406 protein-coding genes, 6 tRNA genes, 3 pseudogenes, 1 CRISPR repeat array and 1 riboswitch (2 of these 417 running past the window's edge) are annotated in these 453,799 nt (G+C 66.7%); of the genes and pseudogenes, 203 read left to right on the top strand and 212 right to left on the bottom strand.

What is annotated here, in order from left to right; genetic code table 11:
• From FHW97_RS15465 to FHW97_RS15455, 3 genes are all read right to left on the bottom strand, one after another.
• A protein-coding gene (locus FHW97_RS15465; RefSeq protein WP_171799268.1) for an SMI1/KNR4 family protein crosses the window boundary here: on the bottom strand, window positions 1–401 show its 5' portion. The gene continues 49 nt to the left of window position 1, outside the view; only the first 401 of its 450 coding nucleotides appear in the window; its start codon is at window positions 399–401; the stop codon falls past the left edge of the window.
• 293 nt (window positions 402–694) lie between these two features.
• Window positions 695–2,959, bottom strand: coding sequence for an NADP-dependent malic enzyme (locus FHW97_RS15460; RefSeq protein ID WP_168352066.1), 2,265 nt, complete (start codon window positions 2,957–2,959; stop codon window positions 695–697).
• Window positions 2,960–3,049: 90 nt separating this feature from the next.
• Window positions 3,050–4,678, bottom strand: coding sequence for a hypothetical protein (locus FHW97_RS15455; protein WP_171799267.1), 1,629 nt, complete (start codon window positions 4,676–4,678; stop codon window positions 3,050–3,052).
• 220 nt (window positions 4,679–4,898) lie between these two features.
• Between FHW97_RS15455 and mutS the strand changes: the two genes are divergently transcribed.
• Window positions 4,899–7,475 carry a DNA mismatch repair protein MutS gene (mutS, locus tag FHW97_RS15450; RefSeq protein WP_171799278.1) on the top strand — a complete coding sequence of 859 codons (2,577 nt, stop codon included), beginning with the start codon at window positions 4,899–4,901 and terminating at the stop codon, window positions 7,473–7,475.
• A 119-nt stretch (window positions 7,476–7,594) separates the two neighbouring features.
• On the opposite strand, the gene FHW97_RS15445 is transcribed toward mutS, so the two are convergent.
• Window positions 7,595–8,863, bottom strand: coding sequence for a NupC/NupG family nucleoside CNT transporter (locus FHW97_RS15445; RefSeq protein ID WP_168352064.1), 1,269 nt, complete (start codon window positions 8,861–8,863; stop codon window positions 7,595–7,597).
• A 101-nt stretch (window positions 8,864–8,964) separates the two neighbouring features.
• On the opposite strand from FHW97_RS15445, the gene FHW97_RS15440 reads away from it, so the two are divergent.
• From FHW97_RS15440 to FHW97_RS15410, 7 genes are all read left to right on the top strand, one after another.
• Window positions 8,965–9,645 (top strand): queuosine precursor transporter, encoded by a 681-nt coding sequence (locus tag FHW97_RS15440; protein WP_028657676.1) that lies wholly within the window; start codon window positions 8,965–8,967, stop codon window positions 9,643–9,645.
• Window positions 9,646–9,710: 65 nt separating this feature from the next.
• Window positions 9,711–10,625 (top strand): acetylglutamate kinase, encoded by a 915-nt coding sequence (gene argB / locus FHW97_RS15435; RefSeq protein WP_022675597.1) that lies wholly within the window; start codon window positions 9,711–9,713, stop codon window positions 10,623–10,625.
• Window positions 10,626–10,698: 73 nt separating this feature from the next.
• The gene (locus FHW97_RS15430) at window positions 10,699–11,304 is read left to right on the top strand and encodes a hypothetical protein (RefSeq protein ID WP_168352063.1); all 606 of its coding nucleotides are present in this window, start codon (window positions 10,699–10,701) and stop codon (window positions 11,302–11,304) included.
• A 113-nt stretch (window positions 11,305–11,417) separates the two neighbouring features.
• The gene (locus FHW97_RS15425; RefSeq protein ID WP_022675599.1) at window positions 11,418–11,711 is read left to right on the top strand and encodes a YggT family protein; all 294 of its coding nucleotides are present in this window, start codon (window positions 11,418–11,420) and stop codon (window positions 11,709–11,711) included.
• A 4-nt stretch (window positions 11,712–11,715) separates the two neighbouring features.
• Window positions 11,716–12,609: a bifunctional methylenetetrahydrofolate dehydrogenase/methenyltetrahydrofolate cyclohydrolase FolD gene (gene folD / locus FHW97_RS15420; RefSeq protein ID WP_171799266.1), complete on the top strand. Its 894-nt coding sequence runs from the start codon at window positions 11,716–11,718 to the stop codon at window positions 12,607–12,609.
• 76 nt (window positions 12,610–12,685) lie between these two features.
• On the top strand, window positions 12,686–13,450 hold the full coding sequence (locus FHW97_RS15415; protein WP_171799265.1) for a hypothetical protein: 765 nt from the start codon (window positions 12,686–12,688) through the stop codon (window positions 13,448–13,450).
• Between the two features lies 1 nt (window position 13,451).
• Entirely contained in the window at window positions 13,452–14,072 is a 621-nt protein-coding gene (locus FHW97_RS15410) for a MarC family protein (protein ID WP_062783643.1), read from the top strand.
• 109 nt (window positions 14,073–14,181) lie between these two features.
• On the opposite strand, the gene FHW97_RS15405 is transcribed toward FHW97_RS15410, so the two are convergent.
• Both FHW97_RS15405 and FHW97_RS15400 read right to left on the bottom strand, forming a co-directional pair.
• Entirely contained in the window at window positions 14,182–14,769 is a 588-nt protein-coding gene (locus tag FHW97_RS15405; RefSeq protein WP_169049404.1) for a TMEM165/GDT1 family protein, read from the bottom strand.
• A gap of 214 nt (window positions 14,770–14,983) precedes the next feature.
• On the bottom strand, window positions 14,984–15,184 hold the full coding sequence (locus FHW97_RS15400) for a DUF1289 domain-containing protein (protein ID WP_022675604.1): 201 nt from the start codon (window positions 15,182–15,184) through the stop codon (window positions 14,984–14,986).
• 299 nt (window positions 15,185–15,483) lie between these two features.
• On the opposite strand from FHW97_RS15400, the gene FHW97_RS15395 reads away from it, so the two are divergent.
• The 5 genes from FHW97_RS15395 to FHW97_RS15375 all read left to right on the top strand — a co-directional run bounded on the left by FHW97_RS15395 (window position 15,484) and on the right by FHW97_RS15375 (window position 20,811).
• Window positions 15,484–17,019: a DEAD/DEAH box helicase gene (locus FHW97_RS15395; RefSeq protein WP_168352060.1), complete on the top strand. Its 1,536-nt coding sequence runs from the start codon at window positions 15,484–15,486 to the stop codon at window positions 17,017–17,019.
• Window positions 17,020–17,237: 218 nt separating this feature from the next.
• Complete coding sequence (locus FHW97_RS15390) at window positions 17,238–18,743, top strand: ATP-binding protein (RefSeq protein WP_171799264.1); 1,506 nt, start codon at window positions 17,238–17,240, stop codon at window positions 18,741–18,743.
• Window positions 18,736–19,182 carry a response regulator gene (locus FHW97_RS15385; RefSeq protein WP_054131621.1) on the top strand — a complete coding sequence of 149 codons (447 nt, stop codon included), beginning with the start codon at window positions 18,736–18,738 and terminating at the stop codon, window positions 19,180–19,182. The genes FHW97_RS15390 and FHW97_RS15385 overlap by 8 nt, the downstream gene beginning before the upstream one ends.
• Complete coding sequence (locus tag FHW97_RS15380) at window positions 19,179–20,294, top strand: sensor histidine kinase (protein WP_054131622.1); 1,116 nt, start codon at window positions 19,179–19,181, stop codon at window positions 20,292–20,294. Before FHW97_RS15385 ends, FHW97_RS15380 begins: the two co-directional genes overlap by 4 nt.
• Window positions 20,295–20,379: 85 nt before the next feature.
• Window positions 20,380–20,811 carry a hypothetical protein gene (locus FHW97_RS15375; protein ID WP_054131623.1) on the top strand — a complete coding sequence of 144 codons (432 nt, stop codon included), beginning with the start codon at window positions 20,380–20,382 and terminating at the stop codon, window positions 20,809–20,811.
• A 7-nt stretch (window positions 20,812–20,818) separates the two neighbouring features.
• Here the strand turns inward: FHW97_RS15375 and FHW97_RS15370 are convergent, their stop codons facing one another.
• Window positions 20,819–21,319, bottom strand: coding sequence for an MmcB family DNA repair protein (locus tag FHW97_RS15370; RefSeq protein WP_062783146.1), 501 nt, complete (start codon window positions 21,317–21,319; stop codon window positions 20,819–20,821).
• Window positions 21,320–21,389: 70 nt separating this feature from the next.
• Window positions 21,390–21,908, bottom strand: a complete 519-nt coding sequence (locus tag FHW97_RS15365; RefSeq protein ID WP_082350073.1) for a hypothetical protein — start codon at window positions 21,906–21,908, stop codon at window positions 21,390–21,392.
• Window positions 21,909–22,032: 124 nt separating this feature from the next.
• Between FHW97_RS15365 and FHW97_RS15360 the strand changes: the two genes are divergently transcribed.
• From FHW97_RS15360 to lldD, 3 genes are all read left to right on the top strand, one after another.
• Window positions 22,033–22,109, top strand: a tRNA-Arg gene (locus FHW97_RS15360).
• Window positions 22,110–22,488: 379 nt separating this feature from the next.
• Window positions 22,489–30,825 carry a hypothetical protein gene (locus FHW97_RS15355; protein WP_171799246.1) on the top strand — a complete coding sequence of 2,779 codons (8,337 nt, stop codon included), beginning with the start codon at window positions 22,489–22,491 and terminating at the stop codon, window positions 30,823–30,825.
• 188 nt (window positions 30,826–31,013) lie between these two features.
• The gene (lldD, locus tag FHW97_RS15350; RefSeq protein WP_054131626.1) at window positions 31,014–32,147 is read left to right on the top strand and encodes an FMN-dependent L-lactate dehydrogenase LldD; all 1,134 of its coding nucleotides are present in this window, start codon (window positions 31,014–31,016) and stop codon (window positions 32,145–32,147) included.
• A gap of 25 nt (window positions 32,148–32,172) precedes the next feature.
• Here lldD and FHW97_RS15345 read toward each other — a convergent pair whose 3' ends face one another.
• Entirely contained in the window at window positions 32,173–33,153 is a 981-nt protein-coding gene (locus tag FHW97_RS15345) for a helix-turn-helix domain-containing protein (RefSeq protein WP_171799263.1), read from the bottom strand.
• 396 nt (window positions 33,154–33,549) lie between these two features.
• Between FHW97_RS15345 and FHW97_RS15340 the strand changes: the two genes are divergently transcribed.
• The 4 genes from FHW97_RS15340 to FHW97_RS15325 all read left to right on the top strand — a co-directional run bounded on the left by FHW97_RS15340 (window position 33,550) and on the right by FHW97_RS15325 (window position 39,284).
• Window positions 33,550–34,584: a quinone-dependent dihydroorotate dehydrogenase gene (locus FHW97_RS15340; protein ID WP_169049398.1), complete on the top strand. Its 1,035-nt coding sequence runs from the start codon at window positions 33,550–33,552 to the stop codon at window positions 34,582–34,584.
• An 11-nt stretch (window positions 34,585–34,595) separates the two neighbouring features.
• Window positions 34,596–36,377 carry a gamma-glutamyltransferase gene (gene ggt / locus FHW97_RS15335; RefSeq protein WP_171799262.1) on the top strand — a complete coding sequence of 594 codons (1,782 nt, stop codon included), beginning with the start codon at window positions 34,596–34,598 and terminating at the stop codon, window positions 36,375–36,377.
• 182 nt (window positions 36,378–36,559) lie between these two features.
• Window positions 36,560–38,341 carry a long-chain fatty acid--CoA ligase gene (locus tag FHW97_RS15330; protein ID WP_168352110.1) on the top strand — a complete coding sequence of 594 codons (1,782 nt, stop codon included), beginning with the start codon at window positions 36,560–36,562 and terminating at the stop codon, window positions 38,339–38,341.
• A gap of 37 nt (window positions 38,342–38,378) precedes the next feature.
• A complete protein-coding gene (locus FHW97_RS15325) occupies window positions 38,379–39,284 on the top strand; it encodes a DMT family transporter (RefSeq protein ID WP_168352056.1) in 906 nt (301 codons plus the stop codon).
• Here FHW97_RS15325 and FHW97_RS15320 read toward each other — a convergent pair.
• Window positions 39,248–39,778 carry a hypothetical protein gene (locus FHW97_RS15320; protein WP_168352055.1) on the bottom strand — a complete coding sequence of 177 codons (531 nt, stop codon included), beginning with the start codon at window positions 39,776–39,778 and terminating at the stop codon, window positions 39,248–39,250. The genes FHW97_RS15325 and FHW97_RS15320 overlap by 37 nt on opposite strands.
• A gap of 156 nt (window positions 39,779–39,934) precedes the next feature.
• Complete coding sequence (locus tag FHW97_RS15315; protein WP_168352054.1) at window positions 39,935–40,648, bottom strand: tRNA (guanosine(46)-N(7))-methyltransferase TrmB; 714 nt, start codon at window positions 40,646–40,648, stop codon at window positions 39,935–39,937.
• 100 nt (window positions 40,649–40,748) lie between these two features.
• Between FHW97_RS15315 and FHW97_RS15310 the strand changes: the two genes are divergently transcribed.
• Window positions 40,749–42,047 carry an FAD-binding oxidoreductase gene (locus FHW97_RS15310; RefSeq protein WP_168352053.1) on the top strand — a complete coding sequence of 433 codons (1,299 nt, stop codon included), beginning with the start codon at window positions 40,749–40,751 and terminating at the stop codon, window positions 42,045–42,047.
• A 330-nt stretch (window positions 42,048–42,377) separates the two neighbouring features.
• On the opposite strand, the gene FHW97_RS15305 is transcribed toward FHW97_RS15310, so the two are convergent.
• The 5 genes from FHW97_RS15305 to lptB all read right to left on the bottom strand — a co-directional run bounded on the left by FHW97_RS15305 (window position 42,378) and on the right by lptB (window position 48,154).
• Window positions 42,378–43,313, bottom strand: coding sequence for a hypothetical protein (locus FHW97_RS15305; protein ID WP_168352052.1), 936 nt, complete (start codon window positions 43,311–43,313; stop codon window positions 42,378–42,380).
• A gap of 190 nt (window positions 43,314–43,503) precedes the next feature.
• Entirely contained in the window at window positions 43,504–44,205 is a 702-nt protein-coding gene (gene ctrA / locus FHW97_RS15300; RefSeq protein ID WP_022675302.1) for a response regulator transcription factor CtrA, read from the bottom strand.
• 316 nt (window positions 44,206–44,521) lie between these two features.
• The gene (locus tag FHW97_RS15295; protein WP_107716507.1) at window positions 44,522–45,664 is read right to left on the bottom strand and encodes a tetratricopeptide repeat protein; all 1,143 of its coding nucleotides are present in this window, start codon (window positions 45,662–45,664) and stop codon (window positions 44,522–44,524) included.
• An 86-nt stretch (window positions 45,665–45,750) separates the two neighbouring features.
• Window positions 45,751–47,316: an RNA polymerase factor sigma-54 gene (gene rpoN, locus FHW97_RS15290; protein ID WP_168352051.1), complete on the bottom strand. Its 1,566-nt coding sequence runs from the start codon at window positions 47,314–47,316 to the stop codon at window positions 45,751–45,753.
• 52 nt (window positions 47,317–47,368) lie between these two features.
• Complete coding sequence (lptB, locus tag FHW97_RS15285; RefSeq protein ID WP_022675897.1) at window positions 47,369–48,154, bottom strand: LPS export ABC transporter ATP-binding protein; 786 nt, start codon at window positions 48,152–48,154, stop codon at window positions 47,369–47,371.
• A gap of 152 nt (window positions 48,155–48,306) precedes the next feature.
• On the opposite strand from lptB, the gene FHW97_RS15280 reads away from it, so the two are divergent.
• Window positions 48,307–48,702, top strand: a complete 396-nt coding sequence (locus FHW97_RS15280) for a hypothetical protein (protein ID WP_168352050.1) — start codon at window positions 48,307–48,309, stop codon at window positions 48,700–48,702.
• Window positions 48,703–48,813: 111 nt separating this feature from the next.
• The gene (locus tag FHW97_RS15275; protein WP_168352049.1) at window positions 48,814–50,160 is read left to right on the top strand and encodes a TldD/PmbA family protein; all 1,347 of its coding nucleotides are present in this window, start codon (window positions 48,814–48,816) and stop codon (window positions 50,158–50,160) included.
• A 97-nt stretch (window positions 50,161–50,257) separates the two neighbouring features.
• On the opposite strand, the gene FHW97_RS15270 is transcribed toward FHW97_RS15275, so the two are convergent.
• The 9 genes from FHW97_RS15270 to FHW97_RS15230 form a co-directional block, all read right to left on the bottom strand.
• Window positions 50,258–50,656 (bottom strand): group II truncated hemoglobin, encoded by a 399-nt coding sequence (locus tag FHW97_RS15270; protein WP_168352048.1) that lies wholly within the window; start codon window positions 50,654–50,656, stop codon window positions 50,258–50,260.
• A gap of 71 nt (window positions 50,657–50,727) precedes the next feature.
• Window positions 50,728–52,323: a cisplatin damage response ATP-dependent DNA ligase gene (locus FHW97_RS15265; RefSeq protein ID WP_168352047.1), complete on the bottom strand. Its 1,596-nt coding sequence runs from the start codon at window positions 52,321–52,323 to the stop codon at window positions 50,728–50,730.
• 3 nt (window positions 52,324–52,326) lie between these two features.
• Complete coding sequence (locus FHW97_RS15260) at window positions 52,327–53,334, bottom strand: ligase-associated DNA damage response exonuclease (protein ID WP_171799261.1); 1,008 nt, start codon at window positions 53,332–53,334, stop codon at window positions 52,327–52,329.
• A 268-nt stretch (window positions 53,335–53,602) separates the two neighbouring features.
• Window positions 53,603–55,555 (bottom strand): ATP-dependent zinc metalloprotease FtsH, encoded by a 1,953-nt coding sequence (gene ftsH, locus FHW97_RS15255; RefSeq protein WP_168352045.1) that lies wholly within the window; start codon window positions 55,553–55,555, stop codon window positions 53,603–53,605.
• 115 nt (window positions 55,556–55,670) lie between these two features.
• Window positions 55,671–56,558 (bottom strand): tRNA lysidine(34) synthetase TilS, encoded by an 888-nt coding sequence (tilS, locus tag FHW97_RS15250; protein ID WP_168352044.1) that lies wholly within the window; start codon window positions 56,556–56,558, stop codon window positions 55,671–55,673.
• An 85-nt stretch (window positions 56,559–56,643) separates the two neighbouring features.
• On the bottom strand, window positions 56,644–57,633 hold the full coding sequence (locus FHW97_RS15245) for a tol-pal system YbgF family protein (RefSeq protein ID WP_253941800.1): 990 nt from the start codon (window positions 57,631–57,633) through the stop codon (window positions 56,644–56,646).
• 232 nt (window positions 57,634–57,865) lie between these two features.
• Window positions 57,866–58,870, bottom strand: a complete 1,005-nt coding sequence (locus FHW97_RS15240) for a RodZ domain-containing protein (RefSeq protein ID WP_168352043.1) — start codon at window positions 58,868–58,870, stop codon at window positions 57,866–57,868.
• A gap of 137 nt (window positions 58,871–59,007) precedes the next feature.
• Window positions 59,008–61,281 carry a phosphoenolpyruvate--protein phosphotransferase gene (ptsP, locus tag FHW97_RS15235; protein WP_253941799.1) on the bottom strand — a complete coding sequence of 758 codons (2,274 nt, stop codon included), beginning with the start codon at window positions 61,279–61,281 and terminating at the stop codon, window positions 59,008–59,010.
• Between the two features lie 246 nt (window positions 61,282–61,527).
• The gene (locus FHW97_RS15230) at window positions 61,528–61,686 is read right to left on the bottom strand and encodes a YdcH family protein (RefSeq protein ID WP_022676438.1); all 159 of its coding nucleotides are present in this window, start codon (window positions 61,684–61,686) and stop codon (window positions 61,528–61,530) included.
• Window positions 61,687–62,074: 388 nt separating this feature from the next.
• Here FHW97_RS15230 and FHW97_RS15225 point away from each other — a divergent pair, with 388 nt between their 5' ends.
• The 6 genes from FHW97_RS15225 to FHW97_RS15200 all read left to right on the top strand — a co-directional run bounded on the left by FHW97_RS15225 (window position 62,075) and on the right by FHW97_RS15200 (window position 67,126).
• A complete protein-coding gene (locus FHW97_RS15225; protein ID WP_022676439.1) occupies window positions 62,075–62,272 on the top strand; it encodes a YdcH family protein in 198 nt (65 codons plus the stop codon).
• A gap of 167 nt (window positions 62,273–62,439) precedes the next feature.
• Window positions 62,440–63,012: a DUF1465 family protein gene (locus FHW97_RS15220; protein WP_245652434.1), complete on the top strand. Its 573-nt coding sequence runs from the start codon at window positions 62,440–62,442 to the stop codon at window positions 63,010–63,012.
• 57 nt (window positions 63,013–63,069) lie between these two features.
• Window positions 63,070–63,990, top strand: coding sequence for an MBL fold metallo-hydrolase (locus FHW97_RS15215; RefSeq protein WP_043609201.1), 921 nt, complete (start codon window positions 63,070–63,072; stop codon window positions 63,988–63,990).
• Entirely contained in the window at window positions 63,972–64,649 is a 678-nt protein-coding gene (locus FHW97_RS15210; protein ID WP_062783196.1) for a DUF4230 domain-containing protein, read from the top strand. The genes FHW97_RS15215 and FHW97_RS15210 overlap by 19 nt, the downstream gene beginning before the upstream one ends.
• Before the next feature lie 164 nt (window positions 64,650–64,813).
• Entirely contained in the window at window positions 64,814–65,800 is a 987-nt protein-coding gene (gene nadA, locus FHW97_RS15205) for a quinolinate synthase NadA (protein ID WP_168352041.1), read from the top strand.
• 204 nt (window positions 65,801–66,004) lie between these two features.
• Entirely contained in the window at window positions 66,005–67,126 is a 1,122-nt protein-coding gene (locus FHW97_RS15200) for an alkene reductase (protein ID WP_062783202.1), read from the top strand.
• Between the two features lie 33 nt (window positions 67,127–67,159).
• On the opposite strand, the gene FHW97_RS15195 is transcribed toward FHW97_RS15200, so the two are convergent.
• The gene (locus FHW97_RS15195; RefSeq protein ID WP_168352040.1) at window positions 67,160–67,492 is read right to left on the bottom strand and encodes a hypothetical protein; all 333 of its coding nucleotides are present in this window, start codon (window positions 67,490–67,492) and stop codon (window positions 67,160–67,162) included.
• Complete coding sequence (gene lipB, locus FHW97_RS15190; RefSeq protein WP_022676445.1) at window positions 67,489–68,163, bottom strand: lipoyl(octanoyl) transferase LipB; 675 nt, start codon at window positions 68,161–68,163, stop codon at window positions 67,489–67,491. Before lipB ends, FHW97_RS15195 begins: the two co-directional genes overlap by 4 nt.
• Window positions 68,164–68,284: 121 nt before the next feature.
• Between lipB and FHW97_RS15185 the strand changes: the two genes are divergently transcribed.
• Entirely contained in the window at window positions 68,285–69,106 is an 822-nt protein-coding gene (locus FHW97_RS15185) for a hypothetical protein (RefSeq protein WP_168352039.1), read from the top strand.
• A gap of 51 nt (window positions 69,107–69,157) precedes the next feature.
• On the opposite strand, the gene FHW97_RS15180 is transcribed toward FHW97_RS15185, so the two are convergent.
• The 3 genes from FHW97_RS15180 to FHW97_RS15170 form a co-directional block, all read right to left on the bottom strand.
• Complete coding sequence (locus FHW97_RS15180) at window positions 69,158–69,784, bottom strand: class I SAM-dependent methyltransferase (RefSeq protein ID WP_022676447.1); 627 nt, start codon at window positions 69,782–69,784, stop codon at window positions 69,158–69,160.
• Window positions 69,785–69,919: 135 nt separating this feature from the next.
• Window positions 69,920–70,870, bottom strand: coding sequence for a 2-hydroxyacid dehydrogenase (locus FHW97_RS15175; protein WP_253941798.1), 951 nt, complete (start codon window positions 70,868–70,870; stop codon window positions 69,920–69,922).
• Window positions 70,871–70,927: 57 nt separating this feature from the next.
• Window positions 70,928–71,443, bottom strand: coding sequence for a DUF2141 domain-containing protein (locus FHW97_RS15170; protein ID WP_370525427.1), 516 nt, complete (start codon window positions 71,441–71,443; stop codon window positions 70,928–70,930).
• A gap of 296 nt (window positions 71,444–71,739) precedes the next feature.
• Here FHW97_RS15170 and rpe point away from each other — a divergent pair, with 296 nt between their 5' ends.
• From rpe to purH, 3 genes are read left to right on the top strand one after another with little or no spacing between them, the layout of a single operon-like run.
• Window positions 71,740–72,405: a ribulose-phosphate 3-epimerase gene (gene rpe, locus FHW97_RS15165; RefSeq protein WP_022676450.1), complete on the top strand. Its 666-nt coding sequence runs from the start codon at window positions 71,740–71,742 to the stop codon at window positions 72,403–72,405.
• Window positions 72,406–72,409: 4 nt separating this feature from the next.
• Complete coding sequence (locus FHW97_RS15160; RefSeq protein WP_022676451.1) at window positions 72,410–74,350, top strand: heparinase II/III family protein; 1,941 nt, start codon at window positions 72,410–72,412, stop codon at window positions 74,348–74,350.
• A gap of 11 nt (window positions 74,351–74,361) precedes the next feature.
• On the top strand, window positions 74,362–75,951 hold the full coding sequence (gene purH, locus FHW97_RS15155) for a bifunctional phosphoribosylaminoimidazolecarboxamide formyltransferase/IMP cyclohydrolase (protein WP_168352036.1): 1,590 nt from the start codon (window positions 74,362–74,364) through the stop codon (window positions 75,949–75,951).
• A 180-nt stretch (window positions 75,952–76,131) separates the two neighbouring features.
• Here purH and FHW97_RS15150 read toward each other — a convergent pair whose 3' ends face one another.
• On the bottom strand, window positions 76,132–77,592 hold the full coding sequence (locus FHW97_RS15150; protein ID WP_168352035.1) for a sorbosone dehydrogenase family protein: 1,461 nt from the start codon (window positions 77,590–77,592) through the stop codon (window positions 76,132–76,134).
• 72 nt (window positions 77,593–77,664) lie between these two features.
• Here FHW97_RS15150 and FHW97_RS15145 point away from each other — a divergent pair, with 72 nt between their 5' ends.
• The gene (locus tag FHW97_RS15145) at window positions 77,665–78,144 is read left to right on the top strand and encodes a GAF domain-containing protein (protein ID WP_168352034.1); all 480 of its coding nucleotides are present in this window, start codon (window positions 77,665–77,667) and stop codon (window positions 78,142–78,144) included.
• Here the strand turns inward: FHW97_RS15145 and FHW97_RS15140 are convergent.
• The 6 genes from FHW97_RS15140 to FHW97_RS15115 form a co-directional block, all read right to left on the bottom strand.
• Window positions 78,141–79,100: a ParB/RepB/Spo0J family partition protein gene (locus tag FHW97_RS15140; RefSeq protein WP_168352033.1), complete on the bottom strand. Its 960-nt coding sequence runs from the start codon at window positions 79,098–79,100 to the stop codon at window positions 78,141–78,143. The genes FHW97_RS15145 and FHW97_RS15140 overlap by 4 nt on opposite strands.
• Window positions 79,097–79,873, bottom strand: a complete 777-nt coding sequence (locus FHW97_RS15135; protein WP_022676455.1) for a ParA family protein — start codon at window positions 79,871–79,873, stop codon at window positions 79,097–79,099. The genes FHW97_RS15140 and FHW97_RS15135 overlap by 4 nt, the downstream gene beginning before the upstream one ends.
• On the bottom strand, window positions 79,870–80,559 hold the full coding sequence (gene rsmG / locus FHW97_RS15130) for a 16S rRNA (guanine(527)-N(7))-methyltransferase RsmG (protein ID WP_171799277.1): 690 nt from the start codon (window positions 80,557–80,559) through the stop codon (window positions 79,870–79,872). Before rsmG ends, FHW97_RS15135 begins: the two co-directional genes overlap by 4 nt.
• A gap of 5 nt (window positions 80,560–80,564) precedes the next feature.
• Window positions 80,565–82,418, bottom strand: coding sequence for a tRNA uridine-5-carboxymethylaminomethyl(34) synthesis enzyme MnmG (mnmG, locus tag FHW97_RS15125; RefSeq protein ID WP_168352031.1), 1,854 nt, complete (start codon window positions 82,416–82,418; stop codon window positions 80,565–80,567).
• 99 nt (window positions 82,419–82,517) lie between these two features.
• Window positions 82,518–83,828 carry a tRNA uridine-5-carboxymethylaminomethyl(34) synthesis GTPase MnmE gene (mnmE, locus tag FHW97_RS15120; protein WP_168352030.1) on the bottom strand — a complete coding sequence of 437 codons (1,311 nt, stop codon included), beginning with the start codon at window positions 83,826–83,828 and terminating at the stop codon, window positions 82,518–82,520.
• Between the two features lie 50 nt (window positions 83,829–83,878).
• Window positions 83,879–84,148: a DUF6489 family protein gene (locus tag FHW97_RS15115; protein ID WP_022676459.1), complete on the bottom strand. Its 270-nt coding sequence runs from the start codon at window positions 84,146–84,148 to the stop codon at window positions 83,879–83,881.
• A 220-nt stretch (window positions 84,149–84,368) separates the two neighbouring features.
• Between FHW97_RS15115 and FHW97_RS15110 the strand changes: the two genes are divergently transcribed.
• A complete protein-coding gene (locus FHW97_RS15110) occupies window positions 84,369–84,755 on the top strand; it encodes a nuclear transport factor 2 family protein (RefSeq protein ID WP_022676460.1) in 387 nt (128 codons plus the stop codon).
• Between the two features lie 191 nt (window positions 84,756–84,946).
• Here FHW97_RS15110 and rho read toward each other — a convergent pair whose 3' ends face one another.
• Both rho and FHW97_RS15100 read right to left on the bottom strand, forming a co-directional pair.
• Window positions 84,947–86,203, bottom strand: a complete 1,257-nt coding sequence (gene rho / locus FHW97_RS15105) for a transcription termination factor Rho (protein ID WP_022676461.1) — start codon at window positions 86,201–86,203, stop codon at window positions 84,947–84,949.
• 215 nt (window positions 86,204–86,418) lie between these two features.
• On the bottom strand, window positions 86,419–86,862 hold the full coding sequence (locus tag FHW97_RS15100) for a CopD family protein (RefSeq protein WP_022676462.1): 444 nt from the start codon (window positions 86,860–86,862) through the stop codon (window positions 86,419–86,421).
• A 197-nt stretch (window positions 86,863–87,059) separates the two neighbouring features.
• On the opposite strand from FHW97_RS15100, the gene FHW97_RS15095 reads away from it, so the two are divergent.
• Window positions 87,060–87,464 (top strand): hypothetical protein, encoded by a 405-nt coding sequence (locus FHW97_RS15095; protein WP_168352029.1) that lies wholly within the window; start codon window positions 87,060–87,062, stop codon window positions 87,462–87,464.
• Between the two features lie 78 nt (window positions 87,465–87,542).
• Window positions 87,543–88,508 carry a hypothetical protein gene (locus FHW97_RS15090; protein ID WP_168352028.1) on the top strand — a complete coding sequence of 322 codons (966 nt, stop codon included), beginning with the start codon at window positions 87,543–87,545 and terminating at the stop codon, window positions 88,506–88,508.
• A 45-nt stretch (window positions 88,509–88,553) separates the two neighbouring features.
• On the opposite strand, the gene FHW97_RS15085 is transcribed toward FHW97_RS15090, so the two are convergent.
• The 3 genes from FHW97_RS15085 to hemE form a co-directional block, all read right to left on the bottom strand.
• Window positions 88,554–90,713, bottom strand: a complete 2,160-nt coding sequence (locus tag FHW97_RS15085; protein WP_168352027.1) for a S9 family peptidase — start codon at window positions 90,711–90,713, stop codon at window positions 88,554–88,556.
• Between the two features lie 72 nt (window positions 90,714–90,785).
• The gene (locus tag FHW97_RS15080; RefSeq protein ID WP_168352026.1) at window positions 90,786–91,283 is read right to left on the bottom strand and encodes a TlpA disulfide reductase family protein; all 498 of its coding nucleotides are present in this window, start codon (window positions 91,281–91,283) and stop codon (window positions 90,786–90,788) included.
• A complete protein-coding gene (gene hemE / locus FHW97_RS15075; protein WP_054131659.1) occupies window positions 91,280–92,308 on the bottom strand; it encodes a uroporphyrinogen decarboxylase in 1,029 nt (342 codons plus the stop codon). The genes FHW97_RS15080 and hemE overlap by 4 nt, the downstream gene beginning before the upstream one ends.
• Window positions 92,309–92,674: 366 nt before the next feature.
• Here hemE and FHW97_RS15070 point away from each other — a divergent pair, with 366 nt between their 5' ends.
• The 9 genes from FHW97_RS15070 (at window position 92,675) to FHW97_RS15030 (ending at window position 98,868) form a co-directional block, all read left to right on the top strand.
• A complete protein-coding gene (locus FHW97_RS15070) occupies window positions 92,675–93,517 on the top strand; it encodes a pyruvate, water dikinase regulatory protein (protein ID WP_054131660.1) in 843 nt (280 codons plus the stop codon).
• Window positions 93,514–94,098 carry a nucleoside triphosphate pyrophosphatase gene (locus tag FHW97_RS15065; protein ID WP_107716364.1) on the top strand — a complete coding sequence of 195 codons (585 nt, stop codon included), beginning with the start codon at window positions 93,514–93,516 and terminating at the stop codon, window positions 94,096–94,098. The genes FHW97_RS15070 and FHW97_RS15065 overlap by 4 nt, the downstream gene beginning before the upstream one ends.
• On the top strand, window positions 94,095–94,973 hold the full coding sequence (locus FHW97_RS15060) for a shikimate dehydrogenase (protein WP_168352025.1): 879 nt from the start codon (window positions 94,095–94,097) through the stop codon (window positions 94,971–94,973). The genes FHW97_RS15065 and FHW97_RS15060 overlap by 4 nt, the downstream gene beginning before the upstream one ends.
• Window positions 94,970–95,575 (top strand): dephospho-CoA kinase, encoded by a 606-nt coding sequence (coaE, locus tag FHW97_RS15055; RefSeq protein ID WP_168352024.1) that lies wholly within the window; start codon window positions 94,970–94,972, stop codon window positions 95,573–95,575. Before FHW97_RS15060 ends, coaE begins: the two co-directional genes overlap by 4 nt.
• Window positions 95,576–95,622: 47 nt before the next feature.
• Window positions 95,623–96,339, top strand: a complete 717-nt coding sequence (gene dnaQ / locus FHW97_RS15050; RefSeq protein WP_168352023.1) for a DNA polymerase III subunit epsilon — start codon at window positions 95,623–95,625, stop codon at window positions 96,337–96,339.
• 75 nt (window positions 96,340–96,414) lie between these two features.
• A complete protein-coding gene (gene hpf, locus FHW97_RS15045; RefSeq protein ID WP_107716368.1) occupies window positions 96,415–96,996 on the top strand; it encodes a ribosome hibernation-promoting factor, HPF/YfiA family in 582 nt (193 codons plus the stop codon).
• A gap of 166 nt (window positions 96,997–97,162) precedes the next feature.
• The gene (locus tag FHW97_RS15040) at window positions 97,163–97,624 is read left to right on the top strand and encodes a PTS sugar transporter subunit IIA (RefSeq protein ID WP_022676474.1); all 462 of its coding nucleotides are present in this window, start codon (window positions 97,163–97,165) and stop codon (window positions 97,622–97,624) included.
• Between the two features lie 19 nt (window positions 97,625–97,643).
• Entirely contained in the window at window positions 97,644–97,997 is a 354-nt protein-coding gene (locus FHW97_RS15035) for a DUF1491 family protein (protein ID WP_168352022.1), read from the top strand.
• A gap of 193 nt (window positions 97,998–98,190) precedes the next feature.
• A complete protein-coding gene (locus FHW97_RS15030; RefSeq protein ID WP_253941797.1) occupies window positions 98,191–98,868 on the top strand; it encodes a cell wall hydrolase in 678 nt (225 codons plus the stop codon).
• 19 nt (window positions 98,869–98,887) lie between these two features.
• Here FHW97_RS15030 and FHW97_RS15025 read toward each other — a convergent pair whose 3' ends face one another.
• A complete protein-coding gene (locus tag FHW97_RS15025) occupies window positions 98,888–99,724 on the bottom strand; it encodes a DUF815 domain-containing protein (protein WP_168352021.1) in 837 nt (278 codons plus the stop codon).
• Window positions 99,725–99,793: 69 nt separating this feature from the next.
• On the opposite strand from FHW97_RS15025, the gene FHW97_RS15020 reads away from it, so the two are divergent.
• Complete coding sequence (locus tag FHW97_RS15020) at window positions 99,794–100,756, top strand: L-threonylcarbamoyladenylate synthase (RefSeq protein ID WP_107716370.1); 963 nt, start codon at window positions 99,794–99,796, stop codon at window positions 100,754–100,756.
• Between the two features lie 5 nt (window positions 100,757–100,761).
• Here the strand turns inward: FHW97_RS15020 and FHW97_RS15015 are convergent, their stop codons facing one another.
• From FHW97_RS15015 to rpoZ, 6 genes are all read right to left on the bottom strand, one after another.
• Window positions 100,762–101,019 (bottom strand): hypothetical protein, encoded by a 258-nt coding sequence (locus FHW97_RS15015; protein WP_062783256.1) that lies wholly within the window; start codon window positions 101,017–101,019, stop codon window positions 100,762–100,764.
• A gap of 131 nt (window positions 101,020–101,150) precedes the next feature.
• Window positions 101,151–101,675 carry a CarD family transcriptional regulator gene (locus FHW97_RS15010; protein WP_022675317.1) on the bottom strand — a complete coding sequence of 175 codons (525 nt, stop codon included), beginning with the start codon at window positions 101,673–101,675 and terminating at the stop codon, window positions 101,151–101,153.
• Between the two features lie 494 nt (window positions 101,676–102,169).
• Window positions 102,170–102,508 carry a ferredoxin FdxA gene (gene fdxA / locus FHW97_RS15005; protein WP_022675318.1) on the bottom strand — a complete coding sequence of 113 codons (339 nt, stop codon included), beginning with the start codon at window positions 102,506–102,508 and terminating at the stop codon, window positions 102,170–102,172.
• Between the two features lie 15 nt (window positions 102,509–102,523).
• The gene (locus FHW97_RS15000) at window positions 102,524–102,814 is read right to left on the bottom strand and encodes an RNA-binding S4 domain-containing protein (RefSeq protein ID WP_022675319.1); all 291 of its coding nucleotides are present in this window, start codon (window positions 102,812–102,814) and stop codon (window positions 102,524–102,526) included.
• 27 nt (window positions 102,815–102,841) lie between these two features.
• Window positions 102,842–105,436, bottom strand: a complete 2,595-nt coding sequence (locus FHW97_RS14995) for a helicase-related protein (protein WP_168352020.1) — start codon at window positions 105,434–105,436, stop codon at window positions 102,842–102,844.
• A 111-nt stretch (window positions 105,437–105,547) separates the two neighbouring features.
• On the bottom strand, window positions 105,548–105,892 hold the full coding sequence (gene rpoZ, locus FHW97_RS14990) for a DNA-directed RNA polymerase subunit omega (protein WP_022677787.1): 345 nt from the start codon (window positions 105,890–105,892) through the stop codon (window positions 105,548–105,550).
• Window positions 105,893–106,149: 257 nt separating this feature from the next.
• Here rpoZ and FHW97_RS14985 point away from each other — a divergent pair, with 257 nt between their 5' ends.
• From FHW97_RS14985 to FHW97_RS14970, 4 genes are all read left to right on the top strand, one after another.
• Window positions 106,150–106,836: a PilZ domain-containing protein gene (locus FHW97_RS14985; RefSeq protein ID WP_082350102.1), complete on the top strand. Its 687-nt coding sequence runs from the start codon at window positions 106,150–106,152 to the stop codon at window positions 106,834–106,836.
• 144 nt (window positions 106,837–106,980) lie between these two features.
• Complete coding sequence (locus FHW97_RS14980) at window positions 106,981–108,579, top strand: NAD(P)/FAD-dependent oxidoreductase (RefSeq protein WP_062783259.1); 1,599 nt, start codon at window positions 106,981–106,983, stop codon at window positions 108,577–108,579.
• A gap of 53 nt (window positions 108,580–108,632) precedes the next feature.
• On the top strand, window positions 108,633–109,046 hold the full coding sequence (locus FHW97_RS14975; protein ID WP_054131670.1) for a GtrA family protein: 414 nt from the start codon (window positions 108,633–108,635) through the stop codon (window positions 109,044–109,046).
• Complete coding sequence (locus tag FHW97_RS14970) at window positions 109,046–110,917, top strand: hypothetical protein (RefSeq protein WP_168352019.1); 1,872 nt, start codon at window positions 109,046–109,048, stop codon at window positions 110,915–110,917. Before FHW97_RS14975 ends, FHW97_RS14970 begins: the two co-directional genes overlap by 1 nt.
• A gap of 29 nt (window positions 110,918–110,946) precedes the next feature.
• Here FHW97_RS14970 and purD read toward each other — a convergent pair whose 3' ends face one another.
• Entirely contained in the window at window positions 110,947–112,227 is a 1,281-nt protein-coding gene (gene purD / locus FHW97_RS14965) for a phosphoribosylamine--glycine ligase (protein ID WP_168352018.1), read from the bottom strand.
• On the opposite strand from purD, the gene xseA reads away from it, so the two are divergent.
• The 8 genes from xseA to FHW97_RS14925 all read left to right on the top strand — a co-directional run bounded on the left by xseA (window position 112,226) and on the right by FHW97_RS14925 (window position 125,385).
• Window positions 112,226–113,728: an exodeoxyribonuclease VII large subunit gene (xseA, locus tag FHW97_RS14960; RefSeq protein WP_168352016.1), complete on the top strand. Its 1,503-nt coding sequence runs from the start codon at window positions 112,226–112,228 to the stop codon at window positions 113,726–113,728. The two genes, purD and xseA, sit on opposite strands and share 2 nt — an antisense overlap.
• Before the next feature lie 37 nt (window positions 113,729–113,765).
• Window positions 113,766–113,972, top strand: coding sequence for a DUF2093 domain-containing protein (locus FHW97_RS14955; RefSeq protein WP_107716377.1), 207 nt, complete (start codon window positions 113,766–113,768; stop codon window positions 113,970–113,972).
• Window position 113,973: 1 nt separating this feature from the next.
• Window positions 113,974–114,840, top strand: a complete 867-nt coding sequence (locus tag FHW97_RS14950) for a M23 family metallopeptidase (RefSeq protein WP_168352015.1) — start codon at window positions 113,974–113,976, stop codon at window positions 114,838–114,840.
• 358 nt (window positions 114,841–115,198) lie between these two features.
• Window positions 115,199–118,051 carry a TonB-dependent receptor domain-containing protein gene (locus FHW97_RS14945; RefSeq protein WP_370525424.1) on the top strand — a complete coding sequence of 951 codons (2,853 nt, stop codon included), beginning with the start codon at window positions 115,199–115,201 and terminating at the stop codon, window positions 118,049–118,051.
• A gap of 455 nt (window positions 118,052–118,506) precedes the next feature.
• A complete protein-coding gene (locus tag FHW97_RS14940; protein WP_233250979.1) occupies window positions 118,507–121,581 on the top strand; it encodes a TonB-dependent receptor domain-containing protein in 3,075 nt (1,024 codons plus the stop codon).
• Between the two features lie 133 nt (window positions 121,582–121,714).
• Window positions 121,715–123,751 (top strand): tetratricopeptide repeat-containing sulfotransferase family protein, encoded by a 2,037-nt coding sequence (locus FHW97_RS14935; protein WP_253941796.1) that lies wholly within the window; start codon window positions 121,715–121,717, stop codon window positions 123,749–123,751.
• Window positions 123,752–123,920: 169 nt separating this feature from the next.
• Window positions 123,921–124,961, top strand: coding sequence for an aspartyl/asparaginyl beta-hydroxylase domain-containing protein (locus FHW97_RS14930; RefSeq protein ID WP_168352014.1), 1,041 nt, complete (start codon window positions 123,921–123,923; stop codon window positions 124,959–124,961).
• Window positions 124,962–125,067: 106 nt separating this feature from the next.
• Window positions 125,068–125,385: a hypothetical protein gene (locus tag FHW97_RS14925; RefSeq protein WP_022678449.1), complete on the top strand. Its 318-nt coding sequence runs from the start codon at window positions 125,068–125,070 to the stop codon at window positions 125,383–125,385.
• A 77-nt stretch (window positions 125,386–125,462) separates the two neighbouring features.
• Here the strand turns inward: FHW97_RS14925 and FHW97_RS14920 are convergent, their stop codons facing one another.
• The gene (locus tag FHW97_RS14920; RefSeq protein WP_168352013.1) at window positions 125,463–125,984 is read right to left on the bottom strand and encodes a cell wall hydrolase; all 522 of its coding nucleotides are present in this window, start codon (window positions 125,982–125,984) and stop codon (window positions 125,463–125,465) included.
• Window positions 125,985–126,372: 388 nt separating this feature from the next.
• Here FHW97_RS14920 and FHW97_RS14915 point away from each other — a divergent pair, with 388 nt between their 5' ends.
• From FHW97_RS14915 to FHW97_RS14900, 4 genes are read left to right on the top strand one after another with little or no spacing between them, the layout of a single operon-like run.
• On the top strand, window positions 126,373–126,912 hold the full coding sequence (locus FHW97_RS14915) for a TIGR02594 family protein (RefSeq protein ID WP_168352012.1): 540 nt from the start codon (window positions 126,373–126,375) through the stop codon (window positions 126,910–126,912).
• A gap of 56 nt (window positions 126,913–126,968) precedes the next feature.
• Window positions 126,969–127,964 carry a porphobilinogen synthase gene (hemB, locus tag FHW97_RS14910; RefSeq protein WP_171799259.1) on the top strand — a complete coding sequence of 332 codons (996 nt, stop codon included), beginning with the start codon at window positions 126,969–126,971 and terminating at the stop codon, window positions 127,962–127,964.
• Between the two features lie 5 nt (window positions 127,965–127,969).
• On the top strand, window positions 127,970–128,551 hold the full coding sequence (locus FHW97_RS14905) for a gamma carbonic anhydrase family protein (RefSeq protein WP_022678453.1): 582 nt from the start codon (window positions 127,970–127,972) through the stop codon (window positions 128,549–128,551).
• Window positions 128,532–128,819 (top strand): DUF167 domain-containing protein, encoded by a 288-nt coding sequence (locus FHW97_RS14900; RefSeq protein WP_054131681.1) that lies wholly within the window; start codon window positions 128,532–128,534, stop codon window positions 128,817–128,819. Before FHW97_RS14905 ends, FHW97_RS14900 begins: the two co-directional genes overlap by 20 nt.
• Here FHW97_RS14900 and FHW97_RS14895 read toward each other — a convergent pair.
• Genes FHW97_RS14895 through FHW97_RS14885 form a run of 3 tightly spaced genes read right to left on the bottom strand, consistent with a single transcriptional unit; the run spans window position 128,797 to window position 131,443 of the window.
• On the bottom strand, window positions 128,797–129,438 hold the full coding sequence (locus FHW97_RS14895; RefSeq protein ID WP_054131682.1) for a YoaK family protein: 642 nt from the start codon (window positions 129,436–129,438) through the stop codon (window positions 128,797–128,799). The two genes, FHW97_RS14900 and FHW97_RS14895, sit on opposite strands and share 23 nt — an antisense overlap.
• Before the next feature lie 13 nt (window positions 129,439–129,451).
• Window positions 129,452–130,411: a glyoxylate/hydroxypyruvate reductase A gene (locus FHW97_RS14890; RefSeq protein WP_210426868.1), complete on the bottom strand. Its 960-nt coding sequence runs from the start codon at window positions 130,409–130,411 to the stop codon at window positions 129,452–129,454.
• A 39-nt stretch (window positions 130,412–130,450) separates the two neighbouring features.
• Window positions 130,451–131,443, bottom strand: coding sequence for a DUF3667 domain-containing protein (locus FHW97_RS14885; RefSeq protein ID WP_168352011.1), 993 nt, complete (start codon window positions 131,441–131,443; stop codon window positions 130,451–130,453).
• Between the two features lie 152 nt (window positions 131,444–131,595).
• Here FHW97_RS14885 and FHW97_RS14880 point away from each other — a divergent pair, with 152 nt between their 5' ends.
• The 5 genes from FHW97_RS14880 to FHW97_RS14860 all read left to right on the top strand — a co-directional run bounded on the left by FHW97_RS14880 (window position 131,596) and on the right by FHW97_RS14860 (window position 137,601).
• Complete coding sequence (locus FHW97_RS14880) at window positions 131,596–133,230, top strand: M23 family metallopeptidase (RefSeq protein WP_370525423.1); 1,635 nt, start codon at window positions 131,596–131,598, stop codon at window positions 133,228–133,230.
• 91 nt (window positions 133,231–133,321) lie between these two features.
• Window positions 133,322–134,539, top strand: coding sequence for a GDSL-type esterase/lipase family protein (locus FHW97_RS14875; protein WP_168352010.1), 1,218 nt, complete (start codon window positions 133,322–133,324; stop codon window positions 134,537–134,539).
• The gene (locus tag FHW97_RS14870; protein ID WP_168352008.1) at window positions 134,536–135,867 is read left to right on the top strand and encodes a GDSL-type esterase/lipase family protein; all 1,332 of its coding nucleotides are present in this window, start codon (window positions 134,536–134,538) and stop codon (window positions 135,865–135,867) included. Before FHW97_RS14875 ends, FHW97_RS14870 begins: the two co-directional genes overlap by 4 nt.
• A gap of 14 nt (window positions 135,868–135,881) precedes the next feature.
• Window positions 135,882–137,258, top strand: a complete 1,377-nt coding sequence (locus FHW97_RS14865; protein ID WP_168352006.1) for an MBOAT family protein — start codon at window positions 135,882–135,884, stop codon at window positions 137,256–137,258.
• Window positions 137,259–137,268: 10 nt separating this feature from the next.
• On the top strand, window positions 137,269–137,601 hold the full coding sequence (locus FHW97_RS14860; protein WP_168352005.1) for a hypothetical protein: 333 nt from the start codon (window positions 137,269–137,271) through the stop codon (window positions 137,599–137,601).
• Between the two features lie 88 nt (window positions 137,602–137,689).
• Here FHW97_RS14860 and clpA read toward each other — a convergent pair whose 3' ends face one another.
• Window positions 137,690–140,047: an ATP-dependent Clp protease ATP-binding subunit ClpA gene (clpA, locus tag FHW97_RS14855; protein ID WP_022675243.1), complete on the bottom strand. Its 2,358-nt coding sequence runs from the start codon at window positions 140,045–140,047 to the stop codon at window positions 137,690–137,692.
• 266 nt (window positions 140,048–140,313) lie between these two features.
• On the bottom strand, window positions 140,314–140,553 hold the full coding sequence (locus FHW97_RS14850; protein WP_168352004.1) for a DUF1192 domain-containing protein: 240 nt from the start codon (window positions 140,551–140,553) through the stop codon (window positions 140,314–140,316).
• A gap of 100 nt (window positions 140,554–140,653) precedes the next feature.
• Here FHW97_RS14850 and FHW97_RS14845 point away from each other — a divergent pair, with 100 nt between their 5' ends.
• A complete protein-coding gene (locus FHW97_RS14845) occupies window positions 140,654–141,655 on the top strand; it encodes an NAD(P)H-quinone oxidoreductase (RefSeq protein WP_107716386.1) in 1,002 nt (333 codons plus the stop codon).
• 183 nt (window positions 141,656–141,838) lie between these two features.
• Window positions 141,839–142,549: a DUF1013 domain-containing protein gene (locus FHW97_RS14840; protein WP_022675246.1), complete on the top strand. Its 711-nt coding sequence runs from the start codon at window positions 141,839–141,841 to the stop codon at window positions 142,547–142,549.
• Window positions 142,550–142,678: 129 nt separating this feature from the next.
• Here the strand turns inward: FHW97_RS14840 and FHW97_RS14835 are convergent, their stop codons facing one another.
• Window positions 142,679–143,110, bottom strand: a complete 432-nt coding sequence (locus FHW97_RS14835) for a CBS domain-containing protein (protein WP_022675247.1) — start codon at window positions 143,108–143,110, stop codon at window positions 142,679–142,681.
• 113 nt (window positions 143,111–143,223) lie between these two features.
• Here FHW97_RS14835 and FHW97_RS14830 point away from each other — a divergent pair, with 113 nt between their 5' ends.
• The 4 genes from FHW97_RS14830 to FHW97_RS14815 all read left to right on the top strand — a co-directional run bounded on the left by FHW97_RS14830 (window position 143,224) and on the right by FHW97_RS14815 (window position 146,282).
• A complete protein-coding gene (locus FHW97_RS14830; protein WP_168352003.1) occupies window positions 143,224–143,523 on the top strand; it encodes a hypothetical protein in 300 nt (99 codons plus the stop codon).
• A gap of 100 nt (window positions 143,524–143,623) precedes the next feature.
• The gene (locus FHW97_RS14825) at window positions 143,624–144,715 is read left to right on the top strand and encodes a P1 family peptidase (protein WP_210426867.1); all 1,092 of its coding nucleotides are present in this window, start codon (window positions 143,624–143,626) and stop codon (window positions 144,713–144,715) included.
• Window positions 144,712–144,900 carry a hypothetical protein gene (locus FHW97_RS14820; protein WP_062783313.1) on the top strand — a complete coding sequence of 63 codons (189 nt, stop codon included), beginning with the start codon at window positions 144,712–144,714 and terminating at the stop codon, window positions 144,898–144,900. The genes FHW97_RS14825 and FHW97_RS14820 overlap by 4 nt, the downstream gene beginning before the upstream one ends.
• Window positions 144,873–146,282, top strand: coding sequence for a sodium:solute symporter (locus FHW97_RS14815; RefSeq protein WP_171799258.1), 1,410 nt, complete (start codon window positions 144,873–144,875; stop codon window positions 146,280–146,282). Before FHW97_RS14820 ends, FHW97_RS14815 begins: the two co-directional genes overlap by 28 nt.
• Window positions 146,283–146,379: 97 nt before the next feature.
• Here FHW97_RS14815 and FHW97_RS14810 read toward each other — a convergent pair whose 3' ends face one another.
• From FHW97_RS14810 to FHW97_RS14795, 4 genes are all read right to left on the bottom strand, one after another.
• Window positions 146,380–146,757, bottom strand: coding sequence for a ferredoxin (locus FHW97_RS14810; RefSeq protein ID WP_022675370.1), 378 nt, complete (start codon window positions 146,755–146,757; stop codon window positions 146,380–146,382).
• Window positions 146,757–147,347: a DUF2497 domain-containing protein gene (locus FHW97_RS14805; RefSeq protein ID WP_062783322.1), complete on the bottom strand. Its 591-nt coding sequence runs from the start codon at window positions 147,345–147,347 to the stop codon at window positions 146,757–146,759. The genes FHW97_RS14810 and FHW97_RS14805 overlap by 1 nt, the downstream gene beginning before the upstream one ends.
• A 74-nt stretch (window positions 147,348–147,421) precedes the next feature.
• Complete coding sequence (locus FHW97_RS14800; RefSeq protein WP_054131696.1) at window positions 147,422–148,888, bottom strand: TolC family outer membrane protein; 1,467 nt, start codon at window positions 148,886–148,888, stop codon at window positions 147,422–147,424.
• Window positions 148,889–148,893: 5 nt separating this feature from the next.
• A complete protein-coding gene (locus FHW97_RS14795; protein WP_054131697.1) occupies window positions 148,894–149,493 on the bottom strand; it encodes a protein-L-isoaspartate O-methyltransferase in 600 nt (199 codons plus the stop codon).
• Window positions 149,494–149,660: 167 nt separating this feature from the next.
• Here FHW97_RS14795 and FHW97_RS14790 point away from each other — a divergent pair, with 167 nt between their 5' ends.
• From FHW97_RS14790 to FHW97_RS14780, 3 genes are all read left to right on the top strand, one after another.
• Window positions 149,661–151,184, top strand: coding sequence for a fumarate hydratase (locus tag FHW97_RS14790; RefSeq protein WP_022677671.1), 1,524 nt, complete (start codon window positions 149,661–149,663; stop codon window positions 151,182–151,184).
• A gap of 208 nt (window positions 151,185–151,392) precedes the next feature.
• A complete protein-coding gene (locus FHW97_RS14785; RefSeq protein WP_028658226.1) occupies window positions 151,393–152,862 on the top strand; it encodes a sensor histidine kinase in 1,470 nt (489 codons plus the stop codon).
• 7 nt (window positions 152,863–152,869) lie between these two features.
• A complete protein-coding gene (locus FHW97_RS14780) occupies window positions 152,870–153,646 on the top strand; it encodes a LytTR family DNA-binding domain-containing protein (protein ID WP_168352000.1) in 777 nt (258 codons plus the stop codon).
• 4 nt (window positions 153,647–153,650) lie between these two features.
• Here the strand turns inward: FHW97_RS14780 and FHW97_RS14775 are convergent, their stop codons facing one another.
• Window positions 153,651–155,159 carry a YifB family Mg chelatase-like AAA ATPase gene (locus tag FHW97_RS14775; RefSeq protein ID WP_168351998.1) on the bottom strand — a complete coding sequence of 503 codons (1,509 nt, stop codon included), beginning with the start codon at window positions 155,157–155,159 and terminating at the stop codon, window positions 153,651–153,653.
• 218 nt (window positions 155,160–155,377) lie between these two features.
• Entirely contained in the window at window positions 155,378–158,218 is a 2,841-nt protein-coding gene (gene polA, locus FHW97_RS14770) for a DNA polymerase I (protein WP_168352103.1), read from the bottom strand.
• Between the two features lie 429 nt (window positions 158,219–158,647).
• Between polA and FHW97_RS14765 the strand changes: the two genes are divergently transcribed.
• Complete coding sequence (locus tag FHW97_RS14765; RefSeq protein WP_022677666.1) at window positions 158,648–158,845, top strand: hypothetical protein; 198 nt, start codon at window positions 158,648–158,650, stop codon at window positions 158,843–158,845.
• Between the two features lie 324 nt (window positions 158,846–159,169).
• Here FHW97_RS14765 and FHW97_RS14760 read toward each other — a convergent pair whose 3' ends face one another.
• Together FHW97_RS14760 and FHW97_RS14755 are read right to left on the bottom strand one after the other, a co-directional pair.
• On the bottom strand, window positions 159,170–160,132 hold the full coding sequence (locus tag FHW97_RS14760; protein WP_022677664.1) for a class A beta-lactamase: 963 nt from the start codon (window positions 160,130–160,132) through the stop codon (window positions 159,170–159,172).
• Between the two features lie 219 nt (window positions 160,133–160,351).
• Window positions 160,352–161,857: a replicative DNA helicase gene (locus FHW97_RS14755; RefSeq protein ID WP_054131702.1), complete on the bottom strand. Its 1,506-nt coding sequence runs from the start codon at window positions 161,855–161,857 to the stop codon at window positions 160,352–160,354.
• A gap of 175 nt (window positions 161,858–162,032) precedes the next feature.
• Here FHW97_RS14755 and FHW97_RS14750 point away from each other — a divergent pair, with 175 nt between their 5' ends.
• From FHW97_RS14750 to dcd, 4 genes are all read left to right on the top strand, one after another.
• Window positions 162,033–162,515 (top strand): UPF0262 family protein, encoded by a 483-nt coding sequence (locus FHW97_RS14750; RefSeq protein ID WP_022677662.1) that lies wholly within the window; start codon window positions 162,033–162,035, stop codon window positions 162,513–162,515.
• A 208-nt stretch (window positions 162,516–162,723) separates the two neighbouring features.
• Entirely contained in the window at window positions 162,724–163,419 is a 696-nt protein-coding gene (locus FHW97_RS14745) for a glycoside hydrolase family 25 protein (protein ID WP_022677661.1), read from the top strand.
• Between the two features lie 11 nt (window positions 163,420–163,430).
• Complete coding sequence (locus tag FHW97_RS14740; RefSeq protein WP_233250983.1) at window positions 163,431–163,877, top strand: cytidine deaminase; 447 nt, start codon at window positions 163,431–163,433, stop codon at window positions 163,875–163,877.
• A gap of 34 nt (window positions 163,878–163,911) precedes the next feature.
• Entirely contained in the window at window positions 163,912–164,466 is a 555-nt protein-coding gene (gene dcd, locus FHW97_RS14735) for a dCTP deaminase (RefSeq protein WP_062783342.1), read from the top strand.
• Between the two features lie 22 nt (window positions 164,467–164,488).
• Here dcd and FHW97_RS14730 read toward each other — a convergent pair whose 3' ends face one another.
• Entirely contained in the window at window positions 164,489–164,929 is a 441-nt protein-coding gene (locus FHW97_RS14730) for a globin domain-containing protein (RefSeq protein ID WP_054131704.1), read from the bottom strand.
• A gap of 82 nt (window positions 164,930–165,011) precedes the next feature.
• On the opposite strand from FHW97_RS14730, the gene FHW97_RS14725 reads away from it, so the two are divergent.
• Together FHW97_RS14725 and FHW97_RS14720 are read left to right on the top strand one after the other, a co-directional pair.
• Window positions 165,012–165,503 (top strand): Rrf2 family transcriptional regulator, encoded by a 492-nt coding sequence (locus FHW97_RS14725; RefSeq protein ID WP_168351997.1) that lies wholly within the window; start codon window positions 165,012–165,014, stop codon window positions 165,501–165,503.
• A 75-nt stretch (window positions 165,504–165,578) separates the two neighbouring features.
• Window positions 165,579–166,139 (top strand): DoxX family protein, encoded by a 561-nt coding sequence (locus tag FHW97_RS14720; protein WP_084390769.1) that lies wholly within the window; start codon window positions 165,579–165,581, stop codon window positions 166,137–166,139.
• A 57-nt stretch (window positions 166,140–166,196) separates the two neighbouring features.
• Here FHW97_RS14720 and FHW97_RS14715 read toward each other — a convergent pair whose 3' ends face one another.
• A complete protein-coding gene (locus tag FHW97_RS14715; protein ID WP_054131705.1) occupies window positions 166,197–166,613 on the bottom strand; it encodes a hypothetical protein in 417 nt (138 codons plus the stop codon).
• A gap of 197 nt (window positions 166,614–166,810) precedes the next feature.
• Between FHW97_RS14715 and FHW97_RS14710 the strand changes: the two genes are divergently transcribed.
• Window positions 166,811–167,827, top strand: a complete 1,017-nt coding sequence (locus tag FHW97_RS14710) for an adenosine kinase (RefSeq protein ID WP_022674531.1) — start codon at window positions 166,811–166,813, stop codon at window positions 167,825–167,827.
• 88 nt (window positions 167,828–167,915) lie between these two features.
• On the opposite strand, the gene FHW97_RS14705 is transcribed toward FHW97_RS14710, so the two are convergent.
• From FHW97_RS14705 to FHW97_RS14685, 5 genes are all read right to left on the bottom strand, one after another.
• On the bottom strand, window positions 167,916–169,157 hold the full coding sequence (locus tag FHW97_RS14705) for an NAD(P)/FAD-dependent oxidoreductase (RefSeq protein ID WP_168351996.1): 1,242 nt from the start codon (window positions 169,155–169,157) through the stop codon (window positions 167,916–167,918).
• Window positions 169,158–169,240: 83 nt separating this feature from the next.
• On the bottom strand, window positions 169,241–173,974 hold the full coding sequence (locus tag FHW97_RS14700; protein ID WP_168351995.1) for an NAD-glutamate dehydrogenase domain-containing protein: 4,734 nt from the start codon (window positions 173,972–173,974) through the stop codon (window positions 169,241–169,243).
• Window positions 173,975–174,146: 172 nt separating this feature from the next.
• Window positions 174,147–175,142, bottom strand: coding sequence for an LLM class flavin-dependent oxidoreductase (locus tag FHW97_RS14695; RefSeq protein WP_168351994.1), 996 nt, complete (start codon window positions 175,140–175,142; stop codon window positions 174,147–174,149).
• Complete coding sequence (locus tag FHW97_RS14690) at window positions 175,139–176,053, bottom strand: hypothetical protein (protein WP_022674527.1); 915 nt, start codon at window positions 176,051–176,053, stop codon at window positions 175,139–175,141. Before FHW97_RS14690 ends, FHW97_RS14695 begins: the two co-directional genes overlap by 4 nt.
• A gap of 14 nt (window positions 176,054–176,067) precedes the next feature.
• A complete protein-coding gene (locus FHW97_RS14685) occupies window positions 176,068–176,814 on the bottom strand; it encodes an alpha/beta fold hydrolase (RefSeq protein ID WP_168351993.1) in 747 nt (248 codons plus the stop codon).
• Between the two features lie 79 nt (window positions 176,815–176,893).
• Between FHW97_RS14685 and erpA the strand changes: the two genes are divergently transcribed.
• The 5 genes from erpA (at window position 176,894) to FHW97_RS14660 (ending at window position 179,511) form a co-directional block, all read left to right on the top strand.
• The gene (gene erpA / locus FHW97_RS14680) at window positions 176,894–177,226 is read left to right on the top strand and encodes an iron-sulfur cluster insertion protein ErpA (RefSeq protein ID WP_022674525.1); all 333 of its coding nucleotides are present in this window, start codon (window positions 176,894–176,896) and stop codon (window positions 177,224–177,226) included.
• Complete coding sequence (gene xth / locus FHW97_RS14675) at window positions 177,223–178,023, top strand: exodeoxyribonuclease III (protein ID WP_062783363.1); 801 nt, start codon at window positions 177,223–177,225, stop codon at window positions 178,021–178,023. The genes erpA and xth overlap by 4 nt, the downstream gene beginning before the upstream one ends.
• Before the next feature lie 142 nt (window positions 178,024–178,165).
• Window positions 178,166–178,318, top strand: coding sequence for a hypothetical protein (locus FHW97_RS14670; protein ID WP_022674523.1), 153 nt, complete (start codon window positions 178,166–178,168; stop codon window positions 178,316–178,318).
• The gene (gene msrA, locus FHW97_RS14665) at window positions 178,315–179,010 is read left to right on the top strand and encodes a peptide-methionine (S)-S-oxide reductase MsrA (RefSeq protein ID WP_022674522.1); all 696 of its coding nucleotides are present in this window, start codon (window positions 178,315–178,317) and stop codon (window positions 179,008–179,010) included. Before FHW97_RS14670 ends, msrA begins: the two co-directional genes overlap by 4 nt.
• Before the next feature lie 36 nt (window positions 179,011–179,046).
• Window positions 179,047–179,511, top strand: coding sequence for a Fur family transcriptional regulator (locus tag FHW97_RS14660; RefSeq protein WP_054131712.1), 465 nt, complete (start codon window positions 179,047–179,049; stop codon window positions 179,509–179,511).
• 222 nt (window positions 179,512–179,733) lie between these two features.
• On the opposite strand, the gene ppa is transcribed toward FHW97_RS14660, so the two are convergent.
• From ppa to FHW97_RS14645, 3 genes are all read right to left on the bottom strand, one after another.
• On the bottom strand, window positions 179,734–180,288 hold the full coding sequence (ppa, locus tag FHW97_RS14655; protein ID WP_062783366.1) for an inorganic diphosphatase: 555 nt from the start codon (window positions 180,286–180,288) through the stop codon (window positions 179,734–179,736).
• 122 nt (window positions 180,289–180,410) lie between these two features.
• Window positions 180,411–181,088: a DUF1345 domain-containing protein gene (locus tag FHW97_RS14650; protein ID WP_054131714.1), complete on the bottom strand. Its 678-nt coding sequence runs from the start codon at window positions 181,086–181,088 to the stop codon at window positions 180,411–180,413.
• A complete protein-coding gene (locus FHW97_RS14645) occupies window positions 181,088–183,109 on the bottom strand; it encodes a M61 family metallopeptidase (RefSeq protein ID WP_171799257.1) in 2,022 nt (673 codons plus the stop codon). The genes FHW97_RS14650 and FHW97_RS14645 overlap by 1 nt, the downstream gene beginning before the upstream one ends.
• A 114-nt stretch (window positions 183,110–183,223) precedes the next feature.
• Here FHW97_RS14645 and hisS point away from each other — a divergent pair, with 114 nt between their 5' ends.
• The 7 genes and pseudogenes from hisS to metK all read left to right on the top strand — a co-directional run bounded on the left by hisS (window position 183,224) and on the right by metK (window position 191,271).
• On the top strand, window positions 183,224–184,486 hold the full coding sequence (hisS, locus tag FHW97_RS14640; protein WP_168351991.1) for a histidine--tRNA ligase: 1,263 nt from the start codon (window positions 183,224–183,226) through the stop codon (window positions 184,484–184,486).
• Entirely contained in the window at window positions 184,486–185,556 is a 1,071-nt protein-coding gene (gene prfA / locus FHW97_RS14635) for a peptide chain release factor 1 (protein ID WP_107716406.1), read from the top strand. Before hisS ends, prfA begins: the two co-directional genes overlap by 1 nt.
• Window positions 185,549–186,019 (top strand): annotated as a pseudogene (locus tag FHW97_RS22235) (endonuclease domain-containing protein); the annotation flags it as partial. The gene prfA and the pseudogene FHW97_RS22235, both read left to right, overlap by 8 nt.
• Before the next feature lie 159 nt (window positions 186,020–186,178).
• Window positions 186,179–187,042, top strand: a complete 864-nt coding sequence (gene prmC / locus FHW97_RS14625; RefSeq protein ID WP_370525430.1) for a peptide chain release factor N(5)-glutamine methyltransferase — start codon at window positions 186,179–186,181, stop codon at window positions 187,040–187,042.
• 200 nt (window positions 187,043–187,242) lie between these two features.
• Entirely contained in the window at window positions 187,243–188,247 is a 1,005-nt protein-coding gene (locus FHW97_RS14620) for a DUF4167 domain-containing protein (protein WP_370525421.1), read from the top strand.
• A 130-nt stretch (window positions 188,248–188,377) separates the two neighbouring features.
• Complete coding sequence (gene lnt / locus FHW97_RS14615; RefSeq protein ID WP_171799256.1) at window positions 188,378–190,012, top strand: apolipoprotein N-acyltransferase; 1,635 nt, start codon at window positions 188,378–188,380, stop codon at window positions 190,010–190,012.
• 41 nt (window positions 190,013–190,053) lie between these two features.
• Window positions 190,054–191,271 carry a methionine adenosyltransferase gene (metK, locus tag FHW97_RS14610; protein ID WP_062783381.1) on the top strand — a complete coding sequence of 406 codons (1,218 nt, stop codon included), beginning with the start codon at window positions 190,054–190,056 and terminating at the stop codon, window positions 191,269–191,271.
• A 36-nt stretch (window positions 191,272–191,307) separates the two neighbouring features.
• Here the strand turns inward: metK and FHW97_RS14605 are convergent, their stop codons facing one another.
• From FHW97_RS14605 to FHW97_RS14585, 5 genes are all read right to left on the bottom strand, one after another.
• Window positions 191,308–192,876 carry a hypothetical protein gene (locus tag FHW97_RS14605; RefSeq protein ID WP_168351989.1) on the bottom strand — a complete coding sequence of 523 codons (1,569 nt, stop codon included), beginning with the start codon at window positions 192,874–192,876 and terminating at the stop codon, window positions 191,308–191,310.
• 114 nt (window positions 192,877–192,990) lie between these two features.
• On the bottom strand, window positions 192,991–193,890 hold the full coding sequence (locus FHW97_RS14600) for a CoA ester lyase (protein WP_255476516.1): 900 nt from the start codon (window positions 193,888–193,890) through the stop codon (window positions 192,991–192,993).
• On the bottom strand, window positions 193,871–195,157 hold the full coding sequence (locus FHW97_RS14595) for an MFS transporter (protein WP_168351988.1): 1,287 nt from the start codon (window positions 195,155–195,157) through the stop codon (window positions 193,871–193,873). The genes FHW97_RS14600 and FHW97_RS14595 overlap by 20 nt, the downstream gene beginning before the upstream one ends.
• Window positions 195,154–195,615, bottom strand: coding sequence for a DUF2141 domain-containing protein (locus tag FHW97_RS14590; RefSeq protein ID WP_231627652.1), 462 nt, complete (start codon window positions 195,613–195,615; stop codon window positions 195,154–195,156). Before FHW97_RS14590 ends, FHW97_RS14595 begins: the two co-directional genes overlap by 4 nt.
• The gene (locus FHW97_RS14585; RefSeq protein WP_022676216.1) at window positions 195,612–196,355 is read right to left on the bottom strand and encodes a sterol desaturase family protein; all 744 of its coding nucleotides are present in this window, start codon (window positions 196,353–196,355) and stop codon (window positions 195,612–195,614) included. The genes FHW97_RS14590 and FHW97_RS14585 overlap by 4 nt, the downstream gene beginning before the upstream one ends.
• A 215-nt stretch (window positions 196,356–196,570) precedes the next feature.
• On the opposite strand from FHW97_RS14585, the gene FHW97_RS14580 reads away from it, so the two are divergent.
• Genes FHW97_RS14580 through FHW97_RS14545 form a run of 8 tightly spaced genes read left to right on the top strand, consistent with a single transcriptional unit; the run spans window position 196,571 to window position 202,482 of the window.
• The gene (locus tag FHW97_RS14580) at window positions 196,571–197,068 is read left to right on the top strand and encodes an Rrf2 family transcriptional regulator (RefSeq protein WP_054131720.1); all 498 of its coding nucleotides are present in this window, start codon (window positions 196,571–196,573) and stop codon (window positions 197,066–197,068) included.
• Window positions 197,065–198,558, top strand: a complete 1,494-nt coding sequence (sufB, locus tag FHW97_RS14575; RefSeq protein WP_022676729.1) for a Fe-S cluster assembly protein SufB — start codon at window positions 197,065–197,067, stop codon at window positions 198,556–198,558. The genes FHW97_RS14580 and sufB overlap by 4 nt, the downstream gene beginning before the upstream one ends.
• Complete coding sequence (locus FHW97_RS14570) at window positions 198,555–198,947, top strand: hypothetical protein (protein WP_022676728.1); 393 nt, start codon at window positions 198,555–198,557, stop codon at window positions 198,945–198,947. The genes sufB and FHW97_RS14570 overlap by 4 nt, the downstream gene beginning before the upstream one ends.
• Window positions 198,931–199,671, top strand: coding sequence for a Fe-S cluster assembly ATPase SufC (gene sufC / locus FHW97_RS14565; protein WP_054131721.1), 741 nt, complete (start codon window positions 198,931–198,933; stop codon window positions 199,669–199,671). The genes FHW97_RS14570 and sufC overlap by 17 nt, the downstream gene beginning before the upstream one ends.
• Window positions 199,668–200,405 (top strand): SufD family Fe-S cluster assembly protein, encoded by a 738-nt coding sequence (locus FHW97_RS14560; protein WP_168351987.1) that lies wholly within the window; start codon window positions 199,668–199,670, stop codon window positions 200,403–200,405. Before sufC ends, FHW97_RS14560 begins: the two co-directional genes overlap by 4 nt.
• A complete protein-coding gene (locus FHW97_RS14555) occupies window positions 200,402–201,622 on the top strand; it encodes a cysteine desulfurase (protein ID WP_168351986.1) in 1,221 nt (406 codons plus the stop codon). Before FHW97_RS14560 ends, FHW97_RS14555 begins: the two co-directional genes overlap by 4 nt.
• Window positions 201,619–202,116, top strand: coding sequence for an SUF system Fe-S cluster assembly protein (locus FHW97_RS14550; protein WP_022676725.1), 498 nt, complete (start codon window positions 201,619–201,621; stop codon window positions 202,114–202,116). The genes FHW97_RS14555 and FHW97_RS14550 overlap by 4 nt, the downstream gene beginning before the upstream one ends.
• Window positions 202,117–202,119: 3 nt before the next feature.
• Entirely contained in the window at window positions 202,120–202,482 is a 363-nt protein-coding gene (locus FHW97_RS14545; RefSeq protein ID WP_168351985.1) for an iron-sulfur cluster assembly accessory protein, read from the top strand.
• A 16-nt stretch (window positions 202,483–202,498) separates the two neighbouring features.
• Here FHW97_RS14545 and queG read toward each other — a convergent pair whose 3' ends face one another.
• Window positions 202,499–203,548 carry a tRNA epoxyqueuosine(34) reductase QueG gene (queG, locus tag FHW97_RS14540; RefSeq protein ID WP_253941795.1) on the bottom strand — a complete coding sequence of 350 codons (1,050 nt, stop codon included), beginning with the start codon at window positions 203,546–203,548 and terminating at the stop codon, window positions 202,499–202,501.
• 61 nt (window positions 203,549–203,609) lie between these two features.
• Between queG and FHW97_RS14535 the strand changes: the two genes are divergently transcribed.
• The 4 genes from FHW97_RS14535 to FHW97_RS14520 all read left to right on the top strand — a co-directional run bounded on the left by FHW97_RS14535 (window position 203,610) and on the right by FHW97_RS14520 (window position 207,523).
• The gene (locus FHW97_RS14535; protein ID WP_043609486.1) at window positions 203,610–204,569 is read left to right on the top strand and encodes an ABC transporter ATP-binding protein; all 960 of its coding nucleotides are present in this window, start codon (window positions 203,610–203,612) and stop codon (window positions 204,567–204,569) included.
• Window positions 204,566–205,867: an ABC transporter permease gene (locus tag FHW97_RS14530; RefSeq protein ID WP_168351984.1), complete on the top strand. Its 1,302-nt coding sequence runs from the start codon at window positions 204,566–204,568 to the stop codon at window positions 205,865–205,867. The genes FHW97_RS14535 and FHW97_RS14530 overlap by 4 nt, the downstream gene beginning before the upstream one ends.
• Before the next feature lie 98 nt (window positions 205,868–205,965).
• Entirely contained in the window at window positions 205,966–206,487 is a 522-nt protein-coding gene (msrB, locus tag FHW97_RS14525; protein WP_370525419.1) for a peptide-methionine (R)-S-oxide reductase MsrB, read from the top strand.
• Window positions 206,488–206,536: 49 nt separating this feature from the next.
• Window positions 206,537–207,523 (top strand): esterase-like activity of phytase family protein, encoded by a 987-nt coding sequence (locus tag FHW97_RS14520; RefSeq protein ID WP_022676719.1) that lies wholly within the window; start codon window positions 206,537–206,539, stop codon window positions 207,521–207,523.
• A gap of 96 nt (window positions 207,524–207,619) precedes the next feature.
• Here the strand turns inward: FHW97_RS14520 and rpmB are convergent, their stop codons facing one another.
• Window positions 207,620–207,910, bottom strand: a complete 291-nt coding sequence (gene rpmB, locus FHW97_RS14515) for a 50S ribosomal protein L28 (protein WP_022676718.1) — start codon at window positions 207,908–207,910, stop codon at window positions 207,620–207,622.
• A gap of 132 nt (window positions 207,911–208,042) precedes the next feature.
• Between rpmB and FHW97_RS14510 the strand changes: the two genes are divergently transcribed.
• Window positions 208,043–208,501, top strand: a complete 459-nt coding sequence (locus tag FHW97_RS14510) for a nucleoside deaminase (RefSeq protein WP_022676717.1) — start codon at window positions 208,043–208,045, stop codon at window positions 208,499–208,501.
• Here the strand turns inward: FHW97_RS14510 and FHW97_RS14505 are convergent, their stop codons facing one another.
• The 11 genes from FHW97_RS14505 to FHW97_RS14455 all read right to left on the bottom strand — a co-directional run bounded on the left by FHW97_RS14505 (window position 208,502) and on the right by FHW97_RS14455 (window position 219,669).
• Window positions 208,502–209,821 (bottom strand): family 1 glycosylhydrolase, encoded by a 1,320-nt coding sequence (locus FHW97_RS14505; RefSeq protein ID WP_022676716.1) that lies wholly within the window; start codon window positions 209,819–209,821, stop codon window positions 208,502–208,504.
• Between the two features lie 28 nt (window positions 209,822–209,849).
• A complete protein-coding gene (locus FHW97_RS14500; RefSeq protein WP_022676715.1) occupies window positions 209,850–210,710 on the bottom strand; it encodes an alpha/beta hydrolase in 861 nt (286 codons plus the stop codon).
• Window positions 210,711–210,791: 81 nt separating this feature from the next.
• Window positions 210,792–213,065 (bottom strand): TonB-dependent receptor, encoded by a 2,274-nt coding sequence (locus FHW97_RS14495; protein ID WP_022676714.1) that lies wholly within the window; start codon window positions 213,063–213,065, stop codon window positions 210,792–210,794.
• An 89-nt stretch (window positions 213,066–213,154) separates the two neighbouring features.
• Window positions 213,155–213,988 (bottom strand): fumarylacetoacetate hydrolase family protein, encoded by an 834-nt coding sequence (locus FHW97_RS14490; protein WP_168351983.1) that lies wholly within the window; start codon window positions 213,986–213,988, stop codon window positions 213,155–213,157.
• A 35-nt stretch (window positions 213,989–214,023) separates the two neighbouring features.
• Entirely contained in the window at window positions 214,024–214,917 is an 894-nt protein-coding gene (locus FHW97_RS14485) for a VOC family protein (protein WP_168351982.1), read from the bottom strand.
• Window positions 214,914–215,348, bottom strand: coding sequence for a heme-binding protein (locus FHW97_RS14480; protein ID WP_168352097.1), 435 nt, complete (start codon window positions 215,346–215,348; stop codon window positions 214,914–214,916). The genes FHW97_RS14485 and FHW97_RS14480 overlap by 4 nt, the downstream gene beginning before the upstream one ends.
• On the bottom strand, window positions 215,348–216,874 hold the full coding sequence (locus tag FHW97_RS14475; protein ID WP_168351981.1) for a bifunctional 3-(3-hydroxy-phenyl)propionate/3-hydroxycinnamic acid hydroxylase: 1,527 nt from the start codon (window positions 216,872–216,874) through the stop codon (window positions 215,348–215,350). Before FHW97_RS14475 ends, FHW97_RS14480 begins: the two co-directional genes overlap by 1 nt.
• Entirely contained in the window at window positions 216,875–218,107 is a 1,233-nt protein-coding gene (locus tag FHW97_RS14470; RefSeq protein ID WP_168351980.1) for an amidohydrolase family protein, read from the bottom strand.
• A 103-nt stretch (window positions 218,108–218,210) separates the two neighbouring features.
• Entirely contained in the window at window positions 218,211–219,128 is a 918-nt protein-coding gene (locus FHW97_RS14465) for a LysR family transcriptional regulator (protein ID WP_168351979.1), read from the bottom strand.
• A 345-nt stretch (window positions 219,129–219,473) separates the two neighbouring features.
• Window positions 219,474–219,548, bottom strand: a tRNA-Gly gene (locus FHW97_RS14460).
• Window positions 219,549–219,594: 46 nt separating this feature from the next.
• A tRNA-Gly gene (locus FHW97_RS14455) sits at window positions 219,595–219,669 on the bottom strand.
• 284 nt (window positions 219,670–219,953) lie between these two features.
• On the opposite strand from FHW97_RS14455, the gene FHW97_RS14450 reads away from it, so the two are divergent.
• Together FHW97_RS14450 and FHW97_RS14445 are read left to right on the top strand one after the other, a co-directional pair.
• Window positions 219,954–220,871 carry a tetratricopeptide repeat protein gene (locus FHW97_RS14450; RefSeq protein ID WP_370525418.1) on the top strand — a complete coding sequence of 306 codons (918 nt, stop codon included), beginning with the start codon at window positions 219,954–219,956 and terminating at the stop codon, window positions 220,869–220,871.
• Window positions 220,872–220,876: 5 nt separating this feature from the next.
• Complete coding sequence (locus tag FHW97_RS14445; RefSeq protein ID WP_168352095.1) at window positions 220,877–221,503, top strand: LON peptidase substrate-binding domain-containing protein; 627 nt, start codon at window positions 220,877–220,879, stop codon at window positions 221,501–221,503.
• 84 nt (window positions 221,504–221,587) lie between these two features.
• On the opposite strand, the gene thrS is transcribed toward FHW97_RS14445, so the two are convergent.
• Together thrS and FHW97_RS14435 are read right to left on the bottom strand one after the other, a co-directional pair.
• Complete coding sequence (thrS, locus tag FHW97_RS14440; protein WP_054131736.1) at window positions 221,588–223,579, bottom strand: threonine--tRNA ligase; 1,992 nt, start codon at window positions 223,577–223,579, stop codon at window positions 221,588–221,590.
• Window positions 223,580–223,809: 230 nt separating this feature from the next.
• Window positions 223,810–225,099, bottom strand: coding sequence for a glycosyltransferase family 39 protein (locus tag FHW97_RS14435; RefSeq protein ID WP_168351978.1), 1,290 nt, complete (start codon window positions 225,097–225,099; stop codon window positions 223,810–223,812).
• Here FHW97_RS14435 and FHW97_RS14430 point away from each other — a divergent pair.
• The gene (locus tag FHW97_RS14430) at window positions 225,098–225,268 is read left to right on the top strand and encodes a hypothetical protein (RefSeq protein WP_156306531.1); all 171 of its coding nucleotides are present in this window, start codon (window positions 225,098–225,100) and stop codon (window positions 225,266–225,268) included. The genes FHW97_RS14435 and FHW97_RS14430 overlap by 2 nt on opposite strands.
• 38 nt (window positions 225,269–225,306) lie before the next feature.
• On the opposite strand, the gene FHW97_RS14425 is transcribed toward FHW97_RS14430, so the two are convergent.
• Window positions 225,307–226,323 (bottom strand): cation diffusion facilitator family transporter, encoded by a 1,017-nt coding sequence (locus FHW97_RS14425; protein ID WP_168351977.1) that lies wholly within the window; start codon window positions 226,321–226,323, stop codon window positions 225,307–225,309.
• Between the two features lie 9 nt (window positions 226,324–226,332).
• Window positions 226,333–226,983 carry a pyridoxamine 5'-phosphate oxidase gene (pdxH, locus tag FHW97_RS14420; protein ID WP_370525417.1) on the bottom strand — a complete coding sequence of 217 codons (651 nt, stop codon included), beginning with the start codon at window positions 226,981–226,983 and terminating at the stop codon, window positions 226,333–226,335.
• Window positions 226,984–227,136: 153 nt separating this feature from the next.
• On the opposite strand from pdxH, the gene FHW97_RS14415 reads away from it, so the two are divergent.
• The 3 genes from FHW97_RS14415 to fabI all read left to right on the top strand — a co-directional run bounded on the left by FHW97_RS14415 (window position 227,137) and on the right by fabI (window position 230,115).
• Complete coding sequence (locus tag FHW97_RS14415) at window positions 227,137–228,096, top strand: DnaJ C-terminal domain-containing protein (protein ID WP_062783450.1); 960 nt, start codon at window positions 227,137–227,139, stop codon at window positions 228,094–228,096.
• Window positions 228,097–228,164: 68 nt separating this feature from the next.
• Entirely contained in the window at window positions 228,165–229,220 is a 1,056-nt protein-coding gene (locus FHW97_RS14410; RefSeq protein ID WP_022676700.1) for a YihY/virulence factor BrkB family protein, read from the top strand.
• Window positions 229,221–229,311: 91 nt separating this feature from the next.
• On the top strand, window positions 229,312–230,115 hold the full coding sequence (fabI, locus tag FHW97_RS14405; protein ID WP_022676699.1) for an enoyl-ACP reductase FabI: 804 nt from the start codon (window positions 229,312–229,314) through the stop codon (window positions 230,113–230,115).
• Window positions 230,116–230,222: 107 nt separating this feature from the next.
• Here fabI and FHW97_RS14400 read toward each other — a convergent pair whose 3' ends face one another.
• The 9 genes from FHW97_RS14400 to FHW97_RS14360 form a co-directional block, all read right to left on the bottom strand.
• A complete protein-coding gene (locus FHW97_RS14400; protein ID WP_253941794.1) occupies window positions 230,223–230,861 on the bottom strand; it encodes a hypothetical protein in 639 nt (212 codons plus the stop codon).
• A 171-nt stretch (window positions 230,862–231,032) separates the two neighbouring features.
• Window positions 231,033–231,563: a demethoxyubiquinone hydroxylase family protein gene (locus tag FHW97_RS14395; RefSeq protein ID WP_054131742.1), complete on the bottom strand. Its 531-nt coding sequence runs from the start codon at window positions 231,561–231,563 to the stop codon at window positions 231,033–231,035.
• Between the two features lie 4 nt (window positions 231,564–231,567).
• Window positions 231,568–232,065 (bottom strand): disulfide bond formation protein B, encoded by a 498-nt coding sequence (locus FHW97_RS14390; RefSeq protein WP_022676694.1) that lies wholly within the window; start codon window positions 232,063–232,065, stop codon window positions 231,568–231,570.
• Window positions 232,066–232,087: 22 nt separating this feature from the next.
• Window positions 232,088–233,422 (bottom strand): S41 family peptidase, encoded by a 1,335-nt coding sequence (locus tag FHW97_RS14385; RefSeq protein ID WP_043609469.1) that lies wholly within the window; start codon window positions 233,420–233,422, stop codon window positions 232,088–232,090.
• A gap of 157 nt (window positions 233,423–233,579) precedes the next feature.
• Window positions 233,580–234,797 (bottom strand): murein hydrolase activator EnvC, encoded by a 1,218-nt coding sequence (locus tag FHW97_RS14380; RefSeq protein WP_168351975.1) that lies wholly within the window; start codon window positions 234,795–234,797, stop codon window positions 233,580–233,582.
• On the bottom strand, window positions 234,794–235,219 hold the full coding sequence (locus tag FHW97_RS14375; RefSeq protein WP_168351974.1) for a 23S rRNA (pseudouridine(1915)-N(3))-methyltransferase RlmH: 426 nt from the start codon (window positions 235,217–235,219) through the stop codon (window positions 234,794–234,796). Before FHW97_RS14375 ends, FHW97_RS14380 begins: the two co-directional genes overlap by 4 nt.
• A gap of 81 nt (window positions 235,220–235,300) precedes the next feature.
• Window positions 235,301–235,699 carry a ribosome silencing factor gene (gene rsfS / locus FHW97_RS14370; RefSeq protein ID WP_022675756.1) on the bottom strand — a complete coding sequence of 133 codons (399 nt, stop codon included), beginning with the start codon at window positions 235,697–235,699 and terminating at the stop codon, window positions 235,301–235,303.
• Window positions 235,700–235,856: 157 nt separating this feature from the next.
• Window positions 235,857–236,624 carry a nicotinate-nucleotide adenylyltransferase gene (locus tag FHW97_RS14365; RefSeq protein ID WP_082350087.1) on the bottom strand — a complete coding sequence of 256 codons (768 nt, stop codon included), beginning with the start codon at window positions 236,622–236,624 and terminating at the stop codon, window positions 235,857–235,859.
• A complete protein-coding gene (locus tag FHW97_RS14360) occupies window positions 236,588–237,868 on the bottom strand; it encodes a glutamate-5-semialdehyde dehydrogenase (RefSeq protein WP_062783707.1) in 1,281 nt (426 codons plus the stop codon). Before FHW97_RS14360 ends, FHW97_RS14365 begins: the two co-directional genes overlap by 37 nt.
• Before the next feature lie 192 nt (window positions 237,869–238,060).
• Between FHW97_RS14360 and FHW97_RS14355 the strand changes: the two genes are divergently transcribed.
• Window positions 238,061–239,263, top strand: coding sequence for a M23 family metallopeptidase (locus FHW97_RS14355; RefSeq protein WP_253941793.1), 1,203 nt, complete (start codon window positions 238,061–238,063; stop codon window positions 239,261–239,263).
• Window positions 239,253–239,648, top strand: coding sequence for a polymer-forming cytoskeletal protein (locus tag FHW97_RS14350; protein WP_233250991.1), 396 nt, complete (start codon window positions 239,253–239,255; stop codon window positions 239,646–239,648). Before FHW97_RS14355 ends, FHW97_RS14350 begins: the two co-directional genes overlap by 11 nt.
• Before the next feature lie 30 nt (window positions 239,649–239,678).
• Here the strand turns inward: FHW97_RS14350 and FHW97_RS14345 are convergent, their stop codons facing one another.
• Window positions 239,679–240,767, bottom strand: coding sequence for a serine hydrolase (locus tag FHW97_RS14345; RefSeq protein ID WP_245652444.1), 1,089 nt, complete (start codon window positions 240,765–240,767; stop codon window positions 239,679–239,681).
• A gap of 234 nt (window positions 240,768–241,001) precedes the next feature.
• Here FHW97_RS14345 and FHW97_RS14340 point away from each other — a divergent pair, with 234 nt between their 5' ends.
• Window positions 241,002–241,277: a hypothetical protein gene (locus FHW97_RS14340; protein ID WP_237741096.1), complete on the top strand. Its 276-nt coding sequence runs from the start codon at window positions 241,002–241,004 to the stop codon at window positions 241,275–241,277.
• Between the two features lie 37 nt (window positions 241,278–241,314).
• Here FHW97_RS14340 and mnmA read toward each other — a convergent pair whose 3' ends face one another.
• Window positions 241,315–242,520, bottom strand: a complete 1,206-nt coding sequence (gene mnmA, locus FHW97_RS14335) for a tRNA 2-thiouridine(34) synthase MnmA (RefSeq protein ID WP_168351973.1) — start codon at window positions 242,518–242,520, stop codon at window positions 241,315–241,317.
• Between the two features lie 139 nt (window positions 242,521–242,659).
• Between mnmA and FHW97_RS14330 the strand changes: the two genes are divergently transcribed.
• The 6 genes from FHW97_RS14330 (at window position 242,660) to dxs (ending at window position 251,552) form a co-directional block, all read left to right on the top strand.
• Complete coding sequence (locus FHW97_RS14330; protein ID WP_133726783.1) at window positions 242,660–243,010, top strand: hypothetical protein; 351 nt, start codon at window positions 242,660–242,662, stop codon at window positions 243,008–243,010.
• On the top strand, window positions 243,007–243,306 hold the full coding sequence (locus tag FHW97_RS14325) for a DUF1153 domain-containing protein (RefSeq protein WP_022677617.1): 300 nt from the start codon (window positions 243,007–243,009) through the stop codon (window positions 243,304–243,306). The genes FHW97_RS14330 and FHW97_RS14325 overlap by 4 nt, the downstream gene beginning before the upstream one ends.
• 532 nt (window positions 243,307–243,838) lie before the next feature.
• The gene (locus FHW97_RS14320; RefSeq protein WP_022677618.1) at window positions 243,839–244,990 is read left to right on the top strand and encodes an efflux RND transporter periplasmic adaptor subunit; all 1,152 of its coding nucleotides are present in this window, start codon (window positions 243,839–243,841) and stop codon (window positions 244,988–244,990) included.
• Window positions 244,991–245,023: 33 nt separating this feature from the next.
• Window positions 245,024–248,239 (top strand): efflux RND transporter permease subunit, encoded by a 3,216-nt coding sequence (locus tag FHW97_RS14315; protein WP_082350088.1) that lies wholly within the window; start codon window positions 245,024–245,026, stop codon window positions 248,237–248,239.
• Window positions 248,240–248,340: 101 nt separating this feature from the next.
• Complete coding sequence (locus FHW97_RS14310; protein WP_054131867.1) at window positions 248,341–249,531, top strand: DUF445 domain-containing protein; 1,191 nt, start codon at window positions 248,341–248,343, stop codon at window positions 249,529–249,531.
• A gap of 98 nt (window positions 249,532–249,629) precedes the next feature.
• Window positions 249,630–251,552: a 1-deoxy-D-xylulose-5-phosphate synthase gene (gene dxs, locus FHW97_RS14305; RefSeq protein ID WP_168351972.1), complete on the top strand. Its 1,923-nt coding sequence runs from the start codon at window positions 249,630–249,632 to the stop codon at window positions 251,550–251,552.
• A 43-nt stretch (window positions 251,553–251,595) separates the two neighbouring features.
• Here dxs and FHW97_RS14300 read toward each other — a convergent pair.
• From FHW97_RS14300 to FHW97_RS14290, 3 genes are all read right to left on the bottom strand, one after another.
• Window positions 251,596–251,682 (bottom strand) — tRNA-Leu (locus tag FHW97_RS14300).
• Between the two features lie 321 nt (window positions 251,683–252,003).
• On the bottom strand, window positions 252,004–252,285 hold the full coding sequence (locus FHW97_RS14295) for an integration host factor subunit beta (RefSeq protein ID WP_022677879.1): 282 nt from the start codon (window positions 252,283–252,285) through the stop codon (window positions 252,004–252,006).
• Window positions 252,286–252,391: 106 nt separating this feature from the next.
• Window positions 252,392–252,586, bottom strand: a complete 195-nt coding sequence (locus tag FHW97_RS14290; RefSeq protein ID WP_168351971.1) for a hypothetical protein — start codon at window positions 252,584–252,586, stop codon at window positions 252,392–252,394.
• A 194-nt stretch (window positions 252,587–252,780) separates the two neighbouring features.
• Here FHW97_RS14290 and FHW97_RS14285 point away from each other — a divergent pair, with 194 nt between their 5' ends.
• From FHW97_RS14285 to FHW97_RS14275, 3 genes are all read left to right on the top strand, one after another.
• A complete protein-coding gene (locus tag FHW97_RS14285; RefSeq protein WP_168351970.1) occupies window positions 252,781–254,580 on the top strand; it encodes a peptide MFS transporter in 1,800 nt (599 codons plus the stop codon).
• 168 nt (window positions 254,581–254,748) lie between these two features.
• Entirely contained in the window at window positions 254,749–255,432 is a 684-nt protein-coding gene (locus FHW97_RS14280) for an NnrU family protein (RefSeq protein WP_253941792.1), read from the top strand.
• Between the two features lie 39 nt (window positions 255,433–255,471).
• Window positions 255,472–256,059: a GNAT family N-acetyltransferase gene (locus FHW97_RS14275; RefSeq protein WP_054131751.1), complete on the top strand. Its 588-nt coding sequence runs from the start codon at window positions 255,472–255,474 to the stop codon at window positions 256,057–256,059.
• A gap of 18 nt (window positions 256,060–256,077) precedes the next feature.
• On the opposite strand, the gene FHW97_RS14270 is transcribed toward FHW97_RS14275, so the two are convergent.
• From FHW97_RS14270 to FHW97_RS14200, 15 genes are all read right to left on the bottom strand, one after another.
• A complete protein-coding gene (locus FHW97_RS14270) occupies window positions 256,078–256,791 on the bottom strand; it encodes a ribonuclease T(2) (RefSeq protein WP_168351969.1) in 714 nt (237 codons plus the stop codon).
• 16 nt (window positions 256,792–256,807) lie between these two features.
• Window positions 256,808–257,671: a carboxylating nicotinate-nucleotide diphosphorylase gene (gene nadC / locus FHW97_RS14265; protein ID WP_054131753.1), complete on the bottom strand. Its 864-nt coding sequence runs from the start codon at window positions 257,669–257,671 to the stop codon at window positions 256,808–256,810.
• 102 nt (window positions 257,672–257,773) lie between these two features.
• Window positions 257,774–258,571: a LytTR family DNA-binding domain-containing protein gene (locus FHW97_RS14260; RefSeq protein ID WP_054131754.1), complete on the bottom strand. Its 798-nt coding sequence runs from the start codon at window positions 258,569–258,571 to the stop codon at window positions 257,774–257,776.
• 103 nt (window positions 258,572–258,674) lie between these two features.
• Window positions 258,675–259,853: a sensor histidine kinase gene (locus FHW97_RS14255; protein ID WP_107716530.1), complete on the bottom strand. Its 1,179-nt coding sequence runs from the start codon at window positions 259,851–259,853 to the stop codon at window positions 258,675–258,677.
• Between the two features lie 12 nt (window positions 259,854–259,865).
• Window positions 259,866–260,900, bottom strand: a complete 1,035-nt coding sequence (locus FHW97_RS14250; RefSeq protein WP_168351968.1) for a hypothetical protein — start codon at window positions 260,898–260,900, stop codon at window positions 259,866–259,868.
• Entirely contained in the window at window positions 260,897–261,727 is an 831-nt protein-coding gene (locus tag FHW97_RS14245; RefSeq protein WP_168351967.1) for a DsbA family protein, read from the bottom strand. Before FHW97_RS14245 ends, FHW97_RS14250 begins: the two co-directional genes overlap by 4 nt.
• A 4-nt stretch (window positions 261,728–261,731) precedes the next feature.
• Window positions 261,732–263,045 carry a M48 family metalloprotease gene (locus FHW97_RS14240; protein WP_168352091.1) on the bottom strand — a complete coding sequence of 438 codons (1,314 nt, stop codon included), beginning with the start codon at window positions 263,043–263,045 and terminating at the stop codon, window positions 261,732–261,734.
• Between the two features lie 77 nt (window positions 263,046–263,122).
• Window positions 263,123–264,076 (bottom strand): alpha/beta hydrolase, encoded by a 954-nt coding sequence (locus FHW97_RS14235; protein ID WP_168351966.1) that lies wholly within the window; start codon window positions 264,074–264,076, stop codon window positions 263,123–263,125.
• Between the two features lie 134 nt (window positions 264,077–264,210).
• Window positions 264,211–265,854: a chaperonin GroEL gene (groL, locus tag FHW97_RS14230; protein ID WP_054131757.1), complete on the bottom strand. Its 1,644-nt coding sequence runs from the start codon at window positions 265,852–265,854 to the stop codon at window positions 264,211–264,213.
• A 50-nt stretch (window positions 265,855–265,904) separates the two neighbouring features.
• A complete protein-coding gene (gene groES / locus FHW97_RS14225; protein WP_022676485.1) occupies window positions 265,905–266,192 on the bottom strand; it encodes a co-chaperone GroES in 288 nt (95 codons plus the stop codon).
• A 196-nt stretch (window positions 266,193–266,388) separates the two neighbouring features.
• Window positions 266,389–267,789: an MATE family efflux transporter gene (locus FHW97_RS14220; protein ID WP_370525413.1), complete on the bottom strand. Its 1,401-nt coding sequence runs from the start codon at window positions 267,787–267,789 to the stop codon at window positions 266,389–266,391.
• A gap of 43 nt (window positions 267,790–267,832) precedes the next feature.
• Window positions 267,833–269,131 (bottom strand): chloride channel protein, encoded by a 1,299-nt coding sequence (locus FHW97_RS14215; protein ID WP_168351965.1) that lies wholly within the window; start codon window positions 269,129–269,131, stop codon window positions 267,833–267,835.
• Window positions 269,132–269,384: 253 nt separating this feature from the next.
• The gene (gene rplL / locus FHW97_RS14210; RefSeq protein WP_022676488.1) at window positions 269,385–269,759 is read right to left on the bottom strand and encodes a 50S ribosomal protein L7/L12; all 375 of its coding nucleotides are present in this window, start codon (window positions 269,757–269,759) and stop codon (window positions 269,385–269,387) included.
• 78 nt (window positions 269,760–269,837) lie between these two features.
• Window positions 269,838–270,353, bottom strand: coding sequence for a 50S ribosomal protein L10 (gene rplJ, locus FHW97_RS14205; RefSeq protein ID WP_022676489.1), 516 nt, complete (start codon window positions 270,351–270,353; stop codon window positions 269,838–269,840).
• Between the two features lie 317 nt (window positions 270,354–270,670).
• Window positions 270,671–271,894, bottom strand: coding sequence for a diguanylate cyclase (locus FHW97_RS14200; protein WP_171799255.1), 1,224 nt, complete (start codon window positions 271,892–271,894; stop codon window positions 270,671–270,673).
• Between the two features lie 511 nt (window positions 271,895–272,405).
• Between FHW97_RS14200 and rpoB the strand changes: the two genes are divergently transcribed.
• Together rpoB and rpoC are read left to right on the top strand one after the other, a co-directional pair.
• A complete protein-coding gene (gene rpoB / locus FHW97_RS14195; RefSeq protein ID WP_022676491.1) occupies window positions 272,406–276,569 on the top strand; it encodes a DNA-directed RNA polymerase subunit beta in 4,164 nt (1,387 codons plus the stop codon).
• Between the two features lie 87 nt (window positions 276,570–276,656).
• Entirely contained in the window at window positions 276,657–280,937 is a 4,281-nt protein-coding gene (gene rpoC / locus FHW97_RS14190) for a DNA-directed RNA polymerase subunit beta' (RefSeq protein WP_168351963.1), read from the top strand.
• A 378-nt stretch (window positions 280,938–281,315) separates the two neighbouring features.
• Here the strand turns inward: rpoC and FHW97_RS14185 are convergent, their stop codons facing one another.
• Both FHW97_RS14185 and FHW97_RS14180 read right to left on the bottom strand, forming a co-directional pair.
• Window positions 281,316–281,762 (bottom strand): hypothetical protein, encoded by a 447-nt coding sequence (locus tag FHW97_RS14185; protein WP_022676493.1) that lies wholly within the window; start codon window positions 281,760–281,762, stop codon window positions 281,316–281,318.
• A 146-nt stretch (window positions 281,763–281,908) separates the two neighbouring features.
• Window positions 281,909–283,576: an NAD+ synthase gene (locus tag FHW97_RS14180; RefSeq protein WP_168351962.1), complete on the bottom strand. Its 1,668-nt coding sequence runs from the start codon at window positions 283,574–283,576 to the stop codon at window positions 281,909–281,911.
• Window positions 283,577–283,746: 170 nt separating this feature from the next.
• On the opposite strand from FHW97_RS14180, the gene FHW97_RS14175 reads away from it, so the two are divergent.
• Window positions 283,747–284,682 carry a ribose-phosphate pyrophosphokinase gene (locus tag FHW97_RS14175; protein ID WP_022676495.1) on the top strand — a complete coding sequence of 312 codons (936 nt, stop codon included), beginning with the start codon at window positions 283,747–283,749 and terminating at the stop codon, window positions 284,680–284,682.
• Between the two features lie 24 nt (window positions 284,683–284,706).
• On the opposite strand, the gene FHW97_RS14170 is transcribed toward FHW97_RS14175, so the two are convergent.
• The gene (locus tag FHW97_RS14170; RefSeq protein ID WP_168351961.1) at window positions 284,707–285,651 is read right to left on the bottom strand and encodes a helix-turn-helix domain-containing protein; all 945 of its coding nucleotides are present in this window, start codon (window positions 285,649–285,651) and stop codon (window positions 284,707–284,709) included.
• 151 nt (window positions 285,652–285,802) lie between these two features.
• Here FHW97_RS14170 and FHW97_RS14165 point away from each other — a divergent pair, with 151 nt between their 5' ends.
• The 3 genes from FHW97_RS14165 to FHW97_RS14155 all read left to right on the top strand — a co-directional run bounded on the left by FHW97_RS14165 (window position 285,803) and on the right by FHW97_RS14155 (window position 288,752).
• Window positions 285,803–286,594: an inositol monophosphatase family protein gene (locus FHW97_RS14165; protein ID WP_168351960.1), complete on the top strand. Its 792-nt coding sequence runs from the start codon at window positions 285,803–285,805 to the stop codon at window positions 286,592–286,594.
• A 26-nt stretch (window positions 286,595–286,620) separates the two neighbouring features.
• A complete protein-coding gene (locus FHW97_RS14160) occupies window positions 286,621–287,391 on the top strand; it encodes an SDR family NAD(P)-dependent oxidoreductase (RefSeq protein ID WP_168351959.1) in 771 nt (256 codons plus the stop codon).
• Between the two features lie 77 nt (window positions 287,392–287,468).
• Window positions 287,469–288,752, top strand: coding sequence for an amidohydrolase family protein (locus FHW97_RS14155; protein ID WP_022676499.1), 1,284 nt, complete (start codon window positions 287,469–287,471; stop codon window positions 288,750–288,752).
• 124 nt (window positions 288,753–288,876) lie between these two features.
• Here the strand turns inward: FHW97_RS14155 and bfr are convergent, their stop codons facing one another.
• Entirely contained in the window at window positions 288,877–289,356 is a 480-nt protein-coding gene (gene bfr, locus FHW97_RS14150) for a bacterioferritin (protein WP_168351958.1), read from the bottom strand.
• Window positions 289,357–289,453: 97 nt separating this feature from the next.
• Window positions 289,454–289,633 (bottom strand): bacterioferritin-associated ferredoxin, encoded by a 180-nt coding sequence (locus FHW97_RS14145; RefSeq protein WP_022676501.1) that lies wholly within the window; start codon window positions 289,631–289,633, stop codon window positions 289,454–289,456.
• A 144-nt stretch (window positions 289,634–289,777) separates the two neighbouring features.
• A riboswitch (SAM-I-IV-variant riboswitch) is annotated at window positions 289,778–289,889 on the top strand.
• A 73-nt stretch (window positions 289,890–289,962) separates the two neighbouring features.
• Here FHW97_RS14145 and FHW97_RS14140 point away from each other — a divergent pair.
• The 14 genes from FHW97_RS14140 (at window position 289,963) to FHW97_RS14075 (ending at window position 306,329) form a co-directional block, all read left to right on the top strand.
• On the top strand, window positions 289,963–290,859 hold the full coding sequence (locus FHW97_RS14140; RefSeq protein WP_168351957.1) for a homoserine O-succinyltransferase: 897 nt from the start codon (window positions 289,963–289,965) through the stop codon (window positions 290,857–290,859).
• A gap of 263 nt (window positions 290,860–291,122) precedes the next feature.
• Window positions 291,123–291,326, top strand: coding sequence for a 50S ribosomal protein L35 (rpmI, locus tag FHW97_RS14135; protein ID WP_022676503.1), 204 nt, complete (start codon window positions 291,123–291,125; stop codon window positions 291,324–291,326).
• A 12-nt stretch (window positions 291,327–291,338) separates the two neighbouring features.
• Window positions 291,339–291,701 carry a 50S ribosomal protein L20 gene (gene rplT, locus FHW97_RS14130; RefSeq protein ID WP_022676504.1) on the top strand — a complete coding sequence of 121 codons (363 nt, stop codon included), beginning with the start codon at window positions 291,339–291,341 and terminating at the stop codon, window positions 291,699–291,701.
• Window positions 291,702–291,937: 236 nt separating this feature from the next.
• Entirely contained in the window at window positions 291,938–293,038 is a 1,101-nt protein-coding gene (gene pheS / locus FHW97_RS14125; RefSeq protein ID WP_168351956.1) for a phenylalanine--tRNA ligase subunit alpha, read from the top strand.
• Entirely contained in the window at window positions 293,035–295,425 is a 2,391-nt protein-coding gene (pheT, locus tag FHW97_RS14120) for a phenylalanine--tRNA ligase subunit beta (RefSeq protein WP_168351955.1), read from the top strand. The genes pheS and pheT overlap by 4 nt, the downstream gene beginning before the upstream one ends.
• A 152-nt stretch (window positions 295,426–295,577) precedes the next feature.
• A complete protein-coding gene (locus FHW97_RS14115; RefSeq protein WP_168351954.1) occupies window positions 295,578–296,465 on the top strand; it encodes an aldose 1-epimerase family protein in 888 nt (295 codons plus the stop codon).
• 12 nt (window positions 296,466–296,477) lie between these two features.
• A complete protein-coding gene (locus tag FHW97_RS14110) occupies window positions 296,478–298,001 on the top strand; it encodes a peptide chain release factor 3 (RefSeq protein ID WP_168351953.1) in 1,524 nt (507 codons plus the stop codon).
• Window positions 298,002–298,148: 147 nt separating this feature from the next.
• Window positions 298,149–299,018 carry an alpha/beta fold hydrolase gene (locus FHW97_RS14105; protein WP_054131772.1) on the top strand — a complete coding sequence of 290 codons (870 nt, stop codon included), beginning with the start codon at window positions 298,149–298,151 and terminating at the stop codon, window positions 299,016–299,018.
• Window positions 299,019–299,035: 17 nt separating this feature from the next.
• Window positions 299,036–299,764, top strand: a complete 729-nt coding sequence (locus tag FHW97_RS14100) for an endonuclease/exonuclease/phosphatase family protein (protein WP_168351952.1) — start codon at window positions 299,036–299,038, stop codon at window positions 299,762–299,764.
• 175 nt (window positions 299,765–299,939) lie between these two features.
• Entirely contained in the window at window positions 299,940–300,278 is a 339-nt protein-coding gene (locus tag FHW97_RS14095; RefSeq protein ID WP_022674711.1) for a P-II family nitrogen regulator, read from the top strand.
• Between the two features lie 23 nt (window positions 300,279–300,301).
• Window positions 300,302–301,714 carry an ammonium transporter gene (locus FHW97_RS14090; RefSeq protein ID WP_107716457.1) on the top strand — a complete coding sequence of 471 codons (1,413 nt, stop codon included), beginning with the start codon at window positions 300,302–300,304 and terminating at the stop codon, window positions 301,712–301,714.
• Window positions 301,715–301,939: 225 nt separating this feature from the next.
• Window positions 301,940–304,192: a bifunctional diguanylate cyclase/phosphodiesterase gene (locus FHW97_RS14085; RefSeq protein WP_231627660.1), complete on the top strand. Its 2,253-nt coding sequence runs from the start codon at window positions 301,940–301,942 to the stop codon at window positions 304,190–304,192.
• 41 nt (window positions 304,193–304,233) lie between these two features.
• Window positions 304,234–305,391, top strand: a complete 1,158-nt coding sequence (gene hisC, locus FHW97_RS14080) for a histidinol-phosphate transaminase (protein WP_168351951.1) — start codon at window positions 304,234–304,236, stop codon at window positions 305,389–305,391.
• Window positions 305,388–306,329: a prephenate/arogenate dehydrogenase family protein gene (locus FHW97_RS14075; RefSeq protein ID WP_168351950.1), complete on the top strand. Its 942-nt coding sequence runs from the start codon at window positions 305,388–305,390 to the stop codon at window positions 306,327–306,329. The genes hisC and FHW97_RS14075 overlap by 4 nt, the downstream gene beginning before the upstream one ends.
• Window positions 306,330–306,341: 12 nt before the next feature.
• Here FHW97_RS14075 and FHW97_RS14070 read toward each other — a convergent pair whose 3' ends face one another.
• Together FHW97_RS14070 and FHW97_RS14065 are read right to left on the bottom strand one after the other, a co-directional pair.
• Window positions 306,342–306,518: a hypothetical protein gene (locus tag FHW97_RS14070; protein ID WP_168351912.1), complete on the bottom strand. Its 177-nt coding sequence runs from the start codon at window positions 306,516–306,518 to the stop codon at window positions 306,342–306,344.
• 161 nt (window positions 306,519–306,679) lie between these two features.
• Window positions 306,680–309,817, bottom strand: coding sequence for an autotransporter domain-containing protein (locus FHW97_RS14065; RefSeq protein ID WP_168351949.1), 3,138 nt, complete (start codon window positions 309,815–309,817; stop codon window positions 306,680–306,682).
• Window positions 309,818–310,069: 252 nt separating this feature from the next.
• Between FHW97_RS14065 and FHW97_RS14060 the strand changes: the two genes are divergently transcribed.
• Both FHW97_RS14060 and FHW97_RS14055 read left to right on the top strand, forming a co-directional pair.
• On the top strand, window positions 310,070–310,870 hold the full coding sequence (locus FHW97_RS14060) for an RNA polymerase sigma factor (protein ID WP_253941791.1): 801 nt from the start codon (window positions 310,070–310,072) through the stop codon (window positions 310,868–310,870).
• Entirely contained in the window at window positions 310,867–311,802 is a 936-nt protein-coding gene (locus FHW97_RS14055) for a hypothetical protein (RefSeq protein WP_168351948.1), read from the top strand. Before FHW97_RS14060 ends, FHW97_RS14055 begins: the two co-directional genes overlap by 4 nt.
• A 23-nt stretch (window positions 311,803–311,825) precedes the next feature.
• Here FHW97_RS14055 and FHW97_RS14050 read toward each other — a convergent pair whose 3' ends face one another.
• Entirely contained in the window at window positions 311,826–312,578 is a 753-nt protein-coding gene (locus FHW97_RS14050; RefSeq protein WP_253941790.1) for a virulence factor, read from the bottom strand.
• Window positions 312,579–312,644: 66 nt separating this feature from the next.
• Between FHW97_RS14050 and FHW97_RS14045 the strand changes: the two genes are divergently transcribed.
• Window positions 312,645–313,331, top strand: coding sequence for a response regulator transcription factor (locus tag FHW97_RS14045; RefSeq protein ID WP_022676774.1), 687 nt, complete (start codon window positions 312,645–312,647; stop codon window positions 313,329–313,331).
• 49 nt (window positions 313,332–313,380) lie between these two features.
• Window positions 313,381–314,745 (top strand): HAMP domain-containing sensor histidine kinase, encoded by a 1,365-nt coding sequence (locus tag FHW97_RS14040; RefSeq protein WP_253941789.1) that lies wholly within the window; start codon window positions 313,381–313,383, stop codon window positions 314,743–314,745.
• A 108-nt stretch (window positions 314,746–314,853) separates the two neighbouring features.
• On the opposite strand, the gene FHW97_RS14035 is transcribed toward FHW97_RS14040, so the two are convergent.
• Window positions 314,854–318,249 carry a glycosyltransferase gene (locus tag FHW97_RS14035; protein ID WP_168351947.1) on the bottom strand — a complete coding sequence of 1,132 codons (3,396 nt, stop codon included), beginning with the start codon at window positions 318,247–318,249 and terminating at the stop codon, window positions 314,854–314,856.
• A 423-nt stretch (window positions 318,250–318,672) separates the two neighbouring features.
• On the opposite strand from FHW97_RS14035, the gene FHW97_RS14030 reads away from it, so the two are divergent.
• On the top strand, window positions 318,673–319,521 hold the full coding sequence (locus FHW97_RS14030) for a class III extradiol ring-cleavage dioxygenase (RefSeq protein ID WP_168351946.1): 849 nt from the start codon (window positions 318,673–318,675) through the stop codon (window positions 319,519–319,521).
• A 50-nt stretch (window positions 319,522–319,571) separates the two neighbouring features.
• Here the strand turns inward: FHW97_RS14030 and FHW97_RS14025 are convergent, their stop codons facing one another.
• The 11 genes from FHW97_RS14025 to FHW97_RS13975 form a co-directional block, all read right to left on the bottom strand.
• Window positions 319,572–321,635 (bottom strand): TonB-dependent receptor, encoded by a 2,064-nt coding sequence (locus tag FHW97_RS14025; RefSeq protein ID WP_168351945.1) that lies wholly within the window; start codon window positions 321,633–321,635, stop codon window positions 319,572–319,574.
• Window positions 321,636–321,957: 322 nt separating this feature from the next.
• The gene (locus FHW97_RS14020; protein ID WP_022676779.1) at window positions 321,958–322,371 is read right to left on the bottom strand and encodes a DUF3035 domain-containing protein; all 414 of its coding nucleotides are present in this window, start codon (window positions 322,369–322,371) and stop codon (window positions 321,958–321,960) included.
• A gap of 3 nt (window positions 322,372–322,374) precedes the next feature.
• Window positions 322,375–322,893, bottom strand: a complete 519-nt coding sequence (gene lspA / locus FHW97_RS14015; protein WP_022676780.1) for a signal peptidase II — start codon at window positions 322,891–322,893, stop codon at window positions 322,375–322,377.
• A complete protein-coding gene (gene ileS / locus FHW97_RS14010) occupies window positions 322,890–325,646 on the bottom strand; it encodes an isoleucine--tRNA ligase (protein ID WP_168351944.1) in 2,757 nt (918 codons plus the stop codon). The genes lspA and ileS overlap by 4 nt, the downstream gene beginning before the upstream one ends.
• Window positions 325,647–325,870: 224 nt before the next feature.
• Entirely contained in the window at window positions 325,871–326,923 is a 1,053-nt protein-coding gene (locus FHW97_RS14005; protein WP_168351943.1) for a glycerophosphodiester phosphodiesterase family protein, read from the bottom strand.
• Window positions 326,924–327,032: 109 nt separating this feature from the next.
• Entirely contained in the window at window positions 327,033–327,962 is a 930-nt protein-coding gene (locus FHW97_RS14000) for a bifunctional riboflavin kinase/FAD synthetase (protein ID WP_171799254.1), read from the bottom strand.
• Window positions 327,959–328,471 (bottom strand): dihydrofolate reductase, encoded by a 513-nt coding sequence (locus tag FHW97_RS13995; protein ID WP_168351942.1) that lies wholly within the window; start codon window positions 328,469–328,471, stop codon window positions 327,959–327,961. Before FHW97_RS13995 ends, FHW97_RS14000 begins: the two co-directional genes overlap by 4 nt.
• A gap of 3 nt (window positions 328,472–328,474) precedes the next feature.
• Window positions 328,475–329,545 carry a 5-(carboxyamino)imidazole ribonucleotide synthase gene (locus FHW97_RS13990; protein ID WP_168351941.1) on the bottom strand — a complete coding sequence of 357 codons (1,071 nt, stop codon included), beginning with the start codon at window positions 329,543–329,545 and terminating at the stop codon, window positions 328,475–328,477.
• Complete coding sequence (gene purE / locus FHW97_RS13985) at window positions 329,542–330,039, bottom strand: 5-(carboxyamino)imidazole ribonucleotide mutase (RefSeq protein ID WP_054131784.1); 498 nt, start codon at window positions 330,037–330,039, stop codon at window positions 329,542–329,544. Before purE ends, FHW97_RS13990 begins: the two co-directional genes overlap by 4 nt.
• A gap of 32 nt (window positions 330,040–330,071) precedes the next feature.
• Window positions 330,072–330,758, bottom strand: coding sequence for a 2,3-diphosphoglycerate-dependent phosphoglycerate mutase (gene gpmA / locus FHW97_RS13980; protein ID WP_028657981.1), 687 nt, complete (start codon window positions 330,756–330,758; stop codon window positions 330,072–330,074).
• A gap of 75 nt (window positions 330,759–330,833) precedes the next feature.
• Window positions 330,834–330,998, bottom strand: a complete 165-nt coding sequence (locus tag FHW97_RS13975) for a hypothetical protein (protein ID WP_168351911.1) — start codon at window positions 330,996–330,998, stop codon at window positions 330,834–330,836.
• 150 nt (window positions 330,999–331,148) lie between these two features.
• On the opposite strand from FHW97_RS13975, the gene FHW97_RS13970 reads away from it, so the two are divergent.
• Window positions 331,149–331,223: transfer RNA gene (locus tag FHW97_RS13970), tRNA-Thr, on the top strand.
• A gap of 37 nt (window positions 331,224–331,260) precedes the next feature.
• On the opposite strand, the gene FHW97_RS13965 is transcribed toward FHW97_RS13970, so the two are convergent.
• On the bottom strand, window positions 331,261–331,557 hold the full coding sequence (locus FHW97_RS13965) for a GNAT family N-acetyltransferase (protein WP_022676789.1): 297 nt from the start codon (window positions 331,555–331,557) through the stop codon (window positions 331,261–331,263).
• Window positions 331,558–331,629: 72 nt separating this feature from the next.
• Between FHW97_RS13965 and FHW97_RS13960 the strand changes: the two genes are divergently transcribed.
• Both FHW97_RS13960 and FHW97_RS13955 read left to right on the top strand, forming a co-directional pair.
• Window positions 331,630–332,646 carry a low specificity L-threonine aldolase gene (locus FHW97_RS13960; RefSeq protein ID WP_022676790.1) on the top strand — a complete coding sequence of 339 codons (1,017 nt, stop codon included), beginning with the start codon at window positions 331,630–331,632 and terminating at the stop codon, window positions 332,644–332,646.
• Window positions 332,643–333,566 carry a DMT family transporter gene (locus FHW97_RS13955; protein WP_062783556.1) on the top strand — a complete coding sequence of 308 codons (924 nt, stop codon included), beginning with the start codon at window positions 332,643–332,645 and terminating at the stop codon, window positions 333,564–333,566. The genes FHW97_RS13960 and FHW97_RS13955 overlap by 4 nt, the downstream gene beginning before the upstream one ends.
• Here FHW97_RS13955 and FHW97_RS13950 read toward each other — a convergent pair.
• Window positions 333,476–334,396, bottom strand: a complete 921-nt coding sequence (locus FHW97_RS13950) for an SDR family NAD(P)-dependent oxidoreductase (RefSeq protein WP_370525410.1) — start codon at window positions 334,394–334,396, stop codon at window positions 333,476–333,478. The genes FHW97_RS13955 and FHW97_RS13950 overlap by 91 nt on opposite strands.
• Before the next feature lie 127 nt (window positions 334,397–334,523).
• Between FHW97_RS13950 and pepN the strand changes: the two genes are divergently transcribed.
• The gene (gene pepN / locus FHW97_RS13945; RefSeq protein WP_168351940.1) at window positions 334,524–337,133 is read left to right on the top strand and encodes an aminopeptidase N; all 2,610 of its coding nucleotides are present in this window, start codon (window positions 334,524–334,526) and stop codon (window positions 337,131–337,133) included.
• Window positions 337,130–337,891, top strand: coding sequence for a peptidoglycan editing factor PgeF (gene pgeF, locus FHW97_RS13940; RefSeq protein ID WP_054131788.1), 762 nt, complete (start codon window positions 337,130–337,132; stop codon window positions 337,889–337,891). Before pepN ends, pgeF begins: the two co-directional genes overlap by 4 nt.
• Before the next feature lie 6 nt (window positions 337,892–337,897).
• Here pgeF and FHW97_RS13935 read toward each other — a convergent pair whose 3' ends face one another.
• The 6 genes from FHW97_RS13935 to FHW97_RS13910 all read right to left on the bottom strand — a co-directional run bounded on the left by FHW97_RS13935 (window position 337,898) and on the right by FHW97_RS13910 (window position 343,827).
• A complete protein-coding gene (locus FHW97_RS13935) occupies window positions 337,898–338,323 on the bottom strand; it encodes a GNAT family acetyltransferase (RefSeq protein WP_168351939.1) in 426 nt (141 codons plus the stop codon).
• A 6-nt stretch (window positions 338,324–338,329) separates the two neighbouring features.
• Window positions 338,330–339,145, bottom strand: coding sequence for a siderophore-interacting protein (locus tag FHW97_RS13930; protein WP_168351938.1), 816 nt, complete (start codon window positions 339,143–339,145; stop codon window positions 338,330–338,332).
• A gap of 115 nt (window positions 339,146–339,260) precedes the next feature.
• Complete coding sequence (locus FHW97_RS13925) at window positions 339,261–340,664, bottom strand: trehalose-6-phosphate synthase (protein WP_370525409.1); 1,404 nt, start codon at window positions 340,662–340,664, stop codon at window positions 339,261–339,263.
• Window positions 340,661–342,475, bottom strand: coding sequence for a glycoside hydrolase family 15 protein (locus FHW97_RS13920; RefSeq protein ID WP_168351936.1), 1,815 nt, complete (start codon window positions 342,473–342,475; stop codon window positions 340,661–340,663). Before FHW97_RS13920 ends, FHW97_RS13925 begins: the two co-directional genes overlap by 4 nt.
• 26 nt (window positions 342,476–342,501) lie before the next feature.
• Complete coding sequence (gene otsB, locus FHW97_RS13915; RefSeq protein ID WP_168351935.1) at window positions 342,502–343,275, bottom strand: trehalose-phosphatase; 774 nt, start codon at window positions 343,273–343,275, stop codon at window positions 342,502–342,504.
• Window positions 343,276–343,398: 123 nt separating this feature from the next.
• Entirely contained in the window at window positions 343,399–343,827 is a 429-nt protein-coding gene (locus FHW97_RS13910) for a MerR family DNA-binding protein (RefSeq protein ID WP_171799252.1), read from the bottom strand.
• An 87-nt stretch (window positions 343,828–343,914) separates the two neighbouring features.
• Here FHW97_RS13910 and FHW97_RS13905 point away from each other — a divergent pair, with 87 nt between their 5' ends.
• Window positions 343,915–344,655 carry a MauE/DoxX family redox-associated membrane protein gene (locus FHW97_RS13905; protein ID WP_168351933.1) on the top strand — a complete coding sequence of 247 codons (741 nt, stop codon included), beginning with the start codon at window positions 343,915–343,917 and terminating at the stop codon, window positions 344,653–344,655.
• A gap of 58 nt (window positions 344,656–344,713) precedes the next feature.
• Here FHW97_RS13905 and guaA read toward each other — a convergent pair whose 3' ends face one another.
• Window positions 344,714–346,285, bottom strand: a complete 1,572-nt coding sequence (gene guaA, locus FHW97_RS13900) for a glutamine-hydrolyzing GMP synthase (RefSeq protein ID WP_022676802.1) — start codon at window positions 346,283–346,285, stop codon at window positions 344,714–344,716.
• 623 nt (window positions 346,286–346,908) lie between these two features.
• Here guaA and gluQRS point away from each other — a divergent pair.
• The 5 genes from gluQRS to FHW97_RS13875 are packed head-to-tail and all read left to right on the top strand — an operon-like array spanning window position 346,909 to window position 349,878.
• Window positions 346,909–347,778, top strand: a complete 870-nt coding sequence (gluQRS, locus tag FHW97_RS13895; protein ID WP_253941788.1) for a tRNA glutamyl-Q(34) synthetase GluQRS — start codon at window positions 346,909–346,911, stop codon at window positions 347,776–347,778.
• Window positions 347,775–348,008 (top strand): HIG1 domain-containing protein, encoded by a 234-nt coding sequence (locus tag FHW97_RS13890; RefSeq protein ID WP_168351932.1) that lies wholly within the window; start codon window positions 347,775–347,777, stop codon window positions 348,006–348,008. The genes gluQRS and FHW97_RS13890 overlap by 4 nt, the downstream gene beginning before the upstream one ends.
• Before the next feature lie 18 nt (window positions 348,009–348,026).
• Entirely contained in the window at window positions 348,027–348,587 is a 561-nt protein-coding gene (locus FHW97_RS13885) for a cob(I)yrinic acid a,c-diamide adenosyltransferase (protein WP_168351931.1), read from the top strand.
• A 41-nt stretch (window positions 348,588–348,628) separates the two neighbouring features.
• Entirely contained in the window at window positions 348,629–349,498 is an 870-nt protein-coding gene (locus FHW97_RS13880; RefSeq protein ID WP_168351930.1) for a 3-hydroxyacyl-CoA dehydrogenase NAD-binding domain-containing protein, read from the top strand.
• A gap of 59 nt (window positions 349,499–349,557) precedes the next feature.
• Window positions 349,558–349,878 (top strand): hypothetical protein, encoded by a 321-nt coding sequence (locus FHW97_RS13875; RefSeq protein ID WP_022676806.1) that lies wholly within the window; start codon window positions 349,558–349,560, stop codon window positions 349,876–349,878.
• A 112-nt stretch (window positions 349,879–349,990) separates the two neighbouring features.
• Here the strand turns inward: FHW97_RS13875 and dapE are convergent, their stop codons facing one another.
• The 7 genes from dapE to rpmH all read right to left on the bottom strand — a co-directional run bounded on the left by dapE (window position 349,991) and on the right by rpmH (window position 355,422).
• Complete coding sequence (gene dapE, locus FHW97_RS13870; RefSeq protein ID WP_168351929.1) at window positions 349,991–351,142, bottom strand: succinyl-diaminopimelate desuccinylase; 1,152 nt, start codon at window positions 351,140–351,142, stop codon at window positions 349,991–349,993.
• Complete coding sequence (locus FHW97_RS13865) at window positions 351,139–351,807, bottom strand: glutathione S-transferase family protein (protein ID WP_022676808.1); 669 nt, start codon at window positions 351,805–351,807, stop codon at window positions 351,139–351,141. Before FHW97_RS13865 ends, dapE begins: the two co-directional genes overlap by 4 nt.
• Before the next feature lie 255 nt (window positions 351,808–352,062).
• A complete protein-coding gene (gene yihA, locus FHW97_RS13860; protein WP_171793292.1) occupies window positions 352,063–352,689 on the bottom strand; it encodes a ribosome biogenesis GTP-binding protein YihA/YsxC in 627 nt (208 codons plus the stop codon).
• A gap of 35 nt (window positions 352,690–352,724) precedes the next feature.
• Window positions 352,725–354,530: a membrane protein insertase YidC gene (yidC, locus tag FHW97_RS13855; protein WP_062783584.1), complete on the bottom strand. Its 1,806-nt coding sequence runs from the start codon at window positions 354,528–354,530 to the stop codon at window positions 352,725–352,727.
• A 43-nt stretch (window positions 354,531–354,573) separates the two neighbouring features.
• Complete coding sequence (gene yidD / locus FHW97_RS13850; RefSeq protein WP_082208922.1) at window positions 354,574–354,783, bottom strand: membrane protein insertion efficiency factor YidD; 210 nt, start codon at window positions 354,781–354,783, stop codon at window positions 354,574–354,576.
• A 4-nt stretch (window positions 354,784–354,787) separates the two neighbouring features.
• Window positions 354,788–355,204, bottom strand: coding sequence for a ribonuclease P protein component (rnpA, locus tag FHW97_RS13845; protein WP_043606985.1), 417 nt, complete (start codon window positions 355,202–355,204; stop codon window positions 354,788–354,790).
• Between the two features lie 83 nt (window positions 355,205–355,287).
• Entirely contained in the window at window positions 355,288–355,422 is a 135-nt protein-coding gene (gene rpmH, locus FHW97_RS13840; RefSeq protein WP_028657364.1) for a 50S ribosomal protein L34, read from the bottom strand.
• Between the two features lie 202 nt (window positions 355,423–355,624).
• Between rpmH and FHW97_RS13835 the strand changes: the two genes are divergently transcribed.
• The gene (locus tag FHW97_RS13835; protein WP_022674471.1) at window positions 355,625–356,947 is read left to right on the top strand and encodes a sensor histidine kinase; all 1,323 of its coding nucleotides are present in this window, start codon (window positions 355,625–355,627) and stop codon (window positions 356,945–356,947) included.
• A gap of 31 nt (window positions 356,948–356,978) precedes the next feature.
• Here FHW97_RS13835 and FHW97_RS13830 read toward each other — a convergent pair whose 3' ends face one another.
• From FHW97_RS13830 to FHW97_RS13815, 4 genes are all read right to left on the bottom strand, one after another.
• Entirely contained in the window at window positions 356,979–358,280 is a 1,302-nt protein-coding gene (locus FHW97_RS13830; protein ID WP_168351928.1) for a serine hydrolase, read from the bottom strand.
• A 107-nt stretch (window positions 358,281–358,387) separates the two neighbouring features.
• Entirely contained in the window at window positions 358,388–360,721 is a 2,334-nt protein-coding gene (locus FHW97_RS13825) for a TonB-dependent receptor (RefSeq protein WP_168351927.1), read from the bottom strand.
• A gap of 166 nt (window positions 360,722–360,887) precedes the next feature.
• Window positions 360,888–362,045, bottom strand: coding sequence for a LuxR family transcriptional regulator (locus FHW97_RS13820; RefSeq protein ID WP_168351926.1), 1,158 nt, complete (start codon window positions 362,043–362,045; stop codon window positions 360,888–360,890).
• A gap of 101 nt (window positions 362,046–362,146) precedes the next feature.
• Window positions 362,147–362,611, bottom strand: coding sequence for a hypothetical protein (locus FHW97_RS13815; RefSeq protein WP_168351925.1), 465 nt, complete (start codon window positions 362,609–362,611; stop codon window positions 362,147–362,149).
• Between the two features lie 171 nt (window positions 362,612–362,782).
• Here FHW97_RS13815 and FHW97_RS13810 point away from each other — a divergent pair, with 171 nt between their 5' ends.
• The gene (locus tag FHW97_RS13810; protein ID WP_168352084.1) at window positions 362,783–363,943 is read left to right on the top strand and encodes an aminotransferase class I/II-fold pyridoxal phosphate-dependent enzyme; all 1,161 of its coding nucleotides are present in this window, start codon (window positions 362,783–362,785) and stop codon (window positions 363,941–363,943) included.
• 43 nt (window positions 363,944–363,986) lie between these two features.
• Here FHW97_RS13810 and FHW97_RS13805 read toward each other — a convergent pair whose 3' ends face one another.
• The 3 genes from FHW97_RS13805 to glmM all read right to left on the bottom strand — a co-directional run bounded on the left by FHW97_RS13805 (window position 363,987) and on the right by glmM (window position 366,871).
• Window positions 363,987–365,225, bottom strand: a complete 1,239-nt coding sequence (locus FHW97_RS13805) for a DUF3422 domain-containing protein (RefSeq protein ID WP_022675442.1) — start codon at window positions 365,223–365,225, stop codon at window positions 363,987–363,989.
• Between the two features lie 66 nt (window positions 365,226–365,291).
• Window positions 365,292–365,516, bottom strand: coding sequence for a DUF1272 domain-containing protein (locus tag FHW97_RS13800; RefSeq protein ID WP_022675443.1), 225 nt, complete (start codon window positions 365,514–365,516; stop codon window positions 365,292–365,294).
• Window positions 365,517–365,530: 14 nt separating this feature from the next.
• Window positions 365,531–366,871: a phosphoglucosamine mutase gene (glmM, locus tag FHW97_RS13795; protein WP_028657638.1), complete on the bottom strand. Its 1,341-nt coding sequence runs from the start codon at window positions 366,869–366,871 to the stop codon at window positions 365,531–365,533.
• 79 nt (window positions 366,872–366,950) lie between these two features.
• On the opposite strand from glmM, the gene FHW97_RS13790 reads away from it, so the two are divergent.
• The gene (locus FHW97_RS13790) at window positions 366,951–368,240 is read left to right on the top strand and encodes a dicarboxylate/amino acid:cation symporter (RefSeq protein ID WP_171799251.1); all 1,290 of its coding nucleotides are present in this window, start codon (window positions 366,951–366,953) and stop codon (window positions 368,238–368,240) included.
• A gap of 136 nt (window positions 368,241–368,376) precedes the next feature.
• A complete protein-coding gene (locus FHW97_RS13785) occupies window positions 368,377–368,991 on the top strand; it encodes a superoxide dismutase (RefSeq protein WP_168351923.1) in 615 nt (204 codons plus the stop codon).
• A gap of 75 nt (window positions 368,992–369,066) precedes the next feature.
• Here the strand turns inward: FHW97_RS13785 and FHW97_RS13780 are convergent, their stop codons facing one another.
• The 3 genes from FHW97_RS13780 to FHW97_RS13770 all read right to left on the bottom strand — a co-directional run bounded on the left by FHW97_RS13780 (window position 369,067) and on the right by FHW97_RS13770 (window position 371,320).
• The gene (locus FHW97_RS13780) at window positions 369,067–370,338 is read right to left on the bottom strand and encodes an AI-2E family transporter (protein ID WP_253941787.1); all 1,272 of its coding nucleotides are present in this window, start codon (window positions 370,336–370,338) and stop codon (window positions 369,067–369,069) included.
• 186 nt (window positions 370,339–370,524) lie between these two features.
• Complete coding sequence (locus tag FHW97_RS13775) at window positions 370,525–371,151, bottom strand: sigma-70 family RNA polymerase sigma factor (RefSeq protein ID WP_028657704.1); 627 nt, start codon at window positions 371,149–371,151, stop codon at window positions 370,525–370,527.
• Complete coding sequence (locus FHW97_RS13770; protein ID WP_157088860.1) at window positions 371,144–371,320, bottom strand: NepR family anti-sigma factor; 177 nt, start codon at window positions 371,318–371,320, stop codon at window positions 371,144–371,146. The genes FHW97_RS13775 and FHW97_RS13770 overlap by 8 nt, the downstream gene beginning before the upstream one ends.
• Before the next feature lie 443 nt (window positions 371,321–371,763).
• Between FHW97_RS13770 and FHW97_RS13765 the strand changes: the two genes are divergently transcribed.
• A complete protein-coding gene (locus FHW97_RS13765) occupies window positions 371,764–373,398 on the top strand; it encodes a CHASE domain-containing protein (RefSeq protein WP_370525428.1) in 1,635 nt (544 codons plus the stop codon).
• A gap of 121 nt (window positions 373,399–373,519) precedes the next feature.
• On the opposite strand, the gene FHW97_RS13760 is transcribed toward FHW97_RS13765, so the two are convergent.
• Entirely contained in the window at window positions 373,520–374,320 is an 801-nt protein-coding gene (locus tag FHW97_RS13760; protein WP_022675674.1) for a response regulator, read from the bottom strand.
• Between the two features lie 122 nt (window positions 374,321–374,442).
• Window positions 374,443–374,799, bottom strand: a complete 357-nt coding sequence (locus tag FHW97_RS13755; protein WP_168351922.1) for a hypothetical protein — start codon at window positions 374,797–374,799, stop codon at window positions 374,443–374,445.
• A 285-nt stretch (window positions 374,800–375,084) separates the two neighbouring features.
• Here FHW97_RS13755 and FHW97_RS13750 point away from each other — a divergent pair, with 285 nt between their 5' ends.
• Window positions 375,085–375,777 (top strand): Crp/Fnr family transcriptional regulator, encoded by a 693-nt coding sequence (locus FHW97_RS13750; RefSeq protein WP_051146283.1) that lies wholly within the window; start codon window positions 375,085–375,087, stop codon window positions 375,775–375,777.
• 251 nt (window positions 375,778–376,028) lie between these two features.
• Here FHW97_RS13750 and FHW97_RS13745 read toward each other — a convergent pair whose 3' ends face one another.
• Together FHW97_RS13745 and FHW97_RS13740 are read right to left on the bottom strand one after the other, a co-directional pair.
• Window positions 376,029–376,478, bottom strand: coding sequence for a response regulator (locus FHW97_RS13745; protein WP_054131807.1), 450 nt, complete (start codon window positions 376,476–376,478; stop codon window positions 376,029–376,031).
• A 142-nt stretch (window positions 376,479–376,620) separates the two neighbouring features.
• Entirely contained in the window at window positions 376,621–377,778 is a 1,158-nt protein-coding gene (locus FHW97_RS13740) for an N-acetyltransferase (protein WP_054131881.1), read from the bottom strand.
• A gap of 156 nt (window positions 377,779–377,934) precedes the next feature.
• On the opposite strand from FHW97_RS13740, the gene FHW97_RS13735 reads away from it, so the two are divergent.
• A complete protein-coding gene (locus tag FHW97_RS13735; protein ID WP_253941785.1) occupies window positions 377,935–379,095 on the top strand; it encodes a fatty acid desaturase in 1,161 nt (386 codons plus the stop codon).
• A 64-nt stretch (window positions 379,096–379,159) separates the two neighbouring features.
• Here FHW97_RS13735 and lptG read toward each other — a convergent pair whose 3' ends face one another.
• Window positions 379,160–380,260, bottom strand: coding sequence for an LPS export ABC transporter permease LptG (gene lptG, locus FHW97_RS13730; protein ID WP_054131808.1), 1,101 nt, complete (start codon window positions 380,258–380,260; stop codon window positions 379,160–379,162).
• Window positions 380,250–381,491, bottom strand: a complete 1,242-nt coding sequence (gene lptF, locus FHW97_RS13725; RefSeq protein WP_022675681.1) for an LPS export ABC transporter permease LptF — start codon at window positions 381,489–381,491, stop codon at window positions 380,250–380,252. Before lptF ends, lptG begins: the two co-directional genes overlap by 11 nt.
• A 470-nt stretch (window positions 381,492–381,961) precedes the next feature.
• Between lptF and FHW97_RS13720 the strand changes: the two genes are divergently transcribed.
• Window positions 381,962–382,393: a hypothetical protein gene (locus FHW97_RS13720; RefSeq protein WP_157088861.1), complete on the top strand. Its 432-nt coding sequence runs from the start codon at window positions 381,962–381,964 to the stop codon at window positions 382,391–382,393.
• Window positions 382,394–382,423: 30 nt separating this feature from the next.
• On the opposite strand, the gene clpS is transcribed toward FHW97_RS13720, so the two are convergent.
• The 3 genes from clpS to FHW97_RS13705 all read right to left on the bottom strand — a co-directional run bounded on the left by clpS (window position 382,424) and on the right by FHW97_RS13705 (window position 386,326).
• On the bottom strand, window positions 382,424–382,750 hold the full coding sequence (gene clpS / locus FHW97_RS13715) for an ATP-dependent Clp protease adapter ClpS (protein ID WP_028657709.1): 327 nt from the start codon (window positions 382,748–382,750) through the stop codon (window positions 382,424–382,426).
• Between the two features lie 381 nt (window positions 382,751–383,131).
• Window positions 383,132–384,211, bottom strand: a complete 1,080-nt coding sequence (phaP, locus tag FHW97_RS22270) for a TIGR01841 family phasin (RefSeq protein ID WP_168351920.1) — start codon at window positions 384,209–384,211, stop codon at window positions 383,132–383,134.
• Between the two features lie 219 nt (window positions 384,212–384,430).
• Entirely contained in the window at window positions 384,431–386,326 is a 1,896-nt protein-coding gene (locus tag FHW97_RS13705) for an alpha/beta hydrolase (protein WP_171799250.1), read from the bottom strand.
• A gap of 245 nt (window positions 386,327–386,571) precedes the next feature.
• Between FHW97_RS13705 and FHW97_RS13700 the strand changes: the two genes are divergently transcribed.
• The gene (locus tag FHW97_RS13700; protein ID WP_054131884.1) at window positions 386,572–387,771 is read left to right on the top strand and encodes an LL-diaminopimelate aminotransferase; all 1,200 of its coding nucleotides are present in this window, start codon (window positions 386,572–386,574) and stop codon (window positions 387,769–387,771) included.
• Between the two features lie 30 nt (window positions 387,772–387,801).
• On the opposite strand, the gene FHW97_RS13695 is transcribed toward FHW97_RS13700, so the two are convergent.
• Window positions 387,802–389,139 carry an Nramp family divalent metal transporter gene (locus FHW97_RS13695; protein ID WP_168351918.1) on the bottom strand — a complete coding sequence of 446 codons (1,338 nt, stop codon included), beginning with the start codon at window positions 389,137–389,139 and terminating at the stop codon, window positions 387,802–387,804.
• A gap of 87 nt (window positions 389,140–389,226) precedes the next feature.
• Window positions 389,227–390,177: a cytochrome c family protein gene (locus FHW97_RS22230; RefSeq protein WP_082350095.1), complete on the bottom strand. Its 951-nt coding sequence runs from the start codon at window positions 390,175–390,177 to the stop codon at window positions 389,227–389,229.
• A 225-nt stretch (window positions 390,178–390,402) separates the two neighbouring features.
• Between FHW97_RS22230 and FHW97_RS13685 the strand changes: the two genes are divergently transcribed.
• The 7 genes from FHW97_RS13685 to FHW97_RS13655 all read left to right on the top strand — a co-directional run bounded on the left by FHW97_RS13685 (window position 390,403) and on the right by FHW97_RS13655 (window position 397,832).
• The gene (locus FHW97_RS13685) at window positions 390,403–391,311 is read left to right on the top strand and encodes a prephenate dehydratase (protein WP_168351917.1); all 909 of its coding nucleotides are present in this window, start codon (window positions 390,403–390,405) and stop codon (window positions 391,309–391,311) included.
• A 69-nt stretch (window positions 391,312–391,380) separates the two neighbouring features.
• Window positions 391,381–392,112 (top strand): hypothetical protein, encoded by a 732-nt coding sequence (locus FHW97_RS13680; RefSeq protein ID WP_370525408.1) that lies wholly within the window; start codon window positions 391,381–391,383, stop codon window positions 392,110–392,112.
• Window positions 392,109–393,458 (top strand): DUF4350 domain-containing protein, encoded by a 1,350-nt coding sequence (locus FHW97_RS13675; protein ID WP_168351916.1) that lies wholly within the window; start codon window positions 392,109–392,111, stop codon window positions 393,456–393,458. Before FHW97_RS13680 ends, FHW97_RS13675 begins: the two co-directional genes overlap by 4 nt.
• A 13-nt stretch (window positions 393,459–393,471) precedes the next feature.
• The gene (locus FHW97_RS13670; protein ID WP_054131814.1) at window positions 393,472–394,458 is read left to right on the top strand and encodes a MoxR family ATPase; all 987 of its coding nucleotides are present in this window, start codon (window positions 393,472–393,474) and stop codon (window positions 394,456–394,458) included.
• 22 nt (window positions 394,459–394,480) lie between these two features.
• The gene (locus tag FHW97_RS13665; RefSeq protein WP_054131815.1) at window positions 394,481–395,857 is read left to right on the top strand and encodes a DUF58 domain-containing protein; all 1,377 of its coding nucleotides are present in this window, start codon (window positions 394,481–394,483) and stop codon (window positions 395,855–395,857) included.
• Window positions 395,854–396,903: a stage II sporulation protein M gene (locus FHW97_RS13660; protein ID WP_022674515.1), complete on the top strand. Its 1,050-nt coding sequence runs from the start codon at window positions 395,854–395,856 to the stop codon at window positions 396,901–396,903. The genes FHW97_RS13665 and FHW97_RS13660 overlap by 4 nt, the downstream gene beginning before the upstream one ends.
• Window positions 396,903–397,832 carry an RDD family protein gene (locus FHW97_RS13655; RefSeq protein WP_022674514.1) on the top strand — a complete coding sequence of 310 codons (930 nt, stop codon included), beginning with the start codon at window positions 396,903–396,905 and terminating at the stop codon, window positions 397,830–397,832. Before FHW97_RS13660 ends, FHW97_RS13655 begins: the two co-directional genes overlap by 1 nt.
• 6 nt (window positions 397,833–397,838) lie before the next feature.
• Here the strand turns inward: FHW97_RS13655 and FHW97_RS13650 are convergent, their stop codons facing one another.
• Window positions 397,839–398,780, bottom strand: a complete 942-nt coding sequence (locus FHW97_RS13650; protein ID WP_168351915.1) for an isoaspartyl peptidase/L-asparaginase family protein — start codon at window positions 398,778–398,780, stop codon at window positions 397,839–397,841.
• Window positions 398,781–398,830: 50 nt separating this feature from the next.
• On the opposite strand from FHW97_RS13650, the gene FHW97_RS13645 reads away from it, so the two are divergent.
• Window positions 398,831–399,295, top strand: coding sequence for a GNAT family N-acetyltransferase (locus FHW97_RS13645; protein WP_168351914.1), 465 nt, complete (start codon window positions 398,831–398,833; stop codon window positions 399,293–399,295).
• Between the two features lie 123 nt (window positions 399,296–399,418).
• Here the strand turns inward: FHW97_RS13645 and FHW97_RS13640 are convergent, their stop codons facing one another.
• The 6 genes from FHW97_RS13640 to FHW97_RS13615 all read right to left on the bottom strand — a co-directional run bounded on the left by FHW97_RS13640 (window position 399,419) and on the right by FHW97_RS13615 (window position 407,432).
• Window positions 399,419–400,351 carry an electron transfer flavoprotein subunit alpha/FixB family protein gene (locus FHW97_RS13640; protein ID WP_171799249.1) on the bottom strand — a complete coding sequence of 311 codons (933 nt, stop codon included), beginning with the start codon at window positions 400,349–400,351 and terminating at the stop codon, window positions 399,419–399,421.
• Window positions 400,351–401,097 carry an electron transfer flavoprotein subunit beta/FixA family protein gene (locus FHW97_RS13635; RefSeq protein WP_169048733.1) on the bottom strand — a complete coding sequence of 249 codons (747 nt, stop codon included), beginning with the start codon at window positions 401,095–401,097 and terminating at the stop codon, window positions 400,351–400,353. The genes FHW97_RS13640 and FHW97_RS13635 overlap by 1 nt, the downstream gene beginning before the upstream one ends.
• Before the next feature lie 82 nt (window positions 401,098–401,179).
• Complete coding sequence (locus FHW97_RS13630; RefSeq protein ID WP_168353235.1) at window positions 401,180–403,201, bottom strand: acetyl/propionyl/methylcrotonyl-CoA carboxylase subunit alpha; 2,022 nt, start codon at window positions 403,199–403,201, stop codon at window positions 401,180–401,182.
• A gap of 17 nt (window positions 403,202–403,218) precedes the next feature.
• Window positions 403,219–405,465: a methylmalonyl-CoA mutase gene (scpA, locus tag FHW97_RS13625; protein ID WP_168353236.1), complete on the bottom strand. Its 2,247-nt coding sequence runs from the start codon at window positions 405,463–405,465 to the stop codon at window positions 403,219–403,221.
• Window positions 405,452–405,889 carry a methylmalonyl-CoA epimerase gene (mce, locus tag FHW97_RS13620; protein WP_168353237.1) on the bottom strand — a complete coding sequence of 146 codons (438 nt, stop codon included), beginning with the start codon at window positions 405,887–405,889 and terminating at the stop codon, window positions 405,452–405,454. The genes scpA and mce overlap by 14 nt, the downstream gene beginning before the upstream one ends.
• 16 nt (window positions 405,890–405,905) lie before the next feature.
• Window positions 405,906–407,432, bottom strand: a complete 1,527-nt coding sequence (locus tag FHW97_RS13615) for an acyl-CoA carboxylase subunit beta (protein WP_168353238.1) — start codon at window positions 407,430–407,432, stop codon at window positions 405,906–405,908.
• Window positions 407,433–407,567: 135 nt separating this feature from the next.
• Here FHW97_RS13615 and FHW97_RS13610 point away from each other — a divergent pair, with 135 nt between their 5' ends.
• From FHW97_RS13610 to FHW97_RS13575, 8 genes are all read left to right on the top strand, one after another.
• Complete coding sequence (locus FHW97_RS13610; protein ID WP_168353239.1) at window positions 407,568–408,977, top strand: short-chain fatty acyl-CoA regulator family protein; 1,410 nt, start codon at window positions 407,568–407,570, stop codon at window positions 408,975–408,977.
• Window positions 408,978–409,181: 204 nt separating this feature from the next.
• Window positions 409,182–409,655, top strand: a complete 474-nt coding sequence (locus tag FHW97_RS13605) for a hypothetical protein (protein ID WP_168353234.1) — start codon at window positions 409,182–409,184, stop codon at window positions 409,653–409,655.
• Window positions 409,655–410,419, top strand: coding sequence for a cellulose synthase operon protein YhjQ/BcsQ (locus tag FHW97_RS13600; protein ID WP_054131825.1), 765 nt, complete (start codon window positions 409,655–409,657; stop codon window positions 410,417–410,419). The genes FHW97_RS13605 and FHW97_RS13600 overlap by 1 nt, the downstream gene beginning before the upstream one ends.
• A complete protein-coding gene (gene bcsA, locus FHW97_RS13595; protein WP_168353240.1) occupies window positions 410,416–414,873 on the top strand; it encodes a UDP-forming cellulose synthase catalytic subunit in 4,458 nt (1,485 codons plus the stop codon). The genes FHW97_RS13600 and bcsA overlap by 4 nt, the downstream gene beginning before the upstream one ends.
• Window position 414,874: 1 nt before the next feature.
• Entirely contained in the window at window positions 414,875–418,507 is a 3,633-nt protein-coding gene (locus tag FHW97_RS13590; protein ID WP_168353241.1) for a cellulose biosynthesis protein BcsC, read from the top strand.
• Complete coding sequence (gene bcsD, locus FHW97_RS13585; RefSeq protein WP_022674485.1) at window positions 418,507–418,971, top strand: cellulose biosynthesis protein BcsD; 465 nt, start codon at window positions 418,507–418,509, stop codon at window positions 418,969–418,971. The genes FHW97_RS13590 and bcsD overlap by 1 nt, the downstream gene beginning before the upstream one ends.
• Window positions 418,961–420,013 carry a glycosyl hydrolase family 8 gene (locus FHW97_RS13580; RefSeq protein WP_022674484.1) on the top strand — a complete coding sequence of 351 codons (1,053 nt, stop codon included), beginning with the start codon at window positions 418,961–418,963 and terminating at the stop codon, window positions 420,011–420,013. Before bcsD ends, FHW97_RS13580 begins: the two co-directional genes overlap by 11 nt.
• Window positions 420,014–420,165: 152 nt before the next feature.
• The gene (locus tag FHW97_RS13575; RefSeq protein ID WP_022674483.1) at window positions 420,166–421,053 is read left to right on the top strand and encodes a TIGR00730 family Rossman fold protein; all 888 of its coding nucleotides are present in this window, start codon (window positions 420,166–420,168) and stop codon (window positions 421,051–421,053) included.
• A 1-nt stretch (window position 421,054) separates the two neighbouring features.
• Here the strand turns inward: FHW97_RS13575 and thiD are convergent, their stop codons facing one another.
• The 6 genes from thiD to ftsE all read right to left on the bottom strand — a co-directional run bounded on the left by thiD (window position 421,055) and on the right by ftsE (window position 426,235).
• On the bottom strand, window positions 421,055–421,810 hold the full coding sequence (thiD, locus tag FHW97_RS13570) for a bifunctional hydroxymethylpyrimidine kinase/phosphomethylpyrimidine kinase (RefSeq protein WP_168353242.1): 756 nt from the start codon (window positions 421,808–421,810) through the stop codon (window positions 421,055–421,057).
• Window positions 421,811–421,820: 10 nt separating this feature from the next.
• Window positions 421,821–423,119, bottom strand: coding sequence for an NRAMP family divalent metal transporter (locus tag FHW97_RS13565; protein ID WP_168353243.1), 1,299 nt, complete (start codon window positions 423,117–423,119; stop codon window positions 421,821–421,823).
• 12 nt (window positions 423,120–423,131) lie between these two features.
• The gene (locus tag FHW97_RS13560) at window positions 423,132–423,836 is read right to left on the bottom strand and encodes a lysophospholipid acyltransferase family protein (RefSeq protein ID WP_370525407.1); all 705 of its coding nucleotides are present in this window, start codon (window positions 423,834–423,836) and stop codon (window positions 423,132–423,134) included.
• 8 nt (window positions 423,837–423,844) lie between these two features.
• Complete coding sequence (locus tag FHW97_RS13555; protein WP_107718657.1) at window positions 423,845–424,396, bottom strand: YdcF family protein; 552 nt, start codon at window positions 424,394–424,396, stop codon at window positions 423,845–423,847.
• Window positions 424,397–424,527: 131 nt separating this feature from the next.
• A complete protein-coding gene (locus FHW97_RS13550; protein WP_054131889.1) occupies window positions 424,528–425,457 on the bottom strand; it encodes an ABC transporter permease in 930 nt (309 codons plus the stop codon).
• A gap of 13 nt (window positions 425,458–425,470) precedes the next feature.
• Complete coding sequence (ftsE, locus tag FHW97_RS13545; protein ID WP_022675169.1) at window positions 425,471–426,235, bottom strand: cell division ATP-binding protein FtsE; 765 nt, start codon at window positions 426,233–426,235, stop codon at window positions 425,471–425,473.
• Window positions 426,236–426,458: 223 nt separating this feature from the next.
• Here ftsE and FHW97_RS13540 point away from each other — a divergent pair, with 223 nt between their 5' ends.
• Together FHW97_RS13540 and FHW97_RS13535 are read left to right on the top strand one after the other, a co-directional pair.
• On the top strand, window positions 426,459–427,253 hold the full coding sequence (locus FHW97_RS13540) for an MJ0042-type zinc finger domain-containing protein (RefSeq protein ID WP_168353245.1): 795 nt from the start codon (window positions 426,459–426,461) through the stop codon (window positions 427,251–427,253).
• 148 nt (window positions 427,254–427,401) lie between these two features.
• Window positions 427,402–427,488, top strand: a tRNA-Leu gene (locus FHW97_RS13535).
• A gap of 122 nt (window positions 427,489–427,610) precedes the next feature.
• Here FHW97_RS13535 and FHW97_RS13530 read toward each other — a convergent pair.
• The gene (locus FHW97_RS13530; protein WP_168353246.1) at window positions 427,611–427,949 is read right to left on the bottom strand and encodes a GIY-YIG nuclease family protein; all 339 of its coding nucleotides are present in this window, start codon (window positions 427,947–427,949) and stop codon (window positions 427,611–427,613) included.
• A gap of 103 nt (window positions 427,950–428,052) precedes the next feature.
• On the opposite strand from FHW97_RS13530, the gene FHW97_RS13525 reads away from it, so the two are divergent.
• Entirely contained in the window at window positions 428,053–428,631 is a 579-nt protein-coding gene (locus FHW97_RS13525; protein WP_168353247.1) for a DUF2239 family protein, read from the top strand.
• On the top strand, window positions 428,628–429,080 hold the full coding sequence (locus FHW97_RS13520; RefSeq protein ID WP_168353248.1) for an ester cyclase: 453 nt from the start codon (window positions 428,628–428,630) through the stop codon (window positions 429,078–429,080). Before FHW97_RS13525 ends, FHW97_RS13520 begins: the two co-directional genes overlap by 4 nt.
• Here FHW97_RS13520 and FHW97_RS13515 read toward each other — a convergent pair.
• Window positions 429,056–429,241, bottom strand: a complete 186-nt coding sequence (locus FHW97_RS13515; RefSeq protein ID WP_082208960.1) for an AlpA family transcriptional regulator — start codon at window positions 429,239–429,241, stop codon at window positions 429,056–429,058. The two genes, FHW97_RS13520 and FHW97_RS13515, sit on opposite strands and share 25 nt — an antisense overlap.
• 448 nt (window positions 429,242–429,689) lie before the next feature.
• On the opposite strand from FHW97_RS13515, the pseudogene FHW97_RS13510 reads away from it, so the two are divergent.
• A pseudogene (locus FHW97_RS13510) lies at window positions 429,690–430,264 on the top strand (HEPN domain-containing protein); the annotation flags it as partial.
• Window positions 430,265–430,313: 49 nt separating this feature from the next.
• Here the strand turns inward: FHW97_RS13510 and FHW97_RS13505 are convergent.
• From FHW97_RS13505 to FHW97_RS13495, 3 genes are read right to left on the bottom strand one after another with little or no spacing between them, the layout of a single operon-like run.
• Window positions 430,314–431,561: a DUF4010 domain-containing protein gene (locus FHW97_RS13505; RefSeq protein WP_253941784.1), complete on the bottom strand. Its 1,248-nt coding sequence runs from the start codon at window positions 431,559–431,561 to the stop codon at window positions 430,314–430,316.
• On the bottom strand, window positions 431,554–432,087 hold the full coding sequence (locus tag FHW97_RS13500; RefSeq protein ID WP_022674806.1) for a LuxR family transcriptional regulator: 534 nt from the start codon (window positions 432,085–432,087) through the stop codon (window positions 431,554–431,556). Before FHW97_RS13500 ends, FHW97_RS13505 begins: the two co-directional genes overlap by 8 nt.
• 9 nt (window positions 432,088–432,096) lie before the next feature.
• The gene (locus FHW97_RS13495; RefSeq protein ID WP_168353249.1) at window positions 432,097–432,687 is read right to left on the bottom strand and encodes a cytochrome b/b6 domain-containing protein; all 591 of its coding nucleotides are present in this window, start codon (window positions 432,685–432,687) and stop codon (window positions 432,097–432,099) included.
• Window positions 432,688–432,791: 104 nt separating this feature from the next.
• On the opposite strand from FHW97_RS13495, the gene FHW97_RS13490 reads away from it, so the two are divergent.
• Complete coding sequence (locus FHW97_RS13490; RefSeq protein WP_168353250.1) at window positions 432,792–433,364, top strand: DUF6118 family protein; 573 nt, start codon at window positions 432,792–432,794, stop codon at window positions 433,362–433,364.
• Here the strand turns inward: FHW97_RS13490 and FHW97_RS13485 are convergent.
• A pseudogene (locus FHW97_RS13485) lies at window positions 433,348–434,369 on the bottom strand (IS3 family transposase). The gene FHW97_RS13490 and the pseudogene FHW97_RS13485 overlap by 17 nt on opposite strands.
• Window positions 434,370–434,551: 182 nt before the next feature.
• On the opposite strand from FHW97_RS13485, the gene FHW97_RS13480 reads away from it, so the two are divergent.
• The 7 genes from FHW97_RS13480 (at window position 434,552) to FHW97_RS13450 (ending at window position 444,550) form a co-directional block, all read left to right on the top strand.
• A complete protein-coding gene (locus tag FHW97_RS13480) occupies window positions 434,552–437,509 on the top strand; it encodes a TonB-dependent receptor domain-containing protein (protein WP_168353203.1) in 2,958 nt (985 codons plus the stop codon).
• Between the two features lie 80 nt (window positions 437,510–437,589).
• Window positions 437,590–438,885, top strand: coding sequence for an FAD-dependent oxidoreductase (locus FHW97_RS13475; RefSeq protein ID WP_168353202.1), 1,296 nt, complete (start codon window positions 437,590–437,592; stop codon window positions 438,883–438,885).
• Window positions 438,886–438,925: 40 nt separating this feature from the next.
• Window positions 438,926–440,311: an MFS transporter gene (locus FHW97_RS13470; protein WP_022675332.1), complete on the top strand. Its 1,386-nt coding sequence runs from the start codon at window positions 438,926–438,928 to the stop codon at window positions 440,309–440,311.
• Between the two features lie 10 nt (window positions 440,312–440,321).
• Complete coding sequence (locus tag FHW97_RS13465; protein ID WP_168353201.1) at window positions 440,322–442,028, top strand: dihydroxy-acid dehydratase; 1,707 nt, start codon at window positions 440,322–440,324, stop codon at window positions 442,026–442,028.
• A gap of 91 nt (window positions 442,029–442,119) precedes the next feature.
• Entirely contained in the window at window positions 442,120–442,749 is a 630-nt protein-coding gene (locus FHW97_RS13460; protein WP_158441935.1) for a MarR family winged helix-turn-helix transcriptional regulator, read from the top strand.
• 68 nt (window positions 442,750–442,817) lie between these two features.
• Complete coding sequence (locus FHW97_RS13455) at window positions 442,818–444,107, top strand: aconitase X catalytic domain-containing protein (RefSeq protein ID WP_168353200.1); 1,290 nt, start codon at window positions 442,818–442,820, stop codon at window positions 444,105–444,107.
• Complete coding sequence (locus FHW97_RS13450) at window positions 444,104–444,550, top strand: aconitase X swivel domain-containing protein (protein ID WP_168353199.1); 447 nt, start codon at window positions 444,104–444,106, stop codon at window positions 444,548–444,550. The genes FHW97_RS13455 and FHW97_RS13450 overlap by 4 nt, the downstream gene beginning before the upstream one ends.
• A 233-nt stretch (window positions 444,551–444,783) precedes the next feature.
• Here the strand turns inward: FHW97_RS13450 and FHW97_RS13445 are convergent, their stop codons facing one another.
• On the bottom strand, window positions 444,784–445,473 hold the full coding sequence (locus FHW97_RS13445; protein WP_253941783.1) for a YafY family protein: 690 nt from the start codon (window positions 445,471–445,473) through the stop codon (window positions 444,784–444,786).
• Between the two features lie 124 nt (window positions 445,474–445,597).
• On the opposite strand from FHW97_RS13445, the gene FHW97_RS13440 reads away from it, so the two are divergent.
• Window positions 445,598–446,209, top strand: a complete 612-nt coding sequence (locus tag FHW97_RS13440; RefSeq protein WP_168353198.1) for a glutathione S-transferase family protein — start codon at window positions 445,598–445,600, stop codon at window positions 446,207–446,209.
• A gap of 175 nt (window positions 446,210–446,384) precedes the next feature.
• Here FHW97_RS13440 and FHW97_RS13435 read toward each other — a convergent pair whose 3' ends face one another.
• From FHW97_RS13435 to cas3, 9 genes are all read right to left on the bottom strand, one after another.
• On the bottom strand, window positions 446,385–446,669 hold the full coding sequence (locus FHW97_RS13435; protein ID WP_168353197.1) for a nucleotidyltransferase substrate binding protein: 285 nt from the start codon (window positions 446,667–446,669) through the stop codon (window positions 446,385–446,387).
• Window positions 446,670–446,811: 142 nt separating this feature from the next.
• A CRISPR array of direct repeats spans window positions 446,812–447,144; the repeat unit is 29 nt; unit sequence GGGACTATCCCCGCGTGTGCGGGGGAGAC.
• A gap of 41 nt (window positions 447,145–447,185) precedes the next feature.
• Window positions 447,186–447,503, bottom strand: a complete 318-nt coding sequence (gene cas2e / locus FHW97_RS13430) for a type I-E CRISPR-associated endoribonuclease Cas2e (RefSeq protein WP_022678301.1) — start codon at window positions 447,501–447,503, stop codon at window positions 447,186–447,188.
• A complete protein-coding gene (gene cas1e, locus FHW97_RS13425; RefSeq protein ID WP_168353196.1) occupies window positions 447,503–448,372 on the bottom strand; it encodes a type I-E CRISPR-associated endonuclease Cas1e in 870 nt (289 codons plus the stop codon). Before cas1e ends, cas2e begins: the two co-directional genes overlap by 1 nt.
• A 5-nt stretch (window positions 448,373–448,377) precedes the next feature.
• A complete protein-coding gene (locus tag FHW97_RS13420; RefSeq protein ID WP_168353195.1) occupies window positions 448,378–449,148 on the bottom strand; it encodes a type I-E CRISPR-associated protein Cas6/Cse3/CasE in 771 nt (256 codons plus the stop codon).
• Window positions 449,145–449,912 (bottom strand): type I-E CRISPR-associated protein Cas5/CasD, encoded by a 768-nt coding sequence (cas5e, locus tag FHW97_RS13415; protein ID WP_054132116.1) that lies wholly within the window; start codon window positions 449,910–449,912, stop codon window positions 449,145–449,147. Before cas5e ends, FHW97_RS13420 begins: the two co-directional genes overlap by 4 nt.
• The gene (cas7e, locus tag FHW97_RS13410; RefSeq protein ID WP_168353194.1) at window positions 449,912–451,099 is read right to left on the bottom strand and encodes a type I-E CRISPR-associated protein Cas7/Cse4/CasC; all 1,188 of its coding nucleotides are present in this window, start codon (window positions 451,097–451,099) and stop codon (window positions 449,912–449,914) included. The genes cas5e and cas7e overlap by 1 nt, the downstream gene beginning before the upstream one ends.
• Entirely contained in the window at window positions 451,096–451,635 is a 540-nt protein-coding gene (gene casB, locus FHW97_RS13405) for a type I-E CRISPR-associated protein Cse2/CasB (RefSeq protein ID WP_054132021.1), read from the bottom strand. The genes cas7e and casB overlap by 4 nt, the downstream gene beginning before the upstream one ends.
• Window positions 451,625–453,130 (bottom strand): type I-E CRISPR-associated protein Cse1/CasA, encoded by a 1,506-nt coding sequence (locus FHW97_RS13400; RefSeq protein ID WP_168353193.1) that lies wholly within the window; start codon window positions 453,128–453,130, stop codon window positions 451,625–451,627. The genes casB and FHW97_RS13400 overlap by 11 nt, the downstream gene beginning before the upstream one ends.
• A 133-nt stretch (window positions 453,131–453,263) precedes the next feature.
• Window positions 453,264–453,799 carry the 3' portion of a CRISPR-associated helicase Cas3' gene (cas3, locus tag FHW97_RS13395; RefSeq protein ID WP_253941804.1) on the bottom strand. Its footprint extends 1,297 nt past the window's final position, so 536 of the gene's 1,833 nt are visible here — the last part of the coding sequence; its start codon lies off the right edge, out of view; the stop codon is at window positions 453,264–453,266.

Here is a 453,799-nt window from a genome sequence, read left to right as displayed (position 1 = left end):
GGAGCGATCACGTCCACGGTCTGGTCGTCGTGATCAAAGAAGAACACCGGTGCCGCTTCCTCACCATCGCTCGCATTGCAAAAACAGAATAGGTTTCCCATGCAGTCGGTGGCGAAAGCGACAAGATCCTCAGGCAAGCCCAAATATCGCCAATCGTCTGTAACAGATACAATCTCAGACGAATTAAGGAATCTGCTAAGGTCTCTTAAGTCAAGTTCTCGATCAACGATTGCATCAAGTAGTGCAATAGTTGGGCGTGGTAGGCCTACCTGCAGAACGGCATGGCGATATTCGTTAGGAAGGCAAAAGCCGAAGCGTTGTTCGACGATGCGGATGTCCGCCTCGGTGACTGGATCAGGAGGGTAGCTACTAGACGCCCACAGTTCGGCAAATCGCTCCAACGACATAAATTCCCCACTTCGAGGCTCGGCACTCTATCACCGGCAGCTTTCGTCGCAACGTCCGCTTTTCACCACTTTCAGTCCATTCCTTCGTCATTCCCGCGCAGGCGGGAATCCAGTGGCTACGGCGCGAGAAAAACAGCCACCCGGGTGTTGATGCTTCCCCCGAAACTGGATTCCCGCCTGCGCGGGAATGACGAAGTTTGAGGGGCAAATGCAGCTTCCTACCAATCCCGCTCGTCCCCGAACCGCTGGACTTGTCCACGCGGTCCGGGGTTGAGCGCAGCTTGGCTTCAGGCGGTGATGCCTGCCGCGGCCAGCACGGCCAGGGTCAGCAGGTCGGGTGCGGTTGCCGTCATCGGGGCGATCTGCACCGGCTTTTCCATGTTGAGCAGCATCGGGCCGATCATGGCGTTGCCGCCCAGCTCGCGCAGCAGCTTGGCCGAGATATTGGCCGATTGCAGACCGGGCATGATCAGAACGTTGGCCGGGCCCGACAGGCGGCAGAACGGATAGGTCTGCATGATGCGCGGGTTGAGCGCGGCATCGGGCGCCATTTCGCCTTCGTATTCAAAGCCCGGCTGGCGTTCATCGAGGATCGCGACCGCATCGCGCAGCGCATCGAGCCACTTGCCATAGGGATTGCCGAAGGTGGAGTAGGACAGGAACGCCACGCGCGGTTCGTGACCCATGCGGCGGGCAACGGCGGCCGTCTCGATGGCGATATCGGCCAGTTCCTCGGCATTGGGGCGCTCGTTGACCGTGGTATCGGCCAGGAACACCGTGCGGTTCTTGCCCACCATCAGGTGCACGCCGAACGGCAGGTGCCCGGGCTTGGGCCCCAGCACGCGGCGAATTTCCTTCATGGTCTGCGCAAACGGGCGGGTGGTGCCCGAAATCATCGCATCGCCATGGCCCAGCGCCAGCAGCAGTGCGGCAAAGACGTTGCGATCGTTGTTGACCATGCGGCGCACGTCGCGTTCCAGGAAGCCCCGGCGCTGCAGGCGCGGATAGAGGTAGGACACCATGTCTTCCACCAGCGGCGAGACATTGGAGTTGTGGATTTCAAAGCTGGACGGGTTGGACACGCCCAGTTCCGAAAGCTTGTCGAGCACGCCCTGGGTGCGGCCGACCAGCACCGGCGTACCATAGCCGAAATCGCGGAACTGGATCGCGGCGCGCAGCACCACTTCCTGCTCGGCCTCGGCAAAGACAACCCGCTTGGGGTTCTGCTTGACGCTGGCATAGACGTTGGTGAGCACCGAGGTCGTCGGGTTGAGCCGCGCCTTGAGGCTTTCGCGATAGGCTTCGAAATCCTCGATCGCCTTGCGTGCCACGCCGGTTTCCATCGCCGCCTTGGCCACGGCCGAGGAAACCCGCTCCATCAGGCGCGGATCGAACGGAGCGGGAATGATGTAGTCCAGGCCGAACTGGTGGTTCTTGCCATAGGCGGCGGCCACTTCCTCGGGCACCGGCTCGCGCGCCAGTTCGGCGATCGCAGAAGCCGCGGCGATCTTCATTTCCTCGTTGATCGCAGTGGCCTGCACATCCAGCGCGCCGCGGAAAATGTACGGGAAACCCAGGACGTTGTTGACCTGGTTGGGATAGTCGGAACGGCCGGTGGCGATCACGCAATCCGGGCGCACGGCCTTGGCCGCGTCGGGATTGATTTCGGGATCGGGGTTGGCCATCGCGAAGATGATCGGCTGCGGCGCCATCTTCTTGACCCAATCGGGCTTGAGCGCGTCGGCCGCCGACAGGCCCAGGAAAATGTCGGCGCCATCGAGCGCCTCTTCCAGGGTGCGGGCCGGGGTATCGACGGCGTGCGCGCTCTTCCACTGGTCCATGCTGTCGGTACGGCCGCGATAGATCGTGCCCGTGCGGTCGCACATGATCACGTTGTCGTGGCGCACGCCCATGGCCTTGATCAGTTCGGTGCAGGCAATCGCCGCCGCGCCCGCGCCGTTGACCACGACCTTGACCTCGGACATCGCGCGGCCGGTCAGGTGGCAAGCATTGAGCAGGCCGGCGGCGGTGATGATCGCGGTGCCGTGCTGGTCATCGTGCATCACCGGAATCTTCAGCCGCTCGCGCAGGGCCTGCTCGATGATGAAGCATTCCGGGGCCTTGATGTCTTCCAGGTTGATCCCGCCAAAGCTGGGCTCCATCAGGGCGACGGCCTCGATAAAGGCTTCGGGGTCTTCGGTGGCGAGTTCGATGTCGATCGAGTCGACATCGGCAAAGCGCTTGAACAGCACCGCCTTGCCTTCCATCACCGGCTTCGATGCCAGCGCGCCGAGATTGCCTAGGCCGAGGATGGCGGTGCCGTTGGAAATCACCGCCACCAGGTTGCCCTTGGCGGTATAGTCATAGGCCGTGGCGGGATTGTCCGCGATGGCCAGCACCGGCACGGCCACGCCGGGCGAATAGGCCAGGCTGAGATCGCGCTGCGTGGCCATCGGCTTGGAGGCGATGATCTCGATTTTGCCAGGCCGGATCGTGTTGTGATAGAAAAGCGCTTCGCGTTCGGTGAAACGGACGTTGCTTTCCTCGGACATTCGCGCACTCCCGGCAGACTGGAAACTCGTCTTGCCCCCTTGCACATTCGAATGCGCTAGGGAAGGCTTGAGCGCGCACGAAATGATCCCTTACAAATCGCGCGCCTGCCATTTGGGCAGGCCCAGCGGTCGCACTGCAAACAACAGGCTGCGCCCCTGTTGCCACACCAGGCGCAGGCGCGGATCGGGGTTGCGCGGCAGGCCGGTATCAATCAGCCAGACGTAATCGACCCGCTCTACCGGGGCAAAGCGCAGGGCCGAGTCGATCGAGCGCAGCCGCCCGCTGGCGCAGCGCCGCGACCACACGAATTCCGACGGATCGGCCGCGAAATTGCGCGCCGGGCGGAACCGCGGCACGACCATGTGCAGGCCGGGTACGGCCCAGTTGTCGTTCACCCAGGCCTGGCGATAGACGCTGGCCAGGCTCGCCAGGTGATCGCGCCGGGTGTTGCGCCACGCTTCCTCCAGGCAGGAATGTTCCACGAACGTGAGGATACGGGCGCCCGGCTCGATATGTTCGAGCGCGGACAGCTGCTGGCGATAGTCATCGGCATAATCGACAAAGCTGGCCGCCGTGACCACCGTGCGCAGGCCAAGCAGAACCAGCCCGGCATAGGCCACGGCGCGGGCCACGCGCGGGCGCGCGCCGCTCCAGTCCTGCAGGCCCAGCAACAGCATCATCGCCGGGGGCAGCAGGCGCACGTCGACAAAGGCGCTGCCGTTGATATCGCTCGGGATGATCACATAGAGGATCAGCACGCACAGCCCCGGCAGGCCGCGCTGCCAGTTCCACCGCCCGCCCAGCCAGAACCCGCCGAGCAACAGGATATAGGCGGCGGCCGTGGTGATCACGTCGAGCGCAAACGACTGGTCGCGCAAGGTGATGCCCAGGAACACGCCCTTCTGCTCCCAGCGCCAGGCATTGAGGCTGCGCGCCGGTTCGGGCGAGAACAGCTTCCACAAGACGATGGTGAGCACCGTGGCGAGCAGCGGCCAGCACAGCACGATGAGGCGCCCGGCGGCGGCCTTCCAATCGTGCGTGGCGATCACCGTGCGCCAGCGCGACGGGCGCCACCAACCGGCCGGCAGGTTGTCCAGTTCGCGGCCAAAGGCATTGGCGCCGACCATCACCGCCAGCAGCAGCCCGCCGATGGCATGGCACAGCATCGCCAGCGGCTGGGCCACCACGAGCAGGCCGGCACGGTCGCGCGGGCGGTGCTCCAGCGCCATCGCCGCGGCAAAGGCGCACAGCGACAGGCCGGTGCCCAGGATATAGTTGAGGAACCCGGTCAGCAGCGGAAAGCTGAACACCCACATCAGCGCCCAGGGCGCGCCGTGGCCGCCGCGGGCATTGGCCACCCGCACCGTAGCCAGGCAGCCGCCGGCAAACAGGCCCGTGGCCAGCACCGTGCTCCACCATCCGGCCGCCAGCACGCCCAACCAGCCGCCCAGCACTTTCATCAGCACGTCGCCGCCGATGTTGAGCGTGAACACCCACTTCCAGCCCAGATACTTGCCCAGCGGGCTGTCCGGCCCGGCCGCCTCGATCGCGGCGGCACCCATGTGGCCCGGCACGTCGATCAGCGGCGGCACATCGACCAGCACGAACGGAAAGCAGATCAGCAGCACGCCCAGGATGATCGCCGGCGTTGAAAGCCAGGGCAGACCCCCGCCGCGCCAATCGAGCAGAAACCGGAATCGCTGGGGGGAAACTTGCATCAGGCCTCTTTTGCGCTGCGTCGGGCTGGGGTGGAAACAGGGATGGATACTGGGCGTGGAGCGGCTGCCCTTATCACGCCGATGCCGCCATGGGGAGCCGTGACACCCGCAGGCCACCCCGCCGCTTCATCCGGCCTGTTCATAAGGCCCGCCTGCGGGTTTGAGAATGCGCGCCGCCTGGGCTAGCGATAGCGCGATGTCCTCCCCCGCCCCCACCCCGATGATGGCGCAATATCTGGCGCTCAAGGACCAGGCGCCCGATTGCCTGCTGTTCTATCGCATGGGCGATTTCTTCGAACTGTTTTTCGATGATGCCCGCCAGGCCGCGCAGATCCTCGATATCGCGCTGACCAGCCGGGGTGAGCATGGCGGCGCGCCGATCCCGATGTGCGGCGTGCCGGTCCATTCGGCGGAAAGCTATCTTGCCCGCCTGATCCGCGCCGGTTGCCGCGTGGCCATTGCCGAGCAGGTGGAGAGCCCGGAAGAGGCCAAGAAGCGCGGCGGCTCCAAGGCCTTGGTGGCGCGCGACATCGTGCGCTTCGTCACCGCCGGCACCCTGACCGAGGAAGCCCTGCTCAACCCGCGCGAATCCAACGTGCTGGCTGCCCTGTGCCCGCTGCGCGACAGCGTGGGCCTCGCCTCATGCGACATTTCCACCGGGCGGATGGAGCTGGAGGAATGCACGCCCGATCGGCTCGGCGCCGCGCTCGCCCGGCTCGGTGCGCGCGAGATCGTCGCCCCCGATGGCTGGGCCGATGCCCCGCTCGATGCCGTGCCGCGCGAAGGCCGCACGTTTGACAGCGCAGCGGGCGAAGCGCGCCTCAAAGAACTGCACGGCGTTGCCACGCTCGATGGCTTTGGCATGTTCGGCCGGGCCATGCTGGCGGCGGCGGGCGGGCTGATCGCCTATCTCGACCACGTCGGGCGCGGGCGCCTGCCGCTGCTGCTGCCGCCGGTGGCGCGCGGGGCCGATGCGCACATGGCGATGGACGAGGCGACGCGCGCCAGCCTGGAAGTGCTGGTATCAGCGAGCGGCACGCGCAAGGGCAGCCTGACCGAGGCGATCGATCGCTGCGTCACCGGTGCCGGCGCGCGCCTGCTCGCCGAAGACCTCGCCGCGCCGCTGCTCGATCTGGCGCAGATCCGCGCCCGCCTGGAAACGGTGCAGTGGCTGGTCGATGATCCGCTGCTGCGGGCCGATCTGCGCGCCACCTTGCGCACTGTGCCCGATCTCGGCCGCGCGCTGGGCCGCGTCGTCGCCGGGCGCGGTTCGCCGCGCGATCTGGGCCAGTTGCGCGATGGCCTGGCCCAGGCGCGGCACCTGCACGACAGCCTTTCGGCGCGCGCCGATCGCCCGGCCCTGATCGCCGCGCTGTTGCCGCATCTGGCCGGCCATGGCGCGCTGGTCGATCTCTATACCCGCGCCCTGGTGCCCACCCCGCCCACCGAGCGCAGCCAGGGTGGGTTCATCGCCGAAGGCTATGATGCCGGGCTAGACGAACTGCGCGCCGCAGCCGGCAATTCGCGCCGCGCCATCGCCGCGCTGGAAGCCAGGTACCGCGACGAGACCGGCGTTGCCGCGCTCAAGATCCGCCACAACGGCGTGCTGGGCTATTTCATCGAAGTGCCCGCGCGCCATGCCGACCGGCTGATGGCCCCCGATTCCGGCTTCACGCATCGCCAGACCATGGCTGGCGCAGTGCGTTTCAATGCGCTGGCCCTGCACGAGGAAGCCAGCCGCATCGCCGAGGCTGGCGGCCATGCCCTGGCCGCCGAGGAAGCCCATTTCGAAGACCTCATCGCCCAGGCCGTCGCCGCGCGCGAGGGCATTGCCGCTACCGCCGCCGCGCTGGCCCGCATCGACGTGGCCGCCAGCCATGCCGAGCGCGCCGGCGAAGGTGGCTGGTGCCTGCCGCAGGTGGTGGAAGAACCGGTGCTGGCAATCACCGGCGGCCGCCACCCGGTGGTGGAAGCCGCGCTGGCCAAGGCGGGCGAGCGGTTCGTGGCCAACGATTGCCAACTGGCCGAGGCTGACCGGCTGTGGCTGGTCGGCGGGCCGAACATGGGCGGCAAGTCCACCTTCCTGCGCCAGAACGCCTTGATCGTCCTGCTGGCCCAGGCCGGCAGCTATGTCCCCGCGCTTGATGCCACGGTAGGCCTGGTCGACCGGCTGTTCAGCCGTGTCGGCGCCAGCGACAACCTGGCGCGCGGGCGCTCCACGTTCATGGTCGAAATGGTCGAAACCGCCGCGATCCTGCAACAGGCCGGCCCGCGCAGCTTCGTCATCCTCGATGAAGTGGGGCGCGGCACGTCAACCTATGATGGCTTGGCCCTGGCCTGGGCCGTGGCCGAGGCCGTGCACGAAACCAACCGCAGCCGCTGCCTGTTCGCCACCCATTACCACGAGATGCAGCGCCTGGCGGAAACCTGCCCGGCGCTCTCGCTGCACCATGTGCGCGCGCGCGAGTGGAAAGGCGATCTGGTCCTGCTGCACGAAGTGACGCAAGGCCCGGCCGACAAGTCCTATGGCTTGGCCGTGGCGCGCCTGGCCGGCGTGCCCGAACCCGTGGTCAAGCGCGCGCGCAGTGTGCTCGACAAGCTGGAAAAGGGCCGCGCCGCCACTGGTGGCCTGGCTGCGGGCCTTGACGACCTGCCCCTGTTTGCCGCCGCGATCGAGGCCGCCGAGGACAAGGTCGATGCCCTGCGCGAAAAGCTCAACGCACTGGATATCGATGCGCTGTCACCCCGCGCCGCGCTCGATCTGCTTTATGAACTCAAGCGCGAGGCAAACGCATAGCCCCTCCACCACCGCTTGCGCGGCGGTCCCCCTCCCCGCCTTCGGCAGGGAGGATCTTCAGGTCCTCCCCATCAGCGATGGGGAGGTGGCGGCCGCAAGGCCGACGGAGGGGCTTGATGTCAAAGCGACAGAAACAGCCCCGCCAGTGCCGCGCTCATCAGGTTGGACAGCGCGCCGGCGCACAGCGCCTTGATGCCCAGCCGCGCGATCACCGGGCGCTGGTTTGGCGCCAGGCCGCCGGTCACCGCCATCTGGATGGCGATCGACGAGAAATTGGCAAAGCCGCACAGCGCAAAGGTGACGATCGCGATGGTGTGATCGGAAAGGCCCTTGGCCTCTTGCAGATCGATGAAGCCGACGAATTCGTTGAGCACGATCTTGGTGCCGAACAGGCCGCCGGCCTGCATCGCCTCGGCCCAGTTGGGCGCGCCCAAAAGCAGGAACACCGGCGCAAAGATCGGCGCGAGGATTTGCTGGAAGGTCAGCCCGGGATGGCCAAAGAAGCCGCCGGCCCAGCCCAGCATGCCATTGGCCAGCGCGATCAGCGCCACGAAGGCGAGCAGCATCGCGCCCACCGCCACGGCCAGCTTCACCCCGGTCTGCGCGCCTTGCGCGGCGGCCATGATCAGGTTGGCCGGGCGCTGCTCTTCCGGCGCCTCTTCCAGCGAAGGCTTGATGTGCGGATTGGTCAGCGCGGCGTCGGCATCAGCGTCAACGGCATCGTGCAGCGGGGGCACGTCGGGCATGATCAGTTTGCCCATGAACACCCCACCCGGTGCCGACATGAACGCCGCCGCGACCAGGTAATCCACCCGCACGCCCAGCCCGGCATAGGCGGCCAGGATCGTGCCAGCCACGCCGGCCATGCCCACGCTCATCACGGTAAAGACCTGGCTGGGGGTCAGCGCGGCGAGATAAGGGCGGATCACCAAGGGCGATTCGCTTTGCCCGACAAAGATGTTGGCCGCCGCGCACAGCGATTCCACGCGGCTGATGCCGGTCACCTTTTCCAGCGCGCCACCGATCCAGCGGATCACCAGCGGCATGATGCCCAGATAATAGAGAATGGAGATCAGCGCGGCGAAGAACACGATCGGCGGCAGCACAGCAATCGCCACGCTCTTGCCGCCCAGCTCTGCACTGGCCAGGTTGCCGAACACGAATTCCACGCCGGCGCGCGAATAGGACAGCAGCTGTTCCACCGCATGGGCCGCCCCCTGCAGCGCCGCCTTGCCCGGCGGAAAGCTCAGGACCAGCGCAGCCAGGCCCGCCTGCAGGGCAAAGGCTGGCAGCACCACCCGCCAGCGAATGGCGCGGCGGTTGGAGGAGAGCAGGAATGCGATGGCAAACAGCAGCGCCATGCCGCCAAGACTGGAAAGAATGCGCATGGCGGGATCGCCAACTCCACGTACGGGGGATTTAGACGGTTTCGTTCCTAACCATATTTGGCGCCGCGTCAAAATCAGGATAGAGGCCACCGATGGAAAAGATGCCTTCATCCGCGCCGCAGACCGTCTCCCTGCCCCGCGCACTGTTCGTATTTTCCCTGCTTTACGGCGGGTTAGTGGTTCTTGCCGGCGTGCTGGGGGCCAAGATCGCGAGCCTGGGCACTTGGCCCGTGGTCGGCAGCCTGGCGGTGGAATCGGGCATTTTCTGCTTTCTGCTGCTGGTCGTGCTGTCCAGCACCACGGCCGAACTCTATGGCCAGAAGGCCGCGACCACGCTGGTGCGGCTGGGTTTCATCCCGCTGATCGTCTCGATGGTGCTGCTGACCCTGGTGATCCACGCCGTGCCGCCCGCGCCGTTCTGGCAGGGGCAGGAAGCCTTTGCCACGGTGCTGGGCCAGGGCGCGCGGATGCAGCTGGCGGGGCTGATTTCCTATGGCGTGTCGCAAACGCTCAACGTGCATGTCTTTGCCCGCATCGGCGGCGGCCAGGGGCAGCGGCTGATGCTGCGCGCCTGGCTCGCCAGCCTGCTCAGCCAGGTGGCCGATACCGTGCTGTTCATCACGCTGTCGTTCTGGGGCGAAAAGGGCGCCGATGGGCACCCGCTGCCGATCGGCGCGCTGATGACCGGGCAGCTCGGCGCCAAGCTGCTGCTGTCCACGCTGATGGTGCCGCCGCTGATCTGGCTGGCGGTGCGGCTGGGCCGCCGGCTCGATCGCGCCTGACACAAATCTTCACGGCGCAAATATTCACTGCAAATTCGGCCGAACACGGCTAAGGCGCCGCCATCATGGCCACGAACATCGATCAGACCGACTCCTATCGCACCAGCATGCTCGCCAAGGCGGAAACGCTGACCGAGGCGCTGCCCTATCTGCAGCGTTATGCCGGCAAGACCTTTGTGGTGAAGTATGGCGGCCACGCCATGGGCGATCCCGATGCCGCGCGCGATTTTGCCGAGGACATCGTGCTGCTCAAGGCCGTGGGCGTGAATCCGGTGGTGGTGCATGGCGGCGGCCCGCAGATCGGCGCGATGCTCAAGAAGCTGGGCGTGGAATCGCACTTCATCGATGGCCTGCGCGTGACCGATGCAGCCACGGCCGAAGTGGCCGAGATGGTCTTGTCGGGCAAGATCAACAAGGAACTGGTCAGCTGGATCGCGGCGGCCGGGGGCAAGGCGCTGGGCATTTCCGGCAAGGACGCCGGGCTGGTCACCGCCACCAAGGTGGAACGCACCACCAAAGACCCGGAAAGCAATATCGAGCGCGTGGTCGATCTGGGCTTTGTCGGCGAACCGACCGAGATCGATCCCACCATCATCCACACTGCCAGCGCGGCCGGCTTCATCCCGGTGATCGCGCCGATCGGCGTGGGCAAGGACGGGCACACCTACAACATCAACGCCGATACCATGGCTGGCGCGATCGCGGCCAAGCTCGGCGCCTCGCGGTTGTTCCTGCTCACCGACGTGCCGGGTGTGCTCGACAAGGACAAGCGCCTGCTGACCGACCTGACCCCGCACGACATTGCCGGGCTGACGCGCGATGGCACGATCAGCGGCGGCATGATCCCCAAGCTGGAAACCTGCGTCCACGCGGTGGAGGCCGGGTGCGAGGCGGCGGTCGTGCTCGATGGCCGGGTGCCCCATGCCATGCTGCTGGAAATCTTCACCGCGCGCGGCGCGGGCACGCTGATCCACCGCTGACACAGCATGGGCGACGGCGGGCGCGGCTGACGGACAAATGGAACGAAAGCGAGGGCCAAGCGTGGTTAGGGGCATGATCCGTTCCTGCATGGCCACCGCCCTCGCCTCTGCCATCGTCATCAACCTTGCGGGATGTGACCGGCGGCCTGATCCCGCACCGCAAGCCTCTGCCAGTGCGCCCGACAGCGCCGAGACCACGCCACCAGCGTGGATCGTGGCGCCTTCTGACCTGCCGAGCGAAGACAGCGCGCCCGATGCCGCGTCAAAGCCTGCCGCGACTGACGCAGCCGCAGCCGATCCGGCGCCCAATCCTGCCTACGCCGCAGCGCTCAACGCGCGGCGCGATCCGGGCAAGGTGCTGGCCGCCTGGGGCACGGCGGTGGAAGCGCGCGACTGGGCCTCGGTCCGCGCGTTCTGGGGCGATCACGGCAAGGGCAGCGGGCTCGACACCAAGGCATTCACCGCCCGCTGGGGCAAGCTGGTGCAACCGCGCGTGACGATCGATCCCGGTCAGTCCGAAGGCGCGGCCGGATCAATCTATTACACCGCCCCCGTCACGATCATCGACGGCGCCCGCCGCCTGACCGGCGAAGTGGTGCTGCGCCGGGTCAACGATGTGCCGGGCGCCACCGCCGAGCAGCTGCGCTGGCACATCGACAGCACCACCTTGACGCCCTGAGCGGGCCAAGACCCAACGAAATCTTGCGCAAAAGGGCGGCGTTCACCCGATTGCCCTTGGGGCCAAGCCTGGGCTAAAGCGCAGCACCGCTGCCGCCATAAGGAACGCCGCCCGTGCTGCTCTATACCCTTGTCCAGATGATCGATTACCTGATCAGCGTTGTCAGCATGGTCGTGATCGTGCAGTTCGTGATGAGCCTGCTGATCAGCTTCAACGTGATCAACACCAGCAACAACGCGGTCGTCGCGATCTGGCGCGCGCTCAATGCCATTCTCGATCCGCTGCTGGCGCCAATCCGCCGCTTCATGCCCAACACCGGCGGTATCGATTTTTCGCCCATGGTGCTGATCGTGCTGCTGCGCCTGCTGTCGATCCTGCTCAACGGCCTGGCCGCCTCGGGGTACTGATTTCATGACTGCCAACGTAATCGACGGAAAGGCCTTTGCGGCCAACCTGCGCGCGCGCATCGCCACTCTGGCGGCCGAATTCACCCAGGCCACCGGGCGCCAGGCCGGCCTCGCCGTGGTGCTGGTGGGAGAAGACCCGGCCAGCCAGGTCTATGTCCGCTCCAAGGGCAAGAGCACGGTGGAAGCCGGCATGGCCAGCTTCGAACACAAGCTGCCCGCCGATACCGACGAAGCGACGCTGCTGGCCCTGGTCGAACAGCTCAACGCCGATCCCGCCGTCGATGGCATCCTGGTGCAGTTGCCGCTGCCCCGCCATCTTGACGAGCAGAAGGTGATCGCCACGATCAACCCCGACAAGGATGTTGACGGCTTTCACGTCACCAATGCCGGGCGGCTGGCGGTGGGCCAGGCCGGCTTCGTGCCGTGTACGCCGCTGGGCTGCCTGATGCTGCTGCAAGACCGGCTGGGCGATCTGTCCGGGCTCGATGCCGTGGTCATCGGCCGCTCCAACATCGTGGGCAAGCCGATGGCCCAGTTGCTGCTGGCGCAAAGCTGCACCGTGACCGTGGCGCACAGCCGCACCCGCAACCTGCCCGATGTGGTGCGCCGCGCCGATATCGTCGTGGCCGCCGTAGGCCGGCCGGAAATGATCCGGGGTGACTGGATCAAGCCCGGCGCCACGGTGATCGACGTGGGCATCAACCGGGTGGCCGGTGCCGTGGAAGGCAAGACCCGCCTGGTCGGAGACGTTGCCTATGACGAAGCCGCTGCGGTGGCGGGCGCGATCACGCCGGTGCCCGGCGGCGTCGGCCCGATGACCATTGCCGTGCTGCTGCGCAACACGCTGGTGGCGGCCTATCGCCATGCCGGCCTGGCCCTGGCGCCTGAGGCGATCTGATCACGGTTATTGGCGGAACGTTTCATTGCCAAGTGCTCGCTTGGCCCACGGGCCGGCATCCGATAGAACGGGGGGCATGCTGCTTCGTGCCCCCGGCATCGCCCTTGCGCTTGCCTTCTGCCTTGCCGCCCCCGCCCTGGCCCAGCCGGCCGGTGGACGCGTGCGGATGATCGCCAATCCCAGCGCGCTGATCGGCGCCGATATCGCCACGGCCCAGGCCATGCAGGCCAAGGGCGCGCGCGAGGGGCTGGCCACCAGCATGGCCGAAGGGGCCGAGCTGATCCTGCCGCCACGCCAGGCGGCCGACCCCCTGCTGCGCCGCAAGGATGCCATGCCGGGCCACCCGCATCAGCCCGATGCCGCCTGGATTGCCTGCGACGGCAGCTTTGGCATCACCCGCGGCCGCTGGAAAACCGCGCAAGGGACCGGCGGCTGGTATGCCACGGTGTGGCAACGCCACGCCAAGAAGGGCAACTACCAATGGCGCCTGTCGCTGGAAGGCACGGCCGCCAGCCTGCCCGATGCGCCCGAATTCCTGATCGGGCTGGTGGCCGATTGTCCGGCCCGGCCCATGCCCGCCGGCGCAGACGATCGCCCGGCGCCCAAGCCCGCCAAGAACGCGCCCATCGTGCAGCGCCCCCTGGCTGGCGCGATTCCCGCTGACGATGCGCCTGCCGGGTCCGACAGCCAGACCGCGCAATCCAACGATGGCACCCTGGCCTGGCGATCCACCGTGCGGCCCGATGGCAGCCGCGCCTTTCGCGCCTGGCAGTGGAAAGACGGCGTGATGGCCGACATTGTCCATCTGGACGCCGCCCCCGACCAGCGCCAAGGTGGCTGACATGCTGCAACTGTTCCTGTCCGCCTTCACCACGCTGTTTCTGGTGATCGATCCGCCCGGCTGCGCGCCGATCTATGCCGGGCTGACCACCCATGCCACCGCGCGCCAGGCCACGCAGATGGCGCTGCGCGCCTGCGTGATCGCCACCGGTATCCTGGTGGTCTTTGCCCTGTTCGGCGAAGCCCTGCTCGGCGCGCTGCATATCGAGCTGGCCAGCTTTCGCATCGCCGGCGGCATCATGCTGTTCCTGATCGCGCTCGACATGGTGTTCGAAAAGCGCACCGAACGGCGCGAGGAACGCGCGGAAAAGGTGCGCAATGCCCAGCCCCACGTGGAAGACGTCTCGGTCTTTCCCATGGCCATGCCGATGCTGGCCGGGCCGGGCTCGATCGCCTCGATCATGCTGTTGACCGCGCGCGCCCACGGCACCGAGGAAACCGCGGTGGTGCTCGCGGCGCTGGGCGTGGTCATGGTGCTCAGCTTTGTTGCGCTGGTGGCCGCCCGCCCGATCATCCGCGTGCTGGGCGAACAGGTAGAGGCGGTGGTTACCCGCCTGCTGGGCGTGCTGCTTGCGGCCCTTGCCGCGCAATTCGTGATCGACGGGCTGCGCACCCAGTTTTAACGGCTGCTCGCGACAAGGGCTTCGACAAGCTCAGCCCGAACGGTTCGGGGGGTAATGCCCCCCGTTCGCCCTGAGCCTGTCGACGGGCGCCAACGCAGCGCCCCAACCCTCAAACCAGGCCAGCCGTCTGCGCCAGCAGCCAGCTGCCGATCACGATGAACAGCGCGGCGGCCACCATGCGCACCAGGTTCATCGGCACGCGCGCGATCAGGGCATTGCCCAGGAACACCGCCGGCACATTGGCCAGCATCATGCCCAGCGTCGTGCCGGCCGTGACCGCCACGGCATCGTGGAACCGCGCGCCCAGCGCGATCGTCGCAACTTGCGTCTTGTCGCCCATTTCCACCAGGAAGAACGCCACCACCGTGGTCAGGAACGCGCCAAAGCGCGCCGGCCGCGCCGCGTCGTCCTCGTCATCGAGCTTGTCGGGCACCAGAGTCCACAGGCCCATGGCGATGAAACCGGCGGCAATGGCATAGCGGAACCACAGGCCATCGAGCAGGTCGGCCGCGACCATGCCGACCAGGGCCGCCAGGAAATGGTTGACCAGCGTGGCAGCGAGGATGCCCAGCACGATCGGCACTGGCCGCTTGAACCGCGTGGCCAGGACAATGGCGAGAAGCTGGGTCTTGTCGCCGATTTCGGCCAGCGCGACCACGGCGGCGGAGGTGCTGAAGGCTTCGAACAAGGGTGCCATGGTGATACGTTCCGGGGCCGGGCGAGACGAAGACAAACGACAGCGCGTGCTTCCGCCCGGCCGAGCGAATCACACAGCTGCCATTTGGTCTTGCCCGCAGCGGGCCGTGTCCGGCCTGCCTCTGCCCGCGCCATGATCTCTCGACCAAGCATGTTGACGCTGGGCGCCGCGCGCGACGCGCGGTGGCTACTCCCCAAGTGACGTGGCCGATCGGTTAGGGTGCCACGTGGCCGGTGGCAAGGCGTTTTTCACAACGTGCCAGGATTGCATGCTTTTCTTCCGCTCCCGCGCGGTACCATGCGGTGATTTCGGCCATGGTGCGGGCACAGCCACGGCACAGGCCGCTATCGGGCGCGATGCTGCACACCCCCGTGCAGGGGCTGGCGGGTGGGGCAGGATGGCCGGGCGAATCCATGCCACGCCCTAGGCCCGGGTGCAGCGCAGCGCAATTTCCTTGCGTATCGAGGCCATTGCCCCTAAGGGAGCGACCAGCAGGTGCGATGCGCCCGCCGCGATCCAGCGGCAGGTGACAGAGGCCCGGGCAAGCGTGAGATCGACCGTCGCTACGGAAACGATCCGCCCCGGCTGCGCGCATCGTGCCCCACCCGCCTCCCTTTATCACGCAAGGGGTCGCACGTTCGACCCTGCACCCATCGGGCCTGTCGCGCATTGTCGTGGCCGGCCATGGGAGGCATTGCAAAGCATTGGAACTCCATGTCCTATTTTTCTGACCTTGGCCTTGCCGAGCCGATTCTCCGCGCGCTTGAAACCAAGGGCTACACCGATCCCACCCCGATCCAGCGCCAGTCGATTCCCGCGCTGCTCGAAGGGCGCGATCTTCTCGGCATCGCGCAGACCGGCACCGGCAAGACCGCCGCGTTCGCGCTGCCCTCGCTGCACCGCCTGGCCGCCGATCCGCAGCCGCGCAAGCCGGCGTCGTGCCGCATGCTGGTGCTTTCGCCGACCCGCGAACTGGCCGCCCAGATCGCCGACAACATGAAGGGCTATGCCAAGAACCTGCGCCTGACAGTCGATTGCGTGTTCGGTGGCATTCCCATCGGCAAGCAGGCCCGCCGCCTGGTGCCCGGCGTCGATATCCTGGTGGCCACGCCGGGCCGCCTGCTCGACCTGATCGACAACCGCGCGCTGACCATCGGCCGCACTGAAATCTTCGTGCTCGACGAAGCCGACCAGATGATGGACCTGGGCTTCATCCATGCGCTCAAGCGCGTCGCCAACCTGCTGCCGGCCAAGCGCCAGAGCCTGTTCTTTTCCGCCACCATGCCCAAGTCGATCGAAGACCTGGGCAAGCAGTTCATCAAGAACCCGGTGCGCGTGGAAGTGGCCCCGCAATCGACCACGGCCGAACGCGTCGAACAGTTCGTCAGCTTCCTCAACCAGCCGGAAAAGCAGGCGCTGCTGTCGCTGACGATCCGCCGCCTGCTGGCGGAAAAGCAGCTCGATCGCGGCATCGTGTTCACCCGCACCAAGCATGGTGCCGATCGCGTGGCGCGCAATCTTTCCGCCGCCGGCATCGATGCCCGCGCCATCCACGGCAACAAGAGCCAGGCGCAGCGCACCGCCGCGCTCGAAGCGTTCCGCCAGGGTTCGTGCCCGGTGCTGGTGGCAACCGACATTGCCGCCCGCGGGATCGACGTTTCGGGGGTGAGCCACGTGTTCAACTTCGAACTGCCCAACGTGCCCGAGCAATATGTGCACCGCATTGGCCGCACCGCGCGCGCCGGTGCCGATGGCGTGGCGATCAGCTTCTGCGCGCCTGATGAAAAGCCCTACCTGCGCGATATCGAGCGCCTCACCAAGGTGAAGCCCGATGTCATGCCGCTGCCGGAAAACTTCCTGGCCGATGCGGCGCGCCTTCCCGCACCCGTGCGTCGCGCGGCCGAAGACACTGACATGCGCCGCGACCAGCCACGCGGCCGCGCCGGTGGTGGCCGGCGCGATGGCGGGCGCAGCGATGGTCGCCGTGATGGCGGCTCGCGCCACGACGCCCCCCGCGCCGACAATCGCGGCGAGCCCCGCCGTGACGACACGCGCCGCAGCGACGCACCCCGCAGTGACACGCCGCGCAGCGCAGACCGCACGGGCCAGGATCGCCGTCGCAGCGATGCCCCGCGCAGCGATGCCGCCCGGCACGACGCCGGTGGTGAAGCGGCTGCCAAGCGCCGGTTTCGCCCGCGCGGCCCGGCCACAACCGGCCAGCACCGCAACAAGGTGCGCCGCGTGGTCTGATTCAGCGGCAGCGCCGATGGCTTGAAAAAGGGGTGTCGGCCACGCGGCCTGCACCCTTTTTTCATGGCAAACCTGCGCGCCGCCGCTGCCATGCCGCGCTCGCCCCGGCGCAAAAATGCCATTGTTGGGGGACGCAGGTGGAACCAACCGGGCCGATCGGCATTCCTGTCGTGGGCGCGCGGCGCCATCTGCGATCGTGCCGCGCGGGAAGGGTTTCAATGCAAACGACGAATCTGACCGCGCTGGGCAGGGATACCCGGGTCAACCGCTTCATCCTGACACTGCTGACCATCGGTTTTGCCGCCCTGCTCGCCGGGCTCGGCGCGGCATTGTGGACGCAACAACGCAATACCGACAGCGAGCGCTGGGTTGCCCATACGCTGGAAGTGCAGGCGCGCATCGGCGCCTTTGCCAGCAAGGCCGAGCGCATGGAAACCGCCCGGCGCGGCCGCCTACTGAGCGATGATCCCGCGTTCAATGGCCTGTTCGACGAGGCATTGGCCAGCGCGCTCGCCGATCTCGACATGGTCCAGAGCAAGACCGCAGACAATCCCGAGCAGGCCGCCAACATCCGCAGGATGCGGCAATTGCTGAGCGATTACGTCAAGGCCGAAAGGACGGAACGCAGCAGGGGCAGAAGCGCGCAGGCTGCCTTGCGCAGCGATTTCTTCCACGATCCCGTCGTCGTCCATATTCGCGAGATCCGCCAGGTGGCGGACGCCATGGCCGACGAAGAGCGCACCCTGCTGCGCCAGCGCGAATCGCTGCAGGGGCAAAGCCTGCGCACGTTCAACATGGTGCTGGTGGCGATCGCGCTGCTGATCCTGACAGTGGCCAGTGCCACGATCCTGCTGGTGCGCCGCACCTTGCGCGATCTGCGTGCCTCGCGCCTGGAACTGAGCGCGCTCAATACCGACCTGGAACGCCTGGTCGATTCGCGCACGACCGAGCTGCAGCGCGCGAACGCCGAAATCCAGCGTTTTGCCTATATTGTCAGCCACGATCTGCGCTCTCCGCTGGTCAACGTCATGGGATTTACCGCCGAACTGGAAGCGGCGACCGACGTGATCGCCCGCTCGCTGCACGATCCGGCGCAGGCGGGCGCTGCGGTGCCCTCGCCCGCGGACGTGCTGCGCGCAGTGGAGGAAGACCTGCCCGAGGCGATCGGCTTCATCCGCAGTTCCACCCAGAAGATGGACCGGCTGATCAACGCCATCCTGCGCCTGTCGCGCGAAGGGCGCCGCACCCTGGCGCCCGAGACGCTCGATCTCACCGCGCTGGTCCGCTCGATCGCCGATACGATGCAGCACCGCCTGACCGAAACCGGCACCACGCTGACCATCGCGGCGCTGCCCACGCTCACCAGCGATCGCACCGCGCTGGAACAGATTCTGTCCAACCTCATGGAAAACGCGCTGAAGTACCTTCAGCCCGGCCGCGCCGGTGAAATCCACATCAGTGGCAAGGCCATGCGCGGCCGCGCCATCATCGAGGTGACGGACAACGGTCGCGGCATCGATCCGCGTGATCATGAACGCATTTTCGACCTTTTCCGCCGCTCTGGCGTGCAGGACCAGCCGGGCGAAGGCATCGGTCTTGCGCATGTTCGTGCGCTTGCCTATCGCCTTGGCGGTGTGATCGAAGTGGTTTCGGAATTGGGCAAAGGCGCCACGTTCCGCGTCAACCTGCCGATCGAATGGAAAGGCGCAGAAGCCAATGGTTAATCAACGTCCCGTCAACATCGTGATGATCGAGGACGACGAGGGTCATGCCCGTCTCATCGAGAAGAACATCCGCCGCGCCGGCATTTCCAACACGATCCATCACTTCGTCGATGGCACCTCGGCGCTGTCGTTCCTGCTCGATAGCGAGCACGGCCCCAGCCACAACGGGCCGGCGCTGGTCCTGCTCGATCTCAACCTGCCGGACATGAGCGGGATCGATATCCTCGCCCGGATCAAGAGCGATGATGGCCCGCTGCGCCGCACCCCGGTGGTCGTGCTGACCACCACCGATGACAAGGTGGAAATCCAGCGCTGCTATGACCTGGGCTGCAACGTCTACATCACCAAGCCCGTCAACTATGAAAGCTTTGCCGACGCGATCCGTCAGCTGGGCCTGTTCCTGTCGGTGATCCAGATCCCGAGTGCGGAGGAGGTCTGATCCGTCCCGCCGCGCGCATTCTCTATATCGACGACGACGAGGGGCTGCGGCGCCTCGTCGCACGTGTGCTGGCGCGCAAGGGATATGACGTAACCACCGCGGCCAGCGGCGATGAAGGCATCGCCATGACCGCAAGCCAGGCTTTCGACCTGGTAGCCGTGGACCATTACATGCCGGGCCGCGATGGCCTCTCCACGCTCGAAGGGCTGCGCGCCCTGCCCGATTGCCCGCCGATCGTCTATGTCACCGGCTCGGAAGAGAGCCGCATCGCCGTGGCCGCGCTGAAAGCCGGGGCGCAGGACTATGTCGTCAAGGCAGTGGGCGACGATTTCTTCGATCTTTTGGCGCAAAGCTTTGCCCAGGTGCTGGAAGCCACCGCCCTGCGCCAGGCCCGCGATCGCGCCGAACAGGATCTGCGCGCCAGCAACGCCCGGCTGGAAACCCTGCTGCGCGAGGTCAACCACCGCGTTGCCAACAACCTCCAGATGGTCATGGCGTTCGTCTCGATGCAGGCGCGCAGCGTGGACAACGAGGCCGCGCGCGATGCGCTCTATCGCGCGCACCAGCGTATTGCCACGATCGCCCAGGTCAACCGGCGGCTTTACACGACCAATGACGTCGAATTCGTGGCGATCGACGATTATCTCGCCGCTCTGGCCAGCGACATGGGCGATGCCTGGTCGGCCCAGCGGCCGCGCACGGTGACGGTCGATGCCGATCCCGCGCGGCTGAAAACCGACCTTGCCGTCACCATTGGCCTTGCCGCCAACGAACTGGTCGGCAATGCCTGCAAATATGCTTATCCGGCCGATGCCGAAGGCGAGGTGCGCGTCACCCTGCGCCTGACGCAGCAGGCTGATGCCGAGGCGCGCCTGATGCTGTGCGTGGAAGACGATGGCTGGGGCATGCCGCCCGACGGCACCGTGCATGGCACCGGCCTTGGCACGCGGCTGATCGATGCGCTCACCCGCTCGCGCGGGGCACGCTTGGCACACGAGGCGGTGCATCCCGGCGAGGCTATGCCCGGCACGCGCGCCTGCCTGACGCTTACCCTCAACGCTGATGATCTGTGCCTGGGCGACGAAAGCGTGCCGGCGGATTTCACCATCTGAACCTTGCCGTCGCGGCAGTTTGTGATATTTTTCATATCACGAATACACCATCGATCACAGCAAGCGCAGGAAACGGGGATGGGGCATGGGCAAGAAGCGCAAACGCAACGCGGAAAAGGCGGCGGCTGACCAAGGCCTGACGCGGGCCGTCATGGCACTGCTGGCCCAAGCCATGGCCGAGCCGGACGTGGCGCGCTGCACCCTGTCGATCGACAAGACCACCGGCCTTGCCCGCCTGGCGACGAGCGGCGCGGACGGCCGCACCGCCACGCGCGAGATCGTCGGCCCCGGCCTCGCGCTCGATACGCTGACCAACGCGCCAGACGAACAACCGGATCAATTGCCCAGCGCATTGCCAGCAACCAGCGGGCGCAGCGGTGCCCAGGCCCGTGCCGCCCGCGATGCGCAGATCGTGGCGCTCGCCGCACGCGGCCTTACCCAGACCGAAACCGCACGGGTGCTGTCAGTCTCCCAGGCGCTGGTATCCAAAGTGCTGCGCGCCGCCGCGGCCGGCTAAACCACGCTCAATGGTCGATGCCCCAGGTGGCGCAGGCCGGATCGGCCGCCACCACCTGCCGGCGCAAGGCCGTGCGGGCCAGGCGCTCCACCTCTACCTTGCGGCGCGCGGCGGCCAACGGCAGGCTGGGCGCCGGCCGCACGATTTCCGCATCATAGCCATCGGCCACGATGATGCCGCAGGCCTGCGGCAGAAACGCCGCATCGTTGAGCACGGCGCGATCGAGATGCGGCGCCAGCCCCCAATAGAACCGGTCGCAATGATCGAGGTATTCCGGCCACTTGCTATCGCCCAACAGATCGGCGCGGCTGACCTTGATTTCCACGATCACCACCCGCCCCTTGCCATCGATCCCCATCAGATCGGCGCGGCGGCCATTGCGCAGCGGCATTTCCGCCAGGCACCAGATATCGTTGCGGGCAAACAGCCGCGCCACGCCGCGTGCCACGGCCAAGGCATCGGGCGACAGCGAGGGGGCAGTGGGCGGAACGAGAATCGAATCGGACATGCCGTCAGATTAGGAACATAATGCGAACAGGTAAAGCCGCAGCCCGCCATGGGCTGAATCCCCACACACCCTAGCGTTGCGGCCGAAGATTGAGCGGGGGGATCAGATCGAGCAGCGCAGCGCGCGCGGCCTCGAATTCCTGCCACAGCGCCTGGGCGGCCTGGCGCAGCGCCTCGGGCGTGGCGCGGCCCTGGGCGGCGATCAGAGCGCGCAAGCCAGGTTGCAGCACGGCAGCCAGGTCTTCGATTCCGTCGCGCGCCTGGTCGGCCCGCCAGCCGCCGGTGGCCCGCATGATCGCGGGAAAGTTGCGCACGTCGGGCCGCAACGGTTCGGGAGGACGCCCCGCCAGCACCGCCACCGACCGCGCCGCCTCGTGCAGCGCCATCCACACCGTATCGAGCGGCGACATGCCCGCCAGCCGTGCCCGCGCCGCCAGCCGATCGGCCCCCAGCACATCCGATGCGCCGCCGGGCAACAGCGGCGGCGGGCCGCCCTGCACCGTTTGCCGCGCCTGCTCGCGCAAGGGATCGCGCGGCGCTGAATCAAGGCTTTGGCCAGCGCGGAAGGACTGGAATGGGGGGTGTTCCATGGCGGAAAGGCTAGGCTGGGATTGTTAACCGATTCCTAATTTTCCGCCGTGCCGATGCCATGGCCAGGGGCCGTGCAAAAACCGCTGGCATGCCCTGCCCGCCACTGCTAGGGCGCCACTTCACGCACCCGTAGCTCAGCTGGATAGAGTACTGCCCTCCGAAGGCAGGGGTCACAGGTTCGAATCCTGTCGGGTGCGCCACTTCCCTCAACATCTGATGCTTGATCGCCCTCTTGGCCCGCGCTGCGCGTGGCGCCAGCGCTGCGCCGACGCCGCTCACGGCATTACCGCGTAATTGTGCGTAAGCTGTTCCGACAATAAATTCACCGTGAACACGGCATACCGTTCCGCGCATGACGTTCAGCGGAAAAATACGCACAGTATTGGTATACATACTTAGCAATCAGCAGATTTCAGCCAATATTGTGTTGATTCAGCCTATTCTGCATAACCGCCGCCGAACCTCGTGAATATGCGCCGCCTGGCCCTGGCCGGGCGGATCAACACAGCTGGCGGCCACTTTTTGCGCAAGCGGCAGCGGTACGCCATGTTCTTTTCAACGCCTTGAGGTGTCAAGAAAATGGCGAATATCAACGTCACCGTGTCGGCCTACAACGCCAATGCGCCCTATTCCGCGGCCGATACCGTCACTCTGGCCGATACCGGCGCTGCCATCGCGGCGCTGTCGGCAAGCGATTTTGGCAACCTCGCGGCAAACGGCATCGACAAGATCAATGCCACCGACAACGTGCTGAGCCTGACCGTGGACCAGTACCAGGCATTGGGCGTGGTGACGCTGGCCGCGGGCGACGTGATCACCCTGGCTGACAGTGGCGCCAATATCGCCGCGCTTTCTGCCAGCGATATCGCTGCGCTGGCCGATGCCGGGATCGACCGGATCGACGCCACCGACAATGTGCTCAACCTCAGCGTCGCCCAGTACCAGGCGCTCGGCACCGTGGCCCTGACCAGCAGCGACACCGTGACGCTGACCGGCACGGGCACTGCGCTTTCCGCCCTCACCCCCAGCGATATCGCCGCGCTGGCCGCCGCCGGGGTGGACCAGCTTGACGCGACCAACAACGTCCTGTCGCTGACCCTGGCGCAATACCAGGCGCTGGGCAGCGTGACCGTGGCCGCCAACGACGTCCTCACGCTATCGGGCACGGGTGCCAGCATCGGCGCGCTCAGCGTGGCGCAGATTGCCGGCCTAGCCGCCTCGGGCTTTGACAAGATCAACGCCACCGACAACGTGCTCACCCTTTCGGTCGCGCAGTATCAGGCGCTGGGCACGGTGGAGCTGGTTGCGGGCGACGTGATCACCCTGGCCGACAGCGGCAGCAACCTGGCCGCGCTGTCGGCCAGTGCTTTTGCCGCGCTGGCCGACGCCGGCATCGACAAGATCGACGCGACCGACAATGCCCTCGCCCTGTCTGTGGCGCAGGTCCAGGGTCTGGGCACGGTGGAACTGGCGCGTGGCGACGTGATTACCCTGGCCGACAGCGGCGCGGCGCTGGCCGCGCTCTCTGCCGCCGACATCGCCAATCTGGGCGCCATCGGCATTGACCGCATCGACGCCACCGACAACGCGTTGAGCCTGACGGTGCAGCAGGCGCTGGCGCTGGGCAGCGTGGCGCTGACCGGCAGCGACAGCATTACCCTGGCCGATACCGGCAGCAACCTGGCCGCGCTGACCCCGGCCGAACTGGCGCAACTCGCCACGGCCGGGTTCGACGCGATCGATGCCAGCGATGGGGCGCTTACCCTTTCGCTCGCGCAGATCGGCGCCTTGGGCACCATGGCGCTGACGCCGGGCAACACCGTGATCGCCCAGGCGACGGCTGCCGAGATCGAGGCCCTGTCACCGGTTGCCATCGCCGCCCTGGCGCAGGCCGGCGTGGATTTGCTCGGCCCCAGCGATGGCGAGCCGATGCTCTCCGTGGCGCAGGCCCAGGCCGTGGTCGACGGCAACCTGTGGTTCACCGGGCACAGCGCGGTTCTGGCCGACAGTGGCGCCGCGATCGCGGCCCTGACCGGCACGAGCCTGGAAGACCTTTACCTCCATGGCGTGACGCGGACCGACGCCATCGACGATGTCCTGACGCTGCATGTGGACCAGGCGCTGGCGGTCGGCCAGGCTGGCACCGCCCTGACCGGGGCAGACGTGATCACCCTGGCCGATACCGGCGCCACGCTGGCCGCGCTGGCGGCCGGCACGATCGGCGATCTGGCGCAGCTGGGTATCGACCGCATCGATGCCACCGACAATGCCCTGGCGCTGACCGTGGCGCAGCTCGACGCGCTCGACACTATCGCCCTGACCCAGGCGGACAGTGTCACCCTGGCCGATACCGGCGCGAATCTTGCCGCGCTTTCCGCCGCGACCATCGCTGGCTTGGCGGCGCTAGGGATCGACACGATCCACCCCACCGACGGCACTCTGGCGCTGAGCGTGGCACAGGCCCAGGCGCTGGGCGCCGTGGCGCTGCAAGGCGGCGATACCATCGTGCTGACCGACAGCGGCGCGCATATCGCGGCGCTCTCTGCCGCCGACATTGCGGCCCTGGCCACTGCCGGGATCGATCGCATCGCCACGACGGGCGGCAGCCTTACGCTGTCTGTCGCGCAGGCCCAGGCCCTTGGCACCATCGCCCTGACCCCATCCGACAGCGTGACGCTGGCCGATACCGGCGCCAGCATCGCGGCGCTTTCGGCAACGGCCCTGGCCGCGCTGGTAACAACCGGCATCGATACGATCGACGCCAGCGACGATGCCCTCGCGCTCCCCGTCGCACAGGCCCAGGCGCTCGCCGGCGCGACCCTGTCGGGCAGCGACACGCTGACGCTGGCCGATACCGGCGCGCATATCGCCGCGCTGTCGCTGGCCGACCTGGCCGATCTGAGCGCGCGCGGGTTCACCGCGATCGATGCGCGCGATGACTTGCTCACCCTGTCGCTCGCCCAGGTCCAGGGACTGGGCAACCTGGCCCTTACCGGCGCGGACATGGTCACCGTGCTGGCCACCGGCGCCGAATTCGCGGCGTTGACCACACAGGATTTTACCGCCCTCGCTGCTGCCGGGGTGGATGCCCTGGCGACCACCGACCATGCCCTGGCGCTGAGCGTGGCGCAGGTCCAGGCGCTGGGCAGCCTGGCGCTGGCCGCCGATGACGCGATCACCCTGGCCGACACGGCCGCCCATATCGCGGCACTGACCCCGGCTGACCTTGCCGGTCTGGCCGCGCTTGGCATCGATACGGTCCACGCCACCGATGGCGCGCTTACCCTGTCTGCCGACCAGGCCCTGGCGCTGGGCGTGGTAACTCTGGCCGCCGCCGATACGATCACGCTGGCCGATAGCGCGGCCAACCTTGCCGCCCTCACCGCAAGCGAGATCGCCGCGCTGGCCGCCACCGGAATCGATGTGCTCGATGCCACCGACAATGCCCTGGCGCTGACCGTGGCGCAGGCGCAGGCGCTGGGCTCCATCGCGCTGACCGGCAGCGACAGCATCACCCTGGCCGATGGCGGCGCGGCGATTGCTGCGCTGTCTGCCACGGCGCTGGCCGGGCTGGCCGCCGCCGGGATCGACGCGATCGATGCCACCGACAATGCCCTGCATCTCAACGTGGCGCAGCTTGGCGCGCTGGCCAGCGTGGCCATTTCTGCCGGTGACACGCTCACCCTGGCCGACAGCGGCACCCATGTTGCCGCCCTGTCGGCCGCCGCGCTGGCCGCTTTGGTAGCGCAGGGGATCGACACGGTCGACACCACCGACAATGCCCTTACCCTGTCACTGGCCCAGGCGCAGGTGCTGCATGGCGTCACGCTCGCCGCTGCAGACCTGGTCACCGTGGTGGCCACCGGCAGCGAATTGGCCGCCCTTACGGCGCAGGACTTTGCCGATCTGGCCGCAGCCGGGGTCGATGCCCTGGCCACCACCGATCATGAGCTGACCCTGAGCGTGGCCCAGGCGCAGGCGCTGGGCGGGCTGGCGCTGGCCGCCGCCGATACCGTGACCCTGCGCGATAGCAGCGCAACGCTTGGCTGCCTTTCGCCCACGGCCCTCGCGGATCTGGTGGCGCTGGGCGTCGACCGCATCGCTGTCAGCGACGGCACGGTGCAGTTGGATGCGACGCAGGCGTTGGCTCTCGCTGGCACCTTGGTGGCGCCGGATAGCACGCTGATCGTGCACGATGCGCAAAGCACGCTGGAAGGGTTGAGCCCAACGCAATGGGCCACCCTCGCCGCGCTGGGCGCCACCACGGTCGGCAGCGTCGAAGGCCATTTCACGCTCGACGCGGCGAGCGCCGTGGCCATGGCCGGGATCGGCCTGGCCGCCAACGAAGTGCTGACCATTGAAGACAACGGCGCGGCGCTTTCCGCTCTCACTACGGCGCAGCTCGCCACGCTTGCGGCCAAGGGTGGCGTCATCGTCATGGTCAGTGACGATGCCCTGGTGCTCGACGTGGCACGGCTCGATGCTGCGGCGGGACTGGCCTTTGCCACGCAGCATGGCTTCACCCTGGCCGATGACGCCAGCGTGCTCAACGCGCTCTCGCCCACCCAGATCGCGCAGGCGGCCGGCCATGGCGTGAGTGTGGTCAGCGCCACGCAAAGCGCGCTGGAATGGACGTGGGCGCAGTTCAACGCGCTCGATGGCGGGCACATTGCCAGCGCCACCAGTGCAACGCTGGTGACCACGCAGGCCGAACTGGACGATGCCGGCCTGCCGATGCTGGCCGGCCTTGCCGGCCAGGGCATCGATACCCTGGCATCGGCCGCCGGCACGCTTACCGTCACGACCGATCAGCTGGCCGCGCTGGGCCAGGTCGTGCTGGCAGTGGGTGACAGCGTGACCCTGGCCGATAGCGGCGCCGCGCTGGCCGCGCTGGATGCCACGGCGCTCGCCGCGCTCGCCGGGCACGGCATCGATACCATCGCCGTGACCGACCACGTCCTGGCATTTTCGCCGGCCCAACTCGCCGCGCTGGGCCAGGTCACGGTCGGTCCGGCCGCCACGCTGGTCCTGGTCGATAGCGGCGTCCACCTGGCCGCGCTCGATGCCGCCGGCGTGGCCGCCCTGGTGGCGCAAGGCGTCGATGCGATCGATTCCAGCGATGATCAGATCGTGCTTGGCCTCGGCACGTTCCGCGCGCTGGCGCCGCTCGCGTTCACGCCGGGTGACCAGATCGTGCTGGAAGACAGCGCCACGGCGCTGTCCAGCCTCTCGCTGACAGACATTGCCCGGCTGCAGGATCTGGGCGTGGCCTATATCGCCGCCACCGATCCAGGCGCCGTCACCTTTTCGCTGGCGCAGTTCGATGCGCTCCATGGCGTGGACCTGGACGTGGCCAGCGTGGTCCTGGCCGATAGCGGCGCGGCGCTGGCGGCGCTCGATCCGGCCTACCTGGTCCAGGCAGGCAATGCCGGCCTGCGGCAGATCGACGCCACCGACGATGCGCTGACGCTCAGCTATGACCAGTTCCTGGCACTCGATGGCACCGTGGCGCTGACGGCCAGCGACAGCGTGACGCTGACCCTCAGCCCGGCCGTGCTGGCCTCGCTCGACGCCGCCGCCATTGCCCACCTCGCCGGCATGCATGTCGATATCCTGGCTAGCACCGGCGGCGCGCTGACACTGACCCAGGCACAGTTCGATGCCTTGGGCAGCATGGTCATGGCCCCGGCCGCTACAGTGACGCTGGCGCTTGCCGGGTCCGCGCTGGAAAGCCTTTCGCCCGCGCAGATTGCCGCCTTGGCCGACCATGGCATCGATGCGATCGACCTGGGTATGGCCATGCCCACGTTGAGCGTGGCGCAGGCGCTTGCCCTGTCCGCTTACCCCACGTCGTCCGGCGGGATCATCATTGAAGACAGCGCAGACCACCTGGCCACACTGTCGCCCACCGCGATCGCGCTGCTCGATGCCACTGGCGCAGTCGCGCTCAGCGCCAGCAGCGGCGCGCTGGTGCTCGATCTGGCGCAGACGCAGGCCCTGCATCTGGCCGAGATCGCCGTCGGTGGCAGGCAGCCGGTGACCCTGGCCGACAGCGCCACGGCACTTGCCGCGCTCAGCCCCGAAACCCTGTCGTGGCTCGCTGCCATCGGCGTTGACCAGGTCCACGCGAGCGATGGCCCGCTGACGGTGAGCGTGGCGCAGGCTCTGGCCCTCGGCAGCGTCACTTTTGCCGACGGGGATACGGTGATCCTTGCCGATACCGGCGATGCACTGGCCAACCTTTCCGCCACGGCGCTGGCTGGCCTGGCCGCCGCCGGGGTGGACCGGATCGATGCCACCAACGATGCCCTGGTGCTGAGCAAGGCGCAGTTCGATGCGCTGGGCACAGCCACCCTGACCCAGGGCGACAGCGTCACGCTGGCCATCGCGGCGGGCCAGCTTTCGACCCTGACGCCCACGCAACTGCACGACCTCGCCAGCCAGGGCATCGATATCCTGCGCACGCCCGATGCGAGTGCCGCGTTGACCGTGGCACAGGCCCTGGCGCTGGGCAGCATGGTCTTTGCCGCAGATCTGCCCGCCACCCTGGTCGATAGCGGGGCACATCTCGCCACGCTATCGGTGGGCGATATTGCCGCCCTGCGCGCCGCCGGCGTTACGGCCATTGCCGCCACTGGCCATGACTTTGCCGTCACGGTCAGCCAGGCCCAGGCCATCGCCGGCATGACGATAGACCCCGCCAGCACCGCCACGATCACCGATAGCGGCAGCGCGTTGGCGGCACTCTCGCCGCAAGCACTGGCGGCCTTGGCCGATGCCGGGTTCGACCGCATCGATGCCACCGACAACGTGCTGGCGCTGTCGCTGGCGCAGTTCCACGCCATCGGCCCGCTGGGCATCGCACCAGACGACGTGCTGACCCTGGCCGATAGCGCGGAAACGCTGGCCGCCCTGTCACGCAGCCAGATCGATGACCTGGCAGCGCGCGGTGTCACCACGATCCACGCCACCGATGGCGCGATCACCGTGGGCGTCGATAGCTGGTCGCGCCTGGTGCAGGATGGCATCGGCTTTGCCCATGGCGACGCGGTCGTGGTGCGCGACAGCAGCACGGCGATCGCCAACCTGGGCGAAGAAACGCTGGCCACGTTTGCCGATAGCGGGGTCACCCGGATCGATGCCAGCGACGATCAGATCACCCTGTCCTATGGCCAATTCCTGGCACTGGGCACTGTGGCATTGACCGGCGCAGACACCGTCAGGCTGTGGTTCAACGGCGATAGCCTGGCCACGCTGGATGACGCCGATGTCGCCGCGCTGGTTGCCGCCGGGGTCGATATGGTGGGCACGCTGGGCGAGCCGCTCTATGTCGATCTGGCCACGCTGCACCATCTGGCGCAGGGCGGCCTGGCGATCGATCCCGATGTGACCGTGCGCCTCATGGTCAGCGGCAGCGCCCTGGCGGCACACGACGCGCAGGAACTGGTCGCCCTGGCGACGCAAGGCGTGGATGTCATCCAGGTCAACGGCCCGCTGGCCCTGTCGGTGGCGCAATACGATGCGCTCGGGTCGATGGTCCTGGCGGGCTATGATGGCCGCAGCCTGGTTGATACTGGTGCGCATATCGCCGCGCTTTCGCCCGATGGCCTTGCCGCATTGGCCGCGCGCGGGGTTGGCGTGATCGATGCCACTGACGGCAGCGTGCATCTCTCGCTTGCCCAAGTGAGCGCCATGGGCGGCATGTATGTTGCGGGTGAAGACCTGGCCGTGGTCGATCTCACTGCCGAGCAGGCCTTTGCCCTCGACACCGAAACGCGCGCCATCCTGGGCCAGCATGGCATCGATGCCATCGCCGTGACCCAGGGCACGCTCACGCTCGGCCTGGCCGATCTCTATCGCTATGCCGACTACACCTTTGCCGGCGGCGACGTGGTCCTGGCCGAAAGCGGGGCGACGCTCGCCAACCTTTCGCCCTATGATCTGGCCTGGCTCGCCGGGCGGGGGATTACCGCGATCGATGCCAGCGATGATGCGCTGGTGCTGTCGCTGGCCCAGTTTACCGCGCTGGGCACGATGCACCTTGCCGCGGCCGACGACGTGACGATCACGGCCAGCGCCGCCGATCTCGCCACGCTGTCTCCGGCCGTGTTCGCGGCCATGGATGCCAACGGGGTCGACAGCGTGGAAGTCTCGGGCGGCGGCTTCAGCCTCACGGCAGCCCAGGCGGGGCAACTCGGCAATATCCAGCTGATCGGCTCTGGCCCGATCACGCTGGTCGACACCGGCGCCGCGATCGCCGCGCTCAGTGCTGATACCCTGGCCGGGCTGGCCGGTTCGGGCATCACCGCGATTGACGCCACTACCGGCATCACCATCAATGCCAGCAAGTATGAAGCCTTGGGCGGCATCGGCTTTGCCCTGGCCGACGTGGTGACCGTGGCTTCCAACCACAGCTTCACCATGGGCGCCGATGTCGACAACGTGACGCTGACCGGCACCAAGAACCTGGTGGTAACCGGCAATAGCGGCGCCAACGTGATCACCGGCAATGCCGGGCGCAACACGCTGGATGGTGGCGCGGGCAACGATCGCCTGATCGGCGGCGGCGGGCGCGATGTGCTGACCGGCGGCGCGGGGGCTGACAAGTTCATCTTCCGCGATGGCGATTTCGGCGGCAACACGGCCTCCACCGCCGATCGCATCACCGATTTTTCGCACGGCTCGAAAGACCTGATCTCGCTGATCGGGGTGGATGCCAATACCAATACGCTGGGCGATGATGCCTTTGCCTGGATCGGCAACAGCGCATTCCATCACGTGGCGGGCGAGTTGCGGTATATCCAGACCGCCGGCAACACCTATGTCCAGGGTGATACCAATGGCGATGGCCTGTCGGATTTCTGGATCCGGCTGGATGGTGTCGTCAACCTGCAAGCCACTGATTTCCAACTTTGATCGTGGCTGCAAGGGCGGTTTCGGAAAGGGGTGCCATCGGCGCCCCTTTTTGATTGCATGCAATCACAATCGATCATCGCCGCAGGTTCTCCCCCTCCCCATTGCGGCGCTGCCGTGATAGTGCCTGCCGCCAGGAACGGCCGCCGGCAACGGCCGCGCCGCACACGGCACAGCAGGAAGCAAGGCAGATGATCATTTCCGCACCCACCGATTTCCGTGGCGCGGCCGCGCGGCGCCTGCCGCCGTTTCTGTTTCATTATATCGACGGCGGATCGGGTGCGGAAACCACGCTGCGCCGGAACGAGGCCGATCTCCAGGCGCTGAGCATCCGCCAGAACGTGCTGCGCGACGTGGGCGGCCTGTCCACTGCCACCACCCTGTTTGGCGAGGACATGGCCCTGCCGGTCGTGCTCGCGCCGGTCGGATTGACCGGCATGTATGCCCGCCGCGGTGAAGTGCAGGCGGCGCGCGCCGCGGCTGCCCATGGCGTGCCGTTCACGCTTTCCACCGTGTCGGTCTGCCCGCTCGAAGAAGTACAGGCCCAGTGCCCGCGCCCGATCTGGTTCCAGCTCTATGTGCTCAAGGATCGCGGCTTCATGCGCAACGTGCTGGAACGCGCCAAGGCCGCTGGCATCAAGACCCTGGTATTCACGGTCGACATGCCGCTGCCCGGCTCGCGCTATCGCGATGCACATTCGGGCATGTCGGGCCCCTACGCCGGGCTGCGGCGCATGATCCAGGCGATGACCCACCCCGCCTGGGCCTGGGACGTGGGCCTGCGCGGCAAGCCGCACGACCTCGGCAATGTCTCGGCCTATATGGGCAAGCCCATGGCGCTGGGCGATTATATCGGCTGGCTCGGCAACAATTTCGATCCCGGCATCGGCTGGAAGGATCTCGAATGGATCCGCGCCTTCTGGGACGGGCCGATGGTGGTCAAAGGCATCCTCGAACCGGAAGACGCGCGCGATGCGGTGCGGTTTGGCGCCGATGGCCTGGTCGTGTCGAACCATGGCGGGCGCCAGCTTGATGGCACGCTGTCTTCCGTCGCGGCGCTGCCGCGCATTGCCGATGCGGTGCAGGGCGATCTGCGCATCCTGGCGGATTCGGGCGTGCGCACCGGGCTCGACGTGGTGCGCATGCTGGCCAGCGGCGCCGATGCGGTGATGCTGGGCCGCGCGTTCATCTATGCCCTGGCGGCGCGCGGCGGCGCTGGCGTGGGCCAGTTGCTCGATCTCATCGCGCGTGACATGCGCGTGACCATGGCGCTGACCGGCGCGCGCACCGTGGCCGATATCGGCGCGCACACGCTGGCCGGCTGATCCCGCCCAGCGCAATTGGCCCGGATCACGCCGGGGTGGCGGGCGGCGGCGTAGTGGGGGGTGCAGCGCCCGCCAACGCACCGATCCGCCGCACCGCCGGCGCATGCAGGCCCAGCATGGCATCCAGCAGGGGCAGCCGCTGCTCGACCAGCCGGGCCGGGGTGCGCCCGGTCACCAGGCGCACTTCGCGGATCAGGTGTGACTGGTCATAGAAATGATCGGCCACGCTGGCGGCCTGCTGCGGCGTGGTGGCGGGATCGGCCAGCAGCGCGGCGGCGCGCAGGGCGCGATGCTGCCGCGCCAGCTGTTTGGGCGGCAAGCCGAAATAGCGATCGACCAGGCGCTGCAGCTGGCGCGGGGAATAGCACGCATCGCGATAGAGATCGTCCACCACCGGTGACATCGCGCGGGCCAGCCAGGCCTGCACCTCATCCACCAGGCGCACGTGCGCGTCAGACAGGGCATGCAGCCGCGCCTGCAGTACCGGCACGCTGCGCGCCACCAGTTCGGCCAGGGTAAAGGGCCGAACGCCGTGCCCCTGGGACAGGTCTGCGGCCAGGCGGCGCACCCCGCCGCCCAGCAGTTCGCCCGCATCGCGCAGCCGGTTGCCGTGCTCCGAGGCGGAAAGGCCGCCAGTCAGCGCCGCCCAGCCCAGCGGCGACAGCAGCGCGCCGAACACGTGCCAGGGCCCGGCAATCTCGATCCGCGCTGCGGCCCGCAGCGGCGTGATAACGCTGGCCGGCGCGCTCGCATCGGCCAGGCCGCCGGGCAACCGCAGCAGCCCTTCCCCACGCAGGAATATCGCCAGCATGGCTGGGCCGGCCGGTAGCATGTCTTCCTGCAGCGGATCGGCGCCGCATATCTGGAAAAAGCTGCCGATATAAGGCGCCAGGGCAGGCGGCGCGGGCCAGTGATCAAGGGTCAGGCTATCCCCGCCAGTGTCGGTGCGTCCCCAGGAACGCAGGCCGATACCCGCAGGTTGCCGCGGCGCCGTGGCATGGTTCATCGCTGCACCCGGAACGGCTGCCGATACTGTGATCTTTCGTATTGCCCCATGGCTGCCAGCGACCATCCAAGCCACTGTCATGTCAAGCAATACAAAGCGATACTTCGATAATGGATGAAAAAACGGCGGCTGGGCCAAGGGCCAAGCCGCCGTAAAGTGGAGAACCCGATACATCACTGCACCGAGCCCTTCGGGTCGCAAAGCGGACCTAAGCGATAGGTCGATTCCCTGATTGTATGGATTCGACAAAATCGGTGGCATCCGCGCCACAGCGGAAAAGTTTTCGCCCCACCTCCCGACACTAAACCATGCCAAGCGTGTTTTGCGGCTTGGCGGCGCGCGCGCGGCCCGCAATAGGAAGCCCTTCCCCGACCGCACCCAACGCATGGCCCGTTAATGCTCTATCGTCTTGCACGTCCTTTGCTTTTTCGTTTGCCGGCAGAAACCGCACACACGCTGACGCTGCGCGCGCTGGCCATGGCGCCGGCCGGCGGCCGCGCCGCGCCGGAGCCTGCGCTGGCGCAGCGCGTGGCAGGGATCGTGTTCCCCAATCCGGTCGGCCTGGCCCCAGGGTTCGACAAGAACGCAGAAGTGGCCGACGCGCTGTTCGGGCTGGATTTCGGCTTTGTCGAAATCGGCACGGTCACCCCGCGGCCCCAGGCCGGCAACCCGCGCCCGCGCCTGTTCCGCCTGGTAGAGGACGAGGCGGTGATCAACCGCATGGGCTTCAACAACCATGGCGCCGAAGTGGTCAGCCGGCGCCTGACCCAGCGCCTGGGCAAGCCCGGCATCCTGGGCGCCAATATCGGCGCCAACAAGGATTCGGTCGATCGTGTGGCCGATTACGCGGAAATGACGCGGATCATGGCGCCACTGGCCACCTATCTCACGGTCAACATCAGCTCTCCCAACACGCCGGGCCTGCGTGCGTTGCAGGATGAAAGCGCGCTGGGCGATCTGCTCGATGCGGTGATCGCCGCACGCGCGCCGCACAAGACGCCGATCTTCCTCAAGCTGGCGCCGGATCTGCAACGGTCGGATATCGACGCGATCTGCCGCATCGCCATGGACAAGCGGCTTGATGCCCTGATCGTGAGCAACACCACGATCACTCGCCCGGCCAGCCTGCGTTCGCCCCATGCCGGCGAAACCGGCGGCCTATCCGGCAAGCCGCTGGCCCCGCTGGCGCTGGAAATGCTGCGTGCGTTCCGCAGCGCCACGGGCGGCGCCATTCCGCTGATCGGCGTGGGCGGCATCGCCAGTGCCGAAGATGCCTGGCAGCGCATCCGCGCCGGGGCCAGCCTGATCCAGATATACAGCGGCATGGTCTATCATGGCCCCCGGCTGGCGCAGCACATCATCACCGGCCTCGCCCGCCGCGTGCGCGCCGAAGGCATGACAAGCATTGCAGAGGCGGTCGGGACGCAATAGCCATCGCTGCCATGACCTTGCGCAGCCTCTCCCCGCTTGCCACCGCTTCCCTCGCGGTTATTTCCACGCTGGCCCTGGCCGCCTGCCAGACCATGCCCGGCGCCACACCGGGTACGGCAACCACGCCGGCCCCCGCGCTCGCCCTCACCCCGGGCCGCACCGATGGGGCCGATGTCGGCCGCCAGGGTCTGGTTTCTGCGGCCGATCCGCGCGCGGCCGATGCCGGGGCGCAGATGCTGCGCCAGGGCGGCTCGGCCACCGATGCCGCGCTCGCCACCATGCTCGCGCTGACCGTGGTGGAACCGCAAAGTTCCGGCATCGGCGGTGGTGGTTTCCTGATCATGGCCGATGCCGCCGGCCAGGTCGATACGGTCGACGGGCGGGAAAAGGCACCAGCCGCCGCCACGCCGCAGTGGTTCTTCAAGGATGGCCAGGCCATGGCCTTTCCCCAGGCGCGCCCCGGCGGGCGCAGCGTGGGTGTGCCCGGCTCGCTGCGCCTGGCCGCGCTGGCCCATGCCGAACATGGCAAGCTCGCCTGGCACATGCTGTTCGCGCCGGCGATCAAGCTGGCGCGCGATGGCTTTGCCATTACCCCGCGCCTCTATCATGCCCTGGCCGACAATCCCGATATCGCCGGCCTCGATCCGGCCGGGAAGGCGCTGTTCTATGGCGCCGATGGCCAGCCGCTGCCGGTGGGCACGATCGTGCGCAACCCGGCGCTGGCCGATACGCTGGAAGCGGTGGCACTCCATGGCGCCGACTGGTTCTATTCCGGCAGCAATGCCCAGGCCATCGCCACCAAGGTGGGCACTGCCCCGGTCAACCCGGCGCCAATGACCACGGCAGACCTCGCCGCGTTCAAGGCCGTGCCGCGCCCGGCGGTCTGTGGCCGCTATCGCCAGTATCGCATCTGCTCGATGGGGCCGCCCTCCTCGGGCGCCACCACGGTGCTGGCCACGCTGGGCCAGCTCGAACGCTTCGATCTTTCCGCGCTGGGGCCCGACAGCCCGTTGGCCTGGCACCTGCTGGCAGAAAGCGAGCGCCTTGCCTATGCCGACCGTGATCAGTACCTGGCCGATCCCGACTTCGTCAAAGTGCCGGTGGCCGGCCTGGTCGATCCGGCCTATCTGGCGCAGCGATCGCAGCTGATTTCGGCGCAGACCGCACTGCCCCACGTTTCCGCCGGGATTCCGGCCGGGGTTACTGCGCGGCTCGCTCCGGCCAAGCCGCAGCCCGAATTCGGCACCTCGCATTTCGTCACGGTGGATCGCTGGGGCAATGCCGCCAGCTATACCTCCACGGTGGAAAGCGCGTTTGGTTCGGGACTGATGGCCGGTGGCTATTTCCTCAACAACGAACTCACCGATTTCAACCTCGATCCGCTGCGCGACGGCCAGCCTACCGCCAACCGGGTGGAAGGCGGCAAGCGACCGCGCAGCTCGATGTCGCCCACCGTGGTGTTCGGCCCTGATGGCCAGATCCGCCTGGTGGTGGGGGCCGCTGGCGGCGCCACGATCCCCGCCCAGGTGATCCGCGCGCTGATCGGCGTGCTCGATTGGCACCTTACCGCGCAGCAGGCGCTGGCCCTGCCCGTGCTGTTTGCGCCTGGTGACCGCGTCTGCGTCGAACAGGGCACCCGGCTTGAGGCGATGATCCCCACGCTGGTGGCCATGGGCCATGCCCAGACCCAGGCATGCAAGATGCCGCTCAAGGCCAACGCCATCGAACGCGTGGGCGATCGCTGGCATGGCGCGGCCGATCCGCGCAGCGAAGGCGCCGCCATCGCCCAGTGACTCCGCGGTCATCCAGCTGCCCCGTGGCAGCCGGATGACTGCCCGCAAACCCCGCTTGCCGTAACGGAACGCGCGGCCTAGCTATCCGTTTTGGGAACTGGCGCGAATACGGGCCAGCAGGGAGAGTGTGCGTGTCCGTGGGTGAAAACCAAGCTGCCGTGCAAGTGGCACAGCTGGCTGAAATGCCGAACCTGGTCAGCCTGTTTCTGGCCCGCGCGGCGCAGCATGGCGATGCGCCGTTCCTTTCGGCCAAACGCCAGGGCACCTGGGTGGCGCAATCGTGGCGCAGCGTGGCCGATCAGGTCTGCCTGCTGGCCCAGGCCCTGCGCGGCCTTGGCCTCAATCCCGGTGACCGGGTCATGCTGGTGTCGGAAAATCGCCCCGAATGGTGCATTGCCGATATCGCGATCATGGCCGCCGGACTGGTCACCGTGCCCACCTACACCACCAATACCGCGCGCGATCACCTCCATATCCTGGAAAATTCCGGGGCGCGCGCGATCATCGTATCGAATGCCAAGCTGGCCCAGCCGCTGCTTGCCGCCGCGCTCAACGCGCCTTGCGCCGAACACGTCATCGGGATCGAACCGCTGCGCCAGCAGCAGGCCGGCACGCTGCATTTCCATGATTGGGAAACCCTGCTGCAGGGCGATGCCGCCGCCGCCCGCGCGGCCGTGAGCCAGCGGATTGCCGCGATTCGGCGCGAGGATCTGGCCTGCATCATCTACACCAGCGGAACCGGCGGCGCCCCGCGCGGCGTGCGCCAGCACCATGGCGCGATCCTCGCCAACGTGGCCGGCGCAGCCCAAGTCCTGGCCGAGGATTTCCACCTGGGCGATGACCAGTTCCTGTCGTTCCTGCCTTTGAGCCACGCCTATGAACACACCGGCGGGCAATGGCTGCCGATCGGCGTGGGCGCACGCATTGCCTATGCCGAAAGCCTGGAAAAGCTCGCAAGCAACATCGAGGAAGTGCGCCCCACGATCATGGTGGTGGTGCCCCGCCTGTTCGAAGTGCTGCGTGCCCGGATCATCAAGCAGATCGAAAAGCAGGGGCGTGTGGCCACATGGCTGATGGACCGAGCCCTGGCGATCGCCGCCCACCAGGAAGAGACCGGGCATCTGCGGCTGATCGATCGGCCGCTCAACCTGCTGATCGAGCGCACCTTGCGCCCCAAGGTGCGGGCGCGCTTTGGCGGGCGGATCAAGGCGCTGGTATCGGGCGGCGCGCCGCTCAACCCCGAAGTCGGGCTATTCTTCGAGGCCATGGGGCTGACCATGCTGCAAGGCTATGGCCAGACCGAGGCTGGCCCGGTGATCGCCTGCAACCGCCCGGCCGCCGGCATTCGCATGGATACCGTCGGCCCGCCGCTTGCTGGCGTGGAAGTGGCCATCGCGCCCGACGGTGAAATCCTGGTGCGCGGCGAACTGGTGATGCACGGCTATTGGCACAACGATGCCGAAACCGCCCGCGCCATCCAGGATGGCTGGCTGCACACCGGCGATATCGGCCACATCGATGGCCAGGGCCGCATCAAGATCACCGATCGCAAGAAAGACATGATCGTCAACGACAAGGGCGACAATGTCTCTCCGCAAAAGATCGAGGGCATGCTCACCCTTCAGCCCGAAATCGCCCAGGCCATGGTATCGGGCGACAAGCGCCCCTACGTGGTTGGCCTGATCGTGCCCGATGCCGAATGGGCGATGCAGTGGTCGGTGGAAAACGACGCCCCCCACGATCTGGCGCGGCTGGCCGATCTGCCCGCCTTCCGCAGCGCGATGCGCGAGGCGGTGGACCGGGTGAACCGTGATCTGTCCGTGATCGAAAAGGTGCGCCAGTTCACCCTGGCCGACGAACCCTTTGCCATCGCCAACGAGGAACTCACCCCCTCGCTCAAGATCCGCCGCCACAAGATTCGCGAACGCTATGGCGCGCGGATGGACGCGCTGTACAAGGGATAAGGCTGGCAGACCGGCGCGCAGGCGCTAAGGGAAGCCGATGTCTCGCACCACTTCCCGTGCCACGCTGGCCGGCGCCTGTGCCACGCTGTCCGCGCAGGTTTCGGGCAACCTTGGCGCCGGTTTTGCCAAGCAGCTGTTTCCCCTGGTCGGCGCGGGCGGCGCCACGCTGCTGCGCGTGGCGCTGGCGGCCTTGGTGCTGCTGGCCTGGCGGCGGCCCTGGCGGCGCCCGGTGCCGCGCGCGCTGTGGCCGGGCCTGGCGGCCTATGGCGCGATCCTGGGGATCATGAACCTCCTGATCTACCAGGCGTTTTCGCACATCCCGATCGGCATTGCCGTAGGGGTAGAGGTCATGGGGCCGCTCGCCATCGTGCTGGCTGCCTCGCGCCGCCCGCATGATTTCCTGTGGCTGGCCTGCGCGGTAGCTGGCCTGGCGCTGTTGCTGCCCTGGCATCCTGGCCAGACGCTGGACCCGCGCGGGCTGCTGTTGGCGGGCGGCGCGGCGGTGTGCTGGGCCAGCTATATCGTCACAGGGCGGCACGTGGCGGCGGCACTGGGCACCGATGCGGTGGCCTGGGGCATGGCCGTGGCCGCCGTGGTCGTCGTGCCGATATTGGTGCTGCTGAGCGGCAGCCCGGCGCTACTCATGCCCCACGCCCTGGCCACGGGCTTGGCCATCGCCATCTTGTCCAGCGCGCTGCCCTATGGGCTTGAGATAGAGGCGATGCGCCGCCTGCCCGCAGGTGTCTTTGGCATGCTGCTCAGCGCCGCGCCGGCCGTTGCCGCGCTAACCGGCTGGGCCTTGCTGGGCGAACGGCTCACCCCCGATCAATGGTTGGCGATCGGCTTGATCGTGCTGGCCTCGGCCGGCACCGCCGCCACCAGTGCGCAGCGCGCGCGGGCCGTGGCTCAGGCCGCTTCTTCCAGCGGCACGAAATCGGGATAGAACGTCGGCGCGCGGGTGGACCAGCCGGGTGCCGTGGCCGCAGCCTCGCTGATCGATTGCAGCAGGTCCTTGCGCCGCAACGGGCGAATCTGCGGCAGCGCCGCCGCGCCGCAAAATGCCGCCGGCAGCCAGGGCCGTACCTCTGCGCCCAGCAGCCGCTCGTAGAGAAAGCGATAGGCCGAAAACCCGTCGAGCCGGTCCTGGCCCAGATCGAAGGCGGTCAGGCGGATCAGCGCCCCCATGAACCGCTCGATACCCTCCGCCGCCGGGCCTTCGGGCAGCATCGTGCGCAGCAGCTTGAGATCCTGATAGACCACGTATTGCGTGCGGATCGCCGCGGTCTCGGCCGCCGTGCGCGCCCAGATCTGGAAAGCATCGCGCCGGCCCAGCCCGATATCCAGGCTGCGCCGGATATAGCGCTGGGTCGCCGCCGGAAAACTGGCAAATTCGCGCAGTTCGTTCAGCAGCTGGGTGGCAGTCTGGTGGTGAGACATGGCGCGCTCCGATGCGGCGGTCCGTGCCGTTCGCACCTGTCCCGCCGATAGGACAAACGCTACGCCTCGATAGTTAGCGCGCCATTAATCAGCCCATGCGCACGGGCCCCGCCCGCCAGTTATGGCAAACTGCACCACAGCCCGCAGCGCTCTGGTTCAGCTGCGGGTGTACCGGAAATACCAGATTTCATGGCCTTGGGCGCGGGCCTTGGCGGCATAGCGGGTTTCCGGCCAGCCGCCCGGGCGCTGCTGGAAATCCTGCGCGGTCTGCGCCTGCCAGCGGAACTGGTCGGTGTGGCGGCGCATCACCATCAGCGCGTGGCGCAGATAGATCGGATGGTCGGTGCCAAAGCGGAATTCGCCGCCCGGCTTGAGCTTGCGCGCGAACAGATCGACCGGGCCATCGTTCATCATGCGCCGCTTGGCGTGGCGCGCCTTGGGCCAGGGATCGGGATGCAGCAGATAGAGGAACGACAGCGTGCCATCGGGCACGCGTTCCAGCACTTCCAGCGCATCGCCGTGGTGGATGCGCACATTGCCCAGCGGCGGATGGGCGCCATTGTCGCCATCCACATGGGTCAGCGCCTGCGCCACACCGTTCAGGAACGGCTCGGCGCCGATAAAGCCATGGTCGGGCAGCAGGTCGGCGCGATAGGCCATGTGCTCGCCGCCGCCAAAGCCGATCTCGAAATGCAGCGGGCAATCGTGCCCGAACAGCGCCTGGGCCGTGACCGGGCCTTGCGCCGGCACCGCGATGCGGGGCAGCAGGGTATCGACCAGGGCCTGCTGGCCCTGGCGCAGGGGCTTGCCCTTGGCGCGGCCGTAAAGGCGGTTGAGCGTGGTCGGATCGCCGGATTTGTGTGCCGTCATGGGGCGCAGCCGATGGCAGGGGCGCGCGTTGCGGTCAATGCCCGGCGCACATACTGCACGGTTTCGCTTGATCTGTGATCGATCTTGGCAATGATCGGCCATGGCCACCGCACCGCTGATCGATCGCCCCCACACGTACTATTCCGCCAGCCTGGGCGACGATACTGCCTGGCCAGTGCTGCAAGGTGATCACAGTGCCGATGTCGTGGTGATCGGCGGCGGCTTTACCGGCGTCAACACCGCCTTGGAACTGGCCGAACGCGGGCTGTCGGTGGTCCTGGTGGAAGCCAACCGCATCGGCTGGGGCCAAAGCGGGCGCAACGGCGGCCAGGTAACCGGCAGCCTTTCGGGCGAAGGCGAACTGCGCAAGCAGTGGAAACGCCGCCTGGGCGCAGAACTCGACGATTTTCTCTGGTGGCTGCGCTGGCACGGGCAAGACGTGATCGCCGCGCGCGTTGCCCGCTATGGCATCGCGTGTGACCTCAAGCACGGCCACATCCACGCCGCGATGAAGCCCGCCCACATGGCCGAGCTGGAAGAAACCTTTGCCCAGGGCTGCGCGCGCGGCATGGGCGATGATGTCGTGCTGCTCGATGCGGCCGGCATGCGAGACCACCTCGAAAGCCCGCGCTATTGCGGCGGCCTGCTCAACAGCCGCAACATGCACCTCCATCCGCTCAAGCTGTGCCTGGGCGAGGCCAAGGCCGCCGCCCAGCTCGGCGTGCGCCTGTTCGAGGGCTCGCCGGTTGTCGACATCGTCCACGGGCCGCGCCCCCGCGTGATCACCGCCCAGGGCAGCATCAGCGCCGCGCAGGTGATGGTCGCTGGCGATGTCTATCACAAGCTGGAACGCAAGCGGCTGGGCGGGCTGATCTTTCCGGCGGTGGGCGGGATCGTCACCACCGAACCGCTGGGCGATGCGGCGCGCGCGATCAATCCACACGACCTGGCGGTCTATGATTGCCGCTTCGTGCTCGATTACTATCGCCTCACCGCCGATGGGCGCCTGCTGTTTGGGGGCGGCGCCAACTATTCCGGCCGCGAATCGCGTTCGTTCGCCGATGAATTGCGCCCGGCGATCGAGGCAACGTTTCCACGGCTGAAGGGCGTGAAGATCGAGCATGCCTGGTCCTGCGCCATGGGCATCGTCATCAACCGCGCGCCGCAGCTGGGCAAGCTGGCCAATAACGTGTGGTATGCGCAAGGCTATTCCGGCCACGGCGTCGCCACCAGCCACGTCGTCGCCGAAGTCATGGCCGAGGCCATCGCCGGCACCCTGGAACGCTTCGACATTTTCGCCGCACTCAAGCCGGTGCACGTCCCACTGGGCGACTGGCTGGGCAACCCGCTGCTGATGCTGGGCATGCGCTGGTATCTGCTGCTGGAGAAGTTCCGCTAGGGGTTTGACCGCAGACTGATTGCAGATTTTCGGAATTTAAGAAGAAGAATAGTATTTCGCGCAGAGGCGCGGAGGCGCAGAGAAAATGGAACCTCCGCGCCTCTGCGCGAATCAGATTGGGTCAAACTCAAATATTGCGATATAGTGTGCATGTCCGAAAGCGCCCACTTGTGGACATTACCACTCCGCAGAAAGATCCCGGCTGATCTTCGCATAGAGATAGTATGACAGTTCGTGGAGGTGCCTGCCCCAGTGGATTTGATAGCTGAACCTGAAATGCCAGTGGGCATCGTGGGCATTCACCACCTGCGGACCATGTCAAAAGACGCTTTAGGTCCGATAGAGTTCTAGAAAGTATGCCGGTATTCCCGCTGCTTCGGCTGCAATGCCGCTCATCGTCGGATCGGTCCAGATCTCCTCGATCAGTGCTTCAACCTTCAGGTCGCGCGCCACCTCCACGATAGCCTTGCAGTTTTCTGGTGGAAGGAAGGGGACGCCTGCGGAACCGCCATTTATGGCGTGCGACCAATCCCATCCGCCGCCCAACGGGCCAAACTCAGGGAAATCGCTAGGTTGATCGATTTCACCAGTCAGGATTGGATAGGCTCCGTTCAACCACGTCATGATCTGAAGCTGCCATAACCGGTCGGAGATACTTACAGCAGACTGAAACCAGCTCTCTACATCGCTCGCCGGCAGATACCTTGCAGAGAAAAACAGTGAGGCAGACAACAAGCTGCCGGCCCAAGACCAACCCGCTACCCCATTCGGACCGGTCCATTTGGAAAGGCAGTTGACCGCATCAAGCTTCCCTGCCGGCCAGAAGATCGGCGACATGACATACCGGCCGAGGGTGTGGAGCGCGTCGACATAGAAGTCTGGATAGGGTGGTGTGCCCCCAACAAAGGGATGCTGGATCATGAAGGCTGTGAACAGGGTCTCAGCTGGCTGGTAGAAGGTCGTTTTCCATCGACGCACAATAAGTTGTGGAAGGAGGTAGTGATACCATTCGACCCACTCAGCGAGCAGGCCGAAACTGCTCAAACCAGACGCAATCTCCTCAAGCGGCTTCGTAACCGCGTCATCCTGCAGCTTAGTTATGTCGCCAAACAACTGCGGATACATCTCCCGCTCGGGTGCCATGAACCATGCCTCACCCATCGGTTTTGTAGGCTTTGGGAAGGCTTGGGCCATGCGATCAAGCGCTGTTCGATCTGGTCCCACTCCCGGAGACCACGCAAACGAAGAAGAAGCAGCTTCATTCATTCCACAGGCCATAGCTTGAAATCGCTAACGTCCGCTTCCCACCAAAACACGACACATCCGCCCGGCAGCACGGCCGTAAATTCATCCGCTCGACGCTCGCCCGCACACCCAATGTTACACGTGAAACACCAAACGAAAACGGCCCGTCGTGGGAACGGGCCGCTTCGGGATTGTGCGCAGAAAAAGAGGATCAGGCCGCTTCGATGGCCGTCATGTCGTCGGGATCGCGCAGCACATAGCCGCGACCCCAGACGGTTTCGATGTAGTTCTCGCCGCCGCAGGCATGGGCCAGCTTCTTGCGCAGCTTGCAGATGAACACGTCGATGATCTTGAGTTCGGGCTCGTCCATCCCGCCATAGAGATGGTTGAGGAACATTTCCTTGGTCAGCGTGGTGCCCTTGCGCAGCGAGAGCAGTTCCAGCATCGCGTATTCCTTGCCGGTCAGATGCACGCGCGCGGCGTCCACTTCCACGGTCTTGGCGTCAAGATTGACCGAAAGCTTGCCGGTGCGGATGACCGATTGCGAATGGCCCTTGGACCGGCGCACCACGGCGTGGATGCGGGCGATCAGTTCTTCGCGGTGGAATGGCTTGGTCACATAGTCATCGGCACCAAAGCCGAACGAGCGGACCTTGGAATCCATTTCGGAAATGCCCGAAAGGATCAGCACCGGCGTCTGCACCTTGGCGACGCGCAGCTTTTTCAACACGTCATACCCGTGCATGTCGGGCAGGTTCAGGTCGAGCAGGATGATGTCGTAATCATACAGCTTGCCGAGATCGAGGCCTTCCTCCCCCAGGTCGGTGGAGTAGACGTTGAACCCTTCGGCCGTCAGCATCAATTCGATTGCCTTGGCCGTTGCCGGCTCGTCCTCGATCAGCAGCACGCGCATGGATCAGCCCCTTCTTGCCATTCCCCGGCACAGCCCCCTACTGAGGCGCATGCCCATCATTAACCATATGACCTATGAACATGAAAGGTTAATTTAACGTAAGCACAGGTCCGGTGTCGGCAGCCATTTGCCAGCAATCATCGCTGCAAACCCCGCCCTCGTCGCATTCCCGCAAATCCTTACCGCGCCGCTTCCCCCAAAGCGACAACGGCAAGGCTTGCGAAGACCAATCGTAAGCCCACACGGTTAACGTGCTTTTCCATGCGCCATCGGGAAGAACGGCAATGGCAGGCGAGGATTCGCGACGCGAAAACGCTCAATCGGCGGCAATGCCCAGGCGCGCGGCGGCATCACGCAGCTTTTGCGCATTGGCAGGCTGGGTCTTGAACGCCGCCAGCCCCTTGGCCAGCGCCTTGGCTGCGTCATCGCGCCGGTCCTGCTGCACACGACTGCGAATCAACAGAATCCAGCCATCGACGTTGCCGGGGTTGCGCGCCAGCCGCGCTTCCAACCCATCGACCATGCCGCGCTCCATCGCCGCACGCGTGCCGCTGTCCACGCCGCCGGTCTGCGCGCCCGACGCGGTTTTCAGCTCGGCATGGGCCGGCCCCGGCAGCGCGCCTTTGCGGCGCTCGGCATCCTTGCCCTTGCCCTTTTCCTTGGTCTTGTCCTTGTCCACCTTGGGCAGGCGGGCCTGGGCATCGGCAATCGCCAGGCGCTTTTCCACCTCGATATGGTGGCGCTTGCCCACGCTGCGGATCACGCTGCGGATATCGCTGGCATAGGGCGCGTCGGGCGCCGTTTCGCTCAGCTGCGCAAACCATGCGCGCAGGGCACGGCGGTGCTGGCCGGCCAGATCGAGCGACAGCGCCTTGAAATAGCGCGCACGCGCATTCTTGGGATCGATCGCCAAGGCCTTGTCAAAGGCGATTCGCGCCCCGCGCGGCATCTGCCCTTCGCGGCGCGAAGCCATGACCAGCGCCTCGCCCAGGAACGAAAAGCTTTCGGCATGATCGGGATCGAGCGCCGTGGCCTTGCGCAACGCGCGCGCCGCGTCCTTGTAGCGGGCGTTCTGGAAATAGGCCCAGCCCAGCATGCGCCAGCCCTGCACGTCTTCGGGCTCGTCCTTCAGGCGCTGTTCCATCCGCGTGATCGTATCATCGACCACGGGCGAGGGTTCCGGGCTCGGCTCGGCATCGGGCGCCGCGTTCGAGGCGTCGGCCGCAGGCGCACTGGCATCGGGCAGCGGCGCGGGCACTGCACTGTCGAGCACCACCGGCGTCACTTCCGGCCGCTCGGGCTGGCCGGCGGCCTCGACCAGTTCGGCCGGACGCTCCAGGCGATAGATGCCGATGCCGCCGCCGATGATCGCCGCCACCGTCAGCACGCCCACCGCCACACCGCGCCAGACCGGGGGCTTGGGCCCGCCAGCGGCAGAACTGTGGTCGGCTTCGTTCATCACATCTTCCCTCATGCCGCACCAGGGCGGCCCGATTTCGCCCGGCACCCGTGCGGCGCCGCATTATCCCGCGCCGCCCGGTGCGGTCAACGCACCCCGGCCAGCGCCTTTTGCCGGCGCCGCTGGACCGAGCTGCCCAGGCCAATCGCCTCGCGGTACTTGGCCACCGTGCGCCGCGCCAGGTCAAAGCCGCGCGCTTTGAGCAGATCGACCAGCGCATCGTCCGACAGGATCGCCTTGGGATCCTCGCCATCGATCAACTGGCGGATCGCCGCTTTCACCGCCTCGGCCGAAACCCCCTCGCCATCGGTGCCCGCCACACCCGAGGTGAAGAAATACTTCAGTTCGAACGTGCCGCGCAGGCAATGCAGGTATTTGTTCGAGGTCACGCGGCTGATCGTGCTCTCGTGCATCTTGACCGCTTCGGCCACGGTGCGCAGCGTCATCGGGCGCAGGTGCGACACGCCGTGGCGAAAGAAGCCTTCCTGCTGCTTCACGATCTCGGCCGCCACCTTGAGAATGGTTTTCTGCCGCTGGTCCAGCGCCTTGACCAGCCAGTTGGCATCGGCCAGCCGCTCGCCCAGCCAGGCCCGCGCCGTCTTGTCCACGCAAGAGCGGCGCATTTCCACGTAATAGCTGCGGTTGACCAGCACGCGCGGCAGCGTGGCAGGGTTCAGGCTGATCGCCCAGCCAGGCACCTCCGCTCCGGCATCGTCGGCCGGATCGCCCTCGCCGCGCGCTGGCTGCACCAGGATATCCGGGCTGATCGCCTCGGCCGGGCCGCTGCCGATGCGCAGGCCTGGCTTGGGATCATAGCCACGCAATTCGGCCAGCATGTCGGCAAAGTCTTCCTCGTCCACCCCGCACAGGCGGCGCAGCCGGGCCAGTTCGCCCCGGCCCAGCAGATCGAGATTGTCGAGCAGCCGCGCCATCAGCGGGTCATAGCGGTCCGCCTCACGCGCCTGGAGCGCCAGGCATTCGCCCAGCGTGCGCGCGCCCACCCCGGTGGGATCGAGCGTCTGCACCAGCGCCAGCGCCGCTTCCACCCGGCTCAGCGGCAAGCCCAGCGCCTCGGCCACCTCGGGCAGAGCCATGCGCAAGTAGCCGGTCTCGTCCAGCTGATCGATCAGCCAGCGCCCCACGAACAACAGCTGGGCATCGGATGTCGTGGCGCCGATCTGGCCATGAAGATGCTCGGCCAGCGAGGCAGCACTCGCGCCGCGCTCATCGATATCCGGCCCTTCGCCGCCGCTGCTGCCGCCACCGTCGGCGCCGATCGTCCCTTCGCGCAGGCCGCTGCTGGCCAGATCGGACAGGGCCACGGCGCCATCGCCGGTATCGCGATCAAGATCGAGCGCAGACGAATCGATATCGAGCGGGCGATCTTCGGCGGCGCGGCCCTCGCCCACCAGCTGGTCCACCGGGCTCGATTCGAGATGGGTGCGCCGCAGGTCTTCGCCCGGTGCCTCCTCTCCGGCCAATCCTGGCGCGGCATCGCCCATTTCCAGCAGGGGGTTGGCGTCCAGCGCCTCGCCAATGAAGGTTTCCACTTCAAGGTTGGACAGTGCCAGCAGCTTGATCGCCTGCTGCAGCTGCGGCGTCATCACCAGCGATTGCGACTGGCGGATATCGAGGCGTGGACCAAGAGCCATGGCGGCGGGTATCAGCCGCCCGTGGTAAACAGAACGCGAAAGCCGCGCGGCTTCACAACGTAAAGCCCTCGCCCAGATAGAGCCGTCGCACGTTGGGATCGGCCACCAGCGCCTCGGGGCTGCCGGCAAACAGCACCTGGCCGCCATAGATGATGCAGGCGCGATCGACGATATCGAGCGTTTCGCGCACGTTGTGGTCGGTGATCAGCACGCCGATGCCGCGCTTCTTGAGATCCTTGACCAGATCGCGGATGTCGCTGATCGACAGCGGATCGATCCCGGCAAACGGTTCGTCGAGCAGGACGATCGACGGGCGCGCGGCCAGGGCGCGGGCGATTTCGCAGCGCCGCCGCTCCCCGCCCGAAAGCGCCATGGCCGGGCTGGCGCGCAGCCGCGTAAGGCCAAACTCGTCGAGCAATCGGTCCAGCTCAGCCGCGCGCGTCGCCTTGTCGGGCTCCACCAGTTCCAGCACCGTGGCAATGTTCTGTTCCACCGTCATGCCGCGAAAGATCGAGGTTTCCTGCGGCAGATAGCCCAGCCCCAAGACCGAGCGGCGATACATCGGCAGCTTGGTGATATCCACGCCATCGAGCAGGATGCGACCCGAATCCGGCCGCACCAGACCCATGATCGAATAGAAGCAGGTGGTCTTGCCCGCGCCGTTCGGGCCGAGCAGGCCCAGCACTTCCCCCTTGCCCACCGAGAGCGAAATATCGGTCAGCACCGCCCGCTTGTCATAAGACTTGGCGATGGACACCACTTCCAATCCCCCTTGGGGAATCGGCACGGCGGCACCAGTGGCGGGTTCAGACGCGAGCGCGGAGGAAGAGCCAGTCATTCCCTGCTCATAGCCCGGTCCGGCGCCGCGGCAAACCCCAACGCGGCAGGATTGGCGCGATTGATGCATGGCACGGCAGTGTGGACATGCTTGCACCGCGCGCAACGCCATGGTGTTATGCTTGGGCGCGTTATGCCGGGGGAGAAGTGATCATGACAGCGAACAGGCCATTCATGGCGATGGAGCCAAGCGTGGCCGACCGCACCGCCCGGCTGGAAAGCGCGCACAAGCGGGTCAGCAATGCCGTCGCCTATGGCCTGATGGTCTATACCGCGCTGCAGATCTTCCTGACCATGCGCGCCCTGGAAGAGGCCGACAACACGCTGCTGCCGATGATCGCGCTGGTCGTGCTGGTCGGTGCGATCATCCCGCTCTATCGCCGCATGGAAAAGCACTGGGACGTGACCGCCGCCCGCCTGGCCGATGATCCGCCAGCCCTCGCCACGGCGCTCAACCGCGCGCGGCTGACGGTGTGGGCGGTGTCGATCGGGCTGCCGCTGCTGGTGACCGTGCTGATCGAAGGGCTGATCGCGCTGTTCGCCCACTGATGGCCGCCTGATTGCCGCCTGATTGCCGGCACGCGCCCCAGCGGCTAGGAGCGGCGCACGCCAGCCCGATGTGGCCGGCCCCCGGTGTTTCAGGTTTGGAGTGCGCCCCCGATGTTGACCCCCGCCCAGGCCCAGGAACGCTGCCAGGCCCTGATCGAACGCGCCCGGCGCGCCGGGGCAGAGGCGGGCGATGCGGTCTATCTCGCCAGCGGCGCGGAAAGCGTGAGCGTGCGTTTGGGCGCGCTGGAAGACGTGGAACGCTCCGAATCCGAGCATATCGGCCTGCGCGTATTCGTCGGCGGCGCATCCGCCTCGATCGGATCGACCGACCTTGCCGATGCCGCGCTTGATGAACTGGCCAGCCGCGCCGTGGCCATGGCGCGCGCCGCACCGGCCGATCGCTTTGCCGGCCTGGCCGATGAACAGCTTCTGGCGCGCGGCCCCTTCCCCGATCTCGACCTCGATGATCCGGCCGAGCCCGCCCCGCAAGAGCTGCGCCGCCTGGCCGAGGAAGCCGAGGACGCCGCGCGCGCCGTCCAAGGCGTGACCAACAGCGAGGGCGGCAGCGCCAGCACCGGGCGCGGCGTGGTGGCGCTGGCCACCAGCCACGGCTTTGCCGGTGCCTATGCCGCCAGCAGCCATTCGGTTTCGGCCAGCGTGATCGCCGGCGAAGGCGGCGCGTTGCAGCGCGACTATGCCTGGGCCAGCACCCGCTTTGCCGCCGATCTGCCCCCGGCAGGCCAGATCGGCCGCGAGGCCGGCGAACGTGCGGTGGCGCGGCTTAACCCCGGCCGGGTCAAAAGCGGGGCGATGCCGGTGGTGTTCGATCCGCGCGTGGGCGGCTCGCTGGTGGGCCATCTGCTCGGCGCCATCTCGGGTTCGGCGATCGCCCGGCGTTCCAGCTTCCTGCTCGACAAGGATGGCGCCCAGATCTTTGACAGCAGCGTGACCATCACCGACGATCCGCTGCGCCGCCGTGGCCTGCGCTCGCGCCCGTTCGATGGCGAAGGGCTGCCCACTGGCCCACGCAAGCTGGTCGATGCCGGGCGCCTGACCGGCTGGCTGATGGACAGCGCCGCCGCGCGCCAGTTGGGCGCCGTGCCCACCGGCCATGCTTCACGCGGGGGATCGGGCGCGCCGCATGTCACCGCCGGCAACGTGGTGATCGAGCCTGGCACGCTGACCCGCGCGCAGCTGATCGCCGATATTGCCGATGGCGTCTATGTCACCGAACTGATCGGCAGCGGCGTCAACGGCGTGACCGGCGATTACAGCCGCGGCGCCGCCGGCTTTCGCATCGTCAACGGCGAAATTGCCGGCCCGATCGCGGAGTTTACCGTGGCCGGCAACCTGTTGGCCATGTTTGCCGCGATGATCCCGGCCAGCGATCTCAAGATCGAGCGCGGGATCGACGTGCCCACCCTGCGCATCGACGGCATGAGCGTCGCGGGCGACTGACGCGCGGTAGCCCTTTTTGTTTTCACACGAAGCCACGAAGGCACGAAGAAGGACAGACCCGCTCTCTTCGTGCCTTCGTGGCTTCGTGTGGCCCAATTTATGCGCGCGCCATACCCAGCGCCATGCGCTCCAGCACATCGCCCATGGCCTGCGCCACTTCGGCATCGGCCGGCGCCACCTCCGCAATCGCGCGGCGCATCGCCTGGGCCCACTGACCGGCGGTTGTGGCGTCGATCGGAAACGGCTTGTGCATCGACATCATGCACTTGCCGGGATTATCGTTCCACCAGTCACGCGGGCCACCGCACCAGCCTGCCAGGAAGCTGGGCAGGGATGCGCGCATCGGTGCCAAGTCTGCCGCATGCATCGCCCGCAGCGCGGCATAGGCCGGGTCGCTGTCCATCAGGTCATAGAACCGCTCGGTGATCGCGCGCAGCGTGGCGTGGCCGCCGATGCGGGCAAATGGCGTTTCAACGGATTCGGCAGTCGCTGCCATGGCAGGCCTTTCGCGCGAGGGAGGGGATGCTTGCCCCTAACCGCCCCTGCCCCCAGCCACCTTGACCGGCATCAATCCGCCACCATCGCGCGCAAGGTGTCCAGCCGGTCCGCCTCGTGCGCGGGCTTGTCGCTGCGGATGCGGTGGATGCGCGGGAAACGCATGGCCAGGCCCGATTTGTGCCGCTTGCTGGCGTGCACCGAATCGAATGCCACCTCCAGCACCAGCTGGCGATCCACCTCGCGCACCGGGCCAAAGCGGTTGACCGTGTGCTGGCGCACATGGCGGTCGAGCCACTTCAGTTCCTCGTCGGTAAAGCCGAAATAGGCCTTGCCCACTGGCAACAGATCGGCCCCGGCATCGGGATCGCCATCCCAGCAGCCAAACGTGAAATCGGAATAGAACGAAGATCGCTTGCCGCTGCCGCGCTGGGCATACATCAGCACGCAATCGATCAGCAGCGGGTCGCGCTTCCACTTGTACCACAGCCCGGCGCGGCGCCCGGACACATAGGGCGCATCGCGCCGCTTGAGCATCACGCCCTCGATCGCGTCATCGCGCGCGCGGGCGCGAATTTCGGCCAGCTGATCGAGGTTGTCGGCCGCGATCACGGCGGAAATATCAAAGCGCTGCGAATCGAGTTGCGGCATCAATGCCTCCAGCCGGGCACGCCGCGCGGCCCAGCCCAATGGCCGCAGGTCTTCACCCTGCAACTGCAACACGTCATACAATCGCACGAACGCGGGATAATCGGCCAGCATGGCCTTGCTTACGCTCTTGCGCCCCAGCCGCTGTTGCAGCGCGTTGAAGCTGGCCGCCCCACCCGCTTCGCCGCCCTGGTGGCTGCCGCGCACCAGCAATTCGCCATCCAGCACCGCCGGGATTTGCAACGCGCCGATCAATTCGGGAAAGCTGGCGGAAATATCATCCCCACCGCGCGAATAGAGCCGGGTTTGCCCAGCCACGTGCACCAGTTGCACGCGGATGCCGTCCCATTTCCATTCGGCGACAAACGCGCCCAGGTCCACCACCGTATCTTCCAGCGGCTGGGCCAGCATGAACGGGCGGAACAGTGGCAGGCTTTCCGCATCGGGCGGCGGCGCGCCATCAGCGGCCCAGGCAAACAGATCGGCATAGGGCGGCGCCTGGCCGTGCCACAGCTCTTCCACCTGCTCCACATCGACATCAAACGCCTGGGCAAACGCCACCTTTGCCAGCCGCGTCGACAGGCCGATGCGCATCGCCCCGGTCGCCAGCTTGAGCAGGGCATAGCGGCCATTGGCATCGAGCCGGTCGAGCAATCCGGCTAGCCGCTCCGCCGCCGTGGCGCGGGTGGCGCCGGCCAGAACTTCCACCGCTTCGCTCACGCTGGGCGGGGGCAGCTGCGGTGTCTGCGGTTCGGGCCACAGCAGGCTGGCGGTTTCCGCCGTATCGCCCACATAATCGCGCGACAGGCGCCACAGCACCTCGTCCACCCGCGCATCGAGCAGCGCGCGTATTGTGCCAGCCTTCACCGCTGGAAAATTCAGCCCATCGGTCAGCGCCGCCAGGGCCCAGCCGCGATCGGGATCGGGCGTGTCGCGCAGATACTGCGCCAACAGCGCCAGCTTGCCATTGCGCGATCGGGTATAGACCAGGCCATCGACCAGGGCGGCAAAGCGTTCCATCGCTCAATCGTCCTCATCTTCATAGCCGACCATGGCCAGCGCGCGGGCCTTGCGCTGGTGCAGCGCGCACCAGCGCAGCAGCGCTTCCTCGCGGCCATGGGTGATCCAGGTTTCGGCCGGATTTACCTCAGCAATCGTCGTGGTCAGTTCGTCCCAATCGGCATGGTCGGAAATCACCAGCGGCAGTTCGACATTGCGCTGCCGCGCCCGTTGCCGCACCCGCATCCAGCCCGAGGCCATGGCGGTGATCGGATCGGGCAGGCGCCGGCTCCAGCGGTCGTTGAGCGCCGATGGCGGGCAGACCACGATGTGCCCGGCCAGTTCCGCCTTGGCCACGCCAGCGGCCGGGCGCAGTTCGCCCAGATCGATGCCCCATTCGCGATAGAGCGTGCACATCCGCTCCATCGCGCCATGCAGAAAGATCGGCGCATCGTGCCCGGCCTGGCGCAGTTCGGCGATCAGGCGCTGCGCCTTGCCCAGGGCATAGGCACCCACCAGCACGCAGCGCTGCGGATTGGCCGCCTGCGTCTCGCGCAGCCGGGCGATCTCCTCGGCGATCGGCGGGTGGCGAAACACCGGCAGGCCAAACGTCGCCTCGGTAATGAACACGTCGCACGGCACCGACTCGAACGGGGCGCAGGTGGGATCGGGGCTGCGCTTGTAATCGCCGGTCACCACCACACGCTGGCCATCACGCTCCAGCAGGATCTGCGCCGATCCCAGCACATGGCCCGCCGGCACGAACGTGGCGCGGATGCCGCCGGGCAGCGCGATGGTCTCGCCATAGTCCACCGCCTGCGCGCCTTCCGGCATCACGCCATAGCGCAGGCCCATGATCGCCAAGGTTGCCGCCGTGGCCACGGTCTGGCCATGGCCACCCCGCGCATGGTCGGAATGGCCATGCGTGACCAAGGCTCGCGGCACCGCATGGGCTGGATCGATCCAGGCATCGGCGGGGGGCAGATAGATGCCCTGCGGCTCGGGGCGAATCCAGGCAAGATCGATGGGCATGTGCCATCACAATGGCCCGCCTGCCGGTTGGGTTCCAGATGAGCGTTGGGGCGAGGTTCGGGCCCCTCCGTCAGGCCTTCGGCCTGCCACCTCCCCGCAAAGCAGGGAGGATCAAAAAATCCTCCCCATCACCGATGGGGAGGGGGACCGCCCGCGCAGCGGGTGGTGGAGGGGCCAAGAAGAAAGGAAGGGGCGAGCGCCAAGCCCGCCCCTCCGTCGGGCCTTGCGGCCCGCCACCTCCCCGCGAGGCGGGGAGGATCATACGCGTTCAGGCGCCCTGCGGCTGCAGCCCGCCATTGCTGCCACCGCCCAGGAAGCGACGGCCCGCGCGCGGCACCGTGGCACCGGGTGCGGCGATCGGCCGCGCCGGGCCACCAAAGGTTTCCGGGCGTTCCAGCTGGCCGCCATCGACCAGGATCTTGATCTCGTCACCGGTCAGCGTTTCATATTCCAGCAGCGCCTGGGCCAGCACGTGCAGCTTGTCTTCATTGGCGCGCAGGATATCGACCGCGCGAGCATAGCCCTGGTCGACCAGCGCACGGATTTCGCTGTCGATCAGCTTGTTGGTCTCTTCCGAGGCCATCATGCGGGCCGAACCGCCCATGCCGAGATAGCCTTCCTGCTGGTCTTCATACTGCAGCGGGCCAAGCTTTTCCGACATGCCCCACTTGGTCACCATCGAACGCGCCAGGCCGGTGGCATACTGGATATCGCCCGAAGCACCCGAAGAAACCTTGTCGTGCCCGAAAATGATTTCCTCGGCCACGCGCCCGCCCATCGAAACCGAGAGGTTCGCGTGCATCTTGTCGCGGTGATAGGAATAGCTGTCGCGTTCCGGCAGGCGCATGACCATGCCCAGCGCGCGGCCGCGCGGGATGATCGTGGCCTTGTGGATCGGGTCGGACGCCGGCTCGAACACCGAGACGATGGCATGGCCGGCCTCGTGATAGGCGGTCATCTTCTTTTCGTCTTCGGTCATGACCATGGAGCGGCGTTCCGCGCCCATCATCACCTTGTCCTTGGCGTCCTCGAATTCCTGCATGGCAACCAGGCGCTTGTTGCGGCGCGCGGCCAGCAGGGCCGCTTCGTTGACCAGGTTGGCGAGGTCCGCACCCGAAAAGCCGGGCGTGCCGCGCGCGATCACGCGGGGGTTCACGTCGGGCGCCAGCGGCACCTTCTTCATGTGCACGCCCAGGATCTTTTCGCGGCCCTCGATATCGGGCACCGGCACCACTACCTGGCGGTCAAACCGGCCGGGACGCAGCAGCGCGGGATCGAGCACGTCGGGACGGTTGGTGGCGGCAATGATGATGATGCCTTCGTTGGCCTCGAAACCATCCATTTCCACCAGCAGCTGGTTCAACGTCTGCTCGCGTTCGTCGTTCGAATTGCCCAGGCCATGGCCACGGTGGCGGCCGACCGCGTCGATTTCGTCGATGAAGACGATGCACGGCGCGTTCTTCTTGGCCTGCTCGAACATGTCGCGCACGCGGCTGGCGCCGACGCCAACGAACATTTCGACAAAGTCCGAACCCGAAATGGTGAAGAACGGCACGCCTGCCTCACCCGCGATGGCGCGGGCCAGCAGGGTCTTGCCGGTGCCGGGCGAGCCGACCAGCAGCGCGCCCTTGGGAATCTGCCCACCGAGCTTGGAAAAGCGGCTGGGATCGCGCAGAAACTCCACGATTTCCTGCAGTTCCTCGCGCGCTTCGTCGATGCCAGCCACGTCATCGAACGTCACCCGGCCCGAACGCTCGGTCAAAAGCTTGGCCTTGGACTTGCCAAAGCCCATCGCGCCCGATCCGCCACCCTTCTGCACCTGGCGCAGGGCGAAGAACGCCACGCCCAGGATCAGCAGGAACGGCAGCGACTGCGCCAGCACCCAGACCAGCATGTTGGGTTCTTCCTGCGCCTTGCCGGTGTAGGGCACGTTGTTGTCCTGCAACAGCTTGGGCAGCAGCTCCTTGTCACCATCCACCGGGGTGGTGGTGAAGGTCTGGTCGTTCTTCAGAGTGCCGGTGATCTTGTCCGCGCCGATCTGCACGTCGCGAACGGCGCCTTCGGCCACGCGGGCGCGGAAATCGGAATAGCCGATCTGCGTGCCCGAAGCATCGCCGCGCGCCCCGAACATCGAGACCACCAGCAATAGCGCGAGGAAGATGCCCCCCCACACCAGAAGGCTCTTCATCCAGGGATTACCCTGCGGCTGGTCATCATTCATGGGCGTCACGCAATCCTTTCAGACAGGGAAGGTAGGTGCGATCCGCTGAATGGCAAGTTGCCGAATCGTGCCCATGCTGTCCAAGGTGGCAATAACGGCACGAAAGGAGCGCTTTTCACCCCGCGCGATGGGGCGGAACGCGCAAAAAGTGCCAGGTTGCCCCCTTCCCCTCGCCGCGCAGGCCGGCCAGCGTCGCCACTTGCCCGGCCGCCAGCGCGGCATGCCAGCGCACCAGTTCGCCGCCGCGCGGCACGGGCGTGGCCCCCATGGCGTTCAGCACCAGCTCCAGCACGCGCAGGGCCAGTGCCTGGGGCAGGCCATCGGGCACGGCCAGCCGGCCATGCGCCTCGTCCCAGCCCTGGGCAAACAGGCGCTGCGCGGCCCAGTCCAGCGCGGCATCGGCCTGGGCCAGGTGCTGCGCGCTGGCTGCCCAGCCAGCCGTGTCCAGCCACGCGGCGCCGGCCAACCCAAAACGCACGCGCACCCGTTCAAATCGGGTGTCCTGGTTGGAGGGATCATCCGCCGCGACAACGCCCGCACTGGCCACCACCGCTGCCAGCTCGGCACGGCGCCAGCCGAGCAGCGGGCGCAGCAGCGGCAACGCGGGATCGCCCGGCACCCCCGCCCGCGCGCGCATGCCGGCCAGCCCGCGCACCCCCGCCCCACGGTTAAGGCGCATGGCCAGCGTTTCGGCCTGGTCATCCATATGGTGGGCAGTGGCCAGCGCGGCGAGCCCCTGCCCCCGCGCCCAGCCGGCCAGCGCGGCATAGCGCGCGGCGCGGGCACGGGCCTGGATCGCACTGCCCCCGCCCAGATCGACGCGCAGGGTGTGATGCGGTACGCCCAGGTCCGCGCATAGCGCAGCCACGGCGCGCGCCTCATCCGCTGCTTGCGCACGCAAACCATGGTCCACCGTGGCCACGGCAATCTGCCCCGGCAGATGGGCAGCAGCCAGCAGCAGCAAGGCACAGCTGTCTGGCCCGCCGGAAACCGCCAGGCCCACCCGGTCTGTCTCCGACAGGTTCAGCGCGGCCCAGTCCCCGGCGAAGCGGGTCAGCGCGGCTTCGGGGATCGGGCCGGGCGCCGGCTCAATCGCACTTCACCCCTTTGATCGCGTTTTCATATTGCCCCTTGAGGCGCCCGGCGATCTGGTCGGGATAGGCATCGCGCAGTTCGGCAAAGGCGCCGCAGGCCCGCTTGGTATCGTTGATGCGCGTCATCGCCACGCCCAGGTAGAGCAGGCTGTCGGGCGCACGTTCGCCCTTCTTGTCGCCCAGGTAGTTCTGCAGGAACCACTGCGCCGCCGTGCCGGGCTTGCCATCTTCGAGATAGGCGCGGCCCAGCAGGTTGCGCGCCAGGCTGATCTGCTTGGCCTTGGGATAGGCCGTCACGAACTTGTTCAGCTGGACCTGCGCCTCGGGATAGAACTTGGCGTCATAGAGCCGATAGCCATAGGTATATTCATCGGCCTGCTTGTCGCCGGTCGAGGGCATCTCGATCGCGGCAACGGCGGCCACCCGGTCGGCAGAGGCCTTGGCCGATGCGGACGTGGCGGCCGGTGCCTTGGCCGGCGGCTGTGCCGGGCCAGCGGCCGGGCGCGGCGCCAAGCCGCTGCCGGCAGCCGGTGCGGGCGCGATGCCCGAAGGATTGGCGCCAGCCGGATCGGTTGCCGCCGCCGGCGGGGCCGCGGCGGTTTCCAGGGCAGACACGCGGGTGTCCAGCTTGCTCAGGTGGTTCTGGTTTTCCTCGGTCGCGGCGGTCACCTGGCGCAGTTGCGCTTCCACCGCATCGAGGCGGGACAGCACATCGGTGAGCGGGGTCGTCGCCACCGTGGGCACAGCTGGCGTGGGGGCCGGCGCCGTGGGCGTGATTTCCGGGCCAAAGGCGCGGCCAGCGCCATCGGGAAACACCTTGCGCTGCAGGGCGCGGATTTCTGCCTCCAGCCGGCGCAGCCGGGCTTCGGTGGTTTCGCCAGCGGCCTGGGCATGCGCTACCTGTGGCACCACCGGCGCCACGGCCAGGGCCATGCCCAGGGCGGAAAACAACGCGGGGCTGGCCCGGCGGAACAAGGTCTTCATGGTAACTCCCGTCTCGATCATCTGCCGCCCCACGGCAACATCCGCCCCCCAGCGCATGTCCGTTCCTGAAAAGCTATATGCATCGGCCCGTTCGGCGCGTTTCGGGTCCGGTCTCAGGGCGTGTGGTGCAATGGCCGCAAAGTGCCGCACCGCGCGCGCGAAGTCGAGCCTTGTTGCAAGGACTTTGCCCCGCCCACTCCTTTGCCCGCCAAGCCTTTCGCCAATCGCGCGCTCAGTTCACCACGGCAGGCGCCGTAGCGGCCACCGTTGGCGCCGCGGCCGGCTGCACCGCAGCGTCACCGCCATCGGGCGCGCCCGCCGGGACAGAGCGCGCCGCCGTGCGCCGCACCAGGCGGTGGGCCGGGCCGGCAGCAGGCGTGGCGCTGGCCTGATCGGCTGCCTGATCACTTGGCGGCGGGGCGGCGGCATGATCGGCCCGCGCCCACAGCGCCGGACCGCTGACCGCCACGTCCTTGACGATGCCCTGCTTGTCGGCAATGCGCGGCACGGCCTGGCCGCCGATGGTGATCGTCAGCGCATCGGGCCGGCCGGTCCACAGCTTGGGATCGGTCACGCCATCGGGCACGGTATAGGTTTCGCCCTTGGCCATCAGCTTTTGCACCAGCTGCTTGCCGCTGCCGTCATAGAACTTGACCCAGATGCGGTCTTCCTGCGCGGTGAACACCACCGGGCCATTAGGCCGCGCCGCAGCCGCCGGCGAGCCGGGCTGCGCCGAAACCTTGGCCGCCACCGGCTTGGGCTGTTCGGGGCCAACCAGCGCCGGCAGTTCGGCCGAGGGCCAGTAATAGCTGCGCCAGAACACCAGCCCCAGGCCCAGCACTGCCACCACCAGCAGGCCGGCCAGCCAGCTGATCAGGCGCGAGGGGGTCTTGGCCGGATCGCCCGCTTCGAACTGGTGGATCACGCGGGTTTCGGGCGCTGGCGCGCGCGCGCTCAGCTCGCGCCGCACCGCTTCGGCGATCGGCGCCTCGTCCAGGCCCACGGCCTTGGCATAGCTGCGCGCAAATCCGAGGGCATAGGGGCGACCGGGCAGGCTGTCATAATCGCCCGCCTCCAGCGCCTCGACATGGCGGGCAGTGATGCGGGTGCGCGCGGCAATATCTTTCAGCGAAAGGCCCTGCGCCTCGCGCGCGGCGCGCAAGGTGGCTCCCACGCCCGCCGGGGCGGCGGCGTCCGGCTGGGGGGAATGAAAATCTGACCCGATCGAGTCGGCCAAGGCGCGGCTCCCGTCTTCTCTGCTTGTTTTGCAACCCGGTGGCTTGATGAAAAGCCGGTAAAAGGGGATCGTTGCAATTGCGCGAAAGTCAACCGTTTTGCGGCGCGCAACCGGCCAAAACGGTCATGCGAACCCGATCAGTCGCAATCGATGCCCTGCGCGCTGGCCCACTGCGCCACCACGCTGCGCATGTCGGCATGCGGCTCGCGCAGCCAGCCAGCCATGGCATTGCGAATTTCGCCCAGGTCGATCGTGCGGATCAGTTCCTTGATCGGCCCGACCGCAGCCGGCGTGATCGACAGGCGGGTGATGCCCAGGCCCAGCAGGGCCAGGGCTTCCAGCCGCCGGCCGCCCATTTCGCCGCACACCGTCAGGGCCGTGCCATGGGGCGCCACATCGCGCACCACCCGCGCCAGGAAGCGCAGGATCGCGGGGCTGAGCCAGTCATAGCGTTCTGCCAGCTTGGGATGGGCACGATCGGCGGCAAACAGGAACTGCGTGAGATCGTTGGTACCGATCGACAGGAACGACAGGCGCGGCGCCAGCATATCGAGGCATTCGGCCAGCGCCGGCACTTCCAGCATGGCGCCATAGCGGATCGCCTCGGGCAGCACTTTCTTCTGCTTGCGCAGGAACGCCACCTGGCTTTCGAACACGGCCTTGGCCGCATCGAATTCCCACGGTTCGGTCACCATCGGGAACATCACGTTGAGCGTGCGCCCGGCCGCCGCCTCGATCAGCGCGCGCGCCTGGACCTTGAGCAGCCCATCGCGTTCCAAGGCCACGCGCAGCGCGCGCCAGCCCATCGCCGGGTTTTCCTCGGTCTCGCCATCGTTGTGGCGCAGATAGGGCAGGACCTTATCCCCGCCGATATCCACCGTGCGGAACACCACCGGGCGATCGCCGGCGGCATCGAGCACGTCGCGATAGAGCCGCTGCTGCCGCTCGCGCTGGGGCATTGTCGCGGAAACCAGGAACTGGAACTCGGTGCGGAACAGGCCGATACCATCGGCACCGGTCAGCGGCAGCATCGGCATGTCATCGCGCAGGCCGGCGTTGATCATCACCGTGATGCGCTGCCCGTCACGCGTGATCGGCTCCACGTCGCGCATCGTGGCATAGTGGGCCTGCCGCTCGCGATTCTTGGCAAAGCGCGCCTCGAACGCCTCGATCAGGCTGGGCGCCGGACGCACGTCGATCACGCCCTGATCGCCATCGACCAGCAGGGTATCGCCGTCGCGCACCTTGCCGCGCAGCGCGCGCACGCGGCCGACCACGGGAATGCCCATGGCCCGCGCCACGATCACCACGTGCGCGGTGAGCGAGCCTTCTTCCAGGATCACCCCCTTCAAGCGGCGGCGATCGTATTCCAGCAGTTCGGCCGGGCCCAAGTTGCGCGCGATCAGGATCGCATCGCCTTTCAGCCCCAGGCTGGCGGCGGTGCCCAGTTGCCCCGATACGATCCGCAACAGGCGGTTCGACAGGTCTTCCAGATCGTGCATCCGGTCGGCCAGCAGGGGATCGTCGATCTGGCGCATGCGCATGCGGGTGCGCTGCTGCACGCGCTCGATCGCGGCTTCGGCGGTCAGGCCGGAATCGATCGCCTCGTTGATGCGGCGGCTCCAGCCTTCGTCATAGGCGAACATGCGATAGGTCTCGAGCACCTCCTCATGCTCTCCGCCCACGCCGAATTCGGCCTGGCTGGCCATGCGGTCGATCTGCTCGCGCATCTTGTCGAACGCGCGATAGACCCGCTGGCGCTCGGCCTCGGTATCTTCGGCCACGACATGCTCGATCGTCACGCGTGGCTGGTGGAACACGGCCTGGCCCACCGCCAGGCCCTTCACCAGGGTCTGGCCCTTGAGGCGATCGGGCCCGGTCAGGTGGTCGGGCACGCCGGCCACGTCTTCATCGTCGATCAGTTCGGCATTGGCGATCAGCTCGGCCAGGACCATCGCGACGGTCTGCAGCGCCTCGATCTCCACCTCTTCATAGCGGCGCGGATCGACATGCTGCACGGCCACCACGCCCACGGCGCGCTGGCGGCGCACGATCGGCACGCCGGCAAACGAGTGGAAGCGTTCTTCCCCGGTTTCCGGGCGGAAGGCAAAGTCGGGATGCGCGGCTGCCTCGGCCAGGTTGAGCGTCTCGATGTTCTGGGCGATCGTGCCGACCAGGCCCTCGCCCACGGCCAGCCGCGTGACGTGAACCGCCGCCTGTTCCAGCCCGCGCGTGGCGAACAGTTCCAGCATCCCCTCGCGCAGCAAATAGATCGAGCAGACCTCGCTGTTGAGGTTTTCGCCGATTACATCGACGATGCGGTTGAGCTTGGCCTGCGCGCCGGATCGCGAGGCCATGACCTCGTGCAGCGAGGTGAGGATCGCGCGGGCAGAGGCGACGGCAGTCAACATGACCAAAGGCCTAGCGCAGCCCATGCCGTTTGCAAACGGGGCCTGCCGCCATTGCGGAAATATTCGTATGCAACTGTGCCGCGGCCGCCAGCGGCGCTCTGGGCAAAAGGCCGGTCCCCGTGGGGGAACCGGCCGTGTTTGTCAGGCGTGGCCGCCGCAATCGGCCGCTCACGCCTGTTACAATCCAGGGGTATTGATCGTTTTCAGGTTATGTTCGCTTGGTTGGTTGGTTCCGGCGCAAAGGGATCAGTGAATCAGCGCCAGTTCTTCCTTGATGCGCAACTTGCGCCGCTTGAGCTGCATGAGCAGGGCCACGTCGGGGGCTGGCCGTGCCATTTCCTCGGAAATCCGGCGTTCCAGGCCGGCGTGCTTTGTCTGCAAGGCGTTGATGTGCGTCGTTTCCATGCGTTGACCTCCTGAGGGGCGCGGGCCGGGATAGGCCGCTGCCCGGTCAAAACCCGTGCGAGAGACATTCCCGCGCGGCTGGCTCCGGTGTCTGCGGCTCCGATGCTTCTGTTCTGCGAGTCGCTGACAGTCGGTGCGTTGTCATGCTCCCACATTCGCCGTATCTTGCAAGTGGAACCGCGCCGGGTCGCACCGGCATCGCGTTCATGTGTAGAGGGCGATGACGAAATGTGCACCATCAACGGTCAACGGGTTTTCCAGCGGCCCCGCGCGCCGTTGGCCGGTGCGTGGTCGCCAGCGTGAGTCGGCAACCTGAACAACGCCAGGTGCAGATGGGAGGCGATGTGGCAGCTTGGGGTAGCAAGGTCGGTTTCGGGGAGTGGTTGGTGTGACCGAAGAGGAAATGCGCAAGCGGCTCGAAGCGCTGCGGCTCGAGCATCGCGACCTTGACGTGGCGATCGATGCGCTGAGCGCCAATGGCGTGGCCGACCAGCTGCAGGTGGCGCGCCTGAAAAAGCGCAAATTGCTGCTGCGCGATCAGATCAGCATGCTCGAAGACTATCTTATCCCTGATATTATCGCCTGATTTCAAACGATTGCATACCGTATTTACCGATTCCGCCTGCCGTGCAAAGCGTTCCGTATCGAGACAGCGGCAAAGCGGTGGCACTTGGCCACTGCCGGGGCATTGAGCCGGCGGGGCGATCGGCCTTAAAGCCGGCTTTGATCCATGGCCGGCGCATCCGCTCGGGCATGTTCGTACCCAGCAGGCCACCCATTCCGATCGCCACCATGCCCGTCACGCCCAGCGCCAATCCGCGCATCATCGAAGCGCTCTATGCAGAGGCGCTGGCGCTGGCCGATCGCGCGCGCGATGCGTTCGAGGCCTTGCGCCGCCAGCCGGCCAACGATGCGGCACCGCCAGCCGGCGGCAGCCTCGGCGCGGACGAAGACCTGGCGCATGTCCAGGCGAGCTGCGAGGCGCTGCGCACCACCACGCGGATCATGCATTGCCTGGCCTGGCTGCTCAACCACCGCGCCTGGTTCGCCGGCGAACTGACCGAGCTGCAACTGCGCCGCCACGGCCGCCTGATCGCCCATTTCCCGGCAAGCGACCCGGCCTGCATTATCCACCTGACCCTGGCAGCACAGGCGGTAGTGCACGAGAGCGAACGGCTTTATCAGCGCATCACCCGGCTGGAACAGGCCTGGCAGCGCCAAGGCATGGCCAACGCCGCACCGCACGATCCTCTGACCGACCCACTGCCCGCAGCGCTGATCCACCTGCGCGAGCGGTTGGGCCTGGCGCTGGCCGAGGCGGGCTGAACCGACGCGCCACGTCGTGCCTTGCGCATGGGGGCGGCCGTCCCCATAGCACGGGGCATGGCCAGTTCCTCCCTTCCCGATCGTTCCACGTGGAACACCGGCATGGCCGCCCAGCTTGAACCGCTGGTGCGGCGGGTGCTGGCACCCAATCCATCGCCCTATACCTATACCGGCACGCAGACCTATATCGTCGGCGCCGGAAACGATGTGGCGGTGATCGATCCCGGCCCCGATGGCACCGGCGCGGCGGGCCATGCCGATACCAACGGCGAAGGCCATGTCGCGGCAATCGTGGCGGCGGTGGGCAGCGCCCGCATCGCCGCGATCGTGTGCACCCATACCCACCGCGACCACAGCCCTGCTTCACGCCCGCTGGCGGCATTGACTGGCGCACCGATCATCGGCTGCGCACCGCTGGCCCTGGAAGATGATGGCCCGCGCGCCGATGCGGCGTTCGACCCGGATTATCGCCCGGCCCGCGTGCTGGCCGAAGGCGAGGAACTGCGCGGCGATGGCTGGACCTTGCAGGCCGTGGCCACGCCCGGCCACACCAGCAACCACCTGTGCCTGGCCCTGGTGGAAAGCGGCGCGCTGTTCACCGGCGATCATGTCATGGGCTGGTCCACCAGCGTGGTCTCGCCGCCCGATGGCGACATGGCCGCCTACATGGCCTCGCTGCAAAAGCTGTATGACCGGCCGCAGGACCGCGTCTATTATCCCGCGCACGGTGATCCGATCGACAATCCGCACCAGTTCGTGCGTGGCATGCTGGGCCATCGCCGCCAGCGCGAGCGGCAGGTGCTGCGCGTGCTGGAAGGCGGGCTGCACAATATTCCCGCCATGGTGGCACAGATGTACAAGGGACTGGACCCGCGGCTGACCGGTGCCGCGGGCCGCTCGGTATTGGCGCATCTGCTCGATCTGGAACGCCAGGGCCGGGTTGTTCGTTCGGGGGAACAATGGACGACAGCACGCTGAATAGCCCGCCCCTGTCAGGGAACTCTCCCCAACCCGCGCCCACGGTAGTGGTGGCGCGGCGCAGCGCTCTGCCTTGGCTGCTGTTCGTGGCGGCACTGGCGCTGGCCGGGCTGTTTGCCTGGCTCCTGTGGAAACCACAGGACATCGGCGACCCGCTGGCCACCAGCCTGGTGGCGTTCGAGCGGCAGAACAGCCTGACGGTGTTTAGCGCCGAACTGGCCCCGGTGGTGTCGAGCGACGACAGCCGCCTGTTCGGCCTGGTGCAGTCAAAGCAGGTGGCGGTAATCCCGGCGCGCGTGGATTACACCATCGATCTTTCGCAGATGAACCGCGATCGCATGGCGTGGGATGCCACTAGCCAGACGCTGTCGGTGCGCCTGCCACCCCTGCGGTTGAGCCGACCCAACCTGGACGAGGCGCGCGCCCAATACCTGCGCGAAGGCGTGTGGATCACCCGCGCTGCGCAGGACAAGCTGACGCGCGACAACACCCGCCTGGCCGAACAGCTTGCCACCAACCAGGCTGCCAATCCCGTGCTGATGGGCCTGGCCCGCAGTGCCGCCAAGGATGCCGTGCGCCAGAACCTGGCCATTCCGCTCCAGGTAGCCGGCTATGGCAAAGTCACCGTCAACGTGACGATCGATGGGGACACCCGCTAAGGCCCCTCGGCAAGATCCTCCCCATCCCCGATGGGGAGGTGGCAGGCCGCAGGCCTGACGGAGGGGCATTTCCCCAATCCCGGCTTGGCAACACGCGCCCGCGCCCCTAAGTCGCAGCCCAAGGAATCCGGGCGTGCCGCATCGCCTGGAAGCAGGAGCATCCCATGACGGCCCAGCCCACCAACTTGTCAGGCCTTGACCTGCGCGCGGAAATCGATCGCCTGCGCATCGAACGCAAGGCCGTGATCCTGGCGCACTATTACCAGAAGCCGGAAATCCAGGACCTGGCCGATTTCGTGGGCGATTCGCTGGAACTGTCGCGCAAGGCGGCAGCGACCGACGCTGAAGTGATCGCCTTTTGCGGCGTCCGCTTCATGGCCGAAACCGCCAAGATCCTCAGCCCCGAAAAGATCGTGGTGCTGCCCGACATGGACGCCGGGTGCAGCCTTGAGGATTCCTGCCCGCCCGATCAGTTTGCCGCCTTCCGCGCGCAGCATCCCGATCATATCGCGCTCACCTACATCAACTGCTCGACCGAGGTGAAAGCCCTGTCGGACGTGATCGTGACGTCATCGAGCGCCGAGACGATCCTCGCCAAGATCCCGCCCGAACAGAAGATCATCTTCGGCCCCGACCGGCACCTGGGCGGCTATCTCAACCGCAAGTTCGGGCGCGACATGCTGCTGTGGCCCGGCGTGTGCATCGTGCACGAAGCCTTCAGCGAAACCGAGCTGCTCAAGCTCAAGGCGCAGCATCCCGATGCGCCGATCGCCGCGCACCCGGAATGCCCGGCGCACATCGTCGACCATGCCGATTATGTCGGGTCGACCAGCGGCATCCTGAACTATGCCAAGGCCATGACCAGCGATACGCTGATCGTGGCGACCGAGCCGCACATCATCCACCAGATGCAGTTGGCCATGCCCGGCAAGACATTCATCGGTGCGCCCGGTGCCGATGGCAACTGCAACTGCAACATCTGCCCCTACATGGCGCTCAACACGCTGGAAAAGCTCTACCTGGCGCTGCGCGATCTGACGCCACGGGTGGAAATCGAGGAAACCCTGCGACTTGATGCCAAGAAGAGCCTGGATGCCATGCTGGCGATGGCCAGCGGCACCGTGGGCCAGGGCGATCTGGGCCGGCCTTGAGCGGGGTTTGAGCCTGCCGGGCGCACGCCTGGACCTGCTGATCCGCGAAAGCCCGGGAGCCTTTATGGCCTTCCGGGCTTTTTCTTTGCCGGTTTCAAGAAAACCTGCCGCCGCCCTGCCCGTGCCCCCTTGCGCGGCGGAACGGTCGCGGCCAATATACGTTGCAAAGAAAAACCCATAATGCATTTCCAGCAAGAGGCCTGCATGACCGAGACTTCCAGCCAGCCCCACCACGCCGCGCTGTTCCAGCCGATCGATCTGGGCGCGATCCATGCGCCGAACCGCATTCTCATGGCCCCGCTCACCCGCGGCCGCGCCGGGCGCGATGGAGTGCCCACGCCGATCATGGCCACGTATTATCGCCAGCGCGCCAGCGCCGGCCTGATCATTTCCGAAGCCACCGGCATCAGCCGTGAAGGCCTGGGCTGGCCCTATGCCCCCGGCCTGTGGACTGACGCCCAGGTCGAAGCGTGGAAGCCGGTGACCGAAGCCGTGCACGAAGCCGGCGGACGCATCGTCGCGCAGCTGTGGCACATGGGCCGCGTCAGCCATCCCGATCTCAACGATGGCCAGCCGCCGGTCTCTGCCTCGGCCACGCGCGTGCCGGGCCATGTCCATACCTTCGAAGGCCGCAAGGACGCGGTCGAAGCGCGCCCGCTGCGCCTCGATGAAATGCCGCGCCTGCTCGATGACTATGCCCGCGCGGCCGAAAACGCCAGGAAGGCCGGGTTTGACGGGGTGCAGCTGCACGCCGCCAATGGCTATCTGATCGACCAGTTCCTGCGCGATTCGGCCAACCTGCGCACCGACGAATATGGCGGCAGCCCGGAAAACCGCGTGCGCCTGCTGCGCGAAGTGATGGAACGCCTGATCGGCGTGTGGGGGGCAGAACGCGTCGGCGTGCGCCTTTCGCCCAACGGCGATTCGCAAGGGGTGGATGACAGCAACCCCGAGGCCGTGTTCGGCCTGGCCGCCCAGGTTCTCGAAACGCTCAAGCCGGCCTTTGTCGAACTGCGCCAGCCCGGCCCGAACGGCACCTTTGGCGCCACCGACGTGCCGCAGCAGGATGGCCTGATCCGCAAGATCTATACCGGCCCGCTGGTGCTCAACAGCGATTACACCCCGCAGTCTGCCGCGGCCGACATTGCCTCCGGCCGCGCCGACGCGATCAGCTTTGGCCGCCCGTTCATTTCCAACCCGGACCTGCCCGCGCGCATCGCCAAGGACGCCCCGCTGGCGCCCAACCGCAACGTTCCCGAATCGTGGTACTTCCCCGTGCCCGAAGGCTATGCCGACTATCCCACGCTGGCCGAAGAAACCGTCTGACGCGCCAATCACCCAGCGGCCAGGATCGGCGCGTTATTGCGCCGATGCCTGGCTCTGGGCAGCGGGGGCATGTGCTGCGGGCGCGGCTGTGCCGCCTGCAGCCCCTGCAGCATCGGGCGTGGCGCTTTCGGCCGCATCGCTCGATGCTGCCTGTGGCGCAGCGCCGCTGGCCTTGGCCTTGGGCGCGGGTTGCAACGGCGGAGTGCCGGTAGCGCCATCAAGATCGATCATCGCATCGCTGACACTGCCGGGCAGAACCTCGCCACCGGCGGCCTTGGCCGCGCCCTTTTCCGGTTCGCTGCCCTTCTGGCACCCGCCCAGGGCAAGCAGCAGGGCGACCGCCGATAGGGAAAGCAGGGTCTTCATGGCTCCATCTCCACCGGTGGGCATGGCACGTCGAGCTTGGACAGGAACGCCGGCAGGCGCGCCAGCAACGCATCATCCCATTGCGCGCTGCTGACCGATCGGCCCAGGTCTTTCAGGCTGGTCACGCCAAACTCCTCGATCCCGCACGGCACGATCCCGCCGAAATGCGAAAGATCGGGCGACAGGTTCACCGAAAAGCCGTGCATCGTCACCCAGCGGCGAATGCGCACGCCGATCGCGCCGATCTTGGCCTCGCGCCCATCGGCCCCCGCACACCAGATGCCGATGCGCCCTTCCGCGCGCCAGGCCTCGACGCCGAAATCGCCCAGCGTATCGATCACCCAGCCTTCCACGGCATGGACGAACCCGCGCACGTCGCGCGCGCGCTTGCGCAGATCGAGCATGACATAGCCGATCCGCTGGCCCGGCCCGTGATAGGTATAGCGCCCACCGCGCCCGGCCTCGACCACTTCGAACCGGGGATCGAGCAATTCGGACCGATCGGCGCTGGTGCCAGCGGTATAGACCGGCGGATGTTCGAGCAGCCACAGCATGTCCGATGCCGTGCCATCGGCGATCGCGGCATTGCGGGCGGCCATCGCCTCCAGCGCGGGGCGATAGGGCACCGGGGCGGTTTCACGGACGATCTCGATGGTATCGGGCGCAGTCATGGTGCCTTGCGACTTGGCCCCGAACGCCGCCCGAAGCAAGGGGGCAAGACACCGGGAAGAGAGGTGCGCCGGGCCGCAGGCTTTGCTAGGAGCAAAAGATAACGAGCCCCGAGGAAAGTACGTGACCAAACCGTTGATCGCCCCATTGGACAGCATGGCCGCCTGGCAGGGCGCCACGCGCATCGTTTCGGCCAATGCCGATCTGCTGATCGCGATTGCCGGGGTGTTTTTCCTGCTGCCGCTGCTGGTGGGCGCCATATTCATCGCGCCGCCGGTCATTCCTCCGCAGGTGACGCAGCAGCAGCTCGCGCAGGTGATGCAGGATTATTACACGCGCAACCTGCCCTACCTGCTGCCGCTGTCGCTGTTCCAGATCGTGGGCTTCATCACCATGCTGGTCTGCGTGCTCGATCGCTCGCGCCCCACGGTGGGCCAGGCGCTGCGCAACTGCGCGGCGCGGGTGCCCGCCTATTTCCTGGCGCAAGTGCTGATCGGCCTCTTCGCGCTCTTGCTGATGATGGTGGTCAGCGGCGTGCTGCTGGGCCTGCGCGTGCCGGCGCCGCTGGCCGCCGGCGCCGGGCTGGCAGCCGTGGTCTATCCGCTGCTGCGCACGATCATGGTCGGCCCGGTGCTGGGCGTGGGGCGCACCCACAACCCGATCATGGCGATCCGCGCCAGCGTGGCGCTGACGCGGGGCAATACCGCGCGCATCCTGGCGTTCCTGGGCCTGGCCATGGTGGTGTTCCTGGTGGCGATGAGCGTGGTGATGATGGTGGTGGGACTGATCACCACACAGTTGCTCGGCGCCGAAAACGAAAGCGCGCGCCTGATCAACGAAGCGATCTCAGCGCTGCTCTATTCGGTAGGCTACACCTATTTCGTGGCGATGCTGGCCGGCATTCACGGGCAGCTGACCGCTGATCTGCCCCGCCCGTTTCTGTGAGCTAGAAAATGAAACGCGCCCGTTCCATTATGGAAGGGGCGCGCCAGGTGGTCAGTCTTTCCAGCCCCACGAGATCACGCAGGGCGGCACGTTGATCGGCTCGAAACCCTTGTCGATGCGGTGGAAATAGCGGCTCATCAGTGCGCGCGCGCGGGCCGTGTATTGATAGACCAGGAACGCCCCGCCCGGGCGCAGCACCCGCTGCGTGGCGGCCATGATCGCCGGCCCCACGCCTTCGGGCAGCGTGGTGAACGGCAGGCCCGACAGCACATAGTCGGCATGGTCAAAACCGTGCTGACGCACGATGCTTTCCACCTCGGCCGCAGAGCCGTGCACCGCGATGAAGCGGCTGTCACCGATCGTGCGGGCCAGGTAGTTGATGAAATCGGGGTTGGTATCGATCACGATCAGCCGCGCATCGCGGCGCAGGCGATCGAGCACCGGCTGGCAGAAGGTGCCCACACCGGGGCCATATTCCACGAACAGATCGCAGTTTTCCCAATCCACCTTGGACAGCACGCGCGCGATCGTGCGGCGCGAGGACGGCACGATCGCGCCGACCATCACCGGGTGCTTGATGAAGCCCTTGAAGAAAATGCCTGCTGGACCGAACATCCGTTCCGCCTTGCGCCGGACCCGCTGATGCAAAGGAGCGCGCGCCGCCTGGGTCGAATTCATTGTGGACAGGCATCCCTATCTTGGTGCGTGAACCGCGCAAGTTGCAAATCCGTGGCACTATTGCAAGCGTTCGCCGCAAGGCCCAGCGCGATGCGACGAACCGTTATCGGACAGACACCCTGCGCAACCAGGCGTTTACCGTTGCAAATGGCGGGTTTCGGCCACCGGCGTCAACGCCCGGCCCGTGGCAAACCATGCGGAAAGGTTGTCGATCATCAACTGCCCCATGGCCGTGCGCGTGGCGACCGAGCCCGAGCCGACATGGGGCAGCAACACCGCGTTGTCCTGCGCGACAAGGTCGGCAGGCACATGGGGTTCGCGGGCAAAGACATCGAGCCCGGCAGCCAGGATCGTGCCTTGCTGGAGCGCCGCGATCAGCGCCGCCTCGTCCACCACGCTGCCGCGCGATACGTTGATCAGCACGCCCTGCGGCCCCAGCGCGCGCAGCACGGCGGCATCGACCAGCCCCGCCGTGGCAGCGCCACCGGGCACCACCACCACCAGCACATCGACCGCCTCGGCCAGGGCGAGCGCCGTGGGATACCAGGGATAGGCCACGCCCTCCTGCCGCGTGCGCCCGTGATAGGCGATGGCCACGCCAAAGCCTTCCAGGCGGCGCGCCACCGCCTTGCCGATTGCGCCCAGCCCCAGGATGCCAATACGCCGCCCGCGCAGCGTGGGCGAAAGCGGAAAGGCGCCCTGTTCCCACAGCCCGGCGCGCAGGTGCCGCTCGGCCTGGGGCAAGCGGCGGATCGTGGATAGCAGCAGGCCGAGGGTCAGATCGGCGACTTCCTCGTCGAGCACGCCAGGTGTGTTGGTCACCATCACGCCGCGCGCGGCAGCGGCAGCCACGTCAATATTGTCATAGCCCACGCCAAAGTTGGCGATGATTTCCAGCGCTGGCAGGCGGTCCATCACCTCTGCCCCCAGGCGGCCGAACAGGGTGTTGGTCGCCAGGGCGCGGATCGATCCGGCGGCGGCATCGTCCAGCCCGTCCCACAGGCGGTGCACGGCAAAGGCCGCTTCCAGCGGCTGCATGGTGAACGGCGGAAAGGGCGCGGCGGCGAGGACGGCAGGTTTGGTCATGCCGCGCATGTTAGCGCGCGAACGGTTGAAAAGTCAGCCCTTCATCCCGGCAATCGCTCAAGGATAGCGCAGGCGAATGCGCGTCGACAGGTTGGTGCGCGGCACGGAAAGGCGCACCGCGCGGAATTCCAGCAGGCTTTCGATCGAGCCGGGATTGCCTGAAAAGCCAAAGCCTTCGGCCGGCAGGCCCATCGGCCCGATGCGGTTGAGCGAGCCGGAATTGTCCTCGTCATGATAGACGGCCAGAGCATAGATGCCCGGCTGCGGCAGGAACAGGCACATATGCGTCTTTTCCGCACGGGCCGGCACGCGCGCAACATAGAGCGAGCCACCATCGATCAGGAACTTGCGCTGGTCATCGGGATAGACGGTGAGCGCAATCACGCCGCGATCGGATCGCACCTTGTCGATCGTCACATTGAGCCAGGTATCGCTGGGTGGGCCGGCGCAGCCGAGCGGCGGCAGATGCACGCCATGCTTGGCCGCCATCGCGGTGCCCGGCAGCAGGGCCAGCGTTGCACCCAGCGCGAGGGAGCCAAGCGTGGTCTTGAGGGATTCGATCAGCGTCTTCACCCCATCTTCGATGACAAGCCCGGCCGCCGATGGCAAGGGGGCGCAAGGCCGCAGGGCGCGTTCGCGGCGCGACCGTGGCATTGCTGCATGGGTTGATCGCCGGCCTGGACAAATCCGCGCGCTTTCGCAGCAAACCCGCGCCAGACCGGCCCGAAACTGCACAACGCGTGTGGAAAATACTGCAAAGAGCGCTTGTGGCCCCGATTCGGCGCGGTTAAGCGCCGAACGGCGCCCGCTTGGCGATTTGGCCGGGCCGGGCTATTTCTTGCCCAGAATTGCGATCGGACCCGTTGTCGATGACTGCCTTGCCGATAATTTCCCCGTCGATCCTATCCGCCGATTTTTCCCGGCTGGGCGAGGAAATCCGCGCGATCGATGCCGCCGGGGCTGACTGGATCCATGTGGACGTGATGGATGGCCACTTCGTGCCCAACATCACGATCGGGCCGGCCGTGGTCAAGGCGCTGCGCCCCCACACCACCAAGCCGTTCGACGTGCACCTGATGATCAGCCCGGTCGATCTCTATCTAGAAGCCTTCGCCAACGCCGGGGCCGATATCATCACCGTCCATCCCGAAGCCGGGCCGCATATCCACCGCACCGTGCAGGCGATCAAGGCGCTGGGCAAGAAGGCCGGTATCGCGCTCAACCCCGCCACGCCAGCCAAGATGCTCGATTACCTGATCGACGATATCGACCTGGTGCTGATCATGAGCGTGAACCCCGGGTTTGGCGGGCAGAGCTTCATTTCCAGCCAGCTGCGCAAGATCGAAGCGGTGCGCAAGATGATCGACAAGACCGGCCGGCCGATCCACCTGGAAGTGGATGGCGGGGTCGATGCCAAAACCGCGCCGCTGTGCGTGGCCGCCGGCGCCGATGCCCTGGTCGCCGGCACCGCGACCTTCAAGGGTGGGCCCGATCACTATGCCGCGAATATCGCCGCGCTGAAAAGGATCGACTGACCCCGTGGGCGAACCAGGCTTCTCCATCGCACCCGGCCAGCCCGCCAAGGGCAAGGCCATTTCGGCGGACGAAGCCAGCCCCGCCCTGCCCCTGGGGCTGGAAAACGAACCCTTGCGGCGCGATGCGGCCGCCGCCGCTGCTGTGGTCCGCCCCCTGCCGCCGATGCCCGCCGACGAAGACATGCCGCTGCGCCCCGAAGTGGTGGAGCCCGGCCGCGCCCTGGCGCTGGCGGATTTTTCGCCGCCCCCGGTCAGCGCGGGTGAACGCTTCATGCGTTTTGCCTATCGCCTGGGGCTGCCGGCCGCCGCGCTGCAACCCTTTCGCAAGCGTTCTCGCCCGCGCCTGACGGCGACGGTCAGCAACCCGCTTCCGGGCGATTCCGGCGCGGGCAAGGCATTGCGCGCCGGGCATTTCCTGGTCCACGGCATGAAGACCCCGATTGCCGATACCGAATTCACCGGGCCGCGCCTGCCGCCGCCGTTCGAGCGGATGGTGCATGGCTTTGCCTGGCTGCCCGATCTGGAGGCAAGCGGGCCGCGCGCGCAATGCACCCCCGTGGCCGAGCGCGTGCTGGGCATGTGGCTCAATGCCAATCCCCAGCCCAACGCCAGCCCGGCCTGGGACGTCGGGCATACCGGCCACCGCCTGCTCACCTGGCTGATCCACGCACCGCTGCTGCTGTCGGGCAACGACAAGAAGTTTCGCAGCCGCGTGCTGCACGCCATGGCCGAAACCGCCCGCTGGCTCGATCGCCATGTCACCCGTGCGGATGACAAGCTGGGCGAAGTGGCCGGCTGGGCGGCGATCACCGCCGCCGGGCTGCTGATGGCCGATGGTGGCCCGCGCCGCCTGTTTGGCGAGGCCGGGCTGATCCGCGCGCTGGGTGACATGGTGGGCGATGATGGCGGCGTGCTGTCGCGCAGCCCGCTGGGCCAGATCGAGGCGATTACCATCCTGGTGCGGCTCAAGGCCTGCTATGCTGCGGTGCGCCGCGATCCGCCCCAGCAGATCGAAACGATCCTGTCGCTGCTGGTGCCGCCGCTGCTCGCGCTGCTGCACGGCGATGGCGCGCTGGGCAGCTGGCAGGGCGCGGGCGCCGTGCAGGCCGACCATATCGCCACGCTGATCAAGGCCAGCGGTGTGCGCACCCGGCCGCTGCGCGATGCGCGGCAGTGGGGCTACCAGCGCATCACGGCGGGCAAGTCGGTCCTGCTGCTCGATGCCGCGCCGCCGCCGATCGCCCGCCACGCCCGCGAAGGCTGTGCCTCTACCCTGGCGTTCGAATTCAGCCATGGCGCCGAGCGCCTGATCGTCAACTGCGGCGGCGCGGCCTTTGCCGGCGGGCTGATCCCGCTGCGCCTGGCGCAGGGCCTGCGCGCCACGGCGGCCCATTCCACGCTGACGATCGACGATTTCAATTCCACCGCCGTGCTGATCAACGGCAAGCTGGGCAGCGGCGTTTCCGAAGTGGAAGTGGACCGACGCACGCTGCAGGCCGATGGCAGCTATGCCGCCACGGCGCCCGGCCCTATGGGCCAGTCCGCCACGCGGATCGAGGCCAGCCACAACGGCTATGTCAGCCGCTATGGCCTGATGCACCAGCGCATCCTGATCCTGCGCGATGATGGCACCGAACTGCGCGGCGAAGACCTGCTGGTGCCGCACGGCAAGAAAGGCAAGCGCGGCATGATCGGTGTTGCCTTGCGCTTCCACCTTGGCCCGCATATCGAGCTGGCGCAGGGCCAGGACGGCCTTGGCGTTACCCTTGCCCTGCCAGATGGCGGCCTGTGGCAGTTCCGTTCGGGGCGTGAGCCGGTGACGATCGAGGAATCGCTCTGGGCCGATGGGTTGGGCCGCCCGCTGGGCACGCGCCAGCTTGTCATCACGGCCAAGATCCCGCGCAGCGGAGAGAGTTTCTCCTGGCTGCTCAAGAAGATGAGATAGGAATTTTCAACGTGAGCGATGTGACGATCCGGCGGGCGCTGCTTTCGGTGTCTGACAAGACCGGCCTGGTTGAACTGGGCCAGGCACTGGCCGCACACGGCGTGGAACTGGTTTCCACCGGCGGCACGGCCAAGGCGCTGCGCGAGGCGGGCCTTGCGGTGAAGGACATTTCGGAACTGACCGGCTTTCCCGAAATGATGGATGGCCGCGTCAAGACGCTGCACCCCAAGGTGCACGGCGGCCTCCTGGCCGTGCGCGACAATGCCGAGCATGCCGCCAGCATGGCCGAGCATGAAATCGGCGCGATCGACCTTGTCGTCGTGAACCTCTATCCGTTCGAAGCGACCGTGGCCAAGGGCGCCGACCGCGACGAAGTGATCGAGAACATCGACATCGGCGGCCCCTCGATGGTGCGTTCGGCCGCCAAGAACCACGATTACGTCACGATCCTCACCGATCCGGCCGACTATGCCACGGTGATCGCTGAACTGGCACAGACCGGCGGCAAGACCACCCTGCCCTTCCGCCGCGCGATGGCGGCCAAGGCCTATGCCACCACCGCCGCCTATGATTCGGCGATTGCCACCTGGTTTGCCACCGTGGACCAGCAGCAGCATTTCCCCGCCACGCTGGCCAGCGCGCATGGCCTGGTGACCACGCTGCGCTATGGCGAAAACCCGCACCAGTCCGCCGCGCTCTATGTACCGCGCCGCGCCACGGTTGCCGGCCTGCCCCAGGCCGAGCAGATCCAGGGCAAGGAACTGTCGTACAACAATTATAACGATGCCAATGCCGCGCTGGAACTGGTGGCCGAATTTGCAACCGACAAGCCCACGGTGGTGATCGTCAAGCATGCCAACCCCTGCGGTGTGGCCAGCGCGGATACGCTGCTCGACGCCTGGCAGGCTGCCCTGGCGTGCGACAGCGTTTCGGCCTTTGGTGGCATCGTGGCGGTCAACCAGCCGCTCGACGGCCCGACCGCCAACGCGATCTGCGAAATCTTCACCGAAGTGGTCGTGGCCCCCGGTGCCGATGCCGCCGCGCGCGAGGCGTTTGCCCGCAAGAAGAACCTGCGCCTGCTGCTGGTCAACGAACTGCCCGACGCCCACCGCGCCGGCCTCGTCACCGTGCCGATCGCCGGCGGCCTGCTGGTGCAGGACCGCGACAATGGTGCGATCAAGGCGGACGACCTCAAGGTCGTGACGCAGCGCGCGCCGACCGAACAGGAACTCAAGGACGCGCTGTTTGCCTGGACCGTGGCCAAGCACGTGAAGTCCAACGCCATCGTCTATGCCAAGGATGGCGTCACCGCCGGCATCGGCGCGGGCCAGATGAACCGCCGCGACAGCAGCCGCATTGCCGCCGCCAAGGCCCAGGAAGCCGCCCAGACCCATGGCTGGAGCGAAGCCCGCACGGTGGGCTCGGCCGTTGCCTCCGACGCGTTCTTCCCCTTTGCTGATGGCCTGATGGCTGCGGTGGAAGCGGGTGCGACGATGGTGATCCAGCCGGGCGGCTCGATCCGCGACGAAGACGTGATCAAGGCCGCCGATGAGGCCGGCCTGGCCATGGTCTTTACCGGGATGCGCCACTTCCGCCACTGATCGCGGATTTCGGAACGCAAAAAGGGGGCGGTGCCACGCGGCGCCGCCCCCTTTTCTTTGCTCCCCTCCCGCTGGCGGGAGGGGCCGGGGGAGGGAATGTTTGGCCCCTCCCGAACCGCTGGTGGAGAAAGCGACACGCCCTCCCCCACCCCCTCCCGCGTGCGGGAGGGAAGCCCATTGTTACGGCTGCGGCTTGTTGAGCACCGAATCCGGGTTTTCCTGGATGCGGATCTTGCCCATCGGCGGCTTGGGCGGCAGCGGGGTATCGGCGATCTGGGTAATCGCCGGGGCCGGCTTGGCGCCCGGCGCGGTGACGCGCCAGATCACGCCGCCCACATCGTCGCTGACCAGCAGAGCGCCGTCCTTGGCAAAGGCCACCCAGGTGGGGCGGCCATGGGCCTTGTTGTCCTTGGTGAGGAAGCCGGTGAGCACAGGCGCAGGCGGGGCCGGCAGCACATTACCGTGGCTGTCGAACCGCACGAAGACCACGTCATAGCCAGCGAGTGGGCGACGGTTCCACGAACCGTGACGGGCGATGAAGGCGCCCCCGCCAAAGCGATCGCCCATGGTATTGCCGCCGCGCGCAAAGGCCAGGCCGAGCGGCGCGACATGGGCGCCCAGACCGTATTCCGGCTTGCGCACGTATTCCATCAGGTACTCGGGCATCGGCTCGTTCACGCGCCAGTCGATGTACTTCTTCCAGTAGACCCAGGGCCAGCCATACTGCGCGCCGAGCGGCACGTTGGTGAGGTAATCGGGCACGAGATCGGGGCCGAGCATGTCGCGCTCGTTCACCACGGCCCAGAGTTCGCCGGTGTAGGGATTGAAATCCATGCCGTTGGGATTGCGCATCCCGCCGGCAAACTGGCGCACGCGGTGCTTGTCGAAATCATACTCGAAGATCGCGGCACGCTGCGCCTCGGCATCGATGCCGTTTTCAGCGATATTGCTGCCCGAACCGACCGAGATGTAGAGCCGCTGGCCATCGGGGCTGAGCGCCAGGTTGCGCGCCCAGTGCATGCCGGCCGGCGGCAGGTCCATCAGCTTTTCCGGCTTGCCCGGCAGGGTGGTCTGCCCCGGCTGGAACGGCCAGGATACCACGCCATTGTGGTTGGCGACATAGAGCCGGCCGTCGCGCCACACCATGCCGAACGGCGAATCCAGCGCCGGATTTTCCATGACAAAGCGCTGGCTCGCCTTGCCGCTGCCGTTATCGCGCAGCACCACGATCTTGTTGGGCGAGGGTTCACCCGCACCGGCCTGGCTGAACAGGAAGCCGGCCACCAGCCCGGTGAGGCCGCCACCACCATGATCACCCGCGGGCGCATTGGTTTCGGCGGTCAGCACATCGCCATTGGGCAGGACCGCCAGCGTGCGCGGGTGGTCCAGCCCATCGGCAAAGCGGGTGACGACCAGCCCCTGCGCCGCCACCGGCGCTTCGCCCGCCTGCCACCCGATCGGCTTGGCAATGCCGACGCCGGGAATGGTCTGCGGCGAAGGCTCGGCCATCTTGGGATGGGGGCCCGAGGTTTCGTCGGTGGTGTATTGGCCGGCCGGGCCACGGATGGCCCACGCCAGGAACGCGGCAACGGCGATCACCAGCAGGCCAAGGGCGATGAGGAACTTCTTGAGGGTGCTCATGCCGGGCAAACTAGGGCGGCCAGGGCTTCGCTGCAATGACAGCTTGCGGGAAATGCGCTAAGCCCCACCGCCATGTACGATTTTCAATTCGATAGCGCCAACAAGCCCACCCTCTATGCCGATCTCGTCGCCGCCGCGCGCGGGCTGATCCATGGTGAAAACGATGGCGTGGCCAACATGGCCAATGTCGCCGCGCTGCTGGCGCTGGCCCTGCCCGATTGCAACTGGACCGGCTTCTATCGCCTGATCGGCGATACCCTGGTGCTCGGCCCGTTTGCCGGCAAGCCGGCCTGCATCCGCATTCCGCTGGGCCAGGGCGTTTGCGGCACGGCTGCGGCTACCGGCGAAACGCAGCTGGTGCGCGATGTCCACGCCTTCCCCGGCCATATCGCCTGCGACGCGGCCAGCGCCTCTGAACTGGTCGTGCCGATCAAGCGCGACGGCGTGGTGATCGCGGTGATCGACCTCGACAGCCCCACCCTCGCCCGGTTCGACGAGGAAGACGCGCGCGGGATCGAGGCTTTGGCGGCCGTGCTGGCCGGCGCGCTTTAAATCGCGCCGCCGGTCAGCCGCTGGCAGATCAGGTCAAGCTGGTCGAGCGTCTTGTAGCGGATCACGACATTGCCGGTGCGTGGATCGGCATCGGCATTGATCGTCACCTTGAGGCCGAGGAATTCCTCCACATGGGCCTGCACGGCGGCGATATCGGCGCTGTCTGACGGATCGCGTTCGGCACGGGCACGGCGCGGGCCACTTTCCGGCTTGGTCGCGCGCTTGGCCATGCGCTCGGCATCGCGCACCGAAAGGCCCTTGGCGATAATTTCCTGCGCCAGCGGCAGCGGATCGGGCACGACCGCCAGAGCGCGGGCATGGCCCATCGACAGGTCATCGCGCTGGACCATGTCCAGCACTTCCTCAGGCAGCGAGAGCAGCCGCATAAGATTGGCGACATGGCTGCGCGACTTGTCGACAAAGCGGGCGATTTCCTGCTGGGTCAGCCCGTCGTTATCGGACAGGCGCTGATAGGCACGTGCCTCTTCCACGGGGTTGAGGTCTTCGCGCTGCAGGTTTTCGATCAGCGCCAGGGCAGTCACCTCGCGCTCGTCAAGCTGGCGGACGATCGCGGGGATTTCGTGCACGCGGGCACGCTGCGCCGCACGCCAGCGGCGTTCGCCCGCCACCAGCTGATAGCGGCCACCGGCCATGGGACGCACGATCACCGGCTGAATCACGCCACGCGCGGCGATCGACTGGGCCAGTTCGTCCAGCGCCTCTTCATCGAAATGGCGGCGCGGCTGATCGGGGTGCGGCTCGATCTCGGCCACCGACAGCAGTGCCACGCCGGTGGTGGCCCGCGCCGGGGCCGTGGCCGCAGGCGCGCCGCCGGTTGCGGCGGGCGCCGGGCGGACCAGCGATTCCTCGCGCCGGGTCTCGCCCAGCAAGGCGCCCAGCCCCCGGCCCAGTGCGGCGCGCTTTACCGGTGCCTTGACGCCTTCTTCGCCGCTCATGCCGCCTTCCTCCGTTCCGGCAGGCGCCCGATCAGCTCGCGCGCCAGTTTCATGTAGGCCTGCGATCCCGAGCAGGCATGGTCATAGATCAGCGCCGGCAGCCCGTGGCTGGGCGCCTCGGACAGGCGCACGTTGCGCGGAATCACCGATTCGAACACGAGATCGCGCAGGCACGATCGCACATCGTCGGCCACCTGGTCTGTCAACCGGTTGCGGCGATCGTACATGGTCAGCACGATGCCCAGGATGCCCAGATCGGGATTGAAGCGTTCCTGCACCCGCTCCACCGTCTGCAAAAGCTGGCTAAGCCCTTCCAGCGCAAAGAATTCGCACTGCAGCGGAACCATCAGGCTATCGGCTGCGGCCATGGCATTGAGGGTCAGCAGGCCCAGGCTGGGCGGGCAATCGATCAGGCAGATTTCGTGCGTCGTATCACGGTGCAGTGCAGCACGCAGACGGCCGGTGCGATCGTCGACGCTGACCAGCTCCACCTCGGCGCCTGACAGGTCCACCGTAGCGGGGATGATATCGAGGCCGGGAATGCGGGTGGGGACAGCGCATTCCGCCACCCCTGCCCCGTCGATCAACATGTCATAAGAAGACCGCTCGCGATCGGCGGCGTTGAGGCCGATCCCGGTGGAGGCATTGCCTTGCGGGTCAAGGTCAACCAGCAGCACTTTCCAGCCAGTAGCAGCAAGCGCAGTCGCGATATTGATAGCGGTGGTGGTCTTGCCCACGCCGCCCTTCTGATTCGCAATGGCGATGGTGATCATCGACGGGAGCCTCGTTGGGAAGCTGCGCCCGACTGGCGGGCAGGCTTCGGGGGATGGCCACCCAGCAAGCGACCGGCGATCACACCAGCGGCGCGATCGGTCAGCGATTGTTCCACGTGAAACACGTGGCGCCAGGTTTCAGGCAGTATAGCCACTTCTTGCGCTGCCTTCGCCCCTTTTGGCAGCAACCACATCGTTTCCGGTGTGGAAAAACGCGAAGAAATTGCCAGCAACTTGTCAAGCGGCGCAAATGCGCGCGCGGAAAGCACCGCATAGGTCTGATTGGGCAAGTCTTCGACGCGTGAAAGCACGACGTTGACCTGCGACAGCCCAAGCTCCGCCGCCGCGCGTGCCAGCCATTCGGTGCGTAGCCGGCGCGAATCGACCAGCGTCACCGGCCGCTGCGGTTGCAGGGCGGCGATCACCAGGCCGGGAAAGCCAGCGCCGGTGCCCAGATCGAGCCATGCGCCGTCAGGCAATGTTTCACGTGGAACAGTCAGCAGCTGGGCGCTATCGACGATGTGGCGCTGCCACACCATGGGGATGGTGCCGCGCGCGATCAGGTTCTGCCGCTCATTCTCCGCCACTAGCAGTTCAACCAACCGGTCCAGGCGCGCCATCGTGGCGTCATCGGTGCCCAGCGTCTGGCGCAGCCAGTCCTGGGCTTGCACCTCGCTCTCGATCATGGCGGTCATGCTGCCACCATGCGGCGACGGGCATGGACGAGCAGGCTGGCCAGCGCGGCCGGGGTGATTCCCGCCAGACGGCCGGCGGCTGCCAAGGTTTCCGGCCGGGCGGCACTCAGGCGTTCGACCATTTCGGCGGAAAGCCCGGGCACGCGGTCATAGGGAAAATCCTCGCCCAGCGGCACGGTCTCGTTGGCGCGCAGGTCACGCAGCTCTGCCTCTTGCCGCGCGAGATAGGGCGCATAGGCAGCGTCCTCTTCCACCTCTTCCACCAGGAGGGCGTCATCGGGCATGGCCTCGGCCAGCCACGGGGCAAGGCCCGCCAGCGTCACTTCGGGGAAGCGCAACCATTCCATCAGGCTACGCCGCGCGCCATCGGCGCGAACCGCCAGGCCAGCACGTGCCATCTCACTCGGGGTGGTTTCCTGGGCCAGTCCCTCTTCCAGCCGGGCGCGCGCGTCGAGCCGGCGTTCGAACCAGGCGCGACGCTCATCACCGACACAGCCCGCTGCGATCGCCAATGGCGTCAGCCGCGTAGTGGCGTTGTTGGCGCGCAGGCGCAGGCGATATTCGGCCCGCGCGGTAAGCATGCGATAGGGCTCGCTCACCCCGTGCAGCGTCAGGTCATCGATCATCACCGCCATATAGCTCGATCCACGATCGAGCGCTGCGGGCGCGGTGCCCAGCACGGCGGCAGCGGCGTGCATGCCCGCGACCAGTCCCTGCGCAGCGGCCTCTTCATAGCCGGTGGTGCCGTTGATCTGCCCGGCGCAATAGAGGCCAGGCATGGCGCGCACTTCCAGGCTGGGGCGCAGCGCGCGCGGATCGATATGATCGTACTCCACAGCATAGCCAGGCACGACGATGGCAACTTGCTCCAGGCCTTCCATCGAGCGCATCATCGCCAGTTGCACATCAGCGGGCAGCGACGTCGACAGACCATTGGGATAGACCAGGTGATCGTCCAGCCCCTCGGGTTCGAGGAAGACCTGATGGCTGTCGCGATCGGCAAAGCGGTGAATCTTGTCTTCGATCGACGGGCAATAGCGCGGACCGCGCGCGCCGATCGCGCCGGTGAACAGCGGCGAGCGATCGAGGCCGCTGCGGATGACATCGTGGGTCTGCGCATTGGTGCGGCTGATCCCGCAGAAGATTTGCGGCAGCGGCCGCGCGCGCGTGAGCGGCGACATCGTCCAGGGATCGGCATCGCTGTGCTGCTCTTCCAGCCGGGCCCAATCGATGGTGCGGCCATCCAGGCGCGGCGGTGTGCCGGTCTTGAGCCGGGCCATCGGCAGGGCGGCATCGCGCAGCTGGGCCGCCAGACGATGGGCGGCGTCTTCGCCGATGCGGCCACCTTCCATCCGCTCTTCGCCACGGAACAGGCGCGCGCCGAGGAACGTGCCGGTGCACAGCACCACGGCCGATCCCTCCAAAATGGATCCATCGGCGAGGTCGATGCCGACTACGCGGCCACCGGCCAGGCGCAGCGCGGCTGCTTCGCCCGGAACGACGGTGAGACCGGCTTGGCTGTTCACCACCGCCTGGACCGCCGCCTTGAACCGCTTGCGATCAGCCTGGACACGCGGCCCCTGCACCGCACTGCCTTTCGAGCGGTTGAGCATGCGGTAATGAATAGCGCCAGCATCGGCCGCCCGCGCGATGACGCCATCAAAGGCGTCAACCTCGCGCACGAGGTGTCCCTTGCCCAAGCCGCCGATCGCCGGGTTGCAGCTCATCGCGCCAATCTTTTCGGGATCGAAGCTGACCAGCGCGGTGCGCGCACCCATGCGCGCCGCCACGCAGGCCGCCTCGACGCCGGCATGGCCGCCGCCGACCACAATGATGTCGAAGGAATGCATGCCCTCTGCCCTATCGCTCTGCGCGGCTTGGGTCAAACTTGTGTTTCACGTGAAACATGCGGGCGCCATTTGCCGCCCCGCACGAAAAACCCGCTTGGCCTATTTGCCGATGCAGAAGCGACCGAACAGCGCATCGAGCATGTCTTCGGTGCCAGCACGGCCCGTCAACCCATCCAGCGCGCGGCGGGCCAGGCGCAAGTGCTCGGCCGCCAGCAGCGGGTCGAACTCCAGCGTCGCTGCCGCAAGGTTGTTGTGCACCTGCGAAAGAAGTGCATGCTGGCGGGCATTGAGCGCCGCCTCACCCGGCCCTGGCAAGCTAGCCCGGGCATGGCTGACGAGATCGCGACGCAAGGCATCGAGCCCTTCGCCGGTATGAACTGAGAGACGATGGCGGGGCGCAGCCTTGGCCGGGGCGGCCGGATCGTCGGCACGCGCAGCCAGTTCCCACAGCGGCACGGTAGCGTCAGCCGGCCCTTCCCCCTCAGGGCCGAGCCAGAGGATCAGGTCGGCCCGCGCAGCCTCGGCGCGTGCACGGGCAATACCGATCCGCTCGATCTCGCCGGCACCCTCGTCACGCAGCCCGGCGGTATCGGCAAAGGTGAAAGGCACACCATCGATTGCCACGCTGCGCGTCAGAACATCGCGCGTGGTGCCGGGCTCCGCCGCAGTGATGGCGGCCTCTGCCTCGACCAGCGCGTTGAACAGCGTGGACTTTCCGGCATTGGGCGGGCCGGCCAGCACCACGCGAAACCCTTCGCGCAACGGCTCTGCACGTGGGCGGTCTAGCCACGCGGCCACCTGCGCCGCCTGCGTTGCGGCCTGATCGGCAAAGCCTGGCGGCAGCAAGGCCACGCCTTCGCCAACGTCATCCTCATCGGAAAAGTCGAGCAGTGCCTCAAGCTGGGCAGAAAGCATCAAGACACCCTGGCGCCAATCCTCGACCTGACGGGACAGCGCGCCATCGGCCATCGCCAGAGCACTGCGCCGCTGCAATTCGGTTTCGGCATTGAGCAGATCGGCGAGACCTTCGGCCTCGTTGAGATCGATGCGGCCATTGAGGAACGCACGGCGGGTGAACTCCCCCGCCTCGGCCGCGCGAAGGCCAGGCAAACGAGCGAGCGCGGCAAGCACGGCCTGAACCACGGCGCGGCCACCATGAAGATGGAGTTCGGCGCTGTCTTCGCCCGTGGCGGTATGCGGACCGGGCAACCACAACACAATCGTGGCATCGAGCAAGGCGCCATCGGCAGGATCGACCAGCCGGCGAAACGTGGCGCGGCGCGGCATAGGCAAGCTGCCTGCCAAGGCTGCCAGGGCCATGCCAGCGGCCGGCCCACTGATCCGCACCACGGCAATGCCGGCCGGCGGCGCTCCGGAACTGAGGGCAAAGATCGTCGGGTTGTCGCTCATGCTGCGCCGCTTATCACGCGGCGGGCCCAGTGCCTACATCTCGGCGGTGCCTACTTCTTGTCGCCGCCCATGCCGGCCTTGAAGCCAGCCATGGCCGCCCCGGCGCCCTGCTCCATGAACTGCTGGAACAGCTTGAGGCCGATTTCGCCCATCGGCGCCAGTTGCTTGGCATAGCCCTGGAGTTGGTCCACGCTGCTTACGCCCTGCATCGCCTTGGCCACGGCATCGACATAGACGTCATTGGCTTTCGATACGTCTGGCAGGCCGAGAAAGCGGCGGGCCTCTTCCGGGCTGCATTCGATCTCGACATTCACTTTCATGGCCTGCTCCCGGGAATTTGTCGTGGCTTGCGGCACGGAAGGTGTCACAGTCGGCCAGGCACGCCAAGCCCATGATCGACCGAAACGGTATCGCGAACGATCAACCGCTGCAGGCTTGCCCATGCCGCGTTGCGCCGGATCAATGCGCCCGGCCACGCGTTGTTTCACGTGGAACATGCCGGGTGCCGGCAGTCGCGCGCCCTTGGCTGGGAGACGTATCATGCAGCTTGGATTGGCCGCCTGGCACCGCGCCATGCTTGCGGGATGCCCCGAAGACCTGCTCACCGAACTCCTGGCTGACGATGCCGTGTTTCACTCGCCGGTGCTGCACACCCCGCAGGTGGGCCGCGAGGCGGTGGCACTGCACCTGTCGGCCGCCTGCCGCATCCTGGCCTTGGGACGCTTTGCCTATGTGCGCGAACTGGCCGATGGCCCGGAAGCGGCGCTGGAGTTCGAGGCGACGCTCGATGGTGTGGCGGTGAACGGCGTGCACCTGCTGCGCTTCGATCTGGAAGGGCGGATCGTCGATGCCAAAGTGATGGTGCGTCCGTTTGCTGCGGCAGACCTGCTGTGGCGCAAGATGGCCGAGGCGCTGGAAGACGGTTGAGAATGATCGGGGCGTTTGTGCCAGCGCCCTTCGACAGGCTCAGGGCGAACGGAGCGTTGGGGACGGCGGCTGCTATTGCCGTTCGGGCTGAGCTTGTCGAAGCCCTCACCCCATCGCCAGGCGGACGCAAAAAGGGGTGGAAGGCCTGGCTGCCTCCCACCCCTTTTTTGCGCAGCAAACCCTTGGCGGGATTACTGGTTCATCGTGGCGAAGAAGTCTTCGTTGGTCTTGGAATCCTTCATCTTGTCGAGCAGGAATTCCATCGCGTCGACCGTGCCCATCTGCATGAGGATGCGGCGCAGCACCCACATCTTGCTGAGCTGGTCGCGCGGCACCAGGAGTTCTTCCTTGCGCGTGCCGCTCTTGCCCACGTCGAGCGCGGGGAAGATGCGCTTATCGGCGACCTTGCGGTCGAGCACGATTTCCGAGTTGCCGGTGCCCTTGAACTCTTCAAAGATCACTTCGTCCATGCGGCTGCCGGTGTCGATCAGCGCGGTGGCGATGATCGAGAGCGAGCCACCTTCCTCGATGTTGCGCGCCGCGCCGAAGAAGCGCTTGGGGCGCTGCAGAGCGTTGGCGTCAACACCGCCGGTCAGCACCTTGCCCGACGAGGGAACGACGGTGTTGTAGGCACGACCAAGACGCGTGATCGAGTCGAGCAGGATCACCACGTCGCGCTTGTGTTCGACCAGACGCTTGGCCTTTTCGATGACCATTTCGGCAACCTGCACGTGGCGCGTGGCCGGTTCGTCGAAGGTCGAGGAGATGACCTCGCCCTTCACCGAGCGCTGCATGTCGGTCACTTCTTCGGGGCGTTCGTCGACCAGCAGGACGAGCAGGAACACTTCCGGGTGGTTGTCGGTGATCGCCTTGGCCATGTTCTGCAGCAGCACGGTCTTGCCGGTGCGCGGCGGCGCCACGATCAGGGCGCGCTGGCCCTTGCCCTGCGGGCTGACCAGGTCGATCACGCGGGCAGACTTGTCCTTGACCGTGGGATCGAGCGTGTCGAGCTTGAGCCGCTCGTTGGGATAAAGCGGGGTGAGGTTGTCGAAGTTGACGCGGTGGCGCACGGCCTCCGGCTCGTCGAAGTTCACCTTCATCAGGCGGGTGATGGCGAAATAGCGCTCCCCATCCTTGGGCGCGCGGATTTCGCCTTCCACGGTATCACCCGTGCGCAGGCCCCATTTGCGGACCTGGTTGGGCGAGACATAGATGTCGTCCGGGCCGGCGAGATAGTTCGCTTCCGGGCTGCGCAGGAAGCCGAAGCCATCGGGCAGAACCTCGATCGTGCCGATGCCGAGGATTTCCTCGCCGTCTTCGGCCACTTCCTTGAGGATGGCGAACATCAGATCCTGGCGGCGCATCGTGCTGGCGCCTTCCACGCCCAGCTCTTCGGCCATTTCGACCAGCTCGGCGGGGGTTTTCTTCTTGAGTTCTTTCAGATGCATTGCGTGTGTTCCGTCAGCGGAAATAGGCTGGAAAAATGGCCGGCGGGCCGATGGGCTTGGAGAAAGCAGGCCGTGAGCGCGCCAGTGCGCGCCCGGGTATGTGCCGGTCGAGATGTGCGTTATGCCGGGAAAAGCCCGGCGTCAATTGAGGATTGGTGAAGGGTGCGGGGCTTGCGGCCAGCGCTGGGCCTGGCCGCCGCCATGTACGCCGTCGCTCAGAACGGCTTGATGATCACCAGGATGACGATGATCGCGCCGAGCACGCCGGGCACTTCATTGAGCAGGCGCAGCTGCTTGCCGGTGAGGCGGCGTTCGCCCCGCGCCAGGGCGCGATGATAGCGGGCGAGCCAGATGTGATAGCCGGTCAGCGCCACCACCAGCAGCAGCTTGGCATGGAGCCAACCCTGGGTGAACCAGCCGCCCGAAATCGCCATGGCCAGGCCCAGGATCCACACCACCGCCACGCTGGGCGCCATGATGATCTTCATGAGCTTGCGCTCGCGATCGGTCCACACCGCGTTTTCGGGGGAATTGACCGGCGTTTCCTGGTGATAGACGAACAGGCGGGGCAGCATGAACAGCCCGGCCATCCAGAAGATCACGAAGATGACGTGGCCAGCCTTGAGCCAGAGATAGAGCATCGAGAGCACCTGGAGCATGAGGGTCTTCTAGCGTTGCGCGAGGGGGACGGGAACGGGCCTTTCGACGGGCAACGTGCGGCACGCCGAACGGCTCCACAGCATCTCGGCCTTTAAGGCGATGATTGCAAGAACCTTGCCCGCTCGGGTAGGAGGGGGCCAAGCAGGCGAGCCAATGAGGGGGACGCCACGTGTTGCAGGCAGGCCGCCGATTGCTGATGCGCCATCCGCGCCTGGGTCTGATGATCCTGGCGCTGGTGCTGGGCCTGCGCGTGCTGATCCCGCCGGGGATGATGCCGGTGCCCAACGGCGCGCGCGGCATCGTGGTGGCGCTGTGTGATGGCAGCGGCCCACTTGGCGCTGACGTGAGCAAAGCGAGCCGGCGCACGATCACCCTGCCCACCAGCCATCCCGCCAAGACTGACGGCACGGCCAATCCCGGCCCTTGCGCATTCGGCGTGCTGGCCAATGCCATGATCGGTGGGGGAGAAGCCCCTGCCCTGCCCCTGGCGCCCCCGCTGATTGCGCCCATTACGCCGGCGCTGGTGGCGGCCCTGATGCTGGCGGCGATTGCCCGCACGCGACCACCGGCGCGTGCGCCACCGCAAGGCGCCTTCGGCTAAGCCAAGCACACCGAGCATTTTTGTTTTTCCGGCCCGCGCTGCATCGGTGGCGGGGCCGCCTGTCGGGACATCCGATCCATGCCACGCCTGTTTTCGCGCGCCCTTGCGGCTGCGCCCTTTGCCCTTGCGCTGTCGTCCACCCCAGCGCTGGCCTGTGCCAGCTGCGGCTGCACGTTCACCTCTGACTGGCTCAACCAGGGCCTGGTCACCCAGCCTGGCCAGGCCGCCACGCTGCGGGTGGACTATGTGCCGCAAAGCCAGCTGCGCACTGGCACCAGCAAGGTCGATACCAGCCAGCTGACCATTCCCAACGATCGCGAGATCGAACGCTGGACCGACAATGTCTATCTCACCGCCAGCTATGACCGGCAGTTTGCCAGCGACTGGGGCATCAACGTGGCCGTGCCGCTGATCATCCGCCCCCATGCGACGATTGCCGAAGATACCGATGCAGAAAGCCGGTCACGCACCCATGGCCTGGGCGATATCCGGGTAACGGCGCGCTGGCAGGGCCTGTCGACACCCAGCGGCGTGACCGGGCTGCAGTTCGGGCTTATCCTGCCCACCGGCGGCTTTCACCAGACGTTCCGCAGCGGCCCGGCACAGGGCGAGGAAGTGGATCGCGGCTTGCAGCCGGGCACCGGCACCACGCAGGCGGTGATCGGCGCCTATCACTATCGCCGGTTGGGCCGGGACTGGGCGCTGATGGTGCAGGCCCAGGCGCAGATCGCGCTCAATGCGCGGCAGGAGTATCGCCCCGGTACGATCGGTGAAGCCTCGCTGGCGGTGCAGTGGATGGGCCTGGGCCGCGTGGTGCCGCAGCTGCAGATCAATGCGCGGATCAACGCGCAGGACAGCGGCCTCAATGCCGACGTGGAAAACAGCGGGGGCGAACAGGTCTATCTTGCCCCTGGGCTCAGCATGCCGCTGGCAGCGCGGGTTTCCGCCTTTGCCCATGTCCAGCTACCGCTGTACCAGCGCGTGGTAGGCTGGCAGCTGGCACCGCGCGTGAACCTGGCGGCAGGGCTTACCGCGCGGTTCTGAACGGGTTTCCGGTGGCGCCTATCGGGCGCCACCGGGACACCGGGATCACTGCGCCGGCTTGAGCCAGCGGGCCATCCAGCCAAAGATGGTCTGGTGCCACTGCAGCGAGTTCTTGGCCTTGAGCACCCAATGGTTTTCATCGGGGAAGACCAGCAGTTCGGACGGGATGCCCCGCCGTTGCAGCGCGGCAAAGCTGGCCAGGCCCTGGGTATAGGGAATGCGGAAGTCGTTCTCGCTGGTGATCACCAGCATCGGCGTCTTCCACTGCGCCACGTGGTTGACCGGGTTCCACTTTTCAAAGGCTTCGGGCGCCTCGTAGTAAGGGTGCCCACCGTGTTCCCATTCGTCGAACCACAGCTCGTCGGTTTCATAGGCCATGGCGCGCGCATCAAACACGCCATCGTGCTGGATGATGCACTTGAAGCCATCGGGCCACTGCCCCTCGATCCAGTTCATCATGTAGCCGCCATAGCTGCCACCGGCCGCACAGGCATTGCCGGGATCGACCGCGCCATCCTTGGCCGCGGCCGCCACCATGCCGAGCTTGAGGTCCTGCAGCGGCTTGCCACCCCAATCCTGGTTGATGCTGTCGGTAAAGGCCTGGCCGTAACCGGTCGATCCGTGGAAATCGATGGTGATCGCGGCATAGCCCTGCGCTGCCCACAGGCGCGGGTTCCAGCGCGTGGACCAGCCATCGCTGAACGAGCCCTGCGGCCCGCCATGAACCAGCAGCACAGTCGGCAGCTTGCCCACCGCACCCGCCGGCTTGAGGATCTGGCCCCACACCGTATCGCCATTGGCCCCCGCGAACGCAAAGCGCTCCACCGCCACCGGGGCCATGCCGGCCAGCGCCGTGGTGCCCAGATCGGTCAGCCGCCTGGCCTGCTGGCCAGGCTTGCCCAGATAGAGTTCGGGCGCGGCATCGATTGCATCGCGCTTGAGCAGGAACGCCCCGCCCTTGAGCATGGCGATCTGCGAAACGTGGCCTTCGCGGCCCTTCTGGAAGGCCAGGCGCGTCGGCTTGCCGGTGGCGAGATCGACGCGGAAGGCCGGCGTATCGAGCAGGTCCTGCGCCGTTACGATAAGGGCCTTGCTGTCAGGCGTGAAGGCCAGCGAGCCGGCGGAGCGATCCCAGCCCTGGGTCAGGGCACGGCTCTGCCCGGTCTTGAGGTCCATCAGCTGGATTACCAGGCGATCGGCCTCGTACCCCGGGCGCGCCATCGCCGCCCAGGCCAGCCAGCGGCCATCGGGCGACACGGCTGGCGTGGTATCGGTGCCACGGTTGCCGGCCGTCAGGTTGCGCGGCGCGCTGCCATCGACCGGTGCCCACCACAGATCAAGATTGGTCGAGCGCGGCTCATCGCGATCGGCCTGGCGCGCGGCATAGATCACCGCGCTGGAATCCGCGCTCCAGGTCAGTTCGCCGCCATCGCCGAACGGCTTGCTGGGCGCGTCGCCGACCAGGCCGCCCTTGGCCGGATCGCCATCGAGCGCGTGGCCGGATGCTGGATCGACCTGCCCGGCCTTGAGCGCGAAGGCAAAGATGCGGCTGTGGATGCCCGGCGTTTCCCAGGTATCCCAATGGCGCACGAAGCCGGCGCCATCGCGATAGAGCCGCCCGCTGCCCGGGCCGGGCAGGCCGGTATTGCCATCGCCATGGGGCAGATCGACGCAACCGCCAAACGTGGCACAGGCGCGGGCGATATCGCCCCACACTGCCAGCCGCGTGCCATCGGGCGAAAGCTTGAACCCGGCCACCTCGGCGGCAAGATCGGTGACCTTGATCGGCCCACCGGCACTGCCATCGGCGCCGGGCAGGACCGACCAGACCTGCGCGGTCTTGCCATCCTTGTCAGACAGGAACCACAGCCGCCCATCGGGGGCAAAGGCGGGATCGCTGATGCTGCCCTGCCAGGCCAGCTTGACCGGCGTAGCGCCCTTGCCACCCAGCGGCAGCAGCCACAGCGCGGTGGTGCGCTTGTAGCTGTGCGGATCGGTGGTGGTGACGGTGTAGGCCGCCAGGCGCCCGTCGGGCGACACGGCAAAGCTGCCCAGGCGCGGCAGCGTGACAAGATCCTGCGCGGTCATCGCCGGCTGGGCGGAAGACGGCGCGGCCATGGCCGGGACAGGCGCGGCCACGAGGGCGAGAGGGGCCGCGCCAAGGGCCAGCGCGGCAAGCGAAAGCGTGTGGGTGAGCTTGTTCATGGGCCGCATGCGTACCCTGCCCCCCGCCCAGCGCAAGAGGGAACGATGCAGCAGGCGCTTCAGCTGGCCGCGCTAGCCCGCCAGCGCCTTGGCCAGCGCCTGGTCGAACCGCGCAGCATCGAGCGGCCCGAACCGCGCAACGATCGTGCCATCACGCCCATAGATGCGGGTTTCCGGCAGGGCAGTGGGCAAGTCGCGCGGCCGCACATGGGTATCGGTGGCGCGGATCAGGGGAAAGTGCACGCCCATGCCCGCCGCCAGGATGCGGCTGCGGCTGGCGGCGGTATCGAGCGCGATGCCGACCATGCGCAGGCCTTGGCCGCTGCCGCCCTGGGTGTGATACCGTTGCCACGCGGCATCGAGGATCGGCATGTCGTGCCGGCATGGCGCGCACCAGGTAGCCCAGAAATGCACCACGACCACATCATGCGCAGCCGGATTGATGGCAAAGGGCGTGCCATCGAGCGTGGTGGTGGCCAAAGGTGGCAAGCGATCGGGCGCGGCCTGTGCCGTGGCTGCGCCACCCAGCGCGGCCAACGCCAAGGCCAGGACCAGCGCCCCCCGCTTCACGGGCGCTGCCAACCCCTGACCGTGGCCAGCAGCTGTTCGACATGGGCGATCGGGGTGAACTGGCCAATGCCGTGGCCCAGGTTGAACACATGCGGGCGATCGGCAAAGGCATCGAGCACGCGCCGGGCCTGGCGGTCCAGCTCGGCCCCGCCGGCCAGCAGCAGCAGCGGATCGAGATTGCCCTGCACCGGCATGCCCGCCGGCAATTCGCGCGCGGCCCACAGCGGATCGATGGTTTCATCCACGCCCACCGCGTTGACTCCGGTTTCACGCGCATAGGCGGCCAGCTTTTCGCCCGCGCCCTTGGGAAAACCGATCACCGGCACATGGGGATAGCGCGCCTGGATCGCGGCGGCGATGCGGGCATTGGGGGCGATCACCCAGCGTTCGAACTCGGCTGGCGCCAGGCTGCCGGCCCAGCTGTCGAACAGCTGCAGGCCTTCGGCGCCGGCCTCGACCTGGCCGGCGAGGTATTCGATCGTCACCTCGACGATGGCATCGATGATCGCCTGGAACGCCTGCGGATCGCGATAGGCATAGCTGCGCGTCTCGTGATGATCGCGGCTGCCCTCGCCCGCCACCATGTAGGTCGCCACGGTCCACGGACTGCCAGCAAAGCCCAGCAGGGTGGTCTGTGGGCCCAAGGCCGCCTTGACCCTGCCCACGGTAGCATAGATCGGTGCAAGACGCTCTGGCACGGCCTGGAGGGCACTGAGCGCGGTATCCACCAGCCGGGGGGCAAGACGCGGTCCTTCGCCAGCGGTGAAAGTCAGATCCTGGCCCATGGCGTAGGGCACGATCAGGATGTCGGAAAACAGGATGGCCCCGTCAAACCCGAAGCGGCGGATCGGCTGCAGCGTGATCTCGGCGGCAGCCTCGGTATCATAGACCAGTTCCAGGAACCCGCCCTTTTCGGCCCGCAAGGCGCGATATTCCGGCAGGTAGCGCCCCGCCTGGCGCATCAGCCAGATCGGTCGGCGGGAAAGGTTCTGGCCGCTGAGCGTTTCGAGAATGGGACCGGGCATCGTTCTTGTTTTTCCAATCCAATCAAAAAAATAGAATCTTATTAAATGGGATGATGAAGTTAGTTGGCCCTGTGGAAACCGGGGATAGCCAAGCTCTGCCCGATTTGTCCCGGATGCTCCACAAAATTCGCGTGGTGCGAATCCCGATGACTCCCGATGCAAGACAAACTTGTGCCCGTTACCCACAGGCTGTGGGAAAGGCTGTCCCCATGGGGATGAAACGGCCCGTGGATGACTCGCTTCGGGGGTGAAATCGGGGGCGAAACTTGTCGCCAGTTTCATCCCGTGGTTTATCCTAGCGCTTTCCACAGGGTTACCCCGGCGGCCCTGCAACGCGGTGCGCCGGCTTGTTCACAAAGGGTTCCCATGCCGCGTCTGCACCTTCACCTGCTGTCCGACTCAACAGGTGAAACCCTTGAAATGATTGCCAAAGCGGCCCTTGCCCAGTTCGAGGATGCCGATGTTGTGCGGCATTTCTGGCCGATGGTCCGTTCGCAGCAGCATCTTGACCGCATCCTGGGTGAAATTTCCGCTAACCCTGGCCTGGTGCTGTTTACGCTGGTCAACACCGAAACGCGCGATCGGCTGGAGCAGCGCTGCGCCACGCTGGGCCTGCCCTGCGTGGCTGCGCTCGATGCCGTGACCAATGCGCTGGAACAGCAATTGGGCCAGGAAGCGCGGGGCCGGCCGGGCCGCCAGCACATGATGGACGAGGCCTATTTCCAGCGCGTCGATGCCATCCAGTTCACCATTGCCCATGACGATGGCGTCGGCTGGGAAAACTGGGAAGAGGCCGATATCCTGCTGGCCGGTGTCTCGCGCAGTTCCAAGACGCCCACCTCGATCTATCTTGCCAATCGCGGCTACAAGGTGGCGAATATCCCGATCGTGGTGGAAAGCCCGCCGCCGCCCACGCTCTATTCGGTGCGGCGGCCGCTGATCGTGGGGCTGACGACCAGCCCCGAACGCCTGATCGCGGTGCGCCGCAACCGCCTGCTCTCGCTCAACCAGGCGCCCGAAACCGCCTATGTCGACAGCGAGCACGTGGCGCGCGAGGTGCAATATGCGCGGCGGATGTTTGCCGACAATGGCTGGCCGGTGATTGACGTTTCGCGCCGATCCATCGAGGAGACGGCCGCAGCGGTGATCACGCTCTACAACGAGCGCAAGGTTGCCGGGGACGCCAATCCGGGAATGAAGGCTCTATGATCGTACTTGCTTCGCAAAGCGCCTCGCGCAAGGCCATGCTCGATGCTGCCGGCGTGCCGTTTGAAGCGCGCAGTTCGGATGTGGACGAAGGCGAGATCAAGCGCGAGCTGATCGGCGTGCCGGGTTGCCAGGTGGCGCAGATCCTGGCCGAGGCCAAGGCGATGCCGGTGTCTGCCGCCATGCCGGGCCGGCTGGTGCTGGGCGGGGATTCGCTGGTGGAGGTGTGCGGCCGCTCGTTCGACAAGCCGCAAAGCCGTGAACAGGCGGCCGAACACCTGCGGTTCTTTTCCGGGCAGACCATGCAGTTGCACAGCGCCGCCGTGCTGATGCGCGATGGCCAGGTGACCTGGCGCCATTGCGAAACGGCCAGGCTCAAGGTTCGCCGGCTTTCCGACAGCTTTATCGACAGCTATCTCCACAAGGAATGGCCGGCGGTTTCGGGCTGCGTGGGCGTGTTTCGGATCGAGGCGCTGGGCGTGCAGCTGTTCGAAAGCATCGAGGGCAGCCACTTCACCGTGCTGGGCATGCCGCTGCTGGCGCTGCTCGCCGCGCTGCGCACCGCCGGGGAACTGCCGGAATGAGCCAGGCGCCAATCCCCTATGCCGAGGTGATCGGTGATCCGATTGCCCAGTCCAAGTCTCCGGTGATCCACCGCTATTGGCTGGAACAGCTCGGCATGGCCGGCGATTACCGCCGCGCCCAGGTGCACAGCGATGGCCTGGCCGATTACCTTGCCAGCCGCCGTGCCGATCCCGCCTGGCGCGGCTGCAACGTGACCATGCCGCACAAGCAGGCGGTGATCCCGCTGCTCGACCGGCTCGATCCGCTGGCCGCCCGCATCGGCGCGGTGAACACCATAGTGCCCGAACAGGGCCTGCTGGTGGGCTACAATACCGACGCTCCCGGCTTCATGGAGCCGCTGGCACCCTGGCTGGCCGATGCCCACCTCTTGCGCATGGCGCGGGTCATGGGCACCGGCGGCGCGGCGCGGGCGATCGTCGCGGCTCTGTCCGATGCCGGGTTCCTGATCGTGCTGGCCGGGCGCGATCCGGCCAAGGCGCGGGCGCTGCTCGATGAACTGGCGCGCGGCAGCGATCATCACGCGGTCGATATCGCACATTTTGCCGATCCCACCGATTTCGCGTTCGATGATCGCCAGGGGCTGTTCGATCTCGTGGTCAATGCCTCCCTGCTGGGCATGACGGGACAGCCGGCCCTGGCCTATGACCTGTCCCACACCCCGCCCGGCGCGGTGTTCTATGACATCGTCACCAGCCCGCTGGAAACTGATCTGCTGGCGCGGGCCAGGGGCGCCGGCCATGCCACTGTCGATGGCCTGGCCATGCTGATCGGCCAGGCCGACCATGCGTTCCGCCGCTTCTTCGGCGCGGTGCCGCCGCGCGGGGATGCCGATGCGGAACTGCTCCGCCGCCTGCTGACTCCCGTTCCGGCATGAGCCGGCCTTTCGTACTTGGACTGACCGGCTCGATCGGCATGGGCAAGTCTGCCGTGGCGCAGATGATGCGCGAGGCAGGCGTGCCGGTGTTCGATGCCGATGCGCAGGTGCACCGCTTGCAGGGGCCAGGCGGTGAACTGCTGCCCGCGATCGAGGCGGCCTTTCCCGGCACCACCGGCCCCAACGGTGTTGACCGGGGCAAGCTGGGCGCGCTGGTGTTTGGCGATCCCGCCGCGCTCGCCCGGCTGGAGCGAATCGTCCATCCCGCGGTTGCCGCCGCGCGCGAGTCGTTCCTGATCGAGCATGCCGGGGAGCCGCTGGTGGTGTTCGATATCCCGCTATTGTTTGAAAAGGGCCATGGCGCCGGGCTCGATGCCGTGGCGGTGGTTTCTGCCCCGGCGGCGGTGCAGCGGGCGCGGGTGCTGGCGCGGCCGGGCATGACCGCGGAAAAATTCGCGCAAATCCTGGCACTTCAGGTGCCCGACGCGGAAAAGCGTGCGCGCGCCGATCATATCATCGATACTGGACTTCCGCTCGACGAGACCCGGGCCATGGTTAACGATCTGATCGGCCAGCTTGGGGAAAAAAACCCGTCGGCTTGATCGCCGCGCCCCTTGCCAGCCCCGGCCGGCAGGTTCACATATTGGGCATGCGTGAGATCGTCTTCGACACCGAAACGACGGGACTCGATCCGCAAGGCGGTGACCGGCTGGTTGAACTCGGCTGTGTGGAAATGGTCAATCGGGTGCCCACTGGCGCGACCTATCACGCCTATTTCAACCCCGAACGCGACATGCCGGCAGAGGCTGAGGCCGTCCACGGCCTGTCCGCCGCGTTCCTGGCTGACAAGCCGCGCTTTGCCCAGTGTGCTGCCGATTTCCTGGAGTTCATCGGTGATGCGCCACTGGTGGCGCACAATGCCGGGTTCGACTTCGGCTTCATCAACGCGGAACTTTCAGCCATCGGGATGGAGCCGGTCAGCCGCGATCGCATGGTCGATACCGTGGCGATCGCGCGGCGCAAGCATCCCGGCGCCAAGCTCAGCCTCGATGCGCTGTGCACCCGCTATGGCATCGATCGCAGCCATCGCACCAAGCACGGCGCGCTGCTCGATGCCGAGCTTCTGGCACAACTTTACGTCGAATTGATGGGTGGCCGGCAAATCGGCCTGGAACTTGCGGCAGAGGTCAGCGTCTCTTCTGCAGGTACCGGCGCTGTGGCCGCGGTTGCGGCCGTGGCGCAAGTGACTGTTGCCAAAACCACCCGGATCTTCCGCGAGCCCCGGCCGCATGCGGCCAGCGAAGCGGAATTGGCCCGCCATGCGGAGTTCATGGCGGGCATCAGCAACCCGCTCTGGTCGCGTTAGGTCTCGCTTGCGGCCCACTGTGCGGGCCGCAAGTGGCCTCGCGGTCAAAGCGGGCCCAAGAAGGAGAGAAGACCCATGGACATTCGCGTTTCGGGACACCAGGTCGAGGCCGGTGCCGCCTTTGAGGCCCACGCGGCCGATCGGCTTTCCGGCATTGTCGACAAGTACTTCTCCCGCGCGCTTTCCTCGCAGGTCACCCTGGGCAAGGCGCCGCACGGAGGTTTCCGCTGCGACATCATCACCCATGTGACGCAAGGGTTGATTCTCAAGGGCAGCGGCGTGGCCCAGGACGCGCACCAGGCGCTGGACCAGTCGGCCGAAAAGATCGACAAGCAGCTGCGCCGCTACAAGCGCCGGATCAAGGCCCATTCCGAGGGCGCGGATTTTGCCCGCCGCAGTGAAGACGCGGCCTACACCGTGTTCATGGTGGAAGAACCTGCGCACGATCAGGACGAGGCCGAAGCCGCCGATGCGCCGCTGGTGATTGCCGAAACCCGGGTCGACGTACCCACCGCGACGGTGTCTGACGCGGTGATCATGCTCGATCTGCGCAACACCAACGCGCTGCTGTTCAAGAACGCCGGCACCGGCGTGCACAACATGGTCTATCGCCGTGGCGATGGCTCGATCGGCTGGGTTGAACCGGCCGGCGCCTGATCTCTAAGCCCTGCCCGCAGGCCCATTTCGGGTTTGCGGGCAGCGCCATGACGGCATTGGCCAATTCACCCGTGATGCGATTCGGCGCTTGCATGGGGAACGAATAGAGCGCATGGCGCCGCCAACTTGACCGTGCCTTTACACAGGCTGTGGCGTTTTTCGTTTCATGACCGCACTTTTTTCCATTGATCCTCAGGCTGTCCGCGTCGTTCGCGCTGAATCCAAGGCGCAGATCCTGGATATGCTCGCCGCGTGCTTTGCCAGCGTCTATCGGCTCGACCGGGCGCAGGTGCAGGAACGCATCGAAGAGCGTGAGAGCCTGGGCAGCACCGGTTTCGGCCGTGGCGTGGCCATTCCCCACGCCCGGCTCGATGGCCTGTCGCGCCCGGTGGCGGTGTTCCTGCGGCTGGAAGAGCCGGTCGATTTCGCGTCCGCCGATGGCATGCCGGTCGATTGCGTGTTCGGTCTCCTGTCTCCTGAACAGGCCGGCGCCGTGCATCTTCAGGCACTGGCCGCGATCAGCCGCCTGATGCGCGATGATCGCATGCACCAGCGACTGACCAGCGCGCCCGATGCCGACGCGCTCTATGCCGTGCTGGTCAACGTGATCGATCGCGACGCGGCCTGAACCGCGCGCACCCCAAGCCATGACAGCGCGCCTACCCGCAGGGATCGAGGCCAAAGGCTGGATCAGGGCCGCGCAGGCGGCTGGCGGCTTTGCCATGGTGCTGCACAAGGGCGATGCCGATGCCGGCACTATCGCCTTGGTGACATTGGAAAATCACCCCGAGCACGGGCACCTGGCGCAACTGTGGGAGCGCATGCCCCGCGCCGATGGTAGCCGGCCATGGACTGCTACCAAAGCGCAAGACCCGGAAAGTAAACAAGATTTTAACGACTATATAGCGCGCAGAACTGCGGCTGATCCCGATTTGTGGCTGCTTGAACTGACCATCGCAGACGCACAACAGTTCATCGGGAACTTTGCCGGCGAAGGTTGACTCCCTTTCGCGCGTGGATAGACCCGGCGCCATCGAATTGCGCAGGCGGCGCCGCTTGGCATGGGGTCTTCAGGCGCTGGCACGCAGACGGGGGTTTACCGTTACGGCCCAAGGGGCATGGCTTTCGGCATGATTGCCGAAGCGCTGTGCTGCGCGCCGCAATCGGCCGATCACCGCCCAATGCAGATGGCTGATGACCGATCCGTTCCGCGTTGCCCGCCAGGCTCTTTCCAGCCTGCTTGCCGTGGTAATGCTGCTTGGCGCACCGCTTGCCCAGGCTCAGGAACCTGTTCACGCCCTGTCTGGTCCGCACGATCTCCAGGTCGTGGTGGCAGAAGGCCCCGCCAACGGGGCGATCACCCTTCCTTCCACCGGCCCTGCCACTACCACCCTGCCGCCGGCGCGCGGCATGCTGGCCCTGGCGCCGGCCCCCTCTGCCACCACCGGTGCGGTCAACGCCGCCAGCCTGGCTGATCTGGTGGCGGCGACGCCGGTGCCGGCCAATCTTTCAGCCGAACTCGAATGCCTGGCCGGCGCGGTCTATTTTGAATCCAAGAGCGAGAGCCTGGCGGGCCAACTGGCCGTTGCCCGCGTGATCGTGGCGCGCAGCCATTCCGGCCGCTATCCCTCATCCTATTGCGGCGTGGTGTTCCAGCCGTCGCAGTTCTCGTTCGTGCGCGGCCATGCGATGCCGGCGATCAACCACGCCAGCCGGTTCTGGGCCAATGCCGCGCGCATTGCCGTGATTGCCGATCAGGGCAGCTGGAAAAGCCCGGTCGAAGGGGCGCTGTTCTTCCACGCCGCGCGCGTTTCCCCGGCCTGGGGCAAGACCCGCCTGGCCGCCATCGGCGGGCATATCTTCTACCGCTGAACGCCGATGAACGCGGGCCTTACAGTGCCTTGCCGGCGCGACCGGCCAGTTCGTTGACATATTGCCATGCCACGCGGCCCGAACGGCTGCCGCGCCGCTTGGACCATTCCAGCGCATCGCCCGCGTCGTACGGCAGCGCCAGTTCGGTGCAATAGCCAGCGATGATTGCCAGGTAATCATCCTGGTTGCAGGCATGAAAGCCCAGCGACAGGCCAAAGCGATCAGCGAGGGCCAGGCGATCGTCCACCGCATCGCGCGGGTTGATCGGATCGTCCTGCTCGCTCATGTGGCGCTCCACGATCGCGCGGCGGTTTGACGTCACGGCCAGGCGCACATTCGCCGGTCGCGCTTCTACCCCGCCTTCCAGCCACGAACGCAGCAGGCGCGCGCCTTCGGCATCGCCGGCATCAAAGCCGAGGTCGTCGAGCAGGACCAGGAACTGGCGCGGCACCCCGCGCAGCTGCCCAAACAGCAGCGGCAGGCTGGCATCGGGCATGGCCTGGACCAGGGCAATGGCGCCGGGGTGGGCAGCGTCGGCAGCGTTGACGGCAGCGCGCAGCACCGCCGATTTGCCCATGCCGCGCGATCCCCACAGCAGCATGTCATGTGCCGCAGCGCCACGGGCGAGCCGCGCCACGTTGTCCACCACTGCAGCCTTTTGCGCATCGATGCCGCGCATCAGCGGCAGGCTTGGCGCTTCCAGCCTTTCCACCGCGCGGGCGGTCTGCCCCAGCCAGACATAGGCGGGATGGGTCAACCAGTTCACCTGGGGCGGCGCCGGCGGAGCCAGCCGCTCCAGCGCTTCGGCAATGCGGGTAAGCAGCGTTTCGGGCAAGCTCTGCGGCTGATCGATCATCACGTGGGCAACTTTGCGGCTGAGGGGATGCTTTGCAAAAGGCGCGCAGTCGCGATAGCGACGGCAGCCATGACGTCCAACCCCTTTTCCGACCCCTTGCCGCCCGAAATCCGCCCCGCAGACGATGATGGCGTCGCGGCTGCCATCGCCGTGCTGGCGGCGGGCGGAACCGTCGCCGTGCCCACCGAGACCGTCTATGGCCTGGCGGCGCGGGCCGATCGCGATGCGGCGGTGGCGGGTATCTATCGCGCCAAGGGGCGGCCCGATTTCAACCCGCTGATCGTGCATGTGCCCGATCTGGCGGCGGCAGGGCGTCTGGCGGTGCTGGATGACCGGGCCAAGGCCCTGGCGGCCGCGTTCTGGCCGGGCGCGCTGACCCTGGTCGTGCCGCGCCGGCCTGACAGTGGGCTGGCCCCGGCGGTGAGTGCCGGCCTGCCCACCGTCGCGCTGCGCTGCCCGGCGCATCCGGCGATGCAGGCGGTGCTGCGCCAGTCCGGCCTGCCCCTGGCTGCGCCATCGGCCAACCGCAGCGGTGCGATCAGCCCGACCAGCGCGGCCCATGTCGCTGCCTCGCTCGGGCGGCGAGTGGATCTGGTGCTTGATGGCGGCGAAACCCGCCAGGGGATCGAATCGACGATCGTTGGCCTGCGGCCCGAGGGCGGTTGGGCGCTGCTGCGCCCCGGCCCGATCACCGGCGCCGAAATCGCCGCCGTGCTGGGCGAGGAGGCCGAACAAGGCCCGTCGCGCGGGATCGAGGCCCCGGGCCAGCTGGCCAGCCACTATGCCCCGGGAAAGCCGGTGCGCCTGGGCGCGGAGCACGCGCAGACGGACGAGTTCATGATCGGTTTCGGCGCGGTCTCAGGCGATGTCACGCTCTCGGCCCAGGGTGACCTGGCCGAGGCGGCCGCGCGCCTCTACGCCTGCCTACACGACGGCGCAGCGGCACGTCAGCCGCGTATTGCCATTGCCCCGGTGCCGGATGAGGGCATCGGCGCGGCGATCAACGATCGCCTGCGCCGGGCCGCAGTCTGAAAACCTTATTGCGGGTTGTTGAGATCGTTGACCACGGCCTGCGCGGCCGTGGCGCGGGCGCAAGCGCGGCGGTTGCCCTTCTTGCAGGCGGCCTGCTCGTTCGCCAGGCGGGCCTGCGCCTTGGCCAGCGCCTGCGCATGGGCCTGAGCACGCTGGGCCTGGGCGGCCGGATCAGGCCGGGTTGGATCGCGCGGGGCGGCGTTCTGCGCCGCACAGGCAGCCAGGGCCAGGGGAAGGGTCAGGACGATCACCTTGCGCAACATGCATTTGCCTTTCCAATGGCGGGTCTTCCAGGCGTTTGCACCAGCCCCTGCCCCGCCGCCAAACGAAAAAGGCCGCCGGTGGTTCCGGCGGCCCGTTTCACGTGAAACATCTGTTCGGCAGGTTGCGCCGGTCAGACCGTTTCGTAGTACTTGGGAGCATGCTCGTTGAGGATCGCGAGGATCTTCTTGAGCGCGGCCGGCTCGTCGGTCTTTTCCATCGCGGCGAGTTCGCGGGCCAGGCGCGAAGACGCGGCTTCGAAGATCTGCCGTTCGGAATAGCTCTGTTCCGGCTGGTCATCGGCGCGGAACAAGTCGCGAGTCACTTCGGCGATCGAGACGAGGTCGCCGGAGTTGATCTTGGCTTCGTATTCCTGGGCGCGGCGCGACCACATGGTGCGCTTGACCTTGGGCTTGCCCTTGAGCGTATCGAGCGCTTCGCGCAGGGTCTTGTCCGAAGACAGCTTGCGCATGCCGATCGCTTCGACCTTGTTGACCGGAACGCGAAGCGTCATGCGCTCCTTTTCAAAGCGGAGCACGTAGAGCTCCAGCTTCATGCCCGCGATTTCTTCCTGCTGAAGCTCGACCACGCGGCCGACACCATGCTTCGGGTAAACGACGTAATCCCCAACATCGAAGGCAAGAGCCTTGGCTGCCATTTCTTATCCTTTCGACGCCGGCAGACGGGACGGCGGGGGCGGGATGCCCGGCTAGGAAAAACCATGACGGCGAACCGAATATGCCTGTGACACTCCACCCTGCCCGGTCTGGTTGATCCGGTGCGGGGCTGGTCCCGGGGAGCGTGAACTGGCAAAGAACCGTTTTAAGCCCGGCCAAGGCCCTGCGATCGACGAGGCGATCCGATAGCGCGATCCGTCAGCGTTTTCCGTGTGCCGCCTGTTTCTGCCTTCTCGTAACAAAAAGGGCGCCCGGCAAAGGATTTGCCCGGCGCTTGATGGCCATATAGCAGCATTGTGGCAAAATTACCAGAGCCGAGACAGCAAAAGGCATGCGCCTTTTGGCCGCGCCCGGCCAAAAAGCCGGGGCAGCCCGATTTCCGGCGCTGGATCGGGGCATGGATCAAGCCCCGTCTGGCGCAATCAGCCGCGCGACAAACGGGCGCGAATCACCCCTGGCGCGGTTGCCGGTTCGCTCAGTCCCCTTCGCCCGGCTCGGGCGAGAACTGGGTTTCGAACTTGTTTTCCACGCCCTTCCAGGCGTCGGCATCGGCCGGCGCGTCCTTCTTGGTCGTGATGTTGGGCCATTCGGCAGAATACTTGGTGTTCAGCTCCAGCCACTGCTCCAGCCCGCTTTCGGTGTCGGGCAGGATCGCTTCGGCGGGGCATTCGGGTTCGCACACGCCGCAGTCGATGCATTCGCTAGGGTTGATCACCAGCATGTTGTCGCCTTCATAGAAGCAGTCGACAGGACACACTTCCACGCAGTCCATGTACTTGCAGCGGATGCAGGCATCGGTGACGACGTAAGTCATGCTGTGGGTATTTCCTCAAGGCTCGATTTCGGGCCGTGCTAGAGGCGCGAGGGGCGCCGCGTCAAGCACCCGATAGCATCCTTGTGCCTCAAGGGCAGGCCCGCGGCGTGCCGGGAGGGTGATAATCTCGATCACGCGCACCGAATTGCGCAAGGGCAGGACCAGGACATCCCCCGATTTCACGCCCGCGCTGCAGCGTTCGACGCGGCGGCCGTTGAGGCGGATGTGCCCTTCTTCCACCCAGCCCTGGGCCAGCCCCCGGCTGCCGGCAAAGCGCAGGAACCACAGCAACTTGTCTATCCGCATTGCTCCTCCCTTGTGATCGCTTTTCCTTTATCGCAGCAACGTGGCCAGCGCGGCAAAGGCGCCGCTGGCCGGTGCCGGTTGCACCGGCGCGCGCGAGGCCTGCTGGTTGGATTTGCTGTTCCTGGAAGGTGGCGTGGCCGGCCGTGGCGGGCGCCAGTCCCACAACGGCGGTGCGGGCGGCCCGGCCTGCCCTTCGGCCAGCGGGCGCGGCATCGCGGCGCGGAAGCCGGCAGCGCGCAGCAGATTGGCATAGCCGGCGGTGGACAGGCCCATCGAGCGGGCCAGCGCCGGATCGAGCACGAAGCGGCGGCCTTTTGCACCCTGGCGCACGCCGTGTGCGGCATGGAGCAGCTTTTCCGCCATGTCGACGCGCAACGCCTGCGGGCCGGTGCGGCGGTAGCCCAGCGGAATATCCTTTTGCGCCAGCACCGGCGCCATGCCGCCCGGCGGCGGGGCGGTGGGAGCCAGGCCCCAGACCTTGGCCAGGGCCGCCCAGGCGGCCAGCGGCGCGGCGCGCAGGGCCGCGGGCACGAACACATCGAGCGCACCAACCTGGATGCCCAGGCGGCGCGCCAGGGCGCGCTGCGCCGGTGTCAGGTCTTCCAGGCGGGCATGGTCGCGCGCGATAACCCCACCGCTTTCCACCAGGTGCAGCGCCAGCGCGCGCAGCGCGGCCCCTGCCGCAGGATCGCGGGCGGCCTCGGCCAGGCGGCGCAACGGTCGCAAGGCGGTGGCGAGGTTCTGCTCGAGCCATTGCGCCAGCGCCGCCTGGACCTTGTCGCGCGCGGCCGGGCCGGCGCGTTCCAGCGCAGGTTCGAGCGCGAGGCGCGGCTCGAGCACGGTGCGGCCCTTGGCGAGACGGGCAACGGCAAGGCCGCGCCACTGCACCTGCCCGTCGGCCAGGGCGACGTCCTTGCCGGTCGTGGCGTCGCTCGCCAATTCGGCCAGGCGCGTGGCGAGCAGGCCCGGCAGGTGGCGTTCGGCCGCAGCCAGCAGCAGCTTGCGATCGGCCGCGCGGGCGAGCGGATCGACCACGAAGCGAAACCCTTCGAGATGGCCAATGGCTTCATCGTCGACCAGCACGGCGCCATCGTCGCCCAGGCGCACCGGCAGCAGCGAGGCATCGGCCCCGGCCTTGCGCATCAGCACCGTGGTGCGGCGGTTGACGAAGCGTTCGGTCAGGCGGCCATGCAGGGCATCGGACAGGCGCGTTTCCACGGCGCGGGCGCGCGCGGCCATCTCGTCGCGGGCCAGCACCCAGTCTGGCCGTTGAGCAATGTAGGACCAGCTGCGAATCGCCGCGATGCGGCCTTGCAGCGTGTCGATATCGCCCGTGGGATTGTCGAGTTGGGCTATGGCCTGGGCGACATAATCCGCGCCAAGGTAACCGCCGCGCAGATCCTGCCACAGCCGCGCCACGAACCGCGCATGGGTTTCCGCGCCCTGCTGGCGGAAATCGGGCAGCGAACAGACATGCCAGAAGCGTTCGACGCTGCGCGCGCCCCGCACCGTGGCGGCCACGTCCGGCTCTTCGGCCAGGCGGCGCAGCACGGCCAGGTCGATCGCCTCGGGCGGGATGGCGAGTTCGGGGCGCGGTGGCGGGCTTTCCAGGTCGGCGATGAGCGTGGCCAAGGTATCGAAGCGCGGCTCTGCCTCGCGCCAGAACAGGCGGGTCAGCGGGGGGAAGCGATGCTCTTCGATGGCATAGACTTCCTCGTCGGTAAATTCGGGATCGCGCCCGCCCGTGCCAGCCAGCGTGCCGAACGTGCCGTCCTTGTGATGCCGCCCGGCACGCCCGGCGATCTGGGCCATTTCCGCGGTGGTCAGCCGGCGATGGCGGTGCCCGTCGTATTTCGACAGGCCAGCAAAGGCGACATGCTCGACATCGAGATTGAGGCCCATACCCACCGCATCGGTGGCGACGAGGTAATCGACCTCTCCCGACTGGTACATCGCCACCTGGGCATTGCGGGTCTGCGGGCTAAGCGCGCCCATGACCACCGCCGCGCCACCGCGAAACCGGCGCAGCATTTCGGCCATGACATAGACCTGCTCGGCCGAGAACGCGACGATCGCGCTGCGCGGGGGAATGCGGCTGAGCTTTTTGGCGCCGACGTGGCTGAGCGTGGAAAAGCGTGGCCGCGTGACGATTTCGGCCTCGGGCACCAGGGCCTTGACCATCGGCTCCAGCGTGGCGGAGCCCAGCAGCATGGTTTCCTCGCGCCCGCGCGCGTGCAGCAGGCGATCGGTGAAGATATGGCCGCGTTCGGGATCGGCGGACAGCTGCGCCTCGTCTAGCGCGACGAAAGCGAGGTCGGGCCGGGCGGGCATGGCTTCGGCGGTGCACAGCAGCCAGCGCGCGCCCTTGGGTTCGATTCGCTCCTCGCCGGTGATCAGCGCGACTTGCGCTGGCCCCTTGATCGCGCAGACCCGGTCATAGACCTCGCGTGCGAGCAGGCGCAGCGGAAAGCCGATCGCGCCAGAAGAGTGCGCGCAGAGCCGCTCGATCGCGAGATGGGTCTTGCCGGTGTTGGTCGGGCCGAGCACGGCCTTGATCGTGCCGCCTGACGGGCGATTCGCCGACGAGGTCACTCGCGGAGAGGCGGGCACGCGGTTGGCCATGGCCCCAGATGTGGCGGGCGTGCGGCGCACATGCAAGAAGGCGCCGTGGAATTATCCCCGGCGCCCTGCTTGATCGTGCCGAAACCCAGCTGAGCCGGATTTCAGGGCCTGTTACGCGTCGTAATCGGCGCCCAGCGAGGTGTTGCGCACCGGCGCCGCAGCCGTGATGCGCAGCGCTTCAGCCGACTGGGAAAGCGAGCCGATTTCATCGACTTCGTCATCGTCGTCGGGCAGCACGCGCTGCAGCGACTGGATGAGGTTTTCCTTGAGAATGGTGGGGCGCACCGTCTCTTCGGCAATTTCACGCAGGGCCACGACCGGGTTCTTGTCGCGGTCGCGGTCGACGGTCAGTTCGGCACCGCCCGAAATCGCGCGGGCGCGTTCGGCGGCCAGCAGAACCAGATCGAAACGGTTGGAAACCTTGTCGACGCAATCTTCGACGGTAACGCGCGCCATGGGCACTCCGAAAAATGGAAATGATCGGGGAAAGGGTGCAGCTAGGTAGGCGCGGACGAAAAGTCAAGGAACTTGGCATATCTAGCGGTTTCCCACCGTCACCGGCCGCGCGCGTTGCCTTGCGAAAAGAAAGTGTTTTTGCACGAATACCGCAAATAAGGGTAACGCTCGGGCAAGACTTGGTGGATAAGATGAACAATACCGGGTTCGTGTGCGCCCGGCCAAAGGGGGAACGCACGCAATTGGAGATCAGGGCAGTGGCCCAGCGCAACGATCTGCCCGAAGAACCCGGGCAAGACATCGCCGCCCCATCGGCCGGTGCTGACGCATCGGCCGGCGCCGACATGCGCGCCGCGCCCCGTTTCACGCTGCTGATTCGCGCGGCCAAGCTGATCGTCGATGGCGGCGAGTTTCTGTGCATCCTGCGCGATGCCTCGGCCACCGGCGTCAAGATTCGCCTGTTCACCCCCATTCCCGATCACCAGACCCTGGCGATCGAACTGGGCAACGGCGATCGCCATGCGGCGCGCCTGGTGTGGACCACGGGCGATCACGCCGGCCTGCAGTTCCTGCAGGAAATCGACGTGCAGCGCCTGATCGACGAGCGCGACGGCGCCTATCCGCGCCGCCAGGTACGGCTGCGCCTGATGCTTGATGCCGTGCTGCATTCCGGCGGCGAAAGCGTGCATGTGCAGTTCCACGACATTTCGCAGCAGGGCGCCTGCATCGAATGCGAAAAGTGGTTGATGGTGCACGAACTGGTGCGCCTGGATACTGGGGTAATGCCCTCGATCTATGCCAAGGTGCGCTGGCGCAACCACCCGCGCTATGGCCTGGTGTTCGAACAGACCTTCAAGCTGGATGAACTGGCGCGCATTTCCGCGCCGTTGCAATTGGGCCAGGCCCTGTCCGATGCCGCGCGTCGCAAGGGCCAGCCCGATTGAGCCCCGGCGTGGGTCTGTCCCGCGCTGTGCCCAATCGGGGAAACCCCCGCAATATCCGGCAAGAACTGCTTAACGTTAACTGTCCCTTATCCATTTTCCTTCATCCCGAGGGCATCAGCGAATCCGCTTGGACGGGGGCATGGGATGGTTAACGTGGTGGGCACTTCGGGGGATGAAGGCCGTCAGTACGATGTCGATGTGGCGATCATCGGTGCAGGCCCAGCGGGCCTGACCGCCGGCTACCTGCTGACCAAGCAGGGGCTTTCGGTGGCGATCATCGAGAAGGACACCCGCTATGTCGGCGGGATCAGCCGCACGGTGGAACACGAAGGCTATCGCTTTGATATCGGCGGCCATCGCTTCTTTTCCAAATCGCAGGCGGTGGTCGATCTGTGGAACGAGATCCTGCCTGATGACTTCATCCAGCGCCCGCGGATGAGCCGGATCTACTACGAGGGCAAATTCTATTCCTATCCGCTGCGGGCGTTCGAGGCGCTGTTCAACCTCGGCATCATGCGCTCCACCCTGTGCATGGCCAGCTATGTGAAGGCCAAGGCCTTCCCCAAGAAGACCGTGCGCAGCTTCGAGGACTGGACCACCAACCAGTTCGGGCAGAAGCTCTATTCGATCTTCTTCAAGACCTATACCGAGAAGGTCTGGGGCATGCCCTGCAACGAGATGAGCGCCGACTGGGCGGCGCAGCGCATCAAGGGGCTCTCGCTCGGCGCGGCCGTGCTCGATGGGTTCAAGCGCAGCCTGGGCCTCAACAAAAAGCCCAACGACGGCATGGCGACCAAGACGCTCTTGGAAACCTTCCGCTATCCGCGCCTCGGGCCGGGCATGATGTGGGAAGCCGCGCGCGACAAGATCCTCGCCAAGGGCGGCCATATCCTGATGGGCCACGCGATGAAGCAGCTTGCCAGCGATGGCCAAGGCGGCTGGCGCCTGAGCGCCACGCCGGCCGAAGGCGGCGAAACCATGATCCGCGCCCGCCATGCGATTTCCTCGGCCCCGATGCGCGAGCTGGCAGCCCGGATGCATCCGCTGCCGCAGACCACGATCGAGGCCAACGACCTCAAGTACCGCGATTTCCTGACCGTGGCGCTCAAGATCCGCTCGGAAGACCTGTTCCCCGACAACTGGATCTATATCCACGACAGCAAGGTCAAGGTTGGCCGCATTCAGAACTTCCGCTCGTGGTCGCCCGAAATGGTGCCCGACGACAGCGTGGCCTGCGTGGGCCTGGAATACTTCTGCTTTGAAGGCGACGATCTGTGGGCATCGAGCGATGCTGACCTGATCGCCCTTGCCACGCGCGAGATGCAGATCCTGGGCCTGGTGCAGCCCGACCAGGTGATCGGCGGCGTGGTGGTGCGCCAGGAAAAGGCCTATCCGGTCTATGATGATAGCTATGCCGCCAATGTTGCGGCGATGCGCACCGAACTGGAAGCGGCCTATCCCACGCTGCACCTGGTGGGGCGCAACGGCATGCACCGCTACAACAACCAGGATCACGCGATGATGACCGCGATGCTGACGGTGGAAAACATCGTGGCCGAGCGCCGCCTCTATGACACCTGGTGCGTCAACGAAGACGCCGAGTATCACGAGGCCGGGGCCGAAGGCGCGGACGCGGGCCTGCCCAGCACCCGCCCGGTCACGCCCGACCAGGCTGCTGCGCTGGCATCGGTGCGCCAGGTTCCCGAACGCATCGCCGCGGCGCCGGATCGCCGCGCCGCCTGATGGTCTGACGGTTTTCCGTGCGGTAATTCTTGGCCGAAAGGCGATGGACGGCAATGACGGCGATGATCATGCCCCTGTTTCAGCGATTGGGCCAGCACACGCTGGTGCGCTATATTCTCGCCAGCGTGGGGGCGCTGGCGGTGGATATCGGCAGTTTTCTGGCGCTGCTGGCGCTGGGCGTGCCGGCCATGGCGGCCTCGGCGCTAGGCTATGCCCTGGGCATTGCCGCGCACTGGTTGCTGTCGAGCCGCGCGGTCTTTGCCGAGAACGTCGCCGCATCGGGCCCGGCGCGGCTGCGGCAGCAGGCGCTATTCGTGGGATCGGCGCTGGTCGGCCTGGCGATCACCACGCTGGTGGTGGGCGGCATGGTGCAGCTGGGGCTTGATCCGCGCACGGCCAAGATCGTGGCCATCGCGCTGAGCTTTGCCGCCACCTGGGTGCTGCGCAAGCAGGTGGTGTTTCGCTGATGACCGTGCTGGCTTCGGTGCGCGCCGATCGCGTTTCCCCTGCTCCCGATCAGACCTCGTCCCCGCCCCCACCCGGCGCCACGGCCAGCGCGCCGCTGCGCTGGTGGATGGTGCTGGGCATCTGGGCGCTGATCGTGGGGCTGCAACTCCTGATCTTTGCGCGCGATATTCCCGGCATGCGCATGGGCGATCCCGATGATGTGCTGCGTCTGGTGCAGGTGCGCGATCTGCTGGGCGGGCAGGCGTGGTTCGATCTGCACCAGTACCGCATCATGGCGCCAGAAGGCGTGCTGATGCACTGGTCGCGGCTGGTCGATCTGCCGCTGGCGGCAGTGATCCTGGCCTTGCGCCCGCTGCTGGGCACGGCCAACGCAGAAATTGCCGCGGCGGTGATCGTTCCGGCGCTGACCGTGCTGTGCACGGTGGCCTTGGCGATGCACGCGGCCAACCGCCTGTTCGGCTGCGACACTGCCGTGGCGGCCGGCATCATCGTCGGGCTTTCGGGCATCGTGCTGCACCAGATGCAGCCGCTGCGCATCGATCACCATGGCTGGCAGATCGTTTCTGCGCTGGGTGCCGTGGTCGGGCTGCATGCGCGCGATCCGCGTCGTGGCGGCTGGGTGCTCGGCCTGGCGCTGGCCGCCGGGCTCACTGTTTCGCTGGAAGGCCTACCGCTCACCGCGCTGTTCATCGGCGTGGTTGCCGTGCGTGCACTGCTCGATGGGCAGTGGCAGCGGCTGGGCCATGCGGCGGTGGCGCTGGCGCTGGGCACCGCCGGCCTGTTCCTGGCCTGCCGTGGCCTTCGCGACATGGTCGAACATTGCGATGCCGTCTCCCCGATGCACATCGCCGCGCTCGGCTGGGTGGCGCTGTGCGGCGCCGGCCTGGCGTGGTGGCGCCCTTCCCAGCGCCCGGCTTCACGTCTTGTGGCACTGGGCGTGCTGGCTATCGCCGCCGGCGGCGCGGCCGCCATCGTCGCGCTGGCCGCCCCACAATGCGCCACGGGCGCCTTCGGTGGGCTTGATCCCTATGTGAAAAGCCATTGGCTGGACAACGTGCGCGAAGGGCGCCCGATCTGGGAAACCACGCTGCACAATGCGATCGCGCTGATCGGTGCGGTGCCGCTGGGGCTGTGGGCCTGCTGGCGCCTGATCCAGAGCGCGCCATCCATGCCGGAGCGGCTGCGCTGGGTGCAGCATGGCCTGGTCCTGCTCGGCGCCGTGGCGGTGGGGGCGATGGTCAGTCGGGCGATGGCCACGGCGGTGGGCATCGCCATCCTGCCTGCGGCCTGGCAGGTGCGGCAATGGCGCCTGGTGGCCGTAGCGCAGACCAGCTCCGCGCGCCGCATGGGCATCAATGTGCTGATGCTGCTGGCGGCATTGCCAATCCTGCCGATCGCGCTGGGCGAGACGGCCTGGGCCAAGCTGGGCCATCCGCCTGCCGATCGCGACTTTGCCATGGGCAGCCTGCGCGGATGCGATTTCGATCGTGGCGTGGGCGCGCTGGCGGCAATGCCTGCCACCGACATCTTTGCCCCGGTCGATATCGGCCCGGATATCCTGCTGCGCACGCACCAGCGCGTGGTCGCCACCGGGCATCACCGCGCCGCTGCCGCGATCAGCGATGTGATGCACGGCTTCCTGGCCGATCCCGAACAGGCGCGCGCCTATGTGGCCAAGCGCCATGCCACGCTGGTGGTGGTCTGCACCGTGGCGCCCGAGATGCATCTCTATCGCCGCCAGGCGCCCCATGGCCTGGCCGCCGCGCTGCTGGCCGGCACGCCGCCATCATGGCTGCGCCCGCTGCCCTTGCCGACAACGGCCAAGACGCCCAGCAACATCGCCGCCTGGCAGGTCGTGGCGCCGCGCTGAACGATCAGCGCGGGGCAGGCAACCGGCGATCAGGCCCCTTCGCGGGCAATCTCGCGCCAGCCGATATCGCGGCGGCAGAAGCCATCGGCGAAATCCAGTGCATCGACCGCGGCATAGGCAGCGTCACGCGCGGCGCGCACGGTCTTGCCGCGCGCCGTCACGTTGAGCACGCGGCCACCGCTGGACACCAGATGGCCATCGGCGCCGAGCGCCGTGCCGGCGTGAAACACCTGGGCGCCGGTTCCTTCGGCCGCGGCGATGCCGTGGATTGCGCCGCCCTTCTTGGGCGTGCCGGGATAGCCCTGCGCAGCCATCACCACGGTCAGCGCGGGATCGCTGCTGAAGCGCGGCGGCTCGACCGACGACAGGCGGTTTTCCGCGCAGGCGAGCAGCAGTTCGACCAGATCGGTTTCCAGCCGCAGCATGAGCACCTGGCATTCCGGGTCACCAAAGCGGGCGTTGTATTCGATCAGCTGCGGACCCTTGGCCGTGAGCATCAGCCCGGCATAGAGCACGCCGGAATAGGGCGTGCCGGCATCCTGCATGGCCTTGACCGTGGGCACGATGATCTGCGCCATGGCCTGGGCTTCCAGCGCCGGGGTCAGCACGCGGGCCGGGCTATAAGCACCCATGCCGCCGGTGTTGGGGCCTGTATCGCCATCGCCGACGCGCTTGTGATCCTGGGCAGAGGCCAGCGGCAGCACGGTGGCGCCATCGGTCAGGGCAAAGAAGCTGGCTTCCTCGCCTTCGAGGAATTCCTCGATCACCACTTCGGCGCCGGCTTCGCCGAACTGGCCGTCGAACATGTCGTCAACCGCGGCGCGGGCTTCGTCCATGGTCATCGCCACGACCACGCCCTTGCCGGCGGCCAGGCCATCGGCCTTGATCACCACCGGCGCGCCGAACTGGTCGAGCGCCTGGTGCGCGGCCTGCGCGCTGGTGGCGCGGACATAGCCGGCGGTGGGAATGCCGGCCTTGGCGCACAGGTCCTTGGTAAAGCCCTTGGACCCTTCGAGCTGGGCGGCGGCCTTGCTCGGCCCGAACACGGGAATGCCTTCGCCGCGCAGCGAATCGGCCAGGCCATCGACCAGCGGCGCTTCGGGCCCGATCACCACCAGACCGATGCGCTGCTCGCTGCAAAACGCGATGACGGCGGCATGATCGGTGGCATCGAGCGCCACGAGCTGCGCGTCCTGGGCGATGCCGGGATTGCCGGGCGCCGCATAGAGCTTGCTGCACAGCGGGGATTGGGCCAGTTTCCAGGCCAGGGCATGTTCACGCCCGCCCGAACCCAACAACAGGATATGCATGGCCTTCCCTTCCGCGCCCAATGACGACGATGACTTTCGCAAGGACGGGCTCCTAGCGAGCGAACGCGCCGGCGACAACGCCCCGGCCCTGTCGATCTCCGAGATTTCTGCGCAGCTCAAGCGCACGGTGGAGGATCGGTTCGGCTTCGTGCGCGTGCGTGGCGAGCTTTCGGGCGTAAAACGCGCAGCCTCGGGCCACCTCTATATGTCGCTGAAGGATGAAGGCGCGCGGCTCGACGGGGTGATGTGGCGCGGCAATGCGCAGCGCCTGGGCTTCATGCCCGAAGACGGCGTGGAAGTGATCGCCACTGGCAAGTTGACGACCTATCCTGGCCGCTCGAACTACCAGATCGTGGTCGATCGCATGGAGATTGCCGGGGAAGGCGCGCTGCTGGCGCTGCTGGCCAAGACCAAGGCGCGGCTGGAAGCCGAAGGGCTGTTCGACCGGGCGCGCAAGCGGGCCCTGCCGTTCCTGCCGCGCGTGATCGGCGTGGTCACTTCGCCCACCGGGGCGGTGATCCGCGATATCCTGCACCGCCTGTCGGATCGCTTTCCCAGCCATGTCGTGGTCTGGCCCGTGCTGGTCCAGGGACAGGGCGCGGCCGCGCAAGTGGCAGCGGCCGTGCGCGGCTTTTCCGATCTGGCGCCCGGCGGGCCGGTGCCGCGCCCCGACGTGGTGATCGTGGCGCGCGGTGGCGGGTCGATCGAAGACCTGTGGAGCTTCAACGAGGAAGAGGTGGTGCGCGCGATTGCGGCCAGCACGATCCCCGTGATCAGCGCCGTGGGCCACGAAACCGACACCACGCTTGCCGATTTCGCGGCCGACCTGCGTGCGCCCACGCCCACGGCAGCGGCGGAAATCGCCGTGCCGGTGCGCGCCGAACTGGCTGCGCAAGTGCACGATCTCCAAGCCCGGCGGGGCCGCGCCTTGGCACGCCTGCTGGCCCATGCGCGCGAGCGGCTGGAGGTGCGCAGCCAGCGCCTGCCCACCGCCCAGGCGCTGCTGAGCCCGCAAAGCCAGCGGCTGGATGACCTGTCGGACCGGCTGCGCCGCGCGCTGGTTCATCGCACCGAGATTGCCGCCGGCGTCCTGGCCCGCCACGGCGGCGCGCTGCGCCCTGCTCTGCTCACCCAGCGCCTGGGGCGCGAGCGTGAGCGGCTGGTGGCGCAACGCCTGCGGCCCGAGGCCTTGTTGCAGCGGATCGAACACGCGCGCGGCCGGGTGGAGGCGCTCGATCGCCTGCGCCGTTCGCTCGATCCCGAAGCGCCGTTGCAGCGCGGCTATGTCCTGGTGACCGACCGCGATGGCCATGTCGTGAAGGACCGCGCCACGGCAGCGGCGCGTGCGGCGCTGACGCTCAAGTTTGCCGATGGCGCGCTTGATGTGGTGACAAGCGATGCCCCACCGGCCGTGCTTTCGCCAACCCCTGCCCCGGCTGCCACGCGCCCCGCCAGCCGCCCGCGCGGTACGGCGGAAAGCGTGCAGCCCAAGCTGCTGTGATTTGCCAAGGCGGGCGGCAGGGCGTAAAACCGCTGTCATGTTGATGACTCCCACCGGCCGCCTGGCGCGCCTGCACTATCTGCCCGGAACGTTTCGCCAGCTTTCGGCGGGCGATCATGTGATCTGCGCGGTCAGCGGCGTGCCGATCCCGCTCGATGCACTGCGCTATTGGAGTGCGGAACTGCAGGAAGCCTATGCCACCCCGGAAATCGCCACGCGGCGTTTGCTGGGCCAGGCCGGTTGAGATGACCGGGTTCACCCGCCGCGCCGTGATGGCGGGCGGGATGGCGGCTTTGGCGCTGCCGGGGCTGGCCAGCCCGCTGCGTGCCTTGGCCCAGGCCAGCGTCGCGCTTCCGCCCGATTGGACCGCGCGCCTGTCGCAGGGTGGCTGGCTGCGCGGCGTGGCCCCGGCCGGGGTAGTGGCCCTTGCGCTGGATGGCGTGCCGCTGCCGCTGGCCAGCGATCGCGGGTTCCTGGTCGGGTTTGATCGCGATGCGCCCGCCACGAGCATGCTGACAATCACCGACAGTGCCGGCGCGGTTAGCCAGTTGCCCCTCTCCGTGGCGCCGCGCGATTGGCAGATCGAACGGGTCGATGCGCCGCTGCGCCCGCCCGGCGTGCCCGATGCCGAATTCCTCGCCCGCCGCGCCAGCGAACGCGCGCAGATAGATGCAGCGCGGGCGCTGCGCACCACGGCCCAGGGCTGGCGCCAAGCCATGGTGCAGCCGGCGCCTGGGCGCTTTTCCGGCCGATTCGGCGCGCAGCGGATCTATCGCGGGCAACCCGGCGCCTATCACGGCGGGCTGGACATGGTCTCGCCCACCGGCACTCCGTTCGTGGCGCCGGCCGATGGTGTCGTCGTGCTGGCGGCAGAGGCGCCATTCACGCTGGAAGGGCGCCTGCTGATGCTGGACCACGGCATGGGCCTGGGCAGCGCGTTCCTGCATTGCAGCAGCCATCTTGTGGGCATGGGCGAGGCCGTTTCGCGCGGCCAGCCGCTCGGCACCGTCGGCATGACCGGGCGGGCCACCGGCCCGCATCTGCACTGGGCCCTGGCGTGGCAAATGGGCACGGTGATGCGCCGGCTGGACCCGCTGCTGTTCCTTGGCTGACAGTATCGCGGCGCCGGCTGCGGTGGTGCTCTCCAACAGGTAATATGGTTTCATTAGAAAATGACTGTTGCCGATATGCACGTAATATTTCGACATTAAACCATTAAATTTCATGTATTTGCGAATACTGTTGTCGCATTGTCACACAAGTGAAGCCATTTATTTTGGCTCCGCACAATCGGCTTTCAAGCCAGCCGAAATCTCACAACAAACCGCGCCATCGGTCCCGTCCTTCGTGGAACTGGGCAGCGGTTTGGAACTTTCAGACCGCTGCACTGGAATGTCGGGATTGTCGCTCTCGGCCGGTGTCTCGCGATCTCTTTTGCGGGGCGCCGGCCCCCCACAAGGGACATAGATCGTGATCAAGACCCCCTCGTCCTTGCACTATGCTGGCGTTGCCAGCCTGGCCATGGCGCTGGCCTCGCTGGCCAGCCCCGCCTTCGCCCAGGATGCTGCCCCCACGGCCCTGCCCGCCACTGCCGCCAGCACCACGCCGGACGCCCCCGGCAGCGAAATCATCGTCACCGGCTCGCGCATCGAGCGTCCTGACCTGACGGCATCGAGCCCGGTGTCGGTGATCAGCGCGGATTCGATCAAGTCGGTGAACACCGTCACGGTCGAGCAGATCCTCAGCGTCAATCCGCAGTTTTCCGCCGGCCTCAACGGCGCCAGCAACAATCCGGGCGATGGCTCGGCCACGCTCGATCTGCGCGGCCTGGGTTCGCAGCGCACGCTGGTGCTGCTCAATGGCAAGCGCCTGCCGGTCTATGACGCCACCGGCTCGGTCGACGTCAACCAGATCCCCACCGCGCTGATCAAGAACGTCCAGGTTCTGACCGGCGGTGCTTCGGCGGTCTATGGTTCCGACGCCGTTTCCGGCGTGGTCAACTTCGTGCTGGACGACAAGTTCACCGGCCTCAAGCTTGACGCCGGCAGCCAGGTCACCGGCTATGGCGATGGCGCACAGTACGATGCCAGCCTTACCGGCGGGTTCAACATCGGCGATCGCGGCCACCTGATCCTGTCGACCAACTATTCGAAGCGTGATGGCGTCAAGTTTGCCGCGCGCGACTTTTCCAGTCGCACGCTGTGCTCGGAAGACCTGTCGCAAAGCTGCGGCTCGTCCAACACCACGCCCACGCTGTTTTCGATTCCGGGCGGCGGATTGCAGCAGGTGACCGCCGCTGGCGGCCTGACCAGCAACTACGGCACCTATAACTACAACCCGATCAACTACGCGCAGACGCCGTTCGAACGCTATGGCGGCATGGCGATGTGGAACTACGACGTCAGCGACAAGGTCGAGCTGTATGGCTGGGCTTCGTACCAGCACACCAAGACGGTCCAGACCCTCGCGCCGACGGCGACGGCGGGCTATCCGTTCAACGTCTATTCCGACAACCCCTACCTCAGCGCGGCCGAGCAGGAAGCGTTCTTCGACAAGGCTGCCAATCCGCAGTTGCAGATCAATTCCGACGGTAGCTCGACCATCAGCATCCGCCGCCGCATCACCGAGGCCGGCGGCCGTATCGAAACCCACACCAACGAAACCTGGCAGGCCCTGGCCGGCCTGCGTGGCGATTTCTTCGATACCGGCCTGAAGTTCGACACCTCGGTCCAGTATGCCCAGGTGCACAAGCACACGCTGCTGGAAAACGACCTGTCGTATTCGGCGCTGACCAATGCGCTTGACGCCGTGTCTGACGGCAATGGCGGCGCTATGTGCCGCAGTGCCGATGCGCGGGCGCAGGGTTGCGTGCCGATCGATCTGTTCTCGGCCAACGGCATTACGCAGAATGCGCTGTCCTATGTGCTGCGCAACGCGACGGAAGACGATCGCACCACCCAGTTCGTGGCCGAAGGCAACGTTTCGGGCGACGTCAAATTCCTGCGCAGCCCGTTTGCCGCCAACCCGGCCGCGATCTCGCTGGGCGTGACCTATCGCCGCGAAACCGCCGATATCGAGGTCAGCGACGATTACGCCTCGGGTGACCTGATCTATTACGGCCAGGGCTTCAACATCCCGAACAAGAGCTACAACGTCAAGGAAGTCTACGCCGAGTTCAAGATGCCGCTTGTCCAGGACAAGCCCGGCATCCAGGCGCTCGATGTTGAAACCGGCTATCGCTATTCGGACTACTCGATCTCGGGCGGGGTTTCGGCCTACAAGTTCGGGGCAGACTATGCGCCGGTGCAGGGCCTCAAGTTCCGCGCCAACTTCCAGCGGTCGGTGCGTGCGCCCAACCTCTATGAACTCTACCTGCCCAAGACCCTGGGCACCGGCAACCTCGGCACCGATCCCTGCGCCGGTTCGGGCGTGACGGGCACCACGGCGGCACTGTGTCTCGCCCAGGGCGCCACCCAGGCGCAGCTGACCAACGGCTTGATTTCCGGTCCGATCTCGGGCCAGGTCAATGCCTTCTACGGCGGCAACACCAACCTCAAGCCGGAAAAGTCGAACACCATCACGGCCGGTGTGGTGATCGAACCGGCCCAGATTCCTGGCCTGTCGCTGACCGCTGACTATTACGACATCAAGATCGCCAATGCGATCGTGACCAACTCCACCTCGGTGGTCGTGGCGCAGTGCTTTGCCTCGGGTGATCCGACCAATCCCTATTGCCAGGGCATTCACCGCAGCACGGTCGATGGTTCGCTGTCGGGTGGCCTGACGGCGGGCGTCGACACGCTCTACGCCAACGTTGCCGCGCTGCGCACGCGTGGCCTGGACTTTGGCGTGAACTTCCATCGTGGTCGCCGCAGTGGCTTCCACTATGGCCTCGATTTCGCCGGCACCTACGTCATCACCAACTATCAGGTGGTGGGCGGCAGCGTGATCCAGTGCGCCGGCCGCTTTGGTGCGGATTGCGACATTCCCACGCCGAAGTGGAAGCACGTGGCAACGCTGGGCCTGGGCTGGAAGAACGTTGATCTCTCCACCCGCTGGCGCCTGATCGGCCAGGTCAGCGAGGATGCCGACACGCAGATCCAGACCAACCGCATCCCGGCCGTCAGCTACTTTGACGAAACCGCCACGATCCGCGTGAACGACAAGTACACCTTCTCGCTCGGCGTGCTCAACGTGTTCGACAAGCAGCCCCCGATCGTGGGTGACACCAGCGGCGCCACCTCGGTGGCGGGCAGCACCTTCCCGACCGTCTATGACGTGATGGGCCGCAGCTTCTTCGCGCGCGTCACGGCCAACTTCTGATAGCAGGCCCGGCGCGTCTTCCCGCGGGGAGCGCGCCGGGCCATTCTTTGCCGCAGGGTCACATCGCTGTGGCCTTGATCAGGCCGGGTCACCCAGACCCGGCCTTTTTTGCGTCTGGACAACGTGCTCCGCGAAGATGGCCTTGGGCAAATTTCCGACACAGTTGAAACGAAATGTGGCTTTGATGCCTCTGTGATTTGCATAAATTTCGCGATGTTTGCGGTTGGTGGCTACTCATGTTGCTTCGTTGCAACATGAGTGAAACGTTTTGTGGGGGGCGGTGAGAAGCTGCTTTCATTTGCGACGAAAAATCTCGCACAAGACGGCATCGGTCCCGGCTTTCGTGGAACGCTGCATCGTCCTGCCCTCGCAAAAGGGCCGGGCCTGCTTTGGAAAGCCGGGATTGTCGCTCCTGGCAGCCAAACTGGTCGGCTGCCTCCAGAAGGGACTGAACAGTGACCAAGATCAACACCACCGCCTATCGCGTCGGTGCAGCAGGCCTTGCGCTTGCCATCGCTTCGCTGGCTGCGCCTGCCTTTGCGCAAGACGCCGCCGCCCCGGCCGATGCCGCGCCCGCCGATGCGGGCCAGACCATCGTCGTCACCGGTTCGCGCATCGCTTCGCCGAACCTCACCTCGACCGCGCCGATCACCAGCCTGACGTCGGAAGACATCAAGCTGCAGGGCACGACCAAGACCGAAGACCTGCTCAATTCGCTGCCGCAGGTGTTCGCGGCGCAGTCTTCGACGCTGGCCAACGGTGCAACTGGTACCGCCACGGTCGACCTTCGCGGTCTCGGCGCCTCGCGCACCCTGGTGCTGGTCAACGGCCGCCGCCTCATGCCTGGTGACGTGACCAGCTCGGCTGCCGACTTGAACTTCGTGCCGGCTTCACTGGTCAAGCGCGTTGACGTGCTGACCGGTGGTGCTTCGGCCACCTACGGTGCCGACGCGGTCGCCGGCGTCGTCAACTTCGTGCTCGATACCGAGTTCACCGGCCTGCGCGTCGATGCGAACTACGGCTTCTACCAGCACAACAACCGCAACTCGGTCACCCCGTCCCTGCTCGACAAGCGCACCAACCAGGGCCTGTCGGGCTATGGCTATCCGCGCGGCAGCGTTGCCGACGGTGGCAACTTCGACACGACGATCTCGTTCGGTACCAAGTTTGCGGACGGCCAGGGCCATGCGATGGCCTATTTCGGCTACCGCAAGGTGAACCCGATCCTGCAGTCCAAGCGCGACTACAGCGCCTGCACCGTGCAGAACGCCAACAAGACCACGCTGCAGTGCGGCGGTTCGGCCACCTCGGCCACCGGCAACATCCTGTTCACGCCGGCGGGTTCGTCGTCGTCGACCTTTGGCGCGCTTGGCCCGGGCACTCTCACGCCCAACGCCAGCACGCGTTACAACTTCGCGCCGCTGAACTACTTCCAGCGTCCCGATGAACGCTACACCGCCGGTGCCTTCGTCGATTACGAAGTCAATTCGGCGATCCATCCGTACATGGAATTCATGTTCATGGATGACCGCACCGTGGCGCAGATCGCGCCGTCGGGCGACTTCGGCAACACGCTGACCATCAACTGCGACAACCCGATGATGTCGGCTTCGCAGAAGGCTCAGATCTGCAACCCCAGCAACCTCATCGTCGGTTACGTCGGCAACTATCCGCTGACCCCGGCTGCCTATACCAACGTTTACGGCACGCCTGCCCCCGGCGCGATCAACAAGATCGATCCGACCACCGGCGCGCCCTACAACCTGGCTTACATGCAGCTGCTGCGCCGCAACGTCGAAGGCGGTCCGCGCCAGAGCGATCTGGAGCACCAGGCATTCCGCACCCTGATCGGTTCGCGCGGCGAACTCGGCAAGGGCTGGAGCTATGACGCCTATTACCAGTACGGCCGCGTCAACTACTCGCAGATCTACACCAACGAGTTCTCGGCTGCGCGCCTGACCAATGCGCTCGACGCTGTCACCAATCCGGCCAATGGCCAGACGGTGTGCCGCTCGGTCCTCACCGGTGGCGATCCGAACTGCGTTCCCTACAACGTGTTCAGCGGCCAGGTCTCGCCTGCTGCGCTCAACTACCTCAACGCTTCGGGCTTCCAGCGTGGCCACACCACCGAGCAGGTGCTCAGCGGCCAGCTGACCGGCGACCTTGGCCAGATGGGCATCAAGAGCCCGCTCGCCTCGGACGGCATCAGCATCGCGCTGGGCGTGGAACACCGTCGTGAATCGCTTGACCTCAAGACCGACAACGAATTCCAGACCGGCGATCTCACCGGCCAGGGCGCGCCGACCCTTTCGGTCAGCGGTTCGTACAAGGTTACCGAGTTCATCAGCGAAGCCGAAGTGCCGCTGGTCCAGGATGGCTTCATCTACAACCTCAGCCTGAACCTGGGCTATCGCTACTCGCACTACAGCGTGTCGAACGGCCAGGTGTTCAACACCAACACCTGGAAGATCGGCGCCGACTTCGCTCCGGTTCGCGATCTGCGTATCCGTGGCTCGGTCAACCGTGCGGTTCGCGCTCCCAACATCCAGGAACTGTTCTCGCCCAACTACGTCGGCCTCGATGGTTCGACCGATCCGTGCGCGGACAAGGTGCTGACGGCGGCCGATCAGGGCTGCTTGCTGCAGGGCCTGAAGGTCGGCCAGAAGGTCGTTTCCAACCCGGCTGGCCAGTACAACGGCTACCTGGGCGGCAACGGCTTGCTGCGTCCTGAAGTCGCGACCACCAAGACCGTGGGTGTGATCCTGCAGCCCTCGTTCGTCCCGGGCTTCAGCTTCAGCGTCGACTACTTCGACATCAAGCTGAAGAAGGCGATCCAGGGTTACGGCGCCGACGCGATCCTCGCGGCGTGCACCACCGACCTCAACCCGACGGCTTGCGGCCTTATCCACCGCAACGCGGCTGGTTCGCTGTGGCTGACCTCGGACGGCTACGTGACCGACACCCCGGTGAACGTTGGTGGCGTGACAACCAAGGGCTTCGAGTTCAACGGCAACTACGCCCACGCGCTGGGCGGCCTGGGCCGTGGCACGATCAGCTTCGTTGCGACCTACCTCGACAAGTACCAGGTCGATAACGGTCTGACCGCTCTCTACGATTGCGCCGGCTACTATGGCGTGACCTGCGGCAGCCCGCGTCCGGTGTGGCGTCACAAGCTGCGCGTTGGCCTCGACACCAAGGCTGGCTTCAACGTCTCGGTGCAGTGGCGTTACTTCGACAGCGTCGACGTGGAATACAAGAACCCGTCGAGCACGCTGGCCGGCAACTATCGCGACTTCAACTCGCATATCCCGACCCAGAGCTACTTCGATCTGGCTGTTTCCACCCGCATCCAGGGCAAGGCTACGCTGCGCTTTGGTGTGAACAACATCTTCGATCGTGACCCGCCGCTGGTGACGTCGGGCCCGACCGGCAACGCCTGCGCTTCGGTGTATTGCAACGGCAACACCTATCCGGGCACCTACGACTCGCTGGGCCGCTATCTCTACTCGAGCATCACGCTCGACTTCTGATAGTCCTCACGTGACGTGACCGAAGTGGCGGCGCGCGAAAGTGCGTCGCCACTTTTTTTGCCTTGAGCCCGGCGCAAGCGCTGCCACACTGGCAGGCCGGGCGCGATGCGCCCGATTGCCGACCACAGGATAGATGATGCAGACCCAGCTTCCCCCGCCCTCGCTCCAGGCCATTGCCGACACCGCGCGGCGTGGCCGGCTGGACGAGGCTGCGCTGCTGGCGGCACGGGCCGTGGCCGCCGCGCCGCGCGATCCAGTGCTGGCGGCGCTGGCTGGCGCGATCGAGGCTATGCGCGGGCAGCCGCTTCGGGCCATTCCCTATCTGGAAACGGCGCATGCCCAGCGCCCCGACGATATGACCGTCAGGACCAACCTGGCCGAGTCCCTCTATCGCACGGGCGACATGGCGCGTGCCTTGGCACTGATCACGCCGGCGCTGGCGCGGGCCGACCGCAGCCTTCGCCTGGCGCGGCTGGGTGGTGCCGTCGCATTGGAACTGGGCGATGCCGCGGCTGCCATCGCCTATTACCGCATCGTCGTGGCGGCGGCCGAACAAGACTGGAGCGCCTGGAACAATCTGGGCAATGCCCTGGAAGCGGCTGGCGACCTAACCGGGGCGATCAGCGCGCTGCGCCGCGCCGTGCAGCTGGCTCCGGATTCGCCGCCGATCCGCGTCAATCTCGTCAATGTGCTGGTTGCCGCGGGCGAACTGGACGCGGCAGAGCGCGAAGTGGCGCAGGCCCGGCAACTGTGGCCCGATGATGCCAAGCTGCTGATCGCCGAACATACCATTCACCGTGTCCGCGGTGATGACGCGGCCGCCTTCGTGGCGCTGGCTGAGGCGGCGCGGTTGAGCCCGGACGATGCTGCATTGCATCACGATCTTGGCGCCGAAGGCAGCCGCACCAATCTCTTTGCCGAAGCAGAAGCGGCCTATCGCCGCGCCATTGTCCTCGATCCGGCGATGGGCAGCGCCTATGCCGGGCTCGCCGCCGTGCTGGAACGCATCAACCGCGAGGATGAAATCGCCGATTTGGCCCGGATTGCGGCGGAGGTGGGCGCTGACGACGGCTCGCGCGCCTTTATCGAGGCGCTCCATCGCAAGCGGGCCGGGGACGCCATGGGAGCCCTCGCAGCACTCGACCGCGTCGGCGATGCGATGGCTCCCGAACGCACGCTGCATTTGCGCGGCCTGCTGCTCGATCGTCTCGGTCGCCACGGTGAGGCCTTTGCCGCGTTCACCGCGATGAACGCGCATTGGCAGAACGATCCAACCGGGCCGCGCGAGCGGGCACGCGCCTATCGCGAGGCCATCTCCCAGGCCGCCGATCAACTATCACCAGCATGGCTGGCGGGCTGGACCCCGCCACCGCCGCCCTCGCCGCGCGCCAGCCCACTGTTTCTGGTGGGCTTTCCGCGATCGGGCACTACCCTGCTCGATACGCTGCTGATGGCCGATCCCGATGTGGCGGTGCTGGAGGAAGAGCCGTTCATCGTCGAGGCAGAGGCCGCGCTGGGCGGCGTGGCCGCGCTCGACCAGGCGAGCCCGGCACAGGTGGCCGCGGCCCGCGATGCCTATTTTGCCAAGGTCGATGCGCTGTGCGGTGATTGCTCGGGCCGCATCGTGGTCGACAAGCAGCCGCTGCATCTCAACAAGGTGGCGATCATCCGTCGCCTGTTTCCCGATGCGCGGTTCGTGCTGTCGTTGCGCCATCCCTGTGATGTCGTGCTCAGCTGTTACCTCACCCACTTCCGCACCAACAGCGCGATGGCCAACTTCCTCGATCTGGACGATGCCGCTGCGCTGTATGACCTGACCTTCGCCCATTGGGAAAAGGCCCGCGCGCTGTTCGATCTGCCGGTGGCAACGGTCGTCTATGAACGGCTGGTGGAGGATTCCGAGCGCGTGCTGCGTCCGTTGTTCGACTGGGCCGGGCTGGCCTATCCGGCCGACCGCATCGATCATACCCGCGCCGCGCGCGATCGCGGGCTGGTGTCGAGCGCCAGCTATTCCCAGGTGACCGAACCGCTCTATCGCCGCGCCAGTGGGCGCTGGCGCCGGTACGAACGCCACCTGGCGCCGATCATGGACGTGCTGCGTCCTTGGGCAGATCACTTTGGCTATGGAATTGAGGACGAGCGCCTGCCGGATTGGCCGGTGCCGGACTGATACGCATTGAACAGGCCCGGGGGGGCCTGGTGTTTGGACGGGGAAGATCATGCAGGGGGCATGGCAAGACAGGATAAGGCAAGACGTAGACAATCATGTAAACCGGGGGGATCTGGCCAGCGCGGCGCAAGCGCTGGAAAACATCATTGCGCAGGCGCCACCCGGACAGGTGGCGTTGGACCAGGCGTGGCTGCGCCTGGCGGGGTTGCGCCGCGCCCTGCGCCAGCCGCAGCGCGCGCTTGATGCCGTGCACCAGGCCTTGGCCCTGGCGCCGTTGGATTTCATGGCGCTGGCCTTGCGCGCCAGCCTGCTGGAGCGCCTTGCGCCCGAAGACGCTGGCCGTGCCTGGCACGAGGCGCTGGCGCAGCGTCCGTCGGGCGAACTCCCCGCCCCGCTGGCCATGGCCGTGGCTGCCGGTGAACGCTGGCACGCCGAATGGAGTGCAAAGCGCGAGGCGCGGCTCGATGCCGCGATTGGCGCGCTGTGCAATGGCGAAAACAGCGATCGCGACTGGCGTATCACCCGCATGCGCAACAATGTCTTGCGGCGCACCCGGCCATTCCGCAGCTGCCCGACGCATTTTCACTATCCCGGCCTGGTCGAGCGCGAATTTCATCCTCGCGCCCGCTTTCCCTGGCTGCCTGAGTTCGAACGCGCCACGCCCATCATCCGGGCCGAGATGGAAGCGCTGCTGGCCTCGGGCCGGGCAGAACTGCTGCCCTATCTGCAATACCAGGATCACGAAGCGCTGGCGCAGTGGCGCGATCTCAATCGCAATCCCGATTGGTCGGCCATTCACCTGCTGCGCCAGGGCAATCGCATCGATGTCAACGCGGCGGCTTGCCCGGCGACGATGGCCTTGCTGGAAACCGTGGCCCAGCCCCGCATTCCCGGCGCATCGCCCAATGCGATGTTCTCTCTCCTGGCGCCGGGCACGACTATCCCACCCCATGTCGGCGTGAACAACACGCGGTTGCTGTGTCATCTGCCGCTGGTGGTTCCGCCTGGTTGCTGGTTCCGCGTGGGGGCGGAAACCCGCCCTTGGCGCGAAGGTGAGGGTTTCGTGTTCGATGATACGATCGAGCACGAGGCCGCCAATCCCAGCGACCGGCTGCGGGTCGTGCTGATCTTCGACCTGTGGCATCCCGACCTCGACAGCGTGGAGCAGGAGGCGGTGGCACGGATCATTGCCAGTGATGGCGCGGTGTAAGTGCCGTTGGCAGGCTGGGCATCGCGCAAGGGGGCTTGCTGCGCTGCCCGGTTGGGGGCATTGTCACGCCATGCAATAAATGCCCCGTAACTGAGGGATTTGGCCCATGTTCCTGTCTATTGCCCTTGCCGCGCCGCTGTTGCTGGCCAGCGCTGCGCAGTCCAGCACGACGTCTGCTCCGCAATCGGCCCCGGCCGCCCCCGTTCCGGCTGCCGCTGCTGCGCCGGCGGTCACGCCTGCTGCTGCGGCCAAGCCGGCCAAGGACGCCGATCCGATGATCTGCGAACGCTTTGCCGAGACCGGATCGCTGCTGCGGTCCAAGAAAGTCTGCATGCGCAAGAGCGATTGGGAAGAGCAGCGCCAGCAGAACCAGCGCCTGATCGAACGCTCGCAGACGCAGATGCCGATGAATTCGGGCGGCTGACGGCGCCATTGCAGCGACGCACAAAAAAGGCCGGCGCAACCACGCCGGCCTTTTTTGCGTTTCGGCAAAGCCGCGGCTTACCGATAGAACACATGCCCTTCGATGCGGCCCACCTTGGTGCGGCCCTTCATCGGGCTGCTGGCGGTGTGAAAGAACAGCGCGCCGGGAACCGGATTGTCGCCTTCGCCGTTCAATACCTGCGTGGCGATGGCGACGGCTTCGCGCCACTGGTCGGTATCGCGCGGCGGGTTATAGGCGTCGACGTTGAAGAACTGGCCAGGCTGGCGCACCACGGCGCAAGGCTTGGTGGCAAAGCGCGGATCCTGGGTCCGCGCGCGGATCACCTGAGCGACGGCGGCACGGCCGAGACGGGGCTGGTTGCCGGCTTCGTGGATGATGACTTTGGCCATGCATTCCACCTGGGCCTGGTCCACGGTGGACGGCGCGTCGATGGCGGATTGCAGGCTTGCCGGCGCTGCGGCGGCGGCATCAGCGGGCGATTCGGCCTCGGCCGGCTGGGCGGTGTCAGGCGCCAGGGCGGGCAGCGTAATCGCGGGCTGGGAAAGAGGCTGGTTGGCCGCAACGGCGGGTGCGGACATTTGCAGGGCAGCCAGAACGGCCACTGCGGAAAAGACACAAGCTATTTTGCCGAAGGCACTTTTAGACATTCCAAGGCATCACACGGGCGCAAGGTCGCCAAGTCACACACGCAATAAAAACCCAAATCGAAAAGCGCGTGCGGGCTTCCCCACGTCTCGCCACCAGCCAAGGCCCCGGACCCGAAATGGCCCCTCCCCCCGGCTGGTCGGCTGAACGAAGGCGCCCCCGTTGGCCGCTGCGGCGCTCTGTGTCAATCATGTTGCGTTCATGTGCCGGGTGCTTGCGCCAAGGCGCAAGGCCACCCGCAACGATTCAACTGGTGCCGGGGCGGGCGCAGGAAAACGCGTGGCGGGCCAGTGGGAGCCACGCCGATGCGAGGTTTCCCCTATGCCCGTCCTGCCCCCGGCCTATCGCTGGCTTGCCACCCTGAAACCCCTGCCCCGTATGCTGCGCGAAGGCTTGGCGCTGATCGATACGGCCGAGCAGGCGGGCCCGGCCAGCAATCCTGTCATCCTGGCGTGGGCTGCCGAAATCGGCGGTGACGTGGCCCGCGCCTATCGTGCCGACAGCACGGCCTGGTGCGGCCTGTTCATGGCCCTGGTGGCGCAGCGCGCGGGCAAGCCATTGCCGGCCAATCCGCTATGGGCGCTCAACTGGGCGCGGTTTGGCGGGGCGGCGGCGCAGCCGATGCTGGGTGACGTGCTGGTGTTCCAGCGGTCGGGTGGTGGCCATGTCGGCCTGTGCGTGGCGCAGGACGAGGCCGCCTATCACGTGCTGGGCGGCAACCAGGGCGATCGGGTCAGCATTGCCCGCATCGCGCGTCATCGTCTCTATGCCGCGCGCCGGCCGGATTATCGCATTATGCCCACCACGGTGCGTGCCTATGGCGTGGCCGAATGTGGCACGCTTTCCACTAACGAAGCCTGACGGCAGGACAAACTGCCCCGTTGCCCGCGTTCGCCCTTGGGCCTAGCACAGGTGGCATGATCGCCAGCTATCCCCAAGCCCGCCTGCGCCGCACCCGTGCCACCGCCTGGAGCCGCGCCCTGCACCGCGAGGTGCTGATCACCCCGGCCGATCTGATCTGGCCGCTGTTCGTGACTGAAGGCACCGGCGTGGAACAGCCGATCGCCTCGCTGCCGGGCGTGTCGCGCTGGTCGGTCGACGGCATGGTGGCGCGGGCGCGTGAAGCGGTGGACCTGGGCATTCCCTGCCTGGCCTTGTTTCCCAATACCCAGGCCGAGCGGCGCAGCGACGACGGGCGCGAGGCGCTCAACCCCGACAACCTGATGTGCCGCGCGATCCGTGCGATCCGCGATGCCTGCGGCGATGCCATCGGCATTCTCACCGACGTGGCACTCGATCCCTATACCACCCATGGCCAGGACGGCCTGGTGAACCATGCCGGCTATGTCGAGAATGACGCCACGGTCGAAGTGCTGGTGGGGCAAAGCCTCAACCAGGCGGCGGCCGGCGCCGATATCATCGCTCCGTCCGACATGATGGACGGCCGCATCGGCGCGATCCGCGATGCACTGGAAGGCGCCGGCCACGCCAATGTGCAGATCATGTCCTATGCCGCCAAATATGCTTCGGCCTTTTACGGCCCGTTCCGCGATGCCGTGGGCTCGCGCGGGCTGCTCAAGGGGGACAAGAAGACCTACCAGATGGACCCGGGCAACGCCGAGGAAGCCCTGCGCGAGGTGGAGCTGGACCTGGCAGAAGGCGCGGACAGCGTGATGGTCAAGCCCGGGCTGCCCTATCTCGACATTGCCGTGCGCGTGAAAGAGGCGTTCGGCGTGCCGGTCTTTGCCTATCAGGTCAGCGGCGAATACGCGATGATCGAGGCAGCCGTGGCCGCCGGCGCGGGGGAACGCGATGCGCTGGTGCTCGAAACCCTGCTGGCGTTCAAGCGGGCGGGCTGTTCCGGCGTGCTGACCTATCATGCCGCGCATGCCGCGCGGCTGCTCTACCGGTGAGCGGCATGACCAGCCGCGCCGATGTCACCATCCTGCCGCTGCATGGCAAGACGCCGCAGATCCACCCCAGCGCGTTCATCGCGCCGGGATGCCGCATCGTGGGTGACGTCACCATCGCGGAAGGGGTATCGATCTGGTACAACTGCGTGATCCGGGCTGACGTCAACCGCGTGGTGATCGGCGCGCGCAGCAATGTGCAGGACGGCACGGTGATCCATTGCGACAGCCCCAAGCCGGGGCGTCCGGAAGGCTTTCCCACACTGATTGGCGAGGACGTGCTGATTGGCCACATGGCGATGGTCCACGGCTGCACGCTGCACGACCGCGCGTTCGTGGGCCTGGGCACCATCGTGATGGATGGCGCGGTGATCGAAAGCGATGCCATGCTGGCGGCGGGCGCCATGCTGACGCCGGGCAAGCGCATCCCCGCGCGCCAGCTGTGGAGCGGGCGCCCTGCTGCCTTCATGCGTGAGTTGAGCGATGAAGCGCTGGCCGACATGCAGCACGGCGTGGCGCACTATGTCGAAAACGGCCAGGCCCATGCCGCCGCCGTGGCCGAGGCGCTCAATGGCACGGCCCAAGCCTGATCTGCCGCCCGCCGCAGCCTTGCGCGCGCTGGCCGATGGCGAACACCGCCTGGCGGTGCGCGTCACGCCCGGTGCGCGGGCCGAAGGCGTGGCGATCGAAGACGGCCGCGTGCTGGTGAAAGTGCGGGCCAAGCCCGAGGATGGCAAGGCGACCGCTGCCGTGATCGGCTTGGTGGCCCAGGCGCTGGGCGTGGCGGCGAGCCACGTCGATCTGTTGCGCGGCGCAACTTCGCGCGAAAAGCTGCTCAGGATTCCGCCGGAAGCCTGAATGCCACGCCGGCCATGATCGCGGCCCAGCTGGCGCTGATCCACAGGCAGCCGAGCGGCAGGCGGTCCTGCAAAAAGGCCCCGACCACGGCCCCGGCGAGCAGCCCTGACCAGAGCAGCGCCCACGGCCGCCATTCGCCGCCCCCGCTCACGCCGGCAAGCTGGCGCGCCAGGCCCTGGCCCAGTTTGACCAGGGCGCCGGTCATGTACGTCAATCCCACGGCCACTTCGCCATCGCGCAGGAACGTGTTGTTGAGCGCGCCCATCGCCAGCACCAGCCCGGCCAGCATGGCGCCATGCTGGCCCAGCACCCGCGCCAGCGCCGCTTCGAGCAAACACAGCGTGACCAGGCCCAGCACCGCCGGCTTGCGCCTGGCCCCGGCCTTGAGCGCCACCAGTGCGCCCAGGGTTACCCCCACCACGAACCCGGTGATCAGCAGCGCCGGCACCAGCGCGCGGGGCACATCGGTGCCCAGCGCCACGCCCAGCCGGGTAGTGTTGCCCGACATGAACGAGACGAAATAACCATCGGCCGAGAGAAAGCCCACGGCATCGACAAAGCCGGCCATCGCTGCCAGGGCCACGGCAAAACGGCGGCGTGCATGATCCATCCGATCCATGGGGCGCAGCCTATTAGTATCCAGCCGCGCGGTCCACCACCCCGGCCAGCGGCTGCCCGGCGCGCCAGCGCGCGATGTTGGCGGCAATCGCGCGCGCGGCCGAATGGGGATCGGTGGGTGCGGCCACGTGGGGCGTGATGGTCACGCCGGGATGGTGCCACAGCGGATCGTGCTGCGGCAGCGGTTCTTGCGGGAACACGTCGAGCACGGCATGGCCCACCTGCCCGATGTCGAGCGCGGCGATAAGATCGGCAGTTACCACGTGGGCGCCGCGGCCGGCGTTGATCAGCCCGGCCCCGCGCGGCAGGCGGGCGAGTGCCGCGCGATCGAGCACGCCGTGGGTTTGCGCCGTCAACGGCAGCAGGTTGACCAGGATATCGGCCTGCGCCAAGGCCACGGCCAGGCCAGCATCTCCTGCCAGCATGGGGATCGTGCCATCGGCAGCGCCGCGACCGCTGCGGCTCCATCCCACCACGGGAAAGCCGGTGCGCGCCAGCAGGGCCGCGCTGGCCTGGCCCATTTCCCCCATGCCCAGGATGGTCACGCGGCGTTCTGCCAGGCGCGGCTGGGGCAGCGGTTGCCAGCGGGCGGCGGCCTGTTGCGCGCGATAAGCGGGCACCTGGCGATGCAGCATCAGCACGTGGCCGAGCACCGCCTCGGCCATGTCGGCCGCCAGCTGTGGATCGATCAGCCGGGCGAGCGTTACCGGCGGCAGGGCAGGATCGGCCAGCAGGCCATCGACGCCGGCCCAGGTGCTTTGCACCAGGCGCAGTGCCGGCAACCGCGCCAGCAGTCCCGGCGGTGGATTGGCGACCACGGCGACGCTGATATCGGCCAGGAGCGCTGATGGCGGCTGGGTGTCATCCGCGCCGGTCCAGGCCACGATAGTGTCCTCGGGCAGCGCGGCGGCAAGCGCCCGCGTCCAGGTGGCCATGGCCGAGGCTGGCAGATCGGCCCGGAACAGGATCGGCACGGGCAAGCAGTCTCCCCAGGCGTTTCACGTGGAACAGCGTTACTCTGCGCTGGTCTGCGCCAGAATAACCCCGGCAAATAGTAGCAGGGCGATCATTGCAAAGACCAGCAGCGCTGCGGTGCGCCATAGCGCCCCTGCTCGGCCGCAGCCATAGGTGCCGCGCACCTGGCGATAGATATGCAGCGGCGGCACGATCAGCGTGGCCAGCGCCACACCGGGCAGGCCGATGCGGTTGGCGATCATCAGCACCACCGAAAACAGCGTCATGAACGCCAGCGAAAAGGTGACGAACACGGTGTGGTCGTAAAGCTGGAAGCGCCGGCTGAACGGGAACAGTAGCCACAGCATCGGCACCGATATCGGGATCAGCGCCCAGCTGTATTTATAGGCGTAGGATTGCAGCTTGTAGAGCGCCAGGCCCGGATTGGTGCGAAATGCCTGCAGGACATGGGCCAGCACGGGAATGTCGCTGCTCACGTGCGGGGTGGCGCTGCCCGGTGCCGAGGGCGCCATGTTTTCCAGGATGTCGAGCGAGGTTTTCTGCGTGTCGATCTGATCGTCGATCGCCTCGGTGCTCTGGTGCTGCGCCTGCAACTGCGCGCGCTGCGCTTCCAGCTTGGCCAGCTTGCTTTGCGCCTCGGCCTTGCCCTGGGCCAGGCTCTTGCCATTGTCGGCCGCGCTGGGGTTCCAGTGCCATTCGCCGCTGATCTGGTGGAACACCGCAAACATCAGGAACACGCTGAACAGGAACAGCGCCAGGGGCGAGACGAAGCGCACCCGCTGCCCATCGATATAGCGCCGGGTCAGTTCGCCCGGGCGCCAGGCGAGCATCGGCAAGGTGTGCCAGATGCGCCCTTCGAAGTGGAAAACCCCGTGGAGAAGGTCGTGGAAAAACGCCCCTAGCGTGCGGTGGACATGCGCCGCCTGGCCGCAGGCATGGCAGTGGCTGCCCAGCAGCGGCGTGGCGCAGTTGAGGCAGGCAGTTTCATGCGTGTGGCCATCCTGGCCAACCGCAAGGGCCGGTTCCGACATTGCTCGATTTCCCCCTTCGTTGCTCCAGATTGCGGCGTTCCGCGCCTATCCGCAAGCCCCGCCCCACCACTTTACGGGCTGTTAACCCTGGTGAGGCAGGGAGAAGGCAGGGGTTTTGCCCGGATGGGCCTGGACAAGGGAATCACACGGGCGTGCACGGGCCCAGCGACAGTTTCGGCAGCTTTGGCAAAGGCATCAGCGCAGCTGGCCTGGGCGGCGGCGGCTTTGCACGCAGCACCGTGCCCGGCGGCTTTGGTACGCGGCGCGCGCCGATCGTTACCCCTGCCCTGCCGGGTACGCCCCTGCCCGGTGCGCCTGATTGGCGCCAGTCGCCCCACCCGTTTGCCCGCCGCTGGTTGGGCGCGTGCCTGCGCATTGAACGCGCCGCTGCGCGCTGGCTGCATGTGCACGATCTGGCGCAGGATATCGGCAGCCGCCGCTGGCTGCATGGTGCGGCCACTTGTGCCACGCTGGCCGCTGCCGCAATGGCGCTATGGCCCAGTTTCGCCCCGCTCCAGGCTGCGCCGCTGCAGGCGCTCGATGATGGCATGGCGCAGGAATTTGCCGCGCAAGGCATTCGTCCGCTGGCCCAGGGCGCCAGCAACGGCCGCCACTTTGCCGCCACTGCGCGGGTGATCCACCTCGCCGCTGCGCCCGAACGGGCGACCATTGCCCTTACCGCCACGCTGGGTGAAAATGACAGCCTGGCGCGCATGCTGCAACGCTCGGGCCTGGCCGGCAGCGATGCCGCGCAAGTGGCGGGCCTTATCACCCGCGCCCTGCCGCCCGAACAACTGCTGCCCGGCACGCGCTTTGCGATGACGCTGGGCGCCCACGCCAACCCGTTCGATCCGCGCCCGCTGGAAAAGCTCAGCGTACGGGCGCGGTTTGACCTGGCCATCGATATCGTGCGCCAAGGCGGCGGCCTGGCGCTGCACCAGCGCGCGATCCGGGTCGATACCACCCCGATGCGCCTGACCGGCATTGTCGGTAGCAGCCTCTATCGCTCTGCCCGCGCCGCCGGGGCCAGCCCGCAGGCGGTGCAGGACTATCTGCGCACGATCGATACCGTGCTGCCGTTCGAAGACATCGCTCCCACGGACGAATTCGACCTGGTGGTGGCCTACAAGCGCGCCGCCGATGGCCAGGGGCAGATGGGTGATCTGCTCTATGCCGGGGTGCGCCGGGGATCGCAGCAACGCGCGCAATTGCTGCGCTGGGGCAACCAGGGCGAATTCATGAGCCCCGAGGCAATGAAGGGCACGATGGCCGGCAGCACATCGGCCGGCGCGCTGGCCGCGCCGGTGGATGGACACATCACCTCGGGCTTTGGCTGGCGCCGCCATCCCATCCTGGGGTACGTGCGCCTGCACGCCGGGATCGATTTCGGGGCGGCCTGGGGCGCGCCGATCCATGCGGTCAGCGACGGTACGGTTACCTTTGCCGGGTGGCATGGCGGGCATGGCGAATATGTGCGCCTCGATCACGGGGGCGGCATCGGCACCGGCTATGGCCACATGAGCCGCATTGCCGTGGCGCCTGGCACCCATGTCGTGCGGGGGCAGGTGATCGGCTATGTCGGCTCCACCGGCCTGTCGACCGGGCCACACCTGCACTATGAGCTCTATCGCGGTGGCCAAGTGGTCGATCCCGGTTCGTTCAGCATGATCATGCGCCCGCGCAGTGTCGATCCGGCGCAACTGGCCGCCTATCGCGCCCGGCTCAATGCCTTGATGGCGCTGCGGCCGATTGCGCCCGCTGCCCTTCATTCATCCGAGGTTCGGTGATCGCAAGGCAGCAGTCTGATTACCGCGAAGCCGTTGACGCCCTTGGCTGCCCTCCATAGGGAGCGGGCGGTAGAAAGGCAGGACGGTTTTCTTGGGCAAGCGCAGATGGATCATGGTGCTGGACCGTGGGGCGGTCCTGTTCATCGGCATTGCCGTGGGCACTGTGCTGGGCCTCTCGTTCCGCACCGGGGGCAAGCCGTGGCAGGCGCTGCCGGGCTGGGATGCTGGCGCGCCGCTGGCCGATACGGCGCCGGCCGATGGCACGCCTGCCCCCCTTGCCGCCGCCGGGCCGGCCCCTGCCCCCAGCCTGGCCCCGGGTTGCAGCGGCACGTTTCCCAAGAGCGCGCGCGTGGCCGAAGCGCTGGCGGCGCACCGGCCGCTGCACATCGGCGTGTTCGGCGATTCGTTCGGTGATGGCCTGTGGGCCGCGACCGACCAGGCGTTTCGCAAGTATCCCGATGTAAAGGTTCACCAATTCAGCCACGAAGGCACCGGCTTTACCCGCTATCGCACGCGCGATCTGTTGCAGGACGCCAAGGATCGCGTGGCTGGCCAGCCGATCGACGTGGCGTTGATCAGCATTGGCGCCAACGATACCCAGGGCCTGTTCGTCAATGGCCACGCGGCCGCCTATATGACCCCGGCCTGGCAGGAAACCATCGAAGGCCGGATGACCGCGCTGGTGCGGATGCTGCAGCAGCGCGGCGTGGCGGTGGGCTGGGTGGGCCTGCCGCGCATGCGCGATGCAACATACGATCGCGATATCCAGGCGATGAACCGCTTCTATGCCAAGGTCACCTGCCGCTTGGGCGTGCCCTTTGCCAATGCCGTGCCGGTGAGCCAGGATCGCCAGGGCCATTTTGCCCTGCGCCTGATCGATCCGGCCACCGGCAAGGACTATCTCGCCCGCGCCAACGACGGCAAGCACATGACTTTTCATGGATATGAAGTGATCAGCCGGCCGGTGGTGCAGCCGATCCTGGCCCTGCTGGCGCCGCCAGCGGCCAAGCCCACAACCCAAGCCGTAAGCAATGACACAGCGCCGGCGGCGTCCGCCAGCCATGCCCCGGCGCCCAAGCGTTCAAAGCGGCCTGCTGCCAACGCAGCAGGGCCGGATGTCCCCAGCAAGCCCACAGGGTTGCCAACAGACTTGCCCACACACAAGTCCACCGCATCACCCACAGACTTGCCCACAGCCCCGGCCAAGGCGCCGGCTGATGCCAAGCCGATCACGCCTGCGCCGACACCCTCGGCCAGCCCGTCGAAATCGAGTGCCGGCACCTCACCAGCCAGCGGGAAACGTTCATGATCGCTCGCGCGTTTGCCCGCACGCAGTTGGCCCTTGCGGCCTGGGGCACGGCGGCGCTGTTGCCGGCGGCCGCTGTTGCGCAGACCGGCGCACCGGTCGATCTCACACTGCCGGGCGCCCCTGCCCCTGCCGTGCCGGCGATCACTGCGGCGGTGCCCGGGCAACTCTCCAATGCCGCCGCGCTGGCGCCGTTTCTGGCCAAGCTGGCCAATGGCGCGCCGGGCGGGGTGCTGTCCGTGGTGCAGATCGGCGATAGCCACACCGCCGGCGACATGATCAGCCAGGGCCTGCGCGCTGCGCTGCAGGCGCGGCTGGGCAATGGCGGGCGCGGCATGATGCCGGCGGGCAAGCCCTATCAGGGCTATCTCACCTGGGGCGTCACCGCGCGGCAAAGCGCCGATTGGCAGGGCAATGCCCTGTTCGGCCCGCAACGCACCGCCATGGGCGCGCTGCTCGGCTTTTCCGGTTTTACCCAGACCACCACCATGCCCGCCGCGACGATGAGCCTGACCGCCGATAGCCCGGCCACGCGGTTCACCCGCTTTACCCTGTGCGGGTTGACCGGGCCGGAAGCAGGCGCGGTGACGGTCACGTTCGATGGCGTGCCGGCCGAACCGATCAGCTTTTCTGCGCAGGCGCGGGGCGCGGTGTGCTTCGTGCGCACCTCTGCAGTGCCGGTCACCCAGGCCACCGTGGCCACGCTCGATACCCGCCCGGTCAGCCTGACGGCGTGGGAAACCCGCACCGGCACGCCCGGCGCGATCGTGGCCAACCTCGGCGTGGTCGGCGCGCGGGCGATGCATCTGGCGCGGGCAGACGATACCGTTGCCGGGGCCGAACTCGCCGCGGCCCGGCCCGATCTGGTGATCCTGGCATTCGGCACCAACGAAGGGTTCGATCCGGCGCTGGGCCTGGCCGAAACCGAAGCAGTGCTGCGCAGCGCGGTGGCGCGGGTGCGGCGCATGGCCGGGGCCGATGTGCCGATCCTGCTGGTCGGGCCGCCCGATGCCGCCAGCAGCCGGGCGATCGTGGCCCTGCCCTCCCTGCCCGAAACCCGCGATTGCGGCGCTGGCTGGGCCGTGCCCGGCCACCTGGCGCAGATGCGCACGCTGGAAAAGCGGCTGGCCACGGCGCTGGGCCTGGGCTTTTGGGATTGGCAGGGCGCCATGGGCGGCCCGTGCACGACCATGGCCTGGGTGGCGCAGGGGCTGCAGCGCGGCGATCACGTGCATTTCACGCGCGACGGCGGCCGCCTGATCGGCGGGGGCCTCGCGGCAGACCTGTTCGCTGCGGCTAGCACCCTGCCCCCGCCGCCGCGTCCACGCTGACGACTGCGGCGGCCATGCTCTTTCCCACGCTTGGATTTCATGTCTTCTTCCTGGCGGTCTTTGCGCTCAACCGCCTGATGGCCCGCGCGCGCGATTGGCGCGTGATTATGCTGCTGCTGGCGTCCTGGCTGTTCTATGGCCTGTGGGATGCGCGATTCGTGGCGCTGCTGATCGCCAGTTCGGGATGGAACTGGCTGTTTGCGCGGATCATCGCCGCCGGGCGCGGGCCACGGCTGGCGTGGCTGTGGTTGGCGATCCTGGGCAACCTGGGCGTGCTGGGCTGGTTCAAGTATGCCGGCTTCCTTGCCGATCTGGCGGGCATGCCGCTGGCGCAGGCGATCATCCTGCCGGTGGGTATCTCGTTCTTCACCTTCCAGGGGTTGAGCTATGTGATCGACGTCTACAACGGCCGCACGCGGCCGGCGCGGCTGCTCGATCTTACCTTGCTGATGAGCTTCTTTCCCCATCTGGTGGCAGGCCCGATCGTGCGGCCCAGCCATCTTTTGCCGCAGTTGCGCCACCCCCCGCGCCTGGGCCGGCAAGAGGCGATGGCCTGCCTGATCCTGATCCTGTGGGGTACGGTCAAGAAGGCGGTCATCGCCAACGATATCTCGGTGCACCTGGTCGATCCGGTCTTTGCCGATCCGGCAGGCCATTCCAGTTTGGAACTGGTGCTCGCCGCCTATGGCTATGCGGTTCAGATATATTGCGATTTTTCGGCCTATACGGATATGGCGATTGGCCTCGCCGGCTTGCTCGGCTTCCGTTTTCCGCGCAATTTCGATCAGCCCTACCGCGCCGTCTCGTTGCAGGATTTCTGGCGGCGCTGGCATATCAGCCTGTCGAGCTGGCTGCGTGACTACCTCTATATCGGCGCGTTTGGCGGCTCGCGCCAGGCGCTGTGGCGCACCTGCCTGGCGCTGTTCGGCACCATGGTGCTGGGCGGGCTGTGGCACGGGGCCAGCTGGAATTTCGTGATCTGGGGCGCGCTGCACGGCGGCGTGCTGGTGGCAGAGCGGTTGTGGCAGCGCGCGCGGCCCGCAACCTGGCCCGTGCTGCCGGCCTGGGCGGGCACGGTGATCACCTTCCACATCGTGGCGCTGGGCTGGATATTCTTTCGCTGCAGCGAGTTTTCCGGCGCCATTGCCTTTCTGCGCGGCATGGCAGCGGGCCATGGCGGCGGCGCGCCGCTCGCCAGCGGCTGGATTCTGGCGCTCATGGCGCTGGGCATGGCCTGCCATTTCGGCCCGCGCGACGGGGTGCAGCGCTCCGCCCGGGCGCTGGCGGTCATGCCGGGCTGGGCGGTGGGGCTGATCGGCACGCTGGTGCTGCTGGTCATCGAAGGCTTGCGCGGCGGGGGCATTGCCCCGTTCATCTATTTCCAGTTCTGAAGGTGGCCTGATGGACAAGAGCAGCACGGAAGATGGCCTGCCCTGGGGCGAATCCCCCATCGATCTGGCGCAGGAACACGATGCCACGCTGCAGGACGGCTGGCGCTGGGCCTGGGGCGTGCTGATCAGCAGCAGCCTGGCACTGGTCCTGTTCAATTCTCACGCCATCGCCAACTGGGCCGATCAGCTGCCGCCCAACGACATCACCGCGCCAATCGTGATGGCGGCCGATGCCTGGCACGACAAGGCCGGCCAGCTGGGCCTCAACGCCGTGGTCGATACCGTGGAGCGCTGGGCCGACGCCGCCCGGGGCGAGGCGCCGCCCGCCGCCGGGCAGGATTGAGCCAGCCAGCCAACCCCAGGCATGCATGAAAAAAGGGCGGGAAGCGCTGTGCTTCCCGCCCTTTCTGTCATTGTCGGTTTAACCCGGCTCAGGCCTCATCGGCGTTGGGCTCGCTCGCGGTGTCGCTCGCCTTGCGCTTGCTGGCCTTCTTCTTGACCAGCTTGGGCGCGGCCGGGGTCAGTTCAAAGTTCAGCGCATCATCCTTGAGGCTGACATGCACCTCCCCGCCATTGGCCAGCTTGCCGAACAGCAGCTCCTCGGCCAGCGGCTTCTTGACCTTTTCCTGGATCAGGCGGGCCATGGGCCGGGCACCATAGAGCCGGTCATAGCCGCGCTTGGCCAGCCAGGCGCGCGCGTCGCTGTCGAACTGGATGTGCACGTTCTGCTCGGCCAGCTGGAGTTCCAGCTGCAGCACGAACTTGTCGACCACGCGGCTGACAACTTCGGGCGGCAGATAGCCGAACGGCACGATGGCATCCAGGCGGTTGCGGAATTCCGGCGTGAACAGGTTCTTCACCGCTTCGTCGCCGGCGTCCTGCTTCGACACGTCACCGAACCCGATGCCCTGCTTGGCCATGTCCGATGCGCCCGCATTGGTGGTCATGATCAGGACCACGTTGCGGAAATCGACGGTCTTGCCGTGGTGATCGGTCAGGCGGCCGTTGTCCATCACCTGCAACAGGATGTTGAACAGGTCAGGATGCGCCTTTTCGATTTCGTCGAGCAGCAGCACGCAATGCGGCTGCTGGTCGATGGCATCGGTGAGCAGCCCGCCCTGGTCGAACCCGACATAGCCCGGAGGGGCACCGATCAGGCGGCTGACCGAATGGCGTTCCATGTATTCCGACATGTCGAAGCGCTGCAACGGGATGCCCATGATCTGGGCCAGGCTGCGGGCCACTTCGGTTTTGCCCACGCCGGTGGGGCCGGAGAACAGGAACGACCCGATCGGCTTGTCGGGATCGCGCAGGCCGGCGCGGCTCAGCTTCATGGCGCTCGACAGCACTTCGATCGCCTTGTCCTGGCCGAACACCAGGCGCTTGAGGTCACGCTCCAGGTGTTCCAGCACCTTCTTGTCGTCACTGCTGACCGACTTGGGCGGGATGCGCGCCATCGTCGCGATCACGGCCTCGATCTCGCGCGCGGTGATGGTCTTCTTGCGCTTGGACGGCGGCACCAGCATCTGCATCGCGCCGACTTCGTCGATCACGTCGATCGCCTTGTCGGGCAGCTTGCGGTCATTGATGTAGCGCGCCGAAAGTTCCACCGCGGTCTTGATCGCCTCGGGCGTGTACTTGACCTTGTGGTGTTCCTCGAACGCGGTGCGCAGACCCTTCAGGATCTTGATCGTGTCTTCCACGCTGGGTTCGTTCACGTCGATCTTCTGGAACCGGCGCAGCAGGGCGCGGTCCTTTTCGAAGTGGTTGCGGAACTCCTTGTAGGTGGTCGAGCCGATGCAGCGGATCGTCCCGCCCGACAGCGCGGGCTTCAACAGGTTCGATGCATCCATCGCGCCGCCGCTGGTGGCACCAGCGCCGATCACGGTGTGGATCTCGTCGATGAACAGGATCGCGTGCGGCATCTTTTCCAGTTCGGAAACGACCTGCTTGAGGCGTTCCTCGAAGTCACCGCGATAGCGCGTGCCGGCTAGCAGGCTGCCCATGTCGAGTGAATAGATCACTGCCTTGGTCAGCACTTCGGGCACTTCGCCTTCGACGATCTTGCGCGCCAGGCCTTCGGCGATGGCCGTCTTGCCCACGCCCGGATCACCCACGTAGAGCGGGTTGTTCTTGGAACGGCGGCACAGGATCTGGATCGTGCGGTCCACTTCCGGGCCACGGCCGATCAGCGGATCGACCTTGCCCAGCAGCGCCTTGTCGTTGAGGTTGACGCAGAACTGGTCGAGCGCGGAATCCTTCTTGTTGCCGCCCTTGGCCTCGGCCTTTTCTTCCTGCTTGGGGGTTTCTTCCTCGTTCGGCTTGGCCGAACCGGAATTGACCTGGCGGCCGCCCTTGCCGATGCCGTGGCTGATATAGCTGACGGCATCCAGGCGGCTCATGTCCTGCTGCTGGAGGAAATAGACGGCATAGGAATCGCGTTCGGAGAACAGCGCGACCAGCACGTTGGCGCCGGTGACGGTATCCTTGCCCGAAGACTGGACATGCAGGATGGCGCGCTGGATCACGCGCTGGAACCCGGCGGTCGGCTGGGGATCGGCCTTTTCCGCGGTCTTGAGCGACTGGTATTCCTGGTCGAGGTACTGGCGTACCACGTCGCCCAGATCGCCAAGATCCACGCCGCAGGCCTGCATCACCTGCGCCGCGTCTGCATCGTCGATCAGGGCAAGCAGGAGATGTTCGAGCGTCGCGTATTCATGGCTGCGCTCCGAGGCATTGGCCAGGGCGCTGTGCAACGTCTTTTCGAGGCTCTGGGCGAAACTGGGCATAGGCTCGCTTTCTGGGGCTCACTCTTGGCCATGACGGAAGTATTCCGCCACGGGATGGTTCCCTTGCGGGAGGAAAGCATGGGGGTGGTTAACCGCCGCCGAACCAGGTTGGGCGGTCGCCACGGATGCTTCAATCGTCGATATCGTTGCCGGGCAAGCGGCCGGGCGCCGCACGAGCGGAAGCCGGCGACCGATACCCGGGCGCGTTGGAGGGGTATGAAACCCTATATGGGGATGCCGCCCGGCAAGGTGAAGGGCGGCGGCGGTCATCGTCCGGTTTCGCCGGAATTGGGCGGTGGCGCCGGGGGCCGGGCCGCGCCGAACAGCGCCTCGGCCGCTGCCCGGGTATGGCCGGCGCGATCACGATGGCGGGTGGTGCGGACGATCTCGTCCTCCAGCAGCGCGATGCGCGCCGTCAGTTCGTCCACCGACAGCGCATCGAGCGGTTCTGCGGCCAGTTGGCTGGCCAGGTCGCCCTTGCGGCGCGGAAGGTCTTCGACGTCCATCGCAGTGCACAATGTTGGACGGCAAACGCTTGCTGTCAACCTGTCCCATGGCTAGGGGATGCGGTTGACGCAGATATGACGTCAAAACATGGGGCGGCGCATGCTGGATCTTCCGGTGACGATGACGGCAGTGGGATTTGCAGAGCACGGTGGGCCCGAGGTGCTGCGGCCTGAAACCCTGCCGGTGCCCCGTCCCGGCCCGGGCGAGGTGCTGGTCAAGGTGGCCTATGCCGGGGTCAACCGCCCCGATGTGATTCAGCGCCAGGGTCTCTATCCACCGCCACCGGGTGCTTCGCCGCTTCCCGGCCTCGAAATTTCCGGCCAGGTCGTCGCCCTGGGCGAAGGCGTGACGGCGCCGCTTCTGGGCCAGGCCGTCTGCGCGCTGGTGTCGGGCGGCGGCTATGCCCAGTATTGCCTGGCCCCGGCGGCGCAGTGCCTGCCGGTGCCCGATGGGCTGCCGCTCGATTGCGCCGCAGCCCTGCCCGAAACCCTGCTGACCGTGTGGCACAACGTGTTCGAGCGCGGCTGGGCCTGTGAGGGTGAGACGATCCTGGTCCATGGCGGCACCAGCGGCATTGGCAGCATGGCGATCATGCTCGGCAAGCTGTTCGGCCTGACGGTGATCGTGACGTGCGGCGGCGCCGACAAGTGCCGTGCCGCGCTGGAGATCGGCGCCGATCATGCAATCGACTACAAAGCCAGCGATTTTGTCGAGGCCGTGAAGGACATTACCGGCGGCAAGGGCGTCAACCTGGTGCTCGACATGGTCGCCGGCGATTATGTGGCGCGCAATCTGCAATGCCTGGCCGAGGATGGCCGCCACGTGACCATCGCCGTGCAGGGCGGGGCCAAGGCGCAGATCAACATGGCCCAGGTCATGTCCCGGCGCCTCACGCTCACCGGCTCTACCCTGCGGGCGCGTTCGGCCACGTTCAAGGCGCTGCTGACGCAGGAAATCGCCCAGACGGTGTGGCCCCTGGTCGAAGCCGGCAAGCTGCGCCCGATCATGGACCAGGCCTTTCCGATGGAGCAGGCGGCCGCCGCCCACACGCGCATGGAAGCGGGCCACCATATCGGCAAGATCGTACTCAAGATGGGGTGATTCCGGCCCCGCAACCCAGGCAAATCGGGCCTGGCGCGGATTGCTCTTGCCGTTTGGGCCGGGCTCGCTTACATCTTTGCCGGCAAGTGGCCGCTCCGTGAAGGGGCGGCCCTTATTGTTTCCGCGCCGCACAGACCTGTTATTTCACCAGCCAATCGCGCACGATAAAAAGAGGACCATGCCGTGAGCAACCAGCCCACGTATCCGCTGATGCCGCATGCCACTGCTTCGTGGCTTGTCGACAATACGGCCCTGACGTTTGAACAGATCGCCGAATTCTGCGGGCTGCATATCCTTGAAGTGCAGGCCATGGCCGACGATCTGGCCGGTGCCAAGTACACCGGGCGCAACCCGCTGCATTCGGGCGAACTGAGCCAGACCGAAATCGATCGCGGCCAGGAAAATCCCGAATACCGCCTCAAGATGCAGCGCGCGCCGCTCGCCGTCAGCCGCACCAAGGGCCCGCGCTACACCCCGGTGTCCAAGCGCCAGGACAAGCCCGACGGCATCGCCTGGATCCTGCGTCACCACCCGGAAATTTCCGACGCGCAGATTGGCAAGCTGATCGGCACCACGCGCACGACCATCGCCGCGATTCGCGATCGCAGCCACTGGAACATCGCCAACATCAATCCCAAGGACCCGGTGACCCTGGGCCTGTGCTCGCAGCGCGAGCTGGACATGCTGGTGAGCAAGGCGTCCAAGCGCGCCGGCGTTCCGGCCGAAGACGAAGGCGCGGTTACCGATCGCCTGGGTTCGGATCGCGATGCGCTGATCGAGGAACTGCGCGCACAGCGTGAAGCGCAGTCCAAGGCGGCCTCCGAAGCGGCCCAGCACGCCGAAGCCATGGCCTGGCTCGAAGCGCGCCGCGCCGAAGGCATTTCCGACAGCTAAGGTTCCTGACAACCTTCCTTCCCCCATCCCGCTTGCGGGAGGGGCCGGGGGAGGGGATGTCAGACCATGGGACCGGGCGAACACGCCCTCCCCAAACCCCTCCCGCAGGCGGGAGGGGCTTTCCGTCGATCAGACCGACTGGATATAAACGCGCATCGCGTCGGCTTCGGCCTCGATCCGGTCGAGCCGGTATTTCACCAAGTCGCCGATCGAGATGAAGCCCACCATGCGCCCGTCTTCCAGCACGGGCAGGTGGCGGAACCGGCGCCGCGTCATCAGCGCCAGGGCTTCCATCACCGATGTTTCCGGGCTGATGGTGACCACCGGTGCGGTCATCACCGCGCTGACCGGCAGACGCAGCGCATCCTCGCCATGGGCGGTGAGCGCGCGAATCACGTCTCTTTCCGAAAAGATGCCGGCCACGGCATTTTCGCCATCGTGCACCGGCAGGGCGCCGATCTTGTGGCTGGTCAGAACCTCGATGGCGTCAGCCACCGTGTCCTGTGCGTGAATGGACCAGACTTCGCCGGAACGCCCGGCAATCAACCGCGCAATCGTCATGGGTTGGCTCCTCTTCCCCTTGGGGCAGTTGGTCCCGCCTCCACGGCAATCATGACATGTTCCGGTTGCGCGGCAAGGCCCTTCCTGTAGGCAATGGCATCGGGAGAAACACGATGGCCAACCAGTCTCCACTGGATGATCCGCACAATGCGGCGCACGCCTGGGCGCGCTATCGCTGGCTGCTGCGCTGGATGGCCCTGGCCACGCTGCTGGTTATCGCGGCGGTCGATGCCTGGCTCTACATGGGCGTTGGCCTGGTTTCGATCCATCTCTACATCGCCACCTCGCTCGGCATCGGCATGACGATGATGCTGATGGCCGCGCTGATGGGGCTGGTCTTCCTGTCGAGCGGCACGGGCCACGATGAAAGTATCGAGGACCGGCTCGACACCTCGCACTGGGACGAATCCTGAAATTCATCTTGCCGCCCGCCGGCACAGGCGGCAACTGGACGCGCCTGCCCAGACCGGAGTGCCGACTATGAACCGCCGCCAAGTGCTTGCTTCTACGGGAATGGCCGCCGGTGCCGCGCTTGGTGCCGGGGCCCGGGCCAAGGTGCCCGCTGCCCCTGCCGGATCCTATCGACCCGGCCGCACCGGCCCGCGCAACCTGATCACCGACGTCGCCGGTATCACTGTGGGCTGTGCCCAGGATGCGGCGGTGCGTACCGGCACTACGGTCATCCTGGCCGAAGGGCTGGTGACCGCCGCGATCGACGTGCGGGGCGGCGGGCCGGGCACGCGGGAAAGCGATGCGCTGGAAAGCCACAACCTGGTCCACGCCGCCAATGCCGTGTTGTTGTCGGGCGGATCGTCGTGGGGCCTGGCCGCCGCCGATGGCGTGGCGGCGCACCTGGGCGCGCGCGGCATCGGCTATGGCGGCCTGGCGCAACAGGGCGTGCCGGTTTCGCCGATCGTGCCGGCCGCGATTCTCTATGACCTGGGCAACGGTGGGGCCAAAGGCTGGGGGACCGAGCCACCCTATCGTGATCTGGGCATCGCCGCGCTGGCCGCTGCTGGCGCCGATTTCGCGCTGGGCACCAGCGGCGCCGGCTATGGCGCCATGGCTGGCGCGCTCAAGGGCGGGTTGGGTTCGGCCTCCACCCTGATGCGTGATGGCACCACGGTGGGCGCGATCGTGGCGGTCAATGCGCTGGGCGCCACGGTGGTGCCGGGCACCCGCCATTTCTGGGCTGGCGCCTTTGAAATGGGTGATGAATTCGGCGGCCTCGGCCCGATCGCGGCGCGTGTCGGGCCAGAGGAATGGGGCGGTACCAAGCTGCCCGCCCCGCGCGAGAATACCACGATCGCCTGCGTCGCCACTGACCTTGATCTGACGGCTGACGAAATGAAGCGCGTGGCGATCATGGCGCAGGATGGGCTCGCCCGGGCGATTCGCCCGGTGCACACCCCGTTCGACGGCGACGTGGTCTTTGCCCTGTGCACCGCGCGCCGTCCGGTGACCGGCCCGCGCGATCTGGCGGTGCTGGGCGTGGGTGCGGTGGCGGCTGACACGCTAGCCCGCGCCATCGCGCGCGGGGTTCATGCCGCCACGGCGCCGGCCGGCTGGGCCGTGCCCACCTGGTCAGCCCTCAAGCCGGAATGACGGCCTTGGCCCGCGCGCTGATCACCCTGGCGGTTCCGGTGCTACTGGTGTTGCTGGCGGTTCTGGCGGTGCCGGCCGATGGCCCCACCTGCCTTGGCATCGGCCTGCGCATCTGGGCGCTGTTTGCCTGTGCCCCGGCGACCAGTGCCTGGCTGTGGTGGCGCCAGCGCGCGGTGCCGGCATGATTGCCGCTTTCGTGGCGGTCATGGCGCTGTCGCTGCTGATCGCGCTGTGGGCGCGGCGCGGGGCAGGGCAGGGGCCGCGCGCCTTTTTTGTGGCGGGCGGGCAACTGGGCGCGATCCTGTTCTTTTTCCTGAGCGTCGGGGAAACCTATTCGATCGCCACGATGCTGGGCTTTCCCGGCGGGGTCTATGCCGGGGGCGAAGGCTTCGTGGTGTGGTTCTTTGGCTATATCCTGCTGGCAGCGCCGGTGCTGGCGGTGCTGGGACCGTGGATCTGGCGTGCGGGCAACCTTTATGGCGCGGTGACGATTCCCGATTTCTTTGCCGCCCATTTCAACAGCCGCCTGCTGGAACGCGTGATCGCACTGGGCGCAATTGCCCTGCTGGTGCCGATCGGCACGATGCAGTTTGCCGGCATCCGCCTGGTGCTCGGCGCGCTGGCCCCGAGCCTGCCGATGCCGCTGCTGCTGGCCGGCGCGGGGCTGGTGGTGATGGCCTATGTGGCGTTGGCAGGTCTGCGCGCGGCGGCATTCGTTGCCGTGCTCAAGGATGCGCTGATGCTGGGCGCGATCCTGCTGGTGGGCGCATTGGCCCTGCGCCACTGGCCGGGCGCCGCCGCGCCAGTGGCAACCGCCACAGTGGCTGCGCAAGTGCCCGTCACCCTGCCCTTCGCGCTCAGCACCATCGCGGTGCAGGCGCTGGGCTTTGCCATGATCCCGCAGAACTGGGCGTTTCTGTTTGCCGCGCGCGGGCCGCAGGCGATCGTCCGTGCCCAGGCCGCCGCGCCGCTCTACATGGTGATGTTTCCCTTGCTGATGGCCGTGGCGGTGTTTGCCCGGCGCCTGGGCCTGCCGGTCGACAAGCCCGATTTCGTGTTCCTGGCCGCCGCACAGCATCTGCTGCCCGGCTGGGCGCTGGGCGTGGTCATGGCCGCCGTGGTGCTGGCGGGCATGGTCATCCTGTCCAGCGTGTGCCTGGCGATTGCCCCGCTGCTCACCCGCAACGTGCTGCCGGGCCTGGACGGCCGCGCGCAACAGCGCTGGGCGCAAGGCGTGACGGCGCTGTTCATCGCGCTGTCGGCCGCCGGTGCCATGGCCCAGGTGCCTTTGCTCGCCATGCTCAACACCGTGTTCTACTTCGGCATCGTCCAGACCCTGCCGGGCTTTCTCGCGGCGCTGTGGACCGGGCGCGTAAGGGCCGGGGGCGTGCTGGCCGGCATGGCCGTGGCCGCGCTGGCAATCATTGGCATGCGGCTGGCGGGGATTTCAGCGGGCGGGATCAACCCGGGGCTGGTTGGTCTGATCCTCAACAGCGTGGTGCTTACGCTGGTGACCCTGATGTTTCCCCGCCGCGACGGGCATAGCGTGATGGCCATGCTTCGATAGAAGCGCATGGGCCTCGACAAGCGCAGCCCGAACGGAAACCTTTCGCAAGGCCGTTCGCCCTGAGCCTGTCAAAGGGCAACAAGCCTGACGTTTCTGCTCAGGAAGCGGGCGGGTTGAGCCGGTAATCGGCAACCGGCACGCCGCCGATCACGTGCTCCTGGATGATCCGCTCCAGCACCGGCGGGGTGCAGGAATGATACCACACGCCATCGGGATAGACGACCGCGACCGGCCCTGCCGCACACACGCGCAAGCAGCCAACCTTGCTGCGCAGCACGCCTTGTTTGCCGCCCAGCTTCAATTCGCCCAGCCGCTTTTTCAGGAAAGACCAGGCCGCATCGCTTTCCTTGGCAGAGCAGCACTTGTCCTTGTCGGAATCGGCGCAGAGGAAAATGTGGCGCTGCGGGGCAAAGCCGCCGAGCTTGGCCAGCGTGCCTTCCGCCTCGGCAATTTCCTTGTCGGCCGATTTGCCCATCAGCCGCGCTTGCCAGCGATGCGGGCGATTTCGGCGGCCACCATCTTTTCCACCATGACCGGCAGGTTGCGTTCCAGCCATTGCGCCAGCATCGGGCGCAGCATGTCGCGCACCATGCCTTCCAGCGAGGTTTCGCCCGAACGCACGATCTGCGGCTGGGCGCCGGGCTGGGCCAGCATGGCCAGCGCCGCCAGCGAATCACGCATCGACGCCGCCGCTTCGCGGGGCACCAGGGCTTCGTCCTCGTCGTCCTCGGCGCAGGTACCGGGCGCAGTGCCGGCGTCGGCCGCCGGCTTGCCATATTCGCCCATGATCTGCGCGGCCACGTCGGTCAGGTCGAGCACGTCGGCCGGGCTGGCAGCACGAGTCATGCTGATTGCCGGGTTGCTGGCGGCGGTGCGCGGGGCAGCGGCACCCTCGCGCCCGGCCTGGGCCTGAAGCGCGGGGGCAATCGCGGCGGCAGCGGCCGCGGCAGACATCGGCGCACGCGGGGCCGGGGTGGCCGCCGCTTCGCCGCGCACATCGCGCGCGATCACCTTCTTGATCGATTCGAGAATTTCCTCGACCGAAGGTTCACCGGCCTGGCGCATTGTTGTCCCCCACGTTCCTGTTGCCCACGCTGTACAGATATTCGTGCCCGATCACCGGCGGCTGGCGTCGGCGGTCAGGGCAGTGGCTGATCGGGGATTGTCGCATCCTGGGCCGGGGTGTCAACCGTGGCGGTGGCACGGGCCACCGGCGCGGGATCGCTGTCCCAATCCCAGATGCGGTGGTGCACCCGCTCATAGTTGGCCACGGGATCATACAGCGTCCCGCCATCGAGCCCGAGATCGCGGGCCTGTGCCTTGCCCATCGCCGAAAGCAGCGCAAAGCCGGCGACATATTCGTTGCGCTTGGCGGTGACCAATTGCACCTGGGCGTTGAGCAGTTCCTGCTCGGCATCGAGGATATTGAGGATGGTGCGGTTGCCCACGGTGTTTTCCGCGCGCACGCCTTCAAGGCTGAGCGCGGCGGCATCCACCGCCGTCTGGTTGAGGCCGATAACTTCCTTGGCTGCCAGCCAGGCCGACCAGGCCGAACGCACCGTGGCGATCACCGCACGCTCGGTGCCGATTTCCTGCTCCATCGTCGCGCCCTGGGTGGCCTGCGCCTGGCGCACGCGGGCCGCTGGCGCGCCGCCCTGGAACAACGGGATCGACGCGGTCAGCCCCGCTACCATGTTGCGCGAGGCATTGGGCACGCCGGGCTGATAGCTGCTGAGATAGTTGGTATTATTGGTCGATGCGTTGGCCGCAATGGTGGGCAGGCGGCTGGCGCCGGCCACCTTCACGTCAAACCCGGCGGCCTTGCTCGCCTCGCGCGCGGCCAGCAGGTCGGGGTTGTTGTCCAGCGCATAGTCGACCGCATCCTCGACGCCACCTGGCATGCCGGCCAGCGCCGGCGGCGCTTCCAGCGTGCCCGGCGCATGGCCGATGATCCGCACATAGGTTTCGCGGCTGGCCACCAGATTGGCTTCGGCCGAACGCAGGCTGGCGCGCGCCAGGGCCAGGCGTGAGCGCGACTGCGCCACGTCGGTGCGGGTCACGTCGCCGATCTCGAAGCGGTCGCTGGTCGCCTGAAGGTTGACCTCGAGAACCTGCACGTTGTTCTTTTGCAGGCCGACGATCGCGGCATCGCGGATCACGTCCATATAGGCCGTGACAGTGCTGGTGAACACGCTCGATTCGGTGCCGCGCAGCGAAGCGCGCCCAGCCTCGACTCGCGTTTTGGCGGCGCGAATGCCGTTCTTCACCGCGCCCCCATTGTACAGCGGCACCCCGGCGTTCGCGCCCAGGTTGACCACCCGATCGGGATAGCTGGTGGAGAAATACGAGCCGCCCTTGTCGACATACTCGTTGTAGCTGGCGCTGCCCGAAAGCGAGGGCAGGGCTGCTGCCCGCGCGATCGGCACGTTCTCGTCGGTCGCGCGCAGCGAATCGCGCGCGGCCTGCAGATCGGGGTTGGTCTGGTAGGCGGCGGTCAGCGCGCTGCGCAGGTCATCCGCTTGGGCCGGGGCGCTGCTCGTGGCGATCGCGGCGACCAGCAAGGGGCCTGCCGCCACCGCCGCGCGCCACCGGCTCAGTCGCGACATGGGGTTCAGAAGCTCCAGCCCTTGGGGGCGGCAAATTCGGGCAGCACGGCAAAGTCTGCCTCGCCCAGCGCGCCCAGCGCAACCTGGCCGGCAGCCTTGCGGCCCAGGGCGAGGCGCGCCACGCGGCGCTCGATCAGGCCGGTAACCAGCCGGCCATCGTCGGCCACGGCGGCTTCCAGGGCAGGGGTCACCACTTCGATCGCGCCATCGACCAGAACCAGCGCGAACTGGCCCAGCGCGGCAAGATCGTCGGCCGGGCTGGCCAGCGTCACTACCAGGCCCAGCTCTCGCAGCAGCGCGGCAAGATAGGTGCCGGGCTTGCCCACCACCAGCGCGCGTTCGCCGGCCACCGGGGCGGCGGCGATCAGCATCTGCCCGTGGGTGAGCGCCGGAGCCAGCACGGTGCCATCGCCCAGCGGCACGGCGCGGTCCATATAGGCCAGGGCGCGGCGGTCTGCCGGCACGAAATCCTCGCGCGCAACGGCGGCAAAGGCGGCCAGCACGGCCGGATCGTTTACCCCGCTCACGCGCAGCTGGCTTTCGATCATGGCCTTGCGTTCACGCACCATTCCCGTCTCGGCTGCCTCAGCTACTGCCACGCTCATCGGTATTCCTCATCAGGTTCGGGATGCGTGGGCCGCTTTCGCAGTCGCACACGCCTTTGATCGCCAGCGTCTCTAGAATATTGCCCGCGCTGCGCCAAGCGTCTTGCATGCTGTCTGTCGGCGCGTAAGGGGCATTGGCAGAATGCTGTAGCAGGAGCGAAATTGCGATGGCGGAAATGGTGACGATCCGGGAAGCGGATCTGGTCGAAAGCGTGGCCGATGCGCTGCAATACATCAGCTACTTCCACCCGATGGATTACATCCGCGCGCTGGGCGATGCCTATGAGGCCGAACAGGGCCCGGCCGCCAAGGATGCCATCGCCCAGATCCTGACCAACAGCCGCATGTGCGCCGAAGGCCACCGGCCGATCTGCCAGGATACCGGCATCGTCAACGTATTCATCGAATGGGGCCAGGATTGCCGCCTGGAATCCGACAAGTCCTTGCAGGACGTGGTCGATGAAGGCGTGCGCCGCGCCTACCTGAATGCGGACAACAAGCTGCGCGCCTCGGTCCTGGCCGATCCGGCCTTCACCCGCCGCAACACGCGCGACAACACGCCCTGCGTGCTCCACGTCGAAATGGTCAAGGGCAGCAAGGTGACCGTCGATGTCGCGGCCAAGGGCGGCGGCAGCGAGAACAAGTCCAAGTTCAAGATGATGAATCCCAGCGATTCGATCGTCGACTGGGTGCTCGAAATGCTGCCGCAGATGGGTGCCGGCTGGTGCCCGCCGGGCATGCTCGGCATCGGTATCGGCGGCACCGCCGAACACTGCGTGCTCTTGGCCAAGAAGGCGCTGATGGAGCCGATCGACATGGCCCAGCTCAAGCTGCGCGGGCCCCAGACCGATATCGAGCGCCTGCGCATCGAGATTTTCGACAAGGTCAACGCGCTGGGCATCGGCGCGCAGGGGCTGGGCGGGCTTTCCACCATCCTCGACGTCAAGATCATGGATGCGCCGTGCCATGCCGCTGGCAAGCCGGTGGCGATGATCCCCAACTGCGCCGCCACCCGTCACGCGCACTTCACGCTCGATGGCAGTGGCCCAAGCTATCTCGAACGGCCCAAGCTGGATGAATGGCCGCAAGTGCACTGGGCACCCGATGCCGCGGCCAAGCGCGTCAACCTCGATACGCTGACGGCAGAAGAAGTGCAGGGCTGGAAGCAGGGCGATCGCCTGCTGCTCAACGGCAAGATGCTGACCGGCCGCGACGCCGCGCACAAGCGCATCCAGGACATGCTGGCCAAGGGCGAGCAGCTGCCGGTCGATTTCAAGGGCCGCGTGATCTACTACGTCGGCCCGGTCGATCCCGTGCGCGAGGAAGTGGTTGGCCCGGCTGGCCCCACCACCGCCACGCGCATGGACAAGTTCATGGACATGATGCTCGACCAGGGCCTGCTGTCGTGCGTCGGCAAGGCCGAGCGTGGCCCGGCCGCCACCCAGTCGATCGCCGAGCACAAGTCGGCCTATCTCATGGCGGTGGGCGGCGCGGCCTACCTCGTTGCCCGCGCGATCAAGGAAGCCAAGGTCGTCGGGTTCGAAGACCTCGGCATGGAGGCGATCTACGAATTCACCGTGGAAGACATGCCGGTGACCGTGGCTGTCGATAGCGAAGGCCAGAACGTGCACCAGCTCGCCCCGCTGGTGTGGAAGAAGAAGATCGCCGACGAAGGCCTGCTGCCGGCCTGACCGCTTGCCTGGCGTTAGGCTTCGCACCACCCCCAACCCCCTCCTTCCGAAGAGGAGGGGGCTTTTTTGTGTCTGCTCCCCATCCTCTTTAGAGGAGGGGGTCGGGGGGGGGGTGGAAACCTGGCGCAAACTCTCGATCAACCACCCACGCTGTTCGACCGCCGCACTGGCGCGGTGTGCCCGCGTGCCGTAGCAAGGCGTTATGGCCATGATAGAGCGGGCTGACCCCGCCCCTACCTCCGACGATACCCCGCCCGGCATGGGCCACGTCACCGCACGGCAGGTGGTCCTGTCGGCGGCGGCGCTGTGGCTGTGCTATTTCGTGCTGGTCTCGATCCGCTGGGCCCTGGTCGGGCCACCCGATACCGATCTGTCGATCTGGATCGAACTGCTGTGGCGCCGCGCGCTGGTGACCATGGCCGGCATTGCCGTGACCGTGCTGGCCTGGCCGCTGCTGCGCCGCTGGGATCATCGCCGGCTGGGCTGGCGCGTGGCGCTGGCGCTGGTGATCATGTTGCCGGCCGCCCTGTTGCTGGCGCTGATCAACCAGCAGGCGTTTGCGCCGGTGGAGGCCCGCTGGGACCAGGAAGCGCAAAAGCAGGATGCCGGCCAGGATGCCGCCACGCGCAAGGAAGCCTCGCAGCGCAATACCGGCGGCAACATGCTGATCGATATTGCCCCACCCGCGCCGTCAGCGCCGGCGATCCCGCCCGAGCCACCCGAACCGCCCGCGCCGCCTGCGGCCGGCGATGTGCCGCCGGAGCCCCCTGCACCGCGAGCACCCAAGGCGGCACCGAAACGCGATAACGTCAGCGTGCGCCATCATGCCGATGGCACCACCGAAATCACCGCGCCAGGCGTGCATATCATCACGCGCGAACCAGCCACGCCCGCCACCACCGCGCAGGAGATCAACCAGGACATCAACAAGGACGAGGGCTGGCAGGAACTGACCGATATCGCGCTGGGCCGCTATTTCCTGCTGATCGCCTGGGCCGCGCTCTATCTGGCGCTGGGCAATGCCGAACAGCGCCGCGCCGCCGAATGGCGCGAAGGCGAATATCGCCGCGCGGCCAAGGCGGCGGAACTGCGCTCCTTGCGCTATCAGGTCAATCCGCACTTCCTGTTCAACACCTTGAATTCGCTCTCGGCGCTGGTCATGGTCGGCCGCACCGAAGAAGCCGAGCGGATGATCCAGACTATTTCCAGCTTCTATCGCCACAGCCTGGCCGGCGATCCTACCGCCGATGTCACCCTGGCCGACGAGATCGCGCTGCAGCGGCACTACCTGGCGATCGAAGGCGTACGCTTTCCCGATCGGCTGCGCGTGGAATTCGATGTTCCCGAGGATGTGAGCGAGGCCTGCGTGCCGGGCATGATCCTGCAACCGCTGGTGGAAAATTCGATCAAGTATGCCGTGTCTGCCACCACCCGGCCGGTGACGATCAGCATCCGCGCGCGCATTTCGGCCGGGCTGCTGGTGCTGACCGTGGCCGATGATGGCCCTGGCGCCGATCATGCCAGCCTGCCCACGGGCGGCACCGGCATTGGCCTTGCCAACGTGCGCAGCCGCCTGGCCGCGCGCTTTGGCGCCCAGGCGCGGGTGGAAAGCGCGCCTTTGCCGGCCGGTGGCTATGCCACCGTGCTGACCCTGCCCATCGTATCCAACCTTGCTTGAGGCCCCCATGCGCACCCTGATCGTGGACGACGAACCCCTGGCCATCGAACGCATGCAAATCCTGTGTGCGCGCATTCCCGCATTGCAGATCGTGGGCACCGCCGCCGATGGGGCGGCCGCCTTGCGGCTGGTGGAGGCGCTTTCGCCGGCGCTCGTGCTGCTCGACATGACGATGCCCGAACTCGACGGGCTCAGCGTGGCGCGCGCCCTCGTGCGGCAGAATCCCAAGCCGATGGTGATCTTCGTGACCGCGCACGATCACTTCGCGGTCGAGGCGTTCGATTGCGAGGCGGTCGACTATGTGCTCAAGCCTGTGGCGCAAGAGCGGCTGGAACGCGCGGTGGAGCGTGCCCTGTCGCGCCAGGCTGCCTTGGCCGATCCGGCCCTTGCCCCGGCGCCCACCGTGCCTGCGGCTGCCCCTGCTCATGACGATGCCACGGCGCCGGCTGCGCAGTGGATCGAGGAATTCTGGGTGCCCCACCGCAGCGAACTGGTGCGCGTGGCCGCCGGCGATATCGATCGCATCGATGCCGAGCGCGACTATGTGCGGCTGCACGTGGGCCAGCGCAGCTATCTGATGCTGCACACCATCCAGCGGCTGGAAGACCGGCTCGACCCGGCGCACTTCATTCGCCTGCACCGCTCCACCATCGTGCGGCGCAACCGCATCCTGGGGCTGCGTCACGATGGCCTGGGCGTTTGGTCGGCCGAACTGGCCGATGGCACCATGCTGCGCATCGGCCGGACCTATCTGGCCAAGGCCAAGGCCATGGCCGGACGGTAGGGGGTCAGGCCCGGGGCGCTGTTCGGCGATAGCTGAGCGCCTCGGCCACATGCACCCGGCCGATGCCTTCGGCCCCGGCCAGATCGGCAATGGTGCGCGCCACGCGCAGGATGCGGGTGTAGCCGCGCGCGGAAAGGCGCATCGCCTCGGCCGCCTTGAACAGCAGCTGGCGCCCGGCCTCGTCCGGCGTGGCAAAGCGGTCGAGCAGATCGCCGTCCAGCTCGGCATTGTTGCGCCGGCCGCTGCCTTCCAGCCGCGCGGTCTGGCGTGCCCGCGCGGCGCCCACCCGCGCAGCCACTTGCGCCGATCCTTCGGCCGGTGGCGGCAGGGCCAGATCCGCCGCCGATACCGGATCGACTTCTACATGCAGGTCGATGCGGTCGAGCAGCGGACCGGATACCTTTGACTGGTAATCGGCGGCGCATTTGGGCGCGCGGCTGCAGCCCAGCGCCGGATCACCCAGGTGGCCGCAGCGGCACGGGTTCATCGCCGCGATCAACTGCACCCGCGCCGGGAACGTTACGTGGGCATTGGCACGGGCCACCGTGACTTCCCCGGTTTCCAGCGGCTGGCGCAGCGAGTCGAGCACCGCGCGCTGGAACTCGGGCAGTTCGTCGAGGAACAGCACGCCCAAGTGCGCCAGGCTGACCTCGCCCGGCCGCACGCGCAAGCCGCCGCCGGTCAGCGCCGCCATCGAGGCGGAATGATGGGGACTGCGAAACGGCCGTGCGCGGCTGATCCGCCCCTCTTCCAAAGTGCCGGCCACCGAGGCGACCAGCGAGGTTTCGAGCGCCTCGCTCGGCGTGAGTTCGGGCAGGATGCCGGGCAGGCACGAGGCCATCAACGATTTGCCCGCGCCGGGCGGGCCGATCAGCAGCAGGTTGTGCCCACCGGCAGCGGCGATTTCCAGGGCGCGCTTGGCGGTTTCCTGGCCCTTCACCTGCTTGAGATCGGCCAGCCGCACCGGCGGCAGCGCCTCGCCCACTTCGGGTGGGGCCAGGCGTTGCGTGCCTTTCAGGTGGTTGAGCAGCGCGATCAGATCGGGTGCGGCAATCACGTCGATGCCGCTGGCCCAGCGTGCCTCGGTGCCTTGCGCGGCGGGGCAGATCAGGCCCTTTTCGGCCCCGCTGGCATGCAGCGCGGCCAGGAGTACGCCGGGGCTGGGGATGATCCGCCCATCCAGCGCCAGTTCGCCCACCGCCACGTAATCGGCAATGGTTTCGCGATCGACTACGCCCATCGCTGCCAGCAGGGCCAGCGCGATCGGCAGGTCGTAATGCGATCCTTCCTTGGGCAGGTCGGCCGGCGACAGGTTGATGGTGATGCGCTTGGGCGGCAGGCTCAGGCCCAGCGCCGCCAGCGCGGAATGCACGCGTTCGCGGCTCTCGCCCACGGCCTTGTCGGGCAGGCCGACCACACGGAACGAGGGCAGCCCCGGCGCCACCTGGCACTGCACTTCCACCGCGCGGGCTTCCAGGCCGAGATAGGCCACGGTCGAGACAAGCGAAACCATGCCGGCACGGTGGCCGATGGCGCCGCGGGGTCACAAGGGGGCGGGCAGGGGTGCTGCCAAATCGGTGGCAGTTGTTGGTGTCACATGCCCTCCCCCCGACCCCCTCCCGCAAGCGGGAGGGGGAGAATCAGGATGATCCCCTCCTGCGTCCGGGAAGGGGAGAAGGGTTCGCTCCCCTCCCGCCTGCGGGAGGGGCTGGGGGAGGGCGTGTTGCGCGTTTAGTGCGCCGCGCCCCAGCTCCGCCCGGTGCCGATTTCCACGCCCAGCGGCACGGTCAACTGCACCGATGGCGCTGCCGCCCCCGCCATCACCGCGCGAATCACCTCGCTCGCGGCGGCCACGTCTTCCTCGGGCAGTTCGAACACCAGTTCGTCGTGCACCTGCAGCAGCATCTTCACGCGCGGCAGCCCGGCTTCTGCCAGCGCGGGCAGCATGCGGGCCATGGCGCGCTTGATGATATCGGCGCTGGTGCCCTGGATCGGCGCATTGATCGCTGCACGCTCGCTGCCCTGGCGCTCGGCCTGGGTGCCGGAATTGATGCGCGGGAACCAGGTCTTGCGGCCAAACAGCGTTTCGGAAAAGCCATTGGCGCGCACGCTTTCCAGCGTTTCGTGGATATAGCGCTGGATGCCGGGGAACCGCTCGAAATAGCGGTCGATCATCGCCTGGGCTTCGTCGGCGCTGGTGCCCAGCCGCGTGGCCAGGCCCCAGCGGCTGATGCCATAGAGAATGGCGAAGTTGATCGTCTTGGCACGGCCGCGGGTGTCGCGGTTCACCTCGCCGAACAGCTCGCGCGCGGTGCGGGCGTGGATGTCCTCGCCCTGCTCGAAGGCTTCGCGCAAGGGGCCGACATCGGCGATGTGCGCGGCCAGGCGCAGTTCGATCTGCGAATAGTCGGCGCTCAATAGCACATGGCCCGGCGCAGCCACGAAGGCCTCGCGAATCTCGCGCCCGATCTCGGTGCGGATCGGAATGTTCTGCAGGTTGGGATCGTTGGACGAAAGCCGCCCGGTCTGCGCGCCCACCAGGCTATAGCTGGTGTGCACGCGGCCGGTATCGGGGTTGATCGCGGCCTGCAGAGCATCGGTATAAGTGCTTTTGAGCTTGGACAGCTGGCGCCATTCCAGCACCAGCGTGGCCACTTCCGCGCCCTGGCCGGCCAGGGTTTCCAGCACGGACTGGTCGGTGGAATACTGTCCGCTCTTGCCCTTCTTACCGCCCTTGTAGCCCAGCTTGTCGAACAACACGTCGCCCAGCTGCTTGGGGCTGCCGATGGTGAACGGGCCACCGGCCTTTTCGTGGATCACGCCTTCCAGCCGCGCGATCTCGGCGGCAAAGCGGGTGGACAGGTTGACCAGCTGCTCGCGATCGACGCGGATACCGTGGCGCTCCATCTGCGCCACCACCGGCACCAGCGGACGATCGACCCGCTGATAGATGCGCGTGCCGCCCTCGTCGGCCAGGCGCGGGGCAAACAGCTGGTGTAGCCGCCAGGTCACGTCGGCATCCTCGGCGGCATAGCGCGTGGCGTCGGGCAGCGGCACTTCGGCGAACGAGATCTGCTTCTTGCCGCTGCCGCACACGTCCTTGAACAGCATGGTGGTGTGCTGGAGATGGCGCCCGGCCAGTTCATCCATGCCATGGCCGGCCAGGCCGGTTTCGCTGCGCCCGGCATCGAGGCAGAAGCTCATCACCATGGTATCGTCGATCGGCGCCACAGCAATGCCGTGCCGGGCCAGCACGGTCAGATCATACTTGATGTTCTGGCCCACCTTGATCACCGCCGCGCTTTCCAGCAGCGGCTTGAGCGCGGCCAGCGCCGCCTCGCGCGGGATCTGCCTGGGCACCTCGCTGAACATGTCGGTGCCGCGATGGCCCAGCGGGATATAGCAGGCCTGGCCTGCGCCCACCCCCAGGCTCACGCCGACCAGATCGGCGCGCATCGAATCGAGGGCCGAGGTTTCGGTATCGATCGCCACCAGCCGCGCGGCAAAGGCGCGGTCGATCCATTCCTGCAAGGCCTCCAGCGTTTGCACGCACGGATAGGCGTCGCGGTCGATCGCCGGCCAGGTCGGCAGTGGCTGGCGCGTCGATTCGGCCGGGGCGGGCGTGGCCGCCGTGCCCGATGCCGGCGAATCGCCCGCCGGCGCGGCCGCAGCGGCAGGCGCGGGGGTGCCCAGCTTGCGCAGCAGGCTGGTGAAACCATGGGTCGTCAGGAAGGCGGCCAGCGGCTCGGGCGGGATCGCCCCCAGGACAAAGTCTTCCAGCGGCACGGGCAGCGGGCAGTCTTCCTTGAGCGCTACCAGCTGGCGCGACAGGCGCGCCATGTCCGCCTGCTCGATCAGGCTGTCGCGCAGTTTGCCTGCCTTCATCGTCGGCGCAGCCGCAAGCGCGCCTTCCAGGCCGCCGTGTTCCACGATCAGCTTGGTCGCGGTCTTGGGGCCGATGCCGCGAATCCCGGGCACATTGTCGACCGCATCGCCCATCAGCGCCAGGACATCGCCCACCAGCTCGGGCGGAACGCCAAACTTTTCCACCACTTCCGGAATGCCGATGCGCTGGTTCTTCATGGTGTCGAGCATGTCGACGCAGCCCGCGCCGCCCTGGGCGCATTTGCCCACCAGCTGCATCAGGTCCTTGTCGGAAGACACGATCGTCACGTCCCAGCCCTGGGCCGTGGCGGCGCGGGCATAGCTGGCGATCAGGTCGTCCGCCTCCAGGCCTTCTTCCTCGATGCAGGCCAGGCTGAACGCGCGCGTCGCATCGCGGATCAGCGGGAACTGCGGCTTGAGGTCTTCGGGCGGCGGCGGCCGGTTGGCCTTGTATTGATCGTACAGGGCGTTGCGGAACGTGATCGAGCTTTTGTCGAGGATCACCGCCAGGTGGGTGGGGCCATCGGCCTTGTGCAGGTCTTCGGCCAGGCGCCACAGCATGGTGGTATAGCCATAGACCGCGCCCACCGGCACGCCTTGCGGGTTGGTCAGCGGTGGCAGGCGGTGATAGGCCCGAAAAATATAGGCCGAGCCATCGACGAGATAGAGGTGGTTGCGGGAATCCATGGCCAGTGTCCTAGGCGGGGTGGACAAATTCCACAACGCCGGGCGTTGCCCGGCATGGCCGATCACGCGCGAGTCAGGCAAATCCGCTCATGCAGGCAGTATGTTGGATCATATTCGCACAGGTCTGGTGCTGAATCTGGAACAGGCCGCGCCGTTTGCGGTTGCACCCTTATGGATGTGTGCAGTTGCGTAAGAGAATGACGCAGATTTAACGCTTCATCGCTTTGGCAGGGCGCTTTGGCGCAGCAGCGCTCGCGCAAAAAACCCTTGCCGCTAAGGGCGATAGCGACGGCCCGTCGCAATGCTGTCGTCTTGTGCTTGCAAGCCGATGAATTGCCGATTAATTGGGACGTCGAAGTCTACCGTGGGAGTAGGCTTTGCGGCGGGCTTTGCCCGGCGCGGTTCACTTCAATCCAGGGATTGTAACGCATGCGCAAGCTCATCCTCGCCGCCGTCGCCGGCACCGCCTTCGCCCTCGCCGGCTGCTCGGAAAAGCCGGCTGACACCGCCACTGAAGCTGCCAGCGAAGCTGCTGACGCTTCGGCCGACGCTTCGGCTGCTGCTGCTGACGCCAGCGCTTCGGCTTCGGAAGCCGCCGCTGACGCGAGCGCTGCCGCGAAGATGTAATCCCCGCCCGCAAGGGCAGGTTACAGATAGAAAAGGGCGTGACCTTCGTGGTCGCGCCCTTTTTCGCGTGTGCGGCGCGAATCGCGATAAAACGGCTTGTGCGGCGCAGCGATGTCAGTGGCGTCCATCACCACCCCCGCTCCCCTCGGAAGAGGAGGAGCAGAACGCCAAAAGCCCCCTCTTCTTTAGAGGAGGGGGCTTGGGGATGGTGCTGGGCCTTGCGCTAACGGGCTTCGACAAGCTCAGCCCGAACGGCGCTCGTCCTGGACTATCAACGGTCCCGTCCGCCCTGAGCCTGTCGAAGGGCGCTAGCGCGACGCGGCGTTACCGCCGGCGCGAAACTTCGCCCGTCAGGTTCGGTCCGTCTGACGGCTGGAGGAATCCGGTATAGAGCGCGCTGGCAATGCGCGCGATCATCCCGGCCTGGGCCGTGTGGTTTTCCGGCCCGGCCACGAAGATCGCCATGGCCAGGTGGCGGCCATCGGGCATGCGCACGATGCCCACGTCATCGGTCACCCCGGCCAGCGTGCCGGTCTTGTGGGCCAGCAGCACGCCCTCGGGCAAGCCGGCGCGGATGCGGTTGCGGCCGGTGCTGGTGCGGGTCATCGTATCGAGCAGCACGGCGCGGGCCTGTGGGCCCAGCGCGCCACCGCGGTCGATCGCCGAAAGCAGCGCGATCATCGCCCGCGGCGTGCTCGACGTGCCGGTGTCGATGGCGCGGGCCGGGTTGATTCGCCCATCGTCACGCACCAGCGTGGCCATGGTGTGATCAAGGTGCTGGCCGGAAATGCCGGTCTGCGTCAGGAAGCGGTTGACCGCGCCGATGCCACCTACCGCGGCGATCAGGCCATCGGTGGCGTGGTTGTCGCTGCGCGTGATGGATTTTTCGATCAGGGTCTGTGCGGTATAGACCGGGCCGGGGCGAACCATCGCCACGAGATTGCGGCGTCCGGCCGCCTCGGGCACCGGCATCATCATCGGCAGGGGCTGGTCCAGCCGGAACCGGCCCTGCTCCACCATCTGCAGGAACGTGGCGGACACGGCCACTTTGGCGGTGCTCGCCATGGGAAAGGGCATGTCGCCATTGATCAGCACTTGCCCGCCGCCGTCCAGGTCCATCGCGGCAACGCCCACGCGGCCGCGCGCGGCAGCAGCAATGGAGGCGACGCGTTGCTGAATGGCAAGGTCACGCGCGCTTTGTACTGCGGCCGGCGGGCGGCTTTGCACCGCAGGCGATGTGGCCGCCAGGGCCGGAAAGGCTGCCAGTGCAGCAGCCAGGATGCGCAATTTACGCTTTGATGGAAGCCCGACCATTATGAGGGATTAACCCAACCCGCCTTATTATTTCGTTGCGCCACGATAAGCCATTGTGACTCTGGCGCAAAGGCGGGTGGTTCCCTGATTCGACGCCGCCCGGCGCATGCGCGCTGCGTTTCGTCGCAACTGTAAAACCGGTGGCCGGTTGAAAGGGCGGTGGCGGGCAAATTGCGCGGCCCGCCGGGCGCTTCAATCGTCCATGTCGTGCATCATCTGATCGGGTGCCAGATCGCTGAATCGGGTGATCCGCGCCTCGAAACGCAGGCGCACCTTGCCGGTGGAGCCATGGCGCTGCTTGGCCACGATCAGCTCGGCCAGGCCGAACACGCGCTCCATCTCGGCCATCCAGGCGGCATGGGCTTCGTGGGTCTTGGCGTCATCGCTTTCGACCGGGCGCTTGGGCTCGCGCGAGGCAACGTAATAGTCTTCGCGGAACACGAACCAGACCATGTCGGCGTCCTGCTCGATCGAGCCCGATTCGCGCAGGTCCGACAGCATCGGCCGCTTGTCGTCGCGCTGTTCCACCGCGCGCGACAGCTGCGACAGCGCGATCACCGGAACCGCCAGTTCTTTGGCCAGAGTCTTGAGCCCGCGCGAGATTTCCGAGATTTCGTTGACGCGATTGTCGGATTTGCCCGAGCCCGACAGCAGCTGAAGATAGTCGACCACGATCAGGCCGATATCGTGCCGGCGCTTCAGGCGGCGGGCGCGCGTGCGCAGCGCGCCGATCGAAAGGCCGGGGGTATCGTCGATGAACAGCGGCAGCTCGGCCAGGCGCTGGCTGGCGAACGAAAGCTGCTGGAAATCCTCGCGGCTGATCCGGCCCATGCGCAGCGATTCGGAACTGATGCCCGATTGTTCGGCCAGGATACGCGTGGCCAACTGGTCGGCGCTCATTTCCAGGCTGAAGAAGGCCACTGCCGCGCCGACCGAATCCTTGGCCGGTATGCCGCGCGCCATGTCATCGCGCAGCCGGTCGGCGCAGTTGAACGCGATGTTGGTGACAAGCGAGGTCTTGCCCATGCCGGGGCGGCCGGCGAGGATGATAAGGTCGGAATCGTGCAGGCCGCCGATCTTTTCGTTGACCGAGGTAAGGCCGGTGGTCGTGCCCGAGATGTGCCCGCCCGACAGCAGCGCCTTCTCGATCATTTCCAGGCTGGCGCGGGTGGCTTGGCCAAAGGTCTGCGCTTCGTTGCCGGTCTGCGCGCCTTCGGCCACGGAAAACAGCGCGGCTTCGGCCTGCTCCACCTGCTTCAACGGCTCGACCGTCTCGCTGGTGTCCATCGCGCCTTCGACCAGGTTGCGGCCCACGCTGATCAATTCGCGCAGCAGCGCCAGGTCATAGATCTGCTGCGCCAGCTCGCGCGGCGCCAGCAGGCCCTGGCCATCGGCGGTGAGGCGGGCAAGGTAGGCGGTGCCGCCCAGTTCCTTGAGTTCCTCGTCGCTTTCGAAATAGGGCTTGAGCGTGACCGGGGTGACCACGGCCTTGCGATCGATCAGCGCCAGGATGCGCTCGAACACGCGCCCGTGCACCGGGGCAAAGAAGTGATCGGGCCGCAGCGGCACGGTCATTTCTTCCATGATGCGGTTGTCGATCAGCACGGCGCCCAGAAAGGCGGCCTCTGCCTCGACATTGGCGGGAAGCGCACGGACCTCACTGGCCGGACGCGCGAGAATGGCTTCGCTGGCGGACATGCCTGTCAAAATGAACCAGTCTCAAGGGTGTGGCAAGGCGGCGACGTGCGCGATCCGCGCAGGCGTTTTCCACAGGCTGTGGACGGTTTGGCCCCCTCTTCCACCAAGGTAGCATGCTCTGCGCCCGGCAAGGCGCTTGCTGCGCGGCCCGCCATGTTGCAACACTCGAGATCTTATGGCGGACCCGCGCATCTCGCATATCGAGCTGGACGAAACGACGATCGTCTGGCGCAACGCCGATGTGGAGCAGGAGCGCCGCGTGGCGATCTTCGACCTGATCGAGGAAAACACGTTCCGCCCCTTGCGCTCCTGCGCCGCCGGTCATGAAGGCCCCTATCGCCTGCGCCTCTCGGTGCTCGATGGCCGCCTCACGCTCGACATTGCCGACGAGAGCGGCAGCCTGCTGGAAAGCATCGTGCTGGGCCTGGGGCGGTTCCGCCGCCCGATCCGCGAATACTTCGCGATCTGCGACAGCTATTACCAGGCGATCCGCCGCGCCACCGCGCAAGAGATCGAAACGATCGACATGGCCCGGCGCGGGGTCCACAACGAAGCGGCCGAAATGCTGCTCGAACGGCTCGACGGCAAGGTGGAAACCGATTTCGCCACGGCGCGCCGCCTGTTCACCCTGATCTGCGTGCTGCATATCCGGGGGTAGGGGGCAGGGAAAAGCCCCCCTCCGACGGCCTGCGGCCGCCACCTCCCCCCGCGAGCGGAGGGAGGATCAAAAGCCCCATCCTCTTCAGAGGAGGGGGTTTGGGGGTGGTGGAAATCTGCGCGAGTCTGCGACGCCGTCAATTTTGACGTCATCCTGCCCATGCCCTATGGGCCGCGCTTTCACACCAGGGCTTGGGCGAATCTCTTTCATGGCAAAGCGCAGGAATTCGGCGTTGCGGCGCGCGCTGGCGGCATTGCTGCTGGCCGTGCTGGTGGGCGCGGGCCTGCTGTGGTGGCAATCGCGTGTGTGGCGGCCTGATCGGCAGCATTTTCCGGTGCAGGGCGCCTGGGCCGATGTGCATGATGCCCCGATCGATTGGCGCCTCCTCAAGGGCGATGGCGCCGATTTCGTCTATCTCACCGCGAGCGAAGGCCCGCAGCGGCGCGACGATGCCTTTACCGACAGCCTCGACCAGGCGCGCACCGCCGGGCTGCAGGTGGGCGCGGTGCATGTCTATGATCTGTGCGCGCCGGGCGATGCGCAGGCGGCCAACTTCGTCACCATGGTCCCGCGCGAGGATGCGCTGCTGCCGCCGGCCGTCGCGCTCGATATCAACCAGCGCAGCTGCCCCACCCCGCCAACCGAGGCCGCGCTGCAAAGCGAGCTGACGACGTTCCTCAACCAGGTGGAAATGCACGCTGGCAAGCCGGCGATCCTGATGCTCTCGCGCGGGATCGAAAGCCGCTATCATCTGGCCGCGGTGATCGATCGCAACATCTGGGTGCGGCAGGATTATCTCGAGCCTGGCTATGCCGGCCGGCCTTTCGTGATGTGGACCGCCACCGATCGCTACCACGGCAAGGCCGCGCCCGGCCCACTGCGCTGGGTGGTGGTGCAACCCTGATGGATTTGAAGATGATGCCTGATGACGCAAACCGCACCGCGCTGATCGCCGCTGCCCGCGCTGCGCGTGAAACTGCCTATGCGCCCTATTCGCATTTCACCGTGGGCGCTGCGCTGCTGTTCGGCGATGGCAGCGTGGTGACCGGCTGCAACGTTGAAAATGCCAGCTATGGCCTGTCGCTTTGCGCCGAGACCGTGGCCAGTGCCACGGCCACCGCCGCCGGTGGGCATGCCGGGCAGCGCGGCGGGCTTGTTGCCGTGGCCGTGGCCGGCGGGCCCGAGGGCGTGGATGGCGAGCCGATCACCCCGTGCGGCCGCTGCCGCCAAGTGCTGTATGAACAGGCTGCGCTGGGCGGCACCGACCCGCTGGTGCTCAGTGCCGGGGGCGACGGGGTCGTGGTTGAAGAACGCCTGTCATTCCTGCTACCGCGCGCGTTCGGCCCGGCCTACCTGGGCTGAGCTTTTTTCTGGCTGCACACGCAAAGGACCGGCCTTGTCCATTCTTTCCGACAAGTGGATTCGCAACAAGGCGCTGACCGAGGGCATGATCGAGCCTTTCGTGGAAAATCAGCGCCGCGATGGCTGCATCAGCTATGGCCTGTCATCCTATGGCTATGACGCGCGCGTGGCCGATGAATTCAAGATCTTCACCAATGTCGATTCGGCGGTGGTCGATCCCAAGGATTTCGCCGCCAACTCGTTCGTCGATCGCAAGACCGACGTCTGCGTGATCCCGCCCAACTCGTTCGCCCTGGCGCGCACCGTCGAATATTTCCGCGTGCCGCGCGATGTGCTGGTGATCTGCCTCGGCAAGTCCACCTATGCCCGCTGTGGCATCATCGTGAATGTCACCCCGCTCGAACCCGGCTGGGAAGGGCACGTGACGCTGGAGTTTTCCAACACCACGCCGCTGCCCGCGCGCATCTATGCCAACGAGGGGGCGTGCCAGTTCCTGTTCCTTCAGGGCAACGAGCCGTGCGAGATCAGCTATGCCGATCGCGCCGGCAAATACATGGGCCAGCGCGGGGTAACTCTGCCGCGCCTGTAATGGCGCGGCAGTTCAGCGCGCCTCATGCCGTGGCATAGGCTTCCGCTTCGGCGGCGATGAGAATGTCGGCTAGCATCCAATAGGCTTCGCCCCAGGCGGCCAGCACGGCATCGGTCGCCACCTCGGCGCCCAGCACATCGCGAATCGCCGGCAGCAGCGCCTCTGCCACCAGCGGATAGTGTTCCGCCTTCACGCCGGTTTCCACGTGGCGCGCCACCATGCGCTGTACCGGACCGGTGAGCGCGCCGAGTTTGTCGATATTGCGGGCATAGGCCAGGATCGCGGCCGCCAGCCGGCGTGGCTGTTCGCCGCTGTCCTGCGCCGCACGATCAAACATCGCCGCCACTTCCGCGTTTTCGAACAAGCGCTTGTACATGGCGGTGGTGATGGCGAGCCCATGCTTTTCCAGCGCCGGGGCAGTAGCCTTGACCGTGGCGATGGCTTGGGCGGAAGCGGTTCGCATCGACGTTCTCCTAATGTGGTATTCAAAATACCGGTATTTGTTTTACTTGATTCGTGCAAGCGCTTTGCCGCAGGCTGGGCCGATGCAATTGACCCAGCACACCGACTATGGCCTGCGCCTGCTGATCGCCATGGCGCGGCGCCCGGATGCGCCGCTGGCACTGCCCGGCTTTGCCGCAGAACAGGGGCTGTCCTACCATCACGTCGCCAAGGTGGCGCAGGCGCTGGTCCACGAAGGCTTTGCCATCAGCGTGCGGGGCCGCAACGGCGGGCTGTGCCTGGCCCAGCCGCCGGCAGCGCTGCGCGTTGGCCAGGTCGTGCGCGCGCTGGAAAAGGGCCTGCGCCTGGTCGATTGCGCAAATTGCCGCATGAATGGGGATTGCGCGCTGAGCGGCGCCCTCGCCCGCGCACTGGAGGCATTCCTGGCGGTGCTGGACGAGGTCACGCTGGAACAGGCCGCGCGCCCCGGTGTGTCGGCCTTTGCCCCATGGCTGGTCAGCAGCGATTCGCGCCCGCAATCAGCCCTGCCGTTGGGGGGTGATGGTGTGCCCTGTCGAGCGGGCCAAGGAACCTAACCGGCCTTGCCACCATTGTTGCCCCGTAACCTCATCGGAGGACGGGGGTGGACACTGGCATGGAAAGGTACGCCCATGAACACCATCGCGGCCTTGGCAGGGCGAATCCTGCTGTCGCTTCTTTTCATTATATCTGGCATGGGAAAGCTGTTTGACGTCAGCGGCACGCAAGTGGCGCTCGCCGGTGTCGGCCTGACGCCCGATCTGGCGCTGCCCGTCGGGCTGTTCGAGCTGATCGGCGGGTTGGCGCTCATGTTTGGCGTGGCCACGCGGATCTTTGCCGTGCTGCTGGCCGGCTTTACCCTGCTGACCATACTGTTCTTCCACCACAACCTGCTCGATCATACGCAGGTGGTCGAAGCGCTCAAGAACCTGGCGATTGCCGGCGGCCTGCTGGCGCTGTTCGCCCACCGCCAGGTGGCGTGGAGCTATGACGGGCTGCGGAACCGTCGTGATCGCGAGAGCGCCGCGCGTGACGCGGAAATGCGCGCGGCGCGGGCGGAAGGCCGGGCCGAGGCGCTGTCTGAAATGCCCGTGGTGGAAACGCCGGCCACGCGCGTGGAAACCATTACCGATGTCGATGGTCATCCCACCGGCACCGTGGCGGTCGCCCGCCGCAAGTGGTGGCAGGTCTGACCTGATCGCGCGGCATACCGGCCCGGCACGATGCCGCGGCCGGTATAGCCCCGCGGCTCAGGGGCGCTGGCGCAGGGCCGCGACGCAGGCGGCGCGGTCCACCTCGCGCCCATCGCCCCGCCGCGCATCGACATAGGTGGCGATGGGGCGGCCACCGCCCTGTGGCGGGTAGAGATAGGCATCGAGAATGCACGCGGTGCCGCTCCATTGCAGCTTGCGCGCGTCTTCTTCCTTGATGTCCAGCCGGGGCGGGCCGAACTGGCGCACCAGGCCTTCTGCATCGCTGCCGATCACGCCCTGCAATCCCGGGGCGATCTGGATGGTGGGGGCAGGGCGCGGCTGCGGCGCGGGCAGATGCGTGGACGGCCGGCCGCCCGGCGTGCGGCCTGGCGCGGGCAAGCGCCCGGGACCCTTGCTGCTCGGCACGGCGCCGCTGCACCCGGCCAACAGCGCCGCGCCGATGGCGGCGGCCATCCATGCCCGCCACGCAGGGCGGGCGGAAGCGTTCGCGAAAGGGCTGGGCAGGGCGGCGACCGGAGCAGGACGTAACATGGCGCGGTGATGGCGCGGCGCGGGCGCGGATGCAAGCCAACGCATGCAGCCTTGCGGCCGGCCGACGCTGCGGGTAGGCGGCAGGGTTATTGCCTTCCCCATTCGTTGCGAAAGAGACCATGGCCGACACTTCCGCCGCCCAACCCGCCGTAGCGCGCCGTTTTGACGTCATTGCCATCGGCAATGCCATCGTCGACGTCATGGCCCCTGCCACCGACGATGCGATTGCCGAACTGGGCCTGGCCAAGGGCGGGATGACCTTGGTCGACGCCGAACGCGCTGCCGCGCTCTATGCCGCGATGGGCCCGGCGCGCGAAATTTCCGGCGGTTCGGCTGCCAATACGCTGGCCGGCCTCGCCGCGCTGGGCGCGTCGTGCGCGTTCATCGGCCAGGTTGCCGATGACCAGTTCGGCCGGGTCTTTGCCCACGATATCCGCGCCGGCAAGATTGCCTTCGATACGGCTGCACGCGCGGGTGATCCGCCCACGGCGCAGTGCCTGATTTTCGTGACGCCCGATGGCCAGCGCACGATGAACACGTTCCTGGGCGCCTCGCAGTTCCTGCCGGCCGCCGCGCTGGATGAAGGCGTCATCGCTGCATCGGGCGTGCTCTATCTCGAAGGCTATTTGTGGGACCCGGAAGAGCCCCGCGCCGCCATGCGCAAGGCGATTGCCGCGGCGCGCGCCGCCGGCACGCAGGTGGCCTTCACCCTGTCGGATGCCTTTGTCATCTCGCGCCATGGCGATGATTTCCGCGCGCTGATCGCCGATGGCATGATCGATATCCTGTTCGCCAACGAGCACGAACTGGCCGCGCTGACCGGGCATGACGACTTTCACGATGGCATGGCCGCGCTCAGCGGCAAGGTGCCCACGCTGGTCGTCACGCGTGGCGCGCAGGGCGCCCATGCCTGCCACGCCGGCGAGGAAGCCCATGTTTCGGCCCAGCCGATCGACAAGGTGGTCGACACCACGGGTGCGGGCGATCTGTTTGCCGCCGGGTTCCTCTATGGTCATGTGCGCGGGCTGCCGCTCGCCGAAAGCCTGCGCCTGGGCGCGGTCTGCGCGGCCGAGATCATCTCGCACTATGGCGCCCGTCCCGAAGCCGATCTCAAGGCGCTGACCGGGCTGGCCTGACCGTAAAATCTTTTACCCAAAGCCACGAAGCCACCAAGGAAACCACAGTTTCTCTTTGTGCCTTCGTGGCTTCGTGTGAATGACGTTCTTATAGCATGTCCTTGAGCGGCACGCTGGCATCGGCCAGGCGCTCTGCCGCGATCTGCGAACGCGCTTCCACCAGTTTCTTGCCCTGGACATAGTCCTTGACCATGTTCACGCAATCGAGCGCGATCACCTTGCCCTGCTTGAGATAGACCACCGAAAAGCTGCGCGTGGCCGGATCGCCGCGCAGCACGGCAAGGTCGTGGCCGGTCGACAGGCCCACGGTCTGCAGGCGCAAGTCATACTGGTTGGACCAGAACCACGGCGTGGCCTTGTAGGGCACCAGCGTGCCACAGATCGCCTTGGCGGCCGTGGTCGCCTGGTCGTTGGCATTCTGCACCGATTCCAGGCGGATCACCGCGCCATCGGCAAAATCGTTGGCATGGGCGGCGCAATCGCCGATCGCATAGACGTGCGGCAGCGACGTGCGGCAATATTCGTCCACGTCCACCCCGTTGCCTCCGGCGGCGCCAGCGGCCAGCAGCGGGCCAACCTGGGGAATGATGCCGATGCCCACGATCACCAGATCGGCGGGCAGCACATGGCCATCGGCCAGGCGCACGCCGGTTACCTTGGTGCCATCGCCTTCCAGGCAATCGACCGCCACTTCGGTGCGCAGGTCAACGCCATGGGCGCGGTGCTCGTCCTGGTAAAAGGTGGACAGCGCCTCTCCGGCCACGCGCGCCAGCACGCGGGGCAAGGCTTCCAGCAGGGTGACATGGCAGCCCAGCTTGGTCAGCACCGCGGCTGCTTCCAGCCCGATATAGCCGCCGCCGATCACCACCGCACGCTTGGCCCCGGCGTCGAGCTCGGCCATCAGGCGATCGGCATCGGCGCGGGTGCGCACGCCGTGCACGCCGGCCAGATCGTGCCCGGCGCAGGACAGGCGCCGCGCGTCGCCGCCGGTGGCCCAGACCAGGTTGCCATAGCTGAGCGTGGCGCCATCGGCGGTGCGCAGGCTGCGCGCCTCGGGATCGACTGCGACCACTTCGTGGCCCAGCGCCATTTCCACGCCCTTGTCCTGCCAAAAAGCGCCAGGGCGGATCATGATCCGCTCGAACGTCTTGTCGCGGGCCAGGTATTCCTTGGACAGCGGCGGGCGTTCATAGGGCAATTCGGGCTCGCGACCGATCACCAGGATCGATCCCTCAAAGCCGTTCTGCCGCAGGGCAATGGCCGCCTGCGCGCCGCCATGGCCTGCGCCGACGATCACCACATCTGCAAAACCGGCCTCGAATGTACCCATGAAGTCCTCCTCTCGCGTGGGGAGGAGGGTTGTGGACAAATGGTGCGGCGCGTCAAGCGCGCCGCACCATTAATTTACGTCATTCAACGCAGCAGCAGGCTGCGCGCCTGGCTGGCGATCTGGGCCAGCATGGCCGGGGTTACCGCTGCGGTTGCCTGGGCGCGGGCGATCAGGCTGCGCAGCTGGCGCACGGGATCGGCCTTGGCCTTGAGCCACTGATGCGCGCTGGCGTCGGGATTGCTGCCGCCCATGCGGCGCAGAAATTCCATGCGCATCTGCTGGAAATCGCGGGCCAGGCCAGCCACCAGCAGGCGCTCCCACGGATCGGACGGGTTCATCCGTGCGGCCGTCTGCTGGGCCCAGTCGATCCCGAGGTTGGCCCCCAGATCGGCAAAGGCGCCGGTCAGCACCACGGCATCGACGTCCAGCTCGTCGGCCAGGTGCGCCAGGCCGATGGCGCCATCCAGATCGAACAGATGCACCACGCGCTCGGCCACGTCCTGTGGCGTGCCGGCATCGGTCAGTTCCTGGCCAAGCCGGCGCGCCTGGGCCTGCGCCTCGCCGCGCAGCAGCTCGGCAGTGGTGTGCGACAGCCGGCCCACCCCGCCACACAAATCCTCGATCAAGGCATCGGGCTTGAGCGTGCCATGGCACGAGCGCAGCACATCGGCGATGTGGCCACGCAGCGCCTGCGCGGTGCGTTCGAACAGCGACAGGCGCAACGCCTCGCCCATCGGCGCGGTATCGAGCAGCGCCCAGGTTTCCGCCAGGCCGAGCAGGCGCTCTGCCGCCACGAATGCCGCGGCCACCTGCGCCAGGGTCATCCCTTCTTCTTCGGCCAGCTCGAACGGGTGCACCGGGCCAAGCCGGTTGACGATGCGGTTGGCCAGCTTGGTCGCGATGATTTCGCGGCGCAGGCGGTGATGCACGATATCGGTCTCGAAGGTCTCGCGCATCGCGGCGGGGAAGGCGCCGAGGAGTTCTTCTTCCAGCACCGGATCGTCGACCACCGGGCTTTCTTCCAGCGCGCGCTGCAAGACCAGCTTGGTGGAAGATACCAGCACGGCCAGTTCGGGCCGGGTCAGCCCCATGCCGGCCGCGGCGCGGCGGGCATAGTCATCCGACGGCGCCAGCCCTTCGGTCTTGCGATCGAGATCGCCACTTTCCTCCAGCACGTCGATCAGCCGGGTCAGCGCCGGCACGGCTTGCGTGCCGCCCCGCTCGGCGATGGACAGGCCCAGCGCCTGCAGGCGGTTGTCCTCCAGCACCAGGTGCGCCACCGCGTCGGTCATGCTGGAAAGCAGGGCGACGCGGCCATCCTCGTCCAGGCGGCCGGCGCGCTTGGCACTGGCCAGCGCGATCTTGATGTTAACCTCGTTGTCCGAACAATCGACGCCGGCCGAATTGTCGATGAAGTCGGTATTCACGCGGCCGCCGTGCAGGGCATATTCGATGCGCGCGGCCTGGGTCATGCCCAGGTTGGCGCCTTCGCCGATCACCCGCGCGCGCACTTCATTGGCCGAAATGCGATAGGCATCGTTGGCCGGATCGCCGACGTTGACGTTGGCCTCGCTCGACGCCTTGAGATAGGTGCCGATGCCTCCAAACCACAGCAGGTCGACCGGCGCCTGGAGGATCAGCGCGATCAGCGTGTCGGGATCGAGTTCGTCGACCGCAACGCCGAGGATCGCCTGGACCTGCGGGCTGAGCGGAATGGCCTTGAGGCTGCGCGGGAACACGCCGCCGCCTTGCGAAATCAGGCTCTTGTCATAATCGTCCCAGCTCGACCGGGGCAGCGCGAACATGCGCGCGCGCTCTTCCCAGCTCTTGGCCGGATCGGGATCGGGATCGAGGAACACATGGCGATGATCGAACGCCGCCACGATCTTGAGCGACTTGGACAAGAGCATGCCGTTGCCGAACACGTCGCCCGACATGTCGCCCACGCCGACCACGCGCACAGGGTCGGTCTGCACATCGACGCCCAGTTCCAGGAAGTGGCGCTGAACCGACAGCCAGGCACCCTTGGCGGTAATGCCCATCGCCTTGTGGTCATAGCCCTTGGAACCGCCGCTGGCGAAGGCGTCGTCCAGCCAGAAGTTGCGCTCGGCCGCGATCGCATTGGCCACGTCGGAAAACGTCGCCGTGCCCTTGTCTGCGGCGACCACGAAATAGGGGTCTTCGCCGTCGCGGATCAGCACGCCTTCGGGATGGACCACGGCGCCATCGACGATGTTGTCGGTGATCGACAGCAGCGTGCGGATGAACACCTGATAGCTCGTCTTGCCCTCGGCCAGCCAGGCTTCGCGCTCGCGCACGGGATCGGGCAACTGCTTGGGATAAAAGCCGCCTTTGGCCCCGGTCGGCACGATCACCGCGTTCTTCACGCGCTGCGCCTTCATCAGGCCGAGGATTTCGGTGCGGAAATCGTCGCGGCGGTCAGACCAGCGCAGGCCACCGCGCGCCACTGGCCCGGCGCGCAGGTGAATGCCTTCCACTCGCGGCGAATAGACGAAGATTTCGCGCCACGGCACCGGCTTGGGCAGGCCGGGCACCAGCGCCGAATCGATCTTGAAAGCCACTGCCTCGGCCGCTGCCGGGGCAAAGGCATTGGTGCGCAGGATCGCCTCGACCAGTGCGCGGAAGCTGCGCAGCAGGCGGTCGTCGTTGATCGCGGCGACCTGGCCCAGGCCCGTGCGGATCTGCTCGGCCGCGGCCTCGCCGCCGTGCTTGCGGTCACCGGCAAAGGCGGGATCGTGGCGGGCGCGGAAGAAGCCGATGAGGCCACGCGTGACGTCGGGCGCGTTCTTGAGCGCGTCGACGACGGTGGCGATGCCAAAGGTCATGCCGGCCTGGCGCAGATAGCGATACCAGGCGCGCAGCCAGTTGGCCTCGGTCGCGGTCAGGCCCACGGCCACGATCAGGCGGTTGAACGCATCATCCTCGGCCATGCCGTTGAGCACGGCAGCCAGCGATTCCTCGATCGCGGTGGCGCGCGCCAGCAGCGCCTCGGGCGTGGTGTCGGCCGGGTGGGCCACCAGGAAATCGTGGATGAAGCCCAGCTTGCCATGGTCGAGCGCGGTGGGCACTTCTTCCAGCGCGCGAAAGCCGAAGTTTTCCAGCACGGGCACGGCATCGGACAGCACGATCGCACCTTCGCGCTGATAGAGCTTGAGCCGCAGGGCCGATTCGCCGCTCAGCCGGTGCAACCGCACGGCGCGGCGCGGCGCATCATCAGCGGTCAGCGCGCGCAGAACGCGGATATCGCCTGCGGCCTCTGCCGCGCCATAGCCGGCGCGATAGCCCACGGGGAACGCCGGGGCATAGCGCGAGGCGATCGCGGCGGCACGGGTCGGTTCCTCGGTCTTGGCCAGTTCGGCTTCCACCGCCGCTTCCCAGCCGCGCACCAGGGTCTGGAATGCGGCGTCGAGCGCTGCTTCGTCGATCCCTTCGCCGTCGTCGGCAAGCGTGTCTTCCTCGCCGCGCATGTCGATGGCAAAGCGGGTCAGCGCCAGGGTGCTGCCTTCCACCTGCAGGCTCCAATCGAGCACCTGGCCGCCTGTGGCCTGCTCCAGCATCTGCGCGACCTGTTCACGCACTTGCGTCGATTGGCTGTCGCGCGGCTGCCAGACGAATGCATAGAGATGCCGCTCCAGCGGCGCGCGCACCAGCGCCAGGCGCGGGCGCGGGCGATCGACCAGCACCATCATGGTGGTGGCGATGCGTTCCAGATCGGCATCGGAAAAGCTGATCAGCAGATCGTGCGGCAGCGCCGTCAGCGCGTGTACCAGCGCCTTGCCGGCATGGCCTGCCGGATCGAAGCCCAGCTTCTTCATCAGCGTATCGAGCTGGCTGCGCATGCGCGGCACGCGATCGGGCGTGGCCGCCAGGGCAGAGCTGGTCCATACCCCGGCGTGAACCGACAGCGCGGTGATCCTGCCACCCTCGCTCACCGGCACCAGGAACAGGTCGAGCGGCACCTGGCGGTGCACCAGGGCAATGCGGTTGGCCTTGACGATCAGCGGGATGCGCACCGCGTCTTCGCCGCGCGTGCCGATCTTGTCGAACCAGGCAAAGGCGCGGGCATAAGAGGCATCGGACAAGAGCGGCGCATCGGTGGCGCGGCAGATGCCCAGCGCCTCGGTCACGGTGCCATCGCGGTGGCGGGTGACGTGGCCCAGCTGGGTCAGCATGCCATCGGCCAGCCAGCGCAGCAGCGCGGCGCCTTCGGAATCGGGCAGGCCGCGCGCATCATGCTGCATCAGGCCCTGCATCTGCGGCCAATCGGCCACCGCGGCGTGGACATCGGCCAGCGTCGCGCTCAGCGCGGCGGCCAGCTCGCGGCGGGCCTTGGCATCGGCCCGCTCGGTTTCCAGGTAGATCATGGATTCGCGTAGCTCGCCGATCGCCTCGCCGCTCGGCAGGTCGATCAGCGCGCCATGCGGATCGCGCCGCACCGCCAGCACGGGGTGCAGCAGCTTTTCGATGGTCAGGCCCTGCGCGGTGATCGTTGCCGCGATCGAATCCACCAGGAACGGCATGTCGTCGTTGATCACGGCAATGCGCAGCGCGCGCTGCCCGCCCATCGATTCGATCGCCACGGCGGCATCGGGCCCCTGGCGCAGGGCGGCGGTGGCCAGGGTGAAGCGGGCGGCCTCGGTCAGGCGCTCCCCGGTAAAGTCCGCCTCGTCACCAGGCAGCAAGGCGCCGGCCAGGCGCGCAGCCAGGGCTGAAACCAGATGCTCGGCATCGGGCCCGCCCCCGCCTGCCCCGGCTGAGGGCGTGACTGGGGCATTGGGATCAATCGTGCTCGCCATGGCGTTCGCTTCCTGCATTCCCGGGCGGGTCGGGTTCATATGCCCGCCGTTTCGTTATCGTTGGCTGGGTGGTAACGAATGAAACCTGAATTGAAAACCGCCGCTCTGACGTCGCGGGGTCGGAAACCGCTGGTGATGGCATGAAAGCCTCACCATCGCCCTCATCTGCCCCTTAGGTGTTCGCCGCAGCCGGCGTCAGCGCATCCATGGTGAGCCTGAGCGAGCGGCGGCGCAAGGCCGGATCGAACGTGGCCCCGGCCACGATCAGCTCATCGGCGCCGGTGCGGTGTTGAAAGGCTTCCAGCCCGGCGCGCACCGTGGCGGGGCTGCCGATCGCGCTCACCTGCCGGAAATGGTCGAGCGTCGCCAGTTGCGGGCCGGCCAGCGTCTCGCGATAGCCGGCGATTGGCGGCGGCAGGCGCCCGGGATCGCCGCTGCGCAGCCGCACGAACGACTGGTCCTGGCTGCTCGCCAGGAACTGCGCCTCTTCATCGCTGGGCGCGCAGAGCACGTTGATGGCCGCCATGACATAGGGCTGTTCGAGGCTGGCAGAAGGCTGGAACCGCTCGCGATAGAGCTTGATCGCACCGTCGAGATGATCGGGCGCAAAGTGGCTGGCAAAGGCATAGGGCAGGCCCAGCATGGCGGCCAGTTGCGCGCCGAACAGGCTCGACCCCAGGATCCACAGATCGACCGGGGCGCCATGGCCGGGCGTGGCAGCCAGTGGCAGGCGCGCATCGCCGGCAAACTGGGCCTGGAGTTCCACCACGTCGGCCGGGAAATCCTCGGCCGCGCGGTTCACATCCTTGCGCAGCGCGCGCACGATGCGCTGGTCGGCACCGGGCGCGCGGCCCAGCCCCAGATCGATGCGGCCGGGATAGAGCGCATCGAGCGCGCCGAACTGTTCGGCAATCACCAGCGGGTTGTGGTTGGGCAGCATGATGCCGCCCGCGCCGAGCCGGATGGTCTGGGTGTGGTGCCCCACATGGGCCAGCACGACCGAGACCGCTGCCCCGGCAATGCCGGGCATGCCGTGGTGTTCGGCCACCCAATAGCGGTGATAGCCGGCCTCTTCGGCAGCCTTGGCCAGCAGCGCGGCATCGGCCATGGCCTGGGGGATGGTGCCGCCCTCGATCACCGGCACCAGATCGAGAACGGACAGTTTCATCGGGTAATTTCCTCATCCTGGCCCGGCTTGGGCGGAACAGGACTGGATGTGGGGGCCGCGCCGATCTGTTCAAGGTAGCCACGGGCAACGCGGGCTTCGTCGCTGGCGGGAGACATCGCCACCACCGATTGCCATGATTGCTTTGCGGCATCCTCGCGGTTGCCCAGCATGGCGATCACGCCGGCTTCCACGCCCACCGCCGGATCGCGCGGGGACAGACGTGCAGCCTCTTCGATATCGTGCTGCGCGGCGGCGAGGTTCTTGTCGCGGCGATAGAGCGTGGCCGACAGCAGCCAGCCTTCGGCATTCTGCGGCGCCAGTTCGTGCGACTTGGCCAGCGCGGCCATGGCATCGGCGTTGCGGTTGAGCGCCACCAGCGCGCGGGCGCGGTCATCCTGGATCGCGGCCATGGCCAGATTGTCGGCAAAGCCGTGCACCACGGTGGCGCGGTCCAGCCAGGTCAAGGCATCCTGCGGCTTGCCGGCGGCCAGCGCGGCATTGCCGGCCATCGCCATGAGCGGCACGGCGCCCACCGCCTGGGCTTCGGGGATCAGGCCCACGGCATCGCCAAACGCGGCCACGGCGCCATCGAAATCACCCTGCTGGCTCAGCATCATGCCCAGGCACTGGTTGGCGCGCACGCGTTCCGAGGGCAGCTTCACCTCGTCCAGCCAATGCCGCGCCAGGCTGATCGCCAGATCGGGATTGCTGCGTCCCACGGTCAGGCAGTCGGCCAGGCGATCGTGCTTTTCCGGGGCCGGCTCGGCCTCGTTCCCGCTGGCGGCATTGCGGCGGCGGCCGGGCGTGGGCAGTGCGCCAAATTCCATCGGCCGGGGATTGGGCCCAACCTGATGCGCCACCGGCGCGGGCAGGGCGGGAGAGACAAGCAGGGCGGCAGCGGCCAGGAGCATGGGGGGATATCGCTCTATTCGGACAGAAGCTGGGCAAGCGTGGCGAGCAGCACGGCAATGTCCTGCGGCCGCGACAGGCGGTGGTCGCCGTCCTTGATCAGGTGCACCTGCACATCGGCTGAACGCAGCGCCGCGGCGAGGCGCAGCGCAATGTTCCACGGCACATCGGCATCGGCCTGGCCATGGATCAGGCGCACGGCGCCATCGAATGGAACGGTGTCGTTCAATTGCAGCAAGGCCTGGCCATCGGCCCAGAACGCGGCATGGGTGGGCGTGGGTTCGGGGCCATAGGGATTGTCTTCAAGGATCGTCTCGCCCGCCGCCAGCGCGGCCTGCTGATCGCCATCATAGCCCCAGGTGGTGAAATCGGGGGCAGCGGCGAGGCCCACCAGCGCGCGCGCCGTGGCGCCCAGTGCCTGCGCCACCAGCAGCATGAGCCAGCCGCCCATGCTCGATCCGATCAGCACCACTGCGTCGAGATCATGCGCCGCGACCAGCGCCACGACCTCGTCCCGCCAGCGCGACAGCGTGCCTTGGGCAAATTCGCCTTCCGACAGGCCGCAGCCGGAATAATCGAGCAACAGGCAGGCACGCCCCTGTGCCACCGCCCAATCCATCACCGCCTGGGCCTTTCCCCCCGCCATGTCTGACATGTAGCCGGGCAGGAACACCAGCGCCGGGCCAGTGCCGGGCACAAAGCGGGTGGCCAGGCGCAGGCCGTGCGGGCCGGGGATGAAGCGAGGGGGCAGCGGTGTGGTCATGCCCTCGTGCTACCGATAGCGGGCGGCATATGTCCACAGGCACTTGAGCGGCATGCCTGCCGCGCCTATCTCGCAAGGCATGAGCCAGCCCTCCATCATCCTCGCCCCTTCGGCCGCCGCGCGCGTGGCCACGATCGCCGCCAAGCAGGCCAAGCCCGCGATCCTGCGCCTGGCCGTGGAAGGGGGCGGCTGTTCGGGCTTTCAATACCGCTTTGGCCTGGCCGAGGCGGTCGAGGCTGACGATACCGTGGTGGAAACCGACGGCGTGCGCCTGGTGGTCGATGCGATGAGCCTCGATCTGGTTGGCGGGGCGACGGTCGATTATGTCGAATCACTGGGCGGCGCGGCTTTCCGCGTCACCAATCCCAACGCCGCATCGGGCTGTGGCTGCGGCGCGAGTTTCTCGGTGTGAGCACCGCGCCCGCGCACACCCCGCTCAAGCTGGCCAGCTTCAACATCAACGGCATCAAGGCGCGCCTGCCGCGCCTGCTCGAATGGCTGGAGGAAACCCGGCCGCACGTGGCCTGCCTGCAGGAAATCAAGACGCAGGACGAAGGCTTTCCGGCGGCCGAGTTCGAGAAGATCGGCTATCACGCCATCTGGCACGGCCAGAAGGGCTTCAATGGCGTGGCGATCCTGGCCGACGGGCAAAAGCCGGTGGAAGTGCAGCGCGGCCTGGCCGGAGAGCCGGAGGACGAGCATTCCCGCTATCTCGAGGCCGATGTGTTCGGCGTGCGCGTGGTGTGCATCTACCTGCCCAACGGCAATCCCCAGCCTGGCCCCAAGTTCGATTACAAGCTGCGCTGGATGGACCGCCTGCACGCGCGCATGGACCAGATCTGGGCCGAGGAAGTGCCCGCCGCGATCCTGGGCGATTACAACGTGATCCCGCGTGAGAACGATATCTGGGACACGCGCGCCATGGCCGATGACGCGCTGATGCAGCCGCAATCGCGCGATGCCTATCACCGCCTGCTCGGCGCTGGATGGACCGACGCGATCGGCCTGCACCATCCGCAGGGCGGCGTGTGGACGTTCTGGGACTATCAGGCCGGTGCCTGGCAGCGCGACCACGGCTTTCGCATCGATCACGCCCTGCTCAGCCCTGAACTGGCCGATCGGCTGGTGTCGGCCGGCGTCGACAAGGCCTATCGCGGGCGGGAAAAGGCCAGCGACCACGCCCCGGTGTGGGTGACCCTGCGGCCCTGATCCGCGCTGGGTTCACGCCGTTCGTCGAACAATATGCACGGTTGGGCAGTGATTTTCTGCCCTATGGCCGATTTGGCACTAGGGCAAACGTCGCTTCTGTGCTAAGTAGCATTTTGAAACTGATTATTGCCGGAACTTCAACATGGGTTTGCTTCGCAAAGACTTCTTCCGTTCGCTCCTAGTTGGCTTCGCTATCGGCGCCGTCGGCATGGGCTTTACGGTGTTCAACGCGGCCCATGTTTTCGCACCGGTTGCGGCGGCATCTGCCGCGCCGACCGTGGGGTCTGAGCAGTGAGCGCGCGCCGCTTTCTGGCATGGCCGGGGGCGGCATTTCCCGCACTGCTGGCGCTGGCCCTGTCGGCCTGCCTGCAACCCGCCCACGCCGATGCGCCGGTCAAGGCGCCGGCTGCGGTGATCCCTGCCCATGAAACCCCCGGCCTCAAGACCGCGGTCTTTGCGGGTGGCTGCTACTGGGGGATGGAGGCAGTGTTCAGCCACCTGGTCGGCGTGACCAGCGTGGTGTCAGGCTTCGAGGGCGGCCGCGCCGCCGACGCGGATTACGAGACGGTCAGCACTGGCACGACCGGCCATGCCGAATCGATCCGCGTGACCTATGATCCCGCGCGCATCCGCTATGACCAGCTGCTCCAGGTCTTTTTCGGGGTGGCCAGCGATCCCACCCAGCTTGACCGGCAAGAGCCCGATGTCGGTCCGCAATACCGCAACGCGCTGGTGCCGATCGGGCCGGAACAGGCCCGCGTGGCGCGCGCGTATGTGGCGCAGCTCAAGGCGCTCAAGCTGTGGCGCCAGCCGATCGTGACGCGCATCGAGCCGTGGCGCGGCTTCTATCCCGGCCCGGCCGAGCATCAAGACTTTGCCTTCCGCAATCCACGCCATCCCTATATCCTGCGCTGGGACGTGGCGCGGGTGGAAGCGTTGCACCGCACCTTCCCGCAGTGGTGGAAGCCCGATTTCACGCAGCACTGATTTGCAACTGCGCGGGCAAATGCCTATCTCTGGGCCATGGGTTCCCACCTTCATCATGACTATGCCGGCGAAGGCCTGGTTTCTGCCGCGCGCGAGGCGCTGACCGTTTCTGGCGAGCAGTGGACCGACATGCGCGCCGATGTCTTTGCCGCGCTCGCCGCGCAGGAACGCCCGGCCTCGGCCTATGACATTGCCGAAAGCGTGGGGCAGCGCCGGGGCAAGCGCGTGGCCGCCAACAGCGTCTATCGCATCCTCGACCTGTTCGTGCGCACCAACCTGGCGCGCCGGGTGGAAAGCGCCAATGCCTATGTCGCCAACAGCCACCCCGGCTGCCGCCACGATTGCATCTTCCTGATCTGCGATGCCTGCGGCCAGGTTACCCACATCGACAACGACAGCCTGACTGGCCACCTGCGCGAAGCTGCCCGCGAGGCCGGCTTTGCCGACGTGCGCCCCGTGGTGGAAATCCGTGGTCGCTGCCAGGCCTGCGCCGCGGCTTAAGGCATCGGTAAATCGAAGCCTGGCGTGGGACCCCGGATCAAGTCCGGGGTGACGATAATTTTTTAAGCAAGCTGTGTTTTTCGTCACCCCGGACTTGATCCGGGGTCCCGCTGATGGGCGGCAAGCACGCACGCAGCATTGGCACGCAGCCGGAAACGAAAAGAGGCCAGGGTCGGTGCTGACCCTGGCCTCTTGTTCATGCCACTTGCGCGGAAGCGCGGCTTATTCGGCTGCGGCCTTGGCGGCCTTGGCTTCGTTGTAGCGGACAATGGCTTCGGTGGTGATGCGGCGGGCATCGTCGGCGCCGCCCCAGGTGCCCACGCGCACCCACTTTTCCTTTTCCAGATCCTTGTAGTGGGTAAAGAAGTGCTCGATCTGCTTGAGCACGATCTCGGGCAGGTGATCCTTTTCCAGCACTTCGGTGTAGTACGGGAAGGTCGAATCCACCGGCACGCAGACCAGCTTTTCGTCGCCGCCCTGTTCGTCTTCCAGGTTCAGCACCGCGATCGGGCGGGCGCGCACGACGCAACCCGGAATGAACGGCGAACGCGCGATCACCAGCGCATCAAGCGGATCGCCATCGGGCGAGAGGGTGTGCGGCACGAAGCCGTAGTTGGCCGGATAGCGCATCGGCGTGTGCAGGATGCGATCGACGAACAGCGCGCCCGAATCCTTGTCGAATTCATACTTCACCGGCTCGCCGCCAACCGGCACTTCGATGACCACGTTGAGGCTTTCGGGCGGATTGTCCCCGGTGGGGATAAGGTCGATGCGCATCGGTTCTGTCTTGCCTTGGTTCAGGCCCGCGCGGGGCCGGTTGTTGTTCGCAGTGCTACGCGCTCTAGCGCCGTGGCTGTTGCGCCGCAACAATACTTGTGATCGATAGCCCGCCGCTTTGGTTAACCTGCACCCAGCGCGTTGATGGTGAAAGCGATCACACCGATGTTGAAAACGAACGCGGCAAACGAATGCAGCGTGACGATGCGGCGGATCCGGCCCGAGGTGATGCCGGTGTCCGAAGTCTGGAACGTCATGCCCAAGGTGAAGGAAAAGTAGGCGAAATCGAAGTAGTCGGGAGTGTCGGTGCCGGGAAAGTCCAGCCCGCCGCGATCGCGCCCGTTGCTCTCATCGCGGGTATAGTAAAGATGGGCATAGTGCAGCCCATATACCGTGTTGGCAAAAAGCCAGGTCAACACCAGCGTACCGATCAGCCGCAGCTTGGCCAGCGAATCGCCATGCGCCGCGCGGGGCAGTTCGCCGGCAATCGATGCCATTACCACTGCGGTCAGGACCGTGGTGATGCACAGCACCAGCACGCGGTTGGCATCGTTGTCCACCGCGCTTTGCCGCATCGTATCGGCATCGGCACAGCGCAGCAGTGGCACCAGCGACAACAGGAACGCCAGCGCCGCAAAATCAAAGCCCATGGCCAGCGAATCGGCCAGTTCGCCACTGTTGCGGGTGAGGGGATGCCACACCCACCACGCCCCGGTGCCGCCCATCAGCAGCACCAGGAACAGGATGAAGCGGGGTGGGGCCAGGCGGCCCAGATGCAGGCTTGGCCCGGCCCCTGCCATCACTTGGCCGCCTTGCCCACGGGCAGCTTGCTGGCGTGCGGGGCCAGCAGCTTGTCCAGACCGGTCGGTGCCGTTCCGGGCGCAGCGCGCACCAGCCAGGGCCAACGCAGGCCATCGGCATAGGTGATCGGCAGCGTGACAAAGCGATCGTCGCGCTTGACCAGCAGCTCGATCGGGCGGCCGGCGCCGGGGTTGCCGGTCTTGGCATTGGTGATCGCGGCCTTGAGCTTGTCCGCGTCATAGGCGTCGCCGTTCACGGCCATCACCTGCATGCCCGAAACCAGCCCCGCCTTGAACGCCGGGCCATCCCAGCGCGAGGCGGTGACCTTGCCGTCCTTGTCGAGCGTCACGCCCAGCGAGTTGAACAGGCTCAGCACCTTGGCATCGGCCATGCGCGCCTTGTCATAGGGATTGGGCTCGTCCTTGAATTCCAGCTTGTAGCCGCCGCGCTCGATCCCGCCCAGCGGCACCGGCTGGCCTGGCGTCTGCAGGCGGGTTTTCAGGAACGTGGCCCAGTCATAGGGATAGACGCCGTTGAGGGTCTTGACCACGTCATCGAATTCATAGGTCAGCACGCCCCAATCGCCGTCGCGCACGCCAAAGAACGCCTTGGCGAAATCATCCAGGCCCTTCTTGCCGCCCGTGCCATCGCGGATGATCTGGTCGGCTTCCAGCCACACCAGCGCGCCTTCGGTGTAATAGTCCTCGTTGCGGGTAAGCGAGGAATAGGGCTTGGGCTTGCGGGCGGCGAAGATGGGATCCATCGTCGTGTCTTCCACCGAGCGCCAGTCGCGCCCGGCGGTCTGGGTGAACGTGCCGGCATAGTTGGCGAGGCTGCCCAGCACCACGTCCTTGCTCTGCACGCCCGAGCGCGCGGCCAGGACCAGGCCCCAGAACTGCGTCTGCCCTTCATAGACCCACAGCAGGTTGTCCTGCATCGGCTGGCGATAGTCGGGCGTCCACAGCTTGGCCGAGCGGCGATACTTGCCATCCCAGCTGTGGCTGAATTCGTGGGCGATCACGTTGCGGTCCCAGTCATAGGCGGCCCAGTCGGTCAGGCTCTTGGGTTCCTGCTGGTTTTCGCTGGAACGGTGATGTTCCAGGCCGATGCTGCCCATGCGATCGGTCAGCGCGAGCAGGAAATCGTAGTGATCGAAATGACGCGCGCCGAATGCGCCCACGGCTTCGTCGGCCAGGTTGCGATAGGCGGCGAGGTTTTCCGGCTTGATCGCCAGCAGTTCGGGCTTGTCGGCCACCAGATCGAGATAGACGTCATGGCCCAGATCGTGCCGCGCGGCATAGAGACCGGCAAAGATCGGCGAATCGACCAGGGTTTCATAGTCGGTTTCGGCCCAGGTCACGGTATTGCCCGCGCCGCTCTGCGTCTTGCCATCCAGCGCGGTGAACACGGTCCAGCCCTGCGGGAAGCTGACAGTGGGACGCACCTTGATCTGCCGCACATAGTGACCGGCGGGATAGAGGCTCATCTTCTCCCACTGCACGTTGAGCATTTCGCGCGTAACGGTGATGCGGCCTTCGCTGTCGCGCAGCGGCGAGGTGTGGACGAAGCGGGCGACGACTTCGCTGGTGCCGGCGGGCAGGGGGATGTGGAACGCGTTCACTTCCACCGGGTCGCGGGTCCAGGCCAGCTTCTGGCCCTTGGCTTCAAAGGTGATGCCGGCCAGTTCGGCCACCGGCCCGCGATTGCCGTGTTCGCCCGGCAGCCAGGCCGGCAGTTGCAGGATCAGTTCCTTGGCATCGGCCGCCACCGGCACGGTTTCCACCACCCGGAATGCACCGGTGGCCAGGTCGGTGGCATCGATCTGCAGCCCGATCGTGCCGGGATAGGGCACGTCCTGCGCATCGGGCACCCCATGGGCGATCGGCACGGCCATCGGGCGGCTGTTGCTCGCCGGCTGCACCTGCGCCAGCGCGGGCTGCGCCAGGATCAGGGTGGCAAGTGCCAGGGTGGACGTGGAAAGGGCGGAAAGCAGGCCAATGCCTTGGGGGGTTTTGCGCATGGCGCCTTTCATGCCGCCAAGCGGTCTCATCTGCAACGGCCAGATGGGCACAATACGCGGCGGATCGCCACGGATGCTTCCCCCACCGCGCGAAAGCCGCTATCCGCGCGCGCCATGAGCAAGCAAACCATTCCCACCCCTCAGGCCATTCGTGGCACCCAGGACATTTTCGGCGCCGAGGCGGAAGCGTTCGGCCATGTCGTGGAAACGTTCGAGCGCGTGCGCAAGCTCTATCGCTTTCGCCGGGTGGAAATGCCGGTGTTTGAAAAGACCACCGTGTTCTCGCGCTCGCTGGGCGAAACCACCGACGTGGTATCGAAGGAAATGTATTCGTTCGAGGATCGCGGCGGCGAATCGCTGACCCTGCGGCCCGAATTCACCGCTGGCCTCGCCCGCGCCTATCTCACCAATGGCTGGCAGCAGCACGCCCCGCTCAAGATCGCGACGCACGGGGCCCTGTTCCGCTATGAACGCCCGCAAAAGGGCCGCTATCGCCAGTTCCACCAGATCGATGCCGAAGTGATCGGCGCGGCCGAACCGCAGGCCGATGTGGAACTGCTGGTCATGGCTGACCAGTTGCTGCGCGAACTGGGCATTGCCGATGGCGTGACGCTCAACCTCAACACCCTGGGCGATGCGCCGAGCCGCGAAGCGTGGCGCGCCGCGCTGATCGACTATTTCCGCGCGCACAAGGACCAGCTTTCGGAAGAATCGCAGGACCGGCTGGAACGCAACCCGCTGCGCATCCTCGATTCCAAGGACCCGCGCGACAAGCCGTTCACGGCCGATGCGCCTATGATCGACCAGTTCCTCTCGGCCGAAGCACAGGATTTCTTTGGCAAGGTCACGGCGGGCCTCGACGCGGCCGGCGTTGCCTGGGTGCGCGCCCCTGCGCTGGTGCGCGGGCTGGATTACTATCGCCACACCGCGTTCGAATTCATCACCGACCGGCTGGGCGCGCAGGGCACCGTGCTGGGCGGCGGGCGCTATGACGGCCTGCTCGAAGCGCTGGGTGGCCCGGCCACCCCGGCGGTGGGTTGGGCCGCGGGGATCGAACGCCTGGCCATGCTGGTGGCAGATGCGCGCACCATCACCGAGCCGGCTGCCGACGTGGCGATCGTGCCGATGGGCGCGGCGGCCGAGGCGGCCTGCCTGGGCCTGGCGGCCACGCTGCGGCGCGGTGGGCTGACGGTGGACATGGGCTATCGCGGCAACATGAAGAAGCGGATGAGCCGGGCCAACGAAAGCGGCGCGCGCTTTGCCCTGATCGTGGGGGACGAGGAACTGGCCGCCGGTGAAGCGACGGTCAAGAACCTCGTGACCGGCACGCAGGAGCGCATGGCGCTGCACGCGATTCCGGCGCACATCGCCGCCTGATGGCCGTTTCCGACGCACGTCTGGGCCAGATCGGCGCGCGCTTTGCCGAACTGGAAGCGCGCCTGGCTTCGGGCACGCTGGAAGGGGAGGCATTCGTGGCCGCCAGCCGCGATTATGCCGAGCTGGAGCCGGTCGCCCGCGCCGCCCGCGCGGTGCAGGTGATGCGCGACGAGCTGGCCAGCCTGGCCGCACTCAACGAACCCGATGCCGAGATGCGCGCCCTGGCCGAAGAGGAAATGCAGCAGCTGCGCGGCGCCTTGCCCGAGGCCGAACGCGCGCTGGCCATCGCCATGCTGCCACGCGATTCGGCCGACGTGCGCCCGGCCATGCTGGAAATCCGCGCCGGCACCGGTGGCGATGAAGCCGCGCTGTTCGCCGCCGACCTGTTTCGCATGTACGAACGCTTTGCCGCCGAACAGGGCTGGAAGGTCGAGGTTATCAGCGCCAACGCCAGCGAGCTGGGCGGCTTCAAGGAAGTGATCGCCCATGTCGCCGGCCAGGGCGTGTTCGCGCGGCTGAAGTTCGAAAGCGGGGTGCACCGCGTGCAGCGCGTGCCCGTGACGGAAAGCGGCGGCCGCATCCATACCAGCGCCGCCACCGTGGCGGTGCTGCCCGAGGCCGACGAAGTGGACGTGGCGATCGAGGACAAGGACCTCAAGATCGACATCTATCGCGCCAGCGGCGCTGGCGGCCAGCACGTCAACACCACGGATTCGGCCGTGCGCATCACCCACCTGCCCACCGGCCTGGTGGTGACCCAGCAGGACGAACGCAGCCAGCACAAGAACCGCGCCAAGGCGATGCAGGTGCTGCGCACGCGGCTCTATGACCTGCGCCGCGAACAGGCCCAGGGCGCCGAGGCCGAGGCCCGCCGCGCCCTGGTCGGCTCGGGCGACCGCTCGGAACGCATCCGCACCTACAACTTCCCGCAAGGCCGCGTGACCGACCACCGCATCAACCTGACGCTCCACCGCCTGCCCGAAGTGCTGGCCGGCCCGGGGCTGGGCGAACTGATCGACGCGCTGACCGCCGAAGACCAGGCCAAGCGCCTGGCCGCGATGGATGACTGAGAAGCGCGGTTCAGGCCGCCACCACCCCCCGCCCCCCTCCTCTGAAGAGGAGGGGGAGCATAAGGCCGCAAAAGCCCCCTCTAACCCAGCGGGGCAAGGCGCGGTCGAATCTCCCCCTCCTCTTCAGAGGAGGGGGTCGGGGGGTGGTGGAAACCACACGCAAACCTTGCGAGATTACGCCCGCACCATGCGCCGCGTGCCGACCGAGCCCGAGCGCCGCCTGTGGCAGGCGCTGCGGGCCAGCCAGCTTGGCCTCAAATTCCGCCGCCAGGCCGCAGTGGAGCGGCGCATCCTCGATTTCCTGTGCCCGGCCAAGGGCCTGGCGATCGAGATCGATGGCATCACCCACGATGCCAAGGCAGACGAACGTCGCGATGCCACGCTGCTGCGCGAGCATGGGCTGACCACGCTGCGTTTCACCAATGACGAGGTGATGCGCAATCTGGAGGGGGTTTTGACGCGCATCGTCGAGGTGGCAGCGGGGTTGCCGGATCGCTGGCCTGGGCTCTCGGCCTCGCACCACCCCCCGACCCCCTCCTCTGAAGAGGAGGGGGAGAACAACGACAAAGCCCCATCCTCTTTAGAGGAGGGGGTCGGGGGTGGTGGAAACCATGCGCAAACCATCCGCCAGGCCCTGTTCCAGGCGGCGCAGATGCTCACCGCCACCAGCGATACGGCGCGGCTCGATGCCGAGGTGCTGATGGCCCATGCGCTGGGCTGCACGCGCACCGATGTGCTGCTGCGCCACATGGACGCGCCCGTCCCGGGCGGATTTGCCGGGCTGGTGGCGCGCCGGCAGGGGCATGAGCCGGTGGCGTATATCGTCGGCAGCCAGGAGTTCTATGGGCTGGACCTGGCGGTCAGCCCGGCGGTGCTGATCCCGCGCGGGGATAGCGAGACGCTGATCGAGGTGGCGCGGCAGGCCTTGGCCGGGCGGCCGCCAGCGCGCATTCTCGATCTGGGCACTGGTTCGGGCGCACTGCTGCTGGCGGCACTGTCGATCTGGCCGCAGGCAATGGGCACCGGCATTGAACGGTCTGATGCGGCGCGGGTCGTGGCGGCGGGCAATGCCTTGCGCCTGGGCCTGGATGCGCGGGCGCGCATGCAGCCGGGCGATTGGACCAAGCCCAACTGGGCCGCCGCGCTGGGGCGGTTCGATCTGATCCTGGCCAACCCGCCCTATGTGGAAAGCGATGCCGCGCTCGATCCTGGCGTGCGCGATTTCGAGCCGGCCAGCGCGCTGTTTGCCGGGGCAGACGGCATGGCCGATTATGCCGTGCTGGTGCCGCAACTGCCTGATCTTCTGGCCCCTGGCGGCGTTGCCGTGGTGGAGATCGGCTGGCGGCAGGGGGCGGCCGTGGCGGCCCTCGCGCACGACCATGGCATGGCCGCGCGCGTCCATCCTGATCTTGCCGGGCGTGACAGGGCTGTGGAAATGACGCTTTGCCACAATATTTCGCTTGGCAAGCTGCCCGGCGATCACTAATTGTCCCAGCAGGCAGGGCGACGGATGAAGGCTTCCCGTCCCGGCCAACTCCACCATTTGCGCCCGCATCGGCCTCTCACCAGGGGCTTTCGGCTGGCAGATGCTGGGAATCTGCGCACCCGTGCGTTGCGGGCGCGTGGCGGAGGGTTGCGCGGCGACAGGATCGGCAAAAGCTACCGACAGCCGCCCCAAACAAGGACGTGCCTGAGTTGAACAACAATCGTGGGAACAACCGCCGGCGCGGCCGCGGTAATAATCGTCCGCAAGGTGGCGGCCAGCAGCTCAACCGTATCGACAGCCGCGCGCGGGGCAATGCCCCCCAGCTGCTCGAAAAGTATCGTAAGATGGCGCAGGATGCCCACCTCAACGGGGATCGTGTCCAGGCCGAATACTATCTGCAATTTGCCGATCATTATTTCCGCGTGATCGCCGATACCCGGCTGCGCCAGGAAGAAGCCCGCCAGCGCCACAGCGGCAATGGCGAGCGCTGGAGCGAGGGCGAGCCCGAAGACGACGGCATGGACTTCTCGATCGAAGGGGATTTCCCCGCGTTCGATCGTCCCTATGTCCGCCGCGAGGAACGCGAAGTGCGCACCGCCGATCGGCAGGATCGGCCCGAACGCCAAGACCGTCAGGATCGCCAGGAGCGGCCCGAACGGTCTGAACGCCAGGATCGCCCGGAACGCCAGGAGCGGGCAGACCGCACCGAACGCCAGGGTGAAACCGGCAACGATCGCGGTTCCGACCGTGGCGCTGATCGCGCTTCGGAACGCTCGGGCAGCCGCCGCCGCTTTGAAGATCGCCGCCCCTCGGCCGCTGCGCCCAACGCCGCTGATACCGATCAGCCCGTGCCGCTCGAAGGCGTGCGCGCCGATGAAGGCGAGCCGGTCACCGATGTGAGCGACAACCCGTTCATCCGCGAAAGCCGCAGCCCGCGTGGGCCGCGCCAGCAGCGCACCGAACGCCGCCCGCGCCGCAGCGCGGTGGCCTCTGAAGGGCTCGACCCGGCCAGCCTGCCGCCCGCGATCGGCGTGCGCAGCGAGCCGGCCGCCGAAGCCCCGGCGCCCGCGCCCGCTCCGGCCGTCACTCCGGCTCCTGCCCCTGCGGCCGAGCCGGCGAGCGACGCTTCGGCCGAAGCCGCACCGGCGCCCAAGCGCCGTGGCCGCCCGCGCAAGAACCCCTTGCCGGAAAGCGCCGAAGGCTGAACCCTTTGGCCAATCCAGGCCTGGTAATATGACAAAGGCGCCCGCACTCCGGGCGCCTTTTTCGTTGCGGCGCACGCCCTGGCGCAACCGCGCTTGCCCTTGCTGGGCCGCCGCCGCATAGAACCGGGCAATGAAGGCTTGGCTCCGTTCCCGTTTCGCCGCGCTGGTTGCGCTGGGCGATGATCGTTTGTCCCGCCGCAGCGAAGCGGCCGTGCTTGTCATGGCCGGCGGCCTGGGGGCGCTGGGCTTCGCCCCGCTCAACTGGTGGCCGCTGACGCTGCTGGCGCTGGCCGTGCTGGCGGCGCGGATGCAGCGCGCGAGTGGTCCCGTCCATGCCCTGCTGGTGGGCGAGCTGTGGGGCTGGGGCCACTTTTCGGTGGGCAATGGCTGGATCGCCACGGCCTTTACCTATCAGGCGCAGATGCCGGCCTGGCTGGGCTGGATCGCGGTGCTGCTGCTGGCGGTCTATCTTGCGCTGTTTCCTGCCGTGGCCACGCTGGCGGCATGGTGGCTGGGGCGGCGCTGGCGTCTGGCGCCGGTGCCGGCGCTGGCCGGGCTGTGGATCGTGACCGAATGGGCGCGCGGCTGGGTCTGCACCGGTTTCCCGTGGAACCCGCTGGCAGCCACGGCGCTGGGCGGGTTCGATCGGCCCGGCCTGGCGCGCGTGCTGCCGTGGCTGGGCACTTATGCACTGTCAGGCCTGGTCGTGCTGCTTGCCGGGCAATGGCTGTTTGCCCTGCGGGCGGGGGCACAACGCCGCTGGGGCCTGGCGGCGGCCCACTTTGCCGTGCCGGCGGTGCTGTTCCTGCTGCCGCTGGGCGGGCAAAAGGCCACTGGCAGCGTGCCGTTCACCCTGGTCCAGCCCAACATCGGCCAGGACGAGATCAACGACGCCAGCCGGTATGAGGAACAGTTCCAGCGGGCCGCCGCGCTCAGCCTGCCGCGCCAGCCGGGGCAGCGGCGCCTGGTGCTGTGGCCCGAAAGCGGCGTGCCCGATTATCTGCAGGAAGGCTATCCCCGCGCCTGGTATGCCGGCACCACCTATGGCGGCGATCCGCTGCTGGCGCGGGCGCGCATGGGCCGCGTGATCGGGCCAGGCGCGCTGCTGCTGACCGGCGCGGTCGACCTGGTGTTTCCGCCCAATCCGGCCCCGGCCGCCATGCCGGTCGGCGCGTGGAACGTGGTGACCGCGATCGACAGCCAGGGCGTGATCCAGGGCCATTATGCCAAGGCGCACCTTGTGCCTTATGGCGAATACCTGCCGATGCGCGGGCTGCTCACGCCGCTGGGCCTGTCGCGCCTGGTGGCGGGCGATTTCGATTACTGGTCGGGGCCAGGGCCGCGCACGCTGGATTTTTCGGCGCTGGGCCTGCCGCGCGTGGGCGTGCAGGTGTGCTATGAAATCATCTTTTCGGGCCAGGTGATCGACCGCGCCCACCGCCCGGATGTGCTGTTCAACCCGACCAACGATGGCTGGTTCGGTGCCTGGGGCCCGCCACAGCATCTCGCCCAGGCCCGGCTGCGCGCGATCGAGGAAGGGCTGCCGGTGCTGCGCTCCACCACCAACGGCATTTCGGCGGTGATCGATGCCCGTGGCGGCGTACGCGCCTTTGCCCCGCAGCACGTGGCGAGCCGCATTGAAGGGCTGGTGCCACCCGCGCTGCCCCCTACGCCGTTTGCGCGAATGGGCAACATATTGCCGCTTTTGTGGGCTGCAGCGCTTCTTTTGGCCGCGCTGGTTGCCTCCCGCCGTCGCCCGCGCTAGAGGCGGCACATAAAGATTGCTTTATATCGGACCCTTTGCCCATGCGCAGCGATTACCTGTTCACTTCCGAAAGCGTCTCCGAAGGCCATCCCGACAAGGTGGCGGACCAGATCAGCGACGCCATCGTCGACCTGTTCCTGAGCAAGGATCCCGAGGCGCGCATTGCCTGCGAAACCTTGACGACGACCAATCTGGTGGTGCTGGCCGGCGAAATTCGCGGGCGCGGCATCATGGATGCCAAGGGCGAATGGGCGCCCGGCGTGCGCGAGGAAGTGGAAGCCGTGGTGCGTGCCACCGTGCGGCGCATCGGCTATGAGCAGGACGGTTTCCATTGGGAAAACTTCCGCTTTGAAAACAACCTTCACGCCCAGTCGGCGCACATTGCCCAGGGCGTGGACGCCGGCGAGAACAAGGACGAAGGCGCTGGCGACCAGGGCATCATGTTCGGCTTTGCCTGCGACGAGACGCCCGATCTCATGCCCGCGACGCTGGATTACAGCCACAAGATCCTGCAGCGCCTGGCCGCCGACCGCCATTCCGGCGCCGCGCCGTTCCTGGAGCCCGATGCCAAGAGCCAGGTGACCCTGCGCTTCAAGGACGGCAGCCCGGCGGCCTGCACCGCAATCGTCGTCTCCACCCAGCACAAGCCGGGCTATGACGAAGGCGCCAAGGATGCCGAACTGAAAGCCTGGGTGAAGCAGGCCGTGGCCGCGGTGATCCCGGCAGAGCTGCTGTCGGACCAGACCGTCTATCACATCAACCCCACCGGCAGCTTTGAAATCGGTGGCCCCGATGGTGACGCTGGCCTGACCGGGCGCAAGATCATCGTCGATACCTATGGCGGCGCGGCGCCCCACGGCGGCGGCGCGTTTTCGGGCAAGGACCCGACCAAGGTTGACCGTTCGGCCGCCTATGTCACGCGCTATATCGCCAAGAACATCGTGGCGGCGGGCCTGGCCAAGCGCTGCACGATCCAGGTGGCCTATGCCATCGGCGTGTCGCAGCCGCTGTCGCTCTATGTCGATACGCACGGCACCGGCACGGTGGACGATGCCACGCTGGAACGCGCGGTGGAACTCGTCGCCAAGCAGCGCCTGGGCGGCTTGACGCCGCGCGGCATTCGCGTGGGCCTGTCGCTCAACAAGCCGATCTATGGCGTGACGGCGGCCTATGGCCACTTTGGCCGCACGCCCGAAGGCGACCTGTTCCCGTGGGAACGCACCGACCTGGTGGACGATCTCAAGGCCGCACTGGCCTGATAACGAGCACTGCGCCCGCCGTCAGTTCGATAGCCGTCAGTTCATCAGGCGGCGGGCAGCACGCTCCAGCAGCGGTTCATCGTCCAGCACTTCGCCCAGCACGGCCAGGGTGCCGTCGGGCATGCGCCGCACCATCACCAGCGAAAATTCGCGGCCATCGGCGGGAATGTCGGCCAGGCTGCGTGCCGGCAGGGTGCGCAGGGACGCCTCCAGCGCGGCACGCGGATCGCTGCGCGCCTGGCCTTCCTCGCTGCGGCGCAGGCGGCGCTCGGCCGCGACCACGCCCTTGAGGCCGCCCGGCGTATTGGCCAGGAACCCGGCCAGTTCCCCGCGTGACAGACCCAGGCGATGGGCATGGGCCAGGGCCGTGGCATATTCGGTCAGCCGCGTTTTGTCGTACTGCGCGCCGAACACCAGCTTGACCACCGGGATCAGCGGGGCGCGCGCCTGCATCGTCAGCCCGGCATCGGCGACCAGCGCGGCCAGATCATCGGGTTCCGCCTCTGCCGCCAGGGCAAAGTCCCAGGCGCGGCCGATCGCGGCATAGAGCGCGTGACGGGTGCGGTCCTCGCTACCCAGGGCGAGTGCGGCCATGGCGCGGGCGCTGGCCAGCCAATCGGCCAGGCTGTCGGGCTCGGGCTGGTCCAGCCCTTCGGCAAAGGCGGCCGTTGGAAACGCGTCTTGCGCAAAGGGATCGAGCGGGGCCAGATCAAGCGCGGGCAGGATTTCCAGCGCCACTTTGCCGAGATCGAGTTCATCGGCGTCTGGCCCGGCGTCTTGCGGCGCCAGGTTGCGCGGATCGCGCGGGCGCACGGGGCCATCGGCCCACTGACCCAGCGAATCGGCCAGGCTGCCCCAAGGCTCGCCCGGTTCGGCACCGGCCGGCGCGGGATCGGCAAAGGCGGGTAGCGGCAGATCGGGGCGGGTGTGCGTGGCGGCACTGTCTGCGCCATCGCCCCCGCGCAGAGCGGTCACCGCCTTGCGGCGCGGCTTCTTCTCACCCAGCACCAGGCCGATTTCGGCCATCAGCTCGTTGGTAGTCGCCTGGTCGGCCAGTTCCTTCCAGTTGATCACGCCAAAGATATAGTCGAGCGTGTCACCGCTGGACGAGAACGGCAGCAGGATGCCGCGATAGAGGATCGTGCGCCCGCGCTGGTTGGCAAATTCCGCCTCGAACCCGATCGGCGCCTCGTTGGCCACGATCTGCATGTAGTGATCGGTGATGCGCGACAGGATCGAGCGGCCGGGCACCTGGCTCAACCGCGTCAGCGGGCCTTCGCCCGCGCAATCGGCCAGCAAAGCCTCGCCGACATAGGCGATGGCGGGATCATCAAGCCCGGCGTCGAACTGCAGTAGCACGGCATGATCGGCAAAATCGGGCCACTGCCCGGCCAGCAGCGGGCCGACCAGCGGCAGACGGCTGTCACCCAGCATGCCGGCCCAGAAGTTGTAGGCGCGCACTTGCATGCGCCGCTCGTCCGCGCCCATCAGCGGCGGCAGCGGCTGATCGACCAGATCGCCGTCGAGCAGGTCATCGTCCGGATCGCTGCCGGCAAACAGGCCCAAGGGGCCGGGTTCGTCGGCAAATCCGCGCATGCTGTCCATTACCAAGCCCTTCGTCACGCTCCTTGCCGCAGTCTGGCGTAACATGGTGAAGAAGCGATTAAGTTGCGCCGATGGATTTCCGGGTGTTGGGAAGGTGTTGCCGGCGTTGCTGGCCTAACCGCGCGCGGCGATGGCGCGGGCCTTGGCCAGCAGCCGCTCGGCCATGTCACGGTGCAGCAGTTCGGCCATCTTGCCGTTGACGCGCAGCGCACCCTGGCCGGCATTGGCGGGATCGGCAAAGGCTGCGACGATCGCTTCCGCCTCGGCCAGTTCGGCTTCGCCCGGCGCGAACACGCGGTTGGCCACGGGCAGTTGCGCGGGATGGATCAGGGTCTTGCCGTCAAAGCCAAAGGCGCGTGCCTGGGTGCATTCGGCCTCAAGCAGGGCAAGGTCATCGATCGCGTTGCACACCCCGTCGAGCACGATCAGGCCGTTGGCGCGGGCAGCCAGCACCGCCTGCGCCAGTAGCGGCACGAACGCGGCGCGGCCCGGCGCCTGGGCCATGCCGGTGTCCTTGGCCAGATCGTTAAGGCCCAGCACCAGGCCAGCCAGGCGCGTGGTGGCGGCGCAATCGGCGATCCGTTCCAGCGCCAGGGCGGCGCGCGGGGTTTCGATCATCACCCACAGCCGCACGTCGTTGGCAAAGCCGGCACGGTCCATCGCTGCCGACAGCGTCACGATATCGGCAGCGTCTGCCACCTTGGGTGCCAGCACGGCCTCAAGCGGCGCGGCGGCGAGGGCGGCCAGATCATCGTGCCCCCATGGGCCATCGAGCCCGTTGCACCGCGCGATCAGGCGGCGATGGCCAAAGCCGCCGGCCTGCGCCTCGGCCACCAGGGCGACACGAGCCTGCGCCTTGTGATCGGGCGCGACCGCGTCTTCCAGATCGAGCACCACCGCATCGCAATCGAGGCTGCGCGCCTTGGCGAGGGCACGGGCATTGCTGGCGGGCATGTAGAGCGCGGAACGCAAGGGGCGGGTATCGGTCACGGCATCAACCTTTGCGGGGGGCAGCGCCACGCGGCGCGGGTTCCTTGACGGTATCGACGCGGCCTTCCTCGCGCGCGGGCATCGGCACGAACAGGCGCAACACGAGATTGCCGACCAGCCAGAGCGCAGCGGCATGGAGTGCGAAGGTCAGGCCACGCTGATCGGCGACCCAGCCCCAGACCCACGCGCCGACCGCCATCGAGCCGAACGTGATCGCCTGGTAGAGCGACAGGCAGCGCCCCAGGATGGCCTCGGGCGAGCGCAACTGCATGGCGACGTTCAGGCTGGTCAGCGCCGCGACCCAGCCCGATCCGCCGACAAAGCCGGCGACCATGGCGATTGGCAGGCTGTGGGCCTGGGCCAGCAGGAGCAGCGCGCCGATGAAGCCGACCGTCGCGCCGGTGATGATCACTTCTGCGCCAAAGCGGCGGCGCGCCTTGGTGATCCACAGCGCATTGACGATCGACCCCACGCCGAACGATCCGAGAATCAGGCCATAGTCCAGCTCGGTCCCGGCCAGGGTATCGTGCGCCACGGCGGGGATCAGCGCCTGGAACGCGCTGGCCCCAAAGCCGAAGGCCGCCCCGCGCAACAGCACCTTGCGGATCGGGACGGAGCCGGCGCAGAACACCAGGCCCACCTTGATCGATTGCAGCATGGGCTGGCGCTGCGGCGCGCGCGCCTCTGGCCGCCAGCGCGCCAGCACCACCAGCATGCCGACATAGCTGATCGCGTTGGCGGCAAAGGCCGCGCTCACGCTCAGGATCGAGATCAGCACCCCGCCCAGCGCCGGGCCGACGCTGCGCGCCAGATTGTTGGACATGGAATTGAGCGCGATCGCTTGGGGCAGATCGGCCTTGCCCACCTGCAACCGCACCGAAGCCTGCCAGGCCGGCTGGTTGATCGCGGTGCCCATGCCGACCATCAGGGTGAGCAGCAGCAGCGACAGCGGCCCCAGCGCGCCGCGATAGCCCAGCACCGCCAGCACGGCGGAAACCACCAGCATGGCGGTCTGTGCCCAGATCATCACGCGGCGGCGGTCAAAGTTGTCGGCAATCGCCCCGGCGAACAGGCCCAGCAGCAGGATCGGCAGGCTGGACGATGACTGCACCAGGGCGATCAGCACATGGCTGCGCGTCAACTCGGTCATCAGCCAGGCGGCCGCGGCCGACTGGATCATCGATCCCAGGTTGGAGACCAGGTTGGCCGTCCAGATCGCGCGAAACGCGGGATAGCGAAACGGCGCCAGCGCGCCACCGGGTTGAGGTTGGGAAGCGGCGCCCTGGGTCAAAGCAGATAGCGCATGCGGATCGACGTGGTCATCTGCGCTTCGCCCAAGGTAAAGGCGGCGGCAGAAAAGCGCGGCGGGCCAAACCGGATCGGCGCATCGCGCGAAAAGCCAAAGCCTTCGCGCGGCATCATGAACATCTTGTCGAGCCGGCCATTGGCGTTTTCATCGTGGAACAGCGCCACGGCATAGCGGCCGGGCAGCACGTGCTGGAACGCGATCACATCGTTTCCGGCGGCGGGCACGGTCTGGTGCAGCGCCTGCGGATCCTTTTCGCAATCGGGAAAGGTGCCCGGATCGGCGGTGAGGCAGGCCTGGATCAGCCCCTTGTGCGAGCGCAGGCCGACCACATCGACCAGCACCGTGGTGCGATCGGGCAGCACCGCGCCGCCCTGGCTGAGCGCGAGTGCGCCCAGCACCAGGCCGCGTGTCGCGGCGCGGCGAATCGCCTGTGCCTTCACCGAACTTTCCTTTCCTGCCAGCCGGCCAGGCCGGCGTCCGTGCCGCAAAGGCGATCCCATACGCGAAAATAGAGGCCGTAGTTGCACCGATACCGCTCGTGATGCTGATGATGATGGCTGGCCGTTATCAGCCACTTCCCTGCCCGGGAATGAACCAGCCCGGCCGGAAAGATCTCCCAGCCCATGTGGTTGGTCACGCCCATCACGGTCATCACCACCAGAACGCAGGCCAGCACCCCGGCCTGGATCGGCACCACGAAGACCAGCGCGGGAATAAACAGGCCGACCACGGCCGCCTCGATCGGGTGGAAATTCATCGCTGCCCAGGCCGTGGGCGGGCGGCTGGCATGGTGGATGGCATGCACGCTGCGAAACACGCGTGGCCGGTGCATCCAGCGATGCGTCCAATAAAACCAGGTATCGTGGGCAAACAGATAGACCAGCAGCGATACTGGCATCCACCACAGCGGATAGGCATGGGGATCGGCATAGATGCGGGTCCACCCGTGCTGCTGCCAGCCCCAGGCGATGATCCCGGCGGGCACGCCATAGATCGCCGCCGACGCCAGGCTCCAGCCGATCTCGCGGCGGATCTGCGCCTCGAGCCCGGCATAATGGCCAGGCAGGCGCCGCTGGGTAAGCCAGGCAAACAGCCCGCTGGCCGCCACATAGCGCACCGCGACGATCGCGGTCATGGCGAGCGCCGACAGCAGCAGCGCGGCAAGCGTTGGACTGGTCATGCTTTTCCCGATCGGCACACGATGCGCCTGGCTGCCCCTATGCCAAGCCGGGCCGGCGCTGCCCAGCCCGATTTTCGCCCATGCAGCATAGACAAGGTGCCCTTGCCAGCGCGGGGCGGCGCGCCTAGATAACCGGAGCGATTCGGTCTGATTTGCGCACGCCTGTCGAAACGGCGGAATCGGGCCGACCCCACCCACGGTTGCGAGCAGGTGCGATGCGATTGTCGAGCATGGCTGACTATGCCGTTGTCATGATGTGCGCTGCCGCGCGCCATTGCGGCTGCCACGCGGCCGATCGCCCCCTGCTCTCGGCCCAGCAGCTCGCTGCCGAAACCGGCTTGCCCGCGCCCACCGTGCAGAAGCTGGTAAGCAAGATGTCGGCCGCCGGCCTGCTGAAATCGGTGCGCGGCGCGCGCGGCGGGCTCAAGCTGGCGCGCCCGGCCGCGGCGATCAGCCTGGCCGATGTGATCGAGGCGGTCGAAGGGCCGATTGCCATGGCCGCGTGCAGCGGGCATGGGCGCGGCGATTGCACGCTGGAAGGCGCCTGCATGGTGCGCCCGCACTGGCCGGCGGTGGATGCCGCGCTGCGCGCCGCGCTTTCAAGCGTGTCGCTGGTGCAGCTTGCCCGCCCGGCCCAAACCGGCCATCTGGCCACCCCTGCGGCGGCCATGATGCCTGCCGCATCCCCCATTCCTGCCGAGTTGCCCGCATGACCGAAGAAACCCTGAACGACACGCCGGTTAAGGACCAGGCCGCGCGCGACGCGGCCGCCCGCGTGGCGGAATACGAGCACGGCTGGGCTTCGGACATCGAGCAGGAATATGGCCCCAAGGGCCTGTCGGAAGACACCGTGCGCTTCATCTCGGCCAAGAAGGACGAGCCGGAGTGGATGCTGGAATGGCGGCTCAAGGCCTATCGCCACTGGCTGACCATGCCGATGCCCGACTGGGCCAAGCTGAACATTCCGCCGATCGATTACCAGGACGCCTATTACTGGGCCGCGCCCAAGAAAAAGGATGGCCCCAAGTCCCTGGACGAGGTCGATCCCGAAATCCTGCGCGTCTATGAAAAGCTGGGCATTCCCCTGGCCGAGCAGGAAGTGCTCGCCGGCGTGGAAGGCGCGCGCAAGATCGCCGTGGACGCTGTGTTCGACAGCGTCTCGGTGGCCACCACGTTTCGCAAGGAACTGGAAGCGGCCGGCGTCATCTTCCGCTCGATCAGCGAGGCGATCCGCGAGTTTCCCGATCTGGTGCGGCGCTGGCTGGGCAAGGTCGTGCCGATGCACGACAACTATTTCGCGGCCTTGAACTGCGCGGTCTTTTCCGACGGCACTTTCGTCTACATTCCCGAAGGCGTGCGCTGCCCGATGGAGCTGTCGACCTATTTCCGCATCAATGCGGAAAATACCGGCCAGTTCGAACGCACGCTGATCGTGGCCGACAAGGGCGCCTATGTCTCGTACCTGGAAGGCTGCACGGCCCCCCAGCGTGACGAGAACCAGCTCCATGCCGCCGTGGTCGAACTCGTCGCGCTCGACGATGCCGAGATCAAGTATTCCACGGTGCAGAACTGGTATCCCGGCGACGCGCAAGGCAAGGGCGGCATCTACAACTTCGTGACCAAGCGCGCGCTGTGCCAGGGCGCGCGGTCCAAGGTGTCGTGGACCCAGGTGGAAACCGGCTCGGCCGTGACGTGGAAGTATCCCAGCTGCGTCTTGAACGGCGAGGATTCGGTCGGCGAATTCTATTCCGTCGCCGTCACCAACAACTATCAGCAGGCCGATACCGGCACCAAGATGATCCACAACGGCAAGCGCAGCCGCTCGACCATCGTGTCCAAGGGGATCAGCGCGGGCAAATCCAACAACACCTATCGCGGCCTGGTGCGCGTGGCGCCGCAGGCCGAGGGCGTGCGCAACTTCACCCAGTGCGACAGCCTGCTGCTGGGGGCGGAATGCGGCGCCCATACCGTGCCCTATATCGAGGTGAAGAACCCTTCGGCGACGATCGAGCACGAGGCGACGACCAGCAAGATCAGCGATGACCAGCTGTTCTACGCGATGCAGCGCGGGCTGGACCAGGAACAGGCCGTGGCACTGATCGTCAACGGCTTTGCCAAGGAAGTCCTGCAGCAGCTGCCGATGGAATTTGCCGTGGAAGCGCAAAAGCTTCTGGGCATCAGCCTGGAAGGCAGCGTGGGATGAGCGCGCTTTTGATCATGGCGCTGGCCACGGTCACCGCGCCTGACAGCGCCCCGGCGCTGGCAGCGGTGCAGAAGTGCGACAAGCAGGCCATGCGCGCCATGGCCACGGGCGAGCCGCACCGCCGCACCGAATTTGCCGCCGCCGTCTATGCCGAGCAGCGCGCGATCGCGCAGGAACGCGCCGCGCTGCTCGATGCGCAGATCGCTGGCACGCCCAGCCCCAGCGGCGCGGCCACGGCGGCCACTGCCCTTGGCCAGATCGACGCCCGGCAGAAGGAGCTGGACGACGTGAAAGCCATCGAAAAATCGTGGCGCGACCTGTTCGACGAGGTTCGCGCCGACTTCCTAGCCAATTGCTCGAGCGGAAAACGCAATGCTGACGATAAGTGACCTCTCCAACGAAATCGCCGGCAAGGCCATTCTCAAGGGGCTTTCGCTCACCATCAAGGCGGGCGAGATCCACGCGATCATGGGCCCCAACGGCGCGGGCAAATCGACGCTGGCCTATACCCTGGGCGGCCGCCCCGGCTATGACGTGACCGGCGGCAGCGTGGATTTCGAGGGCCAGGACCTGCTTGCCATGGACCCGCACGAGCGCGCCGCGGCCGGGCTGTTCCTGGGCTTCCAATATCCGGTGGAAATCCCCGGCGTTTCCAACGTGCAGTTCCTGCGCGAGGCGCTCAATGCGCAGCGCAAGCAGCGTGGGGAAGAGCCGCTGTCGGGCGGCGCCTTCCTCAAGCTGGCGCGCGAAAAGGCCGACCTGCTGCGCATGGACATGGACATGCTCAAGCGCCCGGTGAACGTGGGCTTTTCCGGCGGCGAGAAGAAGCGCGCCGAGATGGTCCAGATGGGCATTCTCGATCCCAAGCTGGCGATCCTGGATGAAACCGATTCGGGCCTGGACATCGATGCGCTGCGCATCTGCGGCGAAGGCATCAACGCGATCATGCGCAAGGCCGACAAGGCCGTGCTGCTGATCACGCACTATCAGCGCCTGCTCGACTATGTGAAGCCCGATTTCGTCCACGTCCTGGCCGGCGGTCGCATCGTGCGCTCGGGCGGGGCCGAACTCGCGCTGGAACTGGAACAGCACGGTTACGAGGCGGTGGCGTGACCACCGCCACGCTTGTGCCAACCCGGGCGGACGAGGCGTTCCGCTATGCCGATCTGGCGGCGCTGGCCACGCTGTGGCCGCTGCCGACGCAGGCGGTGGACGTGGCGGCGGGCGCCAGCGGCAGCCTGTCGGTGGTCCTGGCCGGCCACGCGCCCGAGGCGCGCGATCTGGTGATCACCCTGGGCGAAGGCGCGCAATACGATCTGCGCCTGCTCAACGCCGGCAGTGCCTATGGCCGCATTGCGGTGAAAGTGCGCCTGGCCAAGGGCGCGCGGTTCCACCTGGGCGCGGCGCAGCTGGGCGGCGGCAACCAGACGGTCGAAATCGTTACCGAGGTGGTCCACGCCGAGCCTGACGCCGTGTCGAGCCAGGTGGTCCGCTCCGTTCTGGCGGGCCACGCGACCGGCACCTATCTCGGCCGCGTAGTCGTCGATCGTGGGGCGGTCGGCACCGATGGCGAACAGTCGATCCGCGCCATGCTGCTCGATCGCACCGCCACGGCCAATGCCCGGCCGGAACTGGAAATCTATGCCGACGACGTGAAGTGCGCGCATGGCTGCGCCGTGGGCGAACTGGATGCGCAGGGCCTGTTCTACCTGCAATCGCGCGGGCTGCCGCCGGCAGAGGCCAAGAAGCTCATGCTGCAGGCCTTCATCGCCGAAGCCTTTGTCGATGCGCCCGAGGAAGAGGTGCTGACGCAGGCCGCACTCGCCGCGCTGGGAGGGTTGCTATGACCACGCTTGCCGCCACCACGCTGACGCAGGCGTCCGATTGGCCGGGCCTCGCCAATCCTGACGGCACGCGCTGGCACTATCTCGATACCGGCGCCACCGCGCAAAAGCCGCAGGTGGTGATCGATGCGGTAACCCGCGCCATCGGCGTGGACTATGCCACGGTGCATCGCGGGGTCTATACCCGCTCGGCCGAGATGACGCTGGGCTTTGAAGCGGCGCGGCGCAAGGTGGCAGGCCTGCTCGGCGCGCACGAGGGCGAGATCGTGTTCACGCGCGGCGCGACCGAGGCGATCAACCTGGTGGCGCAGACCTGGGGCCTGGCCAATCTCAAGGCCGGGGACCGCGTGCTGCTCTCGATGCTGGAGCATCATTCCAACATCGTGCCCTGGCAATTGCTGGCGCAGCGCACCGGCATTGCCATCGATGTCTGCCCGCTGACCGCCGATGGCCAGATCGATCTGGATGCGGCCGAACGCATGCTGACCGGCGCGCACAAGCTGGTGGCGCTGGGCCATGTGTCCAACGTGCTGGGCAGCGTGCTCGATGTGCCACGCGCGGTGGCGCTGGCCCATGGCGTGGGCGCGAAGATCCTGATCGACGGCTGCCAGGCAGTGCCGCGCCTGAAAGTGGACGTGAAGGCGCTCGACGTCGATTTCTACGTCTTTTCCGGGCACAAGCTCTATGGCCCGACCGGCATCGGCGCGCTCTATGCCAAGGCCGATCTGCTCGATGCCATGCCGCCGTGGCAGGGCGGCGGGGCGATGATCGATCGCGTGTCGTTTGCCGGCACTACCTTTGCCCCCGCGCCGCAGCGGTTCGAGGCGGGCACGCCTGCCATCGTCGAGGCGATTGGCCTGGGTGTGGCGGTCGATTTCGTGCAAGGGCTGGGGCTTGATGCCATCCATGCCCACGAAACCGCCCTGGTGCGCACCGCGCGCGCGGCGCTGCGCGAATTCAACGCCGTGCGCCTGTTTGGCCCGGATGATGCCGCTGGGATCGTCAGTTTCATGATCGAGGGGGTGCATCCGCACGACCTTGGCACCATATTGGACGAGGAAGGCGTGGCGATCCGCGCCGGACACCACTGCGCCCAGCCGCTGATGGAGCATCTGGGCGTGCCGGCCACGGCCCGCGCCAGCTTTGGCGTCTATAACGATGAAAGCGATGTCGCAGCGCTCGTGCGCGGCATTGCGCGAACCTTGAGGATTTTCGGATGAGCGCCGATACCCCCCGTTTCACGGTTGAGGAAGTCGATGCGGTGAACCCGCCGCGCCGGGCCCATGTGGACGATATTCCCGAGCCGGCACCAGAAGCTGCCCCGGTGGAAACGGCCGGCGAGCGCAAGCGCGACTATCTGTCGGGCTTCCTGGCGGAAAAGCCGCAAGGGGTGAACCCGGGCGAGCCCGGCGGCGAGATCTATGAAGGCGTAGTTGCCGCGCTGCGCGACATCTTCGACCCGGAAATCCCGGTCAATATCTATGACCTGGGGCTGATCTATGGCGTCGACGTGGCCGAAGACGGACACGTGGCGGTGACCATGACGCTGACCACGCCGCATTGCCCGGTGGCCGAATCGATGCCCGGCGAAGTGGAACTGCGCGTGAGCGCGGTGCCCGGCGTGCGCGACGCCGAAGTGAACCTGGTGTGGGACCCGCCGTGGGACCCGCAGAAGATGAGCGATGATGCCAAGCTCGAACTCGGGATGCTCTAAGCCATGACCGATGCCCCCACCCGCACCCGCCAGCGCCCTGCGGCGGTCAATCTGACCCCGTCTGCCCATGCGCGCATCGCCACCTTGATGGCCAGCGCGCCGACCGACGCCATTGGCGTCAAGCTGTCCACCCCGCGCCGGGGCTGTTCGGGCCTCGCCTATTCGGTGGACTATGTGAACGCCGCCAACCCGATGGACGAGCGCATCGATACGCCCGGCGGCACCTTGTTCATCGATGGCGCCTCGGTGCTCTACCTGATCGGCAGCACGATGGATTGGGTCGAAGACGATTTCCAGGCCGGCTTCGTCTTTGCCAATCCCAACGCCAAGGGCACCTGCGGCTGCGGCGAAAGCTTCACGATCTGATCTAATCTAATCTAATCTAAGTCAGCCGCGCGAGGGCCCAGCGCGCGGCATCGGCCACGGCCGGATCGGGATCGTCCAATAGCGCGCGCACCGGCGCCATCAGTGCCGGATCGCCGCTGTTGCCCGCGGCATAGAGACAGTTGCGCACCATGCGATCGCGCCCGATCCGCTTGATCGGGGAGCCGGCAAAGACCTGGCGGAACGTGGCATCGTCCAACGCGAGCAGTTCAGCGAGGCGCGGCGCCACCAGTTCGGCGCGGGGCAGGAACGCGCGGTTGTCGGCCGCTGCCTGGGCAAAGCGGTTCCACGGGCACACCGCCAGGCAATCATCACAGCCATAGATGCGGTTGCCCAGCGCGGCGCGATAGCGTTCGTCCACCGGCCCTTTGTGCTCGATCGTGAGATAGGACACGCAGGCCCGCGCATCGAGCTGATAGGGCGCGGGAAAGGCGCCGGTGGGGCAGGCATCCTGGCAGGCGGTACAACTGCCGCAGCGATTGGCATGGGGCGCGTCGGGCGTGAGGCGCAGCGTGGTATAGATCGCGCCCAGGAACAGCCATGAGCCGTGGCGGCGGCTGACCAGGTTGGTGTGCTTGCCCTGCCAGCCCAGCCCGGCGGCCTGGCCAAGCGGCTTTTCCATGACGGGCGCGGTATCGACAAAGACCTTGACCTCCGCGCCCGGCTCGGTCGCCACCAGCCAGCGGGCCAGCGCCTTGAGTGCGCGCTTGATCACGTCGTGATAATCCACGCCCTGGGCATAGACGGAAATCCGGCCGCGGGTCGGCACCTCGGCCAGTGCCAGCGGATCGTGCGCGGGAGCATAGCTCATGCCCAGGGCGATCACGCTTTGCGCCTGCGGCCACAGCGATTGCGGCCCCTGGCGCTGTTCCTTGCGGGTTTCCATCCATTCCATGCTGCCATGGCGCCCATCGTCCAGCCACTGGTGCAGGTGCGCGCTGCGCTGCGGATCGTCTGCGGCCGGGGCAATGCCGCAAGTAGCAAAGCCCAGGCGCAGCGCCTCTTCGCGCAGGCGTTGTTCCAGGGGGGCGGGCGGGGTTTTAACCAAGTCTTCCGTCTCTTGCGTTCATGGGGCTATGTGGACCAATCAAAAGGGGCATGGCGTGGCGATGACGATTGGGCAAGACGGCGATTGGGCGATCGAGGCGCGCGGCCTGGTCAAGCGGTTCGATGGTTTCACTGCCGTGGACGGGGTGGACATCCGCGTGCCGCGCGGCGCCATCTACGGCATTCTTGGCCCCAACGGCGCGGGCAAGACCACCACGCTGCGCATGCTGCTGGGCATTATCGATCCCGACGCGGGCATGCGCCGCGTGCTGGGCCATGAACGCCCGACCGATGTGGCGCGGCGAATCGGCTATCTGCCCGAAGAGCGCGGGCTCTATCCGGCGATGAAAGCGACCGAGGCGATCGCCTTTCTGGCCGCGCTGCGCGGCGTGCCGCTCAAGACCGGGCGGGCGCGGGCGCGCGAACTGCTGGAAGAGCATGGCCTGGGCTATGCCGCCGATCGCCAGATCCGCCAGCTGTCCAAGGGCATGGCGCAGCAGGTGCAGTTGCTGGGCACGCTGGTGCATCAACCTGAGCTGGTGGTGTTCGATGAACCGTTCTCGGGGCTCGACGCGCTCAACCAGGGCAAGCTGGAAAAGATGATCCGCGCCCTGGCGCAGGGCGGCACCACGGTGATCTTTTCCACCCATGTCATCGCCCATGCCGAACGCCTGTGCGACCAGGTGGCGATCATCGCCGGGGGCAAGGTGCCGTTTGCCGGGCTGGTGGACGATGCCCGCGACCGGTTGCGCCCGCAGGTGCGGCTGGAAACCCGCGCGCGCGATGGCGCCTGGCGCGCGGCGCTGCCGGCCGATGCGCGGGGCGAGGGCGCCTTCTGGCATTTCACCCTGCCCGAAAGCGGGGTCGAGCCCCTGCTGCGCGCCCTGATCGAAGGGGATGCGGGCATTCTTTCGCTGTCGATCGAGCGGCCCGGCCTGCATGACGCCTTCGTGGCCATCGCCGGGGAGGCCGCCGCGCGTGCGCTGGAAGAAAACGCATCCGGCCAGGAGAAAGCGGCATGATCCCTGAAAAACTGCGCGCCGCCTGGGTGATTGCCCGCCGCGATTTCGTGGCGGTGATCTTTTCCAAGAGCTTTGTCTTCTTCCTGCTCGGGCCGCTGTTTCCGATCATCGTGGGCGGCATGGCCGGCGCGATCGGCGCCAAGGTGCAGCGCGATCTGGACAACCCGCAGATCGGCATTGCCCTGCCGGCAGACGAGGCGGCGCGGATGATCGACGCCCACCATGCCCTGGCCGATGCCATGCCGGGCGATGTGCCCGATTTCGTGGTGCTCGATGCGCCATGGGGCGGGCGCACCTATGATGCGCGGGCCGCGCTTGCCGGTGCCCGTCGCGCTGGTGCTTCCAGTCCGATGGAGCACGGCAAGCCAGTGGGCCAGCTTGCCGCGGTAGTGTCGGGTAGCCTGGCCCATCCGGTCTTGACCGCCACGCCCGAGCGGGCGCGGATGTGGCAGGGCATGATCGCGCTGTTTGCCGCCCATGCGCAAAGCGTGGCGCCGGCCGCCCTGCCACCCGTGGCGGTGGACGAGGTGGCCAGCAGCGTCGCCTCGGTGCAGACCGGCCAGGTCAGCACCGCGCAGGCGGGGCAGGTGGCGCTGTTCCTGCTCACCATGCTGCTGGCGGGCATGGTGCTGTCCAACCTGGTGGAGGAAAAGGCCAACAAGATCATCGAGGTCTTGGCCGCCTCGATCCCGATGGACGCGTTGTTCCTGGGCAAGCTCTTTGCCATGCTCGGCGTGAGCCTGGTGGGCATGGCGGTGTGGGGCGCGGCCTGGGGCGGGCTGATGGTCATGGGCATGAAATCGCTGCCGCTGCTGGCCGCGCCGGCGGTGGGCTGGCCGGTGTTCATCCTGCTGGGCTTCCTCTATTTCGCCATGGCCTATCTGCTGCTGGGTTCGCTGTTCCTGTCGATCGGCGGCATGGCCACCACCGTGCGCGAGGTGCAGACGCTGTCGATGCCGGTCACCATGCTGCAGCTGATGGTGTTCTTCTTTGCCAGCTATGCCCTGGCGCGGCCGGGCAGCTGGGTGGATTGGGCGGCGCGGGTGTTTCCGCTGTCCTCGCCCTTTGCCATGCTGGCGCGCGCCGCGCGCGATCCGGTGATTTGGCCGCACCTGCTGGCGCTGGGCTGGCAGGCATTGTGCGTGATGCTGATCGTGCGCACCGGCGCACAGCTGTTCCGCCGCACCGTGATGAAGTCTGGCCCTGCCAGGGGGCGCAAGGTGCGCAAGGGCGGGCTGCTTGGCTTGCTGAAGCCTGACCGCACCGCTCAGGATCGGTTCAGCCAGGGTGAAGCATAACGATCAGGTCTCGCGGGCAGGTTGCCATCATGGCACGCCCCCCGCCCTGCCCGCGAGGCCATCTTGCCCCGGCTGCCTGCCAGCCCGACAAGGCGTTCATGGTGATGACGAACGGCTCAGCCCCCCCTTCCGCCCATCCGTCGCGCCGCCGCCTGTTGGGCTGGCTGGGCGCCGGGCTTGCCTTGCCCATGGCCAGCGCCTGCCGCGCCCGCCCGGCTGCCCCCGAGGAAGTCTTTCCGGTGCAGCACAGCGAGGCGGAATGGCGCCGCCTGCTCACCCCCGAACAGTTCTTCATCCTGCGCGAGGCGGGCACCGAGCGTCCGTTCAGCTCACCCCTGCTGAACGAGCATCGCAAGGGCACTTTTGCCTGCGCGGCTGATCGCCAGCTGCTGTTTTCCTCAACCACCAAGTTTGACAGCGGCACGGGCTGGCCCAGCTTCTGGAAACCTTTGCCCAATGCCGTGGGCCTGCGCAGCGACAGCTCGTTCGGCATGGACCGCACCGAGGTCTATTGCCGCCGCTGTGGCGGACATCTCGGCCATGTCTTCGACGATGGCCCGCCGCCCACGGGCAAGCGCTATTGCATGAACGGCAAGGGCATGATTTTCCTGCCGGCCTGAGCGCCGCAGGGCTTTCCCGCCCCGGCCATCCGTGCCAAGGCCGCAGGCGATGCGCCGTATCGCCCTTTTCCTGCTCGTGCTGGCCCTGGTGCCCACGATCTATGTGCGCCAGCCGTTTCCCCCGCCCAATCCCGACGACCGGGTATTCTATCACGATCTGCTGCCCGGCCTGCGCGCCGGTGGCGCACCGCCGCGCTATGGCGCCCTGACGCTGGTGGGGGCGTGGCAATTGACCAGCCCCGATCGCGAATTCGGCAATTTTTCGGCACTGGCGGTGCGCAACACGCATGATCTGCTGGCGGTGAGCGATCGCAATGCCGTGATGGTGTTCACCCGGCCCGATCAGCCGCTGCCCTGGCGCACGTGGCAGCGCGAAACCATTCATCCGGCATGGTCAGGCCAGGAAATCGATACCGACAGCGAATCGGTCTCGGTCGATCCGCGCAATGGCCAAGTGCTGATCGGCTATGAAGGGGCGGGCGCGTTTCACCTGTTCAGCCCGGATTTCAGCCGCGATCGCCCGATCGCCGCGCCCGTGCTGCTGGAATGGCCCAACAACCAGGGGCCAGAGGCGATGCGCCAGCTGGCCGACGGGCGCACCGTGGTAATCGGCGAAGTCTTTGCCCACTGGTGGTCGCGCCGCCGCCATCCTGGGCTGATCTGGCCGGGCCTGCCGCGTAGTGGCCAGGCGCCGGCGCGGTTCGAGCTGGTCATGCCCGAAGGCTATCGCCCGGTGGAGCTGGCCCAGGCGCCCGATGGCCGCCTGCTGGTGCTGGGGCGCAAGTTCACGCTGGGCGGGTTTCGCACCGTGGTCACCATGATTGACGATCCGGCGGCGATTCGCCCCGGTGCGCAGGTGGAGCCGCGCCCGATCGCCTGGATCGCCGATCCGCGCATCCGCGACAACTATGAAGGCATGGTCGCCACGCCCGAGGCCGATGGCAGCACCGCGATCTGGCTGATTTCCGACAGCAACGAGATGGTCTGGCTGCAACGCACGCTGCTGCTCAAACTGCGGCTGGCGCGCGGCGTCTGATCCGCCAGGTACGCAGCGTGCGCGGCGACGGCAGGCAACAAAAAAGGCCGGGGGAGAACCCCGGCCTCTTTGTAGGCATCAGCGTGCCGCAGCCGTTCAGGCGGCGGTGGCGACAGCCTTGACCAGTTCACGCTTGACCTTGAGGGCGCGCGTGCTGAGCTTGGTGTTGTCCTGCTTGAGCAGCCAGTTGTCGAGACCGCCGTTGTGCTCCACCGAGCGCAGGCCGTGCGTCGAGACGCGGAACTTGAAGCTGCGATCGAGCTTCTCCGACATCAGGGTGACGTTCTGCAGGTTGGGGAGGAACACGCGCTTGGTCTTGTTGTTGGCGTGGCTCACGTTGTGACCGATCTGGCGGCCCTTACCGGTCAGTTCGCAAATGCGCGACATGGCTAAAAACTCGCTTCGTGTTCTGATGATCTATCTGGAAGGTGGCGCCATGATCGAATCAACCGGGGAAGTCAAGGATTCGCTTGCCCGAATGCCTTGCTGCCTGCCGATTCTGTGTTACCGGCAGGAGAGATGACCCGCTGGCCCCTGCCCGAACCGATGAAACTGGCGCTGCAACAGGCGCATGACGCCGCTGCTGCGGGCGAAGTGCCGATCGGCGCGGTGATCGTCAAGGGTGGGCAGGTGATTGCCGCCGCGCACAACCGGCCGCGTGGGCTGTGCGATCCCACCGCCCATGCCGAAGTGCTGGCGATTCGCGCCGCGGCGGCTGCCCTGGGCCAGGAACGGCTGGAGGGCTGCGACCTGTGGGTCACGCTGGAACCCTGCCCGATGTGTGCCGGGGCGATTGCCCACGCCCGGCTGGCGCGGGTCTATTACGCCGCGCCCGATCCCAAGGGCGGCGCGGTGGAACACGGTGGGCGCCTGTTCGACCAGCCCACCTGCCTCCACCGCCCCGAAGTCTATGCCGGCCTGGGCGAGGCGGAAAGCGCCGCGCTGCTGCGCGACTTCTTCCGCGCCCGCCGGGGGTGATCAGACCCGGTTGGCGCGGGCGATCGCGCCCAGCACGGCGGCACTGGGCTTGGGCGTGCGGGCAAAGGTGACAGAGTCATAGCTGGCCAGGCCAAACCTGGGCTTGTAGCCAAAGACCCATTCGAAATTGTCGATCAGGCTCCAGTGGCAATAGCCCAGCACCGGCACGCCATCGTCGATCGCGGCCTTCAGGTGGGTGAGCGCGGCCGGGATGAAGGCGGCGCGGATGGTATCGTCATCGGTGCCCACGCCATGTTCCGATACCAGGATCGGCACGCCGGTGGCTTGGTGGGCATAGCGGACCGCACCGGCCAGGGACGGCGCCCAGACTTCGCTGCCTGACCAGTTGCGCACCGCGTCGGCCGGCGCGGGCAGGCGGCCCTGCGGCCCCCACAGCGCGCGTTCATAGTTCTGCACGCCCAGGAAATCGTCGGCCTTGGCCACGTCGAGCCATGTGCCATACATCTCTTGGCGCTTGGCATCGCGCAGCGAGCCCTTGCCCACCGCCTGATCGTCCATCATCGCCAGCGAAAGCCCCACCGGCAGGCGCGGCGCGGCAGCCTTGATCGCCGCCTTGCCCGCCTTGTGCGCGGCCAGCAGGCCAGCCTGCAGATCGGGCAGATCGGCCAGGCCGGCCACATTGGCGCAGAGGAAGCGCGGCACGCCCAGCCGCTTGGCCGCGGTTTCCAGCGTCAGCTTCTGGATCGCCCACAGTTCTGGCGGCACATTGGCATTTTGCAGCAGCAACAGGATATTGGGTTCGTTGAAAGTGATCGCGGCATGAATGCGATCGCCAAAGTGGCGGGTGGCGTTGTCGGCAAAGCGGGCAAACAGCGCGGCGCTTTCCGGGTTGGCCCAGCCGCCCTGCGCGGAAAACCAGCGCGGCGCGGTAAAGTGGCTGAACGTGACGACCGGCGCCAGGCCACGGGCGCGGCAGCCATCGATCACGCGGGCATAGTGATCGAGCATCGCCTGCGAAAACAGGCCCTTTTCCGGCTCGATCCGCGCCCATTCGATGCCAAAGCGATAGGTGTTGAGGCCGATCGCCTTGGCCAGGTCAAGATCCTGTTCCCACAGCAGGAAACTGTTGGCGGCATCGCCCGATGGCGCGGCAAAGACCGTGGGCTGCTGGTTTTCCAGAAACCACAGGTCGCTGCTGGTATTGTTCCCTTCGATCTGGTGCGGCGCAGTGGATGCGCCCCACAGGAAGCCCTGGGGAAACTGCGACGAAACGGCGGCCTTGGCGGCCTTGGCCAGGGCGGGCGTGGCACTCGCGGCCAGCGCGGCGCCGGCCGCGAGCATGGTACGGCGATCGAGCATGGAACTGCCTTTCAGGTAGATCGAAATGTCAGGCGCAGATGGCGTGCACGAAGGCGATGATCTCATCCGCCAGGCGGCGGTCTGACGTGCCCAGGTGCATGGCCATTGAATAGTGATTGTGGCCCGATGCGATGTATCCACGCGGCATGGTGCCGTGGCGCGCCAGCCGATCGGCCATCAGGCCCAGGAACTCTGCCTGGAAGCGCGGCGGATCGAATTCGGCAATCGCTACCAGCAGCGGCAGCGTGGTTGCGGCCATCGCCTCGCGCGGGGCACGCCCGGCATAGTCCTGCGCGTTGCCGTAATAGAGCTGGTCGCGTTCATCGAGCGGGGTGTGGCCATAGAGGCCCGACAGCAGCACCGCGCCGCGCGCCGCCAGATCGGGGCGCAGGCGGATCGCGCCGGCCACATGCACGGCGCCGGCAGACGTGCCCACCAGCACGATGCGCTGCGGGTCGCCGCCATGATCGGCGACATGGGCCACCAGCCAGTCGAACGCGGCCAGCACGTCTTCCGATCCGGCAGGCCACATGTGATCGGGCGCCAGGCGATAGTTGATCACGGCGCCGATCATGCCGGCCTGCGCCGCCATGCGGCCCACTGCGGCGTTGGGCCAGGTTTCTGCCCCGCTGCCACCCTTGTCGCCGCGCAGGAAGCCGCCGCCGTGCACGAAGACCAGCACCGGCTTGGGCGCATCGCCGGGCGAGCCATAAAGATCGAGCCGGTGGCGTTCGTGGGGACCATAGGCGAGGTCCACCGCCGCAGCCGGCTCCGCCGCGACCAGGGCCTGCTGCTCGGCATCGAACAGGGCGCGCACCTGGCCCAGCAGATCGGGCGTCAGCGTGGTGCCCATGGCGGCGATTGCGGCGCGGGTGGCGTCAAACGGCATCGATGCTTTCCTTCAAGGGAGCGGATCGCCTGAGAAAGTGTTGGCCGCCCCCATCGTGAGACAGGGGCGGCGGGTATCGGATCAGAACTTGCCGTCGAGCGACAGACCCACGGTGCGGAACGACTGCGGGCCATAGATGGCGCCGATGTTGGCCGCACCGCCATAGGGGAAGCTCGACTGATAGAGCGAGGGCTCGTTCACGTTGAACAGGTTGCGGGCAAACACCGCCAGGGTGAAGCGTTCATCGGCCGTGCGCACGCCGATGCGGCCACCCACCGTCCAGTGCGGACGGAACGTGGTATCGGCCACCGAATTGGCTTCATAGCGGATGCGCGATTTCCACACCGCGTCGGCCGCCAGGAAGCCCTTGAGGTTTTCGCCCAGGTCATGGGCATATTCGCCCGAGACGGTGAACTTGTACTTTGGCGCATAGGCCAGCTGGGTATTGCCGATATCGCTGCCATCGGTGCCAAGGAAGCCCTTGGGATAGGTGGCCTTGGCATAGATGAACCCGGTGTTGAGCGAGAGGTTGCGCGTCACCTTGCCGAACAGGTTGATTTCCGCCCCGCGCGACTTGACCCCGTTGATGTTGGTCTGCACGCACGAGATCACCGCGTTCTGGTCGACCGTGCACTGCTGCGCCTGGAAGTTCTCGATCTTCTGGTAGAACAGGTTGGCATCGAGCACCCAGCTGCGCAGCAGCGTGGCCTTGAAGCCCACTTCGTACGAGGTCGGCACTTCAGGCAGGACGACATAGGGCGCTGCGCCCGACGGCGTGGCGATCTGGCCACCCTTGAAGCCGCGTGCCACGGTGGCATAGGCCATCGTGCGCGGATCGACGTCATACTGCAGGCCGCCCTTCCACGAAACCTTGCCGACGTGCAGGCGGGTATAGCTGTCCAGCGCCGTGCCGGCCGCGTTCTGCATGCCGAGCGAAAGCACATCGTCAGTATAGCGGCCGCCCGCGATCAGGCGCAGTTTGTCGCCGGCGTGGATCGTCATCTGGCCGAACGCGGCGATCGATTCGTCGACCACGCGATAGGCGTTCACCGTGCTGGAGAAGGCCGGGATGTACACGCCCGGTGCCGGGTGGATGGCGACCGACACGGTTTCGGGCGTGCGCGTCATCACCTGGCGCGAATAGAACCCGCCCAGGGTATATTCCACGGTCTGGTTGGCCGGGGACGACAGCCGCACTTCCTGGGTGAACAGGTCGATCGGGCGATCGACCGGCGAATTGTGCACCTGCAGTTCCAGCGGATCGGCGCGGAACACGTTGGATGCCGCGCCATAGCCCTTTTCATGGGTGCTGCGGTAGGCGGTGATCGAGGTGAGCGTGAAGGGCGCGAACTGGTAATCCAGCTGGAGCGAGGCGCCGCCGGTCTTGATGCGGTCGGTGAATTGCTCGCTGGTGCAATAGTTGCGGTTGCCTTCGCCCGCCGTCACGCCGCAGCTTGCCAGGTTGGCGGTGACGTTGTCGGGGATGGGGAAGGGCGTGGGCAGCGGCAGGATGCCGGGGCCACTGCTCTTCACGAATGTGAAGAAGTTGCCGCCATTGGTAGTGCGGGTGTCGGTATAGTCACCGATCAGGTTGACCGTCAGCTTGTCGGTCGGCTCCCACAGCAGGCGGGCGCGGCCGCCCATGGTTTCGTTCTTGTCATACTGGCCAGTGGTCAGGTTGTAGTCCGGCCCCTGGCGCATGTTGCCATAGGCCGCCACGCGGATCGCGGCATTGCTGGCGATCGGCACATTGGCCACGCCCTGCAGGATCTGGTTGCCAGACTTGGACCCGGCAAAGCCGGCGGTCGAAAGCTCGCTGCGCACGCGCACCGATACCTTGTCGAATTCGGGCTTGTTGGTGGTGATGTTGATCACGCCGGCCGAGGTGGTGAGGCCGAACAGCGTGCCCTGCGGGCCCTTGAGCACTTCGATCCGCGCCACGTCGAACAGGTCGGAGATATTGGCGTTGCCCTGGCTGACCTGGTCTACCACCACGCCCACCGAGGCCACCGCGCCGGCCGAGAAGGTCTGCGTGCCGATGCCGCGGATCGCGCCGCCGCCGCCGGTGTTCTGGCCGGGTGCCGACTGGATTTCCAGGCTTGGGGCGATGCGGTTGAGATCGTTGACGGTGTTGACCTGCTGCCGCTCCAGCTGGCCGGCATCGGCCACGGTGATCGAGATCGGAACTTCCGTCACCTTTTCCACGCGGCGCTGCGCGGTCACCACGATGGCGGCGTCAGGCGCACTGTCGGCGGCCTGCGGCGCGGCGGCCGGGGCTGATTGCGCCAGGGCTGGCGTGGCCAGGACGGAAAGTGAAAGACCGGCAAGCAGCGCGGTGCGGGTGTGGCAGATCATGATGGTTCTCTCCCCAAAAATCGTGCGTTTATCGGTCCGCGCCCGCCGTTATGCGGGCGCGGTCGGCTGGATTGGAATGAAACGGCGGGTCAGATTTCGTCGATAACCGGGTTGGTCAGCGTGCCGATCACGCCGATGGAAATCCCGCAAACGTCACCGGCCTTCATGTAGAGCGGCGGCTTGCGCTTATCGCCCACACCGCCCGGCGTGCCGGTGACAATCACGTCACCAGGGGCGAGCGGGGTGAAGGTGCTGCAATATTCGATCACGAACGGGATATCCCAGATCATGTCGCTGATCGGCTGGTCCTGGACCAGTTCGCCATTGAGGCGCGTCTGCACGCGCTGGCTGCCAAGGTCCGCCACTTCATCGGGCAGGACCAGCGCCGGGCCAAACGCGCCGGTGGCGGGATAGTTCTTGCCCGGGGTGAACTGGATATTGTGGCGCTGCCAATCGCGCGCCGAACCATCGTTGAAGATGGAGAAACCGGCGACATGGGCCATGGCATCGGCGCGGGCGATGCGGCGTCCGCCCTTGCCGATCACCACCGCCAGTTCGCCTTCATAGTCGAACCGTTCGGTCTCGCGCGGGCGTACCAGCGGCTCGCCAGCGGCGATCAGGGTATCGGCCCAGCGGGTGAAGATCGCCGGAAATTCCTTCTGCTCGCGCCCGGTTTCGGCCACGTGGGTGGTATAGTTGAGGCCGACGCACAGGATCTTGCCGGGATTGGGCACGACCGGCAGCAGGCGCACATCGGCCAGGGCAAACTGGCCCGTGGCAGGCAGCGCAGCCAGATCCTGGTCGGCCACGTCCTTGAGAAAGGCGGCGCTGCCAGCCGTGCCGAGATCGTGCACGGTATCGCCATCGAGACGGCCAAAGCTGGGCAGGCCATCTGGGCGGCGGAAGCTGATGAGACGGGTCATGGGATCGAAAACTCCGAAAAACGAAAGCGGGGCGTTCAGGCCTGGGCGGGATCGGCCGGCTGCCAGGCGCGGCGAAAGCGGAAGCGCTCTTCGGCCTGGCGCAAGCCGTCGAAATCCTTGTCGGAAATGCCCCACTGGTCGATGCGGTTTGGCGGCCAGGTCCAGTCTTCGGGACTACCCGCCTGATAATCCTCGGGCACCTTTTCGACGGCAGTGGAATATTCGATCACCGGGCCGAACGGCGCGATGTAATAGGCATAGACATTGGCACCCGGCCCATGGCGGCCCGGCCCCCAGGCCGGGGCAAAGCCGTGGTCGCGCATGCGGCCGATGCCGCGCATCACCGCGTCGAGGTCTTCCATCTCGAACGCGATGTGGTTGAGGCTGGAAAAGCCGGCACGCGCAAAGGCGGTCGAATGGTGGCTGTCGTTGCAGCGCACGAAGACCATGCCCTTGGTGCGGTCCGACACGCGAAAGCCCAGCACGTCTTCCACGGCATGGCCCGACGCTTCGGCATCGGCGGAATTGAACACGATGTGCGTCAGCTTGACCGGCAGGTCGCGCCCGGTGATCGGTTCCACCTCGGTCGTGTTGACCAGAAAGCGCAGCAACTCGCCCTCGGGCAGTTCCACGATCACGCCTTCGCCTGCGCCCGGATCGGCCGAAACCGTATCGATCAGCGGCCAGCCGCGCGCGGCGGCACGGCTGCGGATGTCGGCAAGCTCGGCCGCGGTGCAGACAAACGTAGTGGACCGCACGAATTCCGCGTCGGCCTTTTCGAAGGCAACGAGGTAGGGATAGGAGCCGGAGCCGCGCAGGTAATGGGTATCGCCGCGCACCTCGCCAGGCGCCATGCCCCAGATATCGAGCATGAAGCGGGCCGCGGCGGCCGGATCGGGCAGCGCCAGTTCGATACTGCGCAGTTTCATCGGGTTTGCTCCTGGTTGAAGCCGGCGGCGTGCAGGCCGGCAGTCACGCATTCCTCGTCGCAATCGCCGGTATCGCCACTGGCGCCCACCGATCCCAGCACCAGACCCTGCGGACCACGCACCAGCACACCGCCGGGCGAAAAGGCCATGTCGCCCCCCAGCGCCACGGCCACGCTTTGAAAGAATACCGGGTTGCCCTTGGCACGCTCGGCCAGGATGCGCGTATCGGCGCCCATGCCCAGCGCGCCCTTGGCCTTGGCCCGGGCAATCTCCAGCCGGGCAAAGGTGGCGCCGTCTTCGCGGGCAAAGGCGATGGGATGGCCGCCGGCATCGAGTACGATCACCGCCAGCGGCTGGGCCGCGCGGGCGCGGGCGCTGGCCAGCGCGGCGGCGATCACGGCCTGCGCCGCTGCCAGATCGAGTGTGGTCATCATGCGGTCTCCAGAGCCAGGCCCAGCGCACGGGCGCGGGCCTCGATCAGGTCGATCGCGGTGCCCCTGGCCGTGCCGAACACGCAGTGATCGGGGCGCAGCAGCACGGCATCGACGCCGTGATCATCGAGCCAGGCGGTGACCGCGCCGGCATCGTCAAGCGACGCGGCCACCGTGCGCGTGACGCGGGGAGAGGATCCCGTCACGCTGTCATCCCGGACGAACAGACGCCAACCCTGGCCAACCGCGTCATCCAGCTTGCGCCCATCGGCCAGGATCGGCTGGATGAAGCGGGTGCCGGCGCCGGCCGTGCCGGCAAGCACGATGCCAGCAGTAATGGCGGGGATCAGGTCGTGCGCGGTTTCGCCAGCCTTTTGCGCGGCGGCGGTACGGATGCCGGCATCGCGCGCGGCTGCCTTGGCCGGATCCAGTTCGCAGATATAGCGGCCGGCCGCCACGGCCGCGCCGATCACCCCGCGCACATGGGGATCACGTTCGGGCTGATAGCTGGCCAGGATCGCGGGATCGGCGCCATGGTTGACGATCGCGTCCATCTTCCACGCCAGGTTGGCCACATCGCGCAGGCCATGGCACATGCCCTGGCCAAAGAAGGGCGGCGTCTGGTGCGCGGCATCACCTGCCAGGAACACGTTGCCGGCCTGCCAGCGCTCGGCCACCAGGCCATGGAAGCGATAGGTGGCGGCGCGCACGATGGTGTGCGGCACGTCCTTCATCCACGCGCCGACCAGCGCGCCAACCTGTTCGGGCTGCATCATCGCCTGGTCGTCTTCGCCGGGCAGCAGCATGAATTCCCAGCGGCGGTGGTTGCCACGGCCGGGCACGACCGTCGCGGGCCGCGCCGGATCGCACATCATCACCGACAGGCGCTGCAGATCGGCATCGGCCGGCACCCCGCTGATCGCCGGGAACGTGACCGGGCCTTCGACCTCGGCATCGACGACGAGCCAAGGCTCCTCGAACTGAAGATCATCCAGCGCAATGCCCAGCGCCTTGCGCACCGGGCTGCGCGCGCCATCGGCGGCGATGACCCAGCGCGCGGTCAGCGCCTGCTGCGCGCCATCGGCTTCGAACTGCACGGTCACGCTGTCATCGTGCTGGTCCAGCGCGGTGAACGTGGCGCCCAGGCGCAGCGTGATCGCGCCGTTTTCGGCAAAGGCGGCCCGCAGGTGCGCTTCCAGTTCGGGCTGATAGAAGAAATAGTCGTTGGACCAGCCAAACGGCTTGGGCTTGCCCACCGTGCCCATGTAGCGGATCACGCCGTGATCGGCGCCGACGTGCAGGTGGCCATCGGTGGCGACCATGTCGGGCAGCACCCGATCGATCACCCCGGCCGTCTGGAACAGGCGCATCATCTCGTGATCGAGATGCACCGCGCGCGGCAGCGGATAGTGGTCCAGTTCCTTTTCCAGGACCACCACGCGCAGCCCGGCGCGGCCCAGCAGGTTGGCCGCGAGTGCCCCCACCGGCCCGCAGCCGATCACCGCCACATCACAACGCTCGGTCATTTACGCGGCCTCGGCAGCGGCGGGCGCCTTGTACAATGCGCCGCCCTTCATGATCATGGAAAGGCGGGCGGCGTCCTGCATAATCGCCACGTCCTGCGTGGGATCGCCATCGACCAGCAGCAGGTCGGCCAGGAAGCCTTCGCGCACTTCGCCCACGGCAAGGCCCATCAGCTCACCACCCAGGCGCGTGGCCGCCACCAGCGCCTCGGCCGGGGTATAGCCATAGTATTCCACGAAATGCGCCAGATCGCGGGCATTGCGGCCATTGGGATTGAACGGGAAGCCATAGTCCCCGCCGATCAGCACTTTGACCCCGGCAGCCTTGAGCGCGGGGACGATGACCTTTTCACGCTCCAGCCGCTCGGCAGCGCTCGCCTTCATCGCGCTCATGTCGATATGCGGGGGTGGGCTGGCTTCCAGCGCGCCCACCGAAACACCCGGACCCGGGGCATAGAACGTGGTGTCCTTGGCCGCGATCATGCGCGCCACGGCTGCGTCATCGGCGTAAGAGGCGTGATAGATCACCCGCGCCCCGGCATCGAGCGCCAGGCCGATCGCCTCGGGATAATAGGCATGGGCCGCGATCCACAGGCCGGCTTCGCGGCAGGCCTGCCCTGCAGCAACCATTTCCGCTTCGGTATAGAGCACGTGTTGCGCCGTGCCCGGCTTGAGCGCGTCTTCGCCCGACACCACCAGCTTGATCGACTTCACGCCTTGGTCAGCGCAATAAGCCACGAAGGCGCGCATCGCGTCGGGGCCGCGGCCGTTGAACACATTGCCGGTGTCGACGCCTTCGTCGCCTTCGGGGCTGCGCTCGATGGTGGAGGGCACATAGCGCGGGCCAGGGGTTTCCCCCGCGGCGATGGCCGCGGCCAGTTCCGGCTCGATCCCGTCGACCAGCGCGCCGGCCGAATAGAGGCTGGTAAAGCCCTGGTCGAGCAGCACGCGCGCGTTGCGCCAGGCTGCCACTTTCAGTTCCTCGGGCGGCAGGATGAACTGGTGATAGATCTTCTCGATCGAGGAGCCCCAGGTCAGATGGGTATGCGCGTCGACCATGCCGGGCATCAGCGTGCGGCCAGCGCCCTCGATCCGCTGGTCATGGGCTGCGCCATCCAGCGCATCGGCACCTTGGGCCACGTGGGCGATGTGTTCGCCATCCACCAGCACGCTGCCGGCATAAGGAGCGCTGCCACTCCCATCGAAAATCCTGACATCGCGGATAAGGGTCCGCATCGCTTGCTCTCCCGCGCTGGCCTGGCTCCGGGGTGGCCTGGGCACGCTGGATGCCTATGTGCGCGCGATGCCTATCGGTGGAAAATACTATCTCTCTATCCTGCTATAGCTCAGGACTATACTTGGATGCCATTACGTCGAGCAGGGCCTGGGCGGCGATGGAAGGTTGCTCACCCTGGCGCAGGCGCACGCCGATGCTGCGCTGGAACGCTGCCTCGCGAATCTCGATGCCACGTAGCACCCCGATCGACAGCTCTGAAGCGGCCACTTGGCGCGGCAGCACGGTGATGCGGTCGCTCATCCGCACGATCGCCTTGGTGGTCAGCAGCGAATCGCAGCGCACCACGTTGGCGGGTACTGGCGCCTGCGCGGCGATGAACAGGGCATCGACCTGGCGGCGGAACGCGCCTTGTGCCTCCGGCAGCACCCAGGGCAGGCCGGCCACCTCGCGCAGCGACACGGCCGAGGGCAGGGCGTCGTGGCGTCGCCCGACGATCAGGGCAAAGGGATCACGGGCAAAGGTGCGCTCGGCAATGTCGGGTGGCGGGGCCTCCATCTCGGTGGTGACGAAGGCCAGATCGATCTGGCGCTGGCGCAATAGGTCGATCAGCACGCCGTCAGGCCGTTCCACCACGCTCAGCGCGCAAGGGCCGATGCGCGCTTCCAGCCGGCCGATCACGAAGGGCAGCAGGCTGACCAGCGCGCCGGGCGTGCCGCCGATGCGCAAGGGGCCAGCCAGCCCGCGCGACAGATTGTCCAGTTCCTCCTGTGCGCCGATCAGCACATGGTGCATCGCCTCGGCCCGCTCGGCCAGCAGGGCACCTTGCGCGGTGGGGCGCACCCCCGTCTGGCGGCGTTCGAACAATTGTACCCCCAGCCTTGCTTCCAACTGGGCGATGGCGGCCGATACCGACGGCTGGGCAATGTTGAGCACGCGGGCGGCTGCCGAGATCGAGCCTTCGCGGCATACGGTGCGAAACGTCAGCAGGGCGCGCGGATCGATGCTGGGGCGCTTGTCCATAGCGCCAAGCTATGGGCGCGATCGCCTGGACCGGCAAGGGGCGGCTCAAAGGCAGCGGGACCCCGGGTCAAGCCCGGGGTGACGATAAGTGGTGGGTGGCGCTGGGTTAGGACATTCCAACACATCGTCACCCCGGGCTTGACCCGGGGTCCCGCTTGATGGCGTGGGGGGGAACCGCGACCAAAGCGCGGCGACGAATGCGATGATGAGAAAAGGCAAACTGGAGCGGGCGAAGGGATGCGAACCACGCCCGAAGCGCTGTTGCGCGTAGGGCCAGCAAGAAGACCCGAGGGTTCCCCGAAACCTTGAACCATCGCTGCTGGAAAATGCCACGCATGGGCAAACTGGAGCGGGCGAAGGGATTCGAACCCTCGACCCCAACCTTGGCAAGGTTGTGCTCTACCCCTGAGCTACGCCCGCTCGGCGTTTGCGCGGGCCGGAAGCCGGCCGTGCAAGTCTTGAAAACTGGAGCGGGCGAAGGGATTCGAACCCTCGACCCCAACCTTGGCAAGGTTGTGCTCTACCCCTGAGCTACGCCCGCTCTGGCGTTTTCAGTGGGGGGGCGCAAGGGCCATCCCGCTGGGGTGAGGCGGGCCAATAACGGGGGATTGGGGGCGGCGCAACAGCAAAGTTGCATTTTTCCAGACAAACCCGGCGCGCCCTGTGGATGCAGCTGTGGATGGCGATGCTCCACTGGCTGGCCTTGGTGCAGATTCGCAGCTCTTGCTGCACTGCCCCTTGCCGAACTGCCAGGCTTTCCCACATGGTGACCGCAGCAGTGCCCGCGCGGCGCTGCACCGGACCGAATGGAAGTGGAGACGCATAGTGGCAAGCCTGGGCCTCAACCTCGACGAACAGAAGGCGGTGGACCGCTTCCGCAAGACTGTTGTCGAACCTTCGATGACCAAGCTTGTCATCCTCGATTTCTGGGCGGAATGGTGCGGCCCGTGCAAGGCGCTGACCCCAGTGCTGGAAAAGGTCGCGGCCGAATATGCCGACAAGGGCGTGGTCCTGGCCAAGGTCAATGTCGATGAAGAGCAGTTCATCGCCGCCCAGTTCCAGGTGCGCTCGATCCCCACGGTCTATGCCATGTTCCAGGGGCAGCCGGTGGCCGATCTGACCCAGGCGCGCGGCGAATCGCAGCTCAAGCAGTATCTCGACCAGATTCTGTCGCAGCTGCCGGTGCAGCCCGGCGCACTGGGCGAGGAAGCGCCGCAGGACGTGACGCCGCTTTTGGCGATGGGCGAGGAAATCCTGGGCGAAGGCGATGGTGAGCGTGCCGCCAGCGTGTTTGCCCAGATCGTGGAAATCGCGCCTGACAATGCCGCCGCCCATGCCGGCCTGATCCGCGCCCTGCTGCTCGCCGGGCACAAGGACGAGGCTGTCCAGGTGCTCGAATCGCTCGATCCCACGCTGGCGGCCGATCATGCGCTGGACCAGGCCCGTGCGGCCCTGGCCCTGGCCGAAGACGCGCCCGAGGAAGGCGAACTGGCCACCCTGCGTGCCGCCGTAGCCGCCGCGCCTGATGACATGGACGCACGACTGGCGCTGGCCAATGGCCTGTTTGCTGCCGGTGACCGCGATGGCGCGGCCGATACGCTGCTGGCCATGGTGGCGGCCGATCGCGCCTGGAACGAAGGCGCGGCGCGCGCCCGCCTGCTGCAGATTTTCGAGGCGATCGGCCTGGAAGATCCGTGGGTGGCGCGCACCCGCCGCAAGCTGTCCACCGTGCTGTTCGGGTGATGGCGATGGGTGGCGCGATCGGCACGGTCAGGCTTTCGATCTTCCCGCTATCGGGCGCGCTGCTCTTTCCCGGCCTGCAACTGCCGCTGCACATTTTCGAGCCGCGCTATCGCGCCATGGTGTCTGATGCCCTGGCCCGCGATCGCCGCATCGCCATGATCCAGCCCCAGTCGGCGAGCGATGGCGCGCCGCTGTTCCAGGTGGGCTGCGTGGGCAAGATCGAGGATGTCGAAGCGCTGGAAGACGGGCGCTACAACATCGTGCTGTCGGGCATCGCGCGCTTTCGCGTGCTGCGCGAACTCGATGCCAAGACCCCGTTCCGCCAGGTGGAGGCCGAACTGCTGAGCGATGACCTGGGCGAAGCGTTGAGCGCGGTGGAGCGTGCCGGCTTCGAGCGCGAGGCGCGCACGTTTGCCGATGCCCAGGGCTATGCCGTGGATTGGGATTCGGTGGCGCGGCTGGATGACCAGTCGCTGATCAACGGCGTGTCGCAGATCGCCCCGTTCGACGTGGCGGCCAAGCAGGCCCTGCTCGAAGCGCCAAACCTGGCGACGCGGTGCGAGCTGCTGATCCAGCTGATGCAGTTCTTCGGCCGCCGCGATTCCGATGATGGCGCGGTAACCCTGCAATAGGGCGCTAGCTGGACCCATGAAAAAAGGGCGCGCCGGCCAGCCGACGCGCCCTTTTTCCGTTATGTTTGGTGCCTGGCTGGCGTGTCAGCCGCGCAGGTCGGGCGCCAGGGCATCCTGCTTGATCAGGGCGATGGCCTCGGCCAGCGGCAAGACCTGCTGTGCCTGTTCGCCCAGGCGGCGGATCGCCACGGTGCCTTCCTCGGCCTCGCGCTTGCCCACCACCAGCAGGTACGGCACCTTCTGCAGCGAGTGCTCGCGCACCTTGTAGTTGATCTTTTCGTTGCGGGTGTCGCTCTCCACGCGGATGCCCGCCGCGCGCAGCGCCTCGGTCGCTTCTGCGGCATAGCCATCGGCGTCTGACACGATGGTAGCGACCACCGCCTGCGTCGGCGCCAGCCAGGTGGGCAGCTTACCGGCGAAATGCTCGATCAGAATGCCGATGAAGCGTTCATAGGAACCGAAGATCGCGCGGTGCAGCATGACCGGGCGGTGGCGTTCGCCATCCTCGGCGATGTAGCCGGCGTCGAGCCGTTCGGGCAGCACGCGGTCAGACTGGATCGTGCCCACCTGCCAGGTGCGGCCGATCGCGTCGGTCAGGTGCCATTCCAGCTTGGGCGCATAGAACGCGCCTTCGCCGGGCAGTTCTTCCCAGCCATATTCCGGCGTGGCGAGGCCAGCAGTGGCCACGGCGTCGCGCAGTTCGGCCTCGGCCTTGTCCCACATCTCTTCGCTGCCAAAGCGCTTTTCCGGGCGCAGGGCGAGCTTGATCGAATAGGTAAAGCCGAAGTCCTTGTAGATGCGGTCGGCCAGTTCGCAGAACGCGCGCACTTCGTCCACGATCTGGTCTTCGCGGCAGAAGATATGCGCGTCGTCCTGGGTGAACTGGCGCACGCGCATCAGCCCGTGCAGCGCGCCATGCGGCTCGTTGCGGTGGCAGCAGCCGTTTTCATAGAGGCGCAGCGGCAGCTCGCGATAGGACTTGAGGCCCTGGCGGAAGATCAGCACGTGCGCCGGGCAGTTCATCGGCTTGAGGGCCATCCAGTCGGCCTCGCCGCTGATCACCGGGCCTTCATCATCGGTGTTGGGCACCTCGTCGGGGATCACGAACATGTTTTCGCGATACTTGCCCCAGTGGCCGGACTGCTCCCACTGGCGCGCGTCCATCACCTGCGGGGTCTTGACCTCGCGATAGCCGGCGCCGTCGATCGCGCGGCGCATATAGGCTTCCAGCTCGCGCCAGATGCGATAGCCCTTGGGGTGCCAGAACACCGAACCGTGCGCTTCGGCCTGAAGGTGGAACAGGTCCATCTCCGCGCCCAGCTTGCGGTGGTCGCGCTTGGCGGCTTCCTCCAGGCGATGCAGATGCGCATCGAGCTGCTTCTTGTTGAGCCAGCCGGTGCCATAGATGCGGCTGAGCATCGCGTTCTTCTGGTCGCCGCGCCAATAGGCGCCCGACACGCGCGTCAGCTTGAAGGCATTGGGATCGAGCTTGCCGGTGGAGGCCAGGTGCGGGCCACGGCACATATCGAGCCAGTCGTTGCCCGACCAGTAGACCGTCAGCTCCTCGCCCTCGGGCAGTTCGGCGGCCCATTGCGCCTTGAACGTCTCGCCCTGCTCGGTCCAGCGGGCGATCAGGTCGGCGCGGCTCCAGGCCTCGCGGCGCAGCGGCTTGTCCGCGGCGATGATCTTGCGCATCTGCGCCTCGATCGCCGGCAGGTCTTCCTCGGTGAACGGGCGGACCGGCGCGAAATCGTAATAGAACCCATCGTCCGTGGCCGGGCCGAAGGTGATCTGCGTACCGGGGAACAGCGCCTGCACCGCCTCGGCCAGAACGTGGGCATAGTCGTGCCGCACCAGTTCCAGCGCGTCGGCCTCGTCGCGCGCGGTGACGAGCGCCAGCTGTGCGTCGCCTTCGAACGGGCGGGTGATGTCGAACAGCTCGCCGTTCACGCGCGCACCGATCGCGGCCTTGGCCAGGCCGGGGCCGATCGCGGCGGCAATATCGGCCGGCGTGGTGCCCGGCGCCACTTCGCGCAGCGAGCCATCGGGCAGGGTGATCTTGAGCAGGTCTGACATCGGATCTCTCTTACGGGATATGGCGCGGGCCATGGCACAAGTGCCGCGGCGGAAAAAGGGGCGGCATCTGGGGTTTCGCGTGATCCGGGAGGAAGATGCCATTCCGCCCGAACCGGGGCGGTGGCTTCGCGCAGGCGCCGGTCAGGCGCGCAGGCGATTCCACCCCCGGCAAGCCGGGGTGGTGGTAGTGAGCGTGCAAAGGCAAACCGCCGGGTGCATGGCCAGCGCCTTTAGCGCAGCGCGGCGGCTCTGTCACGCGCCAGCAGCAGCCGCGCGATCAGCCAGGCGGCCATGATGCACACGAACGGCATGGCCGGATAGTGAAAGCGCGATTGCCCGGAAAAGACCACGGCGATCAGGCTAGGATAGGCGGCAATGCCATAGGGCAGCAGCCACCAGTCGATCAGGCCAAGGCCGGCGCGGCGGCGGGCGCGGATCATCACGGGAAACGCCGCCACGAACAGCGCGAGCAGCGCCCAGTACCACGCCTGGTTGGCCAGGCGCAGCGCGAGGAAAGCGTGCGGCGCAGCGGCAAAGGCCCACGAACCGGTTTCATAGGCCCACTGCCCTTCGCCATCCGGGCCCCACAGGCGCACGAACTTGGCCGGCATCAGCGCGATGAAGCGCGCTGGGTGCGCCTTGATCCAGTCCATGCCTAGCCGGCGCGCTTCCCGGTCATAGGCCAACTCGCCCAGATCGGTGCGGGCGTCGAGCGCCTTGACCACCGCGTCATCGGGGGTGAAAGTGCCGCGCGCGCTATCGTTGTTGCCGGTGAGCAGGGTGATGCCGCCGTTGGTGGAAACAAACACCCAGGCGCCAAGCGCACGATGGTTGCGCACGGTCCAGGGCGTGATCACCAGCAGCGCGGCTGCGCCCATCGCCAGGCCCTGGCCGACAATACCGGGCAGGCGCTGCCGCAAGGCGGGTGCGCGCAGCCAGGCGATACCCAGCAGCAGCGGCGCCAGGATCAGGCTTTGCGCCTTGACCAGCGTGGCCAGGCCCAGCACCAGCCCAGCGAGGATCGTCCAGCCCCACCCGCTGCGCGCCACCGCGATCCAGCACAGCGCCAGCAGCAGCGTAGTGTAAAACACCTCGGTCAGCGCCAGCGGCACATAGAGCACGGCGTTGGGATAGACCGCCCACAACAGCAGCGCGATGCGCCCCGCCGCCTCGCTGCCACCCAGCCGCCGCCCGAGATCGAGCGTGAACCAGCCCGCTGCCGCCGAGAGCGCCAAATTGAACAGGCCGACCGCCCAGATCGACGGACCGGAGATGCGCAAGACCAGGCTGAGCGCCAGCGGCCAGCCCGGCGGCCAATAGGCGGTCGGCGCGCCATGATCGCCCAGATAACCCCGGCCCTGCGCCAGCATCGCCGCGCGCGAAAAATACCAGGCGGCGTCGGATGTCGGCTCCACCGCCGCCAGAATCGCCAATGCGCGCAAGCCCAGTGCCAGCGCAAACAGCACGATCACCGTGCGGCGCCCATCCGCCAGCCAAGCCCAAGCTCGATGAAACCCCATGACCCTGACCTACAACGCCAGCGTTAAAAAAGCCCCATCGTCTTCAGAGTTGGCGAAAATCACCCAACCTCCGTTCGCCCTGAGCTTGTCGAAGGGCATCAGCGCTGCGCTCGACTTCCTAGGGGCTTCGACAAGCTCAGCCCGAACGGGTTTCAATATTGCGCCATGATCCCGTTCGCCCTGAGCCTGTCGAAGGGCGCGCCGGCCCTATCCCTCGGTTGGCCCGCCCTGCACCGCCAGCGCCGGGCTTTCGCCGTTGGGACCGGGCGCCAGCAGGTCGGTTGCGCCAAGGCCTGCTTCATCGACGTGGCCTTCGGGATCGGGATGGATCAGCACTTCCACGCCGGGGAATTCGGCCATCAGCTGCGCCTCGATCTCGTCCATCACGCGGTGGGCCTGGGCCACGGTCATCGTGCCATCGACCCACACGTGGAACTGCACGAAATCGCGGTTGCCGCTGGTGCGGGTGCGCAGGTCGTGCAGGCCCTTGAGCTCGGGATGCTGGGCGACCACTTCGAGAAAGCGCTCGCGCTTTTCGATCGGCCATTCGTGGTCCATCAGCTGATCGACGGCCTCTTGCGAGGCGTTCCAGGCACCCCACGCCAGCCACAGCGCGATGCCAAAGGCAAAGACCGCGTCGGTGCCGGCAAGATGCAGGTAATGCTCGATCACCAGCGCGGCGATCACCGCCAGGTTGAGCAGCAGGTCTGACTTGTAGTGCACGTTGTCGGTGCTGATCGCCAGGCTGCCGGTGCGCGCGATGACCATGCGCTGGTAGGCGAGCAGGGCGATCGTTGCGCCCATCGCGATCACCGAGACGACGATGCCCGATTCGGCCTCGATCGCCGGGGCGCCGGCCAGGAACTGCGTCACCGCGCGCCACGCGAGGCCGAGCGCCGAAAACGAGATCAGGATGACCTGGAACAGCGCCGCCAGTGCCTCGGCCTTGCCATGGCCGAAGCGGTGGTTGTGATCGTCGGGCATGGCCGCGATCCACACGCCCAGCAGCGTGGCCAGGCTCGCCACCAGATCGAGCGCGGTATCGGCCAGGCTGCCCAGCATGGCGAGCGAGCCCGATTGCACCACCGCCCAGCCCTTGAGCCCGAGCAGCAGGAGCGCCACCGCACTGCTGGCCATGGCCGCGCGGCGATTGAGGTCTGCGTGGGTGGCGGTGGCGGGGCCAGGGGTAGGGGCAGGGGCAGGGGCGGGGGCAGTCTGGGTCATCCCGCCCCTTTACGGATAAAGCAGGTTGCTGGTCCAGCCGCCGTTTCCATCGGCCACGAAGCGGCGGCGTTCGTGCAGGCGATAATCGCGGTCCTGCCAGAACTCGATGGCGCGCGGCTCTACCCGATAGCCCGACCAGTGCGCCGGACGGGGCACGTTCCCGTCGGGATATTGCGCGCGCAGGGCGGCCACGCGATCGAGATAGACCTGGCGCGAGGGCAGCACGCGCGACTGGTCCGACGCGGCCGAGCCCAGGCGCGATTCGGGATGGCGGCTGGCGAAATAGGCATCGGCGGCCTGCGGGCTCACTTCCACCACCGGCCCTTCAATGCGCACCTGGCGGCGCAGGCTTTTCCAGTGGAACAGCAGCGCAACCTGGCGATTGGCGGCCAGTTCGCCACCCTTGCGGCTGTGGAAATTGGTATAGAACACAAAGCCGCCGGCCCCGCCGAAGGCTGGTCCCAGATCGGCGCCATGGCCCTTGAGCAGCACCATGCGCAGCGATGGCGCGGCGTCGGGCGTGGCCGTGGCCAGGGCCATGGCATTGGGATCGTTGGGTTCGCTGGCCTTGGCGGCGGCGAACCAGTCTTCGAAGATGGCAAAGGGATCGCCGTGGGGAATGGCGTCCTGGCCCGGTTCAAAGGCGGTCTGTTCGGTCACGGGCAATGGTCCTGTCTGCGGCATCGGAGGCGGGCAGTATGGAAGCCATGCATCCATTCCCGCGATGACTTGGGTCAATGCCGTGTAACCGCCAAGCTATCATCTTGAAAGCGAGCCTTGCGGGCAAGCGCCCCTATCCCTAGCTAGGTCACCATGGCAGCAGACCCTTATTCCATTCTCGGTGTGGCGCGCAGTGCGAGCGAAAAGGACGTGAAATCGGCCTATCGCAAGCTCGCCAAGGAGCTGCACCCCGATCACAACAAGGACAATCCCAAGGCGTCCGAGCGCTTTGCCGAAGTGACGCGCGCCTATGACCTGCTGTCCGACAAGGACAAGCGGGCCAAGTTCGACCGTGGCGAGATCGATGCCGATGGCAATCCGGCCATGCCCTTTGGCGGCGGGTTCGGCGGCGGCGCGGGCGGTTTTCGCGGCGGGCAAGGCGGCTTTCGCCACGATGGCGGCTTTGAAAGCGGCGACGGGCCAGACCTCTCGGACCTGTTCGAGGGCCTGTTCGGTGGGCGCGGCGGCATGGGCGGTGGCAGCGCAGGCGGCGGCTTTGGCGGGTTTGGCGGTGGCCGGCGGCCTCCCCCGCCCAAGGGCGCCAATGTCAGCTATCGTTTGCAGGTGCCTTTCGTGGAAGCGGCAGCGCGCGCGGCGCAGCGGGTCACGCTGTCTTCGGGCAGCACGATCGAGCTGAAGCTGCCCGCTGGCGTCGAATCCGGGCAGCAGATGCGGCTGGCCGGCAAGGGCGAACCCGGCCCGGGCGGCGCGGGCGATGCACTGGTCACGATCGAAATTGCGCCCCATCCGTTCTTCGTGCGCGATGGCGACAACATCCGCCTCGATCTGCCGATCACCCTGGAAGAGGCGGTTGGCGGGGCCAAGGTCAAGGTGCCCACCGTCGACGGTGCGGTCATGCTCACGGTGGCGCCGGGCAGCAGCAGCGGTCGCACCCTGCGGCTCAAGGGCAAGGGATTCTCGCGCAAGGATGGTGAGCGGGGTGACCAACTGGTGACCTTGCAGATCGATCTGCCGGCCGATGATGCCGATCTCAAGGCGCGGCTGGCCGGCTGGCACGATACGCGCAATCCGCGCGCCCGCCTGGGCGTCTGATCGCCGGTGCGGGCGCTGCCGGCCCCAAGGGCGGGAGCCAGGCAGCGCCTTTGTGCATTACGCACTTGATGAACAACGAAATCGATCCTGATTACGCCGATCAGGTGCCCGGCGTGCCGCAGGGCGCCAAGCCGCTCGTGCCCGATCTTTCGCCCGAGGCGCGGCGCCGCGCCGCCTTGCACCACCGCCTCCGCGCAGAATTCAACGAGGTGCGCGACGAGTTGCGCCCCGGCGCCCGCGCCTATGAACTGCTCAAGCGGGTGTGGACCGGGGTGATCAACGACGGTTTCATCCATGCCGGCAATTTTGCCTACATGGTGCTGATTGCGCTGTTTCCATTCTTCATCACCGGGGCGGCGCTGTTTTCCCTGATCGGCGAGACGAGCCAGCGCACCGCCGCGATCAACACCGTGCTGATGGCCCTGCCGCGCGTGGTGGCAACCACGATCGAACCGGTGGCCCGTGCCGCCGTAGAGGCGCGCACCGGGCATCTGCTGTGGATCGGCGGGCTGGTCGGGCTGTGGACCGTCAGCAGCCTGGTCGAAACCATCCGTGACATCCTGCGCCGCGCCTATGGCACGCAGTGGGAGCATGCGTTCTGGCGCTATCGCCTGATGTCCACCGGGCTGATCATTGCCTCGGTCGTGCTGATTCTCGTCTCGATCTTGGCGCAGGTGGCGATCGGCGCCGCGCAGGAAGTGATCGTGGCACGCCTGCCGCAGTTCGGCGCCTGGGTCGATGGCCTGGCGGCCGGGCGCTTCCTGCCCACGTTGGTGCTGTTCGGCGCGCTGTGGCTGCTGTTCCTGTCGCTTACGCCCAGCGCTTATCGCTCGAATCGCTATCCCAAGTGGCCCGGCGCGCTGTTCGTCTCCTCGTGGTGGCTGGGTGTTTCCATCCTGTTGCCCAAACTCCTCGCTTCGGTTTTCTCGTATGATCTGACCTATGGCAGCCTCGCCGGGGTGATGATCGCTCTTTTCTTTTTCTGGCTGGTCGGCATAGGGATGGTAATAGGTGCCGAACTCAATGCCGCGCTCGCCGAAACCCCGGAGGAGCAAGACATGCTGGGCCAGGTAGATAATCGCGCGCGGGCCATTCGCCAGGCCGGCGCGACCAAACCAGAATGAAGACCCGGTTGGCCAAGGTCCGTTCAGCGCCATTCCCGATGGAACGCCCGAACAGATCATGGCCCGAAGGTGCAGGAGCGTACGAGGGCGCATGACCGGATTGATGAAGGGAAAGCGCGGCCTGATCATGGGCCTCGCCAATGACAAGTCTCTGGCCTGGGGCATTGCCCGCCAGTTGCACGAACAGGGGGCCGAACTCGCCTTCTCGTACCAGGGCGAGGCGCTGGCCAAGCGCGTGCGGCCGCTGGCGGCAAGCCTGGACAGCGATTTCCTGATCGATTGCGACGTGTCGGACATGGCCGCGCTCGATGCGGCGTTCGATGAACTCAAGGCGCGCTGGGACACGATCGATTTCGTGGTCCACGCGATCGGCTATTCCGACAAGAGCCAGCTGCGCGGGCGCTATTACGATACCACGCTCGACAACTTCCTGATGACCATGAACATTTCGGCCTACAGCCTGGTCGCCGTGACCAAGCGCGCGGTCGAAATGATGCCCAATGGCGGGTCGATCCTCACGCTGACCTATTACGGTGCGGAAAAGGTCGTGCCGCATTACAACGTGATGGGCGTGGCCAAGGCCGCGCTGGAAGCCAGCGTGCGCTATCTCGCCAACGACTGCGGCCCGCAAGGCATCCGCGTCAATGCCATCTCGGCCGGCCCGATCAAGACCCTGGCCGCCAGCGGCATCGGCGATTTCCGCTATATCCTCAAGTGGAACGAGTTGAACGCGCCGCTGCGCCGCAACTCCACGATCGAGGACGTGGGTGGCTCGGGCCTCTATTTCCTGTCGGACCTGTCGGCCGGCGTTACCGGTGAAGTGCACCATGTCGACGCGGGCTATCACCTGGTCGGCATGAAGCAGGAAGACGCACCCGATATCGCGCTGAGCTGATCAGCCGCTCGCGGCGGCCACTGCCACCTGCAAAAACACCCCGGGCCAAGGCCTGGGGTGTTTTCGTTTCGAGGCCAGGTCGGCGCGTGAACCGCGCTGCCCTGCGATCAGTTCTGTGTGGGAGTGGTCTCGCCCGGCTTCGGCGTGCTGGGGGCGGGCGTGCCATCGCGTTCGCGGGCGAGGCGGGCCTCGTATTCCTTTTCCAGCGTTTCGACGCGGGCCTGTTCCTCGGCCGCGTCCTTGTCGATCGTCGACAGGCGGCGCTGGCGTTCTTCCTCGATCAGCTTGCCGAACTGCACGTCGCTGCTCTGCTTCTTTTCGGCATAGGCATCGTGGATCAGGCGCGCGGTGCAGCCGGTGGCCCCGCCCGAGCCGACCGGCGAACAGGAATTGATCCCGGCAGCGCCTACGGTTTCATAGGCCTTTACCCGATCGGTCCAGGTCTGGTTCTTGGGATCGTTGGGATTGTCGCGCAGCGGGGCAGGAATGCGGAAGCGTTCTGCCTCGTCCTTGCGGGCGCAGACGGTGATCTGCTCGGCCGTTGAAACCGGGCAGGGGTCATCGCCATAGATGATCAGCTGGTTGACCTTTTCGTCGCCCTGCTCGGGGCCATCGTCGGCCGGCTGGGCATTGGGCACCGCGGTGCGGGCGCGGGCGGCCTGGGCCGGGGTGGCGCCCAGCATGACCGCGGGAAACAGCAGCAGGGCCGGGGCCAGCAGGCGCAGGGGGTGGGCAGCAAGGCGCATTGTCGGTTCGTCTCCAGCGCGTGGAAAGGCGGGCGGGCCGCCCCCATGTCGCCCCATCATAAGCTGACGGGGCGGTGAATGATAGATGAAGGGGCAACGCGCAGACCGGTGAAAAGGTCTCCGGCGCCTGTGCCATCACCGGGCAAGGCGCGGATTTTCACCAGCTTTCCGTCAGATCCGTTCCGATAGCTTGATCGCCGCGCGGCAGCCCAGGCGAATGGCGTTGAACAGCAGCGGATAGGCCGGGGTCTGTTCGGCGCCAGCGGCCAGCGCGGCATCGCGATGGGCGCGTTCATCATCGCGGAACTGGCGGATGGTGTCGGCCAGTTCGGGATCGCTGTCGCCCAGTTCTTCCAACTGTTCGGTATAGTGGCGGTCGATCTCGGTCTCGATCGCGGCGGTGCAGGCCATCGCTGCCTTGGGGCCGAGCAGCGCGGTGGCAGCGCCCAGGGCAAAGCCCGCGACCGACCACACCGGCTGCAGCGCCGTGGGGCGCACGCCGCGCTCGGCGATCATCGCGTCGAACTTGGCGCGGTGGTCTTCCTCCTGCCGGGCCATTTCGACGATCTCGGCCGAATCCGGGCCGCGATCGCCCATCACCGCCAGTTGGCCGGCATAGATGCGGGTGGCGCCAAATTCGCCGGCCTGGTCCACGCGGATCATGCGGGAAGTATCGGGATGACCAATATCGGGGCGGGACATCGCTTCAGGCTCCCTTGCCGCGGCCCTTGGCCAGCAATCCCAGGATTGCCAGCGCGGCCGGAGTGGAAAACAGGAAATTGAAACCGGCCATGCTCACGCCCATCAGCGTCCAGGCCGGGGTGTCGCAGCGCACCAGGGGCGCGGCCATGATCGCGGCCAGCGGATCGCCCTCGATATGGCTGGACGAGCAGGTGGTGAGGCCTTCCCACCAGTGGTATTCCACCCCGGCGTGAAAGGCGCCAATCAGGCCGCTCGACAGGATGCCGAGTGCGGCCAGCAGGACCAGCCAGCGCGCCTCGGGGCGGCCCCGGCGCAACAGCGCGAGGATAGCCAGCGCGATCGCCGCCAGGTGGCCATAGCGTTGCCACCAGCACATCTCGCACGGCGGCAGGCCGAAACCGTATTGGGCCACCAGTGCCGTGGCCATGGCGACCAGCGGCACGCCCAGGGCCAGGCCATGGGCCAGGGCAAGATCATCGGAAAAGCGGCGGTCGATCGTCATGATGGCGCGGTTCCTGGCCGGATCAGCGCTTGCGCAGCGCAGCCAGCGCGCCGGGCGCGGTGCGCTTGAGCGTCTGGACGGCATAATAGAGCTGGAAATCGTCGATGCCCTTGGCCTTCAACTCCTCGGGCGTCATCTTGAAGCGCGGATCGTCGATCTTGTCCTTTTCCAGATCCTTGTCTTCCTTGATTTCGTTGATCAGGTGACGGCGCAGGTCGCTTTCGCGATAGGACCGCAGCGCGCGCTTGCGCAGGTCGGGATCGGAAATCTGCGGCACGGTGATATCCGGCTCGATCCCGCCTTCCTGCACCGAACGGCCCGATGGCGTGTAATAGCGCGCGGTGGTCAGCTTGAGCGCGGAATCCTTGCCCAGCGGGATCAGCGTCTGCACGCTGCCCTTGCCAAAGCTGCGCTGGCCCATGATCAGCGCGCGGTGCTGGTCCTGCATCGCGCCTGCCACGATTTCCGAGGCCGAAGCCGAGCCTTCGTCGATCAGCACGATCATCGGCAGGCCACGCGCCACGTCGCCGGGATGAGCGGAATAGATATCGTTGTCCTGCGGATCGCGCCCGCGCTGCGACACGATCGTGCCCTTGTCGAGGAAATCGTCCGACAGCGAGACTGCTTCGTTGAGCAGGCCGCCGGGATTGCCGCGCAGATCGAGCACGATGCCCGCCAGGTTGTTGCCCAGCTGGGCGCGAATCGACTGAACCGCCTGGGCGACTTCGCTGCCGACGTTTTCGCTGAAGCTCGACACGGCGATGACGCCGATGTTGTCCTTCACCTTCCATTCCACCGGACGCAGCTTGATCACCTCGCGGGTCAGCGTGAAGTCCAGCGGCTCGTCGCGGCCGGGGCGATAGACGGTAAGCTTGATCTTGGTGCCCGGTGCACCGCGCATCTGGTCCACCGCATCGTCAAGCGAGCCGCCATAGATCAGCTTGCCATCGAGGTGGGTGATATAGTCGCCGGCCTTGATCCCGCCGAGGTCGCCCGGCGTGCCCTTCATCGGGGCGATCACCTTGACCGCGCCATCATCGAGCGTGACCGACAGGCCCAGGCCGCCATAAGCGCCTTCGGTCTGGGTGCGCAGGTTTTCGAAATCGCGCGCTTCGAGATAGGCGCTGTGCGGATCGAGCGTGGCCAGCATGCCGTCGATCGCGCCCTTGATCAGCGTGTCGTCGTTCACCGGCTCGACATAGTTCTCCTTGATCTTGGCATAGATCATTTCGAGCTTCTGGAACTGCGGCGCGGTGCGGGAATCCACCGCTGCGAGGCCGGCCGTGGCCACGGGCAGAACCGCTACGGCCGTGACCAGGGCCGTTGCACGCAGCAGGGAAGCAAGCGGTTTTGCCATGTTTGCAATCGAACCTTCGATAAAGAACCAAGCGCCGCGGCGCGGGCCGGACCGCCCGCTTGTATAGCCCCGCAAGCCTGAATGCCAGATGGAGCGCACCCGATTCCCGTTTGTGCGTGGGCGGCGTGTTACAGGCCGCGTGGGCCGCACCAAGCGATCAATTGCGCAAGGCCGCCAAGGGGTTGACCGGCACGCCGTCCTTGCGCAGTTCCACGCTCACCACCGGGCTGGCCGGGGCAGCGATGCCCAGCGGCGAACCCTGCACCACGCGATCGCCCACAGCCACGTCGATCCGGCCCAGGCCGGTGATCAGCGAGGTCCACCCGCCAGCGTGCTCGACGATCACGATCTGGCCATAGCCGCGATAGGAACCGGCAAAGGCCACGCGCCCGGCTGCCGGCGCCACGATCTGGGCCGAGGGAACGGGCGCGATGGTCAGCCCCTGGTTGGGCCCGGTCTGCCCCGCTTCGCCAAAGCCCGAGACCACCCGCCCGGAAACGGGCATGATCCACATCAGCGTGCTGCTGGTGCGCAGCAGCGGGTCGACATCTTCGACCATCAGCACGGCGCCGGGGCGATCGGGGCGTTGCAGCGGGCCGGGCAGCCCGGCCAGGACATCGCGCATCTGCCCGTCGCGGCCCAGTTGCTGCATCAGCGCGGCCAGGTCGCGCGTCTGTTCGGCCAGGGCCAGGGCATGGTCGGCCTCGCGCCCGGCGGTGCCGTTGGCGGCGCGGCTGGCGATGCGCTGGCGGCTTTCCAGCGCGGCCAGTTGCTGGCGCCGCTCGGCCAGGCCCGATTGGCTGGCGCGCAGGCGGGCGGCCTCGCTGCGTGCTTGTTCCTGCAACAGCCGGCCACGCACGATCGCGCTGCGCAGGCTGGCGGTGCGGCGGCGCACTTCGGGCACCATGGTTTCCAGCACGGCGCGCAGATAGACCGTATCGCGCAGGGATTCGGCGCGCAGCAGGCTGAAGGCCAGCGGCCGGCGGGCAAACAACTGCAGCGCGGCGGTCAGCCGCACTAGCGGCTCCTGCCGCGCGGCCATGCGCAGGCGCAAGTCGGCGCGTTCCTTGTCGATCAGGGCGATGCGCGCCTCGCCGATGCGGATCTCGGCCTCGGATTGCTGGATGCGCGCGGCGATCGCGGCGGCTTCCTGCGCGGTCTTGTCGGCAGCGGCCGTGGCGGCCTGGGCCTGGGCTTCGAGCTTTTCACCGCGGGCACGGGCCTGGGCCAGGGCGGTCTGCGCCTGGGCGAGGGCGGCAGCGGCTTCGCCGGCGGTCTGATAGGTGGGCGCAGCGCCGGCCCCGGCGATCTGCCAGGCAGCCAGCGGCAGCAGCAAGGCGGTGGCCAGCAGCAGGTAGCGGCGCGCGTCCATCATCCCTCGCGGTGATAGGGGTGGCCGGCAATGATGCTGGTGGCGCGCCACAGCTGTTCGGCCAGCATGGCGCGGGCCATCATGTGTGGCCAGGTGGCCGCGCCAAAGGCGATCAGCAGATCGGCCCCGTCGCGCAGGCTATCGTCATGGCCATCGGCCGCGCCGATCAGGAAGCGTGCCTCGCGCACGCCATCGTCGCGCCAGCGGCCCAGCACCTTGGCAAATTCGGCCGAGGTCAGCTGCTTGCCGCGCTCGTCCATCACCACGGTGCGGGTGGGATTGGCCGTGACCGGCGGCACAGCGCCGCCCCGATCGGGAAGCTCGGTCACCTTGAAACCCCACGTCACCCGCTTGCCATAGCGATCGACCAGCTCTGCCTCGGGCGAGCGGCCGATCTTTCCCCGGGCGATGATGTGGAGGAGCATGAGCGTCCGGTTCAGGCGTTGGTGGTGGTGGCGTCCGCCACCCTCCTCACCCCTCCTCTGGAGAGGAGGGGAAGGACGATGTCAGGCAGAGCCGGCGTCGCCGAAGCCCCACATGCGTTCCAGGTTGTAGAAGCTGCGCACTTCCGGCCGGAACAGATGGACGACCACGTCGCCGGCATCGATCAGCACCCAGTCGGCCGCAGGCAGGCCTTCGATGCGCACATGGCCATAGCCGGCCTGCTTGACGCGCTCGGCCAGCTTCTGCGCCATGGCAGCGACCTGGCGGGTGGAGCGGCCCGAGCCGATCACCATGTAATCGGCGATCGAGCTTTTGCCTTCCAGGGGGATCGACACCACGTCCTGGGCCTGGTCATCATCGAGCGATTGCAGGACGAGTTCGAACAGGCTGGCAGGAGCGCCGGCAGAAGGGGCCGGGGTAGCGGCGCCGGCATCTGCCGGCTGGGGTTGGGCACTGGTCATTGGCTTGCGGTAAACTCCGATCGAAAGATGGCTAAGGTCGCAACGCCCGGTCGCGCATCCCGATCCAACGGCAAAGCCGCCTTGCGCCAGGGCGCACGGCGGGAGAGCCGAAAAACCGGAAAAGCGTGCCGGGAAGCAGGGATGGCGGCCAAGACGCTCAGCGTCCGCTCCTTCCGCGCAGGTCCGGTACAATGCGGCGGTGGGTGACACCATCGCGCAGGCCGGTCACGGAAATACGGTCCGCCCAATCAGGCTCTGCCAGGCGCTGGGCCGTGGCGGAACGGGGATCGGGATCGAACCGCAGGATGGAGAGCGCTGGGACGCCCTGCATCGGATCATGCGGGAAACTGGCGATCAGGGCGGCACCCCCGGTTGGCCCCGTATCGGACCAAAGAGCGCCATCACATTCCTGCCTGCACCGCCGGCGCCATCGGCGCAGCCATACCATGGCGGGGCTCGCCATCGCAGCTGCATCATAGCCCGGACGGGCGATAACCGCAATCGGCATGGTGCGGGCAATGCCGCGCCAGTTTTTCCAGCGGTGGAACTGGGCCAGATTATCGCTTCCCATCAACCAGATAAAGCGCCGGCGCGGGTATCGCCGCACCAGCGCGCGCAGGCTGTCGATGGTAAAACGGGTGCCCAGTTCGCGCTCGATCGCGGTCACTCGAATCGGGGCGCGGCGGGCCATTGCCCGCGCCGAGGCCACCCGCGCCGGCAGCGGCGCCATGCCCTTGGCGGGCTTGAGCACGTTACCGGGCGAGACCAGCCACCACACCTCGTCCAGGCCCAATGCGGCTTGCGCAAACAGGCTCACCCGGCGGTGTCCGCCGTGTGCCGGATTGAAGCTGCCGCCCAGAAGGCCGGTCAGCCGGGGAGCACCGCGTGTCAGGGGCGAACCTGCCCGCTGCCGTGGACCAGCCACTTGTAGGTGGTCAGCCCTTCCAGCGCGACCGGGCCGCGCGCGTGCAGGCGGCCGGTGGCAATGCCGATTTCCGCGCCCAGGCCAAATTCGCCGCCATCGGCAAACTGGCTGGAGGCATTGTGCATGACGATCGCGCTGTCGACCTGGGCCAGGAACTGCGCGGCGGCTGCGGCATCGGCAGTGATGATCGCATCGGTATGGCCCGAGGAATGCCGGGCGATATGCGCGAGCGCTGCGTCGAGGCCATCGACCACCGCCACCGAGAGCACGGCATCGAGGTATTCGGTGTCCCAATCGTTGTCGGCCGCCGGCACGATGCGCGGATCGATGGCGCGGGCGCGGGCATCGCCGCGCACTTCGCAACCGGCTTCGATCAGCGGGGTGATCAGCGCTGCCGCCGCCGGATAGGTCGCGTCGATCAGCAGGGTTTCCATCGCCCCGCAGATGCCCGTGCGGCGCATTTTGGCGTTGAGCACGATGGCCTGGGCCATGGCCGGATCTGCCGCCGCGTGGACGAAGGTGTGGCAGATGCCATCGAGGTGGGCGAGCACCGGCACGCGGGCATCGGCCTGGACGCGGGCGACCAGGCTCTTGCCGCCGCGGGGCACGATCATGTCGATCAGGCCGGCTGCCGTCAGCATCGCGCCCACGGCGGCGCGGTCTTGCGTGGGCATCAGTTGCACCGCCGCTGCGGGCACGCCGCCTTCCACCAGGCCGGCCACCAGTGCGGCGTGGATCGCGCGGTTGGAATGCACCGCCTCGCTCCCGCCGCGCAGCAGGGCGGCATTGCCCGAGCGCACGCACAGTGCGGCGGCATCGGCCGTCACGTTGGGGCGGCTTTCATAGATGATGCCGATCAGGCCGATCGGCACGCGCACGCGGCGCAGGACCATGCCGTTGGGGCGCGTGGCGGAATCGATCTCCTGCCCGACCGGATCGGCCAGGCTGGCCACCTGGTCCACGGCATCGGCGATGCCGGCAACGCGCGCTTCGTCCAGCCGCAGGCGATCGAGCAGCGCCGGGGTCAGCCCGCGCGTGGTGCCATTGGCCATGTCGATCGCATTGGCCGCCAGGATTTCCGGCGCGGCACGGCGCAGGGCGGCGGCAGCCAGCTTGAGCGCGGCTTCCTTGGCCGGCGCCGGCATGCGCGCCAGTTCGGCTTGCGCGGCACGGCCGGCCCGGGCCAGCTGCTCTACCAGCGACTGGGGGGACTCGGTGGCGATTTCCTGAGGTTTGGTCGACATAATGGCGCGGGGCTTACCATCGGTGGCAGGCGCTGTCACGGGCGCGAGGTGGGTTGCAATCGATTCATCGTCCTTGCGCCACGGCCCGCCCCGTGCTGCGGCCCCCGGATTCGACTCCTGCGGTTCCCGCCGATAAGCGCCCGGCCCCAAGGATCGTTCATCACCTGTCTTGCCTTGGGATAATCACACATCTTGCCGCCTGCTGAGATTCACACCGTGCGCGCCACGGCCACGCCGCCTGCGCCGCGCGCGCCTTGGCGCCGTGCCACCGCCTGGCTGACCGCACTGCCGGCGCGGGTGCGCGGCTGGTTTCCCGATCGCGAATTCTTCATGCGGGCGCAGGGACAAGTGCGCTTCATCCGCGTATCGGGCCGCGTGCAGATGGGCGTTGCCGGCGCGGTGGTGCTGGCGCTGCTGCTGTGGCTGGCGGCGATGGCCACGATGCTAACCGGGCAGATCCTCGCCGCGCGTCATGCCGCAGCCTTGCGCCAGCGCGAAATGGCGGTGAGCGAGGCCGAACGGCATATCACTGCCACGCGCAATGGCGTGGCTGGCACGCTGCAGGATCTGGAACGCCGGCAAGAGATGATCGAAACGCTGGTCAAGGGCCAGCTGGGCGATCTGCCCGCTGCTGATGCTTCTGCTGCGCCGGAGGCCAAGCCGCTCTCGTTCAACATGCCGTCGGCGGGCAATCCGATGGCAGCCGGCATCGATCGCCTGGCCATGCGCCAGGCGGCCTTCGTGGCCAGGCTCACTCAGTATGCCGATGCGCGCGCCAGCCAGGCGGAAACGGCGATCCGCCGGGTCGGCCTCAACCCCGCGCAAGTGGCGCCGCTGCGCGGAACAGCGGCCAACCGGCGCGCCATGGGTGGTCCGCTGATCGCGCTGGGCGGCAACGATCCCGCGCTGGCGCGCCTGGGGCAGAGCATGGCGCGGCTTACCGCGCTGGAACAGGGCCTGGCGCGCCTGCCCCATGCCCTGCCGGCCAGCGCCGATTTCATTTCCAGCGGGTTTGGCTATCGCGCCGATCCGTTCACCGGCGGTGGCGCCTTCCATCCCGGCCTCGATTTCAAGGGCCCGACCGGCGCGCCGATCTTTGCTGCTGCCCAAGGCGTGGTCAGCTTTGCCGGGGTGCGCTCGGGCTATGGCAATTGCGTGGAAGTCGATCATGGCCATGGCCTGGTCACCCGCTATGCCCATATGTCGCGGATCGAGGCACGGCCCGGCGAGCGCGTGGCGCCCGGCGTGGAAATCGGCCGGATCGGCAGCACGGGCCGCTCCACCGGCCCGCACCTGCACTTCGAAGTGCGGATCAACGATCGCCCGGTCGATCCGCGTCCGTTCCTGGAGACCCTGCCCGATGTTTTCAAAGAAGCTGGCCACGGTGGGCACTGAACGCGCTGCACCGCTCGGTGCAGCCACGTTTTCCGTGCTCGGCGCAGACGTGGCGGTGCGGGGCGATATCACCGCAGCGGCCGATCTGCATGTGGAAGGCCGCGTCGATGGCGATGTGGCCTGCGCCGCGCTGGTCCAGGGTGAAAGCAGCGTGATCACCGGCGCGATCACCGCCCGCAGCGCGCGCCTTGCTGGCACGGTCAACGGTGCGGTCACCGTGGCCGACCTGGTCGTGGGCAAGACCGCGCGCATCCTGGGCGATGTGACCTATGACACCCTGACCATCGAGCAGGGCGCCCAGGTGCAAGGGCGCTTCACTCCGCGCGGCGCCAATGCCGCCGCGGCTGTGCCAGACAGCCTGATCGCGATCAGCACCAGGGTCTGACGCGCGCCAATTGGTGGGCCTCGGCGGGCGTTAGCGGAACAGGGCGACGATATCGCCCAGCTTGCCCATCAGCGCGGCATCGCCGTCGCGTGGCGTGGCGCCCAGCCGCACCACCACCAGCTTGCGCGCGGGTGACACCAGCACCGCCTGGCCGCCATCGCCCAGCGCGGCCATCATGTCGCGCGGGCCACGCGCGGGAAACAGGCGCGGCTCGCTGTCGGTGGGCGTGCGGTTGAGCCAGACCCCAGCACCATACTGTTTTTCGCGGGGCGAGGGGCTGGCCATGAATTCGATCCATTGCCGGGGCACCAGTTGCGCCCCGTGCACCGCGCCACGGTTGCGCAGGAATTCGCCAAAGCGGGCGAAATCGCGCGCCGTGGCATCGATCATCGCGCCGCCGTTCATCGTGCCATGCGCGTCGTACGAAGGCACGATGCCGCGCATCTGCACCGGTTCGAACAGGCGGGTGCGCAGGTAATCGGCCACGGCCCGGCGCCGGGCATCGGCGTCTCCACCGGGGGCCAGCACCCGCGCCGCCAGATCAGCCAGGATGATTCCGCTGGCGGCATCGTCCTGGAACCGCGCGCCTGGCTCTGCGGCCAGGGGCTGATCTTCGGCCGCGCCGGCCATGTCGTCGCGGCCGGGGCCGAACAGCATGCGGGCCTCGTCACCCGGTTCCTCGCGCAGGCCCGATCGCATCTGCAACAGGTGGCGCAGGGTGATTTCGCCGCGCGGATCGCCCGGCCGCTGCCACGCCGGCACGGGCGCCGTCTCATTGAGGCGCAGCCGCCCGTCGGAAACCAGCATGCCGACCATGACCGCGGTGATCGAACGGGCGATGCCGCCGCCGGCAAAGCGCGTATTCTCATGATAGCCGGGGCCATAGCGTTCGGCCACGATGCGTCCGGCGCGCATCACGATCACCGCGCGGGTTTCCCCCGCGCCCTGCGCGGCAGCGCCATCATCGGCGGTGAACAGCGCGTCGATCGCGCGGGCCAGGCCTTCGCGCTCCACCCCGGGATCATCGATCACCGCCGCCAGCGCCTGGGGCGAGAGCGGCTGCTGCGCCGGCTGGCTGGCCGAGCAGGCGAACAGGACTGGTGCAAGCGCCGCCGGCACGATAAGGGCCAGCCACCGGCGGGCACAGGGTAAACGGAATCGCGGGGCGCTCTGCATGGTTGCCCGGTCTTTCCACCAGATCGAATGCACATGGCAACCACCAAGCCTTCTTCATCCCCGAATGATCCGCTCCGTTTTGGTGGCCAACCGCCTGCGTCTCCATCCCCAGGGCCACGCCGGGCGGGGCATTGGGCCTGGCGCGGGCTGGCAGCAATCTTCATCATCGGCCTTGTCGTGGGCGCGGTATTCGTCGCCTTTGTCTGGCGCCCGGCGCACGACAACGCGCGAATCGAGGCGGCGCGCGCGGCTCGCCTGGCCTGCTCGTGCCGCTATATTGGCGGTAGGGCGCTGGGTGATTGCGAAAAGGACAATCCCAAGGGCCGCTTCCCGGTCTCGCTGGCCGAGGATGCAACCGCTCACAGCGTGACCGCTACGGTTCCGCTCGCCGCCGCGCAAACTGCCACCTATCGCGAAGGCTGGGGCTGCCAGTTGCAGGCCTGGCGCGATTGAGGCGCGGGCAGGGGGAGCACCCCTGCCGCACTCGGGTTTACAGCGCGGCCAGCGGCTCGGCCGCTTCGGTGCCGTCGATCCAGCCGCCGCCGATCACCCGGTCCCCGGCATAGAGCACCGCCGCCTGGCCCGGCGCCACGCCATATTCGGGCGTGGCAAAGCGCAAGGTGGTGGCGGCGCCATCGCCGAACGGGCCGTCCAGTGTAACCGGCACCGGCTTGGCCAGCGAACGCACCTTGGCCGTCAGCGGCGTGCCATCGGTGGGCAGGGCGCCGATGCGGTTGGTTTCGATCACGCGGGCCGCGGCCACGCCCAGCAACTGGCGCGGGCCCACCAGCACGCGGGCATTGGCCGCATCCAGGCCCACGACATAGAGCGGTTCGGGCTGGCCACCGATTTCCAGCCCGCGGCGTTGGCCCACGGTATAGTGGATCACGCCTTGGTGCTGGCCCAGCACTGCGCCGCTCTGGGCATGGACGATCGTGCCGGGGCGCCCGCCTTCGGGGCGCACGCTGCGCACGATCTTGGCGTAATCGCCATCGGGCACGAAGCAGATGTCCTGGCTGTCGGGCTTGGCGGCAACGGCCAAGCCCATGGCCTGGGCCAGGGCGCGCACCTGCGGCTTGGGCAGACCACCCAGCGGAAAGCGCAGGAAATCGAGCTGTTCCTGCGTCGTGCCATAAAGAAAATAGCTCTGGTCGCGGGCCGGATCGGCGGCGCGATGCAATTGCGCACCCTGGGGCGTGGCCACCCGGCGAACATAGTGCCCGGTCGCCAGGCAATCGGCGCCCAGTTCGCGCGCCATGGCCAGAAGATCGGTGAACTTGGGCCCCATGTTGCAGCGGATACAGGGAATCGGCGTGCGGCCCGCCAGGTAATCGTCGGCAAAGCGCTCGACCACGTCTTCGCGGAAACGCGATTCGTGATCGAGCACATAGTGGGCAATACCCAGGCGATCGGCCACGGCGCGGGCATCGCGGATATCATCGCCGGCGCAACAGGCGCCCTTGCGCCCAGTGGCGGCGCCGTAATCGTAAAGTTGCAGCGTGATACCAATGACTTCGGCGCCGCTGGCAGCCGCCAGCCCGGCCACTACCGAGCTGTCCACCCCGCCCGACATGGCCACCACGATGCGCCGCGCGCTGGCCGGGGCGGCCAGATCGAACAGGGGCAATGGATCGGCCAGGCCGGTAAAATCAGGCACCAGTTTGGGGATCGCGGAAGGGGGGATGCAATGCGACATGGCCCGCCCATAGGCGCTTTTCCCACGGTTTTCAGCGCAAAAATGGCACGGAACGGGCGGCGTGCGCTGGCCATGTGGTTAATTTTTTGTAAAGGGCGGTTTTACACTCCCTTATCCCTATCGGGCTACTGTCAGCCCCATGGATTTGGGTTTTGAAGATCTGCGCGGCCTGGTGGGCGCCGAATCGGCAGGGGTGCTGCGCCAGCTGCACTGGGCCGAATTCTGTGCCCGGCTGGAAGCCGCACAGGACCTGCGGCGGGTGTCGCAGGATTCCGTACTGGCCATGCCAGGCGGAACGGGCCTTGGCAGCTTCCATCGGGTCGCAGCCTGGATGTTGCACAAGGCAGGTGAACACACGGCAGGTCATGAAGATCTCGTTAACCCAAACTCTTCAGTGAATGGCAAAATGGAGGGAAGCACAACGGTGATGAAGCCAAACAGGCCGTCCCCCCCGCCGAAAGGCTCAGCTGACCGACGAGAAGTGCCATGATCGAAAATCAGAAAATCAGGCCGGCGCAGGTTATTGGTCCCTTGGGTGAACCGCTGACGCTGGATAACCTGCCCCCCGCCAACACCACCCGCTGGGTGGTGCGCCGCAAGGCCGAAGTGGTCGCGGCGGTCAACGGTGGGTTGCTGACCATTGATGAGGCGTGCGAACGCTATGGCCTCACCCTCGAAGAATTCGCCTCGTGGCAGCGCGCGGTGGATCGCTCGGGGATGCAGGGCCTGCGGGTCACGCGTATCCAGCACTATCGCGACCTTTACGAGCGCCAGCTCAAGTATTGATCACGCGCTGGCTTGCCGGCCCGGTGCTTTGCGCCGGGGCTGGCAGCCCGCGCCACACCGCCATCCACGGTGCGGCCGTCCGGGGCAACCCGGGCGGCCGTTTTGGCGTCTCGGCCCCGCAGCGGTGGGTTCGTTGCCGAGGCGAAGCGCAAATGCTTCGGTTATGACGTTGTTTGTCGAGCTGTGATTGCAACTGGTCGTTGCGCCCGCTAAAAGCTGCGTAAATGCTGGCAAGGTAAGGAACCTTCGGAACGTGGCGCTTGATGCGCGGCGCTTGGCGAAGGCGGGGGCCATGCCGGCGACCGGCGTTGCCGGGGGCTGGCCCATGCCGGTGGCCGGCCGCGATGACAGGCAGCCGGGCAACCGGCCGCCACGTTAGACCGACGTTGGGAACACATCGCCCGGCCTGTCGCTGCGCATGGCGCAAGGATGGGGCGGGCAAAGGGGATCGTGGCCCGGGCTGCGTGGTGCCGTATGGTACGCGCTTGCCGGTTGGGCTGGGGAGGCAATTCTGCTGGACAAGACGCAAGACATGAGCAGCCTGGCCGATGTGCCGGCAACCGGTGGCAATCGGCGGCGTGCCTTTGCCATCGGCGCGGGGCTGGTCGTGCTGCTGGCTCTCGCCTGGTGGCTGATGCACCGCGATGCCGGCGGGCCCAAGGCGCCCGATGCCGCCACCCAGGCTCAGACCGTCACCGTGGTGGCGCCGGGCCAGCAGACCGTTGACGCCACCGTGGTGGCCAGCGGCGTGATTGCCGCCAAGCGCGAAATGCCCGTGGGCATTGCCGGCGAAGGCGGCATCGTGCGCAGCGTGCTGGTCGATGCCGGCACCTGGGTCCATGCCGGGCAGGTACTGGCCGTCGTCGATCGCTCGGTCCAGGTGCAGCAGGTGGCCAGCCAGGCTGCCGGGGTGCAAGTGCAGGAAGCCAACGCTCGCATCGCCCAAAGCAATCTCGATCGTGCGCTCAAGCTGGTGGCCAAGGGCTTCATCTCCAAGGCCGATATCGATCAGCTGACCGCCACACGCGATGCCGCTGTGGCGCAGGTGCGCGTGGCCCGCGCCACGCTGGGCCAGCTGCGCGCCAGCACGGCGCGGCTCAACATCGTGGCCCCGGCCGACGGCCTGGTGCTGACCCGCGCGGTAGAGCCGGGGCAGATCGTCAGCGCGGGCAGCGGCACGCTGTTCCGCATGGCCAAGGATGGCGAACTGGAAATGCAGGCACGCCTTGCCGAAGTGGACCTGGCGCGCATGCACGTGGGCGTGACCGCCCAGATCACCCCGGTCGGCACGGCGCAAAGCTTTACCGGCACGGTGTGGCAGGTGGCTCCCACGATCGATCCGACCACGCGCGAGGGGATTGCCCGCATCGCGCTGCGCTATGATCCCGCGCTGCGTCCGGGCGGCTTTGCCAGCGCCACGATCCGCAGCGGCGTCACCACGGCGCCGGTCCTGCCCGAAACCGCCATTCTCAGCGATGAAAACGGCAGCTTCGTCTATATCCTCGATGGCGCCAACAAGGTGACGCGCCGCGCGGTGAAGATCGGTGACGTCACCGCGCACGGGATCGTCGTGCGCGAAGGTCTCTCGGGCAACGAGCGCGTGGTGCTGCGCGCGGGTGGCTTCCTCAATCCCGGCGATACGGTCCGGCCGGTCACGGCCGGCACTGCCGCCGCGGCGCACTGATCGACCACCCGTGATCGGACCAGGGAAACGGCCATGAACTTTCGCAATCTCTCGGCCTGGTCCATCCGCAACCCGGTCGTTCCCATCGTCCTGTTCCTGGGGCTGACCCTGGCGGGCTTGGTCTCCTTCATGCTGATGAAGGTGCAGGACCAGCCCGATATCGAGTTTCCGCTGGTGATCGTGCAGATCAGCCAGCCCGGCGCCGCGCCCACCGAAATCGAAACCCAGATCACGCAGCGGGTGGAAAGCGCCGTGCGCACCATCGCCGGGGTCGACACGATCACCTCCACCGCGTCGGAAGGCTCCAGCCAGACGATGGTGCAGTTCAAGATCGGCACCGACATCTATGGCGCGGTGGCCGAAGTGAAGAACGCAGTGGACCAGGTGCGTGGCGATCTGCCCGACGGCATCCTGGAACCGCAGGTGTTCAAGGCCGAAACCTCGTCCGATCCCATCGCCTATTGGGCGGTTTCGGCCGACGACATGACGATCGAGCAACTGTCGTGGTTTGTCGACGATACCGTGGCCAAGCGCCTGCTGGCGGTGCCCGGCATGGCCGAGGTCCACCGCGCCGGCGGCGTTACCCGCGAAATCGCCGTGACGCTCGATCCCATGCGGATGAAGTCGTTCGGCGTGACCGCGATGCAGGTCAACAATGCCCTGCGCCAGGTCAACCTCAATGCGGCGGGCGGCAAGGCCGAAGTGGCCGGTGCGCGCCAGTCGGTGCGCGTGCTCGGCAACGCGCGGTCCGCCTTCGATCTCGGGCAGACGCAGATTTCGGTGGCGGCCGGCCGGGTGATCCGCCTGTCCGACGTGGCCGACGTGCGCGACAGCTTCAGCGAAATCACCTCGATCGCCAAGTTCAACGGCAAGCCGGTCGTCACGTTCAGCATCGCCCGCGCCCGCGGCGAATCCGATGTCAGCGTCTATGATGACACGGTCAAGGAACTGGCCAAGATCTCGGCCGAGCAAGGCCACAAGATCCGCTTCACCCAGCTGTTCACCAGCGTGAACTACACCAAGCAGCAGTACCACACCTCGATGTCCTCGATGGTCGAAGGCGCGGTGCTGGCGGTGATCGTGGTGTTCTTCTTCCTGCGCGACTGGCGGGCCACGTTCGTGTCGGCCATCGCCATTCCGCTCTCGGCCATTCCCACGTTCGCCGTGATGCATCTCATGGGCTTTACGCTCAACACCATGTCGCTGCTTGCGCTGGGCCTGGTGGCGGGCGTGCTGGTGGACGATGCGATCGTGGAAATCGAGAACATCGTGCGGCATATCCGCATGGGCAAGACCCCGTTCCAGGCCGCGATCGACGCCGCCGACGAAATCGGCCTGGCGGTGGTGGCGACCACCTTCTCGATCGTGGCGGTATTCCTTCCCGTGGGCCTGATGCCGGGCATCTCGGGCCAGTTCTTCAAGAACTTTGGCCTCACCGTGGTGGTGGCAGTGCTATTCTCGCTGCTGGTGGCGCGCATGATCACGCCGATGGTCGCGGCCTATTTCCTCAAGCGTGACCAGCGCGACATTCCCCATGGCGAAGGCCCGTGGATGGACCGCTATATGGCGGTGCTGCGCTGGTCGCTCGATACCACGCGCGCGGCGGCCTATCGCGCGCTGCATCCGCGCCGCCGGGTGCGGGCGCGGCTGCGCGATCATCGCCTGTGGATGATGGGCATCGGCCTTGGCGCGCTACTGCTGACAGGCGCGATGTTCGTGGTCATCCCCACGCAGTTCTTCCCCGATACCGATAGCGATTTCTCGCAGATCAACGTGGAAATGGTGCCCGGCACCACGATCGACCAGACGGCCGCCAAGGTGGACGAGGTGTACAACCTGATCCGCAACGAGCCCGAGATCGAAGTGGCGCTGGAGCGGATCACCGAGGGCAGCGGGCGCATCATCATGACGCTGCGCAAGGACCGCCCGCGCACCAGCCTGCAGTTCCAGCGCGAACTGACCCCGCGCCTGCAGCAGATCGCCGATGCGCGCGTCACGTTCCAAAGCCAGAATGGCGGCGGCGGTGGCGGCTCGGGCCGGCCGATCAGCGTGATGCTCTCGGGCTCTGATCCCGATCTCCTGCAGCGCACCGCGCAAACCCTGGTGCAGCAGATGAGCGGGCTCAAGCAACTGGTGGCGCCGCGCATCAGCGCCGACTTGCGCCGCCCGGAAATCGTCATCACCCCGCATCTTGATCTGGCCGCCTCGCTCGGCGTGACGACCCAGGCGCTCAGCCAGACGATCCGCATCGCCACCCAGGGCGAAATCGACATGAACAGCGCCAAGTTCTCGCTGTCCGATCGCCAGGTACCGATCCGGGTCAAGCTGCCGCTCGATTCCCGCCGCGATCTGTCGACCATCGAAAACCTGCCGGTGCAGACTGCGATGGGCACGTCGGTGCCGCTGGCGCGCGTTGCCAGCATCGGCTTTGGCTCGGGCCCCACCACGATCCAGCGCTACAACCAGAACCACCGCATCTTCGTGGGCGCCGATCTGCCGCCCGGCGTGGTCAAGGGCACGGCGATGGATGCCATTGCCAAGCTGCCGATCATGCAGAACCTGCCCACCGGCGTGTCCAATGCCCCGGCCGGGGAAGACCGCTGGCAGCAGGAAATGCTCACCAACTTCTTCATCGCGCTCGCCACCGGCGTGCTGCTGGTGTTCTCGGTGCTGGTGCTGCTCTATCACCGCTTCGTCTCGCCGCTGGTCAACATGGGCTCGCTGTTCCTGGCGCCGCTGGGTGGGCTGATGCTGCTGGGCCTGGTTGGCCAGGCGTTGAGCCTGCCGGTGTTCATCGGCGTGCTCATGCTGTTCGGCATCGTCGCCAAGAACTCGATCCTGCTGATCGACTTCGCGATCGAGGAAATGTCGACCGGCAAGGGCAAGCTGGAGGCGATTACCGAGGCCGGGCACAAGCGCGCGCAGCCGATCATCATGACCACCGTGGCGATGATCGCCGGCATGGTGCCCACCGCCATTTCGGTGGGTGGTGACGCGGGCTGGCGCGCGCCGATGGGCACGGTGGTGATCGGCGGCCTCACGCTCTCCACCCTGCTCACGCTGCTGATCGTGCCGGCCGGGTTCAGCTTGGCTGACGGCTTTGAAAAGCGGCTTGGTCCCTGGCTCGCCCGCGTGTTCCTGGCCAGCCAGCCGCGTGCCGCCGGGCATGGCGCCAAGGGTGCGCCTGGCAGCCCCGGCGGCCATGCCGATGGGAACCACACCGTGCATGAGGCATTCCCGGCGGAGTGACCATCACTCCCCGCCGTCTGGCCCGCGCTGCAAGGCCCCTGATCCAGCCCGTTGACCGGGCGCGCACCACGCGCCTAGTCGCCACCGGCCTGCTGGTGGTGATGGCCGGGCTGTTTGCTCTGGCGCGCACCATGCTGGCCGCGCCGGGCGCTGCGCCGGGCTGGGGCTATCTGCGCGCCTTTGCCGAGGCGGCGATGGTTGGCGGCCTGGCCGACTGGTTTGCCGTCACCGCGCTGTTCCGCCATCCCCTGGGCCTGCCGATCCCGCACACCGCGATCATCCCGGAAAACAAGGATCGCATCGCCGATTCCCTCGCCGGCTTCCTCCAGTCCAATTTCCTCACCCCCCAGGTGGTGGCGCGGCGCATGGCCGGGCTGGACGTGGCCGGGGCGGCCGGTTCCTTCCTGGCGGCGCCACGCCAAGGCGGGGAGCAGGGGCGCCTGGCCGCCGGTGCCGCCAGCCTGGCGGCCGATATCCTGGAATCGCTCGACCGCGAAAAGCTGGGCGGCATGGCCAAGCAGGCCTTGCGCCAGCAGATAGACCGGATCGACCTGGCGCCGCTTCTGGGCCAGATGTTGCAGGCGATGATCGCCGACGGGCGCCATCTGCCGCTGATCGAGGCGCTGCTGGCCAAGACGGCGCAGACCCTGGAAGCCAACGAGGCGCTGCTGCGTACCCTGATCCACGATCGCGCCAATGCCCTGGTGCGGCTGGTCAAGCTGGACGAGCGGCTGGCCAACACCATCCTCGATGGCATCTACAAGCTGCTGGCCGAAGCCGTGGTGCACCCCGATCACCCGCTGCGCATGAAGATCGTGGAAGGGCTGGAACAGCTTGCCCACGACCTCGTCGAAGACCCCGCCATGCGCGCCCGCGTCGAAGGCATGAAGGCCGAAGTGCTGGCCAATCCCGCGTTCACCGATTGGCTCGACGCGCTGTGGGAGCGCGCGCGCGCTGGCTTGCTGGCGGCGGTGCGCGGCGGTGGCAATGGCGCGCTGTCGGGCCAGATCGGCGTGGCCCTGGCAGATCTGGGCCGGGCGCTGCAAACCGATCGGCAACTGGCGCTGCTGGTCAACCGCTTTGCCCGGCGCACGCTGGTGGGCGTGGCCAGCCGCTATGGCAGCCAGATCGTGCGGCTGGTGTCGGAAACCATCCGCCGCTGGGATGCCCGCACCGTGACCGCGCGGATCGAGGGCGCCGTGGGCCGCGATCTGCAGTTCATCCGCATCAACGGCACGCTGGTGGGCGGGCTGGTGGGCCTTGCCCTCCACGCGCTCGACATGGCGCTGTGAGGGCTGACGACAAGGCCCAAGCTGCTGTTTCCACGCCCCTTGGTGCGAACCATAGGGGTTTTCTCGACAGCACGCGGCAAGGGGTGTAAGGCGCGATAATGACCGAAATCCCGGCCACGCCTTTGCTCGACACCGTCGATACCCCCGCCGACCTGCGCCGCCTGGCGCCTGGTCAATTGCGCCAACTGGCCGATGAACTGCGCGCCGAGATGATCTCGGCCGTGGGGCAGACCGGCGGGCACCTTGGCTCCGGCCTGGGCGTGGTTGAACTCACCACCGCGATCCATTACGTGTTCAACACCCCCGATGACCGGCTGGTGTGGGATGTGGGCCACCAAGCCTATCCGCACAAGATCCTCACCGGGCGGCGCAGCCGCATCCGCACCCTGCGCCAGGGCGGTGGCCTTTCCGGCTTCACCAAGCGCAGCGAAAGCGAATACGATCCGTTCGGTACCGCGCACAGCTCGACCTCGATCTCGGCAGCGCTGGGCTTTGCCGTGGCCAACAAGCTGGCTGGCAAGCCGGGCAAGGCGATCGCGGTGATCGGCGACGGCGCGATGAGCGCGGGCATGGCCTACGAGGCGATGAACAACGCCGAAGCCGCCGGCAACCGCCTGATCGTGATCCTCAACGACAACGACATGTCTATTGCGCCGCCCGTGGGTGGCCTCTCGGGCTATCTCGCGCGGCTGGTATCGTCGCGCCCGTTCCTGGAACTGCGCGAACTGGCCAAGCGCCTGTCGCGCAAGCTGCCCCGCCCGCTGCACCATGCGGCCAAGAAGACCGACGAATTTGCCCGCGGCATGGCCATGGGCGGCACCCTGTTCGAGGAGCTGGGCTTTTACTATGTCGGCCCGATCGATGGGCACAACCTCGACCAGTTGATCCCGGTTCTGGAAAACGTGCGCGATGCGGCCGAAGGGCCGTGCCTGGTCCACGTCGTCACGCAAAAGGGCAAGGGGTATGCACCGGCCGAGGCGGCGGCCGACAAGTATCACGGCGTGCAGAAGTTCGACGTGATCACCGGCGAACAGATGAAAAGCGCGGGCGGCCCGCCCAGCTACACCAATGTCTTTGCCCAGGCCCTGATGGCCGAGGCAAAGGCCGATCCCACGGTCTGCGCGATCACCGCAGCAATGCCGTCGGGCACCGGGCTCGACAAGTTTGCCAAGGCCTTTCCCGATCGCCTGTTCGACGTGGGCATTGCCGAGCAGCATGCCGTGACCTTTGCCGCCGGCCTTGCCGCGCAGGGCATGCGGCCGTTCTGCGCGATCTATTCCACGTTCCTGCAGCGCGCCTATGACCAGGTCGTGCACGATGTGGCGATCCAGAACCTGCCGGTGCGCTTTGCCATCGACCGCGCGGGGCTGGTCGGCGCCGATGGCGCCACGCATGCCGGCTCGTTCGATGTGACCTATCTGGCCAGCCTGCCCAACATGGTGGTGATGGCCGCCGCCGACGAGGCGGAACTGGTTCACATGGTGCACACCGCCGCCTGTCATGACAGCGGCCCGATCGCCTTCCGCTATCCGCGCGGCAATGGCGTGGGTGTGCCGCTGCCCACCGTTCCCGAGCGGCTGGAAATCGGCAAGGGCCGCGTCGTGCGCGAGGGCAGCAAGGTGGCGATCCTCTCGCTCGGCACGCGCCTGGCCGAAGCGCTCAAGGCCGCAGATCAGCTCGATGCACGCGGGCTGTCCACCACGGTGGCCGACCTGCGCTTCGTCAAGCCGCTGGACGATGCGCTGATCCGCCGCCTTATCGCCACGCACGAAGTGGTGGTGACGATCGAGGAAGGCGCGATCGGCGGCCTGGGCGCCCATGTGCTGACCATGGCGAGCGACGAAGGGCTGACCGATGGCGGCCTCAAGATCCGCACCATGCGCCTGCCCGATGTGTTCCAGGATCACGACGCGCCCGAAAAGCAGTATGACGCGGCCGGGCTCAATGCTCCGCATATCGTCGATACCGTGCTCAAGGCGCTGCGTCACAACAGCGCCGGGGTTCAGGAAGCGCGCGCCTGATCCTCAAGCCGGCCGGCGTGCCACTGTCGCATGAAGGTGATGGTGGTGCGGGCGGCCGGACTTGAACCGGCATGGGCAAAGCCCGACGGATTTTAAGTCCGTTGCGTCTAACCAATTTCGCCACGCCCGCACGGCTTGTGCGGCTATAGGCAGGTGGCCGCCGCGCGCCAAGGGGGCGGCGCGGCACCCCTGCAAAAAAGGCCCGCTGTCCCTATGCCGGGCGCGAGCCTGACTGCCTGTTAGACTTGGTAGATTTGGGGCTTGTCGCCTGGTCGCGCCGGCTGTGGTGTGTTGGCGGGATATGAATGGCAGGCAGCGCCATTGTCTCGTGCAAAAACGCTGCCTGCCCCCCCTGTAACGCTGCTACCGTGCCCCTTGGCAGCAGCGTCCCTGGCGCCGTGGTGGCCCTTGGCGGGCCGCGCCGGCGCCAAACCGTATTATCTGCGCAGGATCACTCGGCGTTGAGCCGGATGCGCATTTCCTTGCCCGGCTTGAAATAGGGCACGCGCTTGCCCGGCACGTCGACGGATTCGCCGGTGCGCGGGTTGCGGCCCTTGCGCGCATCGCGTTCGCGCGTGGAAAAGGCGCCAAAGCCGCGCAGTTCCACCCGGCCACCATCGGCGAGGCGCCCGGCGATTTCGTCGAAGAACACGTCAACCACGCGCTCGATCTCTTCGGCGCGAAGGCCCGGGCTGTCCTTGGCCAAAGCTTGCAGCAGTTCGGAACGTATCATGTCACTCCCCCTCCGCGATGCCCCCCGGCATCGTATGAAGTCCCTTGTGCGCCGATTGACCCCCGTCACGGCGCAAATTGCACTGTGCCAGATGTCGGACGAGTGTTCAACTTATCGAACGTTCAAAAAATGCAGGGAAATTTGCCGAAAACCGCGCAATTTTCGGCCACCAGGTGAAATTCTCTCCGGTGTGGGGCTGGACCGGCGCGGTCAGTGGCGAAAAACGCATGCCGCGATGGTTTGTTTCGGTGGGGCTTGGCTTCCAGAAAGGAATATTCAGTCGCTTGCCGCTGTCGCGCATGTTCGTTGCAAAGCGGCGCGCGGTTGCAAATTGCGCCTTTCCAAACCGCGCAATCCGGGTAGTTTCCGCCGCAACCGGACTGCTTTTCCCTCGACAAGAGCCGTCCACCAGAACCGTCGATCGTCGCATATCCATCGGCCCTGCCTATTCATCGGCCCCGCCCGCCGGCAGCTTTTCACGGAGCGCATCCATCCATGACCGAGGCGAACACGCCCCCTTCATCCCCGTCGTCCACCAGTGCCCATGGTGACACCGGGTGGTTCGGCCATCCCCGCCAGTTGGCGCGGCTGTTCACCACCGAAATGTGGGAGCGCTTCGGCTTCTACGGCATGCGGGCGCTGTTGACGCTCTATCTCACCAAGCACTTCCTGTTCAGCGACAGCACTACCAACGGGCTTTATGGCGGCTTTGCCGCGCTGGTCTATCTCACCCCGCTGGTGGGCGGGCTGATCGCCGATCGCGTGCTCGGCTCCAAGCGCTCGGTCAAATATGGCGCGATCATGATGTCGCTGGGCTATTTCGTGCTGTGCTTCGGCGGGGAAACCGCCAAGCCCCATGCCGAAATCGCCGGCCAGCGCTATGACGTGGTGGCCGAAAACACCGTCGATCGTCCTACCGCCACGGGCCTGGAAAAGCGCTATGTGGTCATTGATGGCGCCAAGCTGCTGATCAAGGGCAATGCCGATGGCAGCGTGGCGCTGCTCGCGCCCGATGGGCACGTCGCCCGCACCGTGCCGGGTGACCAGTTCGCCACCGGCGGCACGCGCTCGTCGTTCTACGTGCTGCTGATGCTGCTCGGCCTGTCGCTGGTGGCGGTGGGCAACGGGTTCTTCAAGCCCAACCTCGCGACCGTGGTGGGCGAACTCTACGCCCCGGGTGACCGCCGCCGCGATGCCGGCTTCACCATCTTCTACATGGGCATCAACCTGGGGTCGCTGTTCTCGCAGATCCTCTGCCCCTGGCTGGCCGATTCCGTGGGCTGGTGGGCCGGTTTCCTGTTGGCCGCGATCGGCATGGCGGTTGCCTGGATGCTGATCCAGTTCGATGGCGGGCGCCTGGCCGGCTATGGCGAGCCGCCGGTGCAGTCTGGCCGCGACCTGACGCCGTTCGTCTATGTCGGCGGCCTGGTGGCTGTGGGTGCGGTCATTCTGCTGTTCCAGAACCTCCTCGATGCCAAGCCGGTTGCCGCCGGCTCCAGCCTGCTCGCCTATGTCATCGCGCTGCCGCTGCTGGGCAAGATTCTGTTCGCCAGCTTCCTCATCGGCGTGCCCGCGATCCTGGTCTATGCCTGGCGCACCGGCAACCGGGTAGAGTTCCAGATGATGGTGGCGGCCATGGTGCTGACCACGTTCAACACCGTGTTCTGGACGCTGTTTGAGCAGGCCGGTTCCTCGCTCACGCTGTTCGCCGATCGCAACACGGATCTTTCGGTGTTTGGCCTGTTCAGCATTTCGGCCGGGCAGACGCAGTTCTTCAACGCGCTGTTCATCGTCACCCTGGCGCCGTTGCTGACCATCCTGTGGGGCAAGCTGGCCGCGCGCGGGCTGGAACCCTCGATCCCGGTCAAGTTCGGCGTGGCCCTGGCGGGCGTGGGCGCCGGCTTCCTGTTCCTGGTCTGGGGCACCCGCTTTGCCGGCCCCGACTTCAAGGTTTCGGTGTGGTGGCTGGCTGGCCTCTACCTGATCCACTCGGTCGCGGAACTGTGCATCTCGCCTGTCGGCATGAGCATGATCACCAAGCTGTCGCTGGCCCGCATCGTCGGCCTGATGATGGGCGTGTGGTATTTGTCGATTGCCATGGCACAATATGTCGGCGGAATCGTTGCGCAGGTTGCAAGTGTGGAAACCGTGGGGGGAGAGGTTACCAATCTCAAGCTGAGTCTTGACACCTATACCAGCGTTTTCAATGTGATCGGCTGGTTCGCGGTGGGGATTGGGGTCGTTCTTCTGCTGCTTTCGGGGGTTTTGCGCAAATTGATGCACGGGGTGCGGTAGTTCGGCGTGGCGCCGGCCTGGCGCCACTTCGGATCAATTTGTTCGGCAATGAGACATGCTTGGGGGATGCCACGCGTCTATGCTCGCCTAAGCGAGCATGGTAAACAATTGTTAGGCTAGCTTGCAGTGGCGTGGGAGCGCTGCAATGCAGCGGGTACGGAGCATGTCTTGATCGAATCACATCTACCCCTGGCCCTGGCGATGCTGTTCTTTGCCGGTTCCCACTGGGTACTCTCGCATCCCTTGCGCAAACCCGCCGTCAAGGCGCTGGGGCTGAATGGCTTTCTTGCGGTCTATTCGATCATCGCCCTGGTCGCGCTGATCCTTGTCTTGATCATGCATGATCGCGCGCCCGATGGGCCGATGCTGTGGAATGGCTATGCTGTCCTGCCCTGGCTGGCTGGCTCGCTGCTCAGCTTTACCGCCACGGCGCTGTTGCTGGCCTCGTTCGCGCGCAATCCGGCGCTGGCCCCCCGCAACATGAACGGGCTGTCCACCGCGCTGCCCCAGGGCGTGTTCCGCGTCACCCGCCACCCGATGATGTTTGCCATCGCGCTGTGGGGCATTTCGCATCTGATCGTGGCGCCCAGCCTGCGTTCGCTGCTGCTCAACGGCGGCCTGGCACTGATGGCGGTGGGCGGTGCACGCACCCAGGATGCCAAGTTCCAGGCGCTCTATGACAAGGAATGGCGAATCTGGTCGCGCCGCTCGCCGTTCTGGCCCGACCTACGCAACCTGGGCCAGCTCGGCTGGGCCTGGGGCGGGGCGTTGATCCTGTGGGGGCTGATCACGGCGTTGCACTGGCTGCTGGCTGGCATTCCCGCCGGGCCCTGGCGCTTTTTCGAAAGCTGATCGGCTTGCATCGCCGCGGAAATCGGGCAGGTTTCGGGAATGGAACCTGTCACCGTCTCCGCGCCCGCCCAGCAATCTGCCTTGCAGCCCGCCCTTGTGACCGAGCGCCTCGCGCTGTGGCATCCTCACCCGCGCGATCATGCCGGGCTGGTCGATCTGCTTGCCCCTGAGGACGTGCGTCGGCACCTTGGCAACCGCCCCACCAGCGTGACCGAGGAATTCCAGCGCCTGCTGCGCAACGCCGGCTCATGGGCGCTCTACGGCTATGGCATCTTCACCTGCCGCCGCCGCGATGATGATGCCGTGATCGGCATTGCCGGCGTGTTCCATTCCTGGCGCGGCTTTGGCCAGGGGCTGGACGATGTGCCCGAAGCCGGCTGGATATTTGCCCCATCCTGCTGGGGCCAGGGCCTGGCGCGCGAGGCGATGACGGCCGTGCTCGACTGGTTCGATGCCGCGCATGCCACGCCACAGGGCCCGCGCCGCGTGGCCTGCATGATCGATGGGGACAACGCGGCCTCGCTCGCGCTGGCGGCACGCCTGGGCTTTACCCGCTATGCCGAACACGCCGATGGCGCCCGCGACGTGCCGCTGGTGCTGCTGGAGCGGGGTGGGGGCAACGGATAGGCCGCCGCCGCCCCGCATTCAGCGCTTGCGCTGCCAGATCCGCAACAGGCTGCCATCATCCAGGCCCAGGCCATCGCAGGTCTTGGGCCGATCGGCCTGGTCGGCACACAGCTGCACTTCCTGCAGCCAGCCGCCGGGGCTGGCGCTGATGCGGATCGACTGCGGGGTGAGGCGGGGGTTGCGGCTGATGAACGCACGACGCAGATCGCCGGCGGTCAACACGCGGCGGCGCGCCAGGCTGTCCATGTCGGGCAAATGCAGCGCAGCCATGCGCCGCGCCCCTTGCGCAAAATAAGCCTCTGGCGTGGGGGCCATGCAGGCGCCATGCTTGGCCCATTCGTGGGCGAGCAGGCGGGCCGAGGGCGTCATGCACATGGCGCGGCGCAGGGTTTCGGCGCTGGGCACCGTGGCCGGGCACCACTGCGGCCATTGCCCGGGCAGGCCATCGGCCCACAGCCCGTGCAACACAAAGCCGAAATGACCCAGGCTGCCGTCGCACTGCGTGCCGCCGATGGCGTCACCCGTGTGGTTGCGACAGAACTGCGGCGACCATGACAGCGCCAGCGTGGTGCCGGTCATCGGCCCGGTGCGACGCGGGCCATCGGGGGCCGGCAGCGGGACAGGATCGATGCGCGGGGGCAGGCGGCAGGCCGGTGCCTCGGCCGCAAGCGCGGCAACGGGCAGTGCGAGGGCGGCAAGCGGCAGGGCAAGAGCAGCAAGCAGGGGCTTCATCGGCGGCACCTTGGCATTACAGCGGCGAGAAATCGAGGCCGATATCGGCGGCCGGCGCGCTTTGCGTCAACCGGCCGACCGAAACGTAATCCACCCCCGATGCGGCGATCGCGGCGATCGTGTCGAGCCGCACCCCGCCAGAGGCTTCGGTCGGCACGCGACCGGCGACCAGCGCCACGGCCTGGCGCAGCATGTCTGGCCCCATGTTGTCGAGCAGCAGGCGCGTCGCCCCCGCCGCCAAGGCCGGTTCGATCTGGTCGAGGTGGTCCACCTCGCAGATCACGTCGGCCACGCCGGCGGCCAAGGCGCGGCGCACCGCTTCGGCCACGCCGCCGGCCACCAGCACGTGGTTGTCCTTGATCATCGCCGCATCCCACAGGCCCATACGGTGGTTGTGCCCGCCACCGGTGCGCACGGCATACTTTTCCAGGTGGCGAAAGCCGGGGATGGTCTTGCGCGTATCGAGCAGGCGCGCCCGCGTCTGCCCCATGGCATCGACATACTGCCGCGTCAGCGTGGCCACCCCAGAAAGGTGCTGCACGGTATTGAGCGCAGAGCGTTCCGCCGTCAGCATGGCGCGGGCGTTGCCGGCGAGGCACATCAGCGCCGTGCCCGGTTCCACGCGGGTGCCTTCGTCCACCAGGATAGTGATATCGACCGATGGATCGAGCGCGCGGAAGAACGCGGCCGCAATCGGCAGTCCGCACACCGTGATGGCATCGCGGCTGTCCATCACCCCGGCAAAGCGCGCCTCGGCCGGGATCACGCTTTCGCTGGTGACATCATGACCACCGCCCGGCAGCCCCAGGCCCAGATCTTCCTCAAGCGTGGCGCGGACAAAGGCGGCGAGGTCGAAACCCGGAATGGCAAAATCGGTCATGGCGCGGCTTTACCGACTGGGCGTGGAGGTGCCAATCGGAATTGGCCAATGAGGGCACGCGGGACGTGCCGGGCTGGCGCTTGGCACAGCCCGGCATTGCCGTCAGTGGACGAAGCGGGCCACCACGTCGCGATAGGAGCGGCTCACCTTCACCTCGGCGCCCGATTCCAGCACCAGGAAGCATTCGCCATTGGTATGCGGGCGCACCTGGCGCACCTGATCGAGGTTGACGATCTTGGAGCGGTGGACACGCTGGAACACGCGCGGGTCGAGCCGGCGTTCGAGATCTTTCATCGTTTCGCGCAGGATCAGCGAATTGTCGCCGGTATAGATGCACATATAGTCGCCGGCAGCCTCGATGCGCTCGATCGTGTCGACATCGACGCGGAAGATCTGGCCGCGATCCTTGATGTTGATCAGCTTTTCAAAGCGGCCCGCAGCCACTTCGCCATCGTCTTCCAGTTCGGGCATGGCGTCGGGCGCCACTTCGGCCAGCACGTTCTTGAGCTTTTCCACTTCCTCCAGCCCGCGCTTTTCGGCCATGCGCGTGCGCGCCCGGTCAAGCGCATCGGCCAGGCGGTCTTCCTCCACCGGCTTGAGCAGGTAGTCCACGGCATTGGCCTCGAACGCCTTGAGCGCGTGTTCGGAATAGGCGGTGACGAAGACGAAGAGCGGCGGATCGATTTCCATCACGCCCTTGACCACGCTGAACCCGTCAAAGCCGGGCATCTGGATATCGAGAAAGACCAGGTCGGGCTTTTCGGTCTTGATCTTGCGGATCGCCTCGCGTCCGTTGGAACAGGTGTCGATCACCTCGACATCGGGGAAGGCCTGGAGACGCAGCTGGAGGCCCTGGATGGCGAGTTTCTCGTCGTCGACGAGGATCGTGCGGATGGTCATTTGCTACCTTTGCCTGGAGCGTCTGCCCTGTTGTGGTTTTTTTGCCCCCGCGTGACAAATGCGACAAGCCCGAAAAGTTCCCGAGGCATGCCCACCTGCGTCGTCATGCCCGTGCCAGCCGGTTGCTCGGTTGGGCGAGCGTGGCGGGCTCCTCCTTCGCTTCGAACGGCAGTTCGATGGTTACGGCAAAGCCACCTTCGGGGCGGTTGCCCACCTCGAAGCGTTGCTGGCTGCCATAGGCCTGCGCCAGGCGATCACGAATGTTGGGCAGGCCTACGCCCGTGGAAACCGGGTATCCTGGCGCGGATGGGCTATCGGCAGAGTCGGTTTGCACACCGAACAGCGTTGATGGATCGGTGCCCGCTGGCAAGCCCGGCCCGGTGTCCGACACGGTGACCCGCAGCATGGGGCCGACGAGTTGCGCCGCGATGGTGATCTGGGCGCCGTCTTCCAGCGCGCTGACCGCATACTTGATGGCGTTTTCCACCAGTGGCTGCAGCAGCAGCGAGGGCATCAGCGCCGACCGCGCAGCGTCATCGATGCGAAACTCGGTCCGCAGCCGCTCTTCAAAGCGCATCAACTCGATATCGAGGTAGAGCTTGAGCGTCTCCACCTCCTGCGCCACCGTCACCCGGCCGGTCGGCTCGTTGATCAGGGTATAGCGCAGGAAGGCAGAAAGCCGGGTCAGCATGGCATTGGCCGGCTCGGTCTGCTTCAGCAGTACCAGGGTGGAAATCGAATTGAGCGTGTTGAACAGGAAATGCGGGTTGAGCTGGTAGCGCAGCATGGCCAGCTGGGCCGACGTCGCCTGCGCTTCCAGATAGAGCAGCTGGTCGTTCTGCTCTTCCACCTGGATATAGAAGTTGATCGCGTAATAGAGCGCGGACCATGCCCCCAGCAGCGTGAGGTCGATATAGAACACGCCCAGGAACAGCTGGGCAAAGCCTGCGTCGCTGCCGGGGCGGTAGAGGCTGATTACCCAGGCATCGATGAAGGCATAGAGCCCCACGGCCACGGCCAGGACCAGCGCCGTCGCACCCCAGGTGATGATCGGGCGCCGGTTGATCAGCGCGCGATAGATCACCGAGAGGATCGACGAGATCGAAAAGCCGGTGATCGAGGCGATCAGCACGATCAGCAGGAACGACCAGGGCTGGGCATTGGCCAGGCTGGACATGGCGCGCAGCAACATGGCGCCGCCCCAGCCAACGAACTGGAGCCGCCAGAAGGCGCGGTTCTTGTTGCCGAAGAACGGCGTGGGGCGAAGCGGCAGCATGGCCATGACCATCGCGTTCTAGCGCCTTGGCGCGCCGGGCGCCATGGGTGCCTTGTCCACAACACCGGCCGGTTGCGGCATTGGCGGGGCGCCATCCTCGCGGCGGAACAGGCGTGGCCAATCGGCCTTGACGCCATGGTGGGTGGCGGCCTGCATCGTCGCGATCTCTGCCGCCATGGTGCGCACGCGGGTGCGCCAGCTGCCATGATCGGGCGAGGCGAAGAACAGGATTTCATAGCGCGGGCCGATGCGCCGCATCCATGCCATGGCGGCGGCCGGATCATAGCCGGCGTTTTGCAGCAGCCACACCGACAGGCGATCGGCCTCGCGCTCGGTCTTGCGGGCGCTGCCGCCATGTTCCAGCCAGGTCTGGTGGTCGAGCACGGCATGGGCCAGCTCGTGCGCGGTGAGTGCGGCGATCTCTGCCTCGTCCCACTTGGCCACTTCGGCCATCGGCCGGCCGATGCGCACCGTGTCGCGGTTGGCGCCGGCATTGCCCTTGCTGTCATCCATCAGGAAGCGCACCTGGCACACTGGCTCGCCGGCAATCGTCAGGCGTTGCCCGCCGGCGAGGCCCAGCGTGACCCGGCCATCGCGCGCGGCATCGCGCTCCAGCGCATCCTGCAGCGCAAACAGCCGGTCCCACTTGCCTTGGCGTGGCACCGGCAGGCTCGATACCGTCAGCGCATCGACACTCTCCACCGTGGCATTGAGGGGCAGGCCCGCGCGTGCCGCCGGCCCATCGCTTGCCATCGCGCCCACGCCAATATCGCTGGCGAGGCCATAGACCTGCCGCGCCAGCGCCGGATCATCGAATGTGCGCACATCCTGCAGCATCACGCCGATGCCCGGCGCCACGCGCGCGCAATAGGGTGCGTTGGCGCGGGCCAGCTTCCAGCCGATGCTCTGCACCGTCACGTCATTGCGCTGGATCTCGTCAACCGGCTGCAGGGGAGCAGGCTTGGCCATAGTGGGTTGGGCCAGCGCGGGCTGTGCCGTGGCGATGGCAAGCAGCAGCGGCACCAGGCCACCTGCCTGGCGCCACCCAATCATGCGCCCTGGGCCTTGTCGCCGCTGCGCGCGGCGTCGATGGCCTGTTGCAGCCGTTCCTTGCCCACCGCACCGCTCAGCAACTGGTCGCCGGCCACCCAGGCGGGTGTGCCGCTCACCCCCAGCTGGCGCGCGAGATCGAGATTGCGCTGCAGTTCCTTCATCGTGCCCGGCTGCGCGGCGAAAGCGGCAGCGGCGGTGGGGTTGAGCCCGGCCTTGCCGGCGGCCGCCGCGATGCTTTCCGGGCTGGGCCGTTCGCCACTGAACATCGCCTTGTGAAACTGGGGATATTTGCCCTGCGCGGCGGCGGCGAGGCCCATGCGCGCGGCGGGTACGCTTTGCGCCGAGATGATCGGCAACTCGCGCACCACGACCTTGAGATCGGGATTGGCGGCCACCAGCGCTTCCACGTCAGCCACGCTGCCGCGGCAATAGGTGCAGGCAAAGTCGGTGAATTCCACCAGCGTCACGCGGCCCTGCGGGTTGCCCAGCACGGCGCCGGGAAACGGCGTTTCCAGCGCGCCGCGCAAGGGCGCCACGCGGCTCGATGCCTCGCGCGCTTCCAGCCTGGCGGCGGCATCGCTGAGGATTTCGGGATGATCGAGCAAGGTCTGGCGCACCAGCCCTTCGAGCGCCTTGCGTTCCTTGCCGTCGATGCCGGCATCGGCCAGGGCCTTGGTCAGCTGCGCTTCGTCAAGCTGGGCCGTTTCCGTCTGGGCCACGGCATCACGGTGGCGGCTCGAGGCCACCCACCAGGCGAGGGCGGCAGCCACGGCTGCCACCAGGACCAGCAGAACCACGAACGAACGGCGTTGGGCAGGCGCTGTCATCGACTTACTTCTTCTTCCTTTGCCGTTCCATCATCGCCTGGGCCGACATGGCAATATCCTGCGCGCGCAGCCAGTCGGGCGTGCCCTTGGGCAGGCCGTCCTCGGCCGCCTGGGCGCTGCGTGCTGCCTCGGGCAACTGCATCTGCATCAACTGCTGCTCGGCACTGGCCAGGCGGGCGCGGGGGGTATCCCCTTCGGCCTCGTAGACCACGCCAAGCTGATACCATGCAAACGGATTTTCGCGGTCCTTGGCTACCGCCGCCTTGAGCACGCGCTCCGCTTCGGCAAAGTTGGCCTTGTCCTCGGTGGCGAGCAGGGCGTGGCCAAAGGTGGTGGCGATCAGCGGGTTGTTGCCAGTCAACTGCGTGGCGCGGCGCAGGGGCGGGATGGCATCGGCCGGCTGGCCGGATTCGAGCAGCACCTGGCCCTTGAGTTCCAGCGCATAGGGATCATCGGGCAGTTGCTTGAGCATGGCGTCCACTTCGGCCAGCGCTTTGTCCATCAGCGCTTCCTTGTGATAGGCATAGGCGCGCGCGTAGTGGGCCGGGGCATCCTGCAGGTAATCGGGAAAGGCGCGCAGCGTGTCCTGCGGCTCGGCCAGATAGCCATAGAGCTTGGCCTTCACGCGCAGGAAGTGGGCCTGCAGCTGCGGGTCCATCGGCGTATTCCACGCCGGATCGTGTTCGTAGACATCCTGAAGGTAGGTCAGGCGGTCGGCCGTCATCGGGTGGGTGGAATAGAACTCCGCATCGGCATTGCGGGTAAAGCCATAGCGGAATTCCTGATTCTGCAGCTTCTTGAAGAAATCCAGCGACCCGCGCCCGGAAATCCCCGCCTTGGACAGGAACTGCGCGCCGGCAGCATCGGCCTGCGATTCCTGCGCGCGGCTGAAGGAGAGATAGCTGCCCAGCGCCGCCTGCTGCCCGGCCATGAACACGCCCAGGCCCGCGTCGGCCGAACCGGCGGCAGCGGCGAGGCCACCGAGCAGCAGCGACAGCAGGGTGATGCCGGTGGCCGGCTTTGAACCTGCCGTGCTGATTACGTGGCCGCCGGTGATGTGGCCCAATTCGTGCGCCACCACGCCTTGCACTTCGTTGATATTGTCGGCCGCGCCCAGCAGCCCGGAATGGATATAGACCGCCTGACCGCCAGCCACGAAGGCGTTGATCGAGCCATCGTTGAGCAGGATGATATCGACATTGCGCGGATCGAGCCCGGCCGCCTTGATCAGCGGGGCCGACATGTCGCGGAACAGCGCTTCGGTCTCCGCGTCGCGCAGCACCTCTTGCGCCATGACCGGTTGCACGGTCAGCGCCATGGCCACGACGACCGAACACAGCGCGGCCAAGGGTCGGCGCAGACGGGAGGAAATGAGGGCGGGCTTCACGATACCGGTTATTGTGGCGCGGAATGAACCGATGGTGAAGCGCAAACCGTGGTGATGAACGCGGCAACGGCCGCCAGGGGCCGCGCCTCGCGCACGAAAGGCCGGGCAAAGGCCATGATCATCCGCTCGTGGTCGATCCCGTCGAACACCTGCGCCTGCGTCGGCTGGCCGGCTGCGGTCATTGCGGCGGCCAGGGCCAGGCTGTTGCGCGGGCGCACGCGGGTGTCCTGCGCGCCGTGCAGCAGCAGCAGCGGCGGCGCGCCGGCGCGGGCATGGGTGATCGGCTGGGTTTGCGCCAGATCGGCGCAGTGGCCGAACGTGGCGATCGAGGCGGGATCGTCCAGCGGCAGGAAATCCGCCGGGGTGGAAAGGCCGATCACCCCCGCCAGGGCATCGGCATCAAGCCCCTCGTCGGCCATCCAGCGCTTGTCCAGCGCCAGGGCCAGCGCGTTGTAGGCGCCCGCCGAATGGCCCATCAGCACGACGCGGGCCGGATCGCCGCCCAGCGCGCCGATGTGATCAGCCACCCAGCGCAGCGCGCGGGCACCATCGGCCAACATGATCGGCCAGCGGCCCTGTGGCAGCAGGCGATACCCCGCCAGCACGACCACGCAGCTTTCGGGCGCCATTGCGCCGATCAGGCTGCGCGCCATGAAGCGATAGTCTTGCGGCCGGCCGCTGTCCCAGGCGCCGCCGTGGATGAAGACCACCACGGGCAGCCGGGCATCGGACGCGGTGCCGGGCGGGGCATAGACTTCCAGGCGCTGCTGCGGATCGGGGCCAAAGCGGGCCTGCGCCTGGCAGGCGATGCCACTGCGGCCGCCGCGCAGCGCCAGGTCTGCGGCGTCGAGCAGGGCCACCGGGTTGCGGGCCAGGGCGCGGCGATAAAGGGCGTGGCCGACCAGGCCAATCGTTGCCCAGCCCAGCAAGCCTGAGCCAACGAACCATCGAGAGAATTTCATCGTTTGTGCAAACTCCCCCACGCCGATGGCGGTTCCCGTCCGATGGCACTGCCCGGGCGGGCCGACAACAGGAAAAGGGCCGCCCGGTTTCCCAAGCGGCCCTTCCCATTTTTTTTCAAGCGGTTGGCGTGGGCTTAGAAGTCCATGCCGCCCATGCCGCCCATGCCGCCGGGCATGCCGGCCGGGGCGGGCTTGTCGTCCGGCTTTTCGCTGATCGCCGCTTCGGTGGTGATCAGCAGACCGGCGACCGAAGCCGCGTCCTGCAGCGCCGTGCGCACGACCTTGGTCGGGTCGATCACGCCAGCAGCCTTGAGGTTTTCATAGACGTCGGTCGCAGCGTTGAAGCCGATGCCTTCGTCAGCCTGGTCGAGCAGCTTGCCCGCCACGACGGCGCCATCGCTGCCGGCGTTTTCAGCGATCTGCTTGACCGGGGCGGTGATCGCCTTGCGGACGATGTCGATGCCGCGGGTCTGGTCTTCGTTGGCACCGGTGAGGCCTTCGAGAGCGCGCGTGGCATAGAGCAGAGCCGTGCCACCGCCGGTCACGATGCCTTCTTCCACCGCAGCGCGGGTGGCGTGGAGGGCGTCGTCAACGCGGTCCTTGCGTTCCTTGACTTCGACTTCGGTGGCACCGCCAACCTTGATCACGGCAACGCCGCCAGCCAGCTTGGCCAGGCGTTCCTGCAGCTTTTCGCGGTCATAGTCCGAAGTGGTGACTTCGATCTGCGCGCGGATCTGCTCGACACGGCCCTTGATGTCTTCGGCCGCACCGGCGCCGTCGACGATCGTGGTGTTGTCCTTGTCGATCGTGACCTTCTTGGCCTGGCCCAGCATGCCGAGCGTCACGGTTTCGAGCTTGATGCCCAGGTCTTCCGAGATCATTTCGCCAGCGGTCAGCGTGGCGATGTCGCCCAGCATGGCCTTGCGACGGTCACCGAAGCCCGGCGCCTTGACGGCGGCGATCTTGAGGCCACCGCGCAGCTTGTTGACCACCAGGGTGGCCAGCGCTTCGCCTTCGATGTCTTCGGCGATGATCAGCAGCGGACGGCCCGACTGCACCACGGCTTCCAGGATCGGCAGCAGCGACTGCAGCGACGAGAGCTTCTTCTCGTGGATCAGGATGTAGGGGTTTTCGAGCTCCACCACCATCTTTTCGGGATTGGTGATGAAGTAGGGCGAAAGGTAGCCGCGGTCGAACTGCATGCCTTCGACGACATCGAGTTCGAATTCGAGGCCCTTGGCCTCTTCCACGGTGATCACGCCTTCCTTGCCGACCTTTTCCATGGCTTCGGCGATCTTTTCGCCGACTTCCACGTCACCGTTGGCCGAGATGATGCCGACCTGGGCGATTTCCGACGAACCGGCAACCGGGGTCGAACGCGACTTGAGGTTTTCGACAACCTTGGTCACGGCGATATCGATGCCGCGCTTGAGGTCCATCGGGTTGATGCCGGCGGCAACCGACTTCATGCCTTCGCGCACAATGGCCTGGGCCAGCACGGTGGCGGTGGTGGTGCCGTCACCGGCCTTGTCGTTGGCCTTCGATGCCACTTCGCGCAGCATCTGGGCGCCCATGTTCTCGAACTTGTCCTTGAGTTCGATTTCCTTGGCGACCGAGACACCGTCCTTGGTGATGCGCGGCGCGCCGAAGCTCTTGTCGATCACGACGTTGCGGCCCTTGGGGCCCAGCGTCACCTTCACGGCATCGGCGAGAATGTCGACGCCCTTGAGAATGCGTTCGCGCGCGTCGCGCGAAAAGCGTACGTCCTTGGCAGCCATTGCTCAGTTCCTTTGAATACGGGAAATGGAAATTCGGAAAAATCGGGTGATCAGCCGATCACGCCCAGGATGTCCGATTCCTTCATGATCAGCAGGTCTTCGCCCGACACCTTCACTTCGGTGCCCGACCACTTGCCGAACAGCACGCGATCGCCGACCTTGACGTCGAGCGGGGTGATCGTGCCGTTTTCGGCGCGCGAACCGGTGCCAACGGCAACGATTTCGCCTTCAGCGGGCTTTTCCTTGGCGCTGTCGGGGATGATGATCCCGCCGGCGGTCTTTTCCTCGGCTTCGACGCGGCGCACCAGCACGCGGTCGTGCAGCGGACGGAAAGTCATGGGTTGCTCCCTCTTCCAATCAGAATTGGCTTACGAAATCTGCGCTGGCACTCTCACCTCGAGAGTGCCAGCGGGGCGCATATGGGTGGCGCCGCCCGCCAGCGTCAAGGGGGCAGCTACAGATTCTTTGTTTCGTTTTGGCGTGTCGTGCGTTGCTACGCGCCAGAATCGCCATGGGGCGAATGTCGCTGGCTGATCAGGGCAGCAGGCCCAGCCGATCGCGGCGATGCCAGCGCCAGATCAGCAGCGCCGCCACGCAGACCAGCCCGGCCATCAGGCCCAGCCACACGCCCATCCCACCCAGCGGAGTATAAAGCCCAAGGCCGATGGCCGTGAGCAGGCCCGGCACCCAATAGCCGAACATGGCAATGGTCATCGGCACGCGGGTATCCTGCAGGCCGCGCAGCACCGCGCCGCAGGTGGCCTGCGCGCCATCGAACAGCTGGAACGCGGCGGCCACGATCAGGAATTGCAGGGCATAGCCTACCAGCGCGGCATTGGCCGGATCGCCCACATCGATATACAGGCCCAGGATCAGCCGGGGAATCGCAAGCATCACGGCGGCCATCGTGCCCATGAAGCCCACGCTCATCGCCAGGGCGGTCCACCCGGCGCGGGCAATCCCGGCATGGTCGCGCGCGCCATAGGCCAGCCCGACCCGGATCGTGGCGGCCTGGCCCAGGCCGAACGGCACCTGGAAGGTCATGCCCGCCAGCTGCATCGCCACGGTATGGGCCGCCAGCTGCACTTCGCCGATGCGCCCGATCAACAGGGCAGCGCCGTTGAACAACCCGGCTTCGGCCACGATCGTGGCGCAGATCGGCAGGCCGATCTTCCACACATCGGCAAAGCGGCGCCATTCCGCGCGCCACCAGCGGCCGAGCAGGTGATAGCGGTGCAGCCGCCGGTCAAACCGCAGCACCATGGCATAGGCGAGCAGCATCGCGCTGCTGGTCACCACGCTGGACCAGGCCGACCCCATCAGGCCCAGCGCCGGCATCCCGGCATGACCATAGACAAAGATCCAGTTGCCGGTGGCATTGACCACCACGGCCAGCGCGGTGATCGCCGTGCCAATGCCCGGCCGGCCCAGCGTGGAAACGACCGTGCGCAGCAGGGAGGAAAGCACCGCCGGCACGCAGGCCAGCGACAGCACGGCCAGGAACGGTACGGCGCGCACCACCACCGCTTCGCTCTGCCCGGTGGCGCGCAGCAGCGGCCCACCCAGCTGGCACAGCGCCATGGCCACCACGGCCGCGAGCACGCCCACCCACGCACCCATGCGCACGGTGCGGCGCACCTCGCGCACTGCATGGCGGCGGCGGCCCAGTTCCGCCGCGATCAATGGAGACGTCGCGCCGACCAGCCCGGTCAGGCTCCAGATCAGCAGGCCAAAGATCGATACCGCCAGCGATGACGCGGCCAGCGCCTCTGCCCCCAGGCGCGCCACGAACAGCACGTCGACGGCGAACACTGCCATCTGCAACAGGTTTGCCCCGACCAGCGGCGCAGCCAGGCGCAGCATCTCGCGCCATTCAGACGTGGCGTGCGGCCCGGCCAGATCGGGTGAAGTGGGCAGGGTTGTGGCGACGGTCATGCCACCGCCCATAGGGATTGGGCGGCGCCGGGGAAAGGAAAACTCAGTGCGCCTTTCCGGGTGCGCGGAAAGGATGGCTCAGCGCGTGATAGAGCTTTTCCGGGCAGATCTGCGCGCTCACCTGGTCGGCCACCAGCGCGGCGGCGAACAGCGGTAGGATCATCGCGCGGTCGGCGGTCATTTCCATGACGATGATCACGGCGGTCAGCGGCGCGCGCGTCACCCCGGCGAAATAGGCGATCATGCCCAGCATCGCCACGGCGCCCGAATAGTCTGGCGGAAACAGCGTGCTGACCAGCTGGCCCAGCCCGGCGCCAACCGACAGCGATGGGGCAAAGATGCCGCCGGGCGCGCCGCTCAAGGCCGTGGCCAGCGAGGTGACGAACTTGGCCGGCCCGAACCACAGCGAGGTTTCCGCGCCCGACAGCAGCCCGCGCGTCGTGCCATAGCCGGTGCCCCAGGCCAGGCCACCGGGGCCAAGGCCTTGGGTGGCAACGCCAACCACCGCGACGATCAGGCCCAGCCCGGCGGCCAACGCTACCGGCCGTGCGCGCAGGGCACCGATCCAGCCATGGTCGATCGTGCCAAAACCGCTCAGCACGCGGGCAAAGACGCCACCGGCAAGGCCGCCAGCCACCCCGCAGCCGAGCGCGGCCACCATCGCCGGCACGATCGGCACGTGCTGGCTCATCGCGCCGAAATAGATGTAATCGCCAGACAATCCCAGGCTGACCAGGCCTGCGGTCATCACCGCCAGCATGACCAGCAGCGCCAGGCGCTGCTCGAAGGCAGAGGCCAGTTCTTCGATGGCGAAGGCCACCCCGGCCAGCGGGGTGTTGAACGCGGCGGCAACACCCGCCGCGCCACCAGCGATGATCACGCCCGCGCCCACCGGCACGCGCAGGAATTTGTGCACCGCCACCATGATCGCCGCGCTCAACTGCACCGTCGGCCCTTCGCGCCCCACCGATGCCCCGCCCAGCAGCATGGCGAGCGTTCCGGCCACCTTGGCGAGCGCGGTGCGCATCGACAGCAGCGGCGCCATCACGGGATGATCGGGCGCTTCGGCTGCGGCCATGACCTGGGGAATGCCCGATCCGCGCGCGGCCGGCCAACGCGTGCGCGTGGCCCAGGTGACGACCACGAAAATCGCCGGGGTCAGCACGATCGGCACGAGCGGATGGGCCGTAACGATCCGGGTGAACAATCCCTGCACCGCCTCGCCGGCGCGGGCAAACAGGATGGCCGCGATCCCCAAGGCCAGCGCACCGCCTAGGGCGGCGATGCGCGGTTGCAGGTTTCTGGCGGCGGCCAGCGGCTTGCGGAATTGGCGGGTGGGCATGGGGCAGGGCCTAGCGCGCCTGAACCTGAATTGCGCCTGAAAAGGTTGCGGTTCGGGAAAAAGCCCCTCCGTCAGGCCCTCTGGGCCTGCCACCTCCACACGATATGGGGAGGATCTGAAGATCCTCCCTGCCAAAGGCGGGGAGGGGAACCGCCGCGAAGCGGTGGTGGAGGGGCATGACCGGCAACGAAAAAAGGGCGGAGCCTTGCAGGCCCGCCCTTTCTCCATTTCGTCGGGAAGAACCCGAAGAAGATTACTTGATTTCGACGGTGCCGCCGGCTTCTTCGATCTTCTTCTTGATGTCTTCGGCTTCAGCCTTCGACACGCCTTCCTTGACAGCCTTCGGCGCGCCTTCGACCAGGGCCTTGGCTTCGGTCAGGCCGAGCGAGGTGATCGCGCGGACTTCCTTGATGACCTGGATCTTCTTGCCGCCGTCGCCGGTCAGGATGACGTCGAATTCGGTCTTTTCTTCAGCAGCCGGAGCAGCTTCACCGGCGGGGGCAGCGGCCACGGCCACGGCAGCAGCGGCGCTCACGCCCCATGCTTCTTCAAGAGCCTTGGCGAGGTCAGCAGCTTCGAGAACGGTGAGCTGCGACAGTTCTTCAACGAGCTTGGCGATATCGGCCATGATGTTTCACTCCGTTAATATGTGGCGCCCGGCGTCCGCGGCATGCGGTGCGCACGGGCAAAAGTCGTTTGAACCGGCTCAGGCCGCATCCTTCTCGGCATAGGCGTTGAAGACGCGAGCCAGCTTCGCCGCCGGAGCGGTGGTGAGCTGGGCGATCTTCGTGGCCGGAGCCTGGATGAGACCGATAAGCTTGGCACGCAGTTCATCGAGCGAGGGCATCGTGGCCAGGGCCTTGACACCATCGGGGCTGAGAACCTGCGAACCCATCCCGCCACCGACGATTTCAATCTTGTCGGTGGTCTTGGCGAACTCGACGATCACCTTGGCGGCGGCGACGGGATCAGCCGAGGCAGCGATGGCGGTCGGCCCGGTGAAAAATTCACCAATGCCTTCGTAATCGGTGCCCTGGATGGCAAGCTTGGCAAGACGGTTCTTCGCAACCTTGTAGGTCGCACCGGCCTCACGAATCTTCGTGCGCAGGGCAGTGGACTGGGCCACCGTCATGCCGAGGTTGCGAGTGACGATAACCGCCCCCGAACCGCTCACGAGTTCGTTGAGGAAAGCGACCGATTCGGCTTTTTGCGAACGATCCATGCCTTACTCCTTCACAATGGCTGCCTGGGGCAAAGCCCCCTGCAGCCGGCTACGTTTGTCCCGGGCCGCAAGCGACCTGGGGCGAGTCCGTTCGACAAGGGAAGGAGGTTGCGCGCCGGCCATGGCCAGTGCGGTGGGCGCCACGATCCGAAAACGAAGCGTGCGGCCGTGAAATCTCTTTTCCCCGCCTAGGTCGGAAATTAAGCCTGGGCAAACCCCGGCGCCGACGGTCTCGGACGGATGAGCGGGGGACCAGGTCCGCCACTCGGGTGCGGCCCATAGCAGACGCGGACACGCAGTCAAGCAGGAGTGTCGCGTCAGGCGTGCAGCGTGGCGCTGCTGCCATGGCGCGGCAGGTGCAAGGCGGGCTGGCCAGCCAGGGCGGGTTTGACCACGCAGCAGTTCCGTCCCGCACTCTTGGCCTGGTACAGCGCCTGGTCGGCGCGGCGCAGCGCGGCATCGAGCATGACTTCGCCTGGCGACATGGCCGAGATGCCAAAGCTGGCGGTGACGGCAAAATCGCGGCCGAGCAGACGCTGCACGCGCTGGGCAAAATCGCGGCGCACCGTTTCGGCCAGGTCTGCCGCCGTGCCAACCGCACCGGTGCCAGCCAGGCCCCCCGCCAAGGCCAGCGCGCCCTGTGGCAGATAGACCACGAACTCCTCTCCGCCAAAGCGCGCGGCAAAGGCCCGTGCGGGCAGATGCGCATCGATCGCGTTGGCCAGGAGAGCAATCACTTCATCGCCGCGATGATGGCCGAACTGGTCGTTCACGGCCTTGAAGTGATCGATGTCGCAGGCGATCACGGCGGCGTGGCTCTTTTCGTGGGCGCTGCGCCCGGCCAGCGCCTCGTCAAACCCGCGGCGGTTGAGCAGGCCGGTGAGGGGATCGCAGATCGCCCAGTCGCGATAGCGCATCAGCACGCCGATCATCACCGAGGCGAGCGCCGCCATGGCAAAGGCCACGCCGATCAGCGAGCCGGTGATCTGATAGACAAAGGCGTAAGGGCTGGTGGCAAAGTCGCCAAGGCCGCCACTCGCCAGCCAGCGAATGGCAGCGGCGCGCAGGCCGGCATCGGCCACCACCACCCAGCTGACCACGATCAGCGCGCGATCCCCGCTGCGCCGCGTGCGCCCGCGCGCCGCCAGCAGCGGCACTGCCATGAGCAGCGCGCAGCCCGCGTCCGATGCGGCCAGGTGCAGGCGCAAGCTGTCGCTCATCACGCCCCAGGCGCTTGCCATTACCGACAGGGCCGCGATTCCCAGGCGGAGCGAGATATGGCTGCGGCGCAGGCCGAAGTGTTCGCCCATCGCCTGGCCGAAACAGAGAAACGCTGCTGCAAACAATCCCGAGGCCAGCACGGCCCGGCCGCCTTCGGGCATCAGGAAAGTAAGTGCCGGCATGGCAAAGCCGGCAGCGCTGGCGAGGAATCCGCCCGCCCACCAGCCCGCGCTGGAGACTCGCCAGCGCCCCGCCAGGACGGCGGCAATGCCGAAGGCAACCTGCATGACCGGCAAGATAAAGGCGAATCGATCGTCCATGAAACTCGCGGCTAGGGCAATAGGCACGAGGCAACAGCGCGCAAACCAGCGCGATGTGCGTCCTGCGGTGCGCCATGCCTATGCGGTCACGGTAAACAGAACGCAAACTTTTGCTCCATCCTGGTAGTGGTTTGTGCGGAGAAACAGGCGCATTTTAGAATTAATTACAATTCCCCGCGCCGTGTCGTCGGGCGCTGCCGGCCGGGAGGGGCATCGCGTCGCCGCATCGGGCTGCTCTTGCCCGGCCGGCCTTTGACTTTGCAGGGCGGTGCTCCTATATGGCGATCCAACACCTGCTGTTTCGAGCAAGGCTTTCCCATGCGCGGGGGAAGGCTCAAGGAAGGAAGCAGCGGGCATCGGTACAACGCGAAGGCTGCGGGCCACGGGCATCCGGGAAGGGTGTGCGGTGCCCCGTGGCCTTGTTTGCGTTTGTGCCGTGCCACCCGCCGCGCATGGCAGATTTCCGCCGGTTTTGGCCGGCTCGTGACAAGCAAAGAGGCATTCACCTCCTATGGCAACCAAGGCTCCAGTCCGCGCCGGTCTGAAGAAGCGCATCCGCAAGATCTTCGGTGACATTCACGAAGTCGTGCAGATGCCGAACCTGATCGAGGTTCAGCGCGAATCGTACGAGCAGTTCCTCCGCTCCGATCCGTCGACCGGCTATGTCTCGGGCCTGGAAAAGACCCTGCGCTCGGTGTTCCCGATCCAGGACTTCGCCGGCACCGCCTCGCTCGATATCAAGGAGCGTGACGGCTATGTGCTCGAAGCGCCCAAGTACGACGTGAACGAATGCCGCCAGCGCGGCATCACTTACGCCGCGCCGATGAAGGTCACGCTCAAGCTCGCCACGTTTGAAGTGGACGCCGAGACCGAGACCAAGAGCCTCATCGATATCAAGGAGCAGGACGTCTACATGGGCGATATCCCGCTCATGACCGACAACGGCACCTTCATCATCAACGGCACCGAGCGCGTGATCGTGTCGCAGATGCACCGTTCGCCGGGCGTGCTGTTCGACCATGACCGTGGCAAGACGCACTCTTCGGGCAAGTACCTGTTTGCCGCGCGCGTCATCCCCTATCGCGGCTCGTGGCTCGATTTCGAATTCGACGCCAAGGACATCGTCAACGTGCGTATCGACCGCAAGCGCAAGCTGCCGGTCACCGCGCTGCTCTATGCCCTGGGCCTCAATGGCGAGCAGATCCTCGACCACTTCTACAACAAGGTTACCTGGGTGCGCGCCGAGGGCGGCTGGAAGGTGCCCTTCGTGCTCGACCAGTGGCGCGGTGCCAAGCCGACGTTCGACATCGTCGATGCCGCTTCGGGCGAAGTGGTGTTTGCCGCTGGCCAGAAGATCAGCCCGCGCGCTGCCAACAAGGCGGCCAAGGACGGCCTGCAGTCGCTGCTGATTCCGACCGAGGAAATCTTTGGCCGCTATGCCGCCAAGGACCTGATCGACGAATCGACCGGCCGCATCTGGATCGAAGCGGGCGATGAAGTCGGCCCCGAAAACCTCGACGTGCTCGACCGCGCCGGGGTGGACCAGCTCGACCTGCTCGACATCGACCACGTCAGCACCGGCCCGTGGATCCGCAACACGATGAAGGCCGACAAGGCCGAAGATCGCGACCACGCGCTGGCCGATATCTATCGCGTCATGCGCCCCGGCGAACCGCCGACGCGCGAAACCGCCGAAGCGCTGTTCGACGGCCTGTTCTTCGATGCTGACCGCTACGACCTCTCGGCCGTGGGCCGCGTGAAGCTCAACATGCGCCTGGGCCTGGATTGCCCGGACACCATCACCACCCTGCGCACCGACGATATCCTCGCCGTGGTCAAGGAACTGGTGAACCTCAAGGACGGCAAGGGCGAAGTCGACGACATCGACAACCTTGGCAACCGTCGCGTGCGTTCGGTGGGCGAGCTGCTGGAAAACCAGTACCGCGTCGGCCTGCTGCGCATGGAACGTGCGGTCAAGGAACGCATGAGCTCGGTCGACGTGTCGACCGTGATGCCCAACGACCTGATCAACGCCAAGCCGGCGGTGGCCGCGGTGCGTGAATTCTTCGGCTCCTCGCAGCTGTCGCAGTTCATGGACCAGACCAACCCGCTGTCGGAAGTGACGCACAAGCGTCGCGTTTCGGCCCTCGGGCCGGGTGGCTTGACGCGTGAGCGCGCCGGCTTCGAAGTGCGCGACGTTCACCCCACGCACTATGGTCGTATCTGCCCGATTGAAACGCCCGAAGGGCCCAACATCGGTCTGATCAACTCGCTCTCGACCTTCGCCCGCGTCAACAAGTACGGCTTCATCGAAACGCCGTACCGCAAGGTGCTCGACGGCAAGGTCTCGTCCGAAGTGGTCTATCTCTCGGCCATGGAAGAGCAGAAGCACACGGTGGCGCAGGCTTCGGCCGAAACCACGGCCGATGGCTCGTTCGTGGAAGAACTGGTCTCGGCCCGTCAGAACGGCGAATTCGTCATGGCGCCGCGCGAAACCGTGACGCTGATGGACGTCAGCCCCAAGCAGCTCGTCTCGGTGGCCGCCTCGCTCATTCCGTTCCTGGAAAACGACGACGCCAACCGCGCGCTGATGGGCTCGAACATGCAGCGCCAGGCGGTGCCGCTGGTCAAGGCCGATGCGCCGTTCGTGGGCACCGGCATGGAAGGCACCGTGGCGCGCGATTCGGGCGCCGCGATTGCCGCGCTGCGCGGCGGCATTGTCGACCAGGTGGACGCGACCCGTATCGTGATCCGCGTGACCGGCGACGTTGAACCGGGCAAGTCGGGCGTGGACATCTACACCCTGCAGAAGTTCGAACGCTCCAACCAGTCCACCTGCATCAACCAGCGCCCGCTGGTGAGCGTGGGCGATATCGTCGAAAAGGGCGATATCCTGGCTGACGGTCCCTCGACCGAGTTCGGCGAGCTGGCGCTGGGCCGTAACGTGCTCGTCGCGTTCATGCCCTGGAACGGCTACAACTACGAAGACTCGATCCTGATCAGCGAGCGCATCGTCAAGGAAGACGTCTTCACCTCGATCCACATCGAGGAATTCGAAGTCATGGCCCGCGACACCAAGCTCGGGCCCGAAGACATCACCCGCGACATCCCCAACGTGGGCGAGGAAGCGCTGCGCAACCTCGACGAAGCGGGCATCGTCTATGTGGGCGCCGAAGTGCACCCCGGTGATATCCTCGTCGGCAAGATCACGCCCAAGGGCGAATCCCCGATGACGCCGGAAGAAAAGCTGCTGCGCGCGATCTTCGGTGAAAAGGCGTCCGACGTGCGCGATACCTCGCTGCGTCTGCCGCCGGGCGTTTCGGGCACGATCGTGGACGTGCGCACGTTCAACCGCCACGGCATCGAGATCGACGACCGTACCCGCGCCATCCAGAACGAGGAAATCGAACGCCTCGCCAAGGACCGCGAAGACGAACGCGCCATTCTCAACCGTGCCACCTTCAACCGCCTGAAGGACATGCTGCTGGGCCAGGTGGCCACGGCCGCGCCCAAGGGCATCAAGAAGGGTGTCGACATCGACGAGCAGCTGCTGGCCGATGTGGAACGTCACGAATGGTGGAAGTTCGCCGTGGCCGACGATGCGCGCCAGCAGCAGCTGGAAGCGACCAAGGGCCAGTACGACACGGCGATCAAGGCGATCCAGGAGAAGTTCGAGGACCGCAAGGAAAAGCTGGAGCGCGGTGACGAACTGGCGCCGGGCGTGCTCAAGATGGTCAAGGTCTTCGTCGCGGTGAAGCGCAAGCTGCAGCCGGGCGACAAGATGGCCGGCCGTCACGGCAACAAGGGCATCATCAGCCGCATCCTGCCGCAGGAAGACATGCCCTTCCTGGAAGACGGCACCCCGGTCGATTTCGTGCTCAACCCGCTGGGCGTGCCCTCGCGCATGAACGTCGGGCAGATCTTCGAAACCCACCTGGGCTGGGCCGCACGCGGCCTGGGCCACAAGATCGGGGCGGCGCTCGACGCCTGGCGCGAAGCCAATCCCGATCCGCAGGCGGGCGAGCCGCCCGAAGCGGTGCGCGAACTGCTGGTCGATATCTATGGCGACAACTACGCCGAAGAGATCAAGGCCCGCAGCGATGCCGAAATCGTCGAGCTGGCCCAGAACGTGCGCCAAGGCGTGCCGATGGGTTCGCCGGTGTTCGACGGCGCGGTGGAAGCCGATGTGACCGCCATGCTGCGCAAGGCCGGGCTCGATGAATCGGGCCAGGTCACGCTGTTCGACGGCCGCACCGGCGAGGCGTTCGACCGCAAGGTCACCGTTGGCTGCAAGTACGTGCTCAAGCTGCACCACTTGGTGGACGACAAGATCCACGCCCGTTCGATCGGCCCCTACAGCCTCGTCACCCAGCAGCCGCTGGGCGGTAAGGCCCAGTTCGGTGGTCAGCGCTTCGGGGAAATGGAGGTCTGGGCGCTCCAGGCCTATGGCGCGGCCTACACGCTGCAGGAAATGCTCACGGTCAAGTCCGACGACGTTGTCGGCCGTACCAAGGTCTATGAAGCGATCGTCAAGGGTGACGACACCTTCGAGGCCGGCATTCCCGAAAGCTTCAACGTGCTGGTCAAGGAAATGCGCAGCCTGGGTCTCAACGTCGAACTCTCGTCGATCGACGAGACCGAAGACGACGATGGCCTGGCCGAGGCAGCCGAATAAGCCGGTCGTGGTGCGGCGGCGGACATGCTCCGCCGCCGCACCGGCCTGCCGCATGCACAGAGTTTCCCTCCCAGTGAGGATCACGCAATGAACGACCTGACGAAATTCACCAACCAGCTGCCCAAGCCCGAAACCTTCGACCAGATCCAGATCGGTCTGGCGTCGCCCGAGCGCATCCGCAGCTGGTCCTTCGGCGAAATCAAGAAGCCGGAAACCATCAACTACCGCACGTTCAAGCCCGAACGTGACGGCCTGTTCTGCGCCCGCATCTTCGGTCCCGTGAAGGACTACGAGTGCCTGTGCGGCAAGTACAAGCGCATGAAGTACAAGGGCGTCGTCTGCGAAAAGTGCGGCGTCGAAGTGACCGTGACCAAGGTGCGCCGCGAGCGCATGGGCCACATCGAACTGGCCGCGCCGGTTGCGCACATCTGGTTCTTGAAGTCGCTGCCCTCGCGCATCGGCCTGCTGCTCGACATGCAGCTCAAGCAGCTCGAACGCATCCTCTACTTCGAAAGCTATGTGGTCATCGAGCCGGGCATCACCCCGCTTGAACGCTACCAGCTGCTGACCGAAGACGAACTGCTCGACGCGCAGGACGAATATGGCGAAGACGCCTTTTCGGCCGGCATCGGCGCCGAGGCGGTCAAGCACATGCTCATGGACCTCGACATGGTCCAGGAGCGCGAAGACCTGCTCAAGGAGCTGTCCGAGACCAAGTCGGAACTCAAGCCCAAGAAGATCATCAAGCGCCTCAAGGTGGTGGAATCGTTCATCGATTCCGGCAACCGCCCGGAATGGATGATCCTCGACGTGGTGCCGGTCATTCCGCCCGAACTGCGCCCGCTGGTGCCGCTCGACGGTGGCCGCTTCGCCACCTCGGACTTGAACGACCTCTATCGTCGCGTCATCAACCGCAACAACCGCCTGAAGCGCCTGATCGAGCTGCGCGCACCCGACATCATCGTACGCAACGAAAAGCGCATGCTGCAGGAAGCGGTTGACGCGCTGTTCGACAACGGCCGCCGTGGCCGCGTGATCACCGGCGCCAACAAGCGTCCGCTCAAGTCGCTGTCCGACATGCTCAAGGGCAAGCAGGGCCGCTTCCGTCAGAACCTGCTCGGCAAGCGCGTCGACTATTCGGGCCGTTCGGTCATCGTGACCGGCCCGGAACTCAAGCTGCACCAGTGCGGCCTGCCCAAGAAGATGGCGCTCGAGCTGTTCAAGCCGTTCATCTATGCGCGGCTTGACGCCAAGGGTCTGTCGATGACCCTGAAGCAGGCCAAGAAGTGGGTGGAAAAGGAACGCAAGGAAGTCTGGGACATCCTGGACGAAGTGATCCGCGAACACCCGGTCATGCTCAACCGTGCGCCCACGCTGCACCGTCTGGGCATCCAGGCGTTCGAACCCGTGCTGATCGAAGGCAAGGCGATCCAGCTGCACCCGCTCGTCTGCTCGGCCTTCAACGCCGACTTCGACGGCGACCAGATGGCCGTCCACGTGCCGCTTTCGCTGGAAGCCCAGCTCGAAGCGCGCGTGCTGATGATGTCGACCAACAACATCCTCTCGCCCGCCAACGGCAAGCCGATCATCGTGCCTTCGCAGGACATGGTGCTGGGCCTCTATTACCTGTCGATGGACCGCAAGGGCGAGCCGGGCGAAGGCATGCTGCTGGCCGACATGGCCGAAGTGCACCAGGCGCTGTTTGCCGGCGCGGTGACCATGCACACCAAGATCGTGGCGCGCGTGCCGCAGACCGACGAGAACGGGAAGTCCTATCTCAAGCGGTATGAAACCACGCCCGGTCGCATGCTGATCGGCGAGTGCCTGCCCAAGAGCCACACGGTGCCCTTCGAGCTGGTCAACCGCCTGCTGACGAAGAAGGAAATCGCCGACGTCATCGACCAGGTCTATCGCCACACCGGCCAGAAGGAGACTGTCCTTTTCGCCGACGCGATCATGAGCCTGGGCTTCCGCAACGCGTTCAAGGCGGGCATCTCGTTCGGCAAGGACGACATGATCATCCCGGCGACCAAGGACGCTTTCGTGGCCGAGACGAAGGAACTCGTCGCCGACTACGAACAGCAGTACCAGGACGGCCTGATCACCCAGCAGGAAAAGTACAACAAGGTGATCGACGCCTGGAGCCGTTGCGGCGACCAGGTGGCCAACGCCATGATGGACGAGATCCGCGCCACGCCGAGCGACGAGCACGGCCGTGAAAAGCCGATCAACTCGATCTACATGATGAGCCACTCGGGCGCGCGTGGTTCGCCAACCCAGATGAAGCAGCTGGCCGGGATGCGCGGTCTGATGGCCAAGCCTTCGGGCGAAATCATCGAAACGCCGATCATCTCGAACTTCAAGGAAGGCCTGACCGTCCTTGAATACTTCAACTCGACCCACGGCGCTCGTAAGGGCCTGGCCGATACCGCGCTCAAGACGGCGAACTCGGGTTACCTGACCCGCCGTCTGGTCGATGTGTCGCAGGACTGCGTGGTGACGGTGAACGACTGCGGGACCGAGCGGGCGCTGGAAATGCGCGCGATCGTCCAGGGCGGTGCCACCATCGCCTCGCTGGGCGAACGCATCCTCGGCCGCACCCTGGCCGAAGACATGATCGAGGCGAAGACCGGCAACGTGATCTGCGAAAAGGGCACGCTGCTTGACGAAGGCGCGATCGCCCGGATCGAAGCGGCTGGTGTCCAGTCGGCGCGCATCCGCTCGCCGCTGATCTGCGAAGCGCCCCAGGGCGTGTGCGGCACCTGCTATGGCCGTGACCTTGCCCGCGGTACGCCGGTGAACATCGGTGAAGCGGTTGGCGTCATCGCCGCCCAGTCGATCGGTGAGCCCGGCACGCAGCTGACCATGCGTACGTTCCACATCGGTGGCGCCGCGCAGGTCAACGAACAGTCGCACCTCGAATCGATCTGCGACGGTACCGTGCACTATCGCGACATTCCGACGATCACCGACAGCCGCAACCGCCGCCTGTCGCTCGCCCGCAACGGCGAAATCGTGATCATGGATACCGATGGTCGCGAACGCGCCATGCACCGCGTGCCTTATGGTACCCATCTGCTGCACGAAAACGGTGCGAGCGTGGCCCAGGGCCAGCGCCTGGCCGAGTGGGACCCGTTCACCCTGCCGGTGATCACGGAAAAGCCCGGTATCGTGCGCTATCAGGACCTGATCGACGGCCGCACCCTGACGGAACAGGTCGACGAAGCGACGGGTATTGCCCAGCGCGTCGTCACCGAAAACCGCGCCGGTGGCCGCGCCAAGAAGGAAGACCTGCGTCCGCGCCTGACCCTGCTCGACGACGCCTCGGGTGAAACCGCGCGCTACATGATGGCGCCGGGCACCACCCTGTCGGTGGAAGACGGCCAGGAAGTCCAGGCCGGTGACGTGCTGGCCCGCGCCAGCCGCGAAGCCGCCAAGACCCGCGACATCACGGGCGGTCTGCCGCGCGTGGCCGAGCTGTTCGAAGCGCGCAAGCCCAAGGACAACGCGATCATCGCCAAGATCTCGGGCCGCATCGAGTTCATCCGCGACTACAAGGCGAAGCGGAAGATCGCGATCATCCCGGAAGAAGGCGAACCGGTCGAGTACCTGATCCCCAAGTCCAAGGTGATCGACGTCCAGGAAGGCGACTACGTCAAGAAGGGCGACAACCTGATCTCGGGCTCGCCCGATCCGCACGACATTCTCGAGGTTCTCGGTGTTGAGGCCCTTGCGGAATACCTCGTCGCGGAAATCCAGGAAGTCTATCGCTTGCAGGGCGTGAAGATCAACGACAAGCACATCGAGGTGATCGTTCGCCAGATGCTGCAGAAGGTGGAAATCACCGATGGCGGTGACACCACCCTGCTGCCGGGCGAGCAGGTTGACCTTGAGGAAATGAACGAAACCAACGCCAAGATGCCGGGGGGCTCGCGCCTCGCGGAAGGCAAGCCGGTGCTGCTCGGCATCACCAAGGCTTCGCTGCAGACGCGTTCGTTCATCTCTGCCGCGTCGTTCCAGGAAACCACCCGCGTGCTTACGCAGGCGGCGGTCGAAGGAAAGCGCGACAGCCTGATCGGCCTCAAGGAAAACGTCATCGTCGGCCGTCTCATCCCCGCCGGCACCGGCGCGGGCATGAACCGCATGCGCGTGGCGGCCAACAGCCGCGACGCTGCCCTTCGCGCCGCCAACCGTCGCCTTCAGGAAGCCCTGATCGCGCCGCGCACCGCCGCTGAAGAGCATGCCGCCGAACTGGCCCAGGGCCCCGAAGCCGCGATCGGCGACGATCCGCTCGCCTCGGTCGAAGGGGAAACCCACGGCACCGACGCTGATGCGGCCGATTACCTGATCAAGGGCGACGAGGACTGATCCTCGCCGCGCTGCGGTCAACGCAAACAGCAAGAACCCCGTCGGGCAACCGGCGGGGTTTTTGTTTGGCCCTGGTGTGTGAGTGTGTGTGTGCGGCGAAGCTGCGTGGATTTTTTCACACGAAGCCACGAAGACACGAAGAAAGGAAAGACTGGCGCAGCCAGAACGTCACCCTTCTTCCTTCGTGGCTTCGTGGCTTCGTGGCTTCGTGTGAAAAAGATTACGGCGCCATAGTCGATGCCCAAGACAGGGAAAGCTGCCCCAGCGCGTTCTATGTTCGTAAAAAAGAGGCCCGTTCCGGGCCGGCTTCCGGCGCTGCCAGGGCAGGAGCGGGGCACCGCAGCGCCGGGGGAATGCCGGCCCGGAACGGGCACGCGGTTACGCGCTGCGTCCTGACAGCAGCGCGGCCGCGTGTTGGGTGGCGTGGTAGAGGCCGTCCTGCCGGTCGACCCTGACGAACCCGTGCAGCATGCCGGCAAAACCCTCGTTATCGGCCAGCAGGGCATGGCGCACCATGGCCGCCAGAGTTGCCTCGTCGGGCGTCATGGTAAGCTGGCACGGACGGTTGACGAGGAAGCGTTCTGGCCAGGTGCGGATCACCCGGCGCACCAGCGCATGGACCGCGGCGGCGGTCTCGATGCTGCGATAGCGTTGCGCCAGGTCGGGGATAGGGTCGCGCCCCGCGCGCTCGAACATGGCCGACAGGCGCATGGCCATGACCACGTGCAGGGCTGTCAGGGACAGTGCCCGCACATCCTGGGGGCGGGCCAACGCGGCAATCGTGGCCGCGGCCGATGCAGTGGTCGAAGTGGACAAGAGCGGCACTCCTTTTTGAGAACGATTCGCAGCGTACGGCGGTGGCTCCGCGTCGTCAATGCGAATCATTCGCAAAAATCGCACGCTTGAGCGCAACAACAAACGCCGGCCACCCCAGGGGCAGCCGGCGTTTGCAAACATCGCGCGAAAAGATGTCAGGCCGTACGGAAGCCCTGCGTGATCGGATAGCGCCGATCGCGCCCGAAATTGCGCATGCCCAGCTTCACCCCCGGCGGGGCCTGGCGCCGCTTGTACTCGGCCAGGTGCAGCAGCCGCTCGATGCGCTCCACCGTGGCGCGCTCGAACCCTTCAGCGGTGATCTGCGATACGCTCTTTTCATGCTCGACCAGGCCCAGCAGGATGGCGTCGAGCACGTCATAGGGCGGAAGCGAATCCTCGTCCTTCTGGTCGGGGCGCAGTTCGGCGCTGGGTGGCTTGGTGATGATCCGCTCGGGCATCACCGGCCCGTCCGGTCCCATGCCGATGCGCGGGCGGTGTTCATTGCGCCAGCGCGAGAGGGCAAAGACGGTGGTCTTGTAGGCATCCTTGAGCGGGTTGTAGCCGCCGTTCATGTCACCATAGATGGTGGCATAGCCCACGCTCATCTCGCTCTTGTTGCCGGTGGTGACCAGCATTGGCCCGAACTTGTTGGACAGGGCCATCAGCGTGGTGCCACGGATGCGCGATTGCAGGTTTTCCTCTGTCAGGTCGGGCTCTCGCCCGGCAAACAGGGGGCTGAGCATATCGGTAAAGCCGTCCACCGCCGGCGCGATCGGCACGGTATCGAGCCGCACGCCCAGCATCTGGGCACAGCCTGCGGCATCGTCCAGGCTTTCCTGGCTGGTATAGCGGCTGGGCAGCATCACGCACCACACCCGATCAGCGCCCAGCGCATCGACCGCGATCGCGGCGCAGAGCGCCGAATCGATCCCGCCGGAAAGCCCGAGCAGCACGCCGGGAAAGCGGTTCTTGTTCACATAGTCGCGCAGCGCCATGACCATGGCGCAATAAATATCTTCGGGATGCTCGGTCGGCTCGGCCACCTCGGCTGCCTGGCAGCGCCAGCGGTGGCTGTTGCCGAACGGCACCTTGTTCCACACCGTTTCGACCACGGCCTCTTCCCATTCGGGAAGCTGCGCCCACAGCGCGCCTTCGGGGCCGACGACGAAGCTGGCGCCATCGAATACCACCTCGTCCTGGCCGCCGACGCGGTTGACATAGGCGAGCGGAATGCCGGTATCGATCGCGCGGCGCTTGGCCACGCCGTCGATCCGCAGCACGTCCTTGTCGATCTCGTAGGGGCTGCCGTTGACGCAGAGGAAGATTTCCGCGCCTAACTGCGCCAGGTGGCGGCACACGTCGGGATGCCAGATATCCTCGCAGATCGGCAGGCCCAGAACGGCGCCGCGAAACGGCACCGGTTCGGGCAGCGGGCCGGGCAGGAACAGGCGCTTTTCATCGAACGTGCCATAGTTGGGCAGCTCGTACTTGAAGCGCGTGGCCACGATCTTGCCGCCATCGAGCAGCGCCACGCCGTTGTGCAGCGCGCCGTCGCGCACGAAGACCGATCCCACCAGCATCGCCGGGCCGCCATCGGCGGTGGCGCGCGCCAGCTGTTCCAGCTCTACCGCCGCGCGTTCGATCAGCGCGGGTTTCAGGATCAGGTCTTCGGGCGGATAGCCGATCAGCTGCATTTCCGGAAAGACGATCAGGTCGCTGCGCGGGGCCTTTGCCCGCACCTCCAGCATCGCGGCGGCGTTGGCGGCAAGGTCGCCAACCCTTTGGTTGAGTTGTGCAAGCGTGATGATCAGTGTGTCGGCCATGGCCAGACCCTAGGCGGCATCAGCCATGGCGGGCAAGGGGGCTGTACCGTGGTGGGGCGCAAAACGGCCTGTTTGCGGCCCGTTCGGGACGCTGGGGCGTTGCAAAACTGTCATCTTGGGCTAAGGGCGGCGCGAGGATCAGGATCACCAAAGGACTCGAGGGAAACGCCATGAAGATCATGTCCGGCAACGGCAACCTGCCGCTGGCCCGCGCCATTGCGGCCTATCTGGAACTGCCGCTGACCGACGCCTCGGTGCGCCGCTTTGCCGACGAGGAAGTCTTCGTGGAAATCCACGAGAACGTGCGCGGCGAAGATGTCTTCCTGGTGCAGTCCACCAGCTATCCCGCCAACGACAACCTGCTCGAGCTGCTGATCTGCATCGATGCGCTGCGCCGCGCCTCGGCCAAGCGGATCACCGCCGTGGTGCCATACTTCGGCTATGCCCGCCAGGACCGCAAGCCGGGGCCGCGCACGCCGATCTCGGCCAAGCTGGTGGCCAACCTGATTACCACGGCCGGGGCCGATCGCGTCCTCGCGGTCGATCTCCATGCCGGGCAGATCCAGGGCTTCTTCGATATCCCGACGGACAACCTGTTTGCCGCGCCGGTCATGGCCGCCGATATCCAGACCCGCTATGGCGGGCAGGAACTGATGGTCGTTTCGCCCGACGTGGGCGGCGTGGTGCGCGCCCGCGCCCTTGCCAAGCGGCTCGACAACGCGCCGCTGGCCATCGTCGACAAGCGCCGCGATCGCCCCGGCCAGTCCGAAGTGATGAACATCATCGGCGACGTGAAGGGCCGCATGTGCATCCTGATCGACGATATCATCGATTCGGGCGGCACGCTGTGCAACGCCGCGCAGGCCCTCATGGATGCCGGTGCGGCCGGGGTCGCGGCCTATATCACCCACGGCGTGCTGTCGGGCGCGGCTGTGGCCCGCGTCGGCAATTCGGCGCTCAAGGAACTGGTGATCACCGACACCATCCTGCCGACCGAAGCGACCAAGGACTGCGACAGCATCCGCATCCTGACCATCGCTCCGCTGATCGGCGAGGCGATCCGCCGCATTGCCGACGAAAGCTCGGTCTCCAGCCTGTTCGACTGATCCCGCGCGATCCGGTCCTGGGTATTACTGCCAGGGCCGGATGCCGCCCGGTGCAATCCGCTCGGTCATTTCCAGGCGGCGCGCCTGGCGGGTTTCCAGCGACAGCGTCATCAGTGGCTGCGCCAGATCGACGAACTGGCGCGGCGACATGCCGAACATTGCGGTGAATTCCCGGATCAGATGGCTCTGGTCGTAATAGCGCAGCGCCAGGGTTTCCCCTTCCGCATCGTCGGCCACGCCGCGCAGGTGGCTCGCCATGTCGAGCGCGCGGGCGCGGCGCAGCACCTGCTTGGGCGTCATGCCGAAATCGCGCCGCACGATCCGCTCCAGCCGGCGCTGCTCGATCCCGCATTGCTGGGCAAATTCGCCCACGCCGATGGCGGGGTTGGCCAGCGCTGCCGCTTCGAAACGGGCGGAAACCGCATCGGGTTCTGCTGTGCCGCGCCAGGCGATCACCGCGCGCAGGGCCTCTTCCATCGCCTGGCACCAGTCTTCGGGCGAGGCGGCCGGATCGAACATCTCCAGCCAGTGATCCGGGTTCAGGCCCAGCTGGTCGATCGTGGCAAAGCGGTCGGTCAGTTCGGCCTCGGGCAGGCGGGCCAGAACGTGGGCCGCGCCCGGACGCAACACGGCGCCCACGCTGGTAAAGCTGCCGGTTACGCCCACGGCCATGCGCTGGGTATTGGGGCCAAACACCAGCGCCGCCCGGCCCAGCGCGCGCAAGCCATCGCGGGTCTGCGCCGTCCATTCCCCGCGCAGTTGCACGCGGATGCAGGCGGTATCGGCCAGTAGCCCGCATTGCAGGGCATGGCCCGCCGGGGCATCGACCACGGTGACATAGAACCGGCCGATCCACGGCGCCAGGTCGGGCGCTGGCGCGCGGTTGTAAGACAGTGGCTGCCCCTGGCGGGTGAATCCCGCGGCCGGCGCAATCGCCCGGTCCACAGCCGGCCTGATCTGGCGACTCATGCTTGCTTTGCCCCCTGAATGCCCTGCTTGCGCTCTTGTCCGCCTTTCGCAAACCTCAAATGTTGCATCCTGCCCCTGTACTGCCGCCGTGCCGCACCGGGCCGGAGCAACGTTCTTGACCGCTTCGGCCCGATCGGCAAAGCACTGGGCCATGAAGCTCGATGACGACATTGCCCTGGCCCACCGCCTGGCCGACGCTGCCGGCGCCGCGATCCGGCCCTATTTTCGCAGCGTGACCGCCGAACGCAAGGGGGATGCCACGCCGGTGACCCTGGCAGACCGCGCGGCAGAAGAGGCGATGCGTACCATTCTGGCCGCTGAGCGCCCCGATGACACCGTCATCGGCGAGGAATTCGGCACGCGCGAGGGCACTTCGGGCCGCAGCTGGGTGCTCGACCCGATCGATGGCACGGCCGGCTTCCTCGCCGGGCGCGCGCTGTTCGGCACGCTGATCGCGCTCTTGGTCGATGGCTTTCCGGTGATGGGCGTGATCGACCAGCCGATCGCCAACGAACGCTGGCTGGGCGCCTCGGGCCGCGAAACCACGCTCAACGGCCAGCCGGTGAAGACCCGCCCCTGCCGCGAGCTGGCCGAGGCGACGATTGCCACCACCGGGCCGCACTATTTCAGCCAGCATGAAGGCGACCACTTCATGGCGCTGGCCGGCCAGACCGACTACCGCCGCATGGTGATGGGTGGCGATTGCTACAACTATGCTATGCTCGCCACTGGCCAGCTCGACATCGTGTGCGAGGCTGGCCTCAAGCTGCACGACTGGGCCGCGCTGGTGCCGGTGGTCGAAGGGGCCGGCGGCACGATGTCCGATTGGAACGGCGATCCGCTGCATATCGGCTCGGAAGGCCACGTCCTTGCCTTGGGCGATCCGGCGCGCCTGGACGACGCGATCGAAGCGCTTGCCGCAGGGCACAGCCACCGGCACTGAACGGCTTCGGCCGCGTTGTGCCTGCCATGACCACTGCTGCATCCACCATCGTGATCACGGGCGCGGGTGCCGGTATCGGCCGGGGCACCGCCTTGCACTTTGCCGCGCTCGGCTGGCGCGTGGTCGCGCTTGATCGCGATGCCAAGGCGCTCAAGGAGCTGGGGGCCATGCTGCCGCGCGGGCAGGGCTTGACGATCGCTTGCGACGTGGGCCGGGAAAAGCCCGTGGCCCGCGCCTTTGCCCGCATTGCCGCCTGGGCAGGCGATGGTATCGATTGCCTGGTCAACAACGCTGGCATCGCCGATCCCTATTGCGGCCCGCTGGAAGACCTGGCCCTGGCGGACTGGCAGCGCTGGATCGATGCTTCGCTCACCGCCGCGTTCCTGTGCAGCCGTGCGGCCCTGCCCTTGCTGCAACGGCGCAGCGGCGCCAGCGTGGTCAACATCGCGTCAACGCGGGCCTTGCAATCCGAACCCGATACTTATGCCTATGCCGCCGCCAAGGGCGGGCTGTGCGCGCTCACCCACGCCATGGCGGTGGGCCTGGGGCCGCAGGTGCGGGTCAACGCTGTGCTGCCCGGCTGGATCGAAACCGGCCCGTGGCAGCGTGCCGACCGGGCTCACGCGGCGGACCACCGCGCCATCGATGAAGCGCAGCATCCTGCCGGGCGCGTTGGCACGGTGCAGGACATTGCCACCACTATTGCCTGGCTCGCCAGCCCGGATGCCGGCTTCGTCACCGGGCAGCAGATCGTGGTGGACGGCGGCATGACCCGCAAGATGATCTACGCCGAATGATGGCGGCCGATTAGACACTTGTTCAATATCGTTACCCATGCAACCTTGCCTGCCATCCCCCAACAAGAGGATGGTGCATGACAACGATAAAGAGCGTGGCGCTGGGAGCGGCCGCGCTGGTGGCGCTGGCAACCGGCAGCGCGCAGGCCAAGACCGTGGTGGTGCGCGCCGCGCACATGATCGACGTGCTGGCCGGCAAGCGGGTCGATGGCGCGCAAGTGGTGATCACCGATGGCCGTATCACGGCTGTTGGCAAGAGTGGCGATGCTGTGCCCGCCGGGGCCGAAGTGGTCGATCTGGGACAGCGCACGCTGCTGCCCGGCCTGATCGATATGCACGTGCACCTGACCGGCGATCCCACGCTCAGCGGCTATCGCGGACTGGAGTTCACCGACAACCTGTCCACCGTGATCGGCGTCGCCAATGCCCGCAAGACGGTGGAAGCCGGCTTTACCACTGTGCGCAACGTCGGCTCGGCCAATTATGACGATGTCGCGCTCAAGCAGGGGATCGAACTGGGCTATGTGCCCGGGCCGCGCATCGTGCCGGCGACCTATGCCCTGGGCGCCACGGGCGGCCATTGCGATTCCACCGAATTTCCGCCCTCGATCACCGTGCCTTCGCCGCAGATCGCCAACACGCCCGAAGAGTTCCGCGCGCTGGTGCGCAAGGTGCGCAAGTATGGCGCGGAAGTGATCAAGATCTGCGCCACCGGCGGCGTCTTTTCCAAGACCGATTCGGTCGGCGCCCAGCAGATGAGCTTTGACGAACTCAAGGCCGTGGCCGACGAAGCGCACATGCTCGGCATGCGTGTAGCGGCCCATGCCCATGGCACCGCCGGCATCAACGACGCGCTGCGCGCCGGGATCGACACGATCGAGCACGCCAGCCTGGCCGACGAGGAAAGCTTCAAGCTGGCCAAGGCCAAGGGCGCCTGGCTCGACATGGATATCTACAACGACGACTATATCCTGGCCGAAGGCGAGAAGAACGGCGTCTTCCCGGAAAGCCTGGCCAAGGAAAAGATGATCGGCCGCAAGCAGCGCGAAACCTTCCGCGCCGCGCATGCTGCCGGGGTCAAGCTGCTGTTCGGCACCGATGGCGGCGTCTATCCCAACGGCTACAACGCGCGCCAGTTCGCGAAGATGGTGGAATGGGGCATGACCCCGATCGAGGCGATCCAGGCCGCCACCAAGAGCGCCGCCGAAGCGCTCGATCGCACGGCTGACGTGGGCGCCATTGCCACGGGCCGTTATGGCGATCTCATCGCCGTCGACGGCGATCCGCTGGCTGACGTGCGCACGCTGGAACACGTCGCTTTCGTGATGAAGGGTGGCGAGGTGGTGAAGGCCGCGCAGTAAGCAACAAGCCCTCCCCTAACCCCTCCCGCACGCGGGAGGGGGACTTGAAGGGGGCACCTCTACTCCCCTCCCGCGTGCGGGAGGGGCTGGGGGAGGGCATGTTCCCACCCGCCCCAAGCCGCGCTCACTCCTCCGCCGCTTGGCTGTTCAACTGGATATAGTTGTGGATGCCCATCTGCTTGATCAGGTCGAGCTGGGTTTCCAGGGTATCGATATGCTCTTCCTCGCTTTCGAGGATCTTTTGCAGCAGATCGCGGCTGACATAGTCGCGCACCGTTTCGCAATGGGCGATGCCGTCTTTCAGCAGGGGCACGGCCTCGTATTCCAGGGCGAGGTCGGCCTTGAGCACTTCCTCCACCGACTCGCCCACTTTCAGACGGCCCAGCGCCTGGAAATTGGGCAACCCATCGAGAAATAGGATGCGATCGGCCAGGAGATCGGCGTGCTTCATCTCGTCGACCGATTCGTGCCGTTCGAAATCAGCGAGCTTCTTCACGCCCCAGTGCGAGAGCAGGCGATAGTGCAGCCAGTACTGGTTGATCGCGGTCAGTTCGTTGAACAGGGCCTTGTTCAAAAACTCGATGACCTTGGCATCGCCCTTCATGGCCGAACCTTCCTATGCCGTTGAACTGGAAGGCAGGGTAAGCGAGCGAGGGAGCCGGGGCAATGCGCAGTTGCGCCGCGCACCACGGTCCGCCTTATCACGCCATCGCGCAGGCGCGCTCGTCGGCCACCACGTCGTCGGCATCGTCCAGGCACTGTCGGCACTGTGCCTGGCAGCCCAGCGTTCCATAGAGCGCTTCGGCATCGCCGCGGGCGTGGCAACGGGCGGCCTGGCGCAGATCTTTCTCGCGGATGGCATTGCAGATGCAGATGTACATGGCGCTGAGTGCTTTCGCTCATGAGAACGATTCGCAAGGTAATGCGATTCATTCTCATGAGCAAGGGGTAAAGCGATCCTTGCCGCCGGTTCCGTAGCGTTCCGGGCACGCCTTGCAATGCGCATGGGCGCCCGCTACATGGGCGGCCAGCATCGAGAGTTGGGGGCGACGCCCCAACGCCAACCTGCCGGTTTCCGGGCAAGGTGGCGCTCCCCACCGGGAGGATGTGGCCGATCCGGCAACGAAACGGAGCAAGCCCCAGGCGTCCTTTCCCTCCTCTCGCGCTGTACAGGATTTGGCTGTGCAGGATTTGAAGGAAAGCTACGCCCGTGCCGATCAGGATCGCCGACAACCTCCCCGCCCGCCGCACGCTGGAAGCCGAAGGCGTGATCGTGATGGGCGAAACCGAGGCCGCGCGGCAGGATATCCGCCCCTTGCGCATCGCCCTGCTCAACCTGATGCCCGACAAGATCACCACCGAAACCCAGGTGGCGCGCCTGCTCGGCGCCACGCCGCTGCAGATCGAGCTCAAGCTGGTGCGCCTGTCGGGCCATGTCAGCAAGACCACCTCGGCCGGGCATCTGGCGGAATTCTATTCGCCGTTTTCCGCCGTGCGCGCAGAGCGCTTCGATGGCCTGATCGTTACCGGCGCGCCGGTCGAAACCATGGACTATGGCGAGGTGACCTATTGGGACGAGTTGCGCCAGATCTTTGACTGGAGCCAGACCCACTGCCACCGCCTGCTGACGATCTGCTGGGGCGCAATGGCGGCGCTGGCGCATTTCCACGGCGTGCCCAAGCATGCCCTGGGCGCCAAGGCGCATGGCGTGTTCGATCACGTCAACCGCGCCCCGGCCAGCCCCTGGCTGCGCGGGATGTCTGATGTGGTGCCCGTGCCCGTCTCGCGCTGGAGCGAGATTCGCGCCGCAGATCTGCCCGCCGGCCTTGCCGTGCTGCTCGACAGTGAAGAGGTCGGGCCGTGCCTGGTCGATGATCCGGCCCATCGCGCCATCCACATGTTCAACCACCTGGAATACGATACGCTCACGCTCGATACCGAATATCGCCGCGATGGCGAACGGATCGTGCCGCGCCACTATTATCCGCACAACGACCCGGCCCAGCTGCCGCGCAACACCTGGCGCACGCATGGGCACCAGCTGTTCGGCAACTGGATCAACGAGGTCTATCAGACCACGCCGTTCAACCTGGACGATATCGGCTGACCTGTTGCCCCTCCGTCAGGCCTGCGGCCTGCCACCTCCCCGCCAAGCGGGGAGGACCTTCCTCATCCTCTCCACAGCGTGGGGAGGGGGACCGCCCGCGCAGCGGGTGGTGGAGGGGCCCTGTTTCCCCAGGCCCCGAATCAAGTTGCCAAACCGGCCCACCCTCGTTAAGGGCCGCCCCTTCAATCCACGCGGATCTGCGTTCCTGCCTGGCCACATAGGGCTGCCACGGCAGGTACACCGCGTCGAACAAGGAGACGAAAATGCCCAAGCTCAAGACCAAGAGCGGTGTGAAGAAGCGCTTCAAGCTTACCGCTACGGGCAAGGTGAAGCACGGCGTGGCCGGCAAGCGCCACCGCCTGATCAGCCACAACGCCAAGTACATCCGCCAGAACCGCGGCACCGACGTGATCTCCGACGCTGACGCGAAGGTGATCAAGAAGTGGGCGCCCTACGGGCTGAACTGAGGAGGCTGATCCATGTCCCGTATCAAGCGCGGCACCACCACGCGTGCCAAGCATAAGCGTATTCTCGACCAGGCCAAGGGTTACCGCGGCCGTCGCAAGAACACGATCCGCGTTGCCCGCCAAGCCGTTGAAAAGGCTGGTCAGTACGCGTACCGCGACCGCAAGGTCAAGAAGCGCACGTTCCGTGCTCTGTGGATCCAGCGCATCAACGCGGCCGTCCGCGCTGAAGGCCTGACCTATTCGCAGTTCATCCACGGCACCAAGCTTGCCGGCATCGAACTCGATCGCAAGGCCATGGCGGATCTCGCCATGAACGAAGGCGGCGTGTTCGCGGCCGTGATCGCCCAGGCCAAGGCTGCCCTTCCGGCCGCCTGATCGCCTGATCGCGATACAGCTTTTAAAGGCGCTCGTTCCGAAAGGAGCGGGCGCCTTTTGCTTTTGGGGGTTTCCGCGAACATGCCCTCCCCCGCCCCCCTCCCGCAGGCGGGAGGGGGAGAGCAACCAGGCTCCCCTCCCGCTTGCGGGAGGGGTTGGGGGAGGGCATGTTGCCACTCCCCAACACACGCAACCCATCTTCCCTTCTGCCCCGCAAAGCGCTAGCGGCAGGCGCGATGGAACAGCTAGACCAACAGCAGGCCGAAACGCTCGGCGCCATTGCCGATGCCACCACGCTCGATGCGCTGGAGGCGATCCGCGTGTCCGCGCTCGGCAAGCAGGGCTGGGTTTCCGCCCTGCTCAAGACCATGGGCCAGTTGAGCCCGGAAGAGCGCCAGGCCAAGGGCCCGCAGATTCACGGCGCGCGCGAGGCGGTGACCACTGCGCTTGCCGCCCGCAAGGCTGCGCTGGAAAGCGCCGCGCTCGATGCGCGCCTGGCGGCCGAGGCGGTGGACCTGTCGCTGCCCGCGCCGGAAAGCCTGCGCGGCAGCGTCCACCCGGTCAGCCAGGTGATGGACGAACTGGCCGAAATCTTTGCCGACATGGGCTTTGCCGTGGCTAGCGGCCCGGAAATCGAAGACGATTGGCACAACTTCACCGCGCTCAACATGCCTGAAACGCATCCGGCGCGCGCGATGCACGACACGTTCTATTTCCCGGACAAGGACGGGGAAGGGCGCGACATGCTGCTGCGCACGCACACCTCGCCGGTGCAGATCCGCGCGATGCTGAAAGACGGCGCTCCGTTGCGTATCATCGCGCCAGGCCGCGTCTATCGCTCTGACAGCGACGCCACACACACCCCGATGTTCCACCAGATCGAAGGCCTGGTGATCGACAAGGGCATTCACCTGGGCCACCTCAAGTGGACGCTGGAAACCTTCCTCAAGGCCTTCTTCGAGCGCGACGACATCGTCCTGCGCCTGCGCCCCAGCTATTTCCCGTTCACCGAACCCTCGGTGGAAGTGGACGTGGGCTATACCTTGGTGAACGGCAAGCGCGTGGTCGGCGGCAGCGGCGATGCGCCGGGCGGCGGCTGGATGGAAGTCTTGGGCTCGGGCATGGTCAACCGCAAGGTCATCGAATTTGGCGGGCTCGATCCCGATGAATGGCAGGGCTTTGCCTTTGGCACCGGCGTCGATCGCCTGGCCATGCTCAAGTACGGCCTGGATGACCTGCGCGCCTTCTTCGATGGCGATGCCCGCTGGCTTGGCCACTATGGATTCGGGGCGCTCGACGTGCCCACCCTTTCGGGCGGCGTGGGAGTGAAGCCGTGAAGTTTTCCCTGTCATGGCTCAAGGCGCTGCTCGACACGCAAGCGAGCGCCACCGAGATTGCCGAAAAGCTCACCAGCCTGGGCCTGGAAATCGAAAGCGTGACCGATGCCTCGGCCGCGCTCAAGCAGTTCCGCGTCGCCCGCGTGCTGACGGCGGAAAAGCATCCGCAGGCCGACAAGCTTCAGGTGCTCAGCGTCGATCTGGGTGACGGCTCGCCGCTCCAGGTGGTTTGCGGCGCACCCAATGCGCGCGCGGGCCTGGTTGGCGTGCTCGGCCTGCCCGGTGCGGTCGTTCCGGCCAATGGCATGGAACTGCGCAAGAGCGCGATTCGCGGTGTCGAATCCAACGGCATGATGTGTTCCACCCGCGAACTGGGCCTGGGCGAGGAACACGACGGCATCATCGAACTGCCCGAAGACACCGCGCTGGGGCAGTCGTTTGCCGACTATATCGGGTCTGACCCGGTGTTCGACGTGGCGATCACGCCCAACCGCCCCGATTGCATGGGCGTCTATGGCATTGCCCGCGATCTGGCGGCGGCCGGCATCGGCACGCTCCGCGCCATCGACGTGGCCCCGGTGACCGGCACTGGCCCGTGCCCGGTCGACATCCGCATCGAGGATGCGGCCGGCTGCCCGGCATTCTATGGCCGCGTGATCAAGGGCGTGACCAACGGCGCCTCGCCGCAGTGGCTGCAGGACCGGCTCAAGGCTGCCGGCCAGCGCCCGATCTCGGCACTGGTGGACATCACCAACTACGTCATGCTCGGCTATGGCCGCCCGGCCCATGCCTATGACCTGGCCAAGCTGACCGGCGCCGTCACCGCCCGGCTGGCGCGCGAAGGCGAAACCGTCGTCGCGCTCAACGGCAAGGAATATGTGCTCCAGCCGTTCATGACCGTGATTGCCGACGACGCTGGCGTGCACGATATCGGCGGCATTATGGGTGGCGAGCATTCCGGCTGTTCGGATACGACCACCGACGTGCTGCTCGAAGTGGCCTATTTCGATCCCGCGCATATCGCCCGCACCGGCCAGGCGCTGGCGCTGGCCAGCGATGCCCGTGGCCGGTTCGAACGCGGGGTCGATCCTGCGTTCCTCGATACCGGGATGGACCTTTTGACCGCGCTGATCTTGGAGATCTGCGGCGGCGAAGCCAGCGAAGTGGTGCGCGTGGGCACGCCGCCGGTGGCGCAGCGCAGCCTGGCCTATGATCCGGCGCTGGCTGGCCAGTTGGGCGGCGTTGCCGTGGCCCAGGGTGAACAGAAGCGTATCCTGGCCGCATTGGGCTTTGGCGTGGACGCGGATTGGACCGTGACCGTGCCAACCTGGCGCCCTGACATCGCCGGCGCGCCCGATCTGGTGGAGGAAGTGATCCGCGTGCATGGCCTCGACGCCGTGCCGTCCACCCCGCTGCCGCGCACCGATGGCGTGGCACGGCCCACTGCTACCCCGGTGCAGATGCTTGAACGCCGCCTGCGCCGCGCCGCGGCCGCGCGTGGGCTGCATGAGGCGGTGACCTGGTCGTTCCTGCCCCCGGCCCAGGCCGAACACTTTGCCGATGGGCAATTCGTGTGGACGCTGGCCAATCCGATCTCGGAAGACTTGAAGGCGATGCGCCCCTCGCTGCTGCCCGGCTTGCTGGCGGCGGCACGGCGCAATTGCGATCGCGGCGCGTCCAGCGTGCGCTTGTTCGAAATCGGCCGCCGCTATCTGCGCGCCGACGATGGCAGCAGCGATGAACGCCTCAGCCTGGCCGTGGTCCTGGCGGGCGAGCGCACCGCGCGCGGCTGGGCCAGCGGCAAGGCGCAGCCGTTCGACGCGTTCGATGCCAAGGCGGAGGCCCTGGCCCTGCTGGCCCAGGCCGGCGCACCGGTCGACAATCTGCAGGTGATGGGCGAGGCGGGCAGCCAGTTCCATCCCGGCCAGTCGGCCACGCTGCGCCTTGGCCCCAAGCAGGTTCTGGCGCGGTTCGGCATGATCCATCCCGCCACGGCCAAGGCCTTTGGCCTGGACGTGCCGGTCGCGGTGGTCGAGTTGTTCCTCGATCGCGTGCCGGCCAAGAAGGCTGCGCCGGGCTTTGCCCGTCCGCACTTTGCCCCGCCTGCGCTCCAGGCCGTGACGCGCGACTTTGCGTTCCTGGTCGATGCCAAGGTGCCGGCGGGCGACGTGCTGCGTGCGGTCAAGGGCGCGGACAAGGCCAGCATTGTCGCTGCCCGCGTGTTCGACGATTTCCGCGGCCAGGGCGTTCCTGAAGGCCAGCGCAGCCTGGCCATCGAGGTGACGCTGCAACCCGGTGACAAGAGCTTTGACGAAGCCGCCCTCAAGGCGATTTCTGACAAGATCGTCGCCGCTGCGGCCAAGCAGGGCGGGGTTCTGCGCGGCTAGGGCAGCCTTTGGGGCTTCGACAGGCTCAGCCCGAACGGGGTTTTCAGGTTTTGCCTGTGTCCGTTCGCCCTGAGCTTGTCGAAGGGCACTCGCGCAACGCCTGATCATACCGCACTTGCGAAGAGCGCGCGCTCTGGCCATACCCTGTGGCCATGACCCAGCCTGCTCTTGTCACGATCGCGTCCGAGACGCTGACCGCCGCGATCAATCCGCTGGGGGCAGAGCTGTGGTCGATCACCGATCGCGCCGGGCAGCAGTGGATGACTGATGCCGATCCGGCGTTCTGGACCGGCCATGCCCCGGTGCTGTTCCCGATCGTCGGCTCGCTGGCCGGCGATACGCTGCATCACGATGGCAAGGCCTATACGCTGCCCCGCCATGGCTTTGCCCGCCGGTCTGATTTTGCGCTGGTTGCCCATGACGGTGCCACGGCACATTTCCGCCTGCGCGATTCGGCCGAGACGCGGGCGGTCTATCCCTTTGTCTTCGTGCTCGACATGGCCTTTGCCGTGGAAGGGGCGACCCTGGCGGTGACCGCGACCGTCAGCAATCCGGGTAATGAAACGCTGCCGTTCAGTTTTGGCTATCACCCAGCCTTTGCCTGGCCTTTGCCGGGCAGCACCGACAAGCATGCCCACCGCCTGGTCTTCACCAAGGACGAGCCCGAGCCGATCGCGCGGGTCAACAAGCAGACCGGGCTGGTGCTCGAACGCCGTTATGCCACCCCGGTCCGCGGCCGCATGCTGCCGCTGCGCGAGCAACTATTCACGAACGACGCCGTGATCTGGACCGACCTCGCCAGCCGCGCGCTGACCTATGGCGTGGAAGGCGGCCCGGCACTCGACGTGGCGTTTCCCGACATGGCGATGCTGGGCCTGTGGCAGGTGCCCGGGGCGCATTACATCTGCATCGAACCCTGGGCCGGCCATGCCGATCCCGAAGGCTTTACCGGCGATATCACGCAAAAGCCGGGTATCGTTCTGCTTGCCCCGGGCGAGAGCCGCAGCTTCCGCATGGACGTGACCGTCAGGGGCGGCTAAGCGGCGCGGACTATGTCCAATCGCCGCACCTTTGCCATCATTTCCCACCCCGACGCGGGCAAGACCACGCTGACGGAAAAGCTGCTGCTGCAAGGCGGCGCCATCCACCTTGCTGGCGAAGTGAAGGCGCGCGGGCAGGCCCGCCGCGCGCGGTCTGACTGGATGAAGATCGAGCAGCAGCGCGGCATTTCGGTGACGTCTTCGGTGATGACGTTCCAGAAGGACGGCACCGTCTTCAACCTGCTCGATACCCCGGGCCACGAAGACTTTTCCGAAGATACCTATCGCACGCTCACCGCGGTCGATTCGGCGATCATGGTGATCGACGCGGCCAAGGGGATCGAGCCGCAGACGCGCAAGCTGTTCGAAGTGTGCCGCATGCGCTCGGTGCCGATCATCACGTTCGTCAACAAGGTGGATCGCGAAGGCCGCCCGGTGTTCGAAACGCTTGACGAAGTGGCCGATGCCCTGGCGCTCGATGTTGCGCCGATGAGCTGGCCGGTGGGCATGGGCGGCATCTTCGAAGGCGTCTATGACTTTGCCAGCGAAACCATCGCCCGTCCCGAAGGTGACAGCCGCGAGTTCCTGGGCAAGCGCGATCCGGCCGCTGGGGCCATTCCCGATGAATTTGCCGAAGAGATCGAGCTGGGCCGCGAAGGCTATCCGCAGTTTGATCTGGCCGCCTATCGCCATGGTGACTTGACCCCGGTCTATTTCGGATCGGCGCTCAAGAACTTTGGCGTGGCCGAACTGATCGCCGCGATCGACCACTTTGCCCCGCCGCCGCGCCCGCAGGCCAGCGACCAGGGCACGATCGACCCGACGCGCGAGGACGTGACCGGCTTCATCTTCAAGGTGCAGGCCAACATGGACCCGCAGCACCGTGACCGTATCGCGTTCATGCGCATGGTGTCGGGCACGTTCAAGCGCGGCATGAAGCTGACGCCTTCGGGGCTGGGCAAGCCGATCGCGGTGCATTCGCCGATCCTGTTCTTTGCCCAGGACCGCGAGATTGCCGACAGCGCCGAAGCGGGCGATATCATCGGCATTCCCAACCACGGCACGCTGCGCGTGGGCGATACGCTGTCGGAAAAGAACGACGTGCGCTTTACCGGGCTGCCCAACTTCGCGCCCGAAATCCTGCGCCGCGTGGTGCTGAAAGACCCGACCAAGACCAAGCAGCTGCGCAAGGCGCTCGACGATCTTTCCGAAGAGGGCGTGATCCAGGTGTTCTACCCGGAAATCGGCTCACAGTGGATCGTGGGCGTGGTCGGGCAGCTGCAGCTCGACGTGCTGATCAGCCGGCTGGAAGCGGAATACAAGGTCGAGGCCGTGCTCGAACCCTCGCCATTCGATACCGCGCGCTGGCTCAAGGGCACGCCCGAGGCCTTGCGGGCCTTTGCCGATTTCAACCTGTCGAACCTGGCCAAGGACCGCGATGGCGATCCCGTCTTCATGGCGCGCTCGGCCTGGGACGTGAGCTATCAGCAGGAACGCAACCCCGACCTGGCGTTCAGCGCCACCAAGGAACGTTAAAGCGCTGTTTGTGATCGGGTACGCGGATTGGGCGGCATCATCTCTCGGGTGCCGTCCGCGCAAATGCCCTTGGGGTATTTCCCCCAAGTCGGTGACAGCATGGTTCCCGCTCTTGCCAGCGCAGTGCAGCATGGGCAGGGTGGGGCCATGAATCTGCTCGGTCCCACTTCGAACACCTTCATCTCGCAACGCCTGCGCCTCCACTATGTGGATTGGGGCAATGCCGAGAAGCCACCGCTGCTGCTGATCCATGGCGGGCGCGACCATTGTCGCAGCTGGGACTGGACGGCCGAGGCGCTGCGCGAGGATTGGCATGTCATCGCGCTCGATCATCGCGGCCATGGCGACAGCGAATGGGCCTCTGACGGCAACTATCGCGTGATGGACATGGTCTATGACGTGGCGCAGCTGATCCACCAACTGGGCCTGGCGCCGGTGACCATCGTGGCCCATTCGATGGGCGCGGCCGTGGCGCTGCGCTATGCCGGGCTGTTTCCCGAAGACGTGGCCAAGCTGGTGGCGATCGAGGGCATTTTCCCTACCCCCGATTGGGAAGCGCGCATGCGCGCCGTGCCCTTTGCCCGCCGCATCCGCGATTACATCGCAGAAAAGCGCAAGGCCGCCGGGCGCCTGCCGCGCCGCTATCCCACGATCGAGGCGGCGATCGCCCGCATGAAGGCGCAGAACCCCTACATCAATGATGCCCAGGCCCGCCACCTGACGATCCACGGCATCAACCGCAACGAAGACGGCACGTTTACCTGGAAGTTCGATCCCTACGTGCACATCGAACACCCCTACGACATTTCCCAGAACCGCAAGCACGAGCTGTGGGAGGCGATTACCAGCCCCACCCTGCTGCTCAACGGCGCGGATTCCTGGGCCGGCAATCCGATTCGTGACGGGCGGATCGAGCACTTCCGCTCGGCCGAGGTGGTCGAATTCGAGAACGCCGGGCACTGGTTGCACCACGACCAGTTCGATCGCTTCGTCGCCACCCTGCGCGATTTCCTCTGACCGCGCGGGTGCCGGCCATGCAGGCGGCCGATTCGCTGGTCTTTGCCAGCTACAATATCCACAAGGGCGTGGGCGCGGACCGGCGCTGCGATCCCGAGCGTATCCTGATGGTGTTGCACGAGGTGGGCGCCGACGTGATTGCGCTGCAGGAAGCGGACAATCGCTTTGGCACGCGCGAGGCGGTGATCCCGCCCACACTGCTCGCGCACGGCAGCCCGTGGCGCGCGGTAGCACCGGGCGTGATCGATCGCGCGCGCCGGGCGGGCAGCCTGGGCTGGCACGGCAATGTCATCCTGGTGCGGCGTGACCTGGTGGTGACCGGGTGCCATGCCGTGCCCCTGCCCACGCTGGAGCCGCGCGGGGCGGTGGCGGTGGATCTAGAATGGGCCGGGCAGGGCGTGCGCGTAATCGGCATGCATCTTGACCTGTCGGGCCTGCGCCGCCGCCAGCAAGTGCGGGTGGCCTGCGCAGCCGCCGGGCGCGGCCCCCGCGTGCTGATGGGCGATTTCAACGAATGGGCGCCGCGCGGCGGCGCGCTCCAGGCCTTTCCCGCCGATCTTTCAGTTCTCGCGCCCGGCCGCAGCTTTCCCGCGCGGCGCCCGCTAGGCCAGCTCGACCGTATCGTCGCCAGCCACGATTGGGTGGTCGACGGCATCGGCGTGCACCATAGCCCGCTGGCGCAGCAGGCGTCGGATCACCTGCCGGTGTGGGCACGGCTGCGGCTGAGTGGGAAAGCTCCTGCCTAAAATTTAGGCAGATTCTGTGTACTGCACAAGAATCGAGCGGCGGCGAAACGCTCGACAATGGATATGGTTTCCGTGAATCGCTGATTTCGTAAGAAAACGGATTTGGCACGCCCCTTGCTTTAACAATTCATGCCGGTTCCGCACCGGCTGGTTGAGGCCGTGAAAGGGGGCATGAATGAAATTCATCATCGCCATCATCAAGCCGTTCAAGCTCGACGAAGTGCGTGAAGCGCTGTCGGGTCTGGGCGTTGCTGGGATGACGGTGTCGGAAGTGAAGGGTTTTGGCCGACAGAAGGGCCAGACCGAGATCTACCGCGGCGCCGAATACTCCACGAACATGCTGCCCAAGGTGAAGCTCGAAATCGCTGCCAGCGACGACCTCGCGGCGCAGATTGTCGAGACCATCCAGCAAACCGCCAGCACCGAGGCGATCGGCGACGGCAAGATCTTCGTGCTCGATCTCGCTTCGGCGGTGCGCATTCGCACCGGCGAAAGCGGCGATATGGCGCTGTGACTTCCGAACAGAGGGGAAACCATATGATCCGCAAGATGATCAGTGGCATGACGGCAGCCGGGCTCAGCCTCGGCATGGCCTCTGCCGCCTTTGCGCAAACCGGGCCGATCAAGGCCCCCACGGCCGACCAGATGGCCACCATGGTCAACAAGGGTGACGTCGCCTGGATGCTGGTCTCGGCCGCTCTGGTGCTGATGATGAGCATCCCCGCCCTGGCGCTGTTCTACGGCGGCCTGGTGCGCACCAAGAACATGCTTTCGGTGCTGATGCAGGTGCTGATGATCGTGTCGGTCGCGGCGCTGTGCTGGGTCTGCTGGGGCTATTCGATGGCCTTCACCGGCGGCTCGCCCTATGTCGGCGGCTTCTCCAAGATGTTCCTGGCGGGGGTTTCCACCTCGACTTATGCAGCGACGTTCTCCAACAACGTCTACCTGCCCGAATATGTCTATGTCATCTTCCAGATGACCTTCGCCTGCATCACGCCGGCGCTGATCGTGGGCGCCTTTGCCGAGCGCGTGAAGTTCACCCCGCTGATGATCTTCACCGTGCTGTGGCTCACCCTGGTCTATTTCCCGATGGCCCACATGGTGTGGTACTTCGCCGGTCCTGACTTCCTGTCGTCCAACACCTCCGACGCCGGCCTGATCTATGGCTGGGGCGGCCTGGACTTTGCCGGCGGCACCGTGGTGCACATCAACGCCGGTATCGCTGGCCTCGTCGGCTGCCTCGTGATCGGCAAGCGCCTGGGCTTTGGCAAGGAAGCCACCCCGCCGCACTCGCTGACCATGACCATGATCGGCGCCTCGCTGCTGTGGGTGGGCTGGTTCGGCTTCAACGCCGGTTCGGGCCTGGAATCGAACGCGGCCACCGCGCTCGCCTTCATCAACACCTTCGTCGCCACTGCCGCCGCCGCCGTCTCCTGGTCGGTTGTCGAACAGATCAAGCATGGCAAGCCCTCGATGCTGGGCGCTGCCTCGGGTGCCGTCGCCGGCCTCGTCGCGATCACCCCGGCGGCCGGCTATGCCGCGCCGATGGGCGCCATCGTCCTCGGCCTCGTCGTCTCGCCGATCTGCTTCTTCTTCGTCACCACCGTCAAGAACGCCCTCAAGTATGACGACACGCTCGACGTGTTCGGCGTGCACTGTGTCGGCGGGATCGTCGGCGCCATCGGCACCGCCATCGTGGCCGACCCTTCGCTGGGTGGCCAGGGCTGGATCGACTACACCGTGTTCCCCGCCAAGGCCGGCACCTATGACATGGTTGCCCAGATCATCACCCAGGTGAAGGCCGTGTGCGTCACCCTGGTGCTCTCGGGCGGCGTCTCGGCGGTCCTGTTCATCGCTCTCGACAAGACGATCGGCCTGCGTCCGACCGAAGAAGCCGAGCGCGAAGGCCTCGACATCTCCGAACACGGCGAACGCGCCTACAACATGTAAGTTTTCACCAGCTTGGCGGGGTGGGGGGCCTGATCCTCTCCCTCTCTCCCCCTCCTCCGCCAAACCATGTTCCTCCTGCGAACGACCTGGGCCGGAAGCGCACGCGCTTCCGGCCTTCTTTTTTGTTCGCTCGGCAGCCCCCGGGCGGCTTTGCAAAGTTAACGATCACGCAATCGTCCCATCGTAGAACACCTGAGCGAAAGCGTCCCTTGGGCGGAGATTCTGATGGTGATCCGGCGCATGGCCTGGGGCAGGCCAGGCAACAGTGGCAATGAACGGTCCGATGGTGTTGCGGGCGCGCCTGCCGCTGCGCCCACGGCCAGGGATGCCGCCAAGGCCACTGGCCTCGCGCCCGATCATGCCACCGCGCTGTGCCGCGCCTATGAAGCGCTTGGGCTGGGGGCGTTCTGGTCGAGCGATGCCGATGGCCGGCTGACCTATCTATCCCCTGCCGCGCGCGCGCTGCTTGCGGGCGATGGTGATCCGCTGGGCCGCACCCTGCTCGATCTGTTTCACCACGATGAAACCCAGGGCGACAATGGCAGCGAGCGCTCGCTGCGCTTCGTGCTGGCGCGGCGCACCCGCTTTGAACGGCTGACCGTGCGCACCGGGCCGGCCAGCCAGCCGCGCTGGTGGTCGTTGTCGGGTGAAGCCGTGCACCATCGTGGCCAGTTTGCCGGCTTCCACGGCCATTGCGCCGATATCAGCGACCAACGCCGCCATGCCGAGGAAAGCTCGCACATGGCGCTGCACGATCCGCTGACCGGCCTCGCCAATCGCCGCCACATGAACCAGACGCTGGCGCGCAAGCTTGCCGCGCTGGCCTCCACCCGGCGTGGTTGCACCACGATGCTGATCGATCTCGATCGCTTCAAGCAGGTCAACGACACGCTGGGCCACGCTGCCGGTGATGCCCTGCTCAAGCAGGTGGCCGATCGCCTGGTGCGCCTGGTGGGCGATGCCAGCCGCGTGTGCCGGCTGGGCGGCGATGAATTCCAGATCATCCTGCCCGAGGTGGAGGATCGCGGCCATCTGGGCGAACTGGCCGAAGCCCTGATCGAGGATATTTCCCAGCCCTATCTGATCGATGGCAGCCGCTGCCTGATCGGCGCGTCGATCGGCGTGGCGATTGCCCCGTTCGATGGCGCGGCGGCCGACGACCTAGTGCGCAGCGCCGATCTTGCGCTCTATGCCGCCAAGGGCAGCGGGCGCGGGCGCTTCCGCTTCTTTTCCAGCGACCTGCTCAAGGCGGCGGAGGATCGCAAGGCCTTGGAGGAGGACCTCCACGATGCCCTGGCGCAGGGCCAGTTTGCCCTGCACTACCAACCCATCGTCAAGGCGCAGAGCAACCAGGTGATCGGGGTGGAGGCGCTGCTGCGCTGGAACCATCCCGAACATGGCCAGGTATCGCCGGCGCGGTTCATCCCCATTGCCGAGGAATCCAATCTCATCCGCACGATCGGCGAATGGGTGTTGCGCAAGGCCTGCGCCGATGCGGCTGGCTGGGAAGTCCCACTGCGCGTGGCGGTCAATGTCTCGCCCGTGCAGTTTGCCGACGAGGCATTTCCTGCGCTGGTCACCTCGGCCCTGGCGCAATCCGGGCTCGATCCCGCGCGGCTGGAACTGGAAATCACCGAAGGCGTGTTTCTGGAAGAAGGCGGCCAGACCGATGCGCGGTTCAACGCGCTCAAGGGCCTGGGCGTGCGCCTGGCGCTCGATGATTTCGGTACCGGCTATTCCAGTCTCGGCTATCTCAAAAGCGCGCCGTTCGACAAGATCAAGATCGACCAGTCGTTCGTGCGCGGCGCGACCCAGCCGGGCAACCGCAACCGTGCGATCATCACCGCCATCGTCGCGCTGGCCCAGGCGCTGGATATGGAAACCACGGCTGAAGGCGTGGAAAGCTTTGACCAGTTCGACCTGATGAAAGCGCTGTGCGTCAGCCATGTCCAGGGCTTCATCTATAGCCAGCCGCTCGACAACGACACGTTCGTTGCCGGCCTTTCCGGTGGCGATTGGACCATCGAGCCATCCGGCCCGGCGCGCCAGCGGCATCAGCGGCAGGCGATGTTCCGCCGCGTGGGCGTGGTGCACGAGGATCACTATTACCCCGTGGTGCTGCGCAACCTCTCGAAATCGGGCGCGCTGATCGAGGGGCTGCTCGAAGTGCCGCTCGACACGCCTTTCGTGCTCGACCTGGGCGATGGGCAACTGGTGGTGTCGCGCGTGCGGCGCAGCCAGGGCCATCAGCAGGGGCTTGAGTTCGAACAGGAACTGGTCAGCGATGGCAATGGCGGCCTGTGCACGCGCTATCGCGTCTCGCCCTATCAGCTTTCCGCTGCCGGGCTGACCCTGGGCGCCGGCCCCAACGGGCCGTTGCAGATCAACCGTGGCCCCAATGCCAAGGTGACGATGCCCGCCTTTGCCATGGCGACCGACTGGAACGGCGCCGGGCTCGCTTGGACGGATGCTGCGTAACGCTTGAATTGCGCGGTTCATGGCGTAAAGCCCATGCCATCATGACCGACCAGACCACGCCCGCATCCGCCCAGACCGCCAGCCTCGACCGTTCGCGGCCGCAGCCCAAGGACTGGATCAAGGCGATCCATGCCTATGTGCCGGGCAAATCGGCCGGGCTCGACGGGCAGCCGTTGATCAAGCTGTCGGCCAATGAAAACCCGCTGGGCACCAGCGCGGCGGCCATGGCTGCGCGCGCACAGGTGGCCAATGCCGCGCTCTATCCCGATCCTGACAGCAAGGATCTGCGCGGCGCGCTGGCCGCGCTGCACGGGCTCGATCCCGCGCGCGTCGTGATGGGCACGGGTTCGGATGAACTGCTGCACATCGCGGCCCAGGCCTATGCTGGCGTCGGCGATGAAGTGCTGTTCGTGCGCTATGGCTTTTCGGTCTATCCGATCGCGGCGCGGCGCTGTGGCGCCACCCCGGTTGAAGCGCCCGACGCCGATTTCGGCACCGATGTCGATGCGCTGCTGGCCGCGGTGACCGAGCGGACCCGTGTGGTGTTCCTGGCCAATCCCAACAATCCCACCGGCAGCTATATCGGCCGTGCCGAACTGGCGCGGCTGCATGCCGGCCTGCGCCCCGATGTCTTGCTGGTGGTGGACCAGGCCTATGCCGAATATGTCGCGGCAGACGATGACGATGGTGCGCTCGATCTGGCGCGTACGGCCGCCAATGTGCTGGTCACGCGCACGTTCTCCAAGATCTATGGCCTGGCCGGAGAGCGGATCGGCTGGGCCACCGGGCCGGTCGACGTGATCGACATGCTCAACCGCATTCGCGGGCCGTTCAATGTCTCGCTCACCGGGCAGGCGATGGGGCTGGCGGCGGTGCACGACCAGGCGTTCGTCCAGGCATCGGCCGCGCACAACCGGGCCGAACGCGCGCGCTTTGTCGCCGCGTTAGAGGCGCTGGGCAACCACGGGCTGCGCGCGCTGCCGAGCCAGGCCAACTTCGTGCTGATCGAGTTTACCGGCGCGCTCACGGCAGAGGCGGCGTATGTGGGCCTGATGGATGCGGGGTATATCACCCGCTGGCTACCCGGGCAGGGGCTGCCGCAGTGCCTGCGCATCACCATCGGCACGCCCGCGCAGATGGATGCCATCGCCGGCGCGCTGCGCACCATGGCAGACGCTGCGCCAGGCACGGCCCGGTGAGCGCTGCCCCCTTCACGCGCATCGCGGTCATCGGTCTGGGCCTGCTGGGCGGATCGGTGGCGCTGGCGGCGCGCGCGCGCATGGCCGGGGTGATCGTTACCGGCTATGACGCCGATGCGGCGGTGCGGGCGCGCGCGGCGCAGATCGGCCTGGCCGACACCATCGCCGCCACGCCGGCGCAGGCGGTGGCCGACGCAGACCTCGTGGTCTTCTGCGTGCCGGTGGGTGCCATGGCCGCTGCTGCTGCCGCCGTGGCGCCGTATCTGCCCGCCGGCTGCGTGGTCAGCGATGTGGGGTCGAGCAAGGCCAGCGTGCTCAAGGCCTTGGGCGATGCGCTGCCCCATGCCACGATCGTGCCCGCCCACCCCGTTGCCGGCACCGAGCAGAGCGGGCCCGACGCCGGCTTTGCCACGCTGTTCGCCGGGCGCTGGTGCATCCTCACCCCGCCCGATGGCACCGATGCCACGGCCGTGGCGCGCGTCGCCGCGTTCTGGGAAGGCCTGGGGGCGCGCGTCGAAATGATGGACGCGGCCCACCACGATCTGGTGCTGGCGGTGACCAGCCACCTGCCCCACCTCATCGCCTACACGATCGTGGGCACCGCGTCTGACCTGGAAGAGGTGACGCAGAGCGAGGTAATCAAGTATTCGGCAGGCGGCTTTCGCGATTTCACCCGCATCGCCGCCTCTGACCCGACGATGTGGCGCGACGTGTTCCTGCACAACCGCGATGCTGTGCTGACCATGCTGCAGGTCTTTACCGAAGACCTGACCGAGCTGCAGAAGGCGATCCGCAAGGGCGATGGCGCAGCGCTGTTCGACCATTTCACCCGCACCCGGGCGATCCGCCGCTCGATCATCGCGATGGGCCAGGACGATGCCCGCCCCGATTTCGGCCGCGATCACGGCGCCGTGGCGACACCTTCAACGCCAGACTGAGCCAGCGCGCCATCAGGCGTCGTTGGCGACGCCGGTGCGCTGTTCCTGGTGCAGCACGCGGGCGTGCCACAGGTTGCGGCCCACGAAGATCACCACAATGATGGCTGCGATGATGATCGCAACGGTCAGGCCTGCGCGGCCAAAGCGGCGTGCGCGCTGCTCGGGCGGCAGGTTGCGGGGATCTTCCATGATGTTTCCTTTTGCGGGCAGGTGACCCCTGGCCAACGCACCGCGGCGCGCGCGCGATGGCGGGGCCAACCTGTGCAAACAAGAAAGGGGCGGCAACCGCGTGGTTGCCGCCCCTGTTCCATGGATATGGCTCCATGGATGTGGCGCCCAAGGCGCCGCGATCAGAGCGCTATGCTGAGCGAAGCGCGCACGTTGGCGGCGATGCCGCCGTTCTGCGGCTTTTCCGCGCCGGCCGAAATCTTCCAGGTATAGTCGAGACCGCCCTGGAGAATGCCGATCGAGCCGATCCAGGCCGACTGCACGTTTTCCGGGGTGAGCGTGAACTGCTGGCCCGAACCGAAGATCGCGGTGGTGGCGCCCAGGTCGCCCGACAGGTGGCTGCGGCGGCCCACGTCGGCTTCCACGGTGAACGGGCGGCCTTCGTAGCTGCTCGGGCCGCTGCTCCACGCAAAGCCCAGCGTGGTGGTGGCATTGACGGCCGTGCTGCTGCGGTCACGCACCAGCAGGATCATCGCGTCGGTGCCAGTTTCCTGGTAGCCGTTTTCCTTGAGGCGGAAGTATTCGATGTTCGCCTTGGGCTTGATCTTGAACGTGTCGCTCAGATCGATGTCATAGCTGAACCCGCCCGTGGCCGACAGCGAGTGGCCCTTCCAGCCGCCGTGCGCCGCATAGGTGATCGTCGCAGAGTCGACCGCGCCGGTGAAGGTGCGGTCAAGCTTGAACGACGAGCGGCCGTAGCCGACGCGGGCAAAGGTGTAGAGCTTGCCGAACGCCTTGCGCCAGAACGCGTTGATTTCGATGTTGTTCACGCCCAGCGACTGCTGGTTGTGGTTGTTCACCGTGCCGCTGGTCCAGTCGAAGTAGGCACCGATGTTGCCCAGCGCGGTGGCGCGTTCGAGCCCGAAGGACACGCCGCCGCCGCTCAGGCTGTAGCCGACCGAATCATCGTCGTGCTTGCTGGCGCGGAAATAGAGTGGTTCGAGCCACATGCCGGTGTTGCTGATCGTGAACAGCGACGAATCGTCGGCCACGTGCAGCGCCGCCTGGCGCGAGCCACGCGTGACGAAATCGAACGCCCCGCCGGCATAATCGGGCAGCAGCTGGTTGAACTGGCTCTGCAGCGTCGGCGTATCGGTGACCTGGAGCAGGCTGGACTGCAGGTTGGTGTAGTTGGCCGCATTGCCGATGATCGCGTCATAGGCGGCTGCCTGGGGCGTGGTCAGGCCAAGCTGCGCGGCCGTCTTGCGCGACAGCGACAGGACGAGGTCGTTGCCGCTCTGCGAGATCGAACCGGTATAGAGCACGGGCAGCGACAGCGAGCTGGTGGTGACATTGCTGCCGCCGGTCAGCGTGCCGGCCGAGACGATGGTCTGCGGCGTGGTCGCGCTCAGGAACGAGGACACCGAGACGTTGATCTTGGCACCCGAGGCGAAGGTTGCGGTGTTGGCCACCAGCTTGGAAGCCGTGCCGGTGGAGTCCACATAGACGCCGAGCGCGCCGCCCGAACCGACCGTCAGGTTGTTGATCGTGGTGGTGCCGACGGCGTTGGCGCCGAACGAGCCGCCATTGACCGTCACGTTGAGCTGCGAACCACCGGTGATGGTGCCGGCCCAGATCGCCGAACCGCCGATGGTCAGCGTGCCGACCTGGTCGTTGAGCGCCATCTGCCCGGTGAAGCGCGCATTGGCGCTCATCGTCATCGAGGCGGTGCCAGAGGTGCCGAAATCGATGTTGCCGATCCACTTGGAATCGTCGGCCATGATCACGGTGTTATTGCCGGTGCCGAGATAGGCGTTGCCGGTTACCTTGCCGGATTCGATGTCCACCGTATCGTTGCCGCTGCCGGTGTAGATGTCACCGGTGATCGCGGTGTAGACCGGCGCGGTCGCCACGTTGTAGCCCGACGCGGCCTTGTCCGATGCCTGGCTGGTGACGCCGGTGGCATTGAGGTACTGCTTGATCGTCACGCCGCTGGTGTTGGCCGACAGATCGATCGCCGCGGTCTTGCCGGTCGATGCACCGCTGATGGTGATGAAGCCGGTGTTGTTGACGGTGTTGAGCGTGCCCGACAGATCGCGGATGCCATAGAGATTGCCCGAGGCAACCCCGCTCGCCGTCGCCTTGATCGTGCCTTCGTTGTACAGCGACGTGGCCGTAACACCCTGGTTGAGCAGGATCGCGGTGGCATCACCGTTGACCGTGGTGGCCGTGACGGTGCCGTGCACGCCGATGCCGTTGGGCAGGCTGACGGTGCCGCCTTGGCCGCCAACGACGACGCCATAGGCGTTGAGGCCGCTGTAATAGGCGGTGGCGCTGACGCTGCCGTCAACCGCAACCGAATAGGTGCCCGAAGTCGCCACGACCGAGCCGATCGTGGTGTTGCCGGCGCCACCGATCAGCAGCGCGGGGCTGGTGCCGTAGGACTGGATCGAACCGGTGGTTTCGGTGACATTGTTGGTGCTCGACGCCACAGTCACGATCACGCCGCCGGTGACGTTGCCCGAAACCTGCACGGCGGCCTTGCCGCTGCTCAGCGCGGTGGGCGACAGCGTCTGCGTGGTGCCATCGTCGGCGGTATAGCTGACCGCCTGGGTCATGGCGCCGTCGATCTTGAACGCGCCGTTGATGTCGCCGTTGACGACAACCGCCTGCGCGCCCGTGCCGATCACCGCCACGGTGCCGCCGATGGCAAGGTTGCCGGTGACATTGCCGGTGCTCACGCCAACCGAGTTGTCACCCTTGACGCTGATCGTGCCGGTGTTGGTGATCGAACCGGTGAGCGGTGAACTGACGACGATGCCGCCCGAATTGTTGCCTTCCACGCCGATCGTGCCGGTGTTCGAGATCGTCGCCGTGGTGGCGTTGCCCGACAGGATGTGGATGCCATAGCGGTTGGTCAGCTGCGAGACCGAGCCATTGACGACCGAGCTGTTGCCCAGGACCGGCGGCGTATAATCTTCGCTGACGGTGATCGTGCCGTCGTTGGTGATCGTGGTGGTCACCCCGGCGTTGGCGACGATGCCGGCGCTGTTGCTGACACCGGCGACGGTCAGCGAGCCACCGGAATTGACATTGACCGTGTTCGACGAATCGATCGTGATCGGAACGCCGCTGGGCAGCTTGATCGCGCCGCTGCCGTTGACGGTGATATTGCCGGCCGACGAGGTGTTGAGGGCAGTCAGCGTGCTGGTGCCCACCGTGGTATCGGCAAGCGCCGGGGTGGCAACGGCCACCAGGGCGGCCGGAATCGCCATGGTGGCGACGGTCGAAAGAAAACGAATCTTGGGGAGGCGCTGCATGGGCTCTCGTCTCGTTGGGCAAAAGGGCCAGCAGGGGCGGGCCGGTGGCAACATGGCGGGCTTCATATCCGGGGCAGGCCGGCTTTACCAGTGCCTGAAATGCGCCGTAACCACTATCCGTCGCAAGCGAAGATGAAGAAATGTTCAGACAATTTCCGTGACTGTAAATTTGCCGTTCAGACAAAACCCGCCAGCAGGGCTGTGGGACAAGGGAATGGACGGAGCAACCATCGTGCGCGACGGGTGGACCGCATGACCTTTTGCGGTGACTTGCAGGGCGAGCCCCTTTCCCCGGTCGAAGATCCTGGCGGTCTTCATCCGGCTGGATCAGTCATCGATCATCGACATGGCACTGCCGGGGCGCTTTCGCCCCGAGCGCTGCCTGTTGCCGAGCCGGAGCCGCCCCGCGATGGGCGGGGCCTGGCCCTGCGCGACGACGTGGCGCTGATGCGACGCGTGGGCGAGGGTTGCCAGGCATCCTTTGCCGTGTTGGTCGAACGCCATGCCGCCGCGCTCTATCGCGTGGCCGCCCGCATGCTGGGCGATGGCCACGATGCCGAGGACGTGGTGCAGGATTGCTTTGCCCGCATGTGGCAGAACGCGCCGCGCTGGCAGCCGACCGGCGCTGGCCTGGTCGGATGGCTGCATCGCGTGGCGATGAACCTGTGTTTCGATCGCAAGCGGCGCTTTCGCGTGGTGGTGACCGACGAGGTGCCCGATTGCGCCGACCAGGCGCCGCTGGCCGATCGCCTGATCGAACAGCGCCAGGCCTGTGCCCAGGTGGCGGCGGCGCTTGCCGATCTGCCTGAACGCTATCGGGCTGCCTTGGTCTTGTGCTATTACGAGAACTTCTCCAATGCACTTGCGGCACAGGTGCTTGATCTTAATATCAAGGCGATGGAGTCGCTGTTGTTCAGGGCGAGGCGGCAGATGCGTGAACTGCTTGAAGCGCGTGACATTACCTGCCGCGATGTGGCCTTTGCCGGCGCGGCCGACTTTGCCAATTCACCGGCCGGCCACGCTTTTGCTACGGGCGCAGGCCCCCGCGCGTGACCGACCAGCAGCCTCGCATCGCCGATCCGGGCCGGGATCAGGCGGCAGGCTTGTCAGCGGCCCCCTTGCGCCATGCCGATGCGTCGCCTGCCGACGCGGCGCTCGACCAAATTCTCGGCCTGCACGAAGCGCCGGCGCTGCCCCCTGGGCTGACCGCACGCATCCTGCGGGACGTGCCCTTGCGCCCGCAACTGGCGATGCCGGGGTATGACAGCGCAGCCAGCGTGGCGATTGCCCCCATGCGCGCCGGCGCGCAGGTGGTTCCGCTGCGCGTGGTTGGCGGCACCGACCAGGGCGGAAAGCGCCCGATCGCGGCGCGTCTCACAGCCTGGCGCGGCGCGCTGTTGATGCTGGGCGGCACCGGCATCGGTGCCGTGGCAGCGAGCGTTGCCGCGATGGCGATCTTCGGCTCCCCATTTCAGAATCAGGCGGCAGACCAGGCCGCCGTTGCCGGCCAGGCGGCGGGTGCGCCCGCCCTGGTGGCAGCGGCATCGTCGGCACCGGCGGCCGCGGCAGGATCTGCCAGCCGCGTATCAGCCGGATCGGCCAACAAGGCCAGCGCCACGGCAGTGCCGGGGCAGGGCCAGGCCGATGCGCTGGCCGCGGCCACGCCGCCGGTGATCATCGTGCCGCCGGCCACCGGCAGCGCTGGCCACGACACCAGCGATCCCGATCCGGTGCTGCCGCCGGCCGCGACCACCGATCGCGAGCGGCTGGCCGCGCAATCGCCCGATCCCGGCCCGGACCAACCTGGCCAGGTCGGGCCGACGCTGGGTGCCACCCGCGGCGCGATGGGGCCGTTCATGCAGCAGGGCTATGGCTATAGCGGCGCCATCGGCGGCGCGCCGGCGACGATGGGCCCGGGCGGCGCGGTGCCGGGCACGATGCAGCCCATGCCGGGCCATCTTCCGGTCGGTCCGTCCCTGCCCTGATCTCATTGAGAGCCTGATCTGATTTAGTGCATCGGCCCGGGTGGAAACAGCGCGGCATTGGCGGCGATACTGGCGATATCGACCTTGTACGCCGGGCCGCGCGGGCGCAGCGCATCGAGCTCGACATGGCTGGCCCCGGCAAGCTGGCCGGCCGCGCACAGGCCCTGGTTCTGGCTGCTTTTGGCAATGCAGGTCACCGGCAACCCGTTGAGCAGGCGCACGGTGCGGTACGGGTCGCTGTCCGGCGCGCCGGGGTGGATCAGGCCGCCCGGATTGGCCTGGAAATAGACCGCCGTTCCTGGCTGCACCAGCACGACCGAGGCGATGCGGCTGCGCAGATCGGCCGGCACGGCGCCCAGCCCGGTATCGAGAATGCCCGCGCCAAACGCCGCGCCGATCAGCGCGACCTTGGCGGCATGGCTGCGGGCCAGCGCGGCGCGAATGGTATCGGCCACCAGCGCATCGACAAAGGCGCGATCGCGCGTCAGGCGGAACAGCGCCGGCGAATCCACTGCCATCACCGCCAGGCCCTGGCGACGCAGCGCCGCCACGGTGCGGCAGCCGGCGCCAAGCCGCAGGCCCATGTCGCCGGAAAAGTAGATCGCCACCAGATCCTGGCGTGGCTGGCCAAGCGCGGGGCGGTAGTGCATGGCCTGGGTATCGAAATAGCCGGCGAAATACCCGGTCGCGGCCATGGTCGCGCCTCCCAGCAAGGGCAGGGCGGCGGCTAGGGCAAACAGCTTGCGACCGGGAAAGCCAATAGCCATGATGGTCATGGCATGGCCCCCACGCCCTGTCCGGGCAGTGGGGGCAAGATTAACTCGTTGTCATGGAAGTGGCTTGTGGCCGGACGCATCCTCCTGGTTGAAGACGATCCCCAGATCGGGGACTATATCGCGCGCGGTTTTGCCGAAGAAGGCTATACCGTGGACCGCGCTGAAAACGGCCGGGACGGGCTGTTCCTGGCCACCGACAGCCAGTTCGACGTGGTCGTGCTCGATCGCATGCTGCCGGGCATGGATGGCCTCGCCGTGCTCAAGGCCCTGCGCGCGGCCGAGGTGGAAACACCGGTGATCGTGCTGTCGGCGCTGGGCAGCACCGATGATCGCGTGGCGGGCCTGACCGCCGGGGCAGACGATTACCTGGGCAAGCCGTTCTCGTTTGCCGAACTGCTGGCGCGGGTCCAGGCGCTGACCCGGCGCGGCACAGGCCGGCAAAAGGCGCAGGACACCGTGCTGCGCTGCGCCGATCTGGAACTCGACCGGCTGACCCGCCAGGTAAAGCGCGGCACGCGCAAGATCACGCTGCAACCGCGCGAGTTCCGCCTGCTCGAATACATGCTGCTGCACCAGGGCGAGGTGGTTACCCGCACCATGCTGCTGGAAGCGGTGTGGGACTATCATTTCGATCCCGGCACCAACGTGATCGACGTGCACATCAGCCGCCTGCGTCGCAAGATCGACGATGGCGAGGAACAGGCGCTGTTCCACACCGTGCGCGGCGCGGGCTATCGCATGGCGGCCGACTGAGCGTGGCCGGGCCGATGATGCCCAGATCGAACATAGGCGGGCTGTGACGATGTTCGGCCGGGCCATGCACCAGCGGCGCCTGTCGCCCACCATGCTGCGGCTGGTGGCGGCGGTCTTCGTGTTGCAGCTGCTGTCGAGCGCGGCGGCGATCTTCTTCCTGCGCACCCAGATGCTCGACGTCGTACGCGCCGATCGCGAAGACCAAGTGATCGACGTGCGCGACGATCTGCTCGCTGCGTTCTACAGCGGCGGCCGGGAATCGCTGGATGATTTCATCCGCGATCAACGCGGCAGCGTGGCCGATCCCGGTGTTTTCGTGGCGCTGGCCGGCGGCAGCGCGCCGGCGTTGACCAGCAATATCGATTTCGTCCCGGCTATTGCGCCGGGCCCGCGCCCGCAATCGGTGCTGGTGCGGCGCGGCGATAGCGCCACGGATCAGGAAGCTCTGGTTCTGGCCACGACCCTGCCCGATGGGGCCAAGCTGACCGTGGGATTGATGGGCGCCAGTGAGCGGCGCTTCAACCTGGCCTTTGCCGCCGCGATCGGGCTGACCATTGCCGTGGCCGTGGCGCTGGCGCTGTTGAGCGCGGTGGTGCTGGGCGTGGCGATCAGCAGCCGCACGCATGAAATCGCCCAGGCAGCCGAGGAACTGGCCGCCGGCAATTTCGGCATGCGCCTGGCCGAGGGACAAAGCGGCGATGGCTTTGACCACCTGCGCTTGCAGATGAACCAGATGGCCGAACGGATCGCCAGCCTGGTGGCGGAACTCGGCGCGGTGTCGGGCGCGCTGGCGCACGATCTGCGCTCTCCCGTCACGCGGCTTTCGGCCGCGATCGACACGGCGCTGGCCCGCGTTGACGAACCCGGCGCGATCGAGGCGTTGCAGGCCGCGCGCGCCGATGCCGATGGGCTGCGCGCAATGCTGGAAACCGCGCTGGAAATCAGCCGTCTGGAAGGCGGCACGGCGCAGGATCGGCGCGTCTCGCTCGACCTGGCGACGGTGGTGGCCGACATGGCCGAGCTTTACGAGCCGCTGGCCGAGCAATCGGGCGTGACCATGACGCTGGACCTGGCGCCGGCCTGGATCATGGCCGACCGCGAGCTGATTTCGCGCGCCCTGGCCAATGCGATCGACAATGCCCTGAAATATGGTGGCACGGCCATCACCCTGCGCACCTGCGTGGCAGAGGGGGAGGCCGTGCTGGAAGTGGCCGACAATGGGCCGGGCATTGCCCCGGAGGATCGCCCCCGCGTGATCGAGCGGTTCGTGCGGCTCGACAATGCCCGCACTCTGCCCGGCGGCGGTCTGGGCCTGTCGATGGTCAATGCCGTGGCGCGGCTGCATCGCGGGCGGCTGGAACTGGGCGAGGCGGCCGGCGGGGGCCTGTCGCTGACGCTGCATCTGCCGCGATAAAGCCGCGCGCCAGCAGCGAGCCAAACGGGGCAGTTGGCCCTGCCCGCAGGCGCCCCGCCCTTCCATTCGTCGCGCCGCGACGGGAAGGGCGGGAGGCCGGTTGCCGGGTCAGGAGGTCTTCTTGCCTTCCGGCGCGCTTACCCGGCCGGTACGCTCCAGCTTGCCCCAGCCGATGCCCAGGCCCGCCAGGGCGGCGCTGACCGCGCGGATCACCACGCCGTACATCAGCTGGCGATAGACGAAGCGCTGGCTGAGCAGCAGGAACGGCGGCAGGCGCTTTTCCCGCACGTCGAGCCGGAACGCCACCAGGCCGCAGGCGAGGTCGATCATGGTGAAGCCCAGCCAATAGGCGCCCATGCGGAGCACGTCGGTCTGCGTCTGGGCCCAGCCGTGCTGGATCACCCGCACGATCGTGCCGACGATCGAGATGCCGAGCGCTAGGTCGATCAGCGGAGAGGCGATGGCAAAGGCGATCTGGAACAGCCAGGCCTGCGGAATCCCCACGAAGGCCAGGCCCGAGGGGCGCTGCTGCGCCACCACGGCGCGATGCTTCCACAGGCATTGCAGCGTGCCGAACGCCCAGCGGAAGCGCTGCTTGCCCAGCGCGCGCAGGGTTTCGGGCGCTTCGGTCCAGGCCACGGCGTCTTCGTCATAGGCCACCTTCCAGCCGTGGCGCTGGATGGCGATGGTCAGGTCCTGGTCTTCGGCCAGGGTATCTTCGGGATAGCCGCCTACATCGTTGAGTGCTTCGCGGCGCCAGGCGCCGACAGCACCGGGCACTACCATGATCGCATCGAACCGGGTCAGCGCGCGGCGTTCGATGTTCTGCGCGGTGACATATTCCACCGCCTGCCAGCGGGTGACGAGGTTCACCCGGTTGCCGACCTTGGCATTGCCCGCCACCGCGCCGATTTCCGGCTTTTCGAACCAGCGCACCAGCTTGCCGATGGTGGCGGGTTCGAACTGGGTATCGGCATCGAGCGCGACGATGATTTCGCCATCGGCGGCGGCGAGCGCGCGGTTGAGCGCGCTGGCCTTGCCACCATTGACCAGCGTCATCAGCTGCACGCGCGGATCATCGCCGAATGCCTTGGCCACGATTGCGCTGGTCGCGTCCTTGGATCCGTCATCGGCCACGATCACGTTGATCGCGGGATAAGTGCTCGCCAGGATGCGGTGTACCGAGGCCTCGATCACGCGCTCTTCGTTATAGGCCGGGATGATCACGGTCACGCGCGGCTGATAGGGCGTGGAATCTTCCCCGCCGTCCTTGGTGCGATTGAGCCAGGGCAGGTCCAGCTTGCGCTGCGGGAACAGCGCCAGGCCGGTCAGCCCGACAGCGCGCAGCGTGCCCAGCGCAATGGCAAAGAAGAACGTCCAGTTGAGCGTGGCAAGCGCCGCAGCCAGCACGGCAAAGATGCCGATATCGAGCCGCACGGCCATGAGATCCCAGCCCTTGACCGCCGGCATCACGTCGTCCCGCTTGAGCCCCGCGAGGGTGGACACCGGCACGAAGCGATAGCCCTGCGCCTGCAACTGCTGGATGATCCGCGGCAGGGCGGCGACGGTCTGCGAACGATCGCCACCGCCATCATGCAGCAGGATCACGTTGGCAGAGCGATCGGCATTGCCCGCGTTGACCGCATCGACCGTCAGCTTCACCACCTCGTCGGCCGGGCGGCGCATCCAGTCGCCCGGATCGGCGTGCAGGCCGACAATGGTATAGCCCTGGTTCTGCGCGACCAGCGCGGGATCGAGTTCGTCGGCCGTGGTCGGTTCGGCGTCCCCGAAGTAGGGCGCGCGGAACAGGCGGGTGGATCGGCCGGTATAGGCCTCGATCAGGCGCTGCGTGGCATTGAGTTCCAGCTTGATCCCGGTCGGCGTGCTGTTGGCCATGTTGGGATGGGTATAGCTGTGGTTGCCGATCTCATCGCCGTCGGCCACCATGCGTTGCAGCAGGCCGCGATTGGCCACGCCGTTTTCGCCGATCACGAAGAACGTGCCGGGCACGTGATACTTTTCCAGGATCGCCAGGATCTGCGGCGTCCAGGTCGGATCGGGGCCATCGTCGAACGTGAGCGATACCAGCTTGGGCCGGTCGCCGGTGCGGCGCACGACATAGGGGGTGGGCAGCGAATCATAGCGTTCGCCGGTGACCAGGCCGAGGCGGTGATCGGTGGCGAGGGTGCGCGTGCCGGGCGTGGGCGTGGCATCGATGCGCAGGATTTCGCCGTTGCCTTCCACGTCGACGTTGCTGCTTTGCGTGATGCGCGAAAGATCGGGCAGCGTCTTGCTGCCACTGCGCCAGGTCTTGAGCACGTCCCAGAAGCCGGGATCTTCCGAACCCAGCCGCCACAACGCCACCGAGCCGAGGCCCAACTGGCGCAGCATCAGCATCTGGTTCCAGCTGGTGGCGGCATCGAGCATCCACACATCGTGGCGCACCGCCGGCGTGCCATCTTGCGTATCGGCATCGTCAGTATAGGCAAAGCCGACGTTGCCGCTGGCCTTGTCCCACGCCGGCATGGTGCCGCTGTCGTGCGCGGCCAGCCAGGCTTCTTCGATGGTCAGCGCATCGGCATGGCCTTCGTGCCAGTCATAGCCATAGCTGCCCAGCGCGACGACGACCTTGCCCGGCGCGGTGCCCTTGATCATGTCGGCCACGTGGCCCAGGAACCAGCCGTTCGAGGCGATTGGCCCGGGCTGGCCGCCCTGCCAGTGCTCGTCGTAGGCCATCAGCACGATCTTGTCGGCGACATCGGCAAAGGCGCGCGGGTGCCAGTTCTCGTCATCCACCGGCATGGTGATCGCCACCACGCGGTGCTTGGGCGCCAGGCGGGCATGCAGATCGGCGGTGAACTTGTGCAGCCCGGCCAGCGCGGTCTGCGGCAGATTTTCGAAGTCGATCATCACGCCCGCATCGCCCGACTTGTCGAGCGCGGCATCGATCGCGGTGGCCAGGGCCAGGCGGCGCGCCGGGTTGGCCAGCACGGCGGCAGTGCCGGCGCCATCCCAGCCGGTGTTCTCGCGCACGTTCTGCAAGACCGGCACCACCAGCGGGCGGTGCAGCGACCCGGTAATGATCCGGCGCATCGGCGCATCGTCGGTCACCGTCAGGTTGCCGGCGTGATCGATCGACATCAGCGTGGGCGCAACCCAATCGAGCTGGCCGACGTGGTGTTGCAGCGCGCCAGCGCTTTCATCGCTTTCTGCCTGGTAGAACCCGATGGTGATCGGCGCGGTCTGCTGGCGCGCGGGCACCACGGTCGCGGGCCGGCCCAGCAGCGCGGCCAGGCGGTGCGACAGGCGGCTGACCTGACCCTTGAGGCGCAGCGGCGCCATGTGTTCCTGGGCAAAGTTCAGCGGTTCGCGCGGCGTAACCGTGGCCACGGTGGTGGCAAAGACCACGCACATGCCAACCAGAATGGCCAATACGGCAAAGGCCAGGCGGCGGGTCCAGCGACGGCGCTGGCCGGTGGGATCGAAGAAGATGGGGCGTGACACGGCCTGGGATGTTCCGAAACGAGAGGTTTTCCGACGTACTGGATGGTATGCCGCGGAAAGGGCAAGGGCCCTGTGCGCATCGACGGCTACCGGAAAACCGGGGATCGGGAAAGCGGGGTCTGCGCCATGCGGCAGGGTGACGGCGAGCAGCCCAAGCGGAACCGGAACAGGGGACCGTCACGTCGCGGGTCCAAGCTGCTCACCGTCGAAAAGCGGTCTAGCCCGTGTGCCCTGCCGGGGGCGTGATCAAAACATTACGGTTTGGCCATGGTGCCACCCTTTGCTGCGGTTTTGCGCCCTGCATCCGGCCATCTGCCGCAAGGGAGCGGCGCGTTCAACTTGGGCCAACAAGATGCGCAGGGTTTTGGCCGCTGTCATTGGCCACAACAATCCATAGATAGGACGGGAAAGGATGGATTTCGCATGCAGCAACAGCCGGTGTTCTTTCTCTCGCACGGCGGCGGCCCCTGGCCCTGGCTCGATGGCCCGTTCCGCGAAGGCTTTGCCTGGCTGGAAGCCTCGCTCAAGGCTTTGCCCGCGCAATTGCCTGCCCGTCCGCGCGCGGTGCTGGTGGTTTCAGGCCATTGGGAAGAGCCGCAGTTCACCGTGTCGACCGCCGCGCAGCCGGGCATGGTCTATGACTATTACGGCTTTCCCGAACACACCTATCACATCCGCTATCCCGCGCCCGGTGCGCCCGATCTGGCGCGGCGCGTGGTGGAACTGGGCAAGGCAGCCGGCATCGCGATGGGCACCGATCCGACGCGCGGTTTCGACCACGGCACGTTCTCGATGCTGCAGCCGATCTGGCCCGAGGCGGATATTCCCGTGCTCAGCCTGTCGCTGCGCGCCGACTATGATGTCGCGGCGCACCTGGCGCTGGGCCGCGCCCTGGCGCCCTTGCGCGACGAAGGCGTGCTGATCATCGGGTCGGGGTTCAGCTATCACAACCTGCGCCAGTTCAACGCCGCGGCGGCGGCGCCATCGGCAGCCTTCGATGCCTGGCTGCGCCATGCCCTGATCGATCTGGCGCCGGCCGAACGCGCGGCGGCGCTGCTGGAATGGGAAAAGGCGCCGGCCGCGCGCATCTGCCATCCGCAGGCCGATCACCTCATCCCGCTGATGGTTGCGGTGGGTGCGGCCGGAAATGATCCGGGCATCTGCGTCTATTCGGAAAACGACCTGCGCGGCGCGATTACCGCGTCCAGCTATCGCTTTGGCAGCGATGCCACGCCCAGCGGTTTCGATCGCATCGGCGGCAACGGTCGCTGAATGAAGGATGGCGTGCGGTTCCTGTCATGGAGAACCGCACGCCATGGCCATCAGAACGTGGCGGCCTTGATCACGAAGCGGACCGAGCGGCCCGGCATGACCACCAGATCCTTGTTGAGCGCGGTGGCCAGGCGCTGGGTATCGTCGGTCAGGTTCTGGCCCACGATCGCCAGTTCGATGCCGGGGTGGCTCTTGAACGGGCGCCACGCGACATTCATGTTGAGGTTGTTGTAGCCAGCGGTGGGCGTGTCGAAATCGCCCGCCTTGTCCTGCCGGCCATAGTGGCTGAACATGATCCCGGCATCGAGCGTCTTGCCCGCCCAGGCAAAGCCGCCGCCGATGCGGTAGGGCGGGATGCGCGGCACGTTGGAGCCGTTGTCGAGCGTTGCGCGGGTGTAATCGCCCAGCACCTTGGCGGTGAACGTGCCTTCGTCGGTCTTGACCAGCTCCTGGCTCATTTCCGCTTCAAGCCCGCGGAACTTCGCGCCCTGCTGGCGATAGAACAGCTCGCGCAGTTCGCCGTCGGGGCTGGCGGTGCACACGCCATCATCATCGCAGGTGCGGCCGGTCAGCTCGCCATAGATATAGTTCTTGTACCAGGTGTAATAGACCGAACCGGTGAAGGCAAAGCCGCCCTGGCGCACGCGCAGGCTGCCTTCGAGCGAATTGGCGCGCTCGATCTTGAGGTTGGGATCGCCGGTTTCATAGGTCTGCGGGCCATCATGGGCGCCGCGCGCGAACAGTTCGGTCAGCGCCGGGGCGCGCCCGGTGCTGGAGAAGTTGAGCCCGAACTTGACTGCCTTGATCGGCGTATAGAGCACGCCGATCGCGCCGCTTACCGGCGTGTACTTGCGCACGGTGAAGGCATCATCGGCCGGGGTGCCGGTGATGCGCACGTGTTCCACGCGGCCGCTGGCTTCCACGTGGAGCGGATCGGCGAGCTGGATTTCGGTGAACAGGTAGCCGGCGATGTTCTGGCTGGTGGCCGGGTTCAGGTAGCTGCTGTCTTCGCCCACGGCCGAGAAATCGCGGTGCTGGTATTCCACGCCCAGCGCCGTGTTGCGCACCGGGCCCATGGCATTGAGCAGCAGTTCGCCGCGGCCGTTCCATTCCTTGTTCTTGAAGGTGGTGTTGATCGAGCCATCCGGGTTCTTTTCCGAATGCTGGTAATCGCCATAGCTGCCGTCGAGCGTAAACGTCTTGAGCAGGCCCGAATCCAGCGCAAAGCTGTTGCGCGTCATCACCTTGGTCTGGCGCATGTCGATATAGGTGGTGTCGCTGGGAATGCCGTAGCGCGCGTCATAGTGCGTGACGGCCAGGCCCACGTGGCTCTTGTCGCCAGGCAGGAAATACGAGCCACCAACAGAGCCGCCCCAGCCGTTGAACCAGGAGTTCTGCTGGGTGCCGAGCGGCGTGTCATAGTTGTCGGTGGTGCGCCAGAACCCGTCGGCATGCAGGGCCAGCTGGCCGGCCTTGCCATCGACCAGCGCTGCGGTTTCGACGCCCTTGTTCACCGTGGTGTAGCTGGTGCTGGCTTCGGCCGAGATCGCCTCGGTCGGCAGGGTGGTGGGCACGCGGTTGTTGATCGTGTTGACCACGCCGCCGATTGCCTGGCTGCCATAGCGCAGCGTGGCCGCGCCGCGCACCACTTCGATCGAGCGGGCCGAGAGCGGATCGATGGGAATGCCGTGGTCGGGGCCGATGTCCGACACGTCGGAACTGGACGTGCCGTCTTCGAGCAGGCGCACGCGGTTGCTGTCCATGCCGCGAATGATCGGGCGGCTGGCGCCAGAGGCAAAGCCGGTGGACGATACGCCGGGCACATCGCGCAGGGCATCGGCAATGCTGGCACCGCCGGCGCGCGAGATCGCATCGGCATCGACGCGCGCAGAAACCGTGGGCGTATCATCGATGGTGTGGCCAAACGGCGTGGCGGTGACCACGATCGGCATGGCATTGCTGCTGCCGCCGCCCGCCGTGCCGCCATCGGCCGCGCCGTCGCTGGCAGGCGCGTCGGCCGCTGGGGCATCAGCCGCCGGGGACGGGGCATCGGCCCAGGCCACAGCAGGGGCCAGAGCCAGGACCGCTGATCCCAGCATCAGGATGGAACGCATCGAAATCTCCTCCATAAACCTTGCATGCACCCACGCTGGCGCGCTGTTGGCAGCGCCGCCTGACGCAGGCGTGGTGTTCGTCGGCCTCTCCGCCGGGTTCGTTCCACTTGTTCGGGAACGATATAACATTTCATCATTGCAGCCAGCAAGGGCCGCTTGCGGCGCTTTCTGGCCCTATTTTACCTGAACGTAACATGAAGCAATGTCAGGAAATGCCGCTGCCCGCGTCACTTACCGCAAGGGCGGCGGCGCGGCGGGGCATGAAAAAGCCCGCCGGGAATGCCGGCGGGCCTTTTGCAAAACATGTCCTGGCGCGGCGCGATCAGCCCGGGATGGACGCGCGGGCAGCGGCGCCATCGCCCTGCGGCGCGGCGAGGATATCCTTGACCTGGGCGCCCTTGGCGACGGTCTTGGTCTGCGGATCGCCCACCGTGCTGCGGATGCCGACGGCCGAAGCGCCAGCCTTGCCCAGGGTGTCGGTCTCCACCGCGCTGCGCGGTGCGGGGCCGCCGAACAGGGCATCGAGCGCCTGCTTCGACGAATCGACATCCTGCGGACGCGGCGCGCCGGGGTTGGGCGGGGTCAGCGCGAAATCGGGCGGAACGACCAGCGGCGCCTGGCGGCTGACGGCGAATTCGTCAGGGCGCACGCGGTTGAACAGCGAGCTGTTGGAGCTGCACGCAGCCAAAAAGCTCCCGGCCGAAACGAGAAAGGCAAGGGCGACGGCTTTGCGCATTACTTAAATCTCCGTTGGGCTGGGGCTGCCCGGCTCGCGCTTTTCGCGCGAAAACAGCGAACGGGCAAGCAGGATCAGCACGCCCAGCGTGATTGCCGCGTCCGCCAGGTTGAAAATCTGGAAGGGCCGAACCTCACCGAAATGCAGATCGGCATAGTCGATCACATAGCCACGGGTGAAGCGGTCATAGATGTTGCCCATCGCCCCGCCCAGGATCACGGCCAGGCCAGCCAGCTCGCCCATGGCCTTTTCGCGCAGCATCCAGATCGCCACGCCCAGCGCGATCAGCCCGGTCATGGCCAGCAGCGCCAGCCGGCCCTCGCTGGAACTGGCGCTCAGCAGGCCCAGCGACACGCCCAGGTTCTGCGTCCAGCGCAGGCTGAAAAAGCTGGTGATGTAGATCGCGCCCTGTTCGGGCAGGGCCAGCGGCCCGGCGATCCACGCCTTCACCCCCCGGTCCACCGCAAAGGTGGCCAGGGCCAGGGCGAACCCGGCCAGGCGGTTGCGCGTCAGCAGGCTCACGCGGCGTGCTCGTCGATGGCGGCAACCACGCTTTCGCAGCGGCCGCACAGCGCGCCGTCTTCGGTCACTTCGGGAAGGTGGCGCCAGCAACGGCCGCACTTGTGGTCATCGGTTCGGGTCACGGAAAGCTCCTGCCCACGCGCAACTGTCGCGCTGATGAACAGTTCCGCCAGGCCGCCTTCGGCTTCGGGGGCGTCGGCCGGCACGGTGACCTTGGCTTCCAGGCCCGAACCCAGCACCTTTTCGCGGCGCAGCGGCTCGATCGCCTCGTTCACGCTGGTGCGCAGCGCGCGCAGGCGTTCCCATTGCGCCGTGTCGGCCTCTGCCGCCGGCAGTTCGGGCCATTCCAGCAGGTGGACCGAGGCGCCGGGATAGCGGCTCTGCCACACTTCCTCGGCCGTGAAGACCATGACCGGCGCGCCATAGCGCACCAGCGCGTGGAACAGCACGTCGAGCACGGTGCGATAGGCGCGGCGCTTGGCATCGGCCGGCGCATCGCAATAGAGGCTGTCCTTGCGGATATCGAAGAAGAACGCCGACAGGTCTTCGTTGCAGAACTCGGTCAGGCTGCGGACATAGGTGTTGAAGTCATAGTCCGCCACGGCCTGGCGCAGGGTGGCGTCGAGCCCAGCGAGGCGCGCCAGCATGTAGCGTTCCAGTTCGGGCATGTCCTGCGGTGCCACGCGCTCGTCTTCGCTGAACCCGTCGAGCGCGCCCAGCAGATAGCGATAGGTGTTGCGCAGCTTGCGATACTGGTCGGCCACGCCGGCGAGGATTTCCTTGCCGATGCGGTGATCCTCGGTGAAGTCCACCGACAGCGCCCACAGCCGCAGGATATCGGCGCCGTAATCGCGCATCAGGTCCAGCGGGCTGATCGTGTTGCCCAGCGACTTGGACATCTTGAGGCCCTTGGCGTCCATGGTGAAGCCGTGGGTGAGCACGGCATCATAGGGCGCACGGCCGCGCGTGGCGCAGCTTTCGAGCAGCGAGGACTGGAACCAGCCGCGATGCTGGTCGCTGCCTTCCAGGTAGAGATCGGCCGGCCAGCGCAGTTCGGGCCAGCGCCCGGATTCCAGCACGAAGGCATGGGTGGAGCCGGAATCGAACCACACGTCGAGAATGTCGGTGATGCGCTCGTAATCGTCGGCACTGTAATCGGCGCCGAGGTATTCCTGCGCGCGCTCGTCGTCCCACGCGTCGACGCCTTCGGCCATGATCCCGGCGATGATCCGGGCGTTGACCGCGGGATCAGCGAGGTACTGGCCGGTCTGGCGGTTGACGAACAGCGTGATCGGCACGCCCCAGGCGCGCTGGCGCGACAGCACCCAGTCAGGCCGCCCTTCGACCATGGCGCCGATACGGTTGCGGCCCTTTTCCGGCACGAAGCGGGTGGCCGCGATCGCCGCCACGGCCTTTTCGCGCAAGCTGCCGCCTTCGCGGGCTTGGTCCATCGGCACGAACCACTGCGGCGTGCAGCGGAAGATCACCTTGGCCTTGGACCGCCACGAGTGGGGATAAGAATGCTTGTAGTCCGCGCTCGCGGCCATCAGCGCGCCCACTTCGGCCAAGGCCGCGCAGATCGGGCCATCGGGCGCGTTGAACTTGGGATTGATCACGCTGCCTTGGCCGGCCAGCCAGCCCCAGTCTTCGCGATACTTGCCATCGGCAGTGACAGCGAACTTGGGCTCGATCCCGTGCGCCTTGCACAGCTCAAAGTCGTCCTCGCCATGGTCGGGCGCCATGTGCACCAGGCCGGTGCCCGATTCGGTGGTGACGAAATCGCCGGCGAGCAGCGGGCGCGGCTCGGCAAAGAAGCCGCCCAGCGCGTGCATCGGGTGGCGGGCGACGGTGCCGGCAAGGTCAGCGCCTTTGCCGGTCCACAGCGGGGCTTCGAGTGTCAAGCCAAAGCGCGTGGCTGCCGCCTCGGCGAGCAGCGCGGCGAGCAGCACGCGCTTGTCGCCTGCCTGCACCAACACGTATTCCACCTCGGGCCCATAGGCGAGCGCCTGGTTGACCGGGATCGTCCACGGAGTGGTCGTCCAGATCACCGCATAGGCACCCTTGAGCGCTTCGATCGGCGAATCCGTGATTTCAAACGCCACGTCGATCTGGGTGGAAACGATGTCCTCGTATTCCACTTCGGCTTCGGCCAGCGCGGTCTTTTCCACCGGGCTCCACATCACCGGCTTGGCGCCGCGATAGAGCTGGCCGGATTCGGCGAACTTCAAAAGTTCGCCCACGATCGTCGCTTCGGCCTGGAAATCCATGGTCAGGTAGGGCCGGTCCCAGGCGGCGTTGATGCCCAGGCGCTTCAGCTGCTCGCGCTGCACGTCCACCCACTTCTGGGCATAGGCGCGGCATTCGGCACGGAATTCCTTCGGGGGAACCTCGTCCTTGTTCTTTTTCTTCTTGCGGTATTCTTCCTCGACCTTCCACTCGATCGGCAAGCCGTGGCAGTCCCAGCCGGGCACATAGGGCGCGTCCTTGCCCAGCAGGGTCTGGGTGCGCACCACCATGTCTTTGAGGATATGGTTCAGCGCATGGCCGATGTGCATGTCGCCATTGGCATAGGGCGGGCCATCGTGAAGGATGAACTTTTCCCGACCGTCGCGCGCGGCGCGCAACTGGCCATAAATGTCTTCATCCTGCCACCGCGCGAGAATCCCCGGCTCCTTTTGCGGGAGCCCGGCCTTCATGGGAAAATCGGTCTTCGGCAGGAAGACGGTCGATCGATAGTCGCGCGTTTCGGTCATGATCGGCGGGCCTTAGCGATCTGTGCGGATTCCTGCAAATGCCGGATGCAGTGAGAGGTACAAGAGGTGTCCCGCCGTCAGCATTCCACGTCACCCCGGGCTTGACCCGGGGTCCCGCTATTCTTCGACGAGCAGCGCAAGGTAGCCAGAAGAAGCTGGACCCCGGATCAAGTCCGGGGTGACGAACAGGTTGGGGTTGGGAGTGGGGGCGACACTGCCTCCCATCATGGCGTGTTCTCGTCGCGGTCCTGCGCGGCGACGGCTTCGGCGTTGGTGCGCGCGTCCATGTCGGGGCGCAGGGCGGGGCCGACGGTCCAGAAATTGTCGATCAGCACGGTGCCGTGGAACGATGCGGGCACTTGCGGCAGTTCGCGCGCGTGGCGCAGGCCGGTGCCCAGGGCATCGCCGCTGCCTTCGCTGGCCACCGCCATGACATGGCCGCCCACGCCCTCGATCCGCTGCTGCACGCGGTTGGGCCAGCCCCACAGCGTCATCGCGCCCTTGGGAAAGCTGTCTTCGAGCGCGGCGATCATCGTGGCGCCCTGGCAGCTGGCCGGCACCAGCGAGGTCCAGCCCTTCCAGCGATAATCGTTGGTGCAGGTGCGGCTTTGGACAGGGTCGATCGTCCAGGCGCCGGGCAGCGCCTGGTTCACCGCTGCCACCAGCGCGGCATTGCCGACAAAGCCCTCGCCCAGCGCGCGTGCATCATGGCCATTGCGCTTGAGCGCGTCGACCAGCAGCGGCACGGCGGCCACGTCGTTGCCGGGAAAGCGATAGATAAAGCGGCCGCTCGCGCTGGCGGCCAGGATCTCGTCTAGCGAGGGGATCAGCCCGCGCCCCTTGCCGCGCAGGGGAAAGGTCTTCCCGCCATCGGCGCTATAGCCATAGGCCGCGTCGAGCCGGGCCAGCCCGGCCATGGTCATCTGCGTGACCGGGCCGGTCGCCTCGGTGCGGCAACCCAGATCGGCGTCGGGATAGAGCGCGAGGTGGTTGTCGGCCGTGCGCACCACGTCGATCGCCACGTAATCGGCGCCCATGCGCCGCGCTGTGAACACCGAGCGGGCGGTATCTTCGAGAATGGCATGGAGTGGGGGCAGGATTTCCCGCGCCGGGCAAGGGGCATTGCGCCCGCCCGGCTTGTAATCCTGGGTGATGCCGCCGTTGGCGATCAGGCGCGGCCGCCCGGGCGCGGCGGTGACGATCCAGCTGGCATTGACGAAGGTAAGCACCAGAAAGGCCAGCGCCCCGGTAAACAGAGCGCCCCGCAACCACACCATGCCATGTCCTTTCCACCCAGCCCGATAAGATCGGGCCCCGCGCGATCAAGCCGTGGCGGGCTGGCCTGTCAACCAGGCAGCCGCCAATCGCGTCGAAACGGAGGAAAAATCAGGCGTTTTCCAGCAGCCGGCGCGCTTCCAGGCAATCGCGCGCCATTTGCGCCACCAGCGCATCCAGGCTGTCGAACTTGGCCTCGGGGCGCAGGAAGTGGTGGAAGCTGACTTCAATTTCCTGGCCATAGAGATCGCCGGTGAAATCGAAGAAGTGCGGCTCCAGCAGTTCCTTGGGCGGATCGAACGTGGGGCGGATGCCCACGTTGGCCGCACCCAGCAGTTCGCGCCCGTCGCACAGGCGGCCCTTGACGGCATAGATGCCATAGGCCGGGCGCAGATACTTGCCCATGGCCAGGTTGGCGGTGGGGAAATTGATCGTGCGGCCAACCTTGTCGCCATGCTGGACAATGCCGCGAATGGCAAAGGGCCGCGTCAGCAGCGCCGCCGCCGTGGCGCAATCGCCGGCCTTGAGCGCTTCGCGCACGCGGCTGGATGACACCACCACGCCGTCGCGCTGCACCGGGCCCACCGCGCGGGCGGAAAGCCCATATTGTGCGCCCAGTTCACGCAGCACGGAGATGTTGCCGCCGCGCTGCTTGCCAAAGGTGAAATCCTCGCCGGTCACCACGCCGGCGGCGCCGATGCGATCGGCCAGCAACTGGCCCACGAAATCCTGCGCGCTGGTCTGGGCCAGGGTGGCGTCGAATTCGAACACCAGCATGGCATCGGCGCCAGCGGCGGCGAACAGTTCCTGCCGCTGGTCGAGCGAGGTGAGGCGGAACGGCGGCGCCTTGGGATCGAAATGGCAGACCGGATGGGGATCGAACGTGGCGATCATCACCAGGCGGCCTTCGGCCCGCGCCCAGCGCACCGCTTCGGCCACCACGGCCTGATGGCCCAGGTGGAACCCGTCGAAATTGCCCAGCGCCACGATGGCGCCGCGCCAGTTTTCAGGCACGCGCTCGCGTGCATAGAGCCGGATCATGGCGAGCTGCCTTCTTGTTGTGCATCGGCCCGTTCCAGCGTGACAAAGGCATAGGCCGGGTGGCCGGGGCCGGCATCATGTTCGCTGCGGGCAATCTCGTGCCAGGCGGCATCGGGATAGGGCATCGTCGTATCGCCGCCAAACGCGCCATGCACTTCGGTCAGTTCAAAGCGGCGGGCCAGCGGCGCAAACAGCGCCAGCATTTCCGCCCCGCCGATCACTGCCGCTTCCGCCTCGTCGGCCACGCTCGCCAGCGCTTCGTCCAGGCTGTGTACCACCTGCGCGCCCGGCGCCGACCAGGCGGCATCGCGGGTCAGCACCACATGGCGGCGGCCGGGCAGCAGGCCGGGCAGCGATTCGAAGGTCTTGCGGCCCATGATCATCGGCTTGCCCATGGTCAGGGCCTTGAACCGCTTGAGATCGGCGGGAATGTGCCAGGCGAGCTTGCCCTTGTCGCCGATCGTGCCGTCCTGGGCCCGCGCCACGATCAGGAACAACGCCGCGCCCATGGCTTACTGCACCAGCCGGGTAACATGGCCCATCTTGCGGCCCGGGCGCGTTTCCGCCTTGCCATAGAGGTGCAGGTGATTGGCCGGATCGGCCAGCAGTTGCGGCCAGGCATCGGCCGCTTCGCCGATCAGGTTGTCCATCACCGCGCCCTGGGTGACGAGTTCGGTGCTGCCCAGCGGCAGGCCCAGGATCGCGCGCACGTGATTCTCGAACTGGCTGGCGATGGCGCCTTCGATGCTCCAGTGCCCGGAATTGTGCACGCGCGGCGCCATTTCGTTGAACACCGGGCCATCCTGCGTCGCAAAGAATTCCAGCGTCAGCACGCCGACATAGTCCAGCGCGGCGGCAACCTTTTCTGCCAGTGCGCGCGCGGCGGGCACTTGTGCGGCGATCTCGGCCGGGGCGGGCACGGTGGAGCGGGCCAGAATGCCGTCTTCGTGCTCGTTGCGGGCGCTGTCCCAGAACTGCACGCTGCCATCCTGGGCGCGCACCAGGATCACCGAGAATTCGCCGAAGAACTCGACGAAGCCTTCGTAGATCAGCGGCACGGCGGGCAAGTCCAGCCCGGCGGCGTCGGCCGGGGTCATGATGCGCCACTGGCCCTTGCCGTCATAGCCATCGCGCCGGGTCTTGAGAATGCCGGGGGCACCGATCGTTGCCACGGCGCGGGCAAGATCCTCCGCCCCGTCCACCTGCATCCACGGCGCCGGGCGGCCGCCCAGCGTTTCCACGAACGATTTCTCGTTCACCCGGTCCTGCGCCACTTCCAGCGCGCGCGCGGGCGGGAACAGCGCGGCATGGGGCAGGATCGCGGCCAGCGGCGCGGCGGCCACGTTCTCGAATTCATAAGTGACGACCGCGACTTGCGCGGCAAAGGCAGCGAGCGCGGCTTCGTCGTCATACGTGCCCTGGGTATAGGCCGCGCTTACCTGCGCCGCGACGGATTCCGCGCGCGGTTCGGGGGCATAGACATGCGCGCAATAGCCCAGCTGCGCGGCGGCCAGGGCCATCATCCGGCCCAGTTGCCCGCCGCCCAGGATGCCGATCGTCGCGCCAGGGCCAAAGGTCTTCATTGCGGACGCTCGGCTACGGCATCCGTCTGCGCCTGGCGGAACGCGATCAGGCGCTGCGCCAGTGCCGCGTCGGTCGTCGCCAGGATCGATGCCGCCAGGATGCCGGCATTGGTGGCGCCCGGCGCGCCGATCGCCAGGGTGCCCACCGGAATGCCGCCCGGCATCTGCACGATCGAGAGCAGGCTATCCATGCCCTTGAGCGCCTTGGATTCCACCGGCACGCCCAGCACCGGCAGATGCGTCATCGATGCGACCATGCCCGGCAGGTGCGCCGCGCCGCCGGCCCCGGCGATCACCACCTTGAAGCCGGCGGTATGCGCGGTCTTGGCAAAGTCCACCAGCCGATCAGGCGTGCGATGGGCCGAAACGATGCGGCATTCGTGGGCCACCCCCAGCTTTTCCAGCACGGCGGCGGCGTTCTTCATCGTTTCCCAGTCGGACTGGCTGCCCATGATGATGGCAACCTGCGCGCCGACTTGCGCACTTTCACTCATCCCAAATCCCCCATCGGGCGTCGGTGCGCTCCTCAGCGCTCCGACAGGTAATAGCGTTCCACTTCGGCCAGGTTGTCGTCCAGTTCATAGACGATCGGCTGGCCGGTGGGGATTTCGAGGCCGGTGATATCGGCATCGGAAATGCCCGACAGGTGCTTGACCAGCGCGCGCAGCGAATTGCCATGGGCCGAAACGATCACGGTTTCCCCGGCCTTGAGCGCGGGTACGATCAGCTCTTCATAGGCCGGCAGCACGCGGGCGATGGTGTCCTTGAGGCTTTCGGTGGCGGGCACAGGAATGCCGGCATAGCGCGGATCGCTGGCCAGATCGAACGCGCTGCCCGCTTCGAGCACCGGCGGCGGAATGTCGAAGCTGCGGCGCCACACCTTGACCTGCTCGTCACCATGCTTGGCGGCGGTTTCGGCCTTGTCGAGGCCAGTCAGCCCGCCATAGTGCCGCTCGTTGAGGCGCCAGTCCTTGGTTTCCGGCACCCACAGGCGGCCGGCGGCTTCCAGCGCCAGGTGCAGCGTCTTGATCGCGCGGGTCTGGAGCGAGGTGAACGCGACAGTGGGCAGCACGCCCTTGTCTTTCAGCAGCTGGCCGGCGGCAAAGGCTTCGGCCGCGCCCTTTTCGGTCACATCAACGTCCCACCAGCCGGTGAAGCGGTTTTCCAGGTTCCATTGCGACTGGCCGTGACGAATCAGGATCAAACGGGGCATCGAGGCTTCCTGCTGCAAGAAAGGAGACAAGAGAACGCGGCCCCTAGCGGGCCGGGGGCGATTTGGAAAGGCGAGTCACGCCGATTCGCCGCCATTCTCCCCGCGCTGCGGCGCCATTTCTTCTTGGGTCTCTGAAAGCGCGCGCGCCTGTGCTTTGCGGCGGCGCAGGTTCTCGCGCAGGCGCTGGGCAAGGCGCTCTTCGCGGCGGGCGGCAGGCGATGAGGTTTTCGACAGGTTCATGGCCATGGTTCTTTGCCGCGCGAATTTTTTGCCGGCAACCCCGCTTGACTTTGCCAACCCGTGCGGCCAATAGCGCGCCTCCACCGGCGGCAAGGCCCCGATGGCACGAAGCCCAGGCGCCCGGCGCCCCGGCTTTCGCGGAAATGGTGTGCTGCTGTAGCTCAGTGGTAGAGCGCATCCTTGGTAAGGCTGAGGTCGGGAGTTCAATCCTCCCCAGCAGCACCATTTCCCGGCAAACCCAGCCAGATCAAAACATTCGCGCTCAGGCCTGCAGGTCGGCCCATTCGGGATGGCGGCGGAACTGCGCGGCAACATAGCTGCACGCCGGCACCACTTTCCAGCCTTGCTCACGCGCGTCGGCAATAAGCGCGTCCACCAGCCGCGCGGCCACGCCGCGCCCACCGATGGCGCTGGGCACCAGGGTGTGATCGGCCACGACCACGCCGGGCGCTGCCTCGCGCCAGGTCAGCACGCCTTGCGCGGATTCGTTGGCCACGCTGGCATGATAGGCGCCGTGGCTGCCCTGGTTGTCGTGGGTGATGGAAACGGTCTGGTCCACGGCGGTTCTCCCTGCACCCTGCAACAACGGGTGGCTTGACCGCACAACGCCTTCGCAGGCAGTGCGGTTTCCATGCATTTCTTCTCTGACAACGCCGCGTCCGTCCACCCCCGCGTCTGGGCCGCGATGCAGGCCGCCGACGCGCCCGACTTTCCCTATGATGCCGATGCGCAGAGCCGCGCGCTGGACGAGGCGTTTTCCGCGCTGTTCGGCACGCCCTGCGCCGCGCTGTGGGTGGCCACCGGCACGGCGGCCAATTGCCTGGCATTGAGCGCGATGGTGCCGCCGCACGGCGCCGTGGTCTGCCACCGCGAGGCGCATATCGAGATGGACGAGGGCGGCGCGCCAGGCTTTTTCACCCATGGCGCCAAGCTGATCCTGGCCCAGGGCGATGGCGCGCTGTTGACGCCCGAAAGCATTGCCGCCGCGATCGATCCGATTCGCCCCGGCGTGCACCAGGTGCAGCCGCATGCCATCTCGATCACCCAGGCCAGCGAATATGGCCGCGCCTATCGCCCGCACGAAGTGGCCGCGATCGGCTCGCTGGCACGCACGCGCGGCCTGATGCTGCACATGGATGGTGCACGCTTTGCCAATGCCGTGGCGTTCCTCGATTGCGATCCTGCCGCGCTCACCGCGCAGGCGGGCGTCGATGCCTTGAGCTTTGGCTTCGTCAAGAACGGCGGCCTGGGGGCAGAGGCGATCGTGCTGTTCGACGAGGATCTGGCCGATGTGATCCGCTTCCGCCGCAAGCGCGCCGGGCATCTGCAATCCAAGGGCCGCTATCTGGCGGCGCAGATCTTGGCCATGCTGGAGCATGACCTGTGGCTGGCCAATGCCCGTGCCGCCAATGCCGCCGCGCAGGAACTGGCCACGGCCTGCGCCGGACGCCTGCTGCACGCGGTAGAGGCGAACGAGCTGTTCGTGACGCTGAGCGATGTGGAAAAGACCACGCTGCGCGGCATGGGGTTTGATTTCTATGATTGGCCCGCGCCAGTCGGCACGCCGGGTGCGGCCCGGCTGGTGACGGCCTGGAACAGCGATCCGGCCCATGTTGCCGCGCTGGCCCGCGCGATTCGCACGCTGTGAGCGCAGCCTCTCCCGCCCCGCCGGAAAGCCTGTGGCGGCCGCGCGTGGTTATCCCGTTCCTGGCCGTGGCGCTGATCTGGGGCTCCACCTGGCTGGTGATCAAGGGACAGGCCGGCAGCGTGCCGCCAAGCTGGTCTGTGTGCTATCGCTTTGCCTTGGCGGCGCTGGGCACCTTTGTGCTGGCCGTGCTGCGCAGGGATCGCCTCGCGCTCGATCGCCAGGGCTGGACCCTGGCCCTGGGCATCGGCTTCTTTCACTTCACGATCAATTACCAGTTCCTTTATCCCGCCGAACAGCACCTGACATCGGGCCTGGTCGCGGTGCTCTATGCGCTGCTGATGGTACCCAATGCCGTGCTGGCCCACGTCTTTCTGGGGCAACGCGTGCCGCGCGGGTTCTGGGCCGGTTCGGCCGTGGCGCTGGCGGGGATCGCCCTGCTGGTCCTGCACGAAGTGCGCGTGGCGCCGGCTACCACCACGCCGTGGCTGGGCATCGCCATGGTGACGGTTTCCATCCTGGCGGCATCGGTGGCCAACGTCATCCAGGCCTCGGGCCCGGCGCGGGCGCGACCGGTGGTGCCGATCCTGGCCTGGGCCATGACCATCGGCGCGCTGATCGACGGACTGGTGGCGCTGGCGCTGGCCGGGCCGCCGACGGTCGACTGGACCTGGTCCTATGTCTCGGGCGTGCTCTATCTGGCGATCGTGGGTTCGGTGATCACCTTCCCGCTCTATTTCCAGCTGCTGAAAGACATGGGCGCGGGCCGCGCGGCGTATAATGGCGTGCTGGTGCCGGTGGTGGCCATGGCGCTGTCGACCGTGTTCGAGGATTATCGCTGGTCGCTGCTGGCGGCAGGTGGCTCTGCGCTGGCGATGGTCGGGCTGGTCATGGCGCTCAAGGCGCGCAACCCTTCGCGATAGGTGGGATAGGCCGGGCGCCAGCCCAGCACGCGGCGCGCCTTGCCCGCGGCAACGCGGCGGCTTTCGGCATAAAACCCCCGCGCCATGGGCGAAAGCTGCGCTTCATCGGCGGTGAGCAGCGGCGGCAGGGGCAAGCCGGTGAGCCGCGCGGCCTCTTCCACCACGGCGTTCTGGCTGGCCGGTTCGTCGTCGGCCAGATTATAGACGCCGGGCGGCCCGGCAAAGGCGGCGATCGTGGCGCCGGCGATATCGTCCACATGGATGCGGCTGAACACCTGGTCGCGGGCGATGATGCGATGCGCGGTGCCTTCGCGCAGCTTGTCGATCATGCTGCGCCCCGGGCCATAGATGCCGGGCAGGCGCAGCACGCGCACGCGAGGATCGAGCGCCTGCCAAGCCAGGTCTGCCGCCACACGCGCGGAACGCCGCCCGCCGCCGATCGGTGCGGTTTCATCCACCCAGGCGCCGCGCGCATCGCCATAGACCCCGGTGGACGACCAATAGCCGATCCACGCGCCCGGCCAGTTGGCTAGTGCCGCGCCATAGGTTCCCAGCACCGGATCGCCGCCTTCGCGCGCAGGCGGGACCGAAGACAACACATGGCTGGCCTGCGCCAGGGCGGCGTGGACGGCGGCGCTATCGGCAAAGTCGATCGTGCCGGCGCGGCCGGTGCCGCTGACCTGCCAGCCTTGCGCGCGCAGGGCCTTGGCCAGGACTTGCGCGGCATAGCCTATGCCGAAGATGAACAGGTGGCCTTCGTGCGCTGTATCTGCTTGTTCCTCGTCACCCCGGACTTGATCCGGGGTCCCGCTGTGTTTGCTATCGGTCATCGGTCGCGCGAGGCCTCCACCACCCCAGCCCCTTCTTGCGAAGCAGAGAGGGCTTAAACCCGGCAATTATCCCCTGTTTCCGATTTGCTCAATTGCCCCTTGGCCTCCGGCTTCCTAAGTCAGGGCCATGAAGGATTCAGCCAGCCAGCCGCCCGTCGTGATCCAGCGCGCCGATTATCGCCCGCCTGCCTGGCTGGTGCCCGATATCGCGCTCGATTTCCTGCTCGATCTTGCCGCCACGCAGGTGACCGCGACGCTCGATGTGGAGCGCAACGCGGCTGGCGATGGCGGGCCGCTGCGCCTCAACGGCGATGGCCTGGTGGCGCAGAGCGTCTCCGTGGATGGCGAGCCGCACAGTGCCTGGGCCATGGATGGCGACGATCTGGTGGTGGAACTGCCGGGCGATGCGCACCAGGTGACGATCGAGACCACGATCGATCCCACCGCCAACACCCAGCTGTCCGGCCTCTATGCCTCGGGCGGGCTGCTGTGCACCCAGTGCGAGGCCGAGGGCTTTCGCCGCATCACCTTCTTCCCCGATCGGCCCGACGTGCTCAGCCGCTATACCGTCACGCTCACGGCGGACAAGGCGGCGTTCCCGGTGCTGCTGTCGAACGGCAATCCGATGGACAGCGGCGAGGAAGACGATGGCACGCACTGGGCGATCTGGCACGATCCCTGGCCCAAGCCGTCGTACCTTTTTGCCCTGGTCGCCGGTGATCTGATTGCCACGCGCGACCGCTTCACCACCATGTCGGGGCGCGATGTCGATCTAGCGATCTGGGTGCGGGCCGGCGATGAAACCCGCACTGCCCACGCCATGCGCGCGCTGATCGCCTCGATGGACTGGGACGAAAAGGTCTATGGCCGGGAATACGATCTCGACCTGTTCAACATCGTGGCTGTTTCCGATTTCAACGCCGGGGCGATGGAGAACAAGGGGCTGAACATCTTCAATACCCGCTATATCCTGGCCGACCCGGAAACCGCGACCGACGCCGATTACGACGGCGTGGAAGGCGTGGTGGCGCACGAGTATTTCCACAACTGGTCGGGCAACCGCGTGACCTGCCGCGACTGGTTCCAGCTTTCCCTGAAGGAAGGCTTCACCGTGCTGCGCGACCAGCAGTTCTCGGCTGATCAGGGCTCTGCCCCGGTCAAGCGGATCGAGGATGTGCGCGTGTTGCGCAGCGCCCAGTTCCCTGAGGATTCGGGACCGCTGGCGCACCCGATCCGCCCCGATTCCTATCAGGAAATCAGCAATTTCTACACGGCAACCGTCTATAACAAGGGGGCCGAGGTCATCCGCATGATGACCGTGCTGGCCGGCTCGGAAAGGTTCCGCGCGGGGACGGACCTTTATTTCGAGCGCCACGATGGCGAGGCCGCGACCTGCGAGGATTTCGTCACCGCGATCGAGGATGGCGCCGGGCTCGACCTCAAGCAGTTCCGCCGCTGGTACGAGCAGGTCGGTACGCCGCAGGTGGACGTGGGCATGACCCACGATGCCGCCAGCGGCACGGTGACTCTGGCGTTCAAGCAGACCGTGCCGCCCACGCCGGGCCAGCCGGTAAAGCAGCCGATGGTCATTCCGCTGCGCACGGCGCTGTTCGATCGGGCTACCGGCCGCCATGGCGGCGAACACCTCATCGTGCTGGCTGACGCCGCGCAGACCTTTACCTTTGACGGCTTTGCCGAGGCGCCGGTGCTGTCGATCAACCGCGGGTTTTCGGCGCCCGTGGCGATCAATGCGCCGCAAAGCGTGGAAGACCTGGTGTTCCTCGCCGGCCACGATGACGATGCCTTTGCCCGCTATGAAGCGATGCAGCAACTGGTGGTGCAGCATCTGGTGGCGGCGGTCGAAGGGCGGCTCGATGATGCATCGCGCGAGGCTGGCCGCGCCGCGATCAGCGGGGCGCTGGGCGCGATCCTGGCCGATGCCGCGCTGGATGACCTGATGCGCGGCGAACTGGTCATGCTGCCGGGCGAGGCCTATCTGGCCGAGCAGATCAATCCGGTCGATCCGGCGCGCGTTCACGCCGAGCGCGAAGCACTCAAGGCCTGGCTGGGCCGTGAACTGGGCGACGCTTGGCGCGGCCTGCACGATCGCTGCACGGCGGTGCCCTATGGCCTTGATGCCGCGGCGCGCGGCGCGCGCAAGCTCAAGACCCAAGCGCTGGTCTATCTCGCTGCTGCCGATCCGGTCGAGGCGGCGCAGCGCGCCAAGGCGCAGTATGACGCGGCCGACAACATGACCGATCGCCAGGGCGCGCTGATGGTGCTGTGTGGGCTGGACGTGCCCGCGCGCGACGACGCGCTGGCGCATTTCCACGCTCGCTTTGCCGACAATCGGCTGGTGATCGACAAGTGGTTCTCGCTCCAGGCCGGCTCGCTCCACCCGCGCGCGCTCGATCATGTGCGCGCCCTGGCGCAGCATGCCGATTTCACCCTGACCAACCCCAACCGCGTGCGGGCGCTCTACATGGCGTTTGCCGCCAATCCCCAGGCGTTCCATGCGGCCGATGGCGCCGGCTATGCGCTGATTGCCGATCTGATCCTGGCACTCGATCCGATCAACGGCAACGTGGCGGCACGGTTCGTGGCGCCGCTGGGCCGCTGGCGGCGGATCGAGCCGGTGCGCGCCGCGCTGATGCGTGCGCAGCTGGAGCGGATCGCCGCCGCGCCGCGCCTGTCGCGCGATGTGCGCGAACAGGTGAGCAAGAGCCTGGACGGATGAGCGTCGAGGTTCTCACCCACCCCGCGCTGGACGGCGCCGCGCATGGTTTCCTCGGGCGGCGCGGCGGGGTTTCTGCTGGCATTCACGCCGGGCTCAACGTGGGCTGGGGCAGCGAGGATGACCCGGCCGCCACGGCCGAAAACCGCCGCCGCGCCACTGCGGCGGTGCTGCCGGGCGCCACGCTGGTCTGCGCCTATCAGGTGCATTCGGCCGATGTCATCACCGTGGACCAGCCGTGGGACGAAGCGGACCGCCCGCGCGGCGACGCTCTCGTCACCCGCCAGCGTGGCGTGCTGTTGGGCATTTTGACCGCCGATTGCGCGCCGGTGCTGTTTCACGATCCCCACGCCGGGGTGATCGGCGCGGCCCATGCCGGCTGGCGCGGTGCGTTCGATGGCGTCACCGATCGCACGGTGGCGGCGATGGAGGCGCTGGGCGCCGATCGTGCGGCGATCGTGGCGGTGGTCGGCCCGTGCATCGGCCAGAAAAGCTATGAGGTGGACGCAGGGTTCGAAGACCGCTTCCTGGCCCAGTCAGCCGAAAACGAACGCTTTTTCCGCGCCGGCAAGGCGGGCCACGCCTGGTTCGATCTGCCCGGCTATGTCGCGCATCGGCTCCACGCGTTTGGCGTGGGCGTGATCGGCATGCTGGACGAAGATACCTACGCCCAGCCCGACCGCTTCTTCTCGTTCCGCCGCGCCACCCATGCCGGAGAGCCGGGCTATGGCCGCGAGATTTCGCTGATCGGGCTGAAGTAGGGCACCCTACCGCCCGTCGAGGCGGCGGCCCAGGGTTTCCACCGCCTGGGGTTCGTATCCCAGCGCGGCATAGAATGCCTTGGTCGCCAGGTTGTCGGCACGGATCATCAGCATCACCTTGGGGCAGTCGCGCGCGGCAAGCCACTGTTCGGCCGCTTGCATCAGCGCGCGACCCAGGCCCTGGCTCTGAAACGCCGGGGCCACGCCCAGGTAATAGACCCAGCCGCGATGGCCATCATAGCCGACCATGATCGTGGCCGCAGGCGTCCCCTCCTGCTCGGCCAGGATCACGGTGCAGGCCGGGTTTGCCATCGCCAGGTGATAGTCCGTGGCCGGATCGTTCCACGGCCGGGTCAGCCCCGCCGCCTGCCACAACGCGATCACGGCGTGGGCATCGGCAGGGCCGGCTTCTCGCAAGACAGGCTGGGCCATGGGCGGTCAGTGCCCACCGGCCGCGTCAGCCTCGCCCAGGTTCTTGGCCGAGGAATCCGCTTGGCCCGCCACCCAATAGCCGGCCGCCTTGATCCACCGCTTGTCGAGGCCGCGCGTTTCCACCAGGTATTCGCGGGCGGCGCGCGCCACGCCGGCTTCGGCCGCAATCCACACGAAGGTGGCGGGCGGCAGGTCGATCTGCGCCAGCGCCGCGATGATCGGCGCAGGATCGGTGGCGGCCGCAGCGTCGCGATGCAGCCAGTGCGTTTCCAGCGTGGCGGCGGTGGCAAAAGTCTGTTCGTCGGCGGCGCCGGGCACGGCACCGATCACCGTGGCATGCACCCCGGCGGGCAGTTCCTCCACGCGGCGGCCGATCGCCGGCAGCGCGGTTTCATCGCCTACTAGCAGCCAATGGGCAATCGGCCCCTCGATCACCTGCGAACCGCGCGGGCCGCCGATGCGGATGGGATCGCCCACCTGGGCCGCGCGCGCCCAGTCAGACACCGGGCCGCCTTCATGGTCGAAGAAATCGATGGTCAGGGTGCCGGCGGCGGCATCGTGGTGGCGCGGCGTATAATCGCGCATGATCCGCTCATCCGGCCCGCCTTCGACGAAAACCTTGATGTGATCATCGGGCGCGCCGCTGACAAAGCCGGCCAGTTCGGGCCCTTCGGCCACGATGCGGATCATGTTGGGGGTCAGCCGCTCATGCCGGGCGATGCGCAGGGTGCGCAGCGTGGTTTCGTGGCGCATGCGGCGCAGCACCGGCACGTCGGCAGGATCGGAGGGCGGGGTGGAGGTCTGGCTGGCTTGGCTGGTCATCGGGGGGCCTGTCTGTGCGGAGTGGGGCAGGGAATTGCTGTGAACGAGTTCTAAGATATATCTTTGATCGCTCTTTGGCAAGCCCTACCCACATGTCAGGCCGCGACGGTCACCATCACGCCGCGCTCAACGCTGGTTCTGGCGCCTCATCAGGATCAAGCGCGGCCATGAACTGGCCGAGCCACCACGTCACGTCCTGCTCAAGCACGGTATCCATCAGCGCGCGCCAGCGTTCCTGGCGTTCGGCCAGCGGCATGGTCAGCGCCTGGCCCAGGGCATCGGCGATCTCTTCGGGGCTATAGGGATTGACCAGCACCGCCTGGCTCATCTGCGCAGCCGCCCCGGCAAAGTTCGACAGCACCAGCACGCCCGGATCGGCCGGGTCTTGCGCCGCGACGAATTCCTTGGCCACCAGGTTCATCCCGTCGCGCAACGGGGTGACCAGGCCCACCTTGGCCGCGCGATAGACGCCGGCGAGCACATCGCGCGGATAGCCCTTGTTGACATAGCGCAGCGGCACCCATTCCACGCTGGAAAACTCGCCATTGATCCGCCCCGAAAGCGAATCCAGGCTGGCGCGGATTTCCTGGTAGGTCTGCACGCTTTCGCGGCTGGGCGGGGCGATCTGCAGCAGGAAAACCTTTTCGTGCAGGTCTTCGCGTTGCGAGAGCAGGCGTTCATAGCCGATGAAGCGTTCCTGCAGGCCCTTGGAATAGTCGAGCCGGTCCACGCCCACGATCATCGCGCGGCCGCCGGCACTTTCCTCCATGCGCTGGCGCATTGCTTCTGCCACCGGGCCATTGGCGGTGTCGGCAAATTCCTGGGCGTCGATGCCGATCGGGCAGACCACCGCGCGCAGGGTGCGGCCATTCCAGGTGACGGTATTGTCCTCGCCGATGGTGGCGTCCATCTGCGCGCGGACATAATCGATGAAGCTTTCCAGCCAATCGTGGGTGTGAAAGCCCACCACGTCATAGGCGAACAGCGATTCGACCAGTTCCTGGTGATTGGGCAGCGACACCATCAGCCGCATCGGCGGCCAGGGGATGTGCAGGAAAAAGCCGATGCGGTTGGCCACGCCCCGTTCGCGCAGGCGCTGGCCCAGCGGGATCAGGTGGTAATCGTGCACCCACACCAGATCGTCCTTGGCGATCAGCGGCAGCAGCGTATCGGCAAAGCGGGTGTTGACGCGTTCATAGCCATCGACGAACCCACGCTCGAACTCGGCCAGGCTCACGCGATAGTGGAACAGCGGCCACAGCGTGCGGTTGGCAAAGCCATCATAGTATTCGTGGATGTCCTGCGGCTCCAGATCGACCGTGGCGGTGGTGACGCCGGCCGATTTCTGGAAATTGATATGGCCGGTAAAGCTTTCGGTCTCCCCGCCCGACCAGCCGAACCAGATGCCGTCGCTTTCGCGCAGCACGGTGGACAATGCGACGGTCAGTCCGCCCTGGTTGCCCGGCTCATCCTCGCTGGGCGGCTGGACACGGTTCGAGACGACGATCAGGCGCTTCACCTTATGGCACTCCATGGCTTGCTCAGCAGGCCGGCACAGTTGATCATGCCAACGAGCGAGTAGGTCTGCGGGTAATTGCCCCACAGCTCCCCGGAAACGGGGTCGATATCTTCTGACAGCAGCCCGGCCGCGGTGCGGCGGGCGAGCATTTCCTCAAACAGTTCGCGCCCTTCCGGCGCCCGCCCGGTGGCATGGAGCGCTTCGATCAGCCAGAACGTGCAGACGTTGAAGGCGGTCGTCGGCAGACCGAAATCATCCTCGCTGGCATAGCGCAGCATATGGCTGCCACGGCGCAGGCCTTCTTCCACCGCGCGCAAGGTGCCTTGGAAGCGCGGATCATCGGGCGGCAGGAAGCGCATGTCGAGCAGCTGGATCAGGCTGGCGTCGAGATCGTCCCCACCAAACGTGGCGGAAAAGCGCTGCGTTTCCGGGCGCCAGGCGCGCGCCTCGATCGTGGCGCGGATGGCATCGGCGCGGTTCTGCCAGAAATCGGCGCGGTCGGACAGGCCCAGTTCGGCGGCGATGTTGGCCAGCCGATCGCAGGCGGCCCAGCACATCGCGGCCGAATAGGTGTGCACATGGGCGCGCGTGCGCAGTTCCCACAGGCCCGCGTCGGGCTGGTCATGCACCTGGAAGGCGCGCTCACCCACTGCTTCCAGCGCCTCGAAATCGGCCATGCCGGCCATGCGATAGAGCCGGCGGTCGATGAACGCCTGGGTGTTGCACAGCACGATCTGGCCATAGGCATCGTGCTGGATCTGTTCATAGGCCTGGTTGCCCACGCGCACCGGCCCCATGCCGCGATAGCCGGGCAGCCCTTGTGCCTCCCACTCGGTCAGCTTGTCCTCGCCGCCCAGGCCATAGAGCGGCTGGATATGGCCGCCGCGCGCGCCTTCCACCACGTTGCGCAGATATTCGAGATAGCCTTCCAGCACATCGAGTGCGCCCAGGCGATTGAGCGCCTGGATCGTGTAATAGGCATCGCGAATCCAGCAGAAGCGATAGTCCCAGTTGCGCCCGGAATCGGCGTGCTCGGGGATCGAGGTGGTCAGTGCCGCCACGATCGCGCCGGTTTCCTCGAACTGGCAAAGCTTGAGCGTGATCGCGCTGCGGATCACCGCGTCCTGCCATTCCAACGGGGTGGCCAGGCCCCGGGTCCAGTGCCGCCATTCGGCAATCGTGCGCGCCAGCATTTCTTCCAGGCCATGGCCCAGATCGTTGGCAAAGCTTTCGTCCGGCCCCAGGAAGAAATGCAGCGTCCGCTCCACCCGGAACGATCGCTCGTCATTCACCCAGCCGATCGGCGCATCGGTGGACAGGCGCAGGGTCAGATCTTGCAACAGATAGCGGATATGGTGCGAACCGCTGGTGCGCGCCGGAACGGTGGCGCCCCATTCGCTGGCCGGGCGCAGTGCCACGCGGATGCGCGGGCTACCTGCCAGACGCCGCACGATGCGGGCGAACGCCACCGGCCGGTACATGCGCCCGTGGTTCTTGTAGCGCGGGCAGAAATCGACCACTTCGATCGCGCCGCCTTGGGCATCGGTGTGGGTGGTAATCAGCACCGGAGTATTGCGGATATAGTGCTGCCGCGTCGCCACCACGTCGTCCAGGGTGATCGACCAGAAGCCCTTGGCCGCCGGATCACCCGGCGCTTTGTCGTCGAGCAGCGCGCAAAACGTCGGGTCGCCATCGAGCCGCGGCACGCAGCCCCAGACCAGGCTGCCGCTGCGATCGATCATGCCGGCCACCTGGCAATTGCCGATCGGCCAAAGATCGACGCTGGCGGCGTGGCTGTTGTCTTGGGTCATTTCCGTCTCTTGCATGCGTGCCTGGGTCATTCCGGCACCTGCGCCGTGCCATCGGCAAAGGCGCGCAGGAACGCGCGCACCGCATGCGGCGAGGGCAAGGCCAGGGTGGCGGCCGTGCTGCTGCCGTTGAGCGCCCGCTCGCCCACCAGCACGCCATGGCCGCCCAGCGCGCGGGCAGCGGCAAACCCGGCTTCGTCGGTCAGGTCATCGCCAAAGAACACCGGCCGCGTGCCGATCATGCCCTTGCGCGCCATCAGGCGGCGCACGGCCTGCCCCTTGTCGCCTCCGGGCATGCGCAGTTCGACCAGATCCTTGCCATGCTGGATCTTGAGAGCGTGGCTATCGGCCAGTTGCACAGCCATGGTTTCGGCCTGTTGGCGCGCTTGCGGCGCCAGGCGCCAGTGAAACGCCACGCCGTATGACTTTTCCTCGACCAGGCAGCCCGGCCAGGTTTGCGCGAGGCTATGAAACGCGCTGGCCACGTCATTCAACACGGCCAGGCGTTCGGGCCGCGCCCATACTTCGTTCCAGCGGTACTCCAGCCCATGACTGCCGGTGACGGGCAGGGCCTGGGCGATCGGACCGAGAATGCGGTCGATCTGTTCGAGCGAACGCCCGCTGACCATGGCCAGCCGCCCATCCAGGCGCTCGGCCAGATCGCGCAATAAAGCGCGGGTCTGGCCATCAGCGCGCACGGCTTCGGGGTCGTCGGCCAGCTCCAGCAGGGTGCCATCGATATCGAGAAACACGGTCGCGCGGTCCAGCAAACCGGGGCGCGGGGCAGGGAGTGTGGCGGGCATGGTGGCGGCGAATGGAATGGGGGCGCTCCTTGGCTGTGGCTGTCGGCTGACGCGCCTTATCAATCGCCAAAACCCCCTTTGGTTCCCGTTTGTCGCCTGACGTGATCGGCAAGTAATTGTTTTTTAAAGATCGAATGCTGCCAGAATAGGGCAGGGTCCGGCCTCGCCAGCATGGCATGCCTGCGCCAGGTGTTGCAGCGCGGCGCGCGCTTCTTCCAGCGCGGCGATCCTGGCGTCGAGCGTGGCGATCTGCTGCGCCGCCAATGCGCGCACGCGGGCACGATCGCTCGTGGCATCCAGCGCGAGCAGTTCGCTGATCTGCTCCAGCGTAAACCCGGCGGCCTGGGCAGCGCGGATGAAGCGCAAGCGGCGCACGTGGCTTTCGTCATAACGGCGGATAGCGCCGCCGGCACCATCCCCGCGCTCGGGCGTTTCGAGTATCCCGCGCCGCTGGTAATAGCGCACGGTTTCCACGCCCACTTCTGCCGCGCTGGCCAGGCTGGCGATCGTCAGGCGGCCGGGCGGTGAAGAAGCAGCATTTTGCGCAGGCATCCCTTGACTCCGTACCATGGTACGGACCCTATATGGGGTGCAGCTGCGCTGTTTCCAGCCGGTGTCCGTTGTAAAAAGGCCGCTGCTATGACCACTCCCGCCCCCCGCGCCGTCCTCTATCGCATGGTGATGGACAAGCATATTTGCCCATTCGGCCTCAAGGCCAGGTACTTGCTGCGCCAGCGCGGCTTTGCGGTGGAAGACCACTGGCTGCGCACGCGCGCGGAAACCGATGCGTTCAAGGCGGCGCACGATGTGCGCACCACACCGCAGGTGTTTATCGATGGCGAGCGGATCGGCGGCTATGACGATCTACGCCGGCATTTCGGCCTTTCGGTGCCCGATCCCAAGGCCACCAGCTATACGCCCGTCGCGGTGCTCTTTGCCATTACCGCGCTGATGGCGCTGGCCGCCAGCCAGGCCGCGTTCGGCACGCCGTTCACCCTTCGCGCGGGGGAATGGTTCGTCGGCATGAGCATGGCCGTGCTGGCCCTGCTAAAGCTGCAGGATCTCGATCGCTTCGCCACGATGTTCCTGGGCTATGACCTGCTCGCCCAGCGCTGGGTGCCCTATGCCAGCATCTATCCCTTTGCCGAGGCGCTGGCCGGCGTGCTGATGATCGCTGGGGTGTGGACCTGGCTGTCGGTGCCAGTGGCGCTGTTCATCGGCACGATCGGCGCGGTCTCGGTCTTCAAGGCCGTCTATGTCGACCGCCGCGAGCTGAAATGCGCCTGCGTCGGCGGATCGAGCAACGTGCCGTTGGGCTTCGTCTCGCTGACCGAAAACCTCGCCATGGTGGCCATGGCGCTGTGGATGTTGCTGCACTGACGCCACGAAAAAGGGTGCCGGAACCTATGGTTCGCGGCACCCTTTGGTGTGGATCAGATCATTCCCACTCGATCGTGCCGGGCGGCTTTGACGTATAGTCATAGACCACGCGGTTGATGCCCTTGACCTCGTTGACGATGCGCGTCGCCACGCGGCTGAGGAAGCCGGCGTCGAAGGGATAGATATCGGCGGTCATGCCATCGGTAGAGGTAACCGCGCGCAGGGCGCAGACCGAATCGTAGGTGCGGTGGTCGCCCATCACGCCGACGGTGCGCACCGGCAGCAGCACGGCAAAGGCCTGCCAGATCGCGTCATAGAGCCCGGCGTTGCGGATTTCCTCGAGGTAGATCGCGTCGGCCTTGCGCAGGATGTCGCAACGTTCGCGCGTAACTTCGCCGGGGATGCGGATGGCCAGGCCCGGCCCGGGGAACGGGTGGCGGCCCACGAAGATGTCGGGCAGGCCCAGTTCGCGGCCCAGTGCGCGCACTTCGTCCTTGAACAGTTCGCGCAAGGGCTCGACCAGCTTCATGTTCATGCGCTCGGGCAGGCCACCCACGTTGTGGTGGCTCTTGATCGTCACCGAAGGCCCGCCGGTGAACGACACGCTTTCGATCACATCGGGATAGAGCGTGCCCTGCGCGAGGAAATCGGCGCCACCCACCTTGCGCGCCTCGGCCTCGAACACGTCGATGAAGGTCTTGCCGATGAACTTGCGCTTGGCCTCGGGGTCGGTCACCCCTTCCAGGCCTTTCAGGAACAGCGTGGACACGTCCACGTGGACCAGCGGGATGTGATAGTGGTTGCGGAACAGCGAGACGACCTGCTCCGCCTCGCCCAGGCGCATCAGGCCATGGTCGACGAACACGCAGGTCAACTGGTCACCGATCGCCTCGTGGATCAGCACGGCGGCCACGGCCGAATCGACCCCGCCCGAAAGGCCGCAGATCACGCGGGCATCGCCCACCTGCGCGCGGATTTCGGCAATCTTGGTCTTGCGGAATTCGGCCATGGTCCAATCGCCGGTGCAGCCGCAGACGTGGCGCACGAAATTGGCGATCAGCTTGCCACCATCGGGGGTGTGGACCACCTCGGGGTGGAACTGCGTGCCGTAATACTTCTTTTCGTCGTTGGCGATGACGGCAAAGGGCGCGCCATCGGACACCGCGACGATGCGGAAGCCCGGCGCAAACTGCGTCACCTTGTCGCCGTGGCTCATCCACACCTGGTGGCGTTCGCCCACGGTCCACAGCCCATCGAACAGCACGCAAGGCTCGGTCACGGTCAGGAACGCCCGGCCGAATTCGCCCGAATCGCCGGGCTGCACTTCGCCACCCAACTGATGGCTCATCACCTGCTGGCCATAGCAGATGCCCAGGATCGGCAAGCCACTGTCGAACAGCACCTGCGGCGCGCGCGGGCTGCCATCGGCGGGCACGCTGGCGGGCGAGCCCGACAGGATGATGCCCTTGGGCTTCATGCGGTGGAATGCCGCCTCGGCCTGGGTGAAAGGGGCGATTTCGGAATAGACGCCGGCCTCGCGCACGCGGCGTGCGATCAGCTGCGTCACCTGGCTGCCAAAATCGACGATGAGGATCGATTCGGGGGCCGATTCTTCGGGCTGGATAGTCATGGCTGGCCGATAAGGAAGGCGGGCCAGACTGTCCAGCACTTGGCCAGCTGTCGGCGCAAATTCTGCGCCACAGCCCGCAGTGTGGCGTCATGGCCGCGCAATGCGGTAAAACTGTTGCGGATATGTCACGATAACTACGGTTGCGCGATGTGGATTGCGTTTTGCGCAAGTGCTGGCGCCAGGATCGCACTTGTAACAAAACCGCCTCGTCTTATGTGGGCGTCAGTTCGCGGCTCCGAGCCTTACCCTGCCGGCGCGACGGACTGAGAGGATCCTGCAAGGTTCAACAATAAACTTTGCAATTCGCAGGAAATCAGGAGCACACCATGCGCAAGATCGCAACCGTTGTGCTGCCGCTCATCCTCGCCGCTGGCCTCAGTGGCGCGATGTTCACTGCCACGCTTGTCTAAGCGCTGGCGGCAGCACTGATATATGTCTGGTCGGTCCTCTCAAGCGACCATGGCATATCTATAAGATAGTAAGTAAAGCCCCGCAGCGCGATGTCACCGCATCGCGGCGGGTCTTAAAGCGGCGGTCCGGTGGGGCCGCCGTTTTGCGTTTCGGGCAATTGTGTCTTATGGGATACACTTGTTCCTCTGGGGAAACCTTCTACCCATCCGGCGATGACCGCCGCTCTCGCCATGCCTTCTGCTGTCACGCGTTTCGCCCCCAGCCCCAATGGCCCGCTGCATCTTGGCCACGCCTGGGCCGCGCTCGTGGCGCAGGATCGCGCGCGGGCCGAGGGCGGCACGTTCCTGCTGCGGATCGAGGATATCGACGGGGCGCGCAGCCGGCCCGAACTGGCCGCGGCGTTCCGCGCTGACCTCGCCTGGCTCGGCCTGTCGTGGCACGAAGTCTTGCCGCAGTCGCAGCGCGTGGCGCATTATCGCCAAGCCGCCGATGCCCTGCGCGCAGCGGGGCTGCTCTATCCGTGCCGCTGCACCCGGGCAGAGATTGCCGCTGCCGCCACGACCCAGGGGCCGGACGGGCCGATCTATCCCGGCACCTGCCGCCAGCACCCGGTGGCGCCCGGCCCGGACGTGGCCTGGCGGCTGGACATGACCAAGGCCGCTGCACTGGCTGGCCCGCTGTCGTGGGTGGACGAGCGGCGCGGGGAGCAGCGCGCCACGCCGGAGATGTTCGGCGATGTCGTGCTCTGGCGCAAGGATGCGCCGGCATCCTATCACCTGGCCGCCACGGTGGACGATGCCGCCGATGGGGTGAGCGTGGTCACGCGCGGCATCGACCTGTTCCGCGCCAGCCACGTGCACCGGCTGCTGCAGGCGCTGCTTGGCCTGCCGGTGCCGCGCTGGCACCACCATGCCGTGCTGATCGGCGCGGATGGCCGCAAGCTGGCCAAGCGTCGCGACGCTGCTGGCCTGGCAGAGCGGCGCCTGGCCGGGGAGGATGGCGTGGCGCTGGCCGCCGCATTGCGCGCTGGCCTTTTTGACACTGGCATTTGCCTGGCAGACACCATAGACCTGCTGCCATGACCTATGTGCTCGTGCCCCTGTTGATCGTGCTCATGGCGCTGACCTTCTGGTCGCTGCTGCGCGGCGTGGTTGCGTTCCTGCGCACCACGCGCGAAGGATTGGAGCGGGGCGAGGAAGGCGTGCGCGAGATGCAGCTGCTGCAGAACCGCATGATGTTCAACCGCATCAAGTTCCAGGGGCTGGCCATCGTCGTGGTGATCGTGCTGCTGATGGTCGGCGGCAAGAACTGAACGGGTTCGTTCCATTTCATGGTGAAGCTGAACAAGATCTACACCCGCACGGGTGACGATGGCACGACCGGGCTGGTCGATGGCTCGCGCCGCGGCAAGCACGAACCGCGCATGGCCGCGATCGGCGAAGTGGACGAGGCCAACAGCGCGCTGGGCCTGGCCGCGCTGGTCGTGCCGCCCGATGCCGGCGCGGAATTGACGCGCATCCAGAACGACCTGTTCGACCTCGGCGCCGATCTGGCCACGCCCGGCAGCGATTTCGCCCCTGGCGAGATGACGCTGCGCGTGGTGCCCGGCCAGGTTGCCTGGCTGGAGGCGATGATCGACGCGCGCAATGCCGCGCTGCCGCCACTCACCAGCTTTATCCTGCCTGGCGGCAGCGAGCCAGCCGCGCGCGTGCACCTGGCCCGCGCCATTACCCGCCGCGCCGAACGCGCCGCCGTGGCGCTCGCCGCGCAAGAGCCGGTCAACCCGGCGGCGCTTGCCTATCTCAATCGGCTGTCGGATTATCTGTTCGTGCTGGCCCGCGCGCTCAATGCCGGGCGCGATCCGTTGTGGGTGCCGGGCGCCAGCCGCTGATCATCAGCAGGGCTGATCAATCGTGTGAAAGGATAATGGGCATGCAGACCGTTGCCGTGATCGGGGCCGGGCAGATGGGCGCAGGCATCGCGCAGGTCATGGCCCAGGCCGGGCTGGCCGTGCTGCTGGCCGACGTGAACCTGGCCGCCGCCGAAAAGGGGCGTGACAAGATCGCCAAGGCGCTGGCCCGCCTGGTCGCCAAGGACAAGATCGCCGCCGCCGATGCCGATACGATCGTGGCGCGCATCACCCCGGTGGGTGACTATGCGCCGATGGCCGCGGCCGACCTGATCGTGGAAGCCGCGACCGAGCGGGAAGATATCAAGCAGAAGATCTTCGCCGCCGCTGGCGCTGTCCTGGCGCCGCACGCGATCCTGGCGAGCAATACCAGCTCGATCCCGATCACGCGCATGGCGGCGGCCTCGCCCGATCCGGCGCGCTTCATCGGGCTGCATTTCTTCAACCCCGTGCCGGTGATGAACCTGGTCGAGGTGATCCCGGGCCTCGCCACCTCGGCCGCTACGCTCGACGCGATGCGCGCGCTGGTCGGCCGGCTCAACAAGGAGCTGGTGCTCTCGCAGGATGAGGCCGGCTTCATCGTCAACCGCGTGCTGATGCCGATGCTCAACGAAGCGGCGTTCGTGCTGGGCAGCGGCACCGCCAGCATCGTCGATATCGACAAGGCCTGCCGCCTCGGCCTCAACCATCCGATGGGGCCGCTGGAACTGGCCGATTTCATCGGGCTGGATACCTGCGTGGAAATCATCCGCGTGCTGCATTCCAGCACGGGTGACAGCAAGTATCGCCCCGCGCCGCTCCTGGTGAAATATGTCGAGGCTGGCTGGCACGGCCGCAAGACTGGGCGCGGGTTCTATGACTATAGCGGCGAGGTGCCTGTCCCCACGCGGTAGGCAAGTGCGGGGGAACGGGGCGCCGCGCGGCGCGTAGTTCCGGCAAAGGAGTGACGCGCATGAGCAAGGCAATCCCCGATCTCGCCCCCGAGGCGCACAACCAGGAACAGGACGATTCGTCGTCCCAGGCCCAGACCCTGGCCGATGAAGCGCTGGGCCGTGCCACCGCCGTGCTGGGCGCCGCCGAAGACAGCGAACGCGTGTCTGGCGATGGCGACGAGCCCGGCTCAACCCCCGATCTGGTCGATCACATGAAGCAGATGGTCTCTTCCGGCCGGATCGACATGGGTGCCTATCGCGGCGAGCGCAACGACGACGATGAGGAAGGCGGCCTGGGCGAAGCGGGCATCGACGACGATACCCCGCGCGGCGCGGAATAAGGCTTGCCGGGCGCTGTGATAGCGCCCTTCGACAAGCTCAGGGTGAACGGAACCATAGGGACAACCCTGGTTCCGTTCAGGCTGAGCTTGTCGAAGCCTTGAGGCTTACAATTCAGGCCGATGGTTGTTGGAGCGCCGCCAAGGCAATGCGGCGATAGATTCGCGCCAGTACGCGCAGGTCTTCCATCGCGACGGCCTCATCCTTCTTGTGCATCGTCGCATTGCACAGGCCGAATTCCACCACCGGGCACAGTGCGCGCAGAAAGCGCGCATCCGATGTACCGCCGGTGGTCGACAGTTCCGGCGTGACGCCGGTTTCTGTCTGCACTGCCTGCGCGATCAGCGTGGAAAAATCGCCGGGCAGGGTGATGAAGCTTTCGCCCGAAATAACCGCCCGCGCCGTGCCGCCATGGCGGCTGCCAATGGCGCTGACGCGATCGACCAGCCCCTGGCCGGTATGCAGATCGTTGAAACGGATCGACAGCCGGGCGCGGGCCTGGGCAGGGATCACGTTGGTGGCGGGGTTGCCCACCTCGATATCGGTGATTTCCAGGTTGGATGGCTGAAACCAGTCGCTACCTTCGTCCAGCACCAGGGCATCGAGTTCGGCCAGCATGGCGATGAGCCGGGGAATGGGATTGTCCGCCAGGTGCGGATAGGCGACATGGCCCTGCGCGCCATCGACGGTGAGCCAGATATTGACCGAGCCGCGCCGGCCGATCTTCATCATGTCACCCAGCCGGTTGACCGAGGTGGGCTCTCCCACCAGGCACAGATCGGGCAGGCTGCCCTCTCCCGAACCAGCCAGCGCGCGCATGCGCTCGATCAGGGCCGCGGTGCCATAGCGTGCCGGGCCTTCCTCGTCGCCGGTGATGATCAGGCTGATCGTGCCGGCCTCTTGCGGGATTTCCGCCAGCGCCGCGACGAAGGCGGCGATCGCGCCTTTCATGTCCACCGCGCCACGGCCATAGAGCAGTTCGCCGCGCCGCTCGGCGGTGAACGGCGCGCTGCTCCAGCCCTGGCCCGGCGGCACCACATCAAGATGCCCGGCAAACGCGAAGTGGCGGCTGCCGGCCGGGCCTTGGCGAATGGCGAACAGGTTCTCCACCGGCCCATCGGGCGCTTCGCCCTCGACAAAGCGGTGCACGGCAAAGCCCATGGGCACGACCATGGCTTGCAGCACATCGAACACGCCGCCGGTGGCCGGCGTCACGCTGGGGCAGTCGATCAGGCGTTCAGTCAGGGCAACGGGATCGGCGCTCATGTGTGGCTGGCTTCCTCGAACTGTTCGATGGTCCATTCTTCGTCTTCCGCTGCCTCGATCCAGGCCTGCATCCACGGATGCTCCCACAGCGCCTGCATATAGGCGACGGCAAAGCCGGGCACGCCCACGCCATAGGTGACGAAGCGCGAGACCACCGGGGCATAGATGATGTCGGCCGCGCTGAACGTGCCGAACAGGAACGGACCACCCTGGCCAAAGCGAGCGCGGGCTTCAGCCCAGAGTTGCAGGATGCGCACGATATCGGCGCGCACATCGTCGCGCACCTCGGGCTGGGCCTGCCTGCGGCGAATGTTCATCGGCATGTGGCCGCGCAGCGCGAAATAGCCCGAATGCATTTCCGCCACCATCGATCGCGCCATGGCGCGGGCGGCATCGTCCTTGGGCCAGAAGCGATCGCGGCCGACCTTGTCGGCCAGATAATCGATGATCGCCAAACTGTCCCACACCACGGCGTCGCCATCCCACAGGATCGGCACTTTGCCCGATGACGGCGCCAGGTTGGCATCGCGGCGCTTGGCCTCGTCCCAATCGTCGCCATAGAGCGGAACGGTAATTTCCTCGAAAGCCAGGCCCGATTGCTTGGCGGCCAGCCAGCCGCGCAGCGACCAGCTGGAATAATTCTTGTTGCCGATGACCAGCTTCATGCGGGGCCTTTCGCGTGGGGCGTGGCCTTTCCGCCTAAAGCCTGGGGGGCGGGCTGTCGAGGGTGTGGGCGTGTCGGCCGTGCGCGGCTGCCAAGGGCTTCGACAGGCTCAGCCCGAACGGGGATGAAGGTTTTTCCCACCTCCTCTTTAGAGGATGGGGAAAACTGGGCTCAGACCGAACGGGGAAACAGGCGATGGACAGTTTTTCCGTTCGCCCTGAGCTTGTCGAAGGGCGGCTGCGCCAGGTGGAGGGGCTTAGACCGCCGCGTCGTCCAGCACGGCGCCGCGCAGGGCGGCGATGCCCAGGCCCTTTTCCGACGAGGTCACGCTGACCTCGGGGTGGGCGGCGATGTGCTTGCGCGCGATAGTCTGGGTCTGGGCGACCACGTCGGCCAGTTCGCTGGCCTTGATCTTGTCGGCCTTAGTCAAGACCACGCGATAGCCGACGGCGGCTTCGTCGAGCATCTGCATCATTTCGGTATCGACCGTCTTGATGCCGTGGCGGCTGTCAACCAGCAGCAGCGTGCGCTTGAGCACCACGCGGCCGCGCAGATAGTCGCGCACCAGGCGGCGCCACTGCTCCACCACCTTGGGCGGCGCCTTGGCAAAGCCATAGCCGGGCATGTCGACCAGGCGGAACAGGGTGGGGGTGCCCACCTCGAAATAGTTCAGTTCCTGCGTGCGGCCCGGCGTGACCGAGGTGCGCGCCAGCGACTTGCGCCCGGTGAGGGCATTGAGCAGCGAGGACTTGCCCACGTTGGAGCGGCCGCAAAAGGCGATCTCGGGAAAGTCCGGCTCGGGCAGGAATTTGAGTTCAGGGGCGGATTTGAGGAATTCCACGCGGCCGGAGAAGAGCGCGCGGGCGCGCTCTTCCAGAGCCATCAGGCGCAGGCCTTCCTCGTCGGGACCGGTGACGCTCACTTCTTTTTCGGCTTTGCTGTAATGGTGGCGTCGCGCGCGGCGGCGCGATCGAGGTTCTGCTGGTCCTTGGCCGCCTGCGCCTTGAGCTGCGGATGGCGGCTATAGAGATAGCGCTGCTGGCCGATGGTGAGCAGGTTCGAGGTGATCCAGTAGAGCAGCAGGCCCGAGGCAAACGGCGCCATGACGAACATCATCATCCACGGCATCAGGCCCATGATCTGCTGCTGGGCCGGGTCCATCGCGGCGGGTTGCAGCTTGAACTGCGCCCACATCGTCACGCCCAGGATGATCGCCAGCACGCCGATGCCAAGATAGGCCGGCGGGGTGAACGGCAGCAGGCCGAACAGGTTGAGCACGTGGAGCGGATCGGGCGCGGACAAGTCCTTGATCCACAGCACGAAGGGCTGGTGGCGCATTTCGATGGTCAGCACCAGCACCTTGTAGAGCGCAAAGAACACCGGGATCTGCAGGAAGATCGGCAGGCAGCCGGCCAGCGGGTTCACGCGCTCTTCCTTGTAGAGCTTCATGATTTCCTGCTGGGCCTGGGCCTTGTCGTCCTTGTAGCGTTCCTGGATCGCCTTCATCTTGGGCTGGAGCGCGCGCATCGCCGCCATCGAGGCGAACTGGCGCTGCGCCACCGGGAACATCATGCCGCGCACCAGCAGGGTGAGCAGGATGATGGCCAGGCCGAAGTTCTTGACGCCATGGAACAGCGAATCGAGCAGCCAGAAGATTGGCTTTTCGAACCAGCGGAACCAGCCCCAGTCGATCGACAGCGACAGGTGCGTCACGCCCTGGTTTTCATAAGCTTCCAGGACGTTGTTTTCCTTGGCGCCGGCAAACAGGCGCAGGGTCTGGCTCTGCGTCTGGCCAGGAGCCACGCTGGCGGCCGGCCAGATCAGGTCAGCGGCAAACAGGTTGTTGCCCAGTGCGCGGAAATCGGCGGCGGGCTTGGCCGCGCCATCGGCCGGGATCAGCGCCGAAAGCCAGTAGATATCGGTAAAGCCGATCCAGTTGGCAGCGCCTGCCGGCGTGATCGAACCGACCTTGGCGACATCGGTGTAGTTGTTGGAGAAATTGACCGAGCCATCGAACGCGCCGATCGGGCCGGAATGGACCTGCCAGGTATCCTGGCTCATCGTCTTGTCGGTGCGGTTGATGCGGGCAAACGGCGCGACCGAGGCAGCCGTGGGCGCGGCGTTGGTCACGCTCTGCGTCACGGTCAGCATGTAATTCTGGTCGATCGCGTAGCGCAGGCTGAAGGTTTGCCCGGTGGGGTTGCGCCAGGTCAGCGTGACCGGGGTGGCCGGCGTCAGCTTGGTGCCCTGCGCGGTGAACACGGTCTGCCCGTTGGGCGCGGCCACGCCGTTCTGCCCCAGCCAGCCGACCTGGGCAAAATGCTGCGCCGGGGTGCCGGCGGGCGAGAACAGGCGCACCGGCGGGCTGTTCTTGTCGATGGTTTCGCGATGGCGCACCAGCGTCAGGTCATCGACCACGCCGCCGACCAGGTTGATCGAGCCCTTGAGGCCCGGCGCATCGATCGGCACGCGGTTGCCTGCGGCCAGTTCCTGGGCCAAGTCCTTCTGCTCCAGCGCCACATCGGCCGGGGCCTGCAGCCCGCCTTCGCGGGTGGGCTTGGCCGGCGGGCCGCTGCTGGCGGGCGCGGCCACGGGCGCCTGGCTGGCCATAGCCGCCGGCTTGCCCTTGGGCTGCGGATAGAAATAGGCGATGCCATAATCCCAGCCGATCAGCAGCAGGCCCATCAGGACCACCGCCAGGATCAGGTTGCGCTGTTTCTCCACTGTGCCTCGCGTTCGTTGAATCAAGCTGTTTGGGAAGGGGTGTTCAGGGGACGGGATCGTACCCGCAGCCACCCCAGGGATGGCAGCGCAATAGCCGCAAGGCGGCAAGCCAGCTACCCTTAATCGCACCATGCTTGGTCCACGCCTCGATCGCATATTGCGAGCACGAGGGGGCAAAGCGGCACGAAGGCGGCAAGACGCGGGATGGGCCAAGCTGCCAGCCCCGGGCGATGAGGATGAGCAGGCGCTTCATGGGCTCAGCGGCCGTAGGCGGGCTTGGGCTCGCGCGGTGGCCCGCGCCTGGTGCCGGGCTTTCCGCCCGATTTGCCGCCAGGCTTGCGGGGCGGATCGCCCTTGCCGGCAGCAGCGCGCGACAGGGCCTGGCCCAGTTCGCTGCGCAGCAGGGCGAAATCGCGCTCCACCCCGTTTTCGCGGCCGATCAGCACATGATCGGCGCCGGCAATGCCGTGGGCGGGCAGCAGTTCGCGCAGCAGCGCGCGAAAGCGCCGCTTCATGCGGTTGCGCGCCACGGCGTTGCCGATCTTCTTGGTGACGGTCACCCCGAATCGCAGCGAGCCATCGGCGCGCGACAAGGGGTTCACCAAAAGCACGAATCCGGGCCTTGCGACCCGGATTCCGCGATTGGCGGCGAGAAAATCCGCACGCCGGGCCATCGTCGCCAAGCGGGCACTGCGCCGAGGAGAGCGGGCCGGATCGGCCCCGGTCTCAACCGACATGGTGCCCGAAGGGCGCGCGATCAGGCCGAGAGGTTCTTGCGGCCGCGGGCGCGACGAGCGCGCAGCACCTTGCGACCACCGACGGTGGCCATGCGGGCGCGGAAGCCGTGGCGGCGGGCACGCACGAGGTTGCTGGGCTGGAAAGTGCGCTTCATGGTTCAGCTCTTCTTCTTGTCTGGCGAATCGGTATAACAGGCACGCCGCCGCAACCGACGCCGAGCCGAAATCAGGGGTGCGCCGATAAGCGAGGGCGCGCCATCCGTCAAGCATTTGCCGAGGCGCGATTGTGCCACGCGGGCGCAAACCCGTAATGAAATTGCCATTGGCGAAATTCCCACAAGGTTCTAGGGCAAAGGCATGGTTGCCGACGAAACCGGGCAGGCCCAAAGCTGGGGCCGCATATGGCGCCGCAAGCCGGCCTGGCTGACACTGGCGCTGTTTGCCGTGCTGGCGCTGGCGCTGCTGGGCACCTTTGCCCTGATCTTCACCACGGTCGATGCCGAGCGCGTGCAGCGCGAGCAGGCGGCGCGCACCAGCGCGGTGCTGGCCGCGCTCGATGGCATCGTGGCAGCCACGCTCAACGGCGAAACCGGGCAGCGCGGCTATTACATCACCTATGACCGCCGCTATCTGGTGCCTTATACGCAGGGCCATGCCGCCTATGAGGCGGAAATCCGCGCGCTGCGCCGCCGCCTAGGCCAGGGCATCGATCCGCAGCAGGCGGCCCTGGTGGATGAGATCGAGCGCCTGGGCGATGCCAAGTGGGCCGAAATGGCGGGCACGGTGGAACTGGTGCGGCGCGGCGAACTGGTCGAGGCACGGGTGCGCACCCTGTCTGACGAAGGGCAACTGGCGATGGAGGCCCTGCGCCAGGCCGTGGGCCGGCTGGAACGCACCGAGCGCGCGCGGCTGGATGCCGCGACCGACAGTGCCGCCATGGCCGAGGCGCGCGTCATACCCTCGCTGGGCCTGCTGGCGGTGATCATCACCATCGCGCTGATTCTGGGGCTGTGGCAGGTGATCCGCACTGCCCAGGCGCAGGCAGCCGCTGCCAATGCCGCGCTGATCGCCGAGGCGCGCGACCGCGCCGACCTGCTGGCGCGCGAACTCAATCACCGCGTCAAGAACCTGTTCGCGGTGATCCTGGCGATCGTGAAGATGTCGGCCCGGGGCGATACCGCCGCGGCCCCGGCGGTGGACCGCATTGCCAAGCGCATCCACGCCCTGGTCACCGCGCACGATGTGACGCAGGGGCGCCACGATGGCGATGGCGAGGTGGACCTGGCCGATCTGGTGACCAAGGCGATCGCGCCCTACCGCTCTGACAGCGAACGCTGCAACCTTTCGGGCGGGACACTGGTTGTGTCGGGCCGCCACGCCGTGCCGCTGGGCCTGGTGCTGCACGAATTGGTGACCAATGCCGTCAAGTATGGCGCCTGGTCGGCCCCGGGCGGACTGCTCGAGGTGCGCTGGGAACACCATGCGGCGGACAAGACCGTGCGCCTGGTGTGGCAGGAACGCGCCGCCGCGCCGCTGGTGCTGCCCGAAGACGGCGTGCCGGCGCGCGAAGGCTTTGGCTCGGCGCTGATCCGCAGTTCCGAACGCCAGCTCGACGGGCGCATCGTGCGGCGCTTTTCGCCCGAGGGGATCATGGTGGAGATTACCTTCCCCCACGCATGATCCCGCCGGATCATCCCTTGGGCGCCTGGCCTTACGGCTTGGGCGCGGTGGCCGACCAGTTCACCAGCGTCTTGAAATAGGCCAGCGTTTCTTCCAGCGCGCGATTGCCCAGGTCCGATCCTTCGGGCGGGAAGAAGCTGAGCTTGACGATCACCGTGCGCGTGGCGGGGTGGACGTAGATGAACTGCCCCTGGAGGCCGAGCGCGGTATAGGCGCCGGTATCGTCGATCTTCCACCACTGGAAGCCATAGCCGGAGCGGGCGAAGGGATCGGTCACGCTGGCCGGCGGGGGCGGCGTGCCGGGATCGGCATTGGGCACCATCGCGGTTGCCTGGTGGACCCAGTCGGCTGGCAGGATCTGGCGGCCGTTGAACTTGCCTTCGTCGAGCATCATCTGCCCCAGGCGGGCAAAATCGCGCAGCGTGGCGTTATAGCCCATGCCGTTAAGCTCGCGCCCCACGCCCGGCGCGCCATCGGCCAGCCAGAAGCCATAGGATTCCATGCCCATCGGCTGCCACAGGGTGTTGGTCATGTAGGTGGCCAGCGGCTGCTTGGTCGCGCGTTCGAGAATCCAGCCCAGCACGCTGGTATCGAGCGTGGAATAGTTGAAGTGGCTGCCCGGCTTCCATTTGCGGCCCAGGCGCGGCGCGGTGTCGGCAAAGCGTTCGGTGTTGGCGACGATGGCGTTGAGGAAGATCTTGGCGGCCACGCTGGGCGTTGCGCCAAAGTCATAGCGTTCCTCGTAATCCACGCCCGAGCGCATCTGGAGCAACTGGCGGATCGTTACCCCGTCATAGCCCGACCCCTTGAGTTCGGGGACATAGTCGGTGGCGGGCTGGTCGATCGACTTGATGAAGCCCTGGTTGACCGCGATGCCGACCATGATCGAGGTGATCGACTTGGCCATCGAGAACGAGATGTAGTGCGTGCTGGCATCGGTGTTGTTGCGATAGCTTTCGTGCACGATCTTGCCGTCGCGCATCACCAGCAGGGCATTGGTGAAAGTGCGGTCTTCCCACTGGTCCTCGGTCATTTTCGTGGTGCCGAGCACGGCATCGGGCAGGGCCTGGTCCACGCGGGGCAGCGCGGCGATCGGGCCGGAACGCGGCACCGGGCGGGTCTGGAACAGCTGATCCATGGTGTGGAAGGTCAGCATGTTTTCCGGCGCTTCGAGCATGTGGGTGCGCGCGGCGGCCAGGTTGGGCGGTACCTGGCCATTGGGCAGGACATGGGGCGGCGCGGTTTGCGCCAGGGCGGGCGTGGCGAATGCCTGGGCCAGGGCGAGGGTGGCGCTGGCCAGCGCGAGCGCGGCCTTCTTGCGGGGGAAAACCATGGGGAAGCAGCCTTTGCAGCAGGGAAGGAACAAGGGGAAAAGTGGCCGGAAGCATCAGGGTGCTTCCGGCCCAGTGCAGGGGGTGCCCCATGGCGGGGCACCCGGCATTACTGGCGCATCAGCAGGGTGAGGCCGAACGTGCGCGGGCGCTGTGACAGGTTGCGATAGGTGCCAACGCCGCTCACCTCGATCGAGCGTGACAGGATCGTGGTTTCGTTGGTCAGGTTGTCGACAAACAGCGAGAGATCATAGGCGCCCTTGCGCAGCCCGGCGCGCAGGCTGGCATAGTGCACCTGGGGCAGGGCATAGGCGCCGGGATCATAGCTGCTGGTGCTGCTGTCGGTGAGGGCCGACATCCTGGCCTTGCTCTTGTACGAATAATCGGCGCGCAGATAGGCCGTGGCGCTGCCGACCGGCGCTTCATAATTGGCGCCGATCGTGGCCGTCCACGGATGGGTTTCCAGGTGATCACCCACTGCGGCGATCAGCTGGCCGGCCTGGGGATTGGGCTGGCCGCTGACATTCTGGGTCAGGTGCGCGTCGGTATAGGCCAGCGTTCCATCCAGGGTGAACGCCGGGCTGATCCGGGCCGTGGCCTGGATGTCGAAGCCCTGGCTACGCGCCTTGCCCAGGTTGGCGGTGAACTGCGCGCCGCAATGCTGGAGATAGACGTTCTGCTGAATGTTGCTCCAATCCACGTGATAGGCGCTGGCTGCCAGGCTTACCCCGCCTACGCGCGTCTTGGCGCCAGCTTCATAGCTCCACAGGCTGTCGGACTTGTAGGTGCTGGGCACATTGGCAAAGCCATAGTTGGCAAGGTCCGTCCCGCACTGGCTGAGCGGCACCGGCGCATTGGTGCCGCCGATGCGATAGCCCTTGGCCGCCGTGGCATAAATCAGCGTGGTGGGCGTGGCCTGCCAGTTGAGCGCGAACTTGGGCGTGACCGGGTTTTCGCTGACCGACTGCTGGTCCTGCAACTGATAGCCCGAGACCGGACCCTGGAACAGCGAATTGCCTTCGAACTTGGTGTGCGCCACGCGCACCCCGGCGGTTACCTTGAGAGTGTCGGTCAGCTTGAGCGACCCTTCGGCAAAACCGGCCAGCTGTTCGTCGGCGCCGCGTCCGCTCCCCGCCAGCGAATAGAGCCCATCGACCAGCGGCACGCCAAGCACCACTTCGGGCGGCACGCCGCCAAAAATGTCGGCAAAGTTGGGGTCATAGACCTGTTCGGCGAAATGCTGGACCGACTTGGCATAAAAGCCGCCGATCACCCAGGTGAAGCGCGCGTTGGCGTTGGTGGATTGCAGGCGCACTTCCTGGGTGAACGTGCGCTGGTCGTTGCGCATATAGGCCAGCGCCTTGTGATCGGTGCCGACCCAGGGCGTGCCGGCAAAGACCGCCGGCCAGATCGTGGAATAGTCGATCTCGCCACTTTGATCGCGCACATAGTAAGAGGTGTTGCTGATCAGCTGCGCGCCGCCGAGATCGGCGCTGATGTTGAGCGCGGGCAGATAGAAGCGATCGCGATCGGGCGAGCCATTGGGCGCCCCGCTGACGTACTGGCCCTTGCTGGGGTTGGACAGCGCCTTGTAGCCCGGATCGCTGGGAGCGAGGCCGTTGTTTTCCCACCATGGGCTGGTGTCGTTGTTGACGCGCTTTTGATAATAGAGCGAGGGCGTGATTTCCACGCCATCGACCGGCGCCCACTTCAGCGCAAAGCGCGCCACCTGGGTCCAGCTGGAATTGACGTTCTTGAGATAGGGCGCGTTGGTCAGGATGGGATTGGCATCCTGCCGATCGATCCACCCGCCATCGTGGCGATACCACACGCTGGCTGCCAGACCGAGCTTGTCGCGCACCAGCGGCGCTGAAATCGACACGCCGAGCTCGCCCGAGGCGGCGCCGCCCTGCGTGGCCGAGGCTTCGGCGCGGCCATAGATGTGGGTGTCGGTCAGGCTGGGCTGGGTGGTGATGAAGCGGACCGTGCCGCCTTCCGAGCCGGCGCCGAACAGCGTGCCCTGCGGCCCGCGCAGCACTTCCACGCGCGCCAGATCGAACACCGCGGGAAAGGCGTTGGTGGTGGAATAGCCCACGACGCGGCTCTGGATCGGGGTATCGTCGATATAGACGCCGGTGGTGGCGGCCCCCACGGTGGAACTGATGCCGCGAATGGCGATGTTCGTCTGGTTGCCGAAGCCGTTGGGATCGAACTGGATGCCCGGCGTCTGCCGCACGACGCCCGAAATGTCCTTGATGCCGCGCGCATCGAGCGAGGCCTGGCTGAGCGCGGTGACCGATTGCGGCACCTTGCTGAGCGATTCGGCGCGGCGGGTGGCCGTGACCACGATTTCGCCGGGGGCGGCATCGGCGCTTGTTGCAGTTGCCGACGTGCCGCTGCCATCCTGCGCCAGTGCTGGCCCGCTGCTCCAGGCCAGGGCCATGGCCAGGGCCACGGGAGCGCCTGCGAACGAATGGAAATGTCTGGGCTGCATCTTCTATCCCTCATGCTGCGGCGGTTTGGAACGCGTCCGTTCCGCCTTGTCGCGGGGGATGATGGGGCCAGAGGTTGCGGCCCTGCACCTCCCATATGGGATATAGTCTGCGATCTCAGTTTGGGCGTGGCGGAACGGGTACCGGGGGCAGGGTGCTGTTGCCCTGGGCCGAGAGCGAATGCAGGATCAGGCGAACGAGATCGGCCTGGCGCCCGGTGCCGGTCTTGCCGAACAGTTGCTTGAGCTGGATGCGCGCAGTGCCGGTGGTAATACCGCGGCGGGCGGCATATTCGCTGACCGTGTCGCCCGCGGCCAGGGCAGCGGCCAGTTGCGCTTCTGCTCCCGTCAGGCGGAACAGGCGCGCCAGGGCTGATGGCACGATCTGGACGCGGCGTTCCGGCGCCGCGATCAGGAGCAGCACTTCATCGCGCGCGGCCGCACCGATGCCGGCCTGGTTGGCACCAGACACGGCCCGCACATGCAGCGGATCGTCTCCCGGGCTGCCCAATGCCAGCACATCGGCATGGCCGGTGGCGGCATCGGCAACCAGCGCCTTGAGCGCGGCATTGGCTTGCGCGTTGTGCGCGGTCAGCATGCCGTTGCGCACGCCCAGGTGCCGGTTATAGGCGAGGAGCGTCTCGGCCACTGGATTGCTCCATGCCACGTGCAGCGTGCGATCGCAGCTGGTCATGGCCAGGTCGGTGGCGCTGATCGCCTGTTCCAGCGTGCGCACCCGCGCCGCGTTTTCCGAGGTTTTGAGCCACAGGCTGACCGCCTGGCTGAGGTGGGGCTGCAACTGCTGCAGAAATTCCACCTCGCCGGCGTTGACGTCGCGGTCGTCACCGGGCTTGCGATGGAACACCAGCGAGAAATGGCTGTTCGGGCTGAGGCCGAAATCGACCCAGAACGCCGGCCCCAATCCGCAGCGCGCCAACCCTTCGCGCATGGCGCGATGTTCGTTTTCGGAATGATCCAGGCTTTGGAAATCACTGCCGATCCCGGTATCGGGATGGCGCAGCGCGCGTTGGCGATGAAAGCGGGGATTGGCGCCGGAATTGGCCCAGGAATCGTGAATGGCCGCATGGCGCAACGATACCGAATCCCGCGCCGTCCAGACCTGTTGCAGGCAGGAGCGGGCCGAAGACAGCACCTGCGCCACCACGCTTTCCAGGCCCATGCGATCGCGCAACGTATCGAGCACGACCTGCCAGCGCGCCTCATGCTCTACCGAGCCGTAGAGGTCGAGCAGCAGCGAAGAGTCCGAATGCGTCATGGGCAGCCTGGTCCGGGCTATGTCAGGATGTTGCTGTACCCCATGCCCGCTGCCAAGGCAAAGGGTCGCTGTTGCCCACCATGCCCGTGGCGGCGGGGCGTTCAGCCCTGCGGCGCAGCGACCAGGCCGACGATGCCAAGCGCCAGCGCAACGACGATCATGGCAAGCGCCAGGCGCCGCCGCCGTCGCAGCGCACGGGCGGCGCGGCCATGGCTGCCCGTGCGCTGCGAGGCGGCCTGCCAATCCCATCCCTGGCCATCGATCCATTTGCGGATTTCCTGCCCGGTCAAGGTCCACACGCCGGCCGCCAGCAGGGCGCAGGCCAGCGCGACCAGCGCCAGCGGCGCGGCAGGAATGCCGCTGCCGGTGGCGGTTCGGCATTGTGCCAGGCTGGCGCGTGCCTGGGCCGTGGTGCAAGGGCCGCTGGCATTGGCCGTGTCCAGCGGGTTTCCGGCAAGGTCGGTGGTCTGCGCGGCGTTGACCGGCGTGGCCGGCCCGGCGGGAATGCCGTTGTCCTGGCTCTGCCCCGCCGTGGCGGCGTCTCGGTGTTGCCCAGAGTGTGCCATCGATCATCGCCTGTTGCGTGGTGTTACCGGCAAGGCAGGTGCCTGATGCCCGCCAAACCGCCGATGGCGGGCAGATTACGGCTGGTTCATCCGCCTGTCAGTCCCGTAGGCGCAGCCATCACCATGGGTGGATATACCCGCCGCCTGAATCGTGTTACCCGCGCCATGCCCATGACTGCACAGATCGAACCCTTTCACGCCATTGCCGTTTCCACCCTGGCGCACCGTATCGCCGCCGACGCGGCTGCGGCCGGCCGGCCGGTGATCCACATGGAATTCGGCCAGCCGTCCTCCAGCGCGCCCGCGGCCGCGATTGCCCGTGCCCACCACGTGCTGGATACCCAGGCGCAGGGCTATTGGGAAAGCCAGGCGCTGAAAGAGCGCATTGCCCGGCATTACCACGAAACCGCCGGCGTCACGGTCGATCCGTCGCAGGTGGTGCTGACCTGTGGTGCCTCGCCGGCACTGGTCATGGCGCTGACCCTGCGCTTTGCCCCCGGCGCGCGGGTGGCGATCGCCCGGCCCGGCTATGTGGCCTATCGCAATACCTTGCGTGCGCTGCACATGGAGCCGGTCGAACTGGTCTGTGGCCCGCAGGAACGCTTCAACGTCACCGCCGCTGCCTTGGCCGCCATGGAGCCGGCGCCTGACGGGTTGATCCTGGCCAGCCCGGCCAACCCCACTGGCACAGTGATCGCTCCCGATGAACTGACGGCCATCGTCCAGGTCTGCCAGACACGCGGCATCGCGGTGATCAGCGACGAGATCTATCACGGCCTCACCTATGACGGGGCGCAGGCGCAGACCCTGCTTGCCGTCGATCCCGAGGCGGTGATCATCAACAGCTTTTCCAAGTACTTCTCGATGCCGGGTTGGCGCCTTGGCTGGCTGGTGGTGCCGCCCGCGCTGGTCGACCAGGCTCGTGCGCGAATGGGCAACCTGTTCCTTACCCCGCCGGTGCTCAGCCAGAATGCCGGGCTGGTGGCGTTCGAATGCCAGGACGAATTACAGGGCCATGTCGCCGCCTATGCGCGCAACCGCCAACTCGTGCTCGATGCCTTGCCGGCGCTGGGCCTGGCCCGCATCGCGCCGCCCGATGGCGCATTCTATGTCTGGGCCGATATCGGCCACCTGACCGACGATTCGATGGCGTTCTGCCTCAAGCTGCTGGAAGATACCGGCGTGGCCACGGCACCGGGCATCGATTTCGATCCGGTCGAAGGGCGCCGCTTCTTCCGCATCAGCTTTGCCGTTTCCACCGCCGAGGTGGAAGACGCGCTGGCGCGGATGAAGCCGTGGTTTGCCGCGCGGATGGCCGAAGCAGCGGTCTGACATACTATTGGTGATATTCATACTATCACCAATAGCGCTAATATCACGGTGAGGGGTGATCGAGTACCTGGCGGCGGGCATGGCGCAGTGCCAGCCAGGTCGCCAGCATCACCAGCGGGGTGATTACCCCCACGGCCAGGCGCGCATCGAAGTGCACCAGGCTTTCCCCGCCTTCCAGCACGTGGCCGATCAGCGCCGTGGCATAATAGCTGATCCCCACCACCGAAAGCCCCTCGACCAGGTGTTGCAGGCGCAACTGGCGGACCGCGCTGCGTTCGAGCGAGGCGAGCAGCGCGCCGTTCTGGTTTTCGATGCGGGTTTCGATCCGCGCACGCAGCAGCGCGGTGAACTGCCCGGCGCGCGCCGCCACCTGGCGTTCACGACGGGAAAACGCGGCGCAAGTGCGCACCGCCGGCAGGAAGCGGCGCTGGGTAAATTCGCCCAGCGAGAGAAAGCCGGGAATCGGCCGCGGCGCTAGATCGGCCAGCCGTTCTTCCACCAGCAGGGCATAGGCGGCAGTGGCGCTCATGCGGTAGTCGGTGGCACTGGCCACAGCGGCGATCGCCAGCGACAGGCCGGAAAGCTGGTCCATCAGGTCATCGTCGCGCACATCGTCGCGGGTCAGCGCCTCGCCCAGGCGGCGCAGGTCTGCTTCGGCCTGGTCCAGCCGGGGCCAGGCCGCGCGCGCCACCGGCAGGCCGAGCAGCGCCAGGTTGCGATAGCTGCTCAATTCCTGCAACCGCTGCACCGCGCGGGTCAGGTCGCCCCCTTCCAACCCGCATGCGGCCACCAGCATGCGGCCATAGCCATCCTCGCCGATGTGAAAGTCTGACCAGATGCGCATCGGGCCGGCCACGTGGCACGAGACCAGGTCATCGTGCACTAGGCCCATGGCCGGCATCACCTGGGCGGCATCGGCTTCGTCTGCCACGATCACCAGCCGCGTGGCGCGCACCGTCGCGCCGGGCAGGCTTTCCATCCAGGCAGTCGCATCGGCAAGATCGACGTCGCATGGGGCAAACAGCGTCTGGGTGCTGGCCTCGCTATGCCGTTCCCAGGTGAACGACACGCCACCGGCCAGGGTGCCCGAAACGTGGCGACGATCGGCGCGGCGCACCTCGCCACCTTCGGGCATGGCTGCCCAGGCTGCCCATTCGGCATCGCGGGCGGCATCGTCCACCAGCCGCACCTGCTGCACCACCTGCATCGGCGCGCGCAGCACGGGCCAGCGACGCAGATGCATCTCGTTCACGATCTGCCGACGCCATTCGTGTTCGTGCATGGCTGTTGCCCTCTTCCCTGGCGCGATCATGCGCGCAGGGGAGAGGGCGTGCAAGTGTACTCGGGTCTAAGGCTTGTAGCGCCGCTCGCGCGCGGGCGGGTACTTGGCGTGGAGCGCCTTGGCCCGCGTCGGGCGGTCCATCAGTTCGCCCTGGCAATTGGGGCAGCGGTCATCGAGGTCTTCGGCGCATTCGGCGCAGAACGTGCATTCCATCGAGCAGATGAAAGCGCCGGGCGCTTCGGCGGGAAGCTCGGTGCCGCAGTTCTGGCAATCGGGGTGCATGGCGAGCATGTCTGGTTCTCCGCTCAGGCCGCAGCCTTGCGCACGGCATTGCAGATGGCGTCGACCACTTCAGCCACTTCCTCGGCATCGTCGGCCTCGGCCATGACGCGGATCACTGGCTCGGTGCCCGAAGGGCGGATGACCAGGCGGCCGCGGCCAGCTAGCCGCGCCTCGGCCTGGGCGATGGCCTCCTGCACGCTTTCGGCCTCGAGCGGCTTGCCGCCGGCAAAGCGCACGTTCTTGAGCAGTTGCGGCACGGGATCGAACAGGTGCAGCGTCTGGCTGGCCGGCTTGCCGCTGGAAACCAGCGCGGCCAGCACCTGCAACGCCGCGATCGTGCCATCGCCGGTGGTGGCGTGATCGGTCAGGATCATGTGGCCTGACTGTTCGCCACCCACGTTGAACCCGCCCTCGCGCATCTTTTCCAGCACGTGGCGATCGCCCACGGCGGTGCGCACCAGGTCCAGGCCCTTGCTGCGCAGGAAGCGTTCGAGGCCCAGGTTTGACATCACAGTGGCGACCACGCCGCCGCCGGTCAGCGCGCCGCGTGCAGCGAGCTGGCTGCCGATCAGCGCCATGATCTGGTCGCCATCGACCGTCTGGCCCTTTTCATCGACCACGATCAGGCGGTCGGCATCGCCATCGAGGGCGATGCCGATGTCGGCGCGCACTTCGCGCACCTTGGCTTTGATCGCGTCGAGATGGGTGGACCCGACATTGAGGTTGATGTTCTTGCCATTGGGTTCCACCCCGATGGCGATCACTTCGGCGCCGAGTTCCCACAGCGCCGAGGGCGCCACGGTATAGGCCGCGCCATTGGCGCAATCGACCACGATGCGCAGCCCGTCGAGGCGCAGGTTATGCGGCAGCGAGGCCTTGACCGCGTGGATATAGCGGCCACGCGCATCCTCGATGCGGCGGGCACGGCCCACTTCGCTGGCCGGCGCCAGGTCTAGCTCATCCTCCAGCATGGCCTCGATCGCCAGTTCGTCTTCATCCGACAGCTTGAAGCCATCGGGGCCGAACAGCTTGATCCCGTTGTCTTCGAACGGGTTGTGGCTGGCCGAGATCATCACGCCGACATCGGCGCGCATTTCGCGCGTAAGCATGGCGACGGCGGGCGTCGGCATCGGGCCGAGCAGGACCACGTCCATGCCCACGCTGGTGAACCCGGCGGTCATCGCGTTTTCCAGCATATAGCCCGACAGGCGGGTGTCCTTGCCGATCACCACGCGATGGCGATGATCGCCCCGCTGGAAATAGGTGCCGGCGGCCTGGCCCACTTTCATGGCGGTTGCCGCGGTCATCACCCCGGCATTGGTCCGGCCCCGGATGCCATCGGTGCCGAAGAATTTTCGTCCCATCGCGAAGATCTTGTCCCTTTGCCTGGCGCCACCAAGGCGCCATTGCATGTGCCTCCTACACCATTATTCTCACCATGGCATGAACCAAGCGATTACCGATCCGTCATCCGCTCCCGAAGGGGGGCTTCCACCCATGGCCCATGTGCCGGCCCTGTGGATTTTCCTGGGGCTGGTCGGCGGGCTGGCGCTGGGCCTGGCGCTCGCCTTTGCCGCGCCGGCCGCGCTGCCGCCGATCCTGGCCGTGGCCGGGCCGGTGGGCGATCTGTGGCTGCGCGCGCTGCGGGCCACGATCATGCCGCTGGTGGTCGCGCTGCTGTTCACCGGCGTGGTGCAGACCGTAGCGGCCGCGCGCGCCGGGGCGATGGCGCGGCGTGCGCTGGCCTGGTTCATGGTCGTGCTGGTGGGCGGCTCGGCCATGGCCGGTCTGTTCACGCCCACGCTGCTGGCGCTGGTGCCGATCCCGCAAGGCGCGGGCGCGGCGCTGCGCGCCAATGTCGGCGCGGCAGCCGCGGGCACGGCCACGACCATGCCGGCGTTCGGCGATTTCATCACCTCGATGGTGCCGGTCAACGTGTTCACGTCCGCAGCGGCCGATGCGGTCCTGCCGGTGATCCTGTTCACCGGGGTGTTCGCCATGGCGGCCACGCGGCTGGGCCAGGCCCAGCGGCAAAGTCTGACGGTCTTTTTCGAAGGCATTGCCGGGGCGATGCTGGTGGTGATCGGCTGGGTGCTGTGGTGCGGGCCGGTGGGCGTTTTCGCGCTCAGCCTGGTGGTGGCGGCCAAGAGCGGCACTGCCGCGATCGGCGCGCTGGCGCACTATGTGATGATCGTGGCGCTGACCGGCACGGTGGTGTTCCTCGCGGCCTATCCGCTGGCGGTGCTGGGCGGGCGCCTGCCGCTGATCCGCTTTGCCCGCGCGATGCTGCCGGCGCAGGCGCTGGCACTGTCCACGCAGTCCTCGCTCGCCTCGCTGCCGGCCATGCTCAACGCCTGCCGCACCCTGGGCCTGCGCGATGCGACCAGCGAACTGGTCTTGCCGCTGGCCGTGGCGCTGTTTCGCGGCACCGGGCCGGCGATGAACTTTGCCGTGGCGATCTATGTGGCGCACTGGTTTGGCGTGCCGGTGGATGGCTGGCACATGCTGGCCGGCTTTGCCGTAGCCAGCGTGATGAGCTTTGGCGCGGTGAGCCTGCCGGGCACGATCAGCTTCGTCACCTCGATCGGCCCGATCGCGCTGGCCATGGGCGTACCGGTGGAACCGCTTGCGCTGCTGGTGGCGGTGGAAATGCTGCCCGATCTGATGCGCACGCTGGGCAATGTGACGATGGATGTGGCGGTGACGGCCGCCGTGGCCGCGCACGAGGATTGATCAGTTTGCGCTTGCAGCACGATCAGAAAAATTCACTGGAAATCGCTGCCAAATGCCATAGGCCGCAATGGCAACCGATGCCCGCCTGAGGCGTTGGTTTGGCATTGCCGATTTTCCCTGACGAAACGGAGCGACCATGGCGATTTCCCTTCTCCCGCTGCCCTATGCCGACAGCGCGCTGGACCCCACGATCTCGGCAGTGACCCTGCAGACCCACCACGGCAAGCATCACAAGGCCTATGTCGACAAGACCAATGCCGCCATCGACGGCACCGATCTGGCCGACAAGAGCCTGGAAGACATCGTCGCTGCCGCGCAAGCCAAGGGTGACAAGGGCCTGTTCAACAACTCTGCCCAGACCTGGAACCACGGTTTCTACTGGCACAGCCTGACCCCCGAAACCAGCGAACCGACCGGCGACCTTGCTGCCGCGATCGAAGCCTCGTTCGGCTCGCTCGATGCGCTCAAGGCTGAACTGGCCGCGCAGGGCGCCGCGCACTTTGCCTCGGGCTGGGTGTGGCTGGTGGCCAAGGATGGCAAGCTGGCGGTCGAACAAACCCACGACGCTGCCACCTATTCCGACCTGGGCGGCAACCCGCTGCTGGTGATCGACTTGTGGGAACACGCCTATTACGTCGATTACAAGAACCTGCGTCCCGACTACCTCAAGGGCGTGATCGAAAAGCACCTGAACTGGGGCTTTGCCGCCGAAAACCTCGGCCGCGGTTCGCTCTGGGCCTATCCGGCCTGATCATCGCACCGCGATGGCGACATGAAAAAGGGCAGGCCGCGCGGCCTGCCCTTTTTTGTATGCGGCGCGGTTGGGTCAGGCGCCTTGTGACGTGCGCGGGTGCAACGGGCGGCCGGTCTCGTCGCTGGCCATGTCACCCTCGTGCCCGGCATAGTCTTCGGGATGGCGCAGTTCATCCTGCGCGATCAGGCCCGGCTGGAACAGCGGCTCGCCAAACAGGAAGCCCACCAGGTTGGGCCGGCCCAGGTGATCGACCAGGGCCGTGAGCGTCAGCAGGATCGGCACCGACAGCAGCGCCCCCAGCGTGCCCCAGATCCACGAGAAATAGCTGATCGAGATCAGGATCGAGACCGGATTGAGCGTGAGCCGCGCGCCCAGGATGGAGGGTGTGACGAAGTTGGCCTCCACCGCATGCAGGCCGAGGAACGCCAGCGCCGGCAGCAGGCCCAGCGCCACTGTGCTGGCCGTGCCGACACCGACCAGGGTGAGCAGCGCGACCATGACCAGGGGCCCGACATAGGGCAGGAAATTGAGCACGAAGGCGAGCCCGCCCCACATGATCGGCGCAGAAAAGCCGAATGCCCACGATCCTGCGGCCACGATCGTGCCCACGCCCAGGTTGATCTGCGCGACGGTGAGAATGTACGAGGCGACGCGATCCTGCACCGCGCGGATCACGCGGGCGATGCGGACCGAGGCGCCAAAGCTGTGGCGATCGAACAGCAGGCGCCGCTTGGTGCGGATGCGCGATTCGATCATGAAGAACGTCAGCAGGAACGTCAGCAGCACTTCGATCAGCACGCTCGGCGTGGCAAAGGCCACCTGCTCGATCACCGAAGGCGTTGCCACCACCACTTCGCGCGTGGCTGTAGAGCCGGTCAGGCGCGCGATCTGGCGGTTGATGTCGTTCATCCACGCCAGGTTGCTGCGCAGTTCGGCAAAGCGCAGCGAGACGCGGCGCGCCATCGCCGGCACCTGGTCCACCATGTCGTAGGCCGGCTGCAGGATCAGCGACAGCGCGACGACCACCACCGCGATCAGCAGCAGCAGGGCCAGAAACGAAGCGAGCATGTTGGGCAGGCCCAGCCGCACCAGGCGATCCGCCGCTGGGGCCAGCACGATCGTCAGCACGATCGCGGTGACCGGGGGCAGGAACACTACCGATCCGATCGACAGCACGAACGGCAGGCCAAAGAACAGCCCCAGCCCCAGCAACAGCAGGATGGCCGATTGCAGGCGGGCTTGCTGCGTCTGCACGCCCGGTTCGGCGTGCAAGAGCGCATCCGGCGCGGCAGGCGGCGCGGCGGAGAGGGGATCGGGATCGCTGATGGAATCGCTGATGGACAAGGGGGGCACGGCCTGAATCTGGCGATGATTCGCCTTTCGCCGTCTTGGGCTTGCGCCGGGGCGCAATCAAGGGGCTGGCGGTGATGCGGCCGCGCTTTGCCGCGTGACTGGTGCAGTGCTGCCCAGGCCACGGCAGGGCGGCCCCAGCCCGATCGCGGGCCGGGGCCAGAACCGCCAGCGTAACCGTCAGTGGCCAGACTGAACCGTGGTATCAAGCTCGTGCATGATCGCATCGTGTGCCACGGCATCACCCGTGCTGCGACGCGGCAACTGCCCGGTATCGATCATCTGCGCAAGGGCAGCGCGGGCGCGGCCGACGCGGCTCTTGATCGTGCCCACGGCGCATTGGCAAATCTGCGCAGCTTCTTCGTAGGAGAAACCACCGGCGCCGACGAGCAGCAAAGCCTCGCGCCGCTCGGGCGGGAGCGTGAGCAGTGCGCGGTGCATGTCCGACAGGTGCAGGGGGCTTTCCTGCCCGGCGGGCGCGACCAGCACGCGTTCGGCCACTGTCTCGTCATACTCCGCGCGAAAGCGGTTGCGGCGCATGTCGGTGAGATAGGCATTGCGCAGGATCACGAAGGTCCAGGCGCGCATCGAGGTGCCCGGCTCGAACCTTTCCTGCGCGGCCCAGGCCTTGAGCAGGGTTTCCTGCACCAAGTCGTCGGCCAGGTCGGGACGGCCGCACAGACCACGCGCAAAGGCGCGCAGGTGCGGAATGACACCGGTCAGTTCGCGTTTGAAAGCAACGGCGTTGCGGGCGGAGGCAGCGGTATCGCCCTTGGTGTCTGCCGACGGGCGTGGGGCATCAGCCATGCGCATCGCCGTCCAGCTTGTCGAGCAACTGCGCGAAGCTGTCGGGCAAGGGTTCTTCTACGACGGAATCGTAGAGTTTGCGCAAACCGTCCGCCCACTCGGGCGAGTTTGCCCGCGCGCTGGTGCGACGTCGGGTCCCCGGGTTTTTCATAGGTTTATCTTTCGACATTCGCTTTCGGCTTCGCCTCCCCCCATGGGTCTTGCGGATGAACGGATCGGATGTGCCTGGCGCGGCTGGCCGTTTGTCCATGCATAGACCATGGGGCCGCCAGAATCACAGGTGCCCGATGTCTTGGGTTATCGGTCTTGGGTTGTTGCGCATGTGGAACGAAACCGCTCGCAATCGGTTCCCGCCAAAATCACCAAGACCGTGCCGGAAGCCCGGCGCGGCGTCCTGCGCTGTGAAAACCACATAATTGTCGGCCAGTTGCGGGCACAGGTGCTTGCGCCGTGCGTTGCATCGGGCATGATCAGGCGGCATGGGCTAAGCAGGCGCACGCCGCGCGTTTTGGGTATGGCAAGGTAAAGGGATCGCACGGGCACGTGGAGAAACTGCTCTCCCAGAAAAATCTGGCCCCAAGATGGTACGAGCGCTTTCCGCGGGCCTTGCCGGTGGGAATCTTCACGCTGACCATGGCCGTGACCGCGCTCAGCGTTTTCGCGATCGAGCGCGCGGACCGTCAGCGCGAGATTGCCCAGCTGGACAAGGTGGCTCAGGAGGTCTCGTCCGGGCTTGAACGGCGTGCCAACGGCAACGCCGCCTATCTGCGTTCAGCCGCCGCCCTGTTTGCCACGCGCCGCTCGGTCGAAGCCTCGCTGTTCCGCTCTTTCGTCGGCCAGTTGCAGATGGAAGGCAGCGCCAGCGGCGTCAACGGCATTGGCTGGGGCATGCGCGTGGCGAGCGGAGACGTGCCCATGGTCGAGCGCGTAATGCGTAGCGGCGGCGGCCATGCAGACGGTGCGCCCATGCTGCCAACGCCGCCGTTTGCGGTGCGGCCAGCCGATTTTGCCAAGCGTGGCTATGCCGTGCCCGTCATGTACCTGGTGCCCGAAACCGCGCGCAACCGCCAGTCGATCGGCTTTGACATGGCCAGCGATCCGGTGCGCCGCATCGCTATGGATCGCGCCGAGCTGGAAGAGCGGCCGATCGTTTCGGGCAAGCTGCAACTGGTGCATGCCGGCCATGTCAGCGACCAGGTTGGCTTTGTCATGTACATGCCGGTGTTCGGCGCCAGCCGCGATGACGGCAGCCGCACCCTGCGCGGGTTCGTGTTCACGCCATTTGCCGCCGATGAATTCCTGCGGACCTCGCTGCCAACCGATCCTGATACCCCGCTGGGCGTGCGCCTCTACGATGGCACCGAAACCAATGCCGACCTGCTTGCCCAGGAAAGCCCGGCCGCGCGGTCAGGGCGGGTGGTGCGCCGCTGGGTCGATGTGGCGGGCCGGCGCTGGCTGCTGGTGGTGGAAGCGCCGCCGGCCATGGTCCTGAGCATGCTGTCGGTCATGACGCTGCTGTTCGGCCTGCTGGTGGCAACGTTGCTGCTGGTCCTCGCGCGGCTGGTCAGCCAGCAGGTCGCCGAAGACCGTGTGGCCCTGGCCTGGTTCGAACAGCAATCCTCGATCCGCGATTCGCTGACGCGCGAATTGAACCACCGCGTGAAGAACACGCTGGCCAACGTGCTGTCGATCATCGCGTTGACCCGCCGCCGCGCGCGCGATCTCGACAGCTTTGTCGAAAGCCTGGAAGGGCGCATCCGCGCGCTGTCGGCCACGCACGATCTGCTGACCCAGTCGGATTGGGGCGCCACGCCGGTGGACCTGGTGATTCGGGCCGAACTGGCTCCCTATGCCCAGGGCGCCGATCACCATGTCGACATGGGCGGGCCCGATGTGCAGCTCGCCCCCAACGATGCGTTGTCTTTGGGCCTGGCGATTCACGAACTGGCGACCAACGCGGCCAAGTATGGCGCGCTCAGCGTGCCGGGGGGCCGGGTCGAGGTGCGCTGGGAACTGGCGGGCGAAACCACCGCGCGCATTTCCTGGCGGGAGCATGGCGGGCCGGCGATCGATCCCAAGGCGGGGCGCAAGCGCGGCTTTGGCACCGACCTGATCGAAAAGATCGTCGCCCACGAACTGCGCAATCCGGTGGACCTGCGGTTCGAGCCCGATGGCGTGCGCTGCACCCTGATCATTCCGGTGCGCGAGCGTGGCTCTTTTGCCATCCGCGAGGGCCGGCCGGCTTAAGCTGATCCATTACCGCCGCCGCCCGTAGGCACAGGCACCGCACACGAAAAAGGCCGGACCAACTGGGTCCGGCCTTTCCCGAGGGAACTGTTAGAGCACCCCTGGCGGGGTGGCCGCTAAATCAAGAGAGCGGGCGGCTGGAGCCGAAGAACAGCGCCTGGCTGATCGCGGCGCGCACGGTCGCTTCCTGGAACGGCTTGGTGATGAGGTAGGTCGGCTCGGGCCGGTCACCGGTCAGCAGGCGTTCGGGATAGGCGGTGATGAAAATCACCGGGACATCGACCAGCTTGAGGATATCGTCCACCGCGTCGAGGCCCGAAGAACCATCGGCCAGCTGGATATCGGCGAGCACCAGGCCCGGCGTTTCGCGGCTGGCAATGTCGCGCGCCTGGGTGCGGGTGGCGGCCATGCCGCACACATCGTGGCCCAGCGAGCGGACGAGGTCTTCCAACTGCATCGAGATCAGCGGCTCGTCTTCGATGATCAGCACGCTGGTCGAGGACTCGCGGTCGATTTCCTCGATCGCTTCCTGCACCAGGGCTTCGACATCGGCCGGCGTGCGGTCGAGAATTTCGGCCACTTCGGCAACCGAGAAATCTTCGAGCGTGACCAGCAGCAGCGCCTGGCGGTTGGCCGGCGTAATGTGTGCCAGGCGTTCCTGCGCGGCGGTTTCGTGCAGGCCCAGATCGCTACCGCCGGAATGATCCAGGGTATCGACGAACGCACTCGACCAGACCTTGTTGAAGGCTCGATAGAGCGCCACGCGGCCTTCGCCGATGGCACTGCGCAGGTCTGCATCGGCAAGAGCCGCTTCCAGCGTGGCACGCACAAAGGCATCGCCGGTCTGCTGGCTTCCGGTCAAAGCCCGGGCATAGCGGCGCAGATAGGGAAGATTGGTAGCTACTTTGGCGCCCAGCGACATTTAAACCCCTTCCTGGATACGCAATGCACCCCTCAATGCCTTACGCCGGTTTCGGTTCCCGAACCAACATGCGTTTTTGCATCGACGGGTGCGGCATGCAGATGGGCACGCCGCTGTGCCGCTCACTTTTGCGGATCGAACACACCGGTGGCCCAATCGGCCAGTTCCCAAACGCCGACCGGCTTGGGAAAGCGCGGCACGCCCGCCAGCGAGGCCGGGATCATGCCCGAATCTGCCCCGGAAATCAGCGCCACGGTACAATCTTGCGCAATGAGGCGCAGCGCCAGCGGCGCGGAATGGCCATCGGGCAGGCGCAGGTCGAGCAGGGCAGCCCGCGGCATCTCTTGCGCGACCAGGGCTTCGGCTTCGGCAATGTCCACGGCCACGGCCACGCGAAATCCGCGTTCGGTCAGCTCGTCCTCGATTTCCATCGCAACCAGCACGTTGTCTTCCAGCACCAGAATGTAATCGGCAATCATTGCAACGCGCTCCGGCGCGCAGGCAGCGGGTGGGGGGGGCTTGGCTGGCCTGCGGCGGCGCGCTCTATCCGGGAACCGGGAACTCGTTTATGTCATTTGACATAGCCGTGGGACCGGACATGCCCGATCATGGCGCCCAACAGGGTGGCCGTTGCCGGGTAGGCAGGAGTGTAAGACAGCGTGCACAGAGGAGGCGGAAGCGCCGGCGGCGGCCAGGGTGCCGTAGATATCCGGCAATTGAATCAACCGTGCCGTACCTGTCCGCTGCGCGATCGGCCCGGGCTGGTGGCCCCCGATACGGCGCAGCGCGAATGGATCGAGCGCCATCGCAGTGGCGAACGCAGCGTGGCGCGCGGCGAGGAAGTGCTGCGCCAGGGTGCGCCGGGCGATCGGCTGTTCACCGTGCTGGAAGGCGTGTTGATGCGCTATCGCCTGCTCGAGGATGGGCGCCGGCAGGTGGTCAACATCATGTTTCCGGGCGATCTGGTCGGTCTGCAGGCCGCATTCGATGGCGAGATGAGCCATGGCGTCACCGCGCTGACCGATACGCGGCTGTGCATGTTCCCGCGCGATCGCTTCATGGAACTGGTCACGGCGCAACCCCGCTTTGCCTATGACGTGATCTGGCTTTCGGCGCGCGAGGAAGATGCGTTGGAGCAGCACCTGGTGGCGCTGGGCCAGCGCCCGGCGCGCGAGCGTGTGGCCTATCTGGCGTTGTGGCTGGTGGAGCGCGGCTTGCAGACCGGCATCGCGCCGCAGATCGGCCCGTCTGCCACGTTGCGCGTGCCGATCACGCAGGGCCAGGTGGCCGATATGCTGGGCCTGTCGCTGGTGCATACCAACCGCACGTTGCAGGCGCTGCGCAAGGCTGGACAGGTGGATTGGATGGGCACGGGCATCCACATTCCCCGCCTGGACAATGTGCGGGCGATGGTCGGTTTCGATCCCCAGGGCTTGCCAAAAAGACCTTACATCTAAGGTGCTTGGCTCGAGGATTTGGGGGATTGAGGCGAAATTGCAAAATAATGCCGATTTTTTTCGGCGAGGTGGGAACCGATTTCGGGGCACCCCGTTAAAGGCATGTCACCGCCGAGACCCCCCCTCCCGTCCAAGCGGCTGGTGATACGATCCCGAAGGCCTCCGCCAATCCCCGGCGGAGGCCTTTTTCGTGGGCGTGTACGCACAGCGACACACGCGGTGCGCCCGGTGGCTGCAACCCCTGACCGTGATCAGCGCGTCAAAGCATTGCGCAGGCGGCCGAGCAGGCCGGCCTGGCGGCCATGGCGCTGCACCAGGCTGGCCAAGGCATCGGGTGGAAAGGGCTTGGCCAGCACGTGGCCGAGTTCGGCGATGTGCGGTGGGATGCTTTCCGGCGTGCCGGTGGAAAAGATGATCAGCGGTGGATTCGGGCTGATCGCCATGGCCAATTCCGCCAGGGCCCAGCCGTCGTCACGATCGGCCAGGTGCACATCGAGCACGAGGATGGAGGGACGCAGGCGCTGCATCTCGATCAGGGCCTGGGCGGTGGTGTGGCAGGTGGCCACCGTATCCGCCCCGGCCTGGGCCAGGCTGTCAGCCATGGCCAGCGCCACGATGGCCTCATCCTCGACCACCAGGGCATTGCCCAACCCGCCGCCGGCCGGGCCGGATGGCGCGCCGGGATGACCGAACAATTGCATGGCCTGCTTTCCCTTCTCCGGCCGCCTTGCACGCGGGTGCAAGGGCCGGCGCCCAAGTGGGGCTTGCCTTGGCCTATGCAAGGCTAACCCGCCGGGAACAACGCCTGTTGCGCCCGCGCGTTCCGCAGGCGCGGGCGGTGGATCAAAGCGCGCGTTCGTAGATCGTATAGCGCTTGTTGACGTGGCTATCGATCGCGTCGGCAATGGCGATCATCCCCTGGTTGTCATCCAGGATCCAGCCGATTTCCCCGCGCGAGGCGCCATAGTGCTGCACCGAATTGCGCCGGATATATTCGATCATCATGAAGGCCAACTGGCTCGCGAGGCGCGAGGATTGCAGCTTCTTGCGTACGCCCATCAGTGGCACGCGCATGGTGCGGCAACGCGGCTTGTTCAGCCAGCGCAGCAGCTTGATCCAGTTGAACGGAAACAGCTTTCCGCCCATCGGCTTCATCACTTCGTTGAGATCGGGCAGCGTCATCATGAAGGCCACCGGCTCACCTTCGTACTCGGCCACCATGATCAGGTCTTCGCGCACGATCGGCTTGAACTTCTTGCCGGCATAGCCGATCTCGGTCTGGGTAAACGGCACGAAGCCCCAGTTGTCCGACCAGGCATCGTTGAGGATGTCGAGAATGATCGCCGCTTCGCTGTCGAACTTGCTCTTGTCGACATTGCGGATGCGAATCTTGGCGTTCTTCTCGCCCGATTGCACGATGCGCTGGATCAGCGGCGGAAACTGCTTGGTGATGTCCAGTTCATAGGTCAGCAGCTGCTTGGCCGGGGTATAGGGCAAGGCCTCGATATAGTGCTGGTAGCGTTCGCTCTGGTGGCCCATCATCACCGTGGGCGGATGGTCAAAGCCCAGCGTCAACTGGCCCGGCTCTTCCCAGACCGACATCGACAGCGGCGCGAGCACGCGGGTCATGCCCTTGGCGCGCAGCCACTCTTCGGCCCGCGCGATCAGGGCGTGGGCGGTGCTTTCGTCTTCCGCTTCCAGCAGGCCCCAGTTGCCGGTGCCCGGTCCCATGCCCTGTACCGGGTCCATCGCCACGGCAAGGTGATCGATATGGGCGGAAATGCGGCCAACGATGCGCCCGTCGCGCCGCGCCAGGAACAGCTGCACATCGGCGTGTTCGAAGAACGGGTTCTTGCCCGGAGTGATCAGTTCCATCGCTTCCATGCGCAGCGGTGGCACCCAGTTGGGGTCAGATGCGTTGATGCGATAGGCCAGATCGACAAAGGCGGCCCGTTCGGCCTTGTTTGCAACGGGGGTGATGACTACTTCGCCTGCCACGATATCGCCTTTGTTTTGAGTTATACGCGCGCTGTCCCGGATGCCTGCGGTGCTATCCGGTGACTTGTCAAGCCGGACGAGCCCAGGCGGACCGGCGATCACCCGCCAGGCAGGTTTTTTGCCTGGTGTAACATGGGTTTCTTGGGAACCGTTTTTGCCATGCTTGTCACCGAATTTGCTGAACAGAGCGACGCACCTGCTGCTGCGGCCTCCGCTGCGCCAGCTGCCACGCCCCCCGCTGCGACGTCCACGCCTGCCCATCGCGCGCCCGGCCTTGCCGGCACGCCCGAGGACAAGGAGATGCTGCGCGCTGCGGCCGAATTGACGCGGGATATCGCCCGCGCCCGGCCGGAAATCTATTGGCCCGACATGCTGGTGTCGGCGCTGCTCGGCTATGGCGCGCTGGGCCTGGCGATTGCCACCGCGCTGCGCGGCGGCAGCTGGGGCGTGGTCGTGGCGCTCGGGGTGTTCTCGGCCCTCGCGCTCTATCGCGCGCTGCTGTTCATCCATGAACTGACGCATATGCATCGCGATGCCCTGCCGGGTTTCCGCTTCGTCTGGAACCTGGTGGTTGGCATTCCGGTGCTGATGCCCTCGTTCATGTATGAAGGCGTGCATTCGCTGCACCACTCGCGCATCCGCTATGGCACCAGCGAAGACCCGGAATACCTGCCTCTGGCGCTGATGAAGCCCTGGTCGCTGCCGCTGTTTACCGCCACCGCGCTGCTGCTGCCGGTCGGCCTCTTGCTGCGTTCGGCCGTGCTGGTGCCGCTGGGCGTGATCGTGCCGCCGCTGCGCACGCTGGTGTGGGAGCGCGCCTCTTCGCTCTCGATCAATCCCGGCTTCCGCCGGCGCAAGCCGGAAGGCGCCATGGCGCGCATGGTGTTCTGGCAGGAACTGGGCGCCACGCTGTGGGCCTGGGCCGTGCTGGGCTGGTCGGCCGCGCATGGCTGGCTGCCGCTGCTGATCGCGCTGGGCGTGATCGCGCTGGCCGCGCTGCTCAACCAGGTGCGCACGCTGGTGGCCCACCTGTGGGAGAACGAAGGCGAGCAGATGACCGTGACCGGGCAATACCTCGATTCGGTCAACGTGCCGCCGCCGGGCGTATGGGGCGCGATGTGGGCGCCGGTGGGCCTGCGCTATCACGCGCTGCACCACCTGCTGCCGTCGATGCCTTATCACTCGCTGGCCGAATGCCACCGTCGCCTGCGCGGCCATCTTGGGCTGGAATCGACCTATGAGCGGGCCAACTATGCCGGGCTGTTCCCGCTGCTCGCGCGGCTGGTGCGCTCGACCATGGGCACGCGCGCCAAGGGCTGACGTTTCACCAGCAGTCGCGCCCTGAAAAAGCCCCGCCCCGGTCTTGTCCGGCGCGGGGCTTTTTTCATTCCTCGGTGCGGATCAGCACGGCCTCGCCGATCAGGAAGAACAGCACGAACGGCGCCCAGGCCGCGATCAGCGGCGGGTATCCGCCAAAGCTGCCCATGGCGAGCGCGGCATTGTCGACCACGAAATAGGCAAAGCCCAGCGCCATGCCGATCACCGCGCGCATGAACAGCTGGCCCGAGCGGGCCAGGCCAAAGCCGGCCACCGCGCCGAGCAGCGGCATCAGCATGGCCGACAGCGGGCCGGAAATCTTGTGCCACCAGCGGCTTTCCAGCTCGCTGGTGCTGTGCCCGGCAGCGCGGATCGCCTGGATCGAGCCGGTCAGGTGCCACAGCGATTCGGCATCGGCATCGGCCTTGCGGATCAGGATCTGGGTGGGGGTAACGCCGGTGGCGAACACGGCATCGCCATTATCCTGGGTGCGCCGCGCGCTCTGCACGTCAAACGTGGTGGGCCGGGTCAGGCGCCAGCCGGGATTGGCATAAGTGGCGGCCGGCGAGCGGACGATCTCGGTGACCATGCCGGTGGGATCGCGGCGATGCCAGGTCACGTCGGTCATGCGCATGGCATTGCCCTCGCCAGTCACCGTGCGGGCATAGAGAATGTTGGGTCCATCCTGTAGCCAGACGTTGCTGCGCACCTGGGTATCGGTGGGCAGGGGGCCATAATTGGCCGCCTGCCAGGCCTTGAGCGTGGCGGTGGAGCGCGTGACGATCCGCTCGTTGAACGCGAAATTGCCGATCGCGATCACGCCGGCCACCAGGAACAGCGGCGCCAGCACCTGGTGCGCCGATAGCCCCGAGGCCTTCATCGCAATCACTTCGCTGTTCTGGTTGAGCGTGAACAGTGTGATGATCGTGGCCAGCAGCACCGAATAGGGCAGGAACTTGGCCACCAGCTGGGGGGCGCGCAGGCCCACATAGGTAAGCAGTTGCGCCTGGCCATTGCCAGGATGGGCCAGGATCTCGCCGCTTTCGCCCAGCAGATCGAGCATCTGCAGCACCAGGACCAGCATCAGCAGCACGGCCACGACGCGCGCGGCAAACATCTTACCGATGTAGCGCGTCATCGTCGCGGATGGAAAGATATCAAGCTGCAAGGCTATCGTCCTGTGCTGCCGGGTCGATCATGTCGCCACGGCGGCGGCGCGCGAACAGCTTGCGCACGCGGCTGGCAACCTTGGCAAAGGCGGTTTCGAGCGCGCCGATCGGCTGGCCACCGGGCACATAGGCCAGGCGCCAGTACATCCAGATGATCAGTGCGGCAAAGAGCGCGAACGGTCCCCACAGCGCCAGGGCAGGATCAAGCCGGCCCAGGCTGGCGACATCCTGCCCATATTCGTTGACCTTGTGATAGGCCACCACCATCACGATGGACAGGAACACCCCCAACGCCGAGGTGGAGCGCTTGGGCGGGACGGCCAGGGCCACGGCCAGCAGCGGCAGCAGGAACATCATCACCACTTCCACCAAACGGTAGTTGAGGCTGGCCTTGCTCTTGTTGCGCATGTCCTGCGAATAGGCCTTGTTCCAGCCAATCTTGAGCAGCTCGGGCAGGATGTATTCGCGGTCCTTGTCGCCGCGCTGGCGGAACTGGGCGATCTTGGGCAGGTCGATCGGCAGATCGTGTGACGCGAAGGTCAGCACGCGCGGCGAGGCCAGGTCGGGCCCATCCTGGACGATCTGGCCGTCGGTCAGGCGCAGGATGATCGTGTCGCGGTTCTCGCGATTGGCAAAGAACTGCCCCTCGCGCGCGGAGATGGTCATGGTCTGGCCCTTGGGCGTGACCAGGCGGGCAAAGATACCCTCCAGATCGCGCCCGTCGTCGCGGCTGGAATCGACGCGCAGTGCTGTGCGATCCTGCAACGCGTTGAATTCGCCCACCTTGATCGAGGCACCCAGTGCGCCAGAGCCCAGCTCGTACTGCAATTCCTCGTAGTAGTAGCGGCTCAGGGGCTGGATATAGCCCACGATCAGCAGGTTGACCCCAGCCAGCACCAGCGTGAAGAGATAGGGCACCCGCAGCAGGCGGGTATAGGACAGGCCCACCGCGCGCATCACGTCGAGTTCCGAACTGGTCGCCAGTTTGCGGAAGGCGAACAGGATGCCGAGCATCAGCCCCAGCGGAATGGCGAGGCTCGCATATTCCGGGAAGAGGTTGATCAGCATCTTGAACACGACCGTGACCGGCCCGCCCTCGGTGGCGACAAAGTCAAACAGCCGCAGCATCTTGTCCAGCACCAGCAGCGATGCTGCCAGGACGAACACGGCCAGCATGGGCACGATCACCAGGCGGGCGATGTACCTGTCGATGGCGCTGAGGAATTTCACGTTCGGGCGTTTCACCGTGTGGGCGTCAAGGGGCAAGCAACGTCGCCCGGGGGCGCCGTGCAGGTGTCCGTGTCGGTTAGCCCGCTTCGCGGCGATGCGAAAGGCGAAAATGCCGCACCAGCGGGGCTGGCTACTCCTGCCGTGACAAAGGGGCGTTTAATAACTAAGTTATTGCCTGTCCCCTTGATTGATAATAGTGCTGCCACGCGAGCCTCCTGGCGCGGCGTTTGGCACAAGGCGCAAAGGTTGCCGCTGGCCATCGGGAACGCCCATGGCTGCGGTGGGTTCCGCCAAAATACAACGCACCGAGGCCGAAATGCCTGCGGCGCGGGACATCTGTGGATGTAGAACTGACAAAACGCTTCCGCGCTGGACCGGGCGATCAGGAAGGCGTGATGACAAGGCACCATCATGCCGTGTTGATTCCTGCCGGGCTGGCGCCACGGACAAGGGAACAGGCCGTGAATTTCGTGACGTCTGGATCACAGTGGTGGCAAGGGCGGCTGGCGCGGTGCAGCGCCCGGCCCGAGGAATTGACAGCGCTGGCCGATCGTTGCGAAACCCTGGCGCCCGATGAACAGCGCCTGGGCTTTGAACGCACGCTGCGCGCCCTGGGCGATGTCGCGCTGGCACCCGAAGGCGTGGCGGGCGACAATGACAGCCTGTGGGTCAGCCTCCTGGCTGATTCGGGTGCCTATGAAAGTGCGGCGCTGGCGCTGATCCCGCCGGCAGCGGCATTCAGCGGAGGGCGGCTGGAAGACGGGCGCTTTTCCGCGCAGATTGTCCTGCCCAGTGGCGCCGGCGCTCATTCGCGCGAGGCAAAGTCACTGGCAATGGCCTGGCTCGCCGCGCTGTTGCGCGCCCTGGCGCGCGAGATGATCGAGGAAAGCCGGCTGCATTGACGCTAACGCGGCGTCAGCGACTCCTTGGCGTCAGGCCTTTTCCAGCGTGCATTGCAGCGGGTGCTGGTTCTGCCGGGCGAAATCCATCACCTGGTTCACCTTGGTTTCGGCGATTTCATAAGGGAAAATGCCGCACACGCCCACGCCGCGTTGGTGCACGTGCAGCATGACGCGGGTGGCCTGCTCCAGATCCATGTGAAAGAAGCGCTTGAGGACCATCACCACGAATTCCATCGGGGTATAGTCGTCGTTGAGCATCAGCACTTTGAACATGCTGGGCTTCTTGGGCCGGGCGCGGGTGCGCGTGGCCAGGCCGATCATGTCGCCATCGTCGGTATCGCGATTGTCGCCCGCCATGAGCGGTGCTGCGAACGCCGGACGCACGCCAAGAGGAGCGCGGGCAGCGCGCGGCAGGGGGGCGGCGGACGCCGAGTGAGAAGCGGATCTGTGCATCGGAACCATGAATATCGCATCGCAGCCGCCCCGCGACAAGGGGGCGTTCGGGCAGCCCTGCCCGAAAAACGTTACCGAAACGGCAAATCGCGCCCTGTTTGCGATACACAGTGGGCCCGGTGGGGGCCGGGAAAGCGCCGCGCGTCAAAGCAAAAAGGCAGCCACGCCGCCATGGTGGGGCGTCGGCTGCCTTGATGCCGCTGGTGCTTGTCCAGGATAGTGGCCCGATCCAGCCGCCTTGCCCTGGTGGGCAAGACAGGCTGGGCCGGGCGAATCAGGTGCCGATCAGGCGGCGACCTTCATCTTTTCTACCGCGAGGCTGACGCGGTTGGAAATCGGCTGGAACGCTTCGTTGGCGAGCTTGAGCACGGCTTCGCTGTGCTTGCTGCTGGCCGCCACGGCTGCGTCGAACTGCTTGCGCATCAGGGCGGTGTGCTTTTCGAAGAATTCGGTCGGCGACTTGGCGCTGGCCAGTTCCTTGATTTCGGCAGTCAGGGTTTCCATCGCGGACTTGCCTTCGGCGGCATAGCCCTTGGTCAGTTCCTGCAGGCCCGAAGCAAGGATCTTGCTCGATTCCACGACGGCTTCGACGTTGCCCTTGGCGAATTCGCCGGCATCGCCAAAGGCGGCCTGGCTCTTTTCGAAGGCGGCCTTGGCCTTGTCAGAAGCGTCCTTGAAAGCGGACTGGAACTTGTCGGAAAATTCGTTGGCGGTGGTCATGATAGGGTGTTCCTTCCTGGAAGCCGCGGGCGCGGCGGCATGGTTCACGCGGGTCTTGAGCGGGGCCGGCACCATCGCGTGGGGGATACCGGTTCCTGGTCTGGGTGCCGTGACCGGCGGCTTTGCGCTGCCCGGCCCGCGCGCCGCCACGGGGGCGGGCTTGGGCTTGGCCGGCTTGGCCTCGGCAGGCTGGGCCGGCGCCACCTTGGCGGCAACGGTCCGGGCCGGCAGCGGCTTGGCCGCGATCGCTTTCACCGGCTTGGCGGCCGGTGCCGGTTCGGGCTTGGTCACGCGGCTGGCGAGCGGCTTGCGCGCCTTGGCGGGAACTGGCTCCGAAACGGGCGATGCGTCCGGCGCTGCCACTGCTTCCGCAGCCTTTGGCGCAGCCACGGTGGGCTCTGCCGCAGGGGCGGGGGGTGTGGCGGGCGCCGGCTCTGCCGATGCCACTGCAGGGGTCACGAGCTTGCGTGCACGACGGGCGGCGGTTGTCGGTTCTGCCTGCTCCGTCGCGTGTGCCGCTGCGACGGTCGGTTCGACCGCGGGGGCGGGATCGGCAGCCACGACGGGCGCTGCGCCATCCGCCTGGGGGGCGGGGCTGGGCGTCACGTCGGGAAGCGTCCCTTCGTCCTTGGTTTGATCGGCCATGGCGTTACGGCTCCTGCAATGCGGCGAGGCAGGGACCGGATTGGCCTGAGGGTCACACCATGGCGACGACTCAAGCCGAGAACGGCCTTACCTCTGCTGCATTGCAAAAAATAGGAATGCGCTGGCGGAAGTCAAGGTTTTTGTGCAGTGCACAATATCCATCTTGGAGGTAATTGCGCAACGTTGCCTAAACGTGTCGCCCGGCTTGTTGCGGCGCCGTCATCGCATGCGCACATATCGCCCTGGCGCGTCTTCTATTGCGTTGCGGCCGGGCACGCGGGCGCCTTTGGCTGGCACTGTGTCACCGTCCAGATCGGCCAGCCAGGCGCGCCAATCCGGCCACCAGCTACCCTTGGTTTCCTGGGCGCCAGCCACGAACGCCTCGAGGCTGGCGGGTTCGCCCGGGTTGGTCCAGTACTGGTACTTGCCAGCGGCCGGCGGGTTGACCACGCCGGCGATATGCCCCGATCCGGCCAGCACGAATTTCCACGGCCCGGCCAGGTGCCGGGTCAGCTTCCACACGCTGTTCGCCGGGGCGATGTGGTCTTCCCGCCCGGCCTGGATATAGCAGGGCGTGGTGATGCGGTGCAGGTCGATCGGGGTGCCATCGGCGCTCAGCGCGTCGGGCACTACCAGCTGGTTGTCGCGATATAGCTCGCTCAGATAGGCGCGGTGCCAGCGCGCGGGCAGGTTGGTGGTATCGCCGTTCCAGTAGAGCAGGTCGAACGCCGGATAATCCTCGCCCAGCAGGTAGTTGTTGATCACATAGTTCCAGATCAGGTCTGGCCCGCGCAGAAGGTTGAACGTGGCGGCGAGATAGCGCCCGTCGAGATAACCATCGGTTTCCAGGCTTTCGAGCCAGCGCAACTGCGCGTCGTCAACGAAGTGGCACAGCTCTCCCGCCTCGCTGAAATCGACCTGCGCGGTAAAGAACGTGGCCGAGGCGACCTTGCCGGCCTCTCCGCGACGGGCCAGCACGGCCAGCGTGGCAGCCAGCGTGGTGCCGGCTACGCAATAGCCGATGGTGTGCACCGTGGGCACCGCCAGCTTCTGGCGTACCACGTCGATCGCTTCGATCTGGGCGCGCACGTAATCGTCCATGGTCACATCGGCCATGCTGGCGTCAGCCGATTTCCACGAGACCATGAACACGCTCAGCCCCTGGTCCAGTGCCCACGACACGAAGCTTTTCTTGGGGTTGAGATCGAGGATGTAGAACCGGTTGATCCACGGCGGAAAGATCAGCAGCGGCACGGCCGCGACCTGGTCGGTGGTGGGGGTGTAGTGGATAAGCTGGAACAGTGGCGTTTCGTGCACCACCTTGCCGGCCGTGGTGGCGATGTTGCGGCCCACCTCGAACGCCTCGCCATCGGTGTGGCTCAATTGTCCGCGGCGCAGGTCGGCCAGCAGATGCTCGACCCCCTTGACCAGGTTTTCGCCCCGCGTGGCCAGGGTGCGTTCGATCACCAGCGGGTTGGTCATCGGGAAATTGGCTGGCGACAGCGCCTCGGTGATCAGCCGCGTCATGAAGCGCACCTGGCCATGGCGCTCGGGCTCCAGGGCGGAAATCTCCTGCGCCATGTCTTCCAGCCGTTCGGCCAGCAGCAGATAGGTCTGGTGGAGCAGGGCGAACCACGGCTGTTCGCGCCAGCGCGGATCGGCAAAGCGGCGATCGCGGCGCGGCAGGGCATCGGGCGCCACGTCGGCCGGCGCCTTTGCCGGCACCGCCCCTTGCGGGGCATAGAGTTCGATCACCCGGTTCCACAATTGCAGGCTTTCGTCCCACAGCCGCGCCTGCGTTTCGGCCTGGGTGATCGGCATCGTCCCGGCCCATTCATCGAACATCTGCTTCCAGCGGCCGCCATCGACCATGCGTAGCCAGGCCGGCTCTGCCACGGCGGTCTGTTCGGCCATGAAATCCAGCCACATCTTCTGCAGCTTGGCGCCCGACATCGCCCAGTGCTGGAAATCGCCCGGATCGGGGGCCTTGGCATGGGCAGTGGGCAGGAACGGCGCGGCCAGGGCCTGCATCGCTTCGGCCTGAAGGCGGAAAAGGTCTTCGAATACCGCGTTGTCGGTGGCAACCGGCGTCTTGGCATTACCCGTTTCGCGCATGGACGAACTTTCCCTCGTGACTTTCGGTCCCTGTCACCTGGCGCTGGTCACCGTGGCATACCCGGACCATGGACGTTCGCCCTTTTGCGCGCGGGCGGCACGGGCGGCAAGCCGCTTCGCGTCGCAAAGCGCGAGAGCGGCGCTGCAACAAGGCGCGCGGTGCAGCCCATGATTGGCGAAGCGGATCGATTGGCGTAAGGGGGCGGTCCCGGCAATCCTGCCGGCAAGCATTACGAGTCATGCCCGTGGAAGAAGAGTTCTACCGCATCAAGCGCCTGCCGCCCTATGTCATCGCCGAAGTCAACGCGATGCGGGCCGCAGCCCGCGCCAGCGGACGGGACATCATCGACCTGGGCATGGGCAACCCCGATCTGCCGCCGCCCGCGCATGTGATCGAAAAGCTGTGCGAAGTGGCGCAAAAGCCTTCGGCCCATGGCTATTCGGCGTCCAAGGGCATCCCCGGCATCCGCAAGGCGCAGGCGAACTATTACGCCACCCGCTTCAATGTGGAGCTGGACCCGGAAACCGAAGTCGTCATGACGATGGGTTCGAAGGAAGGCCTGGCGAGCCTGGCCACCGCGATCACCGCGCCTGGTGACGTGGTGCTGGCGCCCAATCCGTCCTACCCGATCCACACTTTCGGTTTCATCATCGCTGGTGCCACGATCCGGTCGGTGCCGACCACGCCCGATGAACGCTATTGGGAATCGCTCGATCGCGCGATGGCCTTCACTGTGCCGCGCCCGTCGATCCTGATCGTCAACTATCCGTCCAATCCCACGGCCGAGACGGTCGACCTGGCATTCTACGAACGCCTGGTGGCCTGGGCCAAGGAAAACAAGGTCTGGATCCTGTCGGACCTGGCTTATTCCGAACTCTATTTCGATGGCCAGCCGACCCGCTCGATCCTGGAAGTGCCGGGTGCCAAGGACGTGGCGGTGGAATTCACCTCGATGTCCAAGACCTTTTCCATGGCCGGCTGGCGCGTGGGCTTTGCCGTGGGCAACAAGCGCCTGATCGCCGCGCTGACCCGCGTGAAATCCTATCTCGATTACGGCGCGTTCACGCCGATCCAGGCGGCGGCCTGCGCCGCGCTCAACGGCCCGCAGGATATCGTCGAGCAGAACCGCAAGCTCTACCAGAAGCGCCGCGACGTGATGGTCGAGGCGTTCGGCCGCGCCGGGTGGGAGATTCCCAGCCCGAAGGCCTCGATGTTTGCCTGGGCGCCGCTGCCGCCGGCGTTGAAGCACATGGGCAGCCTGGAGTTTTCCAAGCAGCTGCTGACCCAGGCCGAAGTCGCCGTGGCACCGGGCGTAGGCTATGGCGAGGATGGCGAGGGCTTTGTTCGCATCGCCATGGTCGAAAACGAACAGCGGCTGCGCCAGGCCGCGCGCAATATCAAGCGCTACCTCACCAGCATGGGCGTTAACGCCTCGGCCGCGTAAGGCAGGGGTGAAGGGGGCAACGCGCCCCCTTCACAGCCCGGCAACAAGCGCGAGATTGGCCGCCAGGATCAGCGCGAACAGCAGCCAGCCGATCGCGAGCATGAGCCGCGACGCGGCGAAGCGGCCCATCACCTGGCGGTTGCCGGCAAAGCGCAGCAGCGGCCAGATCGCGAACGGCAATTGCAGCGACAGCACGACCTGGGTGGCCACCAGCAATTTCCCCACCGCGCCCTGGCCCAGCCACAGCACCCCGGCCAGCGCCGGCACGATCGCCAGCGCGCGGGTAAGGATGCGGCGCTGCCAGCAGGGGATCTTGAGGTTGAGGAAACCCTCCAGCACGACCTGACCGGCCACCGTGCCGGTGAACGTGGCGCTTTGCCCGGCGGCGAGCAGCGCCACGCCGAACAGCAGCGGCGCCAGGCCCGCCCCGGTGATCGGCGCGAGCAGCCACCACGCATCCTCAATCGAGCCGACATCGCGGTGGCCATGGCCGTGGAAGGCTTCTGCCGCCAGCACCAGGATCGCCACGTTGACGAGTGTTGCCAGCAGCAGCGAGACCACTGTATCGGCGCCAGCCAGGCGCAGGGCGCGGCGCGTGCCCTGCTCTGACCGATCGCCCAGCCGCGTCTGCACCACGCTGGAATGCAGGTAGAGATTGTGGGGCATGACTGTCGCCCCCAGGATGCCGATCGCCAGCACGAGCGCGCCGGGCTGAGCGAGGCGCGCCAGATCGGGCACGGCGCCGGCGGCCAGCGCGGCACCATCCACCCCCACGATCGCCAGCTGCACGCCAAAGCACAGCGTGATCGTGGCGATCAGGCCCAGCACGATCGCCTCAAGCTGGCGAAAGCCATGGCCCTTGAGGCCAAGCACGATCAGCGTATCCAGCCCGGTGAGCAGCACGCCCACCCACAGCGGCACCCGGAACAGCAGGTGCAGCGCCAGCGCCGCGCCCAGCACTTCGGCAATGTCGGTGGCAATGATCGCCAGTTCGGCCAGCAGCCACAACGCGCGACAGGCGGCGGGGGAATAGTGGCGGCGGGCCAGCTGGGCCAGATCCTGGCCGCTCGCCAGGCCCACCCGCATCGCCAGCGATTGCAGCACGATTGCCGCCAGCCCGCAGGCCAGGACGACGAACAGCAGGCCATGGCCGAACTGCGATCCCGCGGCGATATCGGTGGCCCAGTTGCCCGGGTCCATATAGCCCACGGCCACCAGCAGTCCCGGCCCGGCCGCCTGCCACAGCACGCGCCACCACGGGCCTTGTGGGGCGACGGCGACGGTGCCGCGCACCTCGGATGGGCAGAACGGGGCCGTGGCGGTGGTGGGCAGCGAAAGGCGGCTGGCCAGAGACGCAAGCGAAGACATGGCGCGAGCCTTAGCGCTGCGCGCCAAAGAAGAAACCCCGCCTGGCGGGCAGGCGGGGTTTCCGGGTCAACGTCAGTCCAGGGAGGCTTACTTGGCGGGTGCGGCCGCCGGTGCTGCGCCCAGGGTCAGCTTGCCGCCCTTGCTGTTGAGATAGGCGATCACGTCGGCGCGGTCCTGCGCGCTGGTGAGGCCGGCAAAGGTCATCTTGGTGCCCTGCGCGAACTTGGCCGGGCCGCTCAGCCACTGGTCCAGCGTGGCCTGGTCCCACACGCCCTTGTGCGCCTTGAGCGCATCGGAGAAGGCATAGCCGCCGCGGCCTTCGGCAATGGCATCACCGGCCACGCCATAGAGGTTGGGGCCAATGCCATTGGCGCCGCCCTGCTCGATGGTGTGGCAGGCCATGCACTTGGCAAAGACCTTCTCGCCCTTGGCCGCATCGCCAACCATCGCCGCCGGGGCTGCTGCGCCCGCCGGGGCCGCGCCGGCTGCCGGCACCGCTTCGGGCGCGGGCAAGGGCAGGTTGGAGCCCTTGGAGTTGAGATAGAGAATCACGTTGGCGCGATCCATCGGATCGGACAGGCCGGCGAACGACATCTTGGTGCCGTCGGCAAACTTCTTGGGATTGGTCAGCCATTCATCCAGCGACGCGAAATCCCACTTGCCGGTCTTGGACTTGAGCGAATCGGAGAAGGCATAGCCGCCGCGCCCTTCGGCACGGGCATCGCCCACCACGCCCCACAGATTGGGGCCAATGCCGTTGGCCGCGCCCTGGTCGATCGTGTGGCAGGCCTTGCACTTGGCAAAGATCGCCTCGCCCTTGGCGGCATCGGCCTTGGCCAGGCGGTTGGCGATCGGCTCGACCACAGCGGCCGCTGCAGCGCCGCCTTCCGGCTCTACCCCGGCGATGGCATAGCCCATCTTTTCCGGGCGTTCGTGCTTGTCAGCAAGAAAATAATGGGCGGACAACGTTGAAAGGCCAAGGGCCACGATACCACCAAACAAGGTCCATCCTGCGATCGTATTGAAACGGTCGTCCATTCCCAGCCCCATTTATCGCACGCATTTTCGGCCCGCTGCCGATACGCACCTTTTGCGGGTGGGATAATCAGCCCCCCGCGCCGGCGCAAGTGCGATTAGAGCCGCAAGGGAAACTGCGTCTGTGATCCAGAACAAATTTCATGCTTGTCCCGGCCGCATTCTGGCCAGGATTTGCGCGGGATTGCGCTTGCCCAAGGGCCGAAATTGCGCCTAACGGCAGCAGCCATGCAAAGTTTTCCTGAACCCGCCCGCCTGCTTGTCGATCGCATGAGTGCCGCTGCTGCGGCCGATCCGGGCCGCGCCGTGGCGTTTCAGGGGGCGCCAGGCGCCAATTCGCATCGTGCGGCGATGGAAGTGATGCCCGATGGGCTGCCGCTGCCGTGCTTTTCGTTCGAGGATGCACTCGATGCGGTAAAGGACGGGCGCGCGGGCCAGGCGATCATCCCGATCGAGAATTCGCAGCATGGCCGCGTGGCCGATATCCATTTCCTGCTGCCCGAAAGCGGCCTGTCGATCGTGGCCGAGCATTTCCTCGACATTCACCACTGCCTGATGGCGCGGCCTGGCGCCGGGCAGATCGGCGCGGCCTACAGCCATCCCCAGGCGCTGGGCCAGTCCCGTTTCTACCTGCGCGAGCGGGGAATCGTGCCGATGGCCTATGCCGATACCGCCGGCGCCGCCGCGCTGGTGGCCGAAAGCGGTGAGGCCGGCATTGCCGCCATCGCCCCGCGCATCGCTGCCGAACTCTATGGGCTGGACCTGCTGGCCGAAGACATCGAGGACGCGCACGACAACACCACGCGGTTCGTGCTGCTGTCGAAAACGCCGCGCGATCCGGCCACGCTCAACGGGGATTCGCGCGCCGGCCAGGCGCTGACGACGTTCGTGTTCGAGGTGCGCAACATCCCCGCCGCGCTCTACAAGGCGCTGGGCGGCTTTGCCACCAACGGCGTCAACATGACCAAGCTGGAAAGCTATCAAAAGGGCGCCAGCTTTGCCGCCACTATGTTCTATGCCGATATCGTCGGCGCGCCAGGCGACCCGGCGGTGGATCGCGCGCTTGAGGAACTGGCCTATTTTGCCAAGGACTTGCGCATTCTTGGCTCGTATCCGCTGGAGCGTGAGCGGGGTTGAACCGGGCCTTCGGGCAAGCGGTCCAATCTGCGCTTGCGGCGCGCGCGGCGGCATGCAACGAACGGAGATGTGAGCACCGTTGCAGCGGCCGCAAGGGCCGTGACCGCCACCGCGCAAGGCCCCGCCACAACGGCGCAGGCAGATGCTGCCCGTGCCGAGCACGCCTGGCAGACGGTGCGGGGCATGGGCGATATCCAGTTTGCGCCTGTGCCGCCGCCTCCCGCCGATCCCCCCTATGTGCCGCCGCACTGGTTGCAGGCCCTGGTCAATGCGCTGGCGCAGGTGCTGGAATGGATCAACCTGCATGTGTTCCTGCCGCTGGGCCTTGCCCTCGCCCGGTCTGAACAACTGCTGCTGGTGATGATCTGCGTGGTCGGGCTGGCGGCGCTGGCCTGGCTGGCGTGGTCGTTGCTGGCGCCCTGGCTGCGCGCGCGCCGCGCCCGCGCCGGGGTGACCGCGCCGGAATGGAGCCCGACGCCGCAGGCCGCGCTGGCCCTGCTGGAAGATGCCGATGCCCTGGCCGCGCAGGGCCGCTATGCCGAGGCAGTGCACCTGCTCTTGCAGCGCAGCGTGGCCGATATCGGCGCCGCGCGGCCCGATTGGCTGGCCCCGTCGAGCACGGCCCGCGAAATCGCCGTGCTGCCCGTGCTGCCGGTCGAGGCGCGCCAGGCCTTTGCCACCATGGCCGACGAAGTAGAGCGCGCGCGCTATGCCCTGCGCGCGCCGGGCCTGGGTGAATGGCAGCGTGCGCGCGGCGCCTATGCCGCCTTTGCCCTGCAATCGCTGGAGGCGCAGGCATGAGCACGGCGGACACGCACGCCGGCGGATCGAGCGCGGGCGGCGCCAGCGCCCCCTTTGCACGCGGCACCGTGCTTGCCCTCCTGCTGGTCGGCGCAGCGCTGTTCGTGGGCCTCTTGTGGTTTCTCGGCCACGCCGCGTCGCCGGCCAACAATGGCGGCGGCCATGCCAGCGGGCGCGGGCTCAACGGCTATGCCGCGCTGGCAGCGCTGGCCCAGGAAGATGGCTACACCGTGGCGCGTACCCGCAGCGAGAGCGGGATGGAGCAGCCGGGTGTCTTGGTGCTGACCCCGCTGCCCGATGCCGATGGCAAGGCGATCGCCCGCATTGTCGACAAGCGCCGCACGATCGGCCCCACCGTGATCATCACGCCCAAGTGGCAGGCCAGCCTCTTGCCCCGCAAGGAAAAGCGCCCGCGCGGCTGGACCCGGATCAACGGCGTGAGCCTGGCGCAATGGCCCGGCTTTGCCGATGACGTGACAGTGTCGCTCAACGGCGAAAAGGGTGCCCAAGGGCACGGCTGGCGCACCGCCGATGGCCGCAGCGGCCCCTTGCCCAATGACAAGCTGGTGGTTTCGGGCACCGGCCAGGCGCTGGTCCCGCTGGTCACCACCTCCGACGGGCGCACGCTGGCCGCCTATCGTGATGACAACGGCTATTATCCCTCGCTCGACCGGCTGGCCGATGTCGAACCGCCCACGGTCGAGCCTTCGGGCCCGGAAGGCGAAGATGGCGGACGCAACATGGATCTGCACCCGGTGATCCTGGTGTTCGAGCCTGACCTGATGGACAATTACGGCTTGGCCAACCGGCCAACCGCCATGCTGGCGCTGGATATCCTGCATGCCGCCGCGGTCGATTCGGGCAGCCGCGCGATCACCTTCGACCTGAGCCTCGCTGGGCTGGGTGGCCGTCCCAACCTGTTGACCCTGGCGTTCGAGCCGCCGTTCCTGGCGGCAACGGTTGGCCTGTTGTTGACGCTGCTGGCGGTGGGGTGGCGCGCATTCTGCCGCTTTGGCCCGCCGCGCACCGCGCCGCCATCGATCCCGCCGGGCAAGACCACGCTGGTGGCCAACAGCGCGGCCCTGATTCGCCGCGCCGGGCGCCTGCACCTGTTGACCGTGCCCTTTGTGGATGCCCTGCGCGAGCGGCTGGTGGCGCGGCTCGGGCTGCGGCGCGGGGCGGCGGCCGAGCAGGTCGATCCGCTGATCGATGCCCATCTTGCGCGGCTGCATCCCGACAGCGTGCCCTTCTCGATCGCGGCGGCCCAGCTTGCCGCCGCACATCGCCCGGCCGATGCCGTGCGCGCGGCCCAGGCGCTGCACACCCTGGAAAAGGATCTTGCGTGACCAAGGAAACCCTATGACCGAGGCAGCTTTGGAACCCGGCGCGTTCAGCCTGGAAGACGTGCGCACGCTGGCCGATGCGATTCGCGCGCAAGTGGCCAAGGCCGTGGTTGGCCAGGACAGCGTGGTCGATCACTTGCTGGTGGCGTTGCTGGCGGGCGGCCATGTCTTGCTGGAAGGCCCGCCGGGCACGGCCAAGACGCTGGTGGCGCAAAGCTTTGCCACCGCAGTGGGGCTTGATTTCGGGCGCATCCAGTTCACCCCCGATCTGATGCCGGGCGATATCCTGGGATCGAACCTGTTCAATTTCCAGACCAGCCAGTTCACGCTCACGCGCGGGCCGATCTTTCACGACATCGTGCTGGCCGATGAAATCAACCGCACCCCGCCCAAGACGCAGGCTGCCCTGCTCGAAGCGATGCAGGAACGCCGCGTGACGCTGGATGGCACCGCCCATCTGCTGCCGGCGCACTTCATGGTTGTGGCCACGCAGAACCCGATCGAGAGCCAGGGCGTGTATCCCTTGCCCGAGGCGCAGCTCGACCGCTTCCTGTTCAAGCTGCTGGTCGATTATCCTTCTGCCGAAGAAGAGGCGCGCATCGTCACCCGCTATGGCGAGGGGCGCACCGGCCTTCATCCGGTACAGATGGGCGTTGCGGCTGTGGCCGATGCCCGCGGAGTGGCGAGCGCGCAGGCCGCGCTCAAGGCCGTTACCCTGGCCGAGCCGCTGGTCGATTATATCGTCGCGCTGGTGCGCGGCACGCGCGACAATGGCGATCTGCTGGCCGGGGCATCGCCCCGCGCGGCGGTCTTGCTGGCGGGCGCGGCACGGGCGCGCGCGGCGCTGGCGGGCCGCGACTATGCCATCCCTGACGATATCAAGAGCTTGGCCACGGCCGTGCTGCGCCATCGCATGGTGTTGAGCCCGGCGGCCGAGATCGAGGGGCGCCAGGCCGAAGCGATCGTGGCGGATCTGGTGCAGCGCACCCCGGCGCCGCGCTGACCGGCCCGGCTGACGCGGCCCCATGCCCACCCTGCGCTTTCCCCGCCTGCGCCCCTCCGGCCCTGCTGCCTGGCCGAGCCTGGCCGTCTATCCCACAGCGCGGGCGGTGCTGCTGCTGGCGCTGACCGCGCCTGCTGGCCTGCTGCTCGCCACCCTGGCGCCAGAGGCATGGATTGTGGCGCCGGCCGTCGGGGCGGTGCTGATCGCGCTGGTCCTGCTCGATGCGCTGATGGCCGGCCGCCTGCACGAGGCGCGCCTGGCCATGGCCGCCGATGCGGAGGTGGGCCAGGACGTGCGCTTTACTCTGCATGCCGCGCTTGCCGGCACTAGCGGCGCGCCGATGGCGGCGATTGCCTGCGATCCGCGCCTGGCCGACGGCGGGCGCGTGGCACTGCCGCTGGTGCGCGATCCTGCCGGCGAGGGTGCCTGGTCTGCGCAGGGCAGCCTGTTTCCGTCACGCCGGGGTACGGCGCGGATCGATACGCTGTGGCTGCGCTGGAGCGGGCCGCTCGGCCTGGGCCATCGCCAGGTGCGCCGCGTGCTGGATCAGGCGCTGCGGGTGTGGCCCGATATCGCCCCGGTGCGCAGCCCGGCCTTGCAGATATTCCTGCGCGATGCCGCCTTTGGCCTGGTGGCGCGGCGCATTCGTGGTGAAGGGACCGAGTTCGAGGCCCTGGCCGATTACGAGCCGGGCATGGATCGCCGCCGTATCGACTGGAAAAGCTCGGCCCGCCATGGCCGCCTGTTTGCCAAGGAATACGAGACCGAGCGCAACAACCAGATCGTGTTCGCGTTCGATTGCGGGCAGGCGATGATCGAGCCGCTGGGCGGGCTGCCCCGGCTCGACCGCGCGATCACCGCCGCGCTGACCACGGCATGGGTGGCATTGAAAGCGCAGGATCGCGTGGCGGTCTATGGCTTTGCCGCGCGGCCCCTCGCGCTCTCGCCGTTCGTCACCGCCACGCGCGATTTTGCACGCCTGCAACGCAGCGCCGCCGGGTTCGACTATCATGGCGAAGAGCCCAATTTCACCTTTGCCATGGCCACGCTCGCCACGCGGTTGCAGCGCCGCTCGCTGGTGGTGGTGTTTTCCGATTTCACCGATCCGACCAGCGCCGAACTGATGATCGAAAGCCTGGGCCGGCTGATGGAACGGCACCGGGTGCTGTTCGTGGTCATGGCTGATGCCGAATTGGCGGGCCTGGCCACTGCCAGCCCCGATACGCTCGATGCCATGGCCCGCGCGGTGACGGCCACGGCCTTGCAACGCCAGCGCGCGCTGGTGCTGCAGCGCCTGCGCCAGATGGGCGTGCGCGTGGTCGAGGCGCCATACGAGCAGATCGGCACGCGGCTGATCGATGCCTATCTGGGCGTGAAACGCGAAGGGAGCCTGGGATGATCGCGCGCTGGTTTGGCAAGAACGCCGGGCAGGATGCTGCGGTGGAAGCTGCCGCCCTGCGCTCCGATCGCTTTCGCCAGGCGCGCGAGGGCGATTGGCAGCGGCTGGACGCGATCGTTACGCGGATCGAGGGCGGGCGCCTGCGCAAGCTGTCCGACGATGATCTGCTGGCCTTGCCCGCGCTTTACCGCACCGTCGTTTCCAGCCTGGCGATCGCGCGGGAAACCTCGCTCGACCAGGCGTTGATCAGCTATCTGGAAGGGCTGGCGCGGCGCGCGTGGTTTGCCGTCTATGGCCCGCGCGAAGGGCTGGGCGCCTGGCTCGCGCGCTTTTTCCGGGGCGGGTGGAGCGCGGCGGTGCGCGGACTGGGCCGCGACCTGCTGATCGCGCTGGCGGTGATGGTGCTGGGCACGGTGGTCGGCTGGCTGCTGGTGTCGAGCAATCCCGACTGGTTCTACAGCCTGATGGGCGGCATGGGCGACGATGTGCGGGTGCCCGGCGCCACGCGCGAGGCCTTGCGCCACACGCTGTTTGGCCAGCAGGACCAGAACGGCCTGTCGATGTTTGCCGCGTTCCTGTTCAGCAACAATGCCCAGGTTTCGCTGTTCGCCTTTGCCCTGGGCTTTGCCTTTGGCGTGCCGTCGGTCCTGCTGCTGATCCACAACACCGCCGGGCTGGGCGCGCTGCTGTGGCTCTATCACGGGCAGGGCCTGACGCTGGACCTCATCGGCTGGCTGGCGATCCACGGCACGACGGAACTGTTCGCCATCCTGCTGGCGGGCGCGGCAGGCATCCATATCGGACGCGCCATGGCCTTTCCCGGCGATCTGCCGGTCCTGACCGCGGCAGCGGTGGCGGGGCGCCGCGCCGCGCAGGTGATGGTGGGGGTGGTGCTGATGCTGGTGCTGGCGGCGCTGCTCGAAGGCTTTGGCCGCCAGTTGATCGATTCGACCACGACCCGGCTGGCCATCGGCGGCACAATGCTGGCGCTGTGGAACGCCTATTTCTTTGCCTATCGCCCGGCTCGGGCGCGGGTGAGCAACTGATGGCGCGGCGCCCACGCTCGTCCGCCCAGGTGCCGCGCCGCCCCGCGCCTGATCGCCGTCAGCGCCAGGTGGTGACGCCCGAAGGCGTGCCATTGCCCTTCACCATCGGCGCCCGAGGGGCACGAGCCCTGGCGCTGCTGCTCGATCAGATCCTGATCGTGGCGACTATGGCGGGCCTGTCCTACCTGCTGTTTTCGCTGGCCCGGGCCATCAACCTCAAGGCCAATGCCAGCGGCGATTTCGTTGGCCAAGCGGTGGTTGTGGTGTGGGTGGTGGTGATGTTCCTGTTTCGCCACATCTGGTTTCTCTATTTCGAACTCGGCCCGCGCGGGGCCACGCCGGGCAAGCGCGCGCTGGGCCTGCGGGTGGCAGCGCGCGATGGCGGCCGCTTGACGACAGAGGCGGTGGTGGCGCGCAATTTCCTGCGCGATATCGAGCTGACCTTGCCGGTGATCTTCGTGTCGACCGCGCTGATCCAGGGAGAGGATGCCACCGTTGCCGGCTGGGCCGGGGCGGCGTGGTTCCTGATCTTCGCGTTCTTTCCGTTCTTCAACCGAGACGCCTTGCGCGCCGGAGACGTGGTGGCCGGCACTTGGGTGGTGGAAGCCGGGCGCGACCGGTTGAAGGCGGCGCTGTCCACCGGCGCGGGCGCACAGGGGCGCAGCACGCTGACCGAAAACCGCTATGAATTCGGCGAGGCGGAACTCGCGATCTATGGCGAGTACGAGCTGCAGGTGCTCGAACGCGTGCTGCGTGAAAACCGCGAGGAAGCCATGGTCGATGTGGCGCAGGCGATCTGCGCCAAGATCGGCTGGAACAGTGGCCGGGGTGACGAGCGCGCGTTTCTGGAAGCCTACTACACCCAGCTGCGCGCCCGCCTGGAACGCGGCATGCGCTTTGGCCAGCGCAAGGCCGACAAGTTTTCGTGAGCCGCGTTATTCCCCGGTGAAGATTGCCACGTCGGCCCGGCCGGTGTGATCGGCAAAGCCGCGATAGAGACCCTTGGTGTTGAACGCGTGGGTGAGGTTGCCCTGCGCGTCGACCGCGATAATGCCGCCCACGCCGCCCATCTCGCCCACTTCGCCCAGCACGGCTTGCGTTGCGTCGGCCAGGCTTTCGCCGGCCAGGCGCACGCGCGCGGCGATTTCGTGGCCCACGCCCACGCGGATGAACACCTCACCCGTGCCGGTGCACGACACCGCGCAGGCGCGGTTGTCGGCATAGGTGCCCGCGCCGATCACCGGCGAATCGCCGATGCGGTTCCAGCGCTTGCCGGTCAGGCCGCCGGTGGATGTCGCGGCAGCCACATTGCCTTGCGCGTCGCAGGCCACTGCGCCCACCGTGCCGAACTTGAGATCGGCATCGAACCAGCCGTCCTTGCGGGCCTTGAACTCGTGCAGCTGGCGGCGGCGCTCGTCGGTGGCGAACCAGGCCGGGTCCACCTCCTCCATGCCGTGGTCACGGGCAAATTCCTCGGCCCCGCTCCCGGCCAGGAACACGTGCGGCCCCTGTTCCATCACCGTGCGCGCCAAGCGCACCGGGTTGCGCGTGCGGGTGACGGCGCAGACCGAGCCTGCCGCGCGGGTGCGCCCGTCCATGATCGCGGCGTCGAGTTCGTTGGTTTCGTGATAGGTGAAGACCGCGCCGCGCCCGGCGTTGAAATGCGCGTCATCCTCCAGCGCGCAGACAGCGGCGGTAACGGCATCGATCGCCGTGCCACCGGCGCGCAGCACGGCCGTGCCGGCGTCCAGCGCCTGGGCCAGCGCCGCGCGATAGTCGGCGGCCATGGCCTCGTCCATGATTTCAGGAGACATGGCGCCAGCGCCGCCATGGATGGCCAGGCTCCAGCGCGAAGAGGAATACGTTGCTTCGGTCATGCTGGCGGCGATAGCAGATGCAACCGGTTTGGCCAGATGGAGCGCGTGCAATGCCTGAGGTGACGATACGCCAGGATGATCTTTCCGGTGCGGCGATCCAGGCGCTGGTGGCGCTGCACCTGGGCGGCATGCATGCCCATTCTCCGGCGTGCAAGGTCCACGCCCTGCCGCTCGATGCGCTGCGCGCGCCCGGCGTCACGTTCTTTTCCGCCTGGGTGGGCGATGATCTGGCGGGAATGGGCGCGCTCAAGATGCTGGCAGGCGATCACGGCGAACTCAAATCGATGCGCGTGGCGCCGCAATGGCTGGGGCAGGGGATCGGCAAGGCCATGCTGCGCCATCTGCTCGCGACGGCGTGGGCAATGGGCATGGCGCGGGTCAGCCTGGAAACCGGGCGCGGTGCGGCGTTCGAACCGGCCATCGCGCTCTATCGCGCCCACGGCTTCGTGCCTTGCGCGGCGTTTGCCGATTATGTGGTGGATGATTTCAGCCAGTGCCTGACGCTGGCTTTGTGAGGGAGCTTGCCTGAAACATGCCCTCCCCTAACCCCTCCCGCAGCGGGAGGGGAACATAAAAAAACCCCTCCTCTTCAGAGGAGGGGGTTTGGGGGTGGTGGAAACCGTGAGCGATCTATCGGCTCAAAGCTTGCCCACCAGCTCCGGCACGGCGGTGAACAGGTCGGCCACCAGGCCCACGTCGGCCACCTGGAAGATCGGCGCGTCTTCATCCTTGTTGATGGCGATGATGGTCTTTGAGTCCTTCATGCCGGCAAGGTGCTGGATCGCCCCGGAAATCCCCACCGCGACATAGACCTGCGGCGCCACGATCTTGCCGGTCTGGCCGACCTGGTAATCGTTGGGCACATAGCCGGCGTCCACTGCCGCGCGGCTCGCGCCGATCGCGGCGCCGAGCTTGTCGGCCAGCGGGGTGATCGTCGCGGCAAAGGTTTCCGCGTCCTTCAAGGCGCGGCCGCCCGAGACGATGATCTTGGCGCTGGTCAGTTCGGGACGCTCGCTCTTGGCGATTTCCGCGCCGACGAAGCTGGAGAGGCCAGCATCGCCTGCACCGCTCACAGCCTCGACCGCAGCGCTGCCGCCGCTCGCGTCCGCCTTGGCGAAGGCCGTCGCGCGCACCGTCACTACCAGCTTGGCATCGCTCGATTCGACCGTGGCGATGGCATTGCCGGCATAGATCGGCCGGGTGAAGGTCTTGGGCCCTTCGACCGAGAGAATGTCGGATACCTGCGCCACGTCGAGCAGCGCGGCGACGCGCGGCGCGACGTTCTTGCCGGTGGTCGTGGCCGGCGCCACGAACGCGTCATGGTCGGCCATCAGCCCGGCGACGAGCGGAGCGACGTTTTCGGCCAGCGCATGGGCATAGGCGGCGTCATCGGCCTTGAGCACGGCGGCCACGCCGGCGATCTGCGCAGCGGCCTGGGCCACGCCATCGATGCCTTCGCCCGCGACCAGCGCGACCACGTCGCCAAGCTGGCCCGCTGCCGTCACCGCGCTCAGCGTCGCGTCCTTGATGGCCGCGCCGTCATGCTCGACCCAGAGAAGAACCTTACCCATCACGCGACTCCCAGTTCCTTGAGCTTGGCCACCAGCGCATCGACATCGGCCACCTTGACGCCGGCGGCGCGGACCGGCGGCTCGGCCACTTTCAGCGTCTTGAGGCGCGGCGCCACATCGACGCCGAGGTCCGCCGGGGTCTTGGTGGCGAGCGGCTTGGACTTGGCCTTCATGATGTTGGGCAGCGAGGCATAGCGCGGTTCGTTCAAGCGCAGGTCGGTGGTCACCACTGCCGGCAGCGCCAGCTTGACCGTTTCCAGGCCGCCATCGATCTCGCGCTTGACGATCAGGTGATCGCCTTCGACGCTGACTTCATTGGCAAAAGTGCCCTGCGGCCGGCCGAGCAGCGCGGCGACCATCTGGCCAACCTGGTTCGAATCGTCGTCGATCGCCTGCTTGCCGGTGATGATCAGGCCCGGCTGTTCCTCGCCGGCGATCGCCGTCACGATCTTGGCCACCGCCAGCGGCTCGACCTCGTCATCGCTCTGCACCAGGATCGCGCGGTCCGCACCCATCGCCAGCGCCGTGCGCAGCGTATCCGTCGCCTTCGCCGGCCCCACCGACACCGCCACGATCTCGCTCACCACGCCCTTTTCCTTCAGGCGAATGGCTTCCTCGACCGCGATCTCGTCGAACGGGTTCATGCTCATCTTCACGTTCGCCAGCTCGACACCCGTGCCATCCGCCTTCACCCGCGGCTTCACGTTGTAGTCGATCACCCGCTTCACGCAGACCAGGGCTTTCATTGCACTCATGCCTTTCCCAACGGTTTCGCCGTCCTGTAATTCACGCTTACGTAAACGTCAACTAGCCTTCCTGGCAGGCGGTTCATTCCATCTCGAGGATGATCGCGTCCACCGCCAGGCTTTCGCCGGCCTTGGCACGCACTGCTTTGACTTTGCCGCTCTTTTCGGCGCGCAGAATGTTTTCCATCTTCATCGCCTCGACCACGGCAAGCGGCTGCCCCGCTTCCACGCTGTCGCCTTCGGCCACGTTGAGTGAAACCAGCAGGCCGGGCATCGGGCAGATCAGGAAGCGCGAGAGATCGGGCGGCACCTTTTCGATCATGTGCGTGGCATAGGGCGCCACGCGGGCGGGCAGGACCTGCACCTTGTGGATCGCGCCGCGCGTGGTCAGTTGGAAACCGCTGCGCGTCGGCTTGACCTTCACGCCCAGCACCGCGCCGTCCACCTCAGCCTCTACCAGCGTATCGCCGGGGGTATATTCCATCGCCAGATCGAGCGGCGTGCCATCGACGGTAACCTCGTCACCTGCCAGCGCCACGGCGAAAACCTGGCCACCCAAGGTGACCGACCATGCCGATGGCGGCCGCAGCCGCTTGCCCAACTGGCCATCCACCCGCCGGGCGCGATCGGCCCGCGCCGTCGCCAGGAACGCGGCAATGCCCGCCAGCGCGCGCTGCAGGGCTTCGTCGGCGGGGGCGCCGTGGAACCCTTCGGGATATTCCTCGGCAATGAAGCCAGTGGTGAGTTCGCCCGAACGGAAGCGCGGATGCTGCATGATCGCGCTGACGAAATCGATGTTGTGACCAAGGCCCTCGATCTCGAACGCGTCGAGCGCGGCGACCTGGCGATCGGCGGCCTCGTCGCGCGTCTTGCCCCAGGTGACCAGCTTGGCGATCATCGGATCGTAGAACATCGAGACTTCGCCGCCTTCATAGACGCCGTCGTCCACGCGCACGCCGTCCACCCCGCGCCGGCCATTGGCCTGGCCATCGTCGGTCCAGCCGGCAAGCGGCGGGCGATAGCGCACCAGGCGCCCGGTGGAGGGCAGGAAGCCGCGATAGGGATCTTCGGCATAGACGCGGTTTTCGATCGCCCAGCCATCGATGCCGATATCATCCTGCGTGAAAGCCAGCTTTTCCCCGGCGGCTACGCGGATCATCTGTTCGACCAGGTCGATCCCGGTGATCGCCTCGGTAACCGGGTGTTCCACCTGAAGGCGCGTATTCATTTCCAGGAAGTAGAAAGACTTGCCCGTCTTGTCCGCGCCCGAGACGATCAGTTCGACCGTGCCGGCGGAATAATAGCCCACCGCGCGCGACAGGGCGACGCACTGTTCGCCCATGGCCTTGCGCATTTCCGGGCTGACGAAGGGCGAGGGGGCTTCCTCCACCACCTTTTGATGGCGGCGCTGGATCGAGCATTCACGCTCGTTCAGGTAGAGAATGTTGCCGTGCTGGTCGCCCAGGATCTGGATTTCGATGTGGCGCGGGTTCTCGATGAACTTTTCGATGAACACGCGATCGTCGCCAAAGGAATTGAGCCCTTCGCGCTTCACGCTTTCAAAGCCCTCGCGCACGTCCTTTTCGGAAAAGGCCAGGCGCATGCCCTTGCCGCCACCGCCGGCCGAAGCCTTCATCATCACCGGATAGCCGATGTCGTTGGCAATGCGCACGGCATGGTCGGTATCGTCAATCTCGCCGACATAGCCGGGAACGACGTTGACGCCGGCGGCCTTGGCCAGCTTCTTGGATTCGATCTTGTCGCCCATCGCGGCGATCGCGCCGACGGGCGGCCCGATGAACGCGATGTTTTCGGCGGCCAGCGCCTCGGCAAAGCTGGTGCGTTCCGACAGGAAGCCATAGCCTGGATGCACCGCCTCGGCCCCGGTGGCCTTGCACGCGGCAATGATCTTGTCGGCGATCAGATAGGATTGCGCGGCCGGCGCCGGGCCGATGTGCACGGCTTCATCGGCCATCTGCACGAACGGCGCGCGCGCGTCGGCGTCGGAATAGACGGCCACGGTGGCAATGCCCATGCGGCGCGCGGTCTTGATCACGCGGCAGGCGATTTCGCCGCGATTGGCGATAAGGATCTTCTTGAACATCGTCCTCTCCCGTCCCGTCACGCGTCGAGCGGCGGCATGTTGTGGCCCAGCAGGCGCAGCATATCGGCAGCGCATTCCACCACGTTCGATCCCGGGCCATAGATGCCCTGGACCCCGGCTTCGCGCAGGAAATCATAATCTTGCGGCGGGATCACGCCGCCCGCCACCACCTTGATGTCACCCCGCCCAGCTTCGCGCAGACGCGCGATGAGTTCGGGGATCAGCGTCTTGTGCCCAGCCGCCAGGGACGAGGCGCCGATCGCGTCCACGTCGGTGGCAAGCGCCAGCACGCAGGTTTCTTCCGGCGTCTGGAACAGGGGGCCGCTGGTCACGTCAAAGCCCATGTCGCCAAAGGCCGAGGCAATGACATTGGCGCCGCGATCGTGGCCGTCCTGGCCCATCTTGGCGACCAGCATGCGGGGCTTGCGACCCAAGCGCCGGGTCACGGCCTCGACGCCCTCGATCACCTGGGCATAGCGCTTGTCGGCCGCGTAGGCCGCGCCATAGACACCCTTGACCGGGGTGGGCGTGGTGCCGTGGCGGCCGAACACCGCCTCCATCGCATCGGAAATCTCACCCAGCGTGGCGCGATGGCGCGCGGCTTCGACGGCCAGGGCGAGGAGGTTGTGGGTGAGATCGGGGGTGGTTTGGATAGGCCCTTCGACAGGCTCAGGGCGAACGGTGTTCTGTTCCGCACCGTCCGTGATGGGGAAATCTTGTTTCTCCCCATCCGTTCGGGCTGAGCTTGTCGAAGCCCCCGCGCGCGCCGCCTCTGTAATGGCCTTGAGCGCAGCCTGCACGGCAGCTTCGTCGCGGCTGGCGCGCACCGCGTTGATGCGGGCGATCTGGCCGGCGCGCACGGCGTGGTTGTCCACTTCGAGCGTTTCGATGCGGTCTTCGATGGCGAGGCGATACTTGTTGACGCCGACGATCACATCTTCGCCCTTGTCGACGCGGGCCTGGCGGGCGGCGGCAGCTTCCTCGATCATCGCCTTGGGCCAGCCGGCGGCCACGGCCTTGGCCATGCCACCTTCGGCCTCGACGCGCTCGATGATGGCCCAGGCCTGGTCGACCAATTGTTGGGTCAGGGCTTCGATGTAGTACGACCCGCCGAGCGGATCGACCACGTTGCACATGCCCGTTTCTTCCTGGATCACGATCTGGGTGTTGCGGGCGATGCGCGCGGAAAAGTCGGTCGGCAGCGCGATCGCTTCATCGAGCGCATTGGTGTGCAGCGACTGCGTGCCGCCCAGCATCGCCGCCATCGCCTCGATCGTGGTGCGGATGACGTTGTTGTAGGGGTCCTGCTCCTGCAGGCTGACGCCCGAGGTCTGGCAGTGGGTACGCAGCATCTTGCTGCGCTCGTCCTTGGCGCCCAGTTGCGTCATCGCGCGGTGCCACAGCACGCGGGCGGCGCGCAGCTTGGCCACTTCCATGAAGAAGTTCATGCCGATGGCAAAGAAGAACGACAGCCGCCCGGAGAACCTGTCGATGTCGAGACCCGAGGCGACGCCGTACTTCACATATTCCATGCCATCGGCGATGGTGAAGGCCAGTTCCTGCACCTGCGTGGCGCCGGCTTCCTGCATGTGATAGCCGGAAATCGAGATCGAATTGAACTTGGGCATCCGTGCCGAGGTGAAGGCAAAGATGTCCGAGATGATCCGCATCGAGGGTTCGGGCGGATAGATATAGGTGTTGCGGACCATGAACTCCTTCAGAATGTCGTTCTGAATGGTTCCGTCCAGCTTTTCGGTGGGAACGCCCTGTTCCTCGCCCGCGACTATGAAGAATGCCAGGATCGGGATCACCGCGCCGTTCATCGTCATCGACACCGACATCTGGTCGAGCGGGATGCCGTCGAACAGGATCTTCATGTCCTCGACGCTGTCGATCGCCACGCCGGCCTTGCCCACGTCACCCACCACGCGCGGATGGTCGCTGTCATAGCCGCGATGGGTGGCCAGATCGAACGCCACCGACAGGCCCTTTTGCCCGGCGGCCAGGTTGCGGCGATAGAACGCGTTGGATTCCTCGGCCGTGGAGAAGCCGGCATATTGCCGGATCGTCCAGGGGCGGCCGGCATACATGCTGGCGCGCACGCCGCGCGTGAACGGGGCAAAGCCGGGCAGGCCGGGGTCTGTCGCCACGTCATCGGCGGTATAGAGCGGCTTGACCACGATGCCTTCGGGCGTGTGCCAGGTGAGGTCCTTGCCCTTCACCTCCTTGGCGGCGAGGGCTTCCCAGTCTTTAATGGTCCCCACGGGGCGTCTCCATGATTTCGGTCAGCTGGCCCAGCATATCCTTGGGGTGCAGGAAGAAAATCGGGGTGCCGTGGGCACCGATCCGCGTGGGGCCGAGGATGCGCTTGCCCTGCGCGGTGAACCACGCGCGCGCGGCCTCGATGTCTTCCACCTCGTAGCACAGGTGGTGCTGCCCGCCGGCCGGGTTCTTGGCGATGAAACCGGCGATCGGGCTGGTTTCGCCCAGCGGTTCGATCAGTTCGATCTGCGTGCCAGCCGTGCCCGCTGCGCCCGGCGTGTTGACGAAAGCCACCTTCACGCCCTGCTCGGGCATGTCGAACGGCGCGGTGATCAGGCTCGCGCCCATCACGTCGCGATAATAGGCGATGGCGTCCTCCATCGAGGGCACCGCCACGCCAACGTGGTTCAAACGACCAAGCTTCATGGGATTGCGTGCCTTCTTACAGCGGAATGTTGTCGTGCTTCTTCCACGGGTTTTCGAGTTGCTTGCCGCGCAGCTTGCGCAAGCCCAGCGCGATGCGCCGGCGCGTGGAATGCGGGTGGATCACCTCGTCGACAAAGCCCTTGCTCGCGGCCACGAACGGGTTGGCAAAGCGGTCTTCGTATTCCTTGGTCTTGGCCGCGATCTCTTCGGGGCCAAGCCCGCGGAAGATGATTTCCACTGCGCCCTTGGCGCCCATGACCGCGATTTCGGCCGTGGGCCAGGCATAGTTCAAATCACCGCGCAGGTGCTTGGACGCCATCACGTCATAGGCGCCGCCATAGGCCTTGCGCGTGATCACGGTGATCTTGGGCACGGTGGCCTCGCCATAGGCGAACAGCAGCTTGGCACCGTGCTTGATGATGCCGCCCAATTCCTGCGCGGTGCCGGGCAGGAAACCGGGCACGTCGACAAAGGTCAGGATGGGAATGTCGAACGCATCGCAGAACCGCACGAAGCGCGCGGCCTTCTTGGACGAGTTGATATCGAGCACGCCGGCCAGCACCAGCGGCTGGTTGGCCACCACGCCCACGGTGCGCCCTTCGATCCGGCCGAAGCCGCACAGGATATTGGCCGCGTGGCCCGGCTGGATTTCAAAGAAATCGCCCTCGTCCAGCACCTTGGTGATCACCTCGCGCATGTCGTAAGGCTGGGTGGGCGAGGCCGGGATCAGCGTGTCGAGGCTTTCATCCAGGCGGTCCCACGGGTCGGACGTGGGCCGCTCGGGCACGCCGGTGCGGTTGGTGAGCGGCAGGTAATCGAAGAATTCGCGCGCCGTCAGCAGCGCCTCGATATCGTTTTCCAGCGCCAGGTCGGCCACCGAGGTCTTGGTCGAATGCGTGATCGCGCCGCCCAGTTCCTCTTGCGTGACGATCTCGTTGGTCACCGTCTTGACCACGTCGGGGCCGGTGACGAACATATAGCTGGAATCCTTCACCATGAAGATGAAGTCGGTCATCGCCGGGGAATAGACGGCGCCGCCCGCGCACGGCCCCATGATCAGCGAGAGCTGCGGCACCACGCCTGAGGCCAGCACGTTGCGCTGGAAAATCTCGGCATAGCCGCCGAGCGAGGCGACACCTTCCTGAATGCGCGCGCCGCCCGAATCGTTGATGCCGATCACCGGCGCGCCCACTTTCAGCGCCATGTCCATGATCTTGCAAATCTTCATCGCGTGGCGTTCGGACACCGCGCCACCGAACACGGTAAAGTCCTGCGAAAACACGAAGACCAGGCGGCCATTGATGGTGCCCGATCCGGTCACCACGCCATCGCCGGGAATGGTGTTTTCTGGCATGCCGAAATCGACGCAGTTGTGCTCCACATAGGCGTCGATCTCTTCGAAGCTGTCTTCGTCGAGCAGGATGTCGAGCCGCTCGCGCGCGGTCAGCTTGCCCTTGGCGTGCTGGGCATCGATCCGGCGCTGGCCGCCACCCAGGCGCGCGGCGGCGCGGCGGCGTTCCATCTCGGCAATGTTGGCTGACATGGCATCTCTCGCTTTGCAAGTTTGCAGAATTGGCTCCGCGATGCCGTAGGGCGGCGGCGCTGTCCAATGTTAATCTGTAAAGTTGCGAAGCGATACTTTGCAAAGCGCGGGCTGCGTGATAGCCCGCATGGCACCATGGCACGCCGTCCTCTCTTTGCCGGGCAACCCTTGCGCGCGCTGCGCCAGCGCCGCGCCCTGCGCCAGGCCGATATGGCCGGCATGCTCGGCATCAGCGCGTCCTATCTCTCGCAACTGGAAAACGACGAGCGGCCGCTGACGCCCGCGCTGACCGACACGCTGATGGCAACGTTCCCGGTCGATTGGGCAGACCTGGCGCCGCCCGCGGCCGATGACTTGGCCGAGGCACTGCGCGGGGCGCTGGCCGATCCGCATCTCTCTGCCAGCCCGCCGGGCGAACAGATCGAGCGGCTGGCCCGGCAGTTTCCCGATCTGGCGCGGCAGGTGGTGCAGTTGCACGGGCTCTATACGCAAACCCGCCAGAGGCTCGACATGATGGACGAGACCATCGGCGCGAGCCTGGCCGCGGGCGGGCGCCTGCCGTGGGAGGAAGTGCGCGACTGGTTCCACCATGCCGGCAACTATGTCGATGCGCTCGATCGCGGGGCCGAAGACCTGGCGGCGCGGATCGGGCAGGGCGAGCCGTCGCCCGATATTGCCCAGATGCAGGCCTGGCTGGCGGGCGAAGGGGTGAGCGTGGTGTGGCGCGGCGGCGGCCCGGTGCGGCGCTATGATGCGCCGCGCCGCACGCTCACGCTCGATTCCACCCAGCCGCTCGAATCCAGCCGGTTCCAGCTTGCCTATCAGGTCTGCGCCATTGCGCTGGCCGATGCGATCGCGCAGATCGTGGCGCATGCGCCCCTGCGCAGCGAAGCGGCGCGGCACCTTTTGGCGGTGGGCCTGGGCAACTATGCCGCTGGCGCGCTGACCATGCCCTATACCGCCTTTGCCCAGGCGGCGCGGGTCCTGCGCCATGATGTCGATCGGCTGCGCCAGCCGTTCCACACCAGTTTCGAGCAGGTGTGCCACCGCCTGTCCACGCTGCAACGCCCGCAGGCGCGCGGCATTCCGGTGTTCTTCTGCCGGGTGGACATGGCCGGCAACGTGACCAAGCGCCATTCCGCCACGCGGCTGCAGTTCGGCCGCTATGGCGGGGCCTGCCCCTTGTGGATCGTGCACGAGGCGGTGGCCATTCCCGATCGCATTCACGTGCAACTGGCCGAAATGCCCGATGGCGTGCGCTATGTCTCGATCGCCAAGGGCCTGGTGAAGCCATCGGGTTCCTATTACCGCCCGTCGCGCCGCTATGCCGTGGCGCTGGGTTGTGAAGCGGCGCTGGCCAGCGAGTTCGTCTATGCCGACGGGCTCAACCTGGCGAGCGACGAGGCGGTGGCGCGGATCGGTGCATCGTGCCGCACTTGCCCGCGCGATACCTGCGACCAGCGGGCATTTCCGCCCAGCGACCGGGCCATTGCCGTCGATCCGGCGCAGCGCGATCGCGTGCCCTACCGCATCGTCACGGGTTAGGCGGCGTGGCGAATCGGTCCTTTCCTGGCCTGGGTTGACGCCATGCCCGGCGGGCCGGTTGGTCACATTAGGGTCGATTAATTTTCGTTACCGTGACAAAACCTCGCAAAACCGGGGGGTTTCTGGCATGTGGCGGGGGATGCGAAGGTATTTGTTAACCATTGTCTGCAAGACCTCTAGAGAGATTACTAAGGGGTTTGGGCTATGCGGGCAGATGCAAAGGTCTTGTTGGATCGGTTGGGGAAAAGCGATTTTCGCTATCGCGAATTCGTCGACCGCTTCGCCGATCTGGAAAGCTGGCCGATCTTCGAGGCGCTGCTCAAGGATCCGCGCATCATGCCGCAGGACGATGCCTCGGCCATCGCAGCGGCCATGCCGGGTGACAGCGCCCGCCTGCCCGCGCCCCGCGCCCAGGCTCGTCCCGAGATCCGCCCTGAAGCTCGTGCCGAAGCCCGCCCCGAACAAGCCCCGGTGGCCGCTGCGATGACGCCAGCTGAGCGTGTTGCCGAGCCTGTGGCCGCCCCGGTGGCGGTTGCCCCATCCGATCCCGTGCCGCTGCCGACCAAGCCTGCCGCCACGCCCAGCCTGTTTGGCCGCTATGGCCGCCCCGATCGCGCCCAGAACATCCGCTCGCTGCTGCAGCGCCTGTCCGATGCGGTCGAAGGGGGAGACGCCTGATGGCCCTGATCCTGTTCCACAGCCCGCGCGGCGGCACTGGCACGTCGTTCCTGGCGGCCACCACCGCGATCGCCCTGTCGCGCGCCGGCCACGATGTCACCGCGCTCGATCTGGCGCAGAGCGGCACGCTGCAGCTGCACTTCGGGATCGGCCCGGGTGAAGCGCTGCCCCCGCTCGATGCCCCGGCCGAGGATACGGCCAGCGCATCGGTTCAGGGTGTGGCGCTGCGTAGCGCGGCTGCCCTGGCCCGCCAGCCCGATTTTGCCGAAGCGCTCGCCAAGGGCGAGATCGGCTTTGGCGGCGAGCAGCTGTTCGTGGCCGACATTTCCAGCGCCGATCGCCACTTGCGCGATCTGCTGCTGCCCTATGCCGTGCTGGAAATCTGCCCGCTGACGGCGACCGCCGAATGCCTGATGATGCTGCCGGCGGTCAACGATACCGGTCTGGCCAAGACCCGCTTCGTGATGAGCATGGTGGAAGACACCCGTCGCTTTGCCCGCCATTCGGTGGGCTTCCTGCGCGAACTGCTGGGCGATCGCCTGCTCGGCCAGGTGCGCCGCGACGAGGCAGTGATCGAGGCCGGCGCCATGCTTCAGCCGCTGGGCCGCTATGCCCCGCACAGCGCAGCCCTGGCTGATACCATCGCGCTGGGCGAATGCGTGGCCGAACTGATTGCCGAAATCCTGGATGACGAGGGCGCCGACCTGCCCGAAGACGATGCCGCCGCACCCGCTGGCCAGACCGGAAAGAACCGCGCCGCATGATCGCCTTGTTCCGCAATCCCGCAAACCTCCTGCGGCTGGGCACGTTCGTCCTGCTGGCGCTGACCGCGCTGGTGGTGATCGGCGTGCCGCTTGATCTCAAGCAGCAGTGGATGCTGGCCGGCGGAACGATCGTGGGCATGATGGCGCTGTCGCGCTGGAAATCGCGCAAGGGCTCGCTGGCGATCGGCATCCTCGCGATCATCACGTCCACCCGCTATATCTTCTGGCGCACCACGCAGACGCTGTCGTTCGGCACGCCGCTGGAATTCCTTTTCGGCACCGGGCTTTACCTGGCCGAACTTTATGCGTGGGTGCTGCTGATCCTGGGTTTTCTGCAGACCACCTGGCCGCTGGAGCGCCCGGTTGCGGAAATCGAGGGCGAGCCCGACACCTGGCCGACGGTGGACGTCTATGTCCCCACTTATAACGAGAGCCTGGATATCGTGCGCAACACCGTGTTCGCCGCGATGGACATGGATTACCCGCACGACCGCTTCAACGTCTATATCCTGGACGACGGCCGCCGCCCCGAATTCCGCGCCTTTGCCCGCGAGGCCGGCTGCGGCTACATCACGCGCGACAACAACCTGCACGCCAAGGCGGGCAATCTCAACGCGGCGATGAAGAAGACCGAGGGCGAACTGATCGCGATCTTCGATTGCGACCACGTGCCCACGCGCGCCTTCCTGCAGCTGACCGTGGCCTATTTCCAGAAGGAGCGGAAGCTGGCGCTGATGCAGACGCCGCACTTCTTCTATTCGCCCGATCCGGTGCAGCGCAACCTGGCCACGGCCAAGCACATGCCGGGCGAAGGCGATCTGTTCTATGGCCCGGTGCAGGGCGGCAACGACCTGTGGAACGCCACGTTCTTCTGCGGCAGCTGCGCGGTGATCCGCCGCGAGGCGCTGATGGAAACCAACGGCTTTGCCGGCGAAACGGTGACCGAAGACGCGCACACCGCCTTGAAGCTGCAGCGCACCGGCTGGTCCACCGCCTATATCAGCGCGCGCCTTTCGGCGGGCCTGGCCACCGAGCGCCTGGTGCTACACATCGGCCAGCGCATCCGCTGGGCGCGCGGGATGACGCAGATCCTGCGCATCGAGAACCCGCTGCTCGGCCCCGGCCTCAAGTGGCAGCAGCGCCTGTGCTATCTCAATGCGATGCTGCACTTCCAGTTTCCGCTGCCGCGCATTTGCTTCCTGACCAGCCCGCTTGCCTACCTGATCTTTGGCCAGAACATCATCGCCGCGTCGGCCTCGCTGATCTTTGCCTATGCCGCGCCGCACCTGTTCTGCTCGCAGGTCACCTCGGAACGCTCGCAGGCCGGCGAACGCCGCCCGTTCTGGGGCGAGGTCTATGAAACGATCCTGGCCTTCCACCTGGTAGCGCCCACGGTGATGACCTGGTTCAACCCGCGCAAGGGCAAGTTCAACGTGACCGACAAGGGCGACCTGCTCGATCGCACGTTCTTCGACTGGGCCATCGTCAAGCCGCACATGATCTGCATGGCCACGATCGTGTTCGGCATCCTGCTGGCGATCGGCAAGCGCGTTTTCTTCCAGCACCTGTTCAACGTGCAGCTCGATACCCTGGCGCTCAACGTCGCCTGGGCCACCTTCAGCCTGATCATCCTGACCGCAGCCGTGTCGGTGGCGCGCGAAACCCGGCAGGCCCGCCAGACCATCCGCGTGACTGCCGAACTGCCTGTCGCCGTTCACTTTTCCTCGGGCCATGTGGTGGATGGCACCACGATCGACATCTCGATGGGCGGGGCCGCGATCGAACTGCCGCCCGAACTGCCGGTGGGCGATGCCACGGTGACCGATATCGTCCTGGCGATGGGCGATGATCGTCTGGCCGTGCCGGTGGAAACCGTGCGCCGCACGCGTGGCCGTGCGTTTGTCCGCTATCAGCCGCTTGACACACTGGGCCAGCGTAGGCTTGTTCGTGCCGTTATGGGACGGGCGGACGCCTGGCAGCGCTCCGCGCCGCCAGAGATTGTGCCTGGCTTGCGTTCGCTGAGGGATATTCTGGTGGTCGATGGCTTGACGATCAAGCGCCTGCTCTTGCTCAATCGTGCCGAACGCAAGGCCGCCAAGGAAGAGCAGCGCCGTCTTGCCGAAGCGGCCAAGCTGGCGCGCGCGGCCGAGGAAAAGGCCAAGGCCGACGCCAAGCTGGCCGAAGGGCAGGGCAAGCGCAAGAAGCGCGCCAGCCTGGCTGCTGCCGCCGCGATGCTCCTGGCCATGCCGCTGGTGGGCACGCTGCTTGCCCCGCAGCAGGCCCAGGCCGCCACGACGCCGGCCGGCGCTGCGCCCGCCGCTGCCGCCTCGGGCGGCGGCGTTTCGCGTGAACGGCTGACGCTCAAGGACCTGCGCATCAAGAACGCCGTGCGGCTCCAGGGCACGCGTGGCGAAATCTCCATTCCGTTCGGCGTGCGCAAGAACCAGGTGGTGACCGATGCGTCGATCACCCTGCAACTGGCCTGGTCGCCGGCGATGCTGGGCGATCTCTCGCAGTTGGTCGTGCTGGTGAACGGCGAAGTGGTGCAGACCGTGCCGCTGCGCCCGCAGGATTCTGGCGGCCAGGTGCTGACCCTGCCGATCAACCCCGCGCTGTTCCTGCCCGGTGACAACCAGTTGAACCTGCGCCTCATCGGGCACTATGCCCGCGATTGCGAAGACCCGTTCAATTCGGTGCTCTGGGCCAATGTCAGCAACACGCGCTCGTGGCTGGATCTGACCACCCAGGCCCTGCCCAACGTGCCCGACCTGTCGCACCTGCCCGGGCCGTTTTTCGATCGTGCGCTCAACACCACGCTCAAGATGCCGTTCGTGTTTGCCGGCCAACCCCACAAGGGTGAGCTTGAGGCATCTGCCGCCATGGCCGGCTGGCTGGGCTCTATGGCCAGCTATCGCGGCTTTTCGTTCCAGCCACTCTTTGGGCAGATGCCCATGGGCAACGCGATCGCCTTCCTCAAATCGGGGCAGAGCCTGCCCGGTCTCAACATGACGGTCAGCGGCCCTTCGGCCGCCGTCGTGCGTAACCCGCGCGATCCCTATGGCACCGTGCTGGTGATCATGGGTCGCGACGATGGCGAACTGCGCCTGGCGGCTGCTGCGGTCTCGTCGGGCCGCGGCGTGTTTGGCGGGGCGCGGATGAATTTCGATGGCGCCCGCGTGCCCAGCTATCCGCGTTATGGCGCGCCGCGCTGGATCACCACCGATCACGCCGTCAAGCTGGGCGAGATCATGGAGCCCTATGCGCTCCAGGGCATGGGCCTGCCACCTGGCCCGCTGACGGCGCGCTTTCGCGTGGCGCCGGACCTGTTCTTCTGGCCGCGCCAGGGCGGCACGCTCAACCTTATCTATCGCTATCCGCTGGCCAAGTGGATGGATCGCAAGGCCTCGCGCCTTGATATTTCGATCAACAGCCAGTTCCTCAAGACCCTGCCGCTGGCCGGCAGCTGGTGGAGCGACTGGTTCGGGTCGAAGGGCGCCAACAGCTTTGACGGTTCGGCCAGCCTGACCCTGCCGCGCTACAACCTGTTCGGGCAGAATGATCTGGTCTTCGATTACAACCTGATCCTGGCCGACAAGCAGAAGTGCACCGGCACGCTGCCCGACAACGTGCGCGTGGCGGTCGATCCGGCCTCGACCATCGATCTCAGCCACGCCTATCATGCGCTGGAAATGCCCGACCTCGCCACGTTTGCAGGTGCGGGCTATCCCTTCACGATCCGCCCCGACCTGGGCGAAACGACCGTGCTGATGAGCCGCAATCCCACGCCGGCCTCGGTCCAGGCATTCCTCAACCTGATGGGCCGGTTTGGCGACAGCACCGGGATCGCCCCCACCGGGGTGACCGTGGCCGATGGCGTCGATCCCGATCGGCTGTCGAGCCAGGATATCCTGGTGATCGGCAGCTCGGCGATCGCCGGGGCTGGCCAGGTCTTTGCCAATGCGCCGCTGCATTGGGATGGGCACGGGCTAAAAGTGGCCGAAAAAAGCCCGCTGCAGTATGTTTCCGCGCTGTTTTCCGATCGTGGCCTCACCAACGAGGCCGATGTCGAGCCGATGATCCACGCTGCGCGCGGGTTTGCCGGCATCGTCAGCTTCCAGTCTCCCTATGCGTCGGATCGCACGGTGGTGGCGCTGGTGGCCGATGATGCGGCCGATCTGCCCCCGCTGGTCGATGGCATGGCCGATTCCAAGATCAACGCCCAGATCCAGGGTGACCTCTCGGTCGCCACGGGCGATGGCATGTCCAGCTTTGCCATCGGGTCCACCTATTGGGTCGGCAGCCTGCCGATCTGGATGAAGGTGGCGTTCTGGTTCAGCCAACGCCCCTTGCTCATGGCGTTCGGCACGCTCATTCTGGCATTGGGGCTCACTGGCCCAGCTTACGCCTATTTCCGCCGCCAGGCTCGCCTGCGTCTGGGTGCAAAGGATGAATGAGATGTCCGCGCCGCTGCCTTCTTCCCGTGCTGCTGTTGCCATCCTGCTGGCCTCGAGTGCCTCGCTGGCCTTGCCCCAGGTGGCATTTGCCGATGTGCCCGGGGTAAAGGCCCTGATTGCACAGGGGCTGTATTGGAAGGGTAAGGGGCGCCAGGATCTGGCGGATCAGGCGCTGCGCCGCGCGCTGGCGCTTGATCCCGGCAATGTCGAGGCGCGCCGCGCTCTGGCCGGGGGTGGAGCGCCCGCCGCTGCACCCAAGGCGCAACCTGCCAAGCAGCCCGCAGCCAAGCCCGCCCCGCGCCCGACCGTGGCGCGGGCCGCGCCGCGTCCGCAGCCGCGCCCGGCCGAGCGCGTGGCGGAAAAGGCACCGCCGCCTGCGGCCAACCCGCGCCAGCGCGCCGCCGACAATGCCGGCAAACAGCGCATGGCCGGGTTCGATGCGCTGGATGACAACAACCTGGATGCGGCCGCCAGCCGTTTCCAGAAGGCGCTGGGCGTCAACCGCAACGATGGTGATGCGCTGGGTGGCCTGGGCATCGTGCGCCTGCGTCAAAGCCGCTTTGCCGAAGCGCGCGATCTGTTGGAACAGGCCTCGCGCCAGCCCAATCCCGGCCGCTGGGCCGAGGCACTGTCTGCCGCGCGGTTCTATGCCGGCATGGACGAGGCGCGCAATCTTCTGGCCCGTGGCCAGACCGACCAGGCCCAGGCTGCGGCCGAGGCGCTGGTGCGCTCTGGCTTTGGCCAGCCGGGGCCGGCGCTCGAACTGCTCGCCGATATCTATGAACGCCAGGGCCGCTATGCCGACGCGGCCGATTTCTATCGCCAGGCCGGCGAGGTGAGCGGCACGCAGACCGACCAGCGCCTGCAGAGCCGCGCCGCGCGTGGCCGCGCGCTGGCTGCCGTGGCGCGCGGCGATGACGTGACGGCCGAGCAGGAATTCCAGGGCGGGCTGATGCTCGATCAGAGCGATCCGTGGATTCGCTATGAGTTTGCCCGCTTCCTGATCCGCCATGGCCGCAGCGTCGAAGCCGAATCGCTGATCAACACGCTGACCCAGTCGGGCGATCCCGATGCGCTTTATGCCGCCGCGCTGATTGATTCCGATCTGGGCCGCCATGCTGCCGCCGAATCGCTGATCGATCGCATTCCCGAAACCCAGCGCACCCCGGCGATGCGCAACTTTGCCCTGGGGGTGAAGACCGACAGCGCGATCGAGCGGGCCAAGGCCATGGCCGCTGGCGGCCAGCGCGAGCAGGCCGTGGCGGCGCTGCGCCAGCTGGGCGCGATCAAGACGCTGCCCGCCGCACGCCGCGCCGCGATTGCCAGCGCGCTCTATGACCTGGGCGATGGCGTGGGCGCCGGGCAATATGCCCAGGCGGCGATGAGCGGCGATATCGCCGATCTCGACGGCTATGACGCGGTGGTGCGCGTGTTGGCCAAGACCGGTCGCGACGACCTGGCCCGTGCGGCCCTGCAAAAGGCGGCGGCGCTGGGCAATACTTCGCCCGAAGGCCAGCGCACGCTGGCGCGCATGTCGGCCGGGCTGGCAGTGGGCCAGGCCGATCGCCTGCGCCTCAATGGCCAGTTTGCCCAGGCGTTTGACGTGCTGCGCGGCGCCTGGGGTGCTGCGCCCGACAACCTGGAAATCATGGCGGCGCTGGCCCGGCTCTATCAATCGGGCGGCATGGCCGCGCGCGCGGCGCAGACCTTCCAGATCGTGCTGACGCGTGACGGGCGCAACCGCGATGCCCTGCTCGGCCTGGCGCAGACCGCCCAGGCCGCCGGCGACAAGGAACTGTCGCAAAGCGCGGCCAACCGCGCGTTGCAGGCCTTTCCGCAGGATTACCAGGTGCGCATGACTCTGGCCCAGGTGGCCCAGGCGCGCGGCGATCGCAGCGCTGCGGTGCGCCTGCTCAAGGAAGCGCGCGCGCTCTATTCGCGGCAAAGCGGCAGCAATGGCATCGATGCCTTTGGCGGCAATCCCTTTGCCGCCGATCCGATGGGCGTGGGCACGGGCAATCCGTTCCGCGATCAGCCGGCGATGCAGGCCCAGCCGCAGATCAATCCCTTTGCCCTGGGCAGCGGCACGCGCCTGCCCAGCGCGCAGATGGTGCCGATGAACAACGGCTTCGGCGCGCCCCCGGCCTATGCCGCACCCGCCAGCTATGCTGCGCCATCCTATGGCAACACGCCCGCCTATGCCACGCCGGTGGCGCAGAACGGTGGCTCGGTCATGGATGGTGCGGGTGGTGGTTATGCCACGCCGGCCGCCCAGAATTCCTATCAGGCCCAGAATTCCTACCCGGCCCAGAACACCTATCCGTCGCAACCTGCCTATCCGGCGCAGGGCACTTATGGCGCGCTGCCAAGCCCGGCCTTTGGCGGGCAGGGCTTTGGCACGGCGCCCGCGCCTGTCGGTTCCTCGCCGTTTGGCGATGCGGCAGCGCCATTGGCGGCTGGCGGCCCGGTCGATCCGGTGATGGCCAAGATTTCGGGCGATATCGCCTCGCTCACGCGTGAAAGCGGGCCGCGGGTCGACCTTGGCACCTCGTATCGCGAGCGCAAGGGTGAGACCGGGCTTTCGCAATTGAGCGACCTGCGCGGCTCTGCCGAGATTTCCACCGGGCTTGCCGGTGGCCGCGTGCATGCCCGCGCCGAAGCGGTGGTGCTCGATTCCGGCCGACCGACCGGATCGGGCCTGGCGCGCTTTGGCACCAATGCCACGATCGAGGCACAGGCCATCGTCGCGCAGAAAGCCTCTGCCCTGGTCCAGGCCGATACCCAGCACCGCTCGGGCGTGGGGCTCAGCGTGGGCTATGACAGCAGTGTGGTCAATGCCGATGTCGGCACGACGCCGCTGGGCATGGGCAAGACCCAGGTCTCGTTCCATGCTGGCGTCACGCCCGGCCTGGGCAATGGCGTGCAGGCGCAGGCCTGGGTGGAGCGCCGCCCAGTGACCGACAGCGTGATCGCCTATTCCGGCACGCGCGATCCGGTTACGGGGCAGACCTGGGGCCATGTCATGCGGCTGGGCGGCGGCGCCGGGCTGTCGGTCGATCGCAACGGCAGCGGCGCCTATGGCACGGTGGCCTACAACCGCTACAACGGCATCAACGTGCGCAAGAACCACGGCGTCGAAGCCAATGTTGGCGGCTACCTGCGGGTCTATCGCACCGAGCATTCGTCGCTCACCAGCGGGATCAACGTCAACTACCAGTCGTACGACAACCCGCAGAACTACTTCACCTATGGCCACGGCGGCTATTTCAGCCCGCAAAGCTTCCTCTCGGTCAGCTTTCCGGTGCGCTATGCCCTGGACAAGGACCAGCTGGCCGTGCGTGCCGCGGTCACCCCAGGCTATCAGAGCTATAACCAGAAAGACGCCGCGCTCTATCCCACCAACGATCCGCTGCAGGCCCAGCTCAACGCGCTCAAGGCCCAGGATAGCGACGTGCGCGCGCGGTATGACAGCCTCAGCAAGACCGGCTTCGCGCTCTCGGCCGAAGGATCGGTCTATTACCAGATCAGCCCGTCGACCCGCATCGGGGGCGAGGCCAGTTACAATACCTTTGGCAGCTATGACGAGCTTCGCTCGACCATCGGCATCCGCCAGAGTTTGGGAGCGACCAAATAATGTTTGAGGACCCGAAGACACCGCGCGTGTCCAGCGCGTTCCGAGCTTCGCCACCGGCCGGTGCCAGCTTTCTGGTGGCCATGATCGCGCGCGAGCTGTCGAGCGCGGCGACCGAAGAGCAGAGCCATGGCTTCTATGCCGCGGTGGGCAAGCGGATCGCCGCGGTGGTGCCGCTCGATGACGTGGAAGACCTCGGCACGATGACCACGCGCATCAATGCGCTGTGGGCCACGCTGGGCTGGGGCAGCGCCGTGGTGACGGTGGAAGACAGCGCCATCGTGGTGCGCCAGGACGGTCTCTATCCCGAAACCGAGGCCGAGATCGCCGAGCCGTGGAAAGCACTGCTGCCGCCCTTGATGGAGGGCACCTATGACACCTGGTTCCGCATGATGGGCAGCAGCATTGCCCTGACGACCACGGCCGAATGGAAGGGGCATACGCTTGCAATCAGACATGGCCGCTGATCGGATGAAGCGCCCGGCCGGCGCCGGGCAGAGTGAAGGAATTGATCGGCGCGGGTTCGGGTTCGGGTTGCTGGTGGCACTGACCGCCGCCTGCGCCCCGGGGCGACAGAGCAAGGCCATGGCCAGCAACGGCGATTGGGAAACGTTCAAGGCCCGCTTTCTCGATCCCTCGGGCCGGATCGTCGATCCGCAGAACGGCGGGATCAGCCATAGCGAGGGGCAGAGCTATGGCCTGGTCCTGGCCCTGGAGGCCGGCGACCGCGCCACGTTCGAGCTGATCGCGGACTGGACCAACGACAACCTGCTGCGCAGCGACGTGGCGCTGCATGCGTGGCGGTACGATCCGTCAAATCCTGACCACGTGCCCGATCGCAACAATGCCGCCGATGGCGATATCATGATCGCCTGGGCGTTGCAGCGCGCCGGGCAGCGCTGGGGCGTGGGGGAATGGCGCACGCGCTCTGCCGCGATCCGCGCCGCCATCCGCCAGCGCCTGGTCGTCGACCGCTTTGGCATGAAGCTGCTGTTGCCCGGACTGGAAGGCTTCCAGGCCAACGGGCGTGTCATCGTCAATCCATCCTATTTCATCTGGCCTGCCTTCACGAGCTTTGCCGAATGGGACGGGCCGGGCGTATGGCAGGCGCTGGCCGATGATGCCACGGCGATCGTGTCGCAGGCGCGCTTTGGCCAATATGGCCTGCCAGCCGACTGGGTGGAGGTGGCCGGCCCGGGCCGCTTTGCCCCGGCCCCCGGCCACGATCCGCGCTTTGGCTTTGACGCGATCCGCGTGCCGCTGTTCGCGCTTGCCGGCCATCGCGCCAGCCTGGTCCAGCCGGTGGCCAATTTCTGGCGGCAGTGCCTGGCGCAGGGGCAGCCGATCCCGGCGTGGATCGATCTCAATACCGGGGAGCGCGCCTCGTTCGCCGTGTCGAACGGCGGCGCGGCAATCGCCAGCAAGCTGATCGGCACGCGCCCGCCGCTGGGCCTGGCACCGGAATACTTTGGCGCGGCGCTGCAGATGCTGGTGGGCGCGCTGACCTGAACCAGGCGGCCTTGGGGGCTGGCCTGGCCGCCCCCACCCTGGTTTGCCAGAACATGGTTTGCCCGAACGTGGTTTCCAGGGGCCCAAGCAACCCACCGAAACAAACGCGGATGGGCTTGCCAACCACGCCGCGCACGCCCACTTTGCGGCAAATGACCGAAGAAGAAATCAACAACCAGCTCGTCAATCGTAAGTTCTACAAGGCCGAGCAGGAAGCCGGGTTCGCGCAAAGCCACCCCAAGACCACCCCCCAGCAGCAGGACCCGGCCTATCGCCTCGCGTTTGGCGATACCGACTTCCTGTTGCGCGAGGAACTGCGCCCGGTGCGCTTTCAGCTGGAACTGCTCAAGGCAGAAATGCTGCTGGAAGAGGCCGATATCGGCTCTACCCTGGTGATCTATGGCTCGGCCCGCATTCCCGCGCCCGAAGCGGTCGATGCCGCGCTGGCGACGGCCACCACGCCCGAACGCAAGGCCGTGGTCGAGCGCTTGGCCAGCAAGGCCAAGTATTATGAAGAGGCGCGCAAGCTGGCGCGCTACGCTTCGACCTGCGGCGTCGTGGAAGAAGGCAAGCGCCAGTTCGTGGTCTGCTCGGGCGGGGGCCCGTCGATCATGGAAGCGGCCAACCGCGGCGCGGTGGACGTGGGCGCGGATTCGATCGGTCTCAACATCGTGCTGCCGCACGAACAGGCGCCCAACCCCTATGTGACGCCGCACCTCTCGTTCCAGTTCCACTATTTCGCGCTGCGCAAGATGCACTTCCTGATGCGCGCGCGCGCCGTGGCGGTATTCCCCGGCGGCTTTGGCACGTTCGACGAATTCTTCGAACTGCTTACCCTGATCCAGACCGGCAAGATGAAGCCGATCCCCGTGCTGCTGTTCGGCGCGGATTACTGGAACAAGGTGATCAACTTCCGCGCCATTGCCGAGGAAGGCGTGATCAACTTCGAGGATCTCGACCTGTTCAAGCCGGTGGAAACCGCCGAGGAAGCCTGGAACGAGATCGTCAAGTTCTACGATCTCGACTGCGGTTGCGAGTAACCTAAACCCGCACCGCGTGATGGCCCATCGGGCCGTGCCCGGCGCCAAGCCCGGGTGCGGCCAGCAGCGCCGCGCGGACAAAGGCGCGGGCGCGGTCCACCGCCTGTTCCAGGCTGGCCCCGCGCCCCAGTTCGGTGGCGATCGCGCTCGACAGGGTGCAGCCCGTGCCGTGGCTGTGGCGCGTGGCAATGCGCGGCGCTTGCCACAGGCGCGGCGGCTGGCCGGGAATGACCAGGCGGTCTTCCACCACTGGCCCATCGGCATCGCCGCCCTTGGCCAGATAGGCAATGCCCCGCGCCGCCATGGCGGCGTCACCGCCCAGCGCGGCCAGTTCCGGCACATTGGGCGTGGTGAGCGTGGCGAGCGCCATCAGGCGTTCGAACGCGGCGATCGTGGCGGCATCGGCCAGCGCCGCGCCGCTGGTGGCGATCATCACCGGATCGAACACCACCGGCACGCCCAGCCCTTCCAGCCGATCCGCCACCACCGCCGCGATCTGTGGTGAGCCGAGCATGCCGATCTTGACCGCGTCCACGCCGATATCGCTGACGCAGGCATCGATCTGCGCGGCGACCATCTCGGGCGTGGTCGCGGCCACGGCGCTGACGCCCAGCGTGTTCTGCGCGGTCAGCGCGCAGATCGCCGTCATGGCAAAGCCGCCCAGCATGGTGATCGTCTTGATATCGGCCTGAATTCCGGCGCCGCCGCCGGAATCCGAACCGGCGATGGACAGGATGCGCGGGGGCGGGCTGTTCATCGCAGGTCTTTCACGCAAACAGGAACAGGACGGCCACCACCGTCATCGCCACGGTGGCCAGCCAGCCCACGGCCGCCAGCCGGCGCGAGATGACCAGGTGACCCATGGCGCGCGGGTTGCGGGCGATCAGCATCGTTACCACCATCAGCGGCGGGGCGAGCAAGCCATTGATCACTGCCGTCCAATAGAGCGCCCGCATCGGGTTGATGCCCACCATGTTGATGCCAAGGCCGGCAAAGGTGGCAAGCGCAATCGCGACGTAAAAGGCCCGTGCTTCACGCGGGGCGCGGTCGAGCCCTTCGTTCCAGCGCAAGGCCTCGCTCAGCGCATAGGCGGCAGAGCCGGCCAGCACCGGCACCGCCAGCAGCCCGGTGCCGATGATGCCCAGCGCGAACAGTGCAAAGGCCAGATCGCCGGCAAACGGCCGAAGCGCCATGGCCGCCTGATCGGCCGAGGTAATGTCGGTAATGCCATGGGCGTTGAGCGTGGCGGCGGTCGCCACGATGATGGCCAGCGCGGTAACATTGGAAAAGCCCATGCCCACCAGCGTATCGGCGCGAATACGGCGCAATTCCGGCGCGGCCCGGCGCGGGGCATCGTGCAGCGGCCGCGCCTGGCGGCGGCGCAATTCTTCCACCTCTTGCCCGGCCTGCCAGAAAAACAGGTATGGGCTGATCGTGGTGCCCAGCAGGGCCACCAGCCCTGACAGGAACGCATGGTCAAGCTGCACCGTCGGCACGACCACGTGATAGAGCGCGTCACCCCAGTCCATCGGCGTGACGATCAGCACCGCGATATAGGCAAACAGCGACAGCGTGGTCCATTTGAGCCAGCCGGCATAGCGGGCATAGGGCACGAACACTTCGGCCAGAACGCTGATCACGGCAAAGCCGAGGGTATAGAGCGGCAGCGGCCCCGGCAGCAGCAGGTGCAGCGCCGCAGCCATCGCGCCCAGGTCTGCCCCCAGGTTGATCACGTTGGCCACCACCAGCAGGCCGATCACGCCCGGCAGCAGCCAGCGCGGGTAGTGGCGCCGCACGTTGTCGGCAATGCCGCGCCCGGTGGTGGCGCCGATCCGTGCGCAGATTTCCTGGATTGCGGCCATCAGCGGATAGCTGAACAGCATGGTCCAGGTCAGCGTGTGGCCAAACTGCGCGCCCACCTGGCTATAGGTGCCGATGCCGCTGGGATCGTCATCGGCCGCGCCAGTGATCAGGCCAGGGCCCAAGGCGGTCAGCAGCGGCTTGTGCGCTGTTTCCGACGCTGACGGTTCGGGCGGGAATGGCTCTGGCGCGGGTGGCACGGTCATGCGCGGCGGCGGTCAGGCAGTGGGAGCGGTGATGGCATCAAGCACACGGGCCTCGATCTCTTCACGCGGCAGGCCGGGGGGAATGGTTTCGCCAATGACATAGCGAATGGTGCCGCGTCGCTTCCACACGCGGTGATACAGGGCGCCGCTATGCACCGCCACCGGAACCACCGGTAGTGACAACAACTTGTATATCCCGGCAAAACCCGATTGCAGCGGATAGCGCTGCCCCACCGGCACGCGCGTACCTTCGGGAAAGATCGCCAGGGGGCGCCCTTCGGCCAGGCGGGCACGGGCATGGGTCAGCATGGCACGCAGCGTCTTGGCGCCGGCCTCGCGCTCCACCCCGATCAGGCCATAGGCCCAGCCGGCGCGGCCCCACACGGGAATGCGCATCAGCTCGATCTTGGCAAAGATGCAGGGGCGGTGCAGCACTTGCGGCAGGTCGATCGCCTCGAAAAAGCTTTCATGGCGCAGGGCATAGAACACGCCTTCCTGCGGCGGCGTGCCCACCACTTCCACACGGATGCCCAGCACATGGCGCACCAGCGCGCGGTGCACGCCGGTCCACGCCTGAACCATGGCAAAGACGCCGCGCGGCGCCACGATCAGCACGATCGCCAGAACCAGCAGCAGCAGCACGGTAAAGCCATAGAACACGGCATAGAACACCAGGCTGCGCACGATTTCGGCAAGTGTAGGGGAACGGTCTTCCACGGCGCTTGTCACCATCCTGCCAGCCACGCCACCATGCGGGCCAGCAGCTTGTTGTATTCCAGGAACAGGATCTTGAGGCTGGGGCGCGAGGGCACGGCATCGCGCACGATCACCAGGCCCTTGGGCGCCACGACCCACAGATCGAACGTGGCGCGGCGCATGTGCCAGTCGGTGGTGACCAGGCGCACCGAATGGATCTTGTGCCGGGCGATCCAGGCGGCGGCCTCGTGCGCGTTGGAGCGGGTATCGACCGAATCAAAGCCCAGCGTGATGCAGCAATCGAGTCGCGCGGGATCGACCTTGTATTCGGCGGCAAATTCGGCCGGCCGGACCTGGCGATCGACACCGCTGACCAGCAGGGTCTGCGCCTTGCCGGCCTGCAGCATGGCCAAGGCACGAGGAATGCGGCCGCCGCCACCGGTCAGCACCACGATGCCATCGGTGCGCGTGCCATCGGGCGCCGGCTGCGGCAGGAACCACGCAAACCACAGGAAACCCAGCATCCACAGCAGGATCAGCGCCGAACCCAGGCGGCGAAACAGGCCCGGCGGCTTTCTCATGCCCACGGCTTTCGCATGCCGCAGGGCTTTCTCACGATCGTGCGGCGCGTGCCGGCGTGCGGTGTGGTCATGGGCGGGGACTGCTGCATGGCTTGGGCGTTATGGGGTGCAATATGGGGACGGTCACGCGATCATACCATGCGCCGCAAGGCGGCAAGAACGGTAAGTCGGGCTGTCAGCATCACCAGCAGCACGCCGGCGATGGGAATACCGGCCAGCGCGACCCAGTCGGTCCAGGCGAGCGAGCCTTGCGCGACCATGCCCGAACCCAGCGCGGCAAACTGGCGCGCCAGGCCCAGCACGGTAACGACGCCGGCAAGCAGGCCAACCAGGCCGCCCATCGCTGCGTCCGTCGCCATGGAACGCTGGAACACCCGCGCGATCTGCACGTCGGTGGCGCCCAGCATATGGACGATCTCGATCGTTTCGCGATGGGTGCCCAGCGCATTGCGCGACGCCAGCAGCACGGCGGAAACCGTGGCAAAGGCGAACAGCGCGATCAGGCCGCCGGCCGCCCATTGCAAGGCACCAATGGCGCGGAACACCGGTGCCAGCCAGCTTGACTGCGCATCGATCCGCGCCGCCGGGGCCGTGGCGGCCAAGGCCTTGCGCAGCAGATCGAGCCGCGCCGGCGTGGCCGTGCCGGCCAGGCGCACGTCGATCAGTGCCGGGATCGGCAGATCGTCCAGATCGTCGCCCGCACGGGTACCCAGCCAGGGTTCGACCAAGGCATCGAGCTGGTCCTGCGGCACGGCCGTGGCACTGATCACGCCGGGAGCGTGGCGCAGCACCGCCAGCGCCGCATCGGCCTGGCGCTGGCGCTGGGCGGGCGCGGCCGAGACGATCTGCACCGTCACCCCGCCTTCCAGATCGGCGCTGGCCGCCTGCGCGGCATGGCGCAGCGCCAGCGCGCTGGCCGCGGCCACCACGGTCAGCGCGATCATGATCGCGATCACCCACGGCATCGGGCCCGACAGGCGCGCCTCGGGCAGCAGGCGGGATTCGCCTTCGCCACCCAGGGCGCGCAGCGTGCGGGGCAGGGCGCTGGCCAAACGCTTCATGAGGTATGCCGTTTCATGGCAGGCCACCATCGCCCATCGGGCCATCGCCATTGCCGCCTGTGTCGACCGGACGGCGCGGGGGATAGCGCAGCGCGCCGGTGGGATCGGCCAGCTTGCCCTTGTCCAGCCGCATGATCAGCGAATCGGGCACCTTGCGGATCAGGTGCAGGTCGTGCGTCGCGACCACCACCGTAGTGCCCAGGCGGTTGAGGCTTTCGAACAGGCGCAGCAGCTTGATCGCCATTTCCGGGTCGACGTTGCCGGTCGGCTCGTCGGCCACCAGGATATCGGGACGGGCGATGACGGCGCGGGCGATCGCCACGCGCTGCTGTTCTCCGCCCGAAAGCGTGGCGGGGCGCGCCTGGAACCGGTCGCCCAGCCCGACCCATTCGAGCATGTCGGAAACCGGCTTGGCGATGTCCTTTTCGCTTTGTCCGGCCACGCGCAGCGGCAGGGCCACGTTGTCCCACGCCGAAAGGTGCGGGACCAGGCGGAAATCCTGGAAGACCACGCCGATGCGGCGGCGAAAGCCGGGCAGGCGTTCGCGCGGCAGGGTGATGGCATCGGTGCCGAACATGCGGATCAACCCGCGCGAGGGGCGCTGCGCCAGATAGAGCAGCTTGAGCAGGCTGGTCTTGCCCGCGCCGCTGGCGCCGGTGAGAAAGTAGAAGCAGCCGGGATAGAGCGTGAACGAGACATCGGCCAGCACTTCGCGGCCGGCGCCATACCGCAGCCCGACATTGTCGAACTGGACAATCTCGGCGGCGGCTTGGTTCATGGCAGAAAGATCGGGCCCCGTTCGCGTGTTTGGTCGTGCGCCATGCCCGCCTACCATGTCGGCGCGGGGGCCGTTTGGCAATGTCCCGCATGGGCGGTTTGGTGCGTCGCGCGATGGCAAGGGCGCCTATACGCGTCAATGCATGTGGAAAAAAGGGCGCATGGGCGATTTGCCCCCTTGCACCCTATTGTTTCAGCCCCTCTCGGCATGCTTAGACCGTTTTATGATAATCGCCTGTCCCGCCTGTGCGACGCGCTATGTCGTCCCCGACAGTGCGATCGGCGTGGACGGCCGTACCGTGCGCTGTGCCAAGTGCCGGCACAGCTGGTTCCAGGCCGGCCCCGAACTCCCGCCGCGCCCGTCGGAGCAAGCCACGCCGCCTGAAACTGCCGCTTCCGAACCGGCGCCAACTCCCCCGCTGGCTCCCGCGCCACCGCCCGCCGCGCCAGTGCAGTCGGCCGCGCCGGTTGCGGTAGAGGAAGCGCCCCCGGCGCCCGCCCCACGGGCAGAGCCGCCCCGCGCGCAGGCCCCCACGGCCGAATACGTCTCGCCGGTATCGAGCTTCGAACACCAGCCCCCGTTCCGCCCGCGCCGCAACCCGGCGCGGCTGTGGACGGCCGCGGGCATTACCTTTGCTCTGGCCGTGGCGGCGATGATCGGCCTGGTCTCGTGGCTGGGCCTGCCCGATTGGTTGCCGGTCAACCGGCCCACATTCGGCAACGGCCGCCCCGATCTGGTCCTTTCGTTTCCGCCCGCGCGGCAGGACCGCCGCACCTTGAGCAACGGCACCGCCTATTTCGGCGCCAGCGGCACCGTCACCAACGTGGGCAAAGACTTGCGCGAAGTGCCGCCGATCCTGATCGTGCTGCGCGACGCGCAGAACCGCATCGTCTATACCTGGGACGTCGCCCCGCCCAAGGACAAGCTGCGCCCGGGCGAAAGCGTGACGATCAACGAAGCGGTGACCGACGTTCCCAAGAGCGCGCGCTCAGCCGAAATCGGCTGGAAACCGGAATAGGCATGCAGGCCCCGGCCGCACGCCGGGGCAGCAACGACCGGCTGGGGATAAAAAAGTGCAACCGCCCTGTTGCAGCCCCCCCAAACCCCTGCTAGGGGCGCGCTCCTACCCCGACGGGATGTGCCTTTGGCCAGCCCGTATGCGATATGCGGTCGTGGCGGAATTGGTAGACGCGCAACGTTGAGGTCGTTGTGGGCGAAAGCCCGTGGAAGTTCGAGTCTTCTCGACCGCACCAGCACCCCTCCCAGGGTTGCTCAGGAAATCGCCAAATGACTGAAAACAGCCATTTCTTGCCTCACCGAACTTCAGCAGGCAAATTTCGCGCGCAAGCAGCTGCCGATGGCGCTGCACGCGCCGCTAGATCCGCGCGCCGCCGAGCTGCTCCAGCCAGTGCAGGTGAAGGTTCCTGAGCGCCGTGCGGCGTGGATAGCCAGGATCGTCTTCGTCGCGCAGATGCGCGATTACGGAAAAGATAAAGGCGGCGCTGCCATGCGCGTTCCACGCTTCCTGCAGCGCGCGGTGCGGATTGGCGCCCTGGCGCAGCGTGAACCACAGGCGGTTTTCGATGGTGGAAAGGTCCGGGGCGCTGCCGATCCACACCTCATCGCTTGCTACGCAGCGGATGGCATAGATGCCTGCCGCGATCTTGCGCTCCTTGTAGGCCGCGACGGCCGCCTTGCGCGTGGTCTCTGTCATGTCCTGCCTTTCTTGATACGCGCGTCCTGTACGACCGCTGGGCCGCGCATGCAATTATATCCGGGTATATTGTGTAATAAATTTATCCGGCTATAAAAGGCGCATGACGAATGAACTCTCCCTGCAGTGCACCGCCTTTGCTGGCCTCCGCAAACTGGCCCAAGGCGCACTGATCGACGTGGCCTTGGCCGTGAAGACCGCCGAAACCCAGGAATCCGGCGCTGTCCTCGTGTTCGACGATGCCACTGGTCGCGTCCTCGATCTCGACTTGCGCGGCACCACGGCAGAGATCGTCGCGCGGCTGGCCCGGCCGGGCGGCGCCGAGGCAGGGCCGCCGCGCGGACGCGGGCGGCCAAAGCTTGGAGTCGTGCCGCGCGAGGTGACGCTGTTGCCACGTCATTGGGAGTGGCTGGCGCAGCAGCCCGGCGGTGCCTCGGGCGCGCTGCGCCGGCTGGTCGACGAAGCACGGCGGGCTGATCAGGGGCGAACCGAGCGCAAGAGCGCGCAGCAGCGTGCCTACACGTTCCTGTCCGCCTTGGCAGGCGATCTGCCCGGCTATGAAGAGGCGATCCGCGCGCTGTTTGCCGACGACGGCGACGCGTTCGCGGCCAGGATGGCGGCTTGGCCGCAGGATATTCGCGATCACGCGCTGATGCTGGCCAGCGGGCAGGCCGCGGCATGATGCGCAGCGGCCTGCGCAAGCAGCGCCTCGCGGCCTTCATTCAAGCGGTCTGGGACGAAGGGCGGGTGGATGTGGCCGATGACTACATCGCCGAAGTCTACACCATCCACCACGATCCCGGCGATCCGTGGCACGGCCAGACGCTCGATCGCACGGGTTTCAAGGACCGTGTGCGGCAGTCGCGCGCGGCTTTTCCGGATCAGCGCTTTGCCACCCAGGGGCTGTTTGCCGATAGCAACAGCGTGGTGATGACCTGGCTGTGGCGCGGCACGCATGCGGCCGATCTGCCGGGCTATCCAGCCACGGGCCATACGATCCACATGTCTGGCGCGACGGTCTACATGTTTGACGCGGACGATCGCCTGACTGGCCATTGGCAGATCACTGACCGGCTTGGCGTCTACCAGCAATTGCAAAGCGGGCGTCAGGAAGCGTCGCCTGTCTCATAGAACATGGGATTGTGCATCCATTCACGGATGGCGGTTTCCCGCCAGCCGGTGCAGCGGGTGGCGATGCGCACCTGTCTGGGAAACGTGCCAGCCTGAATCTTGCGGTAGAGAGTAGCGCGAGTCAGGCGAGTGCGATCGAGCACGGCATTCAGACGCAGGATGCGGTCCGGAGGCGGTCGGTCATGCCTTGGTCTTCCTGTGCTGTGGTAGTTTTCTTGCTCCTTCGCTGTGAGATTTGCCGGTCTGTGGTCGGCGTCAAGAGTGCTGAAAGCGGTGCCAATGCGCTGAGTCTACGCCTGATTACGCCAGAGCCACCGATGTGACGCCAGGGTGAGAAAAGAAATTTTGAGGCTCGTGCAGATTGAGTCTCAGGCCGTCTCGGCCTGACCGCGCTCTCCTTCCGCTGCGCTCCAGCCGAGCCGGCGCTGCCGTCTCGTCGGCATGGCCGGTACGATCGCTGGCACGGGGCCCGGCCGGTTTGGCCGGTCGTGTCGGTCCGCCTCTGGCTCCCCTCCAATTGTCGCCGCGCTGTTGATGCGCGGCGGCGTCTGCCTCGGCTCCGAGGTGACGGGGGGCGTCACGGCCCTGTAGCCCCGCCGCGACGGGGGGCAGGAGGTGAACGATGGGCTGGCCCACGAGCGCTATTTCTTCATGGACGTGGCCCGTAATGGCATCGCGCTTTACCAGAGCGAGGATACCGAACTGCACCAGCCCAAGCCGAAGACGCCGCATGCCGCGCTGGCCATGGCGAAGGAGTATTTTGAGGAGTGGATGCCCGGCGCGGTTGCGTTCAACGAGGGCACCAAATCTACATCGGTAAACAGCGCCTTAAAGAAGCAGCTTTTTCCCTGCATCAGGCGACGGAAAGCTTATACCACTGAGTCCTTCTAGTGGTAACGTTCTACATCCCGCACGTTCGCAATCTCGCGTTCCTGCGCACCCAGGCCGAACAGCTGGGCGTCCGGCCGGTCCACGTCTAGCCCAGTGACAACCGCAAGCAGCGGGCGATGTCAGAGAAGCTCAAAAAAGCCTACGTCAAGGCGCGCTACAGCAAGCACGACAGGATCACCGAAGAGGAACTAGCCTAGCTTGGCGAGCAGGTCGAGGAACTCGGTCGTGTGGTCCATGCCATTTGTTCCGAGCGCATCGCGCAGCTGGAGGCGACGGCACGGCAAGCCGGGTGACTATCGGACCGCAGGCATTTTGCCCGCACCGATGCCCATCATCGCGGTTCTAAAGGATCTGCAAAGCTGTGAGCCCTGCTAGCCAGGATGCAACGACAATGCCGGCCTGCGCGGGAATGACCCGTGTTGCAAAGGCTTTCGTTCCCGCCGTGGCCGCAAACAGCATCTTGGCGACGCTGCTGGTGGTGCATGCGATCAGGACCGGCACGATGGCTTGGGCTGGCGTGATTGCCCGCTCACCCACCAGCGTGGCGATGGAAATAACGGCCGCATGGACGTCGAGCACGCCGCCGATGGCGGCGGCAGCAACCATCCCCATGGTCCCGAACCATGCCTGCATCGCGACTACCAGGATCAACATCCCCGCCAGCATCGCGGCAAACACCAGCGCGATCATAACATTGAACGAGCGGCTGAACGTGGGCGGTTCTGCCGACGTTTCGCGCCATGCCGCCAGCATGAACCAACCGCCGGACACGGCGGCGGCCAAGCCGGCGGCGGCAACGGGCGCGGCCGTTGCCAGAAATGCGCGGTGATCGGTGAGGTTGATGACGATCGCCATCTGCACATAATTGGCCACCGTCGACAGCACCGCTGCTGCCACGCCGGCGGCCAGAGAGGCTGGATTGGCGCGCACCCAGGCGCCCATCGCGCCGATCGTGGCCGAGCTGGAAATGAAGCCCGACACCAGCCCCAGCATCGGCACGCCCAATCGTGCGCCGAGAAGCCGCGTGGCGATTTGCCCTACGGCATTGATGCCTAGGATCATGATGACCACCAGCCAGATGGCATGGGGGTTGAGGGCGGCAAATGGTCCCATCGGGCGATCAGGCAGCATAGGCAGAACGATCAGCGTTGCGCCCGCGATCAGCAGCACGTCTGCCACTTCATCGGCCGTCACCATCTGCCCCACAAAGCGATGCAATGGTTCGCGTGCCGCGAGAATGATGGTGATGAGCACCGCCGCAGCGCCAGCCAGATCGGGTGCGCTGACCGAAAGCGCGCCGAGCAGGGGCGTGGCGATCAGTGCGATTTCCGTGGTGATGCCGGGATCGGCAGAGGCGCGACGCTGCCAGTTGCTGAACAGCGCCAGCGCGGTGATGCAGGCGAGGACGACGCCACTCATCCAACCCCACGGCGTCAACGCGCTGGCACAACCCATCACACTGGCAATCGTGAAGGAGCGCAGCCCGGCTGAAGACGGGCGCTGGGCTTTGCGCCGCTCCCGCTCCGCGCCGATCAGCAGGCCAATGCCCAACGCGATCAGCAGGTGGTGGAGCAAGCCGATATCAGCCATGGTCACCCCGGCCTTCCAGCGCTGTGGCGGGATCGATCAGTTCGTCCATGAACAGCGCGATGAGACCGGTTTGCGATGTGGTGCCCGCCTTTGCGTAGATTCGCGTCAACTGGGCTCTAACGGTTCCCTGCGCCGACCCGCGCAGGCCCGCGATCTCGGCAACATCGAGCCCCTTGATGGCGAACAGCGCCACATCGGCCTCGGCTGCAGTCAAATGCCATTCGGCAAAACGGGCACGGATCAAGGCGCCCATTGCCCCGCGCGCAGCGGCGAGCAGCGCCTGATCCTGTCGCGCCCGTTCGATCAGCGAACGCACATGGATGGCGCCCACTACCACGCCGGCCGCCAGCGCCAGCGTCGCTCCCAATTCGATCGACAGGTGCCAGCCCAGCCCGGCTTCGGCGATGTCACCCGCCACATCGAGCGCGAAGAACATCGCCGCCAGCACCTGACACCCGAGCACCACTGTCAGGATCAGCGCTTTGCGTTCGAGTGATCTGGCCAGAGATCCGGCGGTGCCTTGCATGGAGCTGGTTTACCGCCGACCAGGCAGCATGGCCAGCACCAGCCCGCGCCCGGAGCGCCGCGTTTCAAACATGACCCCGCCCAGATGCAAGACGATCAGCACATAGAGCAGATTGACGGCGGTCTCGTGCGTCTCGGCCAGCGGGCTTTCCTCGCCTTCGCGCTCGTCCTCGTCAGGTGATGCGGCTTGCTCGACAGCATGATCTGGATGCGTCGCCGCCTTGGGCGGCAGGCCGGCCATCGCGATGCCGCTGGCGATGACAAGGCCAAGCGTGCCCCAGATGGCATAGACCATCAATGCGCCCAGCGGATTGTGCGACGGTTGTTCGTGGACCTGGCCAGCCCTGATCTCGCGAATATGGGCCATCGCCCGCCGCAAACTGGGCGGAAACGCCGAGAAGCGCGCTTCGTGTGGTCCAACTATTCCCCATAGCAGCCGGAGCGCCAGCATTCCCGCAAGCGCATAGCCGACCCAGATATGCGGCCACGACCCGCCTTCGGTGAAGACGCCATTGGCCAGCAGTGCCGCCACGATGCTCCAGTGGGTCAGCTTGACCACTGGATCCCAGTTGCGCGGTGGTTTCGGGAGGGCAATCGTCATGTGTAAACTCCTGAACGGGTGCGAAGATCGCCAATCTTCACCATCAGGTTCGGGAGTGCCATTGCAGCCCTGCTTATTCAGGGTGTCGTAAGCGCCTGCTTATCATGCCTCGCCCATCGCATCGTGCCGTTCGGGATGGCCATGCCGAGGAGGTCTGCCAGTCCGCATGGTATTGCCGCTCGCCGTCAACCGGCTGCCTTGTTGCCCTCGTCGATCGCATCGACAAGCATCGCGGCAAGGCCAGTGAGGTTGAACGACAGCACTTCGGCGCTACGCGGATCGATCTGGATCGCACCGTCCTCACGATCAACAACATCGTGCAATCCATCCTTAGGGGGCTCCAGCAACTGCGCTGGCTGGGTATTGCGGCGGCCATCGGAGTGGTGACAGGCTTCCTGCTGGGTTGGGTTGTCCCGGAGGTCGTTGACCGGGCGGTGCCAGAAGACTGGCATTGGCCGGAGGAGCATGCGGCCAGCCTTCTCCAGCGCGATGGCTGGGCGGCAGGATGGCACATGCTGCAGGTTTATGATCCGCAGCGGTGGCAGGCGTTGCAGGACGCGGCCAGCGTTTGGGCGAGCAATGCCAAAGCGTTGGAGGATTGCAAGAAGCGTATGACGTGGTCCCCTGATTGTTACCGATCAGAGGTAGAGTCTCGCTCCTTCATGATGATTGTTTGATGGGATGCCAACGTGTCTGGGGGGATGCCCCCCAGACACGTTGGCCGGCGATCTCGGCGGGGGTCTTCCCGCCCAGTTTCGAGTGGGGCCTGACCGTGTTGAGGTCATGCCGCCAAGCGGCAAGCACGAACCGGGCGTGGGCCAGTGAGGTAAACAGCGTCTCGTTGAGGCATTCGTCGCGCAGGCGGCCGTTGAAGCTCTCGACGAAGCCGTTGTGCATCGGCTTGCCGCGCATCCCAAGCAGGCCGGTCAGTTCCCTGGCCACCCGAGCGTCTGACAACGACGTATCGGCCACCAGCGCTAGGCATTCCCGGGTGTAGTCATCGACCACGCACAGGATACGGAAGCGCCGGCCGCAGACCAGACTGTCAGAGACGAAGTCGAGCGACCATCGCTGGTTCGGTCCGTCCGGTAGCACCATTGGTGCCCGTGTGCCCAATGCCCGCTTGCGACCGCTACGACGTCTCGCCCGCAGCCCTTCCTCGCGGTAGATCCGCAGTAGCTTCGGTTGGGCGTCATGCCTTCCCGCGCCAGCAGATAGCCCAAGCGGCGATAACCGAACCGGCGGCGTTCCTCCCGCCAATTCGCGCAACCGTTGCCGCAGAGGCGCGTCGTCTGGCCTGTTCGGCTGATACCGGACCATCCTGCGGCTCACGCCGACCAGTGAACACGCCCGACGCTCGCTCACCCCATGATGCTCACGGGCATGGGCGACGGCTTCCCGCTTGGCGCGGGGCGTCACCATTTTTTGGGTGCCAGATCCTTCAGTACCGCGTTGTCGAGCATCGCCTCGGCCAGAAGCTTCTTCAGGCGGGCGTTCTCTTCCTCGAGCGACCGCAGGCGACGCGCCTCGGACACCTCCAGGCCACCGAACTTCGCCTTCCACTTATAGAAGGTCGCCGAGCTAATCCCGTGGCGCCGGCATACCTCCGCTGTAGCCATGCCAGCCTCCTGCTCCTTCAAGATCGCAATGATCTGTTCCTCGCTGAACCTGCTCCGCTTCATTCCGTCCGACTCCTTCGTGGTCGGACTCTACCATCGGGCGGTCACATTTCAGGGGAGCGCGTCAGCTTGCCTGACATAGTCTGCGCCTCGCGATGTTTTGCTTATTAAAGTACCTTGCTATCTAAAATGACATTAGGTAGCTTGCGACTCAACGGGAAGATACCCGATGAGAGGATCGAGATATGAGGATGGCGTTTTGTGACCGGCCCGGCCGCGGGCTTGTTTCCATCATCGCACTGGCCGGCACGAGCGTCCCGGCCATAGCCCTGGCCCAGTCGCTTCCTGCCGTGCCGCCCGCCACTGCGGCGCAGGCGGACGAGGGGGCCGTGGGCGATGACGTCAACGCCGCGGAGGGCGGCCCAATCGTCGTTACCGGCACGCGCATTGCCAGTGGCTTCGATGCGCCTACCCCAGTCTCCGTCATGGGCGCGGAGCGGCTTGCCGAGCGTGGTGCCAGCAACATCGGCGATGCCCTCAACGAGCTGCCCGCTTTCCGCTCGACGCAGACCCCTGCCTCGACCGGCCTTTCCGCAGCCGCCGGCTATGTGGGTGGACGCATCCTCGATTTGCGCGGCCTAGGTTCAGTTCGCACGTTGACGCTGGTGGATGGCAAGCGTTTCGTGCCGTCCACCACGCAAGCCACAGTCGATACCAACATGATCCCCTCGATCCTGTTGCAACGGGCCGAAGTGGTCACCGGCGGCGCCTCGGCGGTCTATGGTTCCGATGCAGTTTCCGGCGTGGTCAACCTGTTGCTTGACAAGAAGCTTACCGGCTATCGCTTCAACGCGCAGGCGGGCGTTTCCAAGTACGGTGATGCCAGCACGCGCCAGATCGGCATCGCCGGCGGCTGGGCGATCGGTGATCGTGCCCATCTCATCTTGGGCGGTGAATACGAGGCGAACGACGGGGTAGAAGCCTGCCGCGTGCGCGAATGGTGCGCCAACGGCCAGATCAACTGGGGGCGGAACCCCGGCCAGACCGGCCTGCCGGCCAACAACATCCTCAGCAATGTTCACCCCTGGTCCGCCTCGTACAACGGGGTGACCACCCCGCCATCTTCTGCCTACACCGGCGAAGCGGTTCCCACCTTGCGCCCGATCGACGGCATCACGTTCGGCCGCGATGGCACCCCGCGGCGCTTCCAGTTCGGATCGCTGGTCAATTCACTCTACCAGGTTGGTGGTGAAAGCGATGGCCCTGGCGAAAACATCTACTTCGATTTTCCGATCGTCTCGCCGACCGAACGCTACAACGCCATGGCACATCTGACGTGGGAAGCGAGCCCTGCTCTGACGCTTGAGTTCACTGGCAACTATGGCCATGCGGAAGGCTGGCACCGCGCCGTCGCCTATCGTAACACGGCGCTGACTATCCGTTCCGACAACGCGTTCCTGCCCCGCTCGAATGACCCGACGCTCGACATTCCAACTATCTTGGCCACGAGCGGGCTGACCAGCTTCACCCTGGGCAAGGGCTTTGACGATATCGGGCCGGCCCAGATCCACGTGCGCAACAACGTGATCCGCGCTGTCGTCCAGGCGCGCTACGACCTTGGCGGCGGTTGGAAAGCCGATGCCTATTATCAATTCGGGCGCAACAGCTTCCGCAGCGATCTTACCGGTGGCACCATCACATCGCGGCTCCTCAACGCGATCGATTCCGTTTCGGTCAACGGGACTGCGACCTGCCGCATCAATGCCGATGCCTCCGCCGCCAACGACGATCCCGCCTGCGTTCCGCTCAATCCGTTCGGCTATGCCAATGGCTCGACCTTTGCCGCGGCCAAGGCCTACGTCACCGCCAATGGCTACCAGACCAACGTGACGACAGAGCATGTGGCCGCAGCCAATGTGACCGGTTCGCTTTTCAATCTGCCGGGTGGGCCCTTGGGCATAGCGGTGGGCGGCGAATACCGTAACGACGCGGTCAAGGGCGATGCCGACCTGCTGTCGCGCACCAACCGCTTCTTCACCGGTGGTGGCTCGCTGATCTCGGGCAGGATCGCCGTGGCGGAGGGCTATGGCGAAATCGAGGCGCCAATCCTGCGTCATGTCGCCTTCTTTGACGAACTGGGGCTCAACGGCGCGGTGCGGCGCACGCACTACAACCGCTCCAGCGATTTCTTTCCGTCGAGTTCCCTCAGTGTAACGACGTGGAAGGTCGGCGGCACGTGGGCGCCGATCGAAGCGCTGCGCCTGCGTGCCACGCGCTCGCGCGACATTCGCGCGCCCAATGTATCGGAATTGTTCGGTCCGACCACGCAAACCCAGGGGATTCTCACCGACCCGGCACGTGGTGGGGTGCAAACGGTTGCTCCCATTACGCAAGGCTCCAACCCCAATCTTCAGCCCGAAAAGGCCGATACCTTTACGGTCGGTGCGGTAATTCAGCCGAGGGGCGGCTTCCTGGGCCGCTTTCGCGCCTCGGTCGATTATTACCGGATCGAGATCAAGGATGCGATCAGCACACTTGGCCAGCAGAACATCGTCACCCGTTGCTTCCAGGGCGATCCGCTCAGCTGCTCGCTGGTAACCCGCGATTCCTCGGGCGCGATCACCAACATCGTCGATACGCAGCAGAACGTGAACAAGCTGATCGCGCGCGGCTTCGATATCGAGGTGTCCTATCGCCAGCCGATCGGCGGTGAGGCCAGCCTCAACACCCGGGTGCTCGCCAGCAACGTGATCGATCTCATCACTGTCGATGCGGTTGGCCCTACCGAACGCGCCGGGCAGACGGGGCTGCGCGCCGGCACGCCCCCGGGCATCCCGGACTGGACGGTTGATGGCATGGTCACTCTCGATCTGCCGGATCGGTTCAGCTTTTCGACCCATGTTCGCTGGATCAACAAGGGCTTCTACAACGCCGCCTTCATCGGGCCGGATCAGGATGGCTATGCCATTGGCGCGCCGACCAGTTCCAATACCAACAGCGTACCCTCGAAGACCTATGTCGACCTGCTGGCCACGTTCCGCATCCGCCAGCAGGGGGCGCAGAAGTTCGACGTGTTCTTTGGCGTCGACAATCTCTTCAACACCGAACCCCCGCGCGTTCCCGGCGCCAACGGCTCGGGCAACAACGTACTGTTCAACCCGGTGGGCCAGTCCTTCAAGGCCGGAGTGCGCGGTTCGTTCTGATTGCTTCCCACCTTGCCCGGGGCGTTCCTCCTCCCGCGCCTCGGGATTTTTCTCCTTTATTGAAAACGGATTATGCCAAGATGCTCGAACGCCCCTTCGACCCTGAGACCCGCATCGTTTCCCGCCGCGACGCGCCCGCCGTGATCGAGCGGGAATGTGACATCTGCGTGGTCGGCTCTGGCGCATCGGGCGCATCGGCGGCGATCGAGGCCGCGCGGGCCGGCAATCGCGTGATCCTGGTCGATGGCCTGCCGTCGCTGGGCGGCCAGGCAGTCAATTCGATCATCGGCATGTTCTGCGGGCTTTATACCCCCGGCATCGACGGCCGCCAGCTTACCCACGGGATTGCCGACGAAATCATCGCGGAACTGACGGCCAATGGCGACGCTCACATCATCCAGGGCGGGGTGATGAAGGTGGTGATGTACAACGAAGTCGCCCTCGGTCGCTGGGTCGAGAAGGCCGTCATTGCCGCCGGCGTCCAGCCGCTGACCGGCGCGATCATCCGCCAGGTCCACGTTGAGGGGCGGCGGATTTCCGCGCTCGACATCGCGACGCGCCATGGCGACGTGCGCATTCGAGCGCAGGGCTTCATCGATGCATCGGGCGATGCGGCGCTGACCTGGCAGGCTGGCTTCGACTGCCGAGTCCAGGCCCAGGGGCAGATCTACGGCTCGCAGATGCTGATCGTGGAGGGCATCGACGACACGCACAAGCCTGATTGGGACACCATGGCGCGCCGTATCGCCGAGCGTGGCGAGCACTACGGCATGATGCGGCGCGATGGCTTTGCCGCGACATTTCCCGGGACAGACGTCGCCATGGTCAACATGACGCATATTGAAACCCCGCTCGACCCGTTCGATGCCGCCGAGAAGCAGATCGACGGCAAGGAGCAGGCCGACCGGACGCTGGTCTTCCTGCGGGCCGAATTTCCCGAGGCGTTCGGCAAAGCCCGCGTCCGTGCTTATGGCTTGCCCGGCGTGCGCCAGACCCGCTGGATCGTCGGCACGCATCATCTCACCACCGCCGAAGTGCGCGCTGCGACGCGTTTCGACGATGCCATCGCGCGCTGTTCCTGGCCGCTCGAGCAGCACCACAACCGCGAGGGCTATGTCTGGGAAACCTTCGGGCCCGACCATGTCCATACCGTACCGCTGCGCTCGCTTGCAGTGGCTGGGGCCGACAATCTGCTTGCCGTCGGGCGCTGCATCGACGCTGATTCCACCGCGCTGTCATCGGTGCGGGTAATGGGACCTTGCATCGCCATGGGGGCCGCCGCAGCCCACGCCCTGACGATCGCCGGGTCGGGATCGGTCCACCAGGTCGACATGGGCTTGCTACGCCAAAAGATTGCAGCAAATCTCGAAGGATAAGGTCGCGCGCCAAGCCGGCCAGCCGGGAAAGGATCCCTGAATGGGAAAGGCCAGCAGGACCATCGACGTTGCCCGCGTGATCGACGCACGCGGCCTTGGTCCGTTCAATTACCGCCTGATCGCGTTGTCATGGCTGATAACCGTGTTCGATGGCTTCGACATGATGATGATCAGCTTCACCGCACCTTACATGCGCGACGAACTGGGGCTGACCAAGCCCATGCTGGGCAACGTCTTCTCGGCCGGCCTGCTCGGCATGATGATCGGCGGCTTTGTCCTGGCCTGGCTGGGTGACCGACGCGGCCGGCGCCAGACGATTGCGCTGGCCGCAGTGGCCTTCGGGATTCTCACCGCCGCGACCGCGCTCGCCCGGTCCTATGAAGCGCTGCTCGTGCTGCGCTTCCTCGACGGTTTCGCGATCGGGGGGATGCTGCCGCTCGCCTGGGCGCTCAACATCGAATACGTGCCCACCCGGCTCCGCTCCACCGTCGTGACGGTGATCATGATGGGCTATAGCCTGGGCACGGCGCTCGCCGGGCCGGTAACGGTGTGGCTGGCCCCGCGCTTTGGCTGGGAAGGGGTGTTCGTAGCGGGCGGCACCGCGACGTTGGCGATTGCGGCGGCGCTGTTCGTCTGGCTGCCCGAGTCCGTGCGCTTCCTGGTGGCGCGCAACCGTGATCCTGTGCGCCTGGCTGCCACGCTCAACCGCATCGATCCTGGGCTCGGCGCAACGGCAAGCGACCAATTCGTGCTGGGCGACGAGGCCCGCGTGGCATCGGGCAACTTCCGCGTCAGCCAGCTGTTTACCGGGCGGCTGCGGTGGATCACGCCGCTGCTGTGGCTGGGCTACATCGCCAGCACGCTGGCCGTCTATTTCAAGGCGAACTGGGGCCCGATCGTCTATGAAGACCTGCATTTCACCCGTGATCTGGCGGCCTATGTCTCGTCGTTTTCGGGCCTGATGGGTGCCGTGCTGGGGCTGCTGCTGATGCGCTTCACCGATCGCAAGGGCGCGCTGGCGGTTGCTTTCTTCCCCGCGCTCGCCGCGCCGGTGCTGTTGCTGATCGGGCTCGTTCCCCTGAGCTCCACGGCGTTCCTCGTGTTGTCGGTCATCTCCACCAGCCTGGTTGGCGGGGCCCATTTCGGCATCTTGTCGATCGCCGGGATCTATTATCCCACGGCGATCCGCGCCAACGGCTCGGGCTGGGCCACATCGGTCGCCAAGATCGGTGGCATCGCCGGGCCAATCCTGGGCGGCATGGTGCTTGCCTCGGGCCTGCCAGTGGTGACCAGCTTTGCCATCCTCGCGATCTGCCCCGTGGTGCTGGCGCTAGCCGCGTTCGGCATCGCCCTGGTGGTCGGCCGTGAGCAGCGCGCCACGGCGATCGCAAACTCTCCCGCCCCCTCTCTCTCCCCCACGTCCTGAAAGGCCGGCCATGACCGCTCCCGACCCGCAATCCCAACGCCCGCTGCGCAGCCTTGCCGCCAACTCGCCCGTCCGCCAGGCCCATTGGCGCGCCCTCGGCCTTACCGATGCAGACCTTCTCAAGCCTAAGATCGCCGTGGTCAATTCTTCGTCAGAACTGGCGGTTTGCTTTGCCCACCTCGACGGTGTGGCCAAAGTGGTCAAGGACGCGATCCGCGCTGCCGGGGGCGTGCCTTTCGAAGTGCGTACGACTGCCCCTTCCGACTTCATCACCGGAGCCGGACGCCAGGGCAGCTATATTCTGGCTGCACGCGATCTCGTGACCAACGATATCGAGGCCCAGGTCGAAGCAGCGATGCTCGATGGCATGGTCTGCCTGACCAGCTGCGACAAGACCCCGCCTGGCCACCTGATGGCGGCGATGCGGCTCAATATCCCGACCTTGCTGGTGATTGGCGGCTACCAGGCATCGGGCATGGTCGATGGCGATCCGGTGGATATCGAGGACCTCTTTTCGGGCGGCGTCGGTGCCAGCCTGGGTAAGCCCGGCAAGCACGCGATGGAGGATGTGACCCGCAATGCCATCCGCGGCCCCGGCGTCTGCGCCGGGATGGCCACGGCCAACACGATGCATTGCGTGGTGGAGGCGTTGGGTATGTGCATCGCCGGATCGGCACCGGTGCGGGCCAACAGCGAGAAGATGTTCGACGCGGCCCGCGCAGCCGGCGCGCGCATCGTCGAGATGGTACGCGAGGACCTGACCCCGCGCCGGATCATGACGCCCGGCGCATTTTACAATGCTGCCGCCATGGTACTGGCGGTCTCGGGCTCGATCAATGCGATCAAGCACTTGCAGGCGACGGCGACCGAAGGCGGAGTCGATGCCGACCTCTTTGCCATCTGGGATGAAGTGGGGCGCAAGGTGCCCACACTCGCCGCGGTGCGTCCCAACGGCCCAGTCCGGATCGAGGGCTTCGAGGACGCCGGTGGCGCCCGCGCGATGCTCAAGCAACTCGAACCGCTGCTCGATCGCAAGGTGCTGGTCGCGTCGGGCCGTACCATGGGCGAGGATCTTGCCGACGCAACCATCGTCGATGCCGAGATCATCCGTCCGCTCGATCGTCCTGTCTCCGATGGACCCTCGATCGCGATCCTCAAGGGCTCACTTGCGCCCGAAAGCGCGGTGGTCAAGCTGGGCATCCGTGACGGCACCCGGCCCGAAGCATTCGAAGGCACGGCCCGCGTGTTCGAGGATACCGCGAGCGCCATGAAAGCCATCGCCGCAGGGGAGTTGCAGAAGGGTGACGTCCTGGTGTTGCGCGGCCAAGGCCTGAAAGGCGGTCCGGCCATGGGTGGCGGCGCGTCGATCGTGCTGTTCGCGATCGATGCGGCGGGTCTCGCGCGCGATGTCGCGTTCATCACCGATGGCCAGCTTTCCGGCCTGTGCCTCAAGGGCCTGACCATTGCCGAAGTGGCCCCGGAGGCGGCCGTCGGCGGTCCGATTGCCAGGGTACGCGACGGCGACCGTATCGAGATCGACGTCGCCGCGCGGCGCCTCGATCTGGCTGTGGCGGCCGATGAACTGGCGCGCCGGCCCGCGCCGGGCAATGCCTTCCCGGTGCCAGCCGATGGTTGGTTGGGCATCTATCGGCGCGACGTGCAACCCATGGCAACCGGGGCCGTGCTGCTCGACCTGCCGGTCGGCGGGCGGGATTAACCCAGCCGTGGCCCGGCCCCGGTCTCGCGTTGCTGCGCCCGCTTCGGTAGCAGACTATACAATCCCGCCGGCCTCGGGCATGGTGACGACGATGGACGACACCGACGGCAAGGCGAGAACGCGCGACCGCACCGATCACAAGCGCGGCCCCAAGGCTGCTCCTCCCAAGGCGCCTGCGCAGCGACGACCTGGCCGGCGGCGCGAAGAGATCGACCTGCCTGGCGGCTTTGACACCGACGCATCCGAGCGTCACCTGATGCGCTATCGCCGCGCCAGCGGCGACAGCACCGACGATGGCCTGTTCCGCGTCACCCGTGCAATCGTTGTCGCCGGGCGGCTGTGGCGTAAGGTCGCCAATGATCGCATCAAGGCGCTCAACCAGACCATGGCACGCTGGGAAACACTGTTCCACGTGGCCTATTCTGATGCAGCGCTGACCCAGGGTGATCTGGCACGCTTGATCAGCGTAGAGGGCCCGACGATGGTGCGGATGCTCGACGCCTTGGCCCGCGACGGGCTGATCGAACGCGAGCAGAGCACCGAAGACCGGCGGGTCACGCTCAACCGCATTACCCCCGCCGGACAAAAGGCCATCGAAGACATCATGGCGATCACCAACGAACTGCGTGGGGACGTGCTGGCCGGGATCGAACCTGAAAAGCTGTCCGTCACCGTCGACGTGCTCACGCGCATTCTCAAGCGCCTCGACGCCATGCGCTGAACCTCCAGCTTCCCACACCGGAAGTTCGGCCCAAAAAGATAGCTTGCTACAAGATGGAAGGAGCCGACATGGTCACGCTTACCACCCAGGAACAGGCGATGCTCGATGGCGAGCAGGGCCCGGCTGTGGCTCGCGCCATGGCACTCCTGGTCCGCTATGCCGACGCGCTGGGCGCCGAAAACTTTGTCGAGACCAACAATGTCGCCGGGGTGCCTGGCTCGGCATCGCCGTGGATGAAGGAATACTACGCAGCCGATGGTGGCGATTATCGCGCAGTCTTCTCGCGTTTCGACCTCGATTCCGACGACGTGGTCGACGTGCCGCGGATGAACGCGTTCTCCTGCCACCTCCAAGGCGGCATGGACCCCGAACTGTGGCGTGAGCAGGGCATGACCGAAGCCGCCAACGCGAACTTCCGCTACGACGAGGAACAGGTCGCCGCGCACGGCATCCAGTTGCTCAAGACCTGCACCCCCTATCTTGCCGGCAATGTCCCGGTAATGGGTGAGCACTGCGCCTGGATGGAATCGAGCGCGGTGGTCTTCTGCAATTCGGTCGTGGGCGGGCGTACCAATTGTGAAGGGCGGGAATCGACCAGCGCGGCCATGCTGGCCAAGCGCATTCCCAACTGGGGTTTTCATCGCGACGCTTACCGCCTGGGCCAGCACTCCATCGACGTGCAGGTGTCGGTGGACGACGTGTTCGACTGGGGCTTGCTGGGTTACTTCACCGGCGCGACGGTGGAAGACACGATCCCGGTCCTCTCGGGCGCCATCACCAACCCGTCGTTGATCCGGCACAAGCATTTTGGCGCGGCTGCAGCCTCGTCGGGCGGGGTGGAGATGTACCATATGGTTGGCATCACGCCCGAAGCGCGCGATCTCGAAACGGCATTTGGCGGGCCACCACGCGGCGAGCGCTTCGTTTATGACGCGCAGGCGCGGCGGCGCACCTGGGAAACGCTCAACAGCGTCGGGCAGAACACGGCAGTCGATTTCGTGATGCTCGGCTGTCCGCATTACTCGATCGAACAAATCGTGCTGGCGGCACGGCTGATCGAGGGCCGCAGGGTCCATGCCAATTGCGCGTTATGGATCTTCACCAGTCGCGCGGTTAAGGCCACGGCCGACGCGGGGGGACACACTGCCACCTTGCGCGCGGCAGGCGCTATGCTGATGACGGACACCTGCTCGGCGATCAGCCAGGCAGTCCCGCCCGGCACCCGGGTCGCCGCGTTCGACAGTGCCAAGCAGACGCACTACCTCCCGGCGATCATGGGCATCGAAGGTTGGTTCGGCACGACCGCCGAATGCATCGACGCAGCCTGTACCGGTGTCTGGCGTGGAGGCCTCGCATGAGCGCCACTGCCTTGCCCACCCGTGCGCCGGATTACGTGATCCATGGGCGCTGCGTGGTTCCCGGGATCACGGTTGGCGAAGCGCTGGTTACCCGCGACACAATCTCCGGCTGGGGTGGCGTCAACCCCATGGCCGGCAAGGTGATCGAAAGCCGCCATGAACTCAACGGCGTCAGCTTTGCTGGCAAGATTCTGGTGTTCCCCGGCGCGAAGGGGTCGTCTGGCTGGTCTTCGATTTTCCACATGACGCGGCTAGCCGGCACCGCCCCTCTCGCGTTGCTGTTCAACGTGACGACGACCAAGGCGGCGCTGGGAGCGGTGGTCCTGCGCGTTCCGGCGCTCACCGACTTCGACTATGACCCCCTCAATCTGGTCGCAATGGGAGATCTGCTGCGCGTCAATGCCGATGAAGGCAAAGTGGAAGGCTGGCGCGCGCCGAGATAGGGTGTCTGGAAGCGCGGTTGGCCAAAGGTCCTAGAGCTTTGGCTCAATGCAGGATCGAACTGGCGGCGCAGCCAACAATGCCGATCAAGCAGTCTCGCGCGCGACGATGCGGCTACCACGTCGATCAGATGCGCCATAGCGGAGCGGTCGCTGTTCGAATTTCGTACCGGATACAGGTTGCTCGAAGCCGCGCCCGATGAAACCTGGCGCGGTCCATGCCACGGAACAGTCGATCATCGCGCGCTCCCGGCCTCGTGCCTCTCTGTCATATCCCGCTTCCACCGTTGGCGAAGCGTAGCCGGTCGAACGCCATGACCGTCTTCGAGAAACGTGGCGGCGGAAATGCGATCGGCGCGGAAGTGCCGGAAATCCTGGCGTAGCTCGCACCATGCGGCGAGCATTCGCGTGTCGTCGAGGAAGCCCAGGATGATCGGCCAGACGATGCGCCGGGTTGGCTCGCCATGCTGGTCGAGATAATCGATCGCGATCTTGCGGCCTTCGCGTATCCATTCACGCGTGCGCGCCAGGTCGATGCGATCGGGCACCGGCGGCGGCTTGGTCGATCGGGCGGCGATCGCGGGATCGGCAATGAGCGGCCGCAGCCGATCGGGAACGACGCTGGTGATCTTCGCGATGAGGTCGCGCGCGGCATTGGCGAGCACCGGATCGCCCCGGCTTGCGACCCATTGCGCGCCGAGCACTGCCGCTTCGACCTCGTCGGGTGTCAGCATCAGTGGCGGCATGTCGAATGCATCGTCGAGGATGTAGCCGAATCCGGCTTCGCCCTGCACGGGAACGCGCTGCGCGATCAGATCGGCGACATCGCGATAGACGGTGCGTTGCGAGACTTCCAATTCGCCCGCGATCTCGGCGGCCGTCACTGGCCGGGACGAGCGGCGCAGAATCTGGATGATCTGGAACAATCGGTCTGCCCTGCGCATGCTGCCGCCTCCTGCTGACAGAATGCTGTCAGCAGGGTGGTCCTACAAGCGAAATCGCTCTGCGAAACCCGCTCAGCCATTCGACCGATCGAAAAGGACCTGCCTCATGATAACCTTGTTCCACGCGCCCCAATCGCGTTCGTCCCGCATGATCTGGTTGCTGGAGGAGCTTGGGGTTACCTACGAGATCCGCCCGGTTTCCATTTTCCGCCCCATGACCGGGGAAGGGCAGGGCGACCCTGCCAATCCCCATCCCGACAAGCGCGTGCCGGCGCTCGTCCACGATGGCAGGCTGCTGGCGGAATCGGTTGCGATCGTGCTGTACCTGCTCGACGCCTTTCCGCAGGCCGGGCTTGCTCCTGCGCCGGCCGAAGGCGGCCGGGGCGACTATCTCACCTGGATCGCATGGTATGCTACCGAACTGGAGCCAGCGCTGTTTGCCGGAATGGCTGGCGAACTGGCCGGATCGGCGCAGAAGCAGCGCAACCATGACGCGGTGATCGCTCGTTTGCGCGCCGCGCTGGAGGCTGGGCCCTATGTCATGGGCGAGACGTTCACAGGGGCCGACTTCCTGATCAGCAGCGCCATGGCGTTTGGCCGCCAGGCGTTCCCGGCTGACCAGGTCTTCGACGCCTATATTGAACGGTGCCGCAGCCGTCCCGCCGCCATCCGCGCGCTGGCGCTGGATGATCAGGCCGGCTTGCAGACACCAGCCTGACCCTGCGCGCTTGGTCTTAGGCCATTCCGATGGCTTCGGATCAAGTGTATCCCGATTCATTGCTACTCTGGCAGTTAGCGCGGGCGAACGGATACGGGGTGTGCTCTGTCTGAGGTGGCGACGCCGCAATGGGCGAGGCGATGTTGCGCATCTCGCGCCACGTCCGCCAATCGGTCTAGTCCGCCCCGGTCAGCCCCTGTTCGGCCGCTGTGCGGATCAGAGTGGGAAAGGTCATGCGGCCCACCTCTTCGGGATTGGCGGCCCCCGCCTCGATCACCCGGCGCAGCATCTTGTGCGAAAGGTCATAGGTGAATTCAAAGCGCTGGATCAGCCCGTCGCGGATCTGCGTATCGCTTTCATCGGTGGCAAAGCGCACCAGCCCCTCGCGCAAGCCGGTAACCGCGTTGGCCAACGGCGTGAAATCGAGCGCGGAAAAGATCTGCAGGCATGCCCGTCTCATGCCACCGCTGCGTGGCAGCGGGCAAGGGGGAGTTGGGCAAGACGCAGGGGGCGCCGCATGGCGGATACTGCGCGACGCGCGAATGTTGTCCCCGCTGGTGCGGGGGAGACTTGGCCGATCACTATCGGGCGCATCGGGAGGCGGGATTATCCTCGCGTGTGCGGGGAGACATGCGCGCCATGCCCGAGGCCGGACTTTCCCCGGGATTATCCCCGCATGTACGGGGGAGACTTCTTCATGACGCCGCTGCACCGATCGGACGAGGGACTATCCCCGCGTGTGCGGGGGAGACCGAGGAGAGGAATTCGCTCGACTGCTGGATGCGGGACTATCCCCGCGTGTACGGGGGAGACACCGGCGGCGCCGGCGTGATCGGCCGCATGATGGGACTATCCCCGCGTGTGCGGGGGAGACTGATGTTCCATGGTCAGGCCTCCGCTTCTTCGGGGACTATCCCCGCGTGTGCGGGGGAGACCCTACTATACAACATCTTGTTTACAATAGGAAAGAGCAAATTCACCGGGATTCGGGCTGTTCCGGTAATGGCCGGCGCACCAGCAACATCGCGTCATGGGCCACTACGTCCTTGGGCGGCGTGCCGAACGTGCGCAGGCCAAGGCCACCGTTGGCTGCGGTTTCGGCCCAGCACATCACGATGCTGCCCCGGCCCAGGCGGCCGTGCCAGTCTGCCAGCACATCGGCCAGGCGCTGGCGCACGCGGGCCGACATGCGGGGCTGGGCATAGACGCCTGGCGCCAGTTCCAGCATCATCGAGCCGAGGTAGCCGCGATAGCGGTCTTCCACGTCGCGGGTGATCACCACGACCAGCGGCATCAGGGCCTGGCCTCGTCCGCCTGGGCCAGCAGGCTCTTGATCTGGTCGATCATCGTGGGAATGATTCCGCGCTGGCGGAACAGGCGCGCGGCGCGCTGGCGCACCACCCGTTCGATCGGCTGCCCGCGCGCTTCGGCCACGGCGCCAAAGGCGATGTCGAGCAGGGCATCGTGGCGGTGCAGGTCGGCAATATCGAGCACGAAGGACTGGCCGCTGTCTTCGTGCACGAACCCCAACTGCGGAATGGCGCCCACGGCGGCCACGGCCACGCTGGCGGCAGCAGTCATCGCCGCGCCGGCATGGTTGATCGCCTGGTTGGGTAGATCGCCACCTTCCGGATCAGCGCGATCGTAATGGCGCCCGGCCCAGCGCACGCCGAAGCGGTCGGCCGCCAGGGCATAGGCGCGCTTGATCCGCGCCCCTTCCTGGCCGCGCAGCGCCTCGATATCGCGCGTCCGCACGATTTCGCCAAAGCGCAGCGCATACATGGCGCGGGCCACGGCCATGCGCTGTGCCGGATCGGCCCAGGCACGGGCCTGGGCGCGGGCGAGGGCGGAACTGTCGGGCATGAGCGGCGGCGCGGTGTAGAACCGCACCGCGCCTTCGCCGATGGCCGCCAGCGCGCAACCGTGCCGCGCGAGCAGGCGCAAGGCATCGTGCGTCACGCTCGATCCTGGCCCGAGCAGCACGATCGAAACCGCCTGGTGCGGAATCTGGTAATCCCTTGCCGCCAGGGCGCCGCCGCCGGCGGTGACGAAGCGCAGGCATCCGGCCTCAACTTCCAGGCGCCCGCGATCGAGCCACACCAGACCATGCCGATCGACATGGGGAATATGCGCCTTTTCCAGTCCGAGCCGCCCGGCCAGCATCGCGCCTATCCCCCCTGCGGCGCTGGCCCCGGTGGGGCGAGCGTAAGCATGCCAAAGCCGAAGGCGGCGTGCCGGCCTACCCCGCCGGCCAGGAGCGCGGCAAACCGGTCGGGGTCTTGTACCACCAGCGTTCCGGCAAACACCGCCTCGGGCGTTTCGCTGGCATGAAGCCCGCGCCCGCCATGCCGCGCCCGCACGGTGTTGACCCGGCGCATCTGGCGCAATGCCACGTGCTCGAGTGCGCAGGCCCCATCAAGCCGCTGGACAAGCCATTGGGAATAGACCGCTTCCCGATCGAGCGGCGCTTCACCCTGGGCCTTTTCACAAGCGGCCACGAAGGCGTCTATTTCCCCGGCGCGGCCCTGCCAGGCCCGCCGGTCGGCCGCGCGCGCGGCGCGGCGGCGGGCGCCGAAACGCACCACGGGCCGCACCCGCACTTCAAAGCGATAGCGCGCGCCGCTGCGCCATTCCTCGGGCATGGCGCGCACTTGCGGATCTCCGGCAAAGACCGCTTCGACCATCGGGTCGGCGGGCGGCAGGGCCAGCGCCGCATGCAGCGCGGCGGGATCGCGGGCATAGCCGATCAGGTGCGCGGCCTGCGCGGCGCCTGGCCCTTGCACCATGCGGAACGGCTGCGGCCCCGCCTCGCCAAAGCGGATGCGCAGCGCGAGATGCAGGGCATAGCCATAGTCATCGTCGGATGCGCCCCGCGCAATGGCGAAGGCGGCAAGGGCCGCCTGGTCGATGCCCTGGCGCACCAGGTATAGCCCGCTCATGCGCCGATCCCCCCAGTATCCGGCCCCTTGCTCTGCGCCTCCGCTTGCACGGCAGGTAGCGGCGCCAGGCGCCCGAGCACGACGCGGCGCAAACCGGCGTGAACGCCGCCCGGCCAGTGGCGCTCGTCGGTCCATTCCGCCACGCGATCGTGGGCCACGCGCCCTTCGCCCAGCGGCCATTGCGCGCGCACCGGTGCGGCCTGCTGCGGGCAGACCAGCGCCAGGGCGGCACGCAGGGCATCGGGGACCGTGGCCGCCTCTATCCGCCCGGCCAAGAGCGGGCCGGCAGGCAGGAACGGCTTGCGCCCCAGGAACAAGGGCCGCGCCGGCCGTTCCAGCGCCTGCGCCACCTGATCCAGCGTGGGTTCCTGTTCGGCGGGATCGAGCCGCAGTGCCACCACGACCAGGGCATCGGCATCGGCATCGCGATAGCGGATATGCGGGCTGTCATAGGTGCTCGCACCGCCCGCGCGGCCTTCGGGCGCGCCGCGCGTGGTCCAGCCCTGGTCGGCCGCCTCCAGCTTGGCGGTCTGGAAATCGCGGATGCGCTGCCCCTCGCGCGCCCGCGCCGCGCCCATGATCAGCCGCGCCTGCAACGCCTGGTGCGCGTCGCCATCGGCGCGGTCCCAGCCCAGGGCATTGGCGACAAGGCCGGCAATCATCGACCGCGCCGGAAAATCGCGGACCACGCCATAGGCATCGACCATGTCGCCGCCAAAGCTCATCAACGGCGCATCGAGCGCCAGGACGAGATGCGCCGCCATCACGCTTGCGCAGCGCGCACCAGGCCGCCCGCCCATTGCGCCAGGGTGGCTAGCGGCAGGCGGTCCACCCCGGGCAGGGCGAGATCGGGCAAGGCCAGATGCCGGCGCACTTCGCCCGTGGCATAGGTTTCATCGAGCGCGGCGAGATGCGCGGCGAGGGCATCGGCGCTGCGCCGGCCCAGGCTTTCGTTGTGATGCGGGGCCAGCGATACGGGCTGGCGAAACGCATTGGCCAGCGAGCGGGGCTGGCGCTCGCCCGCCTCGACCAGCACCAGCTCGGCGCGGCTATAGGGAGCGGTGGAACCCTTCTTGGCCCCCGGCGAGATTTCCGCGATCAGCCACACCAGGTTTTCCACTACCTGCGCGGCAAGCGTGCGATCCTGTTCCCCGGCCCAATCGGCCATGGCGCACCCGGTCAGGTTTTTCACCAGCAGCGGCACGTCCACCACCACGTAACCATAATAAAGGCCTGACGTCAGCTCGGTATCGAACACCCCCGCCGCCCCGGAATCGCCATCGTCCTCGCGGTTGCGCAAGTCGTCCACCACGGTGAAGTAATCCAGTTCGGGCTGTTCGTCGTGGACGGTAAAGGCGTGGGCGACGTGGATCGCGGCATCGGTATTGGCCTTGACGTCAGACGTGACCATGCGCCCGAACAGCGCCGCTTCCAGCCCGGCGGCCAGAGCCACGCTTTTGCCAAAGGCGGCCAGATTAGCCTTTTCTTCCTTGAAGAACGCAGCGGCCCCGGCCTCGGCGCTTTTCCTGTCGGGGGCGTCTTTCAGGATGGCTTCGGCATTGCCGCGCATCCAGGCGATTTCCGCCTCGCCAAACAGCAGGGCCTGGCGCTGCTTGGGGTCTTTGGCGTTCTTGCCATAGAACTTGGTCAGGAACGCTTCCTGCACCGCGTCCACCGCCTCTTGCGGATAGCGCGCGCGCAAGGGCTCGATCACCAGGCGCTCGATCGCCAGCTTGGTACGCAGGCTGGCCACGCCTTCCTGTGCGGCCAATTGGTGCAGTGCGCGTGGATCGTCGGCCATGCGCCAGTGCCGCTTGAGGCATTGCGAGGAAACCCGGGTGCGCACGGCAGGGCCGAACGGCAGCCGCTTGGCCAGGCCGGCATCGTCGCGGTTGAGCAGCACGCCGGGCCAGGCGCTCAGGAAGTGGATCTGGATGAAGCGCGGGGTCATTGGCTGTCCCTCCCTTGGGCATATTCGGCGGCAAAGTAATCGCGGGCGATGTCGATCCGGGCGCGTTCGGCGCGGTCGGGATCGTCGCCGATCAGGGCGCGAATGGGGCGCAGGTCCACCGGCGCCTGCCCCGCCTGCGCCAGATAGCGCGCGGCGCGCACCACCTGGTCGATCAGCGCTGGCCCACGTGCCGTGGTCAGGCGCATCAGCCGGTTGACGGAATAGCCGGCAGCATGCAGCGCGCGGCCCAGGCGCTGGCCCGGCGCATGGGGGTTGATCGCCGCCGTGCCCGATAGCGTGGCCGCGACATGGGCGAGCAGGCGCCAGCGCTGCAGGGCCGCGGGCGAGCGCCAGGCCGCATCGGGCAGGGCTGCGCGGTGGAGCAGCCCGATCAGCACGCCTTGTGCCTGGGCCGAATTGGTCAGGAACGTGCGCCGCAGCGCGGCCCGCTCGCCGGTGGACAGCAGTGGCATCTGCCCGCCGATGGAGGCCACCGGGTCTTTCTCGGCGGGCGGCGTCGCTTCATCAGGTTGCATCGCGGGCTTCCTTTACATAGGCGGCCAGGGTGGCTTCCAGCATGTTGCGCGCCACGGCCAGTGCGCGCACGCGGCGGGTATCGGTGCGCGGGGCCTGCGCGGCGGCCAAGGCAAACACATCGCGGGCGATCGCGCGCAGCGTTTCGCGCCAGGCCAGGCGATGGTTTTCCGGCTTGCCGTCGAATTCGGCCCAGAACGGCGCGTCGAAAAACACCCGGTCCACGGCCAGGTCGAAATGGCCGATCCACGGATCGAGCTTGGCTTCTGCGGCCTTATCATCAAGCCGCACCTGGGCCGGCCCACCCTGCACCAGGGCAAAGCAGGCCAAGCGGAGGCGTTGCCGTACGGCACCGGCTTCCTGTGCGCGGCCTTGCGCCACTTGCCCCATGCGATCGACGTATTCCGTTTCGAACACATCGTTTTCGCGCGTGCCCGACAGCGGCACTTCGCGGCGGTGCAGCCCCTCGGTCTTGCCCTGCCCGCGCACCAGCGCCTGGGCCACCAGCACCATCCCCTGCGGCCGATCGCCGGCGGCATGGCGGGCCAGCAACGGGCGCTGCACCTTGGCCGGATCGAGCAGCTCGACAAATTTGCGATAGCCGAACGTGGCCGGCGAGGCGGTCAGGCTGGCATTGTCGCGCAGGCGGATCGGCGCCCAGGGATCTTCGCTCTTGCCCGTTTCCACCCCGGCGACGCGCGCCGATTTCGATCCGGCGGCCAGGGCCGTGATCGCGCCGTTGGCATCGCGCTGCAACCGCACGCGGCGGCACACATCCACATAGAGCGTGTCGAGCCGGGTGAACGCCAGCGATGCGGCACCATCCCACGGGATGGTCCACAACAGCCCCGGCCCGTGCCGCCAGTGCGCGCCGGTTTGCGGATCGCCGCTGGCCTGCACCAGGCAGTGCACATCGCGGGCAAAGGCGGCGGAAAGATTGCCCGACGGGCGCAGGCCCAGGCCCATCCTGCTGGCAAAGCCGCCGTTAATCCGGCTGATGCCGTAATTCCCCGCGCCCAGGAACCCTTCCATGGTTTGCAAGGTGACCAGCGCAAACAGCCAGTCATCCTGCGCCCCGCCCAGCATCCGCGCCGCTTTCACATCGTGGTTGCGCGAGGTTACCAGCATGTCGAGCTGATCCGGCGTGGCCAGCGCCTTTTTGTAGTCGGCGCGATGGGCAGGCGAAACCAGCGGTGGTTGCAACAGGGCGGGCTTTTGCCAGTCCTCCTCCACCAAAGCCCAGGCCTCGCCATCGGGCCATTCCGGCGTCAGGCCGAGCAGCAACGCGCGCCAATCCGCTGCCGCCGTGGGCAAGTCTGCCCTGCCAGCGGCAATTAGGGCCATCGCCGCCACCTGCACCGCAAAGCAATGCCACGCCTGCTGCTGGTGCGGCCGCAGCGCAGGGAAAGACATGATCTCCCCCCGCGCCATCGCCGCCAAGATGCCGAACAGATCGTCGGCCTGAAGCGCGCCGTCTTCCCCCTGCCAGCGAATCATGATGCCCCCACCATACTACAGCCAGAATGGCTCTTGCGTTCTGGCTTGAATGGCCCCGTACAGGTTCAAGAAAACAATATTTTACGAATAGTGTCGAGTGATGCACGGTATTTGTTCGCTCAGTTTCGCACCATTATGGCGCGATGTCGCGTGTGGCCTGCAACCCCCACCGATCATAGACAAACCGCCGTGCTCCCAGGGTAAACACCAGCGCGGGTGTGTCTGCCACGATTACCGCCTCTTCCTCGGTCGCGACGCCCGGCGCCATCCACGCCGGCACGGTCAAGTGCCCCACGGCCTGGCCAAACGGGCCGGGCGGTGCCGGGTCGAGCCGCACCAGGCGGTCTTTGGTGCCAAGCCGCGTGGCCAGCGCTTCGTTGCCTTCGGGGAACAGCAGGTGCGTAAACGGCTGCGCCACATCGAAAGTCCAGTCCCGCGCGGTGCCGCGCTCGGCATAGGCGGTGCCCAGCAGGGTCGCTTCGTGGTTGGCCCAGGCGGTGCCCAGTTCGGCCACCAGCGCCTCCGTCTGCTGCGGGTGCAGCGCCTGCTCCACCAGGCGGCGGTTGTCGGCGGGAATGGTAATCTCGGCTTGCCGCTCGATCAGGCGCCAGGTGGCCTCCAGCACCAACAGGTCGGGATAGACCCCCTGCGCGTCCTTGATCGGGCCCA

The organism is Novosphingobium sp. SG754, from assembly GCF_013149315.1.
Lineage (GTDB): Bacteria > Pseudomonadota > Alphaproteobacteria > Sphingomonadales > Sphingomonadaceae > Novosphingobium > Novosphingobium capsulatum.
This window is presented reverse-complemented; position numbering and strand designations above follow the sequence as displayed.

What these genes read in the sequence shown, in the direction of transcription:
- FHW97_RS15460 (WP_168352066.1), bottom strand. Translation starts at nt 2,959, where the DNA reads ATGTCCGAGGAAAGCAACGTCCGTTTCACCGAACGCGAAGCGCTTTTC.
- FHW97_RS15455 (WP_171799267.1), bottom strand. Translation starts at nt 4,678, where the DNA reads ATGCAAGTTTCCCCCCAGCGATTCCGGTTTCTGCTCGATTGGCGCGGC.
- mutS (WP_171799278.1), top strand. Translation starts at nt 4,899, where the DNA reads ATGATGGCGCAATATCTGGCGCTCAAGGACCAGGCGCCCGATTGCCTG.
- FHW97_RS15445 (WP_168352064.1), bottom strand. Translation starts at nt 8,863, where the DNA reads ATGCGCATTCTTTCCAGTCTTGGCGGCATGGCGCTGCTGTTTGCCATC.
- FHW97_RS15440 (WP_028657676.1), top strand. Translation starts at nt 8,965, where the DNA reads ATGCCTTCATCCGCGCCGCAGACCGTCTCCCTGCCCCGCGCACTGTTC.
- argB (WP_022675597.1), top strand. Translation starts at nt 9,711, where the DNA reads ATGGCCACGAACATCGATCAGACCGACTCCTATCGCACCAGCATGCTC.
- FHW97_RS15430 (WP_168352063.1), top strand. Translation starts at nt 10,699, where the DNA reads ATGATCCGTTCCTGCATGGCCACCGCCCTCGCCTCTGCCATCGTCATC.
- folD (WP_171799266.1), top strand. Translation starts at nt 11,716, where the DNA reads ATGACTGCCAACGTAATCGACGGAAAGGCCTTTGCGGCCAACCTGCGC.
- FHW97_RS15415 (WP_171799265.1), top strand. Translation starts at nt 12,686, where the DNA reads ATGCTGCTTCGTGCCCCCGGCATCGCCCTTGCGCTTGCCTTCTGCCTT.
- FHW97_RS15410 (WP_062783643.1), top strand. Translation starts at nt 13,452, where the DNA reads ATGCTGCAACTGTTCCTGTCCGCCTTCACCACGCTGTTTCTGGTGATC.
- FHW97_RS15405 (WP_169049404.1), bottom strand. Translation starts at nt 14,769, where the DNA reads ATGGCACCCTTGTTCGAAGCCTTCAGCACCTCCGCCGCCGTGGTCGCG.
- FHW97_RS15400 (WP_022675604.1), bottom strand. Translation starts at nt 15,184, where the DNA reads ATGGATTCGCCCGGCCATCCTGCCCCACCCGCCAGCCCCTGCACGGGG.
- FHW97_RS15395 (WP_168352060.1), top strand. Translation starts at nt 15,484, where the DNA reads ATGTCCTATTTTTCTGACCTTGGCCTTGCCGAGCCGATTCTCCGCGCG.
- FHW97_RS15390 (WP_171799264.1), top strand. Translation starts at nt 17,238, where the DNA reads ATGCAAACGACGAATCTGACCGCGCTGGGCAGGGATACCCGGGTCAAC.
- FHW97_RS15385 (WP_054131621.1), top strand. Translation starts at nt 18,736, where the DNA reads ATGGTTAATCAACGTCCCGTCAACATCGTGATGATCGAGGACGACGAG.
- FHW97_RS15375 (WP_054131623.1), top strand. Translation starts at nt 20,380, where the DNA reads ATGGGCAAGAAGCGCAAACGCAACGCGGAAAAGGCGGCGGCTGACCAA.
- FHW97_RS15370 (WP_062783146.1), bottom strand. Translation starts at nt 21,319, where the DNA reads ATGTCCGATTCGATTCTCGTTCCGCCCACTGCCCCCTCGCTGTCGCCC.
- FHW97_RS15365 (WP_082350073.1), bottom strand. Translation starts at nt 21,908, where the DNA reads ATGGAACACCCCCCATTCCAGTCCTTCCGCGCTGGCCAAAGCCTTGAT.
- FHW97_RS15355 (WP_171799246.1), top strand. Translation starts at nt 22,489, where the DNA reads ATGGCGAATATCAACGTCACCGTGTCGGCCTACAACGCCAATGCGCCC.
- lldD (WP_054131626.1), top strand. Translation starts at nt 31,014, where the DNA reads ATGATCATTTCCGCACCCACCGATTTCCGTGGCGCGGCCGCGCGGCGC.
- FHW97_RS15345 (WP_171799263.1), bottom strand. Translation starts at nt 33,153, where the DNA reads ATGAACCATGCCACGGCGCCGCGGCAACCTGCGGGTATCGGCCTGCGT.
- FHW97_RS15340 (WP_169049398.1), top strand. Translation starts at nt 33,550, where the DNA reads ATGCTCTATCGTCTTGCACGTCCTTTGCTTTTTCGTTTGCCGGCAGAA.
- ggt (WP_171799262.1), top strand. Translation starts at nt 34,596, where the DNA reads ATGACCTTGCGCAGCCTCTCCCCGCTTGCCACCGCTTCCCTCGCGGTT.
- FHW97_RS15330 (WP_168352110.1), top strand. Translation starts at nt 36,560, where the DNA reads ATGCCGAACCTGGTCAGCCTGTTTCTGGCCCGCGCGGCGCAGCATGGC.
- FHW97_RS15325 (WP_168352056.1), top strand. Translation starts at nt 38,379, where the DNA reads ATGTCTCGCACCACTTCCCGTGCCACGCTGGCCGGCGCCTGTGCCACG.
- FHW97_RS15320 (WP_168352055.1), bottom strand. Translation starts at nt 39,778, where the DNA reads ATGTCTCACCACCAGACTGCCACCCAGCTGCTGAACGAACTGCGCGAA.
- FHW97_RS15315 (WP_168352054.1), bottom strand. Translation starts at nt 40,648, where the DNA reads ATGACGGCACACAAATCCGGCGATCCGACCACGCTCAACCGCCTTTAC.
- FHW97_RS15310 (WP_168352053.1), top strand. Translation starts at nt 40,749, where the DNA reads ATGGCCACCGCACCGCTGATCGATCGCCCCCACACGTACTATTCCGCC.
- FHW97_RS15305 (WP_168352052.1), bottom strand. Translation starts at nt 43,313, where the DNA reads ATGAATGAAGCTGCTTCTTCTTCGTTTGCGTGGTCTCCGGGAGTGGGA.
- ctrA (WP_022675302.1), bottom strand. Translation starts at nt 44,205, where the DNA reads ATGCGCGTGCTGCTGATCGAGGACGAGCCGGCAACGGCCAAGGCAATC.
- FHW97_RS15295 (WP_107716507.1), bottom strand. Translation starts at nt 45,664, where the DNA reads ATGAACGAAGCCGACCACAGTTCTGCCGCTGGCGGGCCCAAGCCCCCG.
- rpoN (WP_168352051.1), bottom strand. Translation starts at nt 47,316, where the DNA reads ATGGCTCTTGGTCCACGCCTCGATATCCGCCAGTCGCAATCGCTGGTG.
- lptB (WP_022675897.1), bottom strand. Translation starts at nt 48,154, where the DNA reads ATGACTGGCTCTTCCTCCGCGCTCGCGTCTGAACCCGCCACTGGTGCC.
- FHW97_RS15280 (WP_168352050.1), top strand. Translation starts at nt 48,307, where the DNA reads ATGACAGCGAACAGGCCATTCATGGCGATGGAGCCAAGCGTGGCCGAC.
- FHW97_RS15275 (WP_168352049.1), top strand. Translation starts at nt 48,814, where the DNA reads ATGTTGACCCCCGCCCAGGCCCAGGAACGCTGCCAGGCCCTGATCGAA.
- FHW97_RS15270 (WP_168352048.1), bottom strand. Translation starts at nt 50,656, where the DNA reads ATGGCAGCGACTGCCGAATCCGTTGAAACGCCATTTGCCCGCATCGGC.
- FHW97_RS15265 (WP_168352047.1), bottom strand. Translation starts at nt 52,323, where the DNA reads ATGGAACGCTTTGCCGCCCTGGTCGATGGCCTGGTCTATACCCGATCG.
- FHW97_RS15260 (WP_171799261.1), bottom strand. Translation starts at nt 53,334, where the DNA reads ATGCCCATCGATCTTGCCTGGATTCGCCCCGAGCCGCAGGGCATCTAT.
- ftsH (WP_168352045.1), bottom strand. Translation starts at nt 55,555, where the DNA reads ATGAATGATGACCAGCCGCAGGGTAATCCCTGGATGAAGAGCCTTCTG.
- FHW97_RS15245 (WP_253941800.1), bottom strand. Translation starts at nt 57,633, where the DNA reads ATGAAGACCTTGTTCCGCCGGGCCAGCCCCGCGTTGTTTTCCGCCCTG.
- ptsP (WP_253941799.1), bottom strand. Translation starts at nt 61,281, where the DNA reads ATGTTGACTGCCGTCGCCTCTGCCCGCGCGATCCTCACCTCGCTGCAC.
- FHW97_RS15230 (WP_022676438.1), bottom strand. Translation starts at nt 61,686, where the DNA reads ATGGAAACGACGCACATCAACGCCTTGCAGACAAAGCACGCCGGCCTG.
- FHW97_RS15220 (WP_245652434.1), top strand. Translation starts at nt 62,440, where the DNA reads ATGTTCGTACCCAGCAGGCCACCCATTCCGATCGCCACCATGCCCGTC.
- FHW97_RS15215 (WP_043609201.1), top strand. Translation starts at nt 63,070, where the DNA reads ATGGCCAGTTCCTCCCTTCCCGATCGTTCCACGTGGAACACCGGCATG.
- FHW97_RS15210 (WP_062783196.1), top strand. Translation starts at nt 63,972, where the DNA reads ATGGACGACAGCACGCTGAATAGCCCGCCCCTGTCAGGGAACTCTCCC.
- nadA (WP_168352041.1), top strand. Translation starts at nt 64,814, where the DNA reads ATGACGGCCCAGCCCACCAACTTGTCAGGCCTTGACCTGCGCGCGGAA.
- FHW97_RS15200 (WP_062783202.1), top strand. Translation starts at nt 66,005, where the DNA reads ATGACCGAGACTTCCAGCCAGCCCCACCACGCCGCGCTGTTCCAGCCG.
- FHW97_RS15195 (WP_168352040.1), bottom strand. Translation starts at nt 67,492, where the DNA reads ATGAAGACCCTGCTTTCCCTATCGGCGGTCGCCCTGCTGCTTGCCCTG.
- lipB (WP_022676445.1), bottom strand. Translation starts at nt 68,163, where the DNA reads ATGACTGCGCCCGATACCATCGAGATCGTCCGTGAAACCGCCCCGGTG.
- FHW97_RS15180 (WP_022676447.1), bottom strand. Translation starts at nt 69,784, where the DNA reads ATGAATTCGACCCAGGCGGCGCGCGCTCCTTTGCATCAGCGGGTCCGG.
- FHW97_RS15175 (WP_253941798.1), bottom strand. Translation starts at nt 70,870, where the DNA reads ATGACCAAACCTGCCGTCCTCGCCGCCGCGCCCTTTCCGCCGTTCACC.
- rpe (WP_022676450.1), top strand. Translation starts at nt 71,740, where the DNA reads ATGACTGCCTTGCCGATAATTTCCCCGTCGATCCTATCCGCCGATTTT.
- FHW97_RS15150 (WP_168352035.1), bottom strand. Translation starts at nt 77,592, where the DNA reads ATGAGCACCCTCAAGAAGTTCCTCATCGCCCTTGGCCTGCTGGTGATC.
- FHW97_RS15145 (WP_168352034.1), top strand. Translation starts at nt 77,665, where the DNA reads ATGTACGATTTTCAATTCGATAGCGCCAACAAGCCCACCCTCTATGCC.
- FHW97_RS15140 (WP_168352033.1), bottom strand. Translation starts at nt 79,100, where the DNA reads ATGAGCGGCGAAGAAGGCGTCAAGGCACCGGTAAAGCGCGCCGCACTG.
- FHW97_RS15135 (WP_022676455.1), bottom strand. Translation starts at nt 79,873, where the DNA reads ATGATCACCATCGCCATTGCGAATCAGAAGGGCGGCGTGGGCAAGACC.
- rsmG (WP_171799277.1), bottom strand. Translation starts at nt 80,559, where the DNA reads ATGATCGAGAGCGAGGTGCAAGCCCAGGACTGGCTGCGCCAGACGCTG.
- mnmG (WP_168352031.1), bottom strand. Translation starts at nt 82,418, where the DNA reads ATGCATTCCTTCGACATCATTGTGGTCGGCGGCGGCCATGCCGGCGTC.
- mnmE (WP_168352030.1), bottom strand. Translation starts at nt 83,828, where the DNA reads ATGAGCGACAACCCGACGATCTTTGCCCTCAGTTCCGGAGCGCCGCCG.
- FHW97_RS15115 (WP_022676459.1), bottom strand. Translation starts at nt 84,148, where the DNA reads ATGAAAGTGAATGTCGAGATCGAATGCAGCCCGGAAGAGGCCCGCCGC.
- FHW97_RS15110 (WP_022676460.1), top strand. Translation starts at nt 84,369, where the DNA reads ATGCAGCTTGGATTGGCCGCCTGGCACCGCGCCATGCTTGCGGGATGC.
- rho (WP_022676461.1), bottom strand. Translation starts at nt 86,203, where the DNA reads ATGCATCTGAAAGAACTCAAGAAGAAAACCCCCGCCGAGCTGGTCGAA.
- FHW97_RS15100 (WP_022676462.1), bottom strand. Translation starts at nt 86,862, where the DNA reads ATGCTCCAGGTGCTCTCGATGCTCTATCTCTGGCTCAAGGCTGGCCAC.
- FHW97_RS15095 (WP_168352029.1), top strand. Translation starts at nt 87,060, where the DNA reads ATGCGCCATCCGCGCCTGGGTCTGATGATCCTGGCGCTGGTGCTGGGC.
- FHW97_RS15090 (WP_168352028.1), top strand. Translation starts at nt 87,543, where the DNA reads ATGCCACGCCTGTTTTCGCGCGCCCTTGCGGCTGCGCCCTTTGCCCTT.
- FHW97_RS15085 (WP_168352027.1), bottom strand. Translation starts at nt 90,713, where the DNA reads ATGAACAAGCTCACCCACACGCTTTCGCTTGCCGCGCTGGCCCTTGGC.
- hemE (WP_054131659.1), bottom strand. Translation starts at nt 92,308, where the DNA reads ATGCCCGGTCCCATTCTCGAAACGCTCAGCGGCCAGAACCTTTCCCGC.
- FHW97_RS15070 (WP_054131660.1), top strand. Translation starts at nt 92,675, where the DNA reads ATGCCGCGTCTGCACCTTCACCTGCTGTCCGACTCAACAGGTGAAACC.
- FHW97_RS15065 (WP_107716364.1), top strand. Translation starts at nt 93,514, where the DNA reads ATGATCGTACTTGCTTCGCAAAGCGCCTCGCGCAAGGCCATGCTCGAT.
- FHW97_RS15060 (WP_168352025.1), top strand. Translation starts at nt 94,095, where the DNA reads ATGAGCCAGGCGCCAATCCCCTATGCCGAGGTGATCGGTGATCCGATT.
- coaE (WP_168352024.1), top strand. Translation starts at nt 94,970, where the DNA reads ATGAGCCGGCCTTTCGTACTTGGACTGACCGGCTCGATCGGCATGGGC.
- dnaQ (WP_168352023.1), top strand. Translation starts at nt 95,623, where the DNA reads ATGCGTGAGATCGTCTTCGACACCGAAACGACGGGACTCGATCCGCAA.
- hpf (WP_107716368.1), top strand. Translation starts at nt 96,415, where the DNA reads ATGGACATTCGCGTTTCGGGACACCAGGTCGAGGCCGGTGCCGCCTTT.
- FHW97_RS15040 (WP_022676474.1), top strand. Translation starts at nt 97,163, where the DNA reads ATGACCGCACTTTTTTCCATTGATCCTCAGGCTGTCCGCGTCGTTCGC.
- FHW97_RS15035 (WP_168352022.1), top strand. Translation starts at nt 97,644, where the DNA reads ATGACAGCGCGCCTACCCGCAGGGATCGAGGCCAAAGGCTGGATCAGG.
- FHW97_RS15030 (WP_253941797.1), top strand. Translation starts at nt 98,191, where the DNA reads ATGACCGATCCGTTCCGCGTTGCCCGCCAGGCTCTTTCCAGCCTGCTT.
- FHW97_RS15025 (WP_168352021.1), bottom strand. Translation starts at nt 99,724, where the DNA reads ATGATCGATCAGCCGCAGAGCTTGCCCGAAACGCTGCTTACCCGCATT.
- FHW97_RS15020 (WP_107716370.1), top strand. Translation starts at nt 99,794, where the DNA reads ATGACGTCCAACCCCTTTTCCGACCCCTTGCCGCCCGAAATCCGCCCC.
- FHW97_RS15015 (WP_062783256.1), bottom strand. Translation starts at nt 101,019, where the DNA reads ATGTTGCGCAAGGTGATCGTCCTGACCCTTCCCCTGGCCCTGGCTGCC.
- FHW97_RS15010 (WP_022675317.1), bottom strand. Translation starts at nt 101,675, where the DNA reads ATGGCAGCCAAGGCTCTTGCCTTCGATGTTGGGGATTACGTCGTTTAC.
- fdxA (WP_022675318.1), bottom strand. Translation starts at nt 102,508, where the DNA reads ATGACTTACGTCGTCACCGATGCCTGCATCCGCTGCAAGTACATGGAC.
- FHW97_RS15000 (WP_022675319.1), bottom strand. Translation starts at nt 102,814, where the DNA reads ATGCGGATAGACAAGTTGCTGTGGTTCCTGCGCTTTGCCGGCAGCCGG.
- FHW97_RS14995 (WP_168352020.1), bottom strand. Translation starts at nt 105,436, where the DNA reads ATGGCCAACCGCGTGCCCGCCTCTCCGCGAGTGACCTCGTCGGCGAAT.
- rpoZ (WP_022677787.1), bottom strand. Translation starts at nt 105,892, where the DNA reads ATGGCGCGCGTTACCGTCGAAGATTGCGTCGACAAGGTTTCCAACCGT.
- FHW97_RS14980 (WP_062783259.1), top strand. Translation starts at nt 106,981, where the DNA reads ATGGTTAACGTGGTGGGCACTTCGGGGGATGAAGGCCGTCAGTACGAT.
- FHW97_RS14975 (WP_054131670.1), top strand. Translation starts at nt 108,633, where the DNA reads ATGACGGCGATGATCATGCCCCTGTTTCAGCGATTGGGCCAGCACACG.
- FHW97_RS14970 (WP_168352019.1), top strand. Translation starts at nt 109,046, where the DNA reads ATGACCGTGCTGGCTTCGGTGCGCGCCGATCGCGTTTCCCCTGCTCCC.
- xseA (WP_168352016.1), top strand. Translation starts at nt 112,226, where the DNA reads ATGGCCTTCCCTTCCGCGCCCAATGACGACGATGACTTTCGCAAGGAC.
- purD (WP_168352018.1), bottom strand. Translation starts at nt 112,227, where the DNA reads ATGCATATCCTGTTGTTGGGTTCGGGCGGGCGTGAACATGCCCTGGCC.
- FHW97_RS14955 (WP_107716377.1), top strand. Translation starts at nt 113,766, where the DNA reads ATGTTGATGACTCCCACCGGCCGCCTGGCGCGCCTGCACTATCTGCCC.
- FHW97_RS14950 (WP_168352015.1), top strand. Translation starts at nt 113,974, where the DNA reads ATGACCGGGTTCACCCGCCGCGCCGTGATGGCGGGCGGGATGGCGGCT.
- FHW97_RS14935 (WP_253941796.1), top strand. Translation starts at nt 121,715, where the DNA reads ATGATGCAGACCCAGCTTCCCCCGCCCTCGCTCCAGGCCATTGCCGAC.
- FHW97_RS14925 (WP_022678449.1), top strand. Translation starts at nt 125,068, where the DNA reads ATGTTCCTGTCTATTGCCCTTGCCGCGCCGCTGTTGCTGGCCAGCGCT.
- FHW97_RS14920 (WP_168352013.1), bottom strand. Translation starts at nt 125,984, where the DNA reads ATGTCCGCACCCGCCGTTGCGGCCAACCAGCCTCTTTCCCAGCCCGCG.
- FHW97_RS14915 (WP_168352012.1), top strand. Translation starts at nt 126,373, where the DNA reads ATGCCCGTCCTGCCCCCGGCCTATCGCTGGCTTGCCACCCTGAAACCC.
- hemB (WP_171799259.1), top strand. Translation starts at nt 126,969, where the DNA reads ATGATCGCCAGCTATCCCCAAGCCCGCCTGCGCCGCACCCGTGCCACC.
- FHW97_RS14905 (WP_022678453.1), top strand. Translation starts at nt 127,970, where the DNA reads ATGACCAGCCGCGCCGATGTCACCATCCTGCCGCTGCATGGCAAGACG.
- FHW97_RS14900 (WP_054131681.1), top strand. Translation starts at nt 128,532, where the DNA reads ATGGCACGGCCCAAGCCTGATCTGCCGCCCGCCGCAGCCTTGCGCGCG.
- FHW97_RS14895 (WP_054131682.1), bottom strand. Translation starts at nt 129,438, where the DNA reads ATGGATCGGATGGATCATGCACGCCGCCGTTTTGCCGTGGCCCTGGCA.
- FHW97_RS14885 (WP_168352011.1), bottom strand. Translation starts at nt 131,443, where the DNA reads ATGTCGGAACCGGCCCTTGCGGTTGGCCAGGATGGCCACACGCATGAA.
- FHW97_RS14870 (WP_168352008.1), top strand. Translation starts at nt 134,536, where the DNA reads ATGATCGCTCGCGCGTTTGCCCGCACGCAGTTGGCCCTTGCGGCCTGG.
- FHW97_RS14865 (WP_168352006.1), top strand. Translation starts at nt 135,882, where the DNA reads ATGCTCTTTCCCACGCTTGGATTTCATGTCTTCTTCCTGGCGGTCTTT.
- FHW97_RS14860 (WP_168352005.1), top strand. Translation starts at nt 137,269, where the DNA reads ATGGACAAGAGCAGCACGGAAGATGGCCTGCCCTGGGGCGAATCCCCC.
- clpA (WP_022675243.1), bottom strand. Translation starts at nt 140,047, where the DNA reads ATGCCCAGTTTCGCCCAGAGCCTCGAAAAGACGTTGCACAGCGCCCTG.
- FHW97_RS14850 (WP_168352004.1), bottom strand. Translation starts at nt 140,553, where the DNA reads ATGGACGTCGAAGACCTTCCGCGCCGCAAGGGCGACCTGGCCAGCCAA.
- FHW97_RS14845 (WP_107716386.1), top strand. Translation starts at nt 140,654, where the DNA reads ATGCTGGATCTTCCGGTGACGATGACGGCAGTGGGATTTGCAGAGCAC.
- FHW97_RS14835 (WP_022675247.1), bottom strand. Translation starts at nt 143,110, where the DNA reads ATGACGATTGCGCGGTTGATTGCCGGGCGTTCCGGCGAAGTCTGGTCC.
- FHW97_RS14830 (WP_168352003.1), top strand. Translation starts at nt 143,224, where the DNA reads ATGGCCAACCAGTCTCCACTGGATGATCCGCACAATGCGGCGCACGCC.
- FHW97_RS14825 (WP_210426867.1), top strand. Translation starts at nt 143,624, where the DNA reads ATGGCCGCCGGTGCCGCGCTTGGTGCCGGGGCCCGGGCCAAGGTGCCC.
- FHW97_RS14820 (WP_062783313.1), top strand. Translation starts at nt 144,712, where the DNA reads ATGACGGCCTTGGCCCGCGCGCTGATCACCCTGGCGGTTCCGGTGCTA.
- FHW97_RS14810 (WP_022675370.1), bottom strand. Translation starts at nt 146,757, where the DNA reads ATGGGCAAATCGGCCGACAAGGAAATTGCCGAGGCGGAAGGCACGCTG.
- FHW97_RS14805 (WP_062783322.1), bottom strand. Translation starts at nt 147,347, where the DNA reads ATGCGCCAGGCCGGTGAACCTTCGGTCGAGGAAATTCTCGAATCGATC.
- FHW97_RS14800 (WP_054131696.1), bottom strand. Translation starts at nt 148,888, where the DNA reads ATGTCGCGACTGAGCCGGTGGCGCGCGGCGGTGGCGGCAGGCCCCTTG.
- FHW97_RS14795 (WP_054131697.1), bottom strand. Translation starts at nt 149,493, where the DNA reads ATGAGCGTGGCAGTAGCTGAGGCAGCCGAGACGGGAATGGTGCGTGAA.
- FHW97_RS14790 (WP_022677671.1), top strand. Translation starts at nt 149,661, where the DNA reads ATGGCGGAAATGGTGACGATCCGGGAAGCGGATCTGGTCGAAAGCGTG.
- FHW97_RS14785 (WP_028658226.1), top strand. Translation starts at nt 151,393, where the DNA reads ATGATAGAGCGGGCTGACCCCGCCCCTACCTCCGACGATACCCCGCCC.
- FHW97_RS14780 (WP_168352000.1), top strand. Translation starts at nt 152,870, where the DNA reads ATGCGCACCCTGATCGTGGACGACGAACCCCTGGCCATCGAACGCATG.
- FHW97_RS14775 (WP_168351998.1), bottom strand. Translation starts at nt 155,159, where the DNA reads ATGGTTTCGCTTGTCTCGACCGTGGCCTATCTCGGCCTGGAAGCCCGC.
- polA (WP_168352103.1), bottom strand. Translation starts at nt 158,218, where the DNA reads ATGGATTCCCGCAACCACCTCTATCTCGTCGATGGCTCGGCCTATATT.
- FHW97_RS14765 (WP_022677666.1), top strand. Translation starts at nt 158,648, where the DNA reads ATGCGCAAGCTCATCCTCGCCGCCGTCGCCGGCACCGCCTTCGCCCTC.
- FHW97_RS14755 (WP_054131702.1), bottom strand. Translation starts at nt 161,857, where the DNA reads ATGTCCGCCAGCGAAGCCATTCTCGCGCGTCCGGCCAGTGAGGTCCGT.
- FHW97_RS14750 (WP_022677662.1), top strand. Translation starts at nt 162,033, where the DNA reads ATGGCGGACCCGCGCATCTCGCATATCGAGCTGGACGAAACGACGATC.
- FHW97_RS14745 (WP_022677661.1), top strand. Translation starts at nt 162,724, where the DNA reads ATGGCAAAGCGCAGGAATTCGGCGTTGCGGCGCGCGCTGGCGGCATTG.
- FHW97_RS14740 (WP_233250983.1), top strand. Translation starts at nt 163,431, where the DNA reads ATGATGCCTGATGACGCAAACCGCACCGCGCTGATCGCCGCTGCCCGC.
- FHW97_RS14730 (WP_054131704.1), bottom strand. Translation starts at nt 164,929, where the DNA reads ATGCGAACCGCTTCCGCCCAAGCCATCGCCACGGTCAAGGCTACTGCC.
- FHW97_RS14725 (WP_168351997.1), top strand. Translation starts at nt 165,012, where the DNA reads ATGCAATTGACCCAGCACACCGACTATGGCCTGCGCCTGCTGATCGCC.
- FHW97_RS14720 (WP_084390769.1), top strand. Translation starts at nt 165,579, where the DNA reads ATGAACACCATCGCGGCCTTGGCAGGGCGAATCCTGCTGTCGCTTCTT.
- FHW97_RS14715 (WP_054131705.1), bottom strand. Translation starts at nt 166,613, where the DNA reads ATGGCCGCCGCCATCGGCGCGGCGCTGTTGGCCGGGTGCAGCGGCGCC.
- FHW97_RS14710 (WP_022674531.1), top strand. Translation starts at nt 166,811, where the DNA reads ATGGCCGACACTTCCGCCGCCCAACCCGCCGTAGCGCGCCGTTTTGAC.
- FHW97_RS14705 (WP_168351996.1), bottom strand. Translation starts at nt 169,157, where the DNA reads ATGGGTACATTCGAGGCCGGTTTTGCAGATGTGGTGATCGTCGGCGCA.
- FHW97_RS14700 (WP_168351995.1), bottom strand. Translation starts at nt 173,974, where the DNA reads ATGGCGAGCACGATTGATCCCAATGCCCCAGTCACGCCCTCAGCCGGG.
- FHW97_RS14695 (WP_168351994.1), bottom strand. Translation starts at nt 175,142, where the DNA reads ATGAAACTGTCCGTTCTCGATCTGGTGCCGGTGATCGAGGGCGGCACC.
- FHW97_RS14690 (WP_022674527.1), bottom strand. Translation starts at nt 176,053, where the DNA reads ATGCTCCTGGCCGCTGCCGCCCTGCTTGTCTCTCCCGCCCTGCCCGCG.
- FHW97_RS14685 (WP_168351993.1), bottom strand. Translation starts at nt 176,814, where the DNA reads ATGACCACACCGCTGCCCCCTCGCTTCATCCCCGGCCCGCACGGCCTG.
- erpA (WP_022674525.1), top strand. Translation starts at nt 176,894, where the DNA reads ATGAGCCAGCCCTCCATCATCCTCGCCCCTTCGGCCGCCGCGCGCGTG.
- FHW97_RS14670 (WP_022674523.1), top strand. Translation starts at nt 178,166, where the DNA reads ATGGGTTTGCTTCGCAAAGACTTCTTCCGTTCGCTCCTAGTTGGCTTC.
- FHW97_RS14660 (WP_054131712.1), top strand. Translation starts at nt 179,047, where the DNA reads ATGGGTTCCCACCTTCATCATGACTATGCCGGCGAAGGCCTGGTTTCT.
- ppa (WP_062783366.1), bottom strand. Translation starts at nt 180,288, where the DNA reads ATGCGCATCGACCTTATCCCCACCGGGGACAATCCGCCCGAAAGCCTC.
- FHW97_RS14650 (WP_054131714.1), bottom strand. Translation starts at nt 181,088, where the DNA reads ATGGCAGGGGCCGGGCCAAGCCTGCATCTGGGCCGCCTGGCCCCACCC.
- FHW97_RS14645 (WP_171799257.1), bottom strand. Translation starts at nt 183,109, where the DNA reads ATGCGCAAAACCCCCCAAGGCATTGGCCTGCTTTCCGCCCTTTCCACG.
- hisS (WP_168351991.1), top strand. Translation starts at nt 183,224, where the DNA reads ATGAGCAAGCAAACCATTCCCACCCCTCAGGCCATTCGTGGCACCCAG.
- prfA (WP_107716406.1), top strand. Translation starts at nt 184,486, where the DNA reads ATGGCCGTTTCCGACGCACGTCTGGGCCAGATCGGCGCGCGCTTTGCC.
- lnt (WP_171799256.1), top strand. Translation starts at nt 188,378, where the DNA reads ATGAAGGCTTGGCTCCGTTCCCGTTTCGCCGCGCTGGTTGCGCTGGGC.
- metK (WP_062783381.1), top strand. Translation starts at nt 190,054, where the DNA reads ATGCGCAGCGATTACCTGTTCACTTCCGAAAGCGTCTCCGAAGGCCAT.
- FHW97_RS14605 (WP_168351989.1), bottom strand. Translation starts at nt 192,876, where the DNA reads ATGGACAGCATGCGCGGATTTGCCGACGAACCCGGCCCCTTGGGCCTG.
- FHW97_RS14585 (WP_022676216.1), bottom strand. Translation starts at nt 196,355, where the DNA reads ATGACCAGTCCAACGCTTGCCGCGCTGCTGCTGTCGGCGCTCGCCATG.
- FHW97_RS14580 (WP_054131720.1), top strand. Translation starts at nt 196,571, where the DNA reads ATGCGATTGTCGAGCATGGCTGACTATGCCGTTGTCATGATGTGCGCT.
- sufB (WP_022676729.1), top strand. Translation starts at nt 197,065, where the DNA reads ATGACCGAAGAAACCCTGAACGACACGCCGGTTAAGGACCAGGCCGCG.
- FHW97_RS14570 (WP_022676728.1), top strand. Translation starts at nt 198,555, where the DNA reads ATGAGCGCGCTTTTGATCATGGCGCTGGCCACGGTCACCGCGCCTGAC.
- sufC (WP_054131721.1), top strand. Translation starts at nt 198,931, where the DNA reads ATGCTGACGATAAGTGACCTCTCCAACGAAATCGCCGGCAAGGCCATT.
- FHW97_RS14555 (WP_168351986.1), top strand. Translation starts at nt 200,402, where the DNA reads ATGACCACGCTTGCCGCCACCACGCTGACGCAGGCGTCCGATTGGCCG.
- FHW97_RS14550 (WP_022676725.1), top strand. Translation starts at nt 201,619, where the DNA reads ATGAGCGCCGATACCCCCCGTTTCACGGTTGAGGAAGTCGATGCGGTG.
- FHW97_RS14545 (WP_168351985.1), top strand. Translation starts at nt 202,120, where the DNA reads ATGACCGATGCCCCCACCCGCACCCGCCAGCGCCCTGCGGCGGTCAAT.
- FHW97_RS14535 (WP_043609486.1), top strand. Translation starts at nt 203,610, where the DNA reads ATGACGATTGGGCAAGACGGCGATTGGGCGATCGAGGCGCGCGGCCTG.
- FHW97_RS14530 (WP_168351984.1), top strand. Translation starts at nt 204,566, where the DNA reads ATGATCCCTGAAAAACTGCGCGCCGCCTGGGTGATTGCCCGCCGCGAT.
- msrB (WP_370525419.1), top strand. Translation starts at nt 205,966, where the DNA reads ATGGTGATGACGAACGGCTCAGCCCCCCCTTCCGCCCATCCGTCGCGC.
- FHW97_RS14520 (WP_022676719.1), top strand. Translation starts at nt 206,537, where the DNA reads ATGCGCCGTATCGCCCTTTTCCTGCTCGTGCTGGCCCTGGTGCCCACG.
- rpmB (WP_022676718.1), bottom strand. Translation starts at nt 207,910, where the DNA reads ATGTCGCGCATTTGCGAACTGACCGGTAAGGGCCGCCAGATCGGTCAC.
- FHW97_RS14510 (WP_022676717.1), top strand. Translation starts at nt 208,043, where the DNA reads ATGACCCGCTGGCCCCTGCCCGAACCGATGAAACTGGCGCTGCAACAG.
- FHW97_RS14505 (WP_022676716.1), bottom strand. Translation starts at nt 209,821, where the DNA reads ATGCTCGATCGCCGTACCATGCTCGCGGCCGGCGCCGCGCTGGCCGCG.
- FHW97_RS14500 (WP_022676715.1), bottom strand. Translation starts at nt 210,710, where the DNA reads ATGCCGTTTGACGCCACCCGCGCCGCAATCGCCGCCATGGGCACCACG.
- FHW97_RS14495 (WP_022676714.1), bottom strand. Translation starts at nt 213,065, where the DNA reads ATGATCTGCCACACCCGCACCGCGCTGCTTGCCGGTCTTTCACTTTCC.
- FHW97_RS14490 (WP_168351983.1), bottom strand. Translation starts at nt 213,988, where the DNA reads ATGACCCGTCTCATCAGCTTCCGCCGCCCAGATGGCCTGCCCAGCTTT.
- FHW97_RS14485 (WP_168351982.1), bottom strand. Translation starts at nt 214,917, where the DNA reads ATGAAACTGCGCAGTATCGAACTGGCGCTGCCCGATCCGGCCGCCGCG.
- FHW97_RS14480 (WP_168352097.1), bottom strand. Translation starts at nt 215,348, where the DNA reads ATGACCACACTCGATCTGGCAGCGGCGCAGGCCGTGATCGCCGCCGCG.
- FHW97_RS14475 (WP_168351981.1), bottom strand. Translation starts at nt 216,874, where the DNA reads ATGACCGAGCGTTGTGATGTGGCGGTGATCGGCTGCGGGCCGGTGGGG.
- FHW97_RS14470 (WP_168351980.1), bottom strand. Translation starts at nt 218,107, where the DNA reads ATGCGGACCCTTATCCGCGATGTCAGGATTTTCGATGGGAGTGGCAGC.
- FHW97_RS14465 (WP_168351979.1), bottom strand. Translation starts at nt 219,128, where the DNA reads ATGGACAAGCGCCCCAGCATCGATCCGCGCGCCCTGCTGACGTTTCGC.
- FHW97_RS14445 (WP_168352095.1), top strand. Translation starts at nt 220,877, where the DNA reads ATGGGTGGCGCGATCGGCACGGTCAGGCTTTCGATCTTCCCGCTATCG.
- thrS (WP_054131736.1), bottom strand. Translation starts at nt 223,579, where the DNA reads ATGTCAGACCTGCTCAAGATCACCCTGCCCGATGGCTCGCTGCGCGAA.
- FHW97_RS14430 (WP_156306531.1), top strand. Translation starts at nt 225,098, where the DNA reads ATGACCCTGACCTACAACGCCAGCGTTAAAAAAGCCCCATCGTCTTCA.
- FHW97_RS14435 (WP_168351978.1), bottom strand. Translation starts at nt 225,099, where the DNA reads ATGGGGTTTCATCGAGCTTGGGCTTGGCTGGCGGATGGGCGCCGCACG.
- FHW97_RS14425 (WP_168351977.1), bottom strand. Translation starts at nt 226,323, where the DNA reads ATGACCCAGACTGCCCCCGCCCCTGCCCCTGCCCCTACCCCTGGCCCC.
- FHW97_RS14415 (WP_062783450.1), top strand. Translation starts at nt 227,137, where the DNA reads ATGGCAGCAGACCCTTATTCCATTCTCGGTGTGGCGCGCAGTGCGAGC.
- FHW97_RS14410 (WP_022676700.1), top strand. Translation starts at nt 228,165, where the DNA reads ATGAACAACGAAATCGATCCTGATTACGCCGATCAGGTGCCCGGCGTG.
- fabI (WP_022676699.1), top strand. Translation starts at nt 229,312, where the DNA reads ATGACCGGATTGATGAAGGGAAAGCGCGGCCTGATCATGGGCCTCGCC.
- FHW97_RS14400 (WP_253941794.1), bottom strand. Translation starts at nt 230,861, where the DNA reads ATGCGCCTTGCTGCCCACCCCCTGCGCCTGCTGGCCCCGGCCCTGCTG.
- FHW97_RS14395 (WP_054131742.1), bottom strand. Translation starts at nt 231,563, where the DNA reads ATGTCCCGCCCCGATATTGGTCATCCCGATACTTCCCGCATGATCCGC.
- FHW97_RS14390 (WP_022676694.1), bottom strand. Translation starts at nt 232,065, where the DNA reads ATGACGATCGACCGCCGCTTTTCCGATGATCTTGCCCTGGCCCATGGC.
- FHW97_RS14385 (WP_043609469.1), bottom strand. Translation starts at nt 233,422, where the DNA reads ATGGCAAAACCGCTTGCTTCCCTGCTGCGTGCAACGGCCCTGGTCACG.
- FHW97_RS14380 (WP_168351975.1), bottom strand. Translation starts at nt 234,797, where the DNA reads ATGATGGACGCGCGCCGCTACCTGCTGCTGGCCACCGCCTTGCTGCTG.
- FHW97_RS14375 (WP_168351974.1), bottom strand. Translation starts at nt 235,219, where the DNA reads ATGCTCCTCCACATCATCGCCCGGGGAAAGATCGGCCGCTCGCCCGAG.
- rsfS (WP_022675756.1), bottom strand. Translation starts at nt 235,699, where the DNA reads ATGACCAGTGCCCAACCCCAGCCGGCAGATGCCGGCGCCGCTACCCCG.
- FHW97_RS14360 (WP_062783707.1), bottom strand. Translation starts at nt 237,868, where the DNA reads ATGTCGACCAAACCTCAGGAAATCGCCACCGAGTCCCCCCAGTCGCTG.
- mnmA (WP_168351973.1), bottom strand. Translation starts at nt 242,520, where the DNA reads ATGTCGCATTGCATCCCCCCTTCCGCGATCCCCAAACTGGTGCCTGAT.
- FHW97_RS14330 (WP_133726783.1), top strand. Translation starts at nt 242,660, where the DNA reads ATGGATTTGGGTTTTGAAGATCTGCGCGGCCTGGTGGGCGCCGAATCG.
- FHW97_RS14325 (WP_022677617.1), top strand. Translation starts at nt 243,007, where the DNA reads ATGATCGAAAATCAGAAAATCAGGCCGGCGCAGGTTATTGGTCCCTTG.
- FHW97_RS14320 (WP_022677618.1), top strand. Translation starts at nt 243,839, where the DNA reads ATGAGCAGCCTGGCCGATGTGCCGGCAACCGGTGGCAATCGGCGGCGT.
- FHW97_RS14315 (WP_082350088.1), top strand. Translation starts at nt 245,024, where the DNA reads ATGAACTTTCGCAATCTCTCGGCCTGGTCCATCCGCAACCCGGTCGTT.
- FHW97_RS14310 (WP_054131867.1), top strand. Translation starts at nt 248,341, where the DNA reads ATGGCCGGGCTGTTTGCTCTGGCGCGCACCATGCTGGCCGCGCCGGGC.
- dxs (WP_168351972.1), top strand. Translation starts at nt 249,630, where the DNA reads ATGACCGAAATCCCGGCCACGCCTTTGCTCGACACCGTCGATACCCCC.
- FHW97_RS14295 (WP_022677879.1), bottom strand. Translation starts at nt 252,285, where the DNA reads ATGATACGTTCCGAACTGCTGCAAGCTTTGGCCAAGGACAGCCCGGGC.
- FHW97_RS14290 (WP_168351971.1), bottom strand. Translation starts at nt 252,586, where the DNA reads ATGCGCGACAGCGGCAAGCGACTGAATATTCCTTTCTGGAAGCCAAGC.
- FHW97_RS14285 (WP_168351970.1), top strand. Translation starts at nt 252,781, where the DNA reads ATGACCGAGGCGAACACGCCCCCTTCATCCCCGTCGTCCACCAGTGCC.
- FHW97_RS14275 (WP_054131751.1), top strand. Translation starts at nt 255,472, where the DNA reads ATGGAACCTGTCACCGTCTCCGCGCCCGCCCAGCAATCTGCCTTGCAG.
- FHW97_RS14270 (WP_168351969.1), bottom strand. Translation starts at nt 256,791, where the DNA reads ATGAAGCCCCTGCTTGCTGCTCTTGCCCTGCCGCTTGCCGCCCTCGCA.
- nadC (WP_054131753.1), bottom strand. Translation starts at nt 257,671, where the DNA reads ATGACCGATTTTGCCATTCCGGGTTTCGACCTCGCCGCCTTTGTCCGC.
- FHW97_RS14260 (WP_054131754.1), bottom strand. Translation starts at nt 258,571, where the DNA reads ATGACCATCCGCACGATCCTCGTCGACGACGAGAAACTCGCCATCCAG.
- FHW97_RS14255 (WP_107716530.1), bottom strand. Translation starts at nt 259,853, where the DNA reads ATGGCCATGCTGCCGCTTCGCCCCACGCCGTTCTTCGGCAACAAGAAC.
- FHW97_RS14250 (WP_168351968.1), bottom strand. Translation starts at nt 260,900, where the DNA reads ATGATTGGGTGGCGCCAGGCAGGTGGCCTGGTGCCGCTGCTGCTTGCC.
- FHW97_RS14245 (WP_168351967.1), bottom strand. Translation starts at nt 261,727, where the DNA reads ATGACAGCGCCTGCCCAACGCCGTTCGTTCGTGGTTCTGCTGGTCCTG.
- FHW97_RS14240 (WP_168352091.1), bottom strand. Translation starts at nt 263,045, where the DNA reads ATGGCGCTGACCGTGCAACCGGTCATGGCGCAAGAGGTGCTGCGCGAC.
- FHW97_RS14235 (WP_168351966.1), bottom strand. Translation starts at nt 264,076, where the DNA reads ATGAAATTCTCTCGATGGTTCGTTGGCTCAGGCTTGCTGGGCTGGGCA.
- groL (WP_054131757.1), bottom strand. Translation starts at nt 265,854, where the DNA reads ATGGCTGCCAAGGACGTACGCTTTTCGCGCGACGCGCGCGAACGCATT.
- groES (WP_022676485.1), bottom strand. Translation starts at nt 266,192, where the DNA reads ATGACTTTCCGTCCGCTGCACGACCGCGTGCTGGTGCGCCGCGTCGAA.
- FHW97_RS14220 (WP_370525413.1), bottom strand. Translation starts at nt 267,789, where the DNA reads ATGACCGTCGCCACAACCCTGCCCACTTCACCCGATCTGGCCGGGCCG.
- FHW97_RS14215 (WP_168351965.1), bottom strand. Translation starts at nt 269,131, where the DNA reads ATGCCCACCCGCCAATTCCGCAAGCCGCTGGCCGCCGCCAGAAACCTG.
- rplL (WP_022676488.1), bottom strand. Translation starts at nt 269,759, where the DNA reads ATGGCCGATATCGCCAAGCTCGTTGAAGAACTGTCGCAGCTCACCGTT.
- rplJ (WP_022676489.1), bottom strand. Translation starts at nt 270,353, where the DNA reads ATGGATCGTTCGCAAAAAGCCGAATCGGTCGCTTTCCTCAACGAACTC.
- FHW97_RS14200 (WP_171799255.1), bottom strand. Translation starts at nt 271,894, where the DNA reads ATGGACGATCGATTCGCCTTTATCTTGCCGGTCATGCAGGTTGCCTTC.
- rpoB (WP_022676491.1), top strand. Translation starts at nt 272,406, where the DNA reads ATGGCAACCAAGGCTCCAGTCCGCGCCGGTCTGAAGAAGCGCATCCGC.
- rpoC (WP_168351963.1), top strand. Translation starts at nt 276,657, where the DNA reads ATGAACGACCTGACGAAATTCACCAACCAGCTGCCCAAGCCCGAAACC.
- FHW97_RS14180 (WP_168351962.1), bottom strand. Translation starts at nt 283,576, where the DNA reads ATGGCCGACACACTGATCATCACGCTTGCACAACTCAACCAAAGGGTT.
- FHW97_RS14175 (WP_022676495.1), top strand. Translation starts at nt 283,747, where the DNA reads ATGAAGATCATGTCCGGCAACGGCAACCTGCCGCTGGCCCGCGCCATT.
- FHW97_RS14170 (WP_168351961.1), bottom strand. Translation starts at nt 285,651, where the DNA reads ATGAGTCGCCAGATCAGGCCGGCTGTGGACCGGGCGATTGCGCCGGCC.
- FHW97_RS14165 (WP_168351960.1), top strand. Translation starts at nt 285,803, where the DNA reads ATGAAGCTCGATGACGACATTGCCCTGGCCCACCGCCTGGCCGACGCT.
- FHW97_RS14160 (WP_168351959.1), top strand. Translation starts at nt 286,621, where the DNA reads ATGACCACTGCTGCATCCACCATCGTGATCACGGGCGCGGGTGCCGGT.
- FHW97_RS14155 (WP_022676499.1), top strand. Translation starts at nt 287,469, where the DNA reads ATGACAACGATAAAGAGCGTGGCGCTGGGAGCGGCCGCGCTGGTGGCG.
- bfr (WP_168351958.1), bottom strand. Translation starts at nt 289,356, where the DNA reads ATGAAGGGCGATGCCAAGGTCATCGAGTTTTTGAACAAGGCCCTGTTC.
- FHW97_RS14145 (WP_022676501.1), bottom strand. Translation starts at nt 289,633, where the DNA reads ATGTACATCTGCATCTGCAATGCCATCCGCGAGAAAGATCTGCGCCAG.
- rpmI (WP_022676503.1), top strand. Translation starts at nt 291,123, where the DNA reads ATGCCCAAGCTCAAGACCAAGAGCGGTGTGAAGAAGCGCTTCAAGCTT.
- rplT (WP_022676504.1), top strand. Translation starts at nt 291,339, where the DNA reads ATGTCCCGTATCAAGCGCGGCACCACCACGCGTGCCAAGCATAAGCGT.
- pheS (WP_168351956.1), top strand. Translation starts at nt 291,938, where the DNA reads ATGGAACAGCTAGACCAACAGCAGGCCGAAACGCTCGGCGCCATTGCC.
- FHW97_RS14115 (WP_168351954.1), top strand. Translation starts at nt 295,578, where the DNA reads ATGACCCAGCCTGCTCTTGTCACGATCGCGTCCGAGACGCTGACCGCC.
- FHW97_RS14110 (WP_168351953.1), top strand. Translation starts at nt 296,478, where the DNA reads ATGTCCAATCGCCGCACCTTTGCCATCATTTCCCACCCCGACGCGGGC.
- FHW97_RS14105 (WP_054131772.1), top strand. Translation starts at nt 298,149, where the DNA reads ATGAATCTGCTCGGTCCCACTTCGAACACCTTCATCTCGCAACGCCTG.
- FHW97_RS14100 (WP_168351952.1), top strand. Translation starts at nt 299,036, where the DNA reads ATGCAGGCGGCCGATTCGCTGGTCTTTGCCAGCTACAATATCCACAAG.
- FHW97_RS14095 (WP_022674711.1), top strand. Translation starts at nt 299,940, where the DNA reads ATGAAATTCATCATCGCCATCATCAAGCCGTTCAAGCTCGACGAAGTG.
- FHW97_RS14090 (WP_107716457.1), top strand. Translation starts at nt 300,302, where the DNA reads ATGATCCGCAAGATGATCAGTGGCATGACGGCAGCCGGGCTCAGCCTC.
- FHW97_RS14085 (WP_231627660.1), top strand. Translation starts at nt 301,940, where the DNA reads ATGGTGATCCGGCGCATGGCCTGGGGCAGGCCAGGCAACAGTGGCAAT.
- hisC (WP_168351951.1), top strand. Translation starts at nt 304,234, where the DNA reads ATGACCGACCAGACCACGCCCGCATCCGCCCAGACCGCCAGCCTCGAC.
- FHW97_RS14070 (WP_168351912.1), bottom strand. Translation starts at nt 306,518, where the DNA reads ATGGAAGATCCCCGCAACCTGCCGCCCGAGCAGCGCGCACGCCGCTTT.
- FHW97_RS14065 (WP_168351949.1), bottom strand. Translation starts at nt 309,817, where the DNA reads ATGCAGCGCCTCCCCAAGATTCGTTTTCTTTCGACCGTCGCCACCATG.
- FHW97_RS14060 (WP_253941791.1), top strand. Translation starts at nt 310,070, where the DNA reads ATGACCTTTTGCGGTGACTTGCAGGGCGAGCCCCTTTCCCCGGTCGAA.
- FHW97_RS14050 (WP_253941790.1), bottom strand. Translation starts at nt 312,578, where the DNA reads ATGACCATCATGGCTATTGGCTTTCCCGGTCGCAAGCTGTTTGCCCTA.
- FHW97_RS14040 (WP_253941789.1), top strand. Translation starts at nt 313,381, where the DNA reads ATGTTCGGCCGGGCCATGCACCAGCGGCGCCTGTCGCCCACCATGCTG.
- FHW97_RS14030 (WP_168351946.1), top strand. Translation starts at nt 318,673, where the DNA reads ATGCAGCAACAGCCGGTGTTCTTTCTCTCGCACGGCGGCGGCCCCTGG.
- FHW97_RS14025 (WP_168351945.1), bottom strand. Translation starts at nt 321,635, where the DNA reads ATGCGTTCCATCCTGATGCTGGGATCAGCGGTCCTGGCTCTGGCCCCT.
- FHW97_RS14020 (WP_022676779.1), bottom strand. Translation starts at nt 322,371, where the DNA reads ATGCGCAAAGCCGTCGCCCTTGCCTTTCTCGTTTCGGCCGGGAGCTTT.
- ileS (WP_168351944.1), bottom strand. Translation starts at nt 325,646, where the DNA reads ATGACCGAAACGCGCGACTATCGATCGACCGTCTTCCTGCCGAAGACC.
- FHW97_RS14005 (WP_168351943.1), bottom strand. Translation starts at nt 326,923, where the DNA reads ATGGTGTGGTTGCGGGGCGCTCTGTTTACCGGGGCGCTGGCCTTTCTG.
- FHW97_RS14000 (WP_171799254.1), bottom strand. Translation starts at nt 327,962, where the DNA reads ATGATCCGGCTCTATGCACGCGAGCGCGTGCCTGAAAACTGGCGCGGC.
- FHW97_RS13995 (WP_168351942.1), bottom strand. Translation starts at nt 328,471, where the DNA reads ATGGGCGCGGCGTTGTTCCTGATCGTGGCGCGGGCCCAGGACGGCACG.
- FHW97_RS13990 (WP_168351941.1), bottom strand. Translation starts at nt 329,545, where the DNA reads ATGAAGACCTTTGGCCCTGGCGCGACGATCGGCATCCTGGGCGGCGGG.
- purE (WP_054131784.1), bottom strand. Translation starts at nt 330,039, where the DNA reads ATGAGTGAAAGTGCGCAAGTCGGCGCGCAGGTTGCCATCATCATGGGC.
- gpmA (WP_028657981.1), bottom strand. Translation starts at nt 330,758, where the DNA reads ATGCCCCGTTTGATCCTGATTCGTCACGGCCAGTCGCAATGGAACCTG.
- FHW97_RS13975 (WP_168351911.1), bottom strand. Translation starts at nt 330,998, where the DNA reads ATGAACCTGTCGAAAACCTCATCGCCTGCCGCCCGCCGCGAAGAGCGC.
- FHW97_RS13960 (WP_022676790.1), top strand. Translation starts at nt 331,630, where the DNA reads ATGCATTTCTTCTCTGACAACGCCGCGTCCGTCCACCCCCGCGTCTGG.
- FHW97_RS13950 (WP_370525410.1), bottom strand. Translation starts at nt 334,396, where the DNA reads ATGACCGATAGCAAACACAGCGGGACCCCGGATCAAGTCCGGGGTGAC.
- pepN (WP_168351940.1), top strand. Translation starts at nt 334,524, where the DNA reads ATGAAGGATTCAGCCAGCCAGCCGCCCGTCGTGATCCAGCGCGCCGAT.
- pgeF (WP_054131788.1), top strand. Translation starts at nt 337,130, where the DNA reads ATGAGCGTCGAGGTTCTCACCCACCCCGCGCTGGACGGCGCCGCGCAT.
- FHW97_RS13935 (WP_168351939.1), bottom strand. Translation starts at nt 338,323, where the DNA reads ATGGCCCAGCCTGTCTTGCGAGAAGCCGGCCCTGCCGATGCCCACGCC.
- FHW97_RS13930 (WP_168351938.1), bottom strand. Translation starts at nt 339,145, where the DNA reads ATGACCAGCCAAGCCAGCCAGACCTCCACCCCGCCCTCCGATCCTGCC.
- FHW97_RS13920 (WP_168351936.1), bottom strand. Translation starts at nt 342,475, where the DNA reads ATGACCCAAGACAACAGCCACGCCGCCAGCGTCGATCTTTGGCCGATC.
- otsB (WP_168351935.1), bottom strand. Translation starts at nt 343,275, where the DNA reads ATGCCCGCCACACTCCCTGCCCCGCGCCCCGGTTTGCTGGACCGCGCG.
- FHW97_RS13910 (WP_171799252.1), bottom strand. Translation starts at nt 343,827, where the DNA reads ATGCCTGCGCAAAATGCTGCTTCTTCACCGCCCGGCCGCCTGACGATC.
- FHW97_RS13905 (WP_168351933.1), top strand. Translation starts at nt 343,915, where the DNA reads ATGACCACTCCCGCCCCCCGCGCCGTCCTCTATCGCATGGTGATGGAC.
- guaA (WP_022676802.1), bottom strand. Translation starts at nt 346,285, where the DNA reads ATGACTATCCAGCCCGAAGAATCGGCCCCCGAATCGATCCTCATCGTC.
- gluQRS (WP_253941788.1), top strand. Translation starts at nt 346,909, where the DNA reads ATGACCGCCGCTCTCGCCATGCCTTCTGCTGTCACGCGTTTCGCCCCC.
- FHW97_RS13890 (WP_168351932.1), top strand. Translation starts at nt 347,775, where the DNA reads ATGACCTATGTGCTCGTGCCCCTGTTGATCGTGCTCATGGCGCTGACC.
- FHW97_RS13885 (WP_168351931.1), top strand. Translation starts at nt 348,027, where the DNA reads ATGGTGAAGCTGAACAAGATCTACACCCGCACGGGTGACGATGGCACG.
- FHW97_RS13880 (WP_168351930.1), top strand. Translation starts at nt 348,629, where the DNA reads ATGCAGACCGTTGCCGTGATCGGGGCCGGGCAGATGGGCGCAGGCATC.
- FHW97_RS13875 (WP_022676806.1), top strand. Translation starts at nt 349,558, where the DNA reads ATGAGCAAGGCAATCCCCGATCTCGCCCCCGAGGCGCACAACCAGGAA.
- dapE (WP_168351929.1), bottom strand. Translation starts at nt 351,142, where the DNA reads ATGAGCGCCGATCCCGTTGCCCTGACTGAACGCCTGATCGACTGCCCC.
- FHW97_RS13865 (WP_022676808.1), bottom strand. Translation starts at nt 351,807, where the DNA reads ATGAAGCTGGTCATCGGCAACAAGAATTATTCCAGCTGGTCGCTGCGC.
- yihA (WP_171793292.1), bottom strand. Translation starts at nt 352,689, where the DNA reads ATGGCTCTGGAAGAGCGCGCCCGCGCGCTCTTCTCCGGCCGCGTGGAA.
- yidD (WP_082208922.1), bottom strand. Translation starts at nt 354,783, where the DNA reads ATGAAGCGCCTGCTCATCCTCATCGCCCGGGGCTGGCAGCTTGGCCCA.
- rnpA (WP_043606985.1), bottom strand. Translation starts at nt 355,204, where the DNA reads ATGGCCCGGCGTGCGGATTTTCTCGCCGCCAATCGCGGAATCCGGGTC.
- rpmH (WP_028657364.1), bottom strand. Translation starts at nt 355,422, where the DNA reads ATGAAGCGCACTTTCCAGCCCAGCAACCTCGTGCGTGCCCGCCGCCAC.
- FHW97_RS13835 (WP_022674471.1), top strand. Translation starts at nt 355,625, where the DNA reads ATGGTTGCCGACGAAACCGGGCAGGCCCAAAGCTGGGGCCGCATATGG.
- FHW97_RS13830 (WP_168351928.1), bottom strand. Translation starts at nt 358,280, where the DNA reads ATGGTTTTCCCCCGCAAGAAGGCCGCGCTCGCGCTGGCCAGCGCCACC.
- FHW97_RS13825 (WP_168351927.1), bottom strand. Translation starts at nt 360,721, where the DNA reads ATGGCCCTGGCCTGGAGCAGCGGGCCAGCACTGGCGCAGGATGGCAGC.
- FHW97_RS13820 (WP_168351926.1), bottom strand. Translation starts at nt 362,045, where the DNA reads ATGACGCATTCGGACTCTTCGCTGCTGCTCGACCTCTACGGCTCGGTA.
- FHW97_RS13815 (WP_168351925.1), bottom strand. Translation starts at nt 362,611, where the DNA reads ATGGCACACTCTGGGCAACACCGAGACGCCGCCACGGCGGGGCAGAGC.
- FHW97_RS13810 (WP_168352084.1), top strand. Translation starts at nt 362,783, where the DNA reads ATGACTGCACAGATCGAACCCTTTCACGCCATTGCCGTTTCCACCCTG.
- FHW97_RS13805 (WP_022675442.1), bottom strand. Translation starts at nt 365,225, where the DNA reads ATGCACGAACACGAATGGCGTCGGCAGATCGTGAACGAGATGCATCTG.
- FHW97_RS13800 (WP_022675443.1), bottom strand. Translation starts at nt 365,516, where the DNA reads ATGCTCGCCATGCACCCCGATTGCCAGAACTGCGGCACCGAGCTTCCC.
- glmM (WP_028657638.1), bottom strand. Translation starts at nt 366,871, where the DNA reads ATGGGACGAAAATTCTTCGGCACCGATGGCATCCGGGGCCGGACCAAT.
- FHW97_RS13790 (WP_171799251.1), top strand. Translation starts at nt 366,951, where the DNA reads ATGAACCAAGCGATTACCGATCCGTCATCCGCTCCCGAAGGGGGGCTT.
- FHW97_RS13785 (WP_168351923.1), top strand. Translation starts at nt 368,377, where the DNA reads ATGGCGATTTCCCTTCTCCCGCTGCCCTATGCCGACAGCGCGCTGGAC.
- FHW97_RS13775 (WP_028657704.1), bottom strand. Translation starts at nt 371,151, where the DNA reads ATGGCTGATGCCCCACGCCCGTCGGCAGACACCAAGGGCGATACCGCT.
- FHW97_RS13770 (WP_157088860.1), bottom strand. Translation starts at nt 371,320, where the DNA reads ATGTCGAAAGATAAACCTATGAAAAACCCGGGGACCCGACGTCGCACC.
- FHW97_RS13760 (WP_022675674.1), bottom strand. Translation starts at nt 374,320, where the DNA reads ATGTCGCTGGGCGCCAAAGTAGCTACCAATCTTCCCTATCTGCGCCGC.
- FHW97_RS13755 (WP_168351922.1), bottom strand. Translation starts at nt 374,799, where the DNA reads ATGATTGCCGATTACATTCTGGTGCTGGAAGACAACGTGCTGGTTGCG.
- FHW97_RS13745 (WP_054131807.1), bottom strand. Translation starts at nt 376,478, where the DNA reads ATGCAATTGTTCGGTCATCCCGGCGCGCCATCCGGCCCGGCCGGCGGC.
- FHW97_RS13735 (WP_253941785.1), top strand. Translation starts at nt 377,935, where the DNA reads ATGCTTGTCACCGAATTTGCTGAACAGAGCGACGCACCTGCTGCTGCG.
- clpS (WP_028657709.1), bottom strand. Translation starts at nt 382,750, where the DNA reads ATGGCGGGCGACAATCGCGATACCGACGATGGCGACATGATCGGCCTG.
- phaP (WP_168351920.1), bottom strand. Translation starts at nt 384,211, where the DNA reads ATGGCCGATCAAACCAAGGACGAAGGGACGCTTCCCGACGTGACGCCC.
- FHW97_RS13705 (WP_171799250.1), bottom strand. Translation starts at nt 386,326, where the DNA reads ATGCGCGAAACGGGTAATGCCAAGACGCCGGTTGCCACCGACAACGCG.
- FHW97_RS13695 (WP_168351918.1), bottom strand. Translation starts at nt 389,139, where the DNA reads ATGTCTTCGCTTGCGTCTCTGGCCAGCCGCCTTTCGCTGCCCACCACC.
- FHW97_RS22230 (WP_082350095.1), bottom strand. Translation starts at nt 390,177, where the DNA reads ATGGACGACCGTTTCAATACGATCGCAGGATGGACCTTGTTTGGTGGT.
- FHW97_RS13685 (WP_168351917.1), top strand. Translation starts at nt 390,403, where the DNA reads ATGCAAAGTTTTCCTGAACCCGCCCGCCTGCTTGTCGATCGCATGAGT.
- FHW97_RS13675 (WP_168351916.1), top strand. Translation starts at nt 392,109, where the DNA reads ATGAGCACGGCGGACACGCACGCCGGCGGATCGAGCGCGGGCGGCGCC.
- FHW97_RS13670 (WP_054131814.1), top strand. Translation starts at nt 393,472, where the DNA reads ATGACCGAGGCAGCTTTGGAACCCGGCGCGTTCAGCCTGGAAGACGTG.
- FHW97_RS13665 (WP_054131815.1), top strand. Translation starts at nt 394,481, where the DNA reads ATGCCCACCCTGCGCTTTCCCCGCCTGCGCCCCTCCGGCCCTGCTGCC.
- FHW97_RS13660 (WP_022674515.1), top strand. Translation starts at nt 395,854, where the DNA reads ATGATCGCGCGCTGGTTTGGCAAGAACGCCGGGCAGGATGCTGCGGTG.
- FHW97_RS13655 (WP_022674514.1), top strand. Translation starts at nt 396,903, where the DNA reads ATGGCGCGGCGCCCACGCTCGTCCGCCCAGGTGCCGCGCCGCCCCGCG.
- FHW97_RS13650 (WP_168351915.1), bottom strand. Translation starts at nt 398,780, where the DNA reads ATGACCGAAGCAACGTATTCCTCTTCGCGCTGGAGCCTGGCCATCCAT.
- FHW97_RS13645 (WP_168351914.1), top strand. Translation starts at nt 398,831, where the DNA reads ATGCCTGAGGTGACGATACGCCAGGATGATCTTTCCGGTGCGGCGATC.
- FHW97_RS13640 (WP_171799249.1), bottom strand. Translation starts at nt 400,351, where the DNA reads ATGGGTAAGGTTCTTCTCTGGGTCGAGCATGACGGCGCGGCCATCAAG.
- FHW97_RS13635 (WP_169048733.1), bottom strand. Translation starts at nt 401,097, where the DNA reads ATGAAAGCCCTGGTCTGCGTGAAGCGGGTGATCGACTACAACGTGAAG.
- FHW97_RS13630 (WP_168353235.1), bottom strand. Translation starts at nt 403,201, where the DNA reads ATGTTCAAGAAGATCCTTATCGCCAATCGCGGCGAAATCGCCTGCCGC.
- mce (WP_168353237.1), bottom strand. Translation starts at nt 405,889, where the DNA reads ATGAAGCTTGGTCGTTTGAACCACGTTGGCGTGGCGGTGCCCTCGATG.
- FHW97_RS13615 (WP_168353238.1), bottom strand. Translation starts at nt 407,432, where the DNA reads ATGTCAGCCAACATTGCCGAGATGGAACGCCGCCGCGCCGCCGCGCGC.
- FHW97_RS13610 (WP_168353239.1), top strand. Translation starts at nt 407,568, where the DNA reads ATGGCACGCCGTCCTCTCTTTGCCGGGCAACCCTTGCGCGCGCTGCGC.
- FHW97_RS13605 (WP_168353234.1), top strand. Translation starts at nt 409,182, where the DNA reads ATGCGGGCAGATGCAAAGGTCTTGTTGGATCGGTTGGGGAAAAGCGAT.
- FHW97_RS13600 (WP_054131825.1), top strand. Translation starts at nt 409,655, where the DNA reads ATGGCCCTGATCCTGTTCCACAGCCCGCGCGGCGGCACTGGCACGTCG.
- bcsA (WP_168353240.1), top strand. Translation starts at nt 410,416, where the DNA reads ATGATCGCCTTGTTCCGCAATCCCGCAAACCTCCTGCGGCTGGGCACG.
- FHW97_RS13590 (WP_168353241.1), top strand. Translation starts at nt 414,875, where the DNA reads ATGTCCGCGCCGCTGCCTTCTTCCCGTGCTGCTGTTGCCATCCTGCTG.
- bcsD (WP_022674485.1), top strand. Translation starts at nt 418,507, where the DNA reads ATGTTTGAGGACCCGAAGACACCGCGCGTGTCCAGCGCGTTCCGAGCT.
- FHW97_RS13580 (WP_022674484.1), top strand. Translation starts at nt 418,961, where the DNA reads ATGGCCGCTGATCGGATGAAGCGCCCGGCCGGCGCCGGGCAGAGTGAA.
- FHW97_RS13575 (WP_022674483.1), top strand. Translation starts at nt 420,166, where the DNA reads ATGACCGAAGAAGAAATCAACAACCAGCTCGTCAATCGTAAGTTCTAC.
- thiD (WP_168353242.1), bottom strand. Translation starts at nt 421,810, where the DNA reads ATGAACAGCCCGCCCCCGCGCATCCTGTCCATCGCCGGTTCGGATTCC.
- FHW97_RS13565 (WP_168353243.1), bottom strand. Translation starts at nt 423,119, where the DNA reads ATGACCGTGCCACCCGCGCCAGAGCCATTCCCGCCCGAACCGTCAGCG.
- FHW97_RS13555 (WP_107718657.1), bottom strand. Translation starts at nt 424,396, where the DNA reads ATGAGAAAGCCGCCGGGCCTGTTTCGCCGCCTGGGTTCGGCGCTGATC.
- FHW97_RS13550 (WP_054131889.1), bottom strand. Translation starts at nt 425,457, where the DNA reads ATGAAGCGTTTGGCCAGCGCCCTGCCCCGCACGCTGCGCGCCCTGGGT.
- ftsE (WP_022675169.1), bottom strand. Translation starts at nt 426,235, where the DNA reads ATGAACCAAGCCGCCGCCGAGATTGTCCAGTTCGACAATGTCGGGCTG.
- FHW97_RS13540 (WP_168353245.1), top strand. Translation starts at nt 426,459, where the DNA reads ATGATAATCGCCTGTCCCGCCTGTGCGACGCGCTATGTCGTCCCCGAC.
- FHW97_RS13530 (WP_168353246.1), bottom strand. Translation starts at nt 427,949, where the DNA reads ATGACAGAGACCACGCGCAAGGCGGCCGTCGCGGCCTACAAGGAGCGC.
- FHW97_RS13525 (WP_168353247.1), top strand. Translation starts at nt 428,053, where the DNA reads ATGACGAATGAACTCTCCCTGCAGTGCACCGCCTTTGCTGGCCTCCGC.
- FHW97_RS13520 (WP_168353248.1), top strand. Translation starts at nt 428,628, where the DNA reads ATGATGCGCAGCGGCCTGCGCAAGCAGCGCCTCGCGGCCTTCATTCAA.
- FHW97_RS13505 (WP_253941784.1), bottom strand. Translation starts at nt 431,561, where the DNA reads ATGGCTGATATCGGCTTGCTCCACCACCTGCTGATCGCGTTGGGCATT.
- FHW97_RS13500 (WP_022674806.1), bottom strand. Translation starts at nt 432,087, where the DNA reads ATGCAAGGCACCGCCGGATCTCTGGCCAGATCACTCGAACGCAAAGCG.
- FHW97_RS13495 (WP_168353249.1), bottom strand. Translation starts at nt 432,687, where the DNA reads ATGACGATTGCCCTCCCGAAACCACCGCGCAACTGGGATCCAGTGGTC.
- FHW97_RS13490 (WP_168353250.1), top strand. Translation starts at nt 432,792, where the DNA reads ATGCCTCGCCCATCGCATCGTGCCGTTCGGGATGGCCATGCCGAGGAG.
- FHW97_RS13480 (WP_168353203.1), top strand. Translation starts at nt 434,552, where the DNA reads ATGAGGATGGCGTTTTGTGACCGGCCCGGCCGCGGGCTTGTTTCCATC.
- FHW97_RS13475 (WP_168353202.1), top strand. Translation starts at nt 437,590, where the DNA reads ATGCTCGAACGCCCCTTCGACCCTGAGACCCGCATCGTTTCCCGCCGC.
- FHW97_RS13470 (WP_022675332.1), top strand. Translation starts at nt 438,926, where the DNA reads ATGGGAAAGGCCAGCAGGACCATCGACGTTGCCCGCGTGATCGACGCA.
- FHW97_RS13465 (WP_168353201.1), top strand. Translation starts at nt 440,322, where the DNA reads ATGACCGCTCCCGACCCGCAATCCCAACGCCCGCTGCGCAGCCTTGCC.
- FHW97_RS13460 (WP_158441935.1), top strand. Translation starts at nt 442,120, where the DNA reads ATGGACGACACCGACGGCAAGGCGAGAACGCGCGACCGCACCGATCAC.
- FHW97_RS13455 (WP_168353200.1), top strand. Translation starts at nt 442,818, where the DNA reads ATGGTCACGCTTACCACCCAGGAACAGGCGATGCTCGATGGCGAGCAG.
- FHW97_RS13450 (WP_168353199.1), top strand. Translation starts at nt 444,104, where the DNA reads ATGAGCGCCACTGCCTTGCCCACCCGTGCGCCGGATTACGTGATCCAT.
- FHW97_RS13440 (WP_168353198.1), top strand. Translation starts at nt 445,598, where the DNA reads ATGATAACCTTGTTCCACGCGCCCCAATCGCGTTCGTCCCGCATGATC.
- FHW97_RS13435 (WP_168353197.1), bottom strand. Translation starts at nt 446,669, where the DNA reads ATGAGACGGGCATGCCTGCAGATCTTTTCCGCGCTCGATTTCACGCCG.
- cas2e (WP_022678301.1), bottom strand. Translation starts at nt 447,503, where the DNA reads ATGCCGCTGGTCGTGGTGATCACCCGCGACGTGGAAGACCGCTATCGC.
- cas1e (WP_168353196.1), bottom strand. Translation starts at nt 448,372, where the DNA reads ATGCTGGCCGGGCGGCTCGGACTGGAAAAGGCGCATATTCCCCATGTC.
- FHW97_RS13420 (WP_168353195.1), bottom strand. Translation starts at nt 449,148, where the DNA reads ATGAGCGGGCTATACCTGGTGCGCCAGGGCATCGACCAGGCGGCCCTT.
- cas5e (WP_054132116.1), bottom strand. Translation starts at nt 449,912, where the DNA reads ATGGCGGCGCATCTCGTCCTGGCGCTCGATGCGCCGTTGATGAGCTTT.
- cas7e (WP_168353194.1), bottom strand. Translation starts at nt 451,099, where the DNA reads ATGACCCCGCGCTTCATCCAGATCCACTTCCTGAGCGCCTGGCCCGGC.
- casB (WP_054132021.1), bottom strand. Translation starts at nt 451,635, where the DNA reads ATGCAACCTGATGAAGCGACGCCGCCCGCCGAGAAAGACCCGGTGGCC.
- FHW97_RS13400 (WP_168353193.1), bottom strand. Translation starts at nt 453,130, where the DNA reads ATGATTCGCTGGCAGGGGGAAGACGGCGCGCTTCAGGCCGACGATCTG.